General features: G+C 37.9%; 459 protein-coding genes, 1 tRNA gene, 9 pseudogenes and 3 riboswitches (2 of these 472 only partly in view). Of the genes and pseudogenes, 122 read left to right on the top strand and 347 right to left on the bottom strand.

Annotated elements, in window-relative coordinates; all coding sequences use genetic code 11:
- On the bottom strand, positions 1 to 359 hold the 5' end (the start) of the coding sequence (locus GL301_RS04230; protein WP_003726378.1) for a hypothetical protein. It extends 490 nt beyond the left edge of the window; only the first 359 of its 849 coding nucleotides appear in the window; the start codon lies at positions 357 to 359; its stop codon lies beyond the left edge, outside the window.
- 14 nt (positions 360 to 373) lie between these two features.
- Positions 374 to 3,004 (bottom strand): cation-translocating P-type ATPase, encoded by a 2,631-nt coding sequence (locus GL301_RS04225; RefSeq protein ID WP_003734273.1) that lies wholly within the window; start codon positions 3,002 to 3,004, stop codon positions 374 to 376.
- A gap of 224 nt (positions 3,005 to 3,228) precedes the next feature.
- On the opposite strand from GL301_RS04225, the gene GL301_RS04220 reads away from it, so the two are divergent.
- On the top strand, positions 3,229 to 3,633 hold the full coding sequence (locus GL301_RS04220) for a VOC family protein (RefSeq protein WP_003727141.1): 405 nt from the start codon (positions 3,229 to 3,231) through the stop codon (positions 3,631 to 3,633).
- Between the two features lie 134 nt (positions 3,634 to 3,767).
- On the opposite strand, the gene GL301_RS04215 is transcribed toward GL301_RS04220, so the two are convergent.
- The 14 genes from GL301_RS04215 to GL301_RS04150 all read right to left on the bottom strand — a co-directional run bounded on the left by GL301_RS04215 (position 3,768) and on the right by GL301_RS04150 (position 14,689).
- Positions 3,768 to 4,040 (bottom strand): hypothetical protein, encoded by a 273-nt coding sequence (locus GL301_RS04215; RefSeq protein WP_003727142.1) that lies wholly within the window; start codon positions 4,038 to 4,040, stop codon positions 3,768 to 3,770.
- A gap of 77 nt (positions 4,041 to 4,117) precedes the next feature.
- Positions 4,118 to 4,549, bottom strand: coding sequence for a hypothetical protein (locus GL301_RS04210; protein WP_003727143.1), 432 nt, complete (start codon positions 4,547 to 4,549; stop codon positions 4,118 to 4,120).
- A 4-nt stretch (positions 4,550 to 4,553) separates the two neighbouring features.
- Positions 4,554 to 6,029: a T7SS effector LXG polymorphic toxin gene (locus GL301_RS04205; protein ID WP_010958808.1), complete on the bottom strand. Its 1,476-nt coding sequence runs from the start codon at positions 6,027 to 6,029 to the stop codon at positions 4,554 to 4,556.
- Positions 6,026 to 6,394 carry a hypothetical protein gene (locus tag GL301_RS04200; RefSeq protein WP_010958807.1) on the bottom strand — a complete coding sequence of 123 codons (369 nt, stop codon included), beginning with the start codon at positions 6,392 to 6,394 and terminating at the stop codon, positions 6,026 to 6,028. The genes GL301_RS04205 and GL301_RS04200 overlap by 4 nt, the downstream gene beginning before the upstream one ends.
- Positions 6,395 to 6,679: a DUF3130 domain-containing protein gene (locus GL301_RS04195; RefSeq protein WP_003721379.1), complete on the bottom strand. Its 285-nt coding sequence runs from the start codon at positions 6,677 to 6,679 to the stop codon at positions 6,395 to 6,397.
- A 215-nt stretch (positions 6,680 to 6,894) separates the two neighbouring features.
- The gene (locus GL301_RS04190) at positions 6,895 to 7,821 is read right to left on the bottom strand and encodes a nitronate monooxygenase (protein WP_003727146.1); all 927 of its coding nucleotides are present in this window, start codon (positions 7,819 to 7,821) and stop codon (positions 6,895 to 6,897) included.
- A gap of 84 nt (positions 7,822 to 7,905) precedes the next feature.
- Complete coding sequence (locus GL301_RS04185; protein ID WP_009928943.1) at positions 7,906 to 8,778, bottom strand: ROK family protein; 873 nt, start codon at positions 8,776 to 8,778, stop codon at positions 7,906 to 7,908.
- 135 nt (positions 8,779 to 8,913) lie between these two features.
- The gene (locus tag GL301_RS04180) at positions 8,914 to 9,456 is read right to left on the bottom strand and encodes an HD domain-containing protein (RefSeq protein WP_009928942.1); all 543 of its coding nucleotides are present in this window, start codon (positions 9,454 to 9,456) and stop codon (positions 8,914 to 8,916) included.
- A 67-nt stretch (positions 9,457 to 9,523) separates the two neighbouring features.
- Complete coding sequence (locus GL301_RS04175; protein WP_003727149.1) at positions 9,524 to 10,225, bottom strand: carbonic anhydrase; 702 nt, start codon at positions 10,223 to 10,225, stop codon at positions 9,524 to 9,526.
- A gap of 129 nt (positions 10,226 to 10,354) precedes the next feature.
- A complete protein-coding gene (locus GL301_RS04170) occupies positions 10,355 to 11,428 on the bottom strand; it encodes an ABC transporter substrate-binding protein (protein ID WP_003721374.1) in 1,074 nt (357 codons plus the stop codon).
- Positions 11,425 to 12,231, bottom strand: coding sequence for an ABC transporter permease (locus GL301_RS04165; protein ID WP_003721373.1), 807 nt, complete (start codon positions 12,229 to 12,231; stop codon positions 11,425 to 11,427). The genes GL301_RS04170 and GL301_RS04165 overlap by 4 nt, the downstream gene beginning before the upstream one ends.
- Positions 12,228 to 13,037, bottom strand: a complete 810-nt coding sequence (locus GL301_RS04160) for an ABC transporter permease (protein WP_003726404.1) — start codon at positions 13,035 to 13,037, stop codon at positions 12,228 to 12,230. Before GL301_RS04160 ends, GL301_RS04165 begins: the two co-directional genes overlap by 4 nt.
- Positions 13,037 to 14,131 (bottom strand): ABC transporter ATP-binding protein, encoded by a 1,095-nt coding sequence (locus tag GL301_RS04155; protein ID WP_003741802.1) that lies wholly within the window; start codon positions 14,129 to 14,131, stop codon positions 13,037 to 13,039. Before GL301_RS04155 ends, GL301_RS04160 begins: the two co-directional genes overlap by 1 nt.
- Before the next feature lie 15 nt (positions 14,132 to 14,146).
- Positions 14,147 to 14,689: a helix-turn-helix domain-containing protein gene (locus GL301_RS04150; RefSeq protein ID WP_003727150.1), complete on the bottom strand. Its 543-nt coding sequence runs from the start codon at positions 14,687 to 14,689 to the stop codon at positions 14,147 to 14,149.
- 209 nt (positions 14,690 to 14,898) lie between these two features.
- Between GL301_RS04150 and GL301_RS04145 the strand changes: the two genes are divergently transcribed.
- The gene (locus GL301_RS04145) at positions 14,899 to 15,357 is read left to right on the top strand and encodes a hypothetical protein (protein ID WP_003727151.1); all 459 of its coding nucleotides are present in this window, start codon (positions 14,899 to 14,901) and stop codon (positions 15,355 to 15,357) included.
- A 27-nt stretch (positions 15,358 to 15,384) separates the two neighbouring features.
- A complete protein-coding gene (locus tag GL301_RS04140; protein ID WP_003726666.1) occupies positions 15,385 to 15,858 on the top strand; it encodes a hypothetical protein in 474 nt (157 codons plus the stop codon).
- A gap of 39 nt (positions 15,859 to 15,897) precedes the next feature.
- Here the strand turns inward: GL301_RS04140 and GL301_RS04135 are convergent, their stop codons facing one another.
- The 3 genes from GL301_RS04135 to GL301_RS04125 all read right to left on the bottom strand — a co-directional run bounded on the left by GL301_RS04135 (position 15,898) and on the right by GL301_RS04125 (position 19,221).
- A complete protein-coding gene (locus GL301_RS04135) occupies positions 15,898 to 17,946 on the bottom strand; it encodes a Na+/H+ antiporter (protein WP_003731242.1) in 2,049 nt (682 codons plus the stop codon).
- Positions 17,947 to 18,074: 128 nt separating this feature from the next.
- Positions 18,075 to 18,713 (bottom strand): GTP pyrophosphokinase, encoded by a 639-nt coding sequence (locus tag GL301_RS04130; protein ID WP_021496209.1) that lies wholly within the window; start codon positions 18,711 to 18,713, stop codon positions 18,075 to 18,077.
- A 154-nt stretch (positions 18,714 to 18,867) separates the two neighbouring features.
- Positions 18,868 to 19,221 carry an iron-sulfur cluster biosynthesis family protein gene (locus GL301_RS04125; RefSeq protein WP_003726663.1) on the bottom strand — a complete coding sequence of 118 codons (354 nt, stop codon included), beginning with the start codon at positions 19,219 to 19,221 and terminating at the stop codon, positions 18,868 to 18,870.
- Between the two features lie 152 nt (positions 19,222 to 19,373).
- Here GL301_RS04125 and GL301_RS04120 point away from each other — a divergent pair, with 152 nt between their 5' ends.
- On the top strand, positions 19,374 to 20,135 hold the full coding sequence (locus GL301_RS04120) for a YtvA family blue-light photoreceptor (protein ID WP_003726662.1): 762 nt from the start codon (positions 19,374 to 19,376) through the stop codon (positions 20,133 to 20,135).
- Between the two features lie 68 nt (positions 20,136 to 20,203).
- A riboswitch (Lysine riboswitch) is annotated at positions 20,204 to 20,401 on the top strand.
- A gap of 89 nt (positions 20,402 to 20,490) precedes the next feature.
- Positions 20,491 to 21,951 carry an amino acid permease gene (locus GL301_RS04115; RefSeq protein WP_003727153.1) on the top strand — a complete coding sequence of 487 codons (1,461 nt, stop codon included), beginning with the start codon at positions 20,491 to 20,493 and terminating at the stop codon, positions 21,949 to 21,951.
- 51 nt (positions 21,952 to 22,002) lie between these two features.
- On the opposite strand, the gene GL301_RS04110 is transcribed toward GL301_RS04115, so the two are convergent.
- Positions 22,003 to 22,464, bottom strand: a complete 462-nt coding sequence (locus GL301_RS04110; RefSeq protein WP_003724157.1) for a MarR family winged helix-turn-helix transcriptional regulator — start codon at positions 22,462 to 22,464, stop codon at positions 22,003 to 22,005.
- 255 nt (positions 22,465 to 22,719) lie between these two features.
- Here GL301_RS04110 and GL301_RS04105 point away from each other — a divergent pair, with 255 nt between their 5' ends.
- From GL301_RS04105 to GL301_RS04090, 4 genes are all read left to right on the top strand, one after another.
- Positions 22,720 to 23,250 (top strand): YceI family protein, encoded by a 531-nt coding sequence (locus tag GL301_RS04105; protein WP_003740496.1) that lies wholly within the window; start codon positions 22,720 to 22,722, stop codon positions 23,248 to 23,250.
- Positions 23,251 to 23,358: 108 nt separating this feature from the next.
- Complete coding sequence (rarD, locus tag GL301_RS04100) at positions 23,359 to 24,279, top strand: EamA family transporter RarD (protein ID WP_003727155.1); 921 nt, start codon at positions 23,359 to 23,361, stop codon at positions 24,277 to 24,279.
- 83 nt (positions 24,280 to 24,362) lie between these two features.
- Positions 24,363 to 25,004 carry an NAD(P)-dependent oxidoreductase gene (locus GL301_RS04095; RefSeq protein ID WP_003726297.1) on the top strand — a complete coding sequence of 214 codons (642 nt, stop codon included), beginning with the start codon at positions 24,363 to 24,365 and terminating at the stop codon, positions 25,002 to 25,004.
- A 114-nt stretch (positions 25,005 to 25,118) separates the two neighbouring features.
- Entirely contained in the window at positions 25,119 to 25,820 is a 702-nt protein-coding gene (locus tag GL301_RS04090) for a DUF554 domain-containing protein (protein ID WP_003726296.1), read from the top strand.
- Between the two features lie 34 nt (positions 25,821 to 25,854).
- Here GL301_RS04090 and GL301_RS04085 read toward each other — a convergent pair whose 3' ends face one another.
- Both GL301_RS04085 and GL301_RS04080 read right to left on the bottom strand, forming a co-directional pair.
- Entirely contained in the window at positions 25,855 to 26,745 is an 891-nt protein-coding gene (locus GL301_RS04085) for a carbon-nitrogen hydrolase family protein (protein ID WP_003740495.1), read from the bottom strand.
- A 105-nt stretch (positions 26,746 to 26,850) separates the two neighbouring features.
- Complete coding sequence (locus tag GL301_RS04080; protein ID WP_003726294.1) at positions 26,851 to 27,501, bottom strand: DUF5105 domain-containing protein; 651 nt, start codon at positions 27,499 to 27,501, stop codon at positions 26,851 to 26,853.
- A gap of 123 nt (positions 27,502 to 27,624) precedes the next feature.
- On the opposite strand from GL301_RS04080, the gene ybaK reads away from it, so the two are divergent.
- Complete coding sequence (gene ybaK / locus GL301_RS04075) at positions 27,625 to 28,101, top strand: Cys-tRNA(Pro) deacylase (protein WP_003731239.1); 477 nt, start codon at positions 27,625 to 27,627, stop codon at positions 28,099 to 28,101.
- Positions 28,102 to 28,127: 26 nt separating this feature from the next.
- On the top strand, positions 28,128 to 28,976 hold the full coding sequence (locus GL301_RS04070; RefSeq protein ID WP_010958805.1) for a PhzF family phenazine biosynthesis protein: 849 nt from the start codon (positions 28,128 to 28,130) through the stop codon (positions 28,974 to 28,976).
- 116 nt (positions 28,977 to 29,092) lie between these two features.
- Here the strand turns inward: GL301_RS04070 and GL301_RS04065 are convergent, their stop codons facing one another.
- The 4 genes from GL301_RS04065 to GL301_RS04050 form a co-directional block, all read right to left on the bottom strand.
- Complete coding sequence (locus tag GL301_RS04065) at positions 29,093 to 31,273, bottom strand: MucBP domain-containing protein (RefSeq protein ID WP_010958804.1); 2,181 nt, start codon at positions 31,271 to 31,273, stop codon at positions 29,093 to 29,095.
- A 177-nt stretch (positions 31,274 to 31,450) separates the two neighbouring features.
- On the bottom strand, positions 31,451 to 35,881 hold the full coding sequence (locus tag GL301_RS04060; RefSeq protein ID WP_070298299.1) for a 2-hydroxyacyl-CoA dehydratase: 4,431 nt from the start codon (positions 35,879 to 35,881) through the stop codon (positions 31,451 to 31,453).
- 264 nt (positions 35,882 to 36,145) lie between these two features.
- A complete protein-coding gene (locus tag GL301_RS04055) occupies positions 36,146 to 37,522 on the bottom strand; it encodes an amino acid permease (protein WP_003727161.1) in 1,377 nt (458 codons plus the stop codon).
- Positions 37,523 to 37,715: 193 nt separating this feature from the next.
- Positions 37,716 to 38,351, bottom strand: coding sequence for an FMN-dependent NADH-azoreductase (locus GL301_RS04050; RefSeq protein ID WP_003727162.1), 636 nt, complete (start codon positions 38,349 to 38,351; stop codon positions 37,716 to 37,718).
- Between the two features lie 192 nt (positions 38,352 to 38,543).
- Between GL301_RS04050 and GL301_RS04045 the strand changes: the two genes are divergently transcribed.
- The 6 genes from GL301_RS04045 (at position 38,544) to GL301_RS04020 (ending at position 45,102) form a co-directional block, all read left to right on the top strand.
- Entirely contained in the window at positions 38,544 to 41,360 is a 2,817-nt protein-coding gene (locus GL301_RS04045) for a sigma-54-dependent transcriptional regulator (protein WP_003727163.1), read from the top strand.
- A 287-nt stretch (positions 41,361 to 41,647) separates the two neighbouring features.
- Positions 41,648 to 42,082, top strand: a complete 435-nt coding sequence (locus tag GL301_RS04040) for a mannose/fructose/sorbose PTS transporter subunit IIA (protein ID WP_070298300.1) — start codon at positions 41,648 to 41,650, stop codon at positions 42,080 to 42,082.
- The gene (locus GL301_RS04035; RefSeq protein WP_003721900.1) at positions 42,082 to 42,567 is read left to right on the top strand and encodes a mannose/fructose/sorbose PTS transporter subunit IIB; all 486 of its coding nucleotides are present in this window, start codon (positions 42,082 to 42,084) and stop codon (positions 42,565 to 42,567) included. The genes GL301_RS04040 and GL301_RS04035 overlap by 1 nt, the downstream gene beginning before the upstream one ends.
- 174 nt (positions 42,568 to 42,741) lie before the next feature.
- A complete protein-coding gene (locus GL301_RS04030; protein WP_003724495.1) occupies positions 42,742 to 43,557 on the top strand; it encodes a PTS mannose/fructose/sorbose transporter subunit IIC in 816 nt (271 codons plus the stop codon).
- 17 nt (positions 43,558 to 43,574) lie between these two features.
- Positions 43,575 to 44,453: a PTS mannose transporter subunit IID gene (locus tag GL301_RS04025; protein WP_003721898.1), complete on the top strand. Its 879-nt coding sequence runs from the start codon at positions 43,575 to 43,577 to the stop codon at positions 44,451 to 44,453.
- Positions 44,454 to 44,634: 181 nt separating this feature from the next.
- On the top strand, positions 44,635 to 45,102 hold the full coding sequence (locus GL301_RS04020; RefSeq protein ID WP_003721896.1) for an Lmo0779 family protein: 468 nt from the start codon (positions 44,635 to 44,637) through the stop codon (positions 45,100 to 45,102).
- A gap of 202 nt (positions 45,103 to 45,304) precedes the next feature.
- Here GL301_RS04020 and GL301_RS04015 read toward each other — a convergent pair whose 3' ends face one another.
- Both GL301_RS04015 and GL301_RS04010 read right to left on the bottom strand, forming a co-directional pair.
- Positions 45,305 to 45,655, bottom strand: coding sequence for a hypothetical protein (locus GL301_RS04015; RefSeq protein WP_003721895.1), 351 nt, complete (start codon positions 45,653 to 45,655; stop codon positions 45,305 to 45,307).
- 455 nt (positions 45,656 to 46,110) lie between these two features.
- Positions 46,111 to 46,494, bottom strand: a complete 384-nt coding sequence (locus GL301_RS04010; protein ID WP_003721894.1) for a hypothetical protein — start codon at positions 46,492 to 46,494, stop codon at positions 46,111 to 46,113.
- Between the two features lie 157 nt (positions 46,495 to 46,651).
- On the opposite strand from GL301_RS04010, the gene GL301_RS04005 reads away from it, so the two are divergent.
- A complete protein-coding gene (locus tag GL301_RS04005) occupies positions 46,652 to 47,518 on the top strand; it encodes an ROK family protein (protein WP_003724494.1) in 867 nt (288 codons plus the stop codon).
- Positions 47,519 to 47,555: 37 nt separating this feature from the next.
- Here GL301_RS04005 and GL301_RS04000 read toward each other — a convergent pair whose 3' ends face one another.
- Positions 47,556 to 47,888 carry a hypothetical protein gene (locus GL301_RS04000; RefSeq protein WP_003724493.1) on the bottom strand — a complete coding sequence of 111 codons (333 nt, stop codon included), beginning with the start codon at positions 47,886 to 47,888 and terminating at the stop codon, positions 47,556 to 47,558.
- Positions 47,889 to 47,927: 39 nt separating this feature from the next.
- Positions 47,928 to 48,857: a diacylglycerol/lipid kinase family protein gene (locus GL301_RS03995; protein WP_003724492.1), complete on the bottom strand. Its 930-nt coding sequence runs from the start codon at positions 48,855 to 48,857 to the stop codon at positions 47,928 to 47,930.
- 178 nt (positions 48,858 to 49,035) lie between these two features.
- On the opposite strand from GL301_RS03995, the gene GL301_RS03990 reads away from it, so the two are divergent.
- Positions 49,036 to 50,025, top strand: coding sequence for an NADPH:quinone oxidoreductase family protein (locus tag GL301_RS03990; protein WP_003727168.1), 990 nt, complete (start codon positions 49,036 to 49,038; stop codon positions 50,023 to 50,025).
- A gap of 40 nt (positions 50,026 to 50,065) precedes the next feature.
- Here the strand turns inward: GL301_RS03990 and GL301_RS03985 are convergent, their stop codons facing one another.
- From GL301_RS03985 to GL301_RS03885, 21 genes and pseudogenes are all read right to left on the bottom strand, one after another.
- Positions 50,066 to 50,713 carry a GntR family transcriptional regulator gene (locus GL301_RS03985; RefSeq protein WP_003724490.1) on the bottom strand — a complete coding sequence of 216 codons (648 nt, stop codon included), beginning with the start codon at positions 50,711 to 50,713 and terminating at the stop codon, positions 50,066 to 50,068.
- A 34-nt stretch (positions 50,714 to 50,747) separates the two neighbouring features.
- Positions 50,748 to 51,500 carry a hypothetical protein gene (locus tag GL301_RS03980; RefSeq protein WP_003734260.1) on the bottom strand — a complete coding sequence of 251 codons (753 nt, stop codon included), beginning with the start codon at positions 51,498 to 51,500 and terminating at the stop codon, positions 50,748 to 50,750.
- Positions 51,501 to 51,632: 132 nt separating this feature from the next.
- The gene (lplA2, locus tag GL301_RS03975) at positions 51,633 to 52,622 is read right to left on the bottom strand and encodes a lipoate protein ligase LplA2 (protein ID WP_003734259.1); all 990 of its coding nucleotides are present in this window, start codon (positions 52,620 to 52,622) and stop codon (positions 51,633 to 51,635) included.
- 5 nt (positions 52,623 to 52,627) lie between these two features.
- Positions 52,628 to 53,500 (bottom strand): metallophosphoesterase, encoded by an 873-nt coding sequence (locus tag GL301_RS03970; protein WP_003724482.1) that lies wholly within the window; start codon positions 53,498 to 53,500, stop codon positions 52,628 to 52,630.
- Between the two features lie 65 nt (positions 53,501 to 53,565).
- On the bottom strand, positions 53,566 to 54,822 hold the full coding sequence (gene hflX, locus GL301_RS03965) for a GTPase HflX (protein ID WP_003724481.1): 1,257 nt from the start codon (positions 54,820 to 54,822) through the stop codon (positions 53,566 to 53,568).
- 327 nt (positions 54,823 to 55,149) lie between these two features.
- Entirely contained in the window at positions 55,150 to 55,770 is a 621-nt protein-coding gene (locus tag GL301_RS03960; RefSeq protein WP_003727174.1) for a flavin reductase family protein, read from the bottom strand.
- Positions 55,771 to 55,779: 9 nt separating this feature from the next.
- Complete coding sequence (locus tag GL301_RS03955) at positions 55,780 to 56,388, bottom strand: alpha/beta hydrolase (protein ID WP_010958802.1); 609 nt, start codon at positions 56,386 to 56,388, stop codon at positions 55,780 to 55,782.
- Positions 56,389 to 56,394: 6 nt separating this feature from the next.
- Positions 56,395 to 57,354, bottom strand: coding sequence for a ring-cleaving dioxygenase (locus tag GL301_RS03950; RefSeq protein WP_009918155.1), 960 nt, complete (start codon positions 57,352 to 57,354; stop codon positions 56,395 to 56,397).
- Positions 57,351 to 58,241 (bottom strand): VOC family protein, encoded by an 891-nt coding sequence (locus GL301_RS03945; protein ID WP_003727177.1) that lies wholly within the window; start codon positions 58,239 to 58,241, stop codon positions 57,351 to 57,353. Before GL301_RS03945 ends, GL301_RS03950 begins: the two co-directional genes overlap by 4 nt.
- A 126-nt stretch (positions 58,242 to 58,367) precedes the next feature.
- Positions 58,368 to 59,348: an ABC transporter permease gene (locus GL301_RS03940; RefSeq protein WP_003721874.1), complete on the bottom strand. Its 981-nt coding sequence runs from the start codon at positions 59,346 to 59,348 to the stop codon at positions 58,368 to 58,370.
- A complete protein-coding gene (locus tag GL301_RS03935; protein WP_010958801.1) occupies positions 59,341 to 60,246 on the bottom strand; it encodes an ABC transporter ATP-binding protein in 906 nt (301 codons plus the stop codon). The genes GL301_RS03940 and GL301_RS03935 overlap by 8 nt, the downstream gene beginning before the upstream one ends.
- Positions 60,218 to 61,039 carry an SGNH/GDSL hydrolase family protein gene (locus tag GL301_RS03930; protein ID WP_009918154.1) on the bottom strand — a complete coding sequence of 274 codons (822 nt, stop codon included), beginning with the start codon at positions 61,037 to 61,039 and terminating at the stop codon, positions 60,218 to 60,220. Before GL301_RS03930 ends, GL301_RS03935 begins: the two co-directional genes overlap by 29 nt.
- Before the next feature lie 114 nt (positions 61,040 to 61,153).
- Positions 61,154 to 61,765 carry a nuclear transport factor 2 family protein gene (locus GL301_RS03925; protein WP_003724474.1) on the bottom strand — a complete coding sequence of 204 codons (612 nt, stop codon included), beginning with the start codon at positions 61,763 to 61,765 and terminating at the stop codon, positions 61,154 to 61,156.
- Positions 61,766 to 61,845: 80 nt separating this feature from the next.
- Positions 61,846 to 62,526: a Crp/Fnr family transcriptional regulator gene (locus tag GL301_RS03920; protein WP_003734914.1), complete on the bottom strand. Its 681-nt coding sequence runs from the start codon at positions 62,524 to 62,526 to the stop codon at positions 61,846 to 61,848.
- Between the two features lie 125 nt (positions 62,527 to 62,651).
- Positions 62,652 to 63,488, bottom strand: a complete 837-nt coding sequence (locus GL301_RS03915) for an alpha/beta fold hydrolase (protein WP_003724472.1) — start codon at positions 63,486 to 63,488, stop codon at positions 62,652 to 62,654.
- A gap of 95 nt (positions 63,489 to 63,583) precedes the next feature.
- A pseudogene (locus tag GL301_RS03910) lies at positions 63,584 to 63,784 on the bottom strand (hypothetical protein); the annotation flags it as partial.
- Positions 63,785 to 63,926: 142 nt separating this feature from the next.
- Complete coding sequence (locus GL301_RS03905; RefSeq protein WP_003731229.1) at positions 63,927 to 64,430, bottom strand: hypothetical protein; 504 nt, start codon at positions 64,428 to 64,430, stop codon at positions 63,927 to 63,929.
- Positions 64,431 to 64,458: 28 nt separating this feature from the next.
- Positions 64,459 to 66,459, bottom strand: a complete 2,001-nt coding sequence (locus tag GL301_RS03900) for an ABC transporter ATP-binding protein/permease (RefSeq protein ID WP_010958800.1) — start codon at positions 66,457 to 66,459, stop codon at positions 64,459 to 64,461.
- 14 nt (positions 66,460 to 66,473) lie between these two features.
- Complete coding sequence (locus GL301_RS03895; protein WP_003724469.1) at positions 66,474 to 67,178, bottom strand: hypothetical protein; 705 nt, start codon at positions 67,176 to 67,178, stop codon at positions 66,474 to 66,476.
- A complete protein-coding gene (locus GL301_RS03890) occupies positions 67,175 to 67,864 on the bottom strand; it encodes an ATP-binding cassette domain-containing protein (RefSeq protein WP_009928906.1) in 690 nt (229 codons plus the stop codon). The genes GL301_RS03895 and GL301_RS03890 overlap by 4 nt, the downstream gene beginning before the upstream one ends.
- Complete coding sequence (locus GL301_RS03885) at positions 67,848 to 68,225, bottom strand: GntR family transcriptional regulator (RefSeq protein ID WP_003724467.1); 378 nt, start codon at positions 68,223 to 68,225, stop codon at positions 67,848 to 67,850. The genes GL301_RS03890 and GL301_RS03885 overlap by 17 nt, the downstream gene beginning before the upstream one ends.
- 262 nt (positions 68,226 to 68,487) lie before the next feature.
- Here GL301_RS03885 and GL301_RS03880 point away from each other — a divergent pair, with 262 nt between their 5' ends.
- Entirely contained in the window at positions 68,488 to 69,147 is a 660-nt protein-coding gene (locus GL301_RS03880) for a Crp/Fnr family transcriptional regulator (protein WP_003724466.1), read from the top strand.
- A 13-nt stretch (positions 69,148 to 69,160) separates the two neighbouring features.
- Here the strand turns inward: GL301_RS03880 and GL301_RS03875 are convergent.
- The 8 genes and pseudogenes from GL301_RS03875 to glmS all read right to left on the bottom strand — a co-directional run.
- Positions 69,161 to 69,478, bottom strand: a pseudogene (locus tag GL301_RS03875) (family 1 glycosylhydrolase); the annotation flags it as partial.
- Positions 69,479 to 69,533: 55 nt separating this feature from the next.
- Positions 69,534 to 70,043 carry a helix-turn-helix domain-containing protein gene (locus tag GL301_RS03870; RefSeq protein WP_010958799.1) on the bottom strand — a complete coding sequence of 170 codons (510 nt, stop codon included), beginning with the start codon at positions 70,041 to 70,043 and terminating at the stop codon, positions 69,534 to 69,536.
- A gap of 276 nt (positions 70,044 to 70,319) precedes the next feature.
- The gene (locus GL301_RS03865) at positions 70,320 to 72,224 is read right to left on the bottom strand and encodes a MucBP domain-containing protein (protein ID WP_010958798.1); all 1,905 of its coding nucleotides are present in this window, start codon (positions 72,222 to 72,224) and stop codon (positions 70,320 to 70,322) included.
- Positions 72,225 to 72,917: 693 nt separating this feature from the next.
- Positions 72,918 to 73,322 carry a DUF4064 domain-containing protein gene (locus tag GL301_RS03860; RefSeq protein WP_003721851.1) on the bottom strand — a complete coding sequence of 135 codons (405 nt, stop codon included), beginning with the start codon at positions 73,320 to 73,322 and terminating at the stop codon, positions 72,918 to 72,920.
- A 144-nt stretch (positions 73,323 to 73,466) separates the two neighbouring features.
- Positions 73,467 to 73,805, bottom strand: a complete 339-nt coding sequence (locus tag GL301_RS03855; RefSeq protein WP_003724462.1) for a GIY-YIG nuclease family protein — start codon at positions 73,803 to 73,805, stop codon at positions 73,467 to 73,469.
- 13 nt (positions 73,806 to 73,818) lie between these two features.
- Entirely contained in the window at positions 73,819 to 74,298 is a 480-nt protein-coding gene (locus tag GL301_RS03850; RefSeq protein ID WP_003727187.1) for a DUF6530 family protein, read from the bottom strand.
- An 82-nt stretch (positions 74,299 to 74,380) separates the two neighbouring features.
- Positions 74,381 to 75,121 (bottom strand): FAD synthetase family protein, encoded by a 741-nt coding sequence (locus GL301_RS03845; RefSeq protein WP_003724460.1) that lies wholly within the window; start codon positions 75,119 to 75,121, stop codon positions 74,381 to 74,383.
- A gap of 112 nt (positions 75,122 to 75,233) precedes the next feature.
- Positions 75,234 to 77,039 carry a glutamine--fructose-6-phosphate transaminase (isomerizing) gene (glmS, locus tag GL301_RS03840; protein ID WP_003727189.1) on the bottom strand — a complete coding sequence of 602 codons (1,806 nt, stop codon included), beginning with the start codon at positions 77,037 to 77,039 and terminating at the stop codon, positions 75,234 to 75,236.
- Positions 77,040 to 77,486: 447 nt separating this feature from the next.
- Here glmS and GL301_RS03835 point away from each other — a divergent pair, with 447 nt between their 5' ends.
- Positions 77,487 to 77,699: an LPXTG cell wall anchor domain-containing protein gene (locus GL301_RS03835; protein WP_003724458.1), complete on the top strand. Its 213-nt coding sequence runs from the start codon at positions 77,487 to 77,489 to the stop codon at positions 77,697 to 77,699.
- Between the two features lie 42 nt (positions 77,700 to 77,741).
- Here the strand turns inward: GL301_RS03835 and GL301_RS03830 are convergent, their stop codons facing one another.
- The 3 genes from GL301_RS03830 to GL301_RS03820 all read right to left on the bottom strand — a co-directional run bounded on the left by GL301_RS03830 (position 77,742) and on the right by GL301_RS03820 (position 82,180).
- Positions 77,742 to 78,470 (bottom strand): C39 family peptidase, encoded by a 729-nt coding sequence (locus tag GL301_RS03830; protein WP_003731042.1) that lies wholly within the window; start codon positions 78,468 to 78,470, stop codon positions 77,742 to 77,744.
- 12 nt (positions 78,471 to 78,482) lie between these two features.
- Positions 78,483 to 80,288, bottom strand: a complete 1,806-nt coding sequence (locus GL301_RS03825; protein WP_003724456.1) for a methyl-accepting chemotaxis protein — start codon at positions 80,286 to 80,288, stop codon at positions 78,483 to 78,485.
- A 161-nt stretch (positions 80,289 to 80,449) separates the two neighbouring features.
- Positions 80,450 to 82,180 (bottom strand): pyruvate oxidase, encoded by a 1,731-nt coding sequence (locus GL301_RS03820; RefSeq protein WP_003734437.1) that lies wholly within the window; start codon positions 82,178 to 82,180, stop codon positions 80,450 to 80,452.
- Between the two features lie 270 nt (positions 82,181 to 82,450).
- Here GL301_RS03820 and GL301_RS03815 point away from each other — a divergent pair, with 270 nt between their 5' ends.
- Positions 82,451 to 83,098, top strand: coding sequence for a FusB/FusC family EF-G-binding protein (locus GL301_RS03815; RefSeq protein WP_003724454.1), 648 nt, complete (start codon positions 82,451 to 82,453; stop codon positions 83,096 to 83,098).
- Positions 83,099 to 83,140: 42 nt separating this feature from the next.
- Here GL301_RS03815 and GL301_RS03810 read toward each other — a convergent pair whose 3' ends face one another.
- The 46 genes from GL301_RS03810 to GL301_RS03585 all read right to left on the bottom strand — a co-directional run bounded on the left by GL301_RS03810 (position 83,141) and on the right by GL301_RS03585 (position 122,651).
- Positions 83,141 to 83,464: a DUF1048 domain-containing protein gene (locus GL301_RS03810; RefSeq protein WP_003721841.1), complete on the bottom strand. Its 324-nt coding sequence runs from the start codon at positions 83,462 to 83,464 to the stop codon at positions 83,141 to 83,143.
- Positions 83,464 to 83,790: a PadR family transcriptional regulator LftR gene (gene lftR / locus GL301_RS03805; RefSeq protein WP_003721840.1), complete on the bottom strand. Its 327-nt coding sequence runs from the start codon at positions 83,788 to 83,790 to the stop codon at positions 83,464 to 83,466. The genes GL301_RS03810 and lftR overlap by 1 nt, the downstream gene beginning before the upstream one ends.
- A 118-nt stretch (positions 83,791 to 83,908) precedes the next feature.
- Complete coding sequence (locus GL301_RS03800) at positions 83,909 to 84,553, bottom strand: hypothetical protein (protein ID WP_003727192.1); 645 nt, start codon at positions 84,551 to 84,553, stop codon at positions 83,909 to 83,911.
- 13 nt (positions 84,554 to 84,566) lie between these two features.
- A complete protein-coding gene (locus tag GL301_RS03795; RefSeq protein ID WP_003727193.1) occupies positions 84,567 to 85,235 on the bottom strand; it encodes a lytic transglycosylase domain-containing protein in 669 nt (222 codons plus the stop codon).
- A 16-nt stretch (positions 85,236 to 85,251) separates the two neighbouring features.
- Positions 85,252 to 86,553, bottom strand: a complete 1,302-nt coding sequence (gene fliI / locus GL301_RS03790) for a flagellar protein export ATPase FliI (protein WP_003727194.1) — start codon at positions 86,551 to 86,553, stop codon at positions 85,252 to 85,254.
- On the bottom strand, positions 86,550 to 87,242 hold the full coding sequence (locus GL301_RS03785; RefSeq protein WP_003724450.1) for a FliH/SctL family protein: 693 nt from the start codon (positions 87,240 to 87,242) through the stop codon (positions 86,550 to 86,552). The genes fliI and GL301_RS03785 overlap by 4 nt, the downstream gene beginning before the upstream one ends.
- On the bottom strand, positions 87,229 to 88,335 hold the full coding sequence (locus GL301_RS03780; protein WP_003724449.1) for a flagellar motor switch protein FliG: 1,107 nt from the start codon (positions 88,333 to 88,335) through the stop codon (positions 87,229 to 87,231). Before GL301_RS03780 ends, GL301_RS03785 begins: the two co-directional genes overlap by 14 nt.
- Positions 88,336 to 88,337: 2 nt before the next feature.
- Positions 88,338 to 89,990 carry a flagellar basal-body MS-ring/collar protein FliF gene (gene fliF, locus GL301_RS03775; RefSeq protein WP_061108638.1) on the bottom strand — a complete coding sequence of 551 codons (1,653 nt, stop codon included), beginning with the start codon at positions 89,988 to 89,990 and terminating at the stop codon, positions 88,338 to 88,340.
- A 67-nt stretch (positions 89,991 to 90,057) separates the two neighbouring features.
- The gene (fliE, locus tag GL301_RS03770) at positions 90,058 to 90,354 is read right to left on the bottom strand and encodes a flagellar hook-basal body complex protein FliE (protein WP_003724447.1); all 297 of its coding nucleotides are present in this window, start codon (positions 90,352 to 90,354) and stop codon (positions 90,058 to 90,060) included.
- Between the two features lie 16 nt (positions 90,355 to 90,370).
- On the bottom strand, positions 90,371 to 90,781 hold the full coding sequence (flgC, locus tag GL301_RS03765; protein WP_003721832.1) for a flagellar basal body rod protein FlgC: 411 nt from the start codon (positions 90,779 to 90,781) through the stop codon (positions 90,371 to 90,373).
- A gap of 11 nt (positions 90,782 to 90,792) precedes the next feature.
- The gene (gene flgB / locus GL301_RS03760; RefSeq protein ID WP_003730269.1) at positions 90,793 to 91,194 is read right to left on the bottom strand and encodes a flagellar basal body rod protein FlgB; all 402 of its coding nucleotides are present in this window, start codon (positions 91,192 to 91,194) and stop codon (positions 90,793 to 90,795) included.
- A 20-nt stretch (positions 91,195 to 91,214) separates the two neighbouring features.
- Positions 91,215 to 91,496, bottom strand: coding sequence for a hypothetical protein (locus tag GL301_RS03755; RefSeq protein WP_003734438.1), 282 nt, complete (start codon positions 91,494 to 91,496; stop codon positions 91,215 to 91,217).
- Complete coding sequence (locus GL301_RS03750; protein ID WP_003724443.1) at positions 91,468 to 91,854, bottom strand: flagellar export chaperone FliS; 387 nt, start codon at positions 91,852 to 91,854, stop codon at positions 91,468 to 91,470. The genes GL301_RS03755 and GL301_RS03750 overlap by 29 nt, the downstream gene beginning before the upstream one ends.
- Before the next feature lie 18 nt (positions 91,855 to 91,872).
- Complete coding sequence (locus GL301_RS03745; protein ID WP_003727196.1) at positions 91,873 to 93,162, bottom strand: flagellar hook-associated protein 2; 1,290 nt, start codon at positions 93,160 to 93,162, stop codon at positions 91,873 to 91,875.
- 11 nt (positions 93,163 to 93,173) lie between these two features.
- Entirely contained in the window at positions 93,174 to 94,049 is an 876-nt protein-coding gene (locus tag GL301_RS03740; RefSeq protein ID WP_003730266.1) for a flagellar hook-associated protein 3, read from the bottom strand.
- A gap of 11 nt (positions 94,050 to 94,060) precedes the next feature.
- Positions 94,061 to 95,581 carry a flagellar hook-associated protein FlgK gene (flgK, locus tag GL301_RS03735; RefSeq protein ID WP_003727197.1) on the bottom strand — a complete coding sequence of 507 codons (1,521 nt, stop codon included), beginning with the start codon at positions 95,579 to 95,581 and terminating at the stop codon, positions 94,061 to 94,063.
- A gap of 19 nt (positions 95,582 to 95,600) precedes the next feature.
- Positions 95,601 to 96,029: a hypothetical protein gene (locus GL301_RS03730; protein WP_003731036.1), complete on the bottom strand. Its 429-nt coding sequence runs from the start codon at positions 96,027 to 96,029 to the stop codon at positions 95,601 to 95,603.
- Positions 96,030 to 96,038: 9 nt separating this feature from the next.
- Positions 96,039 to 96,503, bottom strand: a complete 465-nt coding sequence (locus tag GL301_RS03725) for a YaaR family protein (protein WP_003724438.1) — start codon at positions 96,501 to 96,503, stop codon at positions 96,039 to 96,041.
- A gap of 106 nt (positions 96,504 to 96,609) precedes the next feature.
- Entirely contained in the window at positions 96,610 to 97,776 is a 1,167-nt protein-coding gene (locus GL301_RS03720; RefSeq protein WP_003724437.1) for a hypothetical protein, read from the bottom strand.
- Between the two features lie 22 nt (positions 97,777 to 97,798).
- Positions 97,799 to 99,202 carry a Eukaryotic translation initiation factor 3 subunit E gene (locus GL301_RS03715; RefSeq protein ID WP_077956343.1) on the bottom strand — a complete coding sequence of 468 codons (1,404 nt, stop codon included), beginning with the start codon at positions 99,200 to 99,202 and terminating at the stop codon, positions 97,799 to 97,801.
- Positions 99,203 to 99,207: 5 nt separating this feature from the next.
- Positions 99,208 to 100,755, bottom strand: coding sequence for a flagellar motor switch protein (locus tag GL301_RS03710; RefSeq protein WP_003740486.1), 1,548 nt, complete (start codon positions 100,753 to 100,755; stop codon positions 99,208 to 99,210).
- 2 nt (positions 100,756 to 100,757) lie between these two features.
- Positions 100,758 to 101,750: a flagellar motor switch protein FliM gene (fliM, locus tag GL301_RS03705; RefSeq protein ID WP_003727200.1), complete on the bottom strand. Its 993-nt coding sequence runs from the start codon at positions 101,748 to 101,750 to the stop codon at positions 100,758 to 100,760.
- A 20-nt stretch (positions 101,751 to 101,770) separates the two neighbouring features.
- Entirely contained in the window at positions 101,771 to 102,007 is a 237-nt protein-coding gene (locus GL301_RS03700; RefSeq protein WP_003721819.1) for a flagellar motor switch protein FliN, read from the bottom strand.
- Positions 102,008 to 102,020: 13 nt separating this feature from the next.
- The gene (gene flgE / locus GL301_RS03695; protein WP_003724433.1) at positions 102,021 to 103,256 is read right to left on the bottom strand and encodes a flagellar hook protein FlgE; all 1,236 of its coding nucleotides are present in this window, start codon (positions 103,254 to 103,256) and stop codon (positions 102,021 to 102,023) included.
- A 19-nt stretch (positions 103,257 to 103,275) separates the two neighbouring features.
- Entirely contained in the window at positions 103,276 to 103,698 is a 423-nt protein-coding gene (locus GL301_RS03690) for a flagellar hook assembly protein FlgD (protein ID WP_003724432.1), read from the bottom strand.
- 1 nt (position 103,699) lies between these two features.
- The gene (gene fliK / locus GL301_RS03685) at positions 103,700 to 104,746 is read right to left on the bottom strand and encodes a flagellar hook-length control protein FliK (protein ID WP_003724431.1); all 1,047 of its coding nucleotides are present in this window, start codon (positions 104,744 to 104,746) and stop codon (positions 103,700 to 103,702) included.
- Positions 104,747 to 104,761: 15 nt separating this feature from the next.
- Complete coding sequence (locus GL301_RS03680; protein WP_003727201.1) at positions 104,762 to 105,172, bottom strand: hypothetical protein; 411 nt, start codon at positions 105,170 to 105,172, stop codon at positions 104,762 to 104,764.
- A gap of 18 nt (positions 105,173 to 105,190) precedes the next feature.
- Positions 105,191 to 105,490 (bottom strand): flagellar motor switch protein FliN, encoded by a 300-nt coding sequence (locus GL301_RS03675; RefSeq protein ID WP_003724429.1) that lies wholly within the window; start codon positions 105,488 to 105,490, stop codon positions 105,191 to 105,193.
- 12 nt (positions 105,491 to 105,502) lie between these two features.
- A complete protein-coding gene (locus GL301_RS03670; protein WP_003724428.1) occupies positions 105,503 to 107,359 on the bottom strand; it encodes a chemotaxis protein CheA in 1,857 nt (618 codons plus the stop codon).
- A 19-nt stretch (positions 107,360 to 107,378) separates the two neighbouring features.
- Positions 107,379 to 107,738, bottom strand: coding sequence for a response regulator (locus tag GL301_RS03665; protein WP_003721812.1), 360 nt, complete (start codon positions 107,736 to 107,738; stop codon positions 107,379 to 107,381).
- A 274-nt stretch (positions 107,739 to 108,012) separates the two neighbouring features.
- On the bottom strand, positions 108,013 to 108,876 hold the full coding sequence (locus GL301_RS03660; protein ID WP_003724427.1) for a FliC/FljB family flagellin: 864 nt from the start codon (positions 108,874 to 108,876) through the stop codon (positions 108,013 to 108,015).
- A gap of 237 nt (positions 108,877 to 109,113) precedes the next feature.
- A complete protein-coding gene (locus GL301_RS03655) occupies positions 109,114 to 110,022 on the bottom strand; it encodes a chemotaxis protein (protein WP_003724426.1) in 909 nt (302 codons plus the stop codon).
- Between the two features lie 12 nt (positions 110,023 to 110,034).
- On the bottom strand, positions 110,035 to 111,948 hold the full coding sequence (locus GL301_RS03650; RefSeq protein WP_031644190.1) for a transcriptional anti-repressor GmaR: 1,914 nt from the start codon (positions 111,946 to 111,948) through the stop codon (positions 110,035 to 110,037).
- Between the two features lie 22 nt (positions 111,949 to 111,970).
- Positions 111,971 to 112,471, bottom strand: coding sequence for a hypothetical protein (locus tag GL301_RS03645; RefSeq protein WP_003734441.1), 501 nt, complete (start codon positions 112,469 to 112,471; stop codon positions 111,971 to 111,973).
- 9 nt (positions 112,472 to 112,480) lie between these two features.
- Positions 112,481 to 113,308, bottom strand: coding sequence for a flagellar motor protein MotB (locus GL301_RS03640; RefSeq protein ID WP_003740483.1), 828 nt, complete (start codon positions 113,306 to 113,308; stop codon positions 112,481 to 112,483).
- Entirely contained in the window at positions 113,268 to 114,119 is an 852-nt protein-coding gene (gene motA / locus GL301_RS03635) for a flagellar motor stator protein MotA (protein WP_003721806.1), read from the bottom strand. The genes GL301_RS03640 and motA overlap by 41 nt, the downstream gene beginning before the upstream one ends.
- 26 nt (positions 114,120 to 114,145) lie before the next feature.
- Positions 114,146 to 114,481, bottom strand: coding sequence for a DUF3964 family protein (locus GL301_RS03630; RefSeq protein ID WP_003724422.1), 336 nt, complete (start codon positions 114,479 to 114,481; stop codon positions 114,146 to 114,148).
- 24 nt (positions 114,482 to 114,505) lie between these two features.
- Entirely contained in the window at positions 114,506 to 115,294 is a 789-nt protein-coding gene (locus tag GL301_RS03625) for a CheR family methyltransferase (protein ID WP_003724421.1), read from the bottom strand.
- 28 nt (positions 115,295 to 115,322) lie between these two features.
- The gene (locus GL301_RS03620) at positions 115,323 to 116,102 is read right to left on the bottom strand and encodes a flagellar basal-body rod protein FlgG (protein ID WP_012681158.1); all 780 of its coding nucleotides are present in this window, start codon (positions 116,100 to 116,102) and stop codon (positions 115,323 to 115,325) included.
- Positions 116,099 to 117,322 (bottom strand): flagellar biosynthesis GTPase FlhF, encoded by a 1,224-nt coding sequence (flhF, locus tag GL301_RS03615; protein WP_003724419.1) that lies wholly within the window; start codon positions 117,320 to 117,322, stop codon positions 116,099 to 116,101. The genes GL301_RS03620 and flhF overlap by 4 nt, the downstream gene beginning before the upstream one ends.
- A 21-nt stretch (positions 117,323 to 117,343) precedes the next feature.
- The gene (locus tag GL301_RS03610) at positions 117,344 to 119,419 is read right to left on the bottom strand and encodes a flagellar biosynthesis protein FlhA (protein ID WP_003724418.1); all 2,076 of its coding nucleotides are present in this window, start codon (positions 119,417 to 119,419) and stop codon (positions 117,344 to 117,346) included.
- A 46-nt stretch (positions 119,420 to 119,465) separates the two neighbouring features.
- On the bottom strand, positions 119,466 to 120,512 hold the full coding sequence (flhB, locus tag GL301_RS03605; protein ID WP_003721799.1) for a flagellar type III secretion system protein FlhB: 1,047 nt from the start codon (positions 120,510 to 120,512) through the stop codon (positions 119,466 to 119,468).
- Between the two features lie 15 nt (positions 120,513 to 120,527).
- Positions 120,528 to 121,289 carry a flagellar biosynthetic protein FliR gene (locus GL301_RS03600; protein ID WP_003724417.1) on the bottom strand — a complete coding sequence of 254 codons (762 nt, stop codon included), beginning with the start codon at positions 121,287 to 121,289 and terminating at the stop codon, positions 120,528 to 120,530.
- A 2-nt stretch (positions 121,290 to 121,291) separates the two neighbouring features.
- Positions 121,292 to 121,564, bottom strand: a complete 273-nt coding sequence (locus GL301_RS03595) for a flagellar biosynthetic protein FliQ (protein WP_003721797.1) — start codon at positions 121,562 to 121,564, stop codon at positions 121,292 to 121,294.
- A gap of 12 nt (positions 121,565 to 121,576) precedes the next feature.
- Positions 121,577 to 122,344: a flagellar type III secretion system pore protein FliP gene (locus GL301_RS03590; RefSeq protein WP_003724416.1), complete on the bottom strand. Its 768-nt coding sequence runs from the start codon at positions 122,342 to 122,344 to the stop codon at positions 121,577 to 121,579.
- Complete coding sequence (locus GL301_RS03585; RefSeq protein ID WP_003724415.1) at positions 122,337 to 122,651, bottom strand: hypothetical protein; 315 nt, start codon at positions 122,649 to 122,651, stop codon at positions 122,337 to 122,339. Before GL301_RS03585 ends, GL301_RS03590 begins: the two co-directional genes overlap by 8 nt.
- Before the next feature lie 371 nt (positions 122,652 to 123,022).
- Between GL301_RS03585 and mogR the strand changes: the two genes are divergently transcribed.
- A complete protein-coding gene (gene mogR, locus GL301_RS03580) occupies positions 123,023 to 123,943 on the top strand; it encodes a motility genes transcriptional repressor MogR (protein ID WP_003724414.1) in 921 nt (306 codons plus the stop codon).
- Between the two features lie 18 nt (positions 123,944 to 123,961).
- On the top strand, positions 123,962 to 124,171 hold the full coding sequence (locus GL301_RS03575) for a lmo0673 family protein (RefSeq protein ID WP_003721793.1): 210 nt from the start codon (positions 123,962 to 123,964) through the stop codon (positions 124,169 to 124,171).
- Between the two features lie 38 nt (positions 124,172 to 124,209).
- Here the strand turns inward: GL301_RS03575 and GL301_RS03570 are convergent, their stop codons facing one another.
- The 9 genes from GL301_RS03570 to GL301_RS03530 all read right to left on the bottom strand — a co-directional run bounded on the left by GL301_RS03570 (position 124,210) and on the right by GL301_RS03530 (position 130,642).
- On the bottom strand, positions 124,210 to 124,638 hold the full coding sequence (locus tag GL301_RS03570; protein WP_003721792.1) for a DUF805 domain-containing protein: 429 nt from the start codon (positions 124,636 to 124,638) through the stop codon (positions 124,210 to 124,212).
- A gap of 910 nt (positions 124,639 to 125,548) precedes the next feature.
- Entirely contained in the window at positions 125,549 to 126,157 is a 609-nt protein-coding gene (locus GL301_RS03565) for a hypothetical protein (protein WP_003731029.1), read from the bottom strand.
- Between the two features lie 124 nt (positions 126,158 to 126,281).
- On the bottom strand, positions 126,282 to 126,458 hold the full coding sequence (locus tag GL301_RS03560) for a DUF2188 domain-containing protein (RefSeq protein WP_003724412.1): 177 nt from the start codon (positions 126,456 to 126,458) through the stop codon (positions 126,282 to 126,284).
- A 17-nt stretch (positions 126,459 to 126,475) separates the two neighbouring features.
- The gene (locus tag GL301_RS03555) at positions 126,476 to 127,360 is read right to left on the bottom strand and encodes an SDR family oxidoreductase (protein WP_012681154.1); all 885 of its coding nucleotides are present in this window, start codon (positions 127,358 to 127,360) and stop codon (positions 126,476 to 126,478) included.
- Positions 127,361 to 127,619: 259 nt separating this feature from the next.
- A complete protein-coding gene (locus GL301_RS03550; RefSeq protein WP_003727213.1) occupies positions 127,620 to 128,390 on the bottom strand; it encodes an ABC transporter permease in 771 nt (256 codons plus the stop codon).
- On the bottom strand, positions 128,383 to 129,318 hold the full coding sequence (locus GL301_RS03545; RefSeq protein ID WP_003724409.1) for an ABC transporter ATP-binding protein: 936 nt from the start codon (positions 129,316 to 129,318) through the stop codon (positions 128,383 to 128,385). The genes GL301_RS03550 and GL301_RS03545 overlap by 8 nt, the downstream gene beginning before the upstream one ends.
- A gap of 113 nt (positions 129,319 to 129,431) precedes the next feature.
- Positions 129,432 to 129,809 (bottom strand): DUF423 domain-containing protein, encoded by a 378-nt coding sequence (locus GL301_RS03540; RefSeq protein ID WP_003724408.1) that lies wholly within the window; start codon positions 129,807 to 129,809, stop codon positions 129,432 to 129,434.
- A gap of 9 nt (positions 129,810 to 129,818) precedes the next feature.
- The gene (locus tag GL301_RS03535) at positions 129,819 to 130,082 is read right to left on the bottom strand and encodes a DUF5327 family protein (protein ID WP_003724407.1); all 264 of its coding nucleotides are present in this window, start codon (positions 130,080 to 130,082) and stop codon (positions 129,819 to 129,821) included.
- A complete protein-coding gene (locus tag GL301_RS03530) occupies positions 130,079 to 130,642 on the bottom strand; it encodes a maltose acetyltransferase domain-containing protein (protein WP_003727215.1) in 564 nt (187 codons plus the stop codon). Before GL301_RS03530 ends, GL301_RS03535 begins: the two co-directional genes overlap by 4 nt.
- 173 nt (positions 130,643 to 130,815) lie before the next feature.
- Here GL301_RS03530 and GL301_RS03525 point away from each other — a divergent pair, with 173 nt between their 5' ends.
- The 3 genes from GL301_RS03525 to GL301_RS03515 all read left to right on the top strand — a co-directional run bounded on the left by GL301_RS03525 (position 130,816) and on the right by GL301_RS03515 (position 132,894).
- On the top strand, positions 130,816 to 131,682 hold the full coding sequence (locus GL301_RS03525) for a Cof-type HAD-IIB family hydrolase (protein WP_003721781.1): 867 nt from the start codon (positions 130,816 to 130,818) through the stop codon (positions 131,680 to 131,682).
- 25 nt (positions 131,683 to 131,707) lie between these two features.
- Entirely contained in the window at positions 131,708 to 132,523 is an 816-nt protein-coding gene (pdxK, locus tag GL301_RS03520) for a pyridoxine/pyridoxal/pyridoxamine kinase (protein ID WP_003724405.1), read from the top strand.
- Positions 132,524 to 132,585: 62 nt separating this feature from the next.
- Positions 132,586 to 132,894: a carboxymuconolactone decarboxylase family protein gene (locus GL301_RS03515; protein ID WP_003724404.1), complete on the top strand. Its 309-nt coding sequence runs from the start codon at positions 132,586 to 132,588 to the stop codon at positions 132,892 to 132,894.
- 85 nt (positions 132,895 to 132,979) lie between these two features.
- Here GL301_RS03515 and GL301_RS03510 read toward each other — a convergent pair whose 3' ends face one another.
- From GL301_RS03510 to GL301_RS03495, 4 genes are all read right to left on the bottom strand, one after another.
- Positions 132,980 to 134,596 carry a MucBP domain-containing protein gene (locus GL301_RS03510; protein WP_010958785.1) on the bottom strand — a complete coding sequence of 539 codons (1,617 nt, stop codon included), beginning with the start codon at positions 134,594 to 134,596 and terminating at the stop codon, positions 132,980 to 132,982.
- 188 nt (positions 134,597 to 134,784) lie between these two features.
- A complete protein-coding gene (locus GL301_RS03505; protein ID WP_003724402.1) occupies positions 134,785 to 135,438 on the bottom strand; it encodes a Crp/Fnr family transcriptional regulator in 654 nt (217 codons plus the stop codon).
- Between the two features lie 198 nt (positions 135,439 to 135,636).
- On the bottom strand, positions 135,637 to 138,111 hold the full coding sequence (locus GL301_RS03500) for a LapB repeat-containing protein (protein ID WP_010958783.1): 2,475 nt from the start codon (positions 138,109 to 138,111) through the stop codon (positions 135,637 to 135,639).
- Between the two features lie 277 nt (positions 138,112 to 138,388).
- Positions 138,389 to 138,670: a helix-turn-helix domain-containing protein gene (locus GL301_RS03495; protein WP_003724400.1), complete on the bottom strand. Its 282-nt coding sequence runs from the start codon at positions 138,668 to 138,670 to the stop codon at positions 138,389 to 138,391.
- Positions 138,671 to 138,903: 233 nt separating this feature from the next.
- Between GL301_RS03495 and GL301_RS03490 the strand changes: the two genes are divergently transcribed.
- Positions 138,904 to 139,800, top strand: coding sequence for an Rgg/GadR/MutR family transcriptional regulator (locus tag GL301_RS03490; protein ID WP_003727220.1), 897 nt, complete (start codon positions 138,904 to 138,906; stop codon positions 139,798 to 139,800).
- Here GL301_RS03490 and GL301_RS03485 read toward each other — a convergent pair.
- Both GL301_RS03485 and GL301_RS03480 read right to left on the bottom strand, forming a co-directional pair.
- Positions 139,797 to 140,426, bottom strand: a complete 630-nt coding sequence (locus GL301_RS03485; RefSeq protein WP_003734445.1) for an endonuclease III domain-containing protein — start codon at positions 140,424 to 140,426, stop codon at positions 139,797 to 139,799. The genes GL301_RS03490 and GL301_RS03485 overlap by 4 nt on opposite strands.
- A 42-nt stretch (positions 140,427 to 140,468) precedes the next feature.
- Complete coding sequence (locus GL301_RS03480) at positions 140,469 to 140,885, bottom strand: hypothetical protein (RefSeq protein ID WP_003731023.1); 417 nt, start codon at positions 140,883 to 140,885, stop codon at positions 140,469 to 140,471.
- Between the two features lie 119 nt (positions 140,886 to 141,004).
- Between GL301_RS03480 and GL301_RS03475 the strand changes: the two genes are divergently transcribed.
- Entirely contained in the window at positions 141,005 to 141,568 is a 564-nt protein-coding gene (locus tag GL301_RS03475) for a DUF420 domain-containing protein (RefSeq protein ID WP_003724396.1), read from the top strand.
- Positions 141,569 to 141,697: 129 nt separating this feature from the next.
- Here the strand turns inward: GL301_RS03475 and GL301_RS03470 are convergent, their stop codons facing one another.
- The 3 genes from GL301_RS03470 to GL301_RS03460 form a co-directional block, all read right to left on the bottom strand.
- The gene (locus tag GL301_RS03470) at positions 141,698 to 143,836 is read right to left on the bottom strand and encodes an AAA family ATPase (RefSeq protein ID WP_010958782.1); all 2,139 of its coding nucleotides are present in this window, start codon (positions 143,834 to 143,836) and stop codon (positions 141,698 to 141,700) included.
- Positions 143,837 to 144,263: 427 nt separating this feature from the next.
- Positions 144,264 to 144,971, bottom strand: coding sequence for a metallophosphoesterase family protein (locus tag GL301_RS03465; RefSeq protein ID WP_003727224.1), 708 nt, complete (start codon positions 144,969 to 144,971; stop codon positions 144,264 to 144,266).
- A 67-nt stretch (positions 144,972 to 145,038) separates the two neighbouring features.
- Positions 145,039 to 145,248 carry an Lmo0654 family protein gene (locus GL301_RS03460; protein WP_003721771.1) on the bottom strand — a complete coding sequence of 70 codons (210 nt, stop codon included), beginning with the start codon at positions 145,246 to 145,248 and terminating at the stop codon, positions 145,039 to 145,041.
- A gap of 190 nt (positions 145,249 to 145,438) precedes the next feature.
- On the opposite strand from GL301_RS03460, the gene GL301_RS03455 reads away from it, so the two are divergent.
- A complete protein-coding gene (locus GL301_RS03455) occupies positions 145,439 to 146,422 on the top strand; it encodes a DUF975 family protein (protein WP_014654212.1) in 984 nt (327 codons plus the stop codon).
- Positions 146,409 to 146,945, top strand: a complete 537-nt coding sequence (locus GL301_RS03450; protein WP_003734447.1) for a GNAT family N-acetyltransferase — start codon at positions 146,409 to 146,411, stop codon at positions 146,943 to 146,945. The genes GL301_RS03455 and GL301_RS03450 overlap by 14 nt, the downstream gene beginning before the upstream one ends.
- Positions 146,946 to 146,954: 9 nt before the next feature.
- On the opposite strand, the gene GL301_RS03445 is transcribed toward GL301_RS03450, so the two are convergent.
- Genes GL301_RS03445 through GL301_RS03430 form a run of 4 tightly spaced genes read right to left on the bottom strand, consistent with a single transcriptional unit; the run spans position 146,955 to position 151,996 of the window.
- Positions 146,955 to 147,602, bottom strand: a complete 648-nt coding sequence (locus GL301_RS03445) for a GntR family transcriptional regulator (RefSeq protein ID WP_003731019.1) — start codon at positions 147,600 to 147,602, stop codon at positions 146,955 to 146,957.
- Between the two features lie 45 nt (positions 147,603 to 147,647).
- On the bottom strand, positions 147,648 to 150,338 hold the full coding sequence (locus GL301_RS03440; protein WP_012681145.1) for a YhgE/Pip domain-containing protein: 2,691 nt from the start codon (positions 150,336 to 150,338) through the stop codon (positions 147,648 to 147,650).
- A 42-nt stretch (positions 150,339 to 150,380) separates the two neighbouring features.
- A complete protein-coding gene (locus tag GL301_RS03435; protein WP_003724389.1) occupies positions 150,381 to 151,022 on the bottom strand; it encodes a GntR family transcriptional regulator in 642 nt (213 codons plus the stop codon).
- Between the two features lie 23 nt (positions 151,023 to 151,045).
- Positions 151,046 to 151,996 (bottom strand): magnesium transporter CorA family protein, encoded by a 951-nt coding sequence (locus GL301_RS03430; RefSeq protein ID WP_003724388.1) that lies wholly within the window; start codon positions 151,994 to 151,996, stop codon positions 151,046 to 151,048.
- Positions 151,997 to 152,093: 97 nt separating this feature from the next.
- On the opposite strand from GL301_RS03430, the gene GL301_RS03425 reads away from it, so the two are divergent.
- Complete coding sequence (locus GL301_RS03425) at positions 152,094 to 152,378, top strand: hypothetical protein (protein ID WP_003721764.1); 285 nt, start codon at positions 152,094 to 152,096, stop codon at positions 152,376 to 152,378.
- An 82-nt stretch (positions 152,379 to 152,460) separates the two neighbouring features.
- On the opposite strand, the gene GL301_RS03420 is transcribed toward GL301_RS03425, so the two are convergent.
- Both GL301_RS03420 and GL301_RS03415 read right to left on the bottom strand, forming a co-directional pair.
- Positions 152,461 to 153,300, bottom strand: coding sequence for a VOC family protein (locus GL301_RS03420; protein ID WP_003727230.1), 840 nt, complete (start codon positions 153,298 to 153,300; stop codon positions 152,461 to 152,463).
- A gap of 89 nt (positions 153,301 to 153,389) precedes the next feature.
- Entirely contained in the window at positions 153,390 to 154,781 is a 1,392-nt protein-coding gene (locus tag GL301_RS03415; protein ID WP_003727231.1) for a branched-chain amino acid transporter BcaP, read from the bottom strand.
- A 234-nt stretch (positions 154,782 to 155,015) separates the two neighbouring features.
- Here GL301_RS03415 and ltaP point away from each other — a divergent pair, with 234 nt between their 5' ends.
- A complete protein-coding gene (gene ltaP / locus GL301_RS03410) occupies positions 155,016 to 156,836 on the top strand; it encodes a lipoteichoic acid primase LtaP (protein WP_003740476.1) in 1,821 nt (606 codons plus the stop codon).
- Between the two features lie 42 nt (positions 156,837 to 156,878).
- Here the strand turns inward: ltaP and GL301_RS03405 are convergent, their stop codons facing one another.
- The 8 genes and pseudogenes from GL301_RS03405 to GL301_RS03375 all read right to left on the bottom strand — a co-directional run bounded on the left by GL301_RS03405 (position 156,879) and on the right by GL301_RS03375 (position 163,579).
- Positions 156,879 to 157,529: a transaldolase family protein gene (locus GL301_RS03405; RefSeq protein ID WP_010958780.1), complete on the bottom strand. Its 651-nt coding sequence runs from the start codon at positions 157,527 to 157,529 to the stop codon at positions 156,879 to 156,881.
- A 139-nt stretch (positions 157,530 to 157,668) separates the two neighbouring features.
- Positions 157,669 to 158,397: a DUF2238 domain-containing protein gene (locus GL301_RS03400; protein ID WP_003724383.1), complete on the bottom strand. Its 729-nt coding sequence runs from the start codon at positions 158,395 to 158,397 to the stop codon at positions 157,669 to 157,671.
- A 94-nt stretch (positions 158,398 to 158,491) separates the two neighbouring features.
- A complete protein-coding gene (locus GL301_RS03395) occupies positions 158,492 to 160,372 on the bottom strand; it encodes a heavy metal translocating P-type ATPase (protein WP_003727232.1) in 1,881 nt (626 codons plus the stop codon).
- Positions 160,373 to 160,637: 265 nt separating this feature from the next.
- Complete coding sequence (locus tag GL301_RS03390) at positions 160,638 to 161,555, bottom strand: aldo/keto reductase (RefSeq protein WP_003729364.1); 918 nt, start codon at positions 161,553 to 161,555, stop codon at positions 160,638 to 160,640.
- Between the two features lie 63 nt (positions 161,556 to 161,618).
- Positions 161,619 to 162,152: a DUF3267 domain-containing protein gene (locus tag GL301_RS03385; RefSeq protein ID WP_003724380.1), complete on the bottom strand. Its 534-nt coding sequence runs from the start codon at positions 162,150 to 162,152 to the stop codon at positions 161,619 to 161,621.
- A gap of 182 nt (positions 162,153 to 162,334) precedes the next feature.
- Positions 162,335 to 162,569, bottom strand: a pseudogene (locus GL301_RS14460) (hypothetical protein).
- Positions 162,570 to 162,692: 123 nt separating this feature from the next.
- Positions 162,693 to 162,878, bottom strand: coding sequence for a hypothetical protein (locus GL301_RS03380; protein WP_003724379.1), 186 nt, complete (start codon positions 162,876 to 162,878; stop codon positions 162,693 to 162,695).
- Between the two features lie 29 nt (positions 162,879 to 162,907).
- Positions 162,908 to 163,579, bottom strand: coding sequence for a hypothetical protein (locus GL301_RS03375; RefSeq protein WP_003724378.1), 672 nt, complete (start codon positions 163,577 to 163,579; stop codon positions 162,908 to 162,910).
- A gap of 541 nt (positions 163,580 to 164,120) precedes the next feature.
- Between GL301_RS03375 and GL301_RS03370 the strand changes: the two genes are divergently transcribed.
- Positions 164,121 to 164,210, top strand: a tRNA-Ser gene (locus tag GL301_RS03370).
- A 68-nt stretch (positions 164,211 to 164,278) separates the two neighbouring features.
- On the opposite strand, the gene GL301_RS03365 is transcribed toward GL301_RS03370, so the two are convergent.
- The 11 genes from GL301_RS03365 to GL301_RS03315 form a co-directional block, all read right to left on the bottom strand.
- Complete coding sequence (locus tag GL301_RS03365; protein WP_010958779.1) at positions 164,279 to 164,872, bottom strand: class I SAM-dependent methyltransferase; 594 nt, start codon at positions 164,870 to 164,872, stop codon at positions 164,279 to 164,281.
- Positions 164,873 to 164,884: 12 nt separating this feature from the next.
- Positions 164,885 to 165,301 (bottom strand): Rrf2 family transcriptional regulator, encoded by a 417-nt coding sequence (locus GL301_RS03360; protein ID WP_003724376.1) that lies wholly within the window; start codon positions 165,299 to 165,301, stop codon positions 164,885 to 164,887.
- A gap of 104 nt (positions 165,302 to 165,405) precedes the next feature.
- Entirely contained in the window at positions 165,406 to 166,110 is a 705-nt protein-coding gene (locus GL301_RS03355) for an HAD family hydrolase (RefSeq protein ID WP_003727238.1), read from the bottom strand.
- Between the two features lie 89 nt (positions 166,111 to 166,199).
- A complete protein-coding gene (locus GL301_RS03350) occupies positions 166,200 to 167,468 on the bottom strand; it encodes a class II D-tagatose-bisphosphate aldolase non-catalytic subunit (RefSeq protein ID WP_003727239.1) in 1,269 nt (422 codons plus the stop codon).
- A gap of 26 nt (positions 167,469 to 167,494) precedes the next feature.
- A complete protein-coding gene (locus tag GL301_RS03345; RefSeq protein ID WP_003722830.1) occupies positions 167,495 to 167,803 on the bottom strand; it encodes a PTS fructose-like transporter subunit IIB in 309 nt (102 codons plus the stop codon).
- 14 nt (positions 167,804 to 167,817) lie between these two features.
- Positions 167,818 to 168,879: a PTS fructose transporter subunit EIIC gene (locus tag GL301_RS03340; protein WP_003722829.1), complete on the bottom strand. Its 1,062-nt coding sequence runs from the start codon at positions 168,877 to 168,879 to the stop codon at positions 167,818 to 167,820.
- Positions 168,880 to 169,332, bottom strand: a complete 453-nt coding sequence (locus GL301_RS03335) for a PTS sugar transporter subunit IIA (RefSeq protein WP_003741691.1) — start codon at positions 169,330 to 169,332, stop codon at positions 168,880 to 168,882.
- A 1-nt stretch (position 169,333) separates the two neighbouring features.
- Positions 169,334 to 171,364, bottom strand: coding sequence for a BglG family transcription antiterminator (locus tag GL301_RS03330; RefSeq protein ID WP_003734454.1), 2,031 nt, complete (start codon positions 171,362 to 171,364; stop codon positions 169,334 to 169,336).
- Between the two features lie 360 nt (positions 171,365 to 171,724).
- Complete coding sequence (locus GL301_RS03325) at positions 171,725 to 172,252, bottom strand: cysteine hydrolase family protein (RefSeq protein ID WP_003727243.1); 528 nt, start codon at positions 172,250 to 172,252, stop codon at positions 171,725 to 171,727.
- 42 nt (positions 172,253 to 172,294) lie between these two features.
- Positions 172,295 to 172,570 carry a hypothetical protein gene (locus tag GL301_RS03320; RefSeq protein ID WP_003724373.1) on the bottom strand — a complete coding sequence of 92 codons (276 nt, stop codon included), beginning with the start codon at positions 172,568 to 172,570 and terminating at the stop codon, positions 172,295 to 172,297.
- A 95-nt stretch (positions 172,571 to 172,665) separates the two neighbouring features.
- Positions 172,666 to 177,438: a Cna B-type domain-containing protein gene (locus tag GL301_RS03315; RefSeq protein WP_274758836.1), complete on the bottom strand. Its 4,773-nt coding sequence runs from the start codon at positions 177,436 to 177,438 to the stop codon at positions 172,666 to 172,668.
- Positions 177,439 to 177,740: 302 nt separating this feature from the next.
- Between GL301_RS03315 and GL301_RS03310 the strand changes: the two genes are divergently transcribed.
- From GL301_RS03310 to GL301_RS03300, 3 genes are all read left to right on the top strand, one after another.
- Positions 177,741 to 179,420, top strand: a complete 1,680-nt coding sequence (locus tag GL301_RS03310; protein WP_010958777.1) for a DUF6044 family protein — start codon at positions 177,741 to 177,743, stop codon at positions 179,418 to 179,420.
- Positions 179,421 to 179,504: 84 nt separating this feature from the next.
- Positions 179,505 to 180,206, top strand: coding sequence for an SGNH/GDSL hydrolase family protein (locus GL301_RS03305; protein ID WP_003727246.1), 702 nt, complete (start codon positions 179,505 to 179,507; stop codon positions 180,204 to 180,206).
- Between the two features lie 30 nt (positions 180,207 to 180,236).
- Positions 180,237 to 180,680 carry a GNAT family N-acetyltransferase gene (locus tag GL301_RS03300; RefSeq protein WP_003724367.1) on the top strand — a complete coding sequence of 148 codons (444 nt, stop codon included), beginning with the start codon at positions 180,237 to 180,239 and terminating at the stop codon, positions 180,678 to 180,680.
- Between the two features lie 27 nt (positions 180,681 to 180,707).
- Here GL301_RS03300 and GL301_RS03295 read toward each other — a convergent pair whose 3' ends face one another.
- From GL301_RS03295 to GL301_RS03275, 5 genes are all read right to left on the bottom strand, one after another.
- On the bottom strand, positions 180,708 to 180,986 hold the full coding sequence (locus tag GL301_RS03295) for a DUF3116 family protein (RefSeq protein WP_003724366.1): 279 nt from the start codon (positions 180,984 to 180,986) through the stop codon (positions 180,708 to 180,710).
- Between the two features lie 16 nt (positions 180,987 to 181,002).
- Positions 181,003 to 181,281, bottom strand: a complete 279-nt coding sequence (locus tag GL301_RS03290) for a hypothetical protein (RefSeq protein WP_003727247.1) — start codon at positions 181,279 to 181,281, stop codon at positions 181,003 to 181,005.
- Between the two features lie 85 nt (positions 181,282 to 181,366).
- Positions 181,367 to 182,107 carry a sulfite exporter TauE/SafE family protein gene (locus GL301_RS03285; protein WP_003724364.1) on the bottom strand — a complete coding sequence of 247 codons (741 nt, stop codon included), beginning with the start codon at positions 182,105 to 182,107 and terminating at the stop codon, positions 181,367 to 181,369.
- 96 nt (positions 182,108 to 182,203) lie between these two features.
- Positions 182,204 to 182,596 carry a DUF1398 domain-containing protein gene (locus tag GL301_RS03280; protein ID WP_003724363.1) on the bottom strand — a complete coding sequence of 131 codons (393 nt, stop codon included), beginning with the start codon at positions 182,594 to 182,596 and terminating at the stop codon, positions 182,204 to 182,206.
- A gap of 55 nt (positions 182,597 to 182,651) precedes the next feature.
- Positions 182,652 to 183,107, bottom strand: a complete 456-nt coding sequence (locus GL301_RS03275; RefSeq protein WP_003724362.1) for a hypothetical protein — start codon at positions 183,105 to 183,107, stop codon at positions 182,652 to 182,654.
- Positions 183,108 to 183,213: 106 nt separating this feature from the next.
- Here GL301_RS03275 and GL301_RS03270 point away from each other — a divergent pair, with 106 nt between their 5' ends.
- Positions 183,214 to 184,356: a serine/threonine-protein kinase gene (locus tag GL301_RS03270; RefSeq protein WP_003731006.1), complete on the top strand. Its 1,143-nt coding sequence runs from the start codon at positions 183,214 to 183,216 to the stop codon at positions 184,354 to 184,356.
- Between the two features lie 79 nt (positions 184,357 to 184,435).
- Positions 184,436 to 184,930, top strand: coding sequence for a DUF5067 domain-containing protein (locus GL301_RS03265; RefSeq protein ID WP_003734460.1), 495 nt, complete (start codon positions 184,436 to 184,438; stop codon positions 184,928 to 184,930).
- Positions 184,931 to 184,968: 38 nt separating this feature from the next.
- Here GL301_RS03265 and GL301_RS03260 read toward each other — a convergent pair whose 3' ends face one another.
- Positions 184,969 to 186,720 (bottom strand): glycerophosphoryl diester phosphodiesterase membrane domain-containing protein, encoded by a 1,752-nt coding sequence (locus GL301_RS03260; RefSeq protein WP_010958776.1) that lies wholly within the window; start codon positions 186,718 to 186,720, stop codon positions 184,969 to 184,971.
- A 106-nt stretch (positions 186,721 to 186,826) separates the two neighbouring features.
- Between GL301_RS03260 and GL301_RS03255 the strand changes: the two genes are divergently transcribed.
- On the top strand, positions 186,827 to 187,069 hold the full coding sequence (locus GL301_RS03255) for a hypothetical protein (protein WP_003724358.1): 243 nt from the start codon (positions 186,827 to 186,829) through the stop codon (positions 187,067 to 187,069).
- Here the strand turns inward: GL301_RS03255 and GL301_RS03250 are convergent.
- From GL301_RS03250 to GL301_RS03240, 3 genes are all read right to left on the bottom strand, one after another.
- Positions 187,066 to 187,599, bottom strand: coding sequence for a GNAT family N-acetyltransferase (locus tag GL301_RS03250; RefSeq protein WP_003724357.1), 534 nt, complete (start codon positions 187,597 to 187,599; stop codon positions 187,066 to 187,068). The genes GL301_RS03255 and GL301_RS03250 overlap by 4 nt on opposite strands.
- Positions 187,600 to 187,693: 94 nt before the next feature.
- Positions 187,694 to 188,635 (bottom strand): NADP-dependent oxidoreductase, encoded by a 942-nt coding sequence (locus GL301_RS03245; RefSeq protein WP_003724356.1) that lies wholly within the window; start codon positions 188,633 to 188,635, stop codon positions 187,694 to 187,696.
- A gap of 2 nt (positions 188,636 to 188,637) precedes the next feature.
- Complete coding sequence (locus GL301_RS03240; protein WP_003741674.1) at positions 188,638 to 189,087, bottom strand: MarR family winged helix-turn-helix transcriptional regulator; 450 nt, start codon at positions 189,085 to 189,087, stop codon at positions 188,638 to 188,640.
- A gap of 168 nt (positions 189,088 to 189,255) precedes the next feature.
- On the opposite strand from GL301_RS03240, the gene GL301_RS03235 reads away from it, so the two are divergent.
- Together GL301_RS03235 and GL301_RS03230 are read left to right on the top strand one after the other, a co-directional pair.
- Positions 189,256 to 189,882, top strand: a complete 627-nt coding sequence (locus tag GL301_RS03235; protein WP_003724354.1) for an FMN-dependent NADH-azoreductase — start codon at positions 189,256 to 189,258, stop codon at positions 189,880 to 189,882.
- Between the two features lie 160 nt (positions 189,883 to 190,042).
- A complete protein-coding gene (locus GL301_RS03230) occupies positions 190,043 to 191,812 on the top strand; it encodes a LapB repeat-containing protein (protein WP_010958775.1) in 1,770 nt (589 codons plus the stop codon).
- A 42-nt stretch (positions 191,813 to 191,854) separates the two neighbouring features.
- Here the strand turns inward: GL301_RS03230 and GL301_RS03225 are convergent, their stop codons facing one another.
- The 4 genes from GL301_RS03225 to GL301_RS03210 form a co-directional block, all read right to left on the bottom strand.
- Entirely contained in the window at positions 191,855 to 192,154 is a 300-nt protein-coding gene (locus tag GL301_RS03225) for a rhodanese-like domain-containing protein (protein WP_003724352.1), read from the bottom strand.
- Between the two features lie 116 nt (positions 192,155 to 192,270).
- The gene (locus GL301_RS03220; protein ID WP_003724351.1) at positions 192,271 to 194,088 is read right to left on the bottom strand and encodes an ABC transporter ATP-binding protein; all 1,818 of its coding nucleotides are present in this window, start codon (positions 194,086 to 194,088) and stop codon (positions 192,271 to 192,273) included.
- The gene (locus GL301_RS03215; RefSeq protein ID WP_003724350.1) at positions 194,085 to 195,809 is read right to left on the bottom strand and encodes an ABC transporter ATP-binding protein; all 1,725 of its coding nucleotides are present in this window, start codon (positions 195,807 to 195,809) and stop codon (positions 194,085 to 194,087) included. The genes GL301_RS03220 and GL301_RS03215 overlap by 4 nt, the downstream gene beginning before the upstream one ends.
- A gap of 7 nt (positions 195,810 to 195,816) precedes the next feature.
- Positions 195,817 to 196,278 (bottom strand): MarR family winged helix-turn-helix transcriptional regulator, encoded by a 462-nt coding sequence (locus GL301_RS03210; RefSeq protein ID WP_003724169.1) that lies wholly within the window; start codon positions 196,276 to 196,278, stop codon positions 195,817 to 195,819.
- Positions 196,279 to 196,443: 165 nt separating this feature from the next.
- On the opposite strand from GL301_RS03210, the gene GL301_RS03205 reads away from it, so the two are divergent.
- The 3 genes from GL301_RS03205 (at position 196,444) to GL301_RS03195 (ending at position 198,717) form a co-directional block, all read left to right on the top strand.
- A complete protein-coding gene (locus tag GL301_RS03205; protein ID WP_003727255.1) occupies positions 196,444 to 197,784 on the top strand; it encodes an MATE family efflux transporter in 1,341 nt (446 codons plus the stop codon).
- A 148-nt stretch (positions 197,785 to 197,932) separates the two neighbouring features.
- A complete protein-coding gene (locus tag GL301_RS03200; protein ID WP_003726749.1) occupies positions 197,933 to 198,277 on the top strand; it encodes a magnetosome magnetite crystal formation protein family in 345 nt (114 codons plus the stop codon).
- A 53-nt stretch (positions 198,278 to 198,330) separates the two neighbouring features.
- Positions 198,331 to 198,717, top strand: a complete 387-nt coding sequence (locus GL301_RS03195; RefSeq protein WP_003726748.1) for a hypothetical protein — start codon at positions 198,331 to 198,333, stop codon at positions 198,715 to 198,717.
- A gap of 47 nt (positions 198,718 to 198,764) precedes the next feature.
- On the opposite strand, the gene GL301_RS03190 is transcribed toward GL301_RS03195, so the two are convergent.
- The 4 genes from GL301_RS03190 to GL301_RS03175 all read right to left on the bottom strand — a co-directional run bounded on the left by GL301_RS03190 (position 198,765) and on the right by GL301_RS03175 (position 201,379).
- Positions 198,765 to 199,265 carry a GNAT family N-acetyltransferase gene (locus GL301_RS03190; RefSeq protein ID WP_003726747.1) on the bottom strand — a complete coding sequence of 167 codons (501 nt, stop codon included), beginning with the start codon at positions 199,263 to 199,265 and terminating at the stop codon, positions 198,765 to 198,767.
- Between the two features lie 105 nt (positions 199,266 to 199,370).
- On the bottom strand, positions 199,371 to 200,471 hold the full coding sequence (locus GL301_RS03185; protein WP_010958772.1) for a DUF4097 family beta strand repeat-containing protein: 1,101 nt from the start codon (positions 200,469 to 200,471) through the stop codon (positions 199,371 to 199,373).
- Positions 200,464 to 201,054 carry a DUF1700 domain-containing protein gene (locus GL301_RS03180; RefSeq protein ID WP_003734466.1) on the bottom strand — a complete coding sequence of 197 codons (591 nt, stop codon included), beginning with the start codon at positions 201,052 to 201,054 and terminating at the stop codon, positions 200,464 to 200,466. The genes GL301_RS03185 and GL301_RS03180 overlap by 8 nt, the downstream gene beginning before the upstream one ends.
- Positions 201,047 to 201,379 (bottom strand): PadR family transcriptional regulator, encoded by a 333-nt coding sequence (locus GL301_RS03175; protein WP_003727257.1) that lies wholly within the window; start codon positions 201,377 to 201,379, stop codon positions 201,047 to 201,049. The genes GL301_RS03180 and GL301_RS03175 overlap by 8 nt, the downstream gene beginning before the upstream one ends.
- Before the next feature lie 193 nt (positions 201,380 to 201,572).
- Here GL301_RS03175 and GL301_RS03170 point away from each other — a divergent pair, with 193 nt between their 5' ends.
- Together GL301_RS03170 and GL301_RS03165 are read left to right on the top strand one after the other, a co-directional pair.
- Positions 201,573 to 202,121 carry a biotin transporter BioY gene (locus GL301_RS03170; RefSeq protein WP_003727258.1) on the top strand — a complete coding sequence of 183 codons (549 nt, stop codon included), beginning with the start codon at positions 201,573 to 201,575 and terminating at the stop codon, positions 202,119 to 202,121.
- 75 nt (positions 202,122 to 202,196) lie between these two features.
- Positions 202,197 to 202,898 carry a Crp/Fnr family transcriptional regulator gene (locus tag GL301_RS03165; protein ID WP_003723403.1) on the top strand — a complete coding sequence of 234 codons (702 nt, stop codon included), beginning with the start codon at positions 202,197 to 202,199 and terminating at the stop codon, positions 202,896 to 202,898.
- 88 nt (positions 202,899 to 202,986) lie between these two features.
- Here the strand turns inward: GL301_RS03165 and GL301_RS03160 are convergent, their stop codons facing one another.
- On the bottom strand, positions 202,987 to 203,514 hold the full coding sequence (locus GL301_RS03160) for an HdeD family acid-resistance protein (protein WP_003723402.1): 528 nt from the start codon (positions 203,512 to 203,514) through the stop codon (positions 202,987 to 202,989).
- A gap of 237 nt (positions 203,515 to 203,751) precedes the next feature.
- Positions 203,752 to 203,852, top strand: a riboswitch (SAM riboswitch).
- A gap of 108 nt (positions 203,853 to 203,960) precedes the next feature.
- On the opposite strand from GL301_RS03160, the gene GL301_RS03155 reads away from it, so the two are divergent.
- Together GL301_RS03155 and metX are read left to right on the top strand one after the other, a co-directional pair.
- Positions 203,961 to 205,238 carry an O-acetylhomoserine aminocarboxypropyltransferase/cysteine synthase family protein gene (locus GL301_RS03155; protein WP_003725904.1) on the top strand — a complete coding sequence of 426 codons (1,278 nt, stop codon included), beginning with the start codon at positions 203,961 to 203,963 and terminating at the stop codon, positions 205,236 to 205,238.
- A gap of 16 nt (positions 205,239 to 205,254) precedes the next feature.
- Positions 205,255 to 206,361, top strand: coding sequence for a homoserine O-acetyltransferase MetX (gene metX / locus GL301_RS03150; protein WP_003725903.1), 1,107 nt, complete (start codon positions 205,255 to 205,257; stop codon positions 206,359 to 206,361).
- 37 nt (positions 206,362 to 206,398) lie between these two features.
- Here the strand turns inward: metX and GL301_RS03145 are convergent, their stop codons facing one another.
- The 11 genes from GL301_RS03145 to secA2 all read right to left on the bottom strand — a co-directional run bounded on the left by GL301_RS03145 (position 206,399) and on the right by secA2 (position 220,866).
- Positions 206,399 to 207,199, bottom strand: coding sequence for a formate/nitrite transporter family protein (locus tag GL301_RS03145; protein WP_003727259.1), 801 nt, complete (start codon positions 207,197 to 207,199; stop codon positions 206,399 to 206,401).
- A gap of 226 nt (positions 207,200 to 207,425) precedes the next feature.
- Positions 207,426 to 207,968: a DUF1269 domain-containing protein gene (locus GL301_RS03140; RefSeq protein WP_003725902.1), complete on the bottom strand. Its 543-nt coding sequence runs from the start codon at positions 207,966 to 207,968 to the stop codon at positions 207,426 to 207,428.
- 127 nt (positions 207,969 to 208,095) lie between these two features.
- Positions 208,096 to 208,866 (bottom strand): DUF1295 domain-containing protein, encoded by a 771-nt coding sequence (locus GL301_RS03135; protein ID WP_003727260.1) that lies wholly within the window; start codon positions 208,864 to 208,866, stop codon positions 208,096 to 208,098.
- Positions 208,866 to 210,632: a DAK2 domain-containing protein gene (locus GL301_RS03130; protein WP_003731310.1), complete on the bottom strand. Its 1,767-nt coding sequence runs from the start codon at positions 210,630 to 210,632 to the stop codon at positions 208,866 to 208,868. The genes GL301_RS03135 and GL301_RS03130 overlap by 1 nt, the downstream gene beginning before the upstream one ends.
- 2 nt (positions 210,633 to 210,634) lie before the next feature.
- Positions 210,635 to 211,048, bottom strand: coding sequence for a DUF2177 family protein (locus tag GL301_RS03125; RefSeq protein ID WP_070298303.1), 414 nt, complete (start codon positions 211,046 to 211,048; stop codon positions 210,635 to 210,637).
- Positions 211,049 to 211,185: 137 nt separating this feature from the next.
- Positions 211,186 to 212,589: a cryptochrome/photolyase family protein gene (locus GL301_RS03120; RefSeq protein WP_010958771.1), complete on the bottom strand. Its 1,404-nt coding sequence runs from the start codon at positions 212,587 to 212,589 to the stop codon at positions 211,186 to 211,188.
- A 111-nt stretch (positions 212,590 to 212,700) separates the two neighbouring features.
- The gene (locus tag GL301_RS03115; RefSeq protein ID WP_003727264.1) at positions 212,701 to 215,166 is read right to left on the bottom strand and encodes a hypothetical protein; all 2,466 of its coding nucleotides are present in this window, start codon (positions 215,164 to 215,166) and stop codon (positions 212,701 to 212,703) included.
- 17 nt (positions 215,167 to 215,183) lie between these two features.
- Positions 215,184 to 216,209: a WxLIP family cell surface protein gene (locus GL301_RS03110; protein ID WP_003734470.1), complete on the bottom strand. Its 1,026-nt coding sequence runs from the start codon at positions 216,207 to 216,209 to the stop codon at positions 215,184 to 215,186.
- A gap of 67 nt (positions 216,210 to 216,276) precedes the next feature.
- Entirely contained in the window at positions 216,277 to 216,990 is a 714-nt protein-coding gene (locus GL301_RS03105; RefSeq protein ID WP_003725895.1) for a WxL domain-containing protein, read from the bottom strand.
- A gap of 257 nt (positions 216,991 to 217,247) precedes the next feature.
- Positions 217,248 to 218,420, bottom strand: coding sequence for an AI-2E family transporter (locus GL301_RS03100; protein ID WP_003725894.1), 1,173 nt, complete (start codon positions 218,418 to 218,420; stop codon positions 217,248 to 217,250).
- A 115-nt stretch (positions 218,421 to 218,535) separates the two neighbouring features.
- Positions 218,536 to 220,866, bottom strand: a complete 2,331-nt coding sequence (gene secA2 / locus GL301_RS03095) for an accessory Sec system translocase SecA2 (protein ID WP_003725893.1) — start codon at positions 220,864 to 220,866, stop codon at positions 218,536 to 218,538.
- 424 nt (positions 220,867 to 221,290) lie between these two features.
- Here secA2 and GL301_RS03090 point away from each other — a divergent pair, with 424 nt between their 5' ends.
- Entirely contained in the window at positions 221,291 to 222,718 is a 1,428-nt protein-coding gene (locus GL301_RS03090) for an invasion associated endopeptidase (RefSeq protein ID WP_074384921.1), read from the top strand.
- Positions 222,719 to 222,805: 87 nt separating this feature from the next.
- Positions 222,806 to 223,990, top strand: coding sequence for a class I SAM-dependent rRNA methyltransferase (locus tag GL301_RS03085; RefSeq protein ID WP_003725891.1), 1,185 nt, complete (start codon positions 222,806 to 222,808; stop codon positions 223,988 to 223,990).
- A 30-nt stretch (positions 223,991 to 224,020) separates the two neighbouring features.
- On the opposite strand, the gene GL301_RS03080 is transcribed toward GL301_RS03085, so the two are convergent.
- Positions 224,021 to 224,677 carry an alpha/beta hydrolase gene (locus GL301_RS03080; protein ID WP_003740461.1) on the bottom strand — a complete coding sequence of 219 codons (657 nt, stop codon included), beginning with the start codon at positions 224,675 to 224,677 and terminating at the stop codon, positions 224,021 to 224,023.
- A gap of 21 nt (positions 224,678 to 224,698) precedes the next feature.
- Positions 224,699 to 224,908, bottom strand: a complete 210-nt coding sequence (locus GL301_RS03075; RefSeq protein WP_003741632.1) for a YdbC family protein — start codon at positions 224,906 to 224,908, stop codon at positions 224,699 to 224,701.
- A 164-nt stretch (positions 224,909 to 225,072) separates the two neighbouring features.
- Between GL301_RS03075 and GL301_RS03070 the strand changes: the two genes are divergently transcribed.
- On the top strand, positions 225,073 to 225,825 hold the full coding sequence (locus GL301_RS03070) for a threonine/serine exporter family protein (RefSeq protein WP_003725888.1): 753 nt from the start codon (positions 225,073 to 225,075) through the stop codon (positions 225,823 to 225,825).
- Positions 225,826 to 225,838: 13 nt separating this feature from the next.
- Positions 225,839 to 226,297, top strand: a complete 459-nt coding sequence (locus GL301_RS03065; protein WP_003725887.1) for a threonine/serine exporter family protein — start codon at positions 225,839 to 225,841, stop codon at positions 226,295 to 226,297.
- A gap of 54 nt (positions 226,298 to 226,351) precedes the next feature.
- Here the strand turns inward: GL301_RS03065 and GL301_RS03060 are convergent, their stop codons facing one another.
- The 3 genes from GL301_RS03060 to GL301_RS03050 all read right to left on the bottom strand — a co-directional run bounded on the left by GL301_RS03060 (position 226,352) and on the right by GL301_RS03050 (position 230,430).
- Complete coding sequence (locus tag GL301_RS03060) at positions 226,352 to 227,815, bottom strand: MucBP domain-containing protein (RefSeq protein WP_003740459.1); 1,464 nt, start codon at positions 227,813 to 227,815, stop codon at positions 226,352 to 226,354.
- A gap of 448 nt (positions 227,816 to 228,263) precedes the next feature.
- Positions 228,264 to 228,992, bottom strand: a complete 729-nt coding sequence (locus GL301_RS03055; RefSeq protein WP_003726768.1) for a GntR family transcriptional regulator — start codon at positions 228,990 to 228,992, stop codon at positions 228,264 to 228,266.
- 43 nt (positions 228,993 to 229,035) lie between these two features.
- On the bottom strand, positions 229,036 to 230,430 hold the full coding sequence (locus tag GL301_RS03050) for a glycoside hydrolase family 1 protein (protein WP_003726767.1): 1,395 nt from the start codon (positions 230,428 to 230,430) through the stop codon (positions 229,036 to 229,038).
- Between the two features lie 120 nt (positions 230,431 to 230,550).
- A riboswitch (purine riboswitch) is annotated at positions 230,551 to 230,652 on the top strand.
- Between the two features lie 93 nt (positions 230,653 to 230,745).
- Here GL301_RS03050 and GL301_RS03045 point away from each other — a divergent pair.
- Positions 230,746 to 232,041, top strand: a complete 1,296-nt coding sequence (locus GL301_RS03045) for an NCS2 family permease (RefSeq protein WP_003721367.1) — start codon at positions 230,746 to 230,748, stop codon at positions 232,039 to 232,041.
- Between the two features lie 42 nt (positions 232,042 to 232,083).
- Here GL301_RS03045 and GL301_RS03040 read toward each other — a convergent pair whose 3' ends face one another.
- Positions 232,084 to 233,115 carry a nucleoid-associated protein gene (locus tag GL301_RS03040; protein WP_003727269.1) on the bottom strand — a complete coding sequence of 344 codons (1,032 nt, stop codon included), beginning with the start codon at positions 233,113 to 233,115 and terminating at the stop codon, positions 232,084 to 232,086.
- A 76-nt stretch (positions 233,116 to 233,191) separates the two neighbouring features.
- Here GL301_RS03040 and GL301_RS03035 point away from each other — a divergent pair, with 76 nt between their 5' ends.
- Positions 233,192 to 233,488: an MGMT family protein gene (locus GL301_RS03035; RefSeq protein ID WP_003727270.1), complete on the top strand. Its 297-nt coding sequence runs from the start codon at positions 233,192 to 233,194 to the stop codon at positions 233,486 to 233,488.
- Here GL301_RS03035 and hisJ read toward each other — a convergent pair.
- On the bottom strand, positions 233,473 to 234,300 hold the full coding sequence (hisJ, locus tag GL301_RS03030) for a histidinol-phosphatase HisJ (RefSeq protein ID WP_010958766.1): 828 nt from the start codon (positions 234,298 to 234,300) through the stop codon (positions 233,473 to 233,475). The two genes, GL301_RS03035 and hisJ, sit on opposite strands and share 16 nt — an antisense overlap.
- Positions 234,301 to 234,451: 151 nt before the next feature.
- Between hisJ and GL301_RS03025 the strand changes: the two genes are divergently transcribed.
- From GL301_RS03025 to gdhA, 10 genes are all read left to right on the top strand, one after another.
- Positions 234,452 to 235,630: an ATP phosphoribosyltransferase regulatory subunit gene (locus GL301_RS03025; RefSeq protein WP_010958765.1), complete on the top strand. Its 1,179-nt coding sequence runs from the start codon at positions 234,452 to 234,454 to the stop codon at positions 235,628 to 235,630.
- Positions 235,630 to 236,271: an ATP phosphoribosyltransferase gene (gene hisG, locus GL301_RS03020; protein ID WP_003725470.1), complete on the top strand. Its 642-nt coding sequence runs from the start codon at positions 235,630 to 235,632 to the stop codon at positions 236,269 to 236,271. Before GL301_RS03025 ends, hisG begins: the two co-directional genes overlap by 1 nt.
- Positions 236,268 to 237,551 carry a histidinol dehydrogenase gene (gene hisD, locus GL301_RS03015; protein WP_003725469.1) on the top strand — a complete coding sequence of 428 codons (1,284 nt, stop codon included), beginning with the start codon at positions 236,268 to 236,270 and terminating at the stop codon, positions 237,549 to 237,551. The genes hisG and hisD overlap by 4 nt, the downstream gene beginning before the upstream one ends.
- A complete protein-coding gene (gene hisB / locus GL301_RS03010) occupies positions 237,552 to 238,136 on the top strand; it encodes an imidazoleglycerol-phosphate dehydratase HisB (protein WP_003725468.1) in 585 nt (194 codons plus the stop codon). It abuts the gene before it with no gap.
- A complete protein-coding gene (gene hisH, locus GL301_RS03005; protein ID WP_003725467.1) occupies positions 238,137 to 238,763 on the top strand; it encodes an imidazole glycerol phosphate synthase subunit HisH in 627 nt (208 codons plus the stop codon).
- Positions 238,742 to 239,464, top strand: coding sequence for a 1-(5-phosphoribosyl)-5-[(5-phosphoribosylamino)methylideneamino]imidazole-4-carboxamide isomerase (gene hisA, locus GL301_RS03000; RefSeq protein WP_003731317.1), 723 nt, complete (start codon positions 238,742 to 238,744; stop codon positions 239,462 to 239,464). The genes hisH and hisA overlap by 22 nt, the downstream gene beginning before the upstream one ends.
- Entirely contained in the window at positions 239,454 to 240,209 is a 756-nt protein-coding gene (gene hisF, locus GL301_RS02995) for an imidazole glycerol phosphate synthase subunit HisF (protein ID WP_003725465.1), read from the top strand. The genes hisA and hisF overlap by 11 nt, the downstream gene beginning before the upstream one ends.
- Positions 240,206 to 240,523, top strand: a complete 318-nt coding sequence (gene hisI / locus GL301_RS02990) for a phosphoribosyl-AMP cyclohydrolase (RefSeq protein ID WP_003725464.1) — start codon at positions 240,206 to 240,208, stop codon at positions 240,521 to 240,523. Before hisF ends, hisI begins: the two co-directional genes overlap by 4 nt.
- Complete coding sequence (gene hisE / locus GL301_RS02985; RefSeq protein ID WP_003725463.1) at positions 240,524 to 240,835, top strand: phosphoribosyl-ATP diphosphatase; 312 nt, start codon at positions 240,524 to 240,526, stop codon at positions 240,833 to 240,835. It begins immediately after the preceding gene.
- Positions 240,836 to 241,327: 492 nt separating this feature from the next.
- Positions 241,328 to 242,704, top strand: a complete 1,377-nt coding sequence (gene gdhA / locus GL301_RS02980) for an NADP-specific glutamate dehydrogenase (RefSeq protein ID WP_003725462.1) — start codon at positions 241,328 to 241,330, stop codon at positions 242,702 to 242,704.
- 42 nt (positions 242,705 to 242,746) lie between these two features.
- Here the strand turns inward: gdhA and GL301_RS02975 are convergent, their stop codons facing one another.
- Entirely contained in the window at positions 242,747 to 243,652 is a 906-nt protein-coding gene (locus GL301_RS02975; protein WP_003727274.1) for a magnesium transporter CorA family protein, read from the bottom strand.
- Positions 243,653 to 244,051: 399 nt separating this feature from the next.
- Here GL301_RS02975 and GL301_RS02970 point away from each other — a divergent pair, with 399 nt between their 5' ends.
- Positions 244,052 to 245,092 carry a lactonase family protein gene (locus GL301_RS02970; RefSeq protein WP_009917974.1) on the top strand — a complete coding sequence of 347 codons (1,041 nt, stop codon included), beginning with the start codon at positions 244,052 to 244,054 and terminating at the stop codon, positions 245,090 to 245,092.
- A 41-nt stretch (positions 245,093 to 245,133) separates the two neighbouring features.
- Here GL301_RS02970 and GL301_RS02965 read toward each other — a convergent pair whose 3' ends face one another.
- The 4 genes from GL301_RS02965 to GL301_RS02950 form a co-directional block, all read right to left on the bottom strand.
- Positions 245,134 to 245,829 (bottom strand): histidine phosphatase family protein, encoded by a 696-nt coding sequence (locus GL301_RS02965; protein WP_003727275.1) that lies wholly within the window; start codon positions 245,827 to 245,829, stop codon positions 245,134 to 245,136.
- A complete protein-coding gene (locus GL301_RS02960; RefSeq protein ID WP_003727276.1) occupies positions 245,830 to 246,537 on the bottom strand; it encodes a histidine phosphatase family protein in 708 nt (235 codons plus the stop codon).
- A gap of 128 nt (positions 246,538 to 246,665) precedes the next feature.
- Entirely contained in the window at positions 246,666 to 248,144 is a 1,479-nt protein-coding gene (locus GL301_RS02955) for a peptide MFS transporter (protein WP_003727277.1), read from the bottom strand.
- Between the two features lie 89 nt (positions 248,145 to 248,233).
- Positions 248,234 to 249,415: an iron-containing alcohol dehydrogenase gene (locus tag GL301_RS02950; RefSeq protein WP_003727278.1), complete on the bottom strand. Its 1,182-nt coding sequence runs from the start codon at positions 249,413 to 249,415 to the stop codon at positions 248,234 to 248,236.
- A 209-nt stretch (positions 249,416 to 249,624) separates the two neighbouring features.
- Here GL301_RS02950 and cbpA point away from each other — a divergent pair, with 209 nt between their 5' ends.
- Positions 249,625 to 250,260 (top strand): cyclic di-AMP binding protein CbpA, encoded by a 636-nt coding sequence (cbpA, locus tag GL301_RS02945; RefSeq protein ID WP_003725455.1) that lies wholly within the window; start codon positions 249,625 to 249,627, stop codon positions 250,258 to 250,260.
- A gap of 56 nt (positions 250,261 to 250,316) precedes the next feature.
- Here the strand turns inward: cbpA and GL301_RS02940 are convergent, their stop codons facing one another.
- From GL301_RS02940 to GL301_RS02920, 5 genes are all read right to left on the bottom strand, one after another.
- Positions 250,317 to 251,348, bottom strand: a complete 1,032-nt coding sequence (locus tag GL301_RS02940; protein ID WP_010958763.1) for a WxLIP family cell surface protein — start codon at positions 251,346 to 251,348, stop codon at positions 250,317 to 250,319.
- 75 nt (positions 251,349 to 251,423) lie between these two features.
- Positions 251,424 to 252,266 carry a WxL domain-containing protein gene (locus tag GL301_RS02935; protein ID WP_003721345.1) on the bottom strand — a complete coding sequence of 281 codons (843 nt, stop codon included), beginning with the start codon at positions 252,264 to 252,266 and terminating at the stop codon, positions 251,424 to 251,426.
- A gap of 43 nt (positions 252,267 to 252,309) precedes the next feature.
- On the bottom strand, positions 252,310 to 252,606 hold the full coding sequence (locus tag GL301_RS02930; protein ID WP_003727280.1) for an LPXTG cell wall anchor domain-containing protein: 297 nt from the start codon (positions 252,604 to 252,606) through the stop codon (positions 252,310 to 252,312).
- A gap of 39 nt (positions 252,607 to 252,645) precedes the next feature.
- Entirely contained in the window at positions 252,646 to 254,679 is a 2,034-nt protein-coding gene (locus GL301_RS02925) for a leucine-rich repeat domain-containing protein (RefSeq protein WP_003727281.1), read from the bottom strand.
- Positions 254,680 to 254,696: 17 nt separating this feature from the next.
- A complete protein-coding gene (locus GL301_RS02920; RefSeq protein WP_003727282.1) occupies positions 254,697 to 255,362 on the bottom strand; it encodes a cyclic nucleotide-binding domain-containing protein in 666 nt (221 codons plus the stop codon).
- 367 nt (positions 255,363 to 255,729) lie between these two features.
- Here GL301_RS02920 and GL301_RS02915 point away from each other — a divergent pair, with 367 nt between their 5' ends.
- From GL301_RS02915 to GL301_RS02885, 7 genes are all read left to right on the top strand, one after another.
- Positions 255,730 to 256,677, top strand: coding sequence for a sugar-binding transcriptional regulator (locus GL301_RS02915; protein ID WP_003721341.1), 948 nt, complete (start codon positions 255,730 to 255,732; stop codon positions 256,675 to 256,677).
- A 257-nt stretch (positions 256,678 to 256,934) separates the two neighbouring features.
- Positions 256,935 to 258,185 (top strand): NAD(P)H-dependent oxidoreductase, encoded by a 1,251-nt coding sequence (locus tag GL301_RS02910; RefSeq protein ID WP_003725450.1) that lies wholly within the window; start codon positions 256,935 to 256,937, stop codon positions 258,183 to 258,185.
- Positions 258,186 to 258,239: 54 nt separating this feature from the next.
- Positions 258,240 to 258,620 (top strand): transcriptional regulator GutM, encoded by a 381-nt coding sequence (locus GL301_RS02905; protein ID WP_003725449.1) that lies wholly within the window; start codon positions 258,240 to 258,242, stop codon positions 258,618 to 258,620.
- A gap of 24 nt (positions 258,621 to 258,644) precedes the next feature.
- On the top strand, positions 258,645 to 259,166 hold the full coding sequence (gene srlA / locus GL301_RS02900) for a PTS glucitol/sorbitol transporter subunit IIC (RefSeq protein ID WP_003725448.1): 522 nt from the start codon (positions 258,645 to 258,647) through the stop codon (positions 259,164 to 259,166).
- 20 nt (positions 259,167 to 259,186) lie between these two features.
- Entirely contained in the window at positions 259,187 to 260,173 is a 987-nt protein-coding gene (srlE, locus tag GL301_RS02895; RefSeq protein ID WP_003725447.1) for a PTS glucitol/sorbitol transporter subunit IIB, read from the top strand.
- Between the two features lie 18 nt (positions 260,174 to 260,191).
- Positions 260,192 to 260,542 carry a PTS glucitol/sorbitol transporter subunit IIA gene (locus GL301_RS02890; protein ID WP_003725446.1) on the top strand — a complete coding sequence of 117 codons (351 nt, stop codon included), beginning with the start codon at positions 260,192 to 260,194 and terminating at the stop codon, positions 260,540 to 260,542.
- A gap of 110 nt (positions 260,543 to 260,652) precedes the next feature.
- On the top strand, positions 260,653 to 261,573 hold the full coding sequence (locus GL301_RS02885; RefSeq protein WP_003725445.1) for an ABC transporter substrate-binding protein: 921 nt from the start codon (positions 260,653 to 260,655) through the stop codon (positions 261,571 to 261,573).
- A gap of 40 nt (positions 261,574 to 261,613) precedes the next feature.
- Here GL301_RS02885 and GL301_RS02880 read toward each other — a convergent pair whose 3' ends face one another.
- Positions 261,614 to 262,807: a serine hydrolase domain-containing protein gene (locus GL301_RS02880; RefSeq protein ID WP_010958760.1), complete on the bottom strand. Its 1,194-nt coding sequence runs from the start codon at positions 262,805 to 262,807 to the stop codon at positions 261,614 to 261,616.
- 236 nt (positions 262,808 to 263,043) lie between these two features.
- Here GL301_RS02880 and GL301_RS02875 point away from each other — a divergent pair, with 236 nt between their 5' ends.
- Complete coding sequence (locus GL301_RS02875) at positions 263,044 to 264,060, top strand: tagatose-bisphosphate aldolase (protein WP_003725443.1); 1,017 nt, start codon at positions 263,044 to 263,046, stop codon at positions 264,058 to 264,060.
- 47 nt (positions 264,061 to 264,107) lie between these two features.
- Here GL301_RS02875 and GL301_RS02870 read toward each other — a convergent pair whose 3' ends face one another.
- The 3 genes from GL301_RS02870 to GL301_RS02860 all read right to left on the bottom strand — a co-directional run bounded on the left by GL301_RS02870 (position 264,108) and on the right by GL301_RS02860 (position 267,946).
- A complete protein-coding gene (locus GL301_RS02870; RefSeq protein ID WP_003734857.1) occupies positions 264,108 to 265,283 on the bottom strand; it encodes a M20 family metallopeptidase in 1,176 nt (391 codons plus the stop codon).
- Positions 265,249 to 266,520, bottom strand: a complete 1,272-nt coding sequence (locus GL301_RS02865; RefSeq protein ID WP_010958759.1) for a Zn-dependent hydrolase — start codon at positions 266,518 to 266,520, stop codon at positions 265,249 to 265,251. Before GL301_RS02865 ends, GL301_RS02870 begins: the two co-directional genes overlap by 35 nt.
- A gap of 103 nt (positions 266,521 to 266,623) precedes the next feature.
- Positions 266,624 to 267,946 (bottom strand): 6-phospho-beta-glucosidase, encoded by a 1,323-nt coding sequence (locus GL301_RS02860; RefSeq protein ID WP_003721330.1) that lies wholly within the window; start codon positions 267,944 to 267,946, stop codon positions 266,624 to 266,626.
- 171 nt (positions 267,947 to 268,117) lie between these two features.
- Here GL301_RS02860 and GL301_RS02855 point away from each other — a divergent pair, with 171 nt between their 5' ends.
- Positions 268,118 to 269,086, top strand: coding sequence for a LacI family DNA-binding transcriptional regulator (locus GL301_RS02855; protein ID WP_003725440.1), 969 nt, complete (start codon positions 268,118 to 268,120; stop codon positions 269,084 to 269,086).
- A gap of 39 nt (positions 269,087 to 269,125) precedes the next feature.
- Here the strand turns inward: GL301_RS02855 and GL301_RS02850 are convergent, their stop codons facing one another.
- From GL301_RS02850 to wsfD, 8 genes are all read right to left on the bottom strand, one after another.
- The gene (locus GL301_RS02850; RefSeq protein WP_003721328.1) at positions 269,126 to 270,481 is read right to left on the bottom strand and encodes a PFL family protein; all 1,356 of its coding nucleotides are present in this window, start codon (positions 270,479 to 270,481) and stop codon (positions 269,126 to 269,128) included.
- 18 nt (positions 270,482 to 270,499) lie between these two features.
- A complete protein-coding gene (locus GL301_RS02845) occupies positions 270,500 to 270,769 on the bottom strand; it encodes an ACT domain-containing protein (RefSeq protein WP_003721327.1) in 270 nt (89 codons plus the stop codon).
- A 77-nt stretch (positions 270,770 to 270,846) separates the two neighbouring features.
- A complete protein-coding gene (locus tag GL301_RS02840; RefSeq protein WP_009928324.1) occupies positions 270,847 to 271,677 on the bottom strand; it encodes a class I SAM-dependent methyltransferase in 831 nt (276 codons plus the stop codon).
- 59 nt (positions 271,678 to 271,736) lie between these two features.
- Positions 271,737 to 272,591: a diguanylate cyclase domain-containing protein gene (locus GL301_RS02835; protein WP_003725438.1), complete on the bottom strand. Its 855-nt coding sequence runs from the start codon at positions 272,589 to 272,591 to the stop codon at positions 271,737 to 271,739.
- A gap of 14 nt (positions 272,592 to 272,605) precedes the next feature.
- Positions 272,606 to 274,657 (bottom strand): cellulose biosynthesis cyclic di-GMP-binding regulatory protein BcsB, encoded by a 2,052-nt coding sequence (locus GL301_RS02830; RefSeq protein WP_010958758.1) that lies wholly within the window; start codon positions 274,655 to 274,657, stop codon positions 272,606 to 272,608.
- Positions 274,658 to 274,672: 15 nt separating this feature from the next.
- Positions 274,673 to 275,923 carry a glycosyltransferase family 2 protein gene (locus GL301_RS02825; RefSeq protein ID WP_003725436.1) on the bottom strand — a complete coding sequence of 417 codons (1,251 nt, stop codon included), beginning with the start codon at positions 275,921 to 275,923 and terminating at the stop codon, positions 274,673 to 274,675.
- A gap of 10 nt (positions 275,924 to 275,933) precedes the next feature.
- On the bottom strand, positions 275,934 to 277,430 hold the full coding sequence (locus tag GL301_RS02820) for a hypothetical protein (protein ID WP_010958756.1): 1,497 nt from the start codon (positions 277,428 to 277,430) through the stop codon (positions 275,934 to 275,936).
- Positions 277,423 to 278,898: a glycan biosynthesis hexose transferase WsfD gene (gene wsfD / locus GL301_RS02815; protein ID WP_010958755.1), complete on the bottom strand. Its 1,476-nt coding sequence runs from the start codon at positions 278,896 to 278,898 to the stop codon at positions 277,423 to 277,425. The genes GL301_RS02820 and wsfD overlap by 8 nt, the downstream gene beginning before the upstream one ends.
- A 229-nt stretch (positions 278,899 to 279,127) precedes the next feature.
- Here wsfD and GL301_RS02810 point away from each other — a divergent pair.
- Positions 279,128 to 279,867, top strand: a pseudogene (locus tag GL301_RS02810) (MerR family transcriptional regulator).
- A 139-nt stretch (positions 279,868 to 280,006) separates the two neighbouring features.
- On the top strand, positions 280,007 to 281,668 hold the full coding sequence (locus GL301_RS02805; RefSeq protein ID WP_003727292.1) for a SulP family inorganic anion transporter: 1,662 nt from the start codon (positions 280,007 to 280,009) through the stop codon (positions 281,666 to 281,668).
- A gap of 45 nt (positions 281,669 to 281,713) precedes the next feature.
- Here GL301_RS02805 and GL301_RS02800 read toward each other — a convergent pair whose 3' ends face one another.
- Positions 281,714 to 282,157 carry a DUF2798 domain-containing protein gene (locus GL301_RS02800; protein ID WP_010958752.1) on the bottom strand — a complete coding sequence of 148 codons (444 nt, stop codon included), beginning with the start codon at positions 282,155 to 282,157 and terminating at the stop codon, positions 281,714 to 281,716.
- Between the two features lie 106 nt (positions 282,158 to 282,263).
- Positions 282,264 to 283,016 (bottom strand): MurR/RpiR family transcriptional regulator, encoded by a 753-nt coding sequence (locus GL301_RS02795; RefSeq protein ID WP_003726690.1) that lies wholly within the window; start codon positions 283,014 to 283,016, stop codon positions 282,264 to 282,266.
- A gap of 201 nt (positions 283,017 to 283,217) precedes the next feature.
- On the opposite strand from GL301_RS02795, the gene GL301_RS02790 reads away from it, so the two are divergent.
- The gene (locus GL301_RS02790; protein ID WP_003726689.1) at positions 283,218 to 284,534 is read left to right on the top strand and encodes a 6-phospho-beta-glucosidase; all 1,317 of its coding nucleotides are present in this window, start codon (positions 283,218 to 283,220) and stop codon (positions 284,532 to 284,534) included.
- A 32-nt stretch (positions 284,535 to 284,566) separates the two neighbouring features.
- Here GL301_RS02790 and GL301_RS02785 read toward each other — a convergent pair whose 3' ends face one another.
- Both GL301_RS02785 and GL301_RS02780 read right to left on the bottom strand, forming a co-directional pair.
- On the bottom strand, positions 284,567 to 285,571 hold the full coding sequence (locus tag GL301_RS02785; RefSeq protein ID WP_003740448.1) for an ROK family transcriptional regulator: 1,005 nt from the start codon (positions 285,569 to 285,571) through the stop codon (positions 284,567 to 284,569).
- Positions 285,572 to 285,701: 130 nt separating this feature from the next.
- Positions 285,702 to 287,117, bottom strand: a complete 1,416-nt coding sequence (locus GL301_RS02780) for a DHA2 family efflux MFS transporter permease subunit (protein ID WP_003727295.1) — start codon at positions 287,115 to 287,117, stop codon at positions 285,702 to 285,704.
- 146 nt (positions 287,118 to 287,263) lie between these two features.
- Here GL301_RS02780 and GL301_RS02775 point away from each other — a divergent pair, with 146 nt between their 5' ends.
- The 3 genes from GL301_RS02775 (at position 287,264) to GL301_RS02765 (ending at position 290,279) form a co-directional block, all read left to right on the top strand.
- The gene (locus GL301_RS02775) at positions 287,264 to 287,632 is read left to right on the top strand and encodes a DUF1304 domain-containing protein (RefSeq protein WP_003727296.1); all 369 of its coding nucleotides are present in this window, start codon (positions 287,264 to 287,266) and stop codon (positions 287,630 to 287,632) included.
- A gap of 280 nt (positions 287,633 to 287,912) precedes the next feature.
- Complete coding sequence (locus GL301_RS02770; protein WP_012681120.1) at positions 287,913 to 288,728, top strand: histidine phosphatase family protein; 816 nt, start codon at positions 287,913 to 287,915, stop codon at positions 288,726 to 288,728.
- Positions 288,729 to 288,848: 120 nt separating this feature from the next.
- Positions 288,849 to 290,279: a CapA family protein gene (locus tag GL301_RS02765; RefSeq protein WP_003727298.1), complete on the top strand. Its 1,431-nt coding sequence runs from the start codon at positions 288,849 to 288,851 to the stop codon at positions 290,277 to 290,279.
- 46 nt (positions 290,280 to 290,325) lie between these two features.
- Here the strand turns inward: GL301_RS02765 and GL301_RS02760 are convergent, their stop codons facing one another.
- Together GL301_RS02760 and GL301_RS02755 are read right to left on the bottom strand one after the other, a co-directional pair.
- Positions 290,326 to 290,757: a universal stress protein gene (locus GL301_RS02760; RefSeq protein WP_003721301.1), complete on the bottom strand. Its 432-nt coding sequence runs from the start codon at positions 290,755 to 290,757 to the stop codon at positions 290,326 to 290,328.
- A 100-nt stretch (positions 290,758 to 290,857) separates the two neighbouring features.
- Complete coding sequence (locus GL301_RS02755) at positions 290,858 to 292,687, bottom strand: lmo0514 family class 1 internalin (RefSeq protein WP_003734789.1); 1,830 nt, start codon at positions 292,685 to 292,687, stop codon at positions 290,858 to 290,860.
- Positions 292,688 to 293,068: 381 nt separating this feature from the next.
- Here GL301_RS02755 and GL301_RS02750 point away from each other — a divergent pair, with 381 nt between their 5' ends.
- Together GL301_RS02750 and GL301_RS02745 are read left to right on the top strand one after the other, a co-directional pair.
- Positions 293,069 to 293,527 (top strand): MarR family transcriptional regulator, encoded by a 459-nt coding sequence (locus GL301_RS02750; protein WP_003725724.1) that lies wholly within the window; start codon positions 293,069 to 293,071, stop codon positions 293,525 to 293,527.
- Between the two features lie 6 nt (positions 293,528 to 293,533).
- The gene (locus tag GL301_RS02745; protein ID WP_003725723.1) at positions 293,534 to 293,893 is read left to right on the top strand and encodes a Lin0512 family protein; all 360 of its coding nucleotides are present in this window, start codon (positions 293,534 to 293,536) and stop codon (positions 293,891 to 293,893) included.
- A gap of 24 nt (positions 293,894 to 293,917) precedes the next feature.
- Here the strand turns inward: GL301_RS02745 and GL301_RS02740 are convergent, their stop codons facing one another.
- The 17 genes from GL301_RS02740 to GL301_RS02660 all read right to left on the bottom strand — a co-directional run bounded on the left by GL301_RS02740 (position 293,918) and on the right by GL301_RS02660 (position 307,939).
- Positions 293,918 to 294,598: a type 1 glutamine amidotransferase gene (locus GL301_RS02740; protein ID WP_003734788.1), complete on the bottom strand. Its 681-nt coding sequence runs from the start codon at positions 294,596 to 294,598 to the stop codon at positions 293,918 to 293,920.
- Positions 294,599 to 294,704: 106 nt separating this feature from the next.
- Complete coding sequence (locus GL301_RS02735; RefSeq protein ID WP_010958751.1) at positions 294,705 to 295,283, bottom strand: hypothetical protein; 579 nt, start codon at positions 295,281 to 295,283, stop codon at positions 294,705 to 294,707.
- Positions 295,284 to 295,904: 621 nt separating this feature from the next.
- Positions 295,905 to 296,840 (bottom strand): ribose-phosphate diphosphokinase, encoded by a 936-nt coding sequence (locus GL301_RS02730; protein ID WP_003725720.1) that lies wholly within the window; start codon positions 296,838 to 296,840, stop codon positions 295,905 to 295,907.
- A 139-nt stretch (positions 296,841 to 296,979) separates the two neighbouring features.
- Positions 296,980 to 298,251, bottom strand: a complete 1,272-nt coding sequence (locus tag GL301_RS02725; protein ID WP_003725719.1) for a PTS galactitol transporter subunit IIC — start codon at positions 298,249 to 298,251, stop codon at positions 296,980 to 296,982.
- A gap of 14 nt (positions 298,252 to 298,265) precedes the next feature.
- Positions 298,266 to 298,559: a PTS sugar transporter subunit IIB gene (locus GL301_RS02720; protein WP_003727301.1), complete on the bottom strand. Its 294-nt coding sequence runs from the start codon at positions 298,557 to 298,559 to the stop codon at positions 298,266 to 298,268.
- A gap of 15 nt (positions 298,560 to 298,574) precedes the next feature.
- Positions 298,575 to 299,621, bottom strand: coding sequence for a galactitol-1-phosphate 5-dehydrogenase (locus GL301_RS02715; RefSeq protein ID WP_003725717.1), 1,047 nt, complete (start codon positions 299,619 to 299,621; stop codon positions 298,575 to 298,577).
- Positions 299,618 to 300,268 (bottom strand): ribulose-phosphate 3-epimerase, encoded by a 651-nt coding sequence (gene rpe / locus GL301_RS02710; RefSeq protein WP_003725716.1) that lies wholly within the window; start codon positions 300,266 to 300,268, stop codon positions 299,618 to 299,620. The genes GL301_RS02715 and rpe overlap by 4 nt, the downstream gene beginning before the upstream one ends.
- Before the next feature lie 10 nt (positions 300,269 to 300,278).
- Positions 300,279 to 300,677, bottom strand: a complete 399-nt coding sequence (locus GL301_RS02705) for a hypothetical protein (RefSeq protein WP_003725715.1) — start codon at positions 300,675 to 300,677, stop codon at positions 300,279 to 300,281.
- Positions 300,678 to 300,693: 16 nt separating this feature from the next.
- Positions 300,694 to 301,161 carry a PTS sugar transporter subunit IIA gene (locus GL301_RS02700; RefSeq protein WP_010958750.1) on the bottom strand — a complete coding sequence of 156 codons (468 nt, stop codon included), beginning with the start codon at positions 301,159 to 301,161 and terminating at the stop codon, positions 300,694 to 300,696.
- Between the two features lie 27 nt (positions 301,162 to 301,188).
- On the bottom strand, positions 301,189 to 301,791 hold the full coding sequence (locus tag GL301_RS02695; protein WP_003725713.1) for a KpsF/GutQ family sugar-phosphate isomerase: 603 nt from the start codon (positions 301,789 to 301,791) through the stop codon (positions 301,189 to 301,191).
- Positions 301,792 to 301,794: 3 nt separating this feature from the next.
- The gene (locus tag GL301_RS02690) at positions 301,795 to 303,855 is read right to left on the bottom strand and encodes a BglG family transcription antiterminator (protein ID WP_003725712.1); all 2,061 of its coding nucleotides are present in this window, start codon (positions 303,853 to 303,855) and stop codon (positions 301,795 to 301,797) included.
- Positions 303,856 to 303,963: 108 nt separating this feature from the next.
- Complete coding sequence (locus GL301_RS02685; protein ID WP_003734786.1) at positions 303,964 to 304,614, bottom strand: transaldolase family protein; 651 nt, start codon at positions 304,612 to 304,614, stop codon at positions 303,964 to 303,966.
- A gap of 6 nt (positions 304,615 to 304,620) precedes the next feature.
- Positions 304,621 to 305,289: a ribulose-phosphate 3-epimerase gene (locus GL301_RS02680; RefSeq protein ID WP_003734785.1), complete on the bottom strand. Its 669-nt coding sequence runs from the start codon at positions 305,287 to 305,289 to the stop codon at positions 304,621 to 304,623.
- The gene (rpiB, locus tag GL301_RS02675; RefSeq protein WP_003725709.1) at positions 305,286 to 305,735 is read right to left on the bottom strand and encodes a ribose 5-phosphate isomerase B; all 450 of its coding nucleotides are present in this window, start codon (positions 305,733 to 305,735) and stop codon (positions 305,286 to 305,288) included. Before rpiB (GL301_RS02675) ends, GL301_RS02680 begins: the two co-directional genes overlap by 4 nt.
- Positions 305,736 to 305,901: 166 nt before the next feature.
- Positions 305,902 to 306,126, bottom strand: coding sequence for a DUF896 domain-containing protein (locus GL301_RS02670; protein ID WP_003721282.1), 225 nt, complete (start codon positions 306,124 to 306,126; stop codon positions 305,902 to 305,904).
- Between the two features lie 74 nt (positions 306,127 to 306,200).
- The gene (locus tag GL301_RS02665; protein WP_010958749.1) at positions 306,201 to 307,160 is read right to left on the bottom strand and encodes a DMT family transporter; all 960 of its coding nucleotides are present in this window, start codon (positions 307,158 to 307,160) and stop codon (positions 306,201 to 306,203) included.
- Positions 307,161 to 307,345: 185 nt separating this feature from the next.
- Positions 307,346 to 307,939 carry an SGNH/GDSL hydrolase family protein gene (locus GL301_RS02660; protein WP_003725707.1) on the bottom strand — a complete coding sequence of 198 codons (594 nt, stop codon included), beginning with the start codon at positions 307,937 to 307,939 and terminating at the stop codon, positions 307,346 to 307,348.
- A gap of 191 nt (positions 307,940 to 308,130) precedes the next feature.
- Here GL301_RS02660 and GL301_RS02655 point away from each other — a divergent pair, with 191 nt between their 5' ends.
- Both GL301_RS02655 and GL301_RS02650 read left to right on the top strand, forming a co-directional pair.
- Entirely contained in the window at positions 308,131 to 309,891 is a 1,761-nt protein-coding gene (locus GL301_RS02655; RefSeq protein WP_003731252.1) for a CocE/NonD family hydrolase, read from the top strand.
- Positions 309,892 to 309,965: 74 nt separating this feature from the next.
- Positions 309,966 to 310,874 (top strand): LysR family transcriptional regulator, encoded by a 909-nt coding sequence (locus GL301_RS02650; RefSeq protein WP_003734782.1) that lies wholly within the window; start codon positions 309,966 to 309,968, stop codon positions 310,872 to 310,874.
- Between the two features lie 68 nt (positions 310,875 to 310,942).
- On the opposite strand, the gene aroD is transcribed toward GL301_RS02650, so the two are convergent.
- From aroD to GL301_RS02635, 3 genes are all read right to left on the bottom strand, one after another.
- A complete protein-coding gene (gene aroD, locus GL301_RS02645; RefSeq protein WP_003727308.1) occupies positions 310,943 to 311,701 on the bottom strand; it encodes a type I 3-dehydroquinate dehydratase in 759 nt (252 codons plus the stop codon).
- Between the two features lie 65 nt (positions 311,702 to 311,766).
- The gene (locus GL301_RS02640) at positions 311,767 to 312,642 is read right to left on the bottom strand and encodes a shikimate dehydrogenase (protein ID WP_003725703.1); all 876 of its coding nucleotides are present in this window, start codon (positions 312,640 to 312,642) and stop codon (positions 311,767 to 311,769) included.
- A gap of 99 nt (positions 312,643 to 312,741) precedes the next feature.
- Entirely contained in the window at positions 312,742 to 314,736 is a 1,995-nt protein-coding gene (locus GL301_RS02635) for an NAD(P)/FAD-dependent oxidoreductase (protein WP_003725702.1), read from the bottom strand.
- Positions 314,737 to 314,933: 197 nt separating this feature from the next.
- Between GL301_RS02635 and GL301_RS02630 the strand changes: the two genes are divergently transcribed.
- Complete coding sequence (locus GL301_RS02630) at positions 314,934 to 315,827, top strand: LysR family transcriptional regulator (protein WP_010958748.1); 894 nt, start codon at positions 314,934 to 314,936, stop codon at positions 315,825 to 315,827.
- Positions 315,828 to 315,863: 36 nt separating this feature from the next.
- Here GL301_RS02630 and GL301_RS02625 read toward each other — a convergent pair whose 3' ends face one another.
- The 11 genes and pseudogenes from GL301_RS02625 to GL301_RS02575 form a co-directional block, all read right to left on the bottom strand.
- Positions 315,864 to 316,592: an NUDIX domain-containing protein gene (locus tag GL301_RS02625; protein ID WP_003731251.1), complete on the bottom strand. Its 729-nt coding sequence runs from the start codon at positions 316,590 to 316,592 to the stop codon at positions 315,864 to 315,866.
- A 91-nt stretch (positions 316,593 to 316,683) separates the two neighbouring features.
- A complete protein-coding gene (rpmF, locus tag GL301_RS02620; RefSeq protein ID WP_003730546.1) occupies positions 316,684 to 316,854 on the bottom strand; it encodes a 50S ribosomal protein L32 in 171 nt (56 codons plus the stop codon).
- Positions 316,855 to 316,918: 64 nt separating this feature from the next.
- Positions 316,919 to 317,494, bottom strand: coding sequence for a nitroreductase family protein (locus tag GL301_RS02615; RefSeq protein WP_003727310.1), 576 nt, complete (start codon positions 317,492 to 317,494; stop codon positions 316,919 to 316,921).
- 233 nt (positions 317,495 to 317,727) lie between these two features.
- Positions 317,728 to 318,105: a hypothetical protein gene (locus GL301_RS02610; protein WP_003725698.1), complete on the bottom strand. Its 378-nt coding sequence runs from the start codon at positions 318,103 to 318,105 to the stop codon at positions 317,728 to 317,730.
- 12 nt (positions 318,106 to 318,117) lie between these two features.
- Positions 318,118 to 319,419, bottom strand: a pseudogene (locus GL301_RS02605) (T7SS effector LXG polymorphic toxin).
- Positions 319,416 to 319,784, bottom strand: a pseudogene (locus tag GL301_RS02600) (DNA double-strand break repair Rad50 ATPase). Before GL301_RS02600 ends, GL301_RS02605 begins: the two co-directional pseudogenes overlap by 4 nt.
- A 127-nt stretch (positions 319,785 to 319,911) precedes the next feature.
- Positions 319,912 to 320,277, bottom strand: a complete 366-nt coding sequence (gene isdG / locus GL301_RS02595) for a heme oxygenase IsdG (RefSeq protein WP_003721271.1) — start codon at positions 320,275 to 320,277, stop codon at positions 319,912 to 319,914.
- A gap of 157 nt (positions 320,278 to 320,434) precedes the next feature.
- Positions 320,435 to 320,914, bottom strand: a complete 480-nt coding sequence (locus GL301_RS02590) for a GyrI-like domain-containing protein (protein WP_003725209.1) — start codon at positions 320,912 to 320,914, stop codon at positions 320,435 to 320,437.
- An 89-nt stretch (positions 320,915 to 321,003) separates the two neighbouring features.
- Positions 321,004 to 322,107 carry a dual-specificity RNA methyltransferase RlmN gene (gene rlmN / locus GL301_RS02585; RefSeq protein WP_003725208.1) on the bottom strand — a complete coding sequence of 368 codons (1,104 nt, stop codon included), beginning with the start codon at positions 322,105 to 322,107 and terminating at the stop codon, positions 321,004 to 321,006.
- Between the two features lie 150 nt (positions 322,108 to 322,257).
- Entirely contained in the window at positions 322,258 to 323,958 is a 1,701-nt protein-coding gene (locus tag GL301_RS02580; protein ID WP_003727311.1) for an oleate hydratase, read from the bottom strand.
- A gap of 109 nt (positions 323,959 to 324,067) precedes the next feature.
- Positions 324,068 to 324,628: a TetR/AcrR family transcriptional regulator gene (locus tag GL301_RS02575; protein ID WP_003733207.1), complete on the bottom strand. Its 561-nt coding sequence runs from the start codon at positions 324,626 to 324,628 to the stop codon at positions 324,068 to 324,070.
- A 115-nt stretch (positions 324,629 to 324,743) separates the two neighbouring features.
- Here GL301_RS02575 and GL301_RS02570 point away from each other — a divergent pair.
- A pseudogene (locus GL301_RS02570) lies at positions 324,744 to 324,875 on the top strand (HD domain-containing protein); the annotation flags it as partial.
- Between the two features lie 4 nt (positions 324,876 to 324,879).
- On the opposite strand, the gene GL301_RS02565 reads toward GL301_RS02570, so the two are convergent.
- Both GL301_RS02565 and GL301_RS02560 read right to left on the bottom strand, forming a co-directional pair.
- Positions 324,880 to 325,239: a DUF3139 domain-containing protein gene (locus GL301_RS02565; RefSeq protein ID WP_010958747.1), complete on the bottom strand. Its 360-nt coding sequence runs from the start codon at positions 325,237 to 325,239 to the stop codon at positions 324,880 to 324,882.
- Positions 325,240 to 325,699: 460 nt separating this feature from the next.
- Positions 325,700 to 326,074, bottom strand: a pseudogene (locus GL301_RS02560) (hydantoinase/oxoprolinase family protein); the annotation flags it as partial.
- Between the two features lie 64 nt (positions 326,075 to 326,138).
- Here GL301_RS02560 and GL301_RS02555 point away from each other — a divergent pair.
- Positions 326,139 to 327,116, top strand: a complete 978-nt coding sequence (locus GL301_RS02555; protein ID WP_010958745.1) for an HD domain-containing protein — start codon at positions 326,139 to 326,141, stop codon at positions 327,114 to 327,116.
- Between the two features lie 82 nt (positions 327,117 to 327,198).
- Here the strand turns inward: GL301_RS02555 and GL301_RS02550 are convergent, their stop codons facing one another.
- From GL301_RS02550 to GL301_RS02485, 14 genes are all read right to left on the bottom strand, one after another.
- Complete coding sequence (locus tag GL301_RS02550) at positions 327,199 to 327,441, bottom strand: hypothetical protein (protein ID WP_003734774.1); 243 nt, start codon at positions 327,439 to 327,441, stop codon at positions 327,199 to 327,201.
- A gap of 406 nt (positions 327,442 to 327,847) precedes the next feature.
- A complete protein-coding gene (locus GL301_RS02545; protein WP_010958744.1) occupies positions 327,848 to 328,192 on the bottom strand; it encodes a hypothetical protein in 345 nt (114 codons plus the stop codon).
- A gap of 309 nt (positions 328,193 to 328,501) precedes the next feature.
- On the bottom strand, positions 328,502 to 329,119 hold the full coding sequence (locus tag GL301_RS02540; RefSeq protein ID WP_010958743.1) for a hypothetical protein: 618 nt from the start codon (positions 329,117 to 329,119) through the stop codon (positions 328,502 to 328,504).
- A gap of 735 nt (positions 329,120 to 329,854) precedes the next feature.
- Positions 329,855 to 330,121 (bottom strand): hypothetical protein, encoded by a 267-nt coding sequence (locus GL301_RS02535; protein ID WP_003730795.1) that lies wholly within the window; start codon positions 330,119 to 330,121, stop codon positions 329,855 to 329,857.
- Positions 330,122 to 330,194: 73 nt separating this feature from the next.
- Positions 330,195 to 330,500, bottom strand: a complete 306-nt coding sequence (locus GL301_RS02530; RefSeq protein ID WP_003727318.1) for an LPXTG cell wall anchor domain-containing protein — start codon at positions 330,498 to 330,500, stop codon at positions 330,195 to 330,197.
- Positions 330,501 to 330,527: 27 nt separating this feature from the next.
- Positions 330,528 to 331,013: a hypothetical protein gene (locus tag GL301_RS02525; protein ID WP_003721253.1), complete on the bottom strand. Its 486-nt coding sequence runs from the start codon at positions 331,011 to 331,013 to the stop codon at positions 330,528 to 330,530.
- 19 nt (positions 331,014 to 331,032) lie between these two features.
- On the bottom strand, positions 331,033 to 331,506 hold the full coding sequence (locus tag GL301_RS02520; RefSeq protein ID WP_003721252.1) for a hypothetical protein: 474 nt from the start codon (positions 331,504 to 331,506) through the stop codon (positions 331,033 to 331,035).
- Between the two features lie 65 nt (positions 331,507 to 331,571).
- Positions 331,572 to 333,641 (bottom strand): BspA family leucine-rich repeat surface protein, encoded by a 2,070-nt coding sequence (locus tag GL301_RS02515; protein ID WP_274758833.1) that lies wholly within the window; start codon positions 333,639 to 333,641, stop codon positions 331,572 to 331,574.
- A 135-nt stretch (positions 333,642 to 333,776) separates the two neighbouring features.
- Positions 333,777 to 335,930: a BspA family leucine-rich repeat surface protein gene (locus GL301_RS02510; RefSeq protein ID WP_003725193.1), complete on the bottom strand. Its 2,154-nt coding sequence runs from the start codon at positions 335,928 to 335,930 to the stop codon at positions 333,777 to 333,779.
- A 262-nt stretch (positions 335,931 to 336,192) separates the two neighbouring features.
- Entirely contained in the window at positions 336,193 to 337,731 is a 1,539-nt protein-coding gene (locus GL301_RS02505; protein WP_003740432.1) for a helix-turn-helix domain-containing protein, read from the bottom strand.
- A gap of 635 nt (positions 337,732 to 338,366) precedes the next feature.
- Complete coding sequence (locus GL301_RS02500; protein WP_003728092.1) at positions 338,367 to 339,917, bottom strand: hydantoinase/oxoprolinase N-terminal domain-containing protein; 1,551 nt, start codon at positions 339,915 to 339,917, stop codon at positions 338,367 to 338,369.
- Positions 339,910 to 341,010: an S-methyl thiohydantoin desulfurase family protein gene (locus tag GL301_RS02495; protein ID WP_003728093.1), complete on the bottom strand. Its 1,101-nt coding sequence runs from the start codon at positions 341,008 to 341,010 to the stop codon at positions 339,910 to 339,912. Before GL301_RS02495 ends, GL301_RS02500 begins: the two co-directional genes overlap by 8 nt.
- The gene (locus GL301_RS02490; protein ID WP_003728992.1) at positions 341,011 to 342,294 is read right to left on the bottom strand and encodes a cytosine permease; all 1,284 of its coding nucleotides are present in this window, start codon (positions 342,292 to 342,294) and stop codon (positions 341,011 to 341,013) included.
- Between the two features lie 133 nt (positions 342,295 to 342,427).
- Positions 342,428 to 344,023, bottom strand: coding sequence for a PucR family transcriptional regulator (locus GL301_RS02485; protein ID WP_003740428.1), 1,596 nt, complete (start codon positions 344,021 to 344,023; stop codon positions 342,428 to 342,430).
- 155 nt (positions 344,024 to 344,178) lie between these two features.
- Here GL301_RS02485 and GL301_RS02480 point away from each other — a divergent pair, with 155 nt between their 5' ends.
- From GL301_RS02480 to GL301_RS02460, 5 genes are all read left to right on the top strand, one after another.
- Positions 344,179 to 345,126, top strand: coding sequence for an AAA family ATPase (locus tag GL301_RS02480; RefSeq protein WP_003721242.1), 948 nt, complete (start codon positions 344,179 to 344,181; stop codon positions 345,124 to 345,126).
- A 4-nt stretch (positions 345,127 to 345,130) separates the two neighbouring features.
- A complete protein-coding gene (locus GL301_RS02475) occupies positions 345,131 to 346,279 on the top strand; it encodes a DUF58 domain-containing protein (protein WP_009929138.1) in 1,149 nt (382 codons plus the stop codon).
- A complete protein-coding gene (locus tag GL301_RS02470) occupies positions 346,276 to 348,435 on the top strand; it encodes a transglutaminase TgpA family protein (protein WP_003725186.1) in 2,160 nt (719 codons plus the stop codon). Before GL301_RS02475 ends, GL301_RS02470 begins: the two co-directional genes overlap by 4 nt.
- Before the next feature lie 116 nt (positions 348,436 to 348,551).
- A complete protein-coding gene (locus GL301_RS02465; protein WP_003734632.1) occupies positions 348,552 to 349,307 on the top strand; it encodes a DUF4866 family protein in 756 nt (251 codons plus the stop codon).
- A gap of 20 nt (positions 349,308 to 349,327) precedes the next feature.
- Positions 349,328 to 349,993, top strand: a complete 666-nt coding sequence (locus GL301_RS02460; protein ID WP_003728097.1) for a YoaK family protein — start codon at positions 349,328 to 349,330, stop codon at positions 349,991 to 349,993.
- Between the two features lie 43 nt (positions 349,994 to 350,036).
- Here the strand turns inward: GL301_RS02460 and GL301_RS02455 are convergent, their stop codons facing one another.
- Positions 350,037 to 350,762: a DUF2238 domain-containing protein gene (locus GL301_RS02455; RefSeq protein ID WP_003721237.1), complete on the bottom strand. Its 726-nt coding sequence runs from the start codon at positions 350,760 to 350,762 to the stop codon at positions 350,037 to 350,039.
- Positions 350,763 to 350,995: 233 nt separating this feature from the next.
- Between GL301_RS02455 and GL301_RS02450 the strand changes: the two genes are divergently transcribed.
- Positions 350,996 to 351,544, top strand: a complete 549-nt coding sequence (locus GL301_RS02450; protein WP_003725181.1) for a DUF4240 domain-containing protein — start codon at positions 350,996 to 350,998, stop codon at positions 351,542 to 351,544.
- A gap of 47 nt (positions 351,545 to 351,591) precedes the next feature.
- Here the strand turns inward: GL301_RS02450 and GL301_RS02445 are convergent, their stop codons facing one another.
- A complete protein-coding gene (locus GL301_RS02445; protein WP_003725180.1) occupies positions 351,592 to 352,521 on the bottom strand; it encodes an LCP family protein in 930 nt (309 codons plus the stop codon).
- Between the two features lie 136 nt (positions 352,522 to 352,657).
- On the bottom strand, positions 352,658 to 352,972 hold the full coding sequence (locus tag GL301_RS02440) for a hypothetical protein (RefSeq protein ID WP_003725179.1): 315 nt from the start codon (positions 352,970 to 352,972) through the stop codon (positions 352,658 to 352,660).
- A gap of 171 nt (positions 352,973 to 353,143) precedes the next feature.
- On the opposite strand from GL301_RS02440, the gene pbp4 reads away from it, so the two are divergent.
- Entirely contained in the window at positions 353,144 to 355,180 is a 2,037-nt protein-coding gene (pbp4, locus tag GL301_RS02435) for a penicillin-binding protein PBP4(5) (protein WP_003728098.1), read from the top strand.
- 41 nt (positions 355,181 to 355,221) lie between these two features.
- Here the strand turns inward: pbp4 and GL301_RS02430 are convergent, their stop codons facing one another.
- Positions 355,222 to 355,725 (bottom strand): DUF2004 domain-containing protein, encoded by a 504-nt coding sequence (locus tag GL301_RS02430; RefSeq protein WP_003728099.1) that lies wholly within the window; start codon positions 355,723 to 355,725, stop codon positions 355,222 to 355,224.
- A gap of 137 nt (positions 355,726 to 355,862) precedes the next feature.
- Here GL301_RS02430 and GL301_RS02425 point away from each other — a divergent pair, with 137 nt between their 5' ends.
- Positions 355,863 to 357,131 carry a condensation domain-containing protein gene (locus GL301_RS02425; RefSeq protein WP_012681103.1) on the top strand — a complete coding sequence of 423 codons (1,269 nt, stop codon included), beginning with the start codon at positions 355,863 to 355,865 and terminating at the stop codon, positions 357,129 to 357,131.
- Positions 357,132 to 357,163: 32 nt separating this feature from the next.
- Here GL301_RS02425 and lntA read toward each other — a convergent pair whose 3' ends face one another.
- Complete coding sequence (lntA, locus tag GL301_RS02420; protein WP_003741511.1) at positions 357,164 to 357,781, bottom strand: nuclear targeted protein LntA; 618 nt, start codon at positions 357,779 to 357,781, stop codon at positions 357,164 to 357,166.
- Between the two features lie 155 nt (positions 357,782 to 357,936).
- Positions 357,937 to 358,782: an SDR family oxidoreductase gene (locus GL301_RS02415; RefSeq protein WP_003725173.1), complete on the bottom strand. Its 846-nt coding sequence runs from the start codon at positions 358,780 to 358,782 to the stop codon at positions 357,937 to 357,939.
- Between the two features lie 98 nt (positions 358,783 to 358,880).
- On the opposite strand from GL301_RS02415, the gene GL301_RS02410 reads away from it, so the two are divergent.
- Positions 358,881 to 359,366, top strand: a complete 486-nt coding sequence (locus tag GL301_RS02410; RefSeq protein ID WP_003740423.1) for an Rrf2 family transcriptional regulator — start codon at positions 358,881 to 358,883, stop codon at positions 359,364 to 359,366.
- 114 nt (positions 359,367 to 359,480) lie between these two features.
- Here the strand turns inward: GL301_RS02410 and inlB are convergent, their stop codons facing one another.
- The 18 genes and pseudogenes from inlB to GL301_RS02315 all read right to left on the bottom strand — a co-directional run bounded on the left by inlB (position 359,481) and on the right by GL301_RS02315 (position 382,961).
- Positions 359,481 to 361,373, bottom strand: coding sequence for a GW domain-containing class 2 internalin InlB (gene inlB, locus GL301_RS02405; RefSeq protein ID WP_014929171.1), 1,893 nt, complete (start codon positions 361,371 to 361,373; stop codon positions 359,481 to 359,483).
- Positions 361,374 to 361,457: 84 nt separating this feature from the next.
- On the bottom strand, positions 361,458 to 363,860 hold the full coding sequence (gene inlA / locus GL301_RS02400; protein ID WP_003734628.1) for a class 1 internalin InlA: 2,403 nt from the start codon (positions 363,858 to 363,860) through the stop codon (positions 361,458 to 361,460).
- A gap of 706 nt (positions 363,861 to 364,566) precedes the next feature.
- Positions 364,567 to 365,266: pseudogene (locus GL301_RS02395) on the bottom strand (HEAT repeat domain-containing protein).
- A gap of 24 nt (positions 365,267 to 365,290) precedes the next feature.
- Positions 365,291 to 365,878 (bottom strand): hypothetical protein, encoded by a 588-nt coding sequence (locus GL301_RS02385; protein ID WP_003734625.1) that lies wholly within the window; start codon positions 365,876 to 365,878, stop codon positions 365,291 to 365,293.
- A gap of 499 nt (positions 365,879 to 366,377) precedes the next feature.
- Positions 366,378 to 367,043, bottom strand: coding sequence for a hypothetical protein (locus GL301_RS02380; protein ID WP_003734623.1), 666 nt, complete (start codon positions 367,041 to 367,043; stop codon positions 366,378 to 366,380).
- A 152-nt stretch (positions 367,044 to 367,195) separates the two neighbouring features.
- Complete coding sequence (locus GL301_RS02375; RefSeq protein ID WP_003734622.1) at positions 367,196 to 367,984, bottom strand: hypothetical protein; 789 nt, start codon at positions 367,982 to 367,984, stop codon at positions 367,196 to 367,198.
- A 118-nt stretch (positions 367,985 to 368,102) separates the two neighbouring features.
- Positions 368,103 to 368,402: a hypothetical protein gene (locus GL301_RS02370; protein ID WP_003741497.1), complete on the bottom strand. Its 300-nt coding sequence runs from the start codon at positions 368,400 to 368,402 to the stop codon at positions 368,103 to 368,105.
- Between the two features lie 176 nt (positions 368,403 to 368,578).
- Positions 368,579 to 369,073: a hypothetical protein gene (locus GL301_RS02365; protein ID WP_003734620.1), complete on the bottom strand. Its 495-nt coding sequence runs from the start codon at positions 369,071 to 369,073 to the stop codon at positions 368,579 to 368,581.
- Positions 369,074 to 370,195: 1,122 nt separating this feature from the next.
- Positions 370,196 to 370,552 (bottom strand): hypothetical protein, encoded by a 357-nt coding sequence (locus GL301_RS02360; protein WP_003741488.1) that lies wholly within the window; start codon positions 370,550 to 370,552, stop codon positions 370,196 to 370,198.
- Between the two features lie 53 nt (positions 370,553 to 370,605).
- Positions 370,606 to 371,214 (bottom strand): hypothetical protein, encoded by a 609-nt coding sequence (locus tag GL301_RS02355; protein ID WP_003734616.1) that lies wholly within the window; start codon positions 371,212 to 371,214, stop codon positions 370,606 to 370,608.
- Positions 371,215 to 371,230: 16 nt separating this feature from the next.
- The gene (locus GL301_RS02350) at positions 371,231 to 371,677 is read right to left on the bottom strand and encodes a hypothetical protein (RefSeq protein WP_003734615.1); all 447 of its coding nucleotides are present in this window, start codon (positions 371,675 to 371,677) and stop codon (positions 371,231 to 371,233) included.
- Between the two features lie 26 nt (positions 371,678 to 371,703).
- Entirely contained in the window at positions 371,704 to 372,294 is a 591-nt protein-coding gene (locus GL301_RS02345) for an Imm64 family immunity protein (RefSeq protein WP_003734614.1), read from the bottom strand.
- Positions 372,295 to 372,456: 162 nt separating this feature from the next.
- The gene (locus GL301_RS02340; protein WP_003741484.1) at positions 372,457 to 372,771 is read right to left on the bottom strand and encodes a hypothetical protein; all 315 of its coding nucleotides are present in this window, start codon (positions 372,769 to 372,771) and stop codon (positions 372,457 to 372,459) included.
- Between the two features lie 915 nt (positions 372,772 to 373,686).
- Positions 373,687 to 374,169, bottom strand: a complete 483-nt coding sequence (locus GL301_RS02335; RefSeq protein ID WP_003734612.1) for a hypothetical protein — start codon at positions 374,167 to 374,169, stop codon at positions 373,687 to 373,689.
- On the bottom strand, positions 374,169 to 380,756 hold the full coding sequence (locus GL301_RS02330) for a DNRLRE domain-containing protein (RefSeq protein WP_274758832.1): 6,588 nt from the start codon (positions 380,754 to 380,756) through the stop codon (positions 374,169 to 374,171). The genes GL301_RS02335 and GL301_RS02330 overlap by 1 nt, the downstream gene beginning before the upstream one ends.
- A gap of 255 nt (positions 380,757 to 381,011) precedes the next feature.
- Positions 381,012 to 381,437 carry a hypothetical protein gene (locus GL301_RS02325; RefSeq protein WP_003725159.1) on the bottom strand — a complete coding sequence of 142 codons (426 nt, stop codon included), beginning with the start codon at positions 381,435 to 381,437 and terminating at the stop codon, positions 381,012 to 381,014.
- 194 nt (positions 381,438 to 381,631) lie between these two features.
- Complete coding sequence (locus GL301_RS02320) at positions 381,632 to 382,378, bottom strand: SDR family oxidoreductase (RefSeq protein ID WP_003725158.1); 747 nt, start codon at positions 382,376 to 382,378, stop codon at positions 381,632 to 381,634.
- 13 nt (positions 382,379 to 382,391) lie between these two features.
- Complete coding sequence (locus GL301_RS02315) at positions 382,392 to 382,961, bottom strand: DapH/DapD/GlmU-related protein (RefSeq protein ID WP_070298231.1); 570 nt, start codon at positions 382,959 to 382,961, stop codon at positions 382,392 to 382,394.
- A gap of 117 nt (positions 382,962 to 383,078) precedes the next feature.
- Between GL301_RS02315 and GL301_RS02310 the strand changes: the two genes are divergently transcribed.
- Positions 383,079 to 383,954, top strand: coding sequence for a LysR family transcriptional regulator (locus GL301_RS02310; RefSeq protein WP_003725156.1), 876 nt, complete (start codon positions 383,079 to 383,081; stop codon positions 383,952 to 383,954).
- Positions 383,955 to 383,976: 22 nt separating this feature from the next.
- Here the strand turns inward: GL301_RS02310 and GL301_RS02305 are convergent, their stop codons facing one another.
- From GL301_RS02305 to GL301_RS02285, 5 genes are read right to left on the bottom strand one after another with little or no spacing between them, the layout of a single operon-like run.
- Positions 383,977 to 386,559, bottom strand: coding sequence for an alpha-mannosidase (locus GL301_RS02305; protein ID WP_070298230.1), 2,583 nt, complete (start codon positions 386,557 to 386,559; stop codon positions 383,977 to 383,979).
- 15 nt (positions 386,560 to 386,574) lie between these two features.
- Positions 386,575 to 387,681 (bottom strand): PTS fructose transporter subunit IIC, encoded by a 1,107-nt coding sequence (locus GL301_RS02300; RefSeq protein ID WP_003725154.1) that lies wholly within the window; start codon positions 387,679 to 387,681, stop codon positions 386,575 to 386,577.
- 12 nt (positions 387,682 to 387,693) lie between these two features.
- Positions 387,694 to 388,014, bottom strand: a complete 321-nt coding sequence (locus tag GL301_RS02295; protein ID WP_003722977.1) for a PTS fructose transporter subunit IIB — start codon at positions 388,012 to 388,014, stop codon at positions 387,694 to 387,696.
- Positions 388,011 to 388,475, bottom strand: coding sequence for a PTS sugar transporter subunit IIA (locus tag GL301_RS02290; RefSeq protein WP_003725152.1), 465 nt, complete (start codon positions 388,473 to 388,475; stop codon positions 388,011 to 388,013). Before GL301_RS02290 ends, GL301_RS02295 begins: the two co-directional genes overlap by 4 nt.
- On the bottom strand, positions 388,475 to 390,436 hold the full coding sequence (locus tag GL301_RS02285; protein ID WP_003734607.1) for a BglG family transcription antiterminator: 1,962 nt from the start codon (positions 390,434 to 390,436) through the stop codon (positions 388,475 to 388,477). Before GL301_RS02285 ends, GL301_RS02290 begins: the two co-directional genes overlap by 1 nt.
- A 162-nt stretch (positions 390,437 to 390,598) precedes the next feature.
- Between GL301_RS02285 and GL301_RS02280 the strand changes: the two genes are divergently transcribed.
- Positions 390,599 to 391,456, top strand: coding sequence for a GRP family sugar transporter (locus GL301_RS02280; protein WP_274758831.1), 858 nt, complete (start codon positions 390,599 to 390,601; stop codon positions 391,454 to 391,456).
- Positions 391,457 to 391,474: 18 nt separating this feature from the next.
- Here GL301_RS02280 and GL301_RS02275 read toward each other — a convergent pair whose 3' ends face one another.
- Complete coding sequence (locus GL301_RS02275; RefSeq protein ID WP_003733611.1) at positions 391,475 to 392,287, bottom strand: Cof-type HAD-IIB family hydrolase; 813 nt, start codon at positions 392,285 to 392,287, stop codon at positions 391,475 to 391,477.
- A gap of 146 nt (positions 392,288 to 392,433) precedes the next feature.
- Here GL301_RS02275 and GL301_RS02270 point away from each other — a divergent pair, with 146 nt between their 5' ends.
- Both GL301_RS02270 and GL301_RS02265 read left to right on the top strand, forming a co-directional pair.
- Positions 392,434 to 392,988, top strand: a complete 555-nt coding sequence (locus tag GL301_RS02270) for a TMEM175 family protein (protein ID WP_003734606.1) — start codon at positions 392,434 to 392,436, stop codon at positions 392,986 to 392,988.
- A gap of 80 nt (positions 392,989 to 393,068) precedes the next feature.
- A complete protein-coding gene (locus GL301_RS02265) occupies positions 393,069 to 393,368 on the top strand; it encodes a hypothetical protein (protein WP_003722968.1) in 300 nt (99 codons plus the stop codon).
- A 52-nt stretch (positions 393,369 to 393,420) separates the two neighbouring features.
- Here the strand turns inward: GL301_RS02265 and GL301_RS02260 are convergent, their stop codons facing one another.
- The 5 genes from GL301_RS02260 to GL301_RS02240 form a co-directional block, all read right to left on the bottom strand.
- Positions 393,421 to 393,831 (bottom strand): hypothetical protein, encoded by a 411-nt coding sequence (locus GL301_RS02260; RefSeq protein ID WP_003728112.1) that lies wholly within the window; start codon positions 393,829 to 393,831, stop codon positions 393,421 to 393,423.
- 1 nt (position 393,832) lies between these two features.
- Complete coding sequence (locus tag GL301_RS02255; protein ID WP_003722966.1) at positions 393,833 to 394,036, bottom strand: helix-turn-helix transcriptional regulator; 204 nt, start codon at positions 394,034 to 394,036, stop codon at positions 393,833 to 393,835.
- 126 nt (positions 394,037 to 394,162) lie between these two features.
- Complete coding sequence (gene pgdA / locus GL301_RS02250; RefSeq protein WP_003728113.1) at positions 394,163 to 395,563, bottom strand: peptidoglycan N-acetylglucosamine deacetylase PgdA; 1,401 nt, start codon at positions 395,561 to 395,563, stop codon at positions 394,163 to 394,165.
- 292 nt (positions 395,564 to 395,855) lie between these two features.
- Complete coding sequence (locus tag GL301_RS02245; protein ID WP_003728114.1) at positions 395,856 to 396,665, bottom strand: ZIP family metal transporter; 810 nt, start codon at positions 396,663 to 396,665, stop codon at positions 395,856 to 395,858.
- 26 nt (positions 396,666 to 396,691) lie between these two features.
- Complete coding sequence (locus tag GL301_RS02240) at positions 396,692 to 396,883, bottom strand: hypothetical protein (RefSeq protein ID WP_003728115.1); 192 nt, start codon at positions 396,881 to 396,883, stop codon at positions 396,692 to 396,694.
- Between the two features lie 342 nt (positions 396,884 to 397,225).
- Here GL301_RS02240 and GL301_RS02235 point away from each other — a divergent pair, with 342 nt between their 5' ends.
- Positions 397,226 to 398,098 carry a cell envelope integrity TolA family protein gene (locus tag GL301_RS02235; RefSeq protein ID WP_003741471.1) on the top strand — a complete coding sequence of 291 codons (873 nt, stop codon included), beginning with the start codon at positions 397,226 to 397,228 and terminating at the stop codon, positions 398,096 to 398,098.
- Between the two features lie 199 nt (positions 398,099 to 398,297).
- Positions 398,298 to 400,901, top strand: coding sequence for a rifamycin-inactivating phosphotransferase (gene rph, locus GL301_RS02230; protein WP_117383258.1), 2,604 nt, complete (start codon positions 398,298 to 398,300; stop codon positions 400,899 to 400,901).
- A 47-nt stretch (positions 400,902 to 400,948) separates the two neighbouring features.
- Here rph and GL301_RS02225 read toward each other — a convergent pair whose 3' ends face one another.
- The 20 genes from GL301_RS02225 to GL301_RS02130 form a co-directional block, all read right to left on the bottom strand.
- Complete coding sequence (locus GL301_RS02225) at positions 400,949 to 403,420, bottom strand: InlB B-repeat-containing protein (protein WP_010958732.1); 2,472 nt, start codon at positions 403,418 to 403,420, stop codon at positions 400,949 to 400,951.
- A 227-nt stretch (positions 403,421 to 403,647) separates the two neighbouring features.
- Positions 403,648 to 404,070: a NusG domain II-containing protein gene (locus GL301_RS02220; RefSeq protein WP_003724338.1), complete on the bottom strand. Its 423-nt coding sequence runs from the start codon at positions 404,068 to 404,070 to the stop codon at positions 403,648 to 403,650.
- 12 nt (positions 404,071 to 404,082) lie between these two features.
- Complete coding sequence (locus tag GL301_RS02215) at positions 404,083 to 404,475, bottom strand: DUF1149 family protein (RefSeq protein ID WP_003724337.1); 393 nt, start codon at positions 404,473 to 404,475, stop codon at positions 404,083 to 404,085.
- A 68-nt stretch (positions 404,476 to 404,543) separates the two neighbouring features.
- The gene (locus GL301_RS02210; RefSeq protein WP_003728119.1) at positions 404,544 to 404,924 is read right to left on the bottom strand and encodes a VOC family protein; all 381 of its coding nucleotides are present in this window, start codon (positions 404,922 to 404,924) and stop codon (positions 404,544 to 404,546) included.
- A 15-nt stretch (positions 404,925 to 404,939) separates the two neighbouring features.
- Entirely contained in the window at positions 404,940 to 405,947 is a 1,008-nt protein-coding gene (locus GL301_RS02205) for an inorganic phosphate transporter (RefSeq protein WP_003723118.1), read from the bottom strand.
- 108 nt (positions 405,948 to 406,055) lie between these two features.
- Positions 406,056 to 406,454 (bottom strand): hypothetical protein, encoded by a 399-nt coding sequence (locus tag GL301_RS02200; RefSeq protein ID WP_012681085.1) that lies wholly within the window; start codon positions 406,452 to 406,454, stop codon positions 406,056 to 406,058.
- Positions 406,445 to 406,861 carry a DUF4064 domain-containing protein gene (locus GL301_RS02195; protein WP_003724334.1) on the bottom strand — a complete coding sequence of 139 codons (417 nt, stop codon included), beginning with the start codon at positions 406,859 to 406,861 and terminating at the stop codon, positions 406,445 to 406,447. The genes GL301_RS02200 and GL301_RS02195 overlap by 10 nt, the downstream gene beginning before the upstream one ends.
- A 126-nt stretch (positions 406,862 to 406,987) precedes the next feature.
- Positions 406,988 to 408,922: a BglG family transcription antiterminator gene (locus GL301_RS02190; RefSeq protein WP_117383256.1), complete on the bottom strand. Its 1,935-nt coding sequence runs from the start codon at positions 408,920 to 408,922 to the stop codon at positions 406,988 to 406,990.
- Positions 408,923 to 408,954: 32 nt separating this feature from the next.
- Positions 408,955 to 411,582: a mannosylglycerate hydrolase gene (mngB, locus tag GL301_RS02185; RefSeq protein WP_074384935.1), complete on the bottom strand. Its 2,628-nt coding sequence runs from the start codon at positions 411,580 to 411,582 to the stop codon at positions 408,955 to 408,957.
- Positions 411,583 to 411,603: 21 nt separating this feature from the next.
- Positions 411,604 to 412,716, bottom strand: coding sequence for a PTS fructose transporter subunit IIC (locus GL301_RS02180; RefSeq protein ID WP_003723113.1), 1,113 nt, complete (start codon positions 412,714 to 412,716; stop codon positions 411,604 to 411,606).
- 3 nt (positions 412,717 to 412,719) lie between these two features.
- Positions 412,720 to 413,052 (bottom strand): PTS fructose transporter subunit IIB, encoded by a 333-nt coding sequence (locus GL301_RS02175; protein WP_003723112.1) that lies wholly within the window; start codon positions 413,050 to 413,052, stop codon positions 412,720 to 412,722.
- The gene (locus GL301_RS02170; protein ID WP_003728123.1) at positions 413,049 to 413,507 is read right to left on the bottom strand and encodes a PTS sugar transporter subunit IIA; all 459 of its coding nucleotides are present in this window, start codon (positions 413,505 to 413,507) and stop codon (positions 413,049 to 413,051) included. Before GL301_RS02170 ends, GL301_RS02175 begins: the two co-directional genes overlap by 4 nt.
- Positions 413,508 to 413,675: 168 nt before the next feature.
- Positions 413,676 to 414,158 (bottom strand): SRPBCC family protein, encoded by a 483-nt coding sequence (locus GL301_RS02165; RefSeq protein ID WP_003724330.1) that lies wholly within the window; start codon positions 414,156 to 414,158, stop codon positions 413,676 to 413,678.
- Positions 414,159 to 414,228: 70 nt separating this feature from the next.
- On the bottom strand, positions 414,229 to 414,372 hold the full coding sequence (locus GL301_RS02160) for a BH0509 family protein (RefSeq protein WP_003724329.1): 144 nt from the start codon (positions 414,370 to 414,372) through the stop codon (positions 414,229 to 414,231).
- Positions 414,373 to 414,390: 18 nt separating this feature from the next.
- Positions 414,391 to 415,557 (bottom strand): ABC transporter permease, encoded by a 1,167-nt coding sequence (locus GL301_RS02155; RefSeq protein WP_014929169.1) that lies wholly within the window; start codon positions 415,555 to 415,557, stop codon positions 414,391 to 414,393.
- On the bottom strand, positions 415,554 to 416,228 hold the full coding sequence (locus GL301_RS02150) for an ABC transporter ATP-binding protein (RefSeq protein ID WP_003731403.1): 675 nt from the start codon (positions 416,226 to 416,228) through the stop codon (positions 415,554 to 415,556). The genes GL301_RS02155 and GL301_RS02150 overlap by 4 nt, the downstream gene beginning before the upstream one ends.
- A gap of 17 nt (positions 416,229 to 416,245) precedes the next feature.
- Positions 416,246 to 416,845: a permuted SH3 domain-containing protein gene (locus GL301_RS02145; protein ID WP_003731402.1), complete on the bottom strand. Its 600-nt coding sequence runs from the start codon at positions 416,843 to 416,845 to the stop codon at positions 416,246 to 416,248.
- A gap of 44 nt (positions 416,846 to 416,889) precedes the next feature.
- A complete protein-coding gene (locus tag GL301_RS02140) occupies positions 416,890 to 417,540 on the bottom strand; it encodes a GntR family transcriptional regulator (RefSeq protein WP_003724325.1) in 651 nt (216 codons plus the stop codon).
- A gap of 116 nt (positions 417,541 to 417,656) precedes the next feature.
- Entirely contained in the window at positions 417,657 to 418,880 is a 1,224-nt protein-coding gene (locus tag GL301_RS02135; protein ID WP_003724324.1) for an LPXTG cell wall anchor domain-containing protein, read from the bottom strand.
- 514 nt (positions 418,881 to 419,394) lie between these two features.
- Entirely contained in the window at positions 419,395 to 419,607 is a 213-nt protein-coding gene (locus tag GL301_RS02130) for a hypothetical protein (protein ID WP_003724320.1), read from the bottom strand.
- A gap of 348 nt (positions 419,608 to 419,955) precedes the next feature.
- Here GL301_RS02130 and proC point away from each other — a divergent pair, with 348 nt between their 5' ends.
- Complete coding sequence (proC, locus tag GL301_RS02125; RefSeq protein ID WP_003724318.1) at positions 419,956 to 420,756, top strand: pyrroline-5-carboxylate reductase; 801 nt, start codon at positions 419,956 to 419,958, stop codon at positions 420,754 to 420,756.
- A gap of 2 nt (positions 420,757 to 420,758) precedes the next feature.
- Here the strand turns inward: proC and GL301_RS02120 are convergent, their stop codons facing one another.
- The 6 genes from GL301_RS02120 to GL301_RS02095 all read right to left on the bottom strand — a co-directional run bounded on the left by GL301_RS02120 (position 420,759) and on the right by GL301_RS02095 (position 424,624).
- A complete protein-coding gene (locus tag GL301_RS02120) occupies positions 420,759 to 421,184 on the bottom strand; it encodes a GNAT family N-acetyltransferase (RefSeq protein WP_003724317.1) in 426 nt (141 codons plus the stop codon).
- Between the two features lie 55 nt (positions 421,185 to 421,239).
- On the bottom strand, positions 421,240 to 421,923 hold the full coding sequence (locus GL301_RS02115; protein WP_003740411.1) for an NlpC/P60 family protein: 684 nt from the start codon (positions 421,921 to 421,923) through the stop codon (positions 421,240 to 421,242).
- A gap of 143 nt (positions 421,924 to 422,066) precedes the next feature.
- A complete protein-coding gene (locus tag GL301_RS02110) occupies positions 422,067 to 422,516 on the bottom strand; it encodes a hypothetical protein (RefSeq protein ID WP_003724315.1) in 450 nt (149 codons plus the stop codon).
- Between the two features lie 34 nt (positions 422,517 to 422,550).
- Positions 422,551 to 423,495: a flotillin-like protein FloA gene (gene floA, locus GL301_RS02105; protein WP_003723104.1), complete on the bottom strand. Its 945-nt coding sequence runs from the start codon at positions 423,493 to 423,495 to the stop codon at positions 422,551 to 422,553.
- Positions 423,492 to 423,791, bottom strand: a complete 300-nt coding sequence (locus GL301_RS02100; RefSeq protein ID WP_003741454.1) for an NfeD family protein — start codon at positions 423,789 to 423,791, stop codon at positions 423,492 to 423,494. Before GL301_RS02100 ends, floA begins: the two co-directional genes overlap by 4 nt.
- Before the next feature lie 167 nt (positions 423,792 to 423,958).
- The gene (locus GL301_RS02095) at positions 423,959 to 424,624 is read right to left on the bottom strand and encodes a uracil-DNA glycosylase (RefSeq protein WP_003724314.1); all 666 of its coding nucleotides are present in this window, start codon (positions 424,622 to 424,624) and stop codon (positions 423,959 to 423,961) included.
- Positions 424,625 to 424,754: 130 nt separating this feature from the next.
- Here GL301_RS02095 and GL301_RS02090 point away from each other — a divergent pair, with 130 nt between their 5' ends.
- Positions 424,755 to 425,870 (top strand): low temperature requirement protein A, encoded by a 1,116-nt coding sequence (locus GL301_RS02090; RefSeq protein ID WP_003728131.1) that lies wholly within the window; start codon positions 424,755 to 424,757, stop codon positions 425,868 to 425,870.
- A gap of 23 nt (positions 425,871 to 425,893) precedes the next feature.
- Here GL301_RS02090 and GL301_RS02085 read toward each other — a convergent pair whose 3' ends face one another.
- From GL301_RS02085 to iolA, 6 genes are all read right to left on the bottom strand, one after another.
- The gene (locus GL301_RS02085; RefSeq protein WP_003723100.1) at positions 425,894 to 426,262 is read right to left on the bottom strand and encodes a hypothetical protein; all 369 of its coding nucleotides are present in this window, start codon (positions 426,260 to 426,262) and stop codon (positions 425,894 to 425,896) included.
- A gap of 93 nt (positions 426,263 to 426,355) precedes the next feature.
- The gene (locus GL301_RS02080; protein WP_003724312.1) at positions 426,356 to 426,727 is read right to left on the bottom strand and encodes an iron chaperone; all 372 of its coding nucleotides are present in this window, start codon (positions 426,725 to 426,727) and stop codon (positions 426,356 to 426,358) included.
- A 132-nt stretch (positions 426,728 to 426,859) separates the two neighbouring features.
- Positions 426,860 to 428,776, bottom strand: a complete 1,917-nt coding sequence (iolD, locus tag GL301_RS02075) for a 3D-(3,5/4)-trihydroxycyclohexane-1,2-dione acylhydrolase (decyclizing) (protein ID WP_074384934.1) — start codon at positions 428,774 to 428,776, stop codon at positions 426,860 to 426,862.
- Between the two features lie 12 nt (positions 428,777 to 428,788).
- Complete coding sequence (iolC, locus tag GL301_RS02070; protein ID WP_274758830.1) at positions 428,789 to 429,766, bottom strand: 5-dehydro-2-deoxygluconokinase; 978 nt, start codon at positions 429,764 to 429,766, stop codon at positions 428,789 to 428,791.
- A 16-nt stretch (positions 429,767 to 429,782) separates the two neighbouring features.
- On the bottom strand, positions 429,783 to 430,604 hold the full coding sequence (gene iolB, locus GL301_RS02065; RefSeq protein ID WP_003724309.1) for a 5-deoxy-glucuronate isomerase: 822 nt from the start codon (positions 430,602 to 430,604) through the stop codon (positions 429,783 to 429,785).
- A gap of 12 nt (positions 430,605 to 430,616) precedes the next feature.
- Entirely contained in the window at positions 430,617 to 432,083 is a 1,467-nt protein-coding gene (gene iolA / locus GL301_RS02060) for a methylmalonate-semialdehyde dehydrogenase (RefSeq protein ID WP_021496745.1), read from the bottom strand.
- 194 nt (positions 432,084 to 432,277) lie between these two features.
- On the opposite strand from iolA, the gene GL301_RS02055 reads away from it, so the two are divergent.
- Complete coding sequence (locus GL301_RS02055; RefSeq protein WP_003724307.1) at positions 432,278 to 433,039, top strand: DeoR/GlpR family DNA-binding transcription regulator; 762 nt, start codon at positions 432,278 to 432,280, stop codon at positions 433,037 to 433,039.
- Positions 433,040 to 433,087: 48 nt separating this feature from the next.
- Here the strand turns inward: GL301_RS02055 and GL301_RS02050 are convergent, their stop codons facing one another.
- Positions 433,088 to 433,507 carry a GyrI-like domain-containing protein gene (locus tag GL301_RS02050; RefSeq protein ID WP_061106766.1) on the bottom strand — a complete coding sequence of 140 codons (420 nt, stop codon included), beginning with the start codon at positions 433,505 to 433,507 and terminating at the stop codon, positions 433,088 to 433,090.
- A gap of 102 nt (positions 433,508 to 433,609) precedes the next feature.
- On the opposite strand from GL301_RS02050, the gene GL301_RS02045 reads away from it, so the two are divergent.
- The gene (locus GL301_RS02045; protein ID WP_003734599.1) at positions 433,610 to 434,530 is read left to right on the top strand and encodes a helix-turn-helix transcriptional regulator; all 921 of its coding nucleotides are present in this window, start codon (positions 433,610 to 433,612) and stop codon (positions 434,528 to 434,530) included.
- Between the two features lie 38 nt (positions 434,531 to 434,568).
- On the opposite strand, the gene GL301_RS02040 is transcribed toward GL301_RS02045, so the two are convergent.
- From GL301_RS02040 to GL301_RS02025, 4 genes are all read right to left on the bottom strand, one after another.
- Complete coding sequence (locus tag GL301_RS02040) at positions 434,569 to 434,763, bottom strand: hypothetical protein (RefSeq protein WP_003724301.1); 195 nt, start codon at positions 434,761 to 434,763, stop codon at positions 434,569 to 434,571.
- An 86-nt stretch (positions 434,764 to 434,849) separates the two neighbouring features.
- On the bottom strand, positions 434,850 to 435,152 hold the full coding sequence (locus GL301_RS02035) for a PTS sugar transporter subunit IIB (RefSeq protein WP_003723086.1): 303 nt from the start codon (positions 435,150 to 435,152) through the stop codon (positions 434,850 to 434,852).
- A 17-nt stretch (positions 435,153 to 435,169) separates the two neighbouring features.
- Entirely contained in the window at positions 435,170 to 436,504 is a 1,335-nt protein-coding gene (locus GL301_RS02030) for a PTS sugar transporter subunit IIC (protein WP_003728139.1), read from the bottom strand.
- Entirely contained in the window at positions 436,497 to 437,939 is a 1,443-nt protein-coding gene (locus tag GL301_RS02025) for a glycoside hydrolase family 1 protein (RefSeq protein ID WP_003734597.1), read from the bottom strand. The genes GL301_RS02030 and GL301_RS02025 overlap by 8 nt, the downstream gene beginning before the upstream one ends.
- A gap of 156 nt (positions 437,940 to 438,095) precedes the next feature.
- Between GL301_RS02025 and GL301_RS02020 the strand changes: the two genes are divergently transcribed.
- Positions 438,096 to 438,809, top strand: coding sequence for a GntR family transcriptional regulator (locus tag GL301_RS02020; protein WP_003728140.1), 714 nt, complete (start codon positions 438,096 to 438,098; stop codon positions 438,807 to 438,809).
- Positions 438,810 to 438,848: 39 nt separating this feature from the next.
- On the opposite strand, the gene GL301_RS02015 is transcribed toward GL301_RS02020, so the two are convergent.
- The 4 genes from GL301_RS02015 to GL301_RS02000 form a co-directional block, all read right to left on the bottom strand.
- Positions 438,849 to 439,184: a zinc ribbon domain-containing protein YjdM gene (locus GL301_RS02015; protein ID WP_003724297.1), complete on the bottom strand. Its 336-nt coding sequence runs from the start codon at positions 439,182 to 439,184 to the stop codon at positions 438,849 to 438,851.
- A gap of 36 nt (positions 439,185 to 439,220) precedes the next feature.
- On the bottom strand, positions 439,221 to 439,940 hold the full coding sequence (locus tag GL301_RS02010) for a YebC/PmpR family DNA-binding transcriptional regulator (RefSeq protein ID WP_003723220.1): 720 nt from the start codon (positions 439,938 to 439,940) through the stop codon (positions 439,221 to 439,223).
- A 95-nt stretch (positions 439,941 to 440,035) separates the two neighbouring features.
- Positions 440,036 to 440,545 (bottom strand): NUDIX hydrolase, encoded by a 510-nt coding sequence (locus GL301_RS02005; RefSeq protein WP_003731389.1) that lies wholly within the window; start codon positions 440,543 to 440,545, stop codon positions 440,036 to 440,038.
- Positions 440,546 to 440,594: 49 nt separating this feature from the next.
- Positions 440,595 to 441,542, bottom strand: a complete 948-nt coding sequence (locus GL301_RS02000; protein ID WP_010958726.1) for a helix-turn-helix transcriptional regulator — start codon at positions 441,540 to 441,542, stop codon at positions 440,595 to 440,597.
- 94 nt (positions 441,543 to 441,636) lie between these two features.
- On the opposite strand from GL301_RS02000, the gene GL301_RS01995 reads away from it, so the two are divergent.
- Together GL301_RS01995 and GL301_RS01990 are read left to right on the top strand one after the other, a co-directional pair.
- Complete coding sequence (locus GL301_RS01995) at positions 441,637 to 442,254, top strand: peptidase E (protein ID WP_003734595.1); 618 nt, start codon at positions 441,637 to 441,639, stop codon at positions 442,252 to 442,254.
- 100 nt (positions 442,255 to 442,354) lie between these two features.
- A complete protein-coding gene (locus tag GL301_RS01990; protein WP_003724292.1) occupies positions 442,355 to 442,582 on the top strand; it encodes a hypothetical protein in 228 nt (75 codons plus the stop codon).
- Here GL301_RS01990 and GL301_RS01985 read toward each other — a convergent pair.
- The 6 genes from GL301_RS01985 to GL301_RS01960 form a co-directional block, all read right to left on the bottom strand.
- On the bottom strand, positions 442,566 to 443,336 hold the full coding sequence (locus GL301_RS01985) for a DeoR/GlpR family DNA-binding transcription regulator (RefSeq protein ID WP_003724291.1): 771 nt from the start codon (positions 443,334 to 443,336) through the stop codon (positions 442,566 to 442,568). The two genes, GL301_RS01990 and GL301_RS01985, sit on opposite strands and share 17 nt — an antisense overlap.
- 56 nt (positions 443,337 to 443,392) lie before the next feature.
- Positions 443,393 to 444,253: a ketose-bisphosphate aldolase gene (locus tag GL301_RS01980; protein WP_003724290.1), complete on the bottom strand. Its 861-nt coding sequence runs from the start codon at positions 444,251 to 444,253 to the stop codon at positions 443,393 to 443,395.
- Positions 444,253 to 445,647 carry a PTS fructose transporter subunit IIC gene (locus GL301_RS01975; protein ID WP_003724289.1) on the bottom strand — a complete coding sequence of 465 codons (1,395 nt, stop codon included), beginning with the start codon at positions 445,645 to 445,647 and terminating at the stop codon, positions 444,253 to 444,255. Before GL301_RS01975 ends, GL301_RS01980 begins: the two co-directional genes overlap by 1 nt.
- 13 nt (positions 445,648 to 445,660) lie before the next feature.
- Positions 445,661 to 446,107, bottom strand: a complete 447-nt coding sequence (locus tag GL301_RS01970) for a PTS sugar transporter subunit IIA (protein ID WP_003724288.1) — start codon at positions 446,105 to 446,107, stop codon at positions 445,661 to 445,663.
- A gap of 201 nt (positions 446,108 to 446,308) precedes the next feature.
- On the bottom strand, positions 446,309 to 447,325 hold the full coding sequence (locus tag GL301_RS01965; protein WP_010958725.1) for an oxidoreductase: 1,017 nt from the start codon (positions 447,323 to 447,325) through the stop codon (positions 446,309 to 446,311).
- Between the two features lie 203 nt (positions 447,326 to 447,528).
- The gene (locus GL301_RS01960; protein ID WP_003724286.1) at positions 447,529 to 449,049 is read right to left on the bottom strand and encodes a flavocytochrome c; all 1,521 of its coding nucleotides are present in this window, start codon (positions 449,047 to 449,049) and stop codon (positions 447,529 to 447,531) included.
- A gap of 236 nt (positions 449,050 to 449,285) precedes the next feature.
- Between GL301_RS01960 and GL301_RS01955 the strand changes: the two genes are divergently transcribed.
- Complete coding sequence (locus tag GL301_RS01955) at positions 449,286 to 450,812, top strand: class I adenylate-forming enzyme family protein (RefSeq protein WP_003724285.1); 1,527 nt, start codon at positions 449,286 to 449,288, stop codon at positions 450,810 to 450,812.
- A 40-nt stretch (positions 450,813 to 450,852) separates the two neighbouring features.
- On the opposite strand, the gene GL301_RS01950 is transcribed toward GL301_RS01955, so the two are convergent.
- The 3 genes from GL301_RS01950 to GL301_RS01940 all read right to left on the bottom strand — a co-directional run bounded on the left by GL301_RS01950 (position 450,853) and on the right by GL301_RS01940 (position 453,960).
- On the bottom strand, positions 450,853 to 452,622 hold the full coding sequence (locus tag GL301_RS01950; protein WP_010958724.1) for an InlB B-repeat-containing protein: 1,770 nt from the start codon (positions 452,620 to 452,622) through the stop codon (positions 450,853 to 450,855).
- Between the two features lie 97 nt (positions 452,623 to 452,719).
- A complete protein-coding gene (locus tag GL301_RS01945) occupies positions 452,720 to 453,130 on the bottom strand; it encodes a GNAT family N-acetyltransferase (RefSeq protein ID WP_003724283.1) in 411 nt (136 codons plus the stop codon).
- Between the two features lie 65 nt (positions 453,131 to 453,195).
- Positions 453,196 to 453,960, bottom strand: a complete 765-nt coding sequence (locus tag GL301_RS01940) for a DeoR/GlpR family DNA-binding transcription regulator (RefSeq protein WP_061106769.1) — start codon at positions 453,958 to 453,960, stop codon at positions 453,196 to 453,198.
- Between the two features lie 182 nt (positions 453,961 to 454,142).
- Between GL301_RS01940 and dhaM2 the strand changes: the two genes are divergently transcribed.
- The 10 genes from dhaM2 to tkt all read left to right on the top strand — a co-directional run.
- Positions 454,143 to 454,520, top strand: coding sequence for a dihydroxyacetone kinase phosphoryl donor subunit DhaM2 (gene dhaM2, locus GL301_RS01935; protein ID WP_003724281.1), 378 nt, complete (start codon positions 454,143 to 454,145; stop codon positions 454,518 to 454,520).
- An 84-nt stretch (positions 454,521 to 454,604) separates the two neighbouring features.
- Complete coding sequence (locus GL301_RS01930) at positions 454,605 to 455,036, top strand: Lin0368 family putative glycerol transporter subunit (protein WP_003723201.1); 432 nt, start codon at positions 454,605 to 454,607, stop codon at positions 455,034 to 455,036.
- 15 nt (positions 455,037 to 455,051) lie between these two features.
- Positions 455,052 to 455,393 (top strand): Lin0368 family putative glycerol transporter subunit, encoded by a 342-nt coding sequence (locus GL301_RS01925; protein ID WP_003728147.1) that lies wholly within the window; start codon positions 455,052 to 455,054, stop codon positions 455,391 to 455,393.
- A 21-nt stretch (positions 455,394 to 455,414) separates the two neighbouring features.
- Positions 455,415 to 456,410, top strand: coding sequence for a dihydroxyacetone kinase subunit DhaK2 (gene dhaK2, locus GL301_RS01920; RefSeq protein ID WP_003728148.1), 996 nt, complete (start codon positions 455,415 to 455,417; stop codon positions 456,408 to 456,410).
- 21 nt (positions 456,411 to 456,431) lie between these two features.
- Entirely contained in the window at positions 456,432 to 457,082 is a 651-nt protein-coding gene (dhaL2, locus tag GL301_RS01915; RefSeq protein WP_003724278.1) for a dihydroxyacetone kinase ADP-binding subunit DhaL2, read from the top strand.
- Positions 457,083 to 457,085: 3 nt separating this feature from the next.
- Positions 457,086 to 457,850, top strand: coding sequence for a triose-phosphate isomerase (locus GL301_RS01910; RefSeq protein ID WP_003728149.1), 765 nt, complete (start codon positions 457,086 to 457,088; stop codon positions 457,848 to 457,850).
- A gap of 6 nt (positions 457,851 to 457,856) precedes the next feature.
- Positions 457,857 to 458,303, top strand: a complete 447-nt coding sequence (gene rpiB / locus GL301_RS01905) for a ribose 5-phosphate isomerase B (protein ID WP_003724276.1) — start codon at positions 457,857 to 457,859, stop codon at positions 458,301 to 458,303.
- Between the two features lie 24 nt (positions 458,304 to 458,327).
- Positions 458,328 to 459,092 carry an SDR family oxidoreductase gene (locus GL301_RS01900; protein WP_003723195.1) on the top strand — a complete coding sequence of 255 codons (765 nt, stop codon included), beginning with the start codon at positions 458,328 to 458,330 and terminating at the stop codon, positions 459,090 to 459,092.
- Between the two features lie 46 nt (positions 459,093 to 459,138).
- Positions 459,139 to 459,795, top strand: coding sequence for a fructose-6-phosphate aldolase (gene fsa, locus GL301_RS01895; RefSeq protein WP_003723193.1), 657 nt, complete (start codon positions 459,139 to 459,141; stop codon positions 459,793 to 459,795).
- A 1-nt stretch (position 459,796) separates the two neighbouring features.
- Positions 459,797 to 461,373: the 5' portion of a transketolase gene (gene tkt / locus GL301_RS01890; protein WP_003734815.1), read on the top strand. Its footprint extends 421 nt past the window's final position; only the first 1,577 of its 1,998 coding nucleotides appear in the window; it begins with the start codon at positions 459,797 to 459,799; the stop codon falls past the right edge of the window.

The following is a 461,373-nucleotide window of genomic DNA, read 5'->3' as shown; positions in this document are numbered from 1 at the left end:
TGTTCCAAAACATATGGTAGCACAATTTTATTTGCATCATCTGTCCAGTAAGTTGGTAGATCTCGCCAATATTTTTCTGTATCCGCACTCGTTCCATTGACTAGAAGAAGCGGATACGGATAGGCACTCATATCACAAAATTGATTTTTTTGAAGTTCATATAAAAATGGAATCGTTTTTTTCACCGTTTTACTTTCGATTCCAAGTTTTTCAACAAGTGGTGCGATAACAATAGCAATTTCTCCGATTACTTCCTCGGCCCGCATTTGCGCCGCTTCATTGTCTGGATAGCGTGTACCGATGTTTTTACCAAAGTTACGCTCTAATAATGCGGCTACCAATTTTTCTGTTTCGTTCATATAGTTGCCCTCCTTCAAGCTTTTGCTCTTTTTCGCTGAATAAGCTTTTGAATTTCTACGAATAGGAGTGGGAACATCGAGAGAATGAATGCGAGAATCCAGTGCGTTAAGCTCATTTCTACTAAGAAGAACATGTTCGCAAGTGGTGGAATAATCGCAAGTCCTAAAATAATCAACATCGAACAAATCGCGCTAAAGAACAAACCACGGTTAGATAAAAATCCGATAGTGAAAATCGATTTATCACTTCTTACATTGAAAATATGCGCGACAGATGACCATGCTAGAATAACGAATGCCATTGTCATTCCAACTTCATAGCTTGCACCAATCGAATTATTAATCGTTACAAACTGCCCGATATAAAATCCTGCAAGTGTCACAATCGTAAAGACAACCGCTTGTGTCGCCATTTTCTTGCCAAGTCCATTCGCAAAGATCCCTGCATTTTTTGGAATTGGCTTACGCTCCATAATCGAGTCATCTGCCTTTTCACGACTTAAGAAGAAGCCTGGAATCCCATCAGACACAACGTTGATTAATAGCAACTGAACAGCTACAACCGGCGCGCCCCAGCCAAGAATAATCGCAATTAACATAATGAAAATTTGAGAAAAGTTTGTACTTAGTAAAAAGTAAATCGTTTTGCGGATATTCTCATAGGCTGTACGCCCTTCTTTGACTGCATCTACAATCGTTGCAAAATTATCGTCTGTTATAACCATATCTGCAGCGTTTTTAGATACATCTGTTCCGGTAATTCCCATTGCAGCACCAACATCCGCTGCTTTTAGAGCCGGTGCATCATTTACACCATCACCTGTCATCGTGACAATTTCACCATTTTTCTGCCAAGCTTTAACGATTCGAATTTTATCTTCTGGACTAACACGCGCATATACCGCATAATCTCGAATGTTTTTCTCCAAATCAGCTTCTGACATTTCAGCCAGTTCTGCTCCAGTAATCGCTTTGTCCCCATCCGTTAGAATACCAATTTCTTTTGCAATTGCTGATGCCGTTACAATATGGTCACCAGTAATCATTACAGTCTTAATACCCGCTTTTTTCGCCGCTAACACAGCCGCTTTACTTTCCGGTCTCGGTGGGTCAATCATCCCAACCATCCCCGCGAACGTTAAGTCTGTCTCAAGCGCCTCACTAGACAAGTCTGTCGGCATTTCCGGATATTTTTTATAGGCAACAACTAACACCCGAAGTGCATCCTCCGCAAAACTGTCATGCACCCGCTCCGCTTCCGCTAAAAACGCCTCGGAAAAGTTTACGGGAATGCGGTCAAAAGCACCTTTTGTAATGGAAAGAAATCCGTCTTCTACTTGGTGAATTGTCGTCATTAGCTTTCTATCTGAGTCAAAAGGAAGTTCGAACACGCGTGGATATTTGGCTTCCAATGCTTTTTTCGTTGTTCCTTTTTCTTCTAGTAAACGGATAATCGCGCTTTCGGTTGGGTCACCAATGATGGTTTCTTCGCCGTCTGTAACATCAATCGTCGCGTTACTGGAAAGGCTCAACATTTCTAATACTTTTTGTTCTGCAGTATCAAATTCAGCTGTTGCTTTTATCGGTGCGTGGTCTGCTGCCCAAATTTGTTGGATAATCATTTTATTTTGCGTTAATGTTCCTGTTTTATCAGAACAAATAACTGAAGTATTTCCAATTGTTTCTACTGCAGGAATTCGGCGGATAATCGTATTTTTCCGCACCATATTTTGAACGCCGTAAGCAAGTGTCAATGTCACAATAACTGGCAATGTCTCAGGAACTGCTGCTACAGCTAGAGAAATCGCGATCATCAACGTTTCAATAATCGTTTCACCGTAAACATATACATCAATTATAAAAATTAAAATACCTGCTAAAAGTGCTACAATACTAAGTCGTTTTGCTAATTCTTTTAAGCGAAGTTGTAAAGGCGTCATCAGTTTTGAGGTGCTGTTTAAAAGTCCAGCAATTTTCCCCATCTCTGTTTCCATCCCAATTTCTACGACAACCGCCGTGGCGCGCCCATTCGTTACAAGGCAGCCTGAGTAAAGCATATTCAGACGGTCGCCAATTGGCGCTTTTTCCGAAACAACCGCATTTGCGTCTTTTTCAACTGGAACACTCTCACCAGTTAACGCAGATTCCTCGACTTGCAAACTGCTACTAGAAATAATCCGTGCATCTGCTGGAATCATATCTCCTGCAACAATTTCAATAATATCCCCTGGTACTAATTCCGTTGCGTCCACTTGCATCCGCACACCATCACGAACGACCGTCGTTAAATGCGCATTCATACTTTGAAGTGCCGCAAGTGCTTTCTCGGCGCTGTTTTCCTGGTAAATTCCGAGCACCATATTCAACACGACAATTCCTAAAATAACAACCACTTTCGCCCAACCATAACCAGTCGTAATCGCTAAATAAGCGGAAATCGCCGCTGCAAAAAGCAACACAATCGTCGTAATTTCAACTAAATGGTGACCAATTTTTTGAAGAAGTGATTCTTTCTTCCCCTCTTCAAATTCATTCGTCCCGAACTCTGCATGTTTTTGTTTCACTTGTTCTTTCGTTAACCCTGTGTCTAAATTCGTGTGTAGTTTGCTGAGAAGTTGCTCAATTGACTCTTTTACCCAAAGCATACATCTACCTCCTACGCACCTACTCCCAAAAGCAAGTACTTACTTTATTTTATTGCAAAAAAATATTAATTTAAATATATCCGATTTCTTAGTGTAATTGTATAATATATCACGTTTATTTGCAAGTATTTTGTTTTTATTCACAAATCCTTATTATTTTGAGACATGACTTCGCAGTAGATTAGGCTTATACTAAAGCTATTAATTGTATAGGAGATGATGAGATGTCTTTTGCAGTTCCATACTTAGTTTTTAACGGAGAAGGTCAAGATGCGCTAACATTTTATGCGGATGTGTTTCAGGCTGAGATTACAAGCGTTCAGCGTTTTAAAGAGATGAACAATTTTGATGGCAATGCCGTTTTTGGTGAGCGATTGATGCATAGTCGTTTAGCAAAAAATGGGGAAGAATTTATTTATATTACCGATGCGCCTTATGATGGTTTTACAATTGGCAACCGGGTGACGATCTTGATCAATTTTGAAGCAGAGGATGATATTAAGTACGCCTATGAAGTTTTGAGTGCTACGGGCAAAGTGGAGATGGAGTTGCAAGTGGCGTTCTGGGGTTCGACCTATGCGCAGGTGACGGACCAGTTTGGGGTGTTTTGGCAGCTTAATTTTGGGTGAGATTTAGAAAACCAGTTACGCCAGGAGTTTGGTGGGTAACTGGTTTTTGGTTTTTTAGAACAAGAAAATAACTATGGAGGCTATAAATATGCTGTGGGTCTTGATTACCTCTAAATATTGAGCACTCTCAGCTACTAAACTAAAATCTTATTAACGATATTGTATTCCTTACCTAATGTTTCTTTCAAATGCTTTTGAACTTCTATGAACTCATGAAAAAATTCTTCCTTTTCTTTCTCATCTTTAAAAGCTTCATATCGAAATTCAATTTCAGTATCTATGAACAATTTATCATATTCATCTTGTTTCAATTCATCCGGCAAATCATTTTCCTTTAAAATCCCCGCATCGTTATATACCCAAACAGGATAACATTTATAATCTAAAAACAGTCTTAATTCTTTCATTAAAATACGCTCCTTTATTTGATTGAAACAGGATTAGCACCAACAATGAAACCATTCTTGCCTACTGTAATCGCATTCTACATTTTCTTCATATAATCTTGATATGGATCATCTATATTATCTCCGACTTCTTCAATTGCATCTTGTATTTCCTCAAGTATTTCTGGTGATATTTCCGAAGTATCCTCAATAGATTTTTTCATTTTATTATAAGTATTTTTCAAGCCTAAATTAATTAACAATGATGTAATAATATCTACATCATCATAATTTTCTGTGTTCCATAAATTATATAACTCATTGTCGAGCTGTCCTCTCAAAGGTTCTTTTAAAATTTCATAGGTATCTACTTGCCTCATAGTCAATTCATCAAGAATATCAAAAAACTCTTTTTTACTTAATTTGCTTTGCTTAAAGTCCTTGAGTGCTTGTTCAAATAAAAGATATAAATCCTCCGCTGATACCCATGGCATTTTAGAATAATCATCTTTTTTCATAATTTTTTTCATATTATTACCTTCCTTTTATTGGAATATGCACTTCATTTGAGTTTTGCTTTTTTGTCCATCCTTTATTTATTGTTACTTGTTTACTTCCTATCTTAATTTGAGCAGTCCATCTTGAACCAGAAGCTGAACCAGGAAATTTAGCAGCTGCAATAGGGTCTGGTTCATGCCACCTAATTATCGCTTTTTGTCCATCAGCTAATTGAAATTCATACTTAGCACCATTCTTCAAGGTATCTGTAGTTTTAAAAGTGTTTGGTGTTCCTTTTGGTATTATATCACCCAAATCTTTTAAGCTTATTTCTCCTCTTTCTAAAAGATGTTCAACCACTAATCGTGCTTGATCTCTATTTAAGGTTGCTACAGAATATCTTCCAAGATCAACTTCTACTTTTTCTGATTTCTTAGCTATTATTTTTTTATTCCTCGCCGCCGCAATACCAAAGCCTAATCCTAATGCCATATCGGTTAGTCCAGCGTCATCCATCGCATCCTTCACGCTAGCTACGTAAGCAGAGGACCTCAGTGTCGCCTCGGAAAACCCGGTTACTTTTTGACCATTTAAGTAGTTGACGCCGTCTTTCCATGCATCATTTACTTTGCGCTCTAGTTCATCACCGGAAAGATTTGTGTACAGAATAGGGTCTAACTCGGCTCCGTTCTCCTCTAGAAAAGCTTGGAGTTCTTTATTACTGGCACGTTTGCCATTCCGTTCCAATAGCCACATCGTGACGGTTTCGCCTTTGTCATTCACATAAGTATAGGCGAATAACTGATAGTCTTCGAATGCTTCTGGGAAGGAATCTTTGGCGTTTTCTTTGCGTGCTTTATCCATCGCTTTTCTCATCAAACTAATCGATGCATGAACGCTTTTAGGTACAGCATAGGTGCCTGTTTTCTCATGGAAGGTCACATTTTGTTTCAACTCTTGCACCGCTCGTCCTGTGGAGTGAATGAGTTCGGTTAACGCACTAAAAAACTGGGCGTGACTTTGTTCAAAGGCGATGTACCTCTCTAGTATATCTTCTTTTTCGATAGCTTGCAGTAATTGCGTGTGCGCACTTCTTGCTTGGACTACGTAGACTTGTTGCATATCCGGTTTCGTATTCGGTGCAGTGAGTTGGCGATGTAAATCTTCTTCTTTTCGCTTCAAACTCGCCACTTTCGCCATCGCTTCTTGAAGGATTTCCGCATCAATTCGTGCGGAAGGCGAGCTGTCGACTTGGCTACCAAACTCGCGTATGTATTGTGCTAGACGTTCTTCACTTTCTTCTAGAGCTTCTAAAATACTTTGTGCAATAGAGGGATAACTGGAAGCAAAATAGCTTTGGGAAGCTGATACTGCTTGCCCTTTTAAACTTTTATCTTGCGCATACTTGCTTGCTGCTTGTTGAATTCCGCGTATCATCTTTTTAGCCTCAGCATTACTGCTTCGTAATCCTTGAAGAAAGCCATTGAGTTCTGCAATGTCGATTCGACTCATTGGTTCCACTCCTTTCGCAAGGAGGCTTGTTTGGTCTCTATATCGTGCATTTCTGCTCTAGTAGTCCGCGCTTCTTCTTCCAAATGAACACGTTTTTCCGACAAATCTTTTCGCCATGCCATCGCTTCTTCGTGTTGTTGTTCTTCTAGATAGCGGTGGAAACCATTCGCTTCCTCCCCTTGCCAACCGCCTCGCAAGAAGTCCAGCAATCCTTGTTTCTCCATTTCTAATTGGTGATTATCTTCTTCTAACCATTCTTGTTCCACTTGTTTGCGCTTAGTCTGCCCCAGATTATCTTGTAAAACATCCTGCGCTTTTTTCACTTGTTGTAGTTGCTGTTCTAACCGGCTGTGCGTGCTGTCCATCTATCGCACCTCCAGCTGATTTATTTTCTGTCCCATCGCTTGATCTTGTTTCGCATAGGCCATGCCCATTTTCTTTAATCTACCCGCATCTTGCTTTGTCACGGCTTGGAAATCTTCTACCACATCGACCAAATCAATTAATGCAGACCGTAACTGATTGATAGAATTCGCTCGTGAGTATGCCATATTTCCACCTTTTAACGGCAAATAGCTTCCCGCGCTTTTGCTGTCTAGCTTCGAGGCATGTTTTTGGAACGTTGCTTCGTTGACTTTTATCTCTCTCATCTTGGTGATTCCTCTCTATGTCTAGTTTTCCACCCTTCTATTATAGCATCGTAACTACTTTCCTTTTGTGAGCGTTTTGTGAACCTCTGTGTATAAATATAGCCAACTACAGAACAAATTAGTGCATTTTTTGACTTTACCTTTGTAAACAACATCGCAACTACAAAAAAACAGTTATTCTCTACTTTATTAAGCAGAAAATAACTGTTTTTATTTTATAACTCTAACCCTGCAATCACATTCTTAGCATCTGTCATCATCTCTTCAATAACATCTTTACAAGGTTTGATTTCTGTAATTAAGCCAGCGATTTGACCGGCCATGACGGAGCCGTTGTCTGTGTCGCCTTCTTGTACTGCTTTTCGTAAAGAACCTAAAGTTAGCTCTTCTAACGTGTCGCGATCGGCGTTTTCTTCTTCTAAACGGATGTATTCTTTAATCATTTTGTTTTTAATCGAGCGAACAGGGGCACCGGCTTTTCTTCCGGTAACCATTGTGTCGCGGTCGGAAGCTTTAATCACGGCTGCTTTGAAGTCTGGGTGTACTGGGCATTCGTCGGTTGCTAGGAAGCGTGTTCCGATTTGGACACCTTTTGCACCTAGAGCAAGCGCTGCGACGATTCCACGGCCATCTGCAATTCCACCTGCGCCAATGACTGGGATAGTAACGGCATCCACGATTTGAGGTAGAAGCGCCATTGTTGTTGTTTCGCCGACGTGTCCGCCTGCTTCTGTTCCTTCTGCGATAACTGCATCTGCGCCCATTTTTTCCATGCGTTTAGCAATCATCACGGATGGGACAACGGGAATCACGATAATTCCAGCTTCTTTCCAAATTGGCATGAACGTTTTTGGCGTTCCCGCTCCGGTTGTAACGATTCCCACTTTTTCTTCTATAATTACTTCGGTTAATTCAGCAATATTGGTCATCATTAGCATTAAATTGACGCCAAATGGTTTATCTGTCAGTGCTTTTGTTTTTTTGATTTCTTCGCGTAGCATGTCGGCAGTCATTCCGCCAGAAGCGATAATTCCTAAACCGCCTGCATTAGATACAGCGGCTACAAGTGGAGCTTTGGCAATTTGAGCCATCGCACCTTGGATAATTGGATATTTAATATTTAATAAGTTCGTAATGGACATCTTTTTCCTCCTGCGTTCTTGTTTGTTTTATCACAATTTAGTATATCAAAAAACAGCCCTATAAACTAGAGCTGTTTTTCGGCTTTAATTGGACTCTTCAGCATCCACTGCTAGTAAGACACAGCCAGTTATCCCAGCATCATCTTCTAGTTTTGGAGGAACGATATATTCTTCTAAATCCGGCAATTGCACGTAATTATTCACGAGTGCCTTCAATTTTTGACGAACAAGTGGGAAAAGTTGGCGTTGTTTCATGACGCCTCCACCTAACACGATTCTTTCTGGGGATAAGATAAGTGTATAATTCATTAAAGCTTGAGCGATATAATGCGCTTCTAAATTCCACACTTCTTCATTATCCGCAAGTTCTGCCGCTTTTTGACCCCAACGTTTTTCAATTGCTCCACCTGCTGCAAGCCCCTCTAAACAGTCGCTATGACTCGGGCAACTTCCTGTGAAACGATCGCGCTTATGTCGGCGCACCATAATATGTCCCATTTCTGGGTGGGAGAAGCCTTCAAGAATTTTGCCTGAAACAACTGCTCCACCACCGATTCCTGTTCCGATCGTTAAATAAATACAACTATCCAAACCTGCTGCCGCGCCTAAACTTACCTCTCCTAAAGCGGCTGCATTAACATCCGTCGTAAAACCAATAGGTACATTAAATTCTTTTTTCATTGCACCAACGATATCATAATTGCGCCATGCAAGTTTTGGTGTTTGCGTGATATAACCGTATGTAGCACTTGATTTCCGAATATCAATCGGTCCAAATGAGCCAATCCCAATTGCTTTTAATTCATCCTCATACTGTTTAAAAAATTGAATGACTGCTTTCATTGTTTCTGCTGGCTCCGTTGTCGGGTAGCTCTCGCGCTTAATAATTTTCCCTGACTTTTCTCCGATTGCTACAACAAACTTAGTTCCGCCTGCTTCAATTGCTCCATAAACCATTCAAAAAACTTCCCTTCTCGTAAGTTTTATAACGCTTTCATTTTACAATAGATTTCTGGAAAAAGAAACTTATTTTCTAAAAACTTATAATTTTAATTCTAAATACCTAATTTAACAGATATTTAAATACAAAATTTACTTCTTAAAAATCCACTTCACAAGTCGCGCATATTCACCAAAAAATGGAGGGATTTCAGATGGATTTAATCCGTATTCCATATTATTTTTAATCCCTTGGTTGTACCATTTTTGCAGATCATAGCCGCGTTTAAAATAGCTCCAGACAGACTTTCCTTCTGAGCTTAAGGCATATTTGACGGATGTTAAATTGTCTAGCTTATCCGCCACGATTAACGCTTTTTCTTCTAAATTTCCGGTGCGCACTTGTTCGATTGTGTGTGCTTTTCGCTCTTCCCAAGATAAGGTTTTATTTTCTGTATGAGACGCTACTAAATCGGCTACTTCAGCGCCAAAAGCCGCGCGAATATCGGCATCGGTCATTTCCGTATCCTCAACGGCATCGTGCAGTAATCCCGCGACAACAACTTCTTCGCGAAAACCAGCGCGGCGCAAAATTCTCGCTACGTTCAACGGGTGCGAAAAGTAAGGCTCGCCAGTAATTTTGCGAACTTGTCCACTATGCGCTTTGATCATCATCTGTCTCGCTTTTTCATACATAAAAAGAAGCCTCCACTCAGAATCTATGTCTATACTATACAAGATTCGAGCGAGGCTTTCTAGTTTTTTAATTGTAAAAAGTAATTTCACGACCATTTAAATCTTGCACTGGTCGACTTGTATTACCAATTGCTTTTTCAAATTCAGTGAAATCTTCTTGGCCAAGTGTCTTCGCATTTTTTAACACGATCCAAGTTACGCCTTCCACGGTTGGTGGTGTCGTCCGTGAACCTTGGTACGTATAGAAAACACGTTCTTCTGGCATAAATTCATTCACGTCTAAAGTAATTTCCCGTTCTGTTTCAAAATCAGCGAACACTTCTGGGAAATAGGTTGGTAAATCTTTGAATTCGACATTATTTGTATTATCAATTTCCATCCAAGCACTCATTACAAGCGTTGTGCCGTCTGGTTTTTCATGAACAAAATGCCATTCAATCGGATATACATAACCGTCAAGCAAATGCTCCGCCGGAATATGTGCATGGAACGATACAAGCGGATAATACTCGCCGTTAAAGCGTAACCCTTGTTCTTTGTCATGCGGAAAAACATGCACCGATTGTTCAATTCTTCTAATCGTATAGTCTGTTTCTTTATAGTAAAATTTCATTGTTGATGGTTTTAATTTCACAACGTCAGCTTGTTCAATATCTACCGGCGATTGTGCCTTTCCAGTATGTGCGATTTCAAAGTCAGAGCAGATATGCCCCCACATTTCTGGCCCAGTCTTTTCATCGTAACCCCATAACACTTTCTCCTTAGTCATAACCATTTCTCCTTTTCGAAAAAAATTGCGTAACATTATTTTAGCGGATAGCTGATCTATTCCACAAGTTATATGCTTAATGTTCGTGTTTTGACTTTGGTGTGAACTCACGTGAAGATACTGGTGGCTTTATTTCCGGTACATCTTAAATTCCAAAAATAATTCATTATAATACGACAGCATTCGTTTACCGAGGTTATCATATACTTCTAAATTATTCAGTTCATCCATATCCGGATAAAAACGTTCATCACTCGAAATTTCTTTTGGTAACAATTCGACAGCTTTTGCATTTGGTGTTGCATAGCCAACATATTCAGCGTTAATTGCGGCATTTTCTGGTTTTAGCATGAAGTTAATAAATTTATGCGCGCCATCGACATTTTTCGCCGTTTTTGGAATGACCATGTTGTCGAACCATAAATTCGAGCCGTCTTTTGGAATTACGTATTCTAAATCTTCATTTTCACTTAACATTTCCGCCGCTTCTCCGGAGAAAGTAACCGCGACACCCGCCTCATTGTCCGCCATGAGAAGTTTAATCTCATCGCCAACAATTGCTTTTACATTCGGTGTCATCGTTTCTAGCTTGTCTCTGGCAGCTTGTAGGTGAGCTTTATTCGTATCGTTCAGTGAGTAACCGAGACTATTCAGCCCAAGCCCCATCACTTCACGCGCCCCATCAATCAGCAAAATTTGGTTTTTCAATTCGGGATCAAATAGCGCATTCCACGTATCGAAATTTTTATCCGGGAACATTTCTTTATTATAAATAATGCCAAGCGTTCCCCAGAAATAAGGCATCGAATATTTATTATCATCATCAAACGATAAATCCATAAAACGCGGATCAAGGTATTTTTCATTTGGTAATTTGGAATGATCAAGTGGGATCAACAAATTTTCTTCTTTCATTTTGCTAATCGCGTAATCACTTGGCACCGCAATATCAAAGGTCGTTCCACCTTGCTCAATTTTCGTCATCATCGCTTCATTAGAATCAAATGTTTGGTAAATGACCTTGATGCCTGTTTCTTTTTCAAATTTAGTAATGAGCGATGGATCAATGTAATCGCCCCAGTTATAAATAGTCAGCGTATTGCTCCCAGCATAGCCCTCAGAGCGGTTCATCGTTGTTGCAAGTAGCATCATTAGGAGTGCGACAACAATGACTGGCACAAAAATTTTCAGCAGTTGCTTCATTCTTTCGTCGCCCCCGTCCGAATATTTTTACTTGTATTACGTTGGTTGATAAAGTAATAACCAATCACGAGAATAATCGTGAATAAGAAAATCAGTGTCGACAAAGCATTGATAGAAAGCGAAATCCCTTGTCTAGCTCGGGAATAAATTTCCACTGCCAATGTCGAGAAGCCATTTCCAGTTACAAAGAACGTCACCGCAAAATCATCTAGCGAGTACGTTAATGCCATGAAAAATCCAGCTAAAACGCCTGGCATAATATACGGCAAAATAACCTTAGAAAGAACTTGCCACTGGCTTGCACCTAAGTCGCGCGCCGCATCCATTAACGTCGGGCTCATTTCTTGCAATTTCGGCAAAATCATCAATACGACAATCGGAATACTAAAGGCAATATGCGACACTAGGACGGAAATAAACCCTAATTTTACGCCTAAAATCGTGAAGAAAATCAAGAAACTAGCACCGATAATAACGTCCGGGCTAACAATCAACACATTATTCAAACTTAAAAGCGAGTTTTTCGCGAATGGTTTTGGCATAAATTTAATCGCTAGCGCCCCGCAAACGCCGATAATAGTTGCAATCACCGAAGAAAGCAGCGCAATTACAAATGTATTTAAAACAATAATTAGTAGGCGCGTATCTTGGAAAACTTCTTTATAATAGCCAAGCGTAAAGCCACTAAAATTATGCATTGTGCCGCCTTTATTAAACGAATAAAAAATCAAATAGAAAATCGGCGCATATAAAATCACAAAAACAAGCACTAAATAAATCGTACCCCATTTACTTTTCTTCATTTACGCGCACCTCTTTTCTTTTTCGAGCCTGTTAGGAACATAATTAAAATCATCGCAATAATTAAAAATACGCCAATTGTCGAACCCATTCCCCAGTCTTGCGTTACTAGGAAATGCTCTTCAATCGCTGTTCCGAGCGTAATGACGCGGTTTCCTGCAATTAATCGTGTAATCATAAAGAGTGATAGTGCTGGAATAAAAACAGCCTGACACCCTGATTTCACGCCATCAGCAGTGAGCGGGAAAATCACCCGTCTAAATGTTGTCAAACTAGATGCGCCTAAATCGCGCGACGCTTGAATCAACGTCGGATTAATTTCCTCAATTGCATTAAAAATCGGTAATATCATAAACGGAATAAAAATATAGGTCGATACAAATAAGAAACTAAAATCCGTAAATAAAATCTGTTTCGAGCCAATTCCAATTATTTCCAAAAATTGATTCGCCGCCCCGTATGTCCCAAAAATCCCAATAAAGGCATACGCTTTAAGCAGCAAATTAATCCAAGTTGGTAAAATAATAAGTAGCAACCACAATTGTTTATGTTTTAGTTTCGTTAATAAGTAAGCCGTTGGATACGAAATCAACAACGTAAAAACAGTAATTAAAAATGCGTACCAGAACGAACTAGCCGTCATTTTTAAATATACAGGCGTAAAAAAGTGAATATAATTATCTACCGTAAAATTGCCATCTACATCAAAAAAAGAATAATAAACAATTAATAAAATCGGCGCGACTACAAAAAGTAAAATCCAAAGTACATAAGGAACAAGGTAAACTGTACGGGTGCGTCTATTCATCACTGCACCTCATCGTAGCTATCAAGCCGCTTATCGAATTCTTCCTCCGTTTCCCCGAGACGCATAACATGAATTGCCTCTGGTTCAAACGCTAAGCCAATCTTATCACCCACACGAACTTTTCTCGTTGTGTGAACAAGCCATTCATTTCCATCAGTGTCGATACAACCTACTTCATAATGCACACCACGGAAAAGCATCCAGTCTACGGTTACTTGCAGTTGACCTTTTTCAGCCGAAGTAATCTCTAAATCTTCCGGACGGATAACTACTTCCACGACTTCATTTGGGCGGAAACCTTGGTCGACACATTCAAAACGTCTTTCCACAAATTCCACTTCGAAATCTTGTATCATTTTGCCATTAACAATGTTCGATTCGCCGATAAAATCTGCGACAAATTTATTAATTGGCTCGTCGTAAATATCAATTGGCGTACCACTTTGTTGAATTTCGCCTTTATTTAACACAAAAATTTCATCACTCATCGCAAGTGCTTCTTCTTGATCATGTGTCACAAAAATAAACGTAATTCCAAGACGCTTTTGCAAATCGCGCAATTCATATTGCATTTCCGTACGTAGTTTTAAATCAAGCGCTGACAGTGGTTCATCAAGCAGAATAACTTCTGGTTCATTGACGATTGCCCGAGCAATCGCGACACGTTGTCTTTGTCCACCAGACATTTCGCTAATTTCTCTTTTTTCGTAGCCTTTTAAGTTAACAAAGCGCAGTGCTTCTTTTACTTTTTCGTCGATTGCATCTTTTTTTAGCTTTTTAATACGCAGACCAAAAGCCACATTTTCATACACATTTAAATGTGGAAATAACGCATAATCTTGGAAAACGGTATTTACAGGACGTTTATTGGCAGGAATTTGGTTAATTACTTTATCCCCTAGATAAATTTGTCCCTCTGAAGCTTCTAAAAATCCAGCTATTAAGCGCAAAATGGTCGTTTTCCCGCAACCAGATGGGCCAAGTAAAGTATAAAACTTCCCTTTTTCTATTTCAAAGCTGACATTGTCAAGCACTGGTGGATCATTATCAAATTGTTTTGTTACGTTTTCAAAACGAATAATTGTTTCTGTCACAATCATTTACCTCCCTTATAAATATGACTCTGTCGCTACTAAGATGAGTGTCGCTTGTTCATTCGATCGATTAATTATTTGATGTTCATCTGCGGCGTGGAAATAAATTGCTTCCCCTTTTTTGGCTACATACTCATTTCGACCAAGCAGCACGGTCACTTCCCCTTTTAGCACGTAGGCAAAAGTTTCTGAAAGTGATGGTTCGAAGCTTTTAAAACAGCTATTTGCCTCTATTTCAAGTAGCACTGGTTCCATTTCTTTTTCATTCGATTCTGGAACAAGCCACTTAATTCTGTAACCTTTTTCTTCATCTTCAAAGAAAGTATGCTCTAGTTCTCCGTAAATTACTTTTTGATTGTGTTCTTCTTCATCAAAGAAATCTTTCGGAGTAGAACCTAACACTTCCAAAATAGCAAATAACGTTTCGATAGAAGGAGAACTCAAATCTCGTTCTAGCTGAGAAATATATCCCTTCGTCAAATCCGTTCGTTCGCCTAATTCTTCTTGTGTCAAATTCTTACTGAGCCTAAGATTTTTTATGCGTTTGCCAATTTCCATGTCAATGTCCTTTCTTTCAAGTTTAGTGATAGTAAACCTCAAGTCACAGAAGTTTACTAATATTAAACACGAAGTTTACTTACAGCAAGCTACATTATACAACAAAGCTTCCACATGAACAATAGTTTTTTTGAATTTCCCTAAGATAGACAACGTTTATTTTTAGTGCTAAAATTTCTTTAATAAAACAGCTTAGGTGGCAGATATTCATGAAAAAATATCGCTTTTCAGAACTCAATATCAATATAGGTACCGTGCTTCTTATAATTATGATTAGCTTTACCTTTATTACTTTTATAATAATTGGAATGACACTTCCGGTACCATGGGAATATTTTGTTATTCTTTTTGTCATAGCCCTCATGTTCTCAGTATTTTTCAAGAGGCTTTTTCCAAGTAACTTTTCTGTTAGTGAAGAAGCTTTTTACTATAAAGAAAAAGCATATCCTTATAGCGAATATCTTATCGAATGCGATGCTAAATTAATTCGCTTTAATGGAGGCTCCAGAGGGATGCCTTACTATCGAATTGTTATCATAAATAAAGATACACGCGCAGAAAAACTAATTCGAGTATACAATGCAGAGCGTAGATACAAGAACGCAAATAAGCATATGCAAGAACTAATGGAAGAACTGCGTAATGAAATCAATCAATATCAAGCTTAACTAAAACATCTTAGGTGGTGCACAAAAATGAAAAGCTACCCTTTCTTTAAATATAATATGAATATCAAAACATTTTTTATGTTTATTGTTTGTTTTGCAATACTTAGCCTTGGACTGTATTTTTTTATTACCTTTGAGTCACTCCGTATTTGGCAATTTTTTGGTATATATACCTTTTTTAGCGCGTATACTATTTACGTACTGACTACTTATGTTAATGGTACTGTTTCCGTTAATAGTCATGCGCTCTTTTATAAAAAAGGGTTTTCGGATAAAAAGTATCTTTTCAATCAATATATGCTGGAGTGTGACACCAGATTGCACGGGCGGACCACTTCTTTTCTTCCCTTTTACACAATCAATATTCTTGATTTAGAGACAGGTAAAGAAACAAAAATTAAGATTCGTAATGCAGCTATCGTTCACAGAAATGGCAGAAAGAACTTCCATTTAGAAATAGTAAATCTCGCCGAACAATTAAAAAAAATACAAGCTAAATAGAAAGCCCTAAGAACAAGACACTGTTCTTAGGGCTTTTTGTCATTCTAAAAAATCATCATATAAATATGTTTCAATCATATTTAAATTTTGGCGTAAGTCTCGGGCTAAGTCTCTCGAGATCCCGCCTTTTTCAAACATATTCTGAATAATATCACGTTCTAATTGGAAAGCCAGCACTTGGACTTCGCGTTTTTTCTGTTCGAATTTTGCTCGCTTACCTCTTGGACTGTGCTCTTTTCTTACGCGTTCTAGGAAAATAGTATGTTCGGTAATTAATGGGCCAATGATATCAACATTCTCTTTCGTTAGTTGTTCTTTGAGTTTAGAAATAATGAGTACTTCATTTTCTTCGCGTAATTGGCGAATTGCTTGGAATCGTTCGCTGTCTTTAGAAATACCTTTTTTCACTTTATGCGTGATTCTACCCCATTTTTTCGGGTGAATGACAAGCATTATTAGACGATAAAGGAACATCCAGGCTGTTTTTATTTTTGTCCGGAAGCGCTGTTTGATCGCTTGTTCCATCATATTAAGATAGTGTTGATAACGATAGCTATCTGTAGCAACAATGCGTCCTTCATCGGTCATTTTTTGGGTGTTTTCACGTTCCCACTGGATGATCTCTAATCGTTTGGCACGTTCTCTTTCATCCATGCCTCGATTCGAACTATTATTTTGCTGTAAATCGTAAATTCGTCTGCGATAATCTTCAATTACTTCATCCGTTGCCGCTTTCGTTTCAGGTAGCGTCTGTTCTTTTAATTCCCTGATTACGTTTCTCAGGATTCGAATCCGGGTTGCAGTTTCAGCTCGTTCATCTTCCGTTGTCACTTCTTCACTTTTGGCAAGTAACGGTAAAATAAATGTCGCAATCACTAATGTACAAAGAATAACACCTGATGCGATAAAAATAATTAGCGAGCGCTGCGGAAATAGTGATCCGTCATCTAAGAAAAACGGGATTGCGAGCGCACTGGCAAGTGTAACTGCCCCGCGAACACCAGAAAGCGATGTAAGTACAACGGGTCTAAACTTAGGTAGCTGTGTTTTTTTATTTTGTTTCTGTCTTTGTTTTGCGCCGATGCTCCACGATATGTATACCCATAAAAAGCGCAGTAAAATTAAGGCAGCTGTGATAGACAAAATGTAAGCCATCACTTGTAAATTACTACTTCCTGAATCATTCCAAACTACTTCTGTAATCGCAGGAAGTTGTGTGCCTAAAAGTAAAAATACTAAACCATTTAAAACAAAAATGATCACCGACCAAGTACTTTGCGAAACGACATTTAATTTCACCGACTGAGGATCCATTTTCTTTTGTTCCATCGAGTGCATAATTCCGGCTGCAACAACTGCCAAAATCCCAGAAACATGGATTTCTTCTGCCGCTAAGTAAATAATAAATGGTGTTAAAATTTGGATAAGCATATGAAACGTAACATCTTCCATGCCAAGGCCGCGAACCCATTTTAACAATCGGAATTTTAACCAACTCAAAATGAGCCCAACTAAAATACCACCAATCGCAATGACAAAAAAGCTAATACTTGCATCCATAAAACTGAAAACGCCGGTCACCATCGCTGCAATCGCGAACTGGAATGCCACGAGTCCTGACGCGTCGTTGATTAATGCCTCACCTTCGAGCAAATTCATAATTCGTTTCGGTAAATTAATCCGCCCAGAAAGAGAACTAACTGCTACAGCATCCGTTGGCGCAAGAGCCGCTGCTAAGGCAAAAGCTGCTGCTAGTGGAATCGTCGGAATCATCCAGTGGACAAAATATCCAATCACGACAACCGTTGCAAATACAAGTCCGAGCGCTAATACTAAAATCGGCATTCGCATACCCCAAAGAGCTGCTTTGTCCGTCTGTCTTCCGTCATTAAATAGCAATGGCGCAATAAACATCACTAGAAAAAGTTCTGGATTTAATTGCAAATCAAACGTAATCGGCATAATGGCAATTAATACACCAAGGCCAATTTGGATTAGTGGTACCGAAACAAAGGGAACAAACCGGTTGAGTAAATTAGAAATAAAGATGGCCACAAGTAATGCTAAAACATATAAAAATATCTCCAATATGTATCGTCCCCTTTCGTTTTTTCTCCTATATTATTATGAAGCAAAATAACCTAACTCGCAAATATAAAACAGCTTTATTTCTATGCATCCATCCCGCTTGCAAAGAAATAAAGCTCCCTATTAGATTATTTTTCTTTTTCTTTTTTATATTGATCAATTTGATCGTTTAAGTTTTTCATTTTTTCATCTAAATGGGTGATAATTCGTGCGGCGTCTTTTAATTCTTTTACTAACTCAATTGGTGCTTCTTGTTGATATTTATAATAAATTTTATGCTCCAAACTCGCCCAAAAATCCATGGCAACTGTCCGAATTTGGATTTCCACGGTCATTTTCTCGGAACGATTTGTCAGGAATACAGGTACTTCGCAAAGTAAATGTAAACTCCGATAGCCATTAGGTTTTGGATTCGTTACATAGTCCTTTACTCGTTTGATAGTGATATCACTTTGCCCTGCAAGCATTTCGTGAATTCTAAAAATATCTGAAACAAAAGAACAAGTAATCCGAATGCCCGCAATATCGTGTACATATTTTAGTGCATTTTCTGGCGTGATATCCACCTTTTTCTTTTCTAATTTTGCTCCGATACTTTCTAGTGACTTCACACGTGACTTCAAATGTTCCATTGGATTATAATCATGAATAAATTGAAATTCTTCATTCAATATCTTAAGTTTCGTGTTGACTTCTTCTAACGCAAAACGGTGAAGAAGCATAACATTTCGCCAATTTTTTAGCTCATCTACTGATGGTTGTTCCATGAGGACACTCCTTCCATATGTATAAACTTCCTATTCCATGTTACTACAAAACCGAGGTCAGTGTAACTATATGTCTAAAGTTTCACCACTTTCTCATGAAATTTTCATAAAAAAGCCTAGAATAAAAAATTTATTCTAGGCTTTTCTTCTATTATTATGAAGTTACCGGGCAACTAATTACTTCGTCTGTATTTGTGACAAGCAGTAGATTACGATTATAATACTGACCATCGCTTTTTAGAATCATGGTTTTTTCTGTGTCGTTGTAATCGATAGTTAGCGCTTCTTCTAAAAACATTTCTGTCCATCGTTTAATTAGCACTGGACCAATGTTTGATTCAATTTCGTCATCTTCCGCTGTTTTCTCTTCTACTAATCGCAATGTGAAAATACCGCTATTTTCGCAAGAACAGCCTTCTGTATCATAATACAAATGTAGCCGCCCTTCTAAATTCGACCGTAGTGCAGCAAGCCGATTTTTAGCGCTATCTGTAAATGTTATATACATAACTTATCACCTCTAGCTCTATTATACACCCACATTTCCAACTTTACCTCCGCACTGCTCACATACGATTAATTTCACAAATTATACATTGGGTTTTCATTCATTTGCGTGGTATGATAGAAATGTATTTACAAAGGGGGAGAAACACGCAGATGACCGCTTATCCACAATTCGATGTTATTTTAAAAGCATTAAATTTGTCTAGCGTAGGAGTAATTATTACAGATCCTGAGCAAAAAGATAATCCAATTATTTTTGTTAACACTGGTTTTGAAAATATTACCGGCTATGCTAAAGAAGAAGCACTTGGCTCCAATTGTCACTTTTTACAAGGAGATGATACTGACAAAAAAGAAGTTGCAAAAATCCGTCATGCCATTAACGAAAAATCAACTGCGAATGTTTTACTAAAAAATTACCGAAAAGATGGTACTTCTTTTATGAATGAACTTACGATTGAACCGATTTACGATGATCATAATCATCTCTATTTTGTTGGCATTCAAAAAGATGTGACGACAGAGCACGACTATCAGCTGGAACTCGAGAAATCATTAACAGAAATCGAGAAACTTTCCACGCCAATTGTTCCGATTAAAGAAAACATTTGTGTGTTACCACTGATAGGCTCGCTAACACATGACCGTTTTCAGCATATGTCTGAATATGTGAGTGAATACATGGACCATGGCAAGGAAGATTATTTGATTATGGATCTTTCTGGTTTAGCTGAATTTAATGAAGATGCGGTAATGAATCTTGTGAAGTTCCACGGATTTATGAAATTAACTGGTGTAGAGCTCATCATCACCGGAATATCGCCAAAATTCGCCATGACATTAATTCGCTACGAAGAAAACCTAGCCAGCTTAACTACATACAGCACAATCAAAGAAGCATTACAATTTTACTAAAAGATATTGCAAAATAGCCCGTTTTCCGTTATTATGGGTAAATAATCAAATATAAACCCTCATCCAAATGGTGAGGTAGAGGTTGCGAGATGCACTAGTAATTTTTTCGAGGCGAAACAAAGACGCCGACGACAAAGAATGAACAGGTTGATCGCCGAAGTGACTATTTTCTCTTTGTTTAGAAATAGTTGTTGGGACAGTTTCCTAAAGGGGCTGGACTGCTATAAGAATTTGTCGAAATTTCTTATAGGTGTGCTATCTGACAAAATGATGTTGGTAAAATACGTAACAGCCAATTTCTTGCAGATTGGCTGTTTTTGCGCACTTCCTCTGATAATAGAAAGGGAGATTAATAGTGAAGAAAGAAACACATGGCGAGATTCGTCGTGACTTAAAAACAAGGCATTTGTCCATGATTGCCATTGGTGGTTCAATCGGGACGGGATTATTTTTAGCAAGTGGTAATGCGATTCATACAGCAGGACCTGGTGGCGCTTTAGTTGCTTATATAGCAATCGGGATTATGGTGTACTTTTTAATGACAAGTTTAGGCGAAATGGCTACTTACATGCCTGTATCTGGTTCATTTAGTACCTATGCTAGTCGATTTGTTGACCCAGCTTTCGGTTTTGCGCTTGGTTGGAATTATTGGTTTAACTGGGCCATTACACTTGCAGTTGATATTTCCACTGCTGCAATTATCGTTCAATTTTGGCTACCGAACACCCCCGCTTGGCTATGGAGCGCGATTTTCTTAATTTTGATTTTCGGCTTAAACGCGCTTTCGGTAAAAGCATACGGAGAATCAGAGTATTGGTTTTCAATTATTAAAGTGGCCACGGTTATTATTTTCCTTATCGTCGGCGTGCTTACTATTGTCGGAATTCTTGGCGGCGAAGTTATTGGCTTTTCTAACTTTACTGCTGGCGATGCTCCGTTTAAAGGTGGATTTTTTGCCATCTTAGGTACCTTCTTAATTGCTGGATTTTCTTTCCAAGGGACTGAAATGGTTGGTATTGCAGCTGGTGAAAGTGCTACTCCAGAAACCAGCGTGCCAAAAGCGATTAAACAAGTATTCTGGCGGATTTTGCTATTTTATATTTTTGCGATTTTCATTATTGGGATGATTATTCCTTATACTAACCCGAATTTACTTAGTGCCGAGGCAACAGATGTGGCAATTAGCCCATTTACACTCGTATTTGAAAAAGCTGGTCTTGCATTTGCGGCTTCCGTGATGAATGCGGTTATCCTGACTTCTGTTTTATCTGCTGGTAATTCAGGTCTTTATGCTTCCACAAGAATGCTTTGGGCAATGGCTCGTGATAAAAAAGCACCTAAATTCTTGGGTAAAGTAAACCGTCGTGGTATTCCGATGGCAGCTTTAATTGTTACGACGATTGTTGGTGCAATGACATTCATTACAACGCTAACAGAAAACGGCACAGTGATTTATACGTGGTTACTTTCCGCCTCTGGTTTAACCGGATTTATTGCTTGGGTCGGCATCGCTATCAGTCATTACCGTTTCCGAAAAGCATTTATCAAACAAGGACATGACTTAAGTGAACTAAAATATAAAGCAAAATTTTTCCCATTCGGACCTATTTTAGCACTAATTTTATGTATTTTAGTTATTGTCGGTCAAGATTACGCGGCATTTTTGAAACCAGAATTTACGAATCCTGCTTGGTGGCAAAAAATCGGTATTTCTTATATCGGCCTCCCTATTTTCCTTGTTTTCTGGCTATCTTTTAAATTTACAAATAAAACAAAAGTTATTCCACTGGAAGACTGCAAATTTGATCAAAAATAAAAAAACATCTCTTGTTCATTCATTTTTACTTGAATGATACAGGAGATGTTTTTATTTACTCTTTTTCAGTAAGGTTTCGACTTTTTTATTTAGGCGAATTAATTCTTCTATTTCGTTTTCGGTCAGGTTTTCGAATACTTTCATCATGGCTTTATACATAAAAGCGTTTGCAGTGGAGCGTTTCGATAAGTCTTCTCCTTTTTTCGAAAGCTTGAGTGTTAAATCCATGCTGTCATTTGGAATTGTTTTGTTTAATTTCACTACTAAGCCAAGGCTGATTAACCCGTCAACATTAGCTGCAGCCGAACTTCCAGTAATAATTAATCGTTTCGTTAAATCCGCCACTGAAATACCAGGTGTGCTGTAAATCACATTAATCATGGCAAGTTGCTGAATCGTTAATCCTAAACTCGCCGCATTTTGATCGGCATATCCCGCTGAAATTCGCTGGATTGACCAATAAGTTTTTAATAGTTCACTAATATTTTCTGTATCTGTATTAATTCCTACCATCATCCAACCTCCTCTTGTAACCTATTCTACGCACTTTAACCGAAAAACTCAATCATATTTACGAAAAAAATATATTTATAATACGTTTTTATAGTTGCTTATTAAAAGTAAGTATGATATAGTTTACTTATAAACAGTTAAGCAATTGCTTTTCTAAGGCGTAAAAGTATTTTTTCTCAGGTTTAATTTCTTAGGATTTAGGCTAGATTAAAAGAGAATGCTTTTATAAAAAAACATATTTGGAGGAATGAAACAATGACAGTAGAAAAATGGAACGTAGACCCAGCGCATAGTTCAATCGAATTTCAAGTAAAACACATGATGGTATCAAAAGTAAAAGGTGCATTTAGCGATTTCACAGCGGATATCGAAATGGATCCAGAAGATTTAACTTCTGCAAAATTAAACTTCTACGTTGCAGCCGCTTCTGTTGACACTCGTCAAGCGCAACGTGATGGACATTTGAAAAGCGAAGACTTCTTTAATGTAGAAAAATATCCAAACGTGACTTTTTCGGCAACAAAAATTACAGCTGACGGCGATGATGAATACGAAGTGACTGGTGACTTAACTATTCGCGACGTAACCAAACCTCTTACACTAGAAGTAAGCTACGAAGGAACAGGAAAAGATCCAAATACTGGCAACATGGTAGCTGGCTTTGAAGCAAAAGGTAAATTCAACCGCAAAGACTTTGGCCTTAATTACAATGCTGCGTTAGAAACTGGTGGCGTACTTATTGGCGACGAAGTGAAATTAAACATCCAAATCGAAGCAAGCAAATAATTGTAGAAACTACGAATAGCTAGCCTATTCGTAGTTTTTTTTGTAGCTTTATTCCCCCTTTTAAGCTAAAATAGTTCTATTGTTTAAAAAAAGGGGGCTAACATCGCTATGGAAAATAAACAAAATGGACAGCTAGGCGGAATCATCGCTGGCGCTCTCGCTTATGTATGTTGGGGTGTCCTTCCGATTTACTGGAAGCTAGTCACAAATGTCCCACCAATGGAGATTTTGGCCTATAGAATTATATGGTCTTTTATTTTTATGTTATTTTTGATCGTTTGTTTGCGAAAAGCTTCGATGGTTTTTCAAGAAACTAAGGACGTATTGCTTAAACCAAAAACGCTGATTGCGATTATTGCGGCAGCTTTTTTAGTGACAGCAAACTGGTATTTATTCATTTATACGGTGAATAGTGGGCATGTGACCGAAGCAAGTCTTGGTTATTACATCAATCCACTTGTAAACGTACTTCTCGCAACAGTTATCTTAAAAGAGCGCTTGAGTCGTGGCGAAATTATTGCTGTTATTTCTGCTACTATCGGTGTTTTAATCCTCACATGGCATCTTGGATCTGTTCCTTGGGCGGCAATCGGTATGGCGGTTACTTTCTCGCTTTATGGGCTAATTAAAAAAGTCGTTTCCGTATCTGTTTGGACTGGTTTAACCCTTGAGACAATGATTATTACGCCATTCGCGCTTATTTATGTAATCTTTTTCGCGACCAATGGATTAATGCAGTACGCGGCACAAACCAATATTATTTTAGTTGGCGCTGGTGTCGTTACAGCTATACCACTCCTTCTGTTTGCCACTGCTGCGAAAAAAATTAGCTATACAATGGTTGGCTTCCTGCAATATATCGGACCAACATTAATGCTCGCACTCGGCGTATTACTATTTAAAGAAAGTTTCGATCATATTCAATTGTTTGCATTCATGTTTATTTGGTTAGCACTGATTATTTTCACGATTTCTCACATTTATTCCGCAGCCAAAATTAAACAATTAGCAAACGCCGCAAAAAAATAAATGTTTCCCAGTCCCCTCTTTCGGGAATAATTCTTCTATCAAACGAGAATCTATTCCATAAAAATGAATAGGGGGCTTTTTTCATGAAAATTGGTATCATTGGTGCTACGGGCCGAGCTGGTTCGAGAATTTTAGAAGAAGCAAAAAATCGTGGTCACGAAGTAACAGCCATTGTTAGAAACGCCGGGAAAATCACGCAAACACACAAAGATATTAATATTTTACAAAAAGATATTTTTGATTTAACTCTTTCAGATTTATCAGACCAAAATGTCGTTGTTGATGCTTATGGCATCAGTCCAGACGAAGCAGAAAAACATGTCACTTCCCTTGATCACTTAATTTCTGTTTTAAATGGAACTGTGTCTCCGCGCTTACTTGTCGTTGGCGGAGCAGCTAGTCTGCAAATTGATGAAGACGGAAACACGCTTTTAGAGTCCAAGGGCCTACGGGAAGCGCCTTACTATCCAACTGCACGTGCGCAAGCGAAACAATTAGAGCATTTAAAATCACATCAAGCAGAATTCAGTTGGACTTACATTAGCCCTTCTGCCATGTTTGAGCCCGGCGAACGCACTGGAGACTATCAAATAGGAAAAGATCATCTCTTATTTGGTAGCGATGGTAATAGTTTTATCAGTATGGAAGACTATGCAATTGCTGTTTTAGATGAAATTGAACGACCTAATCACTTAAATGAACGCTTTACAGTAGCCGGAAAATAGACTTAAAGTCGAAGGATCACTTTGATCCTTCGACTTTTTTGTACAAAATAAAACTCCCAATTGGCGAAAACTTCCTGTATACTATTGCTATATGTAAAAAAAGGGAGGAAGAAAATGGTTCTACTTGGTGCGCTAGTGAATGGGCTTGGGATTTTGATTGGCTCTGTTATTGGCATGAAATTACATAATATCCCTGAACGTATGAAAGACACGGTCATGAAAGGGATGGGTTTATCCGTTATCGTCCTTGGCATTCAAATGGCATTTAAAACGAGCAACTCGCTTATTGTCATTTTAAGTATTTGTTTTGGAGCCGTTATTGGGGAATGGCTTAATATAGATTACCATCTGAATCAACTCGGGCACTGGATTGAACGTAAAGTCGGTGCCAAGGGAAAAAGTAATGTTTCAAAAGGCTTTGTGACAGCTACACTTATTTTTGTGATTGGTGCGATGGGGATTATTGGTGCGCTTGATAGCGGCATTCGCGGCAATCATGATGTACTTTATACGAAATCGGTGATGGATGGATTTATCGCCCTACTTCTTAGTACGACACTTGGTTGGGGCGTTATGCTTTCTGCGATTCCAGTGTTTCTCTTTGAAGGCATTATCGCGTTATTCGCAACCCAGATTAATCAATTCGTTCCGGCAGACCTGATGGCACTAATTATAAAGGAATTAACGGCTACAGGCGGGATTATGATTTTGGCAATTGGTCTAAACTTGCTTGGTTTAACCAAGATTCGGGTCGCGAATCTTGTTCCGGGGATTTTAGTCGTTGCGCTGATTGTTACCGGGCTTTATTATTTTTAAAAGAAAAAACAGAGAATCGCTCATCTCTGTTTTTTTAATTTCGTTTAAATGGCGCTTCTACATCTAAACTTATTAAATCTGTATATGTTTGCGGTTTTCGGTAGGCATTTCCCCACGTTTCATTTTCCCGGTAAGTTCGAATCTCGTCTAAATTAAATTCAGCAATAAAAATACCTTCTGAAACGTCGTCTGTTTCAATAATCGTATTATCGCGGTAATCCCCATTTTCATCAAAAACTATCGGGGAAAAAGCAGTGGATCTGCCCCATTTTTCGCCAGGATAGTTTGCCATCGCTACGCCAACCATGTTTTCAAAAGCACGAGAATTTAGTTGATTAAGTCTGGCTGGATTCATATCACAAGCATTTGGAACGAGGATAATTTCTGCCCCTTTTAACATGAGAACTCTGGCACTTTCTGGAAACTCGCGGTCATAGCAAATCATGACCCCCAGCTTAATACCATCAAACTCACAAACTTTAAATTCCTCGCCACTTTGTAGTAATATTTCTAAAGAAAAATCACACGTATGGACTTTGGCATAGTCTAAAATTATTTCTCCTTTTCGGTCAATAATAATAGCAGTATTTTGTGGTTTTTGTTCCGTTTTAGACAAATACGTAGCGCAAATCCCAATCTTCAACTCTTTGGCAAGTTCTTTCAGTGTCAAAAAATACGCACTGTCTTCTGTGATAGCTTCATTTAACCACTTGGTTCTTTCATTATCAAAATCAGTAGCTAGTGGATGATTAAAAGCATCTTCAAAAGGTGGCGCATAACCATTTGACCACATCTCAGGGAAAAGTACTAAATCTGCTCCTTTTTCATGCGCTTCTTTTATATATTTAATGGCTAATTTCAAATTGGCTTCCTTATTATTTGGTACTGCTTTTTGTTGGATTAATGCGATTTTTATAGTATTCATATAGCGCCTCCCATTAGTAAATCTTTATGTTATTATAACATTTATTCTTGGAAACAAAAAAACACCAACAACCCGAAAGTTATTGGTGTTTTGCCATATAAAAGCTTACATGCCGCCCATAAAGAATGCTGTTGTTAATTCTTGCATGAATGCCATGTCATTTTCCATTTTCCACAAAGAATCGTCATCTGGATCTGCTTTTAATTTAAGTGTAACTGTTTTAGCCTCAGATACTGCATCTGCATTTTGAACAGCTTTCGTATAGATTTCCATTGTTTTTTCAGCCATTTTTTGATCATCTGTTGCAAGAGATGGATCAGCTGTTGCTGCTTTTGTTAATTCTTCAACTAATTCTGTTTGAACGCCTTTCATATCAAGCCCTTTAACAGCGAATTGAATTTCTGGACTTTCTTTGTCGTCATTTGTTACTTTAGTAGTATACGAAGTTTTTTCGTTTACTTGTTTGCGAAGTGCATCATAAAACTCATCCACTTGTTTGTCTAAGTTTACATCACTAGAAAAGCTTGCTGTAAATGTACTGATAAAGCTTTCTTTAAAACTAGTTTCAAATTCTTTTTCGAATTTAGAACCATCTTCACCATATACATCTTTTACTTTATCCGTATCTTTGTTGTAAACTACGGCATTAACTGTGATTTCTCCTGCTTTTTTTGGTTCTACCCTTGATGCGCCACATGCACTTAATACAAGTACCATTGCTAGCACAAGAACCATACTAAATAACCCTTTTTTCATTAGTAAATCTCCCTTTCTTATTTGAATTCCACTTCATTGTACAGAATGAAAAGGGAAAAGCCAACTATTTCACAAAAAGTGTCATAAATTATACATATTTCTGAATTAATTGAGGTGAAAGACTTGAATAAAAAGACAAATGCGTGTCGGATTTTAGATAAACAGAAGGTAAACTATGAATTACGTGAGTATGCCTGGAGCGAGGATTCCCTTGATGCGCTTCATGTTGCGGCAGAAACAGGGAATAATCCCGCACAGATTTTTAAAACATTAGTCCTGACTGGTGACAAAACAGGAAATATTGTCGCGTGCATTCCTGCCGATAAGACTTTGCATTTAAAACATTTGGCAAAGATTAGCGGTAATAAAAAATGTGAATTGATTGCGGTTGATACGTTAGAGAAGCTGACTGGCTATATTCGCGGTGGATGTTCGCCGATTGGAATGAAGAAATTATTTCCAACGTTTATTGATAACAGCGCTGAATCGCTTGATACTATACTGATTTCGGCTGGAAAAAGAGGATTACAAATCGAACTAGCCCCTACTGATTTGAAAAAAGTAGTACGTGCGGAGTTTGCGATGATTACGGAAGAATAAAGTTTTTACAAGGGAGTTTTATTTTTATGAATTTATCTGTTTATGTTGCAAGTGCATTTAGTAAGAATAATAAAGGTGGAAATAAGGCGGGTGTCGTATTGAACGAACCAACACTCGCCACTGCTCAAAAAATGGCCATTGCAAAACAATTAGGCTATGCGGAAACTGCTTTCCTAACTGAATCTAACTGTGCTGATTATAAATTAGAATATTTTACTCCGAAAGAAGAAGTCGATTTATGTGGTCATGCGACAATCGGCACTTTTGCGATTTTGATGCATTTAAATAAAATTCATAAGAGCCAGTATACAATTGAAACAAATAGCGGTGTACTGACGATTACGATAAAAGATGGCACTATCTTCATGGAACAAAATCAACCAACTTTTTATGATACAATTCCCCCCAATAAATTAACAGGTTGTTTTAGCTTAAATTTACTAAATACTAACTACCCTATTCAAATTGTGTCAACTGGTTTAAAAGATATATTAATTCCAATTAAAAGTGAAGCAGATTTATATGCCCTAGAGCCGAATTTTGAAGAGGTTAAAAAAGTCAGTAAGCATTATGAAGTGGTCGGAATGCACCTGTATACTTTTAATGCTGACCGAATTATTTGTCGGAATTTTGCTCCTCTATTTGACATTAATGAAGAAGCTGCGACTGGGACCTCTAATGGTGCTTTGGCCTGTTATCTTTATAAAAATCACTACTTACGAAAAGAAAATTATGTATTTGAACAGGGCTATTCTTTGCACTCGCCTTCCGAAATCTTCGTTAATCTAGTCATAAGTAATAAAGACGAAATAGAGAAAGTGTATGTGGGCGGTAAAGGATATTACTGTGAGATGCAGGATTTAAGCATGGAGTAACTCATGGTAAATATATTCCACTTCACTTCATTTCATTATAATAAAAAAACTGTAGGCAAAGTATTTTTATACTTCGCCTACAATCTCAGCCGAAAAGAAAGGTGTCTTTTCGGTTTTTATTTATGATTTTTCCAAAGAAACATCGCTGAAGATAGTAGTAGAATTCCTGCCAAAAAGTCATTGTATGGATTGGAATCGCCAGTTTTTGGTAAGACAGACGTTTCTTCTTTTATTACGTTGGTACTAGAATCTATTTTAATAATCGGGTTTTTGATTGGTGGATTTACTATTACTACTGGTTTATTTTTACGGTAGATATAATCGATTGATTGTGCTTCCGCCGAAAACACACCATTAGCATTTGTAGGAGTTTTTATCAACGTGTAGCCATCTATTTCTTTAGCTAGTGTATTATAAGCCTCTCCCACACGACCATTTAGAACTACAGAGTCAGCAATTTCTTTACCATTTTCATCTAAATAGTTCACTGTCACTGGTAAGGCGGAAATAGCAATCGGCGTATACATATAAGTTACTGTTTGCGCATTTGTTGTAAAGGTTCCTTTTGCATTTGGAGGTATTGTTGTGAGTGTGTAACCAGCAATTGTTTTCGGTTGAGTTGAGTAAGATTCTCCGATATTACCAGTTAAAACCTCACTTTTCGCGATTTTTTGACCTGTAGAGTTTCTATAATTAACGGTAATAGGTTGGGCTGTCTCAGCGTTTTTCGCATAGATATAATTAATTATTTGAGGTTCTGTCGAAAAAGTCCCCTTGGCATTGGCAGGTGTAGTTGTTAAAGAATAGCCGTCAATTGTTTTAGCTGTTGTCGTATAGTTTTCACTAATATTTCCGGTTAAGGTTTCAGAAGGAGCAATTGTTTTTCCATCTGTATCGATATAATTAACAGTAACTGGTTGCGCTATAGGATCTTTTGTGTAAGTATATGTGACAGTTTGTGGGTTTGTTGAAAAAGTTCCATTAGCATTGGCAGGTGTAGTTGTTAAAGAATAGCCGTCAATTGTTTTAGCTGTTGTCGTATAATTTTCGCCCACATTTCCGCTTAATGTTTCAGTGGGAGCAATTGTTTTTCCATCTGTATCAATATAATTAACAGTAACTGGTTGCGCTATAGGGTCTTTTTTATAAGTATATGTGACAGTTTGTGGGTTTGTTGAAAAAGTTCCATTAGAATTGGTTGGTGTAGTTGTTAAAGAATAGCCGTCAATTGTTTTAGCTGTTGTCGTATAATTTTCGCCCACATTTCCGGATAAAGTAATGGAGTCTGCTAACACTACTCCAGTTGTGTCTTTATATTGAACGGTAACATCTCCTCCTTTTACTGGGGGCGTTACTGTGATAGGAACTCGTACTTTTGCAAAAGGGTTGGAATTGGTTGATAAAGTACTTTTGATTGTTATATAGCCATTTCCTGTGGCAGTAGCAACGCCATTAGTTAGAATGTTATTAGAGGTCCCGTCATCATAATACATAAATTCATGTTGTTCAAATAACGTTCTGCCTGATTTTAAGCCCAGTTTTGTTTTATCAGGAGTTAATGTTTTTAGATCTGTATTTAATGGGACTTCAATTCTTGCTCCACTATACGTTAGCTGGTCTTGTTTTTGATGATAATCATTTGGTGGATTGTTGTAAAATTCGAGCATGTTATCTGCTTGATTAAAATTATCTAACCAATCAGCAGGAATGTCAGAAACTAATTGATTTCCTGTAGTTAGTAATGAGAGCTTACTTTCCCACTCAGTAGTGAAGATATTATCCGGAAGCGTAATTAGCTCATTATAGCGTACATCCAGCGATCCTAAATGAGGGGATAATGTGGTTATTTCTGAAGGAATCTCTTTAATTTTATTTCTATTTATCTCAATAGAACTTAGAGAAGGCATCTGTAATAGAATCATCGGAAATTCTTGAAAATTATTATTGTCTACGTTGATTCTTGTTAGTTTTGTTAGTTTAGTGATACTAGTTGGAATTTCTGAAATCGTTCCATTAAGGGCAAGTAAAGTATTGAGATTCTTATAATCAGAAATTTTGTCGGGTATTGATGAAGCATCACCATAAATATCTAATTCTTGTATTGTTTCTAAATCTGCGAGTGTAATATCTTCACGATTTTTTGACAAGACTCTTTCTGTTTCAGTGATAAAGGCTTCATTACCATCTAATTCTTGTTCAAGCCAAGAAGTGGATGCCGCCTTCGTTTCGAGCGTATTCCAAGGGACAATGGTTGTTAGCGTGAGAAAACAAATAAAAATTAAAACAAATTTTTTCAAAAAATATAGCACTCCTTGTATCTTGTATTTTAGCAACTTGATTTAGAATAATTATAATATACAAAACAACAAGCCAATGTATTAACAAAAATACTATTATTGCGGATATAGTTCTATTTCGTGTCATTTTTGTGAATTTTATCTAAAAAAGCCACCTATTTTATAGGTGGCTTTACATTAATCATTATCCGTTTGGACGTGCTCGCTACTTGATGATGCAACATGTTTCACTTTCTGAGCTATCGCGCCAACTGGGTCTGCATCCCGCGCTTGTTTTACTTTGTTTCCAATCATTTCGACTGGGGCGCTTTCTCGTACTTGTTTTGCTTTACCAAGGATTTTTTCTCTTGGGTTGAATCGTGTGTTTGTTTCTTTCTCGGTGATTACTTCTGTCGTTTCTAGTTGTTTTCTTGCGATGGAGAGCATTAATTTGATTCGATTTAGTTGGTTCACAGAGCTTGAGCCGGCATCGTAGTCAATGGACATGATGTTAGCTTCTGGATACATTTTTTTAAGCCCTTTAATCATGCCTCGACCAGTAATATGGTTTGGCAAGCAAGCAAATGGTTGTAAGCAAGCGATATTTGGTACATTACTATCGAGTAATTCAAACATTTCCCCTGTTAAGAACCAGCCCTCACCCATTTTATTTCCGAGTGATAGTAATTGACTCGCTTTTTCAGCGATAGATTCGATACTCGCCGGTGCTTCAAAGCGTTCACTTTTCTTCAGCGCATCAGTTACTGGTTTGCGGAATTGATTAATAAGTGGAATGGCAACGCTTTGTTTCGCGAATGATTTTACTTTGGAACGACCAAATGTATTGGCTGCAAAGTGATCGTCATAACAGCAATATAAAATGAAATCTGTTAAATCGGGAACAACCGCTTCTCCGCCTTCGTCTTCAATAACATCAACAATATTGTTATTAGCACCGGGATGGAATTTCACGAGAATTTCTCCAACGACACCAACTCTAGGCTTCACTTCATTTGTTATTGGTAAGTTGTCAAAGGCGCGAACCATTTCATTTGCTAATTTTTTATATGCTCCAAAAGAGTAATTTTCCATTAACGCACGACCAGCATCGAGATAATGACGGAACATTTTATTCGCGCTCCCTGGTTCCACTTCATATGGTCTAGTATGATAAAGCATCCGGTCGAGCGCATCTCCTAAGCTAATTCCGGCTAGGAAACGAACAAGAACTTTTGGCGTCATTTTAAAGCCTGGTTGTTTTTCTAAACCGTTGGCATTAAGCGAAATAACTGGGATATGATCTAGGCCAGCTTCTCCGAGAGCTTTTTTCAGCATCGAAATATAGTTGGTAGCCCGACATCCACCACCTGTTTGCGTCATCAATACCGCTAAATTATTTACATCATAATCGCCGTGTTTCAGCGCATCCATCATTTGTCCAATCGTTAAAATTGCTGGATAACAAGCATCGTTATTGACGTAACGTAAGCCCTCATCCACTGCGCGTGGTGTAACTGCTGGTAATACTTCCAAGTTATAACCGCCCACTTTACAAGCTGCTTCTAACATTTCAAAATGGGTCGGAGCTAGCTGTGGCGCTAAAATAGTATACGTTTTCTTCATTTCCTTTGTAAATAATGGACGTTCTTTTGGTTTCGGCATAATCCCTGGTTTCACGTTGTTTTTCTCACGTTCTTCCATTGCTGCTTTTAACGAACGAACGCGGATACGTGCGGCACCAAGGTTATTGATTTCATCGATTTTAAGTAGTGTATATACTTTATTATGACCTTCAATGATTTCTTGGCACATATCCGTCGTAATTGCATCAAGCCCACAACCAAATGACGTCAATTGCACAAATTCTAAATCTTCACTTTTAGCAGTAAAGCTGGCTGCACGATACAGTCTTGCGTGATATTTCCACTGATTTTCAACCCGAAGTTTATGGTCGATTTCTCCAAGATGAGAAATCGAATCTTCGGTAAGAACCGCCATGCCGTTCATTGTAATGAGTTCTGGAATTCCGTGGTTTACCTCTGGATCAATATGGTATGGATGCCCTGCAAGAACAATCCCTTTGATTTTGTTTTTCTTAATGTAAGTAAGTGCCGCTTCGCCTTCTGCTTGAATGTCTTTACGGCAAAGTTCTGCTTCCTCTAGCCCTGCTTGGACTGCTTTTTCCATATCCGCGGCTGGGACTTCCGGGAAAGCGAGACTCATTTGTTCGATTAATGCTTTTTCATTATCTAAAGTTAAAAACGGACTGATCATTGGAATATTTTTCTCTTCCAAAGCATCCACATTGACACGAATAACTTCTGGGTAACCAGCCACAACAGGACAGTTAAAGTTATTCGTTGCTTCACCGAATTCCGGTTTTTCGTAAACGACAGATGGATAGAAAATGCGATCTGCTTTTTTCTTGATTAAATCCATAATATGACCGTGTGTTAATTTGGCTGGGAAACAAACTGCTTCGGAGGCAATCGTTTCGATACCTTTGTCGTATAGGTTTTTGGATGATTTCGATGATAAAACCACTCGGAAACCTAAGTTCGTTAAAATCGTATGCCATAGTGGATAATTTTCAAAAACGTTCAATGCGCGTGGAATACCAATGGTCCCTCTAGTTGCTTCTGATTTTTTCAGCGATTTGTAATCAAAGGTACGTTTTAGTTTATACGCATATAAATTGGGCAGTAAATTACGCTTCGTTTCGACACGTTCCCCGCGTTCACAACGATTTCCACTAACAAACATCCGGTCATCGCCAAATCTTGTCACTGTAAGCTGACATGTGTTACTACAAAGGTTACAGCGCGACTGCGAAGTTTCCGCGCTAAATTCACGTAATTTTTCTAATACGAGCATCTCCGTTACTTCGCCAGTTTCGTAATGTTCGCGGGCAATTAAAGCGGCCCCGTATGCTCCCATCATTCCGGCGATATCCGGTCGAACTACTTCACGTCCAGTTAACAGTTCAAAGGCACGCAAGACTGATTCGTTGTAAAAAGTTCCACCTTGAACGATTACTTTTTCACCAATGTCTTTCGGACTGCGGAGTTTGATTACTTTTTGTAACGCGTTTTTTACGACTGAATAAGCAAGACCCGCAGATAAATCTTCCATGCTCACACCTTCTTTTTGCACTTGTTTCACTTTGGAATTCATGAAAACGGTACAACGTGAACCTAGGTCTACAGGTGCTTTTGCTTCCAGCGCCCGAGCCGCAAACTCTTCAATGGATAAATTAAGTGTTTGCGCAAATGTTTCAAGAAACGAACCACACCCGGCCGAGCAAGCTTCATTAAGCATCAAGCTATCCAGTGCGCCTTTTTTAATTTTCATACATTTCATATCTTGTCCACCAATGTCTAAAATAAAATCAACATCCGGTAAAAATTCACGAGCAGCACGATAATGCGCCACTGTTTCAATTTCGCCAACATCAATTTTTAGTGCGGCTTTAATAAGCGACTCGCCGTAGCCTGTAATTCCAGACTGCGCAACTCGAACTTTTTCCGGTAAAATTTCATATAAATCACTCGTTGCGTCAATAACTGATTGAAGCGGATTCCCATTATTACTAGAATAAAACGAGTAAAGAATTTCATTGGTTTGGCTCATTAAGATTAATTTGGTCGTAGTTGATCCTGCATCAATGCCTAAATAAGCATCCCCTTCATAATCTTCCAGTTTTGCTCGTTTGGCTTTCATTTGATTATGACGCGCACGAAAAGCTTCTAAGTCTTCTTGCTTTTCAAAAAGTGCTGGTAAAATGACCGTATCCGTCGCCATCGTGGTCATATCCATATTGGAAAGGCGGTAAATCATATCATCTACTTTTAAAGGTACATCATTTAATCCAGTAAAAGCTGTTCCAAGTGCAATAAAATATTCCGCGTTTTGAGGCGCAATAATATCACTATCTTTCATCTTCAATGTTTCTGTAAAACGATAGCGCAATTGATCAAGGAAAGTAAGTGGTCCTCCAAGAAACGCTACTTTTCCGCGGATTGGACGTCCACAAGCAAGCCCACTAATCGTTTGTGTCACCACACTTTGGAAAATTGAAGCGGCAATATCTTCTTTTCTAGCCCCTTCATTAAGTAGTGGTTGCACATCTGTTTTGGCGAACACGCCACATCTGGAAGCAATCGGATAAATCGTATTCGCATTTTGTGCCAGTTCGTTTAAACCTGTTGGATCTGTTTGAAGCAGTGTCGCGATTTGGTCAATAAAAGCACCCGTTCCACCCGCGCAGGCATTATTCATTCGTTGCTCAATCCCACCACTGAAATAAATAATCTTCGCATCTTCCCCGCCCAGCTCGATTACTACGTCTGTCTCTGGAATTACTTGCTCCACTGCTTCCGTACAAGCAATTACTTCCTGCACAAAAGGTACATTCAAGAATTTAGAAATCGCTAATCCGGATGATCCCGTAATTTTGAATGTCATTTCTGTCATGCCACATTTTTTTTGCATATCCTGCATGATTTCTAATGTAACTTTTTTAATGTCTGAATAATGTCTTCTGTAGGTTTGAAATAAAATATCCCCCTGGTCATTAAGTGCTACGGCCTTTGCTGTTGTTGATCCCACATCTAACCCTGCATGAATCATTTTCTCATCCCTTTCATTACGCACTACTTAATATGTATGTAACTTCACATATTATCTGTCATTTGTACGTTGCTTCACATAAATAGTTATTTCTAAAAATGAGTGAGTACTCACTCGATATGCGAAAATACGACAAAATGCTCTAAACACCTCTCATTCTACACGATTTTTTTCATTTGTAAAGAATTTCGCGGAGCATTTTCATGCCGAAAAAAAGCAAGCATTCCCTAAAATAGCTCCATTTAGCGAATGCTTGCTCAGTTATTAATTATGGCGAATTTTTGTCTTTCGGTTGGAAGCTTTTAAAACTTGATAAGCGATACCTAAAATCAAGAACCATACTGGTGTGACGAAAAGTGCGATTCTTGTATCTGCTGCAAAACCGAGGATAACTAGTAATCCTCCGAAGAAAATTAAGCTAACCCAGTTCATTAAAGGAGATAATGGCATTTTGAATTTACTTTTTTCTGCGATTTCTGGATGTTTATGACGAAAACGTAAATGCGCCACTAAAATAACGCCCCAAACCCAGATAAAGCAAATCGTCGCGATACTTGTTACTAAAATAAATACTTGTTCTGGTAAGAAATAATTTAAAAACACACCAATAAGTAAACATGCTGTAGATGTGATTAACGCTGTTGCTGGAACACCATTAGAGCTCAAATGATGCATTTTTTTCGGTGCTTTTCCTTCTGCAGAAAGAGTATAAAGCATCCGGCTTGTACTGAAAATCCCACTATTACAAGAAGACATAGCAGCCGTTAACACCACAAAGTTAATAATACCGGCAGCTGCAGGAATCCCAATCATCGTAAAGACGCTTACGAATGGGCTTGTGTTTGGATCAATATTGCTCCACGGATAAATCGACATTAATACGAGTAGCGCACCAATATAAAAGATTAAAATCCGAATCGGAATATTATTAATGGCTTTTGGAAGTGTGCGCTCTGGATCATCCGCTTCTCCTGCAGTAACCCCAACAAGCTCAATTCCAACAAAAGAAAATGTCGCCATTTGGAATGCTAGCAAGAACCCGGCAATTCCATTCGGGAAAAAGCCACCATAATCTACTAAATTAGAAAATGAAGCTGTACTTGTGCCATGTTTGTAACCAATAAATACGAGTACAAATCCAATAACAATTAAGGCAATAATAACAACCACTTTAATAATCGCAAACCAAAATTCGATTTCACCAAAAGCTTTAACAGTTGCTAAGTTAAACAATAGAAGTATCAAAACACATGCAAGTGCTGGAATCCATTGCGGTAAGTCTGGCACCCAAAATTTTACGTACATGCCAACTGCTGTAATTTCTGCAATACCTGTCACAATCCAGCAGAACCAATATGTCCAACCAGTAATAAAGCCAGCCCATGGTCCAATAAATTGCTCTGCGAATTCTGTAAAAGATCCTGTTGTTGGATTATGTATTAATAATTCACCCAAAGCTCTCATAACAAAGAATAAAATAGCCCCAATAATTAAGTAAACTAACATGATAGAAGGTCCGGCTAAATGAATTGACTTCCCTGCTCCTAGAAAAAGCCCTGTACCAATTGCTCCGCCAATCGCGATTAACTGAATGTGTCTATTTTTCAGCCCTCTTTGCAATTCTTCTTTTTGCTCTTCCATCCAAATTCATCCCTTTCGAGTAATTAAAAAGAATAAAGTGCCGAGTTAATTCAGCACTTTATCGATCAATCTACTTCTCTACTTTACCAATTTATAAAGGGATTAGCAATCTTTTTATGTGTTTTTATTGGTCTAGACAGTTGATAATACTGTCTTAATATCATTAGCAAGAAATAATTTTTTCACAAACTTTTTAGAATTCTGCAGCACTTTCCTGCGCTACCGCTTTAGCAGCTGCAACGATTTCCGCTTCTTTGCTCGGATTGTGATCAATTCCTTCTACAAAGATTGATGGTACAACGTTAATACCGATAAATTGTAAAATAGTACGTAAATAAGGTTCTCCGTGAGTAAATGAACTTGTTGGCCCAGCAGAATAAATACCTCCACTACCATGGATTAAGATTGCTTTTTTATCTTTTAAAAGTGCTTCTGGACCGTGCTCAGTATAACGGAAAGATTTTCCAGCAATAACAAAAGTATCAATATAAGCTTTTAATAATGGCGGGATTCCAAGGTTCCAAAGCGGGAACACAAAAACATATTTGTCTGCTGCTAAGAATTGTTCCGTAAGCGCATTATAAGCATTTAATTTTTTTTGTACATCTGGCGCTAAATCAGTGAAAGCTTTGCCAGCTTGTAATTCTCTACCAGCTGTCATTAATTCTAAATCTAATAGTGGTACTTCTGTATTATATAAAACTAATTCTTCTACTGTATCAGAAGGATTTTTGGCTTTATATTCGGCCATAAACGTTTCGGCAACTTGCGAACTTCTTGATACTTCATTTGGAAGTGGTGACGCTTTAATAAATAGTACTTTTGACATTATGAACACCTCATCGATTTTATTTGTTCCTTCTATATAATAGTACTATCCGCGTAGCTAGTCAATTTGATTTTTGGTAAATAAACATTGACATTTTCACTAGTCATGCTAAGATAAATACAGAATTCCAGAGTGTATTAATCGTTTATAATACACTAATCGTGCATCGATACACTAAATGGAGGTTTTATGATGAAGCGTATTGACCGTATTTATGAATTTATTTTAGAAAATCCTTCCACGAAAACCATTCGCGAACAATTAGAGAAGAATGAAGGTTTTACAGCTAGTACTATTTCAGAAACATTATCTATTTTAAGAAATAATGTCAGTATGGAATTGAATGAACTTCACAGACAAGGAAAAATCATTAAAATCGTTGGCCGACCAGTGCTTTATTTTCCTAAAAAAGCGGTAGAAGATGAAATTGGGCGTACACTTTCTGATAATGAATTGGAGTTTGACAGCTGTGAGCCCCTTTTAAAAATGCTCAAACCAAGTATTGTTGAAAGAAGCCCTTTTGATGATTTAATTGGTGTTAATGACAGTCTTAAAACCCCTGTGGAGCAGGCCAAAGCCGCTGTACTCTATCCACCAAATGGTTTACATACAATGATTCTCGGACAAACTGGTGTTGGTAAGACACTTTTCGCTAATTTGATGTATCGTTTTTCGCAACATGCCAAACGTCTACCTGCTGATGCGCCGTTTATTATTTTCAATTGCGCCGATTACTATAATAATCCGCAACTTTTGATGTCGCACATTTTTGGGCATGTTAAAGGTGCTTTCACCGGTGCTGACAATGACAAAGGTGGACTTGTAGAAAAAGCGGAAGGTGGAATTTTGTTTCTCGACGAAATTCACCGTCTCCCTCCTGAAGGTCAGGAAATGATTTTTTACTTAATGGACTCTGGTACGTATAATAAACTTGGCGAAACGGATCGAACCCGAAAATCGAACGTTTTAATTATCGGTGCTACTACCGAAAATCCGGAATCTTCGCTTTTGAAAACGTTTATGCGTCGTATTCCGATTATTATTACGCTGCCAAGTTTGGAGGAACGTACGGCGTTTGAACGTGTGGAACTTTTAAAATACTTACTTTCTAGTGAGGCGCACCGAGTTAATAAACCGATTCGTATTGAAGATGAAGCTGCCAAAGCGCTGATTGGTAATACAACTTATGGAAACATCGGGCAATTAAAATCCAACATTCAACTCGTTTGCGCACAAGGTTTCCTTAATAGTTTCGACAAAGATGAAGAGATTTTGATTGATTTTAAAACGTTGCCGATTAATATAAAAGACGGCTTCTTCCACTTCAGTAACCGTCGCAAGGAACTTCAAGCAATTGCGGAATACTTGGAGCCATATACGACGATTTTCCCTGAACTAAATAATACGTTGATTACATCGGACGAATATGAGCCGAATTTCAACCTTTACAAAATCATTGAAGACAAAGCATCGATTTTAATGGATCAAGGTGTGGAAGATGATGATATTAAGAAATTTATCAAGATGGATATCGATATTCACCTTAACAGCTTTTACAATAAGTTTAAAAATACGATCCACAATCGCGAAAATATCTTAAAAATCGTCAATGAAGAGATCCTGAATTTTGCGGAAGGTGTTGAACTCCGAATTGAACATCAGCTTGGTAAAAAGTTAAACGAGCGTTTCTTGCTTGCATTTAGCCTTCACCTTACCTCTTTTATTAAACGAATTGAAAGTAACAAACCATTAAAATATACGAATATCGAAAATGTGGTCAATGATCAACCGGAAGCCTATGAATTATCACGGGAAATTAAGGATGATATTGAGGCTACTTTCCACATCCGGGTTCCTAATATGGAAGTCATGTATTTAACACTACTCATTAGTTCCCTTTTAAAAGAACAAGAAAATGCTCGTGTCGCCGTACTCGTCGCAACGCATGGGAATAATACAGCGAGTAGCATGGTTAGTGTTGCGAAAAAACTACTCGGTGAAGGACTCGTGGAAGGAATCGATATGCCTCTTGATCAAAGTCCGAAAATCGTGCTTGATAAATTGACCGAGCGCGCGAAAGAAATGGATATGGGGCGCGGTCTACTTCTTCTGGTCGATATGGGCTCCCTTACAAGTTTTGCTCCGGTCATTTCGGAACGTACTGGCATTCCAGTTCGCTCGATTGATATGGTCTCCACCGCAACTGTTATTGAAGCAGTTCGAAAATCCAATATTCTCGACATGGAACTCGATAGCATTTACGATTCCCTGAAAGATTTCCGAGGTTATGGTGGCTATAATTCTGATGACGATACACTTGATTCCAATCAAAAACCACACGCCATCATTACCATTTGCGCGACTGGCGAAGGTACTGCAGAAAAATTACAACTGTTTATCGAAAATATTTTAGATACCATTACGACAGATGCCATTAAAGTGATTCCGATTGGTTTGCATGAAATGGATACGAAATTGGAGCAGTTACAAGAAGAAAATGATATTTTGATGGCAGTCGGTATTCAAGATCCGAAAATCCAAATCCCCTTCATCCCGCTCGAACGACTTTTCGGAATTGATGGCGAGGAGCAACTTGTTAGCCTCGTGAAGCAACGTAATATTATCGTAAAAAAAGGCGAAACTGGTCGCATCGCAAAAGAAATTATCGAAGAAAGTCTTAACGAATTTCTAACCTACCTCAATCCGAAGAAAACGATTGAAATTCTAAGCTCGTTTGCTAGTGTACTGGAGAAAAAGCTAGGATACAAACTTGATAATACCTTTAAAATCAATCTACTCATCCATGTCGGTTGCGCCTTAGAGCGTATGGTTCTAAATGATGGTTTAATTTACCGTGAACCAAAAGATATGCTTGAAACAAATATCTTTAAAGCGCTAGAACAAACAAATAAAGAAGTTATCTACAAAATGAACTTAAAACTGACGAATGACGAACTATGTTATTTGTATGATATTTTGAACGAAATCCAACCAGAAGTACTTTCATAATTACAAACAAGCCAACATTTTTTCATAAGTTGGCTTGTTTTATTTTCAGCAATTGCGTTTTCTGGCTAATCTTTTAGGGTAATGATGTATGTATGTCTAAGATTAGTACTTAGTGTATTAAGCTACGTATCTAGCGTATTAAGGCGCGCCGCTTCTGTTAGTACACGCTTACAAAAGCCTTGAACCGCTTCTATTAGCAAAGGAGGTTGTTTAATACAGAAATGTTGGCACAGTTTTTGCGTTAGTATTAATGGATGATTATATCCACGCTTAAGGAGGAGATACCTATGCCAGTTGGAATTATCATTGGCACACATGGTGAAGCTGCGCGTGAATTGTTGAAATCAACTGAAATGATTATCGGCAAACAGGACAATGTAGAATTTATTACTTTTGTTCCTGGAGAAAACACTGATACGCTTATTACCAAATACAAAGAAAAACTAGACAAATTGGATACTTCTGAAGGCGTTATTTTTATGGTTGATTTATTTGGCGGCAGTCCTTATAACGCATCTAGCCAAATCGCCCTTCCAGAAGACAATATGGATGTTGTCACGGGGGTCAATATTCCCATGTTACTTGAAACGCTCTCAATGCGGGCTGCAAGTAATCAAAAATATCTAGTTGAAACAGCTCTTACAGCAGGATCAGGTGGCGTTAAGTCACTCAAACAATCATTACCAAAAATAGAAACCGAAGTCGGGGAGGACGATTTATAATGGAAATTCGCTTAGCACGTATTGATGATCGCTTAATTCATGGTCAAGTAGCAACCGTTTGGACAAAAGAAACGCAGGTAGAACGTATCATCGTTATTAGTGACGATGTAGCAAAAGATGAAGTGCGTAAAACACTTCTTACACAAGTAGCACCTCCAGGAGTTAAAGCAAGCGTCGTGGATGTACAAAAAGGTATCCGCGTATACAACAACCCTAAATATGCTACAACTCCAGTCATGCTATTATTCACTAACCCTACCGATGTGCTAACACTCGTAGAAGCAGGTGTAAACATTACAACTGTAAACATTGGTGGTATGGCATTCCGCGAAGGTAAACATATGATTACAAATGCTGTGTCTGTGGACGAAACGGATGAAGCAGCATTCCGCAAATTAGATGAAAAAGGAATTGAACTTGAAATTCGTAAAGTCGCTTCTGACAATAAAGTCAAACTTATCCCATTACTAGATAAAGATAAATAATTCATCCGCGGCTCGCTTGTTTTTTAGAGCCCCGAAAATGCAAACGTTTAAAGGAAGACCTTTAAAGGGGTGATTCATGAATAAAAGCTTATGTAATAGATGCTTAATTTATTCAGTCATCATAATGAAATTATCTTTTTTTATCATTCTAAAGAAAAATTGGGAGGGAAATATATGTCAGCAATACAATTAATCCTTGTATTCCTCGTATCTTGTATTAGTGGTATGGGTAGTATTTTGGATGAGTGGCAAACGCACCGTCCATTAATTGCCTGTACGTTAATTGGTCTTGTTCTTGGGGATATTACAACTGGTATTATTATTGGGGGAACACTTGAAATGATCGCGCTTGGATGGATGAATATCGGAGCTGCGGTTGCTCCAGATGCTGCCCTTGCATCCATTATTTCTACTATCTTAGTTATTACTGGGGGACAAGATATCAGCGTAGGTATTTCGCTTGCGATTCCTCTAGCTGCTCTTGGTCAAGTACTTACAATTCTAGTTCGTACAATTACAGTTGCATTCCAACACATGGCTGATAAAGCTGGTAAGGAAGGTAATCTGCGAAGTCTCGACTGGATACATGTTACAGCACTACTACTTCAAGCTATGCGTATTGCAATTCCAGCCGTTATCGTTGCGGTAACAGTTGGTACACAAGCAGTCGAAAATTTACTCAATGCCATTCCGGACGTTATTGTTAATGGTCTAAACGTAGCTGGTGGATTTATCGTTGTTGTTGGTTACGCCATGGTTATTAACATGATGTCCGCTAAATATTTAATGCCTTTCTTCTTCTTAGGTTTTGTTGTCGCAGCATTTACTGCGTTTAACTTAGTAGCACTAGGTGTTTTAGGACTAGTTGCAGCAATCATTTATATCCAACTAAACCCTAAATATCAATTGAAAGAAGCTATCCAACAATACGGCGGGGGCGGCGGCGGACGATCAGCGGATGATGATCTCGACGACGACCTTGACGACTAAGGAAGGGGGAGAAAAATATGAGTGAACAAATTACAGTTAATGAAAAGAAAATAACGAAAAGTGACTTAATGGGCGTGTTCATACGTTCCAACCTCTTCCAAGGGTCGTGGAACTTTGAACGTATGCAATCTCTAGGATTCTGTTTCTCAGTAATTCCAGTAATTAAACGTCTTTATCCTGAAAAAGGACCTGAAAGAGAACAAGCTATCAAACGTCACCTTGAGTTCTTTAATACGCATCCATATATGGCCGCTCCTATCTTAGGTGTAACAACCGCGATGGAAGAACAAAAAGCCAATGGTGCTGATATCGACGACGGTGCAATCAATGGTATTAAAGTAGGTCTAATGGGACCACTTGCCGGCGTTGGGGATCCAATTTTCTGGGGAACAGTTCGTCCAGTACTTGCCGCTTTAGGTGCAGGTTTTGCAACTGACGGTAGTATCATCGGACCAATTTTATTCTTCGTACTATTTAATGCAATTCGTTTAGGTTTCCGTTATTGGGGCGTGTTCTACGGATATACAAAAGGTACAGATGTTGTATCTGATATGTCTGGCGGTTTGCTTCAAAAACTAACAGAAGGAGCTTCCATTCTTGGACTATTCGTCATGGGTGCCCTTGTTAATAAATGGACCACAATCTATGTTCCACTAGTAGCTTATACAACAGAAGACTCTAAAACTGGTAAAGACGTTCCAACTACTGTTCAAAGTATCTTGGACCAATTAATGCCAGGTCTTCTTGCCCTTCTACTCACATTCGCTTGTATGTGGATACTCAAGAAGAAAGTCAATGCTTTATGGTTGATTTTAGGACTATTCGTTGTTGGTATTCTAGGTTACTGGTCTGGTATCTTAGGACTTCCACCAGCTGGTTATTCACCACTTGGGTAATGGGTGGTTATAATAATTCGAAAAGAACCGGGATTAAAATTCCGGTTCTTTTTTGTGTCTTATCGTGCCGAAAGAGCCTCTCTAAATGATTATCCTCAAACCCAGTTCCCCCTCTTCCCCGCATAATTATGTTACAATATTACTAAACTATATCAATGATAGATTGTGAGTGATAGCTAAAATGGTTTGGGATGCTACTAATATCTTTTTGTTTGCGGCAAACATCTTGACGGTACTGTATATTTTGTATAATGATGCAGTAATTCCACTTTGGAAAGGGAAGACGGTTTTAAGTGTCAAATTGCGTTCTCGTGGACGCTGGGACGGTTATATTTTTGTTGGAATTATCGTTCTGTTATTCGTTTCCAATACGTTCTTTCGTGAAGGACCATTTTCCACTTCTGTTCTGCTTGGGATTATGGGTGTGTTATTCATCTATATCTGCTTCTTTCGCAGTTCGAAAGCTGTTTTCAAAGAATCCGGACTTTTTTACGCCCTGTTATTCTTCCCTTATGCAAAAATCGAACGGATGAATTTGTCTGAGGATGGTGTGCTCGTGATTGAAACCAATCGCCAGCGTTTGATGCTCTTTGCAAGATCCGAGAAAGATTTAGAAAAAATGCTCGCTGTATTTACTACATATAGCTAAAAAACGCCACGCTTACTTCCCTGTTTTTAGGGAAATGAAGCATGGCGTTTTTTTATGTTCACTCTACTTAAATTTAGAATCAATGATTTTTCTTAAAAATGAAAAGTATGCCAATCAGTATACTTTTACATATGTTCCATTTAGTTGTAGACGATAAACTTTCTCTATTAAGAGAAAAAATAAACTAACGCTTTTTATTAGGCTACTTCATAGCCTCTGATGCAATAAAATATTCGCCGTCTTCTTTAAACAAAATAGTCCTTGGAAACTCATCTCCATTTTTCGCTTTATAAAGTTCTGTCCCTTCGCTTAAATAATTAGATGTGAAATTTTTATTCGGTATCCGGTAATGGCGAATTCTATGCTCTATCTCACCAATTTTCTCTAAAGCATCTTCTTGCTTTGCTGGTTCATACGACACTATATATAAAGTGTCGTCAACTTGCATCATTTCTACAAGATTGTCTCTATATAACAACCATTTTATCCCGAATATTATTGCACAAAGAACTATTACTGCCATTATTAATTGCAACCATTTTTTCTTCTTCATTCTATTATCTCACTTTTCATTTTATTTATTACCGCTTTTAATAAACCATTCCGTCACAATGTTGGTATATTTTGTTGCAAGATGAGTGTATCATAAAAAGCCAATGTATAACCAAAAATGTAATGAAATGTCTGATTCTTGTCATGAATACCTTAAAACTGGCTTTATTTAGATTTATTCTTACACAGTATGGGTAATATCTCCATTTCAATAATAAAATCTTACACAATATGAAGCACTATTCACTTTTTATGCAATCAATTTTTCTTCGTCACAAAAAATTCGTATTTACTACTATAAAATAACTATTTAACCGCTAATTACTACCTATTTGTTTTATTATTTCACATTAATTATAATTCACGAATGAATAATTATTCAAGCACTCCTTCCAAAAATAACAAAAAAAAGACAGGAAACTCTCACTATCTGTTTCCTGCCTCTTTCATTTCAATCTATATACCAACATTACTTAATTTTATTTCCGGAATAACAAATTCAACAAATCTTCCATGGAGCATTTCGATTTCTTCGCTGAATTTCGTGTCAAAACAAATAATACTTTCTTCTAAGCGGAGCACTGCAAAGCCATCTTCCTCGTAATCCTCTAACTTCCCAATTACGTGAACTAAGCCTTCTTCGTCTATTTCTAATGCACAATGTTTCTCTTCACTCTCGTGTAGCAGTTCTGCGCTAATCATGTCCGGTATTGTAATTTCTACTGTGTAAACCCTACTTGGTTCTGGGTCTTCATCGGCCCATATACCAACGCATTCACCATATTCACTACTAAAAGCGATTCTGCCGTCAGTCAATTTCTTTTGAACCTTTATCTCCACTAACCATTTCCTCCTGCGCTTCAAATTCTTGCTTTATTATAGCACAAAATAGAAAAGGACGTTAATTTTTAGCAAAGTATTTTCACTTTTTATTTGTCATTTGTATTGTTTAAAAGTATGATAAGTATATACTTTTCTATAAAAAGGAGATTGAGTAATGACGATACTTGCATTTGATTTAGGTGGAACAGCAGTGAAGTTTGGCGTGTTAACAACAGCTGGAGAAATTCTAGAAAAAGGTAAATTCAAAACCCCGGATAATTTGGATGAAATGCTGCAATCGCTTATGGATGTAAAAGCAAATTACGATTATACATTCCAAGGAGCTGCGTTTAGTTGTCCAGGTGCGGTTAATAATGAAACCGGTATCATTGGCGGCGCGAGTGCTATCCCCTACATACATAATTTCCCTTTTAAACAATTACTTGAAGAAAAACTGGGACTTCCTGTTACGATGGAAAATGACGCCAACTGTGCAGCTTTAGCAGAGGTTTGGATTGGCGCTGCGAAAGACAAGCAAGATATTATTTTTATGATTCTTGGAAGTGGAGTTGGTGGCGCAGTTATTCGCGGTGGCAAGGTACATCACGGGGCCAATTTGCATGGTGGTGAATTTGGTTATATGTTGATGGACCGCGACGGACGCACACTTAGCGAGCTTGGTACAGTCGTAAATGCTGCGACGAGAATAGCCGAGCGTTTAGAAGTTCCGAAAGCTAGTATAGATGGTCTTCGGGCATTTGAATTACGTGCGGAAGGAAATAAAATCGCAAAAGAAGAGCTAGATACGATGTTTTATTATCTTGCGAGAAGTATATTTAATTTGCAGTACGCACTTGATCCTGAACTAGTCGTCATTGGTGGTGGTGTAAGTGAGCGGGCTGATTTTATTCAAGAGTTGACCGAATATGTGGCGAAAGTAAAAGCGTCTGTACCAATTGCGACTATTAGCCCTACTGTTGTTGGCTGTCACTTTGGAAATGATGCCAATCTCATTGGTGCAACTGCATTTCATTTAGCATAAAAAAGAAGCTGGTCACTTTTTTCGTGCCAGCTTCTTTCTATCCTAATTTTTCTGATTCACCGCGGCTTTCTAATACTTCAGAAACTGCTTCCAGCCACTTTTTCTGTTTGTTTACAACGAATTGGTACTTTACTCCGGATATCATGTCTATTTCTAAAATGTTGGAGAGTAATTCTTTTCCAAGGATTTTGGTGCGGACACCCCGAATTTTTGCTACTCGATTCAGCGGAATATTGATTTCTTCGTCAAAGTAATCATTTGGTTTGTGGACAATATACGTTGCTGTTAAATAAAGTTTTCCGGGGACTGCTTTAAAACCATTTTTCGCATTGGCAAGACCTTTATGAATGACTTCTAATTCTTCTTCCATAAAGCTTTCATCTCCTTATTCTTCTACAATTATTGTAGGTTACTTTTTAAGTATGAATGGGCCGAAGCGCTTCTTGCTGCTTTTTTTGGGTGCAAGAATATTCAAGTGACTGCCAAGCACTTCGATTTCTGCTGGTACACCTGGACCTGGGTCGCCATCGACGTTGATGCTTAAATCGTCTCCACTTGCATCAATGGTAAGTTTCTTGGTTTTAATATAGACTACACCGTCACTGTTTTTTAAATTACCGCGAATTAATTGCGGGATCATATTGGCTGCATCAAGCAAGCCAAGTTTCGTTAGAATAATAATATGCAGGTAGCCATCGTCAATTTTTGCATCTGGCGCCCATGATTCCATCCCACCAACTGAATTAGTTAAGCCAGCCACAACTAGCGCAGCTTCCCCTTCCCAAACTTCCTCGTCATATTCGATTTTAAAATGAAGTAATTCATTGCGGTTAAATGCTTTCAGGCCCTCTAAAAAGTATGCTACGGAGCCAAATTTGGTTTTTTGTTCGACGCTAACTTGGTCGACAGCTTGCGCAATCATACCGATAGCTAGGACGTTCATAAAGTATTGGTCGCCAATCCGGCCAATATCCATCGGCACTGCAATAGCTTTTTCTAATGCTTGAATCGCTTTTTCGGGTTTTAATGGTATACCTACCGAACGAGCCAAATCATTGACTGTTCCAAGTGGAATGAAGCCAAAGTCAGGTCGTTTTTCATGGATTGCAAGTCCGTTTATGGTTTCATTTAAAGTCCCGTCTCCGCCCATCGCAATTACTGCTTCAAAGCCTTGTTCAGCAGCCCAGGAAGCAAATTCTGTTGCATCCCCTGCTTTTTCAGTCAGGCGAACTTCCACCTCATCATAACGTTTTTTTAGTACTTCTTCTGTCTTTCCTTGATAAGTTTTTCCTTTTTCTTTACCTGATGATGGATTCACAATCAATAGTGCCTTCCCCATCGCACTCACCCTTTCTTGCCAAAAAATTCTATTTATAAATTTACACAAAATATCGGCATCTTCTCTATTCTAGTTTACCTTGAAATGGGGATTTGTACCAGTCACAGCCTTGTAAAATGGCGAAAAAAGTCGTAAAGTGAAGGGGAACACAAAATTGAGTTGTGGAGGAATTTAAAAAATGAAATCATTTCAAGCACTTTTCATTGAAAAAGAAGCAGATAATACTTCCCTTCATTTTAGAGAAACTACTATAGATAACTTGCCAGAAAATGAAGTAACGATTGAGGTACATTATTCTGGTATTAACTACAAAGATGGACTGGCTGTACTTCCAGACGGGAAAATTGTGAGCGAGTATCCTTTTATTCCTGGTATTGATGCAAGTGGTGTGGTCGTCCATTCTAAATCTGACCAATTTCAAGTAGGCGATGAGGTTATTGTCACTAGTTATGATTTTGGAGTGAGCTATTTTGGTGGATATAGTGAGTTTATTCGCGTTCCAGCTGCTTGGGTTGTTCCTTTGCCAGATGGTCTATCATTAAAAGAAGCGATGATACTTGGCACAGCGGGCTTTACAGCAGCACTCTCGGTCGATGCGCTTGAATTTAGTGGCGTAACACCCGATGCTGGAAAAATCGCTGTAAGTGGTGCAACAGGCGGTGTAGGTAGTTTAAGCTCAGCCATACTTTCCAAACGAGGCTTCTCTGTTGTAGCTTCTTCTGGAAAAAGCGATGCAAAGGAATTCCTAGAAAAATTCGGTGTATCTGAAATAGTTTCAAGAGAAGCTTTTCAACCTGAAAAAGTGCGCGCATTAGACAAACAACTATACGCCGGGGCCATTGACTGTGTTGGTGGAAAACCTCTTTCATACCTCCTAACAGCTGTTCAATATGGCGGGGCAGTTACTACATGCGGTATGTCTGCTGGTGGAAAATTAGATACAACTGTCTTTCCATTTATTTTGCGTGGTATTCAATTATTCGGTATTGATTCAGTTTTATGTCCGATGCCAAAACGAGAACGAATTTGGAATAGACTTGCGACAGATTTCAAATTAACTAATTTAGAAAGCTTAGTAACAGAAGTGGGCTTTTCTGAGTTACCTGAAGCTCTTCACCAAGTAATGAACGGTGGCGTGACTGGTAGATATTTAGTGAAAATAAAATAAATAAAAAGCATTGTCCTTAAGTAGTAAGGACAATGCTTTTTTAACGATAAGCGACTAAAACATGGGCATCAATGACTTGATCAATAATCGCTATGCACTTGTCATAATCTTGTACATCCAACGCATCAATAAAACGTTGGATGTTAGCGATTGTTTTAACACAAGCGTTTTGTGCAATCTTAATGACTTCTTCATCACCAAATTCTTGAATATTATTAAAAAAATCATCGCTAATTTTCAAATAGTAATTATTTTTCATATAGGTTAGTAAATCACTCACAAACCATTTTTCATATTCGAAATAAGTTGCTGGGTCGGTTGGTTGTTCGCGTTCAATTTCGACTAATTTTGCAACAACTCGCATTTTATTGAAGGCTATTTTTTTTGTACGGATTTTTTGGATAGCTTGTTTTAGAAACAAACCAATAATTTCTGTCATTTCAAAGTAACGTTCTTTATTAATAATGCTGTCCCGAACAAAAGCACCTCGAAAATCGTTGTATTCCACATATCCATCTGCAGCAAGCATCCCGATTGCTTTTCGAATCGGCGTACGACTAATTTCTAATTGTTGTGATAATGTATTTTCAATTAAACGATCGCCTGGCTTTAGTTCCCCGTTTCTAATCTTCTTTTTGATTTCCCGATAACAAACACTTTCTCTAGTCTCTTTGCGTTTGGTTGTCATGACTTTGCCTCCTAAGTGTGCCTAAAAAATTATGTTATAAAAAGGACCGTGATGTAATAATCTCTTTCAAAAAATCGTTTTCATTCACTTTTTTCTCCATTGCTAAAAATGGATGGTAACTTGTATTTTCACTAACAAGCATTGCCGTTTGAATCGCTATAATTTCTTTTGTTAGCTCATGCTCTTTTCTTGTGTTTTTTTCAGATTTCGAGCGAATAATCGACATCAACGTAAGACCGATAAAATAGAAAACAACAGCCATCACAATGATAATCACGGCTGCAATAAGCCGCTCTACTACATCATCCATCAAGAATAGAAATGTACCACCTAAAATTGCTAAAAATGCTGCTATAAAAACGCCAATTATCGTACTAAGTGGTTTATGGTTCTTTTGTTCTTCTGCCATTTCTGAATGAATAAATCGAAGTAATTTATCTAAATCATCTCTTGAGCTAAAACCACTTTTTTCTAAATAGGCAAATAATAAATAACGCCGCATTACAGTCAACTCTTTAAAATTTCGTAGTTGATATCTGGTACGAATGAACTTTTTCGCACGACTATAAATCAATACGTAATAAAAGAGAGGTATACAAAGTAAACTAATTAAAATCACTGGAATCAAAAACACATTATCCAACAAATAAACGACTATAATGTTAGCAATAATTAAAAGTAGCACTACTAAAAAAAACGCTCTCCAAAAACCCTTTATAAAGCTATGTACTAAATTCCAACTGCCAAGTTTTTTAAAATAAAAATCGTTTAATTTTTTTATAGCCATTTCTACACCTTTTCCTTTTTTCTAAATCTAAGTTTAACACGAGTTCTAGATTTATTAAAGTTTGTAACCTCTTTTTGCTGTAGTAACAACAAAACTCTAAGAAATTTCTTCTTAGAGTTTTTTAGACGTCTTTTATTCAAATAGCATCGCTAAAATTGCTTCTTTTTCAATTCCGCCAAAATAGGCTTTTGTATCAATTGCACTCCAAGCTTTTTCAACTTCTTCTCGTTCAAAACGGCAGCCGATTATTTTCCCAGCTAATTCAGCCACATCCTCTGTACCAAAAAAGTCCCCATAAATGGTCGCTTCTTTTACTTGACCTTTTTCTAGTGAAACTTGGAATTCAATGGTTCCAGCTGGAAATCTTTTTTTGCGTTTAATAGTGGCTTTTGGTGATTTACCATACGTCCAGTCCCAATTCCGGTAACGTTCTGTGCGTAATTTTTCGATTCCTTGCTTGTCAGCTTCCGTAAAAGTATAACGTGGGATATCTTTCGTTTCAAAAATAGATTCCAGTAGAATTTGTTTAAAGGTTAGAATATCGATATCTTCCGCTAAATGTTCGCGAATTGTTGTTACACGACTGCGCACAGATTTAACACCCTTGGATAAGTATTTCTCTGGATCCACTTGTAATGCTTTTTCGAGCATGGATAAATCGACATCGAAAAGTAAAGTCCCATGGCTATATAGTCGACCTTTTGTTGCAAATTGCGCATTGCCACTTATCTTTTTGCCATTCACTTCAATATCATTTCGACCACTCAGTTCAGCATTTACACCAAGCTTGCGGAGCGCTCGAATAACTGGTTCTGTGAACTTCGCGAAATTTTGAAAACTATTCCCATCATCTTTTGTGATCATGCTAAAGCTAATATTGCCTTCGTCGTTATAGACAGCTCCCCCACCAGATAAACGGCGGAGAACGTCGATATGATGTTCTTTGACAAAAGCATGGTTGATTTCTTCCAGCGTGTTTTGATTTTTACCAACAATAATCGTCGGCTTCATCCGGTAAAACATAAAATACGTTTCATTTTCATCTAAAGAACGAAGCGCATATTCTTCCATCGCAAAGTTGTACGCTTGATCGAGTACATCTTCATTATCTAAATAAATCACTTTTCCTAAGCATCCCCTTTTGCTCTAAGTGTCATTCGAATGATTTCTGGGTCATTAAATAAGCGCGGTAGTTTCGTGACATTTCCTAAGCCGCGGCTCACAATAAGCGCTTTACCGCCAGCCCGGTGAATCCCTGCTGTCCATTTCGGCATGAGACCTTGTCCCGGTGCGAAAAGGCCTTCTGTTAAAGGTAGTCTAAATTGACCGCCGTGCGCATGTCCAGATAATACTAAATCAATTGGATAGGCTTGGTATAGTGGCCAAAACTCCGGACGATGCGCCAGTAATATCGTAAAGTAATCCGGTGATAAATTAGCTGTCGCATCGTCTAAAGCTTCTTTTAATGCCGCTTCTTCCCATACTTCTTTTGGTAGTTCTTTTTCTGCCCAGTCATCTCTTACAAAACGAGGATCCCGGACGCCTGCTACCATGATTGCGGCGCCATCTTTTTTTAGAAAATAGCGTTCATTTTCAAGGACAGTAACGTGATGTTTCTCCATGTCTGCTTTAAAATCTTCATAAAATGCGCTTCGACCCTCATGATTTCCACTCACATAAAAAACCGGGAATTCTTTAGCCAATTTGCGCACAACTGCCATCGCTACATATGGCGACTCATCTCCATCAATCATATCTCCTGTTAGAAAAACAGCATCCGGCGCTAGTTCATTCACGATACTAAGCAAAGGATTATTATATAAACCAAAACTTGCACTATGCAGATCAGACAACTGAACAAAAGTTGCGCCGTCCCATTCTGCTGGAATTTTATCTGATACTATTTCATAATCTGTTACAGTTAAATGTTTGGTTGACCAGTATGCATATCCTGTGAAAGCAGCAACTGCCCCAAGTATACCCCATCCAGTTTTTTTCATAGTTAGAAATCTCCTCACTAAATTTGCTGTATGTTTCATTATAGCAAATTCAGCTGGAACTCGCTTTACTCAGCTACTTGGTATTCTGCTAGCTTCTGTAAATCGGCCGGACTAACTTCAGCCACAATCTGCGTGCCATTCTCCAAGTATTCAGTAGCTAAAACATCTGCATGATCATTTAAATAAGCGACAACATTCCCCGCCTCAAACGGAATTAAAAAAGTCGCTTTCTCGTAGCTAGCAAAAAGTTCTTTACGAATTACTTCGGTTAGAAATTCCAAACTTTCTTTTTCACGCGCGGAAAAGACAATTGTATTTTCCGTTTGCTTAGGATAAATTTCTCCTTCTATTAAATCCGCTTTGTTGTATGCATAAATAACTGGAACATCCTCCACACCAACAGCTTTCAACGTTTCTTCCGTCGTCTTCATCATTGTTTTATAATGCGGATCCGAATAATCTACCACATGAATGAGTAAATCTGCATCGCGTGCTTCTTCTAGTGTGGAGCGGAATGCTTTCACTAATTGATGGGGAAGTTTGCTAACAAAACCAACTGTATCTGTGAGTAAAAATTGCTTGTTATCTGGCAAAACAATTTCGCGTACACTTGTTTCAAGCGTAGCAAAGAGCATGTCTTTCTCAAAAACTTGTTTTTCAGCAGTTTCACTATAAGCACGTACTAGCCCATTCATCGTTGTGGATTTTCCAGCATTGGTATAACCAACAAGTGACACCACAGGAATTTCATTTTTCTTTCGTTTGCGACGGCGTACTTCACGGTCATCCACGAGCATGTCTAACTCTTTTTGTAAATGGCGGATTTGGTATTTGATGGTACGGCGATCGGTTTCAATTTTCTTTTCGCCCGAACCACGGTTGCTAAGTCCGCCTTTTCCGCTTTGTTGGTCCATGTCTTCGCCTTGTCCAAAAATTCGCGGAAGTTCATATTGTAATTTGGCGATTTGGACTTGGAGTTGAGCTTCTTTTGTTTTTGCTCGGTTCGCGAAAATAGCTAAAATCAAGCCTGTTCTGTCCATTACATCCAGTTCCAACGCTTCTTCTAGGTTTCTAATTTGCGACGGTGAAAGTTCATCGTTAAAAATAATCAAGCGAGCATCTTGCATTTCTGCCAGCCCTTTGATTTCATCCACTTTTCCTTTTCCAACATAAGTAGCGCGATTTTCACGGTCGATATTTTGCCGTATTTCGCCCACTACTTCCATATTATTTGCAGCCGCTAAATTGGCTAATTCTTCCATTGAATAATCAAAATCTTTTTGTTTCTGACTTATACCAACGATTAATACTTTTTTCTCCATAAAAAAGGACCTCCTGAAATAGATTCAGCGCGGTCAGGGTTTTTGAGTAGAAGAAAACACAAAAATAGCATCCAAAGATACTAGCTTGCTTTCAAATGAAGCGCATTCCACCTTCATTCTACCCATATTTATTTTGGGTGCCATACATGCACGCAAGACCAATCCCGTTACCCATACTAAATAAGCATGGATATTCCCGCACTATTAAATTAGTTGCATAGATTTTTTGGGAAACGTAGTCTAATATAACGCATGATGGGCAACCCTCCGTTCATTTAAGTTGCCCCTAGTTTAACATGGTCGCTTTTGTTTCGCAACTATTTCTCGTTAATTTGGCCTTTCAATCCGGAAAATATCGCCAAGTTTTGTATAGTCATTTCCAGCGAGTCTGGCAACTGGTTCAAGCTTTTCTGGCAAAATATAGTGATGCTCAGAATCAAACACTTCATCTGCGAAATCATATGTCAAAATACGTGCCAGAATTAAATCGGAAACAACCTCACCCGCATCATTTTTAATCGGAATAATTTGTTCTAGTTTAGCTGTAAGCACGATATTGGCCTCGGAAATCTTTGGGGTTTTCATTCCAGGAACTTTCTCTAAATGCAAGCTTGTTTTATCGATTTCGCTCACATCTGGTGCCAGTCGAGCAGCGGTTTTATTCATTTCTTCCACAAAAGACTCACTAACAATATGAATATTTAATTCTTTCGTAAAAGCCGCATTCCTCGCTGTATCTTTTTGCTCGCCATTCGCGCGTTGAACAGCTATCGAAACTATCGCTGGATCGCTTGAAACAACATTAAAAAAACTGAACGGGGCGGCGTTAACCGTCTCCCCGTCTTCAGCAAGCGTCGTTACAAAAGCAATTGGTCGTGGAATAATACTTCCTGTTAAAAATTTGTAGTTTTCTTTTTGAGATAAATCAGCACTTTTAAAAATAGTCATCTACTTCCCTCATTTCTGGTTGTTTTGATACCATTTTTTCGCTTCTTCAAGCTCTTCCATAGTAAGAGAATGCCCAGCCGCTGTCCAAACTGTTTCGACTTTCGCGCCCCGTTTTTCGAGGATTTCAACCAATTCTTCGGAGGCTTTTGCGGTAATAAGTGGATCATTTAAGCCAGCGGACAGAAATACGTTGCGGTGGCTAATCGAAAATTCGGGTTGTTTATTTCCAGCTGGCATCGCATGAAACAAAATCGCTTTATGGAAACTATCTTCTGCTTGTAGTAGCGCGTTGGCTGCGATGTTTGCGCCATTTGAATACCCTACTGCAATGATTCGTTCAAAATCCAATTGATATTTTTCAGCCAGTTCGCGTGTTGTAGTGATTAATTCTGCGGTTTTACTTTCCAAATCTTCTAAATCTAAGCTGCCATCGTGAAATCTTTTGAAAAACCGATTTGCTCCGCCTTCTTTAATATCACCGCGCAACGATAAAACAGCCGCGTCACCTGCGATAAATTCCGCCACTTCGACAAGCGACTTTTCATCGCCGCCTGTCCCGTGAAGTAGTAATAGTGGGGCTAAATCCTTATTTTTCCCTGGAATATAAATGTGTTCCATCATTTATCAGCTCCGTTTCGTATTAATCGGACGTACCATTTTTTCAATTTCTGCGCGTTTTGGTTCTAAAAATGGAGGCAAGGCTAATTTTTCACCGAGTGTTTCGTATGGTTCATCACTTGCAAAGCCCGGACCATCTGTCGCGAATTCAAACAAAATTCGTTCTGAAACGGGTACATACAATGATTCAAAGTAGAAGCGGTTTACATAGCCAGAGTTGGGTGCTTCGATTGTATTCATGCGATCAATCCATTTTTGCAATTCTTCGTGGTCTTCTACTCGAAAAGCCACATGGTGAACGCCACCGTAGCCTTGCATTGCAGCTGGAATATCGGTACGTTCTTCGACAATCACTTGCGCCCCATTACCACCTTCGCCAACCTCGTATAAATGAAGTCCGTCTTCTTCTGTCACTTTTCTAAAGCCAAAAATCGTTTGCAAAATCGCATCCATATTTTTGAGCGAAACAACCTTTAAAAAGACTGGTCCTAAGCCATAAATTGCATATTTTTCTGGGACTGGTCCGTTTTTCCATGGAGTTCCAGCTGCTACCCCTTCGTTATTTTCATCTGAAATCAGTTGTAATTGTTGGTCGTCAAAATCTTGGAATGTCAGATATTTTTTGCCAAATAGAGTTTTGATATCACTATGAGGAACTTCTAATTGTTCAAAACGATTAAGCCAGTATTCAAGCGCCGCATCACTAGGTACTCGGAAAGCTACGCGAGAAATACTGTCTGTGCCGTGACGTCCTTTTGGTAAATTTGGAAAGTCAAAAAATGTCATATCCGTTCCCGCTGAACCTTTGTCATCGGCGAAAAACAAATGATACGTATGAATATCGTCTTGGTTGACGGTTTTTTTCACTAAACGCATTCCTAAAACTTCTGTAAAAAACGCATAATTTTTCTCCGCACTACTTGTCATTGCTGTTACGTGGTGAATTCCTTTTAAATCTTTAATCATGATAAATCTCCTCCAAAATAAGTTTCAATTTCTGTTCTTTTTTCTTCTAAAAAGCTTGGTAAGGCTAAGTTGTCGCCCATTGTTTCAAGCGGTTCGTCAATTGTAAAACCGGGGCCAGCACTTGCAAATTCAATTCTTAAGCCACCTGGTTCGCGAATATATAGACTTTTAAAATACTCGCGGTCAACAAATTCTTCTATTTTCAAATCGTTTCGAACAGCTATATCGTGAAGTTCATCAACGGCTTCTTTGGTTTCAACGGTATAAGCAATGTGATCGATTGTCCCGCGTCCTGTTCGCGATTTTTTGTCTGAACTTGTGGCATGAAGTTTCGCAAAACTCGTCTTGTCTTTATCTACTAATACCCCATTCTGACTTTCTAAGCCAAATAAATCCGTGAAAAACTGGCTGGTCGCGGCCGGATTTGGCACGTGATAGTCTGCGCCGATAATCCGAACAATTTGCTTTTCAGCCGGGATATCAGTGTGGATGGTTGGGTTAGAAATGGTTTCTGGTATTTCCGTTAGGATGATACCCATTGTATCGGGATCTTGTAAGGTTAAAGTCTGGCCTTCTTTTTGGAAAGATATCGCAAAATCGTTTAGCCTTTTTTTCCAGTAAGAGCTTGTGCCTTTTGGTATTCCAAGGGTGATGTTTCCGAAAAAGGCGCGTTCGTTGTAGCTTGAGCCGATACGAGGTACTTCGAAAAATGTTAACAAGGTACCCGGGCTTCCTGTATAGTCTCCGTAAAATAGGTGGCGCATGTGAATATTGTCTTGATTTACTGTATTTTTTACGAGCCGTAGCCCTAATATGTCTGAATAAAAATGATGGTTCTCGCTAAATGATTTCGTTAGCGCAGATACGTGATGAATGCCTTTAATCATTTGTTTGTACCTCCTTCTTGATTACTAACTATAGTTTATAACTAAACTATTAAAAAGAAAAGTTTTATGCTCACAAAAAGTAAGTAACTTTTAATGACCGCAAAAAAGAGCGCCATTAAGCGCTCTTTAATACACATCTCGTTTGGTGAAAATAAAATAGGATAAGATAAACGCGACTAGCATCCACGCGGTCAGAACGAGCATCGAGAAACTCAATGTCATGCCTTCGACGGGTGGGCTCGAGCCGTTTAAGTAATTCGTTAGTTGTAAATTAACCATAAATAAATATTTCGCGCTCGGCCAAGAGCTGACGAGGTTGGTTAAAATGGTTCCGGTAATGAGTGAAGCAAGCATAATTCCCATTACGGCAGCTGTGGAGCGGACGAGCACCGATACAAACATCGTTAACACGCCGACCACGACACTGACAAACCACGCGAGTCCGAACTCCATGAGCAGTAGTTGCCAAACCGGCAGTTGGTACACGTCTGTTGTTGTAACAGCACCATCTTTCATGCCAAATCCGGTGAGAACTGGCGCATCCCAGCCACCGTAACCAAACACAATTCCAGAAATCAGATAGGCAATAACAGCGGATAATACCATAATCGCGGAAATCGAAAGCAACATTGAAATATATTTACTCGTCAAAATCCGCCATCGCTTCACAGGCCTTGTCAGCAGGAATTTCATCGTTCCCGCACTTGTTTCAGCACTAATTAAGTCGGCCGCTATAACCATGATAAAAAGCGGAAACAATAAACTAATACCATTTTCGACAAACGTTTTTAGGAAAGTTGGTGCTCCAGGTGCATTTGGGTTGATGTCATTATCCAAATAATATTGTAGTTGCCCGACAAGCACTTTGAAATATTTTTGATATTCTTCTGGCAGTCGCCCTGTTCCGAGCCTATTTTCAAGGTCAACAATTTGTTGTTGGGTTTGCACATGCCAATCGCTTGTCCCAGCTTGCTTTTCATCTTCTTGATGCTGCCGGAACTGTGCATACGTGAAAATCGCTACGATAATTGCCACTAGCGCCAAAATAACAATGAGTCGCTTTTTGCGCCAAAGTTTTAATTGCTCATTATAAACTAAATTAATCAATCGTATGACCTCCTGTTAACTCAAGAAATAGGTCTTCGAGAGATGGTTTTTTCTTGTCGATTTCATGGACTTGAATGCCTTTTGCAACCAACTGTTCGTTCCATTCGGCGCTATGTTCATTCACTGCGGTCACGAGATATTCGCCGTCCACTTCTACTTCGGTTACACTTTCCAAAAATGCTTTGGCTTGTTCAAAAGGAGTCGCCAGCCAGCGTAATTGCGCACGAGAACTAAGAAGATGTGAAACTTGATCGGTTTTAATAATCGTCCCATCTGTCATAATCGCCACTCGGTCACATAAAAGTTCAATTTCACTTAATAAATGGGAAGAAACAAGTACACTAATACCTTCATTTCTAGCCAGAGCACGGATAAAGTCGCGCATTTCGTGAATTCCAGATGGATCTAAGCCGTTTGTTGGTTCATCAAGAATTAATAATTTCGGATTCGAAAGTAACGCTTGAGCAATGCCTAAACGCTGGCGCATACCAAGTGAATACGTAGAAACTCGGTCATTTATCCGCTTTTCTAGCCCAACTAGCTCGGTTACTTCTTGGATGCGTTCTTTTTTAATCGCCGAATCCATTCGGGCAAAATACGCTAAATTTTCTTGTCCCGTTAAAAATGTATAGAATTCTGGGTTTTCAACGATCGAGCCAAGTCCGCGCATTGCTTCGGTGAAATTTTTCCGTATATCTTTCCCACCGATTAAAATCGTTCCAGATGTTGGTTTTATTAGCCCCACAATCATTCGAATCGTCGTTGTTTTGCCAGCTCCATTCGGTCCAAGAAAGCCAAAAACTTCTCCGGGCATTACTTCAAAAGAAATCCCTTTGATAATTTCTCGTTTGCGAATTTTTTTATGCAGATTAGTTACTTGAAGTGCTAGCTCCGTCATCGTCTTTTCCCCCTCCTGTTTGTATAACCTCTGTCACCCGATTACCGATAAACTGATATCCGGCGTGATTTGGATGGAATTTATCAGTCGCTAAATATGCATCCCCATTTTGCTGAAATAAATCAAAAGTCGGAACATAAATGATATTTTTCTCGTTTTGCGATAGATTTTGACTTTGCATGTTCCACTCATTCGCAACTGCCGACATTTCACTCGCATTTTTTAATGACATAAACGGATTATACAGCCCAATATGAAAAACGGGCGCGGATGGATTTAATTTTCGTATCGTTTGGTAAATTTGTTTCAGGTTGTTCGTATAGCTTGCTTCGGCTTGTTTAATTGCATTGCTTTTGAAATCATCCAGTGCTTCTCCGCCACGAAACAAATCATTTCCGCCAATCGTCATTAAAATAACATCGGCTGATTTTATTTGGTTTTGCACTTCTTTTTGATCTAATTGTTTGAGAAGCTGGTCTGATTTCGCCCCACTAATAGCAAGATTGACATTCTCGACATTTTTCTCTTTTTGTTTGTAGAAATTCTCCACCACTCGGACATACCCGCCGCCTTCTGTATCGCCAACGCCATATGTAAGCGAATCACCGAGCGCGGTTATTTTAAAGGTATCTTGTTTTTTCGTTACTGTCGTCTCTTTTTTGGTGGTGGTTTTCGCATTATTCGTTTGATGATTTTTCTGCCCATACCAAATTGATACCACCCCAACCATGCTCAAAATTAACGCAACAACGGAAAAAACTAATAGAATTTGAACCGTCTTACTCTTTTTCACTGACAACCACCTACCGTTTCATGAGGTTTATATTTCACTAAGTATAGCATATTTTAAAATGAGACTCCTTCATTTAAAAAGGATAGCTAGTAAAAACTAGCTATCCTTTTTAAATTATTGGAGCAACCACTCATCAGCTTCTTTGAAAAATTGAGCCACTTGCTCCGGGCGATCAATGCCGGGAAGATTATTATCAATCTCATAACCGTTTAATGTTAATGAAAGTGCTAGGCAAGCATAGCTTTTTCTAAAATTAGCTAACAACTCAGCAGGAACATCTGCAAGTTTACTGGGAATGATTGGCATCAACGAGTCTTTCTCATAAACTCCTTCAAACGCATTAATATACCATCTGCCTTCAATTCGCTCAACTCGTGTGACTAATTTGGCGTCAGAATTGAGTTCCATTTCTACTCCATTAATGATGGTGCGTGTTTGGATAGTGGCTTGCATAATTGCCACAGCTCGATCGTTATTAATCCAAACTTGCGTATTGTATATTTTATGTGGCGCAGGATTGGTCATTTTCTTTGATGCTTCAATAAAGCCATGGCCAGTCCCTTGAAACCATGAAATTTTTACGTTTGAATCTTTTGTAAAGCAAGTTTCCATTTCATCCCAAAGTGCATTGTCGCGACAAAATCGTTCAAATTGAACTAGCTCAAGGATGTCTGTCTTTGCTTGTATTTTTTCTGCGGTAAAAGGTTCGTTTCTAGTTAATAACATCTAATCTCCTCCGTATTCATTCTTTTAATACGAATAGCTTACCATTACCGCATACGAAAAGATGTAACGCTGGTTACTAGTTACTCAATAAAAGTATCAAATATAATCGCATCTAAAATAATAACGCTACTTCCTTCGATACGAATAATATTTTCTTTTTGCATTCTGCCAAGTTCTCTCGAAAGTGAAGGTCTTGTAATATCAAGATAGTCGGCAATTTCTTCTCTTGTTTCTGTTAATTCGATACTGCCATCATCGTCTTGGATGCCAAATAAATAATTGCTTATTTTTGCACGAACAGAGTCTTCTGAAACCATTCGTACCTTTTCACCTATATATTCAAATTTTCTAGTAACACTTTTTAATAAATTGACTAATAGTTGGTTTTGTAAAGCTAAATCTAAGGTTTGAAGAGTTTCTTGGTCGATGCTGCTAATTTCTAATACTGTTGTCGGTTCAAGCACGATTACATAGTCCCAAAATGGATTGCGATGCGAGAAATAATAAATCTCCCCAGCCAGTTCTCCAGGTTCTGTGACATTTTTACCTAGAATCCGCTTACCGCTACTTGTATTTTTAGCAATGGCCGCATTTCCTTTAACTAAAATATATACTTTCGTTACTTCGTCTGTATAAAATAAAATCTCATTATTTTTATAGTGCTTTTCTTTAACCGTAATTTTATTCATCAGTTCGTTTAATTGAGCTTCTGTTAATCCTTCGCATAATTGGCTATTTTGTAATTCAGTTCGAATGTTCATTTTGCTTCTCCTCTAAAATGAAAGTTACTTTTAACGATAAGCATAGACCACTTTCTTTTAAATAGCAATTACGACTGCATCAAAAAAATTCTGCTAAATTTAACCTTTAGCAGAATTTTTTATTTTTATCCCCAGATTGACAAAAGTACTTTAGCAAATCCGGCTGGTTTTTGAATATAACCTAAATGACCGCCTGGAATATCCACGATAGTTAATCCGAGCTGTTTGGCTATAAAGGCATTAACATCTTGTGGGAATGAGCCTTTTGAATCGGTACCATTAAGTAACGTAATCTGATGAACATATGGTTTGAAATCGTCTAAAGATATATTAGAGCTAGTATATTGGCGGATTTCATAAGTGAACCAGTATTTCATTTGTTGCGTGGTTGAATCTTTTGTCACTTCGTCTATTGTTACGGCTGGTTTCGACATGCTTTCTGCGTCAATGGGGGCAATATGAAGTGTTTCGCCAAAAAGTTGCATTGCTTCAGCCATATTTTTAGTTAGGGCAGTTTGTACAATCTTTTCATTCGCTTCTTGCCACATCTCCGAATCTGGTAAGAATGTATTGATTGGTGGCTCATGAAAGGCTATTTTTTTAACAACTTCTGGGTGATTTTTCAAGACATGCATAGCAACAATCGAACCAGAGCTTGACCCTAAAATATAAACAGGCTCGTCGCTTAACGCTTTTGCGAGTGCAGCAATATCAGCAGCATCTCTAGTCACTCGGTAATCATCATATGCATGACTAGCGCGCTCCGGTATAGCTGCTGTTAACTCACTGTCCCCATACCCACGACGATCTACCATTACAACAGAAAAAGATGTTTTCAATTGCTCTGCCAGTGGTAAAAAGATATCTCCAGTTCCATTTGCTCCCGGTATAAAAATAAGAATAGGACCTTGTCCGACTTTCTGATACGATAATTTTGCTCCTTCAATGTTTAAAACGCTCATTATGACCATCTCCTCTAATTTATCTAAAATCTAACTTTAGTATAGATAGCTTTTGTGATTTCGTCTGTAACCGTGGTTACGAAAGGAGAAAGCTATTATGGATTTATTTTCCAAAAAACACCCACCAAATGGTAGGTGCTCATAAGGAAGTAATCATATAGTTCGGTAGAGGCGCACATTGGCGCCGTATTACTATAAGTGACAATAATAAAAATGTATTGACTAACTAATTGTATTTTCTCAATAAACTCGCAAACCATACGAGATGCGGCAAAATTATAACAAGGAAAAATAATTCAAAAAATAAAAGCGCAATACGAGGAATTCTAATTCCATCATATTACGCTTTTTACATTATCTGTTTGTTAGCTGTCACTATCAATAAGTTCATATACTTTCTTATGAGCCACCACCTAAGGATGGGTGTTTCTGTTAGTCTTATTCCGCCACAATTGCTTTTGTCAAATCGTCCACGAAATCTTGTTTATTTTCTGCTTTCGATGCTTCGGAAATTGCATCAATATCTTTCGGTTTATCATCCCAGCGGCCAGAATCTGCTGTTACCGCAATATGGATACTTTTATCTTTATTATCATTCATAAAAGTGGTTACGTTTTCTGGGATATCATCGGACTGCACTGTAGTGAATAGAACTACTTTGTCATAATCATCTGCTTTTACTTTGTCTAATTTTGTTGTATCGATAATCGAAACATGCACGTTTTTGCCTTCCATGTCTTTTTTCACTTGGTCCATTACACTGTCTTTGAATTTACTACCTTGAGTTGCCAGTAATACATGATCTCCTGTAGCTGATTTATTTATTTCGGCATTTTCAGTAACGTCCATTGATTTAATAAAACGGTAGGATAGCATCACTCCTGCAAATATGACTACGGCGATTCCTACGACGATTAAGCTGATTTTTAGTGGTTTTTTCATGTTAAATTCCTCTTTTCTGTTAGTTGGGTCATTCTGATCTTAAAGCTTCTGCTGCATCTAATTTTGCTGCTTTATTACTTGGATAAATCGAGAAAATAAAGCCAATAGTAATTGTTATTGCGAGTGTAACAAGGAAATTCCAGAACGAAATGTGAATCATATCTTCAAAGCCAATTTTCGTTTCTAAAATAGGACTGGCTATTTTTGCAATTGTCACGGCGACAAGACTTGATAGCACATTAGCTAAAATAATAATATAACTTGCTTCCATCATGAAAAGTCCGCGAATATGGCGTTTACGATAACCAATCGCTCGGAATACACCGATTTCTCTTGTTCGTTCCACCACACCGATATAAAGCACGATAGCAATCATCACGCCAGCAACTGCAAGCGAAAGACCTGCAATAAAGGCAATCAAGTACACAATAATATCGGTAAACTGGCTAAATGTATCTACGAAAGCATTCGCGTTAGTAATCGAATAATTCGCCCAGTCTTTGTCATCCTCATATTTCTCCACGATTTCTTCTGCTTCTGCTGTCGTTTTTGTGAATGCATCTACAGATAAAATCGGTTTTTCAATACCAGTTGTTTTAATAAAGTCGTTCATTGTTTTTGTGGAAACATCAAATCCTCTAGCAAAACCTTCCTTAGATGGGTTGGTAATACCGGATATAATTGTTTCTGTTTTAACCGTATTTTTTGTGTCACTGTTTCTTCCGGCATAAACTAAGGTTATTTTTTTACCAATGAGTTTATCACCATCACTTTTTGTTAATTCATCAGAATCCTTTTTTCCAAGAATAGCTCTTGCTACACTTGACGGGATGACTGCTCCGGTTTCATCACTTGTCACCATTTTCCCGCTTAGAAGATACTCATCTTTGACGGTTAAATCTTCATAGCGTGATGGCTTAAAGTTGGCTTCTTGCATTTCACCAGAAATACCTTTTAAATATTCGCCATCGTATTCAAACTTAATTCCTTGGACAGTAGTGCGTTCGTATATCTCTGTAATATTTTCATCTTCATACAGTTGCTTAATTTTCTTGATCTCACTACTCGTTAATGGAGTGGTAGGTTCAGGTGATTTCGAGCCACCATCTTCTTTATAATAAGTCGTAATCTGATTGGGTGAAAAAGTTGTCCCAAAAATCTTTGAAAGACTTTGATTTACTCCATTTCCAAGCCCAAATGCTAATAAAATAGCGATAATGCCAATCGAGGTGCCAAGTGCTACAAGCAAATTTCGGAATTTTCTATTGAAAAAACTTTTAAAAGAAATTTTTGCAGTAGCCCACCAGTTTAGTCTTAACTTTTTTTCGTTTTTGTGGGTAACTTTTTGGACAACTTCTTTTTTTCTTTCAAATGAAATTACTTCTCCATCTGCTAGGCGTAATACCGCATCAGTTTGGTCTGCAATGTTTAAATCATGGGTTACAACTATTACGGTTGTCCCTTTTGCGGCCAAATCCTTAAGCAGTTTAATAATTTCATCTGAAGTAACACTATCCAGTGCTCCAGTTGGTTCATCGGCTATAATCATATCTGGATTATTAGCGAGAGACCTTGCAATCGCTACCCTTTGCTTTTGTCCACCAGATAGTTGTGTTGGTTTTTTGCTAGCAAAGTCTTCTAGCCCCACTTGTTTCAGCAAATCAAGCGCTCTCGCATTTCGATCGCTTTCTGCTAATTCAGGATTCAAATATAATGGAACTTTTACATTTTCAATAACAGACATATGATTGACTAGATGAAAGCTTTGAAAAATAAAGCCGATATGATTAAAATGATAGGCATCTAAATCAATATCCTGTAAATCTTCCCCATTGTATAAAACTTTCCCTTCATAATCAGTGTCAAGTCCACTAATAATATTTAGCAACGTAGACTTCCCACTACCACTTTTTCCTATAATTGCTGCAAATTCTCCGTCTTGAATGGTCACATTAATATCTTTCAAAACTGGTGTTTCGTTTTTCTTTCCTAACTTATAAGATTTTTTAAGGTGTTTAATTTCTAACATTTATTCTCCTACTTTCAAATAGTATCCATTTTTTTAGATTTCATATAGATGTAACTGCCTGCAATAACTGAACATAAGCCTACATTCCAAACAATAGATAGAAGGGAAATATCAAAGTGTCCATTAGGTAAAATGGAAATGATTCCAGGGCCGTTATAAATATGCAAGTAGTATTCAGCTAGTAAATTGACAATTAGGATAGCAAAGAGAAGTAGAATAACTGCCGCTTTTTGAAGAGAACTCGCCTTCACATGATCTTTTAACCACCCTACCGGAATAACAAAGTAACAAACAAACATAGCGATAAATAAAAACATCATCAACGTTCCAGAAACAAACGATAACGCATCGCCTGCTTCCATTCGTCCTGTCTCAAAACCGTAATACCAAATAAAGGCACTTTGAAGTAAAATTACAGTAATTGCTGATAAATAAGCAGCAAATAGTTTTCCGAAAAATTTCTTTGTTTCTGAAAATCCAGAAAGAGAAGCAAGTGTTACATTTTCTTTCGATGTGTCGAGTTTCGTGATTTTCCAAGTAGTGATAAGCACTAGAATTAGGCTCATTACCGTCGTTCCTCGAATTGCTCTAAAAAGCAAATCCGTTCCCTCAAGCAGATTCATCGTGAACCCTAGAAAGTTCAGCCCCAAGATAATTGCAAGTCCAATCAAAAGAATAGGACTGATTTGTTTTAAATAAAAAGTAATCATTTTTGTCATTTGTTCATTTCCTCCTTATAGAAATCGATTAATGCGTTGCCTGTTTCCTCGCGATAAGTTTCTGTTTCAATAGTTTTTAACGTGTTATCTTTAATTAACCACAGTTTGCTATATAATTTTTCGGTTCCTTCTAAATGGTGGGAAGAAATAATCGTGATAGCATCTGGATTTGTTTCGCTAATAATAGCTTTCATTACTTCTGAACGAGCCATAATATCGATACTCGCAAAAGGTTCATCATAAAGATACAATTTGGCTTTTCTTGCTAACACACTACCAATTTTCACTTTCATTAACATACCTGTTGATAGTTCGCCAAGTTTTAGTCGTTTGTTAATTCGCCATCCAGCAAGTAATCGGTCCCACTTATCTAACTCCATATTTTCAAAAAGCAAACCATGTTGTTTCATATAATCTTCTATAGTAGTACTTTTTTTAGCGTAAAGTTCATTATTTAAATAAGCGATTTGCTGGCGGATATCATTAGTAGTAAATACTTCATTGTCTAATTCCAATGTGCCACTATCCGGTTTCTTCAAGCTTGCTAACATATCTAGCAAGGTCGTTTTCCCGCTACCATTTTCACCAGTGAGCACGATCATGTCGCCTGGTTTTGCTTCGAGGTCTACATTTTGTAAGACTAATTTATTTGGATAGGATTTAGCGATATTATTTCCCACTAACATTTACTTCTACCTCCTCTACTTTTTTCACCCAAGCGATAATTTTTTCTTTATTAATTCCTAATTTACTCATTTCACTAATAAAATTTTCGGTAAGTTGTTTTGCGATGTCATTTTCCAATTGCTCAATTCTCCTCTTATCTTCTGTCAAATATTTACCAGTACCTCGAACGGTGTAAATAATTTCCGTTTCTTCCAGTTCTGCATAAGCTCGCTGGATGGTTGTCGGATTTACTTCTAACTTTGTTGCTAACTCTCTTACAGATAGTAGCTTGTCACCAGCATTGTAAATTCCTGTAACAATTTCTGTATGAATATAATGAACGATTTGTTTATAAATGGGTTTACTATCATCAAACTTCATAATTTCCTCCTTTCGCCTGTCTGTCCGTATCACCGTACCACCTGGGTCACACTGGCTATGAATGTACTATATCAAAGGAAAATCGCTTCATTTATACATTACATATATCTAAAATGCGTTTTTTATTGCTTAAAAAATTTTTTTAATTAAAAATGTATACAATAAGCCAATCTAGATAACGTCACAAACTGTTCATAATATTTTTTTTAAAGAAATAGCGTATAATAAAGTGGTAATTATTCAAATATAAGGGGGCACTATAATGCCAGAGAAACTTGATACCGTACTTGGATATTTAAAAGAATTTCCAGACTACTATAAATATGTAACGAAGAAAACCTATACCGTAAATGAAAAAATAATTTTTGAAGATGAAAAAGCGAAAAGTATCTTTTTTATCGTGGAAGGTTATGCTGCAGTTGAATTAGAGGATAATTTAAGAAAAACGAACTACATTTCCATCTTTGTTCTTCCATATAATGTTTTAGGAATTGATGCATTTTCCTCTTATCCGAAAAAAAAGCATAGTATTACGGTCATGAGTGAACATTTGATGCTCTATAAAATAGATGCTGACTTTTTACTCAACATATTATCGATTAAACCTGATGTAAATGATTTTCTCTTAACAAGTATTGCTGACGTTTTTGCTCGTCACTATGCGCTTCTTGGTATGATTGCAAAAACGCCGAAAGAACGGATTTACATGGCTTTAGAAAATCTTGCGGTAGAGATGGGCACTGAAGATGAAGAAAGAAATGAAATTGTATTACCAAACTTTATCAATCAGTCAGTTCTTGCAAGATATTGCCGCACAACGCAGCCAAACATATCCAATTTACTAACCGAACTTGTAGAAGAAGAATTTTTGGTCAACAAAAAAAGCCCTTACCGGATTGATAAGGACTCTTTGGATATATGAGATTGATATTAATTTAATAACTTAAATCATTTCCATTAGTTTCAATTACTTTTTTATACCAATAGAAACTTTTCTTCTTCAAACGTTTATAGCTATTATCTTTATCAACATCAACAAAGCCATATCTTTTCTCGAAACCTTCACGTGTTGAATAAAGAGCTATTATTCACTAAGTTAGATAAACGTTTATGTCACAACCTTCTTCAATGGCTTCTTGCATACGCGCAATATGTGAGGCCAAATAATCAATTCGGTACGTAGAATCAATTGTCTAGCCCCGTTCGGTTGTTTGACAATATGGGTTTGGTGCTTTGATTCCGTTCCTTTTTACAAACAGTAATTTTGAAGCCTGACTCATCCCCAAAAGCATCAAAAATAGTACGATTTCATACGTTCTTCCGCGTTAAAAAAATTCCAACGACTCCTCCTATAAGGATAATCGGTGCTAATCTGACAAACAACCATTCAAATGTATGAAAAGCTACTCCGATAACGCTAGTTTCAGGGTCACTATAATCCCAACCTAAGTAAGGACTATTTAGTATTATAAAGACCGCTGAAATTATTGCTATAACGGTACACAACGAGACAAATAGCCAATAAAGCATTTTTTGTCTGGCGGTCTTTCTTTGTGCAAGCTGTAAGTTTATAATCTCCAGTTTTTCGGAGATCGCTTTTACGTCATCAACCTTTGAAACCATAACAGTTTCTCCAAGCAAAGTGCTTACTGGTGTTTCAAGCACTTCCGATATGGAGATTAACATATCAGAATCAGGAACTGACAATCCTTGCTCCCATTTAGAGATTGTTTGTCGCACCACATTCAGTTTGATGGCAATTTCTTCTTGCGAAAGTCCTTTTGATTTCCTGATTGCTTTAATATTTTCGTTTAACATTAGAGATACCCACCTTTCTTCCAGTTGTTATCACTATTGTATGAGAACTCGTCCATTGCTACAAGCAACGCATATTAACATTCAAACTTTATAGCCACGATATGCAGTTTTGTATTTACTATCACATCCATAGTACCTTTCAATCATAAAAATATTATTTTGCTTTCTTTAATTCAGAATAGGACGTAAAGTTATTTTTTGCTGGTATACCGTTTTTAGTTGGTATCTCTTTAGCACATTACCCTTTTAAAATAGGCAGCCTAGTTCTAATATATTTCAGCTATGCTTTTGCTTTTTACGCCAGAAGAATAAACTAAATGCGACACATACTGCTATTAAACCAAATACACTATACAGCACACTATCCCAAAGATTATCCCCTGTAGTTGGTAGTTTTATTTTTCCTGCTACTGTAGGTTGTGTCTTTGTTACCTTTAAATTTCCAGGTTTTGCAACGTGAGTCTGATCTACGCTAGGTGTATTTGGAATGTTTGGTTGGTCTGGATTAATTGGTTGAACAGGTGTTACTGGTGGTGCTGGAATAACTTTAGCTTTTACAGTTACATTAATAGTCACAGCTTCCCCGGAAAAACTATAAGTAACCGGATAAACACCTGCTTTTGTCGTGTCTACTTTCCCTTCTACTTTTACATCATCAAAGGAAACTGCAGCTCCAACAGAATTTACTGCGCTATCAAAATTATCCTCTGCGCTCCATGTATCTCCTACGTAAATCGTGGAATCATGCGCTTTAATTTTTGCAGGTACTGCATTATACACGTAGGTGACTGTTTGTGGATTTGTTTCAAAAACGCCGCTTGCATTGGCTGGTAGCTTACTATTATCTAATGTAAATCCAGTAATTTCTTTCGCTTTTGCGTGATAAGAATCATCTAGTTTTCCGGTCAAAGTGTCAGAAGTAGTGATTTCGTTGCCGTTTTCATCTACGTATTTTACTGTGACAGGTGCGCCTTCCATTTTTTTATAGACATACGTGACAGATAGTGGCGCGTAGTCAAAAGTGCCCATCCCATTGGTTGGTAATTTGGAAGTATCTAATTCGTACCCATCAATTACTAATTCGTAGTCAGGCGTTGTTACATCATAATCATCACCTACAAATCCACTAACTATCTGTGGATCATGAATCGTTTTTCCATCTTCATCTACATAGTTAACTGTCAAATCACCAGCCACCGTACTTGCCATGCTGATACCAAAAGTTACTTGGTTTTGTGGGTTGTTCGGCGCATTATCAAGTACAACTCGAATATTATGATAGCCTGAGCTGAAACTTTTCAAAGAAATACTAATGTCAGAATTTAACTCACCTTCGTAAAGTATTTTACCAGAAGACTCATCTGTAATTGTTACCTCATGACCTTCAAAAAGTTCCCTATCTAACATAAACTCCGCATGCAAATCAATAAAAGTAGAACTGCCAGAAAGAAAAGGAGTAAGCAATGTATCATTCGTTACGTTGCTAAAATAAGTGGTTGTTGCCGTCAAATGCCCACTATATTGAGGTGTAGTCGCTGGATAAATAAAAGTTGAGTAGGAGTAAATACTTGGTTCCGGCTCTCTACTATTAATGGTCACTTGGTTACCTGATACATTTACTTCATTTGTTCCTGTTCGATTTTCGTATAAGCTCAAAGGAATTTGGCCAACCAGTTCGTTGTTCTGTAACGCAATTGACGAAATCTTTCCAAGTCCATCAGGAATTTTTCCAGTGAATTGATTGTAGTCTAATCGAAGTTCTGATAAATTCGTTAATTCCCCTAATTCAGCAGGAATCTCTCCTGATAGCTTATTAGAATATAAAAGCAATTTTTCAAGAGATACTAAATTTTTAATCTCCGGTGGTACTTCACCAGTAAGCGATTTATTACTCAATGAAATGATCTTAATTTTAGCCAAATCGTCAAATGTTAAATCCACACCGACCTTTTTAGGCGCTAATTGTCTGTTTACTTCATTAATCAACCACGTCTGCCCTCCTAAATCTTCCGAAGTAACAATATCGGTTGCATTATTTTTCAAATTAACTTGTTGGTTTGTATCCATTGTTGATTTCAATTTTGTTGTTTCGATTTTGGATGCCAACCCAGAAAGTGGGTTAACCCACACAAAATTTAATGACAAAACAACAGCGGATAGGCATAGAAACGCTTTTTTCATTCGTGTATAACCTCCAGTAATATTTATTACTCCTAAAATTATACGCTAAACAGCCACTCAAAAACGCCTTCCTAAGTAGCAAAATTTCCTATTTATGAACATTTCTTGAACGTTTTATATCACAAAAACAGTATTTCATTCCATTTTCAAGTAATTATTTTTGACACATTTTCACGAATAAAAACGAAAATAATTTACTATAAAAAATCTAATTAGCAAAGTTTCAAAAACACGAAAGTAATTGATATTACTTATTTTCAATTAAAATACAACTCAAAAAAAAAGCGTTTCAAAAGATAATTCCAACATTTTCAAAACATCCCAAATCATCGAAATCCACTTGAATTCAACCTCGTTTTTGGATAAAGTTACACTTTTATCCATTTTTACAATTTTGTCAAAAAAACGTCACAATTTAACAGCTGGACACAGCTAACGAAGTCTAATTTTAGCACTCTGATAATGTGAAATCATATTATTATTGACTGATGAATATTGAAAATAGTAGAAATAGTACTTTTCACATCTGCTCTATTTGTTTGAAGAAATAGAGTTATATAATAACCACAAAAAAACCGACAAAATAAATTGTCAGTTTTACTTTAAAATAAATTTATTATCTTTTGAGAACTATTTAAATCAAAAAAACTGCAACAGAATGATTCCTCATCCTATTACAGTCTAGCATTAAGATTAGCTAAATGTGTCAGTTGGTACTTTTCTCGCTAGGCACATAATACCTGCAATAACAGCAAGTACACCTGGAACGATCCATAGTAATCCTACTAAGAAGAAACCTACAACACCAGCTACTAGCGTCAAGATACCGAATACTTTAGCATTGCGTTTAATTAATACAGCAAAAACAATCAAAGCAATACCAAGCACTAAAGCAATTATAGAGAAAATTACTGTTAAACCACCTGCAGCAGCAAGTGCTTCAGAGTCAGCAGCAGTCATCGCAGTTGCGTTAGATAATTCTTCACTGCCAGAAAGAGCAGCAAGTAAACCTCCGCCCGCGATTCCAGTAATACCAGCAATAATACCTGTAATTCCCGCAATTAATGTTAGAACAAATTCTGATTTTCTTGGATTCATTATGATATAAACCTCCCTTTTAAAATAGTCATTTATTAGTATAACATTAATTTTGCTAGAAAATGTAGACATTTCGTGTATTTTATTGCAATTATCTTTTTATTGTACAATTTTAATAAAAAAAGACCTTTCAAGTGAAAGGTCTCAGATATCTTCACGTTCTAGCCATAAACTAAGGAGTACATCATTTTCTTCTTTAATATCTTCTTTTGTCATTTCGGGCTTAATATCTACTTTTTCAAGAATTTCAAATTGAATGGTGTCAATACCATATTCCTTTGCTTCTTTTGCCATTTCTGGTGGCAGCATATTTCCCGCTCCAATTTTCACTCCGAAAGCAAGTTTATTGGCGATTCCTTTTAAATCCATTGTGTTATCAATTAAGGATTTACCACTTTTTGTACTGATAAAACGGTAAACGCCGGCATCGGGAGATTTTTCTTTGTATGCACGAATTAGTTCTTTACGATTGTCTTTATTCAATTATTTCACGTCCTTAATAACCTGCTTCTTGTAATAGTTTGCTTAATGTTTTGAGGCGTTCGCTGAGGAGTTCATCATCATTTTTTAAAACTTGTTCGAACAATTGCATGTCCTCATCGATATATTCGTTATCTTCACAAACAGCAATAGTCAGCGCATCTCCTTGCAAACCGATGCGATCAAGCGTAGGATTTTCTTTGTCATAAAAATGAGGTAAGCGGTAAGCATCTTTGAAATGGACTTTGGTTCTAGCAATTAAAATGGCCAAATCAAGCACACGGTGTAGCGGAAGTTCTTCGGATTGGCGTGACCATTTATCACCAGTATGACGCCATACTTTGGCTGAAATATCTACTTTACCCCGATCATTCCACTGTGCAAGTCCGAGCGAAAGTCCTTTCGCATCAGAATGGTAAGCGTTCTTGCCATCTACTTCTTCATAATTTTCAACAACGATTACTGGTTTATGTTTTAAGGTAGTTGGAATCTTCATAAGATTTCTCCTTTTAATTTTTAGTAATTTACTAAATTAGTATATTACTAATTTTATAAAATGTAAAGAAAAACTTTCCTAATTACTCGGAAAGTTCGTTTTTCATATGTAATTGTTGAAGTCCATCTGACAATCCGACTTCGATGGTACGATTGTTCGTTACATTCACTATTCCTGAGTCTGTTTGATACGTACCTGTTGCTGGGAGAACGTAATCATCTAAGCCAGTCATCTCACCATTTTCTACAATTCCAGTAATATACCACGGATGGCCTAAGAGCTCTTCCGCTTCTTGAAAATGACCGCGCCGAATAAACGCTCGAATGTTGGTGGAACTTATTTTGGTTTGATTTGTTTCAATAACCGGGACAGATGTGACACCAATATCATAGGGCTTGCATAGGTCCCGGAGTAAATCTACGTCAGAATCGCGCCCTTTCCCAAAATTAAATTCAGAACCAACGACGATATGCGATAAATTCAAATTGGTTAAATGGTCTCTGACAAACTCTTCTGGTGTCGTTTCCGCATACCGAGGTGTGAATGCTGTTTCGATTAAATGATCGACACCGTAATGCGCGAGCCAACGTTCTTTTTCCATTCTTGGTGTGAGCATTTCGCGGTATATTTCGATTTGTTTTAAAGCCCAAAGCGGATGTGGACTGAAACTAATAGCGGTTAATATTTCATTTTCTTTTTTTATGGATAAGGCTGTATTTAAAATGGTCTGATGGCCGATATGTACCCCGTCGAATTTGCCGATTGTTAAAACTGCGGGGCGGCTATCTTTATTTGGTTCGAGTGTTACGTGTGATACTTCCATTGGCTGATTTCCCCCATTCCTCTCTAAGTTTATAGTATAACAAGGGCGTCGTGCAAATTTATTGATTACATAAAAAAAGACCTTTTCTAATCTCGAAAAGGTCTTGAATACTTTATTCTACTGTGACACTTTTTGCTAAGTTTCTTGGTTTATCGACATCACAGTCACGGTGAAGTGCTGCGTAATAAGCTAATAATTGACACGGGATAACGCTCGCTAGTGGTGTTAATAATGGATGCACTTGCGGAATAACAAAGCGGTCACCTGGTTGCGCAACGTTTTCCATTGCAAATACACAAGTTTTTGCTCCACGCGCTAAGACTTCATTTACATTTCCGCGAATATTCCAGTTGATAGATTCTTGCGTGATAAGTGCTAAAACTGGTGTGCCATCTTCAATAAGCGCAATAGTACCATGTTTTAATTCCCCACTTGCAAAACCTTCTGCTTGAATATATGAAATTTCTTTTAGTTTAAGTGCTGCTTCCATCGCTACGAAATAATCGATGTTTCTACCTAAGAAGAAGGCGTTACGAGAAGTCGCTAAGTATTCGCCCGCAATATGTTCGATAACTTCTTTACTAGAAACCATTGCTTCCATTGCAGTTGCAACGATACCTAATTCAGCAGCTAAATTAATGCTAAGTGCTTCAGCATCACCAATTTCGCGACCAAGTGAAACTGCAAGTACTGCTAAAACCGAAATCTGTGCGGTATATGCTTTTGTTGATGCAACCGCAATTTCAGGTCCAGCATAGAGATACATCGAATGATCCGCTTCACGGTCAAGCGTAGAGCCTGGTACGTTCGTTAATGTCAGCGTCCGGTAACCAAGTTCTTTCACTTTTACAAGGCATTGGCGGCTATCAGCTGTTTCCCCACTTTGGGTAATGAAAATGAATAACGGCTTTTTAGACATTAGCGGTAAATTATAACCAAATTCACTAGAAACATGTACTTCTACAGGAATTTTCGCCATTTTTTCGATTAAATTTTTTCCGACTAAACCAGCATGATAGCTCGTACCACAAGCGACAATATGAATACGGTCAGAAGATAAAATTTCATCAAGAATTGTTTGATCGACATTGATTTCCCCAGCTTCATTTTGGTAAGCTTGGATGATTTTACGTGTTACTGCTGGTTGTTCATCGATTTCTTTTAACATATAATGCGGGTATGTGCCTTTTTCGATGTCAGATGCATCTAATTCAGCAGTGTAGCTCGCGCGGCTAATTTCTTCCCCTTCTAATGTTTCTAATGTAAAACCGTCTTTTGTAACGATAACGATTTCTTTATCCATAATTTCCACGAATTCATCTGTTTCTTTAAGAACAGCCATTGCATCACTTGCAATAACGTTGAAGTTTTCGCCTTTTCCGATTAGTAATGGGCTTTTGTTTTTTGCTGCGTATAGTGTTTCTGTATCGGTTTGGTCAATTAAGCAGATCGCGTAAGAACCATGAAGTAACGATAACGCTTTTTTGAATGCTTCTTTAGTCGAAAGTTCTGCTGCAAAGAGTTCAATAAGCTGAACGATTACTTCTGTATCCGTATCACTAACAAATGAATGATTTTTTAAGTATTCTTCTTTTAAAAGGGTATAGTTTTCGATTACGCCGTTATGAACCATTGTAAAACGACCAGATTTGCTTTGGTGCGGGTGGGCGTTTTCGTGATTTGGTTTACCGTGCGTTGCCCAGCGTGTATGTCCGATTCCTGTTGTACCGAATGCATCACTTGGTACAAGGCTCGCAAGGTCTGCAATCCGTCCTTTTTCTTTAACTACTGTTACTAGGTCTTTGTTTTGCAAAGCGATTCCCGCAGAGTCATAGCCGCGGTATTCTAATTTTTCAAGTCCTTCTAATAAAATGCCTTTTGCATTATTTGTTCCAATATATCCAACGATTCCACACATAGTAAAACTCCTCCAATAATTAACTTGAGGGCAGACTTATCCAATTTCAAGCCCTCTACATTTTTTGGTTTCCTTGGAGGGTAAAAAACATGTTTCATTACTACTCTGTCCACTTGGTCACCCAAGTGATTTGTAAGTAAGACTTAACGACTGCATGCACAGCCGGGAGACTCCCGCCGAAACTTCGATTAATCTCCTCCTCGTCAACTGACTGTTTACTTTTCAGGGATTTCACCTTCAAGTATTTTCGTCCCAATCAGTTCTGGCGCTTCTATTTAATTGTACAATCCTCCTTCACTACTTTTCAAGGAAACAAATTCATTTTACAATAATATGTATACTAGGTCAAGCATTATATATAGCCGTTTGTTTAAAATTGGTCTATACATTGACAAAAAATAACAAATGACTAATAATATAGTTATGATACAAAAAGGAGCGAGCTGAATGGTTTTTGCAAAAAAATTAGTTGCTAGTATTGCTGTTTTCATTTCACTTGGATTCATTTATTTCCGAGAAAGTACAGCTGTCGCATTTGAAAGTACAAATACTGCTTCCTTTCTTCCTTCTACCGGAGATGCGTTTTCGGTTTGGCCGATTGTTATTGGAGTGGTGCTTGTCGCGCTTGCTGTCGTCCTATTTATTAAGAAGAAAATATAAAAAATCGTTTGAGAGCATGAGATATGCTTTCAAACGATTTTTTTATGGGTGACTTAGGTAAATGGCTTGCTTTCCCATAGCAGACCAGCCTTCTTCAAGTACACTTCTTTTTACGGCACGGTTTTTATGTCCATATGGGTCATTAATATAAAAATTGTTTTTATCGAACCCAGTAATTACCACACTGTGCATCGAATACGTGATTTTCTTTTTACCTTCTTTTGTTTGGACGGTTTGCCAGTTTTTGGGTGCATGGTAGTCGGTGGTAGTGATAATCCATACTGGTGCGCCTGTGCTGAGTACAGTAATGATGTCTTGAATGCTATTCCCGCTAATATCGTGGACGTGTGCTTCGTTAACGTATTTAGCGGCCAGATTAGCTATGGGAGCATGATTCACGCCTAGACCAGGGCTATCGCCGCTAATGCTCCCAACAAATGCTTTATCCGGATTACCGTGTAAACCATTTTGTTCGATTGGTGTTGTTGGGAGATTATTCGCTAACTCATTTTTCGTTACACGCTTTCCATTGAATTGTAAGAGCATTGCTAAACTCGTTACTTCGCAGCCATTAAAAAGCGTAGGAGCATCCATTTGATTCACTAGTGGCACATCTAATCTTACATTAAAAGGTTCGTTGTCTAATTTATAAACGACTTTGGCGCTTTCGAGTTTGACGGTTGGTGAATAAAAGGTATATTTCGTATTTAGAAGGGTCAAACTAAATATACACGCTGTAATGACAAGCAGTGATTTTATCCAAATTCGCATTATACATGCTTCCTAGACATTTTCTGCTAGGACTGGCTCTCCTGGATCTTTTGTTTCTGATTCTGGCTCTTCTGTTACTTCGACCGCTTCTTCGCTCACTTCGGTATTGAAGTTGGCGATATACCCTTCTAATGAACCGGAAATTTTTTGCATTTCTTCGGAGATAACAACTAGCTCGTCCACTTTCATTTTGTTTACTTCTGCGAATTCAAGTGCAGCAGTGGATTTTTCACCGATTTGATTGGAAATTTCTGTTACGTCGCTAATTGACGTGTTGACTTCTTCAATTCCCGCAGCCATTTCTTCGGTTTCTTGAGATACATTTTGCATTTGAGCGGAAATATCATTGACACGATTGAGTAAGTCTGTGAAAGTTGCTTCCGTTTCAGAAATGATTTTTTGGCCAGCTTCTGATTCGGAAAGACCTGTGTTCATTACTTCGATAGTAGTTTTTGATTCTGTTTGAATTTTTTTCAGAACAGTATTAATGTCAACAACAGCAAGTCGTGATTGTTCAGCTAGTTTGCGGACTTCTTCGGCTACGACTGCAAATCCACGGCCATGTTCACCAGCACGAGCAGATTCGATTGCCGCATTTAGGGCAAGCAAGTTGGTTTGGTCAGCGATATTTGTAACGGTATCCAGCGCTTTTTCCACTTCACCAACGCGGTTAACTAATTGAGAAACAACGTCTGTACTTGAACGCATAACGCCGCTGATACGATCCATTTGAGACACGAGATTATTGATAACGGCAATGCCATCGTTCGTTTTTTCTGCGGAATCTTTTGTTAGATCAGATACTTTAAGCGCGTATTCAGCCACATTTTGAACGCCGCCAGTCATTTGATCCATTGCATCCGTGCTTTCTTTCATGCTGCCGATTTGTGTTTGGATCTGTTCACCCATCATTTTCATTTCGATGTCCATTTCTGTTGTCATTGCAGAAATAATTTCCGAACTAATAATAACGTTGTCACTGGAAGATTTAACGTCTGTAGAAGCTTTTTTAACGTCTTCAATCATTAATCTTAGGTTTTCGCTCATTTCATTCAAGTCGTTTGTAATATCACCAAGCTCGTCTCTACCGTTATAAGTGCTGCGGTACGACAAATCTCCACTAGCTACTTTATGTACAGCTGTTTGCAAGTGTCGGATTCCTTTTAGAATCACTCTTGTAATATAAGCGTTAAAAATGAATAGAGAAATTAGCACGGCAATAATAACTGCTGTGAATATGATACTGATTTTTACACCAAAGTCAGAAATTGCTTGAGAAGAATTTTCGACTTCTTTGTAGTTCATTTCATTTAAAACGTTTAATTGTTTAGTTGCATCGTCAAATTTTGTTTTGACGTTTTGGTAGTATCTGTTTTGCGCTCCAAGTAATTCTGCGTCGTCTAGTGCGCTTGATGTGTCACTGATTACTGAGGATGCGGATGATTTCATGTCCGCTAGTTTTTCTTCAAAGTACGCTAATTGTTTTTTATCTTCTGCTGTTAAATTGGCTTTTTTGAAATTATGAATTGCTTGGTCATTTTCGGCATAAAGATCATCAATATCTTTTATAAGAGCTGATTTTCCGTTAATAGTGTCGAACATGGTCAGGATGTCGATATTGATTTGCGCCATGTTTGTTTGGATTTTTGCGATTTCTTTCATCGGTGCGACATTATTATCAACCATATTATCTGAAAGTGTTGCTACATGACGAAAGCCAAGAAAGCTAGTCGCGCCAAGTCCGATTAACATGATGGTCGTTATAACAATATTGATGCTTAATTTTGTTTTCAATTTACGATTTTTAATTAAATTCACCCATTCCACACTCCTATTCTCTAATTCTAATTTATTATCTCATATTTTTTAAAAAAACTCCATATTTTATTGTAAAATAATTAGTTTTAATAAAAAAACGTTATAATAATTAGCGAAAATCGGCATGAAACGGGTGATAATGTTATTTTTTTATTTATTTTTTATAAAAATCTGCGTAAAATGGTTTTAAGTGGTGGCATTTTTGCGAAACGATGGTCTTCTAAGACTGATTGGATTTCGAATTTAGTATAACCGAGCGCTTCGTCCATCACGATTTTACCAGGTAGTGGAGCGGCTGCACTGTCCACGGAAACGTCGATGATTACTGGCTTCGTTGCTAGTTTAGCGTTTTCGAAAGCAGCTTCTAGGTCCGCCATTTTTTCTACTCGGAAACCAATTCCTCCACAACTTTCGGCGAATTTTGCGTAATTGATGTCTGGTAGATCGATGGCGTAGTTTAGTTCACCAGCTGATTGTTGTTCATATTTAATGAATGAAAGTTGTTGGTTGTTTAACACGACGACAATCATTGGCATGTTTAAACCTACTGCAGTGACGAAATCTTGCATGACCATGGAAAAGCCTCCATCACCGACGATGGCGATTGCTTGGCGGTCTGGGAATGCTTTTTTGGCAGCGATAGCTCCAGGTAAACCGCAGCCCATAGTACCAAGCCACGCGGAAACGATAAAGTCATTTTGTGGGGTTAAATGTAAATAACGAGTGCTCCAAACAGTTGCAGTTCCTACGTCGATAGAGAAAATGGCATCTTTATCAGCGATTTTTTGGATGTTCGCCATCACGACTTCTGGGGCGATTGGATCGGTTGTTTGTGCGATGTCTTCTTCTAACCATTTCCACCATTCTTGCATGTTTTCTTGGCATGCTTGAAGGAATTTACGCTCTTCTACAGGTGCGGTTTTCGCGGTTAAATTACCGATGATTTCTGCGGCATCGCCAACTAAACCAACTGTTGCAGGGAAACGTTTGCTGATTTTGGCTGGGTCAATATCGATTTGGATGCAGTCGGCTTTTTTTGGTAAATAATCGCTATAAGGGTAATCATTCCCGAACATTAATAGTAAGTCAGTTTCTTGCATAGCTTCATATGCTGGTTTGGTTCCGATTTTACCAAGGTTTCCGAGTGCATTTGGATGGTTATCTGGAACAATGGTTTTTGCTGGTAAGGAATGAATAATCGGGATTTTCAATTTTTCTGAGAAGGCGATTAGTTCTGGTCCAGCGTGTTTAGTCCCTAATCCGGCTAAGATAACTGGTTTTTCCGCTTTTTCAATCCGTGCTACAGCTTCCTGTATTGCCGCTTCATCTAGTTTTGGATTTTCTTGTTCGAATTTGACTGTTTTTGCTTCAAGGCTCGCTTTAATTACTTGTGACGGGATATCATTTGGAATCGTTAGGACAGCGACGCCTTTTTCTTTATAAGCGGTGCGGATTGCTTCATCAACCACATCCGCGAGTGTTTCGGCATTATCAATTTGTTTATTATACACGGCAACATCTTCAAAAATCGCTGGTAAATTGACTTCTTGGAAAAAGCCGGTGTTTAAGACGTCGGTTGTCACTTGCCCAGCGAGTACGAGCATTGGCACATGATCCATTTTTGCATCATACATGCCGTTTAGAAGATGAATTGCTCCGGGGCCGCCGATAGATAATGCGACACCAATTTTGCCTGTTAATTTGGTATATGCTGCTGCGGCTAGTGTCGCCACTTCTTCGTGCCGAACGTGAATAAATTCGATTGCTTCTTGTTCTTTTCGTAAGGCATCAACTACTGTATCAATCGAATCACCAGGTAAACCATATACGTGGTCAATCCCCCAATTTTTTAATGTTTGTACGAGTGTTTCACTTGCTTTTACTTTTTTCATTTTACTTTCTCCTCCCATGGATGTTTTCTCTAATGTCCAATAGTTTTCGTTTACCCTGTTTTTAAAAGAGTATTCATAAAAGAGAATTGACGAACTATTCAGAAGTGCTTATAATGAAGGCAAGGTGGTGATCAAAGAGATGCAAACAAAATTGCACTGCTCTCGACTTTCTAACAATGGCTTTAGGATTGTTTAGAAAGTAAGAGTGAAATAAACTCTTCAATCCTTCAGCTAGTTTAACCAACATTTAACTATTAAAGGAGAATTATAATGAAAGAGTTTATCGAGCCATACCAATATAATTTTATCAAAAATCAATTAGCCAATGTTTCACGCGCATACCGGTCCGCCAATGATACTTCGACTTTGAAGGCGTTAAAATCGTTAACAGAGGAGAAAATCAATGAACTATTCCCGGAAAGCGTGCTAGAGGAGCATAAGGAACTGTTTAGCGAGCTCCATGCGATTACTTCAACCAAAGAAGCAGAGCCGTTTTTAGATGGGTTAAAAGCCTATGTGATTCCTTTCGCGCCACCTAGTGATGTGAAACTTAAAAAACTTTTTGCGAAAACGAAAAAATTAAAAATTCCCGCCTGGTCTAAACTAGATTTGCGCGACTATACTTTTTACGGCTGGAATGATATCGCTCAGCAACGTAAATATATCGTGACTTACGAGGACGGAAATTTGGTCGGCGTACAAGGAACTATTTCGACAGAGATTCAAAAGGGTGTTTGTTCGATTTGTCACTCGCATTCCAAAGTATCGCTCTTTATGGCGAAAACGAAATCTTCGAGTGACGGCATTTATACGACAAATGGTAATTACATTTGCTACGATAGTGATGTGTGTAATCAGCAAATAAAAACCCACGAAACGTTAGATGAATTTATTGAGGTTGTTAAGAAACGCAAATAAAAAACAGAAAGTCTCTCATTTTTTTGAGAGGCTTTCTGTTTTTTATTTAATCGAATCTCGCAATTTCTGACGTTGTTTATCCATCCATGTTTCTTCCGGAAATTCACTTAGTAAGTTGTCGGCGAATTCCGCTAGGTCATCTCCTACAACGGCTTTTAATTCTAGGTTGTCGGCTGCGGCGTTTTCGAACATCTCGAGTACATTCTTTAGGATTTCAAACATCCCAGCGCCTTTTGCAAAGTTCCATAAATAGGTTTCGATAGCTTTCATTGCGGTTTTGTAATCTTCTGGCAAAGCGGCTATTCGTTTTTTGTACTGTTTGTAATCTCGTTTTTCTTCGCGGTATTTTTTGTACCAATTAAACATTACGCTTGCCCTCCTTTAACCTGCATGATTTTTCCTTGAATAAAATCCCAACGCTTCCAAAAAATAGCTAGTTCTTCTTCACCAGCTGGGCTCAATGTGTAAAATTTTCGTGGTGGACCTAATTCTGATTTTTTCTTTTCTATCTCGACTAATCCTTTTTTCTCCAGACGAACGAGAATGGTGTAGACGGTTCCTTCGACGATTTCATCAAAGCCTAGGTCATTGAGGTATTTGGTGATTTCGTAGCCGTATGTTTCTCCTCTAGAAATCCGCTCCAAAATCATTCCTTCTAAACTACCTTTGAGTAACTCGGTTAGTCCTTTCACTTGAATTCACTCCTCTACTAGTTGTTACTAGGTACAAGTATATAGTAATACAAAGTAGGTTAGTTGTCAACCTGTTTGTATAAAAAAACCTGCTCTCTTTGGCGAGAACAGGTTTTTTCTATTGAAAAAGTACTTCTTGATTTTGTTTCATCGCGTTTAAATTAGCAATGTTAACCGTTAAAAATTTCTTTTTCGGAGCTTCTAAAGTTTCGAGCCATTCGTTTGTTAATTTTGTTGCGATTTCAGCTGCTGCATCGTTTTGGCAAATGAAGCCGATGTTTTTGTATTGGCATTTCTCATCAAGATTAGCGTAGTGGTATTCTTCGCTTTCTTCGGGATTGAAAATGTCCATATAAAAATTTCGATTGCCTTTGAGGAATTGCATGTGGGTATCATTTGAGTCTACTAGGTTGAAATCGCGTTTGGTGAACTGATTGATCGCTTCTGATTTTACATGTGATAGGTCGAAGCTTACTTTTGTGCTTGGTTTTTCTAGGTTTTGAAGCTGGCTTGCTTCAAATGATTTAGCTGCTTCTTGGTCGGATGTGAATGCTTGGAGCTGTTCTTCGACACGATTCATTTTAGTTTCAAAATCCAGTTCGTTTAGGAGATTTTCGGTTTGTCTGATGACGTTAATTGCTTCTTCAAATTGGTCATTTTTTATGTAGGAAGTCACTTTTTCGGCTGCTTCAATTTTGATTTCTTGTTGCATTGCTGCAGTCATATCGCGCCATGATTCCCACTTTTGTTGCCAGTTTCCCATGGTTTATTCTCCCTTACCCAATAATTTTCGTTAAATAGTTTTGCGTTTCTTTGAATGGTGGTACGCCGCCATATTTGCGAACATTTCCTGGCCCAGCATTATAAGCTGCTAATGCCAGTTTGAGATCGCCATCATATTTTTTAATATAACCTGCCAATTGTTTTGTTCCAGCGTCGATATTAGTTGCTGGGTCTGTACGATTCGAGCCGTACATCAACTGCATTAAACCTGTTGCACCAGCACTTGATACAACGTTCGGGTTAAAATTGGATTCTACTTGGATGACTCGTTTGATGAGTGCTTCTGGAACGCCATATTTCGCGGCCGAAGTTTTGATTAAATCACTATATTTTCCTTCATTTTCCGCACTGATTGGTTTGATTTGGTAGTTGTTCCAGTTAGTTGATTCACCTGTTGATGTAGTGGGAGTCTCGGTTGTTGTGCTTGAAGCAGACGCGGCAGAATTGGTGTCGGATTGATTGATTAATGCTTCATATGCTTCTCGAGCGCGCGTAAGTTCGGCATCTGTGACAGTTTGTACACTTGTTGTTTTGGCAGTTGTGGTTTCATTTAAGCGTTCGTTTAATTTTGTTTCAAAAGTGGTAGCCGATTGTTTCGCTGCTTCGAACGCGCTTTGAAACTCGGCTTGTCTAGCACTTATTACTTGTTCTACTGGATTCATCCACGGCACTCCTTTGTTATACTAACGTTTCCATCAACTTACTCGTTTCTTCAAGCGTGACACTTTCATCCCGCAATTGTTTTAAAAATTGATGGATGAAATAAGACTTTTCTTTACTTGTAAAAATCGCCGCATTGTCGCTCGTCTGTTCGATTGTACCAAGTTTGAAATATAGTTCATTTTCTTGATAAATACTCATCCATTCGCGAATTTTCGAAGCTGTTTTCCACTGGCTTTCTGGAACAATTTCTTCCATTACCCGACTAACGGAGCCGAGGACATCAATGGCAGGATAGTGGTTTTTGGTGGCCAGTTCACGTGTGAGAACGATATGTCCATCTAAAATCCCCCGCGCTAGATCGGGGACTGGACCATTCATATCATCTCCATCAACAAGCACTGTATAAATACCAGTGATCGAGCCGTTTTGCGTTTTACCTGAACGTTCTAGCAATTTCTTCATATATGATTCCATTAGCAAGGTTTTGCCGCCGATTGGTAAGTCTTTGACGGCGATATCGACGCTTCTTCTTGCATCAGCAAAACGAGTGACAGAATCCATCATTAGAAGGACGGTTTTTCCTTGGTCGCGGAAATGCTCGGCAATAGAAGTGGCTAGTTTGGCGGCGCGTAGTTGCATAAGATGGCTTTCGTCCGAGGTAGCAGCAACAATCACGCTTTTGCGCAGTCCGTCTTCTCCAAGATCCTTACGCAAGAAATCTTTTACTTCACGCCCACGCTCGCCGACTAAGCCGATCACATTAATGTCTGCTTTGGCGTTACGAGCAATCATTCCAAGTAAAGTAGATTTACCAACACCCGATCCGGCGAAAATACCAATTTTTTGACCGATTCCAATCGTTAACATCCCGTCAATTGCTTTGATGCCTGTTTCGAGCGTATCAGTGATTTCTGCTCGACTAAAAGCATGAATTGGTGGAGCTTCAAGCGGCATTTTTTGTTTAAATTTAGCCACTCCAGCTTCTTCGTTTAAAATATCGCCGGATGCGTTGAGTACTTTTCCAAGGAGGTATTCGTCTGCCGGGATTGTAATTTTTGTATCCGTTACGTACACCCAATCACCGTATGCCACTTTGTCGCTTTGATTAAACGGGAGTAGCATGTTGTTTTCTTTTTCAATAGAAATTACTTCGCAGAGCACTTTATTTTCACCGACCATGACAGTGTCACCAATTTTCACTTGAGGGCCTTTGGAAATATAGACTTGTTCTTGGACTGTGTGAATTTTTCCTTTTTGGATGTATGGAACGGTGTTTTTTAGTTCTTGCCAAGCTTTGGTTTTTGGCGACCAGTTCACGGTTTATCGCCTCCTAGAATTTTCCGTTCGGCGTTTTGTTTATGAAGTGTTTGGAAAATTTCGGTGATGCGGTAGTCGAAGTATTCCTTTTCTTCTTCTACAGTAAATTCGCCGTAATCGAGTCGCATATCGAAGTTCCAATGGATATTTTCTAAAAGCCAGTCGTATTTTGTGCCTGTGTTTTCTTCTTTTAGAGCTTTTAAGGTCTCTGGATGGGTGGTGACGTTTAGTTTGTCGAAAGCAACTGGGAGTTTTTGAATGACTTCAGTTAGCATTGGTAAGACTTCGATTTGGCGCGTGTCGATTGCTTGGTGGACAATTCTTTCTGCAAGATCAATACTTTCATCCCAAAGGAAATCGGTGATAGTTAGATACATTTGTGTTTTTTCTTTTTCAAAAGCTTGTTTGTTTGCTTCGATTTCTGTTTCAGCTTCGCGTTTTAATTCTTCAATGGCTTGGCGTTCAGCTTGAAGTGCTGCTTTTTCGTTAGCTAATTTTTGCTGTTCGATTTCGATGGCAGATAGGTGTTTTTCCAGTTCTTTTTGATGACTTTCTAGTTGTTCAAGTTCTTTCGAGTAGGGTGACTCGACTTCTTCTGTTTCTTCTATATCATCCAAATAAAACAGTTCCATTTTCACGTCGGATAAAGTGACTTTACCTTTTGGGATTCGCGGATTAGATAAGGACATCCTGTTCCCCCCGTTGGATAACTATTTTGCCATCTTTTTCCAGATTTTTAACGACATTGGCGATATCTTGTTGGGCTTGCTCGACGTCAGAAAGTCTGATTGGGCCAAGAACTTCTAATTCTTCGGTAATCATATCGCGACGGTTTTTCGATACGCAAGATAGAATTTTTTCTTTGAGCTCTTCTTTTTCGTTTTTGAGTGCTCGAGCGATTTTATTGTTGTCTTGAATTTCTGCCAACACTTGTTGCAAGGTCATGTTATCAAGTAGAATAATATCTTCAAACATAAACATTTTCTCTTTGATGCGTTCGGAAAGTTCGGCTTGTTCGGCGTCGAGATGTTCGAAAATTGTACGTTCTAAACCTCGGGTAACGTTGTTTAAGATATTTGCGACATTTTTTATGCCGTCTGTTTTGTTCAGTGAGCTATTCGACATGGTGTCGAGCTTAATTCTTAGCAAGTTAGAAACGTTTTGCATGACTTCGCTATCGAATTGTTCTAGGCTCGCGATACCAATGACGGTGTTAATCATTTTTTCTTCCGGTAGTAAGGCTAGTAGTTTCGATGCTTCTTCTGGTTTCATGTATGAAGCTATCATCGCGATGGTTTGTGGCGATTCGTCGCTAATAATTGTAAACAAGGAGTCAACATCATCAATTTCTCGTAAAATATCTAGCGCGGTTTCGCCGATACGTGATTCTGCTTCTACCCCGTAAATGAGTTGATTTAGTTCTTCCGTCGTCATGTCTGGGAACAAGCGTTGTAAGTGTTCGCGGTCGAGTTTAGCAATTCCTCCTGAAAGAAGTTCTAATTCCCCTAAAAATTCTCTAGTTGCTTCTTCTACTGCGCCGCCGTCCATTTCTTTCATTTTGGCCATTTCACGTGCAAGGCGTTGTTTGGATGCGTCAGGGAGCAAATCTACCACTTCGGTCGCGATTTGTTCGTCGAGGCTCCAAATAATAAGTGCGGCTTTTTCACGTCTTGAAATACCTGAATCTGCTGAAGTAGTTGTTTTTTCTTCCGTTTCTTCTACTTCGACAGTTTCTAGTTCAGCATTTGTTTCTTCTAAGGTTTCTTTGAGTGTTTCTGCCATTGTTATTCCTGCCTTTCATTGAGCCATTTTTGGATGACTGCTGCGGCGCGCCCTGGGTCTTCTTTGGCCATTTCACCGAGTTTATTTTTCAAGCTTTCTTTGCGGGCTTTTAATTCTGGTTCTGATAAATCGAATGCATCTGTTTGGAAGTTGAAATCTGGATGTTCTTCTGGGTTGATGATTGCTTCTTCGGCTGGAATGTAGTCTTTTTCTTCTGGTTCTAATGCTTCTTCTAGTTGTTCTTTACGTTTAAGGAAGATAATGTAGGCGATAATTCCAGCTGCAATGATGGCGAAGAGTAAACTTCCTGCAAGCCACCAAATCCAGGCTTTGCTTGCTGGTGCTGCTTTTTCTGTTGTATCTTCTTCTGCTGGCGTGGCGTTGTCTAAGAACTGGATCGGCATGATGGTAACATCGCCATTTTGGAAAGTACCTTCGAATGTTGGTGCGGCTGCTGCTTCTCCGTCTGCGCCCGCTTCTTCGGTTGTCATATTAGGCGTTAATCCAGCTGAAACTCCAATTGCTTTTGTGAATTCGGCCATGTCAACACCATTTTTATTTAAAGCATTTTGATCAACCCAGACAACGACATTTGTCTTTGCTAGGGCTGGGTGTTTTTTGATTTCTTGGATGGTGGAGTCTAGTTCATAATTCGTTGTTTCACTTGATTTTTCGCTTGTATAGGTGTTCGTATCATCACCATTTTGTTCCGTGTAATTTGGTACGTCAGCGTTTGAGGCGGTTCCTGATTCCGTCGTATTCGCGGAACCTTTTGATGTGTCTGTTGATGTGTCTTTTTGGTTGCTACGTACTTTTCCGTCGTTTGGATAATGTTCCGTATTTTGTTTGATTTCGTCAAAATTAACCGAGACATTTGTATTCACGCGGAAATTATCTAGGGCAAAAATGCTGGAAAGTGTCCCTTCGATATCTGTTTTCACATTTTTTCCAATCGCATTTTGGATATCGACTTCATTTTTATAAGCAGAACTGCCTTCTTCTTCGGATGTGTCTGCTTCAGAGATAACACCATTTTTCGTATCGATAATCGCTACGTCATCACTAGCAACATTTGGTACGGCTGCGCTGACGGTGCGCTGAATGCCGAGAACTTGTTCGCTTGTTAGTGTTTGATTGTTTTTGGTTTTGAGTGTTACTGCGGCTGTTCCTTTTTGGCTTGCTTCTTCAAAAATCGAACTTGATTCTGGTAAAGTTAGCTGCACGGAGGCGCTATCGATGGTTGTTCCATAGCTTTGAACGATTTCTTTTTCTAAATTGACTTTCGTACCAACTTTTTCTTGCATTTTTTTATCTTCTTCACTGGCTCCAAGTGAGCTGTTTAGTAGAATGTCATTGCCATCTTGGCCTGTGTATGGAATACCTAGGTCCGCAAATTTGTCACGAACGAGTGTCTCCACTTTTTCATCGACTAAAATGTTACCACTTTTGTCGACGGTATAATCAACGCCCATTTTGGCTAATTGATCGGTGACTTGTTGTTGGCTTGTTTCGGATAGATTTTTATAAAGAGTAACTTCTGTTTTGGGCGTGTTCATGTAGAGTAATAACACCGTGACTACGACAAAAAGGCCGACTAAAATCGCGCCTTTGTGCCAATTCTTCAATTTCGAATACATTGTTTTTATTTTTGCCATCTTAAAAACTTCGCTCCATTTTTCTCGTGTGGACGATTGACTAAAACTCCCCCGACTAGTCTAACCGCTACACTTGCATATTTAAAAGCTGTTTGTAGCTTTCGATTACATTATCACGAATGACCGCAGCAGTTTTCATTTCTGATTCTGCTTTTTTCATTTGAATGAGTACATCACTCGCATTTCCTTCGCCTGTTGTTAAAAGGTTCGATACGGAAGTTTGCGCGTTTGATTGTGTATCACTCATACTATCCAGCATTTGCGTGAAGGTATTTCCGGCACCTGTCGCATTGTCTGTTTTCGCGGTTTCACCAAGCGTTACTTTAGGTAAGACACTTGCTGCATTAATACTTTCAATTGCCATTTCTTAAAACACTCCTTTATACTTTGCCAATTTCTAAATCTTTTTCCATCATTTTTTCATTTGCTTGTAAGGCGGAAGTGTTTGCCGCGTACATTTTTTGTCCGACCATTAAATTGGTCATTTCGGCTGTCATATCTACATTTGCGTAGTTGACGTAACCTGCTTCATTTGCGTTAGGATGAGTTGGATCATAGACACGTTTGACGCTTCCTGTGTCGCTCGATATTTCGCTTACTTTAACACCTTTTGTTCCAGTTAGAGCTGTTTCAAATGGTGTGATTTCGGATAATACGACGCGTTTTCTAAGGAAAGGTGTCTCGCCAGGTGCGGCGCTTGAATCGGCGTTCGCGATATTATTGGAGCTTACTTCCATCCATTGTTTCGCAGCATTTAACGCGGAGCCACTTGTGTTTATTCCTTCAAACATGGTTTATCACCTTACTTTCCACGGGCTGCTGTGTTGATGGATGAATTATAGTTGAGTGCACTGATAGCGAGCGCGTACATTTGGTTATTTTTTGTTAAGCTAATCATTTCAGAAGTGACGTTGACATTGTTGCCGTCTTCGTTGATGGAGCCGCTCTTGGTCGTTACTTTTGCATTTGTTTCGTCTATATCGGTTCCAGCTAAATGTTTTGTGTTTGTTTTCGTTAGGTTGCCGGCCGACTCGATGCTATTCTGACCAGATGCGCGCAAACTTGAGCCAAATGATTCCTCAAAACTCGCTTCACTTGCTTTAAAATTGGGCGTATTGGCATTGGCGATATTATTTGAAACTACTTGGTTGGCTGTTTGAAGATAATTCAAGTAGTTGCCAATATGCGTGGTATAATTTTCCACTTGTCATTTCCTTCTTTCTTTTAGAAAAATTTCGCATAATTCAAGTTAGCAGCATTGCGACTTTTATTTTCAGAAAAGGCATTTTCAGTGGATTCTAATTGTTTTTGGGTGAAAAGAATACCTTTATTTATAACTTCCCTTGTTTCTTTTAAAATGGCTTCTTTTGTATCTTTTGGTAAATGTTCGGTGCTTTTTAGTAGTTCATTTAGTTTTGCTTGGTATTCTTCGAGGCTAACGTTTAATTGCCCCGTCGAGTGAAACAGTGCTTTTAACTCAACCAAATGTGTCTTTGCTTGATTCATGTTTCATCACTCCCTCGTAGCCTTCTTTAAGCTGCGTGATAACATGAATGATCGTATCAATATTAACGGGTTGTTTTAGTAGTTGCATTTGGCGAATTTGTTCAGAAATCCATTCATATAAGCCGAAAATGTTATCGTAAAGTTCTTGCCCGGCTTCTGGATTTAATTGTAATTTTAATTCTTCAAAGATTTTTTCCATTTTATCAAGAATAAGATCGGCTTCGGAAAAATGTAGTTGTTCGAGTGCTTTGTCCAATTTTTTAAATTCAATAATACAACGTTCGTATATATAAATGGTGTTTTTAATGGGGTTGCTCGTATTTAATTCATTTTGCGTGTATCGTTTCCAAGCTTGCATTTTTTTCACCTACCATTTTTATTTATTAGAACTGTTCATGCCATCGATGAGGGCATCTAGCGTCATGGCGTCGCTTTGCATAGCTTGCATCATTTCAAGCCATTTGTTGTATTGATCCGTAATATTCGTTAATAACGTGTCATTTCGGCTAGTAATATCGGTTAACTTGAGGTTTAATTTATTGATTTCATTCGTCATCGAGGTCGTTTCATCACTGATAAAGCCTGTCGAGCCAAATGTTTTGTTCAAAGATTGATACAGTTCATCGCCAATTCCACCAATGCCAAAGAAAAATCTTTCGACGGCGGTTGGGTCTTCAGCTACCATTTTTTTCATTGCAGTTTCATCGACTTTTAAAACGCCTTCTTTGTCGACACTTATTCCAAAATCGAATAATGTATTCCCATCTTTTTTATGTTGGAATACGTTGTTTAGGGCGCGATTTGCTTCGAGGTCGGCAGCAGATGCTTGTAAAATGGTTCCTTTTCCCGTGTAGGTTTTCATTGTGCTTGTTAGTGCATTGTATGTATTTACAAAACTGGTGATCATGCTGGCTGCTTTTTCATCGCTTTGGTCTTGGATGGTTAATTTTTCAGCGCCAGTTGTTTCTTTTTTGAGGTTGATGGTCACGCCTGGGATGTAGTTGGTTACCTTGTTTGTTGCACTTGTAACGGTCGCTCCGTTGATTCTGAGTTTGGCGTCCTCTGCAGCTAAATGGTCTGGGGAATTTTGTACTAATCCAAGTGCATCGAGAACAGCCGAATCGCCTTCAAATTTAATACTGTTTTCGACACCGGTTGTTGAAGAAGTTACGACCATGTTTTCGCCTAGCGTGTAGATATTCACCTTAGCTCCGGCGCTATTGATGGAGTTCATCACATTTTTCATTGAGCTATCTGCATCAACTTTAATTTCTTTGCCATTGATTTTGATTGTCCCGCTTACACCGATTTTTGCCTCAATATCAGGTACTGCTTTATTGTAAGTGTCTGCGGTCGCCAAGTTTTGGACTTCGATAGAATAACTGCCGTTGACGGAACTGCTCGTTGATGAAACAGTAAAACTCGTTTCGTTGGATGAAGTCGCGAGTTTGGTTTTACTTTCATAAGTCGTGAAAGAGCTCATCGTTTTCAGCGACTCAGATAAAGCATTTTTCAAACTAGCATAAAGATCAATCCGTGATTGGTAGCTGGAAATTTGGTTTTGATAAGGCGTTTTCGCTTTTTCCAAACTAGCTTTTTGAAGACTGATAAATTGCGAATAGTATTGCGTTGGGTCCATTAAACTGCTTGCAATCGAACTTCCCACTTGGTCTCACCTCACATATAATTTAGAATGCTTAATTTTTGTACCATCACACTGGATTGTAGTGCGGCTTGGTATGCAATCGATGTTTTATTTAGATTACTTACAGCTTCTGGCATATTGACTTCTTCGACATTGGATTTACGTTCGGAAAAGTCGACAATTTTGCTAGAAAGTACGTTATCATAGGCTGCTACACCGTTTTTCTGTCCGCCGATATTTGTCATCGAATTGGTGATGATTTCAATATTCTTGCTGTTTGTTTCTTGCAAGGCAGACAAAGCATCCTTATCGCCAGTTTTCATTGCGTCAACGATTTTTTGAATGTTGTTAAACACATCCGTCATCGCACTACCATCATGGAAAACTTCTACTTCTAATGTGTCCGTTACGCGGAATTTTTTATTTTCTGTTGTTCCGTTATAGATGATTTCTCCAGTGGTTTTATCTGTTGTAAATGGCTTCACGCTCGTGCTAGAACCACTAAAAACATATCTGCCATCGTCTTCTGAGTTAGCGACAGAAATAAGAACATCCAGTAAACCTTTGATTTCTTCGGCTGATTGCGACATATTGTCTTTATCGCTCGTGCCGTTAATCGCTTGCAAGACTAAAGCATTTACCCGGTTCATCGATGTAGACATGGATGAAAGGGATGTTTCAGCCGTATTTAATAATGATTTTGCTTCGGTTACGTCCGTTTTTTCGCGATTTAGCTGACTAAGCACATGATTATAGGATAAAATTTGCGCTGTTGCACCAGGATTTTCGCTCATCGATTCATACTTTTTCCCAGAAGATACTTGTAATTGGTATTTTGCAAGGTTTCCTGAGACATTATTCAGCTGATTAATTATTGAATTTGCTTGTTGATTCGTTGAAATTCGCATTATTTTCCTCCTTATAACATGGCTAAGAGAGCTTTCATCATATCGTTCACTGTGTTCATGGCTTTCGTATTGGCCACATAATAACTTTGGTATTGCATGATATTTGTCATTTCCTCGTCAATATTAACTCCTTCAAGAGATGATTTTGATTCAGAAAGGGAATTTAAAGCTTGCGTGTCTGCCGTAGAAGTTGCGCTACTTTTACTAGCGTCCGTCGCCACTTCGGTAATGATTCCGTCCATGAAACTCGGGAAAGTTGTTCCTTGAATGTTTTTGTCTGTTTTCAAGGAAGCGATATCCGCCGCGATAACTCCTAGAAACGGCTTGTTATCAGCGTTACTTGTGATTGCAGGATTCAGGATCCATTTGCCAGAGCTTTGGGTGAAAATTGGAATGGAAAAATCATTCACATCGGTTACATATGTACTCGTGCCAAGCGTGTCAATCGCGTGGTCAACTCCGCCAATCGTCAGCGTATCACCAGAACGAGTCACACCAGGGAATTTTTCTAATTGACGCAAAAGTTCATCGCGATTGCTCAGTAGTTTTTCGTCGTTCGGATTCGCTTTGAGCGCATCATTGATTTTTTGCAAATCGTCCATTGTTTTATTGACGTTTTTGACTTGAATATCATCTAATGCTTTTGCTAGGCTGTTCGAAAAAGTTTCGATTTTTTCTTGGTACGATTTAATTTCATTTTGGTTAACACGAACGGAAGCGATGATGGAACCTTCTGGCATGTTGAGTTTTTGACCGTCTACGGAAAATTCAAAGCCAGTCGCGGTTCGCGTTGATGTGATTTCGGTCGTTTCATCACCTTGGACAACAAGACGTCCGCCAATTGTCACATCGTACACATCTGGATTATTCGGATGGGCGCTCACGGAAATCCCAGCATAGCCAGCCATCGTACTAAGTAGTTGATCGCGTTGGTTCAGCAAATCGTTCGGTGGGTTGGAGCCTGCATTTCCGATTGCTTTATTGATACTGCCTAATTTTTTAATTAATGAATTTAAGTCTTGAATCGCGGCATCTGTATCTGCTGCAATGGTTGTTTCTAATTCTTTTAAGCCCGAATGAAGTTGGTTTAATTGATCCGTAAAAATCGACATACTGGATAAAAGTGCCGTTGTATTCGTTGCTTGGTCAGGATTTTTCGCTAATGCTGCCCAAGCGGTGAAGAAATTATCTAAATTATCACTTGGTGTATTTTTCCCTGGAGTACCAAATAAATTAAGTGCTTGACCGAGCGCCCCACTTTGATATAACGAAGCGGATTGTTTAGCGATTTGATTATTGTATTGTGTCGTAAGTGCTGTATTTGTTAGACGTTTAATGTCTGTCACTTTGACTCCGTAGCCTGTTTGTTTCCCACCAAGCAGACCACCGTCACCGTAAACCGCCGTCTGATCCACAGCTTGTCTTATGTATCCTGGCGTATTCATATTACTAATATTTTGCTGAGCGACCATATTAGCGATTTGCGCCGCTGACATGCCCGATAATGACGTATTAAAATCACTTAAACGCACAAAAAATCCCTCCGTTTACTTAAAAAGTCTCGTTTATCATCATATTATTTTCTGCTTGTGTTTCCGCGTGATGTCCCGTAATAACATCCACCATATGCTCCGAAAAAGCCAATTGCATTTCTGTTCTAATTTGGTTTTCCGTAACACTTACTCGTAAAAGGTTTTCTTTTTCAAGTAGCATTTTTTTCCGTTCATCTATAATGGCATTTTCCGCAGGTGTCCAAGTATTTTGGAGCGTTCTAAGCGTATTATCTTCGCCAATGATTGTTTTTAAAGCTTGATATTCGTTTTGCAAAGCGGCAAGTTCGCGCTGTAGCCCTAGTTGGCGTTCTTCTGCTTCAATCCAGTTCTCTTCTTGCACTAATTTTCCGAGTAAAATTGCTGCATCGGTCGCTTTGACATTTTTTTCGATTAAAATTTCTAATTGATTGATTAATTCGTTTTGCATTCCCATCACCTACAATACGACATCGAGAATCATGCCAGTAATCTCACCAATACGGTTTAGCATGTCTAAATGTCCAGTTTTTGTATCAATTAAATTCATTACATCATCGAGTTCATTGGTTTGTTTTTCTACTTGCTTTAAAATCGTCATTTTTTGCGAAAACCCGTATTTTGGATGACGGCTTTCGATATTGTCGTAATCCATCACATTATTCACATAAAAATTCAAAAATGTTTGGACTGCTTTTTTATAGCTCAAAACATTATCTACCGTCATATCCATTTCAACGAGTGACTTTTTATCTGTGACATTCGTGATTAGTTCGTTAATTTCAGTCAGGGAAGGAGTTTGTTTCTTGCCATTTGCCTTCATTTGTTCAAAATAAAGCTGTTGTGTTTGATTTAATTCTTGCATTCCCCTAACTACATTCGTCTGTTTGGACTGCGAAATTTGGCCAATTGAAACATTATTCATCCTTTTTCCCCCGAAAAACTCATTTTCGCTTTCTAAACCTTATTTTTCTATTTAATTATACTGAAACAACCTGAAAAAGTATATATTTTTTCAAAAAATATCTTTTTTAAAATAAAATAATTAATAATAAAATAATAAATATAGCAACTATCATGAAAAATATTGGTTGTTTAGAAACACTTCGGAAATCTTTTACTAATAAATCAAAAAATGACATTTCTTGTTGTGCGAGTAGCATCATTTTTGTCATATCACTAGCGAATTCGGCGTCCACGCTACCTAAAATTCGTTCTGTATCGGTGAAACCTGCTTCGATTTCCATTTTTTGAAACAGTTGTGCAAGTCGTGTAAGTTGGCCTTGCATCCGGTCTAAAATAACGGCGATCCCACCTTGCGTCATTTGTCCGTCTGCCAAGCGTTGCAGTTCTTGGAAAAGTTCTGTTAATGGTTTGGTCGCTTGTTGGTGAAAAATTTTGATATTCCCATTTGGAAATGCGCCAATTTGCGGTAAAAGTTGGTTCATTAGTTTTAAGTATTCGCTACCCAACTTCCAAATATTGATGTTTTCTGCCTGTAATTCATATGGTAATAAGTGGCGCGATTGGAACATATTGCCAAATTCGCGTAACACTTTAATCATCCAGTTCGTTTCTTGTCTGGCGTCAACAATCGGGTCTAGTCTTGTCGCATGTTCGATATGCCCCTGGAATTCGCGCATCATTTGGATTCCAGTCTCCATATTGCCAGAAGCTATTTGCATCATGCGCAAGAAGTCGTATTTTCCTGTTGTTTCAAAAGTTAAGGTTGGCAACATTTTTAGCAAAAAGGATATTTCGTTCATAATTTTTTGATTGGCTAAAAATAATTTTTGATTCGCGGGATTTTCAGAAAAGTACGCTTCAAAATTATGTTGTTTCATTAGAATTGTACTTAATTGGCTACTAATCTCGCTTCTGACTGTTTGCCATTTAGTAGAATCAGTTGGATTTTTGATTCCCGCCCGCATCACGTAAAAGATTAAATCATTCGCTTTTTTAGCATTGTTCATCATTAATTTCATATATAATTCTAAACTTGCTGCGCTTGTTCCGTTTAGTTGTAAGCTGCTTAATTCTTTAAAAGAGAATGATACTGGCGGTGTTTTCGGTACGGCTACTTCTGTATTCATTTGTGCTTTTATCGTACCTTCTTTTACAACTGGATTTTGTTTAATGAGTTCCCGTTCTAGTTGATTACGATTTTCTGCAGATTCTTGAATGCCATCTATTTTCATTCCGTCCACCTCACTTCTGCTTTTATTTCATTGCTCTATTACCCGAAAAAATAATAACGCCAATAATCATGAGCGCCGGAATCCAAAACGGGATACTGCTTGAGTTGTCTTTAGTTGAGGTTTCCTTTTTCACCTGCTTTTTGGGGGTATTTTCATGTGCCTCAACAGATGGCTTAGGAGCTGGTGATGTTAGTATCTGCGTTTTTTCGTTCGGTATTACTGGTGGTGGTGCGATTATTTCTTTACCTGGCATTGCGATTACAGGCTTGATTTCTTGATTCATTTGCTTGGAATAAATTTGGCCGTCCCAGTCTGTCCAGTGGAGCACTATTTTGCCTGTGGTGGTTATTTCTGCACTTGTGAAACGGTTGCCCGCTCGTTCGACGGAAAATTTTTGACCGTTTACTTCAATATAAAGATTTGAAATAAGTGTGAAATCCGAAAGAATGGTTCCTGTTAAAATGGCATTGTTGACTAACTGAACCTCGCCAAAAGGTTCACTAGTGGCGCGAACGAGCAGGTGTTGATCCATTCCTTGAATATGAATGATTTCACCGGATAATTCGCTCGGTAAAGTTAGACTTCCCTTCCATTCAGTTGCCGTTTTTTGCCATTTTAGTGGGATTATTTTGCCGGTCTCTGTTTCTAGTTCTGGAAATTCAGTTGTATATTTGTCGAGAGTTAGCTCGATTTGCTTGCCGACTTGGCCGATTTTTTTCTGCACGTTCGTGATGTCATTACCGTCGTAACTTAAAAGGGGTGCTTTTGGTTGATATAGTTGGACAGTGTTTTCTAAGTCTACTGTGATTTCATTCTCGGCAAAATCAACTAGTTGCAGTTGAAAAGTGATTTTTTCACCCAGTTGGAATTTTTCTAAAGGTATTTCTGCAGCAAACTTCCCTGTATAGTTGTTGCGAATGAGTTCGATTTCTGATTCATTCGATTCGCTATGAACAACTAAAGTCGCTTGTTTCACGCCAGATTCCGCGTCATCTAAATCAGCTGATACACGTAGCACGCTCGTTAACAAGACATCTTCATCGTGCGTAATTTCTATCGTTTTCAAACTCGGCGCCGTCTCATCTTTCGCAACGTCCTCAAGCTGTTTCACTTCAAATAAATCTTCCACAGTAACAAATGGTTTCGGCACATCTGCTTGATAAAATTCAGCCCGGTAACTCCCATCCAAATCCCAATCCGTCACCGTATACGTTTCCTCGTCTAGAAGCTTTCTCTGCCCATGTTCATTCACCAGAATAATTTTCAAGTCAGCCGCATTTTCAATATGAAATGAAATCACTTCACCAGATGTAAAAACATGCTGTTCGCCTTCAAGCGATATTATCGGGGGTTCAGGATCTGCTGCAAATGCTTGAACCGAAAAACACAGCCAAAATAAAATTGTCATCAGTCCAAGTTTCCGCACATTTTTCACCTTACTAACTCCGTCATTTGTATACCAAAATGATCATCCACGCGAACTAAAATTCCTTTACCAATCGTCACGCCATTTAGCGCTAAGACAAGTGGTTCGTTCATACTCTCTTTTAGGATAATCACATCTTTTTCACACCAAGAGATAAATTTTTCGAGTTTTACTTTTGCTGTTCCGAATACCACTTCAAGCGTTACGGGAATATCTTCCAAAATTTGTTCCATTTCGGAAAGTGTTTCTTTTTCTTCGATAACTGCTTGGTGCACTGGTTCAGCTAGTTTTTCTGGTTCGATTATTTCTGCTGGAGTCGTCGCTTCTTTCTCTGCGACTTCTTTCGCCTGAATCCCAAGCATCAATTGCGCCATTTCTTTTGCTGCTGCTGGATTAAAAATTTGGTACATTGGCGTTTTTAATAGTCCTTCTACTTCTAGCGGGAAGATGACTTCGACAGTTTTTCCTTCTTCAATGTTTTTTTGAATCATCGTATCGCCGAAATTACAAAATTCCATTGTAGGTGGGCTAATATCGATTTTTGTTCCGAGCATTTCTGACATTGCTGTCGCTGAGAAGCCCATCATCTGGTTCATTAATTCTTGCACTGCGCTGACTTCAAGTTCCGTCAGTTCTGCATCTTCTTGAACCAAACCGTCTCCCATCATCATTAAATCTGCCATAATTAGCGCGGCATTTTTGCTAATGATAAATGTGTTGCTTGAGCGCAGCCCTTCGACAAATTCCACACTCGTCACTAAGCAAGGGCGTTCATTAAACTCGAACTCTTTGCTATCAATTACGCGTGCAGTTGGGATTTGTAAGGAAACTTTACGGTTAAGCAATTTGGATAGAACGGTTGAAGCTGAACCGATGCCGATATTACATACTTCTAAAAAGACATCTAACTCTTCGGCCGTTAAGCTGATTTCTTCTTTTACTGGTTCTGGCTCTGGAACTGCGTCGCCAAGTAATCTTTTTGCAAGTTCATGCCCTTTATCAATAGGGATGAGTTGCATTAAATTCGATGTGATCAAGTCGCCGATAATTAAGTCAAAGCCGACTTTTATCATTGTTTGGTCGTTCGTATCTTCTAATTGTTCTTTTAGCGCGATTACTTTAATGTCTGGTGTCGTAATATCAATCATTTCGCCAAACATATTGCTCATCGCAGTGGCGGAATGTCCCATCATTTGGTTCATCGCTTCTTGTACGGCGCTTAGATGAAGTTCTGAAAGTTCTTCATTCGGATCAATGTTTCCATCACCCATCATCATTAAGTCCGCGATAGCCGCAGCCACTTCTGATTGCAGAACAAATAAATTCCGCATTTCGATTCCTTTGTGAAAATTCACTTCTAACACGACATGTGGAATATCAATGTCTTTCGTATTATATAAATCAACAATCTCAACTTTTGGCGTCGAAATGGTGACTTGTTGGTGTAGTAAATCAGATAAGACCGTAGAAGCTGAGCCAAACGAAATATTGGCGATTTCTCCTATCACATCTAGTTCCATTTGCGTGATATTTTTCTCTAGTAATTGCTCCACTTCTACCTCTCCTGCTCTGTCCGCCCTGTATGACGCATAAATTTAACGGCTTTTTGGTTACCACTTTTTCCCATATAACATTCAAATTTCCATTTTTCAGTGACGTAGCCTTTGAGTGTGTCACGTATATGAGTTTCTGTCAGAAGCACGTCGCCTACTTCAAGCTTATTCAGTTCTTTCCACGTTGTTTTAATTTCACCTACACGTATGCGCGCTTCTTTCTCAACTTGATGCAATTCTTGCTCGACTTCCGCATCAAAGTTCCGCCGCTTATCAAACGTATATTCCACGACGTTTTCCAGCTTATTCATAATCTCTTCCACCGAGAAAAATGGCACGCCAATGCGCATTGTACTAATCCAAAACTCTGATTTAATATCAACACTGACAAGCGCCATCATGTCGTTCGGTGATGTGACACGTAGAAGTGCTGGGTTAGTTTCGATATTAACGATTTCTGGTGAGATTGGATGCACTGATTTAAAACTGTCTTTGAGTGCTTCGCAGAATTTTTCTAAAATAGATTTCAACGTCAGCTCTTCAAAAACAGATAAAAGTCTGCGCTCGCTCAATTTTCGTTTTGGATTCCCGCCAGATAAGCATTCATGAATATAAATGATATAGGCTAAATCGAGTTCGATAATAATTTGACCGAGCTCCGGATTACCCAGGTCGATAATGCAGAAAATGTAGCTATCGTTCGGCATTGTTTCGATATAACCACTCGCAAAGGAAACTTGATCTGCAAGGGTTGCTTCGGTATGAATTGGAATCCGGATACGCTGGGAAACAAACTCCATGCTTTTTTTCGTAAAAGCGGATGCAATCGTCTTCAAGCTTTCGAGGTGTTCTGCACCAAATTTCTCTGGTTTATGAAAGTCATAGGGATGAAAGCGCCCAAAGTCGCCAATTTCCGTACTTTCATCAACTACCTTACCTTCACTTATTTGGGAAAGCAGGGCGTCAATTTGTTCTTGACTTAATTTATCGCTCATTTTTTGTCACTCCCTAGCTCTCATGAAGAACTTCCCTCTCCTAATTTCGTTATTTTGACAAACATCTTACCGTCTTTTGTCAAAATCTCACCGTAACCGATGCATTTGCCTGAAATCGTAATTTTAACCACATTAGCTGTGGAATCTTCTAACCGAAAAACGGTCCCTTTTTTTACATCTAGCAAACTACCGACTGGCTGTTTCGTACGTCCTAATTCGAAGTCGATTCTGAGTGGAATAGTATGATTAATTTTCATTTAGCTAAACTCCCTACTGAATCAAGTTCACAATTTGTTTCATCACGTCATCCGCCACACGAATAACTTTTGTATTCCCTTGGAAACCACTTTGGTATGTCATTAAGTTAACGAATTCGCGGGACAAGTCTACGTTTGAGCCTTCTAATGAGGAGCCACTAATTCCGCCAGCGCCATTTTGGCCAGCAACGCCGTATACTGCATCGCCAGAAGATAATCCTGGAACATATTCGCCGTTCCCCATTTTGACTAAACCGTCCTCATTGGAGAAAGTAGCCACCGCTAGTTGGGCAACTGGGATAACTGTACCATCTGAGTAACTCACTGCAATATAGCCGGAATCGGTAACTGCATAATCTTTTACAGTCGCAGCGCCTTTACCGTCAGAAGTTGGTGAGAATACTTGGTTTGTTCCGTAGTTGGTTAAGCCACTTAGGTTTAAGCCCATATTGACTTGTTTGCCGTTTACTGTGGAATTGATTTGGATATTTTTAAGTGCGTCTGGGTTTGTTAATTCACCCTGCGCGTTGTAATTAAGTGTTCCTGTTACTGGAGGAGTTAATGCTTTTCCGTCCATTTGAATTTCATATTCGTAGGAAACATTACCGCTCGCATCTGGTGTAGCAGCTTTCATATTCACTTGAAGTTTATGTTTTCCGCCAGCATTATCATATACAGAAAGCTCGGAAGAAATCGTATCTTTTTCGCCCCAGTCTAGTGGAATGTTACCGCTTAAGCTACCGTTTTTTGTTGCTTCTCCTGGAATTGCGCTATTTAGCGGGATTTGAATTGGTTGCAAATTACCGTTTAAAACGTTGCCATTTTTGTCTGTTGCGTAACCCATTACGTATTTCCCTTGTTGGGTAGTTAAATAATTGTTGTCGGAAACGGCGAAGCTCCCGTCACGCGTGTAAACGATATTGCCCCCTGCATTATCGCCCGCGATGAAAAAGCCGCGACCTTGTAGTGCTGCATCTTTGTTTCTGCCCGTTGCTGTCGGGGAACCTGCTGTATAATCAGTTAAAATCGCTCCAATTTTCGAACCGGAACCGAAACTCATTGGGTTTGTTCCAGCGTAAAGTCCGCCTGCAACAGATCCCATTGTGTTTTGGTAAAGTAAATCATTGAAAACGACGCTTTGTTTTTTGTATCCTGTCGTGTTGGCATTGGCAATATTATTTGATGTTACCGATAATGCTTGTTGGAACGCATTCATCCCAGAAATAGCTGTATACATAGTTTGATTCATAATTCACACTCCCAAATTTTTAATTAATTTCTGTTACATATGTCATTGGCACGAGGCTATCGTTATCTTTTAATTTCAGCATGACGCCGTTTGTCGTTTGTTGAACGCTTTCGACTTTTCCACTAATTACTTCGCCGTTCAGCGAAACACCTTTTATATCTTTACCGATGAAATTAACCGCGGATTGCAAGGCGGAGTTTTGCGCTTGTTCAGAAAGCTTATCTACGGCAGTGGTCATATTGGCAACTTGTTCCATTAAGGAAAGTTGCGCCATTTGCGACATCATTTCATTCGTATCAAGCGGGCTCGATGGGTCTTGGTATTGTAAACTTGTTAAAAATAGTTTCATGAAGTCATCTTTGCCAAGGGTTTTGGATACGCTGGATGTTACTACATTATTTGTATCCTGACCGGCTCCTGATAAACTACTAATTCCGTCCAAATTACGTCTCCTCCTCTAAATCAAATGCTTCTTGTTTAGCTCTTTCCTGATGTGGATTTTCGCGTTCTTTTTCTTTTTTAGATTCACCTTGGTGTCGACCATCCGAGCCTTGGTTATTCTCTTTCGGTGCTTGTTTTTCTGTCATTGTCACGGCAACTTCTACGCCGCGATCTCGGAAACGATTATGCAAATCTTGCGCCATCTGTTCGAGTTTTTGTTTCGCCGTTTGTTCCTGATATTCGATATGTACAAATATTTTATCGGGCATTTTTTTAAGTAAAACTTCGACTTTTCCGAGTGACTCCGGCTGGATGGCGAAAAAGGCTTTATTTTGTTTCACTTGGAATTTTTGTAGCTGTTCGATTTGGTCGGTGATGGTTTTATCGAGTTGTTTTAGTGTCACTGGGACTTCAGGTTTGGCAGCTGGTGTGAGTTGTTTCGCCGTATCATGCCAAATATTGCTGGATTCTGCGGGCTTTTTGACGGCAACTTCTTCCTTGGCAGTTACTGGCTCTTTAATGCTCGCTTTGAAAAGTTGCACGACTTCTTTTTCTTGAGGTAATTTGGCTAGGACTGGTTGGTTTTTGGCCACGTTTTCTGCTAGTTTAGGTGATTCTTTTGTAGGTATGATAAGTTCTGGTGGCGGTTGTTGCTCCCTACTGGCATTTTTTGTGGGTTCTTTCGGTGTATTTGTTACTGGAGTTTCTACAGCTTGCGGGGCGTTTTCTATTTTGGGTTGATCAATTGCTTGTTTGGCGATTGCCGCAAGTGTTTCTTTCACTTCTTTGAGTTCGAGTGGTGCTACTTGCAGTTTCGTTTCTGGTGCATCGTCGAGTAGCTTGGCTGAAACGAGTGGTTGGGCGATTTCTTTTAGTGGTAGCGTAGCTTGTTCTCCGTTATCCGCTTCTCCCTTTAAGAGCGGCGCAGGGCTATTTTCCATTAAAAGTGAAATAAAAGGTAGTTCTACTAATTCTTCTGCTAACGATTCTTTTGGTTCGACCTGTTTTTTTCCGACGAGTGGTTGTAGCAAATTATCTGGGATTAGCATGCGTTTTCCTCCCTTTTACTTTAATAGCACCATTTTTAAATCGCGTAATGTTTGTTCTTCTCTTTTATTTTCAAGCTGTTGCCATTTTTTTCGTGTGTCATCGTACATTTTTTTGGCCTGTTTTCCTTTTTCTTCTAGTTGCTCTAAGATTTGTTCATTGCTTTTAATGTACTGGCTAATTTGGTGAATTTCTCGCTCCATTTGTTGAATGCGGCTCGGCGAGAAGGCATCTAGTTGCATGCTTCCGGCTAATACCGCCACTTGGAGTCTTTCTTTTTTCGTTCTCGAGTAATAGACTTCTTTTTCGTGCGCTAATTTTTCTACGACTTTTTCCCGTTTGGATAGTAATAATTGCAATTCCTTTAAAATGGCCGTTTTCTCTTGGTCCACTTTCATCTTCACTGCGTTGTAAGCCTCTTGCTTCAAATCACTTGCCCTCTTTCTTTAGTCGATTTCTGAAATAACGATTCCGAAGTTCTCGTCCATCAAAATAGCTTCACCGATGCCGACTTTCTTTTCATCGAGGAAAATTTCGACTTTGTGGCCAGGTTTCTTTTCCACTTCGAGGACATCGCCAATGCTTAGCTCGGCGATATCCCCTACTGGCATTTCTTTTTTTCCAAGGCGGACGATTAAGTTAACGCCAATATTGTCTACTTGGCGGATAGAGCCTTTTTCGCGTCCTTCTTGGCTCGGTTCTTTCGGTTCCCATTCAGGAAGTTCTACTTGAAATACTTGTTCCATCATGGTTCCTCCTTAAAATGTTTCTAAATTTAAAATTAATACGACACGACCATCGCCTAAAATCGTTGCTCCAGAAAAGGCAATCTGACTTTCGCTGAAAAAGCCACCAAGTGTTTTTAAAACGATTTCCCGTTGACCGATAATATCTTTAATAATAAGTCCAAAAGTTCGCTTGGCATTTTTCACGACGAGTAATAGTAATTCATCCGTGTCATTCAAAGGTGTTTCATGGAAGCATTCGCCTAAATCGAGTACTTCGATAATGGTTTCACGGTAGTTGATTAAGTCTTTGCCGTGAACGTGTTGAATGTCTGCAGGATTAATTGTGATGGCTTCGGCCACGTTTGCCAGCGGTACAGCATAGCGACGTTCTGATGTTGCAACGAGCATCGATTGGATGATCGATAATGTCAGCGGAATCTCAATTCGGAACGTCGAACCAGCGTTTTCACTTGATTCTACGCTGATTTTTCCGCCGATTTTGAGAATCGTATTACGGACAACATCTAGTCCCACGCCTCGGCCAGAAAGATCGGATACTTGATCCGCGGTACTGAAACCCGAATCAAATAATAAATCAAAAATTTCCGCGTCCGTCATTTTGGTTGATTCTGCTCTTGTAACGACATTTTTCGCAATCGCTTTTTCTAACACTTTGCGTTTATTGATTCCCGCACCGTCATCCGCAATTTCAATCACGACATTGTTCCCACTATGGAAAGCTTTTAGATTAATTGTGGCGGTTTCATTTTTCCCATTTTTACGTCTTACTTCGACTGTTTCAGCTCCGTGGTCTACTGAATTACGGATTAAGTGAACAAGTGGGTCGCCAATTTCATCAATGACGATTTTGTCGACTTCCGTATCCGCGCCTTCAATCACTAAGTCGATTTTCTTACCTAATTCTTTGGCTAGTGTGCGCACCATTTTTGGAAAGCGATTGAACACACTATCCACTGGCACCATACGCATATTTAGTAAGCCGTTTTGAATTTCTTTGGAGATGGAACTGAATCGTCCTAAGTGTTCCATCAATTCTTTGTTATTCGTTTTTTCTGCGATTTCATCAATTCTCGCCCGTTCAATGACGCTTTCTTCAAAAACGTTCATTAGCTTTTCGATTTTTTCAAGTTGTACACGAATGGTTTTATTTTCTAATCGTTTGGTTGTTTGTTTTGCGGCTTTTTTGATTGGTTCAATAACCTGAACTTCTTCCACTTCTTCTGTCACAGTCACTTTTTCGATTTCAGAAATATCTAGAACAACCGCTTCGATTTCTTCTTTTGTTTGCGCCGACTCTAGGACTACTTCGAATGACTGCTCAAACTCTTCTAGCTCAATCGCTTCTCTGTCTGGCGTTGTTTCTGAAATAATCCCCATTTCTGCAAGTCGCTCTAAACACATTACCGCCCGTACTGCTTTCAAAATAGCTGCTTCTTCAATTCGAATCTGAATGCGATACGTTTTTTCTACCGCTAAATCTGTTTCTTGTTCTGGATGTAAAAGCGCCTCTAAGTCAGCTACGGTTTTCGAAATATCCGCCGCGCCTTGTCCGCCGTGCTGGATATCCGAAACCATTGTTTCCAAATGAGATGTACATGTAAAAATAATGTCTACCAAATGTTCTGTTACAGCCAATCGATTATTGCGTACCTCATCTAGTACATTTTCCATTGCATGCGTTAAATCAGCCACCTGTTGGAAGCCCATCGTTGCGGACATCCCTTTAAATGTATGTGCTGAACGGAAAATTTCACTTACTAACTGACCGTTCGTCGGGTCTTTCTCAAGCTGTAACAGATTATCATTTAGCGCCTGTAAATGTTCTGAAGCTTCTTCTATAAACAGGTCTAACATATTTGTAGTCATGCTATCCACCTCCATTTCTCTACTTAGCTGCTTTTTCTAACGCCTCTAAAACCCGGTCCGCTTGGAAAGGTTTTACGATAAAGTCTTTGGCACCTTTTTTAATGGCGTCTACAACCATACCTTGTTGGCCCATCGCCGAGCACATAATTACTTTCGCCGATGGATCTTTGGCCATAATTTGCGCAAGTGCTTCTAAGCCATCCATTTCTGGCATCGTAATATCCAGTGTCACGATATCCGGTTTTACTTCATCATACTTTTTCACTGCTTCCAGTCCATTTTCTGCTTCTGCAACTACTTCAAAATCGCTATCTTTCACGATATTCTTAATCATCGTACGCATGAACATTGCATCGTCGACAATCAACAACTTCAACATAAAATACAACTCCCATTCCTATACCTATAAATATTTTTTAAAAAAATCGCATAATATCATTTTATAATAAAAATAGGACAATTTCTACCTTTTTCTTAAAAAATATCCGTTTTTTATAATAAAATTATTTAAAAAATAGTTAACTATCTTAACTTTGGCTCTGCGCCCTATTTGTAATCCAAAAATATTTTTATAAATAAAAAGAAAAGCCCCTCGTCCGGGGTGACGAGGGGCTAAGGGTAAACAATGTTCGATAAATGAATTTGATATGTTATTAGCTGTTAATTAATTGAGTTAACATTTGCGGTGTTTGGTTTGCTTGAGAAAGCATGCTGATAGATGTTTGTGTAAGAATTTTGTATTTAGTCATTTCGGACATTTCAGCAGCCATATCTGCATCTTCAATAGAGGAAGCAGATGCTTTAGTTGCGATGGATTGGTTGTTCACGTTAGATACATTGTAGCTAAGGCGACTCATACCAGCACCTAGAAGTGCACGACCGTTAGAGATGTTATTGATTAATTCATCAATAGCTTCCGTTGCTTCTTGAGAAGAATCAGCATCAGCAACAGATAATGCACTATAACCAGCAACTGTAGAACCACTACCTAAAGTGATTGTTCCAGCAGAAAGACCTTTCGCATTGAAAAGATCGATATTGATTAAGTCATTAGCTTTATCAGACGCTTGGATGCTTACTTGAGTAGCAGCACCTGTAGCAGTTTGATCTAGTAATTTGATGTTGTTGTAGTTAGTAGTGTCAGCAACGTGATCAAGTTCTTTGATCAAGCTACCGAATTCAGCAGTGTATTGTTTACGATCTTCGTCACTGAATGAACCGTTAGAAGATTGTACTGCTAATTGACGCATACGTTGCAAGATTGAACTCATGGAGCTAAGAGCTGAATCCGCTGTTTGTAACAAGTCAATACCCATGGATGAGTTTTTGCTTGCTGCATCTAAGCCTGTAGATTTAACGTTCATACGAGTAACAACTGCAAGACCAGCAGCGTCATCAAGAGAACTGTTAATACGTTTACCAGATGCCAAACGTTCTTGCGCTTGAGTCATGCCTTCGTTATTTTTACGAAGATATTCTTGTGTTTTCAAGCTAATGATATTAGTATTTACTTTCATTTGTGTTTCCCTCCTACATTCGGTTTAGAAAAGACTTCTCTTCTCTATATGCTTTATTATATCTTCATTTTTTTAAAAAATCAAATGTTTTTTATTAAAAATGCAAAAATAAGTTGTTTTTATTTATATAAAAATAGGAAATCGGCTTATTATCAACGTTTTTACGTTTTTATAAATTATTTTTTTAAATAAAATAAAGAAGTGTTTGAACAGAAAAGGTTGTTCAAACACTTCTTTTTACAAAACTAGCTCATCTAAAATATTAATGAGTTGATGGATATTTGGTTTACTTACTTGCGCATCGGCTCCAACACCTGCGCCTTTATGTTCCAGATCTTCTGTAATTAACGAAGAGAAAATAACAACTGGCAATTCACGGCCAATTTCATCTTCTTTGATTACTTTTGTTAAATGATGTCCGTCCATTTGCGGCATTTCAATATCGGTGATTAATAAGTTAACATTTTCAAACGTTTGTTCTTTTTGTTCTTTGAGCAATTTGAAAATATGCTCTTGTGCTTCGCGACCATTTGCAAAGAACTGCAGATTTGTATAACCGGCCTCATGAAGCGTATCTTCAAGCAGTTGGCGCAGCATTTGTGAGTCCTCGGCAATAAAAATCGTCTTCTCTTCACGATTTACTTTTCGCGCCATACGGTCTTCACCTGTGACAGCAAAATCAGCATTTCCGCTAATTTCGTAAATAATTTTTTCATAATCTAATAAGAGTACTAAGTTGCCGTCTAATTTTACGATACCGACTGCTAATTCTTCTAAACCAATCGATAGTTTTTCTGGTTCTTCAATTTGTTCCCACGAAATACGTTGGATACGATGAACCTCATCGACACGGAAAACGATTTTCATTTGGTTTAGTTCTGTGATAATGAATTTCGTGTTTTCTGGCTCAATTTCTGGCAATTTCATCACACGGGCAAGGTTCACAACTGGCATGATTTCGCCGCGAACTTGGGAAACGCCTTCAATTGCCGGGTTCGAATCTGGTACAGGAGTTACTTCGAGCGGATGAATAATTTCTTTCACTTTTAAAACGTTAATACAAAATAAGTTTTCGCCAACAGTAAATGTAACAATTTCCAATTCATTTGTTCCACTTTGTAGTAAAATTCCTTTTTCTTCTGTCATATTACTGGCCTCCTATCGATTGTTTGTAACAGTGTCTTGAAGCATGGTCACTTCATCCAACAGTTTTGCTAAATAGCGGTTATTCGGAAATTCGTCCATTGCCTCACTAATTCGATTCGCGCGATTTTCGGTATCAATTTTGATTGTCCAAAGGTAAAAGCGGAAATCAGTACTAAAATTATCAATGCCACGTTCTGCAATCGCAAGTGCCTCATCCAGTACTTCGGCATCTACTAAATAATTAATTAGGTTGATATAGCCTTGTTTGGTCACTTCGTCTGCGTCAACGATATTGTAGAAATCGAGCGCGATATCCGCAAAATCATATTGGAAAAATAAATCTGCAATGTGGCTATTAATGCTGTCATGATAAACGTTACGAAGTGCCAATAAGTAATCAGCAAACTCGCCTTTTCCAAGTGCAATCGCCCGCTCTAATACAAATAAATAACGTTTCTTGCTAATTCGTGGACCGTTTTCAAAGATAAAATCATAAATGTCGCCAACATCGCTATTTTTCATGACATTTTCGATTGGTAATTGCGGATTTTCATAGTGCCACAAACATAAGTCAGCTGCATCAATCAACTCTTCTTTAATACCGAATAAAATAGCAGATTCGCTAATTACCGGGAAGACGTTGCGGATCGTTGCAATCTTCACCTCTGTTGCTTCTGCGACAGGTGGATACACATCAGTTAGCGATTGAACAATTAGTTCAGATAATTCTGCGTAGCCTTGTTGGGTTGTCATCGAAAGTAAGCGCAAACCAGTTTCTGTGCTAGAGATAAAGTGATGACGTTCCATAAAGGCAAAAATTTCTTTTGGTTGGTGGAATTTGCTAAGCAGCATAATCATTTGGAACATCACACCGTAATCAGAACTATTTTCCGCATAGGCTTTAGAAAAATGAGTCATCGCGCGCGTATAATCTTTTTCTTCTAAGTAAATCGTTCCGAGCATTTTGTGTGGCATGAAATTGGTTGCTTCGTAAAGCACGATTGATTGGTAGTCAATTGCTGTATTTTCTAGCAGACTTTGATAAATTTCTTTCGCATCTTCGAGTTGGTGATTCACATATAAAATATTAGCTTTTTTTAGTGGGAACTCTGGTACGTTTGGCCAAATGATTCTTGCTTCTTCGATAATGGCCAAGCTTTCATCATAGCGTTTTTCTTGTTCGAGTAGTTCGGCAATATGATAAGCACTTAGTTTCGCCCAAATGTAGTGATTGTGGTCACGTAGTCGGAACGCTTCGGAAAATTCTTTCAGCGCTTCCTTCTTATTACCAAGTCGGTTCATTTCTTGCCCAATGTTAAAATGTACAAATCCGCTATTTTTATTGTTTTTTACTTCTTTTTCTAATAAACGTAAATTACGGTCTGATTTGTCTTGTTTTTCGACAATCTCCGTCATATAGCCATAATGATAAATTTTTACTTCAGCAACCCCAGCTGCAATCGGGTGTTTGTCTACCGCTTCTAGTTGTTCATGAATGACGCCACGGAAACAAATCGTCCCGTCATTTTTATAAACCCGCGCCATTTGGTTCGTTGTTGTCACTCGCCCTTTTTCCCCTGTAAAGCTAATGATTTGCGCCATTTGAATTGGTTCGGTTGGTGATTTTAACTGTTTTTCTAATTTGCGATAACTTTCTTCTTCCAAACATTCGTCTGCATCAATCGCTAAAATCCATTTTCCCGTTGCATGTTTGGCCGCAAAGTTTCTTGCATCAGAAAAGTTGCCAGTCCATTCAAAGTCATAGACAAAATCAGTGAATTCTTGTGCAATTTCCTTGGTTTCGTCAGTGGAACCTGTATCTACAATAATGATTTCTTCTGTAAATTTTCTAAAAGACGCTAAACTTTGTCGTAAAATATGTGCTTCATTTTTGACTATCATACAAATCGAAATTAACGGCCGCATGAATCTTCCCTCTTTCTATCAATTAATTCACTAATTTTATTTTATCGCTGCTCGCTCGGTGCAGTAGATGTTTTTTCGCTTTTGGCAAATCATAAATCATACTTTGCACATCGAACGATTTCGCGACATCGACTGGTATCACATCAGTCGGCTTATCCCCGTTATAAAAACAACAAACCAAATCCATTTTACTAACAATTTGTGCTAAGAATTTCTCATAAGTCGGCTTAGTAATCACCGTATCAAAATAACCAAATGACTGATAGCTACTGCCTAGACATTCCAGATAGTCTATCGTCGATAAAAACGGCTCTGGCAAACATTCTTTCGGTGCAAAAGTGTAAATCGATAGTCGCGGTGCCAGATGCTCTTTTTTCAAGAAAAATTGTAACACTTCATTTTCAATCGACTTATAACAAAGCAAGTGAATGTGGTTCACTGGTGCAAATTTTTCGAGGTATGCTTGTATTTCTTGTTTGTCATAGTCGGTTAACGTATGCGAACCACTTAAAAAAAGTTGCAAACATTTCACCTACTCATCTTCATCTAGCGTATCGCGATTAATTGGGCGTACCATGATTTCTACACGCCGATTTTTTTCGCGATTTGCTGCGATATCATTTTTGGCGACAGGTCTGAATTCTCCGTAGCCGCGAGCACTGAACTCGCCTGGGTTTACTTCGCTATTTTCTTGAATGATTGCTTCCATGAAATTAACGGCGCGCGCGACACTTAATTCCCAGTTGGAAGAGTAAATTGAGGTGCTTATTGGCACATTATCGGTATGTCCAGAAACAATCCCTTCCATCGTTCCTTTTCCTTGCGCAAAAAGTTCGCCGATTTCTTTGGCAATCTCGCGTTTTCCTGCAGTTAATTCTGCACTTCCCGACTGGAATAAAATATCATCACGGATAGTTATCAAAAGCCCTTCATCCGAGTATTTCGTTGTCATTTTTGCTCCCAAATGTTCTGCTGCAATATAACTATCAATTTGTTTTTTAAAGGCTTCAATCTTTTCTTCGTTTTGCTTTTTAAGTAAGGCCGCTGCTGCTTTTTTGGCTTTCTCTTGTTCGGTTGCTTCTTTCTTTTTATCTTGCTCTTCCATCGCCTTCAAGACTGCATTCACATTAGGATCATCTGGTCCTTTTTCTTTGGATACATATGCTTGATTGCCTGCCGCGCCTTCCTCTACAATTTTCTTAAATGCATTTCCCATTTGTTCAAACTTCTTAGCATCAACGGAACTGGAGGCAAACAGAACGATGAATAGCGCAAGTAAAAGTGTCAGCAAATCACTATATGGAATTAACCACGTTTCATCAACGTGTTCCTCCTGCGGTTTCTTGCGACGCTTGGCCACGCTCAATTTCCTCCACTTCTCTCGTTTTCTTCCCTTTTCCATTTCGCAGCACATCTTTCTCTTTTGGACTTAAAAAAGATAATAAACGTTCTTCCACAACCCGTGGTGCATTTCGCTCTTGAAGCGCGACGACTCCCTCAATCATCATATATCTCAAATGCACTTCTTTTTGTGATTTCACTTTTAATTTATTGGCAAATGGCGTCCAAAGTACGTAACCGGTAAAAATACCGAAAATCGTACAAACAAACGCCGCGGCTATTGCTTCGCTAAGTTTGTCCGGGTTCGACATTTCCCCCATCGCATGAATGAGTCCCATCGCTGCTCCGAGTACACCAAGCGTCGGCGCATATGCTCCAGCTGATGCAAAAATCTTCGCATAAGCAGCATGGCGTTCTTCCATACTCGCTACTTCTTCTTCCAAAACGTCCCGTAAAAATTCTGGGGAAGACTGCCCATCTACAACTAAGCGCATCCCTCGTTTCATAAATGGATCTTCAATTTCATCGACAGAATCTTCCAGCGCAAGTACCCCGCTACGCCTAATTTCGTCTGCGTATTCTTTGTATTGCACAAGTACGTCCACTTTGTCCGGCATCTTCTCTTTTGTGAAAAGAATTTTAAAAAGTTTCGGTACTACTTTTACATCACTCCATGGGTGCGCCATCATAACAGCCGTAATTGTCCCAAGAATGATGACAATTAAAGCTTCAGCGCTAAATAACATCGCCAGTGATATATTTTGAATCATGAACGAACCTGCAATGACTATCACTGCCAACACAAGTCCTATAATCGTTGTTATTTCCACGTTACTTCATCTCCCACCTACTTATTTCAGCGAACTAATTCCACTTCATTTAACCAAAAGGCAACTAACTCGTTTTCCATTTCTGGTAAATGAACGAAAAACGCTTTAGCATCCGCTTCACTGGCAAATGCTTGCGAGCGGTAGTTATCTTCTCCCACACCTTTTAAAGCGAGAAAATAAAATGACTCGAGTCGGCCTAGAATAACTTCTTTATCCCCGATTTCATAGCCAACTGTTTGTCTAATTTCAAATTCATTTGGTAAGAAAAGTTGTGTTTTCTTTTCAAGCATGAGAATTTGTTCTGCGAGTCCAGGTTTGTCCTCAAAAAACGCTAAATTTTTAATGTTTTCTATTCGTCCCATCTAACCAACTCCATTTCTTTTTTGCTAGGTTTTTATGTAGAAAAAATTATTTAATGTGGCAAGCCCGTAATCAGCTGGGTTCAAAATCTGTTCTGACCCGCCGATGAAAAGAACGCCGCCACGTCTTAGTGACTCTGCAAACTTCTGATATGCTTGGTGTTTTCCTTCTGCTGTGAAATAAATCAACACATTACGGCAAACAATTAAATCAAAACCTTTTTCGTAATAATCGGTCAGCAAATCGTGCCGTCTAAAACGAATCGACTTTCGATATTTAGGCAAAATCTGATATGTATCCCCTTTTTCAACAAATGCCGTATGCCGTTCTTGTTCGGTTAGTTCTTCCATTTGACGGCTTTGATATTCTCCAATGACCGCGCGTTTTAAAATAGCTGGTTCGAGGTCTGTGGCCAAAATATCATAATGCCTTGTGCCAACTGAACGTTCCATCATCATCGCTAGCGAGTACGGTTCCTCCCCTGATGAACAAGCCGCACTCCAAACCCGAAGCTTCCCGCGACTATCTTCAAGCAACCTTGGAAGTACTTGTTTTTCCAGCGCATCCCAGCGATTGCGATTACGGAAAAACGACGAAACATTAATCGTAATCAAACTAATGAACTCATCTAAAAGAACGGCATCTTTTTTGAGATGTTTGAAAAATTCTCCAAATGTAATATATTGCTTCTTCACGATAAAAGATAAAATTCGACGTTTCATTTGCGTTTCTTTATAAAGCGCTAAATCTAAACCTAAGTCCCTTTTGACGACACGAGTAAAGTAAAGATAATCCTTTTCCAAATCTGGAATCATTCTTTTTCCCCTCCCCCTAGCTAGGTCGTTACTGACGAATTAATCCAGTTGCTTCTTTGTCGTACACTTTATCAAACATATTAACGACATTTTTTGAAGCTTGTACCATGCGCTGGTTATCCATGAGTTGTACCATTTCTACGCCTAAATCAACATTAGACGTTTCGATAACTCCATTTTGGATAATCCCTTGTCCAGCTGGTAAATTCATTGTGTTTATGCCATTTACATGAATTCTACCTTCGCCGTCTTTCACCAAACTATCTGCTTGATTAGCGGAAACAAATTTGGTTCCAAGGCGGCCCAAGTATTGACCTGTTTCCGCATTGTATAAATCACCATTTGCTTCGGCGCGAATCGACGTTTTTTGCCCCACTTGAATCGCTTCCCCAGTCGCACTGAGTAAATTGGCGCCATCTGCTGTCCGCAGAAAACCAAACTGATCGGAGTGAAACTGCCCGCCACGTGAAAGTGAAATTTCGCCATTTTTAGCAGTGATGAAAAAATTACTTCCTTGCGTAGGATCCGTGTCTTGCATAAAGAAATCTCGGTCGCGGTTCGTAATATAGCTTGATCCCGCTGTCAAATTAATATGCGTCGCAGCAGGTCGAACACCGTAATCAATTGTCCCAACTTGCCTAGCGACAGGCCCATTTTGATAGTTCACTTTGTTTCGCGAAATCACTTCACTCGTAAGCTGATCAAATTTGAATCCTGGCGTCTGCGCGTTAGCCACGTTATTAGAATGAACTTGAATATGTTGCATGTAGTTCATCATCCCTGCTGCGCCAATGTATAACCCCTTCATTCCAGCACCCGCCTTCTATCTGTCCCAACAAACCGCTCCGCTAACCAACGACTTTTTGGTCTGAAAATATTTTCCGTAATATTTTGTCCATCTGTCATGTATAACACCGGCAAATTTGTTTCTTGCATCACCGTGTATAAATCACCAATACGCGTCGTTTCATCCATTTTTGTAATGATAAAACCATCGATTGGAATTTCTGCTAGTTTTGGTAAAATCGTCATCACATCCGCACTTTTCATTCCAGAAGAAAATGTAAAACACGTTAAGTCCGGATGAACAACATCGGTATAGGCAGAAATTTCACTCACTGATTCCTCGGCTAAGTAATTTCTCCCAACCGTATCAATCAAAATATGATCCACGCAGTTAACATACGTCATATACTGCACAGCTTCTTCTAGTTCAGCCGGGCTCGTCGCAACGATAAGCTCCACATCGAGTTTGTCCGCATAACCTTGGAACTGCTCCACTGCGCCTGACCGAAAAGTATCTGTAGTGATAAAGCCCACTGTCCGATTTTGCTTTAACAGCTGCCATCCAAGTTTCACAAGCGTGGTCGTTTTCCCAACACCCGTTTGCCCAATCAAAGAAATAATCCGGTGGTTGCTTAAATCAAACGAATCTTCCACCGCTAATTTTCCGGATAAATAAGGAACGAACCAATCTGTAATATCATCCAAATGCGCCGTTTCTACTTGCTTAAACTGCTTCCGCCCAGCCTGCATGAAGTCCGCCACATACGTATCACTAATTCCGCGACCCTTCAAAAACTTCACGAAATCACTGTTTTGTTCACGCTCCTCGCGCATTTTCACTGCAAGCTCGCGGTTTAAAGCCGCTAGTTCGAGACGCATCGCTGACAATTCTTCTTCCTGTGTTTTTCGTTCTTCTAAAAGCGGCGTTGACTGTGCTAGTTCCGCTCCCGCAGCAAGCATTTCTAGTAATTTTTCTTTTTTTAATAAGTCGTCTGTTTTCGGTCTGTTTTTGACAACCGATTTTTGAAATGTTTCTTGAAAGTCCATTCGACCATCTGCTATCGCCACTTCACTCATAATGACCGCCGTCACTTCATACTGTTTCTTAAAAATCCCAAGCTTTGTGACACGTTCATCCGTAATTTTATATGGCTCATTCGTGACTAAGCGAATTTTTTTATGTATTTCTCGCTTGGAGTTCGCCTTAAAAATTTCCATCTTTTCTACTAAATGTTTTCCCATTTCTACGGATTACCTCCCTCATCAAGTTGGTTCAATCAGTGCAATTTGCTCCACTTCTGTTTCCGGCGACAGTTCACTAATGGAGAGCACCGGCACGTCCAATTGATATCTTTCCAAAACTCGCACAAAGCCAAATCGAAAATCTTTTCGCCTTGTTAAAATGACAGGTTCACGACCAGTGAGTTGCGCTTTATTCACGGTATCTCTTACTTTTTGAATGATTGGCAGTTCCTTGTCGAGCGCCCAGTTCAGCGCGTAGCCATAATACGGCGTGTTGACAATTTCTGTATCCATTTCAATCGAATCTTGCAAAAGTAGCGCGTAAATTTTGCCATCTTGATTTTTCGCTTGTTCACAAATGACTTTCGAAATCCGCTCCCTGACAAATGCCGTAATGCCATCAAGATCATTCGGATAAATCGTTTGCCCATCAATAATCCCTTCGACAATCGTTGGTAAATCGCGAACCGAAATCCCTTCTTTCAAGAGTTGTCGAAGCACCCCTTGAATTAGCGAATAATCAATTTCTTTTTTCTTAATTTCATCAATTAAAATTTGATTTTCATCAGCAAGTCCGTCAATTAAATCTTTAATTTGTTGGCGCATCAGAAGCTCATGCAAGTTCTTCCGCAGCACAACATCCAAATGCGTAATTAAAATACTAAGCGGTTCGAGCACTTGATAGTTTTTCATCTGCGCATCTTCTAACTCACCCGGCAAAATCCAGTAACCATCTTCCCCGAAAATCGGATCCTTGGTCGGCTCCGCATCAAGGTCCATCATCACGCCTGGTGTTTTTAGCGCTAATAAATGTCCTGCCTTTAAAACCCCGCTCGCAACAGCCACACCTTTGACCTTAATCTCATACTTCCCGCGCGGCTGAAAACTCGTATTATCTTTAAAATTAATCCCCGGGACCCCAATACCTAAATCTTGTAAAATTGATTTTCGCATTAAGACGACTTTATCTTTTGCCGTTTCTCCGTTCATTTTTTGTTTCACGAGAGCCGCAATGTTTAAGCCAAGTTCCACAACTACAGGGAATTTTTCTCGTGCTGCGCCAAATGCTTGATTGTGTTCCGCTTCAGCAGAGCTGGTTTCCGACTGGATAAGCTCCATTTCTTTTTCAAGTTCCAATTGCTCTTTTTTCTTTAAATTGAATTGCGTACGATAGCCGATTATTCCAAGCACTACGCCAATTCCAACAAATGGAATCGTTGGTAGTGGGCTAAATACACCCATTAAGATAAACATGGCAGCGAGCGTATAAACGACCACCGAGTTTTGCATTAATTCTTTGAAAATCCCGACCGCAACGTTATCATCTGATCCGTCAAATACCCGAGTTACAATAACCCCAGCTGACATCGCCATTAAAAGTGAACCAATCTGGCTCACGATGCCATCCCCGATTGTTAACTCCGTATATTTCACCGCAGCTTCCCCGAACGAAAGCCCACCTTGGACCATACCGACAATTAAACCGAATACAATATTTACAACTGCAAGCAAAACGGTAAAAAGAACATCCCCTTTTACAAATTTCCCAGCTCCGTCCATCGCTCCGTAGAATTCGGTTTCCATATTCAAATATGCGCGTTTTTCTTTCGCTTCCGGCTCTGTAATCAACCGTTGATTCAAATCCGCATCAATCGCCATTTGTTTACCGGGCAAAGCATCCAGCGTAAATCTTGCTGCTACCTCCGCTGTCCGCGAAGAACCATTTGCCACAATAAACTGAAAGACAATTAAAATAATGAAAATAACAATCCCAACAACAAAATTACTACCAATAACAAAATTCCCAAATTGTTTAATTACTTGTCCTGGATCACCAGTAGTTAAGATCGCCCGTGTCGTCGAAATATTTATCGAAACCCGAAATATCCCCATCAAAAGTAGTAAAGACGGAAATGACTTTAATTCATTCCAATCTTTAATTGATGTGGCACGCATGTAAACTAACACAGAGAACGCCAAGATCGTCACAAGCACTAAATCCAATACAAACGGAGGTAATGGCACAATAAGTGCAATAACAAACGAGACCGCAATCAAGATAGCAAAATATTTTTTTATAGCACCTAAATTCCCCATTTTGAAACCTGCCTTTTCTAAGATTAGAAAGGTCGCTCATATGTTGTTAGAACTTGATTTTGTCTGCGTCCATCAATTCTTTCATCACTTCAATAACATCTTTATATAAATCTTCTTGTATGTATTCATCTGGATTCGTCGTATAGTAAATACTTCGTGCCAGTTGTCTATTTGTAATCATCGGCACCCCGTCCGTATCCGCCACCTGACGAATAAACAGTGCCAGCTCGTCTTCCCCTTTAACGAGCAATTTCGGTGCATGATCTTTTGTTTTGTCATAACGCATCACAACGGAAATATGTGTCGGGTTGTTCACCACAAAAGTCGCGTCCGCCATTTTTTTCGTAATCGAACCTTGGAGAAGCCCACGCGCAATACTTCTTTGGCGCTGTTTCACTTCAGGTCGACCTTCTGAATCTTTCATTTCGTCCTTAATTTCTTGCTTCGACATCCGCAAGCCTTTTTTATAGTCATAACGCTGGTAAAAGAAGTCAAGCAGCCCTATTACTGCGATTACAAGGAAGAGCGCCAGAAATTCATTTTTGAATAAAGCGAAAATTTGTCCGAGTGAGTAAAGCCAATTTTGCCCGGTGTAACTAATGAGCGTGTCTAGATGATCCCGAAAGCCAATATACGCCACGTATGAAAGCAACGTAATTAAAAGTAGCGCTTTCACCACCTCGACAATTCCCTTCACACTGAACACTCGCTTAAAGTAGTTCGCTGGATTTAGTCGTTTGAACTGAGGTTTCACTGCTTTCGCGGAAAATAAAATCCCGACTTGCACGCCGTAGTTCATCAAACCAAAAATCACAACCATCACCATAATCGGCATCAACACTTTGCCAAACTCCATCAAGTAAAACAAACTGTAACTTTCCATGTTCGCAAGCTTCGGTGGCTGTTTCAAAAGAGCAACAAATGCTTGAATCGTGTTTTTAATAAACATTTCTCCAAAAAAATAAAGAAGCCCAGCTACAATTAGCAGTGAAAAAGCATTATTTAGTTCTTTACTTTTCGCCACATTACCTTCATTTCGAGCTTTCTTAATGCGGCGCGGCGTTGCTTTTTCCGTCTTATTATCCTTCGCCAAGCTTTTTTCTCCTCCCTATTTTTTCAGTAAATAATCAAAAAACGACACATATTGTTGAATCATCTCATCTGTCAAATTTTTAAAAACTGTACTCAAGATAGGAACAGCACACGCAAGGATGAAAATCCCAAACGTAATTTTTATAATAAACGCATTCATAAAAATGTTAATTTGCGGAGCGCTCTTAGAGATAAAAGCAAGAATGATATTAACGATAAAAATACTACCCATAATCGGGAGCGCAATCGACACCGCGGAAGCAAGTGCAAAACCAAGCGTCCCAAGCAGCAAATCAATAAACCCTTTTTCAAATAAAATCGACACCGAAGCCGTAAATTCAAACGATTTCATTAAATAATAAATCAAGTAATCCATGCCTTGAAGTGACAAAAATATCACTACAAAGAAAGTATCTAAAATCGCAGCAGTAATCGAGTTTTGTGTCCCGTAAGAAGGATCAATCAAGTTTACTTGCGAAAATCCTAAATCATAATCAATCATAAAACCAGCCATTTTTGGAATTACCGCAATAATTTCCACCAATTTCGCCAGCGCTAATCCAAAAACCACTTCAGACGTTACCCGGAGTAGCAAATCTGGTAGCGTCGTTATACCAGAAACATCGACCCCTGTTGCCACTGGAATGGAAATCGCCATCCCAAAAACCACTTTGACACTGTTCGGAATGTTTCGCCCTTTTAAAAGCGGAAAGAAGAATAAAAAACTGGCAACTCGGCTGAAAACAATCACTACCGCAAGGAAAAATTCAAACTCCATGTTTACACCCTAATCATCAGGGGTAATTTGGAAAAGATTCCTACAAACAAATCCGTCATGTGTTCAAACATCCACGGTCCAAGAATAAATAGCGCCACTACGAAAGCAACAATCTTCGGTAAAAACGTCAGCGATTGGTCTTGAATTTGCATCATTGCCATCAATATCGCCACCACAATCACTACCACGATACAAATGAGCGACACCGGCAAAATAAGCGCCAGCCCACTATAGAAAAAATCTTGAAAAATTTGCGTAATCGGCGTTAAATTCATTTTGCTACTCCCTTAAAAGTGAATTGTTTGAAAAATCATGTTGGTAATCAATCCGTACCCACCAATGAAAATAAAAACAAGAATCTTAAACGGTAAGCTAATGGTCATCGGCGGTACCATCATCATCCCAAGATACATCAGTAACGTACTAACAATTAAATCTATAAAAATAAACGCTAAGTATATAAACATCCCAGTTAAAAAACCTTGGGTAATCTGTGTCAAAATAAAAGCAGGCATTAAAGCCATAAGCGGAGCATCTTCTTTTTTTGTAACTGGATCTTCTCCTTCTGCTTTCAACATCATGTTAATATCATGCTTATATGTATTTTCCGCGACATATTTTGTCAAAAGCGGCTTTGTTTCATCCCATACTTTTGATGCGCTCCACTCTTCTTTTTGCGAAGGTTTATACACATCGTCATACCAAGCAGTAATAAGTGGTTGCATCATAAACAAAGATAAAAACAGTGCCAGTCCAACAAGCACTTGGTTGGGCGGCAAGTTCGTCGCGCCAAGCCCTTGCCTCGTTAAACCAAGAACGATAATACAGTAAGTAAAGTGTGTGAACATTAATACAATCGATGCAGACAAAGAAAGAACCGTAACTAGTACAAACAGCGCCACACTAGAATTAACCCCATCCGTCCCATTCACACCAAGTGAGTCCAGCCAACTTTCTGCATGCACATTCACCCCTGGCCAAAAGACAACCAATGAAATTGCAAAAATAACAATAAAAGATACTTGAAATACTCGTCTAGAAGCTATTTTACGCATTTTCCTTAGTCTCCTCTTTCAAAAGTAATTCTCGGAAAAGTGCTTCATTTTGGTCAGTTTTTCCTTTTAATGACACCGTTCGAATATCATTATTGGAAATAATCGCCAGCACCTTTTCCCCGTCTGCCTCCAGAAGAACTGCACGTAACTGATGAGAGATTAAAAGAGTGTCTTTCAACTTTATAAGATCATTTTCGCTTTTTCTCGTGCGATTCGCTTGCTTGTTTTTCTTAACTAAAAAATAAGAAATTCCCGCAAGTACTGCTAAAAGTACAATAATTTTTAAAAGTGATAAAAAATATTCCATTCAAGTAAGGTAAATTCACCTTTCACTCCCTTCATCAGATTACAAAAATAAATCATTTTTTCAAAATATATATCAATAAAGTGTTTTTTGTAACTGCAATATAAAATTTTACACCAAATCCTGAAAAAATCTATACTTTTTTTAAAAAATGAAATTTTGTGTAAAAATAAAAAAACAGCCAGTGTAACAGCTGTATCAAAGGAAAACTTCTCATTATTCGATTTATATTTTTCTATTTAACTCAAAAAAAGGTTCTTCATACCCAATCCTTTTGACCTACTCGCGTTCCCTTTACACAACTAACATATATTGTTATTATAAAAATAAACAGAAAATCAATAATACTATAGGATAGAGAGGTATGTGATTGTATGCCTAAATCAGAAATAAGAAAATTACTTCAAGAAATCAAAAAACAAGTAGATAATCCGGGGAATTCATCTACAACTGAAATTAAAAAAATGGCTTCAGAAGCTGGCATTGACGAAAAAACTGCCGAAGAAATCTACCATTTACTCACTGAATTTTATCAAGCCGTTGAAGAACACGGTGGAATCGAAAAATATATGCATTCCAATATTAGTTGGTTAAAAATCGAATTAGAACTACTTTCCGCATGTTACCAAATTGCTATTTTAGAAGATATGAAGGTTCTTGATATTTCTGAAATGCTCAGCCTAAATGATTTGCGGATTTTTCCAAAGACTCCAAGCCAACTACAAAATACTTACTACAAACTAAAAAAAGAGCTTATCCAAGTAGAAGATATTCCGAAAAACAAGCCTGGGAGAAAAAGAAAAACACAAAAAAATACAAAAAAAGAAAAAACCAATATTTTCGGCAAAGTTGTGCCAGCTGAATTCAAAGCACCAACGTCCATCAAAGAACAAATCAGCTACGACAAATCACGCGAAAAAAACTTGGTTGATTTACTTTCCGGCGTTAAAAGCAATGTTCAACTTTTAAGCGAAAACCAAGGTGAAGAAAACAACGTATATGACTTACTAAAAAGCATTTACTCACTCTCTTCCCTTGCTGTTCAAAAAGAAGAACTCGACAAAAAATACCAAGACTTACAAACAAAATGCCAAGAATTGGAACAGGAAAATTCCTATTTAAAACAACAAAACGAAACCATGACAGATTCGTTCCATACACTTGTGTTACAAGTAGCTGATTTCGCTTATGCCAGTGATTTAGACCAAATCCAAGCACTGCCACTTTTCAGCCAGCAACTCGTTGTAACACTGAATCAACTTGGTGTATTCAAAGAAAATTATAAACAAATGTAATTTAGAAGGGGTGGCACGATGTATATCGAAATTTATACCGTAAATGGGGAATCTATTCGCCTTGACGACGACGCAAAAATCAACAACATCAGCATCCACGAATTATCAAAAGCAGACTTGAAAAACCTTTTTAACGAAAAATGTATCGAGTTAACGAAATACGACTTAACGTATTTTATTAATACCAACCAAGTGAATTGGTTCCTTGTAAGCGAAGGAATCCATTAAAAAAACGAGCTAGGATTATCTCCTAGCTCGTTTTCTATTTAAAAATCAAATTTACTATCTATATCCCCATCACCATATTGGTTTGGTCCATCACTTTCAAGACACATAAAAATTAACATAATAATTCCGCCAGCAAATGGAATAAGGCTTAAAAGGACGAAAAATCCACTTTTGCCAGAATCATGTAAGCGTCGAACCATTAAGCTGATTGTTGGAAGTAAAGCCGCTAGCAAGTATAGCCATAAAATGATTACCAGAACGATTGCACCGCCACCGCCAGCCATTCCCGTACCACCCATAGCTGCTTCCATAATAGCTGAAATACCAAAAATAAAAGCTAAAGCATAAAGTATTACAAAAATAATAACATTCCAAAGTACTACATACCAATACGCCGATCTCGGGGCTCTGCCACTAAAGTTAACGTAATTTCTCCAAAATGATTTGTAAGCTTCTAAAAATCCCATATTTCCTCCTATGTAAATAAATTTCACCGTATCTATAAGGATATATGTAGCCATCCCATTACACAAGCTCTTACAATAAAGATTCATAAAATAGACACATTTCTATTTTTAATTGAAAATGTGTCTATTTTCACAGGCCTTTAAACCTATTAGACCTCCAAACTATAGATTTTTAATACATATCAGCAATAAAACTTTACACAAAATCCACCCATTGATGATTGCGAGAAATAATCACTAAAATATAAAATACCCCAAAATGTTATTGAGGTATTTTAGTTAAACTCTACTTATTTTTTAATTTGGTAATCACTTTGGTAATAACATACACTGCTAAAACTAAAACAGCTATAAGCATTAAAGATCCCATGATGTTAAAATTGCTCAACCTTCTATCACCTCTTTAACTCCCGCGTAAATTAAATATACTTGATGAGGTACTTTTATTCCAGTCTTTTCTTATTTATCAGGAATTTAATAATTCAGTGCTATATATGATGCACTACAAGAATTGTATGATTTATACTACATTACAACTTGTCGCTATCTATCTATGGTAAATTCTCCAAGTGGATGCTCTCCCAAACATCCATATCTTTGTTCACTTAGAAAATCCCCAGTGGCATTTATAAATATTGGTAAATGCCGAACTCCTCGAACTTTCCCTTGTTCGAGGAGTTTTCATTTATTTAGTGTTTTTTACAAAAAAATACTCTTAGTGGCTGCTAACAACCGCTAAAAGTATAAAAGGGAGTTTAAGGTAAGTAAAGACAACCCACTACAAAAAAGGGAGAAAAAGTAATGGCATTGTCATTGCTTATGGTTATATAATACCCGTCTCCCCCAATCCAAACCCTTTTTTTGTATTAAAATTAGATGACGAATTTAACTAAAATGCAACAGAGTACAATTATTTATTCTCTCGCTCAATTTCATTTTCAAGATTTTTTAAAACTTCGGCTTGTACTTTATTGATTGCTGATTCTGTGTCGCTATTTTTAGGAAATAATTCATTTCGTTTATTCGGATTGAGGTTTATTTTTCCGAAAATAACCGCTGTCGGGACATAATAGTCATCTTCTGAATCTTTTTGCAACAACAACAGATATTTTTCTTCTTTTTCCATTTTTGTATAGCCAGCGATATGGTATGTCGTATTCGTTTTGGCATCGTAACCTTCATTTTCATAAACAGATATTGTCATTTCTTTTGCTAAGTTGTCATCCGTTTCGTTTTTTAAAACTTGGGCTATTTTAAAAGTAGACATTCTATATACACCTATCACAGCATCATCTGAAGCTCGCTCTATTATTGAATCTCCGCGTTTTTCTAGTTGACCTGTTACGATGACAGTACTAGCGTTTTCTAATTCATCCCCACTCTCATAACCGTCCATTTTAGCTTCTGCCACTACTTCGGTGAATGGTTTTGGTGTCATCTGTTGATAAACTAAAAATCCTCCAATAATCAATAGGAAAGCTGCAACCACAGTGCTGAAAATCCATCTTCTTTTATTCATAAAAAGTTCCTCCTAGTTGTCATCATCTCTCTTAATTTAAATAGTACACTTTTTTTATCAAAATTAAAACACTTGAAACAATAGACTTAAAGCCTAGCGTTCCAAGTGTTTTTTCATCTAAACATTACGATTCCTTATGATTTTTATACCATTCTTCTGCTTTCGAAGTGGCAATTGGGATAGCGCGGCTTTCTGAGTAGCCATCTTTTAATAGGGCATTGCCGATTTCAATAGCTTTTTCGCGTTCGGTCTTTCTTAGATTTTTCCACGAATCCGGATAATCATTTTTTGTCCACGGCACGAACTTTCACCTCGCTTTTAATTAATAGGAGCTCCGCCGGTAATTCCGTATACTTGGCCCGTTGTATAACTTGCTTCATCTGATGCTAGTAGCACATAAGCGCTCGCAAGTTCTGCGGGTTGCCCTGCTCGTCCAAGTGGCTGATCTTGACCAAATGCAGGAATACTATCTTGTGGTTGTCCCCCAGAAATTTGCAGCGCCGTCCAAATTGGTCCTGGTGCAACCGCATTAATTCGAATACCTTTTTCCCCTAGTTGTGCCGCTAAACTTTTAGTAAGCGAAATTAAACTACTTTTTGTCATTGCATAGTCAACAAGGTGAGCGCTTGGTTTAACGCCTTGAATGGAGGACGTTAAAATGATACTTGCCCCTGCTTTTAAGTAATTAAGTGCTTCTTGAATTGCGAACACAACGGAGAAGACGTTCACTTCAAATGTGTCACGTAATTGTTCAGCTGGAAGTTTTTGAATATCTAATTGATATTGCTGTAGTCCAGCGTTTAGCACTAGAATATCTAGTCCACCTAACTCGTTATATGCTTTTTTTACTAAATCTTTCGCTAAACCTTCTTTTCTTAAATCACCTGGTAATAAGACACATTTCTGTCCAGCTTCCTCAACAATCGCTTTAACTTCCTGTGCATCTACTTCTTCATCCGGATGATAATTTATCGCGACATCAGCACCTTCTCTAGCATAGGCAATTACCGCAGCTCGACCTATTCCCGAGTCGCCTCCTGTTACAAAGGCTTTTTTCCCGGTTAATTTATTCGCGCCTTGATAACTTGATTCGCCCGTATCTGGAACAGGCGTCATTTTACTTTGCAAACCAGGATAATCCTGGCGTTGCTTTTCAAATTTTCCTGTATGGTATTTGTTTAATGGATTTTCTTTATTCATCATAAAAACCTCCTATATTTTTGCAACGTAACCCATGACTAAGTAGGCTACGAAAATTATTAAAATGGCCAATATAAGTATCCACCAAATATTAGCGCCAAGTTTTCGCTTCACTTTTTTATTTCCCATTTTCACTACCCCCATTACTTAATGTCTTCCCTCCAGTTTTACGCTAAAACGTTTAACATCAAATTGAAAAAGAATTGTAGTAAACATGAAAAAAAGAGAACGGAAATCCGCTCTCTTTTTGAAAAAATCGCTATTAACTTCGAAGTCCTCGCCCTTTACTAATTAAATACCAACAAATCGAGTAAAGAACGGCACTAAATACAACAAGAATGGATAGAGAAATTGCTACTGGTACATCTGTAACACCTAGGAAACCGTAGCGGAATCCGGAAATCATATAGACAATCGGGTTCACTTTAGAAATCGCTTGCCAGATTGGCGGTAACATCGAAATCGCGTAGAATACGCCGCCTAGATACGTTAACGGTTGTAAGACAAAAGTTGGGACAATGGATACATCGTCAAATGATCTAGCGAAAATCCCGTTAATAAGTCCCGCGAGTGAAAATAAAATCGCCGTCATTAAGAAGGTAATAATACCAATCGTCCACGAATGAATGTGAATCGGCACAAACACCATCGAAATAAGCGTGACAAGTGCTCCAACTAAAACACTTCTACCAATCCCACCAATCAAAAAGCCCCAAATAATAATATGCGTTGGCACCGGCGCAACAAGAATTTCTTCAATGTTTTTCTGAAACTTTTGCGAGAAAAAGGAAGACGATACATTGGCGTAAGAACTAGTAATGACGGACATCATAATCAGCCCCGGCACAATGTACTCCATATAAGAAAAGCCATTCATTTCCCCAATGCGGCTACCAATCATTTTCCCGAAAATAATAAAGTAAAGCGAAGTCGTGATAACTGGCGGCACGAGTGTTTGTACCCAAATTCGCATATAGCGATTCGTTTCTTTCGCAGCTAGACTTTTTAAAGCTGTATAATATAGATTAAACATGTTTCTCCCCCACTTGATGTTTTTCTTCTGTAATTTTCAAGAATAGTTCTTCCAGGCGATTCGATTTATTACGCATCGAAAGCACTTTAATACCGTGTTCGCTTAATTGCTCAAAGATATGGTTAACTCCCTGATTACGTTCCACTTCCACAGACAAAGTTTGCTTATCTTCAAACACATGATTATAACCCGTAATTTCGAAAGCTTCTTCATACGGTTCTAAATCAAAAATAAACGTTTCAAATTGCAATTTAGAAAGTAGTGATTTCATGCTGGTATTCTCAATTAACTCCCCAGATTGAATAATACCGATATTACGACAAAGCATCTCTGCTTCTTCTAAGTAATGCGTCGTCAAAATAATCGTCGTACCGCTTTCGTTCAACTCTCTTAAAAACGTCCACATCTCACGTCTAAGTTCAATGTCGACACCAGCAGTCGGTTCATCTAAAATAAGCAGCTTCGGTTCATGCATGAGAGCCCGCGCAATCATCAAGCGGCGTTTCATCCCGCCCGAAAGCATCCGCGCACGTTCATTCCGTTTCTCCCACAAATTCGATTGTTTTAAATATTTTTCGCTACGTTTGATAGCTTCCTTACGAGAAACACCGTAATAGCCAGCTTGGTTAACAACGATTTGCTGAACCGTTTCGAACGGATTAAAGTTAAACTCTTGCGGAACTAGTCCGATTTGCTGTTTTGCCCGGACAATATCTGTATCGAGATCATAGCCAAATACGCTTACTTGACCAGATGTTTTATTGACTAGTGAAGTAATAATACCAATCGTCGTTGATTTCCCGGCACCATTAGGACCAAGCAGTGCATAAAAATCTCCTTCTTCTACCGTTAAATCCACACCGCGTAACGCTTCGACCCCAGTGGAATAAATTTTTCTTAACCCTTTTATTTCAAGTGCATAAGTCATGTAATTGCTGTCTCCTTATAAATTATGATTCCTTTATTTTAGCACTTATTTGCCAATAAGAAAAAACAATCGTCTTTTCACTGAAATGAACGCGAAAAGACGATTATTTTGATTTAATATCTACTCATCGTTCTTCTTGATACTCCTAAAATTAGCAAGAACCAACCAACGACAAAGCAAACACCACCGATAGGCGTAATCGCACCTAAAATGGATACTTTAGAAATACTTAACACATACAAACTACCCGAGAAAAAGACAATTCCGACCGAAAATAAAATCGCTGCCCATGTGTAAAGCCGACTAGCTTGTTTTTCCATCAATAGCCCTACAACTAAAATGCCTCCTGCGTGAAACATTTGGTACTGAACGCCGGTTTCCCAAGTACTCGCATAACTTCCAAGTACGTCTTTTAAAGCATGTGCCCCAAAAGCCCCTAGTAAAACTGCCAGCCCTGCAAAAATGGCTCCCGTAATAATTGTTTTTTTCATAGTTACCCCCTAAAAATCAAGCAACGAGTCTCCGTTCGCGCCGTCTTCTAACTCTATTTTCTTCCCGTCCATACTTGCAATTTGCGCCGGTTCTGCTGACTGAATAGCAATCGGTTCTACAGCCGCAGTTGTCTCATCGCCTGTTTTTGCAAGCTGAACAAGCAGCATCAAACCATGCAAATGCTTATCTTGACTCGCTTTTGTGGTTGCTGCTTTTGCTTTCGCTAATTCGTTTTCCATTTGTTCAAAAATCTTTGAATCTGCAATAATCATTTTTCCTCAACCTCAATTGTTTTAATAACGCGTGCTGGGTTGCCGGCAAGAACGACATTATCGGGGAAGCTTTTCGTTACAACTGCGCCTGAAGCAACCACGACATTATTTCCAAGCTTAACCCCCGGATTAATAATTGCCCGACCACCAATCCAAACATTATCGCCAATTTCAACTGGTTTACCAAGCTCTAGCCCACTATTACGTTCTACTGGATCAAGCGGATGCGTTGCCGTATAAATATGAACTCCAGGCGCCATCATACAATTATCACCAATATGTACTTCGCAAACATCTAAAATAACACAATCAAAATTAGCATAAAAATTTTCGCCTACATATATATTAGAACCGTAATCAACACGAAAATCAGGTTCCACATATACATTCTCTTTTGTTCCGCCGAATAGGCGCTTCAGCACGCTTGCACGGGACTCTGAATCCATCGCATCGTTAATCTCTCTGCAGAACTTACGTGCACGATTTCTTCCGTGTGCGAGCTCTCTGTCGCTAGGATCATACATTTCTCCTGCAATCATCTTTTCTAGTTCTGTTTTCATCCTGACACATCCTATCCACGTTTTATTCTTATTCATTATAACCAAATGAATCACAGAAATATAGTAAAGTAATCGCTCCACCTAAAAAACTACGCGCAGCTACCTTTTGTGCATTTTTCTTAAAAAAATGATATTCTAGTGGAGTAGGTAAAATTGGGGAGGAATTTAATATTATGATTAAAGTTATTGCTTCAGACATGGATGGCACACTACTTAACTCTGATATCGAGATTGCACAAGAAAACGTCGAGGCAATCGAAAAAGCCCGCGCCAAAGGAATTCATTTCGTTCTTTGCACCGGACGTATGTATGACGATGCAATGGGGTTAATTAATAAAGCTAATTTATATGCACCAGCAATTTGTATGAATGGTGCGGAAATCCGCGATGAACACGGCAAAATAATTTTGCAACATCCGATCGATAGAAACCTAGCAAGAAACACTTACAACACGCTGACTGAATTAGGTATGTATACCGAATTTTTCACTGACATGGGCCCAATCACAACAGACAAAGCTCGTGGCAAAGAATTTATGATTGAAATGCACAAACGCATCCACCCAGACGTTCCCGCAGAAACCATTATGGACAAAGTAGAAGAACGTTTTGAATCGAAGGACGTTCACGAAATTCCAGATGTAGAACGTATTTTAGGCAATAAAGATTTAACCATTCTAAAATTCATTTCCTTCTCTTCTGATAAAGACATTCTTGCAAAAGCCAAACAAAAACTAGAAAAAGATTCCGAACTATCCGTTACATCTTCCTTCTCTGATAATATTGAAATCACTCACCGCGAAGCACAAAAAGGTATTTCTTTACAATATTACGTAGAAAAATTAGGCGTAACACTTGATGAAACTTTTGCAATTGGAGATAATATGAATGATATTTCGATGTTAAAAATGGCTGGTTATAGTGTAGCTATGGGTAACGGCGAAGAAGAAGTCAAAGACCTTGCAGAACACGTAACCCTTTCGAATGATGAGCACGGCGTTGCAGCAGCCATCTATAAAATGTTAGAAACAAATGACTAAAGTTTATTTATAGGAGGAAACACGAATGACAATCAAAAAAACATTAACTATTGCAGGTTCTGATTCAAGTGGTGGTGCTGGTTTACAAGCAGACTTAAAAACGTTTGAAGAATACGGCACTTATGGTTTTAGCGCAATCACAACAATCGTAACAATGGATCCAGATAACAACTGGGCGCACGGCGTTACTCCAATTGATGCGCAACTTGTTCGCGAACAATTAAAAACAATCCTTTCTGGTGGTCCTGTTGACGCAATGAAAACAGGTATGCTCGGTTCAATTGACATCATTAAAGCTACACGCGAAGCCATCGACAAATATGATTTAAAAAATGTCGTAATCGATCCCGTTATGGTTTGTAAAGGCGAAGACGAATTAATCCAACCAGAAAACGCGGAAGCTATCCGTGACCTACTGCTTCCAAAAGCAACAATCACAACACCAAACCTATTCGAAGCAGGTCAATTATCCGGTCTTGGCAAATTAACTACATTAGATGATATGAAAAAAGCAGCGAAAAAAATCATCGAATTAGGTGCTAAATACGTAGTTATCAAAGGCGGAAAAGCCCTAGAAAGCGACAAAGCAATTGACCTACTATATGATGGCAAAGAATTTACTATCTATGAAGTAGAAAAAATCTCTCCAAGCCACAATCACGGCGCTGGCTGTACTTTCGCAGCAGCAATCACAGCTGGACTTGCAAAAGGTTTAACGGTTGAAGAAGCAGTCGCAAAAGCAAAAGACTTTGTCACTGCAGCTATCAAAGGTGGATTTGCACTAAACGAATTCATCGGTCCTGTTTGGCATGGCGCTTATAATAAAGCAGAAAATAGATAATACGAAAACCGTCCACTGTTTGGGCGGTTTTTTATTATAATAAAAGTTAGGAGATGAGTTCAATGAAAGTAAGTAAATCATTTGAAGCGTTCGCGAAAGAAGCTCCCGAAGTACACTCTGCCTGGATGGAAACCGTACATAAACTAGATGCCGCAAGTAAACTCGATAAAAAAACAGAAGAACTAGCATACATTGCTGTCATGGCCGCCACTCGCCTAGAAAGCGGACTCCCTTTCCATGTGAAAATGGCAAAGACAAACGGTGCGACGCGTGATGAGATTATTAGCGCCGTTCTCGTTGGTCTACCGGCTGTAGGAAATACTGTTATAAGCGCCCTACCTGTTGCCTTAGAAGCATATGATGAAGTTTAATAAATAACTTCAAAAAATAGACTGTAGATAAAATGATTTCTCACTTTGTCTACAGTCTGAAATCGCTCAAATACTGGGCGTTTTTTTATTTTACTTTTCTAGTTTTACGAAGGAATACAAATAATCCCCCTAACAAAAGCATACCCAAGCCCAGTAACAAGCTACTTTCCAACACGTTATCTCCCGTTTTAGGAAGAGATTCTTTTGGTTGTGTTGTTACTTTGTTAGAAGTACTTTCTTGTGTGGTTACTTTTTCTTCCTTTGGACCACTTGCTTGTGTTTGCGCCTTTTCTTTCACCGTACTGCTGCTATTATCATCTGTTGTCGCAGTATTATCCGTCGAGTAGTTGTCATCATTTGTATCCGCTGAATTGTCAGGAGCCGGTGTGACATCTGTATCCTCATTTTTTTCATAAACATACGTAACCGTTTGTGCCTCTTTACTAAAGACTCCTGTTGCATTATTAGGTGTTTCCTTTAAAGTCCAACCATCAATTGTTTTTGCTTCTGAAGTATAGTTATCATCCACATCACCACTCAACGTTTCTACAGATGCTAATTCGTTTCCTGCTGTGTCAACGTATTTTACAGTAATATCCGCTCCAACTTCTACTTTCTTAAATGGTACTTGCAAATCAACTTGATCGCCATCTTGCTCAAAAGTGACTAATTTACTTAGATTTTCTTGATACATTGCTTCATCAAATTTATATCCTTCGAAATTTCGTGAAATAAAATCTAAATCAAAATTCGCTGGTGTTAGCCCAACTGCCTCTTCAAATTGAGCGGCATCTATATCGCCGTTCATGTAGTCTACCATGTAATGTAACAAATCATTCCATAAAAGAGTAGGCGCATCAGGCGTATTTCTTAAATCTTTGTAAGTCGTATTTTTTGCTAAATCGCCGAATGTTACTGTGTCTGTTGGGACACCATCTGGGTAGGCATAACTTAAGTCTAATGAGGACTTAAGTTCCCGGCGGCTACCATCAGGAGTATAGAATGAAATACCGACCGTTCCTTTATTTACTTCACTTTTCGTTTTTGAGTAGATGTACGTAACTGTCTGATTTGTTTCAGCAAACTGACCATTTTGATTGCTAGGAAGTTTTGTTTCGTCTACTTCATATCCATCAATCGTTTTTGGTTCAGAGGTATAGGCTGTATTTAAATCACCCGTTTTCACTGTATCCTCTGCTAATTTATTTCCATCACCATCTACATATTGGATAGTTGTTTTAGATTTTGTGTTTACAGAATAACTGTAAACTCCACCGTTACCTGCCCCGTCGTAATATTCAAGGCTAATGCTTCCTGTTCCAGCTTTTGTCGGTGCTCCTGAAAGTGTTATGTCTGCATATTGATAGTGCGTACCGTCTTCACTTAGCGGTCCGTATTTCACGTCATAACTAATTCCGTCCATATTGGATAATGTTACTTTCACGTCAGAAATATAGCTACCCCATTCATTGTTTGGTAATGCTTGATCTTGAAGATGTATCGTTTTGGTAATTGCTTCCCCTACCGTTTGTTCTAAATCACTGGTAGCAGCTAAGGTTTGCTTGTTAACGGATATTTTTGGCGCAGCAGCTTCTTTTTTCACCTGTTCTTCTCCATTTACACTCGTTGCGAAAACTTGGAATGGTGCCTGGAAAACTAAAGCCGTACCGAGAAGTAAGGCTCCTACTTTACCTAATTTCATTTTTTTTGCCCCTTCAACTTTACAATTTCAAGTTATCTAAATGATGTAATTATCGTATAGGTCTCACTTGATTTGTAAAGTATATCAAAGGCGAAGAGGACAAATATGTGTAAAATCCACTCCATACTATCAATCATGTGTCGTTTTTTCGAATTATTAATTTTGCCAGTAATTGCGGCTTTTTTGTTCTACAACCAATCTACATTCTCGCTATTTGTGAATCGCGAAATGCGGACAAGTATTTGATTACCATTCATTTTGATTTGTCCTTTTCTTTCTAAATTTTGAAGGTATTTGTATAAACTTTTCCTCGAAATATCACTATAAAGCGCCAATTTATTCTTATTAATATAATGAGGCAGTAGATAAAACTCATTTTTTACTTCTAATTCTAAACTTTGGCATAGCTGCTGTAATGAATAAGCCAATCGGTCCTCTGATTTAAGGTCATTCTTCATTAACTCAAACATAAAACTCGCGGCATTATCCATAATTGCTCGCACTAATTTTTCAGAATAAGCAGGTTGGTTTGTTGCATAATTAAGGAAAAACTCACGGTGCAGTAAAACAATGTGAGCAGGTGTTTCAGCAACTAGTCTTAGTTTATTTTGTACTCTTAATTCATATGGAGATTGATATATGACGTTATTCTCCCTAAAATAATGCAGAATTTGTTGATGTTCATTTTCCATACGCAAGACACCTTCTAAAACTAAAATAAAATGCGCCTCTAATTTTTGTATTTCAAATACTTCCGATATGTTTAGTTCTTCTCTAACAATCCAAACTTTTTCTGGGGTATTATGTTCTAGCTCGCCTATCAAAGTTGACCAGTCGTCCATTTGTTTCACCACCATCAAGTTTATGTTTTCCTAACCGCGTTCCTATTTTGTTACTATACCCTTTTATCCATGAAAAAATCGTTTCTAAAAATAAGCCCTAGAATGCGAATGATTCAAATTGGCAATTTATATCTACTCTAGCGGTTTTAAGCTACAATCGGCAAAAAAACCGCAAGTGACTTCACTTGCGGTTTTTGTCTATTTTCTTCTAAGCAAATACCAAGCGCCTAAACAAAAAATCCCACTCAATATAGTTTTTGTATTCGTATCTCCTGTTTTTGGTAGTTTTTCTTTCTTAATAACTACTTTTTCTTTAGTATCTGGTTTTGGAGTGGATTCAGGCTTTTCTTCAATTACTACTGGTATTGCTTTAGCGTCTACTATATGCACAGTGAATTGCACAGAATTAGCAGAAATGCCATCTTCATTTACTGCATTTAAAGTAACGGTATAGCTTCCTGTTTTTTTCCATTTTACTTTTACCTGACTATCAGAAGTTAATACCGAACCGTCACTTGAACGAGCATGGACATCTTTTAATAGCTCTCTTTCGTCTTTAATTACAGAAGAATCATAGGTTATTTCAGGATCTACCGTGATTATTGGTGCTGGACTTTTTAAAATGCGGACGACAAATGTTTTCGATTCCGCTGCTACGCCGTCTTCATTTATCGCGTTTAACGTAACTTCATAATCGCCTGGCACGCCCCATTTTACTTTGTCATTCATATCAGAAACAAGCGGTGAACCATCATTTGTTTGCGCATTTACTTCTTGAAGGAGTTCAGCTTCCGTTTTAGTTATTGTTTTCGGATAGGTTATTTCAGGATCTACCGTGATTATTGGTGCTGGGCTTTTTAAAATGCGGACGATAAATGTTTTCGATTCCGCTGCCACGCCGTCTTCATTTACCGCGTTCAAAGTAACCTCGTAATCGCCTGGCACGCCCCATTTTACTTTATCGTTAATGTTAGAAGTTATCGTCGAACCGTCATTTGTTCGCGCATTTACTTCATTTAGTAATGTGCTCTCCTCTTTCGTCACTGTTTTATCGTAGATTATTTCCGGGTCTACCGTTATGACTGGTGCGGGATTTTTGGAAATTTTAATCGTTACAGGAACAGGATCCGCTGCTTGATTATCCTCATTCACCGCGGTTATAAGAACTAGGTAATCCCCCGGAACACCCCATTTCACATTCGTTAAATCACAGTCTATATCAGCTGGAATATCTGTTTTTGCTTCCACATCTTCCAAAAACTCTTCCATGGTCCTATTCACTGTTTTACTATATTCGATTTCAGGAAGCGCGCTAATGACAGGTTTTTGGAGAGCTTTTATTTTGTATAAAACATCATTCTGATAACCACGCTTTATTTGAATACTTAAATTATCCGCTGTTTCAGATAGTTTATTAGGAGAAGTTACCTCTAATAATTTATATTTATTAGTATCCAAAAGGGTATCATAGGCGTGTTTATCCACGTTTTGGACGGAATTGTGTAAAAAAGGTTCCGCTATTTCAAATTTACCATCTTGATTGACTTTCCCTGGTGTTGTTACAGTACTATAATTATCAAAAGTAACTGGATTGCCTAACTCATCCTCAAAGCGCGTCGTTACTTTCCCAAAAAAGGTAGCTGTCATTTGCGTAACAGCATTATTCACTGGATAGAATTCCAGAGACTTTGTAGCTGATGATACGGAAGAAAGACTAACTAAGTACGGATCTGTTGTTCCAGGTTTCCCGTCCACATTCGTATCAATATCAAAACTAACACGAGTTTTAGTAGAAATCCCTTTGAACGGAATAGTACAATTCATTTGGAAAATAGGACCGCCTACAAATGGAGTTCCAACATCGTATGTAATCGTTCCGTAATCCACCCCGGCTACACCAACTCTATAAATCTCCTTCGCTTCATCCCAAACTTCAATTTTAATATTTTGCACATTTCCAAGTGGAATTCGTTTTTCAAAAAGCGGATACGATACCAAAATTTCTGTTTCGTAATTCACTTTACTACTCGGCTTTTCATACACTAAAATCGCATGGTATAAATCGCCACTTATTTTAGAAAAATCGCTAATTCCAACTGGCGGCCAGTCATCTGCCATATTTACGTTCCATTCCACACTGCTCGTCCCAATGTTTTTAAAGTTTTTTGCAGCGCCACTATAGGAAAGATTAATAACGTTTTTATCGCCATGCGCTGGCATCACCTGTATTTTAAAACTCGCATCAAAGCTGTTTATAAAAAAAGACTCTGAATCTTCTGTAAAAACAAAGTGCAATGTTGGTGATCCATTAATTTTTTCTACAGTAACTTTACCAACTACTTGTTCATTAGTTACCGCTGTTGGGTCAATATCCACTTTCAAATCATAGGCTTTCTCTGTATAGAGTAAGGCATCAGATGATAAAGTAATATTAAAATAGTCCCCTTTTTGGAAAGAATTCCCTCCAAAAGCTACTTCTAAAAAATAATTTAGTTTTTCATTATAGTTTTCCTTCGCCGTTACATTTTTTCCATTTGAATTATAAAAACTGACAGATTTAATAAGATCATCTCGCTTATTATTACCGCCTGCTTTTGCGGACCAATCTACTGGCACTAAAATTATCGAACAAATTACACTAAGTGCGATAACAATATGTAAAATCTTCTTCAATTACATCTCCTCCTTTGTAGTATGGTTTGACCTGTCCCAAGCCCTCCTGTGTTTTCTTGCGTATCTCTGCACCTAACTAAAAACCATTATATCTACTTAGAACTCCCAATTAGTCCATTAATATAAGCGATTACAGACTAAATGTGACTAAAAATTGTCAAAAAGCATTTAATAGAAAATATTTCTTACTAAAAAAAACAACCGTTCTCTTAATTTTAGATAGAGAACGGTTGTTTTCTTTACTACGATATAAATAATTTCACTTTGAGCATAGTATTCAATTTTTAATTGGCGGGTTTTCAAAGACATTAATTGCTTCTGTTAAGATAGATAATTCTTCTTCTAATAGCGCCCGTTGTTTTTTTAGTTCCTGCGCTTGCAAGATATTTAAGATTTCGTTCGATTCAATATTGTCATCATTATTAAATTTTTTTATCCATTTTCCAAAAGTTGAATTAGGGACACTAAATTCCTGACAGATACTATGCTTCGTTTTCCCTCTGCGATATAAAGCAACCAAACTTTTTTTGAAATTCTCGTCATATTTTGCTTTAGCCATAAAACTTCCTTCTTTCTATTGTTAAATATCATAAAAAAAGATGCAAATATATCTGTTATTTCATTTCTAATATATCAAGTTTTCCTAACATTTTTTCATAAAGTCCTAAAAATAGGACTTCTTCCGCCAAATTTTCTATGCTACGATTTAAAAGTAAAATGGCTGTTAAACTCCTTGCAACACCTCTTAGATGCAGCCCACATCTAAATTATGAAACAAAAGGAGTAACTTGAATGGTCGGGTATGGAAAAACAGTGAGAGATATTCGCACTTCTAAAGGAATACATCAAAAAGATTTATACGATAATATCATTTCCAAATCCTTCGCTATCGAATTTGAAAAAGGAAAGCACGACATCACACTAACCTTATTTGAAAAAATTTTAAAACGGATGAATATGGACTTGGACGAGTTCTTTTATATCCATAGAGAATTGTCAGTATCAGCTGAAAAAAATTATTTATGCATGAATCAAGAACGCGGAAATATATATGATCTTGCGAGTTTGGAACTATTATATAACGAGCTTTCTAAACATAATGGCGAATTAGTGGAGGTCTGGAAAGCATTTGTTCGTTCGCGAATTAAATTGGTCGAACATCTCTTTAAATATCATGAATTTACAGTAGACGTCATTACACCTAAAGATAAATGCACGATTCAAAAGTATTTATTTTCGATTGATACGTGGACACTTGAAGAACTTAAGATTTGCGCTAACTCCATCTACTTTTTTGAAGAAGATTTACAAATTCAATTTTTAAACCAGGTCATTAAGGCCATTCACTCTTATAAAAACTACGACCGTGCCAGACGTGTTTTATGTACCCTTTTAATTAATACGATTGAAATGTTTATTTCGCGCGGTCAACTATCCTCTGCTAGTAAACTCATCATCCTATTAGACTCTTTATGTCTGTATAACGAAAGCGCCTTTTACCGGAATATCTCCCATTTTTTAAAAGGGTTAGTAAAAATGCAAAATAATCATATCCAAGAAGGATACAACCAAGCAAAAAAAGCCATTCAAATTATGAATGACCTCCGTTTTGAAGAGATTGCTTATTTATATGAAATTTTGTTGGATCAGTTTATCAGAATAAAAGGTATAGATATTGTTAAGAGCTAGCTTTCTAGCAGCCAAGATTCATTCATACTTTTGTCTTTCCCAAAATGTTTTCCGTGAACATCAATGACTGAGTGCCATTCTTTACATAGTTTATGTGGAATATTCTCTATTATTGGCATAAATTCATCGCGCATTTGTGCATAAGTTGTATATTCACCAAAACCCAACCTAGTAAATAGTCGTCTGGCATATAAGTCAGCAATAAACACATTCCGCTCAAAAATATACAGCAACATTGCATCCGCCGTTTCTTCCCCGACACCCTTTATGCCTAACAACTCTTTTCGTAAAGCTTCCGTTGAATACGTCTGAAACTTATCTAAACTAGCTCCGTGACCATAGAACCACTCAGCAAGTGCTTTAATATAGATACTTTTTTGTTTATAAAAACCCGCTGGATAGATTAATTCTTCCAATTTCGCTTTATCCATTTCAATTAAGCTATCTAAATCTAAATATGGTGCAAGGTTCGCTAATGCTTGTTTGGCATTTTTCTCTGTCGTACGCTGGATTAATATCATCGAAAGCCAATCAGCCAGACGATTATCCGCTTCCCACCAATCTTGATAACCATAATGCTCCACTAAATTATTTAAAACTAACACTTTTTGTTCGTTTACATTCACCTTGCATCACCTCAAAAAGGAATCAAAAAACAGTTATTCTCCTTAACCAATCATCCGAAAATCGTTTCGATTCCCAGTCATATCAACCATCAATTCAAATAGCATTTTGCTATTATCTGGCTTATTCTGAACGATTACTTGCATAAAATAATCATGCACCATAAATGTATAGCCATGCTCTTTCGACGTAATCGCGTAGCCTTCTAAATCATTTTCTGAGACAAACAGCCAGCGCCACTCATACTTTTCACGCACTGCCTCTCCGTACAAAGAGCCTAAAATATAACCAAGCTCTTCTGCTAAATCAGGGTCTGGCGAGGTATTTTTTAAGTACTCAGTAATTTTCTCGATGCGTTCTTCTGGAGTTCCGTCCGTTTGGAGCATTACTTCGCCTTCTTCTTTTAAACGGACAATTTCAGCTTCTTCCGCTTTCGTTAGTTCTCGTGCAATAATCGACATTAGAAACACCCTTTCCCCACCCATTATAACTCAAAAGCTCAATCTTTCGCATCCGATATGTTCGTCATGTATAATGAAAGAAGTACAGCAATTTTTATATTTAGGGGGCTATTTTTTTCATGGAACAAAATAAAGAAAAACTCACAAAACCGACATCAGAAAAAAACTATTTTTGGCCGATAATGATTATTTCATTTGTCGCGGTTGTGGTTATTTTACTACTCTTCTTCTCACCAATCGGGTATCAAGGAGCAGTGCATTTCGACATTACTATCTTCCCGCGAATGAACGCCATCTTTAATAGTTTTACCTTTGTATTTTTAGTTATTGCACTTTGGGCGATTATAAAAAAGAAAAACATTAAAATGCACCGTGGCTTCATTTTAGCAGCATTTACATCTACATTATTCTTCTTAGTAACTTACTTAACATTCCATTATCTTTCAGCAGAAACTTCTACATTTGGCGGAACTGGAATTATCCGTCCTATCTACTTCTTCATTTTAATTACACATAGTTTCTTAGCAGCAATCGTTGTTCCACTAGCGCTATTTGCACTTGTTTGGGGCTGGACGATGCAAATTGAGAAACACAAAAAAATCGTTCGCTGGACGATGCCGATTTGGCTATATGTCAGCTTAACTGGCGTACTCGTTTACTTATTTATGGCACCGTATTATTAAACAAAAAAGCATCGAATGAGCGCTTATTTTTTATGTTTTAAGAATCTCTCTCAGAAAACATCGAAAAAGCCATGTAAATTAACATGGCTTTTTTGATGTTAAAAGCTTTTACCACTTAACAATTCTATTTTATTTCCAATAATTTTTAAAATGATCCTCAAATCCATTTTCTTCAAATAGATTTGAAAAAATTAATTTTAATTCTGCAGGTGTTTCTGTGAATTGTTCATGTGTCAAGTCATCAATAGAATGAGAGCCCACATCAAAGAGCTTCTTATATATCGCATTCTCTCGATAAAAATCATCTGTATTTAAGTTGTTGAATTTCACAAAAGTTTCAATTATTCTTCGCATTGAGTTTAGGATTGCATACCTAAGATTACGTTCACATAGTTCGCTTAATTCTATCCACAGTCCTGCATAATTCGTTTTAATATCTTCCTTCTCATTTTTTATTAATCTGAATTTTTTATTTTCAATTCTAAAAAAATTACTTTTATCATACTTTGTTCTACCTTTACTGTCTTTATGATTTCCGTGGGGCTGTACATTTAGATAGAAGTGTACATTGTGAGTTAGGCAAAGGAAGTAATCTTTTTCATGATTAAACTTATTTTTATCAATTCCAGAATAAAGCTTTTGTAACTCTGTTATTATTAAATATTGCATAGTATCATCATTTGAATTCATAGGGTCATCGAAAATAATTATCTTAGGTTTATTTTTTTGATTTTCAATATCTTCAAGAGAGTATATAAAGTATAAAAATGCAATTATATTCTTCTCTCCCGTTGAGATTTTATTTATACTACGAACTTCATTTTCTCCATCTTGAATTTCGTATCTTTCAAATCCATCATTCTCTATTTTTTTAAGTTGTAGATCATCCTTACCTGCTTTTTTCAATCTTTCGTTTATTAATTGTGCAATTTTCGATGTATCTTTTTGCTGATTTTTCAATTCTTGAATTTCTTTATTTTTCTCTTCAATTTCTTGGTTAATTTTTGTTAAATCAGGAATTTGTAATTTTAAATTGTTTAATTCATTTTTTTCAACATTAAAGTTAAATTTCTCACATTCAATACTAATTAAATGGTACTTAATACTCTCTTTAGCAATCTTAATATTATTATTTAAATTTTCACCAAAAATATTATTTTCTCGTATTAGTTCATTAATTTTTATTTGTAAATTTGTAATTTGAGGGATTTCTAGTTCTAAAATATTAAAAATTTTAGTAATATCTTCTTTCTTTTCATTTATTGCATTCAGCAGATTTTCAAGGAATCTATTAATCTCATTTTCTTTTTCTAAAATTATATTATTTATTTCTTCAACATCAAATTTAGCATAAAATTCTTGCTGTTTTATTTTCTGGAATGTGATTTTTTCAATTTCAATGCTTAAAACTTCTTCTTCTAATTTCTGATATCCTTCATTAAAATGTTGGTTTAATTTATTCATTCTATCCCTGGTTAACTTATTTCCACAAAATAAACAATCATCATTTTCTTCGTGAAGATTTAAACCTTTCCTCGCAAACTTCTCTTTCTCAGAAGTATTTAGCTCGTTACACTTTTGAGGAATTTCAACTGTCTTGACTAAAATATCATTTACTAAATTAAGAATCTCTTTCAAGTTAGGAATATCAAAAAAGTAATCAACAACTGGATTCTTAGGCGTTTCCTTAATTATGCTATTTAATTCTTCTACATTTTCAATTCTTTTGCTTTTATTTATGTCGTCTTTAAACTTACGCTTATTATAATTAGGATCAATCTGATATTGAGTATTTCGTTTGATTGATTTTGCAGCAACTGAGTACCAATTATCTATTTTACTTTCTTGAAAGTTATGTTTTTCCTTAGCTTTTAAATATATATTATTCTTTATCTTTTTCTCATCATTTAACGCTTCTAGCTCTCTATTCAATATTGGTAATTTATCTTCAATAACCTTATTTCCAGCACTCAATGCAATCGCATTTAAGTTATTATTTTCTCCTATGACACTATCGAACCCCTGAAAAATTTGCACATCAAATTTTTCTTCTTGGTTGTTAGCTAGAACGTATTCTCCATCTTCTTTAACTTCTACTAGTTCGTAGTTTGAGTTCATTTCAGTTTGATAAAGGTGTTTTTGCATTTTTATCAAATCGCAAAGTGTTGATTTTCCAGAACCGTTTTTTCCAAATATAAAGTTTTTCCTTTTAAATTCAATGTTATCTTCTTGAAAAACATTCTTCCTAGTTGCTAGTTCAATTTTCATCTGCCTATCTCCATTCATCAAATCTTTTTTTCTTTATTTATTTTCCAATTATAAAAATTTTGTTTCGCTTTACTTCATTTAAATTTATTCTTGTTCTATTTAAATTACTTGAATTTTTTTATAACTCGATATAAAAACAATTCATTAGTCAAACAACCGTTCAAAATTATTTATCATATCCTTTCTATTATTTAATATTGTTTACTAATGGCAAGAACAATTTATATACAAAATAGTCACTAAAAGCAAGAATTAATTTAAATGTTATATCTTTATGTTCATACTATCACAATGATAAAAATATGCAATTAACAAGTCATAATTTTTTGCAAGTTTCATATCTAAGGTTATTAATTAAAAAAGTGAGTATTTATTAGATACTCACTAAGGCTAAAATTATTTAATAATATTCATAACCATTCGATGCTTATTTTTTTACAGAAAAACTTTTCGTGATGACTTTTTCTTCCACGACAACCCCGTGAAGTTCTCCGCCAAAAACCGCGCCACCATCTATATCGAGCCTCGTTTTATCTTCCGAAACCCAAATACCAGAACTTTCATCAATATGTAAATTTTGTACCGGGGTATGCCCGAAAATAAAGACTTTCCCGGTTTTATTCTGTCCAAATAAGAAAGGTTCGCGAATCCAGAAAAAATCACGCTCCTCGGTATCGTGCCAATCTTTTTTCGTCAAATCTACGCCTGCATGTACAAATACATATTTGCCTTCTTCATAATAGAGTGGCAAGTTCCGGATGAAATCAATGAGTTCAGCAGCTTCTTCTTTTACCCGTTCGGCAAGTCCCTCCGGCGTCATTTTTTTGTCAAGCGAGTCCGCGATTAAGGATTGAATTGTTTCCATACCGCCTTGACTTAAATAATAATGCATTTTCCCAGAAGGGTTTTCGAGAAAATCTAGTAACATTTGTTCGTGATTTCCTTTTAAGACAATCGCTCCCGTTTGGTCGGCTAATGCTTTCACTCTTCTAAGTACTGCAGCTGGGTTTTCGCCGCGGTCAATCAAATCCCCTACAAACAAAAGCCGTTCTTGCTCTTTATCCCAGTTTTCGAGTAATTCATCTAAAAGCGTAATCTCTCCGTGTACATCTCCTACAGCAAAAATTGGCTTCATGCTTATACCTCCAGATCTACGTAAAAGAAACGCCCCTCTGCAAAATAAACAAATGGACGCTTTTTTCTTATTCGGTTTTGCTTTCTGCTTTTTTGATTTTCTTCTCTACTTCGGCAATTTCGTGACGTAATGCACTTAATCTAACCTCCGCTGCATTGATTGGTCCATTTTGGAGTTGTGGGTCTTCAAACTCTCGTGTTTCACTGATTACCTCTTGATATGTTTGTCGCAATTCAATCAATTGATCTTCTAGTTCTCTTAAATTCTCATGGGCCATACGCGCCACCTCCAAATTAATCATACTACACAATTTTACTTTTCCCCATTAAATAGAAATATAATCCTTTTTTTAGCATTTTTTTGTAACACTTCTTATTACTGTATTAGTCCTAGAAAATGTGCTATTTTAAAGGTAGGTATTTTTGCTATTATACTTAAAAATAAATGAAAAAGGAGTTTTTACTATGATGACTATTTCACAAGTAAAACAGACAGCAAAAGAGTCGCTTCGTGGCAACTGGGGAATTGCCATTGGAATATTTGTACTTGCTTGGCTAATCGAAACTGTTGGTGGAGGATTAATTGGTTGGATCCCAGTCATTGGTTGGATTGCAATATTCCTACTAACTGGACCACTTTATACTGGGGTTGCTTGGGTGTACCTAGCAATTAGCCGCCGTGAACAACCAGATGTTGCTTATATGTTTAGTGGTTTTAAACAATTTGGACGTACGGTCTTAGCTTACTTACTAATCTCTATTTTCACATTCTTATGGAGCTTACTATTAATCGTACCAGGAATTATTAAAACTTACTCTTATTCACAAACATTCTTTATCTTACGAGATAACCCAAATATTTCTGCGCTAGATGCTATTACAGAAAGCCGCCACATGATGAATGGACACAAAGGTAGACTTTTTGGACTATCTCTTACATTCCTTTTATGGTATTTAATTCCTCTTGCTGTTGCGATTGCAGGTACGGTTATCGTTGCTGGCGGAATGGCTACTACATCTTATACAGCTGATCCTGCTGAAGTACTTTCAGCTCTTGCTGCCGGTGCTACGTTTGGTGGACTCGTGTTAATCTTAGCATCGTGGTTAATTACTCTTGGTATTTCGCTTTATGTTTATCCTTATCTAATCACTTCTATCGCTGTGTTCTACGATGATTTATACGCAGCAACAGAAGGCACTTTTACAGAAGAAACGGTCATCGTGGAAGAAGAAGTAAATCCATTTGGAACAACAGAAGCTGATCCATTTGCTGAAGATACACATCCAGAAGGCTTCGGACCAGAGGCAACAAAAGAACCCGAAACGCCTGTAGTACCAGAAGCTCCTGAGGCTCCTGAGGCTCCTGAAACACCAGAAACGCCGGAAGTTCCTGAAACTCCTGAGGCACCCGAAACACCGGAAGCTCCAAAAGATAACAATGAACCAAAATAAAATTACGGCTGGCGGACTGGAATTTCTAGTCCGCTTTGCTGCGCCAACGGACCGTCTGAAAATAAATGACTTAATGATAGATACAGCTCGCTGGTTAAAAGAGTCGGGGTCAACCCAGTGGAGCGACATTTTGCATGGTTTTGATGTCCATAATATCGAACAACGTATTGAACTTGGTGAAGTTGCCCTTTTTGAAACGGAAGCGGGTGCACTTGCGGGCGCAATGATTATTCGAAAAACGCCAAGTGATTGGGATACGGATTTATGGGAAGATTTGGCAATTGATAAAGCATATTATTTACACCGGATTATGGTTTCTCGAGCATTTTCCGGAATTTCATTAAGTAAACAAATGATTTATTTTGCGGAAAAATTAGGTATCGAAATGTCCGTTCCTTTCATTCGGTTAGATTGCATCGAAAGCAATGAGACGCTCAATCAAATGTATGTCCGCTATGGTTTTCAATTTTCTGGTAAGAAAAACGGTTTTTATTTATATCAAAAAGAGCTGTCACAAAAGTGACAGCTCTTTTTATCTGTAGGCTTGAATCGTTAATTCCGCAAACATAGACTTAATTGTTTTCCTGGCTAATTCAGTTTCCTCTTCTGCGAGCAACTCACAAATTTGGTTACTTTTCTTGTTAGTCCATTCTCTAATTTCGACGGATTTAAACATATTAATTCCATCTGAAAAATGAATCATTTGGAAGAAAATTTGCTTGACGATACGGACTTGATAGGGATTTTCCGCAAAACTGATTAAACAAAGAATAAAGCGATGATGTGCATCATAATAATTTTCTATGTCAGTTAGATACGAAAGGCGCTCCATCTCTTGCATACGAGCATACAATTTCTCCAAATCCATTTCATAACCGAAATGAGCTGCTTTCGCAATTGCTGCATCAACAAAAATTTCAATGGTTTCCATCAATTGCACATAGCGATCCGAATCAACAATACAATCATTTAAAACAGCACCGCTATTTTCGTGATAACTAACAATACCTTGAGCAGTAAGCGTTGCAATGGCTTTTCTTATTGGCGACCGGCTAACACCGAATTCCCTAGCCAACTTTTCTTCTGCTAAATGTTCATTCGCCACTAACTCGCCGTTTTTGATTTTTTCAAGAAGTAGATTATACACCATCTTATCTAATGTTTTAAATTTGTTTGCCACAAAGTCTGCCCCCTCTACGCTCGTAATTATATCACAGAAAAAATATTAATGGATGAGCTTGCTTCGTTTTGCTTTTTCTGATAGCTTGGGTACTACTTTGTCTAGTGGTTTTTTGAGTAAAATGCCTAGCGTGATAAAGAGAATGGCAAATCCGGCAAGAACACTCATATCGATCCAAACCGTTGGCATATAAAGCCCCCCAACACTTTCCCGAATTAAACTAACGGCATAAGTGAATGGCAAGAAAGGATAAATAGCTTGGAAAAATGGTGGCGAAACTTGAATTGGAAAGTTCCCGCCTGCTCCTGAAATTTGTAAAACTAACAGGATAATCGCAATCCCTTTTCCAACATTATTAAATAGCGATACGAGCGTGTAGACAATTGTCATGAACACCACGCTGATAAACATGCTGAATAGTACATGTAGTAATGGTTCTGCGATGGATACCCCGAGCAAGAAAATATTCCCGAGCGTCACGATAAGCGCCTGCATTAATCCGATAGATAGGAAGGTCAGCAATCGGCCAAAATATCGGTGATAATGGCTGAAAATTCCTGCCGGCACTTCTACATCCACACGTAATAACGAAATCAACAAGAGCGCACCGACCCATAAACAAAGAGCTGTATAAAATGGCGAACTTGCCGAACCATAATTTGGAATTGGATAGTAGCTTGTTTCTTTTAACTTAACTGGATTGGCAATAAATGAACTATCTTTATCTGCGTCATTTCTGAGCATCTTAATAATGCTTTGCAAATCGTAATTTTTATCGAAATCGGTAATTTTATTCGCTGCATTATTAATGGCTTTTTCGAATTCCGGCAATTCTTCCCTCGAAAGATCGGCCGCAATTTTAATCGCTTTTTCGAATTCCGGCATTTTTTCTTGGATGAGATTGGAGGCTTGATTTATTTCTTTTTCAAGCCCTGGTAAATCATCACGAATGAAGTTGGCCGCTTTTTTTATGTTCGCTTTTACATTCGGATAATCGTTTTGGTAAAAGTTGGCTGCTTCGTTAATGCCTGCGATAATCGTGTCGAGCTTGGTGTTGATTACTTTTGTCGCTTCATCTAACGTTTTTTGAATTTCTGGTAAGCGTTCTTGGAATTCTTTTAAGTATGTTTGACCGGTTTGTAGTGTTTCCCTCGAATCTTTTAAAACCTGCGTAATTTCTGGGATTTTCGCTTGTAGGGTTTCTAATAGTTTCTGGCTGTCTTTCAAATCTCCTTGAATTTGGTTTAAGCCGACTTTAATTGCTGGAACGATTTCAGAATCATAGTTCGCTAAAATTTGGTCTAACTTCGCGCTAACTTTTTTCGCTTGTTCATTCAGTTGATTTAAAAGTTCCTCGGAAGGTTGCGCGCCATTTTCAAGTTCTGTGCGTACTTTTGTAATCGTTTCTTTTTGCGCGCCTAACTGGCTATTAATCGTTTTTAAATTCGCAATTAAATCAGTAAATGGCTTATTCGGCAATGTTTCATTTAAACTTTCTAATGTCGCGGTTTGTTTGGTAATCATTTGTTGTAAGGAATCAATATCTTGCTCCATTTTTTTCAATTCCGTAATAGCTTGTTCTGGCGTGATTGAGCCATTTTTGATTGCTTCTGTCACTTGATAGATGTTGTCCGCCATTTGCTTCATTAGCGTTAAGTTTTGTTTAATAGCAGGCGCTAACGTATCAAAGGACTTATTGATTTCATCCGCAAAATCAGATACTTTATCCACATAGCCGCTGCCATTTTGAGCAATTTTTTCTACCGTTGGAATTGCCGCCATTGCTGTATCAATCACATCAAGCGCTTTGCCCGATTCATTCACTGCGTCATTGACCGTTTTCTTAATCGTTCCGAAGTTTTCATCTACTTCTTTTACCGATTCGGCGATTTGTTTGATTTCCGGGATTTTCTTTTGGAGCACTAAAATATCTTGCCCGAGTTGGTCAATTTTTGGTAGTTGTTGTTCCACTAATAAGACGTTTTCTGTTGCTTTATTTAGTTCAGGAATTTTTTCATTTAGCTCGACAACTTGGTTTGCTTTGGCTTTTAGTTCGGGTAGTTTGGCTTCTATTTTGACCGCTTCTGCTCCCATTTTTTTCAGTTCTGGTAAAGCATCCTGCACTTGGAATACCTTGGTTTTTAGGCGACGAATTGTTGGCAATTCATTTTCAAGATCAATCCCCGCTTTATTAAACTCTTCCAAAACGGCTTTACTAACTGTGCCGACAAACTCAGAACTAATTTGATTTACAATCGTCGTTGCGCCACTCTCGGTCATTTTTGGCGCGATAGCATTGATTTTTTCATTGACGGAATAATCGATTGTCGGTTTGGTAACATTATCATTTACGACCGAAACCATATCTTCTGAAAAATCTTTTGGAATATGAATAGACGCGTAGTATTTCCCACTTTTCACGCCTTTTTTCGCTTCATCCTCACTTACAAAAGTCCAACCGAGTTTTTTATTTTTTTCTAACGTTTTCTTGAGCTGGTCCCCGACGTTCACTTGTTGCGGCTTTTTCCCAGGTACGTCTATTTCCGCGCCTTCATCATCAATCGAAACTGCCACTTTGATCCCCGAAGTGTTGGAATACGGATCCCAAAGTGCTTCAATATTAAACCAAGCATATAATGATGGCAAAATAATTAATGCAATTACTAATAATAAAGCTAAAGGCGCTTTAAAGAGACGGCGCCAGTCTAAAATAAATATTTCGTATACTTTCCGCATCAAAAGCACCTCCTGTTTTTAAGCAATTTACCTTTAGAAATACTATCTAAATGTACGGATAATATACAAATTCACTAATTTTTGTATTACCTCTTTTGCTAAATCGTGTTTCTTTTCTACCATGTAGTAAGTTAACTGTTCTAACGTTTCCATTGTTTCTTCTTCCAAGAGCACAGGAATCATTTTAATATCTTTTTGCGCTTTATTAAAGAAATCTCGCTTCATTTTCCTAACAATATCTTCAGCATAACTATTAGCTAACTGCGCAACAAATTGCAACAACCATTTGCTAAGTAACGACAGATAAGCCTCCACATCTTCTTCTTTTTGAATTTCGCGCATTTCCTCTAATAGCGCATTACCTTGCTCTGGTTTATAGGTTAAATTTTTATTTTTACATTTTTCAATCGTTTGTACGACAAGGATTTCGGCCATTTCTAATAATTCAATAAAACGTCCTGCACTCATGCTGCTTTCAATCACAATTGCCCCCCGGTTCAGCTCGTATTCGATTAACTCTTCGGATACTAAAACCGCAATTGCTTTTCTGACTGGCGTTCGACTAATAGATAATTCTTTTGCAATACCAGCTTCTGAAATATGTTGACCTACATGAAGCTTTCCACTGAGAATTTTTTCTTTGATTGTATAATATGCTAATTTTTCATATGTTTGTTTTTCCATGCTCATCCCTCGTTTTCTATATATTAAAAGTATTTTCTACGCCAAAAAATGACAGTTACTCCCGTTGTAATTAAAAGCGTAAATAAAAGAATTAATGCAAATGCGTGCTCATTATGCATGAATGGTAGCTTAATATTCATCCCATAAATACTAGCCACAATCGTGGGTAATGACAAAATAATGGTAAATGATGTTAAAAATTTCATCACGATATTTAAATTGTTCGAAATAACCGAAGAAAATACATCCGACATCCCGCTAATTATTTGGGTATATGTATCCGTCATTGCAATTGCTTGCTTATTTTCAATAATAACATCTCTGAGCAAATCATGATTATCCTCTTGCTGCATAAAATGTTCTACATCTTCCATTTTATCGAGAATTGCTTTATTCGATTGAAGGGCCGTTGCAAAAAATACTAAACTTTTCTGAACTGCCATAAAAGCATACAGTTGCTCATTTTTCATCGATTGTTTAATCTGTATTTCTAAATTATTTGTTTGTTTAATGATTTGATTTAAGTATTTGAGGTAATAATAAGATACAGCGTACAATAATTTTAACAAAAATTGCTTATGATTGGTTGTATCATATTCTTCTAACTTCATCGATTGCACATCTTTTAGAATTGGCAGATCTCGCAACGTGATTGTTACAAGATGTTTTCTAGTTAAAACAATCCCAATCGGAAGTGTTTCATACATTGCGTAGCCTAGTTCATCCTCCGATTCGTATGGATAATCTACAATGACTAGTGAATGTCTTACATCTTGCTCTGCTCGTTTTAATTCTATCCTAGAGCGCTCCTCAGAATCTAATGCATCCAAAATATACGGTTTGGGCACATCCATTTCCTTACTCAACATTTCTATTTCGTCGTCTGTTGGAGCAGTTACTTTTACCCAACAACCATCTTCCAAAGCAGAAATTTGCTCCATTTTTTCATTTGTTGTCTTAAAAAATTCAATCATCTAGATATCTCCCTTCTTCGTATCTTCTTTACAAAATATTTCATTTATGTTACATTATTATTAATAATAATTCATTTATGACAAAGGAGCGATGAAAATGGAATTTATGTCTATGATAGTTACAGGAATTGTTTTAGCAGCAATAATCTCAGGACTTTCTTTTGTGGTTGGTAAACTTAGTGGATTATCTTGGTTTTGGATTGCGTTTTGTGCAAATAGCGGTTTCTTTATTATTTTCATCACTGTGCAAAATTCATTTCCAGATAACGCAGCCGTAGCCCTTTCGTATTTAAATCTTGGAATTGGCGTAGTTTTAATTGCTTTAACGCTTTTCCAATCTAGCAATTGGCTTTTCAAGAAAACAATGCAACGTAAACATTAAAATAATTAGTCTAATCTACCATTCCCTTATTATCGCATCAAAAAACTGTTTAAGCTCGTTTTTCGCTTAAACAGTTCTTTTTTTATTTGAAGTGAATCTTAATTCCGTTAGAATCTGTCACGGAAATAGTATTTTCCAATCGTTTCACATCATATCCTTGTTCTATTAAGTTGGTTATTATTGCATCTTTATCAGGAGTAATAATTGTAAACCAAGCGAGTCCCGTTTCATTTTCTTGCAGAAGTTCCAAGTTGCGACCTGCCCAGACGTTTGAACCGATGTGATGATGATAATCACCAGCCGCAAAAAACCTTGCTGACGGAATAGCGGTCGTTAAGTTCATTCCAAGTACCTCTTTATAAAATTGTTCCGCTTTGTCAGCATCTGCCACTTGTAAATGCACATGACCAATTATCGTTCCGTTTGGCATCCCTGTAAATGGTTCATCGGTCGCAATTTGAAGCAACGAATCCACATCTACTTGTTCTGTCACCATCGGTAAATTGCCATCGCCATCACGCATCCATTCTGCTTTTGGACGGTCTGCATAAATTTCAATGCCATTGCCTTCAATATCATGTAAATAAAGCGCCTCGCTATAAGCATGATCTCCCGCGCCATCAATCGGATAACCTGATTTAGCCAAATGCAGTAACACATCCGCTAAACTTTCTCGCGTTGGCAAAAGAAAGGCGGTATGAAACAAGCCAATACGCGGCACTTCTGGAACAACCGCATTATCTATCTTTTTAAGAACAAGTAAAGCTTCATCAGACCCACTCACGCCGAGCCGAACCATTCGCTCATTTTCCTCTAATAACTTCAAACCAATTACTTCTTGATAAAAACCTGCCATCTCTTTTAAATGTCCAACATTCAATACAACTTCGCCAAGTCGTAATTCTTCACTAATTTCTGCCATGTAAAAAACGCTCCTTTTATTGTAATACATTCATTACAACATAAGGAGCGTTCAAATTCCAATAAAACGACTTACAAAAAGTAAGTTAATTATTTTTTAAGTAATTCACTATGTTTTCTACCATAAGCAAAGTAAACAATTAAACCAATAACAAACCAAATTCCGCAAAGAATCCACGTATGAACAGACAGACGGCTAATTAAAAACGCACATAATAAGAACGAAACAATTGGAAGAACTGGATAAAATGGTACTTTAAATCCTCTCGCTTGAATATCTTTATTTTTACGTAAAAAGATAATCCCGATAGACACCATCATAAACGCCAAGAGTGTTCCAATATTAACCAACTCAGCCAATCGATCTAATGGTACAAGCCCACTAATAATCGCGACTATCACTGCAAAAATCCAGGTGTTTTTAACAGGTGTTTGATATTTTTGATTAATTTCTGCAAGTACTTTTGGTAATAAACCATCACGTCCCATCGCAAAAATCAATCTAGTCGCCCCGTAACTCATTACTAAAATTACTGTAATCATCCCAACAACCGCGCCAAGTGATACAATGCCAGCTACCCAATCTTGGTTAATCACTTGCAAAGCATAAGCCACTGGATCTGTTACGTTTAAATCTGTGTACGGTACCATTCCAGTTAAAACAGCGGATACAGCAACATATAACACCGTACAAATAAGTAGCGAGCCTATAATCCCAATCGGCATTGTCCGTTGCGGATCTTTCACTTCTTCAGCTGCAGACGAAACGGCATCAAAACCTAAATAAGCAAAGAAAACTAGCGCCGCACCATTCATAACGCCACTAATTCCAAATGGCATAAACGGTTGCCAATTATCCGGTTTGACATAAAATACACCAACAACTAAGAAAAGTAAAATAACACCAACTTTAATAACTACCATAATGGTATTCACGCGCGTTGATTCTTTTATCCCAAGCGTCAATAAAAAGGCAATCACAAGAACAATAATAATCGCCGGTAAATTAATAAATGTACCTACTTCTGGATTAAAAGGCCCAGAGATTGCTTCTGGGATGGAAATATGAAAGCCTGAAAGTAACGCATTTAAATAAGAAGACCACCCACTCGCAACAGAAGCCACTGCAAGCCCGTATTCTAAAATAAGTGCCCAACCAAGCAACCATCCAATTAACTCACCAAAAACAACATAACCATACGTATAGGCGCTCCCTGCAACCGGAACACTAGACGCAAACTCTGAGTAACACATTGCTGCAATCGCACAAACAATCGCCGCAATCACAAAAGAGAAAATAATCGCTGGTCCCGCATTTTTCGCTGCGACTGTTCCTGGTAAAATAAAAATCCCCGTTCCAACAATCGCTCCGACTCCAAGTAAAGTTAAATCAAGTGGTCCGAGCGTTTGCTTTAAATGCGTGCTACCACTTTTATTATGCATTAAATCTTCTATCGGTTTTCTTCTAAATAATGAATTCATTTTGTCTCCTACCTTTTTACAGTCTTCTAAAAGGATATCCTTTTACACTTTAAAGGTCAATAGGATTGTGAGAAAAAATACAAAAACTAATCATTCTTTCCTAAAGTAGAACCTATTACCCAAATATATCAGAATCATCTTTCATGATTTGCACTAGACGCACGATTAAGCTAAAATTAGAAGGAATGGATTTGTGCGTGTTTAGCACAAAGCATGCTAGAAAGAGGAATTCAGTTGATTTTATTTTATTTTTTATTAATTATTGGTAAGTTCACTTTCGCCTATTTCCAGATTTTTAAAGATCCTAACTTCTTGGCACTTGGAATGGACCTGCTGTTTATCGTCTTACTTCTTGGACTAATTCATTTATTTGCACCGGTTCGCTCGCACATTTATTGGTATGCGGGAATGTCTTTATTTATTGGGATTTTAATGCTCGTGTGTGTACTTTACGCCCGGTTTTATAATGAAGTTCCAACATATCACAGCTTCTCTCTTATCGGCGAGGTTGGCGTAGTTAAAAACAGTGCTACAAGCCTGCTAAGCGGAACAGACTGGTTGTACATCCTAGATATCGTTTTACTCCCATTTATCCTTTATTTCCATATCAAAAAAGGACACGAGTTCCCTTCATTCCGCATAACTAGCCGTGTTTATGGCGTATCATTTATTAGTACGCTACTCGTTTTAAGTGGTTTTACTTATTTTATGATGCAACAAAACATTATCAGTGACTCCAAGCGCGCAAAACGAATGGGAATTTTCACATTTAATATCAGTACCGCGCTTACTGGTGCAGATCATGTTAAAGCCGCAGATATTACTGCAAAAAACGTGAATGACATTAAAGGTGTGTCGGTTAAGTCAAATCCCGATTACTTCGGTGCTGCTAAAGGAAAAAATCTTATTATCGTTCAACTCGAGTCATTCCAGCGTAATTTAACGAACGTCAAAATTAACGGTCAGTCGATTACGCCTACATTAGATAGCTTACAAAACGAAACCATGTATTCCAACCAATTTTTCCAAACTGTCTCTAAGTCAAATACGGCTGATGCAGAATGGTCCGTTTATACATCGACTTTCCCAAGTGGATATTACACGAACACACAAACTTACGGCGACCGGGTAATCCCGTCTATGCCTCGTTTACTTGGCAAAAATGATTATAAAACAGCGACCTTCCATACAAATGATGCTAGTTTTTACAATCGCGATGAATTTTATCCTGCTGTAGGATTTGATAAGTTTTATGATCGTAAATTCTTTGGCGATGAGGACGTTATTGGCTTTTCTCCTAGTGATGAAGTGCTTTATAACAAAGCCTTTCCGATTCTAGAAGAGCAGTACAAAAACAACCAAAAATTCTATGCGCAATTAATTAGTGTAAGTAGTCATATGCCATTTGATATTCCAAAAGATAAGCAAGAAATCGACTTACCGAGCGATTTAAAAGATACAGAACTTGGTAACTATTTCGAAGCGGTTCATTATGCGGATAAACAACTTGGTGAATTCATTCAAAAATTAAAAGATAGCGGCATTTGGGATGATTCTGTTGTCGTTTTCTACGGCGATCATCACATTATCAAAACCGACCAACTACCTGAGGAACAAAAAAAATACGTCAATCGTTCTACTGAGTTAAAAGCGGATCCAGCCGATGATTACCGTATTCCGTTCTTCTTACATTATCCTGGCATGGAAAACCCTGGTGAAATTAAAAATGTTGGTGGCGAAATTGATATTATGCCAACTGTCATGAATTTACTTGGTATTAAAACTGGTGACCAAATTATGTTTGGAACCGATATCCTCAATTCATCAAATAATTACGTACCTGAACGCTACACAATGCCAGAAGGAAGTTATTTCACCAATTCTTACATGTACCAACCAGATGAAAGTTTCGAAACTGGCGCAGCAACGAATTATGATGGAACAAACAAAGAACTTTCGAGTGATGTAAAGAAACGCTTTGACGCTAGCCGAAAACTCTTACAGTATTCTGATAGCTATGTAAACAATTTACCATTACGAGACGAAGATAAATAAACAAAAGAAGTATCCAGCAAATCTGGATACTTCTTTTTTCGCTTATTTTGGTAAAGCGGCTTGATGTTCATTAAATTTTTCAATACTTTCAAGCGCTAGAGGTTTGTTCATCATTTGTAAAAATAAATCATAACCGATTGTAACGGTATCAGCTCCACTAGCTAGTGCTTGCATAATTTGACGACTATTTTTAAAGCTTGCTCCCATAATTTTCACATCTTCAAGTCCTTGTAAATCTAACACGTATCGTAGTTCTTCTATTGTTTTCGCTGCGTCTAGTCCGCTTACTTCCATGCGATTATAATATGGCGCTAAATAATCTGCCCCAGAGAGCGCTGCAATATAACCTTGTTCCGATGAGAAAATTGCTGTTGCTAAAATAATTTCATTTGGAAAATTAGCGCGAACTTTTGCGATGACTTTTATCCCGGCTTCGTGGGCTGGGATTTTCAAGCCGATTACCGTACCTTCTGCCGGCTCAATTGCTTGAATTCGAAGGACATCTTCCCAGATTTCCTCTTCCGTTAACCCAGCCGCTTGCACAAACACAACTTTGGCTGGAATATTCGCTATATGCGTGTTTCTCGGCTTATTCTCCTTTAATAAAATAGTCGGATTAGTGGTTACACCTTCAAAAAACGGAAATTGAAGCGCTTTCTTTATTTCCTCTAATTTCCCCGTATCTAAAAACATTTCCTCACTCCTTCAAAGTTTTCTTCTCATTTTAAGTGTAGAAAAGTTCCACGAGCCAGTCAATTGTTTCTGAGACCCAAAGTTGTTGGCGATTTTGTACAACAAAAAACACCTCCACGTGCCGAGGTGTTTTTTACCGCTATTTTTTCTTCGGTTCTTTCTTCCAATTTTTCCGCTTGAATTCAAAGCGTTCCATCCATGGTCGGCCTTTTTTCAGTGCAAAATAGCCGACGATGACGATAAATAGTGCGCCAATAATATCGACAATAATATCTGTCATCGTATCTTCCAGTGCAGCGCGGCCAGTGAGCGGTGTTCCATTAGATAGATTATAACGTTGCATATTTAAGTTCATAATTCCATCAAAAGTATACTCATACACTTCCCAGAAAGCCCCCATTGTCACCGCGAAACAAAACGCGAATACAGCGATAAAACCCGGTTTAAGTTTCATGACAACTTTGTTATTAGCATTTAGCAAACTAACGAACGAAAAGCCAATTGCTCCAAGCATCGCCCCACTAAAAGTATGTAAAATTTTATCCCAATGTGGCACGGTTGAATAGAATTTTTGAACTGTACCAAGATAAATGGATCCGTATAGAAATACAATAAACAAAATATACACAAGACCAGGTATTTCAAATTTGAAGCGTCGTGCAATAATCGAAGGTAGCAACAAAATAAAAATTCCTAATATAATTTCAAATAGTAAAAATATATAGTCCCCTCGTAACGTCACATGCGGCCCAGTTGCTGGCTGCTTGATCGGTGCTGTAAAAATTTCGTAAATAGTAAAAACAACAGAAATCCCCATTGACGCAAAAACAAATAATGCTATCCATTGTGTCCAATTGATCTTTTTCATGCACTCATCTCCAATCTATCATGTAATACCCTTTTTTCGCAAAAAGAAACTGCTCATCCATCTTAGACTAGGAATAGACAAGCAGTCAAATTTATCACTTTTTCCGATTAGATCGAAGGAGCCTAAGCCCATTTAGAATAACTAAAATAGTACTTCCCTCGTGCCCCACAACGCCAAATGGCAAATTGATTAGTTGGAAAACATTCGCTGTTATCAAAACAAGAATCACCGCAATCGCAAAACAAATATTTTGCCAAGTAATCCAGTGAAGCCGTTCAGAAAGGTTGTAAGCATATGGGATTTTCTCCAAATCATTTTTCATTAAAACAACATCTGCTGTTTCCATCGCAATGTCCGTCCCCTCGCCCATTGCAATTCCAACAGCCGCATGTGCAAGAGCCGGAGCATCATTAATTCCATCACCAACCATTGCCACACTGCCATAAGTAACCGACAATTCTTTTAACACATCCACTTTTTTCTCAGGTAAACAACCGGAAACAACATAGTCCATTCCGAGTTCGGCTTGAATCGCTGCACCTGTTTGTTCGTTATCTCCCGTCACCATTATGGTTTTAATCCCTTTTGCTTGAAGTGCCTTAATCGTACGAATGGCTTCAGGCCGGCATGTATCTTTAAGGGCAAACATAGCCTGAATCACGCCGTCTTTAGCTACATAAACAATCGTTTTCCCTTCACCCGCAAGTCGCTCAAATGCACCATTTGAAAATGCTGCCGCTGCTTCTTTCCCAACAAACCCAGCTTTCCCAACTTGCCAATTTTCCTCTTGATAAATCGCTTGAACTCCCCATCCAGCTACATCCGTCACTTCAATTTCTGTTAACTTTTCGGTGATTTCTGCCTCTAGGTCTTGCGTTATTGCCGCAGCTAACGGATGTAAAGATTGTCGCTCCATCGCTCCAACTACATTGATTACTTGTTGCTTATCGACATTTTCAGCAAATAACCGATCTGTCAGTTCTGGTGTACCATTTGTCAGCGTCCCAGTTTTATCAAATGCAACAGCTTTTACACCGCGCAAATTTTCCAAGTGTACGCCGCCTTTAAACAAAATCCCGTGACGTGCACCGTTCGAAATTGCCGCTAAAGTCGCAGGCGTTACCGAAGCCACTAGCGCACAAGGGGAAGCAACCGTTAGCAAAACCATCGCACGATAAAATGTTTCATTCCAAGACCACCCTAAAGCAAAATGAGGCAAGAACATCATTACTAACACAAATAATAGAACTGCTTTTACATACGCATCCTCAAATCGTTCAATAAAGCGAGCGGTTTTCGAAGGTTCACTTTGAGCCGATTCTACTAAACGAATAATCTTACTAAAAATCGTATTATCAAATGTTTGCGTTACTTTGACCGTGATGGCGCTGCTTACATTGACCGTCCCGCCAAACACATCCGCACCAACTGTTTTCGTCGCTGGCACTGATTCCCCATTAATGGCTGCTTCATTTAACGTGGTTGACCCTCGAACAATGACTCCATCGATTGGAACACTTTCTCCTGGCCGAACGAATACCATATCATCCAGTTGTAACTCCTTTGCAGCCACTTCCTCTAAATCTCCATTAGGAAGCAAACGAAAGGCGCGTTCTGGTTGAAATGCCATTAATTTCGTGATTTCGCGCTTACTTTTATTGGTCGTATACGTTTCTAAAGCGCCACTAACCGAGAAAATAAAAATAAGTATGGCCCCTTCAAACCAATAACCAATAATAGATGCACCGGTAGCCGCTAAAATCATTAAGAGCTCCACATTCAACTTTTTCGTTTTGATAGTCGCTTGAATGCCTTCTTTAGCTTGCTCAAAACCACCGATAACAAAGGCACTTAGGAAAATAACCGCTGTCCAAAAGTCGCCAACATCACTGCCGACCAAACAACCTATCACAATCAAAATCCCGCTAATACCCGTCGTAATAAATTGCCAATTCTGCTTCATCCATTCCTTCATTATGCTCATCCTCTCCAAATGATAATGATTCCCATTACCCTAAAAAACACAAAAATCTGCTTTCGCAACCGCGAAAAACAGATTAAACAATAATTATTATAAATAAATATAAAAACATGCGTCCTTAACTCACTTGTTATTATAGCACTTTCCTAATGACATATCAAACTAATTGATAAAATTATATTCTAATTGAGAATGAATTTCACTATCACTCCAATACATAAAAAAACACTTGAGCATAATGCCCAAGTGTCTGATCTCATTAAGGTAATTGGTTGCCAGCCGCACGGTAAATTTCATACCATTCTTCGCGACTAAGTGTTACGTCAGAAGCTTTTGCAATATCAGCAATTCTTCCCGGATTCATTGTACCAACCACTGTTTGGAAGCTCGCTGGGTGGCGCTGAATCCACGCAACCGCTATAGCTGAGTTAGTTACACCTTTGTCAGCAGCAATTTTGTCGATTACTTTGTTCAATTCAGGGAATTTATCGTTATCCAAGAAAACTCCTTCAAAGAAACCATATTGGAACGGGGACCATGCTTGGATTGTCATGTTGTTTAAGCGACTATATTCCAAAATACCGCCGTCACGATCAAGTGAAGGATCAATCGTCATATTCACATTAAAACCAGTATCAATCATACCCGTATGCATAATGCTAAATTGCAGTTGGTTGGCGATTAATTCTTGGTCTACATATTTTTTCAGTAGTTCAATTTGACCTGGATTTTGATTACTTACGCCGAAATGACGCACTTTTCCACTTTTCTCTAATTCTGTGAAAGCTGCCGCTACTTCTTCTGGTTCGAAAAGTGTATCCGGACGGTGAAGTAAAAGTGTATCTAAATAGTCTGTTTTCAGGCGCTTTAAGCTACCTTCCACAGAAGCAATAATGTGCTCTTTTGAAAAATCAAAGAATCCTTGACGAATTCCACATTTTGATTGAAGAATCATTTTTTCACGAATAGTTGCATTCATATCAATTGCATCAGCAAAAACTTCCTCTGATTTACCGCCGCCATAAATATCCGCGTGGTCAAAAAAATCAATGCCATTTTCAAGTGCTGTATTAATCACTTTGTTGGCATCCTCTTTACTAAGATCCGCCATTCTCATACATCCTAGCGAAATTTCTGAAGCTGTTAAAGCGCTATTTCCAATTGTTATTCGTTTCAAACTAAGCACCTCTTTCTAAAAGTATATCCTTATTCTAACACTTTGTTGTAATCGTTACCAAGCTTAACCTTCTGAATAAAAATTAATGCCTTTATCCGTATCCTCCACAACGATTCCAGCCGGTTGATTAATCAAGAGAATGCAGTAGTAAAAATCCCCAACACAACCAGACGTATGTAACGCAAAAATTAAATAAAGAACCGCTTCATTCACCCCAAGAAATCGCAGAAAAATGAACAAACCCGTAAGAACGATAAATGGCGCAATCGAAATAATAAAGAATTGTGCTTTCGTATAAAATGCTCCGGGGCTTCCAGCATAAGCCATCCCATTTTTAAAACCAAATTTCACTTTTGCTTCTGGACGAAATGCTTTAAAGAAAATCCCGTGTACGGCTTCGTGAATAACAATTGCTACTGCATAACCACCAAACATCCAAATAATCCCCATAAAACCATTCGTAATTGCAAAACCACCTGAAAAAACAATTCCTAAAACAGTTAATATGAGTACAATAGCAATCGCAACAATATTCAAATTCATAACCAATTTTTTATTTTCTAGTAAATTAATTTCCTGAATCAATTTTCTTTCCATCCAGACCGCTCCTTTTATAAAAACGCTGATATTTTCGTTATTACAATTATACAATACTTCTTGTCAGCATTCTATGTCATAGTGGGGAAATACCCAAGTCCGGCTGAGGGAGGTGAAAAGTTTTTCTTTTGTCGGTTTCTATAAATTTTTACAAGCCTTTGAATCGTTAAAGCTATATACTCTCATGTCACAACCTTACAAACAACAATATCTTCTATATTAATATCAATTAATCGTTCGTCAAATCACTTTAATTAACCTATGTTTCTTTCGTGATCTAAATTAACAGGAACTACATACTTGTATTGCATATGATGATTGTTCTTTAAGTATAATGTTTCTATTGACCAATTACGTTTAAGTACATCTGCTAAAAGATATAGAATGTTCTATAATGTAATCAATTATATTATACATGTTTGTCATCTCTTAATAACATCTTACGAACAAACGCACTCAAAACCAAGTGGGAATGATTAAAAGAATTCTACACATAAATAAAAAGTAGGCAGGATAATTTTATCCCAACCTACATTTTGTTTATTTAGCTTTGATTGATTTCTTTGCATTTCGGTATCTTAAAGTTTGGAATCCTGTTCCAAGAAGAGCTATGAACCCTAGTAACAATAAGATTATACTTTCTGTTGCAAAGTAAATAATAATACACATTAATACTACAAGGGCATATACACCAATGAGCCACTTTTCCATTTTCACTTTTTTCATAACCTAAGCCTCCAATACTATATCAATTTTCAACCGTACGGACGATATTTATGTGTAAATGTCTTAAGCAGTCCAGTATAGTTAGATTTTTTATAAATAGAATAATCATTTTTTATTTCCCTTGAGTAACTATTATAATATTGTTTAATTTTTATATAAACCTCTTTACTCGGGGCATAAGATTTCAATGTTAGTAGCATACCTGCTACTGTACTAAATACTCCAACGGGTCCTCCAAGCAAACCAGCTAATGACACTGCAATAGATGCACTTGTTTTCTTTAGTGACATTTTTGTTTTAAACGTCGTAACATATTTATAAGCAGAGGCTTTTAATAATTGTCTCGATTCTTCTTTTACCTCTTCACCTATAACTTCACCATTTAGGTAAATTAAGTTATCCTTTTTAATCATTGTGTCTATAGTGCCATCTGGATTTGTAATAGTAGATTGCATATGATTTTTTGAAAATTCAATTGAAGTTGTTTCATTTGTCTCTTTATCCAGTACTTGATATTCATCATTACTAATTTCTTCTACGACAAGCTCTTCTGTTTCAATTGTTTTTTCTGTTGCATTAATCCCTTCGCTAATCTCTGAGGTCTCATTCGCCAATGCTGAAATAGACGGAGAAACAGGCAAAATAATGAGCGTAGCAATAAAGATTGGTGCAGTGCATTTAATAAGTTTTTTCATTTCCATTTATGTACCATCTCCTTTATATGTCTTACACATGTAATGTATCATGAAAAGCCAATGTATAACCAAAAATGTAATGAAATGCCCGATTCTTGTCGTGAACGACCAAAAGTGAGGGTTATTGATACTTATTCTTACACATATTGTGTAACTTTGTGATTTTTTTTGCAAAAAAAGCCACACTTTAGCTTGTTATTCATTATTTATGCAGCCTGCTACCTAAGTGTCATAAAAAATACATATTTAACTGATGCATAAGTTGTTTTTTATGTAAAAATCCTTATTTATTTAATTTTTTATCATATTCCATAAAATCCAAGTGAATAAAACAGTATAATTATTCATTAAACCTAAAAATTATTGATTCTTAATAAATATGCTTGTAATAATAATCTCATACTCTAATTTTTATACTCATGTCACGCAAGAAAAGAAAGATTCCACTGCTTCTCTTTTTCCTAATTTTATGCTAAAATAAAATCTGTTGAAATTGATTTTATAGTCAAAAACATTCAAACATCCTCGAAACATTGGATATCAACATGGAGAAATACCCAAGTCCGGCTGAAGGGGACAGACTCGAAATCTGTTAGGCGGTGTATGCCGCGCCGGGGTTCGAATCCCCGTTTCTCCGTAGAAATAAAAAGGTTCACGCTTAAAAATAGCTTTGATTGCTATTTTTAGACGTGAACCTTTTTGCTGTTACTTCTTCACCGCAATACTCACATACATACCCTCATCCAACTGCCAATTCTTCACCACTTCAAACCCAAATCCCGCAAGCTCTTCCTTCAATTTCTCCGCAGAAATCTGAATTTCCATTGGTGGGCCTTTTAAATCAGTCCCTTTCGTGTCAAATTCCAAACTAGCAAAGTAGCCGCCAGTCTTCACAACTCTACTCACTTCGCGCAAAACATCTGCGAGCGAATCTGCTTCATGTAACACGAGCGATGCGAGCACAACATCCACGGAATTTGCCTCAAGTGGAATATCATCCATGCTGGCTTCTAACGTTTCTACATTAGCCAAACCTGCTTCCTTCGCTTTTGACTCAATTAATTCCAACATTTTCGCATCTAAATCTAATGCAAAAACTGTATTATCAACGAATTTTGCAGCTGGAATTGTTAAAAATCCTGTTCCCGCTCCTAAATCTAAAATACTTGCTGTTTTTCCGATTGGCATTGCCTGCAAAAAATCCTCTGGCGACAGCACTTCACTCCGCTCTGGTCGATCCAAATAATCTACTTTCCGCTTAAAACCAGCTTCCCCGTGATGATTATGATGATGTTTCATTTTAGCACTCCTTTAATGTTGATGTTTTTCAATTTCTACGACAATACTACCTACTGTTTGTTTGCTTAAATAATCTTCCATTTGTTGCTCCGCCTTATTCATCACTTCGCCAATCAAGCAGTGCGGCTGGCTTTCGCTGTGGTTTTTAGGGTCACAATGGAAAAAGGCGCCCTTCCCTTCAATCGCTTGAATGACATCAAGAAAACTAATACTACTTGCTGGTTCCGCTAACTTATACCCACCATTGACGCCTGTTACTGATTCAATAAAGCCAGCTTTCACTAGCATCGTCAACACTTTAGATAGATAAGTTGGCGACACATTTTGCTTGGTTGCAAGTTCTTTCACACCGACAGACTTTTCTGGTGACAAATTAGCTAAATAAACCATCGTATGTAGTGCATAATTGGTTGCTTTGGAAAATTTCATATTTTCACCTTCTTAATTAAAGACTTAACCACTCTATAATATCTCTTATAATCAGAAGTGTCAATTCATAACTAAAAAACCTTTTCCAAAAATGGAAAAAGGTCTTAAAATATCTCCTGTAAAATTGCGAATAATTGTTGCTCATTTTCAACACAATAATCTGGCTGAAATGCTGCCTCTGTTGGTATCAAATGTCCTCGTCTATTCAACCAAATTGATTTCCAACCAGCACTTTTTGAACCGATAACATCATTTTCGAAAGAATCGCCAATATAATAGGTTTCGGCACCCTTAATACCGATTTGTTCTTCTACTAGCTTAAATATTTTCTTGTCTGGTTTTTCAATACCGACTTTACCAGAAATGAACGTGTGCTCGGTTGGAATCCAATCATTGATTTGTAAATCATTTATTTTATGTTGTTGATGTTCTTTTGGTCCGTTTGTAATGATTCCCATCGTGATTTCGTTCTTTTTCGCCCATGTGAGAATTTCTTTAATCCCTGACGTAAGTTCGATTTTGCGTTGGTTTTGTTCGTAGGCGTGTTGAAAGGCTTCTGCTTCTTTTTTAGTAATTTGATAATCAAAATCATTTAGCGCCTGCGTAATACGATAAACGTGCATTTTTGCTTTCGGCATTTCGCCTTGGACAACGCGGTGATACACTTCATCACTATAAAATCGACTTTTAATATATAAATTTTCGATTTTCAGGTGGTCCGCTTTTCCAAAAACAGTTTTAAATGCGTTTTCAAATGGTTTTAATTGGTCATAAACTGTGTCATCAATATCAAAAATTAAATTAATCATCATTTCCTCCTGCAAAATTCACTCCTTTTACTCTACCATTAAATCAAAAAAGTAGGAAGAGCCTAAGCAAAGTGCTTAGACTCTCTACATCATTTAGCTAATTGTTTAATTCGGGTTGTGGCTCCTTTTAAATTGTAACATTCGGAGTAGTTGCGGATGGGACGTTTAATATGATCAATTACAAAGCGTTTTCCATCAATATTATTCGCAGCTAAATTAGCATATAATGTGTGGATTTCTTTCTTAACCATTGCATCATTGAATGTGTAATGACCTGCGATATCTAGGATTTCAAGTGATAAATCATCATCTTGCATGATTTCATTGATAGTAATATCTTTTTGTCCATCTAACATCCATTTGCGCCAGCGTTCACTTTTAATCGATTGAATGAGTAAAACTTCTCGTGCGTTAGAAGGAGTTTTGATTAAGCCATTCTCTACTAATTTTTGCTCTAACTCAACTAATTTCAAATACGCGCGAGTCTCTTCTGTTCCGTATTGCGGGGCTACATTGGTCGCTGTTATTTCTGATGGAATATGTTCTAAAAGCGTAACGTCATCCAGATAATCGCCATTATGCTCTTTCAAACCGACACCATATTTTTTTGCCATCTGAGCTAAGTCATAGGCGTTTTTGAAATTAAAGTGACCTACTTGCTCGGTTTTACGAGTTAATGTTCCCGTTTGCCCAACGATGAAAGTCGGTAATGGTAAATTTCGTTTTTCCAATTCCACTTTTAATTGCGTAATGAACTTTTCATACGTTTCTGTTGAAGTTAGCCCGCCGTTTGTTTCTTCCGTTCCAACTTCATAACCGATTTCTGGTAGCCCACGTTTTTTTCGTTCTTCCTCACAAAATGCAATTAAATCAACCGTTCTTTCCAGTACAGTTTCCAGTGGAATAACTTTTCCCACTTCAAAAGGGTCTTTGGTCGGGTCAATCATTAATAAGTCAAAGCCAGCTTCAATATCCGCTATATAAGATTTTTTTCCTAACGCCATCGCCTTTTCTGTTGGTAAGTGATCATTTCTCTCTTGATCCCGTTGCCAAGGGCCTCCGTGATCACGGCATACATAATATAGCCCATCAAAGTCCACTTCTTTAGCCACTTCTTTAATTGCTTCAATAAAGCTAAATTGGTTCCAGCCATTAACATATCCACCACCAAGTTCATCCGCATCTACTTGATTACGACTTGCAATGAACATAAGCGGGTAATCATCTTCTTTCGCTAATTCAAAACTTGCTTGTAAAAGATTGCGAGACATTGGTCCAACGCCGATAAGTGTAGCGCTATCTCCTGTTGTTTGTAATTTCAAAAGTGCTTCTACTGCTTTTTTTATTGGTAATTTCAATTAATTTTTCCTCCTAAAATCTGATTTCATTCGAACATGGTTTGTAACTTTTTAATTAGCGCGTCCGATTTTTTTATAATTTCTGAAACGCTCATTTTGACCACTTTTTTCCCTTTGAATCGTTGGCTTTCTCTTATTTCGACATCATTTGTGATAATGACACAATCTGCTTCCTCGATTTCTTTTGCAGTTAATTTATTTTCGATACCAGAGGAGCCTTGTGTTTCTACTTTAATAGTGACGCCCATTTTTTTTGCGGAGAGTTCGAGTGATTCTGCTGACATATACGTATGTGCCACACCGCTTGGACATGAAGTTACTGCTACTATTTTCATTGTTATCATCCTTTCTAAATGTCTTCAAAATTAATATCTAAGTCATCTATGTCTTGCCCTTCCTCCAGTGCCTCGTCAAGCTCTGTAGCATCTTTCTTCAAAATTCGGAGCATAATTGCCGTCACAACTGCCCCAAGCGCAATGGAAGCAATATAACCAATCCGGTTATCAACTACAGGTAAAACGATCAAACCACCCCAAGGCGCGTGATTTAAACAACCAAATAAGAAAGCCGAAACGTTCCCTACAATCGAACCAACCATAATCGATGGAATGACCCGTAATGGATCTGCTGTTGCAAAAGGAATTGCTCCTTCTGTTATACCAACGCTTCCCATTAAAAGTGCTGCAATTCCCGAATCTTTTTCTACGCGAGTAAATTTCTTTGGAAATAGAAGTGTTGCTACGCCTAAACCAATTGGCGGTACACAAATCGCTACACCAACTCCGCCCATTAAATATGGGAGTGTATCTACTTGGGTTTGTGCAAACGTTGCTGCTACTTTATTTACAGGTCCACCCATATCAAAGGAAATCATCGCACCAAGAAGTGCACCTAGCGGAACTTTTGCTGCCCCTGATAAGCTATTTAGCGCATTTGTCATCCAATCCATAAAACCTGAGATTGGCTCTCCGATGAGGAAAACGATAATTCCACCCGTAATCAAAGTCCCAAGTAATGGATAAATGAAAATGGATCCTAACGTTCTCATCGAAGGTGCTAATTTAATTTTCTTTAATTGAATTACGACAAAACCAGCTAAGAAACCAGCGATAATACCACCGATAAATCCTGCACCAATTTCGTTTGCTAAGTATGCACCAATCATCCCAGGTGCCAGCCCAGGTTTATCTGCCATACTAAAGGCTATGTAGCCACCAAGAATCGGAATGAATAAAGCCAGGCCTGCTGCACCAATTTGGTTGAGTTTTGCTAACCAGCCCGCATCAGGAACGGCAGCTTGTCCGCTCAACATAACGGATAGCGCAAACAATATCCCCCCAGCTACGACAAATGGAATCATATACGAAGTTGCTGTCATCAAATGTTTTTGCAAAAATTTAAGCGTTCTCATTTAGTTATCCTCCTTCACACTTTTGTTTAATAGTGCCACTGTTGCCGTGTCGTCTAATTCACTCAATTTTGTTCGAAAATCTTCATGCATTAATAGTCTTGCTAGATTGGATAGTACTTTTAAATGTAAATTATTTTGGTTATCTCTAGGAACCGCGATTAAAAATACAATTTGGACAAATTCTTCCTCTTCAGTCCACTTCACAGGTTTACTTAATTTCCCAACAACGACGCAGGGTTCTTTTACGCCACTACTTTGGGCATGAGGCAAGCCGATTTCGTGTCCAATGTATGTGGATAATGTTCGTTCGCGTTCTAAAATAGCCTGTTCAAACAGGGATTTATCTGCCAAATAATCAGCTTTTCCTAAAATATTCACTAATTGTAGAATCGCCTCTTCTTTAGTATTTACATTGATGTTTGAAATAGACAAGAAGTCGATTTTCACACCCATATTATCTAACCTCCTCTTCATATTTTTTTATAATTCTATCTGCATCAATCGGATTTTTTGCTTGTTCTAATTTAGAAATAAAATCTGTTTGATAAGTCATTTTAGTTAAGGTAATAATTGCTGGAATTTGCTCTTTTTTATCTTTACTGGCGAGAATAAAAATGACTTTGGCTTGCTTCTCTCCAAATATAACCGGCTGTTCACTAATCAAAAGAGCCATACTATTCATCCGAACTAACTGGCTGTCATTCCCGTGAAACAAAGCAAATTCCTCATCTTTAACGGAATAAAAGCCTAGTTCTTCTTGAATTTGTTTGATATTCTCCGCATAAGCTGGAAGTACGAAATGATTATCAGATAGTAGCTTTGTAGCACGCTGAATGGCTTCTTGCCACGTTAAACTCTCTGATATAATCTGAATCGCATCTATTCCAATTAAATCACTTAACCCTAACTTTCGATTCGGAATACTAACATGCCCATAACCCAGTTCTTCCTTAATAACGCTAATAACTTGTTGCTTCACAGTGCCATCAAGGAAACTAAGCCGCTTATTAATCGCAAAGTAACTAGTCAAAATATTCTTCTTTTTTAAGCCTTGCTTTTCTAACTCCACTAAATCACACTCTTTTAAAACTGGGCTTACTTTGACAGTCGGTTTTGGTAGTGGGGTTGTCACTTTTGCTGTTGTAATGACTAAATCCACATCTTCCCAAGCAGTAAAATCTTTTAACATATATTCGGGGATGGTTGCGACAAAAGCGATTTGATACTCGCTATTTAGTGTATCTTTCATCATTGCAATTGCTCCGTAGCCAAGACCACAAACAAGTAATACATGCACCTTCTCCTCGCGCTGATTACGCTGAATACTCGCTAAAAAATGAATCGCCAACAAAGATATTTCACTCTCATTTTCGACGCTCTCAAGTAACGGGATAGTTTTAACCACCTTGCTTGTTGCTTGTAAAATATAGAGAAATTCAGTTGGAATAACATCAAAAGTATCTTCGTAAATTTGTACATTCCCTCTCACTCTTTCAATCAGTGGAGCTACATGATTTAGTAATCCTTTATACAAAATCGCATCTTCTAAAAAAGGCAAATTAAGTTCTTCACTCATAGATATGATTAGCGAATTTACTATCGTTTCTGTTGTAATTAAGTCCATTTCTTCATTCAAGCTTGCATACTTGTTCGTGAAAAAAACAAAGCCGACTAGAATATTTAACTGCTCCTGACTAAGCTCGTAATCTAATATCACTTCCATCCCTTGAATTAATTGGGAATTAAAAATTGGAAGTACCAGCTTTGCATCTTTAAGTGGATTAGTGACATCATTTTTTATATACCAGCAAAAGACTAAAATATTCGCTAAATACCAATAATACGATTCATCATTTAAAATCCAACCCATTTGTTTCAAAAGTTGCTTAGACCACTTGTTCACGCCATTTATATCAATGTTTTTAAGTGATACTTTCATCTCACCTAACATACATTTTCTATAAAAGTTTGTTTCTATATCTTCGTTTGGGATAAAATCAATGTAATCTCGCAAAATCCGAACGCGTTCATTCAAGAGAGCGTTTTCATTGCCGATTAATTTATAGCCTTGTTTATAAACCAATTGAAGATTCAACTTTTGCAACTGTACTTCCATTAACAATAAATCTTTTTTAATCGTAGTTCGCGAAACATTCATCCATTTACTTAAATGTTCCAAGTTCACCTTTTTAACATTGAAAAATAGCAAATACTGTAAAATATTGATTCTTTCCTGCGGAGCAAAAATATAAGTTTCTTTTTCCTCCAGTGCTAATTTGGCCAAATCAGCTGGTATAACTAACCTCCCTTTTCCCTCCTTCAAAATTGGTTTTAATTGATTAAGCGTAAGTGCGTCATTTATATTGTCGATATCATATCTAACTTTCCGCTCAGATATTTCGAGTTTTTTACTGATACCCCGAATACTCGACTCACTTTTGCCTTCTAAATACTTTATGATTAGTACCATTCTGCCACTTAACATCTCTATCACCTCTTTATACTAGTTGCGATAAAATGATTTAGAAGGCTTGCTCCTAATTCCATGTTAACGCCCTGTAAGCACTTCCACAATTTACATAATACGAAATAATTTTTTACAAAAACTACAAGTCTAGCTATCTCCTTTTCTAAAATTCAATCTAAAACGTTAACTAGTTCACTGTTTTATTATAACGGTTGCTCGATTTACCAACTAGACGGCTTTTATGCAATTTGGCTAAAGAAAAACCGATCCAAGGAATTCTTGAATCGGTTTTATATATTACTTACTATTTTTTTAAATGCTGCTGTTTCCCAAAAAAAAGAAAGAAGTGGTAGATTTATACAATTTCTTTCTAATTTATCAATTATGTTCCATTTCATTAATCGTTTCTTCCATAGATATACAGGTCGCGTAACGCTCAGGCCACATCCATTCATTATAGTACTTGTAACTATTCTCCCCTGACATAAAGTGGTTATCTTCCGTCGAATTGGCATGGGCGGGAACGATCATGTGAAAACCATGTTCAAAGCCACACTTCACCGTGGCATCGATGCAAAAATCAGTTTGCAACCCGGCTATTACAATTTTTTTCGTGCTTTTTTCTTTTAAATATTCAAGTAAGCCTGTTCCTTTAAAAGCGCTATTAACGCTTTTATCAAAAATTCTTTCGAGTGTGGTTGGTTGGAATTTTTCGTAAATTTCGAAGCCTTCTTTTCCTTCTGTAAGTTCTGTATTAGGTCCGTCGTCATGTCGTATATAAACTATTTCTATTTTATTTTTTCGAGCAGTGACGATTAATTGTTCTATATTGGGTACAAGTGAATCGAAATTGTATAGATTATTCGTCATAATTAATTTTTGTGTATCAACAACTAATAATATCATTCGTTCAGACCTCCGTAAGTGCTGTTTATATTATATCATAGCTTAGCCAGCTGTAGGTGCCACGTATGCCTTCCAGCCGCCAATCATTTCGTCTTTCTCCGACTTACTTAATAGTTGCATACCGATGACTTGATTGACGTTCACAGCTAAGCCTCGGCTGAAACGATTTACCCTGCTAGCTGAAACACAATTGATATACACATCATTTAAGCGAATAAGCTCTCCTTTTGTTTCCACAATTCCTACAATATACCCGATTGCTGTTACAAGTAAAACTGGCTCGCCGACTTCGATTGCTTGCAGTAATTCTTCTTTCATCATGAAACCCCCTTATTTCATTTTTATTTGTATACCCGATTTTGCTTTATTCAAAAGAACAGCCGATCCAAGCTTACTCGGATCGGCTGTTTTCTTTATTTGGTACTTTTTCTTCTAAGGTGTAGACCTAAGAATAATAGTACTAATCCACCAGCAAATAGCAACATACCATTCGTATCACCAGTTCCAGGTAATTTTTTCGTTTTACTTGGTTTATTGGTAGAATGTGTATCTTTTGGTGTATCTTTTGGTGTATTTTTTGGTGTATCTTTTGGTGTCGTTTTTGTTACTTTTGTATTCGTTAAGTCCATACCTTTTACTTTTACACTATAGCCAGATACTTGTTTTTCAGATACAGTATAGCTGTATTTTTCACCTGTTTTGTCTTTCTCTGGAAGGTTGGTAAAGTTGTATTTCCAATTCGATTTTGCTGTTACTTTGATTGGTGTTCCGTATGCTTTACCGTTTTGTAAAAGTTGAACTTCGATGGATGCGGGACGTGTTTTTTCATTGTCTCCCACCCAAGTTTTTGTGCCGCTCGCTGTAGTTACATTTTTCTCATCGGTTACTTTTGTATTGGTTAAGTTCATTCCATCTGTGGTTGTTTTGTAGCCTGGAACTGCTATTTCAGTAACAGAGTAACGATAATCGTTGTTGTTAGCATCGCCTTTAGGTAAATCTTTGAAGCTATATTTCCAGTCGTTCTCTTTCGTTACTTTGACTGGATCACCATAAGTTTGTCCATTTTGTAAAAGTTGTACTTCGATATAGTCTGGACGGTCTTTGGCTGTGTCGTTTTTCCATGTTTTTTCACCAGAGACAGTGGTTTTTGGTGCATCTATTTTCGTGTTGATGACGTTCATTCCGTCGACTTTGGTTTCATAGCCTGGAACTGCTTTTTCGACAATCGTGTAATTGTAAGCCGCTCCATCATTGGTTGTTTCTGGTAGGTTTTTAAATTCGTATTTCCAATCGTTATCTTTTGTAACTGTTACTGGGAAACCGTAATCTTGCCCATTTTGTTGCAGTTGAATTTCGATGGATGCGGGACGGTCATTTTCTGTATCGTTTTTCCATGTTTTTTGTCCGTCAAGATTAATCATTTTTACATCTGGTTTGATTAACGTGTTGTTAATATCAAGACCTGTGACAGCACTTGTATAGTTAGTAACTGTATTTTCTAAAACTGTATACGTGTATTTATTTCCATCTGCATTTGTTTCTGGAACATTTTTGAATTCGTATTTCCAGTCGTCTGCTTTTGTTACAGTAATTGGGCTACCGTATGCTACACCGTCTTGCAAAAGTTGTACTTCGATGGAATCTGGGCGATCTGCTTCTTTGTCACCAGTCCAAGTTTTCGCGCCATTCACATCAATCATTTTCACGTCTGCATGGTTGTCAATAGTCGCTGTTGTTGCTCCGTGATCATTATTGGTGATTTCAAGGCTTGTTTCTGTAGTGGCTGGAATGGATAAGTTGCCATTCGCATCGCTTTTCACTGTAACTGGATACTCTTTATTTTCATTTGATTCATAACCAGTTGGTGTCTTTGTTTCAACAAGAACTACTTTCCATTCTTGATTTTTAGAAGTTGTTTTATAACCTGTCGGGATGAAATTTGCTGCGCCGGATGAGTCTGTCATAACAATTTCATTACTATTTGTATCTTTGACCGGTTTCGTTAAATCTGCTTTTCCATTTTCATCTGCATAATAAGCTTTGAATTCATAGCCTGTCAATGCTGTTTTGCTTATATCATCTTGTTTTAGAAGATTTAAGTTTAATGGAACAACAGTTGCAACTTCTGACCCTGCTGCTTGGTTAACTAGTTTCGCGCCATATTTCACTTTTTGATAATTCACTTTGAAAAGAACGTTATATAGTTGCATTTGTGGAATGTCAACTGGGTTTGTGATATCTAATGTGTTTGCAGTTGCTTTTGCTTCTACCGCATACTTATCCGCAGCAAGTGGTACAGGATTTTCAAGTTCCCCGTCAATTTGGAAGCCCGTGTTTGGACTTGCCTCATAACCATTTACTTCTACATTAGAGATAGATTTAAAATTATCTGCAGCAATAATATCTCCAATGTTTATAGATGATTTATCAAATTCATAGGCACTTCTTACTCGAATTTTATAGCCAACTGACAAATTACCGTCTGCATCAGGAGTAGCTACATTATATTGGCTTCCACTTAAATATGCATTTGTTTTATTATCTAAAACATATTTTTTCGCATAGGCCGTACCGCCACCAGCATCCCAGTACATTTCGCTATTTTCATAAGAAGTAATAACTTTATCGTTGTAAGTGTATGTTGCTTTATTATGCATGATACTGCTGTAGTCAATTTCGTCTGGATCAATTACCACAATCATATACACTTTATAAGCTGCTTTTGTTTCACTATACATCGGGTCAGCTGCCGGTTGTCCAAAATTAAGGGTTAGTGTACGTGCATCTTTTGTTACGGAACCAGTTACACCCATTTTATCCGCGTTATTTCCGAAATACCTTACTCCAACGTCATTTAAAGTAGGGTTGGCAATACAAACTTGTTTCTCGGAATATAAGCCTTTTTGATAAACAATAACATCTTGTCCGTCTGCATTTGTGAATTTCGGTGTACCTTCAAATTTGTTCGTTGTAAAACCATAAATGTGTTTATTGCTAGAATTTAAACCAGCAATATCATATTCAAGCATTTTCAATCCTTTTGGAAGTGTATCTGTGAACGAAGAATTTAGTGTGTCTTCTACTCCAGATGGGTTAATGTTCATTTCATAGACCATATATGTTTTTGGTGAAGTAATTCTACCATCGTCGGCAAGAGGCGTATAGTCTTTCAAGGCAGAACCCATGATGTCGCTACCTATCATATTGCGCGCTGTTTTTTCTGCATCAGCTGCTGATAGACGTGTTTTTTCAAACACTTTTCCTTCTGATGGAATTACTTCTGGTGTTTTAATGAACGTAACATAATCAAAATCGAAATCATCTTCATCTTGTAAAGTCGCTGTTGATTTAGCATTTTCTTTTACAACATGGGGTTTTTCTTTTTGGAAGCCATCAATAGGTTTTACAGTAGAACCATCAACATTGCTAATCAGATCATTTCCTGGATTCATATCTGGCGTCGAATCTACATCGGTAATTGCTCCGTCTAAAGTAGAATCACCATTAAAGTTAGAAAATGAACCGATTTCTCCAGCCATGTAAAAGTCTACTGCGCTATAAGTCCCATCATCTGGCATGCCGATAGCTTTCATGTACATGGTCGCAGTTGCAGTTGCACCTGATGCCATGCCTCCAGAAAGTGTAATGGAGTAAACTTTGATATCACTCCACACACCGCCACCACTAGGTACGGTTGTTTCGTATTTCCATTTATCATTCGTAGTTTTGAAATCAGATGTATCATTATTTAGTTCATAACCTGCTGGTACATAGGCATAAACGACAACATCTTTTGTATAATTCCCTTGATTAATCGCTGTATATGTTACGCCAACTGTGCTTCCTTCTGATATAGAAACGGGCGTAGTTGTGCTACTAACAGCACCAATATATTTATTGTTTTTATCGTAAGTGGAACTAATTTTTGTCGTAATTGCCATGTCATAAACATCTTTCCCACTTGGCGTTACAGAACCAGATTTACCTTCGCCGCCTTTAGTTGGGCTTTTAGTAACATTAGTCAAATCTTTCGTTGGATCTGTTACTTTTGCTGCGATCGTTTTATAAATACCGCCACCATTTTTGGAGATTGTCTGAGCTGGGGAAAATGGTAATTCGTACCTAGTTGCGCCAGGGGCAAGGTTTGTTTGGTCTGCTGAAGCTACCCAGCCGCGTTGAAGCGAAGAGCCAGATGCAGTTGATAACGCCTGCCATTCTGGTGAGCCTTCCGTAATAATGGAAAAACCAGCTGGTAATTCATCTACCATTTTTTCTAAAACGGCATTTTCCGCTGAATTGTTCGTAGCATACACATAATAGAAAACTAGATCATCTTTTTCAGGTGTATAGTTTGTAGATGATGTAGCGACTTTAAGATATTTTCCAGTGTCTTTATCTAACCGCCAAGCAGAATCGATTGCTTTAGACGCGGTGAGTACACCATTATCTGTATCGGGAGTTGGTGGTGTCACGGGGACTTCAATATTACTAATATCTACGTCTTTATCATCTTCAATTACAATAGCTTTATAGTCATCTTTCGTTGTAATAGTCGTATTTATTGTTGCAAACATATCAAATTTAGCGTTAGTAAGCGGCTCATCTTCATATTTTGCCAAGGCTTCTGGGCTTTGGTTAAATTTGAGCGTGTAACCAATATACTCGACACCATTTATTGTTTTTGTTCCAATCGAGTTTTTCATGGAGTCGTCTGTAAAAACATTTTGTCTCGGTGTTAATCCATCAATTGCTGGATTAACAAATGTTACTTTGTCTCCTTGAAAGAAGTCTTTTTGTATCCAAAATGTATAAGTTTCATCCAATACTGATTCTGAATAGGATGGGATTGCCAAACTTATTGAAAACTTGAGTGAGTCTCCCGGTGCATAAGTTTGTTTTGTATTCCCGTTTGCGTCAGTTACTTTATTTGTAAAATTCCAGTCAACAGAGCCTTTTAGTAATTGCTTTCCATTAACTAGATTTTTAGTTGTCTCTCTATTGTCAGATGTTACGGTTGTTTTGTTTTCATCTGCTCCTTTTTGTTCATCTGATTGTGCTATTTGTTGGGTTGTTTTTGTTTGATTTTCTTCTGCTCCGGCGAAGATATTAGACCACGGAACCAATTGAAAAATAAGCGTAACCGCAACCATTACAACGAATACTTTTTGCCAGTTGTGTTTTAGCATGATAATTCTCCTTTTGCTACTAATTATTGAAATTACTCATAGTAGACTTTTTTTGTTCTACTTGAATAGTTTTCTTAAAAGTATCATACTCGCTAAAATGGCTTTCTGGAACAAGCCAATCAGACAAAACTGCCTATATAGTAAAGAGAATTGTGACGTTTCCGCCATATTTACAGTTCAATCACACGTAAAAAAATGTTAAAATTATACCTTTTTTAATGAACAAACCTGGTTTCCTTTGATATAATTGAAAATAGTTTTCTCGGGTACATATATAGTAGAGATAATGAAGGAGGAGAACTATGTGGAAAAAGCATAAGTGGCTAATTATTGCTGTATTATTATTGGTAATTTATGTCGCTCCATTATTTATTCTTGGCGGGAACAGTCATGTAAGGATTCATGATAACTTGGATTCTAATGTAACTTGGTACAAAATGGTTTTGGATAGCGGGGATTATACCGCTAAAGTCGGGACAGCAAATATAGATCAAATAATGGATGACAGCGTCCCCAGAGATTCATTTGATTCAGAGTTTGTTGGGATTGATTGGCTTTACATGATTTTCAGCACACCCATTGCCTTTGCGATGAGTCAGTTAATTACACGTGTTTTTGCATTTTTAGGATTATTTTTATGGGCAAGGGATTACCTTATTAAAGATAAAAAATATCTCGTGCCACTTTATTTTGTTTCCTTAGCTTTTGCGCTAACACCATTTTGGCCATCAGGGATGTTGAGTACGCTTGGAATGCCGCTTGCTCTATGGGCATTTTTAAATATTAGGAATAATAAACGGCGAATTTGGAATGTGGTTATACTGACGTTGCTTCCATTTTATTCTAGTTTAATATTAGGATTTTGTTTCTTTTTAGTAATGGTTGGATGTATTTGGTTGTACGATGTTTTCAAGAAAAAACAAGTGAATATTCGATTTTTACTTAGCATGCTTTATATGACGCTTCTGTATGCACTTGTAAATTATCGTTTTATTTATGCAATGTTTTTGCACCCCGAACCGGATTCAAGGAGCGAATTTAGTCTACCAGAGTTATCATTTTTAAGTTCTATCCGACTTAGCTTTAAAAATTTCATTATAGGACACACGCATGACCAGGCACTGGCTGGATTTGTTATTATACCTGTATTACTCCTTGTACTTGCACTCATTATTATCAAACGTGAATGGGGCAAAGAAAAACTGTTTTTATGGCTATTTGGCTTTAATTTATTCTTATCTTTTTGGTATGGATTTTGGTGGTATCGTGGTTGGAATGTAATCAAAGAACACGTGGAAATCATGCGGACATTTAACTTTTCGCGCTTCCATTTTTTACAACCGTTTTTATTTTATGGACTGTTTGCACTTGCGATTGTTTATTTAATAAAAAAAGGAAATTGGTGGCGAAAGTTAGCTTATGTGGTAGTTGCGCTGCAGCTTGTTGTTGTTTTCGCTAATAACTCTGAGATTTACTACCGCACTGGAAATGGCTCGCCAAGCATTAATCAATTTTACGCCACGGAGCAAATGGAAGAAATTAAAGATTATATTGGTAAACCGCAGTCAAGTTACCGTGTCGGAAGTATTGGTCTGCACCCGTCTGTTTCCCAAGAAAGTGGCTTTTATACTGTCGATGGCTATGTGAATTCCTATCCTCTTGCTTATAAAAGGGCTTTCCGAAAAATTATTGCTGGTGAGCTAGACAAGAGTCCTGTTTTAGAAGATTATTATGATAATTGGGGTAATCGTTGTTATATATTTTCTGCCGAATTAGGTAAAAACTACGATTTCGGCAAGGATTCGAAAAAACACATTAAACAGTTAGATTTTAATTCAGAGGCATTTAAAAAGGTTGGCGGCAAGTATATTCTATCAGCTGTTCCGATTGATAATGCTTCAGAAGTTGGGCTACAGTTCGAAAAAGCCTTCGATAATAAGGAATCTTACTGGAAAATCTATTTATACAAAGCAACTAAATAAAAGCGTGAGGCATGATTTTTTCTTAACGAACTAATCGCGCCTTTCGCTTTTTTTGTGGTATGATTAATAAAAGGAGTGATGATTATGAAGAAAACCATTCAGTCAGTTGGTGTTTGGGGCGATAGTATTATGAAAGGCGTTCTTTTCAACCCTGAAAAAAATCGCTATACATTGCTTAAAAACAACTGCATTAAACGAGCATCCGAAAAACTTGGCCTGACTTTTCAAAATCATTCCACAATGGGTCGTACAATCACTAAAGGCCATGAAATTCTAACAAAAGACTTAGCAAAAGATGCAACAAATGATATCGCCATTATCGAATTTGGCGGAAATGATTGTGATTTTAACTGGACGGAAGTTTCCGAAAATCCGACAGCTGAGCACATTCCTAGCACCCCACTTAACATTTTTGAAACGCAATTACTTGAAATGATTGCACGACTAAAAAAACTGGATATTAAACCCATTTTAATGACATTGCCTCCCCTTCACGCAAAACGTTATTTTGAATTCATTACGAGAAATGGACTAAATAAAGATAATATTTTGCAGTTTTTAGGTGGCGATGTAGAGATGATTTATCGCTGGCAGGAACGATATAGCAATACGATTTCGCGCATCGCAGCCGAAACTGGTAGCCATATTATTGATGTCCGTGATAGTTTTCTCGCTGAATTTCATTATGAAAATTTGCTCTGTGCTGACGGTATTCATCCAAACGAGGCTGGTCATATTGCCATGTCACGCAAATTCATTCAGTACGCAAGTTTTCATAAAGCATAAGGAGGAATTTTTATTTTACATTTACAAACTATGACTGCTTCTGATTTAGAAGATTTTTTATCTACAGCCATTACAGATTACGCAAATGAAAAAGTTGAGGCCGGCACATGGGATGAAGAAGAAGCCTTAGCTAAATCCCAAGACTCTTTCAACAAATTGCTATATGACGGAATTACTACACCAAATGAATATCTCTACAGCATTATCTCAGGCGAAAAAATCGGTTATATTTGGTTCCATGTGGACGAAACTCGCTCTGGTAAACATGCTTTCATTTATGATTTTGTGATTTTCGAAGCATTCCGTGGTAAAGGATTCGGAACAAAAACTTTAGAAGCATTAGATGCGCTTGCGAAAGAAATGCAAATTACAAAAATCGAACTACATGTATTTGCGCACAATCAAACAGCTATCGGCTTATATAATAAAGTTGGTTTTCAAAACACTGATATTACAATGGCTAAATATTTATAATAAAAAACAACTTGATTTCCCGGAAAATCAAGTTGTTTTTTTACTATTCTTTTTTAAAAGTTCTAGCTCTGCTAATTTTTCATGCCCTTTTTCTGTTCGGTAATATCTCGTCTTTTGATTTTCATTCATTCGAAAAATATAATGATACGTTTCTAGCCAATAAATGCCAAACAGCAATTCATTCTTAGTAAAAGCCGCGGCACCAGGGAATTGCATCATTTCGAAAACCAAATGATCCATCGTCGCATTTTGTTCTTCTGTTTTAGATAAAATTTGATAGATCACTGCTTTGGTTGGCTCATCCATTCTATCAATCCCCCTATTAAAACATCCCAATTTCCCCAATATGGTACACAAAATAAATTAAAATTAGTAATAATATGTTAAAACCTAGCAGAATCCATTTTACTAGTTTTTCTTTCACAAAAAAGACACTTATTGTTGAAATTATTCCTAAAAAGAGTGGAATTAATTTATACCAAACGCCTTTTTCTCCTCCTGGTACAATGTCAGAAATATGTAATCCCCATGTTAATATTATCCAAGTTACAGTTAGGATTGTTAGCAAAAATGCAGCAAAATCTGGCCAACTTCTTTTCATCTTAAACCCTCCTACTCTCTCTAAGCTTAACATAAAACAAGCCATGACAACAAAAAAACAAGCTACATTCATAGCTTGTCCGAGGTTAAATCTTAATTAAATTTAAAGCAAAAAGGGCGATAAGTAAAACATTGAATAGAATCGCAATCCATTTTTCATCCAGGAGTTTATTTAATCTTGTGCCAATTAGCGCACCGATGATTGCCCCTGGTATCATGTAAATACCAATCGAAAAGTCACTTCCACCAATGATTGCATAGGAACCGATACTTGCAAGGGACGTCAGTAATGTCACATAACTGGATGTCGCGGATGCCGTTTTTTGATTCAACATGAAAATTAACAGCAAAATTGGTATAACGATTGGCCCGCCACCAATACCAAATAAGCCAGCTAAAAAACCGATAATTACACCGAATACATATGGAATTATCCGATATTCACTTAAAAAATGTGGTTTTTCATTATGTCGTTTCTTTTTCCAAATCATTATCCCTAGTAAAACAACGATTAATGCTCCATACAAAAAGCGATAGACTGCTTCAGGCAACATTTGATTCACCATTGCGCCAAGAAAAGTCGTTGGAATACTAGTTACGGCAATTTTCAGTGCCAAGCCTACATTCCCTTGCTTTCTCTTGTAATAAATACTACAAGTGAAAATCGCCATCGTGAACACAGTAAGAGCCGAACTAAATGCTGCTGTTCCTTGAGAAACACCCATTAAGAGTAGAATTGGCAAAAGAATAACTCCGCCACCTATTCCTAAAAAACTCCCTACAACACTTGTACTTAGTGCAATTAGAAAGTACGTAATTATATCCATTATACTTTACCTCTCTTCTTTCAACTGTTTCAGCATAACATATTTCCAAAATTTAAAAGTACTAAAAAAAGACAATAAGTTATTGTCTTTTGCATTTTAAATACTCGGAATCGGTTCCACGATCAAATCATTTCCCGTATTATCTATATAGGTTACTTTCATTGCAGATAAATCAGCTTCCCACAGTCTGACACCTGCTAGCCCAGCTAGTTTAATAAATATTTCAAAATCTATTTTTCCCGCTTGTGCTTGTTTAATTGCATCTTTCAGTCTGTCGCGTGAAATTTCTTCGGAGATTGGCATAGAAACTCCATTTAACTTGGATTCTACTTGATTATCCATTTCATCCCAAAATACATAAATACCTTTTTCGACTAAAAATTGATATTTAGTTACGCCTAATTCTTTAAAACTTTGAACTACTTTAGGAAAATCTCCGGCGTTTTTTTCACTTGTTGCTGCTTGTAAAATTGTTTGTTCATTAATCATAACTAGTCTCCAATCATTTAGGTCTCCCTAAATTATACACGATTTCTAGTTAAAGCTAAATAAGTGGTTTTTCTTCTTTATATGTTTCGATTAATGCTTCCTCTAAATCATAGAGTGAATCATTCGTTTGGTCTAGCGTATAACCATGATCTAACGCAAAAATAATAATCGCATCCCGCCGATTTTTTGCATAAAGAGGTGGATATTCTGTATATTTTAATAATCTACTTGCTTCTAAACCAGTTAATTTAAATCCAAAAGAAAGAGCGATCGTCCGGTCGCGTGACGGTCTTCTAACGCCACTGAAAATTTGGTATCCATATGTTTCATGGAGTCTCGCCGCACGAATGACGCTTGCTTTTGTTAATTTTTTCTCTGCTAATAATTCTTTTAAATAGGTAACCATTTCGCTTGATTTAAATTCCGCCTCGTTTTCATCTAATACTTGGCGTAAATTGGTCGCTTTTTTTAATTCATGAAGTAACTTACTTGTCTCTTTTTCCCCATCCATAAGGCACACCCCCGACTGTTTTTTTCATTATAGCACGAAATATGTACCCGACTACTATGCTTCATGCTATAATTTTACTATAAAGTATAGAAGGGGTTTTAGATAAATGGGAGAAATGACACTCGCTTTTATAGAAGAACAATACAAAGAATTAGATAATCTAAATAATAAAGAAAACCCTGCTGTGCTAACGAGAAATACATCTACTGGAGAATTATTTGTCCGTAAAATAATTCCAAGCAGTTTTGCCCCTGTGATCGAACAGCTTAAAGATTTATCTAGTAAATATTTGCCAAAAATCGAAGTGATGATTCCAAATGGCAATCAATTAATTGTTTATGAAGAATACATAAATGGAAAAAATTTGGCTGATTTAATGAAAGCAAATGCTACGTTTGAGGCGGATGAAGTTACGCGGTTAATGCTGATGCTATCTGATGCACTTACAGAATTACACGCTAATGCGATTATTCACCGAGATATTAAGCCATCAAACATTATGATATCTAGCGACGGCGTATTAAAATTAATTGATTTTGATGCTTCCCGTGTATTTGAAGTCGGTAAAAATCAAGACACTGTCAACCTCGGCACAATCGGTTACGCTGCTCCCGAACAATACGGCTATTCACAAACAGACGTGAGGTCGGACATATACAGTATCGGTGTTCTTATGCTCGAACTTTTATTAGGAAAAAATACTTTACCAGATAAAGAACATGCCACTTCGCTTGAAAAAATTGCGATGCAAGCAGCTGCCTTTGATCCTGAACAGCGTTATCAATCCATTCAAGATTTCAGGACAGCCGTCAAAAACGACTCACTTGGCCCAAGCTACGTCTCTGAATTATCCGATTTTACTGAGTTAGATAATTTTTCTACTGAATCTGACTGGGAAAATGTATCCGCGGATTACGAAAAGGACTTTGTTCCATGGTATAAACATATTCCCGGTTTTAGAACAGGGACACCTTGGAAAATGATTGTCGGCGTATTAGGTTATATATTCTTGCTATTTGGTTTATTCACCCCGCCAACCGAGGGCGTCAAAATGTCGCCAATAGTAAACTTTTTTAACAATTTCTTTCTTATCGTTCCTGCTTTTGTCATTTTTACTAATCTTTGTGGTATTTGGTCCAAATTACCTTTACTTAAATCATCCTCTCCTGGTACAAGAAAAGCAGGTATTGTCATTTATATTATCGTTTGTGTAAGTATTTATGGTATTTATAATGAAATCTTTTCCTAGTCCTATGCCCACTGCATAGGACTTTTATTCTCTCCACATGGTCTAATAGAGACAGATAAAAAATGAAGGAGAGAAGAAAATGAAAAAATTGAAAAGCGTTTTACTATTAATGGGGATTGTTACTTTTGCCCTAGCATTAACTGCATGTGGTGGGACAGAGGATAAAGCAAGTACAGAAAAAACAGAAACAGCTAAAGCCGAGACGAAAAAGAAAGCAAATCAAAATGAACTTGGAGATTATAAAGTAGAAATTCTTAGTTCGGAAGTAGTTAAGGATTTTGAAGGTAACAATGCCATCGCAATTAAAACTAAATTCACAAATAACAGCAAAGAAAACATTTCTTTTATGGTAGCTATTGATCAACAAGCTTTTCAAAATGGCACTCAGTTAGAAACAACCGTATCAGCTGATGCTAGTATGGGCGGCTCTGAAAAAGACGTACAACCTGGTGGAACTTTAGAAGTAACTGAGCTTTATAAACTACAAGATACACAAAATAAAGTCGATGTAGAAGCAAAAGAATTAATTAGTTTCAGCAAAAACGCTGTTAAAAAATCATTTGAACTAAAATAAAAATCAGCCGCAAACAGTGCTTGTTTGCGGCTTTTTATTTAAAAGCCTAACCTATTTTCAATACGACTTCGCAAAGAATCATTTTCATTAAAAGATTCCCTAAGCTCTATCGCCTTTTTAGGATAATTGGTAATGATTCCATCTACATTCTTTCGCAAATACATTTGCATTAGTTTTTCTTTATTTACCGTCCAAACAAACACCCTTTTATTATTTTGTCTGGCTTGTGTAAGTAATCGTTTATTAATAGAAAAATCTTCTAAAACAATAAAATCGGCAGATGTTTTTGGTAAGTTTCCAATATTAAGCGCTAATATGATGCCAGTTTCAAGCGTAGGGTCAGCTTGTTCTATTTTTTCGATAACTGGTTGGTCCAACGATTGGACTAGATATTTATCGGTTACTTTTTCTTTCTTTAACAATGTGACAAGTCGTTCCACCATATCGCTAGATTCCCCGCCATGCAACTTCACTTCCACGAGTAAATCTATCTTATTCCTTTTCGCCGTCTTAATAATTTCATCGAAAGAAGCTATATGAGACGAATAGTCGCCACTCTTCACTTTAGTTTGCTGCAACTCGTTTAAAGTCATATCTGCTACTCGTTTAGAACTGCCAGCAAGTCTTCTCAGTGTCATATCATGGAAAACGACAAACTGATGATCTTTGGTTTCTTGAATATCAATTTCGCTGTAATCTGCCCCAGCCTCAGCAGCTGATTCAATGGCTTCCACCGTATTTTCAACAGCATTCATTGTATCACCTCGATGGGCGATTATTTTCGTGTTAGGTTCATATAAAGTCGCATTCACTGTATAAATATTAAAACTACTAAAAATAATGAAAACGATTATCGCTACAATAATAAATCGCTTTTTATGCGGGAACTGGTTACGCGTCACAAGTGCTGGTTTTCCTTCTATAGCAAAGGCGTTCTTCACTAATAATTGCGCAATGATTCCTTGAAAAATTCCAGCGGCAAAGAAACCTATCACTTGTAGTATGGTTAAAGTAATACCCGCTATAAACACCGCAATTCCCGGAGTTATTTTTTCTATTAAGAGAAGCGGCAACATCATAATCGTTGCGATAATCGATACTAAAAAGCCAATCGCAACAATTATTAAAACCCATTTTAGTAACATGAAAAATAAGTTTTTTTGCGGGTATTTCCAACTTTTTCGGATAGCCCCACTTATTTTTAGTGATTTGTCTTCAATGAAATAGGGCAAAGCAAACACAAGTCTGGCGCTAATATAGAAAATAATCGCAATTGCAATAACATACAGCCACGTTCCCGTCGTTGTTTTCATTAATTCATCCGTAATAAAATGTGGTAAATAGAGGTTTTCTGTTATCGTAATTGGTAAAGATAATCCTGCAATGGGCAAAAGTAAAAAGAAATATAGCAGAAAATAAATTGCTTGATAACTAAGAAAGTATTTCGCTTTTACATTGAGCCTTTGTATGATTTTGAAAACGGTATAGCTTTCTCCCCGCAATTGATAAATTGCCATCATTATAAAGAAACCCAGTTCATAATATATAAACAGTAAAATGAGTAAAGCTAAAATCAGCAGCATAATAACGGCAACAGGACTCGAAAAAACTTCTCCAAGATTGGCGTCTGTAATTCCTGGCACTCCGATGACTCGGAGAATAAAGAAAAAGAAATAATAAATAAATGGCCCCATCACAAATGCCTGTAAGATTGTTAATAATAAGGTTACTTTGAGATAATCTGTCTTAAACTGATACAATACTTTAAAAATGTCTTTTAAATCATTCATTTGCTTCTCCCTTTTTTGTTTAATTTTCAAGGCTTTATAGTTTATCCAAGAAGCAAATTTAGTTATAATTAATTCATAAAGTTAACTATTGAAGCGAGGTGAAATGATGCATCCGATTGAACAATTGTTAGCAAATAATAACACTACTACCACTGATGTTGAATCCAATACTCGCTTAAAAGAAGGCTCTTTACAGAAAATTATTGACAAAGATATTCGTACTTCTGACATTAGCCTTCGTATTCTTAGTCAAATTGCTATTTTTCTTAACACTGGAGCCGATATTATCGCGAAGCAACTTAGTGATATAGAAGTAGTTAATGATCTAGTCTTTCTTATTGAAGACTAAATAACCAAATACATCATGGTTACATCTAAATAACGGCTGTCCACTTGCATTAACGCTGGAATTTCACCAGCTTCGATAAATCCAAATTTTTTGTACAAATTAATTGCGCGTTTATTCTCTGATACAGCTTCTAAATAGATAAGCTTTAAATACTCGCTACTTTTAGCGTATTTTATTAATTCACCCATGCAAATTGTGCCAATACCTAGACCCCAATATTTCTTCCGTATCGAAATAGCTAGTTCAGAAGTATGTAATTCTCGCTTTTTCATATGCCCCATAAGTTGAGAAATACTCGCAAGTTCATCATCAATAAAACATAACAACATAACAGAGCCTGGGTTCTTATCATTTTCTTCTATGTATTCAGCTTCTTCCGCTATACTAAACGCAAACTCACCTTGACCAAATGATAAATAATCTGTCTCACCAGCTACTTCATTTAAATAAGTAATAATATTACTAGAGTCCTCTTTTGTAGCTTCCCGAATCATTATTATTTGCCCATTCTTCAATTCTCTTATTTCCATCTAGACACCACCTTTTTTGCTATTATAGCCCATCTAACTTTTTCCAGCAAACAACAAAAAAAGCTAGATGATAGCATCTAGCTTTCCGAAAATCTTATTTATTAAATGAAATGACTATTTTTCCAACCGCGTGGTGCGTTTCGCTTAATGCATGTGCATCAAAAACACCTTTTTCAGAGAATGGGAAAGTTGCGCCGACGATTGGTTTAACCGTTTTATTAGCAAGCAATTTGCCAAGTTCTTTCAGCTGTTCGCCGTTTGGTTGCAACCAAATTCCAGTTGCTGTTACATTTTTTTCTTTCGCACGTTCTTCATTTGAAATACCAACGATACTAACTAAACGCCCTGTGCCTTCTTTTAATACGTCATAACTATCTGTTTCGATTTGACCACCCATTGTATCGAACACCACATCAATATCAGAAAGAACATCTTTAAAATTAACTTCTTTATAATCAATGACTTGGTCTGCGCCAAGAGATTTTAGTAATTCATGGTTTTTCGCACTAGCTGTTGTGATTACTTCTGCTCCTGCATGTTTGGCAAGCTGAATCGCCAACGTCCCAACACCACCAGCACCAGCATGAATCAAGACTTTTTCACCTTTTTGTAATTTCGCGTGATCGAACAATGCTTGCCAAGCAGTTAAGCCTGCAAGTGGAATCGATGCTGCTTCGTCAAAACTAATTCCTTCTGGAAGTGGTGCAAGCAAGTGATCATCTACCGCTGTATATTCAGCATACGTACCAAAACGCGTTGTCTCAGGGCGTGCGAATACTTCATCGCCGACTTTCCAATCTGTTACGCCTTCTCCAACTTCAGAAATAACACCCGCTACATCCCATCCTAAAATAATCGGGAATTCCCAGTCCATCATTTGTTTTAAGTATCCTTCACGAAGTTTCCAATCAATTGGGTTAATTGATGTCGCTGCTTCTTTGACAATCACTTGATTTTTACCCGCTTTTGGCATAGCTACTTCTTTTTCTTTTAATTCTTCTTTGCCACCATAATTTTCAATTACAACTGCTTTCATTTTTACTTCTCCTCCATTTTCTCTACATTATTCATCATTTTTGTGACTGATTTAAGTAACGCACTAACTTCTTCTTCTGAAAAGGCTTCTAGCGCCCCGTTCTGAAATTTTTCTTTTTCCAAAAGTAAAGTGGCTAATTCCGCCTCACCCGCTGATGTTAAAAATAAATACGTATAGCGTTTGTTTTCATCTTGCTTTTTCCGAACAATCAGCCCTTGCGCTTCCATTCGCTTCAAATGACGGGTAATACTTGCCGAATCAATATAAAGCTTCTCTCGTAGTCGATTTTGACTTTGACCTGGTGTTTGTTGAATATGAAATAGAATCTCTACTTTCGTAAAACTCATATTCGTTTGTTGTTCAAATACATGGCTAATTTCCTTGGATAATAAGTGCATCCGGTAAAGTAATTCAGATTGTTCTGTACATGGTTTCAGCGTTTTCACCCCCATAGTTGATACGTCAAATGATATATCAACTATTATACGCTTCCTTTCCAAAAGCACAAAATATCTGCTCAAACATTAGCGGCTAATTTTTTGTAAGCAATATACTTGCTGTTTATCGTGAAAATGGGCTACACTTAATAGATAATTCAAAAAAAATGGAGGCAAGATGTAATGACAAACGTACTTTTCATCAAAGCAAATGGTTTACCTGCCGAACGCTCAGTCAGCGTGGCACTATATGAAATCTTTCTAACGGAATACAAAAAGTCCCATCCGGACGATAATGTAACAGAACTTGATTTATTTGAAGCGGATCTACCTTATTATGATGTAACAATGATGAGTGGATTACATAAAGAAGCAGCTGGAGAAACACTAAGCCCAGAAGAAAAACGCTTAGCTGATATTGCTAACAGCTACTTAGATCAATTTTTAGCTGCAGACAAAATCGTCATGGCGTTCCCACTTTGGAACTTCAGTATCCCAGCCCAATTTTTAACATACTTATTCTATTTAAATCAAGCTGGCAAAACATTTAAATACACTGCAAACGGCCCTGTAGGTTTAGTTGCTGATAAAAAAATTGCCCTGCTTAATGCTCGCGGTGGCATTTACTCTGACGGACCAATGCAAAGCTTCGAAATGTCCCTGAGCTATGTAAAAAATGTGTTAGCTCACTTCGGTATCTCTGAGCCAGAAATGGTTATCGTAGAAGGTCATAACGCAAAACCTGATCAAGCAAAAGACATTATCTCTGCAGGAGCAAAAGAAGCAGTAGAATTAGCTAAAATCTTTTAATAAAAAAACCGTGAAAGCGAAAATCGCTTTCACGGTTTTTTTTCGATTTAATTTAACAACACTTTTGATACTATTTTGTTTAACATATTACTAAAAGAGGAATTGTTTTAAGAATACATACGATTATACCGAACAAAAGTTATTAAAGGAGGAAAAATTCATGAGAAAAATGGGAGTCAAAATTGGCTTGTGCGTCCTTTTAATGATGCCATTTACTATATCATTTTCCGCGAATGTCTCAGCGGAAGAAGAAATTAGTGTAAAAGCCGCTCAAGATGTTGTCAACATTCCTGACCCAGTTTTGAAAAGTTATTTAAATGGACTCTTAGGACAATCAAGCACAAGTGATATTACTGAAGCTCAGATGGATACTATTACAAATGTCACTATTAGTAACAGTAGTTTAACTGATTTAACAGGTCTTGATTATGCACATAATTTAACAATTTTACATTTGTCTAATACAGGGGTAACAGATTATGCCTTAGTCGCAAAAATACCTAGCCTAACTAATCTTAGCATTGCCGGAGATAACTTAACAAATGATTCATTACCCGATTTGAATAATTTATCAAACATCACCAACTTAAATCTAAGTCCTGGTAAGCTCGACAATAATGCACTAACTAAATTTAATAAAATGTCCAAGTTAAGTTACTTAAATTTAGACAGTAATCCTTCTATTACTAACATCATGCCACTAAAATCCATTCCAAATTTAGCTACTTTATTTGTCCAGTTTTGTGGAATTAATGATTTCCGTGGAATTGATACTTTTCCTAAATTAGTGAGTTTATCGGCTTACGGACAAAACGTAGGTAGAACCGTTTTAATCAACAGCTCTATCAAAAGCTCTGCATTGAATTTTGATGAAGCAAACCAAACTATCTTTGTGCCGTTTACTTTAATGACTGAACGAGGAGTAAACTTTGATGGCTATTTGTTCCCTTTTACAACTAATACAAGTTCTGCTAGCACGTATTTCACTTTAAATGAGACCAAAATTGACGGTAGCCGTTTAACCATTGACGATAAAGGAATTACGGTAAGTGGAATTACCAAAAGTTATTTTGATACGATTACTAAAATGGAATACAATGCATTATACAATAACCCCGCCGGATCGTATCAAACTCCGCCAAATTTCAATAATTATTCCGTATCAGGGGGAAGCTACGACCACTATTTTGACATCGATCATTCACTAACCATTACAAATGATTCAGCAATAAGTTATGGGGAACAAACCACTGTTACAGAAGAACAATTTTTAAAAGATGTTCATGCTGAGACAGATGATGGAACGCCTGTTACTAGTGATTTTAATACGGTTGTAGACTTTAGTAAACCCGGTGTCTACACGGTGACATTAAATGCCGAAAATGCTGCTGGTTTAAAAGCAACGCCAACACAAGTAACGGTGACCATACATGCAAAACCAGTCATAACAGCAGATAAGAGCATTTCTTACACGAAAGATTCAACCAAGACAGACCAGCAATTTTTACAAGATATTTCAGCAAAAACAAGTGATGGTAGTAAGGTAACGAGTGATTTTGATAGCGTTGTTGATTTAGCCAAAGTCGGAACGTATAAAGTGACTTTAAATGCGGTAAGTGCAGATGGACTAAATGCTGACCCAGTTATTGTTTTAGTAAATGTGGTAGAGGGAAATGAACCTCCGACACCACCTGCTCCCGGCCCTGATCCCACACCAGATCCTACGCCAAATCCTAATAATCCAAATATCAATCCCAACCCAGATAATGGACAATCTGCGAACTCTGAAAACGCATCAAATCCGTCTAACTCAGAAGTAAATGCCGCTTTACCAAACACTGGCGACGCGAGTCAAGCAACTACTGTGTTAATTGGGATTATCATTGCCGGAGTAGCTATCCTCTTCTTCCGTCAAAGAAAACATAGCTAAATAAAAAAGTCGTGACTAGAATTTTAGTCGCGACTTCTTTTTTTATTTAGTTACTATACCGTGAAAGGCTCCCATACCTCCCATTACATTCGTTACGTCAAAGCCTTCTGCAGCTAAAAATTGACTCGCGCGCTCAGAACGACCTCCAGCATAACAGATAATTGTATAAGGTTTCTCTTTATCAAGAGAAGCTAATTTTTCTGGTAGTTCATTAATTGGAATATTTATTGCGTCCGGAATGTGTCCTTCAACAAAAGCATCTGCATCTCTGACATCTAAGATATTATGTGACGCTTTTTTTAAGTCTTGTTCTAAATCATTTGCAGTAATGGATTGATACATCTATTTTCACCTCTTCAATTTCTTCTTTATTAACCATAACGCCTAATCCACCATCAAACAAATTTTTTGCTCAAAAAAAGACAATGCGGCGGGTGAGCCACATTGTCTTCTTACATTTAAACGGCTTGAGCTCCTGTGAACTGACTGTTGTAAAGGTCAGCGTAGAAGCCTTTTGCGTCCAGTAGTTCTTGGTGCGTACCTTGTTCGATTACACTACCGTGATTCATCACGAGAATTAAGTCTGCATCACGAATAGTTGAAAGTCTATGCGCAATCACAAAGCTTGTGCGCCCTTCCATCAAATTACCCATCGCAAGTTGAATGTTTAATTCTGTACGAGTATCTACGCTAGAAGTCGCTTCATCTAAAATCAAGATAGATGGATCAGATAAAATCGCACGGGCAATCGTTAGTAATTGTTTTTGACCTTGCGAAATGTTAGAACCTTCTTCATTCAAGACGGTATCATAACCATTTGGAAGTCTGCGAATGAAATCATCTGCATAAGCTGCTTTTGCTGCTCCGATAACTTCCTCTTTCGTTGCGCCTTCACGACCGTATGCGATATTGTCGGCAATGGTTCCGTTAAATAACCAAGTATCTTGCAGTACCATTCCGAATTTTTCGCGGACAGCATCTTTGGTCATATCGCGTGTATCAATACCTTTCATCCGGATCTGCCCACCATCTACGTCATAGAAACGCATCAGCAAGTTGATAATAGTCGTTTTACCAGCACCAGTTGGACCAACAATTGCTACCATCTGGCCTTCTTCCACATGAATATTTAAGTCAGTCATTAGAGGTTTATCCGGAGTATAACCAAATTTCACGTGATCGAATACAATACTATGTTCTTCGCCAGCAACTTGATTAACGTTAGCTGGAATTTCGTCTTTTTCTTCTTCTTCATCCATCATTTCAAATACACGTTCCGCCGAAGCAATAGTGGATTGAATGATGTTAGCAATATTTGCCACACTTGAAATTGGTTGCGTAAATAATTGAACATATTGCGTAAATGATTGAATATCCCCCACTTGAAGCGTTCCATTAGTAACAAAAATACCACCGGCCACACAGACACCGACATAGCCTAAGTTACCAACAAATTGCATCACCGGCATCATAATCCCGGAAATAAATTGCGCTTTTTTCGCTGCTTTGAAATAATCTTCATTTACTTCATCAAATTTTACTAACGTTTTCTTTTCTTGACCAAAGGCTTTAATAATCGTTTGGCCACCGTAAGTTTCCTCTACAGTATCATTTAAAATACCTAGATTACGTTGTTGTGCGCCGAAGTAACGTTGTGATCTACCAGCAATAATGGCGACTAAAATAATACTGATTGGAACTGTCACTAGAACGATTAATGTCATTTGCCAGCTTATTGTTAGCATCATGATTAAAACACCAATCATTTGGACAATCGCGGTAATAGCTTGGGTTAGTGATTGTTGCAAAGTGTTTGCGATATTATCCATATCATTAACAGAACGACTTAGAATATCACCATTTGAGCGTGTATCATAATATTTCAGCGGCAAGCGAGCCATTTTCGCCTTTAAATCTTTCCGCATATCATAAACAGTTCGTTGCGCAACACTCGACATGACGTATTGCTGAATGAAACTAAATAAGGAACTACCAAGGTATAAGACTAAAACAATCATTAATATATTGAAAATCTTATCGTTATCAATCCCAGCCGGACTCATAACACCTTTAAAAATTTCCGTTGTTGCTTTCCCTAATTCTTTCGGGCTAAAAATGTTAAAAATCGTGGATAAAATCGCAAAGATAAACACGACGATAATTGCGACAGAACGAGGTTTCATATAGCCAAGAAGCCGGAATAGTGTTTGTTTAAAGTTCTTTGGTTTGGCGGTCGTTTGCATTCTCATGCCACCACCTGGACCTGGACCACTCATGCGATTTCCTCCTCTGACAGCTGTGACCTCATAATTTCTTGATAAATTTGATTCGTTTCTTTCAATTCTTCATGTGTTCCAATTCCAGCAATTTTACCTTCATTCATAACAATGATTTGGTCGGAATTGACAACAGAGGTAATACGTTGTGCCACAATGAGAGTCACGGCTTCGGTTGTTTCAGCTTTCAAAGCCTCACGCAGTTTCGCATCCGTTTTGAAATCGAGCGCCGAGAAACTATCATCAAAAATATAAATTTCTGGTTTTCTAATTAAAGAACGTGCGATGGAAAGACGTTGTTTTTGTCCTCCAGAGAAGTTGTTCCCGCCTTGTTCTACGCGGCTTCCTAAACCATTTGCAAGTTTAGATACAAAGTTTTCCGCTTGAGCTGTTCGAAGTGCTGCCCAAATTTCTTCGTCGGTTGCATCTTCTTTTCCGTAGCGCATATTAGAAGCAATTGTTCCTGTGAATAGAACCGCTTTTTGCGGCACAAGACCAATTTTTTGGCGCAAACTGGATTGATCCATTTCACGCACGTCAATTCCATTAATTTTTACAACACCACTTTCGACATCATAAAAACGTGGAATCATATTAATCAAAGTAGACTTACCAGCACCGGTACTTCCGATGATTGCAACTGTTTCCCCAGCATTAGCTTCAAAAGTAATATCTTCAATTACTGGTTTTTCAGCGCCTTCATAGCGGAAAGTAACATGTTCAAAAGAAAGTTTTGCTGGTGGTGCACTTGTTTTTGGATTTTCAGGGTTAAGTATTTCTGCATTCATATCTAAAACTTCATTAATACGCTCAGCAGAAGCTCCGGCACGTGGAATCATAATAAATACAGCAGAAAGCATCATGAAGGACATCATAATTTGCATCGCGTATTGAATAAACGCCATCAAGTCCCCTACTTGCATATCACCATTGCCAATAAAAATCGAACCAATCCAGACAATCGCAATGGAAGTTAAGTTCATCAGTAGCATCATTAATGGACTCATAAGAGATAGCAGTCGGTTAACTTTAATCGCCGTAGTAGCATAGTCAGCGTTTGCTTCTTCAAATTTTTCGAGTTCATCTTCATTGCGGTTAAAGGAACGCACAACACGAATCCCGGTTAACCCTTCACGAATAACGCGGTTTAATTTGTCCATTTTCTTTTGAAGCGATTTAAACATCGGCATTGCTTTTCCGCCAAGAATAACTACTAATAGAAGTAGTAGCGGTAAAACAACGACAAAAATAAGCGATAATTTCGCATCTCGTCCAACTGCCATAATAATACCGCCGAGTAGCATGATTGGCGCCATCACCATTAACCGCATCATCATATAAAGTACATTTTGGATTTGAACAACGTCATTTGTCGTTCTCGTAATCAGCGAGGAAGTTCCTACTTTATCAAATTCTTGTAAGGAAAAGTCCTCTACCTTTGTAAAAATTTTATCGCGTAAATCTTTCCCGAATCCCATCGAAATTCTGGATGCGAGATAAACGACGATGACCGACAAAATAACTGAAGCAAATGATATAAGTAACATTTGCATTCCAGTGCTCCAAATGTAGTCTGTATCGCCTGTTACAACTCCTTTGTCGATAATGTTCGACATAAGCGTCGGTAAATAAAGCTGTCCAATGACTTGCCCGAAAGTAAGGACTAATACGGCCGTAATGCTCAGCCAATAAGGTTTTAATCTTTTCATCAATTTCATCATTTGCGGTTTATGCCTCCTTATTTTCGGATTTTGTGTTTAAGTAATCTGTCAGTTTTTCTAGGAGTGTAATCAATTTTTTCATATCGTCTTCGCCTAAAAACTCCTGCATATCTTCAAAACTAGCTTGAAATTCATCGAGCATTTTTTCTGACACGCCTGCTCCGACTTCTGTTAATTCCACATACATCGAGCGCTTATCTTCTGGGTTTTGAACACGTTTAATGAGTCCTTTTCCTTCCAAAGATTGAATCATTTGCGTGACGCTTGGTTTTGAAATTCTAAGCATGTGACCAAGATCGGAAACACGAATTTTTGGCCCTCTGCTTTTAAGCCCACGAGATAAAATAAAAATAAATCTTGTTTCAGATTTACTGTAACCGGGAATTTGGAAACTCTTTATTTCAGCATGCTTAAAATTCATGAAAGCCTTGATTACTGAGTGCCCCAAGTCTTGATTTTTCGAAGACATTTCTCCACTTCTTTCTATCATTTGATTAGTTTACCTAACTAATTATATGAGATATTCGATTTTTGTCAAGCGATATCTTGGAGCGATTTTGAAATTAATCTATACTTTTAACTTTAATTACCTTATAATGGCTTTAATTGTGTTAATGCGAAGGGAGGGAAATAAGTGAGTTCAGTACATAAAGTCGCCAGCATAAGTCTTTTTACGCTTGCTTGGCCGATTTTTCTAGAGCAATTTTTACGTCTGATGATTAGTTATATTGATGTCTTTATGTTGGGGCATTATTCAGATGATGCGGTAGCTGCGACAGGGGTAGCGAATCAGATTCTTGTTATTTCTATTATTATTTACGGCTTTATCAGTGTTGGCGTACAGATTATCGTTGCCCAAATGATTGGTGCCAAAAAACATAAAGAAATTGAAAATGTGATTACAAATGGCTTAGTGGTCGCTTTCTTAATTGGAATTGTGATGAGTATTATTTTCATTTTTATGTCGAAAAACTTCCTGACTTGGATGGGAATTGATCCTCATTTAGTTCAAGTTGGTGCACCGTTTTTAGAAATTATCGGTGGAAGCTCGGTTGTTATCGCTATTCATGCTTCGATTTTGCCTATTCTCCGGGCGCATGGTTACGTAAGACAATCCATTCTTGTTCCTGTGACGATTAGCATTATCAATGTTGTCGGTAATTACTTATTCCTGTACGGCCCGCTTGCATACTTAGATTACGGGGTAGCAGGTGTTGGTATTTCCACTGCTGTCGCAAACTTCGTCGGAATGGGTCTAGCCATCTGGATGCTGCGAAAATATATCGGCTATACTTTCCATTTCAAAAAACTGGAGCAAGTTTCCAAAAAATTACTTTATTCGATTTTACGACTTGGCCTTCCCTCTGCTGGGGAAAATTTATCGTATGCCGGCTCGCAACTAGTTGTTACCGCAATTATTGCGATTCTTGGTACAGAGGCGCTTACCACAAAAGTTTATGCTTCGACGGTTAGCCAGTTTGTCGCACTCTTTGCTATCGCGCTCGGTCAGGCCTCTCAAATTATTATCGGTCGCGCGGTTGGTGCAAAAGAAATCGATAAAGCTTATAAGCAAGGTCTACGTAGTTGGAAGATTGGTTTGGTTGTCGCAATTGTGGTCAGCGTTTCGATTTACCTTTTCGCGGAACCAATTATGAGTTTATTTACTACCAATACCGAAATCATTGCGATGACGAAAGAATTGTTCTTACTTTCGATTTTCCTAGAACTTGGACGTGCGACGAATATTATCATTATTAGCAGTCTTAACTCAACAGGCGATGTTCGTTTTCCATTTATATGCGGACTTATCGTTATGTGGATTGTTAGTTTGCCGTTCTCCTATGTACTTGGTATCTCTGCTGGTCTTGGGCTTGTAGGTGTTTGGCTCGCCTATATTATTGATGAAGGCGTTCGAGCTGTTCTAATGTACCGAAGATGGCGCAGTAAAGTTTGGTCCCTAAAATCAGTCATATAAAGAAACGTCTCTTTGATTTTTTCGAAGAGGCGTTTTTGTATATGACAAAACTGTCATCTTCCTCTGTATATCGTCACCTAATTCGATGGTTCCATTTCTCTTTCCCCGCTATACTAGACTTATAAACAAATGAGAGGATAGATGAGAAATGTTAGATAAAAAAATTATTAGTGCGCTTAGTTATTTCAGTCTTTTCTTTGCCCCGGTCATTACTCCCGCGATTATCTGGTGTACAACAAAAGATAAAGAAATTCGGCATCATGTAAGATGGGCACTCCTCACACAGACAACTTTTGTCGCTGGTGTAGTTGTAATGATTTTACTTTACAACAATGTTCCATTTAGTACCAATAGTGCAGATACCATTAACTTTCTTGCCTTAGCTACTGTATTTTTTATCGTTTTTCTAAATGTATCGATACTCATTTTCAACTTGATTCGGGGAATTACACGTATCGTAAAGCATAGTGACGATAATTGGGCTAGATGTTAAGCTAACTTCCTAATTTATGCTATAATATAGTGTACTTTAGGAGGTTTTTTTTGATGCGTTTTATTATTGCTTATTTATCGATTTTTGTTTTAGGAATTTTTTCTACGCTTTTAGTCGAGACAATCCTCTATGACAATGTTACGCCACAGCTTGTGTTTTCAGCGATACTTTTTGCAGCTCCTGTAATTTTAGTTGCTTCTACGTTAGGCGAAATTTTTTACGGGTTTAGCAAAAAAGCTAGTTACTTCACATTTGCTATATGGGGCTTCGCTTACGGGGTTGTTGCAGCAGTCATCATTTTAAGTATTATCCAAGTTTCTGGTATGCTCATTTCTGTTGGCGTATCCATTCTCGCAGGAGTTATCATGGCGCTACTTGCCATCATCTTCTTCTTTTTACGCGGTGGAAAATCTACCAGTGGAAAAGCCGCTACGAAATAAAAAAATGTCTATCCTAATTGATTCATTCAACTAGAATAGACATTTTTTTATTCTTCTTCAAACGCATGATGATTCAAATTAAAACGAATTGTCTCCAGCGGATAACCGTAAAAATCCTCGGTAAATTCCTCCACTTGAACAAACCCTTTCGCCTTATAAAAATGAATCGCTGTTTCGTTTCCTTTTTCGACGTTAACGAACATTGGTAATGGCACGTGAAATAGAGTCATTCCTACTTCTAAAAGCTCTGTACCAAGTCCGCGTTGTGTCACTTCAGGTAGTAAATAAAATGCTGCGAGTTCGCTCTTCCCCTTTTCAAGTTCAATAAAATTTGCAAATCCGATTACTTTGTCTGCTTGTTCCACAACAGCAAAAGGAGTCGCTGAAATACGATTATGAAGCGTCTCAACGTTATAAAACCTTTCCAAAAAATCGTCTTGTACATCGCCTGGAATTAAATCTTGATAGGTATGATGCCACGAAGTAATCGCTACATGCTGAATGGCTTCAGCATCCGAATTAGTTGCTTTCCTAATATGAAAATTCATCATCCATTCCCCTTTCACTTGCGCAAATTGATGAAACAGTTTATCTGACTTTACCCCTTTTTAACAAAAAGAATGCGCTAATTAAATAATTAGCGCACTGATTTTTTATTTTTCGATTTTAATATCTCCGGAACTTGTTTTTACCGTTACGCGATTATCCGTATTGGAATCACTTGTTGGTACTTTAATGCTACCAGAATTACTACTTGCTTCATAAATAGCTTTAAAATCACCTGGTAGTTCAAGTTCTACTTCACCAGAATCTGTATTGATTTCGATGTTTTTTACTTGTTTGATAAAAGCTACATCGATATCACCTGAGCTTGTTTTTGCTGTTACATCATTCGTTATGCCTGCAAGTTCGATTGCTCCTGAGTTGGATTCCGCTTGTACTTTACCTTTTGTACTTGCATCAATGTCTCCGGAACTTGTTGTTAACACAGCTAGGTCAGTTACAGTGCCACTAGTCAACTCAATGTCTCCTGAATCGATGGCAATTTTAAGTTTCTTCGCTTTAACACCTGTAACATTCACATCGCCTGAACCACCATTTACTTCTAAATCACCTGTTAAATTAGTAAGGTCCGTCTGTCCAGAACCAGTTTCAACTGAGCTATTTGCTTTCATATTCGATAATTCCAAATCCCCAGAAGAAGTAGCCATTTGAGCAGTATTTGCTTCCAAATTACTTACTTTTAACTCACCTGAGTTGGTAGAACTAACAAATTTCTTTACTTTAAAATCAGCTACATTGATATCCCCAGAATGAGATTTCACTTCTAGATCAGCTAATTTAGTATCTTTTGTTAAATAAACGGTTACTTTTTGTTGACCGTATGCGTATATTTTGCCAAAGCCGTTATACCAATCCTCTTCTTCAGGAACTGTAATATTAAAGGACGTTCCATCTTCCGAAACTGGATCTAATTTTTGAATGGCTTTTTTATCATTAGCAGAGTAATTACCTTTTAGTTCGATGTAATTTTTTCCATTTGTACTTTCTTTCCATTCAAACGTTACGTCGCGCTCGGAAGAAAAAGCAATGGAGTTAATATTTTCAGCTGATAAGTCCCACTGTTTTGTAAGTGGTTCACCTTTTTCTATCATATTACCTTTGTTCATCGTTAATGCTACACCGATAGCACCGATAATAAATAGTACCAAACCAGCGAAAAATAATTTTTTACTTAAGTGATGTTTACGCATTTTTTCCGCCTCCCTTTACCGCATATTTATGCCACTGGATAATCGCCATTGTTACTTTACTTGTAAGCTGAGTTAGCGCGTTTGCTACAAATAAAAGCATTAGCCCCAAACCTACAAGGCCAATAGAAACAAACATTTGATAAAATTCGAAATCAGCACCAAAAATAATTCCTACGCCAAGTATAACTGGTGATAAAAGGAACCCACCAACCGTCGCCCAAAGTGAGATAACCAAGGACCATAGCGAAACCATAATTGGAATGATAAGACAAATATCTAAGAAAAATAATCCGACACCTATTAAAATTTGTTTACTCACAGATCTATTTTCATTTTGATTTTTTCGCGGGACATAATAATAATCCATTTCTGCCGGTTCTTCACGAATACCACGTTCGCTGATTATATCCGCAGCAATTTCTTCTGGGCTCCCAAGGTCAAAAACGATTTGCTCCTCGCTTTTCCCTGCTTCAATCCCATTTCTAAAATGCTCCTGATAGTCCGATAGTAACTCTCTCCGTTCTTTCGGATCAAGCAATTCCAGTCGTTGGTTTAATTCATTGAGAAAATCTTGTTTATTCATTTACTGCATCCCCCTCTGTTAATAGCTTTGCCACACTGTCTGTAAAATTATTCCATTCAGAAATAAGTTCATTCAAGTAAATTTCTCCTTTTACTGTCAACTGATAATATTTTCTTGATGGACCTTCATTTGATTCTACTAAATAGGTAGAACAATATTCTTCTTTTACTAATCTTCTAAGTACTGGATAAATAGCACCTTCAGCTACTTCAATATATTTAGACACTTGATTTGCTAATTCATAACCGTAACAATCTTTCTTTTGAATTAAAAATAAACAGCAAAGTTCTAACACACCTTTTTTGAACTGTGGGTTAACCTCCATGCTAACTCCTCCATTCTGTTATATTGCACACTAGTAACAAGTATTCACTACTATATATTGTTCACTACCACTATAGTTTAACATACACTAGTGTTCATTGCAAGGTACTGGTTAGAAAAAATAGTATTGTTTTTTCAGGAAATAAATGTTAACCTATTTTAGTAAAAAGTTTACATTAAGGAGAGATATGTTTATGCGTGATCAGAAATTGAAATTTTTAGTCGTAGATGCTTTATTCGCAGTCATCATTGCTTTACTTGCACAAGTTGCTATCCCACTTGGTCCAATTCCACTTACTGGGCAGACGTTTGCCATTGGGTTAGCTGCAACCATTCTTGGAGCTCGTCATGGTACCATATCTGTTTTAGTTTACATTGTTCTTGGCGCTGTGGGTATTCCTGTTTTCCAAGGTATGACAGCAGGAATTGGGATTCTTTTTGGGCCAACTGGCGGATTTATTGTCGGATTTATTTTTAATGCACTACTTACAGGTTGGTTGCTCGAAAAAACAAAATTCACTGTTCCTTATGCAATTGTTGCTAATATTTTAGGAGCCATCGTTACGTTAATTTTCGGGGTTTTATGGCTTAAAGTTAGCACTGGACTTGACTGGCCGACCGCCTTTTTAACAGGCATGGTACCTTTCATTATTCCAGGCATTATCAAAGCGGTTTTTGCGGCGTTATTAGGGATTCTCATTCGTGATCGTTTGATTAAAGCCAAATTACTTCGAGCATCCTAAGTCCCATTAATACACATTTTGAGTCTTCTCCTATATAATGATAATGATTAACACTGAGAAAAGGGGACTCGGTATATGTCATTACTGAATGAGGAAAATAGCTTTTACAACGTAGATTTACTCAATTTATTAAAAGATTCTAGTGAAGCAGTTCTTCCATATAAAAGAATTCGCTTTAGGCGCAACCAACAGATTTTAGCTGAAGGTGCGGAAACTGATTATTTCTACATCATTGAAGATGGTGTCGTTTCTATGAGTAAAAATACTTGTAAAGAAGATAGCATTATTAACTTCTTAGGTAAACAAGAATGTATCGGGCCGCTTACACTACTTGGTGGTGCAAAATCACCAGTAAATTACACAACGATAAGTGAAGTGAGTGTTTATCAATTTGAACGTAAATATGTTCTTAATAAATTCTTAAGTTCACCAGATGTTTTTTGGCAGATGAATGCACTTATGCAAAGTATGGTTACACCTATGTTAGAACGGGAAGGTTACGTTAATCTCCCTTCTAGCGAGAAAGTTTTAGCAGGATTAATTGCTTGTGGGGAGAGATTTGGAAGAATCGAGTCGGATGGTTCTTGTTTGATTCCCTATTATTTCACCCAAAAAATCTTGGGAAATTATCTAAATTTAGCTCGAGCTTACGTTGCAACTAACCTGCGAAAGCTAGAAGAAGATGGCATTATTGCGCTTTCGCCAAAACCTTGGCGTGTTAATAATTTCGAGATTCATAAGCAAAAACTAAAAGAAAATCACGAACCTTACATATGAGTGTAAAATGAATACTTTTTTCTAATTGTATTTCGTAAAAATATGCATAATAAAAAGAAGCTATCAAACTAAGATAGCTTCTTTTTTATTAACTATTTTTACCAATAAAGAAGAATGTTGCGATTGCGCCGATACCTTGAACGATGAAGAAAATCGCAACGACAAGGACGATACCAATTGCGGAAACAACTGGATTGAATAGAGCGATAAAACCAACAATAATGCCGATAATACCGATTGTTAAAATCCAGCCCCAGCCTTGTACGTTGTTTTGTTTGGCAGTGAATGCGCCAATTGTACGCATAATACCAGCAAATAATACCCACATACCGAAAAGTAATACGAGTGTTAAAGTTCCGTCAAATTCATTAAATAATAGCAAGAAACCTAGTAAGATGGATAAAATCCCGTCAGCTAGTACCCAGCCAGAAACATTTTGTGATTTTCTGTCTGAAAAGTAAGAGATTGTGTGGAAAATACCAGAAATCAGTAATAAGAAACCAAACATTAATGTCGAGGTTAATAATGAAATTCCTGGATGGAATAAGAACCAAACCCCTAGTATAATCATTGCAATCCCCGCTAATAAAACAAGAATTCGTGTAAAAGTCTTCATTTTTTATTTCAACTCCCCTTTGTTTTTTCTAATTCAACCCCATTTTTAATGAAATATAATTAGTCTTAACTATAATAGCCTAAAAAATGGATTTAAAACCTTTTAAAAAAAATTATTCTGGCAAAAAAACATCGTTGTCACAAATTCAACACAAAAAGTACTAATTTTAGACTTTTTCAGCACATAGTTGACAATTGATGGCATCCAGCGTAATATATAACTTAATTTAATAGTATTTTCTTATCACGAAAGGTGGAGGGACTGGCCCTTTGAAGCCTTAGCAACCGGAATTTATTTTCACGGTGCTAATTCCAGCAGTATATTCTGAAAGATAAGTCGGAAATCCAAGTTTAGGAAACTCTATCCTCTCTGGCGGCTTATATACTGCTAGGGAGGTTTTTTGATGGAAATTACTGATAAATACATATTAAAGAGGAGTGGATTTTATGAGTAATGAGTATAAATTCGAAACAATTCAAGTACACGGCGGACACACACCGGACGGAGATACGCATTCTAGAGCCGTACCAATTTATCAAACGACGTCATACACATTTGATAGCCCGGAACATGCCGCAGCCTTATTTGGTTTACAAGAAACTGGAAATATTTATACACGAATTATGAATCCGACTACAGCTGTTTTAGAAGAACGGTTAACGCTACTTGAAGGCGGTATTGGTGCGGTTGCAACTGCTTCTGGGATGGCTGCTATTACTTACTCTATTTTAAATATTGCGGGTTCCGGAGATCATATCGTCGCAGCCGCAACACTCTATGGCGGAACGCACACGCTATTTTCCCATACGTTTAAAACTTTTGGGATTGACGTAACGTTTGTTGACCCTAATGAACCTGAAAATTTTGAAAAAGCGATTAAAGATAATACGAAAGCTGTTTTTATAGAAACAATTGGGAATCCTGATATTAATATTGTCGATATCGAAAAAGTAGCAGAAATTGCGCACGCATCCGATATCCCGCTCATCGTTGACAACACATTCGCGACCGCTTATTTGAATCGCCCGTTTGATTTTGGCGCAGATATCGTCGTTTACTCGGCAACAAAATTCATTGGTGGTCACGGGGTTGCAATTGGTGGTGCGGTTATTGACTCAGGTAAATTTAACTGGGCAAATGGCAAATTTCCAAAGCTAGTGGTACCAGATGATAGCTACAACGGCTTGTCTTATACAAATGACGTTGGCGCGGCGGCTTATATTACCAAACTACGCGTCTCACTCCTTCGTGATACTGGCGCAGCACTTTCTCCGTTCAACGCCTTCTTACTCATTTTAGGCCTAGAAACACTATCCTTACGCCTTGAGCAACACGTGAAAAATGCGAAACAAGTTGCCAATTTCTTAAATGACCATCCAAAAGTAGCTTGGGTAAATTATCCAGGTTTGAGCGACAACAAATACCACGAATTAGCCCAAAAATATTTACCAAAAGGACCTGGCTCCATTTTCACATTTGGGGTTAAAGGTGGCTACGAGGCTGGTAAAAAAGTGATTGAATCCGTGGAATTATTCTCGCATTTAGCGAATGTTGGTGATGCAAAATCGCTTATCATCCACCCAGCTTCCACAACCCATCAACAACTAAGCGAAGAACAACAATTAACAGCTGGCGTGAAACCAGAGTCCATTCGCCTATCTATCGGAATCGAAAATGCCGATGATATTATCCAAGATTTAACGAAAGCATTAGAGCAAATTTAGGAGGAAGTGAAGAGAAGTGACCTTACAACAAAAAGAACTATTTCAAAAAAGTCCTCTTCTGCTTGAAAATGGAGAAACATTAAGCCCTGTTTTAGTCGGCTATGAAACATACGGGACACTTTCCGCCTCACGCGATAATTGCATTTTATTAGAACACGCCCTTACTGGGACGGCACATGCGGCGAAACATTTTGAGAGTGACGCTCCTGGTTGGTGGGATGATTATATTGGTCCGGGGAAAACGATTGATACAGACAAATATTTTCTGGTTTGCACCAATGTATTTGGTGGTTGTAGTGGCACGACTGGACCTTCTTCGATTAATCCAAAAACTGGCGAGCCTTTCCGCTTACAGTTTCCAGGTTTTTCGATTAAAGATATTATTAAAGTGCAGCGTGAACTTTTGGAGCAACTTGGGGTTACGCGAATTGTTTCAGTGATTGGCGGATCGATGGGTGGTATGCAGGCGACGGAATGGGCGATTGATTATGCCGATATCACGGATAGCATTATCAATATCGCCTCCCCGCTTGCTGCTGGGCCTGATGCGATTGGTTACAACTTGATTATGCGCATGGCGATTTTGAACGACCCTGACTTTAATGGGGGCAACTATGTTGGTCAACCTGAGGGCGGACTTGCTACTGCGCGAATGGTTGGGATGATGACTTACCGGACGAGCGAACTTTTCTCGAAACGCTTTGAACGTTTCACTGTCGCCGAGTCTTCTCCTGCCGCTTTCTCAAAAGAGCATTTTCAAATTGAATCGTATTTGCAATATCAAGGGGATACTTTTGTCGAGCGATTTGACGCGAATAGCTACTTATATTTAACAAAGGCAATTGATTTATTCGATGTTACTGCTCCCGCGAAAGACGATTTGCCTGCCTTTGCGAAAATTAAAATTCCGTATTTGCTCATTGGCATCACGACAGATCAACTTTTCCGAATTCATGATTTGCGCCGCGGTTACGAGCTTTTAAAAGAATGGGATGTGCCGGTTACTTATCATGAAGTGGCCTCCGAATACGGTCATGACGCTTTTCTAGTTGAAAAAGAAGTGCCGAAATTCGAACCGCTCATTCGGTCATTTTTAAGTAATTTACCTGTTAAAAGTATATAAAAAAGAGACCTCGGAAAATTTCCGGGGTCTCCTTTAATTAGTCTTTATAAATTGATTTCGTTCGGTTAAGCCAAGCATAGCCGAGTCCGATAACAAGGCCTCCACCCACAAAATTCCCAAGTAAAGCAAGTACTAAATTGACGGTCACATTGCCCGCTGTCATTGCAGCAAGTGTTCCACCAGAAGCGAAAAATGCTAATGAGAAAGAGGAGAAGTTGGCGATAACGTGCTCAAATCCTAAGAATGCAAAGATGAAAATAATGAAAATCATCGCAATGACTTTACCAGCATCATCTTTCATTCGAAGTGTACAAAGCACGGCCGTATTTACAACAATATTGGCGAAAATACCTTCTACAAAAATTTGTAGTGGCGCTTTTTCAAGCTTACCGCTAACAGCAGTAAATAAGAAATGGTCAGCAGGTAAATTATGGAAAACGGATGTTAGGGAAACTAAGTACCCGGCAAGAATTCCACCCAATAAATTACAAACAATACATAAAAGCAAAATTTGTAATGCTTTTCCTGGTTTAACAATTTTTTGATAAACACCAGTTGTCATATACATCATGTTAGAAGTACCAAGCTCAGCATTCATATAAATAATCATAACGAGCGACCAACTAAACATAAATGCATACGTGATTTTACCAAGTCCTGGAGCGAAATGATCAACTTTATCACCAATCATTACAGCGACCGCAGTCCCTAGTGTCAAGAATAAACATGCTAACATCGCGCGCACGATATAACGAAGAATACTATTATTTACTAAATCAATTTTTTTGCGCGTACTATAATCAATTTTCTGCATTAATGGACTACTTTCCACATCCAAATTATTTCATCTCCAAACAAAAAATTTTCTTGTGAAATTCACAACTTGTTTATTGTAGCATGTTTTTAATTTGATGCAAATAGTTTTCAGAAAATAAAAATGAGTTAAGCGTTACCATCTTGAATTTTTTTCTATCTGGGTGTTTTATGTTGTTAATTTCCCCGTTTTCACACTCTTAAAACACAAAAAACGAGAACAGATTTCTCTGTCCTCGTTTGAAATATTTTTATTTACTAAACCAATGTTTTTTAGCAGAATCTTTTGCTTTTCCTTCTGTTTCTTGTGCGCTTTTGATTTCTTGAGCTACGATAGCTTCATCCATACGTTGCACACGCCCGTGTAACTCATCCATTGCTACGTCGTTTACATTTGCTAATTCTTGTTCTGTCGCAATAAGGATGACACCTGTAGAACCTTCTGGAATTGTTTTTAATGTTCTTTCAAATACATTTAAAGCATCTTTCACTTCGCCAGCATCTCGCATGGAACCAACGATTGCGCCGACCATCCAACCAATTAAAATACCAAATGGACCGCCTAAAATACCAATTAACATACCAATAAGGCTATCTTTCATATTTTTATCGGCACCAGTAAAATCAAGAAAATCTTGTGCAACAAGTTTATTTCCTGGCTCATGTTTTACAACCGCCATTTGATAACCAATGATTTTGCGTTCTTGGTGTAATCTTTTCATTTCAGAAAAAGCTTGGTAAGAAATGCTTTCTTCATCGAAATTCATAATTAACACTGTTTTTTCTTTTTTCATCTGTTGTACCCCTCTCGCCTCATAAAGTATTATATTCAGATACTATTTATCGTACCTATCTTTCATTTTACTCGCTCTCTCATGTAAATAGCAATTAATAGCAATGTCAAGATAAAATAACTACTTTTTACAGACCTTTTTTACCAATAAAAGGGAAAAATTTTGACGTTTTGTTCGCATATGCTTGAAAATCCGCTCTGTCTTGATATTTTTTTTCAAGTAACGGAACACCGGAAACAAATAGTAATAATAAAGTGATAACAATCGGGCTAGTAATCAGCCAGAGATCATTTAATTGCGTATAGGCAACTAAAAATACACCCCACCAACTAAGTGCTTCACCAAAATAATTTGGATGCCGTGTGACTGACCAAAATCCAGTTGTTAATAATTTGCCTTTATTGGCTGGATTTTTCTTGAAGTTTTCTAATTGCAAATCGCCACCGACTTCAAAAATAAAGCCAATAATCCAGATAACAATACCGAGGATTTGCCACCAAGCGAATGTCGCTGTTTCATTAGCAAAACTATGTGTAATCGGTAAAGCAATAATAAATAATAAAACACCTTGCAACACGAAGACATTTAAGAAGGCTTTCAAATTAACTAATGTCGTTCCCCAGCGTTTGCGCATATTAACGTAGCGATAATCTTCTGGTTTGTTCCAATTCCGGCGCGCTAAATGCCAAAACAAACGGACACCCCAAATCGTCACTAAAACAAGTATGGTTATACTTTGCGCTGTCATGCTAAATGTCGTTAAAAATCCAGTCCATGCTACAACAACAAAGCCGCCGCCCCACGCAATATCAACGAGCGAATATTTTCCTTTTATTTTTGAAATAATAAACCAGAGTATAAAGTAAACAAGTAAAGCGAGTGCTACTGTCCAATACATCATATCGTTTCCTCCTTTTTAATCCCCGCAACTGCGACACTTCCGAGTCCAGCACTAATCGCAATGGCTGCCGAACTATCCACTAAGTAGCTGATTTCCCCGGTTTCTTTTTCAAGTTGCTTCTGCCAAATTGCCGCGGTGTCTCTTGAAGAAACATGTGTAATCGCCAGCTCTTTCAGCTGTAATTTTGCTATTTTTTTAATGATTTTTTTCATACTTTGCTTTTGGCTAAACGATACGCCTATCAATTTGCCATCCCCGGACTCGTCCAAACTCACAATCGGATAGAGTGATAATTTCTGCGCAAGCTTTCCTAACACTCGTGGAATTCTGCCAGACTGGACCATCGGCGACAAATCTGCAACCGCCACATAAATAAAGGTCCGCTCAATCATTTGTTCCACTTCGGGATAAATAGATTCCCATGATTTACCTGATTCCACTAGTTCTACTGCTTGTTTCACTAAAATTCCTTGCGCGACCGAATTTAATTTAGAATCAATTACACGTATCCAGTCCGAGGACAACTCCCGCGCTTTTATCCGCTGTTTGATTAATTGATAAGTTCCGCTTAATTTCGCCGCAACGGAGATAACAAGCACATGTTCATATTTGTGTTCTAAAAAAGATAACAAGGCATCCACCGTACGGATTGTTGGCTGGGCTGTACTCATTTTCGTTTGTTTTCTTAATTTTTCTTGCATCATGTTTGGGCCAACCGTCAATTTATCAAGAAAATTCTCTTCTCCAGCTAAAATATTCATCGGTAATACATGTACTTGGTGTTCCAGTAAAAATGCTTCTGGTAAATCGGCTATCGAATCGGTCACTATAGCAATCTTTGCGCGAGGCTTTTTTGTGACTTCATATTGCAGACGCATATCATCTACTTTTTGATACGTCATCACGCCGTATGCTGCCATGAGGCTTAAAACTTCTTTTGGTTCATTTGTGTGGATATGGATTTTTATTTGTTTCTCATTACCTGCAATTACTAAGGAATCCCCTTTAGCTGCGAGAATTTCCTGTAAATGTTGATGTGAAATAGTCGCTTGTTTGATAATAAATTCCGAGCAATAACGATATTTCGGCTCGCTTGTTTCAACATGCCTATGTTCCGCTGTTTGCTCTACTTCCGTAAAACGAACGGGGTCAGAAACCGCCTTACCACAATAAGCATTTGTAAGCCCGGTGATAAAGTAATAAAACCCTTTCGCACCAGAATCCACCAACCGGTTTTTCCGTAAAATTGGCATTTGAAATTCGGTATTAATTAATGCTTTCTCCGCAACTATTTGTGCATTTAAAAGCGATTGCTGGAAAGAACGCTCCTGCTCATACGTCCCAGCAAGCTCCTCTGACCAAGCCTTCATCACAGACAAAATAGTCCCTTCTTTTGGATCCAACAAGGCTTCATAAGCTTTATGCACCGCATTTTGAAACGCTTGAACTAATCCATCAAAAGTCGATTCAAGGTGGTGATAACTTTCCGCAACAGCATTTAAGTATTGCGCAAAAATCATCCCTGAATTGCCACGAGCACCGATGAGCGCCGCGCTAGCTACTTCCTCTAGCAATTCCTTCGTTGAATATTCTCTCGGGGAAACATGATCAATGATCGCTTGCATTAAAGAAGCTAAATTACTACCCGTGTCGCCATCCGCTACAGGAAAAACATTTATTCGATTAAGCTCGTCTTTTTTACTAATTACTTCAGCCGCCCCGTTTAGCATACTTTGTAATAGACGTTTGCTTTCTGACTCCATCATTAGGAACCTGCTCCCGAGAAGAAATGCAGATTAATAAAGTAAACAATCACTGAAGTCACAGTTGTCACAGCCGTTCCCCAAACGAGATCAATAATGGTCATCGTAATCGGCCAATCTTTAAGTGTCGCCAAGTTCGTCAAATCATACGTCGCATAACAAACTAGACCAAACAACGCGCCTGCTAAAATGGTGTAACCTAAACTTCCTTTTTCTGTCCCAGGAAGTAAAACGAAGAAGGTAACACCAACGGCATAAATAAAGTAAAAAATAACTGCTGGAGCAAGTTTTACATCCCCCATTAAATCCCCAATAAATTGTTGATACATTTTTTTAGAAGCTACGAGTAACCAAAAAAGATCAAAAATCAAGAAAACTACTGCACTCGTTAGAAATAGCTTTAAAAATTGCGCCATTGTGATTCCCCCTTATCACTTGATAAATGAATTTTAACATACCCAGGTTCTTACTCCTAGAAGGTTGCTCAAGACTTATTCTTTGTGAATACTGCCACAAAAAAATCAATCATTTAATTAAATGATTGACTCATTATCTATATATTTCCCCTAGAATGCTCTTTGCTAAACTCGTAGCGTGCAATGGCTAATTTCCGTCGTTCTTTATGGTCAACTATCGGAAATGGATAGTCTTTTCCTAACAGCAAGCCATGCTCTTTCTGCTCAGTTTCTGACATTTTTTCTGGTTGATGAATATATTTATCAGGTAGATTCGCTAACTCTTTTACATATTTTCGAATAAATTTCCCAGTCGAATCAAATTTTTGTGATTGTGTCGTTGGGTTGAAAATCCTAAAGTATGGCACCGCATCCGTTCCAGTCGAAGCCGCCCATTGCCAGCCACCAATATTACTCGCAGGATCATAATCAATCAGCATTTGTTGAAAATACTTTTCGCCAAAACGCCAATCAATCAGCAAATCTTTTGTTAAAAAGGACGCCGTAATCATTCTTAGTCGATTATGCATCCAACCAGTTTCTTTCAACTGGCGCATCGCCGCATCAACGAGCGGGAAACCAGTCTTCCCTTCTTGCCACGCTTTGAAATATTCACGGTTATTTTCCCATTCAATAAAACGATAATTTTCTTGGATCGGCTCGTTTTTTTGGTTAGGAAAAGAAACGTAAATCATATTATAAAAGTCGCGCCAACAAAGTTCTTTTTCAAATGTAGCTCGTCCTTCTGTTGCTTCTGTTTCTTGAAGTGACTGCCAAATCGTCCGAATCGAGATTTCCCCCGTCCGTAAATAACGTGATAAATGGCTTGTTTTATCCAGTTCCGGGAAATCTCTCGCTTTGTCATAGTCAGCAACATCGTGTTTAATAAAATTCGCAAGTCTCGTGTTCGCTGCTCGTTCACCAATATCTAATATCGGTAAATCGCTAGTCATTTCCGCAAATTGTTCTTCATATTTCAGAAACAAGCTTTCTTTCCGGATATTCTCATGCTTTAAAGTCACTTTGAACGGCGTTTCTTTTATTTCTTCGCGCCATTTTTTATAATAAGGGGTAAAAATTTTATAGTATTCTGTTGGAGATTTCTTTACTTCTTCCGCTGAATGAAGATAACTATCGTGGAAGGCTTGAACCTCGATTTTTTGTTCGTCAAAGAACGCTTGCGCCGCCTCATCCCGCTTTGCTCCGTATCCTGTTTCATCACGGTTGAAATAAACTTTATCCCAGCTTGGTAGCGAATCTTTAAGTTGTTGGAAGCATTCTATCGGTTCACCAAACATGATTTGTAAATGCGCAGTTTTATCGATTTCTTGCTTAAAATGAGCCACACTTGCAAAAAAAGCTTGGTGGCTAGGACTTCCTGTGATGAACTGTGCTGGATTTACTTGAAATAACAAAAGCAAATCGTTCTCTTTACAAGCATGATAGAGAGCTTTATTATCGTTTACTCGAAGATCTCTCCGAAACCACATTACCGAAGTCATTTTCTTCCACCTTTCGCAAATTACTTAACGCTATTATACGAGAAACTAGTGTATTTAGAAAACAATGGGCTTATAACATGAAAAAACCTGTTAACTTTTGCTAACAGGTTTTTACGGAGCATCCGTCAAAGTCCACTCGATTGTTGTTTCATAGCTTTCATCCACATAAGCCTCCGCTGCATCAACTTCTACCAAAATCCCTTGGTCTTCTGCCCATTCTATCGGAACAATCATCTCACTAGCTGACTGCGATTCAAAAATGGTGATTGGTTCAGCGGAAAGAATTTTTTTCGCTCCAGTATTATCAATAAAAATGAGCCCATTTGGCAAAGTATGCGCCGAATTTGTCGTGGATGTCAGCGGTGTTTTAACGGTTGCTGTTACGCTAAATTTGCCGCCTGAGCCTCTTGAATCAAGCACAGATAAATCAAAGTCGGCGTTTCGTTTTGCGATATTTTTTTGTTGATTAAGCTCCATTGTTTCGAAGGAAATCGTTTCTGGCACATGATTAAATTTAAGCTCACCCGTAACCTGAATCGCAATCTCTTTCGTTAATCCGTCAATTTGTATCGTTGCCGCATAGGTGCCTGTCTCTTTTTTCAAATTGGTGCTAGCTACTTTCAACTCCGCGCTTAAGTCCTCACCAGTTTCGATATTGAAAGCTTTTGCACCCGATTTGCTTAAAATGAATTGCTCCAGTTCGGCATCATTGAGCTCGATAATATCTTTTACATTTACCGAAAAGTCCGCCGCTCGTAATGCTTTGCCATCTTGTATCTCTGTTTCATCATCTTTAATAAAAACGGGTACACGGATATCCACGTAATTTTGTGCCTTATCTTCTAAGCGAACAATGGCTTCTGTGGGTCCAAATACATTAGTATCGGGCGCGCTTTGTAAAGTAGTTGTAACTCCCGCTCCAGATGTATTATCGGAATGATCATAAATATTTGTTACTAATTCGGCTACATCTGGAAAGGGATCTCCAAGTTGGATAATTTGAGTAACAGCCTCACCACTTGGCGGAGTCACATCTTCTACAGTTATATCGTCTAATGTTATCCTTTTTTGGTCTTGTTTAATGGTTGTAGTCAATTTAATGTAAGGCTTGATAAAACCGTTTGGAATAGCAATTCGATAAGTTCCCGCCTCATTTGACTGTCCTTCTAAAACCTTATTTTCCCCATTTTCTGTGTATGAAATACTTATAAAAGCGTTTGGTGTCGCTGTTCCTGTAATTTCATTATCTGCGTCTGTCACAGGATTTATCGTTCCCTCAAGTCGCCCCATCGCAATCATTCGCGCAGTGTTTTGATTAAAATTAGTCGGCGTCATCCCCGCATTCGTTGACAGAATTTTTGTCGTTGTCCCTGTGTACGTCAAACTCCCCGTCACATTTTCCCCATTTGGCAAACTAAAACTTTGCGATGCCAAATCCGTTCGATCAATGGTTCCAACCGTATCCCAGTAATTCACCATTTGCGCATTTAAATTAAAGGTGTTCGCATAAGGCCAGTAAAACATCGGCGTATTTGAATTTGTCGTAATTAAAAAGCTCCGAGGATCATTTATATCTAACTTCGCCGTCGCATTATAAAACTGGATAATATAGCCAGTTCCGCCTGTTTTATTCAAGATAAAGCGGGCATCAGGACTTACGGTAATATCATCTGCCACCCATAGAAGTGGATTCCCGCCAGCAGTTTTTGTCATAGTTACATCCGCACCTGACGCGATTTTAACAGCTCCGCCCGGTGTGTCTCGGAAAATATTATTGTTAGAAGTAATAGCTAACTTCGCATTCTTTTTCACATCTATGTCAATTGGTTTTGCCCCTGAACGATAAAACATCCCTGTCCCATTAGAAAGTATCGTCACGTCTGCATTTTCTTCCACTGTAAAAGTGTTTACCTCAGCCGTTCCACCACCGAACCAAAAAGCACTATTCGCATTCGAACTTGCGTGATTGATATTCAACTTACCGGAAACGCTCACGCCTTTAATTTCCGCGACTTCATTTGGTGCCGCAGAACCAGATACAACGGACGCTATTGTTATATCATTGGTTCCTTTAAAATTCGCCGTTCCATTCAAATTATATATCATTTGCGGACCTTGATAGTGAACATTTTCATAGTTTTGTACGACGTTTTTTGCAGCCCCATAAACCGAAATCGTCCCATAATAATTTTTCCCCACAACATTAATATCTCTTAAAGTTGTCTCTTTTGCACCTGTGTTGGTATTAACTGTAATCACGCTGCTCTGGGCACCAGCTGATGCCATTGTTTCTGTCAAAGTATGTATTTCACCTGTTGCTGGATTTTTTCCTGATAAAGTAAATGTCTTTTTCGTCGCTGGGATGATAATTCCACCCGACAATTCAACATCTGCACCTAAATACACTGTATCTATTCCATTATCTTCGGAAATAGCTGTTTTTAATTCTGTAAAATTAGTCACTATCGCTTCATTTGATGCTAAGTCCCTACTCCCATTTTCCGCTGCTACCACTATTTTAAAACCAAGAAAAAGAGCCGCAATGGTCAATACAAGTATTAATTTTTTGAAAGCCAATTCGCCAGCTCCTTTCTTTATTTTTCTTGTTTTTGTCTTCGTTTTCTTATAACCAAAATGATGATTAGTGCTATAAGAACTACACCTGCAGCAATCGCAACGTAAAGCCATGTGTTCGTTTTCTCTAGGTTTACTGCTTCTTTATTTAAGTTTTGTCCTTCTTTACCAATGGTGAACGCTTCGTCCCAAGTCCAGGTTTCCACGCCATTCGTTGCAGTCATTTTTAATCTGTATTTACCTTCTTTTAAAGGTTGATTTTCCAAGTCAATCCCAAAATCAAAATTGGAATTTGGCGCCATTTTCATATTCGCTTTCTTTGTTTGGTAAAGTAATTTATCCGAATTTTGTTGATAGACTTTTGCATCAATACTTAGATTTTCCAGTATGACTGGTTGGTCGTTCTGTAATTTGGCAACTATCGCTGTGTGATAGTTAAGGAGTGCCGGTTTGATACTTAGTAAATTCATATGTGGTTTGACTTGTTTGTCGGTTTCAGCTAGTTGCATGCCGACAATATAGGAATATTCATTTTTTAAGGAGACACCTTTTGTTTTTTTCGTCTCGTTAGTATTTTTCTTTTTAAATTCTACTGCGCCCAATACAACGCCATCAATCGATTCAGCAGGCATTTCAATCATCACTTGGACGGTCTTTTTGCCATCTACTGGTATCGTTAGGAGTTTTTGGTCGTCTGGAATTTTAGCTAGTTCTGGAAGTGGATATTCTAAACTTTTATCTTTTTTCGTAAGATCATTTTTGGTGTAATCAATGACACCAGTTCGATTGGTGGATGCGTAGTTGATTGCTGCTTCCACTTGAATTTCTTCATTTGAACTATTCATTACATCAATGTTTACTGTTTGTTTTTGTTTCGGCTGCATTTTTAGGTCAAAATAAGTTTGTCTTTTATCTATTTGATTGGCGGGGATATGAGCTTGAACGGAATAACCGACGTCTCCTTCTGCCGCCTGTGCTTCTGCAAAATTGCTACATGTAACTAATAACGGAATAATGAACAATAAACTAAGAAAACTTTTCTTCAATTAAACCTTCCTTCCATCGTTTTTAATAAAAATTTGCGTCTAGAAGTGAATTCTAAACGCAAATTTTTTAAACTCCTGGCGCGTCAGATAATGTCCATGTAATAGTCGCTTCATGGTCTCCAAGTGTTGCGCTTCCTGCTGGTATCGTTAATTGAACATTGTTGTTTAAACTAGCTGTATCATTCGGTGTAGCACCAAACCAACGATTAATCCATGTTCCCATGCCTTCCGATTCTTTTGCCGAAACAACACTCACAATCGAAGTTCCATCTGTTGGTAATTCAACTGTTTGAGCAGCAGTTGGTGTCGTTGCCGTGTTGCTAGCAGATGCTGTTTCTCCGTTTTTAAATGATAGTGTCGCTCCTGATAGGGAAGCTGCACCGTCTTCATTTTGAAAAGCGGTTGCGGTTGCTGTCACTTTCCAACCAGCTCCAGTTCCACGACGGTCAGATATTTGGATAAACGGTTTTCTTGATGTGGAGGAGTAGCTTTGTTCCGTGGATGATACTTCATGTTCTCCAAAATTAACAGATGACACATAATCCAATGTTAAAGAACCAGTATTTCCAGTTCCAGGATCAGTTGGATTACTTGGATCTAGCGGGTCAATCGGTTTCGTTGGATTTTCCGGGTCAACCGGGTTAACTACTCCCGTCCCAGCTTTAAATTTAACTGTTGCTTTTGAATCTCCCTCAGAAGTTACTGCAAAAGCAGCCGGTGCAAAAAGTGTGACTGAACTTATGCCAATTAATCCTACAATTAATGTTTTTTTGATAATCAATTTTTGTTTCCCCTTTCCTCATACACTGGCTTCATATTATGATGAAAAATGCGTCAATTCAATGTACAATTTATTAAAAAAGAGAAAAAAATTATATTATAAATCTATTTTCGTAATATATATTACATAAAAATCGCACTATTACTACTCTCACCTTGTAAAGAGAAAAATTATGTCTTTTTTGTGAACATTAGTTTTAACACAACAAAAAAACACTATTAGCAGAAAAATATTTTCTAACTAATAGTGTTTTTATTTTATAATTCTTTTTCTTCTGTTGGTGATTCTACATATTCACTTTCAGGTTGTTCCCCGTAAAGCCCAGAGATTCGTTTGAACCAAATAAATACATGCGTTACGATGACTTTAAGTACCGCATAACCTGGTACTGCGAAGATAACACCCAGTACACCGAATAGATTTCCAGCTACTAAAATAACGAATAAAATCGTGATTGGATGTACTTTTAGTGTTTTACCCATGACTTGAGGAGAAATGAATTTACCTTCAAGTAATTGAACGACACACCAGACTATGATTAATTTAATTAGTAACCAAGGTGAAGTAACAATCGCGATAATAATCGCTGGTGTAATCGCAATTGCTGGTCCTAAATAAGGGACAATACTAGTACAAGCTGCAATAATAGCAAGTGTTAATGCATATGGTAGACCGATAATTAAATAACCGATAAATAGCAAAATACCAATACACAAACTTACAATAATTTGTCCACGAATATATGAACTAATTTGGTGGTTTGCTTCACCAAGTACTTGGCGAGTATGCGCACGACCATTTACTGGTAACATTTTTAGTAGGAAGTCTGGTAATTTTTTTCCATCTTTTAACAAGTAGAATAAAACAAGCGGCGTAGTTACAATCGCTAAAACAACCTCTGTTACCGTTCCAACAATACTACCAATACTTGAAATAGCACTATTAATTACAGATGTTCCTTTTGTGGAAAGAGTCTTCATGATATCGCTCATGTTCGTATTTAATTTATCTTTTATTTGATCAAATAAGCTCGAGCGACTGAACTCATCAAATTTCTGTGTGATTTGGTCCCAATACCCCGGGAATGATTTGAACAAGCTAACAATCTGATCTTTCACAGCTGGAATGACAAAACTAAATAGTAGAATGAGTAAACCGATAATCACTAAGTATAGTAATGCAATCGCCCAACCTCGCTTCCACTTATGTTTCTCTAACCAATCAATGATAGGATTAAATAAATAGTAAGATATCCCAGCTAAAATGATTGGTGCAGCAACGGTTTTAAGAATTACCATTAACGGATCAAAAATAAAGGCAATCTTAGTTAATACATAAATATCAAGTGCTACTAAAAGAAAAATTAGTAACCCTAACACAAATTTGTTTTCTATAAAAAATTGTTTAAACTTTGTGAATGACCCCTTCACTTTACCACCCTCTTTTGTCTAAATTTATTTTCGTTTGGTACTATTATATAGATTAATACCCTCGTTCTCATTAAATTACCCATAAATTTGGAAAAAATCAGACGCAAGTTGTATTTTAGCCTTGGATTAAGCCGTCTGGATCAAGTTCAAGTAAGGCGTGAGCAAAGTAGAAATGATAGTCTGCTTGGAATTTCTCAAATAATTGAGCCCCTTCTTTTTGGTACATAACTAATGGATCTTGTTGTCCATATGCTCGCAAGTGGATACCTTCGCGTAATTGTACCATTGCGTCCAGATGCATAACCCACATTTGGTCCATTAAATTCAAATAAACTTCTCGTTCTATTGCAGCAATCGTCTCAGCTGGGAATTTATTGCGTTCTTTTTTATGCCAAGATACGATTTCTTCTACCACTTCTCTCGGATCCATCAGCGTTACTTGATCAAAAGAAATAGGGAATTTCGTGCCGCCGAGCAATTCTTTTTGACGTGAATAATAAATTTCTAACTCTTCTTCCGGAATATCACTTGGATGGATAAATGAATATTCGGCAACTTCACGTAGAATTTTTTCGGAAGAGACTCCAAGTTTATTTCTTTCTAATAATAAATCGCGTTCTTTATATACCATTTTGCGTTGTAAATCGATTACTTCATCGTAGGAAAGCAAATCTTTACGAATATCGTAGTTTGCTCCTTCTAGGCGTTTTTGTGCATCCACAACGACAGCATGAATTTTCCTTGAATTAACTGGTTTCCCATCACGTGGTGCTTTGCGTTTAAGTTTCGTGGAAAGTTTCTCCCAGCTCTTACTTTCAAATTGTTCTAATAAATCATCTTCTAAAGAAATCATAAACTTACTGAAACCAGGGTCACCCCGTCGTCCAGAACGTCCCATTAGCTGTAGATCTATCCGACGGCTCTCATGGCGCTCCGTTCCAATTACAGCTAGTCCGCCAAGCTTATGTACATCTGGATCCAGCTTGATATCTGTCCCCCGACCAGCCATGTTCGTTGCTAAAGTTACCATTCCGCGTTTCCCAGCTTTGGCAATTATTTCCGCTTCTTGGGCATGGTTTTTCGCATTTAATACTTGGTGGGGAATTCCAGCAGCGTCTAATAAGCCACTGATCCATTCATTACTTTTAATAGAAGAAGTTCCTATTAAAGTTGGCTGTCCTTTTTCATAGCGCCATGATACTTCATACACAATCGCACGACCTTTTTCCTTTTTCGTATAGAAAATATCATCTTGCATATCTTCCCGATTTACACGTAAATTGGTGGGGATTACTACGACATCCATGTTATAAATTTGACGGAATTCTTCTTCTTCGGTTTTAGCCGTTCCTGTCATTCCAGAAATTTTCTTATACATCCGGAAGTAGTTTTGAATTGTAATTGTTGCTAGCGTACGTGATTCTTCTTTAACTTCCACGCCCTCTTTTGCTTCGATTGCCTGATGGAGTCCGTCATTAAAGCGCCGGCCTGGAAGCGCACGACCAGTATGTGGATCGATAATTAATACTTCATCATCAAGCACCACATAATCTTTATCTTTATGCATCAAGAAATGAGCTCGCATTAAAAGCATCGTAATTCTAAGTTCTGACTGCGCCTCTGCGGAATAAAGTGATTCGACACCCCAAAACTTCTGGGCTTTCTCAATTCCAGCATCATTCAACCAAACAAAGCGTTTATGTTCTTCCATCTCATAATCATCTTTCATCATCTTCTTCACAAGCTTATTCGCTGTATGATAAAGGGACAAATCTTCTTCTTTACGGTCAGAAATCAGTAGGGGCGTTCTCGCTTCATCTATTAAAATTGAATCTGCTTCATCTATTAAAACAAAATCAAGTCCACTTTGTACTTTATCTTCTTTTTGGCGTACCATATTGTCGCGTAAGTAATCAAAACCAAATTCAGAAGCCGTTCCATAAATAACATCTGCTGTATAAATGGCCTTTTTTTGGGCTATGTCTAAACCAGATTCATTTAACGCAACGGAAACACCAAGATATTCCAGCACTTGTCCAATTTCTTCCCGGTCACGTCTAGCTAAATACTCATTGGCAGTCACAAGGTGTACACGATTACCACGCATTACTTCTATAAACATAACAAATAACGACATCAATGTTTTACCCTCGCCGGTTTTCATTTCTGCCACTTTGCCATCGCCGAGAACGAGCGCTCCTATTAATTGCACTACAACCGCATCCAAACCAATAATTCGGCTAGCTGCTTCTCTCGCCAAAGCAAAAATATTAATTTTATCTCGATCAGTCATCGGTTTTGTCTTAAACTTCTCGCGCCAAAAATTAGTTTGTTCACAAAGTTCAGCCTGATCCATATTTTTATATAAGCCCTCTTTTTTTACAATTTGACGGGCTATTTCTCGATACTGTTTCACTATTTTTCGATCATCATAATTTTGTCTCATTATATAACATCCTCCATACCTTCTATTATAGAATACCATAAACTCATCTGGCAATTCATTTCGAGTCACGAAGAACGGAAAAACTGCCGATTTTTATATTACAAATGTATTAAGTTTTTCTATTAACAAAAAACAATAGGTTTCCCATAGCGAAAGTTGTTGATTAACGTTCACATCCCACTTACACTATAAAGGTTTACCCAGCAGTACATCTCAAGCCCTAAGAATACACGTTCGCTTTTCAACTGTTACAAAATTATTACAAATAGTTGGTATAGTCCTCTATAGCCTTTGGAGCTATTATCTCATCATTTGTTTTTTAGGTGAAAACTGGGTAAACTTAGTATTAATCAATATAAAATTAATTCTCAAATACTTAATTACGTACTGGGATTTTCTGAAAAAAGAGAGGAGTTTTATGAATATGAAAAAAGCAACTATCGCGGCTACAGCTGGGATTGCGGTAACAGCATTTGCTGCTCCAACAATCGCATCCGCAAGCACTGTAGTAGTTGAAGCTGGTGATACTCTTTGGGGTATCGCACAAAGTAAAGGGACTACTGTTGACGCAATTAAAAAAGCAAACAATTTAACAACAGATAAAATCGTACCAGGTCAAAAATTACAAGTAAATGAGGTTGCTGCTGCTGAAAAAACAGAGAAATCTGTTAGCGCAACTTGGTTAAACGTTCGTAGTGGCGCTGGTGTTGATAACAGTATTATTACGTCAATCAAAGGCGGAACAAAAGTAACTGTTGAATCAACCGAATCTAATGGCTGGAACAAAATTACTTACAACGACGGGGAAACTGGTTTCGTTAACGGTAAATACTTAACTGACAAAGTAGCAAGCACTCCTGTTGCACCAACACAAGAAGTGAAAAAAGAAACTACTATTCAACAAGCTGCACCTGCTGCAGAAACAAAAACTGAAGTAAAACAAACTACACAAGCAACTACACCTGCACCTAAAGTAGCAGAAACGAAAGAAACTCCAGTGGTAGATCAAAATGCTACTACACACGCTGTTAAAAGCGGTGACACTATTTGGGCTTTATCCGTAAAATACGGTGTTTCCGTTCAAGACATTATGTCATGGAATAATTTATCTTCTTCTTCTATTTATGTAGGTCAAAAACTTGCTATTAAACAAACAGCCAACACAGTTACTCCAAAAGCAGAAGTGAAAAAAGAAGCTCCAGCAGCTGAAAAACAAGCTGCACCAGTAGTTAAAGAAAATACTAACACTAACACAAATACTACTACAGAGAAAAAAGAAACAACACAACAACAAACAGCACCTAAAGCACCAACAGAAGCTGCAAAACCAGCTCCCGCACCATCTACAAACACAAATGCTAATAAAACGAATACGAATACAAACAATACTAATACAAGTACACCATCTAAAAATACCAATACTAATACAAACTCCAATACGAATACAAACTCAAATACGAATGCTAATCAAGGTTCTTCTAACAATAACAGCAATTCAAGTGCAAGTGCTATTATTGCTGAAGCTCAAAAACACCTTGGAAAAGCTTATTCATGGGGTGGTAACGGACCAACTACATTTGATTGCTCTGGTTACACTAAATATGTATTTGCTAAAGCGGGAATCTCCCTTCCACGTACTTCTGGCGCACAATACGCTAGCACTACAAGAATCTCTGAATCTCAAGCAAAACCTGGTGATTTAGTATTCTTTGACTATGGTAGCGGAATTTCTCACGTTGGTATCTACGTTGGTAATGGTCAAATGATTAACGCGCAAGACAATGGCGTTAAATACGATAACATCCACGGCTCTGGCTGGGGTAAATATCTAGTTGGCTTCGGTCGCGTATAATTAATAACTTAAAGTAACCTGTGGAGCAAGCAGTTCGCTTCACAGGTTTTTTGTTGGAAATTTTATCTTAATGAAAGACGGTGCATGATGAAGAATCTAGTAAAAGTAAAAGTTTTTCCTAAGTTCACAAAAGGCTATAAGGAAGGTTATCCCCTTATTCTTAAAGAGCGTATGGAAAAATGGCCAAAAGAATTACAAGAAGGCGACGTATTAGAATTAACAGATACGAATGGTCAATTTATTGCAAGAGGCTACCACGGAGAACAAAACAAAGGCAGCGGCTGGCTTTTCACTTGGGACAAGAAACAGCAACTCGATGAAGACTTTTTAACGAACCTAATTACGACAGCAATCGAAAAACGTCAATTTCTATTTGCAGATGACTCTACTACTGCTTTTCGGATTTTTAATGGCGAAGGAGATGGACTTGGTGGTTTCACTGTTGATTTTTATGATGGTTATCTCGTAATTCAATGGTACAGTCTAGGCATCTACGCTTTCCAAAAAATGATTATTGATATTTTCTTATCTTTTCCAGAAATAAAAGGTATTTATGAAAAAAGACGTTTTCAAGAAGATACAAAAGACGATTTCGTCGCCGGTCAAAAAGCAACTTTCCCACTTATTATTAAAGAAAATGGCATTAATTATGCAACTTATTTAGATGATGGTTGGATGACAGGTATCTTTCTAGATCAACGGGATGTGCGGAGAAGAATTAGTGAGGATTATTCTGTTTCAAAAAATGTCTTAAATACATTTTCGTATACAGGGGCATTCTCGGTAGCAGCTTTATTTGGTGGCGCGAGTAAAACGACAAGCGTAGATGTGGCTGGTCGTTCGCTCAGCAAGACAAAAGAACAATTAGAAGTAAATGGTCTTGATCCAAACGAGCAAGCGATTATCGTAGAAGATGTTTTCCATTATTTCAAATATGCAGCGCGCAAACAATTAACTTTTGATTTAGTTGTTGTTGATCCCCCAAGCTTTGCACGCACAAAAAAAGTAACTTTCCGAGCGGCGAAAGATTACCCTGCTATGCTTCGTGAAATCATTGACATCACTGCTCCAAACGGCACCATCATTGCTTCAACAAATTATGCAGGATTCGGTATGAAAGCATTTAAAAAATTAATTGCGGAGGCCTTCCAAACAAGCGACCGTACTTATAAAATTGTTGAAACTCATTCCTTACCCGCAGATTTCACGGTAAATAAAAACTTTCCTGAGGGGAATTATTTAAAAGTGCTCTTTCTTACTTTAGATATCTAAAAAACAGCGACCGAGTGCGGTCGCTGTTTTTTATTTATTTTTCACTGGTTGGTTTGGCAAAAAGCTTTCAAACCATCTATATAAGTCATCTTCTTCCGCTTCGTTTACATTGTGACCGATAAAATAACGATGCTTCTCCACGTGACAACCCATTTTCTCGAAAAGTCGGGCGATGTCATCTGCTTCAGAAATTTGGATTACAGCATCTTCTATACCGTGACCGATAAAAATTCGCTTGTCTTTCAACATTAAGTTAGCGGGTCTTTCTTCCATATAATACGGCAAACGCCCGCTTAACAAGGCTGCTGCTTTATATTGACCACCATAGCTTTGCATAATGGATATTGTTAGAACTGCGCCTTGATCAAATCCTGCAAGAAAAACTTGTTCTTTATCAATTGAAATGTAATCCGTACAAATTTTATCAATAAATTGTGCGACACGCAGGCTTATATAATCTACCTCTTGCGGGTTGGGATCACCTTCTGTCACCATATGATAAAAACCGTAAGCCGGACCATATTCTACGTCTCCACGCATGGAAACAACAACGAAACGATCCATTAATAATTCTAGTCGTCCCGCCATTTCTAGCTCGTCCCCACCAAAACCATGAAGAGCAAAAATCACTGGAAAAGTATCTTCATCTTTTCTACCAATTGGTTCGTAAATATCATAAGCAAACATTCTCATTCTTTACACCAGCCCTCAATCTAACAGTTTTTTTAGTACTTCTGCTTCTTCATCAGTTAGTGTAATCCCTTTTCCCATTTTCTCATGATCTTCTGACCAGTCGCGGATATCGTATTTAGGTGGGCGGCCGTTCCAGCTGATTTTGTTTAATTCCTTCCGCCAACCACGCGCATTTTCAGATAATACGCCAATTTCTTCGATGATTTCATATTCAATATTCGCCAAAATAATCCTTATCCTTTCTGATTCTATATCTACCATACTATCAAATATTTACCCCAAATCACATCGAAACAATCACAAATTCAAAAAATGCACCCTTCCCACTAGAATTTTTGATTTGATTGCGTTACGATTGAGAAGGAATAAAGGGTTGGAGGTGCTTAGTTATGTCGACTGAAACAACAGATTATTTGCTAGAAACATGCTTAATGGCAGGCAAAATAATGATGGAAAGTGGCGCTGAAATGTATCGCGTGGAAGATACAATGAACCGCATTGCAACCATCGCTAGTAATAAAAAAGGGATTAGTTTCGTGACGCCAACTGGGCTTTTTATGTCACTTGAAGGTGAGCGTAATGTACAATTACAGCAAATTCCCACAAGAACCATTAATTTAGAAAAAGTATCTATGGTCAATGAATTTTCCAGGGATTTCGCGGAAAAGAGAATTTCCTTAAAAGAATTACATACAAAGCTCGTTAATTTAGATAAAGATGTTCGCTACTTTCCTATTTGGTTGCAGATTATTGCGGCATCACTCGTTAGTGGATCGTTGATGGTTATTTTTGGCGGGGGTTGGTTTGATTTTATTCCGACTTGTATCATTGGCGCTATTGGTTTTATTATTTTTTACTACACGCAGATTTTTATGAAGGTGAAGTTTCTAGCAGAATTTTTAGCTTCATTAAGTGTCGGGCTCTTAGCTGTTTTGACGATTTCGATTGGTTGGGGTATTAATCTGGACACGATGATTATCGGTGGCGTGATGCCGCTTGTTCCCGGGGTGCCGATTACGAATGCGGTTCGGGATTTGATTGCTGGGCATTTGCTTAGTGGAATGGCACGTGGAACAGAAGCGCTACTTACTTCTTGTGCAATAGGAATTGGAATCGCGGTTGTTTTCCGCTTTTTCTTATAAAGGAGGCGCTATAATGGATTTAGTTTGGACTATTATTATTCAATTAGTGCTAAGTTACGTTGCGACGGTGACGTTTGCGATTATTACAAACGTTCCGAAAAGAGCGTTGAATGCTTGTGGTATTACCGGAACATTTGGCTGGATGGCTTATTGGACTTTAATGCAAATGGACTCTGGAACAGGCGCATCCTCTCTAGCAGGGGCTTTCGTCGTCGCTGTACTCAGTCACTTTTTTGCGAAATATAAGAAATTGCCAATTACGATTTTTAATGTTCCGGGAATTGTCCCGCTCGTTCCTGGGGGACTTGCTTACCAAGCTGTGCGTAATTTTGTATTAGGTGATTATACGGAAGCAATTGGCTTTTCTGTGCAAGTAACAGTCGTTGCTGGCGCGATTGCCGCTGGATTAATGTTATCAGAGGTTTTCAATCATAGTATTAGAACATTCCGTGAGCGTAAAGAACGTATTTGAAAAAAACCAATCTCTAATAGAGATTGGTTTTTTTCAAATACACGGCTTCTCACTTTATGGCGCAGGAATCATTACTCCATAAACAAATATCTGATACGTAACCACTACATTTTCTCCAGTAAGTGTCCCTTCATGGTTGGCTGGTATACTTCGGTAGTTTTCCCACTTCTCAATCCCGCTACTACTAAAGTCAGGATTTTGCGAAATCACATAGGGGATTTCATTGCCTTTGTCATCTATTATATTGAAGGTCATTCTTTCTGGTAAGGAATACGTTTCTCCTTCTTTAGCAGAAAGAACAATATCAGATACTGCTTCTCCTTGGCTATAGATTTGTTGATTATAATTTAATCTCATATGGTATTGGTCTAAATTAGGATAAACAGGTACTAAATCACCATTTTTATAGGTTGTTAAATCCGTTAAAACAAATGGATTTCCATTGTTATCAACAAACTTAATTGTTATGGTAACATCTTGTGCTTCTTTCGTATAAATATAAGTTACTTGCGTGGCTTGATTTGTGAACGTTCCATTCGCATTGTTCGGTAGTTTTGTTGTATCTAAAACATAACCATCAATTTGTAATTTGTATTTATCTGTTGAAGCATCGTAAGGTTCGCCAACATTTCCGCTAATTGTTTGTGGCTCGTGGATTGGTTTTCCATCTTGATCGAGGTATCTAACAGTTACAGTAGCTACGGACACTTTTTGATAAACATAAGTAACGACTTGTGCTTTTTCTGTAAAAGTCCCGGTTGCTTCTCCTTTGACTTCTTTCCACGTATAGCCCTCGATATTTTTCATAGAAGTCTGATATGGTTTGCCGATGTCGCCTTCTAATGTTTCAGTGGCCGCAACTGAATTTCCTTGTTCGTCTTGATAGTTTACCGTTACAATCCCTTTTTCAACCGGGGGCGCTGTATTATTTTTACTTGTATGTATATATCCTACGTATGTATACCCTGCAATTGATTCGGGTTGTTTCGTTTCTTTTGTTCCTTTTACGACGGTTTGAGATTCTTGGGTTTTTAAGTTACTATTCTCTGTTGCTTGAACAATCGACCCAACTAACAAACTACTACCGCCAAGGACAAGAAGAAATACTAATAGCTGCTTGGCGTGTCTTTTTTTCAATGTAAGAAGCCCAATGCCACTTCCTAATAAAATAAACCCTAGAATGACTAAATAAATATTTGGGCCAACATCTCCAGCTTTTAATAGTGTTCCATTTTGATCTTTATTATTGTCAGAAGTATTATCTGTATTTGTAGTTGGTCCTGAAGTATTTTTTTGATACACAAAGGAATAGTTTTCATAATCATTTGTAAGTGTCTCGTTTGGCTTCCCTTTGATAATACTATTTTTTTGTGTTTCCGTTAATGTGCTGATATCAATGTATTTATACGTGACATTGCTTGTATCCGTTTCAGCAGCATCAACTTGCGAATTTCCAAAAAGGAAACCCGTACAAAATAACATCACTGCGAATAAGCAAAGAATGTATTTTTTCTTCATAGTGCAATCCCTCCCCCATATAATTAAATTCTCATTTTAACTGCTCACTCTTCCTATCAAAAAGAGAGCAAAACTAGCGCTTAATTAAGCTAAACAATTATATATTAGGCAAAAAACATTATCAATGAGTTAGAATGTGTCTATTTTGTGAATAAACAAATTTTCAAACCAATTAAATAATCTTTTACTAGAAGTAATACTATTCTATTCCATTCCACAGTTTCATATCGCTTAAACAATAGAACTATATTTAAAATCTGTACATAATTGGGCTAAATATTATAAAAGAACTCTAAACTATTAGCAAGTGTATAAATATGTCTATATTGTGAACGATTCTATTCTTTTAAAAAAAGTGAATCTAATAATGACCTATACTTCATTAATTCTTCCTAAAAAAAGAAACTAGATAAAATGATTTCTCACTTTTTCTAGTTTCTTTTTTACTTTATCGTCTAGCTATATTCACTGTTGTAAACACGAATTTATCATAACGGTGGCGCGATTTGGAAAATTCAAACGCGAGACCATTGTTTAAATACACGGTTTGTTCTACTTCGACAACGGGATCATCAGAAGCGCAGTCGAGATATTGCTGATCAAGCAGTGTCGCTTTATCCGCGCGAATTTGTTTGTAGGAACTAGCAATTTTTAGGTTCAAATCGTCTTGAATGTACGAATAAATCGACCCCTCTAAAATTTGCTGATTGATGCCTGGGATAACCCCAACTGGCATATACGTATGTTCTAGCACATATGGCTCATCTTTCACTAGCCGAACACGAAGAATGTCATAGATTGGTGTTTCCATTTCGATATGAAGACGCTCTGCAATTTCTTCAGTTGGAAAGATAACTTTAAACTCAATAACTTTACTAATAACTTTCTTGCCGTTCAAAAGTTTAGTGAAGCCGTTTACCTCTTGGTTATGAATCTGTAAGCGGTCCGCGTCCAGCGCCGATTTGATAATGAAAGTACCATGTCCGCGTTTACGATATAGTAAGCCTTCAAGAACAAGGACTTCCAGTGCTTTTTTCATTGTCATTCGACTACAATCAAACTCTTTCGCCAAAGTTATCTCATCAGGAATAGGTTGATTAAGCGGATAGGCGTGATTCATAATTCTTTTGCGGATTTCTTCAGCAATAAAGCTATATTTTGTCTGGTTCTGAGCCACGGAAGTTCACCTCTTTACACATAATACTTTTATTTTATCACATTTAGTCTTCAAAACCATTGTTTTCTGAAAGTTCTTTGTACCAATGTCCGGATGCTTTTATAGTACGTTTGAAATTATTGTCTAAATCAACTTCTACTAAGCCATAACGGTTTTTGTAAGCATTCGCCCAGCTCCAGCAATCCATGAATGTCCAAAGATGATAACCATGACAGTTAGAACCTTCTTCAATGGCTTTATGCAGCCATTTCAAGTGACTCTTAATGAAATCGATTCGGTACGTATCTTCAATCATTCCGTCTGCATTACGGTAGCGACTTTCGCCTTCTACACCCATACCATTTTCAGAAATGAAGAATGGAATATTATCGTAGTTATCACGCAGATTAATCGCAATATCATAAATCGCTCTTTCGAAAATTTCCCAACCACGATATGGATTCATTTTGCGGTAAGGCATTTCATAGTTATCAAAAAGATGTTCTGGCATAAATGGTGCATCCGGATGAGCTGCGTATTCTTTCGCTTTCACACGACGCGGTTGGTAGTAGTTTACACCAAGAATATCAATAATGTTGTTTTTAATTATCGCCAAATCTTCTTCAGTATATTCTGGAAGCGCGTCATGTTCGCGAATAATTTCAACAAGGTCAGCTGGGAATTCCCCTTTTGTAACCGGATCAAGGAAACTACGGTTGAAAATTAGATCTGCAATATGAGCCGCTTTTAAATCAGCTGGATTTTGGCTTCTTGGATACGACGGCGTTAAGTTTAAAATGATTCCGATTTGGCCTTCTGGAATTTCAAGTGCGTGGAATTCTTTAACAGCAAGCGCATGTGCCAAAGTAGTATGGTAAGCAACCTGAGTCGCACGTTTAAAATCAACGACATTCGGATAGTGCATATCGTATAAGTAACCTGCTTCAACAGGAACAATTGGTTCATTAAAAGTAAACCAATGTTTCACACGATCTCCGAATAATTCAAAACATGTTTTCGCAAAAGTTGCATACGCGTCAACTACTTCACGGCTTTCAAAACCGCCTTTTTCTTGCATCGACATTGGCATATCAAAATGATATAAATTCATAAATGGTTCCACGTCATTTGCAAGCATTTCATCAATAACGCGATTGTAAAAATCAACCGCTTTCGGATTCACTTCGCCAATACCATCTGGAATAAGACGTGACCACTGAATCGAAGTACGGAAAGAATTATGCCCAGTTTGTTTCATTAAAGCAATATCTTCTTTATATTGATAGTAAAAATTAGATGTATTCGTAGGTCCTACATCGTTAAAGAAACGACCTGGTTCGATTTTGTACCAGTGATCCCAAATACTCGGTTTTCTGCCATCTACATTTGCTGCGCCTTCTGTTTGTGGGCCGGACGCCGCACTTCCCCACCAAAAATTCTCTGGAAATTTATAAGTCATTTTTCTACCTCCAACTATTATTTGCTTTTATTATACCTTATTTATTTAAAAGTATAAACTTATTTATTTAAAAGTTCGTTTTTTATTTTTATTTCTTACACGTATTGCCAAAAATCGGCTAATCCGCTACAATAATAAAGTCGTATAAGTTCGGTAATATGGACCGTTCGTTTCTACCAGGCAACCGTAAAATGCCAGGCTACGAGCTATTGTAAAATTTAATAGGGATTTTTTTGCTATTTTTATTTATTATTCCCTTTTTTACCTAGGCTCTTTCCGTTATGTGCGACAACATAAATAGGGAGGCTTTTTTTAATGGATAAATTTTTCAAACTACGCGAGAACAAGACGACTGTTCGAACAGAAATACTCGCGGGGCTAACGACTTTCTTATCGATGGCTTATGTACTTTTCGTCAACCCATCTATGCTTGCAACAACTGGAATGGAATTAAAAGCTGTTTTTGTGGCGACGATTCTTGCTTCTGTTGTAGGATCGCTTGCAATGGGACTAATCGCTAATTACCCGATTGGACTTGCACCAGGTATGGGACTAAATGCGTTTTTCGCTTATACCGTTTGTGCGCAGTGGGGAATTCCTTGGCAAACGGCGCTGGCTGGTGTTCTCGTTTCTGGCTTAGTGTTCATTTGTTTAACTATTTCTGGACTTCGCGAAAAAATCGTTAATGCAATCCCAACGGAACTAAAATTCGCAGTGGGAGCAGGTATTGGTTTTTTTATCGCCTTTTTAGGGCTTAAAAATGCTGGAATTATTGTGCCAAATGAATCTACTATTGTAGCGCTTGGTGACTTACATTCTGGCCCAGTGTTACTGGCTGTTTTCGGGATTGTTGTTACTGTTGCTTACATGACAATTGGTTGGAAAGGTGCGATTTTCTTTGGAATGGCAACAACCGCTGTTGCTGGAATGTTGTTTGGACTGATTGATGTGCCGACTCAAGTTGTTTCATCTGTACCAAGTATGGAGTCAACGTTTGGTCAAGCAATTATTCACTTACCAGATATTTTTACACCACAAATGCTCATTGTTATTTTGACATTTTTCTTCATTGATTTTTTTGATACTGCCGGGACACTTGTTGCGGTTGCGACTCAAGCTGGATTTGTAAAAGATAACAAAATTCCGCGCGCAGGTCGTTCGCTATTCTCGGATTCACTTGCAACAGTATTTGGAGCGATTTTCGGGACTTCAACAACGACTTCTTATGTAGAATCTACTGCTGGGGTTGCTGTTGGTGGTCGGACAGGTTTAACTGCCGTTGTTATCGCAATCTGTTTCTCACTTTCACTATTCTTCTCGCCGCTTCTTGGCGTAATTACAAGTGCGGTTACGACTCCAGCGCTTGTCATTGTTGGGATTTTAATGATTGGAAATGTCGCTCATATTGATTGGACTAAATTCGAAGTAGCTGTTCCGTCCTTTTTCGTTATTTTAATGATGGTACTGACTTTCTCTATCGCTACTGGTATCGCAATTGGTTTCATTTTCTATCCAATCACCATGGTACTTAAAGGACGCTACAAAGAAGTGCATCCGATTATGTACGTGATGATGGTACTGTTTATACTGTACTTTATGTTCGTCGTTTAGACAGCAAAAAAACCGGGGATTCCGCATCCTCGGTTTTTTCGTTTAATCATAATACACAATCATATAGTTTTTGCCTTTTTCCTCGTCGTATCCTTGTACAAAATCAGTTTCTTCCAGCTGTTCTAAATCTTTCACAACAACCGAAATATTTTTGCCAAGCTTAATCGTTTTACGTATTTTTTTCGATAGTTTTTCGCGCTTTTCTTCATCTAATTGGAATGTTTCTGGAAAACGGACATTGTTTTCTCGTTCGAACGTATCCACCATTGTATTGAATTCGGTAATCTCTTCCGGTTTTTCAATTGTCGTGCGAGCAAATTCAGCAATATTCAACGTCTCTTCTCCTGCTAAATATTCCGATGTCGCTTTTACAAAATTAGATTTATCAAGCAGTGATTCCTCGCGTTGTTTAATATAATCCGTACAAACTTCCACAAAACCTTCCGTGTAAAATTTCTCATCGGTTATCTTATCAATACTCAAAAACTTATCTTTCCAATAAACCGAATCGCCGCGGTTAAGCCGGTCTAAAATCAACACTTTATTTCCCGTGTCATGATCCACATTGAAAACCAAGCAACCTTTATCTAAATCCGTCCCGGTAATCCCTTTATCATAGCCAATTTGGAATTCTCTGCCATTGAAATCATTTTTAAGAAAAACTTCTTTGTTTTCGACTTTAAAAATCCCGATTCCGTTCGTGAAATCACCATCGACAACGCAGCCCTCAATAAAGAAAATCCAAACATCGCCACTTTTAATATTCGGGTGGGTTGTTTCGCTATATAAATGCTCTAAAATCTTCTTGGATTCATCCAGAAACTCGTCCTCCGCGACAAACATATTCGCAGCAAAAGTACGAACTTCATTAAAATCCAAATCTGTTTCATGCGTAAATTGATAATATTCATCTTTATTAAATGGCTCTAAGAAAATCGAAGCTAGTGTTTGATTCATTTCCGAGCCAATGTCAGCGAGCACATTCGCTGATACTTCTGTTCCTTCTTCTCTCGCTTTATTTCCAGCAAAATGGACCACGAGTTTAGTAATTTTTGCGTATGAAAAATCTGGCATTCCTTTATCATCCTAACTTTTATAAAATAGGTATTTCCTGTATACTAAATTTATTATGAACAAATGGAGGTACGTAATGATTCCAGCAGATTTTGAAGACCGTGTTTATACAGTCGTGCGCCAAATACCGCGCGGTAAAGTGACTACATATGGCCAAATCGCCTATATGATTGGCTTTCCTAAAAACGCCAGACTCGTAGGTGCTACGCTAAAACATTCGAAGCGTGACCAAATTACGCCTTGCCATCGTGTCGTCAATGCAGCTGGTCGACTTGTCCCCGGTTGGGAAGAGCAACGCGAACTCCTTTTATCAGAAGGTGTGACATTTAAAGAGAATGGACACGTCAAAATGAAAGATCATTTTTGGCAATAAGTGCTATATCCACGTCCTATATCTTGAACACCGTGCGAGTCCGACCCATAGACAAACGGAATCTGTAACTCGCTAGCTAATGTCACTATTTTCTTTGGTGGGTATGTCTCTCCGCAAAGGGGCTTAAATAGTCCCGCCGTATTAAAATCAAGTTCATAGTCTCGTTTTTTCACTAAAGCAAGAATCACCCGAAATTTCTCCATTACTTCCTCAGAAAAATCGCTTGTATCCGCCCCAAAGAATTGCTGAAACTTCTGACACAATGAAATATGCCCCATTCTCCGCGGTTTAAAAAGTCCTAAATCCGCTTCAATTGACTGTTTTACACCTTCTAAATAAGCAAGTTGCGCTTGTTCAAACCCGCCATAAAATTGTACAATTCCTTCATTATAATCCTCCGCTGAAAAATCAATCGAACGAAAACCACCTTGCCCCTCTAAAAAATGCAGCGACAACACACCATCATCCGTTTGTGGTCCATACTCATTCAAAAAATCCCGCGTAAAATCCTCATAACCAATCAAATAATCCACTTCAAACCCGATATGTATTAATAAATCGCTCGCATATTTTTTCTTTATATGGTTCATTTTCTTAAAATAATAAGGGAAATCACTCATTGCCATACTAGCCGTTGTCACAGCTTCCTTGTCCCCAGCTGTATTTTTCATAAATTCACTCGAAAGTGGCGCGTGCTCTACTATAGAATACTCATCAAAATCCAGTTCAATCGCTTTTAAAACCATTTCTTCCACGTCATCATGCGTACCATGTGGACAAAATTCTGTGTGCGTATGCCCGTCTCTTTTCATATTCAACCCTCTTTCAAAATTCTTTTCCCTAAGTGCTCTAAATGGTACACTAATTATACCATAAGCAACTATTTTTCTATTCATTATTTACAAAAACACTTTAACGTGCTAATATGCTAATAAACTAAAATATCGTAAAGGAGCTAACCAGATGAACTTAAATAAGAACTTACCAACCGGAACACGTGATAAACTCTTTCGTGAAGCACAAGCTGCATACAAAATTGAGCAACAAGTGAATCATTATTTTGAAAAACGTGGATTTAAACGTATTGAAACACCTGTTATCGAGTTTGAAGATGTCTTTTCTTCTGAACATCAAGCCGATGCGAAGTTATACCGTTTCTTTGACGAAAAAGGACGTTTGACAGTTCTACGTCCGGACATGACCCTTCCAATTGGTCGAGTTGTGAGTACAACTGGTGTGATGCTCCCTCTAAAACTTTCTTATAGCGGAAAAATTTTTCGTGCCAATGAAGATTTTGGTGGCGAACAAAACGAACAAACGCAAGCTGGAATTGAAATCATTGGCTATCCTTCGATTAAAGCAGAGATTGAATGTATTTTAAGTGGAATCGGGGTTTTAAATGCTCTAGAAATTCCGAATTTTCAAATTGAACTCGGACATGCAGCAATTTATCGTCGTGTTATCCAACTTTTAAATCTCTCCGAAACAGCTGAAATTGATTTTCGCCAACTAATTCAAAATAAAAGCTTAACTGGTATTAAACGATTTGTTGCCAATAATCCAAGTACACTTGACGATTTTATTCTAGCCATACCAAGATTATTTGGCCCAGCGACAGCTATTTTAAACCAAGCAAAAAGTTTAACGACTGACAAAGGAATTTTAACGGCACTGCGCGAAATGGAAACCATTGTGGAAGCTGTTTCTTACACAGCAGATATTAGTGTCGATTTAGGACTCGTACAAGATTTTCATTATTATACAGGTATAATTTTTAGAGGATACGCTGACCTTGCTGCTGATAATTTTTTAAGCGGCGGCCGTTACGATCACCTACTAGAACAATTCACCAGCTCTTCCTCCCCAGCAGTTGGTTTGGCTCTTAATCTCGACTCCCTCACAACTCTACAAAACCGCGCTGGCATCATCAAAAAACAAACGCCAACAACTCTTTTGATCCACTACGACCTTGAAGCACTCCCACAAGCAGAAAAATTCATGCAAGAAACACCAAATAGTGAATTAAGTTTTTTTGAAACAGCATCAAACGCCATCTCTTTTGCAAAAAAATGGCATATTCCCGAAGTCGTTCACGTCTCGAGCCAAGGCATCCAAACTATTTTACAAAGGGAGGTGGACTGATGAAAGCTCTAAAAATTGCTCTAACGAAAGGTCGACTGGAGAAAGACGCAGTGGCACTTTTGGAAAAAGCTGGGATTGACTGTTCTTCTATGACAGATAAAAAGCGTAAACTAATTTTTCATAGTAGCACTCAACCAATCTCTTTTATTTTAGTAAAAGCGGTCGATGTCATGACTTACGTAAAGCACGGGGTTGCGGATATTGGCATCGTTGGTAAAGACGTTTTAATGGAAGCATCTAAATCCCATTATGAAATGCTCGACCTTGAAATCGGCAAATGCCAGTTTTGCCTTGCTTCTACACCTGACTTTGACCCGAGCAGTTATCGACGAAAAATCATCGCAACCAAGTATCCAACTGTTGCTTCCAAATTTTTCCGTGAAAAAGGCGAAGATGTAGAAATTATCAAAATCGAAGGATCCGTCGAGATTGCTCCAGTGCTTGGTCTTGCTGATGCCATCATCGATATCGTCGAAACTGGCTCCACTTTAAAAGAAAACGGCTTACTTATTTATGAAAAAATGTATCCAATCTCCGCCCGTCTGATTGTCAATAAAGCTTCCTTAAAACAGAACAAAACGCAAATTTTCCAATTAATCGACCAATTAGAACAAGTGATAAAGGAGGAGCGCGCTGAATGAAAATTTTAACCGGAACAGTAAATGAGCTATTAAACGAGCTCAAAATAGAAACTGATACGAACACTTCCATCCAGGTGGAAACCGAAGTAAAAACGATTATCGAAAAAGTCAAAACAGCTGGCGACCAAGCCCTATTTGACTTCACATCCAAGTTTGACGGCGTAGGGCTCACCGAACTCCGCGTTCCAGCCGCTGACATCCAAGCTGCAAGCGCAAAAATCGAACCTGCCTTCTTAGACGCGCTCCAACAAGCAAAAGTAAATATCGAAAGTTTCCACAGCAAGCAAAAACAACATGCTTTCCTTGATAGTGAAAAAGACGGCGTCATTCGAGGGCAATTAATTCGTCCACTAGAAACCGTCGGCGTTTACGTTCCCGGTGGCACAGCAGCCTATCCTTCATCGGTTTTAATGAATGTGTTGCCAGCCAAAATTGCCGGAGTAAAGCGAATCGTAATGATTACCCCTCCCGGTGAAAACGGTATTAATCCTTACGTTCTAGCCTCAGCTCAACTAGCTGGTGTGGACGAAATTTACCAAGTTGGCGGTGCACACGGAATCGCCGCTCTAGCTCACGGAACAGAATCTATCCCTAAAGTAGATAAAATCGTCGGTCCTGGAAATATCTATGTCGCCACTGCCAAACGTGAAGTATTCGGCTTAGTTGATATTGACATGATAGCCGGTCCATCCGAAATCGTCGTGCTCGCAGATGAAAACGCCAATCCTGCTTTTATCGCAGCCGACTTACTCTCCCAAGCAGAGCACGATATTTTAGCCCGTGCTATCTTAATCACAACTAGTAAAAAAATCGCCGAGGAAACACAAAATGAAATTGACAAACAGCTAGAAAATCTACCGCGAAAAGCGATTGCTCAGAAATCTATCGAAACACGAGGAAAAATCATTATCGCAGCAACCACACAAGAAATGTTCGATATCATGAACGAAATCGCCCCAGAACACTTAGAAGTACAACTTGAAAATCCGATGAACTATCTCTATCAAATTAAAAACGCTGGCTCCATTTTCTTAGGGAGTTATGCATCGGAACCTCTTGGCGACTATTTTGCTGGCCCAAATCACGTCTTACCTACAAGTGGTACCGCAAAATTCTTCTCTCCTCTTGGTGTTGAAGATTTTACCAAACGTTCCGCCTTTATTTCTTATACAAAAGAAGCACTCGCAAAGGAAAAAGATGCTATCGTTTTACTTGCTAAAAAAGAAGGTCTAGACGCCCATGCCAAAGCCATTCAAATTCGTTTTGAGGAGGAAAACTAAATGAGAACAGCGACTAAAACACGCATTACTGCTGAAACTTCTATTGAGCTTTCCATTAACCTAGATTCCCAAGCAGAATCAATTATTTCTACTGGAGTCGGATTTTTGGATCACATGCTCACCCTTTTCGCCAAACACAGCCGAATAACTTTAAATGTAAAAGCAGATGGTGATACATATATCGATGCGCATCACACCGTAGAAGACATCGGCATCACACTCGGGCTTTGTTTAAAAGAAGCACTTGCTGATAAAGCAAGCATTAATCGTTACGGCTCCGCTTATGTACCGATGGACGAATCACTTGGCTTTTGCGCACTAGATTTAAGTGGTCGTTCTTATTTAGTTTTTGACGCCGAATTAACAAACCCTAAACTCGGTGATTTTGACACAGAACTAGTGGAAGAATTTTTCCAAGCAGTTGCCTTTAACACGGAAATGAACCTTCATCTCCGCGTTCTTTATGGCAAAAACACGCATCATAAAATCGAAGCACTTTTTAAAGCATTCGGTCGTGCTCTTCGTGAAGCAATCACGATTAACCCAGAAATCAAAGGTGTAAATTCAACTAAAGGGGTCCTGTAAATGATTGTTATTATTGACTACGATACAGGAAATACGAAAAGCATCAGTAAAGCCCTTGATTTTATCGGGTTACAAAACAAAATTTCTAGTGATAAAACAGAAATCGCTCAAGCTGATGGTGTTATTTTGCCCGGAGTTGGTGCTTATCCAGAAGCCATGCAAGAACTCACTCGACGCGGATTAGATAAAACATTAAAAGAAATTGCTACCGCTGGCAAACCAATTCTTGGCGTTTGTCTTGGTATGCAACTATTACTCGAATCAAGTAACGAACATAGCTATACTAAAGGGCTCGGCCTCATTCCCGGTCATGTCGAAATGCTACCAGACGAATCCGAATTTGCCGTTCCGCACATGGGCTGGAATCAATTACAAATCAAACGCACCACCCCGCTTACACAAAACATCGCTGGAGAATATGTCTATTACGTTCATTCCTACTATGCCAACTGTCCAGAAGCTTACATTATCGCAACAAGTGGTTATTCTATTGATATCCCTGGCATGATAAATAACGGCAATATTTACGGAGCACAGTTCCATCCTGAAAAAAGCGGCCAAATCGGTCTTGAAATTTTAAAAGGTTTTAAGGAGGTCATTCGTTCATGCAAATCTTCCCAGCAATAGACTTAAAAAATGGACAGTGCGTCCGTCTCTTCCAAGGCGACTTCTCTAAAAAAACAGTTGTCAATGAAGACCCAATTGCCCAAGCAAAAGCATTTGCTACAGACGGCGCAACCTATTTGCACATCGTCGACCTAGACGGTGCATTAGAAGGACGTCCTATCAATCTAGAAATTATTCAAAGGATGAAAAAAGCAGCTAAAATCCCTGTTCAAGTTGGTGGAGGAATTCGTAGCATGGCGCAAGTGGATTATTATCTTGAATCCGGCATCGACCGCGTGATTATCGGTTCTGCCGCTCTAACAAATCCAGATTTCCTACGTGCGGCAGTCCAAAAATACGGAGCTAAAATTGTAGCAGGTATCGATGCCAAAAACGGTTTTGTCGCAACAAGAGGTTGGCTCGATGTCAGTCAGGTAAGCTATTTAGATTTGGCTAAACGAATGGAAAAAGTGGGTGTTGAGACAATCATTTACACTGATATTAGCCGTGATGGCACGCTAACTGGACCTAATTTAGAACAAATGGCAAATCTCAAAGAGCACGTTAAAGTTAGTTTAATTGCTTCTGGCGGAGTGAGCAGTCGTGCAGATTTGGAAGCACTCGCCCAACTCGGCTTATATGGAGCAATTGCCGGAAAAGCCCTTTATAATCATGATATTTCCATGTCAGATATTGTAGAGGTGGAACAAATTGCTTACTAAAAGAATCATCCCATGTCTTGATGTCACAGCAGGTCGAGTCGTCAAAGGTGTTAATTTTGTTTCCTTAACAGATGTCGGGGACCCTGTCGAAATTGCTAAAGCTTATAATGAAGCTGGTGCCGATGAGCTCGTCTTTCTTGATATCACGGCAACTGTCGAACTCCGTCAAACCATGATAGATGTTGTGGAACGAACTGCTGAGCAAGTTTTTATTCCACTCACAGTTGGTGGGGGTATCAGTAGTGTTTCTGACATGAAAGAACTTCTTCAAGCCGGAGCCGACAAGATTTCGCTTAATTCCGCCGCCATCAAACGACCAGAACTCATCCAAGAAGGAGCAGCAAAATTCGGAAACCAATGTATCGTTGTCGCAATTGATGCAAAATGGAATGGTACAAATTGGAGCGTCTTCACGAGAGGCGGTCGAAATGATACCGGACTTGATGCTATTGAATGGGCTAAAAAAGCTGTACAACTTGGTGCTGGTGAAATCCTACTAACAAGTATGGACGGCGATGGAACCAAAAACGGTTACGATATTCCGCTCACAAAAGCAATTTCAGCAGCAGTTTCCGTCCCAGTCATTGCTTCAGGCGGTTGCGGGAATGCCGCACATATGGCCGAGGTTTTTGAAAAAACAAAGGCAACCGCCGCTCTCGCTGCAAGCATTTTCCACTACGGTGAACTAAGCATCAAAAATGTCAAAACAACCTTACTCGAAAAAGGAGTGAATATTCGTCCATGACTTCTGTAGATTTTTCTAAAGGTCTTGTCCCAACTATTATCCTAGACGATCAAAATGGCGACGTTTTAATGCTCGCTTATATGAACGAAGAAAGTTATCAAAAAACCCTTGAAACTGGCTATACTTGGTTTTTTTCGCGCTCCAGAAACGAACTTTGGAATAAAGGCGCGACAAGCGGACATACTCAAAAAGTAAAACAAATCTGGACCGATTGTGATAACGACACATTACTTATCCGCGTAACCCAAATCGGTCCAGCCTGCCACACCGGCAAAAAAAGCTGCTTTTTCAATCTTATAAAGGAGGATTTTTAAATGTTAAATGACCTATATGAAGAAATTAAACTGCGTAAAACTCAACCAAGAGAAGGCTCCTATACCAACTATTTGTTCGATAAAGGCCTTGATAAAATTCTCAAAAAGGTTGGTGAAGAAGCAACCGAAGTCGTTATTGCTGCCAAAAATAACGAGCAAGAATTAATCGCTGAAGTATCCGATTTAACTTATCACTTGCTCGTTCTCTTAGCCGAGCAAAATATTCCATTATCAAAAATCCAAGCAGAGCTTCAAAATCGTGAAGGAAAGCTAAGCACCACTCGCGACCGTAAAGAAATTAACGATTTATAAAAACATGACATTTTCGTAAGCTTAGAGATCATTATTGTAAGAAAAAGCGCATGATTTTTAAATACATTTTTTATATACTTGTTTACGTGGAGAGCTTTCATTTTCCCAAGAGAAAGCAAATAATGTTAGAGCAATAATTCTAGTATCCGAATTAGTCTTATCCCTTGGCTCGCTTTAATATTATTTCTCCCTAATACTCCCTTAACCGCATCCCCCTGGTGCGGTTATTTTTTTATTACATCTTCAATTTCTACGCATTAAAACCTAAGCAAACGTTCTCATTAACTACATTTTAAAAAATTTCAGAAAAATTGGTTTTTATGCTTGAAAATATTCTCAACAATGTGTAAACTAACAACATAGGTAAGAAAAGTTGACCTACTTAATGTACACAAGCCGATGTTCTTCTTGCTTTATAACATCACGTGTAGTTACATTAAGTTTTCTACTTTTCCTTATAGTCAAAATATTTAAACAAGGAGCGATTATAGTATGGCACAAACATCCACTATTCAAAATGACACAAAGGCAGCCGAAGAATACGCAGCTCGCGTGTTTGAAACAATTAAACTACGGAATCCTGGCGAAACGGAATTCCACCAAGCAGTTGAAGAATTCTTAAACTCTGTTATCCCAGCCCTTGCAAAAGAACCTAAATACGAAGCAAATGGTATTTTAGAACAGTTAACAGAACCCGAACGCCTTATCAGTTTCCGAGTTCCATGGGTGGATGATTCTGGCACAGTACATGTAAATCGCGGTTACCGTGTCCAATTCAATAGCGCAATTGGTCCATATAAAGGCGGTCTTCGTTTCCACCCTTCCGTTACTGGAAGCATCGTCAAATTCCTCGGTTTTGAACAAATCTTCAAGAACTCCCTAACTGGCTTACCAATCGGTGGCGGTAAAGGTGGCTCTGACTTTGATCCAAAAGGAAAATCAGACTCAGAAGTAATGCGTTTCTGCCAAAGTTTTATGACTGAACTACAAAAACATATCGGTCCAGATACAGATGTTCCTGCTGGTGATATTGGTGTTGGTGGTCGTGAAATTGGCTACTTATTCGGTCAATACAAACGTCTTCGCGGTGCGTATGATGCCGGTACAATTACAGGTAAAGGCCTTTCTTACGGCGGAAGTTTAGCTCGTACAGAAGCAACCGGTTACGGTCTTGTTTATTTCACCGTTGAAATGTTAGAAGCAGCCGGTGAAACCATTCGCGGCAAAAAAATCGTCGTTTCTGGTTCAGGTAACGTTGCGATTTATGCAATCGAAAAAGCACACGAATTGGGCGCTAAAGTAGTTGCATGTAGCGATTCTGCTGGTTTTGTTTATGACAAAGAAGGTATCAAAGTTGAAACAGTAAAACAATTAAAAGAAGTAGAACGTAAACGTATTAGCGAATACACAACCATTCATCCATCTGCAGAATATTACGCAGGCGGCGACGTATGGTCCGTTCCATGTGATATCGCACTACCATGTGCAACTCAAAATGAAATCAACGCTGACCAAGCTCGTGCCCTTGTAAAAAATGGTGTTATCGCTGTTGCAGAAGGCGCAAACATGCCTTCTACTCTTGATGCAGTGGATATTTACCACGAAAATAAAGTTCTATTCGGTCCTGCAAAAGCTGCCAATGCTGGTGGTGTTGCCGTATCAGCACTTGAAATGGCACAAAACAGCACACGTATGAGCTGGACTTTCCAAACAGTCGACGAACATTTACAAAACATCATGAAAGATATTTATAAAAATTCAAGCAATGCTGCAAGCGAGTATGGCGCACCTGGTAACCTAGTTATCGGCGCAAATATCGCCGGATTCCTCAAAGTAGCAGACACAATGATTTCTCAAGGTATTATTTAATTCAAAAAGCCCTTCTTTCTATCCGAAAGAAGGGCTTTTTTGTTATCTCATTAATTTTCGTAAAATAAAGGAAAGTCCGAACCATAGAATCACACTAATAAAAATCGTCACAATCCAACCAAACGTATTATGTTCTAAAGGAAGTGGCATGTTCATTCCAAAGAAGCCCGTAATAATAGTAGGAACCGTCAATAAAATGGATAGCGCCGTTAAAATTTTCATCGTATCATTCAAATTATTGTTCAAAATATTATTATATGTACCTGACAATTGCTGTAAGATTTGAGAGCTCAGCCCCGTCATTTCCACCAGTTGCCTCGCTTCAATTAAAGCATCTTCAAATTGTTCCTTTTCCACTTCATTAAGCTCACGATAAATCAGATGGGCTTTCATTTGCTCCAGAAGCGCCGCATTTTGCTTAGATGCCGAAACAAAATAAACAATCCCAGTTTCCAAATCAGATAATGACAATAAATTTTTCTTCGTCGTTTTAATTTTCAATTTGTCATTAATCGTTCTTCTATCCGTATCCATTTCTTCCACATATGGAAAAAAAGCATCCATAATAAAATACAAACTACTAAATAAAAATTGAAAAATAGTTACGTCATCTGATTCTTTTAAATAACGCTTCATTTTTCGTGTAATATATTGATTGTCATTATTTGTAATTGTTATCAATTGCTTATCTTTTATTATAAAAACCATTGGTATTGTCTCATAATGGTTATCCATTTTCCTTTGATCAGGCACATTAAACACAATGACAAAAGTATTGGACTTTTGATCATATTCAAAATGCGCACGTTCATTTCTATCAATCGAATAGGCGATTACTTCATCATCAATATGATATTTTTCGTAAAAATCCGCTAGATTATCTGTACTATCTGTATCAATATTAATCCAATTATATTTGCCGTTTCCAAAAATTGTTTGAATGGACATTTTTTCATCCTACTTTCCATGAGGTCATAAAAAAAGAGAGTCTCATTTTTCAGAGCATCTCTATTTCTACATAATTATAGCACAGAATCTGGGAAATTCTGTGCTACAACTATCTTAAAGGAGTGTTTATTTGAAATAAGCAATTAAGAATATTTCTATGGGGGAAGTAATTTATTTTCAATTAGCTTATTTCAAATGACAATCTCTATGGGATAAGTATATCTTACATTACTTTTATGTCTAAGTCAATACTTTTGTTACAAAAATATTTCATAAAAAGCAAAAAGGGTATTTTAACAACAATTTGTAACATTAATGCAATAATCGTGATATTTTTCTATCTTTTCTTTACTATGCTATAATTAACTAGGAAATATCTTATATATAGGAGGAATTGGCATGTCAAAAAATCAAGCAACTGCTTATATCGGTACATATACCAAAGCCGAGAGCCAAGGTATCTATCGCTTAGTAATCGACAAAACTACCGGCGAAATCAAAGAAAATAAATTAGCTGGAAAAATGGACAATCCAACATATCTTAAAATTTCAGATGACGAAAAATTCGTTTATTCTGTAGCAAAAGATGGCGATAAAGGTGGGGTTGCAGCTTTTTCTGTGGAAGAAGACGGTTCGCTTACTTTCATTAATCAAGATGTTCAAACAGGTAACCCACCATGTTACGTAGATGCCTCTCATGACGGTTCTATCGTTGTATCTGCAAACTATCACTTAGGCACAATCGTAAGCTATCCAACAGAAAATGGTGCATTAAAGCCTTCTGTTTCTACCATTCAACATACTGGTAAAAGTGTTCACGAACGCCAAGAAAAACCACACGCGCACTTTGCAGGATTCACACCAGACCAAAAATACGTTATCACATGTGACCTTGGAACAGACAAAGTAACGACTTATTCCGCTACTGCTGGCAAACTTGAAAAAGTAACTGAGCTAGACGTAAAACCTGGAAGCGGTCCTCGTAACCTAGTCTTCCATCCAAATGCTAAATATGTGTACATCATGACAGAATTAACTTCCGAAGTTATTTTTGCTGAATATGATGAAGCTACTGGCGCATTAAACGTGATTCAAACAATCGCTTCTCTTCCAGAAGGTTTTGACAAAGAAAATAAAGGTAGCGCTATCCATATTTCTCCTGATGGTCGTTTCCTATATGTGTCAAATCGTGGCCAAGATGCCATCGTTAGTTATGCAGTTGCCGAAAACGGCACACTAACACTTGCAGCAACAACACCAGTAGAAGGCGTAGGTCCACGTGACTTCGACCTGAGCTACACTGGCGAAATCTTAGTTGCAACAAACGAAAACAGCAATAACGTTACTGTTTTTGGTGTTAACAAAGAAACTGGTGCACTTACATTACTTCAAAAAGATGTAAAAGTTCCTGAACCAGTTTGTATTAAATTCGTAAAATAACTTAAAAAATCCAGAATGGCCTCAGTGCCATTCTGGATTTTTTATACTAAAACTAATTTACCTGCTTCAATGTAACTTAAATCATTCACTGTCTCAATTGTCCATTTGCCATTTTCAAATGCAAGTCTTGTAACACTTGCATTAGCTAAGTCTGGATTAATTAATGACTTATCAAAGAAAGAAATAATCGTATTAATAGCCATTCCGTGAGAAACAACTAAAACGTTGGCATTTTCCACCTGATTTTCTGCACTAACTGTATCTAAAGCATTTTTTAATCTAGCAACCATCTCATCCCAATTCTCGGACATACCAGTTTCATCAATTTTTTCTACAGTTTCCGAGATAATTTGATAACCATCATCGCCAAATTTTTCAAAAGCTTCTTCCATCGACTGGAAACCAAGATGCTCCATCACTTTTCCAAACATAATATCTTCATACTCACCTTCAAATTTACCAAAACCAAACTCACGGAAATCACGTAGTTCATTGATTTCCAAATGCGTCTGCTTGCTTTCACGTAAAATGATGCCTGCCGTTTCAATTGTTCGACCACGATCACTCGTATAAATAGCATCAAAGGGAGTTTCACGAAGGCCACGACCTAAAAATTCTGCCACTTCGATTCCTTCATTTGTTAATGGTGTATCTGACCAGCCTTGCACACGACGAGATGTATTGAACATCGTTTTGCCATGCCTAACTAAGTACACATTCAGTTTTCCTGTTGCCACTTAAACTCCCCCTTGCGCCTTTTTTCCAGCTTCTACATAAAACATGTTTCCAGGTTCTTCAATCGAATATGCTCCATCTTCAAAAATAACTTTTGTCACACTGGCATTTTCGATAATTCGTAAATTTTTACTAGGATCAATCATTTCAATAATGCGATGAATAACCATACCGTGCGCTACTACTAACACATCTCCACCACCACGCTTATTAGCATCGGCAAGAATAGTATCGAGTCCCGCAGTTAGTCTTTCTTCAAAAATAGCCGAGTTTTCCGTCATTCCAGTCTCATCCATTTTGTGCACCGTATCAATGACAATATTGGAATTATTTTCAGAAGTTTTATCATAATAGCTTTCAATAGATTCAAAACCATGCGCCTTTGCTACCATTTTTAAAACAGCTTGATTATATTCTCCTTCAAATTTGCCAAAGCCAAATTCACGCATTTCAGCTAATTTTTCTAGTTTTAAATGATGGTTATCGCTTTCTTTCATGACAATTCGTGCAGTTTCGATGGCACGTCCTCGGTCACTTGCGTAAGCGGCTACAAAATTAGTCCCTTTTAAACCACGACCTAAATCATGCGCAACAAGTGCTCCTTCTTCGGTTAACGGCGAGTCAGCCCAGCCTTGTACCCGATCAAGTGTGTTTAAAATCGTCTTTCCATGTCGCGTTAAATAAATAACTACCCTGCTTGATGATTCCATGTATACACTCCTTTAAATTATCACTTCTCCCTTTAATAGTAGCAATCTTAGGAGTTAATGGCAAACTAATTTATTCCTAGCATAAAAAAACACTTCCTCCAAATAAGGAGAAAGTGCGCTTAATTCCTTTAATGAACGCCCTTCATATATTTTTTCAAGAATGGCGCGAAAATGAATAATGCTACCGCAAAAGCAATTGCTACAAAACCAGTAATACCGAAATAAGCAATTTCAGTGTCAGCATTAAATAATTGTGTTAATTGTGCGTTAAATGATTGCCCCATTGCATCTGACAAGAACCATAAGCTCATCGTTTGTGAAGCAAAAGCTTTTGGCGCTAGTTTGGTAGTCGCAGATAATCCGACTGGTGAGATAAACATTTCACCGAAAATACAGATGAAGAAACTTAGTACTAACCAAAGTGGACTTACAAGCGTTGTTGTGTTTCCGTGCAAGATACCCGGAAGCATCATAACAACGAAAGATAAACCAGCGAAGAATAGTCCAAGGGCAAATTTACGTGGTGTAGATGGTTGTCTATCACCAAGTTTCGTCCAAATCCATGCGAAAATTGGCGAAAGTGTAATAACAAACACTGGGTTAAGCGACTGGAAATTGGCCGGATTTAAGTTCATACCCCAAATAGATAAATCCGTTCTTTCTGCCGCGAAAAGCGCCAATGTGGACGAGCCTTGTTCTTCAATCATCCAAAATAGTACAGCAATTAAAAATAACGGTATGTATGCAGTTAATCGTGATTTTTCGTCCGCCTCGGTTTTCTTGCTAGTCATCATCATAATAAAGTAAGCGAGTGGAACCCCCACGCCCATCACCGTTACAGCAAGGATAATCGTATCAATTGTTAAGCTACCTGTAATTAGTGTTAAAACAGCAATTAATAATCCTATGCCTAAAACAATGCCAATTATTTTGAATGTAAGACTTTTTGCTTCTGATCTTTGAAGCGGATTTGGCGCTTTTTTGCCAGCGTCTTTTAAGTAACGTTTTCCTGTAAGAACATAAACAACAAGTGCAATTGCCATACCAACAGCTGCCACACCAAAACCAGCATGGAAACTTCCAGCATTATCAGAAACTGCCGAAACAATAGGCGGGGCAATAAATGCACCTAAGTTAATCCCCATGTAGAAGATACTAAAACCAGCATCACGACGATTATCGCCAGCTGGGTATAAATCGCCAACGACATTAGAAACATTCGGTTTAAGTAGCCCAGTTCCGAGAATTATAAATGCCATCGAACCAAATAATGCCGCTGCTCCTCCATTTGGTAAAGCTAGTACAATATGCCCCACCATAATAAGGACTCCACCGTAAAAAATGGTCTGTCGTGCCCCCAAGACACGGTCAGCGAACCATCCACCAATGACTCCTGACATAAATACTAGTGAACCATAAATAGACATAATTGCTGTTGCGGTAGACTGGCTAAACCCAAGTCCACCATCTGCTACTGCAGTATACATATAATAAAGTAATAATGCACGCATTCCGTAATAGGAGAATCGCTCCCAAAATTCGGTGTTAAATAATGTAGCTAGGCCGCGCGGATGGCCGAAAAACGTCTTTTCCTTCTTGGTACTCAAGAAATTTCGCCCTCTTTCATTTTCTATTGATTTTTATTTAAGTAAGCAAATTTCTTCTCTAATGATTTGCGCAAAAGTTTCGTTATCCATTATAAAGCATTTGTATAAATTTGACGAGATACTTCTAGCGTTTGGTCGCCGCGTTCTGAAATATTCGTTAAACCGTGACGCTCTAATTGATCAACGAGTAAGTCCACTACTTCCTCGCCAAGCCCATAATCACTAAATCTAGTTCCTGCTCCTAAGCTTTCAAAGAACTCGCGTGTTTTGAGAATAGCAGCGTCTATTTTTTCTTCATCACTACCACTCTTAATCCCCCACACTCGTTCCGCATATTGCACTAATTTCTCATGCTTTTCACTGCGACGAACATTTAAAAGAGACGGGAGAACTATTGCTAACGTACGTGCATGGTCAATCCCATAAAGTGCGGTGATTTCGTGACCTAAACTGTGGCTTGCCCAATCTTGCGGAACGCCTCTGGATAATGTTCCATTGAGTGCATTTGTAGCTGACCACATAAAAGTAGCACGTGTATTATAATCATGATTATCTTCTTTGATAACATCTGGACCAATTTCGATTAAAGTTTGTAGTAGACTTTCGGCATAACGATCTTGCAGCAAAGCACCTACTGGATAAGTCATATATTGTTCCATTACATGCACATACGCGTCCATAATACCATTTGCAAGTTGACGTTTTGGAAGTGTGTATGTAAGTTCTGGATCAAGTAAAGAAAAAACAGGATAAGTATAAGCACTACCAAAGCCAAGTTTCGCTTTCTTCTCCACAAAAGTGATTACACCACCGCTATTCATTTCAGAACCAGTTGCAGGAAGTGTTAGTACTGTTCCAAAAGGAAGCGCTTTTGTAATCGGACGTTTTTCGCCAATTCCGCTACCAAAAATATCCATCGGTTCACCGTCGAACAATGCTCCCGCTGCAACGAATTTTGTTCCGTCAATCACTGACCCGCCACCGACTGCAAGTAAAAAGTCATAGTTTTCTTCTTTAACTAGTTGGATAGCTTTAATTAACGTTTCGTATGTAGGATTCGCTTCAATGCCACCAAATTCGCCTACTTCGCGTGATTTAAGAGCGGTTTTTACTTTATCTAAAGTTCCAAAACGTTCTACACTTCCACCACCATACAAAATCAATACTTTTTTATCTTGAGGAATCACTTCATTTAATTCATTAAAACGGTTTTTACCAAAAATAATATGCGTAGGGTTATAATAATCAAAGTTCAACATTTCTTTTTGCATGTTAACGTCCTTCTTTCTGTTTATAAATTTACATAGCATAGTTAATAATACACTTTTTTTAGAAAATTTAAACCTTATGCCAAAAGTTTCCATTTATATAAGTAAATTATCGTATTTTTTCCGAATTATCCCACCTGATAATAGTGATTTTCTATACAAAAGTCCTACTTTACGTTAAAATGAAAGGGAAGAAGAATGGAGTGAAGAACATGTTGATAAAAAACCTTTGTATCCCTAAAATAAATTTAACAACCGTCCCTGGAGATGCAACTTTACAAGAGGCTATCCATTTACTTGAAGAATCTGGTTATCGCTGTGTTCCTGTATTAGATGAAAAAGGTGAAAAATTCTTAGGTAATATTTATAAAATGCATATTTACAAACACGCAGCTAACGGTGGTAGTCTTAGCGACCCAGTAATGAGCTTAATTAAAAATGCGACGAAGCATATTTGCGTCAATGCATCTTTCTTTGAAGTCTTTTTTACAATCAAAGAGCTTCCATATATTGCGGTTTTAAATGAGCAAGGTAACTTTTATGGAATTTTAACGCACGGAAAATTACTTGGTTTACTCCAAGATGGCTGGAATGTGAAAACAACTAGCTATGTTCTTACGATTGCGACTGGCGAAGTTCAAGGGGCCTTAACTAAAATCACTAAAATTATCGATCGCTATTCGAGCATCTCAAGCTTGATCACTTTAGACAATCAAACGGAAGATTTCATTCGCCGCGTACTTGTTTCCTTACCAGTTGGCGTAACAGAAGATAAGAAAAACGAAATTGTTTCCCACTTAGAACGCAAAGGACTTCGTGTCGTAGAAACAGAAAAAATCGAAAAATAATAAAAACAGCTTGAAAACGAGGTAAATTCTCATTTTCAAGCTGTTTTTTCGTTAGGCTATTTTTCATTTTCCTGTTTTTTCTTTGCTGCTCGTTTGCCGACAAAGTAAGTTGCGATAATAAGAAGAATGAAAAGCAATACTCCACCTACGATATACATCCACGTGTAGTCTTTCTCCAGTCCAAGAGCTACTTTATTGGCTTTTTTTGCTTGATCAGAAGAGATAGTGAATTCTTTTGTCCACTCCCATTTATCTTCTTTGTTCTTAGCAACTAAATGCACTTTATATTTACCTGGTTTTAACTCTTGATTTTCCCAATCTACACTATAATTAAAATTGGAATTTGGCGCCATGGATAAATCTGTGCGTTTTGATTCATGTAAAACTTTTTCGCTGCCTTTCTTATATATTTTTGCATCCACGGCCAGTCCACCAACTAAGGTCGCTTTTGTATTTTGCAAATTCATTTCTACTACATTTCGGTAATTTCTGGTCGCTGGTTTAATTTGATTTAATTCTAATTCTGGCTTTACGACGGTCGTTTTTTCGGTTAATTTGACACCAATGACGTAGGCGTATTCATTTTTAATTTGGACATCGTTTTCGCTGGAGTCTTTTTCTTTATCCTCCTCTTTCTTTTCTTGAAAATGTAATCCTCCTAAAATAATACCGTCGTAGTTTTCAGCGGGCATTTGAATAGCCGCTGTCCAAATTTTGGTTTCGTTTGGCTTAAGTGTAACCTCAGAGACACTTTCCTTCACCATATCTGCAAAGGGGTATTTTAACGTTTTATCTGGTTTCGTATTTGGTATGGAATAATCCACGTAGCCCATCTCATTGGTAACGGCTGTATTGGCAACGCAATTAACGGTGATTTCTTCTTTACTCTGGTTCGTAATTTCTACATTTAAACTTTGTTTTTGCTTTGGTTTCATTTGTAAATCGAAATAGGTCACACTAGATGCCTGATTGTCAGAGAGAATTGCTTTTACGGAAAAACTACTATTTTCTGTTGCGTACGCCTGCTGTCCTGGAAAACAAAGAATAGCTAGTACACAAGCAAAGATGATAGCGCATATTTTTTTCAAGTGTCTCTTTCCTCCTAATTGCTCAATGTAAAAAGAGAAAACAACATCCAAAAATGAAGTTTTCTCTTAAAAATGTTAAACTGCTGGTGTATCGCTTAAAGTCCAAGTTAATGTACTTTGATAAGTTCCATCAGCGACAACGACGTTTTTCGGAATGGATAATTTTGGTTTGGAAGTATCTGTTGCGGACACTGCTTGGGAACCAAAGCTATCTGTCCATGTGCCCATCCCCTGGTCATCGTTAAAGTTGGTCGGTGTAGCTGTTTGCATATCTTTAGCTGCCATTACTGGAACTGCTGCGCCGCCAGTCATTGAAATTGTTACGCTATCATATCCAGTTGGCGCTTGAGCGGTAGAAGTCGCTGAACTAACAGTCGATTTGGGAATAGTTAGCTCTGCACCTGGAATCGTTTTTGCTGGTGTAGAAGAATCTTTGAAAGCACTACCCGTCACGGAAAGTGTCCAACCTGTATTAGTACCACGAACATCACTAATTTGTGCATAAGGAGTTACTTTCTTAGTTACTGAAACTTCCCCTGGCAAATCTTGTTGTCCATTACCATTTGCGTCTACATAAGTAGAAATCGTATCATCCGCTGCATGTACATTTAACGCACCTGAAGATAAGCTAGAAACGTTATGCGTACCAAAATCCCAGTCAGATACGGCTAAAATCCAAAGTCCGTCTGTACCTACGGGTGGATCAGTTGGATCCGGAATAACTGGGTCTGGATCAACTGGATCTGGATTTACTGGATCCGGATCTGGCGTGGTGCTTTTATCAAATTTTACAATCCCTTTGGAATCTTTCGTTACGGAAGTGGCAGCTGAAGCAAAATCTCCAGAAAGTACTGGTGCCACAATCAAACCTAATGCTAATAAACTCGCTGTTGTTACTTTTACTGTTCTACTTGTCATTATTATTCTCCTCTTTCTGATATCCTTTTTTTGTCGTGCAGTTTCACCGGATTTCTTCCCTCACCTCCTTAAAATAGCCTTTTTTCGCGATTAAAATGAATCCAAACCCTAGTAAAACAAGATAAAAATCAGTTGTATCTCCTGTTTTCGGCAGTCTTTTTGGAGGAACTTTGGTCGGAAAAGTGCCGCTTCTGTCATCTGTTCCAGTTCTTGGTTTTCGGGGGTCATGCGTGAAAATCACTCCCGCTTTACTTGTCGCCTTATCCGTATTCGCTTTTACATAAAACGGCGAGGCGCACACAAATAAACAACAGATTAAAATGAATCCCATTTTTTTCAATTTAGATAGCTCCTTTTGTTTGATGTAGCTGATTGCTTATTATGGTCGAGGCGCATCTTCTAGTGTCCAGGTGATTTTCGACTCATAGGAATCGTTCACTAGCGCATCATTTGGCTCAATTTCCATGGATAAACTGTCTTCCAGATTGACGATGGTAGAATCATATTTTGGGTCTGTCACAGCTGATTGTTTCTTTTCGATAGGTTGATTCGTCGTATTTAAATAAATCGGACTACTGGAAGGCGATTTGCTTTGATATTTTAGCGAAGTTTGTAGTATATCGCCGCCGCTATTGGTAAATGGCGTCATCGCACCCGTTATCGTCCAGCCTTGCCGCACAGTTCGTCTATCGATCACCTCTAACTCAGCCTTTCCAGACGAACCATAGCATGTAAGTGTTTGTTTCTTATCTGAAATTGGTACGGAATCTGCATTTGCATCTATATCCATTCGAAATTCATCTGGGATTTGCAATTCCAAAAGTTCTTTTACGTGAACAATGACTGTAACAGGTATTGCATCTTGCTTATAGTAGCCACTTTTAGGTGAAGAAAGAGTTACAACATAATCTCCCGCCGTATTAAGTCTTACTTTATATATAAAGTCATCTCTTAGTGTTCCTTCACCTGTCAAAGTTGCATTTACATCTGCTCGAAATTGAGTAGCATTCACTTTATCTCCTACTAAATAGGTGTATTCTGCATCTGCGGTTATAACTGGTGGCTTATACTTAATCAGTACCGAAGTAGTGAACTCCGTATTTCCTTCTATGTTAGAAGCTTTGATAGTGACAGGGTAAAAGCCTACAGAATTCACATCTTTTAGCACCTTATCAAAATTTGTAGTAATCGTTGTTGGTTGATCTGTTATCACATTGAGATCGTTTAGAAATTGTTGTTCCGTAAGTGGTGTACCTAGCTCATAAGTAAGGCCTGAATTGTAAGACACAACTTGGGGCGGTTCAACATAAGTTAATGGCTTGTAAAACGTACCATTGTATTCAACTAGATTATTGCTACCATTAAACGGAATGTCCTCGTCCCACGAATAGGTAACTCCTGAAACCCCAGAAACCCGATTAGAGCTATACTTCGGTCTTTTGGCCATTACTTCTGCTGAATATGTAATTTTAGAAGTAATAGGATCAATAGTTGCTTTGGGATTAGTAGCAGTTATTTTAACCGGCTTGGTTATTCCAAAAACAGATGGTTGTAAAGAAAATTCATACTTACTAGAAGTAACTACCGGCGTTTCCACATAGAAACTTTGGCTCCTAACATATAATCGCTGTAAATTAGGCATTTTGTTATTTGTAAGACTAGATAAATCAGTAATATGATTATCATCCAAATCAAACACCTTTATTTTAGTACTGGCAAAATCAGCAAGCGGTGAAACATCTGATATATTATTTCTTTCTACAGATATTTCTTCTAAACTAGGTAATTTATTAGGAAGCTTTTTAAAAAGAGATAAATCAGAAATATTATTACCCGCTAAGTCTATATATTTAAGTGTTGGTGCGCTCAGTTCAGTAAGAGGTGAAATATCTGAAATATTACCATTATTAATATTTAACCGATATAACTGTGGATATCCATTTGGTGCCTTTAAAAAAGGAGACAAATCCTTACATTGGTCATCAAACTGTAACTGTACATTGTAAAGATTGGGTAGATATTGAATGCCTTCGATACTTCCTATAGTAGCAACTGAAGTTAAGTACCACATTCTATTTAACTCTACCTCAGTAACAACATCATCCACTTTCCAATCCGTTTTAGTAGGTGTTTGAAAATTGTTATTTTCTGTTCGTCCTAGCTGGTTTGCGACAGTTTTTGCCATCCCTTCATCGGGAAACAAATCTGCTATCGTGCTATTCGCTGGAATTGTTAGCGGGCTAGCTTTCAGATTTTTAGGTGTATTTACATTTTTTAACGTAGATGACTTATCATCTTGTAGTTCCGGACTCTTAGGTAACTCTTTTCCTGTTTCTACAGCCTTCGAATAAACCGGAACAATAAGTGCTAAAATTAAAACAAACAGCAGAACTACTTTCCAATTAAATTTCATTATTTTTATGTCTCCTTTTAAATGCTAGTTAGCTGGTCTTCATAATGACTTGCTACTTTTTTTTGAACAATAAAAGTATTTTCATGCGGTTTTAAAATTTCTTGCTCCAATAAGTGAATTCGTTGTCTATAAAAAGCTGCTTTGGATAAAGTACTGTATTCAATTAAGACTTTCAATGTCACTTCTGGTGGCAACGAAACATTTCCGTTTTCATCCGTTTTACCAATGAGTTCTCCCAAATATTTCATGGCATAATATAGTTTATCTTTATGCTCTTTGCCGTTAAGTAATGCTCGATAATATAAATGCCGCCCGATTCTCTTTAGAAAGAAATACTGAAAACCAAAATTTTCGGGAAATAATGTTAATGCATATTCAATATCTTCTTTTTTATATTCGTATACTTCACAGTTATCTGAGAGAGCAATATTTGTCACAAACTCTGGCTGATCTTCTAAAATGGAATAACGTAGAAAAATACCTGGTTCAAATATAGATAAGAGTTTTTCTGGAGATTCATATGTATAACTGCTTATATAACCATCTATTAGTAAAACAACATTACTAAATTTAGAAGCGTTCTCCATTAAATTTTCGCCACGTCTTAGCTTGCGTTTCGTGTGTCTAATCCCATATTTTTGCATCATGTCAACAAACTCTTTATATGTAAATAACTTTTCCACTATAGCCCACTCCTTTTCTAAAATAATTTAGTAAGCGATATATAAGTTGGGCGAGAACTCAACTTATGTTACCATGTGCGGCTTGGCAGATTTTCTCCATAGAGATGGAATAATGATATTTCTTCTAGAATAATTCTAAAAAAATTTGGTGAATTCCTCGTAAATAAGAAAAAAAGTTGTTTGTTTTTTTGTCACAAATAAATAGTATGCACACTGTCTATTTCAAAATTACTCCTTTTTCGGCAAAAACGATGTTCCTATCTACCCCAACTTTTCATAAAGCAAATTCTATGATACTATTAGCATAAAAACATTTGTGACATCGTATAACTTTTGTTCCATTATGATGTAAATGGAGGTAAGTAGAATGAAATGGGAAGAAAAAAGAGATATGGTGAAAATCGCTACGTGGTACTATCACTACGGCTGGACCCAAGCGCAAATCGCCAAAAAAATCGGGATTTCAAGATCCATTATCTCTAAAACTTTGCAACGCGCAAAAGACTTAGGCATTGTGGAAATCTTTATTAAAGATGAAACTTACTATACGGTAGATTTAGAACAAAAATTAGAAGAAAAGTTTGGTTTAGAGGAAGCGATTGTCGTTGCAACGCACGATATGTCTGAGGAAGAAGCACTGAATTTCCTTGCCAAAGAAGCTGCCTATACACTGAGTAAAAGGATTGCTAAAGTAAAAACTCTCGGGATTTCATGGGGGAAAACAATTCGCAAATTTGCTAATGAATTCCCATTCATCCCGCATAAAGACTTAACAATTATTCCGCTTATAGGTGGAATGGGCTCGAGTGATATTGATCTGCATTCCAATCAAATTTGTTATGATTTAAAGAAAAAAATGAAATGCCACTCCAAATATTTGTATGCGCCTGCGCTCGTTGAAGATACGGAAATGAAAACCGATTTATCCAAAAACAAATATATTAGCGAAGTATTAGAAGAAGGAAAAACGGTTGATATGGCTATTGTCGGTGTATCGAGCCCTTATAATCACAGCACAATGGAAGAAATCGGCTATATTAATTCTGAAGATATTGAAGAACTACGCTATAAAGATGTTGTCGGTGATATTAATTCACGCTTTTTCACAGCAGACGGAAAAGAAGCAAAAACTGAGATTAACACCCATGTAATCGGTCTTAGTCTAGAGGAGTTGAAGAACATCCCCACCGTCGTCGCACTTGCAAACGGATTACAAAAAAAAGAAGCATTAGTGGCAGCTCTTAATGCCGGATTGATAGATGTGATTGTGATTACTGATAGAATGGCCGAATACATTCTTCAAAAAAACGACTAAAAAATAATCCTAACTATAAAATTTAAAATATCCAAAAGCTCTCTCCCGCAAAGGAATGAGCTTTTTTTATTTCTCAAAAAATAAAAAAAGCTAATATTTCATTGACGAAAAAATGTTAAAGTGTTATATTTAATTTGTGAAATATGACATTTGTCACTATAGGTGACAAATGTTACAAAATTCATTTGTTAGGATAAAATAGCTTTATCCGGAGTTTTATTTTAATAAATGAAAACGATTACTAGGAGGAACTTGAAATGACTTTATATAGACAGTTACTTGCTCGTGAGAACGAAAATAATCCGATTCGCGTTGGTGTTATCGGCGCTGGTCAAATGGGATTCGGTATGATTTCGCAAATCGCCGCTATTCCAGGTATGAGTATCGTTGGTATTAGCGATATTCATGTAGAAGCAGCACAAAAAGCCGCAGATGCTTACAATGCCACAGCAACCAAAAAAGAAAAAATTCTATTATCTAATGACTTTAAAGAAATTATTCATTCTGATCTTGTAGAAGTGATTGTTGATGCTACTGGTGTTCCAGAAGTCGGCGCAAAAATTTCCCTAGAAACTTTACTTGCTAAAAAACAACTCGTTTTACTTAATGTAGAAATTGATATTACTATCGGACCACTAATGAAAAAACTATATGACAGCGCTGGTCTCGTATATACTGGCTCTGATGGCGACGAACCGGCTGCGATAACTGAACTTTACGAATTTTCCAAATCTATGGGTATGGAAGTCCTTGTCGCTGGTAAAGGGAAAAATAATAAACTTAAAATCAGCGCTAACCCTGATAGCTGTCAAGCGGAAGCCGATGGGAAAAATATGGCGTCTCACATGCTAGCTGCTTTCCAAGATGGAACAAAAACAATGGCAGAAATGAATTTACTTTCTAATGCTATCGGTTATGTCCCAGACGTTGTTGGAATGCATGGTATTTCAGGTGACGTTGATTCGGTCATCAAAGATCTAGACTTAAAAGACCAAGGTGGTATTTTAAACAAATTTGGCGTTGTAGAATATGTAGACGGTTTGGCTCCTGGCGTATTCGTTATCGTCAAAGGGCAAAACGAAGGCGTTAGTCACGAACTTAGCTACCTCATGAAAAAAGGCGACCGGGATCATCACATTCTTTATCGTCCTTATCATCTAGCTAGCCTTGAAACACCTCTAACCATTGCAAAAGCTGTGTTGAACCACGATCACGCTATTGTTCCAATGGGCGCACCAGTTTCTGAAACGGTTGCGGTTGCTAAAAAAGACATAGCTGCCGGTGAAAAATTAGATGGCATTGGCGGTTTCTGTGTACGCGGTGTACTGGAAACTCACGTCGATATGGCAACGAATGGTCATATTCCTATCGGCTTGATTAGCGGTGAGGTAGTAGCCCGCAGAAATATCAAAGCTGGCACATTTATTACTGACGAAGACGTTTCATTAGATGAATCCACTACTGTTTGGAAACTTAGAAAACTGCAAGATGAAACATTTAATAAATAATTTCAACTTGGTGGGAAGTGATTTGTCTTCCCACCCTCTAAGGAGGAAAAGTAAATGAATATTGTCCTTATTGCTTCCCTCATTTTCATCGCTCAGACAGGTCTTGCTTTTTTCCAAGTGAGGTATTATCAGCATCATATGAACAAAGTTGCGGATAAATATGCTGGGAAAACTGGTTATTATCTTTATTCCGAAATGGAACGACTCAAATTTCGCACAAGTGCTGTAGCCATTCTGGTAGTGAATGAAAACCGAGTTGTACATGAATGCCAAATTTTAACCGGAAAGACTGTTTTTGCAAAGTTCAAGACTTTCACCAACTATCATCATAAAGATTTATCCGAAATATTGACGGATCTTAGTAGTAAAAATAAGAATACAATCCAAGAAAAAGCAATTATTAAAACAGTCAACAGTTGCATGAAAGCGCTTTAAATAACTAAAAAGGAGTGTTTCCTAGTGAATTATATTGAATGGTTTGGAACAAACTTTATCGGCCTATTTGAGGCTGGCGGCAAACAGTTTGTGAGTTTTATGACAGGAATTGTCCCTCTTTTAATTGTCCTTTTAACCTTTACTTACTCGATTATCGCCTTTATCGGGGAGGAGCGAGTCAACCGAGCAATCCAATTTTCAGCCAAGAACATGATTTTGCGCTATACCTTAATGCCCGTTTTATCCGTACTGATGCTAACAAATCCAATGGCTTATACATTTGGTCGTTTTGTTAAAGAGCATCAGAAACCAGCTTTTTATGACTCCGTTGTATCGTTTTTGCACCCAGTTACAGGATTATTTCCATATGCGAATGCTGGTGAATTATTCGTTTATCTAGGCATTGCTAATGGTGTGGTCGAAGCTGGATATAGTATGTCAAGCCTTGCAGTTCGTTACTTCCTAGCTGGAATCGTGGTTATATTAATGCGTGGTGTGATTACAGAATCAATTACGAAATTCTTAATGCGAAAAGAAAAAGTCTGAAATAGAAGGAGGCAAATGAAATGTATCAATCAATTCATGTGAATAAAGGTCAAGGCGGTTGGGGAGTCGGACTAGATATTACTCCGAGCGAACCGAGAACAAAAGTTGTTTCTATTACTGGTGGTGGTATTCATCCTGTAGCACTGAAAATTGCCGAATTATCTGGAGCTGAAGCCGTGGATGGTTTTAAAAATTCAATTCCAGAAGAAGAAATGATGTGTGTTGTTATTGATTGTGGTGGCACTGCGAGAATTGGTGTTTATCCGATGAAACGTATTCCAACAGTCGATGTGCTCCCTTCTTCTCCATCAGGTCCGCTCGCAAAACATATTACAGAAGATATTTTTGTTTCTGGCGTCAAACCTGAAGATATTGAAGTTCGAGACAGAAGCACTGAACCTGGGAAACCATTTGACAGAGAGAAATTCAAAGAAGATTATGCCAAGATTAAAGAAGATCAAGAAGAAGCAAGCCAATTAAAAGAAGGTTTCCTTGTGAAATTTTCTCGTGGCATTGGTAAAGCAATGGGTGTGTTCTATCAAGCAGGGCGTGATTCTGTGGATATGCTTATTAAAAATATTATTCCGTTTATGGCTTTTATTAGTATGATTATCGGTATTATTAATTACACTGGGATTGGGAAATTAATTGCGAATACGCTCTCTCCTTTAGCTGGATCACTCTGGGGAATGTTATTAATTGCTTTTATTTGTAGTTTGCCATTTCTTTCACCTATTCTCGGTCCTGGAGCAGTTATCGCTCAAGTAATCGGCGTTCTGATTGGTTCTCAAATTGCGATTGGTGCTATTCCAGTTACTTACGCCTTACCAGCACTATTTGCAATTAATGCTCAAGCTGGTTGCGACTTTATCCCCGTAGGACTCTCTCTTGCAGAAGCTAAGCCAAAAACGGTTCAGTTCGGCGTTCCAGCTATTCTTTATAGCCGGATGATTACTGGTGTCCTTGCTGTTGTTATCGCATGGGTATTCAGTATCGGTATGTATTAATTTTAGGAGGAATTTGCTATGACTATAAGTAAAATTATGGAAATCGGGCCACTTGTCCCCGCTTTTGAAGAAGAAAAAATCGTTATCTTATTTGGACCAACTGCTACCAATGAATTACGCGAAATATCTGTTATACACGAATTCCAAGATGTACCGAATAACGCCCTTACAAAAGGGAACACGTTACTCATTGGTGAACAAGCGTATACAATAGAAGAAGTTGGCTCAGACGCAAACAAAAATCTCGAAGAACTTGGCCATATTTCCGTCTATTTCCGCTCAGGACAAAATGAAGTTTTACCGGGAGCTATTGTTGTTTCTCCAGAAATTTTTCCAACAATTACGGTTGGCGATAGTATTCAATTTTAAACATAAAAATTTTTTGTGCTACATTTCACCTTGTCAATCCTCCCTGTTTTCGATATAATTACTTTTGTAACGATAATGAAAATCATTTTCAATTAGGGAGGAAATACACAATGTACCAAAAGCATAAATGGGCTGCTATTTTGATGACTGTGCTTTTAGCAGTAGTATTAACCGCTTGTGGCAGTTCTTCGGATAAAGACTCAAGCAAAGAAAAGGAATCCGCAACAAAAACGGTCACTGATACAATGGACCGTAAAGTAGAAGTTCCAACAACACCGAAAAGAATTGTCGCACTTCAAAATGTAAGTGAAATGGAAATTCTTGGCGTTAAACCTGTTGGTACAACTGATTATTACATCACTACATACCCTGAGGCAACAAAAGGGACCGAAAGTGTTGGTAATGACAAACCTAGTATTGAAAAAATCGCTAATTTAAAACCAGACTTAATTATTATTAGTGATTACCAAAAGGATCTTTTAGAGAACTTGGAAAAAGTGGCTCCTGTTTATATCACGCATTTTGGTGATACTCCGGACAAACAACTTTCGAACATTGCCAATCTCTTAAATAAAAAAGCAGAAAAAGAAAAATGGGACAAAGATTACGCGGCAAGCTCTAAAGAAGCAAAAGCAACACTCAAAGATGCTGGTGTTGCGAACGAAAAAGCGGCAGTAATTCAATTTTATGGCAAAGAAATCTATGTGCACGATGCAAAAGTCTTTGACGGCTTATACTCCGGCGCAGGTTTCACACCGACAGATGCTGCTAAAGCAAACAAAGAAACAAAAGCTATTTCTAGTGAAGCAATTCCTGAATATGCAGCAGGAGCAGATCGTCTCTTTATCTTAATGCCAGCTGATGGCAATACCGATTCTGTGGATGAAATGCTAAAAGGTGTTTGGAAAGATATTCCAGCTGTGAAGAAAAACCAAGTGTATAAAGTGGATAATACTAAATGGAGTGACTACAGTGCCTCTGCTCAACTTTATCAAATGGAAGATGCTGTAAAACAAATTACTGGTAAATAATAAAAAAACCCGATTCTACAAATAGAATCGGGTTTTTTTATTATTTATTTAAGAAACCATAAATATCATTATTCACTTTTCCGAATGAAGCAATGTGGTTTTGGACGTTGGAGAATAATATAACATAAGTTCTTCCTGTATGACTGACACTATTAGATACGTCCCAACCGGTCACAACTCCGTGACTATTATAACTACCTGGATCCACATAGAATCCCATTCCATAAGTTGATTTGCTTCCTGATGTGAACATTTTTTTCAAACTTGCTTCAGAAATCAATTTTTTATCCATCAATGCTTTGTCAAACAAATACATATCCGTTGTAGACATACTAATGTCCCCTGCACCATATAATTTCGTTAAGTCTGCAAGCTTTGGACTTTGAAAGACTCCATTTTCATCAATTTTATAGCCTGTTGATACGTTTTTTCCCCCATCAACATCTTTTTGATAGTATCCTGTATGCTTCATTCCTGCAGGGGTAAATATATTTTCTTGAAGATAGGTAGCTAAAGGTTGCCCACTAACTTTTTCTACAAGATAACCTACTACAGCATAATTAGCATCCAAATAATCCCATTTCCCAGGTTGTGATTTAATTCCTCGCTTTTCAATAGCTTTAATAATTTGATCCGGTGTCATATTACTCGTTAATTTTGGTCGTCCAACTATACCAGATGTATGATTCATAAAGTTCTTCACTAAAATCTTATTACCATTAGGAAAGTCAGGTATATACTTCGAAATTGGATCATTCGTATTTATTTTACCTTTTTCTTCTAATTGTAAAAGTGCCGTTGCTATGATTGCTTTTTGAGAAGAGCCAATATAAAACAAAGTATCTGGTGTATTCAATACTTTTTCATCACGATTTGCATACATATACCCTTTTTGTATGATAGTTTTTCCATCGCGAACAACCAGTGCCGAACCACTAAAACCAATTTTTTGTAAATAGTTATCAATTTCTTGATTTTTTACAATTGTTTCCTTTGGCTTTTCTTCTACTGGTTCAGGCTCTTTCGTTTCTTCAGGCTCATTAGTTGCTGCATTTTCCGGTGGGTTTGTTGCGGTTGCTGCTTTCTTCTTAGTAGGTGCGGATACTGTTTGCTCTTGTTTACTTTTGAATTCGTATATCATCCAACTTGTGGCAATAAACAGTAGAAATACAGTACTCAACACGATAATCATGTTCTTGCGTCTTTTGTGTTTACGTCTTTCGCGTCGATTCATTTCATCACTCCTGGTCTAGTCTAATCGTTAAATGACTTTCCCAAAAGAGAATGTATTAATAGAAAATATCCCAAATTTCTATCAATACCTAACACTCCACATATATCGTAATTTATTACTTCAGATAAATCAATACGGAAATATACCTATGTTTTAAAAAAACTTTTCAGTGGTATAATAAGGAAGGATAAATTGATTAAGCAACGACAAATTGCTATAAAGGAGACTAGATAAAAATGGTACAAATAACAAAAGGTAAATTTGATGGTTTACAAAGACTCTCCAACGAAAAAGGTGTCATTGCAGCGCTTGCCATTGACCAACGTGGCTCACTCAAAAAAATGATCCAACAAGCAAAAGGAACAGAAAACAAAAAAGATGTGGAAGACTTCAAACAACTTGTTTCTGAAGAACTTACACCTTATGCTTCTGCGATTTTGCTTGATTTAGAATATGGTACTCCAGCAATCAAAGCTCGCCACGAAGGTAGCGGACTTTTAACTTCTTATGAAAAAACAGGATATGACGCAACAACTCCTGGTAAACTTCCTGATTTAATTGAAGATTTATCGGCACTTCGTATTAAAGAAAATGGCGGAGATGCTGTTAAAATTCTCGTTTATTATGATCCAGATGAGCCAGCTGAAATTAATGAAATCAAATATGCCTTTTTAGAAAGAATCGGTGCTGAATGTCGCGCAGTTGATATTCCATTTTTCTTAGAGCCAATTACTTATGATGCAACAGTTACTGATTCTGGTTCTTTAGAATATGCTAAATTGAAACCAGCAAAAGTAAAAGCTTCAATTAAAGAATTCTCTAAACCTCGTTACGGTGTAGATGTACTTAAACTTGAAGTTCCAGTTAACTTTAAATATGTGGAAGGTTTTGCGGAAGGTGAAGTCGCTTATACGCAAGACGAAGCAGCTCGTCATTTTGAAGAATGCTCTGACTTAAGCCCACTTCCATTTATTTATCTTAGTGCTGGTGTAACTTCTGAAATGTTCCACAAAACAATCCAATTTGCGAACCAACATAACGTGCAGTATAGCGGCGTTCTTTGTGGTCGTGCAACTTGGGCTGATGGTATTGAAGTGTACGGCAAACAAGGCGATGACGCTTTACGCGAATGGCTTCGTACGCAAGGGAAAGAAAACATTACTTCTCTTGATAAATTGCTTGATGAAGGTGCCGTTCCTTGGTGGACAAAATACGGTTCTTTTGAAGACGTACATGTAGTAGAAAAACAATAGCATGCGAAAAGCCTCCAGTTAATTGAATTAGCTGGAGGCTTTTTTTATTAATTTTGATTTAAAAAATTATACGCAAACTGGGCATATAGCTCGGCGCCATTTTTCATGACACTTTCGTCAATATTAAATCGGCCATGGTGATGCGCCCATTCGGTGTCTTTTTCTGGATTGCCGCAGCCAACGAGTGCGAAACTTCCGGGAGCTTCATCTTGAAAATAGCTGAAGTCTTCGCCGCCCGTGGTTGGACGTTCAAAGTAAAGCATCTCTTCGCCGAATGATTCTGTGATTGTTTCTTGGACGAGTAGTGCGCTTTTTTCGTCGTTGATTACTGGTTGTGTGCCTTGTTTGTATATCATTTCTGCCTTGCCACCGTAGATAGCGGCGGTTTGTTTGGCGTAGTGTTCAATTGATTTTGCGACTTTGGCGCGTGTTATGTTGTTGAAGCAACGAAGCGTTCCTTCCAAACGGGCATTCTCTGCGATAACATTGTAGCGAGTGCCGACATCCATTTTGCCGATAGTTACTACGACTGGATCAAGTGGATCTGTTTCGCGTGATACGATGGATTGGAGGTTCATAACGAATGAGGAAGCAATTACAGCAGCGTCGATTGTGTCATGCGGCATTGCTCCGTGACCACCTTGTCCTTTGAAGTCGATTTGGATAATATCTGCGGAGGCGAATGTGGAGCCGACTACGCACGATATCTTTCCACTTGGAGTTTGGGACCAGATATGAATCCCAAACACGTGGTCCACGCCTTCCATCGCTCCTTGGGCTATCATAGCTTTCGCACCCTCTGCAATTTCTTCTGAAGGTTGAAAAATGAAGCGCACTGTTCCGGGTAGTTCGTCTTTTATTTCTACGAGTGCTTTTGCCGCGGTTATTAGCATCGCTGTATGAGCATCATGACCACAGGCATGCATTTTGCCGTCTTCTGTGGATTTATATGGGAGGTCTTGGTTTAGTTCTTGGACTGGGAGTGCGTCCATATCGGCACGCAAGGCAACTGTTTTCCCTGATTTCCCGCCTTTGAGTTCCGCGATTAATCCGGTTGGTTCCGTGCGGCGGTAAGGAATGCCCAGTTTGTCCAATTCTTTGGCAACTTTGTCGGTAGTTCTAAATTCCTGCCATTGGAGTTCGGGATGCATGTGCAAATCACGGCGGAAGGCAATCATTGCTTCTTCATTATTTAAAACTGCTTGTTTTATTTTCTGATTCATTCGCGCTTTCCTCCGTCCATTTTTTTACTGTTTCCAGTACGACTTCGATTCCTTTTTGGAGTTTGTCGTAATCCGTCCATTCTTCGGGCGCATGGCTTATACCATTGTGGCTAGGGACAAAAATCAAGCCTACTTCGGTTAAACCTGCAAAAATCATTGCATCGTGTCCGGCCCCGCTAACCATTGTTCGGTATTTTAAGCCGAGTTGGTCGGCACTTTCAGTCAATGCTTGATGAATCTCTTTTGATAAATGGGTCGGCGGTTCGTATAGCATATCTTCTATTTCGCAAGTGATGCCGTTTTTCTCTGCGGATTGGATAATTTCTTTTGTTTTTGCTAATGTATTTTGGACGTGAATTTCGTCTTTTGCTCGGATATCTACGGTAAAAACGACTTTATCTGGAATAACGTTTGCGCCATTTGGATAGACGTTGAGTTTGCCCACTGTTAATACAGTTCCGCCGCCTTCTTGGATAGCTAGTTCTGGTAGTTGACCTAAAATTTCGACAGCTGTGATCAGCGCATCTTTTCGGTCAAGCATTGGGGTTGTGCCTGCATGGCCGGCTTGTCCTTTTACTGTTACTTTTATTTCTGTTAAACCGACTACTGTATCTACTAGCGCCACATCTTCATTGGCATTTTCTAGGACTGGTCCTTGCTCAATGTGTAGTTCGATAAATGCTTTAACGGATTCTTTCGTGCGGATAGCTGTAACTACTTGATTTGCATCAAATCCTACTTTTGCCATGGCTTCTGCGGCTGTAATTCCATCTATATCTTTCATTTCATGGAGCATTTCTTTGGTAACTTTGCCAGTAATTGTACGTGAAGCAAGGAGGCCAGCGCCAAAACGAGCGCCTTCTTCTTCCACCATCGCAATAATTTCAAGCGGAAAATGTGGTTTAATTTGTTGTTCATAGAAAACAGTGGCTACTTCAAGTCCGGTAATGACGCCAGCTGGTCCATCAAAAGCACCACCATTTGGTACAGAGTCAAAATGAGAGCCGACAATTACTGCTGGTAAATTTGGATTTTCGCCTTCTAGTCGTCCGTAGATATTTCCAATCGCATCTTCTGAAACAGCAAGGCCTACTTTAGCCATTTCTTGTTTTAAATAGTTGCGCGCGTCGAGGTCTTCTTTGCTATATGTAAGCCGAGTTGTTCCCTGACCCGGAGTTGCTGTATAAGTATCTAATTTTTCTATGTGTTTTTTTATTCTTTCAAGATTTGTTTGCATCAAGCACACCTCCTTTTTTCTATTTTACAGGAAACTTGAAAAAATGCTCGCTAAAACAACTCACAAAAAAAGTGATCCCTATTTTCTAGGGATCACTTGCGAATTATTTAGCGAATTGTGGTAAAAACTCTTTGTGTGCTTCTAGCATTTCATCTAGAATTGTTTTTGCTAAGTCGCCGCTTGGAACGAGTGGGTTAGAAGTGAATGCTTGTAGTGCAGTTGCGTAATCGCCTGTTACTGCTGCTTCGATAGTCAATTCTTCCATGGATTTCATTACTTGTAGTAAGCCGCGTTGTGCTGGTGGGAATTTACCGAAGTTGATTGGTTCTGCGCCATGCGCACGGATAACACTTGTGATTTCTACAGCACTATCGTAAGGAACGTCATCAATTGCGCCGTTATTACGAGTAGATACTACCATTACGGTACCTTTGTTGTTGTAAATGGAATTGATGATTTCACATGCTGCATCACTGTAATGTGCGCCGCCTCGTTTGGATAATTCTTCTGGTTTGTAATCAAGATTTGGGTCTTTATATAATTCGAATAAGCTGTCTTCTAGTTTTTTCACGACTTCTCCGCGAGTACCTTCGTTTTTGAAAGATGCCAGTTCTTCTTCAAGCATTGCATCCGTCATGTAGTAGTAACGGTGATATGGACAAGGAAGCATTTTTAGATGTTTAACTTGCTCATATAAGAAGCGCATGTTTTTAATGTTTTCAACGACTTTTCCTGGGTTAGCATCTGGTGCATAAAGGCCGTCGATAACTTTTTCTGTTAATTCGGTACCATCTTTGTCGAATACGCGGTGCCAGTGCAAGTGGTTGATTCCAGCAAATTTGAAGAATAAGTCTTCTTCTGGTTTTTCTAAAACGTCGGATGCGCTTTTCACTGCTCCGATTGGCACGTTACAAAGACCGATAACTTTATCCCAGTTGCCGTAACGAAGAACGGCTTCTGTTACCATACCTGCTGGGTTTGTGAAGTTGATTAACCAAGCATCTGGGCAAAGTTCGCGCATATCTTCAACGATACCAAGAATGACAGGAATCGTACGGAAAGCTTTAAACATTCCGCCCGCTCCGTTTGTTTCTTGACCGATGATGCCGTGGCTAAGTGGAATTCTTTCATCTTTAATACGAGCGTCTAATAAACCAACACGAAATTGTGTTGTAACAAAATCTGCATCTTTTAGAGCTTCACGACGGTCAAGTGTTAAATGTACTTCGCAGTCAATGTTTGCTGCTTTGACCATACGTTTTGCCATATTACCAACGATTTCTAATTTTTCACGACCAGCTTCAATATCTACTAGCCAAAGTTCTCTGATTGGAAGTTCATGATAGCGTTTAATAAATCCTTCAACAAGTTCTGGTGTGTAACTGGAACCCCCACCAATTGTAACGATTTTTACACCTTTTTTCATAATATACTTACCTCCTAGAATTTTAAAGCGTTTTCTTTTCTTCTCATTCATCATAATTCATGTAATGCATTACAGGTCAAGCACTTATTTTAAATTTATCCAAACTGGCTATTTGGCGGGATTTTTTGGTATACTAATTAGAGAGCTACGAGAAATCGAGGTGTTTTTTAATTGGCAAATATACAAGAAATCGCGAAACTAGCGGGTGTTTCATCAGCAACGGTTTCCCGAGTGATTAATAAGCGCGACTATGTAAGCGATGAAACCAGAAAACGTGTTCAGACAATAATTGATCAGTTAGATTATGTTCCGAATATAAACGCCGTGTCTCTGAAAAAAGGGGCAACGAAGCTAATTGGCATGGTTATTCCTAGCTTTACAGATTCTCTGAATGTATTTTTGAAAAGTTTTACGATGATAGCGCAAGAGCATGGTTATAACGTCACATTGTTTATGACGCGGATTGATCCAGATAAAGAACTAGAGGCCTTAGAGATGCTGCGCCAAAAACAAATTGATGCGCTCGTCCTGGTCATTCGGTCAAATGATTGGAAAACGATTGAACATTACACCAAATATGGCCCGATTGTCACTTGGCAACGTGTCGAAAGTGAAAAAATCCCTTCTGTATTTATGAACCAATATGATGGATATACGCTTGCACTAGAACATTTATATGCAAAAGGATATCGAAAATTCGTGAATGTTTACGGGAATACGACCGGGCTCAATACGCAAAGTCGCATGCTTGCTTTTAAAGACTTTTGTGCGCGTTATGAGCTTGATCCGCATGAGTTTAGACAGTTTTACGGGCAAGGTTCTCGGCAAGACGGGGAAAAGATTGCGCATTGGTTTGCGGAAACAGAGCATAAACCTGACGCCTTTTTGACACCGAATGATTATTTTGCGGCTGGGCTTTTGACGGAAGCAAGACGGCTTGGTTACAGTGTCCCGGAAGATTTTGCGATTTGTGGGTTCGATAATATGGAAATCGCGCATTTGCTTGATATCACAACGATTCACTACCCGGTAAATTTGCAGGCTGAAAATGCTTTTACGCTCATTATGAATCAATTATTTGGTAGCAATTTGCCCCTGCTTGATTTAGATTTTCATTTAGTTGAACGAAAAACGACATAATAAAAGGTTTCCTCGCAAATTTGGAGGAAACCTTTTTCGTTAGTTTTTAAAAGAATGAATTGGTGCTGGGATTCGACCGCCGCGAGCAATGAAGTCCACAGACGATTTTCCGTTTACTGGCATTACTGGTGCCGTGCCAAGTAAGCCGCCGAATTCGACCATGTCGCCAACTTTGGTGCCACTTGCTGGAATCACTCGGACAGCAGTTGTTTTATTGTTAATGACGCCAATAGCCGCTTCATCCGCAATCATTGCTGCTAATGTTTCGGCAGTTGTGTCACCTGGTACGGCAATCATATCCAGACCAACCGAACAAATTGCTGTCATTGCTTCTAATTTTTCGAGGTTGAGCGCCCCTTGCTGCACAGCTTCAATCATACCCGCATCCTCAGAAACAGGAATGAATGCGCCTGATAAACCACCGACATGTCCACAAGCCATTACGCCGCCTTTTTTCACTGCGTCATTTAAAAGTGCGAGTGCGGCTGTCGTGCCATGTGTTCCAACCATTTCTAGTCCCATCTCTTCCAAAATGTGTGCGACCGAATCACCAATCGCTGGAGTTGGTGCAAGTGATAAATCGACAATCCCAAAAGGAACGCCTAGTTTTTCGGAAGCGACTTGGCCAACGAGTTGACCCATTCTAGTGATTTTAAACGCTGTTTGTTTGACTGTTTCAGCAACGATATCAAACGGTTCGCCTTTTACTTTTTCAATAGCACGTTTCACCACACCTGGGCCGCTGACACCAACATTGATAACGCAGTCCGCTTCACCAACACCATGGAATGCTCCGGCCATAAAAGGATTATCCTCGACAGCATTGGCAAATACAACGAGTTTCGCGCAACCTAGGCCTTGCGTATCTGCTGTTAAGTCTGCCGTTTCTTTGATTACCTCGCCCATTTGGCGGACAGCATCCATATTGATTCCCGTTCGCGTCGAGCCAACATTGACCGATGAGCATACGCGTTCCGTTTGTGCGAGTGCTTGCGGAATCGAGCGAATCAGGATTTCGTCACCTTTCGTGTAGCCTTTTTGAACGAGTGCGGAATAGCCCCCAATAAAATTCACGCCAACCTCTTTTGCAGCAGCATCAAGTGTTTTCGCAAATTCTACGTAGTCAGTATCTGCGCTTGATCCAGCGATAATCGCAATCGGAGTGACAGAAATTCGTTTATTAATAATTGGAATGCCAAACTCAGATTCAATCGCTTCACCAACTGCAACTAAATTACGCGCTTTGGTAACGATTTTTTGATAGATTTTCTTTCGAGCCACTTCGCCGTCGCCGTCCATACAATCTAGCAAAGAAATTCCCATTGTAATCGTCCGGATGTCCAATTTTTCTTCTTCAATCATTCGTATCGTTTCTAAAATTTGATTTGTTTCCATACTAGCATCGCCCCCATCCTAAAGTTTGTGCATTGCGTTGAAAATTTCTTCCCGCTGAATATGTATTTTTACTTGGAGGTCCTCGCCTTTACCGGCTAATTCTGCCTTTACTTCATCAAATTCTTTCGTGATTTGGCTAATATCGCACATCATCATCATCGTAAAATAACCATCCATAATCGTTTGGGATACATCCACAATATTGATATTCAGTTCAGCTAATTTATTACTAACACCTGCGACAATACCCACATTATCTTTTCCAATTACAGTAAGTACAGCTCTCACATTCAACACTCCTTTAGTTCGTTAATACGTTCCATTATAGCATAAAAAATCTAAATCTTGTGAAAAAGAAAGCAAAATTACTTCACCTGCCAAGAAGTGCAGTATGACGCCATTGGCAAACTATTTTCAAGCGTAATTAATTTACTTTGACTGAGTAAAAATGCTTTAAATTTTTCTGGCAAACCTAAATCTGCTTCTAATTCTTTTGTGATAAAATCTTTTACATAACCAATTTCCCATCGGCTATCTTGCATTTTTTCTGAGAAGATACTTGTTTCCGCGCCCATTTTCCAGTTATGCTCTTGGATGATTTCTTGCATATCTATTGGTGTAATGAATGTTCGGATATTGGACTGCGTGTCTTGTTTGAAAGCTTCATAAGATGATTGGGTGAGCACAGCTAACATATGCGACGTTTGTTTTACATCCGTAATTCTCGTATCCCATTCCGCATAACAAACGCGTTTCGCCCACTTGCTTAGTAATTCGAGCATTATCGTGAGCTCACTTTTGGAACTAAAATACCACGAAGCATGCGATAAAACGGCTACATCAAAAGCATTTTCTGGAAAAGTGATATCACCGTTTAAAATATCTGTCCCTAGCTTAAAATCAATTTGCGCACCAAGCTTTGATTTCTGCAAATGGTCTGTCGCATCGCCAATGGTAAACGGAGCACCATAAGTCCGCGGTGCAATATCAATACCTTGCACAAAGCCACTAGCACCAACTGCATTCGCAAGTACGGCTGTCGTATCGCCTTGCCCACAACCAACCTCCAGCACTCGGTCCCCATTTTTCACTTGCCAAAAATCAACTAGTTTGATGCGGTGCTCTGTTTGGGTCCGCTGAATTTCTTTGTCATTTTCGTTTAATAGCATACAATCGACTATTTCTTCTAAGTTCATGGTATTCCTCCAATCAAAAATGAGAGTTACCTCCTAATTATAGAAGGTAACTCTCTATTTTACACGTCATATTCTAATTCTTTTGTTGCTAAATCGATAAAATCAAGTGGTGTCTTGACTTTTTCGCTATCAAATTGGCTTGTTCCAATTCGAAGTTCTAGCTTCACACGGTACTTCGCGGCAAATTCTTCGGTGTTGGCTTCAGCTATACGGCTTTTAATTCGATCCGCAACTAATTTCCCACCCGGTTCGTCAGTTAGTAACAAGAGTCCCCAAGTCGCATCATCTTTATCTAATAAGTAAAGGACATCACTCGTGCGAATACAAGTCTCTAAAATCGCTGAAATATCTTGTAACGCTAGGCGCATCTCTTCTTCGCTTTGGAATCGTTTCAACTCGCGCCAGTGACGTACTTTGATAACCATCAGTGATAAAGGTAAATCATAACGGCGCGAAATACTGGAAAAAATTCGCTCGTCATTTTGGAATGAAACGATATTTTTAAGCAAAGTTTCTTGGTCAATCGTTCCTAAATATAGATTTTGCTGTTTGATTTTCGTGTTCTCTTCTTGAAGCCTTGACGTATTTCTTGTAAACATCGCACTAGCTACTGTGAAAAGGGGCGTGATTATAAGCCAGAAGTAGCTACCAAAACCATAGGCGATTTGATTTGCGACAATTTCATAAATAATATAAGTTGCATAAATAAAAATGTAGAGGACATTTAAAATCAAACCAAGCGTTAAGTTCGTAAAATAGGTGATAATCACAAGTAAAAAGGTGATATTTAATAAAATAATGTTTCGCAAATATTCATCCGGCGTATTGATCATAAAGCCAATTGTGATGAAACAAAGCAAGATGAAAAATAAAAAGCCGATATCTGCAAATAAGTTATTCGTTATTTTTTTCATTTTTTATTTCTCCCTCACTTCCGGCTCCGGCGATATTTACGCAAGATTAGTAGGACAGCGACAACTAAGATAACGACGGTTAGAAGCGCGAATGCTCCGAACACAGTGACTTCTTTGTTATTACTGATTTTTGACCCAAAGCTTTCTTCCTGTGTGTCTGCTGCTTTTTTGAATCGGTAGGAATGTATCGTGTTATCAGTATCAACAATGGCGCCATCTCCGTAAATTTTAGCTAGGTTGGCTTTTGTTGCGATTAAATCCGATCCGAGTTCTGTTTGTTTGGCACCTGGACCAGTAACTGCCAGAATTGGGACGCCATCTGATGTAATTAACTGCACACTACCAAGTTGTTTGCCGTAATTTTTTTCAATCGAGATTTTTTCATTGGAAAGGAAGTAATCGCCTGTTTTGTTGTACTGGAAATATAGGTCGTCATTGGCGTTTTTAATTACTGGATTATTATTCATTGTACCAACTGCAATAATATTCGATCCTTCTTTTGGTTTTTTCCAGTTGGCGGCATGTACGGCAGTCAAGTCTCCCCTATTTCCATCATGGAAGCGGCCTAACAGATTGAAAATATTTGCTAATGAATCTGTATCTTCTGTCGTTAATTTATCAGGAACAACGACAACTGCATTGTTAAAGTCACCATTTGCAATAAATGGGTACGGATATTGTTCAAAAAGTAAGTCTGTTTCTTCGCTTGTGTTTAAATTGATTTTTGATTCTGGGGTGATATACGCCCACGGGATTTCAGAATCTGCAATAAAGCCACAATAGTTATTTGTTAAAACTAAATCAAAGGCAACGGTAACTGAAAAATCCCCTTTTACGTTTAAATCGCTCGGAATTTGGAACGTTAATTTGTCGCCATTGGCTTTTTTAGCGGTAAGTTTTTGGCTGCCGATTGGTTTTCCGTTCACTAAAATCGTTACTAATGAATGCTCGAAATCCAAGTTTTGCGCATATCTAAAATCAAGTGATACTTCTGTTCCTGTTGATGCGCTACGGTTGGCTGGCATGCTGATGAAGTAATCTTGTGTGATATGACCAATGCCTTTTAGTTTATCGCCAGTTGTTGTTAGTTTCGTATTTTTGTCAACATTAGTCGCTGGTGTGTCGATTTTTTCGTCTGTTGTTAGCCATTTAGTATTTGTTCCAAGCTGACTTAAGTAATTTTGGTTGGCGATTAGTTTGCCAGCTTTTTTTAGTGCATCGTTGGATTTAGAAGTAACCACGAGTGTATTCGTATTTCCGACTGTCACTACTTGGAAAAGTGCTTGTTTTTCTAATTTATTATCGTCTTTTATTTGTGATTTAAGATCATTTGGTAAATTGTCATAGCTTGAAAAAAGTACGAGATAGTTTTTACCGTCACGCGTTTTTGCTTCCTCGTATTGACCAAAAGCGATATTTTTATCTTCTAACGTATTCACCGCAGAAAATCCGGAAAGCCCTTCAAGTGCTGCGCCAAGTTCGGCATCGCCGGCTTTGTTTGAGACAGCTACTGCGCCTTGTTCACTTTTCACAGTATCAATTCCAGTGAAGCGCTCGCCAAACTCGGCAATCGTTTTTTGGAAAGCCTTATCGGAATAAGATACGTTTACTGCGCTTGTTTTATCGAATTGCAGCCAGTTGGCAGGTGTATCGTCAATCGTACAACGACCATCAGGCAAATCAGTGTAGACAAAGCTTTCGATGGATAGAACATTGACTCCTTTTTTTAACTTATCTTTCGGAATTTCGATTTCAATCTGTTTTGTTCCTTTGTCCGCTTTATCTGGTTTAAAAGAGTAGAACGCAACATCGTTTATTTTCAGTGTCATCGTGGAAACTTCTTTTTCGCTCAGTTGGGTAATTGTATACACAAGCTTTACGTTAGCGTTTGATACATCCCAGTAGTTTTCCACCGTGAAGTTTTGTTTGGTGGTTGTGAATTTTCCTTGGGCGGTTTTATCTGTTCCAAAAACCGTTTGATAGTTTTTATCTGCTGCGAGAACGTCTGGCCTATACAGAAATAGTACGGCGAACATAAGCAGCCCGATTACAGTTAATTTTTTCATTAGGCACTCTCCTTTTTAGAAACGCTCGGTTTTATACCATTTGGTTTCCCTTTTTAGTACGGTATCTTTTAAGAAAATAAAGAATCCATATGCGGCGACCACCATCCAAAGCTGGCAATACGTCACATACATCAACATAATAAATAACAAATTTGAAAAACTGATTTCGCCTTTTTCCGTGGTGAGTGTAATAAAAGTACCTGCGACAAAAAGTAAAATGGCTAGCAACCAAAGTGCCCCGCTAAGGCCAGCAAGCGTTGTATGTACAAGTCCCAGCGCATATAATACGAGTAAAACATCACTAACAATCAAGGAAGTTAATAATAAAAAGTAAATCGATAAAAAGTATAAAATATCAAAGCGAACGCGCCTACCTTCTCGTTTGAAAAGGAGTGGAACGTTTTTTAAAATTACATAAATATTGCCTTTCGCCCATCTTGAGCGCTGTTTGAACCAAACTGGTAATGTTTGCGGCTCTTGTTCCCACGTAACAGCCTTCGCTTGGAATTTGATTCGGTAACCCATCATGTAAATCCGAAAGCTAATCTCGGTATCTTCCGCGACAGCTTTCACATCCCAGCCACCGATTTCTTCTAGGAGCGACCTTCTTACAATAAAATTAGTACCAGGAATGGTGCATAGTTTGAAAAGGGCCCATCTGCCGGCCTGAGCCATCCACTGAAAACTAAGCGTTTCAATATTGATAAATCGCGTTAACCAGCTTGCATTTCGATTTCGGGTTCTGAATTTACCGATGACTGCACCAAGTTTCGCATCATTTGTAATCTCACCAACAAGGATTCTTAGCGCTTGCCGTTCCGGTGTATTATCAGCATCATAAATCGCCACCAGTTCCCCACGACTTTCCGCAAACCCAATATTGAGCGCATTCGATTTTCCTTTTCCGCCTGTAATATTATCGGTATTAATAATTTTTAAAAAGCGTGTCGGATTTTTTGCTTGAATGGCGGCTAAAAGTTCCGCGCTATTATCTGAAGAATTATCGTTAATGACAATAATTTCGTAACGATCGACCGGATAATCAAAAGCAAGCAGTGATTCAACTGTTTTCACGATTACTTTTCCTTCATTATGGGCCGGCACCATGACAGAAACAAATGGTACTTCCGCTGGTATTTCGGGCACTTTTCGCGCTTCATTTTTCAAATAATAAACATATCCTGCAACAATTAACACAATATTAATTAGCAAAAGTCCCCAAATACACACCACCGCGAATAATGCTAAATAATCTGCAATAACCATTTATTTCACCTCATTTCATATATTTTTTCATGTAAAGCCGGTATCCAAAGACAAATAAAACCCCAATAATGCCAAGTGAAAGTACAATTACTATCGTGAAAAAGGTATTTTGATAGCCGAAGAACCCTTCTAAACTGCCCGCTTGCTTGACTGTTTTATTTTTCGTTTTAATATAGTTTAAATCGCCATCGAGTGTTACTGATTGATTATTGATGTAAAGCGAACCAGCACTTGATTCAATCGTATCTTTATTTGTTTTTACCCCATGATCTTGAAATCTAAAATCGCTAATATTGTCAGTTGCTAGTTCCTCGGCTGCTGCTTTTAATTCTTTCTCATTGGTAAAGAAGGGATAGGTTATCGCGATATCAATCGGAAAGTTTCTCCCTTCAGTCGTAGTCGCATAAAAATCGTTCGCCACGCTATACGGAGACTTTTCAAATGCACTGCCATTATTTACTTTCGTCGTATGGATGATTTTTTGATTTGGTAGCAAAATCCCGGTATTAAACGGTGCGAAACCTTCTACGCCATATACTTTATCAAAGTTCCAGTACAGTTCTGCTGTAACTCCAAGCGGTGCGACGTCATTTTCCGCGAAGAAATGTACCGATTTTTGCATAATGCTTTCAAGTTCTCCCGACGGACTATCTCCGTGCGTCACTGCCGGAACGTTCATCATAATCGTGCCGTTTTTTGCTTGAACGTAGCGCAAAATCTCCGCATAATTTTTCGCCGCTTGGAAATCTTGATTGTAAAAAACAGGCCCCGCACTCACGATAAACGGAATTCCTTTTTCATAAAAAGTATCTGCCGTTTTTTTGAGCAAATCGAAATCAATAAAAGGATTTACGCCCGTAATAAACGCATATTGGTTGGTGGTCGTTTTAATATCGAATAATGCTTTGAGTACGTCCATTAGAGCAAATTCACTCGTATTATCTGCTTGAAAAAGAGGTGCGTACGCGTAATTTCCTGCTTGAACGCCGTATGCAGCTTGTCCATTTTCAGCAGCATCCATTTCTCCAAAGCTTGTTCCTTTATAGGAAGTTATTAGATTTGTTTCGTTCACTAGCTGTGGTTTTCCAGATAATCCAGCTGCCGTTTGAATCGTGATAGAAGCATCTGTAATTACTTTAGTTTTCAGTTGCAATTTATCCGTTAAAAATGTTGGGGGATTTCCGCCTATGTATGCTATTTTCGCTTTGCTTTTGGCTAATTTATTCGTCCATTTATTGGATAAACCGTCTTTTTTATTTTGAAGTACGATGATTTCGCTTGTTTGACTTAAATCAGGATTTTCCTCCCAAGAATAAATCGTCACTCGTTTGCCCAAACTATTTAACATTCGAAGTAGCGCATCCATATTGCCTTCATTCTCTGTACCTGTCGCCAAACTATCATAAAAAACAACGACACCATCATCCGATTTTGCAATTGCGGAATGCCCACCAACAACGAAAATCATGAATGCTAGCAGAATACTTACAATCAGTTTTTTACGCATTCCGCTCACCTCTCTTCTTCATGTAAACTTCCAGCAGAGAAGCCGCTCCAATTAACATCGTCAAATCAAAGCACACATTAAATAAGAAATTATGTTTCGTTAAATCCGCTTCCCCGTCGCCAACTATCGTCACTAAAATCACCGCAAACCCAGAACCAATCAGCAAAACAACTAAATCAAATAAAAGCATTCCACGAATATTTTTCTCCCGGAAATGTTTAAAAGCACTCACCCCATAACAAATTAGAAAAACAAGCGCCCATAAAATTAAAAACGTAAATTTCGCTGGAGCAAATTTTTCTTTTACATCACTATAGATGGAGAAAAAATGCGTTTTCTCTTTAAATTTATACCCTGTCGCCTTTTCAAAATTCCCCATCTCAAATGGACGAATCGAAAAACTATTTTGCGCAGATAAATCTAGCATTTTCCCAAATTGTTTCGGATTTTCCAAGTAATAACTCAAAACCGTAACAAAATTATAATTAGGATAAAATTCTTTTTCCATCAGTTTTGAGTCTAAATCAATCATTTTATATTTTTGATAAAAATTCGTTCCTTTGAGTAAAGCAAATTCGGAATTCATTCCCATTTCTTCGAGCGATTTCTCCGGATTTTCTGAATCAAGTAGCACACCGCGCGTCATTGTTTGGTACTGATTTATCGTTACAAACTCCCCAGGAATAAAGGCGTACATCACAACCCCACTCAAGAAAATAACAAAAAAAGTAGCCGCTGCTGAAATCCGAAATGCACGATTTTTCCGGATGAAAAACACGAGTATTCCACAAACCGCAATAACAACCGCAATCGGGGCATTTTGCTGTTTTGCCGTAATTAAAATAAGGGATGCCACAAAAATCAAACCTAGCATCGCATAATCATTATATTTATGCTGATATAAAAGCAAAAATCCCGCCGAAATATACAGCATCATAATCAAAATAAGCCCTTCACTGAAAAAGGAATTAAAGTAAGCAGTATAAGCCGTATCTGCGAAAATAAATACCGTCAGCGCCGCAACCACATAACCCGGCCAGCCTTTCATTTTTGCCGTTAATCCCGCCACTAACAAATAAATCGCCGGCAAAAGAAGCGCTAATTGCAAGCCACCTAAAAAACGCACATCAAAAACCGTTGTTGACCAAAAAAGCTTATTTAAAAGAAGCGCCATTTGAATAAAAATACTTTGCGAAGAGTAGATAGCTACTTGGTTTTCATTAAAGTACTGATAAATCCCAAACTCCTTCACAAAATGCCCAAATTGCAGCGCGTCATAATTCGTATTATTGACAAATAAACCATTACTCGAGAAGATTCGGAAAAAGTCTCCATTATCAGCCATACCAATATACGGTGGCACAAAAAGCGCTATGAGCGTAATAATAAAAACACAAATAACCGCAAATATTTGCGGTGTTAAATGGTGCCATAGCCACATACTAATGGATTTAACTTTCCCTATCATGATGCTATCCCCTTCTTATTTACGATAGACCAATGTCACAAAATAGACACATTTACATTTCATTATACGAGAATGCCCACTTTTTTTCCATGCTTTTATTCATTTTTTTTAAAGAAGTTGACTACAACTAATTTTCTTTTCCACTAAAAAGGTTATAATAAACACAAATTCAAGCTTGACTATCACGCGACGTCATACTTTATAGTAAAAGCAGAAGGAGGAATCACTCATGCAAATAAAAGAATTAGCTGAACTCACTGGTGTAAGTGTGCGCACACTCCACCACTACGATAAAATAGGCCTACTTGTCCCGCAAAAAGATGACTGGAATGGCTATCGTATTTATTCAGAAAACGATATCGACAAATTACAACAAATTCTTTTCTTTAAAGAACTCGATTTCCCTTTGAAAAAAATAAAACAAATTCTTGATGATCCTTTTTTCGATAAAAATGTTGCTTTAGATTTGCAGCGTCACTTACTAATAGAAAAAAAGCAGCGCATTGAAACCATGCTAGCAACCCTCGACCAGACCATCAGGAATGAAAAAGGAGAAATAACAATGACAAACAAAGAAAAATTCACTGGTTTTGATTTTTCCACCAATCCATACGAAGAAGAAGCAAAAAAACGTTGGGGCGATAAAGTAGTAGAAAAAGCCAATGAAAAAGTAAATAATATGAACGAAAAAGAAAAATTAACTTTAAAAGAAAGTTTCGACGCAGAATTTCGTTATTTAGCATCTGTTCGAGAACTCTCTCCCGAGTCAGAAGAAGCCCAACTCGCAATTGACCATTTTTTCCATTACTTGAATGACACCCACGGCAATATTTATTCCCTAGAAGCCTTGCTGGTCTTGGGGAAATGTACGTTGCTGATGAGCGCTTCACTAAAAATATCGATCAGTTCGGTGATGGCCTTTCTCACTTCCTCAAAGAAGCCATGAACATTTATGCCAAAAACAAATAAAAAAAGCCACGATTTCTTAAAAAGAGATCGTGGTTTTATGATTGGTATAACAAAGAACGGGGTAAATAGTATAAGATTTCATTAATATGTATTTATGATGTAAAATAAAGAATAAAAATACATTTCAAGGGAGGAACTTATGTTTAAACACATCTTGCTTTCACTAAATGGGTACAAAATATCCTATTTACGAAATGATGTCATTTCAGGCGTTGGTGTTGCTGCACTGACGATTCCAGTTGCAATGGGATATGCACAAGTAGCAGGACTTCCACCCATTTATGGATTATATGCATCATTTTTACCGGTTATTGCGTATGTTATTTTTGCCAGTTCACCACAACTTGTTTTCGGAATTGATGCAACAGCAAGTGCCATCACAGGATCCATCATTTTAGGAACAGCTGGACTTGCTGCCGGATCTAAAGAAGCTATCGCGCTCGCCCCAATTCTCGCATTCTTTTGTGCAATATTTTTAGTTCTTTTCTCCGTATTAAAATTAGGACGTTTCGCAAAATACATATCAGCCCCGGTTCTTAGTGGATTCATTTCCGGACTTAGTGTCTCCATCATTATGGGGCAAATTCCTAAGATAATGGGCCTAAAAGAAAGCGGAGATAGTTTCTTCTCTAGTCTAGGCATTATTTTCGGACAGTTTTTCCAGTCCAATTGGATTTCATTTGCCATGGGCGTGGTTACAGTCATTATTGTTATCACTTGTAAAAAAGTTATACCAAAAATCCCTATGTCTCTTGTAGTTTTAGTACTTGGGACAATGGCTGCTTATTTCTTTAAATTAGATCAATATAATGTTGATATTGTAGGTAAAATTCCAGTTGGCTTCCCTTCACTAGCGCTACCCGATTTTGGTGCAAGTTCGTGGGCACTCGCGATTGGCGGCGGTTTAGTATGTGCCATCGCAACTTTTGCCGGTTCGCTTTTACCAAGTGAAAGTTTTGCTATGAGGAACAAATATACGATTGATGATAATCGTGAGTTATTTGCTTATGGGATTTCTAATTTCGTCGCTGCGTTTTCTGGTTGTTCCCCAGCAAGTGCCAGCGTATCCAGAACTGCTGCTAACGAACAATTTCGTGGTAAAACGCAAATGGTTTCTATCGTTGCTGCGACCATTATTGCGCTAATCGTTGCCTTCTTAAGTGGCTTACTTTACTATATGCCGCAACCAGTTCTTTCAGGTATCGTATTTGCTGCCCTTGTAGGTATTATTGATGTAGATGTGTTAAAAGGTTTATTCAAAGTTTCTCGTCGTGAAGCAACTGTTTGGATTGTTGCAGCACTTGGTACCCTTTTAGTTGGCGTTATTTTCGGGGTACTACTTGGGATTTTCCTATCATTCATTAACGTAGTAAGTCGTTCGATGAAATCACCAATTGCCATTCTTGGAGTGATCGAAGGACGCCACGGTTATTTCGATTTAAAACGTAAACCAGAAGCAAAACCAATTCCAAATGTTGTCATTTATCGTTATAGCGCTTCTCTTTTCTTCGGGAATTTCAACAAATTCGCAGACGGATTAAAAGAAGCAGTTCAAGATGATACAAAACTAGTCATTTTTGAAGCGAGTGCGATTATTAACATTGATACAACCGCAACCGAATCTATGAAAGACTTGCTCAAATGGCTTGATGACAAAGGCATTGAATATTACTTTGCTGACCTAATCGACCATTTGAAAACCAGCTTTAGAAAACATGATCTTGGCTATATTATCGATAACGGCTACACGAAGAAAACCGTGGAAGACGCGCTCGAGGCTTATTATGCCGAACATAAATAACAAAACGCTTAGCCGGGCCTAAACTCGACTAAGCGTTTTTCATTTTTACAAAAGCGCAAAAATCCGCGGACTAATTAGCCGCACAAACGGTGACACGATAAAAATTTGCAAAAATAAAGCCACAAAATAATTGCGCAAAATAAGAATACCTAGATGACTCCATTCGCCTTGGTTCACAATCAGGCTAAGCGTCGACATAAGCACACACATAAATGTAACCATCAACAATTGCATCATAATGATCTTTTTAAATTTCGAAGCATCTTCACTAACCAAAAGGGCGTGCAGACGATACACAATTTTTCCGACAACAAAAAAGTCTAATAAAAATCCAATAAAAAGAAACGGGACAAATGCTTTTAAAACAATCAATAAAGAATCTGTACCAATACCATTTTCAAGAAAGATATTATAAGAGCTCATGCATAAAATCATCAAAGAACACATAATAAGTGTAAAAACGACCTTCTCTTTCCTATTACTGTACATAATTTCACCTCCAAAGAACTATCGTAGCAAATTAAAAAATTCTTCGTAAGTGACAATTTTGTTACAAAAAAAGTTTTGCTCGGAAATCCAAGCAAAACGTAGCTTTTTACATTTTCTCTTTATCAATTTGCGTTCTTATTTCCCGGGCAATATTTTCAATTGTATATAGCGCCGGTAGTTGGGACGTGATATTCGCTTCCTGGTACATTTCCTTATTAATATAATAAGCGATGTTCGCGTCAGATAGCCTTGCAATTGTTGATTTCGCGCTATTCGTAATCGAAATTACTTTACAATTTTGCGCCTTCAGTTGGTGAATGTAGCGAATGATGTCTTCATTTTCCCCTTCCACCGAAATCGCAATCATGCAGATTTTATCGGATAATTTGCTCGATAAATGGTAAAACGGGTGGTTAAGCGGATCTTCAATATGTAGCGCCAGCGTAAATAATGACGAAAAATAAATCGCGCCATATTCAGCAATTACACCCGATGAACCCACCCCAGCAAATAAAACCAGTTCGCGATCACGAAGAATCTCGACCGCGTTTTGAATTTGCGCTTTAAACTCAGGTTGCGCCGTCCGTTTCAGAAAATCAATATAAGTCGTTTCATCCGCCATATCGATTTGCGCCAACTTCTGCTCTTCCAAATAAAGCTGTAATTTCACCCGAAACTCCGAAAAACCATTACAACCAAATTTTCGGCAAAAACGTAGAATTGTCGTCGTACTCACATGCGCTTCCGTCGCCAAATCGCGAATCCGCATATAAACAACTTTATCTAAATTCGCCACAATATAATTATAAATATCTAATTCCGTATCATTTAATTCCAAATTTTTATCCAAAAAAAGCATTTTCGCACCTCTTTTCGCTTTATTTTACCATGTAACACCTCGTTACTCAAATGTGACAAGTTCCTACTTAGAAAATCCTTACCTAAACCTCGTCAAATACTAGCTATTTTTTCATAAAATTCCTATACTATAACTGTGAGAAGAAAAGGTGATACCAAATAAGTAAGCCTTTTCAAAAAAATATCCTTGGAGGTATAAATAATGACTAAAGGTATTAAAATCGCAACTATTGGTGGCGGATCAAGTTATACACCTGAACTAATCGAAGGATTTATTAAACGTCAAGACGAATTACCAGTTCGTGAACTATGGTTAGTCGACGTAGAAGCTGGCCGTGAAAAATTAGAAATCGTTGGTAATTTAGCAAAACGTATGGTAGAAAAAGCTGGCGTTGACATGGAAGTACATTTAACACTAGACCGTGAAGAAGCTTTAAAAGATGCTGATTTCGTAACAACACAATTACGTGTAGGTTTACTAGATGCACGTGTGAAAGATGAGCGCATCCCGAATTCATATGGCGTTGTTGGTCAAGAAACAAACGGACCAGGCGGCATGTTCAAAGGACTTCGCACAATCCCAGTTATTTTAGATATTTGTAAAGACATGGAACGCCTTTGCCCAGATGCTTGGTTAATCAACTTTGCTAACCCTGCAGGAATGGTAACAGAAGCAGTTCTTCGTTACAGTAACCAAAAGAAAGTTGTCGGCTTATGTAACGGCCCTATCGGCATCGAACGCAATATCGCTGAAACTCTTGGCGTAGACGTTTCTGAAATTTACGTAGAATTCGTTGGTCTAAACCACATGGTATTCGCGAAAACTGTTTATCATAATGGCAAAGACGTAACAAAAGATGTTGTTTTCAAAATGACAGAAGATGAAGCTGGCTCAAGCCTTAAAAACATCAACGCAACTGGTTGGGACAAAACGTTCTTGCGTACACTAAACATGATTCCAATCGACTACTTGCGCTACTACTGGCAAACAAAACAACAACTGGAAGACCAAGCTCGCGCATACGCAGAACATGGTACTCGTGCAGAAGTTGTTAAAAAAGTAGAAGCTGAACTATTCGAGCTTTACAAACAAGAAGAACTTGCTGAAAAACCAAAACAATTAGAACAACGCGGCGGCGCTTACTACAGTGAAGCAGCATGTAACCTAATTAACTCTATCTACAACGACAAACGCGACATTCAAATCGTTAATACTCGTAACAATGGTGCCATCCTTGATATCGACCCTGATTCCGCAGTAGAAACAAACTGTGTCATCACTCGCCAAGGCCCAATTCCACTAGCAAGCGGACGCCTTCCAATCGCTATCAACGGCATCATCCAAGAAATCAAAACTTTCGAGCGCCTAACAGCCGAAGCAGCAGTTACTGGAGATTACGACAAAGCACTCCTTGCAATGACAATCAACCCACTAACTCCAAGCGAATCTGTAGCCCGCGAAATGCTGGACGAACTTTTAGAAGCACATAAAGAGTATTTACCGAATTTCTTTAAATAAGTAAAAAAAGAGCCTGTCAAAGGGCTCTTTTTTTATATCCGCCAATCCGTCATATTATTCTCCAAATAATCAATCCCAAACGCCAAAAGCCCAATCCGATAATCCGTCGTAAACTTACGCGACAACACAATCTCCGGCAAAACCGCATATGGATAAACTTGCTTTAACTCTTCCGTCAGTTCCTCGGTGAAATCCTTCTGCCCAAAATAAAAATTTGTATAGAGCACAATCGTTTCCGGATCATAAAAACTCATCGTTAGCAGCACCATTTTACGAATGTGTGCTTTAATTTCATCGACCGAAAAGTCAAAGTTATCCCAGTCCACTTGAAGCGGCATATGCTTAATCTCCCCAGCCAGTCCGTTCTGACCTTTCAAAATCTCTCCGTTCATCAAAAGCCCTGCACCCGGTGGAAAACGCTCCGGATAATAAAGTCCAACGATATTCTCCTCTTTCACCGGCCGATTTTTATACCCTAAAATTGCCGCATTCGTATCCGTCTCAACCAACACCGGCAAATTCACTTCCGCCTCCAAAGTCTCCCGCAATTGCACATTTAAAAGTAGCGGAAAGTCCATCGCCCGCAACTTACCTCCAATCTCAATCCCCGGTACCCCGATTACAACACAAGAAATCTTCGGAAAAGCGCAAACAAGATCTTTCGTATTCCGTTTCAGCGCAGTAATGTCCAAATCCTCCCCAGACATATCCTCCACAAACTCCGGCTCACCAAGCAAATTATAGACCGAAAAAGAATAAGTAATTTTCTTCCACTTTTCTTGCAAACTAATAACCAACACTTGCTGAAAATTAGGATTAATTTCATACGAAACAGCTCTTCTTCCGCCAGTCGCAACCGAATTATCTTGTTCTAAAATCTCTTCATTTTCCACTAAATCACGAATCAGCTTGTTCACTGTAACTACACTAAGACCAGTCACTTCGGCGATTTCCGCTTTCGTCATCGCACCTTGTTGCCGTAAAATCGACTTGATATTTTTCTTATTCAATTCTTTTAAATCACGAGGAATTGCCATCATCAACCACTCCATTCGTAAAGTTATTAAACAAACTTTATAAACTATATTTACTATCATTTTAACCACTCAGAACCCATTTGTCAAAACAAAAAAGAACCTCTCATTACGAGAAGTTCTCTTCGCTTTATTATTTAGCTTTACGAATAAATAACGAGCACAGAAGACCAATACAAGCCATAATCAGTCCAAAGACAAAGGCATTTTGAATTCCTGCTGTCAGTGAAGCAACCATTTGCTCTGGTCCTACTCCTTGCGCCGTTTCCATATAAGCTTTTTGTCCAGCTGACATGATTGTAATCGCAACAGCCGTTCCAATCGCGCCGGAAACTTGTTGCAACGTGTTCATAATCGCCGTACCATCAGGATATAATTTTGGCGGTAATTGGTTTAATCCGTTTGTTTGTGCCGGCATCATGACCATCGAAATCCCAATCATTAACACCGAATGAAGTACGATGATGGTTAATGCAGATGTTCCAACTTCTATTCTCGTTAAGAAAAATAGTGCCACAACCGCTACGATAAACCCTGGGATAACAAGTGCGCGTGGACCGTATGCATCGAACAAACGGCCAGTAAATGGTGACATTAAACCATTCAGCACCCCACCCGGAAGTAATACTAATCCTGCTGAAAATGCTGCGAGCGCTAAACTATTTTGCAAGTATAGCGGTAGTAAAATCATCGTCGAAAGAATCATCATAAAGCTGATAAATACTAAAATAAGTCCTAATGTGAACATTGGGTATTTAAATACTTTCAAGTCCATCAAAGGTTTTTCCATTGTTAGTTGGCGCCAAACAAAGAGTCCAAGCGCAAGTCCACCAACGATAATTGAAACTAATACCGTTGCGCTTCCCCAACCACTTTCTCCCGCACTACTAAAGGCAAATACAACTCCACCAAAACCTAGCGTCGAAAGAATAATCGATAAAATATCAATTTTCGGCTTCGTAACAACCGAAACATTTTGCATAAATTTCATTCCGAATAATAACGCAATAATAAGGAATGGCAAGGAAATCCAGAAAATCCAGTTCCAAGTTAAGTTTTCTAAAATTAGTCCTGAAATTGTCGGACCAACTGCTGGAGCAAACATAATTACCAGCCCGATCATCCCCATTGCTGAGCCACGTTTATGCTCTGGGAAAATCAGTAAAATCGTGTTAAACATTAATGGTAGTAATAGCGCCGTACCTACTGCTTGCACTACACGCCCAATCATTAACATTGCAAACGTTGGCGAAAGCGCCGCAATCAGCGTACCAGCAATCGAAAAACTCACTGCTGTAAAAAATAAACCTCGTGTTGTAAACCATTGTAAAAGTAATCCCGAAATCGGTACTAATATTCCAAGCGTTAGCAAATAACCTGTCGTAAGCCACTGCACTGTCGCTGAACTAATATCAAACACCTGAATCAAATCACTAAGCGCCATGTTAAGAGCAGTTTCACTGAATAGCCCAATGAACCCCGCCATCAAAAATGAGGCAATAATCGGTATCGGCCGAATTTTCTGCCCACCTGTTGCTTCTTGTTGCATATAGTTTCCCCCTTTTCAGACTAAAAATTAAGTAGTCTACGTTTGATATTACGGAGATTTCGCCAATAAGTCAACGTTTCAAGCTCTATTTTTACGAAAAATTTACAAGCTATGCTATACTTCGAAGTAGAAAAGAGGGATTTTTTATGGCCATTTTAGCATTTATTTTAACCTTCATCGTAATGATTGAGCATATTTATATAATGATTTTAGAAATGTTTTTCGCCAATACCAAACTCGCAGCCAAGACATTTGGCGTGGAGAAGGAATTACTTGCGAATAAAAAAGTACAGACGCTGTTTGCGAATCAAGGGCTTTATAATGGCTTTCTTGCGGCAGGGCTTGTGTGGGGATTGTTTTTCGCGGGAGCAGGATTTGCGGAGACTGTGCAGATTTTCTTTTTGAGTTGTGTGGTTGTGGCGGCGCTGTTTGGCGGAGCGACTTCTTCTAAGGGGATTTTGGTGAAACAGGGCTTGCCGGCGGTTTTGGCGTTGGTTGCGGTTTTGTTGGTTTAGGTGTTGCAGGAAAAGGCTTGGATTAAATCTGAGCCTTTTTATAATGGAAATTGAATTAGCGTTTCAAACAAATAATTTACTTATTTTTCCAATTTTTATCAAAAACAGACTTGTAAACGCTTTCCATCCATGCTAAAATCGTCCTATAAACAAATATCCTTATTCAGGAATGTTACCAACTTGGGCATAACCTAGATAAATGGAGAATTGGCTTTTTGGGCTAGTTTTCGATTTATCTAGGTTTTTATTTTGCTAAATACTAACAAAAAAGGAGAACAAGATGAAGAAAAATATTTTTAAATTGATGATGGCGTTATGCGCAGTACTATTAATTGCAGGTTGCGGTAACAGTACAACTGCAGACAAGAAAGAGACAAAAGAAACTAAAGAAGATGGCACTGTGACATTTTATGTAGTACGTCATGGTAAAACAATGCTAAACACAACTGACCGTGTACAAGGTTGGTCTGATGCGGTTCTTACTCCCGCTGGTGAAGAAGTAGTTAAAAGCGCTGGTAAAGGCTTAAAAGACGTTGATTTCTCTGCAGCTTACAGCAGCGACAGTGGTCGTGCTATCCAAACTGCAAACTTAATTTTGAAAGAAAGCGATAAATCCGCTGATAAAGAAGTACAAACTGATCCACGTTTCCGTGAATTCAATTTTGGTTCTTATGAAGGCGATTTAAATGAAAATATGTGGACTGATATTGCGAAAAGCCAAGGTAAAACTTTAGAAGAGTGGCAAAAAGCTGGTATCTCGCCAAAAGATTTTGCTGATAGTGTAGCAGCTCTTGATAAAACTCGTGTGAAAGAAGGCGAAAACTGGCCTGCTGAAGACTATGCAACTATCCAAGCTCGTCTAAAAGAAGGTTTAACAGATGTTGCTAAAAAAGAAAGCAAAAATGGCGATAGCAATGTATTACTAGTTTCCCACGGACTAAGCATCGGTGCGCTTCTTGATACTATCGAACCAGGATACAAACTGCCTGCAGAAGGTATCAAAAATGCAAGTGTAACAAAAATCACTTACAAAGATGGTAAATTCACTATTGGTGATGTAAATGACTTAAGCTATGTGGAAAAAGGTTCTAAATAAATAGCCAGACAAAAAGCCCAAAACAATTTATTTTGGGCTTTTGTTTTACTAAATATAGACTTGTGTTTCTTCCTTACAATTACTATACTTAGAAAAAAAGGAACTACGGAGGATATCTAGTTGAAGAGACGTACCTATGTTATTATTACTGGTTTAGTACTTATTTTTGTCGCTGGTGCTTTTTGGATTACAAATTCTACTAATCAATCTGACCAAAAAGCCACTCAAACCGAGCCACTAAAAAAAACAAGTCCAGCTAATGTTAAAACCATTTCATCAGAAGCTAAGAAAACCTTGAATTCCCTAGCAAGTTCAGGAGCTGACAAAGCTTCTATTTCCGATTTAAATCAATTAATTAAAGAACTAAAATCCTATCCAGTTGAAAAAAATGATTCTGGCGCCTATCTCCAAAATCTCACAGCCTGTTTAGAAGCTGTAAAATCGTATACGACCGGCAAAACAGATGAAAAAACGCTTGGGAAAGTATATCCTGCTTTTCTTGCAAGTGAACAAAAACTATCAGCCATCGAAAAAACAAATCAATATGATTGGTTTTATGCCGCAGCCGCAACCAATCAACAAGGTTTGAAAGAAAAAGGTGTTGTCACTTTGACCATGGTTGGCGATAATTCATTTGGAACCTATCCTGAAACGCCCGAACACCTCAAATTCGATAACGTATTCCAAAAAAACAACGGCAATAATACCTATGTTTATAAAAACTGCCTTCCTTGGTTTAAATCTGATGACTACACTGTCATTAACGCTGAAAGTGCCTTTACGAATGCAACAAAAGCAGAAAATAAAAAATGGCGCATCAAAAGTGACCCTGCACACGTCGCCTTTTTACCAGCGAGCGGTGTAGAAGCAGCAAATTTGGCCAATAACCATACAATGGATTACTTCCAAGTTGGTTACGATGACACATTAAAGGCTTTTAAAGAGAATAATATTCCTGTTTTCAATACCGACGCTCCACTTGAAACAACCATTAAAGGGATGAAAACTGTTCTACTAGGCTACGATTGCCGTATGAGTCAGCAATCTCCTGCTTATCTTGAAAGAATTGTAAAAGACGTGAAGAAATACAAAAAAGAAAATACTCTCGTTATCGTTAATATGCACTGGGGCGTCGAATATCGCGAAACACCAACGGATTATCAAACCCAATTTGGTCATGCGATTTTAGATGCTGGTGCTGATATAATTATGGGCTCTCACCCTCATCGCCTAGAAAGCGTTGAAAAATATAAAGATAAATACATCGTTTATAGCATGGGCGACTTTGCTTTTGGAGCTGATCCTACGCTACTTTCCCGTATGACATCGATGTTCCAACTGCGCTTTACGAAGGAAGATAATAAAATCGTTCTAAAAGATATTTCTATCGTTCCAACTTATGAAAATTCAGATGGTAGTACGACAGAAAACAATTATCAACCGCTCCCTGTGTTTGGTGATGATGCTAAAAAAATCGTCGATGAACTTAACCGTATTAGTAAACCTATCGAGGGCGGCGTAACAGAATACACTTACTTCGATCCGTTTTGATAATAAAAAGCGTAGATATCTTCTAACAAAGATATCTACGCTTTTTTTATCTAGCTATTAAAGTATCGCAAATTGCATGAGCCATAATATAAGAAGAAACACTACCAAGAACTAGCTTTTCTACTCGGTTCATCCCAGTCGCTCCGCAAATAATTAAATCTGCTTGGAACTCTGCTGGAATGTCTGTGGAAAGTAAGATTTTCGGATTACCTTTAGCAACAAAAGTTTCTACTTGTTTCACTCCTGCCGTTCTAGCTTTTTCTGCGTATTCATTAACGCTCGTTTTTAATTCTAGTTCGGCTTTTTCTTCTAAGCTGCCATCATAAGAAACATTCGGGGAAAAGGCACGTAAATCGACAATACTAGCAATTCCAAGCACACCGTCTAATTTTAGCGCTAGTTCCAGTCCTTTTTCAAAGGCTAATTTTGCTGGTTCAGAACCATCCACTGCTACAAGAATGCGATGATATTTTTCCATCATATAAAACCTCCTACAACTTTTCTTATAGTATTCCATACCCTATAAAAATGATTTTAGGCCTGCCATTCATTCTTTTTGCTAATGAATTCACAATAACTTAAGATTTGCTTTTTCTGAAAATCAGCAGTGCCGCTAAACTCAGCATTACTCCTGCGATTGGTAAGGTGCTCTTATTAGTATCACCAGTTTGTGGCAAAGCTTTTGTTTTCGGTTGATTTGTTTTTTCTGCTTTATCTGCTTTTTCTACTTTGTTTTCTTTCGTTGTTAAAGAAGTTTTATTTGCTTTTTCTTCTGTTTTTGCATTATTTTCTTTCACTTGGTCTTCTGAATTTTCGCTTTGAGGTTCTGGGATGATTGTTGGGTCGGTTTCTTCTTGAGGTGTGGGTTTTACTTCTGGTGTTGGTGGAACCGGATTAACATGTTCGCCGTCGCTAGTAGTCACTGTCACAACTACGGTTACAGGGTCTGCTTTTTGGCCGCGATCATTTATTGCATTTAAAGTTACGGTGTATTCGCCTGGGGTGTTTAAATCTACTACTTTATCAAAATCACTAGTTAAAACTGCATTTCCAGTTACCGAACTATGGATTTCTTGCAAAAATTCGTCGACTGATTTAGTTGATTCTTTTTTATAAGAAATTTGGGAATCGGCTGTAATAACTGGTTTTTCATGAACGGTTACTTTAACTGTTACGGGAGTTGCTTTTAGTCCTGCAGCGTTTTCCGCATTTAATGTCACGGTATATTCACCCGGTACATCAAGCTTAACTACTTGATCAAAATCGCTCTTTACTGCTGTGCCATCATCTGTTTCAGCATGTACATCTTTTAAAAATTGTTCTTCTGATGTTGCATCGTATTGATTATAGTCAAAACTTTCATCCGCCGTTAAATCTAGCGTGTGGCTAATATCAAAATATTGATCATATGTCCCGCTGGAAATGGTATAAGAATTCATGCTTGGTGGTGTCGGGTAACTTCCAGTCGGAAAATCATAGCGTGCATTATATTCAATTTCATCAAGATTGTCGAATTCTTCTTTTGTTACACCGCTGACTGTAATACCATCATCGGTAATGGATAGACGTGCGCTTGGGAGTGCCACATCATTAAATCCTAAATAAGTATTACTTGCGGAAGTCGATTTAGAAAATGGTGCAACAGTGCCATCAAAACTCGTTAAAGGTTTTGGCATCATCGAAAATGGTAAATATAACGTTTGGTTTGTTTCATTATAATCTAACTTACCAGATTTAAGTGTAATTCTTGGATTCGTGCGCCCTGTATTTTGCCCAAAAGCAGCAAGAGCTTTCAAGTTGCCATTTTTAAAACTTTCAAAGTCATTTAAAGGTCTAAAATCATCAATGCCATCAAATTGTAAGAATAGTGTCGTTAAGGCTGGTAAGGAAGCAAGCGCAGAAATATCTGTGATTTTCATGGAGTTTTGCGCATAAAGATAAGTTAACTTTGGCAACTTATTGAAAGTCTTAAAGACATTATGTGTCACTTCGCTTCCGCTGATACTAAGACTTTGTAAATTAACAAGTCCATTTAAATCTACGAAAAGACTATCTTTTACATTGTCTCCGCCCACTGTTAAGTAAGTCAAAGAAGTTTGGTTTTTAATCGGTTCAAGTGTTTGGATGTTAGTATTGTTAAGAGATAGTGTTACCAGATTTCCAGCTTCCTCCAAACCCGTCAAGTCTGTATAAGTGCTGCCAGAAAGTGTAACAGTTTGGATAGTGTTCATTTGTGTTTTAGTAATTGGTGCATCACTTGCTTGCTTGAGCAGACCATTAAGATAGGTTTTAAGATTTGCATCAGGAATATTAACAATATTCGTTTCTTCTGCGTGAGCTGCTGTGGAAGGATATATCATTATGAACATACAAATCGTCGCAAGAAATAGTTTCAGTGCTTTTTTCATTTATACTCTCCTTAGTGGTTAATTTCTTCCCAAAGTATAACCGCGTTAAAACTAACTCTCAATACGTTTTCATAAAATATTTCACGTTTGATTTGCCTTAATATTCATATTATTCACTCTTATTTTTATAGGAATCGCTTTAAATAAACAATGGTAGCGCTTTTTTGTCTAAATAAAAGAAATCTGAAAATTATATCAACGTAACATTTTGTACACAATTAACTGTTTTCAAATACTAATATTATACATTAGATGTTTTGTTTAGCAGAAAATATCTTCTTAATAATGCGAAAAAGCTTCTAAAAAAGTGATGCGCTAACTGTTATTGTGTCCCCTTATTTATGCTATACTGTTGATATTGACAGAAAAAGGGGTATATTTATGAACAATGAGCAAAACATGAATCAACAAATCGCTTTATTTTACTTTGGTTATAAAGCATTTACAGAGACCGCTGATTTGATTATTGCCAAACATTCACTCAAAAGATTGCATCATCGTATTTTATTTTTCACGGCGCGGATGCCTGGACTTACAATTAATGAACTTTTAACTTTTTTAGAAATATCAAAACAAGCCCTACACCAGCCACTCGCTGAACTGAAAGAGCGCGAACTCCTCACGATCGAGCAAGGTAGACGCGACAAACGCCAACGCTGCATCTTCCTAACTACAGCAGGCAAAGAATTAGAAAATGAACTTGGTGCCGCACAACGTAAGCAAATGGCAGAAATATTCGCCAATTCTTCTGATACTGACGGATTACATTTCACCGAAGTTATGGAAGGATATGCGAAAAACCGACCAGGCGCCGCTTTGATAAAAGATTTTAAGGAGTGATTTATGATGGAACAAATTCTATTTATCCAAACTGGCTTTGGCGTTGATGTTCACGGCCAAAATATTACAAAAGCAGCCGAACGAGCTGTAAGAAATGCGATTTTTACGAACTCTATGCCCGGTATTCAAGGACTTCTTCCAGATGGCGACTTACAAAATATGGTTGTTAATATCAAATTGGCGCTACCGTGTGATGAAGAAAAACTTGACGAAGATACCATTCGCGCGATTATCCCTTATGGCACTGTAACTATTGAGAAAATGGCTGGCGGAATGATGACTACAAGCGGCATTTTCTTAGAAGACAAAGAAGACAAAAACGATTTAATGTATATCGTCAACGCTTCTGTTGAAACTGGATACTAAAGAAAAAACCATCTGACTTTCTCGTCAGATGGTTTTTGGATTTATTAAATAATCTAAAATAGCCTCAAGCATTTGTTTATTATCTTCTGGAACATCCTTCTCTCGCATCACTTCCACGCTTTGAACATATTTTCCAGATGTGATAAACGCCTCATCAATTCGCAAAATCGTCTCAATCCCCGCTTTTTCCATTTCAAAATGAAACTGTAAACCGATAATATTTTCACCGTACAAAAAAGCTTGGTTCAAACAACCCTCACTAGCAAATAAACGCGTGGCGCCAGCTGGTAACGCAAACGTATCTTGATGCCAGTGAAACACATTTAATGATTCTGGGAAAAATGATAATTTGTCGGAAGTTCTTTTGACAGGAAACCAGCCTACTTCTTTTTCTTTATTTACAGTGATTTCGCTTCCGAATGTTGCTGCGATTTGTTGTGCGCCGAGGCAGACACCAAAAACAGGTTTATGCTGTTCACTTAATCGCTTTATTAGCTTACGTTCGTCTTTTAACCACGGAAATTCGGCTGTATCATTTATTCCCATGGGTCCTCCAAGTACAATTAAAAAATCCGAGTCATTTGGAACATGAGCATTTTCTTCAAATAGAGAATGTATTTTTAACTGATGCTGGTTTTCTCTCGCCCAATTCGCTATAAGTCCAGGTCCTTCGTGCGGCACATGTTGCAATACATCAATAATCAATTGATCAGCTCCTGTCATTTTTTTCTATTATGACCGAATTCTAAGGTTTGTGCAACTGAGATTTCTCTAAAAAACACCTGGTTATTAATCAGGTGTTTAAGTTTACTCATTTATATTTCCCTGCGACTTGCTCTTTAATTAATTGATAATTTTTTACTTCCTCAGTATTTTCTGAGATAAAATCAAATTTTTGCACTTCTCCAAGAATGTTGAAATCTGCTAGAACAGCTTGGTCCTCTTTTAAACTTCCACCAAATTTACCATAACCCATACTACTAAGAGGATATGTATCTTTATCTTTTTCTCCAAGAAAAATGGTATATTCTTGTCCCTTATCTAATGCAATATAGTTTTCAACAGCGACATATTTACCATCGCTTAAATACCACGGTTCTGAAATATCTACTTTACTCCCTTTTTCTAGGTTTCCTTTGTAACTAGTCAAAATTTCTATCTCGCTAATACTACTACCATCCTTGCCTATCGTTTTATTTTGAAGAAATTTCACTTTAACAATATTAGCACTATTATCCTCAAGTTCTTTAATATCTTTTGGAATTTTGTAATCTGCTCTTATTGTGATAGTCTTGGATATTTTAGTGTCTTTGGTTATTTTTTCATTCGGCGAGGAACAGCTTGCTAAGATTGTTGCTAACAATAATATGGGCACTAGAATCTTTTTCAATAGTAGAGTCCTCCTTATATGTATTATTCAGCTTACCTTCCCTTAAATTTTAGCATAGGTAGATTATGTTTTATAGTACAATCCATAGTGAAAAAACGGCTTTTTATTGCGTTTATTGCTAAATTGTTAACAGATTGCTCGTTTGACTATAATTATTCACAAAAAAACAAAACCAATTAATGAGGGTTTTGTTTTTAGGAATTTATTTGCAAGGAATAATTATAACGGAAATAGATAATCATAAGCATAATAGGTTTTCATTTATATTTCATCTTAAGCAATTAAAATGAAAGTCATTACTTTTGGTTATTTTGCTGCTTCTGCATTTACAATTCACAATGAGTAAGTAAACAATACTACACGCTATTGTTGTTTTCCAAAGGAACCAAATTTATATTTCACATTAAGTAACTAAAACTTTCAAAGGTAATCCCTTCATCATGACTGAGGAGTCCATTTACATTTCAAAATAAGTAGCTAAAACCCGCTAACTTTTCTTCTTACTCCCATCTTACCTCAAAGAGCTATTTCTGACGATTCCCGGTGTTTTTCACGCTACTCAAGGTCGACAGATAACAAAAAAACAGCAACTCTACTAAGTTACTGTTTTTTGCTTATTCTTTAAAACAACGGATGCAACGAGCGGTTTTCTTGTACGCCTTCGATTGCGCGGCCTAAGATTCGTCCGATGGAGATGGTTGTTAGTTTGTCGAATTGTTTATCTTCTGGAAGATCGATGGAGTCCGATGTGATGACTTCTTTGATATTGGAATTTTGTAAGCGTTCGGTTGCATTTCCTGCCATGACGGAGTGGGTTGCGCAAGCGATAACTTCTACGGCACCTTTTTCAAGTAAAATATCAGCTGAAGTAGTGGCACGGACGCCGGTATCGATAATATCATCGACAACGATTGCGACTTTGCCTTTCACATCGCCAATGACACTCATAATTTCGTCTTCATGTGGTCTTGGTTTACGGTTTAAAATGGCGATTGGCGCGTTTAGTCGGTCCGCGATTCTGCGTGCGCGAACTACGCCACTGTGATCCGGCGCGACAACTACCACGTCTTTTTCACCGTAATTTTCTATCAAATAATCACCAATTAGCGGAATTGCTGAAAGATGATCGATTGGAATGTTGAAAAAGCCTTGAATTTGAGCTGCGTGTAAATCTACTGTGATTAAACGGTCGGCTCCAGCTCTTTGAATTAGATTTGCCATTAATTTGGCGGTAATTGGTTCTCTTGAGCGAGCTTTTCTGTCCTGACGAGCATAGCCATAATAAGGCATAATTATATTGATGGAATGCACGGAAGCGCGTTTTAAGGCATCTACCATGATTAAAAGTTCCATTAGACGTTCGTTTACGTTGGAATTCATTGATTGCACAACATACGCATTCGTTCCACGGATACTTTCCTCAATATTAATTTTCACTTCTCCATCACTGAACTTCTGGAGCTCCACCTCACATAAAGGTATATCTAGATAATCTGCAATTTTTGTCGCAAGTGGTCTCTCACTCGTCACAGAAAAAAGTTTCATTTTGCCTGCCATTGCTATCTCCTTCCGCCGTACTAATTTCTTCTCCTTATTATTATATAGAACTGTCAATGTGTTGTCTACTAGCTAAAAATCATTGGTCCAAATAAAACAAGCATTAGCGCAAACTAATGCTTGTTTCATTAAATTGCAATTATAGAATACCTCCGAACCAATGAAGGCCGTAATATACAATCCACGTATACCACTGAGTCCCAACTGCTAGAGAGGTTACTTCTACAGCGTCTTTCGGTATATTATAACCAATTTGACCTGCAAGTTCTGTCATTAAAGGTGCCGCTGCTCCTGATAGGTAGAGGGTGATAATGACGATAACAATACCTGTGAAAATCCCTCTAAATAAATTCCCTTTGGATGGAACAATAGCAAAAATCATGTAGAATGGAAGCGCCGTTAAATCAGCTAAAGGTAATACTTTATTTCCTGGCAAAATGAACGCTAAAATCAAAGTAATCGGAATCATGAGTAAGCCAAGCGAAAGCACAAATGGATGACCAATCCCCACCGCTGAATCTAGTCCGATAAATAGTTCGCGACCTGGGAAACGTTTTTCCATGAATTCATGAGCAGCTTCCGAGATAACCGTAAGACCGTCCATTAGAAGGGAAACCATCCGCGGAATAAGTACTAAACTAGCGGCAATCGTTACTCCAGTTTGCAGTACTTGGCTCAGCGGCATTTGAGCAATGGCAGCAAGTCCACCACCAATAATTAAGCCCATAAGCATCGGTTCGCCGAAAATACCTAAACGTGATTGCACTTTCTCTGTGGACCAATTAATTTTTCTAACGCCGGGAATTTTTCCGAGTAGCCAGTTCATTGGATAACCAACAAGCGCCCACCCGGTAGTTTGAATTTGTGGTAAAGAAATCCCCTCTAATCCTAATACATTCTCCACATCTTTTTGTGTCCAGTCAGCAATTTTGAAGATAATTGCCATATTGATAATCGAACTAAGAATCGCAATAATCATGCTTCCTGTTGTTAAGTAAAGTGCACTGGCGATGAAAAGTGGTTGCCAGTAATTCCAAATATCTACGTCCATTGTTTTCGTCCATTTAAAGGCAATCATTAAAATATTGGTTGCAATAATTGCGACGAAAACAAATGGTACGACTTCTGTTCCCCATGCGAGTGATGACCCAACTCCCCAACCGATATCCGTTGCGGTTAATTTAAAATTATAATTTTCTACAAGTGCTTTTGTAACTGGTGTAATAGTCGTTAACATGAGTGAAGTGATAACGCCTAGTCCAACAAACCCAACACCAACTGTTAGCCCCGCTTTAAAAGCTACACTAATTTTTTTGCGGAAAATCACACCTAGAATGGTAATGATAATCGGCATCATAACTGTTACACCAAGCCCGATAATATATTTAAAGAAATCTAGAATAATATCCATTTTGTGCCCTCCCTTTAATCTTGAAGTATCGCGAGTATTTCATCGATTGTTTCTTGTTTTTTTAGGCCTGTTAAAAATGATCTTCCAATGACAACTGGTACATCACCAACATCACCTGTAACTGTTGTTGAACTAACAATAATGTCTGGCTTAGATGTGCTTACTTTTGACGCTACTTCTTGAACCGTACATTGACTAATTTCATATGGAATGCGCTTTTCGTCTAGTACCGCACGCACTTTTTTGGAAATAACAGTGGAAGTTGCAATTCCAGTCCCACAACAAACATAAATTTTCTTCTTTTTCATCCTAAAATCCCCCTATTATTCTGGGAAAAATAATACTTTCCCGAAAAATTCATTTCTTTCATAGATTCGCTCAAAAACTTCTGGTCCTTCAGCAAGTGAAAGACGATGTGTAATCATTGGTTCAATGTTGATTTGTTTATTGGCTAGGAAATGAATGGTTGTTTGCCATTCTTTTCCTGGAAATGGTGCAGAAATTGCATTCCATGAGCCCCAAACAGTAAGCTCACTCCGAACAATTTTTTCAAAATAGAAACGTTCGATTGTTACATCGGCGTATGGAATCCCTAGGAAAACGACGCCTCCACCTTTTTTCGCATAGGCAAAAACTTGGGCAGATGTAATAGGTGATCCCGCAGCTTCTACAACTAAATCAGCGTTTAGACCATCTGTATGTGCTGCGACTACTTCTAATGGATCTTCTTTTAAAGAATTAATAACGACGTCTGCTCCTACTTCTTTTGCAAGAGCTAACTTTTTATCGTCTACATCAATTGCAATAACTCTTTTTGCGCCAAAAACTTTTGCCCATTGAATTGCTAGCAAACCTATATTGCCGCTTCCGACAACGACGACATCATCGCCTGCTTGTAATTTCGTATGATAAAACCCATGAACGACCACTGCGGAAGGCTCGACAAGTGCAGCAGCTTCATAATCTAATTCGTCTGGTATTTTTACTACATTTTCTGCTGGAAGTTTGATATACTCAGCATAGGCTCCGGGATGTCTTGCTCCGATTACTGTTAGCTTCCGACAGCGGGCGAATTCGCCTTTTTTACAGTATTCACACTCTCCGCAATAGAGTGCTGGGCATCCGGCAGCCCTATCACCAATCTCAATATCTGTAACCTCACTACCAACCTCAATCACTTCTCCTGAAAATTCATGTCCCCACACCATTCCTGGTACATACGGACCAAGTTTACTGTATCTCGAAATATCAGATCCGCAAATCCCAACCGTTTTCACTTTCAAAATCACATCATCTGGCTGTTCGATTGTTGGCATATCCGCTTCTTCATAACGCAAATCTCTTTTTCCATATAATTTTAAAGCTTTCATTCTGTTAAAACTCCTTTCGATAACTTCTCCAAATTCGCTTCGATATCTCCTTCAAATAAGTAAGATCCTACAACGATTAAATCCGCGCCTGCAAGTGTGCATTCTTTCGCGAGTTCAGCATTTACTCCGCCATCTACTTCAATTTGAATAGGACGATTTCCAATATATGCTTTGGTTTTTCTGATTTTTTCTAAACTTGATTGGAAGAATTTTTGACCACCTAAGCCTGGATTTACAGTCATAAGCAAAATACAGTCAATATCATCTAACACGTATTCCAAAGTGCTTGGTGGTGTACCAGGATTTAATACCACTCCCGCGCGAACTCCGTAACTTTTAATTAGTTGAATTGTACGATGCAAATGAGTTGTTGCTTCTTGGTGGACTGTAATCATATGTGCGCCTGCTTCCACTAATCTTGGAATATAACGGTCTGGTTCATACACCATCATATGAACATCAAATTGAAGCTTCGTGCCTTTTTTCATCATTTTGATTTGATCTGGACCAAAAGCAATGTTCGGGACGAACGAGCCATCCATCATATCCACATGTAATAAATCAATGCCATTTTTCTCTAGAACCTCTAACTGTTCATTAATTCTGCCGATGTCTGCTCCAAAAACAGACGGAACTATTTTTGCCACTATTATCACCTCAAGATTGAATTTCTATGATTTTTTGTAACTTTTCTTTGTCACTTAGTTTTAATTTTTGTTGACTAAAATGGAGTAATTTAGTTGATTCTGGTGCATTTCGGGCTGATTTTACCCAAAATTCATTTCGGCTTGGCACGAGAATGTACCACGGTAGAGCTTTTTTCTCTGTTTGCCACGCTGCATATAATTCGTCCAGCTCCCACGTTTTCATTTCTGCTAACTGATTCATTTTTTTCGGTAAGTAGTATGCGAGTGTCCACTTGGCGTATAAAATGGTGGTGGCGTAAATCATTACTACGAACATGAAAATTAACATATTATCTTCAATTAAGTTAACGACAAATCTACCTGGACTTCCTATTAGCCAGTCTACAAAACTTGCAAAAAAACTCCCCATCTATTCCCGACCTCCCTTAATTATTCTTAGAAAAATGTTCTATTGCGGAAAGAACATCTCCCGTCTCTTGCGCTTTAAGTAAGGTCGTCATCACCTCCTCGTCTTGAATAAGTTGAATAAGTGTTTGCAGCATATCTAGTTGTTCATCGGCACTCCTTAGCGCCATCATAAAGACAATTCTGACATCGATTGCTTCGTTATCAGAGGCCATTTCAATAAATGAAACGGGCTTCTTGAGTATTCGTACAGCCACCACTGGCCGAATAACATGTTCGCTATCTGTATGCGGAATGGCAACCCCGGCGTGCGCGGTTAGTAATCCGGTTGGAAAAACTTTTTCCCGTTTAATTACTGCATCTTTATAGCTTGGCTTTACTGCGCCCACTTCACACAACTGTTCCGCCATTTCTGAAAGTAATTTTTCTTTATCTTGTTCGTTTGAAAATCGAACCATTTCTTCTTTAAAATATTCTAATACATCCAAATTGCATCCCTCCGACTGGCTGCTTGTTTATTTATTTAATAATTTGTTTCCAACGGCACCACCAGGATGGATGACGGAAAACTGCTCTTTTGTATAATTCATATAGGTCATTAAGCAAACAATAACTGCATCAAAACTTGCAATAACAGCCATTGTACTTGCCGTTGCTAACATATTAAACGGATCTGGTTCTTTGCTTACACTCACTGGGAAAAAGATATCTGCTTCTTTGGCGATAACGGAATCTGGGTTTTCTGTTACACCAATCAGTGTGCTTCCTTTTGTTTTACAAGCAGGAATTAAATTAAGTAATTCGCCTGTATTTCCACCTTTTGAAATGAGAATCAATATATCTTCTTTTTGAAGTACACCGAGAGTTCCATGTACAGCATCTGATGGTGTTAAAAAGACCGCTGGACGTTCAATGCAGTTGAAAGAGTGTACTAATTTTTTCGCAGCGACGCCGGATGTTCCACAACCAGCTACGACAATTTTCCCAGTGCACTCGGCGATTTTTTCAACCGTTTTAACGAGAGCCTCTTCACTTGTTACTTCCGGCAAACGGGAAATCGCGTTTGCTTCTTCTTGCCATGTTTGGTGAATATTATCTAAAATAGCTTGTTTATCCAAAATTTATTCATCCTCTCTAATTACTAATTGGTTGATAGTTTGCATGACTTTTTCTTTGGTTACATTTTCGAGCAAATCGTCTAAAATTTGGTGATTTTCGGCTAAATGAACGATTTGGTAAAGTGCTTCAATGTGTTGCTCTTTATCCACTGGTGCGATAACTATTACGAAATGAACTTGCTCTGTTTCTGAAAAATATACGCCATTTTTCACGACTAAAAGAGACATAGCGAGTCGATTCACCCCTGCATTAGGCATAGCGTGTGGAATGGCAATATCTTCACCGATAATAATGTACGGATCGTGGAACTTATGGTTATCAATCATGGTCTTTACATAGTTTGCTGTAATTGCTTGTTGTAGTAACAGCGGCTGACTTGCTAGACGAATCGCTTCTTGATAGTTTTTAACATCCTCACAAATCATGATGTTATCTTCGGTGATTAAATCATGTAAATAGACTTTTTTCACGCGTTTATTTTCATCTGTAGCTGTGTTAGCCGACAAAATATCAATAATTCCATCTCGTATTGCATTCGGATCCTTTATATCGGCGTTACGTTCCACTACTTCCATGATTTTATCAATACTCGTGAGCTGGTTTCCCATTCCAAATAAATTTTGCAAGACGTGTTGCCGCAGTTGCGTTTTTTCGATATCATTCATAAATGGCTGAACAACAAAGACATTTTCGCCATCTTTTAACGGAATGGATGAAAAAACAATATCAACTTCTGCTTTAAAAAAGGCATATTCCCGAACAGATATAGTTGGATAAAAATGGATTTCCGGGAATAGTTTCACTAAAATATTTTCCATGATTTTTGAAAAAGTAACCCCGCTCGGACAAAGCACAATCGCACGTTTTTGTTTATGATAAATATCGTTTTGCGGTATCATGTCGCTCCCAATAAACAAAGAAATGAAGAAAATTTCGCCGGCTGGAATTTCGCGACCAATAAATTTCGCAAGTGGGTCAAAAGCTTCTTTCACAATAAAGTTAAGCGCCTCGAATTCTTGATTGAATTTTTCATAAAGTGTATCTTCTAAATTCATTTGATATTTAATTCGGTAATAAGCTGGTTTTAAATGTAAGAGTAATTTTTCGATTAAGATATGTTTGTTTTTAAGAGAAACAAGTGCTTTTTTCTCGAATAAGTCTAAGCATGTGAGGACAACTTTTTCCAAGTCTTCTGTTAATTTTTCAGTTAAAATTTCGCCGGAAAAAATGTTTGTTGTAAGAAGTTGTAATGTGATGAAAAGTCGCTCTTGTTCTGGAACTGGGCCAGTTTTTTCGAGCAAAATATCGGTGATGTGGTATTCTCGCGTGTCTGAAAGTGATTTCTCGTCAATATGAAAAGCAGTGTCGATTAAGCGCCGGTCTCTGATTCTTAAGAACATCACGGATAGCAAATAGGGTAATAATTCGATTTGCTCATAGGTGAATTTTATTTGCATCATCGCTTCTGCTTCTTCGAGTGTGCGGCGAATTTCCATTAGTTGGACTTTTTCAATTCCTGAATACGATAGGAAATAGTGCTCTCCTCGGAACATCTCTTTCACACTACTTACAACTTGTGTCAGAACCTTGCGAAGTTCCCATTCACTCCCTGCTAACTGATAACCCGATGCTCTACTATAAGTGACAGTTGTTTCTTTAGGAAGTAATTTTTGCGCTACTTTTAAATCACGAAGAATGGTGTTTTTGCTTACTTGAATCTTCGTTGTAAAATGGGCGAGGGATAGTTCTTCTTTTGCTGTTAAAAGCATTAGCAAAATTAAATTGGCACGTTCATTTTCAGAAGGTAAGTATTCTACGCTCGGATCTCGAGTTTCTTTCTCAGAAAATAGCGCTGTAAGCTCGGGTTCTAATATAAATCGGCCGTTTTTGGAACGCTTTACTTCTGGATAATTTTTCCACTTGAGCCATTCGTTTACTTTCTGAAAACTATAGCTGATTTGGTAACGCGATAATTTATACTTTACTTCGAGTTGTTTATTTGTAATGTTCGGATTTTTTATAACTTCTTGAAATAGTGTTTTACTTCTGTTATCCAGATACATGCGTCTCCCCCCTTTGATAGCCTAATTATAGCATAGGGTTTGGCGCTTAAGAATGCGCTTTCATCACAAGTTTTCTCCACACACTTCCACAACATGAGAAGGAGATTGTTACTTTTCGTACAATGTAGCATCTTTATTAAAGACACGAATTGCTTCTACTGCTAAAACTTTATTGGTCATTTGCAAATAAATTTCATAAGGAATAGTTACCGTATCTGCGCCACTTTCGTAGGCTTGCATTACTTGCCCACTATGTTTAAAGCTCGCTGCCATAATTTGTGTTTTAAGTGCCTTTTTATCAAAAAAGTGACGCATCCCAGCAATTTCTTTAAAAGGATCGATGTTCGCTGCGCTCATCCTATTCACATATGGGGCAACAAAATCTGCACCAGCCAAGGCAGCCGCGATTGCTTGATCAGCCGAATAAATAGCAGTCCCTAAGATTTGAATGGTTTTATCCTCTTTTTTGAGTGTATCGATCACGTTAATACCAGCCTCATGTGCCGGAATCTTAATAGCTATTTTTTCTTTCCCAAACATCGCTAGTAACATGCGCGCATCTGCCAAAATTTCCTCATAGCTAAAACCAACTGTTTGTACAAAAACTTGTTTATCCGTAAGTTCTAAAATACGATTAATCGCTGTTTGTCGATTGCATTTTTCTTTTACTAAAATGGTTGGGTTCGTTGTAATTCCTTTAAAAATGGAGCTGGCTTGAATTTTTTTCACGTCTTCTAAATTAGCTGAATCTAAATGCATTTTCCCTCACCTTTCTTGGATAATTTCTCTGAGTGGCGCCAATTTTTCTGTATAACTACCTGCCTTGTCGTTAAATAATGCGGCTGTTCCAACGACATAGACATCTGCGCCAATTGGTTCAAGCAACCGAACTGTTTCTTCAAAAATATTACCGTCTACTTCAATTAATGGTTTATTGGTGTGACTTTCAAGCTCTCTTTGAAGTTTCTTGATTTTTTCTAGGACATGATGCTGAAATTTTTGTCCGGCGAATCCTGGGTTAACGGTCATCATTAAAACCATATCGACTTTATCTAAAAATGGATAAATCTGTTCAATCTCTGTATCCGGGCTGATGGCGATGGACGGTTTGATTCCTAGCGCACGAATATGCTTTATAGTCGCATCGACATCAGGTGAAGCTTCTACGTGGAAAGACATATAAGCCGGCTTTATCGCCGCATACAAATCCACAAATCTATCAGGGTTCACTGTAGCTAAGTGGATATCTAGTAGCATATCTGTATTGTTTTTTATATCTTGAAGGACATAGGCGCCCATTGCTGCATTTTCTACAAAAACACCATCCATCACATCACAATGGAGCATTTTTACATTTGCTTGTTCGAGTGCGCGAAGTTCGTCAGCGAGATGAAGCGAGTCTGCACACATAATGGAAGCCGCAATCATTTTCATTTATCTTCCTCCGGTTCCTCAAGCTCCGCCAATTTCGCGAGCCTTGTATTATGTCTTCCACCTTCAAATTCTGCCGCAAGCCACGTATCAAGTAAGAGTAACGCCAGACTATCGCCCAGAACACGTTCACCAAGACAAAGAACATTACTATTATTATGTCGCCTCGTCATCATTGCTGAAAAAGCATCTGAAACAACAGCAGCACGAACACCTTTTATTTTGTTGGCTGCCATAGACATTCCAATCCCTGTTCCGCAACAGAGCACACCTAAACTGTTTTCGGTTGCAACAAAGTGTCCTACTTTAGCGGCATACTCTGGAAAATCCACGCTTTCTAATGAATAACAACCAAAATCTTTTACTGTGTAGCCGCTTTCAATTAAATGCGCGCGGATTTTTTCTTTCAACTGAAATCCGCCATGGTCAGCTGCAATTGCAATTTCCATGTTATCCTCTCCTTTCTCACCTTGATTGTAGCACCGGCCTTCCTCAAACTGTTAGAACTGTTCGGCACCATTTTTCTCTACTCGAATCCGCAAGATGGTAAATTAGCTCTATCAACAAAAAAAGGCTGAAAAAGCAATGAGCTCTTTCAACCTTCTATGACTTATATCAGCCTCTTAATTCGGCTTGGATTTCTTTTAGTTTTTTAGGAGTTACGTCGTCTCCAAGTGGATCAATGATTGTTACGTGATGTAAGTTATCTTGAACAGTTCCTCGAATTTTTTTCAAATATTCTTGACGAAGGGCAGCTTGTCTTTCTTTTTCAAAAGCAGTTAATCCTTCACTTTTTTGTTTTGCAGCAAGTTCATTAATATTTTTTAATAACAATTTCATGCTATCCCTCCTATCATTATCTAGTTACTTTTAATAAGTAACTAACCAAATTATAATATAAAGGTCAACAAAAGTCAAACTTCTTTTTCGAGCAGTTTTTCAGGATCGCGTACTTTTGTTTTTTTGCGTTCATAAATAAGATCCATTAATGCGCCCGAACCAAGTAGGACGCCAATAATAATAAAACCGAAGCCAACTAGCTGGGGGATTTTAATTGCTTCTCCAAGGAAAAGTAATGCGCCAATTAGTGAAAATAATGGATTGAAATTCATAAAAATAGCCGAGCGTGACGGCCCAATTTTCCCAACCGCATAATTATAAACGAAATTGCCAAATGCCGTTGCAACTACAGCTGAAACAACAAACAAGAGCCACAGTTTCCATGAATGAACCGCCACTAATTCTGACATGCCACCCGGCTCCATGAAGCGACTTAAACCAAACAACATAACCGAACCAAGAAATAGCATATATCCAGTCATCAGCCCCGTGTCCATTGATCCAGCGAGCTTTTTAATAATAATAAAACTAAATGCCTGAGAAGCCATCGCGATAAAGATGTCGATATCTCCCAGTGAAATCCCGCTTATCCCCGTCCCATTTGAAAGAACAACCAAACTCACGCCAAAAATCCCTGCTAAAAAGCCGAGCGCACGCCAAGCTCCAATTCGTTCACGGAGAAAAACCACAGAAAAAATCGCCACCACAATCGGCGCAGAACCAAGAATAAGCCCAGCATTCGTCCCAGTCGTCAGCTTCAACCCGTTCGACAAGAAAAAATGATGAATAACAATATTAAAAATACTCGCGAGAAAAATTAAACCAAATTCCCGTTTTGTAGGCAGACGTAATTTTTTTGTGATAAATAAAATAATAATAACGGTTATAGCTGCGGTGAAAATTCGAAAAGATGTCATCGTAACAGTCGGAAAATAGCTAACTAATACTTTCGTCATCGTGACATTAAAACCCCAACTCGCCATCACTGCAATTAATAAAAAATAAAGTCCTATCGGTGCTTTCTCTTTCTGCAAAACAAACACTCCTTTTTTATAGAAAAATGCCCCTTAAATTACTTTAAGGGGCATTTCATAGCGTCATCTTCCGCAGCCTTCCACAAAGCTATAACGCGGAAAATGGGGCAGTGATACTTAAGTCACTGCTTGTAGGCTCATCGCATAGACCCAACTATAGCATGGATAATTTTTTCTGTAAAGCGTTATTTTGTAAATTCTAACCAAGTAGAGGCAATTGCTTCATGTCCTGCTTTGGTCGGGTGCACCCCGTCCTCAGCTAAAAAGGTCGGCCCATGTTTGATAGCGAGGGCGTTCATTAGCCCATCAAGCGGAATAAGCGTTGCACCAAATTCTGCCGCAAGTTCGCGCACAGCTCCAATTTTTGGATCCAAATCACCACGCCACTCTTTCCGATCTTCCGGATATGGTAATACAAACGGCTCCATCAAAATGAGTTCCGCATTTGTTTCTGTTTTAATCCGATTCAAAATCACACGATACACTTCTTTAAACGCCGTCACCGAAGTATCTTCCCATCTGCTAAAACTAAACCACGTATCATTTATCCCAATCATAATCGTAACTACATCTGGTTGAAGTGAAATTGCATCCGCCTCAATACGACGATGCAAATCCGCCACACGGTTCGCACTAACGCCACGATTTATAACCGTTACATCTTCTTGCTCAAGCTGGTCTGCAATTATTTTCACATAACCATGTCCTAATTCGCGGTCATTTTCAAAATCTCGCCCCGCATCTGTCACACTATCACCTAAAAAAAGCAACTTCTTCATTTAGTTCCGTCTCCTTTAAAATTCCTGATGCCTTATTATAACAAAAAAACTTCAATTTAGTTGTATTCATTTTTTGCATAGCTTATTTTTTTAGGAGAGATTATCCAAAATTACAATTGTACAGACCTCGCGATACTACCTATACTTAAAAGTGTTAAAACTTATTAAAAAAATAATCGGAGGTAATTTATATGACTGCAAAAATAACAGAAAAAATGCTTTTCAGCCCTTCTTTTGAATACGTGGATAATGGCATCGAGCATGGAGTGCTAAGTCCATTCGAAACAAAAGAAATCATTTTAGAAAAAGGACAACAAATTGCTGAAGGTTTCAAACCACTGGATTGTTCCATTAAAATGTTAAAAGATGTACCAGTTAAGATGCGTGACGGTATAACCATTTATACCGATATTTATTTACCAATAACAGAAGAAAAAGTTCCTACTCTTATCGCCTGGAGCCCTTATGGAAAAAGTGCTGGAACAGCTCCTCGATACAAAAATCTATTTAATATGCTAGGAATGGGGAATGCCTGGAATTCTGGCCTTACTAAATTTGAAGCACCTGATCCAGCATACTGGTGCGCACATGGATACGCTGTCTGTAATCCTGACATGCGTGGCATTGCTCATAGTGAGGGTAATACTACAATGATTGGCTCTCAAGAAGCTGAAGATGGCTATGATTTAATTGAATGGTTAGCTAAGCAATCTTGGAGTAATGGAAAAACAGCTCTAACAGGAACATCTTATTTAGCCTTTTCCCAGTGGTATATTGCAGCTGAGCAGCCTCCTCACCTAACATGTATCAATCCTACTGAAGGATTAGCAGATGGTTATCGTGACTTAGCTTTTATTGGAGGCATTCCAGATCCTAATTTTATTGAGCGTTTGCAAATCAACCATGTCAGTGCTAAAAATTCGCAAAGAGAAGATTTAACAAAGGAAATGGAAGCATATCCTTTAGCTGATAGTGCTATTTGGAAAGACAAAGTTGCAGATCCAAGTAAAATTACAATACCAGCTTTTGTTATTGCAAGTTATTCTAATACGCTTCACACAATGGGTACATTTCGTTCTTGGCGTTCACTTGGTTCTAAAGAAAAATGGCTTCGTATTCATGATCGCCAAGAATGGCCATATTACTATGACGAAAATAACGTAGAAGAATTGCGACGCTTTTTTGATTATTATTTACTTGGCAAGGAAAATAATTGGACAGATACACCAACTGTGCGCTATGCATTAATTGACTTTCAAGGTGGCAATCAAACTGACTTACCATCCGAAGTTTTTCCACCTACCAATAGTGAAAACAAACGTTATTATATGAATGGCCTATTACGTACTTTACAAGAAACACCTACTTCAGATGATTTTAAAGTATCCTATACTACTGAAAACTTGCCAGGGAGAGCATCGTTCCAAATGACGTTTGACAAAGAAACGCATTTTGTTGGTTATCCAAAAGCAAAATTATTTATGGAAGTAGATGGTTACGATGACTTGGATGTTTTTGTTTGGCTTCAAAAGCTAGATAAATTCGGCAACGTACTAAGTGAATTTGTCGTACCAAATCACGGGGCCGCACTTCAGGATTTCACACAAGAAGGGGCATCTGCTTTACGCTATAAAGGCGCTTGGGGAAGACTTCGCGCATCCATGCGACAACTAGATTCTCAAGTTTCAACAGATGAAATTCCTGCTTATAGCTTTGACAAAGTAGAAAAACTCTCTTCCGGAGAAATTGTAGAACTAGACATTATTTTGAGTCCCATTGGTCTAACTTATAAAGCAGGTGAAACACTCAGAGTAGTCGTGAGTAGCAAAGATGAACTTGGCTCAGTAATGCCAGGAACGCCCGGATGCACACCTAATAATAAAGGTATGCATATCCTTCATACGAGTAAAGAGCACCCATCCTATATTCAGCTACCAATAATCAACAAATAGAAAAGCTTGTCAATGGAGTCTAATAACTTTATACTAAAGCTACTATTTACAATCTTTCATTGAATGGAGCAATTATGAAGTTATCCAATTTGAAATACTTTGTTGATGTGGCTATGGAAGGAAGTTTTACCCGAGCATCTGAAAAATTATTTATTTCACAGCCTACCCTTAGTAGACGAATAAAAGAATTAGAAACAGAATTAGGTGTAGAACTGTTTATTAGGAATCGTCATTCGCTGGAGTTATCAAGTGCAGGTCAACAATTTTTAATAGAAGTAAATGATATTTTAAATCGAGTCAACAAGCTATCCCATATGTTTGATAATCAAAAAACAGCAGATGAAGCTGGACAATTATTAAAGATGGGTTATCTCTCGAATTTCAATATGAACGCAATGTATGAGCTGCTCGAATCATTCAAGCAAAGTCATCCACATGTTCAATTCTCATTAAAACCGGATACACCAATGAATTTAGCTGAAGGTCTTTCTAATGGGCAATATGATTTAGTTTTTAATTTATCCGCTTATTTCCAGCCGAATATGTCTATAGAAGAAGTATTATTTATAAAAAATCATTTGCAAATTGCTATACCCGCGGACCATCGATTCCGGAAAAAGAAAAAAGTATATTTTAATGATTTGAAGCAAGAAATAGTTATTTTGCTCGAAAGAAAACAGTCTCCCATCATTGTAGACTATGTTGTTAGTCAATGTACTAAACATGGTTTTAATTTAAAAGCGAATTCGTATGTAAAAGATCTGGATGAAGGACTAGCAATGACATCTGTTGGAGAAGGATTAGCCTTTTTGTATTCCGGCATGAATGATGGAACATTAGAAGATAAGTACAATATTAAAATTATGGATATTCAAGAAGAACGGAATGACCAAAATATTGTCGCAGCCATTAATAAACAGAGCGAAATTACACTGCTTCAAGAATTATTTTCGTTTATAAAAAGCAGTCTATTAACAAAATAATTCATTCTGGATAAAAAAAGTAGCAAGTTTCTTTTCATCAAAGAAACTTGCTACTTTTTTAGTATTTATTAAAATTGTTTGTGCAGTAAATCAAGAACGTGACGTAACTCATTAACATCAATTTGCCCAGGAGCCGATGCTTTTTTCGCAGCGCCAAATGTCATTGCGGAGCCAAATACTTCGCCAGCAAGACGGCTGATGACACCAGTTCCCGCCATCGACATCGTAATGATTGGTTGATTAGCTTTTTCAGATACAGTATTCGTTGCATCTAGTAAAGTTAGTACGTCTCCAGCAGATTTTGGCATGACGGCGATTTTCGGAAGGTCCGCGCCAAGTGCTTCCATGCGAGTTAAGCGAGAAACGATTTCTTCCTTCGCAGGTGTTTTATCAAAATCATGATTCGACATAACTACTTTTACATTGTTTTTGTGGGCTGTTTCGATTAAACGTAAAACATCCGTTTCTTCATTGAAAAGTTCCACGTCAACTAAATCAATTTTGCCAGTGCTAGCTAGTGTTTCATTTAATTCAAAATAAAATTCGTCACCGACAGCTAACTCGCCGCCCTCTTTTGCACTGCGGAAAGTGAATAAAATCGGTGTTTCTGGTAAAATTGTGCGAATTTCATCTAGCGCAGCTTCCACTTTAGCTAAATCTTTGACGTCTTCAAAAAAGTCAACGCGCCATTCGACAACGTCCAAATCGATTGTTTGTAACATTTCTGCTTCTTCTTTAAGCGCAGCAACCGTTTTACCGACCATTGGTACACAAATTTTTGGCGCACCTTCACCAAACGTAACATTCTTTACGACTACTTTATTCATGTATAATTCTCCTCATTCGATATTATGTCTTAAGATTAGCGATAACCTTGTTCTTTTGCAAGTTTTTAAAATAGGATTTCTTTAATGTAATCAACTGGCATTTCTTTGTGTGTCCAAATTTCGAAAGCTTTCGCACCTTGCCAAAGCATCATGCCTAAGCCGTTAAGTGTTTGACAGCCTTGTTCTTCAGCGATTTCAAGCAATCTAGTTTTAGTTGGTTTGTAGACAACATCCGAAACGATTAATTCTGGACGAAGCATATCGGCACTTGGTAAAAGCGTTTCGCCTTCGAAAGGTTTCATCCCAACGCCAGTCGCGTTCGTGAAAATAACACTTTCTGCGATTTCTTTACGTAATTGTTCGTGGTCTTCGATATCAAATAATTGTGCTTTACAATCTGTTTTCGAATTGATTTTTTCTACTGTTTTTTCTGCATTCGCGTAAAAATCGTCTTTTCTGTTGAAAATAGAAATTTCTTTTACGCCGTCAAGAGCAGCTTGGATACAAATAGCTGTTGCCGCACCACCAGCGCCGCAAATCGTCATTTTTTTGCCGATAATATCATGTCCAGCTTCTTTTAATGCACGCATATAACCAGTGCCGTCTGTAATGTGTCCAGTTAACACGCCGTCATCATTAACAACTGTATTTACTGCCCCTACAAGTTCAGCTGCTGGAGAAAGTTTATCTAAATATTTATGGATATTTGTTTTATTTGGCATGGAAACGTTCCAGCCGCGTAAGTTCATTGCGCGGAATCCTTGTACAACATCTTTCAGTTCTTTGTCTCCAACTTCAAAAGCAAGGTATACATAATCAAGCCCGAGTTTTGCAAAAGCTTCATTATGCATTGTTGGTGATAAACTGTGTCTGATTGGAGTGGCGATTAAACCGATTAATTCTGTGTGTCCTGTAATTCTTTCTGTGATTTTGTTTGTCATAATAACATCGTTCCTTTCCAAATTAAGGTTTATTTGTGAAAATGTGAACTTATATAAAGAGCGAATGTGGCAAGACGGACTCCGCCTTGCCAGTTCGGATTACAAAGAGCCAATTTTTTCTAATGTAGTTAAAATATTTCTTCCTTCGCGAACGCCTTCCAAGATTTTTCTTGTCGCAGCGCTGTCGCCAATATTTACGATTTCAATTTGTTTTTCTTTTCCGTATGCCGCAAGTTCTTCCATAAGTGGGCGTTCTGGTCGCATTCCTAGGCAGACAAAGCCGTAATCAAATGGAATCTCGGCGTCTACTCCGTCGTGCTTCACTTTGAAATGATCCGCTGCTACTTCGGTTAATGCAGTTTCTGTTTGCACATCAACATTATTCTTCTCGATAATGTCCATCATCGAAAGACGTGTAATCATATCTAAGTCTTTTCCAAGAAGTGGCATCATTTCTACAATTGTAACATCCGAGCCGCGTTCTGAGAAGTACTCGACCACATCAAGTCCAACTGCACCACCGCCGATAACTGCAACTTTTTTGTTACTAAATTCGGTAAAGTCATCGATATTTGAAATAAGTCCAAAAATCGAATGAACCTTACTGCCTTCTTTGTCAATCACGTCATGCAAACCTTTAATCGGTGGAAGTAATGGTTTGGATCCTGTGGCATTGACTACCACATCAGGATTAAATGTATCAATAAGCGCAGTATCAGCTTTAGTGCCTGTAATAACTTTTAAATTGGTTAATTTTTCTGCTCGGTTCGCTAAATAATTAGGGAAATCGGCAATTCTACTTTTGTCTGGAAGGTTGGCAATGGCACGCGCCAAGCCACCAGTTTGTTCACTCGCTTCAATTAGCGTTGTGTTACAGCCAACTTCGGCCGCCGTACAAGCTGCTTCAAGCCCTGCTGTTCCGCCGCCAATTACGACAACATTGGTCGGACGAGTCACTTTTGTTTCTTTGTATTTATCTTCATGAATAATATCAGGATTCACCGTACAACGGATTGGCTTCGACTTGGAAATTCGGTGATCCGCGCAACCGATATTACAAGAAATACATTTTCGAAGCATGTCTTCTTGGCCAGTTGCCACTTTGTTCACCCAGTTAGGCTCAGCGATTAAGCCACGTCCCATCGCAAGCAAGTCCGCATATCCTTCTGACAAAATTTTCTCTGCCGCTTTTGGACTGCGAATGTTACCGGAAGTAATCGTTGGTTTGTTAAATTTATCTTTCACCGCTTTTGCAAGGTAGCTTCTCCAGCCATCTTCCAAGTTCATTTGGTCAATTTGCAAGTATAGGTTGTCATTTATTGCCGCTGATACATTCAAAATATCCGCTTCTTCTTGGCAATAATCTAGCAGTTCCAAAATATCTTCTAAGTGGTTGCCGCCTTCTGTAAATTCATCTGCACTAAAACGAAGTACGATTGGGAAAAATGGACCAACTTCCGCGCGGACTTTTTCCAAAATTAGTTTGACGATACGGGCGCGATTTTCAGGCGAGCCACCAAATTCATCCGTACGTTTGTTATAAAGTGGCGATAAGAATTGGCATAGTAAGTACGAGTGTCCGCCGTGGATTTCGACTGCATCAAACCCAGCTTGTTGGGCACGTCTAGCTGCATCACCGTATTTATTGACGATTTCATAAATTTCTTCTACCGTAAGCGGGCGCGGTACAGTACCACCTTTTTTAGATGGAATATCTGACGCGGAAACTGGTTGAAGTCCATTCAAACGTGCTGGATAAGCTGATGCACCAGCGTGGTTGATTTGGATGGATACACAAGTTCCATGTTTATGAAGACGTTCTGTTAATTTGTAAAATCCAGGGATGTATTGGTCATTATCGATTCGAAGTTGCGTTGTTCCGTTTGTCCCATAAGGAAAATCTACACAAGCGTTTTCAATAGTGATTAGACCTGTTCCACCTTTTGCGCGTTGTTCGTAGTAATTCATATGTTCTTCTAAAAATTCGCCATTTAATCCAGCTAGGTTTGTCCCCATTGGTGGCATTATCACACGGTTTTTAATGGTCATTCTTTTTACAGTTAATGGTTCAAAAATACTCGGATAATCTGTCATAATAAGCCTCCTGCGACTATAATCTCAGCAAATGATTTGTTACATTATTCACGTTCAATAATGCACAATCTTATTTCTCTTTCATTATAAGTCAGGAATAATTATTAATCTAATGTATATTTTTCGATTTATCCATAGATTTTTTCTATACAATCGCTTACAATAGAGTTATCAAGGCATTCCGAGGAGGTAGTTTCATGAATTTGCGTCAATTATACTATTTTAAAAAACTAGCTGAAAAAGAGCATTACACGATCGCAGCCGCCGAACTCTCCATTACCCAGCCTAGCTTAAGCCATTCTATCGCAGAACTTGAGCGAGAACTTGGTGTCTATTTATTTGAAAAACAAGGCCGCAATATTCGTTTAACTAAATACGGTCGCTTTTATTTAACTTATGTGGAAAAATCCCTCGCCGAACTAGAAAAAGGTGAAAAACTTTTACACGAATTAACGAGCCCATCGCACGGAAATATTGATTTAGGGTTTATTTACACCATGGGCGCCCATACGGTTCCAGAGCTCGTCCAGAATTTCACCAAAGTCGAAAGCCATAAAGACATCACATTTTCCTTTTTCCAAGGTGCCACTAAATCAATTATCCCTGATTTAAAAAATGAAAAATTCGACCTAGCGATTTGCTCCTACGTCGAAAATGAACCTGATATTGAGTTTTTACCATTAACAAAACAAGAGTTAGTTGTTGTCGTTGCCGAAAACCACCCACTTGCCAAATATGATTCGATTGATTTAAAAGACACCGCAGATTATTCGTATATTTTCTTTTCTGACACCAGTGGGCTGAGACCGCTTATTGATTCTCTTTTTGCGGAAATAAATATTCAACCTAAAATCGGCTGTTATGTAGAGGAGGATACCGCAATGGTTGGGCTTGTGAGTGTTGATTACGGTATTTCTATCATGCCAAAAATCTCCTCATTAGCACACTACAATGTCAAAGTATTATCCATCAACGAACCAAAACACGATCGTTTTATCTATCTAGCAAGTTTGAAAAACCACTACATTTCGCCTGCTTCCAAGGCTTTTAAAGATTTCGCATTACGTTATGGTAAAAAGCATTTCCTATAAAAAAAGGAGCCAACCAAATCGGTGGCTCCTTTTCTATTAAAAATAAATACTTCCTGCTTCAGCATCCGCATTAAATCGGTATAACTCACCAACTTTTTCTAAATAAGGTAAATACTCGATATTCTCCATAAATTCTACTTCATCCGGCAAAATACCTGGCTTCGTGCAACCATCTAACGTTTGGTAAAGTAGTTCGGCTGAGAAAGTTTCTGGCAAGAAATCACGAATTGCTGTTGTCAGTAAAAACTCTTCCGTAATCGCACTATACGCTTTTTTAAGCATATCTAAATGGTCAAAAGCAAGTGGCAGTTCCAAAGCTTCTGTCATTGAGAATAGGCCGATATCCGCCGCGTCATCCCCAGCCGCGCGTTTCTCTAAAGCTTCTGGTGGCACAATCGCATAAAATGCCCGCGAAATAATCCAACCGCGCGGATCACGACCCGGTTTATCAAATACCCCAAACGGAATCAACGGAATACCAGTCAAACTAGTTTCTTCTTCTAGTTCACGCTCGGCAGCTTGGTCCGCAGATTCATTTTCATCGACAAATCCGCCCGGAACCGCCCATTTTCCGCCTTCCATATTTGGTTTTCCTTCTGCGTTTGTAAGGCTTCGTTTAATTAATAAAATATGTAATGTTGGTTTCCCGTTCAACTCTTTTACTGTAGTTAAAATCATATCGCTCGTATAGCCATCTGGTGTACGAAACTCTTTTGCATTATAATTTTTCAGCGCATCTTCTTTGTTCACAAATTCTTCTGTCATGTCAAAATCAGACTCCTTTTTATGTATTTAGCTCTTTCCATTATAGTATCACAAAAAAAAGAATTTGTTCCAATCACTGGAACAAATCCTCTTATTTTTCGATAATTGTGCGACCTTTATAAGTGCCGTCTGGTGAGATGCGGTGTGACATACGGTATTCGCCTGTTTCACTATCGCGGCTCAAACCTGGTGTTGTTAAGCCTTTATGCGTACGGCGCTTGTTTTTCTTCGCTTTGGACGTACGTCTAGCTGGAACTGCCATCTTGCTCGCCTCCTTATTTCTTACACTTGTATCATTGTAACGCTAATCACACGAAACATCAATCTTACAAATCGGCTAAATTCTTCACCCATTCATTCAAAGGACGACGCGGTTTTGCTTCTGGCACTTCCGCTAAGCTAGTTAAATGCAAGGTTCCAACAATTTTTTGCTCAGAAGGGATACCTAAATCTTCCGCAAACTTCGCATCAAAAATAAATCTATTCGACCGCCAAATCATCCCAATTCCCGCTTCCCAGCCAAGTAATTGGATATTTTGGATAAATGCACTAGTTGCCCCGATTGATTCGAAATCCTTTTTCCCGTGACCGATAATATTCGTCGTCACAATGAGTAAATATGGCGGCGTAATAATTTTCTTCGCATAGCCTGCTTTTAAATCCGCAATCTCTGCTTCAGAAAAACTAACCCCTTGTTCGCGCTCATTAAATTCGATGATTTTCTCGATGTATCGCTCTTTTTCAGCAAGTGTATGCAGCACGTATACATTCCACGGCTCTACTTTGCTATGAAAAGGCGCATAGGCAGCTTGCTCTAAAATGGTGTTCACCGTTTCTCTTGAAATTGGCGCGTCGTTCGCTTTTTTAATGCTACGACGTTCCATAATTGTTTTTTCAATCATGTTTAATTCCCCCTTAAATGATAAACGTTATCATTTAGAGAATTATAGCATGATTGGTTTGTGGGTTGCTAGTAAAGGGGCTTTTGGGGTTTAGCATATGTGTTTATTTTGTTCAGATGATTCTCTATAGACCAAAACCTGTTTTCTAATTCTATGGCTGATTCATAATATGTTTTTTCAAATAAAACCATTTATTTCCCGCTTTCTATCTCACCATATTTCTTAGAAAATAACTATAATTCAATATGATAGTGAGAACATAATATCCAACCGTTTAACCCATATGAAGCTTGTAACTCATAATAATTTAATTTTTTCTCGTTTAAATAATTTAGTAGTTCGTCCTCACTTTCATAATCTAGTGGCCAAAAATAGTTTTTGCCTTCAGAAAGTAAAATTGACTTCTCACTTATAAAGCTGCTAACCTCTCCTTTTACTATGTCTAAAATGATACTATTAGACATTTGGTGTTCAAAGCAGAAAGTTAGAAGCCCCTCAAATATGACTTTATATTTTCTGTTTTCTTCATCCTTAACAAACATGATTAATTGAGAATTCTCAAAATCTGCATGATAAGACAATATTTCGCTATCATGAACTGTATTTTTCATAATTAACACTCCTTATTTAGATGGCTTTCTTGGCGGTTTTCTATCCCAATCCCACTCATGTCTATGTGGAAATTCGTGAGTTCCGTCGTCTGAATGGTTAAAATCTATATCTTCTTTAGCTCTGCCCTTTTCATCATAATATCTTCTTTGTTTTACACTTCCATCAGGATTTAACAAATCAGCCGAGGAACTGGGCATAGCTTTTCCCGGAAGACTTTGTTTGTTTTCCACGATGATGTGTTTAGGCATTTTACTACCTTTTTTAACAATTTCTTCATAGTCAATTCTGCTAGTTTTCTTAATCCTTTCTATAACCGTTTTATCAGCTTGTCTCAATTTTATCAATGTATTTTTCGATATTGTCAGTTTCTTCCCTTGATACCCTTTCGTCGTGTAGCCAAAAACAAGTGAGGTTAAAATCCCAAAACTTTGAGCTTTGCTTATTTCTTGACCAGTTATCGGATCTTTATTTTGCTTCAGTGATTCTAGTGTGGCTTTTAACAACTCGCCTTCTTCCGTGGCTTGGTTACTTTCTTTTGGTAGCTCACCGTTAAAACTGGCTGTATTATAAGCCTCCGTTGCTTTAATATCCACTTTCCCATCTTTTGAAAGAATCCACATAACGCCTTGTTTTACTTTGCTATAACTCGCAAAATTATAGACTGTCGTATCAGTGGCACTCGCTTTTCCTAGCGTTTTTCGCATTCGGTTCACAGTGGCAAAATTTAATTTACTTAAATCATAGCTGCCCGTTTGACTATTAAACTGGATATTTGATTGTAACTCTCGAACAGTTTGCTGGATACCTTGCACTAAATCCGTCAAATGGTCGAAAAAAGCCCCATGACTTTGTTCAAAAGCCAGATATTTCTCTAAAATATTTTCTTGCTTATATGCGGTTGCTAACTGGGAACGATAGGTTTGCATTTGGCCTTCTGTACTGCTGTTCATTCGTTGGTACAGTGCTTCTTTTTTGCTTTCAATGCGGTCAATCATTTAGCCGAGTTCATATAAACCATCTGCATCAATTTTAGCATTAGGAGAAAGGTCTACTTGGTCGTGAAAGTCTTGGATATACCGCTTCAACCTTTCCTCACTCTCATTCATTGCCTCGATTATCGTGTCGCAGAGTGGAATGTATGTCATTTGAAAGTAATTTTTGGACGCTTCCACGGCCTTCCCTTTTAAACTACCATCTTCTACGTAGTTTGTCACGGTGGTTTTGACGCCTTGGATGATTTTTCTTCCTGTTTGGTTGGCTGCGCGTAGTTGGAATGCAAAATCTTGTATTTCTCCGATGTCGATTCGGCTCACTGGAACAACTCCTTTTGTATATCTTGTTGTTTACTTTCCAATTGGTAGATGTTTTTTTGGTATGTATTTATTTTTTCTTGGCGTTTTTCTTCCTCAGCTTGAAAGGTTTGGCACCATTTATTTTTCTCGTCTGCTTGGAGGTCTTCTAAATAGTAGCCGAAATTGCGAGCTTGATCGCCTTGCCAGACTTCTCTCATCAACTCCAAAGACTCGCGTTCTTCGTAACAAATCCGCTCAAAATCTTCTTCTAGCCAAATTCACTCATTTTGTTCATGTTTGAGCATATCTAAGGATTATTCCGCATCTTTTTGTTGTTTTTGGAGGGTTTGTAGTTGTTGTTTCAATTTCTCGTTGTTTGAATCCACTTAAATCCATCCCTGCTTTTTTATTCTTAATATACCGCATAAGATATAAAAATTCAATAATTATCTGAAAATTCGAGCGCGCAAAAAAACAAGCCATCTACCTCGAAACGGCTTGTTCATTCACTTCTTATTTTTCAACAATCACAGGGTTTTGCACGTGAACCACTTCAAAACGAGCGATTGCATTTCCTACGATGCCTTTGCGGTCTTCTCTTTGTTCTCTAGTGTCTTTTGTTCTGCCGTGTGCTTTTTTGAAGGAATCGCTTTTCACCCAATTGCGTTGGGCTTCTTCACTTTCCCATTTGCTTGTTACGACTACTTCTTCATAGTCTTTGTCTTCTGGTTTGCTGTGCCATAGTTCGAAGCCTAGGAAGCCTTCTACTTCTGCAATATCTTTTGTTGGATGTCCGTCGCCATTTGCGCCTGTGAACTGACGGATAACGTGCTCTGCTGCGCCTTTTTCTACCTTAATCGTATTAGTTACAATAATCATTCTTAAATCCCCCTTGGATAATTGTATTGTATGTATAATAGGCTGGTTCCTTCCATTATATTGATAATGATTCTCAATGTCAATTTTAGGGAATGGGCTTGGAGTGGGATTTAAAAAGAACAAATTTCACAATCAATGAAATTTGTTCTTTAGTTTGCTATTCTTTTTCAACCACCGGAATCCAAACTTCCGAATAATAATCAGCGGCAGTTGTGTCACCTTCTGTGTAGACTTCTAGTTCTGGAGCGTTTCCGTGCGCGTAGTTGCTTGTTTGGAACCATTCGCCGTAAATGTATTCCCACACTTTTTGGATTGCGCTTGGTAGTGGGCCGACTGATTTGAAGATGGCCCATTTACTTGCTGGGATGATTAGTTTTTCCATGTCTGCTGGTGGAGTGAGTTCGGATTCAATCGCGATATAATAGTCCATTTTGTCGCCGTTCATTTTACAAACGCCTAAAATACCATCAATTGTTGCAAATTCAGCTAATTCGTTGATTCGTTCGGCATCGCCATTTGTGTTTGCTTCTTGCCAAAATTGGCTGATTTTTTCTTTTTGCGCATCGTTTTCAACCGAAAAAGTTCGTTTTTTCCCCACAGCTGTAAAAGCATTTCGTTCGACAATTTCTACTTCCATGATTTTTGTCCTCCTTCAATTGCTTTCGGTACTTTAAGTATAAACAAAAACTATCCAATCTCCAAATGGAAACCAGATAGTTTGAATTATTATTCTTCCGCTGCTGCTTGTTTTTGTTTCATCCGTTCGCGCACGCCAACTCGTTTGATTTGTTTACTACGAAGTTGCCCACACGCAGCATCAATATCTGTCCCGTGTTCGCGGCGAATAACACAATTAATACCATTTTTCTTCAATGTATCATAGAAAGCGAGTACGTCTTCTTTTGTGCTACGTTCATAATCGATATGCTCATCCACCGGGTTGTAAGGAATCAAGTTAACATAAGCTAAATGGCGATGTTCTCCGAGAAGTGCCGCCAGTTCGAGCGCTTCTTTTTTGTGGTCGTTTACACCTTTTAGCATAATGTATTCAAACGTGATTCGGCGGTTAGTTTTGTTAACGTAATAATGGATTGCTTCCATCAATTTCTCAATTGAATAGGTCTTGTTAATACGCATAATACTCGTCCGCAGTTCATTGTTCGGCGCATGGAGGGAAATCGCTAAGTTAACTTGGAAATCCTCATTGGCAAAATCAATAATGCGCGGTGCAAGACCACTTGTCGAAACAGTGATATGGCGCGCGCCGATTGCGAGGCCTTTGTCATGATTAATCACACGCAAGAAATCCATCACATTATCGTAATTATCAAACGGTTCCCCGATTCCCATTACAACCACGTGACTCACGCGTTCTTCCAAATTACGTCCATCCAAATAATGCTGCACATTCATAATTTGTTCCACAATTTCGCCAGCGGTTAAGTCGCGACTTTTTTTCAAAAGCCCACTCGCACAAAAAGTACAGCCGATATTACAACCAACTTGAGTCGTTACACAAACCGACAAGCCATATTCTTGCTTCATCATCACGGTTTCAATTAAGTTCCCGTCACTCAGCTTAAATAAATATTTCGTTGTGCCATCTGTCGATTCTTGTACCACTTGTTCTTCTAAAGTGTTCATCACAAAATTCGCTGTTAAAAGTTCAATTGTTTCTTTTGGAACGTTACTCATTTCTTCAAAAGTTTTGACACGTTTTCTATAAAGCCAGTCCCACACTTGTGTTGCGCGGAATTTCTTTTGACCGTGTGCTTCTAGCCATTCTGTTAATTTTGTCCATGTTAATCCATAAATGGAGCTTTTTTCCATTGTTCAGCCTCTTTTCAGGTCTTGTTTTCGTCTATAAAGATTATAGCTGTTTTATGGTTCACAAGCAATGCTATTTCGTAAATATCAGCCGTTTGTCCTGTCTCGCACAAAAAAAGTAGCTATTCTGTCACAAATAGCTACTTTTTCACTTTATCTAAACATGGTTTGGGTTGCTTTCGCTAGCACTTTTGGATCACGATTATGTGGTGTTACTGGGCAGATTTTTTTGTCAATATCAAGCAATGTGTACACGGCGATTCTAGCAGCGCGAACGGAATATTCTTCAGTGAAAACCATATCTTTTGGAATTTCTACAAATTGGCTAATCATCGCAAAGTTTGTACTACCTTCTGGAACAACGGCCGGACGATCACTCATTGCCCGTGGTTCAAATTGCGCATCAATATATGGCATATAGCACGGAATTACATTGATAATATCCGCTTTAATTTCTTCAAAATCGTCTTGCCAGTTCAAATGACACATTAATTCATATAAAATTTCTTCCCCAGTACATTCTTTCATCGGTTTTTTCACGAAATCGCCCACGCGGTCTGGATATAATCCGTAACCCCAGAAAATCGTAGTGTTTGCATCTTGCGCTTTAAAATGAGGTTGTGCGGCAACAACAGTACTCATTAACCAATTAGAGTCTTTGAAAGTCATGAGCGCACCACTTCCTGGAATGTTCCCTGTGAAGCGTTCAATGCGTTTTAATAATTTATCACCATGACAAGTGACGGTAAAACTTTGCCAGTTTGTTTCTTCTTCATGACCAAAAAATGGCTCTGGATTGCCTAAATTTGGTTTCTTTTGAGCGACTTTGTACCAAAGCTCACCAGAAATTGGTTTTTCTTCAGGTTTTGGTGCCGGCGTATTCATATCACCAAGAGTCGCGCTATCTGTCATACAAGCATTCGTCATAATCACATCATCATCTGGGCCAAGTTTGATAGTGGATCCATCCGATAAATGAAGTGCTGTCGCTGTAATTCCAGGCGCATCTTTGAAATCAATATCTTCCACCGTTTGATTAATTGTAAAATCAACATGGTGTTTATCTAAAAATGTTTTTAAAGGTAAAATCAAGCTTTCGTATTGGTTTAGAGGGGTTCTTGTTACACCTTCCAGCGTATCAATCCGACTAAATTCTAACATCATCCGATTCATATAACGTCTAAATTCAAACAAGCTGCTCCATTTTTGGAAAGCAAAAGTGGTTTGCCACATAAACCAAAAATTCGTTTCAAAAAAGTGTTCGTCAAACCAATCACGTATCGTTAAATTATCCAGTTTTTCTTCCGGAGTAGCGAGCAGTTTCGTCATCAACATCCGGTCATTATTATTAAATCCCATCGAATGCGCATCGAGGATATTGCGATCTTTATCAACTAATCTCGCTTGCGCATGGGTTGGATGTAAATGGTCAAAATTCAAAATCTCTTCAGTAACACTAAAGTTCGGCATATCAAGCGACGGAATACTACTAAATAAATCCCAGAAATTTTCATAAGTTTCTTCATTCAACATCCGACCACCGCGACAAACAAAGCCATGTTCCACGCTTCCAGCTCCATCATTACTTCCGCCTAAAATATGCATACCTTCAATAATATGAATATTTTTCCCATCAAAATTGGCATCACGAATTAAATAAACAGCCCCCGCCAAACTAGCAATCCCGCCACCGACGAAATACACTTGTTTGTCGCCGTAATAGCGCGCCTTAATTGCTTCATCCACTGCCCGTTCTTTTTCAGCGGCCTTTTGTTCAGAAATTTTCTTTGCGGCAATACCTGTTCCAATTGCAGCCCCAGTTAGAGCGACTAGCGTACGTTTTTTATTTTTCATCACTATCTCCTCCAATTTCTTGATACAGATAGTATACCGCTTGTCGTTCGCTTTTAATCTGGGCAAAAGAACGCTTATGTCTGGTTTTTAGACAAATTAGCCATATTGTCTAGTTTTCGCGGTACATGCTATTTGCTAAAAATTCCGTATCCTTTGCAAGTCGAAATAGCTGGTTCGCAATCGTTTCCGGTGCCTCTTTAAAACCGCGCGTAATCCATTTAATCAGTACACCCGAGCATCCGTAAGAAAAGAATTCCGCATAAAATACCCGGTCCGCCTCGTTCACGGCTCCATTCGTATCAATTTTCTCAAATAAATCCATAAACAGCGAATTCGTTAATTTAGAAAAGCAAAAAGAAAGAATACTTGCATCCGCCGAAACCGTATTTTTATAGAAATCAGCATTTTCTTTAATCGATTCCAGCATTTTCAGCACATGCTTATCCCAATTTCCAAGCGTAATCCCATCCGCCAAACAATGGAAAAAGTCATTTTCATACGTCCAAGTAAGCAAATCGTATTTATCTGTAAAATGATAGTAAAAAGTTTGCCGATTAAGTCCACAAATATTCGTGATATCCGCAATACTAATCTTTTCAAACCGCTTATGCTGACAAAGCTCCATCAGCCCACCAGCAATCGCTTTTTTAGTAATGAGTGATTCCGCCATGGCATCCGCCTCGTTTCGTTTGTTTGGGTTAATTGTATCTCAGGTGGGGTTGGAATTGCTAGGGAAAGCATGGGAGATGTTGGTGCTTTATTATCTCCTTGAATGAAAATGACAGATTTTAGTTGAACTAATCCAAAGTTTTTTGTCTTCTCGACTAGCTCTCGTGCATTAAGGTGTCTCAAGTTATTTAGTAAATTCACTTTGGGACCTTAGCCGGCTTGATTATTCGATTGGCGTGATGCTTTTTTGTTTTAATCATTTTGCTCTTGTAGTGGTGGATGCTTCACTTGATCGTCCTCTTGACTCGAGCCATCTTTAAAAACAAGGACATAAATATGATGCGGAAACTCGTATCTTTCATCATAGCTATATTCATACTTTAGATTTGGATCATCTTTAAAAACTATCTTTGTAAGATAACCACCCATTTTCCAATCTTTCTTTATCACTCTAGTTTCAATTTGATTAGATTTGATTTTTTGTTCTGCTAGATAGTTACCCACTGCTTTATTCGCTGTATTCTTGGGAATCGCAAACCAATAAACATATCCAATAACACTAAGTAGGAATATGATACCTATTGTTATCCACCATTTTTTATACTTTTTCATTTAGCTACACTTCCTAAGGCATGAGATTTATTTAAAGTATTTCACTTGTTGCCTTTTTGAAAAATAGTTTGGTAAATCATACAGGAAAACTAATGAAGAAAATACATGTACTACAGGCTTACTTCCTTTACCACAATAGTTGTTCCTACTAAAACCATAGCATAGAAAATGAATGTATAACCAAAAATGTAATGAAATGTCCGATTCTTGTCATGAACGACCTATTTTAGACGAAAATCAATACATTAAGAATTGATTCACTTAAATTTATGTTCAAAATAACACAACTTGTGTCCATATACATAATTTTATACATTAAAAAATAAAATAAGCCATTTAATCCTTCTAATAAATAACCTATTTCATATAGAACTATAATTCCATGTGTATAAACCGTATTTTTATAACACGTAGGATTACTTTATAAAAAATGACCGGAATGCTCCACTATTTACTTCCCTTAAACCAAATTCCCCACAACTTTCATGCGCAATCTGGGCGCATTAGCCAGATGATGCACCAATGGGATTTCTTCCACTACTTCAATCGAGTCAGTCACTGAGCCGGCTAAGGTTGGTTGTTCTCTCGCTTTTTGCTCGGCATCTTGCAGCGCTTCATCCCGCTTGATTTGCGAAATAGATGCGCCGATTGCGTTGGCGACTGGGCCATTTTTATCGCGGAAATTTTTTGCAACACCAGAGATTTCGTCTAGAATAATCACACTACCACTGCCAACAAGAACTAGCCTTACACCACTCGAATTGGTTTTCATTTTATCAATCGCATCTTCGGCCATTTCAGTAATTTTTTTATAAACTGTCTCAGCAAAATTGGAATTGCTAGGGAAAATATGGAAAACATTTGTTCGCTAATATATAATTAAAAAAGAGGTGAATATGATGAAAATGACAGACCCGCTCTACGGAACATTTGAAATAGAACCTGTTTTGGCTGAACTAATCCAAAGTCCATTGGTTTCCCGGCTAGCACACGTGCATCAAGGTGGTTCGAGTTATTTAGTAAATCCACTTTGGGACCTTAGCCGGCTTGATCATTCGATTGGTGTGATGCTTTTTATTAGGAAGTTCGGTGGCTCTTTGGAGGAGCAAATTGCTGGCTTACTGCACGACGTATCGCACACTGCTTTTTCGCATGTGGTGGATTATGCGCTTGATTTTGAAGAGGAAGATTATCATGAGCAGATTTTTGAGGACTTTGTAAAAACTTCGACGATTCCTGCCATTTTAGAGAAGTATGGTTATTCTTTTGAAGGGATTTTTGATGATATTTCGAAGTGGAAAATTTTGGAGCAAGAAGCCCCGGAGCTTTGTGCCGACCGGATTGATTACACGCTGCAAGATTTGTATCGCCATAGGAAAATTAGTTTGGCTGAGGTGGAAGAATTTTTGCAGGCTTTAGTAATGGTGGATGGGCGGCTTTATTTGGCAAATATCGCTCTTGCAGAATGGTTTGTTGCGCAATATTATTCGGAAGTGATTGATTATTTTTATGATCCGCTGAATGTTTATAGTTATGAGATTTTGGCTGAAGCAATGCGCATTGCGTTTCAGCAGGAGACGATTACAACCGCGGATCTTCGGTTGACTGATACTGAATTGTTAGCTAAATTGAATGCGAATTCGGATGCTCGGGAGAAGATTCAATTGCTCGCGAGTGCCCATTTGGAAGAAAATGAGGCGGACTTTACTTATCATCATAAGAAGAAAATGCGTTTGATTAATCCGTCTATTTTAGTGGATGGGCGGCTTATTCCGGCGGATGAGCTTTCAGAAAAAGTACGTAAAATGAATGATTGGGCATCTGAGAGAAGTAAGCACGGCATCTACATAAAAGCAACCAAAAAAAGTAAGCAGTAGTGACACTGCTTACTTGAGAGGTTTGAGTTAACAATACTCCTATTTAGTTTGGAACATCCATCTATTCATATATTTACATCCGTTAGACTAATACAATAATTAAACTTAATAGAACTACTAACACGCCTTCAAATAACATAGTGCTCCAAAGATATTCTTTTTTCTTCACATTTACTATACCTGTCGCTAAGAAGCAGATTAAAAGAATGATGTGAAGCCAAATTGGAAAAGCAATGCCAGTATTATTACTAACCATAGAAATACTCATGTAAATGCATACTATTGTCCAAACGATTAATGTACTTGTTAAAATTATTCTTTTCACTATACTATTACTCCTTAATATGCTTTGGAATTAAAGAACCAATTTCCTACATTTTTTAGTTGTTAATCTATTTTTTGCCTTTAAGTGTACCTATTGCACGTACATCCTGATATTTAAAAGCATATATTTTCTTACCATAGCTTGTTGGAACTAATCCTGTTATGCGATACTGCTTACTTGATAGTCTAAAGTTAATTTACACAGATTAAACACTTTTATTTGAATATACGAGTTCACTTTTGGTATTTCTTATTAAATTCATTGTGTACGTTTGCACATTTTATACAAACATATACTCTTATTTATAATATGTCTTTTTTATCATTTTTATAGTTATAGGTTAATTTTTACTGTTTGTGATTATATTTCCTTATAGCAATTTAAGTACAGCAATAATGTTCTTTTATTACTCCATCGTTTTAAAATTATTTAGAAATTGAATTCCTTTATTTAATTCTTTCTCAATATCGCTCCATTGACTTGTTTCATCATCATACCAAGAATAGATAATTTTAACTTTTCCATCCATCAAAGAAACTACTTCAAATGAAATATAGCGATATGGGGCATAAGTAGGTTCTTCAACTACAATTTCTGCCATGCATTTGTCATTATCCAGTTCTACAACATAACCGTCTTTTTCATCCTTTATAATTGTTAATTTTATATTATTTTCCTTCAGATTTTCTTTTTTTGAATCTATCAATTGGATTACACTCAATCGAATGCCGCTATATGTATCTTTTTGCATAATTACGTTCCTCTCAAATTTTATGATTCAAGCTAAAGCTTCTAAAGAACGAGTCACTTCTTCTCTAATTTGCTTTTCACTGTAGTAAACATTAGGTAATTTCAAATCTTATTCACTATCAGAGAATCTAGCTGCCATATCAGACACATTCCCTAAAATTGTGTATTCTTCCATAGAAGAAACTCGTCTAAAATACGGAATAACATTTCCATAAAACAGAAAAAGAGAAGACTTTTTCTTCCCCAGTCTAAGACCTTGCTAATCTTTGAGCAAGGTCTTTTAGTTTATACTAGTTTTTTTAATAATGCCCTACCACATTCGTTTAGTCTGGGATGTTTTTTTAACTAGCTTAGTTAAACTAGCATTGGCATAATAATAAGAATCATACTTATAAAATTGATAACCACTAGTACGATATTGTTTCACTCTAACATATAATGTTTTCGCCCCCATTGATCGAGCAGCATCAATAATTGCAACTATTCCAAAGATTGGACCTGTAATTGGCATGAATGATAGAATCCCCAATGCAAGACTTCTCATATTGCCTTGTGTGGTTGTATTATACTTAGTTGTTTGAACATATATCCATTTAGAAGCTTTCAGTAACCGAGGCTGAGTGGCGATATTTATGCCATCTTCAATGTCTAAAGGAGGTGCTTCTAGTTCAAGCTCATTATCTACATAAACGTTACCTTCTTCATCCCTATGTACATTTTCTATTGTACCATCATCAGATGTAATTACCCCGTTTTCTTCGTCATTCATTTCAATTTTTACAGTTTCGCCCGTCTTCTTATCTTCAATAACTAAAGTATTACCTGTTTGGGTTGCTATAAAATTTTCTCCGCCATATGATTCAGTAGGAGTGTTCTCTGTTTCTGATGCATAAGTTGCCAGTGGCAGAACCGAAAGAGACATTAACATAACTGATGCTAGTACTATAATGATTTTTTCATGGTTATCTCGCTCCCTTATTATGTTTTTTTAGACAGATACTTATTATACAAAAACCAATTGAATAATGTACCTAACAACAAAAGTATCCCTGCAACCCATATAAAGCTTTGATTCATATAGACATATGAAACATATAGACCAACAATAACTAGAATAAGAATCCCGAAAAACACACCAATAATAATTTTTTTCATTTTATCCATCTCCTTTACCTAAAAGCGCGACATCCCACGCTACAATACTTTTGTTTTTTTCTTAAAGTACTTCAACTATATATATGTATCCGCTTACATTAGTAATGTTACAATGATGTTACTAATATGTCAAGTTGATATAATCACAAGTGGGCTCCTGAAAGATTTCTTTATTAAATCATTTGCCCATCAATTTAAATTTAATTCTTCATAATTTGCTTCCAATCCGCCACATTACTCAAAGCAATCATTGATTCTTCGTTATCAGTATTGATTTTAAGCAATTTTTTATTTAATTTCCACTTTAGTATAACTATACTATTAAATCATTGACACCTAAATTTACAAAATTAAATTCTTTATACTAGCTATTTCCCATTGTCTATTTAGGGTATACCCTTTTTTTACATGAATCGGCTGTACCAAAATATAAAAGCAAAAAAGAGAAGATGAAATTATCATCCTCTCTCCCATACTACCTATCACTTGATTCTTGAAACCATCCCTATCAAGGACTTTCCAACAGATTGATTGCTTCATTTAAAAACAAAATCTCTTCTTCTAATTTGTTTTTTTGCTGTTTTAATTCTCTTATCTGTAGAAAAGTCTTCACCTCTTTGGTTTCCAGTTTATCGGCATCATGTAACTTCATCCATTTGTAAAATTCGTAACGAGGAATACCATACTCCCTGCAGATAGACTGTATGGTAGACCCCCTAAAGTATAAAACCAGTAGGCTTTTTTGAATTTTTTCTTCATATTCAATTCGAGCCATACCTATCACTTCCTATCTAATACAGAAATTTTCTTTCCTTTTTACTTGCTACATTACGCTGATGTCATAGGGGTTATTCTTTCTTCTTCCTTTTTCTTTGCATTATCAACCAAATAAGGACGAGCACTAAACCCAATAAGGTATAGTTAGTTACTGTATCACCTGCTTTAGGTAATATGGGTTGTTTGTTATCCTTATCTGAAGAGGCTGCCAGTTCTTTTTTAGGAATCTCCTGTATGTTTTCTTCACTGACATCCAAATCATCCTCTGAAATTAGGACCTCAACTACGGTCTGACTAGCTTGAACACGGTCAGGCGATAAGAAGAACATCCCACAAAAGCTGATTAGTACCATTGCCAGAACTAATTTCCTTTTCAAGAAATGCACAACTCCTTTCGTAATTTCTTATTTAAAAGCAGCTGTAAAAGTTAACGTTGTTTGATATGCTCCAGCTTTTTTGTCTCCTTGAGGGTTTCCAATTTGAATTTTACTTACTTCGGTTTCCTCCATCGCATAACCTGAAAAGCTTCCAATGACGGGATTAGCCATGGGTACTACACTATTATTACTCTTAAAACTACTAGTTATTACGTCCGAAATAGCGCCAACCCGTTGTAATTCAATCTCTCCATCGGCTGATAATCCACTAGATAATGTCACCTCTACTTCTTTTCCTGGTTCTAAGTTACGATTGATTGTTTTCACAGACATTTCTGTGGCGTTATCATTAGATAAATTTACTTTTTCGGGTACAACGAGGGTATAATCCCCTTCAACAGAATATTCCACTACTGTATTTCCTTCTTTATCTGCAGCGTAGGCTGTCCCTCCGCTAAAAAACACCATACCCATTGCTGCTACACTTAACGTACTTAATACTAATTTATTCATAAAAAATTTCCTCCTTTGTCTAGACGACAACTAATTTTAAATTTATTTCAGACCCGTTTAAAGGTGACTGATCGTTTAAAGAAAAACATTCATATTTTAATACTGCATTTTCATATTCGCCTACCGCTAACGTTTTTTCTAATTCAATGGAATACATACCTTTTCCTGGTTCGATTAAATCGGATATCCATAGAACCGAACCATCCGGATGAATAAGCGATATTTTGAAGTAACAATCATTAATTTCCGGATTATGGAAATTCACTGCTTGTTTTGTTTCATTTGCATACAACGTCACTTTTTCAAACCCTGGAATGGCGATTGTATTTTCTTCTCCACTTGTATCCTTCTGTTTTTTCCCGTTCCAATCAACGGCAGAATGGTCTACATCCAACAGATTTATTTTATCCTTGAATAGAAAATAACTACTGATTCCAATGACACTTACTAACAATAGTAGTAAGGATATGATCACTACTCTTTTCTTCTTCATAGGTAACCTCCAATTTATTCATAACCACAGGACTGTGACATGATCACTATTCTGGCTAATTTACATCATTCATACTTAATCGAAAACACGACGTTCCCTGTATATTTTCCTGCCTGGATATTCTCTGGTGCTTCAATAGCCATGACTGCATCGCCTTCTGTTATTTCCGAACCTGGGGCAAGGGTTAAAATGGCTTTTTCTGGATTAGTTTCTGACCCGTCCCAACTCAGTGGTGCCAAACATTGGACTGTTGTGTCTGCCGTATTGGCCAAGGTTAGCTTGTTGCTCTCAGAAATGGTTGTTTCCTCATAATTCAAGCCTACGGATAAGGTTTTACTCCCTCGATTAATCCCTTCTACTTTCAATTCGGAAGCTTCATTTAAAGAAATAGAAGCCGGAATGACCACCGTATAATTTTCTACCCATTTGGCGTAGATAGTTGTAGATACAGCAGCTGGCAAGGAAAAATCAAACTTATTAGTGAAATTTTGATCAAGATACCACCCGTCAAAGTAATGTCCTTCTTTTACAGGAATCACTTCTTCCCAGTACTCCCCAGAAATTTTACTTTGTACTTTTTGTTCCTTCGCGTCTTCAAATTCTCCACCCATCGCATCCATTGTTAGAGAAAGGAAAGCGCCTTTTCTGTAGCCTGTAGGTTCACTTTGTTTCCGGTGATATGTCTGTAGTTGCGAGAGATTAGAAAACTGTACCCAATTCTTTTCGTCATACCAGTTTGTATTTTCTAACCCATTAAAATTGCTTACATTGTGACTGACAAACAAGTAAGATAAAGAGGTTGTTCCAGTAAACATATCTGTCGAGCTTGCTGCATGTGTAAAATTATCTAGAAATAAAGATTTTAACGCTGTACAATTTTTAAACATGGTACCCATGTTAGTCAATGAACTGGTATCAAAGGTACTTAAATCAAGCTTCTCCAGTTTTTCATTATCAGAAAACATGGCAGCCATATTAGTTACTGAACTCGTATCAAAATTACTTACATCTAACGCTTCAAGACTAGTACAACCAGCAAACATGGCACGCATATCAGTTACTAAGCTCGTATTAAAATTACTTACATCCAACTTCTCAAGGGCGCTACAATTTCTAAACATTTGAACCATTGCAGTAGCGGAACTGGTATCGAAATTACTTACATCTAGTTTCTTCAGTTTTTCACAGCCATTAAACACTCTATACATATCAGTTACTGAACTCGTATCAAAATTACTTACATCCAGCTCTTCAAGACTAGTACAATCTTCAAACATGGCATACATATTAGTTACTGAACCGGTATCAAGGTTGCTTACATCCAGCACCTCAAGGTTTCTATTATCATAAAACATGTAAGACATATTAGTTACTGAACTCGTATCAAAATGACTTACATCCAGTTCCTCAAGTGCCCTACAGCTGTTAAACATATCCCACATAGTAGTTACCGCACTAGTATCAAGACCACTCAAATCAACCTCCATAAGGTTGGAACAATTTTTAAACATACCTTCCGTAGTGAGTAAAGATGGTGCTGTCGGATAATTATTATCTCTAATGATAACTTTTTCAATTCCTGAACCATAAAATGCGAGTGCAAAAGACGTCACTCTAGATAGATTCGAACGTTCAATTCTCACACTCTCAAGTACTGTGAAAACATTATTTCTAAAATACGATGAGAAATTTCCTGTCAAAGTAGCTTCTTCAATCTCTATATGTTTAATTCTGTTCAAATAACTATTCCAAGCGGTTGGTTTACTACTTGGCACGTTACCAAACATATGCAAGCTATATTCACCGTTCACAGTATTACGATAAATTGTCCAAAAATCACCTGAGTTTACTACTGTTAAATCCGAATCATCCGAATCGGCAATAGGCTGCTCAAGAACATCTGGATTTTGCACCAAATCATCCGTAGTTGGGGCTTGTTCTAGATTCTCGACCTCTGCCGGTTTGTCTTGCGCGACTTCTTCTGTAATGAGATTAGAGGTATAAAGAGAACCCAGCTCAACCTCTGGAAGTTTATTTATTATATCCCTTTCTTGTGCGATAGAAACATTAGCGCTCCCACAAGCAATGAAAATAATGGTAACGATTAGGATGACTCGTATGGAAAGCTTCTTCATCAGCTCCCCTCCTTCTTCCGTAATTAGTTTCTAGTTGCTAAACATTCTAGCTGTTATTTTATTATAGAGGAGTAAGGGGGTACCTCGAGCCATAAAATTTTAACTTCTTAAAATTTTATGGCTTGCTTAGCAAAGTTATTCATAATTAATCGAAAATACTAGATTTCCCGTATATTTTCCAGCCTGGATATTTTCTGGGGATTCTATTTCCACGACTGCATCGCCTTCTGTTATTTCCGAACCTGGGGCTAGGGTTAAAATGGCATTTTCCGGATTATTTTCGGAACCATCCCAACTCAGCGGTGCCAAGCATTGGACTGTTGTGTCTGCCGTATTGGCCAAGGTTAGCTTGTTGCTCTCAGAAATAGATGTTGCTAATTGGTTTAATCCCACGGACAAAGTTTTACTTCCACGATTAATCCCTTCTACTTTCAATTCAGAAGTTTCATTTAAAGAAATAGAAGCCGGAATGACCACTGTATAGTTTTCTACCCATTTGGCGTAGATAGTTGTAGATACAGCAGCTGGCAATGAAAAGTCAAACTTATTAGTGAAATTTTGATCAAGATACCACCCGTCAAAGTAATGTCCTTCTTTTACTGGAATCACTTCTTCCCAGTACTCCCCAGAAATTTTATTTTGTACCTTTTGTTCCTCCGCGTCTTCAAATTCTCCACCCATCGCATCCATTGTTAGAGAAAGGAAAGCGCCTTTTCTATAGCCAGTAGGTTCACTTTGATTTCGATGATAGGTCTGTAGTTGCGAGAGATTAGAAAACTGTACCCAATTCTTTTCGTCATACCAGTTTGTATTTGCCAACCCATAAAAAGATTGTAAATTGTGACTGACAAACAAGTAGGTTAGGGAGGTGGTTCCAGTAAACATATCTGTCATAGTCTTTGCGGTAGTAAAATTATCCAGATATAAAGATTTTAACGCTGTACAATTTTGAAACATGCCCTGCATATTAGTAACCAGACTAGTATCAAAATTACTTACATCTAATTTCTCAAGTGATTGACAGTTATTAAACATGGTACGCATATCAGTAACAGAACTCGTATCAAAATGACTTACATCTAATTTCTCAAGTAATTCACAATCAGCAAACATGCTATACATATTAGTAACGGAACTCGTATCAAAATTACTTACATCTAACTCTTCAAGGCTATTACAAGCAGCAAACATGCCCAGCATAGTAGTAACGGAACTCGTATCAAAATTACTTACATCCAATTTCTCAAGTGCTCTACAGGTACTAAACATGCCCTGCATTGTAGTTACTGAACTAGTATTAAAATTACTTACATCTAATTCTTTAAGACTGGTACTATTAACAAACATGCCATACATAGTAGTAACGGAACTCGTATCAAAATCACTTACATCCAATTTTTCAAGTGCTTTACAGTCCCTAAACATATAATGCATATCATTCACAGAACTCGTATCAAAATTACTTACATTCAATTTCTCAAGTGATTCACAGTATCCAAACATGCTATTCATATTATTAACGGCACTCGTATCCCAGTTGCTTAAATCCAGTTCCTTAAGTACGCTACATTTATAAAACATGTTCTTCATATTAGTTACTGCACTAGTATCAAGACCACTCACATCAAGCTCCGTAAGGTTGTAACTATTTTCAAACATACTTTCCATAGTGAGTAAAGATGGTACTGTCGGATAATCATTATCTCTGATGATCACTTTTTGAAGTATTGGATTAAAAAACGCTTCTCTAAAAGACGTTACTCCAGACAAATTAGAACGTTCAATTCTCACGCTCTCAAGCGCTAAGAAACCACCAATTTTACTTTTAAAATAAGTTTCAAAACTTCCTGTCAAAGTAGCTTCTTCAATCTCTATATGTTTAATGTTACTCAAATAACTCTTCCAAGCACTTGGTATACTGCTTGGCACGTTGCCAAACATATGCAAGCTATATTCACCGTTCACAGTATTGCGATAAATCGTCCAGTAAGCACCTGAGCTTACCACTGTTAAATCCGGATTATCTGAATCAGCAACAGGCTGCTCTCGAACATCTGGATTTTGCATCAACTCATCCGTAGTTGGGATTTCTTCTAGATTCTCGACCTCGGCTGGCTTCTCTTGCGCGACTTCTTCTGCAATGATATTAGAGGTATCCAGAGAACTTAGCTCCTCTTCTGGAAGCTTATTCGTTGTGTCCCTTTCTTGTGCGATAGAAACATTAGCGTTCCCCAGTGCAATAAAAAGCACAGAAATAATAAGCACCACTCGCATGGAAAACTTCTTCATCAGCTCCCCTCCTTCTTTCGTAGTTAATTTCTAGATGCAAACTTTCTAGCTGCAACTTAATTATAGAGGAGTCGAGAAGCATTTCTGGCCATAAAATTTTAACTTCTTAAAATTTTACGGCTTAGTTGGTGTGTTTGCTTTTTCCATTAGTATTGTACAAATGAAAAATAGAAATAAAAAAATCCGAGTAACGATCATTACTCGGATAAGACTTTAGTTTTCCATTTAAACATTTTCCATATCCATTCCAACAAGTGTTTCCCTAATCTTTTTTATTAGCGATAAATTTTTTTCTCGCTATTTTCGCCAGATTATCATTAATTTTGACATAATCAGATTCTAGCCATCTAGTATTTACATAGATTATTGGCTGATTGATACGTAAAGAGGTCAATACTTCTGGAGACACGGAAAAATCACTTATATATAAGTCCACCACCGGATCGACCTGATTAAGTATTTCCAGATTGTAGTAACTAGAAAAATACCTCATAAAATCAAATACGGCTGTTTCATTAGATATAGTTGATAAAATAGTTACTTTAATAGGCAAGGTGTGTATAGAAAAATCAATCCGCTTATCCAAAATGATCAGATAATCTGAAGCAAGTCTTTCTTCAAACGGTTTTAATGAATCCATTTCTTTTAAATTTACTAATTGACTAATCAATGGTTCTAGGTGATTCACTTTATGGATTTTTCTTATATTTCGATCAAGATCTGTATACCCTGGCACAATATTATTGAACTTATTGATTAAATTATCAAGTAAGAAATATCTATAATTTATACTCGCAAAGGAGTAACGGAGCAATTCCATCTCTTTCTCTGAAAATGGAATAGAGAGATTATCATTTACTCGTTCACTGGCAAAATCAACTAGTTTCATGAAGCCCATTTCTTCTAACTGTTCATCCATGTAGAAAAAGGAAGGCATTTTTTCAATCGAAGAATAACTACCGAAAGCAACAATGGTACTCAGTATAATTTGCGTCGTGTAGGTCATTTCTTTATAGTTCCTATTAGGAAGTTGTTTCGCTACCTTTTTAATGAACGCACTTTCTGATTTCTTAGACTCCTCGGTGCAAGCCTTATATAGGGCCACTTTAAACTGCCTAGTTGTATCAATTTGACAATTCATTCGATCTCTTAATAAATGCATAGCGACATAATAATGAATCATCATCGCCTTATCTATCGAGTTTGCTCTATAAATTTCTTTTGGACAACTCTCTAATAAGTCAGTGATTTCATCATATCGAACAAAAGAAAATGGCCAACGATCCCCGCTATATGCGACTAAAAAAAGGAAGGTATAGAATATTCTTAATGAAAATTCATCCCCCGTTATTTCTACCTGATTTCCTGTAGAAATATACAAGTTCCGTTCACTTAGCTCTTCATTCAATTCTTTTATTTCTTTCTTTATCCCAGAATAAGAAACATGTACTTTTTTTGCCAATGCTTGTAGATTAGGGAAGGAAGCCAGCAATAAAGTTTCGAGAATTTGAAATTTGGGCGATTCTCTAATATAGGCGTTGATAATGAGTTGAATACTACAATTATCCGATATTTTTAAGGTATAGGACAAATTTGGCGCGGAGTGAACAATCGAAAACGCTTTGTATCCAAATCGTTCAATATCAAAATTAATTGTTTTAATCGTAGAAATGAGGGTTGGATACGTAATGTTCAAATCATTTAATAGTTCCTCTTGTGTACTTGTATGATTTTCCGCATAAAAAATCTTCTCAAGAAGCGCTACCTTTTTTTGGCTTTTTGAATCTAAATATTCTCTCATTAAAAACACTTCCTTTGAATGTTACTTTTTATGTAAAATCCATGTAACTGCAATAAGATGTTCCTCTAAGTCATCGTATTCGCTCCATTGGCTCTTGTTACTCATTGTTTCTTTTCCAGTTCAAAGTCCACTTCCGGGGTTCCCTCTAGCTCTTCCACCAATGGTAATTGATTCTATTCAAATAAATTCAGCCATTCGTTTCGAGTGAGATATTCATGATTTTGATACTTCACCTTGTTTTTTGCGCGCTATTCAGGCACATATGCTTTATCTATAATAACATCTTTCGGACTACTACCCAATCCAAAAAAGTCATGTGAAAAATACGGAACAAACGGTAATATTTCAATTGATTTAGAAGTGAATGACGCGCGGCAAGCTTTTGTTCGGTTCCTTTATTCATTTATTTACCCTACTAGAATATTTTTAGTTAGCGTTTGGGTTGTTTTTCTAGATAATTAGTATAAGAATTGATTTATTTAAATCCATGTCTAAAATAACACAAATTGTGTCAATATACATAATTTTATACATATGGGATTACGTTATACAAAAATAGACTGGAAGCAAAGTAATTTCTTACTTTGTTTCCAGTCTGAAGTCAGCAATGCACTACTATTTACTTCTTACTTCCCTTAAACCAAATTTCCCACAACTTTCACGCGCAATCTGGTTGCATTACCCGGATGATACGCTAATGGGATTTCTTCCACTTCCACCACTTCAATCGAGTCAGTCACTGCACCGGCTAGAGTTGCTTGTTCTCTCGCTTTTTGTTCGGCATCTTGGAGCGCTTCTTCCCGCTCGATTTGAGAATAGATGTAGATTTGTTCGTATTGTCCGCTGATTTGGGAAATGGATGCGCCGATTGCGTTGGCAACTGGGCCGTTTTTGTCGCGGAAAATTTGTGCGACACCAGAGATTTCGTCTGGAATAATCACGCTACCACCGCCAACAAGTACTAGACTTACACTCCCCGAACTGGTTTTCATTTTATCAATCGCATCTTCGGTCATTTCAGCAATTTTTTTATAGGCTTTTTCGGCAAAATCGGTTGGGATATGTGCGACTAATTCAGGGTTACCGATTTCTGCCCTACCTAGACGAACCGCGATGTCGGTAGTGGTCATCGTTTTACCTCCGAAAACTAGTGCTTCTTCGGAAATACGGTAGCCAACGCTATCTGGTCCGATTGTTATGTCGCCATCTTTTTCGCGAACGATACTTCCTCCACCAAGTCCGATGGAAATAATATCTGGCATTCTAAAGTTGGTACGCACTCCGCCAACATCAACCGCAAGCGAGGACTCTCTAGGGAAACCATCCGTCAGCACTCCAATATCAGAAGTCGTGCCACCAACATCGAGAACCATCGCGTCTTTAAGTCCCGCCAAATAGGATGCGCCGCGGATACTGTTCGTTGGTCCACAAGCAATTGTCAAAATCGGGAATTGTCTTGCATAGTTTAGTGACATTAAAGTCCCGTCGTTTTGGCAAAGATAGATTTCAGCATGCGCAATTCCTTCTTGTTCTAGTGCTTTTTCAAAACCATCACTCGTTGCCGCAATAACTTTGAAAAGGGCTGCGTTTAAAATCGTCGCATTTTCGCGTTCAATCAGTCCAACAGAACCTACGGAAGAGGAAATCGAAACCGGAATATCTGCGCCTAGTTCTTCTTCAATAATTTTTTGAACAGCTAATTCCTGATCGTTTTTCAAGGAAGAAAAGACGCCAACAACTGCGACGGATTCCACTTCACCTTTCCAACTAGCTAAGGTTTCACGGATTTCTGCTTCGTTGATTTCTGATAGCACCTGACCATCATACTCATAGCCGCCACCAGTTAATTTATATTTTCCAGATAAAAAGCCAACCATGTCTTCCGGCCAAGCTGTATATGGTAAAACGGATGCTGTTGCAGGATAGCCTAAACGAAGAACGCCAACTTTTGCTAATTTTTTACGTTCTACAATCGCGTTCGTACACTGGGTTGTTCCAAGCATGGCGTGCGTTACTTTCGAGCGATCAATGCCCGTTTCGCTCAATACGCGATGAAGTGACTCAGTAATTCCTGTTTCAATATCTTCACTCGTTGGCATTTTTACACTATGAATGAGTTGTTGATTTTCATCTAAAATAACGGCATCGGTGTTTGTACCACCAACGTCAATTCCAATTTTATACATGACGGCGTTCCTCCTTTTTGACAAGTTCTTCTAGTGGTTCAAAATCGACATCATAGCCGAAATAGCGCGGTCCAACTGTTTCGATACCTTTGTCCGTTCTCCAAGCATCATCAGCTGGTAGTGCCATCACGCGGACACGTTTTCCGTATTTGAGCGCTTCCGTCGTTACCGGCATCAGCGTTTCAAGGTCTACCATACAAATTAAATCTGGTGTAATTGCTATCGGTTCGCCATTTTTCTCCGCAACAAGATTTTCGTTTTGGAAATGAACAATGACTTCGCTACCTGTGTCTTTGTTTAGTCCGTCGATTTTCACACGACCAAAGTTGAAGCCTGCACGCGTTTCCCGAACTACATCGGTAATTTTCCCTTCGAATAAATGATAACCGTGCGTTACATCTAATAATTTTTGTAGTTTTTCTGCTTCGTCCATCGAAGTTTCACGGATTACTTTACCGATTTCTTCAGATAGCGTCACGATATTTTTAATACTACTTTGCTTGATTTGCGCGCCGTTACACGGATACAGGCTCACAAGAGAACTCGCGCCCATTTCGACCGTTGTCACACGTGCAAGTCGTTCGGTCCATTTATTATCAATCGTTTCCATGATGCCAATATTACCTTTTTCATCGGTGATAGCCATTGGTGTTGCGGAAATCCCGTCTAGATGGAACGTCACCATTTGTAGTTCTGGAAAAGCTCGGCCCATGCCGTCACAGTCCACCATTGGCAAACCTAGTTGAGCCGCCACAACGATTGGGATCATTGAGTTTACTCCACCAGCTTCCATTGGAAATGTTCCTTTTACTTCTTTGCCTACATATCTACCTAATTTTTCAAATACACGAACGAATTCGTCGCCTTTAGGAAATTTTTCAATGAGTACAGACGGTGCCCCCATCATCGCGGCTGGAATGAAATAATCATCATCCGCAATTTCTTCTGGGGATAACAGTTTAATTGGTCCATGTTTTTTAATTGCAGTTAATGCCATCATCTTGCCTATATATGGATCTCCTCCGCCACCAGTGCCAAGAAACGCAGCACCAATCGCGATATTTTCAATAGCTTGTTCATCTAAATAACGCATTTATTTTCCCTCCAAGTTTTCTACATTGTTGGTTTTCCCGCTCAGCACTTTCGCTCCGATCAAGTAAACAGCCAGCGACAAGATAATACCGATAAGTGGTTGATTTGGTAATTGTGGTAGCTCCGGGAAAAATGTCAAAATGACTGGAATCCCCGCAATGACTGCACCAACTAGCCAAGAACTTACACCAAGCCAGTTGACACCTGATACTGGTGCCCATTTGGATTTGTCACCTTTTTGGACAATCCAGTAAGAAGCAATCATTACTCCTGCAACGGGTGGTACCATTGCTGAAAGTACGGACATAATTGGAACAAAGTGGTTTAAAATTCCGATAACCGCGAGTATTGTTCCAAGTCCGCCTGCAACTGCCACTGCTACTTTGTGATATTTTTCAGAGATGTTAAATACATTGATAATCGCAATACCTCCCGAAAAGGCATTTACTGCGTTTGTTGTCCATGCAGCAAGTATCAAACCGATAATACCAAGAACTGGTAATCCTAAGTTTGTAAATACGACAGAAATATCTGCTGTACCCGCCGTAAGTGCAAGTACCGCTCCAACCGTAATCATAAGCACACCTGATGGCAAAATCCCGACAATAGCTGCTTTTACAACATCTTTACGCGATTTTGTATATTGAGAATAGTCTCCTGCTATTACTGCACCTAATGCAAATGAGCCAATTGTAATTGCTAGTCCTGTCATAAACGACATGCTTCCTGCTGGTTTATAATTTTCAACAATAGCTAGTCCGCCATCGTTTAAAGAAACAACAAGTCCGTAAATACATACAAATAGTAAAACTGGTACTGCGATATAATTTAAAATACTCAAAATACGAATACCATAAATAGCTGAAAGTAACATGATAACTCCCCAAATTAAGGAAGAAACTGGTACTGGAAGATTAATTCCATAAATACCTAGAAACTGTGAGAATGCTGCACCACATACATTGGCTTGAATACCAAACCATCCTAGACAAGCAATCGCTAAAAGAATAGATATGATTTTTTTCGACCCTTGTTCTCCAAAAACCTGTGAAGCTACACTAACTGCTGGAATACCTAAATCGCTACTTTGCATTCCTTGATATATCATAAATAAGACAATAACGCCGTATCCTAAAAGTGCTATTAAAATTGCTTCCCAAAGAGGCATACCTGAAATTAAAGTTCCTCCAACTAGTAGACTCGGTACACAAATCATTGCTCCGGTCCATACAAATGCTAAACTCTGCCAGGATTGCGTTTGCTCCACTGATTTCTTCTCTGTCATTATGTTCCGCCCCTTTTTCTTGAATTTGTTATATTAATGACTAATTATATAAGAACTAGCTATCATTTGTATTTATCAGAATTGAAAAAAAATAGCGCAATCTTTGTCGTTTTGGACAAAAAATGCACTATTTTTATTTATTATTGTTATTTCCACCAAGAATCCGTCGAATCGCCACTGCTAAATAAAGGTTGTAGGATTCTGGGATTTTTGTCGCCGGATATTGCAATAACTCATTTATCCGTTGTATTCGATATTTAATCGTATTTTTATGCAGGAATAGTAGTTCAGCTGCTTGATTATAATTGGATTCACCTTCCAGTAAAAACACAGACAGCGTTTCAATTAGTTCATCATTATCCTCTAAAGGCTTTAGTGGCCTCATTTGTTCTGCAATTGCTAGTTCTCCTCGATCTACTATTTCCACACATTTTGCTGCGAAATCAATTTCTTGAAGAGAATAAATGGACTTGTTCGCATAAATCGCATTTGCCGCATTTTTATATTCATTAACGAGCGAATAAGCGCTTTGCACATCTGACGTTTGCTCCATTCCTTGGCAAACGGTAATTTTCAAGTCTATCCCATGTTCTTTCATCATCATCGCAAACTCATTGGCTGTATGCGTCCGGTCCCGCTGCGCCACTGAATTATCAAGTAAAACAACGATATTGTCTTCAAATAAATCAATTAATGAAACTTGGAAGTGACTAGCTACAAAACTTTTCAGTTCAGCTAAAACTTGCTCATTGTCGCGAATTTCTTCGGTTTTTACAAGCCACATCCATTTAATAGAAGAAACATCCACATTTAAAATCTTACCAAGTCGCCGCATTTTGACACTTTCATCATTTAAAATGGCTTTCATCAGTTCAGCTGTACTGATTTCGACATAGTTTCTGCCCCATAAATTCATAAATACTTGGACTACTTCGGTAATTTGCATGACTACATCGGCTGTTAATACGCCTTTTTCTTTCATCATAAATAAGTGCATCGCTTGCATACCGTCTTGAAAAATCGGTTTTCTGGCCGTATAAAAATCGCGTTCATCCAAGGTAAGCTGTACAAGCTCATGTTCACCGATTTGTTTAGATGCCTCAATTATCCGTTCAAAATCCCAGTGGCGCGTTCGTGGCCAAGTGATAGAATTAATTACTTGGAAAGAATTATCCGTTAAGACGAGCGAAGTATGCGTTCTATCAGACAAAATTTTCAGTGTGGTATCTATATTTCGTTGTGGCGGTCGCACACTCGAAATCTGTTCTAATGACTCGGTTACAAAGTTGGTATCTGTCATTTCTTGCTTCACAATCGCTTCGACTACTTCATAAATCACTTCGCTATATCTAAGTGACATCTCGTTTTCCGGCATCACGATAATGGTAAAATCAAGTTCATTTGCAAAATCAATCAGTTTTTGATCCATTTTCGGCACAAAAATTCCCACGTAGTAAAGAATTAAAGCAACTTCGCCAACCTTATGTAATCGCTCAATTGTCCGACACTGTGCCTCAACATCGTCACGAATATTCACAAAAGCCGATACAACTATTTCACTGCCATAAAATTCATCATTATCAAATAAATCATCTTCTAAAAGAGCTACCTCTGTATATTCTAAAACAGAAATAGACGAAACAAGCTTAGATAATCCAGATTTTCCAGAGACTACTTTCGCTTCTTTTAAAGATGGTAATTTCATTAAATCTGCCAATTTTACGCTCAAAGTTCGCCACCTCCAGTTATTCTAAGTGTAAACAATCTCCTAGAAAAAGTCCATGCCACGTTAAATCTTTTACATTCAAGGCCTATTATAGTAGCATTGAACCATGAATAAACATATTCTGATTAAAAACATAAGAAAAGAAACGGAGGCAAATTATGTCTATAGAGCCATCCATTAAAATAGAAGAAATTATTAATGAAGTTGAAAAAGTAATCGTCGGTAAACGACATGTTGTTAAATTAAGCTTAACTGCCCTACTTGCGGGTGGTCACGTATTATTAGAAGATGTTCCCGGTGTTGGTAAAACGATGATGGTCCGCACCCTTTCTAAAACAATTGGTGTTTCCTTTAAACGAATTCAATTTACACCAGATTTACTTCCCGCAGATGTGACGGGGGTTTCGATTTTCAATCCTGAAACACGTGATTTTGAATTCCGTCCAGGTCCTGTCATGGGAAATATTGTTCTTGCGGATGAAATTAATCGTACTGCGCCTCGAACTCAAGCCGCTTTACTTGAAGGTATGGCTGAGAATAGTGTGACAGTGGATGGTATTACGCGCAAACTTGCCAACCCATTTTTCGTTATGGCGACGCAAAATCCGATTGAATACGAAGGAACGTATGCCCTTCCAGAAGCACAATTAGACCGATTTTTACTCAAAATTAATATTGGTTACCCGACAGTCGAAGAAGAAATGCAGCTGCTTACATTAAAACAATACCAAGATCCACTTGATCAAACGCAGCAAGTGGTGACACTCAGCGAATTACTGGACCTAAAAAACAAAGCAAAGCAAGTCTTTATTGATGATGTTTTAAAAAATTATATTATTCGCCTAGTTGATGCGACTCGAAAACACCCTTCCGTTGCGCTCGGAATTAGTCCGCGTGGCTCGCTCGCTTTCATGCAAGCCGCTCAAGCTTTTGCGCTTATTGAAGGTCGAGATTATGTGATTCCTGATGATATTCAGTATTTAGCACCGTATATTTTCACTCATCGTCTCATTTTGAAGTCTGAAGCTTATTATAATGAGGAAACAGCCGAATCCATTATTGCTTCCATTTTGAAAAACACGTCAGTTCCGGTAGAAAAGAGGTAGCTAAATGTTGAAAAAACGCCTCCTATTAGCATTTCGGTGGATTATTATGCTAATTATTTACGCTGGGCTTTGGACTTATACGTTATTTCAAGGTGATACTGCTAGCTGGTTTTTAACCTATTTCTTTAGTTTTATCCTGTTACTTTTATTTTTGTCCTCGATTTATCCACTAAAAGCGTGGAAAGTGAATCGGCGTTTTGTTAAAAATACCTATCATGATGGCGATTTAATTGATATGCAAGTATCATTCACTCGAAAATCGCGTTATCCGGTGGGTTATTTGCTATTCCAACAAAAAATACCCGCTAGTTTTGGCAATGTGAGCGCCCGCCAACAAGTGGTTTATCCGCTTTTTAAAAAGCATTTCACGGTTACACTAGCTGGATTTGTAGGCGTTCGTGGGATTCATTCATTTCCGCCAGTGGATGTAGAAACTAGTGATGCTTTCGGCTTGTTAGAACGTTCGCGCCAACTATCTTCCGAAAAATCGCTCACTATTTATCCAACCTATTTTCCGGATGTATTAGAAAAAATCAGTGAAGCTTCTCCAGAAAACGAACGCAATGCCGCTTATTGGACGCTTAAGAAAAACAGCAATTTGCACAGTTTGCGCGAATTTTCTTCTGGTGACCGGATTTCTCTTATTGACTGGAAATCTTCTGCTAAAAGCGACCAACTGATGACTAGAGAATTTGAAAATAGTGCAACATCACGGTTATCCGTCATTTTTTACGGAGCGAGCCATCCCAATTTTGAATTATCACTTCGGGCGGCTTACTCGTTTATTCGCAAAATCTCCGAAGATAATGGAGAAATTCGTGTTACTCTTTTAGGCGATCAAACAAGTAAATTTGCTCCGGCGAAAGGTACGAGTAGACTTCAAGATATATCGACTGCTTTTGCAGAAATCGCCCCGGTAGATAGTTTAACGCTGCAAGAATCGCTTGATAGTAATTTACATTCTGGAGAGAAAATCCTTCTATTCACGCCATGTATTGATACGATGTTAATGCAAAAAGTGACTCGTTTAACGGATAATAAACAGCTCCAAATCATTACTTTTCAATCAGAGCATTCTAAAGCGATGGATGCTCCAGCGATTTTCCTTGAGCCAGCAAGTCTTCTAAGCAGATGGGAGCGTGAAGCTAAATGAAAAGATATTTAACGCTCGTCATGCTATTTATTCTATCTGTTTTGCTTATCTCTGAGTGGATTTATCCATTCGCAGAGCTGACCGAACTCTCTACAGCAAACTGGATTATTTTGTTTATAACCCTTTCACTCGGTAGTTTTTTCCTCCGTTTGAAATATTATTGGACAATCCCGCTTCATATCGTGATGATTATCTTCGTTTCAGGAATTTACTACGCTAAAGGTGGGATTTTGGCAGGGAATTGGTTTGTTTCTTTTTTCCAAATCACCTTTAATGGGTTTAGAGATATGGTACAGTTTCGCTCGTCCGATATTTCTATGGACTTTATTTTAATCGTTTTTTTAATTGCTTTATGGCTTTTGAGTTATATTACTACTTATAGTATTCTGCGCAAACAGCGGGTTATGAGTGTTTTAGTTTTAACTGTTGCTTATTTAGCGGTTATTAATACTTTTACAGATTATAACAGTAATTGGGCCATCGTCCGAACTGTATTAGAAGGATTTTTATTACTTCATCTTGCACTGGCAAGTCGGATTGCAGCACCAAATAGAATTAGCGCGGACTCCTTAAAACGTAATGGTTTGTTTTATCATATTTTTGTGATTTTGTTACTGGCCGTATTTGTTTTTAGTTCGTTAATGCTTCCGAAAAAAGCACCGATTTTCCCTGATCCGGTACCGACGATAAAAAATGCGCTTGGAATTAATACAACGCGCACGGTGGGTTATAGTGAAGATGATACGACACTTGGTGGTGCTCTCAAAAAGGATAATGCTACTGTATTCACGGCCCGGGCGGAAAAAGGGCATTACTGGCGTGTAGAATCGAAAACGGTCTATACTGGCACTGGCTGGGCAAATGCAAATTCCGCGGATGTCATATCTTTTTCTTCCGGTGATAATTTCCCTATTCAACTTACAGAACAAACAACTGGTGCTACAAACACGGCCGAAATTAGCTTTGCTTCTTCTAATGATTACATGCCTTATCCATATGGAACGCAAACAGTTAATGGCGCAGTAGATTCATTTAGTGCCAATTTAACCATTGAGCGGGTTGGACCAGTGGATACAATCAAAAATTATACGGTCCAATTAAAAACACCCGTTTATAATATTGAAAAAATGCAGAATGCCGACTTTAGCACACTTTCTAACGCTTTTGTTTCCCAATATACCCAAACACCAAAAGACTTACCAGACCGGGTGACAAAACTTGCCAATAAAGTAACAAAAGACGCTGATTCAATTTATGACAAAACGAAAGCAATCGAACGCTATTTAAGCGCTTCTGGCACCTTTACTTATAGTACAGAGGATGCGAAAGAAACGCCTAGGGGAGCCGATTATGTCGATCAATTTTTATTTGAAACGCAAATTGGGTATTGTGACAATTTTTCTACTTCCATGGTAGTCATGCTTCGATCGCTTGGGATTCCAGCAAGATGGGCCAAGGGCTACACACCTGGTGAGGGTGAGAAAAAAGAAAATGATGCTAAAACGACTTATACAATCACAAATAACAATGCACATTCTTGGCCGGAAGTGTTTTTCCCAGGAACTGGATGGGTTCCATTTGAGCCAACAGCAACATTCTCCAATCCCGAAAACTTCCAAGAACCCACAACTGAAACAGCTAATAAACCTGAAACACCTAATGATAGTACGAGTACGCCAGAAACACCAAATACAGCCGATAAAACACCAGAACAAGATAACGGTAGCAGCTCCACAGGTGAAACACCGAAAAAAGAAGAACCTAAAACAGAAACAGCGGCCTCTAATTTCGAAATTCCGTCTTGGGTTTGGTGGATTCCTGCTGGACTAGTTGTGACACTGCTCGCACTAGCTATTATATTCAGACGTAGAATTCGTAGATATTTATTGCTTCGTTCTCTGAGAAATAGTCCAGAATTTGGCAAAACCTATCATAGACTTATGAAATTACTTGCTTCTTATGGTTATGTCCGCGAATCGAGTGAAACGTTACGTCATTTTAGCACCAGAGTGGATGCTGAATTAACAACGACAGAATTTTCGCGACTAACGAAAATGTATGAAGCCCAAATTTATAGTAATAACTTAACGGAAAAAGTGATAACTGCGGAAGAAACGCAGCTTGTGCAACAAGTTATAGCTCGATTAACTAAATAAACAGAGAAAAAGCGCCTAAGAAAATATTCATGGCGCTTTTTCTTATGTAATATTTTTATCTTTTCTTCGTAAATATGCGATAATGTTAACATGAATAAAATAAAGGAGACTTGAAAATGACAACTATTTTCCCAAAAGAACAAAATGTCGCTCCCCTTTTCGAACAGATATTGGCTAATCCAACAGCTTGCAGACGTTTTAAAGATGTATTTCTAGATAATTTAGAGAGCTACCAAGAGACGCGTGGTTTTGAAAAAGATGATACTCTTTTTGCTAAAATTATTTTGTCGGCTTATAGGCAAAGTGATGTAAGTGCCTTGTTGTTAGGTGTTTGCGGGAGAACATTATTCGAACTTCTCAGACAAGCTTTCCTTATTCCTAAAAAATTAACAGTGGATAACCCGTTCTTTTTAACAGATAAAGAAGGTAATTTTATAGCCAAGAAGGACGATATTTCTAACCGCGAACAGGAGAAATTTCAAGAGATTTATCAATCGGATTTGCATCATTCTGAAACAACGATTTTCTTAGTAGATGATGATGATATCATTCATTCCTACGAGCCAGATTTTTCGATTTCTACTAAACGAATTAATAAAAAAAGAGGGATTTTGGTACTGTATTCTCTTCCTGATACTTTAAAGTTAGGAATGACTGAATCGGAAGTCTATGCGTTTATTTGGAAAACTTTCTTGCATATACAGGAAATCATTCCATCCAGCCGAATTTTCTATGGACAAGAAACATCAGAAAATGCAGATGAACTTGGCGTATTTCTTCCAATTCACCATTTTGAGAAAAAAATGCTGCAAAATATTGAGCAAGTTAATGAGCTAGTTGATGCTCTTCGTGAACAAATGGTTAATAAATAAGAAAAAAAGGATGAAAAATCATGGCAAGATCTAGACAAATTTCAGAATCAATCGGTTTGGGGCTTTTACTTGCTCTGGCTGGCGGATTTATGGATGCTTACTCTTACATTGAAAGAGGTCAGGTATTCGCTAATGCGCAGACTGGGAATATACTTTTATTTGGAATTAATATTTCGGAGGGGAACTGGGCTATCGCAATTCAGTATTTTTGGCCGGTTGTCTCTTTTACGGTCGGAATTGCGATATCTGAAGTGATTCATCGGCGAGATATTAGACGTCTCCACTGGCGTCAGCTTTCTGTCTTGATAGAGGTGGTAATTTTAATTGGAGTTGCATTTATTTCACTTGATCATAATCTAATTGCCAATTCGCTCATATCTTTTGTATGTGGTATCCAAGTAGAAAGTTTCCGAAAAATGCATGGTAGAGGGATTGCGACGACGATGTGCATAGGGAATTTGCGGAGCGCCACGCAAAATTTATGCGATTATTTCGAGTACAAGGAAAAACAATATTTGCGTAACAGCTTGCTATATTTTACCGTTATTCTTAGTTTTATCATTGGTGCGGTTGTAGGGAATTTCTTTATTCAGCTATTCGCACAATATGCTATTCTCGTTTGTGCATTTTTACAGTTTATCGCCTTTATGATGATGTTTATTGATAGAGAAAGTAAAATAATATAAAAAAACTGCCAACAAAATGATTTCTCACTTTGTTGGCAGTTTTTTATTTTACTTCTTCATCTACTTTTTTAAATTCGAAGTTCTTCATCCATTTTTTATTTTTGCGAATGGAGAAGTAGCCGATGATGGATATCACGAAAGCCCCGAGGAAGTCGACGAACAGATCGCCCATTGTATCAGCAACTGCTGCATGACCTTGAAGCATCGTGCCATCTTCTAGCATTGTTTTTTGCATGTTCATTCCAAAGCTATCGGCTGCAAATTCATAGAACTCCCAGAAAACACCCAAGAAAACAGCAAAGCTACAAGCAAATAATGCAACGAAAACCGGACTCATCGAAAGAGTAATCCGTTCATCATTATTCAGTAAGCTCACAATAGAAAAACCAAGTCCCCCAAGCATTGCCCCACTAAACGTATGTAGAATCGTATCCCAGTTAGGAATTAAATAATAGAAACTACGAACTTCGCCAAGATAAATGGCACAATATAAGAAAACGATAAAAACAATATACATCGCATTCGGAATGACGAATTTCATTTTTTTACTAATGATGGATGGTAAGAATAGAACTACCACGCCAAGTACACACTGCATAAGCATAAGTGAGTAGTCGCCCTTTGTTTGTTGTCCTTCTGGAACATTACCAGATGGCGCTGTAATTAAGTTAACTGTTGCATAAACCATCGAAACTACGAGCGTTACTAATACAAAAATAGCCAAAATCTGTGCCCAGTTCCATTTTCTTTTCTTTGTTTTGTCCTTCATGAAGCGTCTCACCCCTTTTTAAAATATGTATTCATTATAATCTATGTGAAGCGAAAAAAGAAATTTAAAACCAGCTTGCCGCTTCTTCATAACGCTTTTGTGACAATTTCCTGTCTAAAATCAGCTATATTTTGTGTTTCTCACACATATACTTTAATACCGCTTTACCATGATTTTTAATTTTGTTACACTAAACACATACTATATGAATCTTTTAACTGGAGGAAAATCAAATGAAAAAAGTATCATCTTTATTAACCCAAGATCAGTTTTGGGGAATTATTGATAACTCTGACAAAGGCAGCAAATTAGAAGAACTACTAGAAAAGTTGAGTGAGGATGAACTTTTTGGTTATGATTATTGGTGGAACTACTTTCATAAAAAATCATATAACCAATCGCTCTGGGCTGTTGCTTACGTAGTATTAGGTGGCTGTAGTGATGATGGATTTGACTATTTCCGTTATTGGTTAATAACAAGAGGTAAGGCTGTATTCACATCTGCTGTGGAAAATGCCGATACGCTTTGCGGTGAATTTGATTTATTAACAGAGGATGAATATCCTGAAAATGAAGAGGTAGCTTACTTAGTGATGGATATTTTCGAGAACAAACTAGGGAAAGACTTTGACGATGCTGAAAATGAAGCAGAGAGTAGAATTGAGTTTGAAGAAGTATCTATGCCTCCAATAGATTTTGAGTGGGATGAAGACGACGAAGATTCTATCAAAAAAGTATGCCCAAACACTTTTGCAAAATGGTGGAATAACGACAAATTCTAATATAAAAACACGGAAATCCTATTAATGAGGACTTCCGTGTTTTTTTGTTATTTCAAAAAATCTTGTAAAGCTTTTGCGTTAGCAGCCATATCATCTAAACGAAGCACTGCTCCCGCTCCATCAATTCGCTCATTGTGCCATTTCCCTTCAACAGGAATCGCGAATTTTTCCATTGTTTCTGTTTTTCCTAGTAGGAAATCTGCGCCAATGGACATTAATGTTCCTGTTGGGATATTAGTGGAAGAATAACCTTGTAGTTTTCCGATAACATCTGGGATTTTTGCCACGTCACCAACATCAATCGCCTGTTCTTTCAAAGCTTCTAATACTTGTTGTTGACGACGAATTCGACCGAAGTCTCCTTCTGCATCTTTACGGAAGCGAGCATATTGTAACAATGTTTTACCATCCATTACTTGTTCGCCTTTTTTAATGTTTGCGTCAATATTTTTCGACATATCTTTCTCTGCGTTGATTTTGATTCCTTCTGGTGCAAGTGTATCAACAATCTTAGGGAAACCTTCAAAATTGGCTACTACATAATATTGTACGTCTACTCCAAAATTTTCTTTAATCGTTTGGCGTACAAGTTCTGGTCCGCCGTATGAATATGCTGCATTGATTTTGTTTTTGCCGTGTCCTGGAATATCTACGTATGTATCACGCATGATCGATACCAGTTTTGGCGTATTTGTTTTCGTATTATAATGAGCAATCATCAAGCTGTCTGAACGGCCTTGGTCTTCACCGCGAGAGTCACTACCGATAAGTAGTACATTGATTTCATCGCCAACTGCCTTGGCACCATTGAATTTGTAGTCTTTTAATTTACTTTCATTTTGCGCTTCTTTTAAGCTAGATTGATATTGGAAATAACCTATAACTGCAACTACACCAACTAAAATTAATAGGGCTACAAGAATCGTAACAAAAATTCTACCTTTGCGCGCTTTTCTTTTTTGTGCATGTCTTGCCATATTTCACACCTCTTTTATTGTAACTTACTTCCATATTACAATAAAATGACAAAAAATAGGAGCGATAATTCCATAAGATTTTTTAAAGATTGGAAAAAGCCCCCTACAATGATGATTTCTAGAGGGCTCGCAAATATTAAAGGGTTCCGTCGCTGCTTGTAGTACTATCACTTGTTCCAGAGTCAGAACTATCATCTGAACTATTTGGCGCTTGGCCAGGTTCACCGGACGGCGGCGTTCCACTCGGCATCTCTCCTCCACCAGGACCTTGCATGGTTCCATTAGTATTATTTTCCGGGGTATTTTGACTAACTGAATACAGCTGATAACTTAAAACACTAATAATTATGACAGAAAGAATACTGACAATAATCGTGCTCCACTTCCATTTATTGTGGATGCCTTTCCCACGAATAATGACCTTCTTTTCTGGTTGCTCCATCTCTTCCATCCAACATCATCCTTTCGTTACCACTACTTTACCAAGCAAATAAGAACAAATTATGACATGAATTAGAAAAAAATATGTCGGGCAAATCTAAAGTTTTCTTTAATTTTTTCAACTTTTTTAGAAGTGTTTGGTATAATTAATTGAATATAACATGAAATTAAGGGGTGTATTATGGCTAGTTATGGTGGGAAAAAGAGGAATAACAAAAAAGCAATTATCATTGGAAGCATTGCCGCTGTTGCCGTCCTCGCAGGCATTGCCATTTACTTTTTCATTCAAAATCAACACAAAGATGAAAAAAATGCTTTAGCAGCCGCAGAAACTTTTACATCAAATATCGCTAAAGAAAAGTACGACAAGTTGGGAAGTAGCGTCTCAAGTGAATCCTTGAAAAAAGTCGAATTTACAAAGAAAGAAATGGAAGATAAGTATCAAGCTGTTTACGACGGGATTGGCGCAAAAGATATTAAAGTAAAAAATCTAAAATCTGTCTATGATGACAAAGAAAACAAATTCAACTTAACATACGAACTAGAAATGCGGACTAGCCTCGGGAAACTCGCTACACAAAAATACAAAACGACTATTTCCAAGCAAGATGATGACTGGAAAATCGACTGGAAACCAGCTCTCATTTTCCCCGGAATGGTGAAAACAGATAAGGTGCGCATCACGGAAGACGAAGCAGAGCGTGGTCAAATAGTGGACAGAAATGGTAATCCACTCGCGACTACTGGTCAATTTGCCGAAGCTGGTGTAGTGCCTTCGAAGCTTGGTGAAGGCGACGAGAAAGTGAAAAACATTGCGGATATTAGCAAAAAACTAGAAGTCTCCACTGATTACATCAACAAACAGCTCGATCAAAAATGGGTCCAAGCAGATAGCTTCGTTCCTTTAGTTACATTGAATAAAGATAATCTACCTGAGGCTACTGGACTTACGTATGCTCAAAAAGAAATGCGGACGTACCCATTAAATGAAGCAACCTCGCATTTGATTGGTTATGTCGGTGAAGTTAGCGCCGAAGACATTGAAAAAAATCCAAAACTCAGCGTTGGCGATGTCATTGGGAAAAGTGGCTTAGAACGTTACTATGACAAACAACTGCGCGGTAAAAATGGTGGCGCAATTAAAATCATCAATGACCAAACCAAGCAAGAAGATACTTTACAAAAAATCGATAAAAAAGATGGCGAAGAAATTAAACTAACGATTGATGCAGCCGTTCAGAAGAAAGCTTTTGATAGCCTCGGTTCCGAAACTGGCGCTGTGACCATGATTAATCCGACAAATGGCGAACTATTAGCGTTAGTGAGCACCCCTTCTTATGATGCCAACCAAATGGTGCTCGGGATCACTTCCGAAGATTACGCAAAATATAATGACGACAAACGCCTACCTTTCCTAGCAAGATACGCAAATCGTTACGCACCAGGCTCTACCTTTAAAACAATTACAGCCACAATTGGGCTGGACACTGGCGTTACAAAACCCGACAAAGTCCGTGAAATTTCTGGCTTACAGTGGCAAAAAGATGCTTCATGGGGCAAGTATTTTGTCACTCGTGTCCATGATGTTCCAAAAGTAAATATGACGGATGCGCTTGTGCACTCTGATAACATTTACTTCGCTCAAGAAGGTCTAGAAATCGGCAAAGATAAACTAACTGCTGGCTTGAAAAAATTCGATTTTGATAAGGAATATAACTTACCTTTCACAATGAAACCAGCACAAATTTCGAATGATGGGCTGAACTCGGAAATATTACTAGCTGACACATCTTACGGACAAGGTGAATTACTGATGTCGCCAATTCAACAAGCGATTGCATACTCGGCCATTGCAAGCGACGGAAAAATGCCTTATCCAAAACTAGATACAAAAGAAAAAGCTGGCAAGGAAACACAAGCAACCGAAGCCGCTTCTGCCAACCAAGTCAAAGCAGCTTTAGTCAAAACTGTTTCTGATCCAGCTGGTACAGCACACGCCCTACAAATCCAAGGTCATAGTATCGCAGCCAAAACCGGTACAGCCGAACTAAAAGAAAAACAAGGCGAAGATGGCCTTGAAAATGGTTTTGTTTACGCCTTCGATGCCGACAATCCCAATTACCTCATGGTAGGAATGATTGAAAACGTCAAAGGTCGCGGTGGTAGCGGACTTGTAATTGATAAGCTAAAACCAGTTATTGAAAGTATGTATAAATAAAAAAGAGCCCTTCTGTTCGCGAACAGAATGGCTCTTTTTTGTTAACTTTCATGGGTTAATTCAGTAATTTCTCCTTTTGTATTAAAACGAACAACTAAAAGTTCATCGCTAACTTCTGGTAATAGTTTGAAATCGAATGTTAAATCCAACTCATTATTGGCATTTTCCGAAAACCAAACGCCTGACAAAACTAGTTTATCGATTAAGATTTCCTTTGTTATATTTTCTAGCGCATCACATTCGGTAACTTCTAAAACCGCTTCGGGCAATTCATCTGTATGAAAATCAAAATAAATAGTAAGCGTATCATTTCCATCAAATTGCTCTAAAATAGTTTTTTTCGCTTCTAGGTGTAGTTCCGGAATTTGATCCGTTAAAGTAACGATATCTTTAAAATAATCTTCTGAAGTAAGCTTTTCAAAAATACTATAATCAACCTTTACTTCTTTGCCATCCAAAGGAATTACGGCGTCCATCATCGTTCCATTTTCTTGCGTATAGCTTAGTGTTCCTAGTAACTTGGTTGTTAATGTTCTGTTTGTCATGTTCGGTGCCTCCTAGAAATAGTAGCTTGCATACGCTCAGTATAACTTAAACTCACTTTGATCCGCAACTTGTTTCGCAGCACTGCTTTCAGGGAAACTATTAACAACTATTTAAACCGAAGAAAGAAGGAAGTCCCATGGTAAAAATCACGAGTTATCCCGCTGAACCTTCTGATGTTAAACATTATATTTCTGGAGAAAAAATGAAAAATGACCACCATTTGCATACGGTACTTAAGTTTGATAATCATTTAAATATAGACGTTCTAAAAAAAGCAGTGATGCAGTCTACTAAAAAACTTCCGCTATTACTTTGTCATTTTAAAGAAACGAAAAAAGGTGCTTTTTGGCAAGAAAGTGTTTTTTCTGCGGAGGATTTGGTTTTCTTAGTGGAAACGCAAGCGCCAGAAACCGAAGTGGACCGAGCACTTGTAACGAAGCTTTCCACAGAAAATGGGCCGCAAATTTGCTTTACTGTTGTTCGGGCTGATACTTCTGATCAGCTTGTGGTTATTATGAATCATATGTTAGCAGATGGCGCTGGATTTAAGGAATATCTTTATTTATTGAGTGAGCTTTATTCTAATCTGCTTGAAAATCCGGATTATGCGGCGAATTTGAGCTTAGGTTCCCGGAGTTTAAAGCAAATTTTTGATCAACTTTCGCGTAAAGATATAAAGTCCATTTTTACGGAAAAAACGAAGCAAAAAGCTGTCCATAACCCAACTTTCCCTCTTAAAGGTGACCCGAAAAATCCGAAAGTTATTTGGACTAAGCTACCAAAAGAGGATTTTTCGGAAATCATCCACTTTGCAAAAGAGCACGAGGCAACTGTGAATGATGTTCTGTTCGCCGCAATGGCGCGCACTGTTCAGCAAACAACAGGGCAACAAGAAATGTCAATTGATTGCCCGGTGGATCTCCGTAAGTATTTGCCGAGTAAGACCAGTAGCGGAATTACCAATCTCACCGCCAATATTACATGCCAAATCAGCGCAAACGATGACCTAACGTCATTTGAAAGCACACTCCAAGCCGTCAAAAATTCACTCAATCCACAAAAAAACAGCTTTGCACCTCTACGAATTTATTATTTATTGGAACTGATTTTCAAGAAAAAGAACTACTCTGTTGCAAAAAAAGCTTCTGAAAAAATGTATTCTATTCCGAAAACAAGTTTTACGAATATAGGTATTATCGATGAGGAAAAACTCGTTTTTGAAGGTAGCACTTTAACAGATTGTTTTATTTGTGGTTCTTTAAAGTATGCGCCGTTTTTCCAAGTCGCTGCTACAACTTTCCGCGGCGAGCTGACACTGAGTACTAATTTGCATGGTACTACGCAAGATCATGCTTGGCAGAAAGACTTTTTGGAGCAGATGATTTCGGAATTTCCTTCTAAATAAGAAAAAGCTATCCTCAGCAGGATGGCTTTTTCTTATTTCTGACTATCCAATAATTCGTAGCCTACTTTCAAGTTATTTAAGGCTGTTTGTAATTTATTCGTGCGCACTTTTTTAAAGATAATTTGATTTGGATATGATTTTTTAAATGCAGCTTCACTATCTTTTTTACCATTTAGTAAATCGATAGTTACTTGTATCCGCTCTATTTTGAAATCACTCCATTCTTTGAAAACCTTTTTAAATGCCTCCGTATCCGCCGAGGCTTCTGAACTTCTTTTAACCGCATCTATACTTAAAATTTCTTGCTGATATCGTTTCATCGTGTCAATCATTTGGTTAATATTATCATTCGCAAAATCCAAATCCGACCAACTTTCTTCTTTAATTGTATCTTTCAAAATTTTTTCTGAAGAAAGTTCCCGACCTTCAAATTCTGCTAAATCAGCTTTAATCAAGGCTAAATCTTTGGTTGAAAGCTTGGGCTTGCTCGTCGTTTTTACAATTTTATCGCTGTTAGTTTTTGTCTTCGTTTGTTCACCTTCATTCTCTCCTGTTGTTAAGGCTATTATAACTACAAAAACTGCGCCTATTATTACTACCACTTTCCACATTTTTGATAATCCGTTAAACCAAGCAACTAACTTCTTCACTCGTTTTCCTTCTTTCATTTAATAAATAAAGAGCATATAAAATTATAGCCTCATTCTTATCAAATGTTTAAAAGGTCGTATAAATACTACTGAAAAGATAATAAAATGCGCAGTAAAAAAACAGCCTACCTCAAATCAAGGTAGGCTGTCCCTTTTTATTTCAACAATTCCCGAAGTGCATCTACGCGATTCGTTAATGGTTTTCCTAATGCTTTTTCAAAATCATCAGAAGTAACATCTAATTGGTCGTTCTTAATGTCGTGTTGGAAGGATAAGAACATTTCTGCGACAGGTTGTGGTAAACCGGCAGAAACTAAATTTTCTACAAATCCTTTATCATCTGAAGAAATAACGTCGAAATCTTTTCCAGTTGCTTCTTTTAATGCTTTTGTAAGTTCTTCGTATGTCATGAGTGGGCCAGATAATTCAAGGATTTCTGGGAAGTCAGCGCCCGCAACAGCTTTTGCGGCTACTTCTGCGTATTCGCGTTTTAATGCCCAGCCAACTTTTCCATTTTCAGCAGCGTATACAAATTTTCCAGCACTTAATGCGCCACCAATCATTGGCATTTCATTTTCGAAGTACCAGTTGTTACGCAAGAAAGTGTGCGCGATTCCGGATTTTTCGATTACTTTTTCGGTAAAGAAATGATCTTCTGCTAAAGCGCTTGTGGATTTATCTGCGCCTGCAAAACTTGTGTAAGCAATGTAAGAAACACCTGCTGCTTTTGCCGCATTTACCACGTTTTCGTGTTCTACTTGGCGATTACCAGGAGCGCCCGATACAAATAATACACGGTCGATTCCTACGAATGCTTGCTTCATTGATTCTGCATCACTATAATCACCAACTCGGATGTTAAATCCTGCTGCTTTCAAGTCTGCACCTTTTTCTTCGCTACGAACTAAAGCATAAATATCGGACATTGGAACGAGCTCTTTCAAATAATTTAATGCGTAGCCTCCAAGTCCACCTGTTGCACCTGTTACTAAATAAGTCATTTAAACCACTCCTTCAAATTTTTTTAATATTAAAGCTGTACATTTATAATTTACACCTTTATAATAAACATTATGATAAGATAAGTCAAGAAGAAAATTTGAAAGGATTGAAAAAAATGAAATACTCTATCCAATTTAGTGATGCTATCCACATTTTGGCTTATATAGAAATTTTTAAAAATACGAATTTGTTATCGAGTGAAATTATTGCTGGTAGCGTAAAAACAAATCCCGCTAACATTAGAAAAATCATGAGTAATTTGAAAAAGTCCAATTTAATTACTACGCAAACTGGCAAAGCAAATCCGATTCTTGCTAGACCACCAGAAGAAATTTCACTGCTTGATGTTTATAAGAGTATAGAAGGCAATACGAATTTAATTCACGTTGATCCAAAAACCAATCCAGACTGCATTGTCGGAGCCAATATCCAACAAGTTCTTGCGAGTAAATACGATTTGCTCCAACAAAAAATAGAATTTGAAATGGAAAAAATTAAATTAGATAGTATTGTTCGTGATATTTCTGTACTTGAAAGCAAAGACCGGCCGCAGAATATGGAAATTATCGAAAAGTATTTGTAAAAATAAGTCCAAAGAAAAAAGAACTGATCCGTTTTCAGCGAATCAGTTCTTTTTTCATAAATTTAAAGTTGTAGCTTTTTTCTTCCCCAATATTTAGAAATAGCTTTTCGTAGGTCATTTCTGTGCCCTTAAATTAGCAGCTTTCGTCCAACCAATGAAAGTGGAGCTAGTTCTTATCCGATACCAAAGCTGACCTTCAACGGTGGCTGTTCGATCGACAATTAATGTTTGATTTTTATACTTGGCTAAAGTTCCCCATTTGATTGGGCTATCTACTACCGGAACTTTATAGTATGCTTCATTTCCTTTATTTGCGCTGACGTATCGAGTTAATTGGATTGGTATTTCCATGCTTTGTTTATAAAATGTGTTAAGTGCACGCGTATCGACCCAACCAATTACTTTACCATCAATGCTAAATTGATACCACGTAGTAATTGGTGTTTTGGCTTCGCGCAATATTCGCATATTTTTACCTTGGTAGACGGAAAGCTTGTTCACGAGGGTTGCGCCAGCTGTATTGTATGGTTTCGTCCAAACTGCATTCCCTGGCGCATTTTTTACTCTTGCATAAGCAGTAACACCTTTGTCATATTCTATTTTATCGTAACGGTCTAAGGAAAGATTTTCAGCTTTGGTCCAGCCAATATTTTTTAACCTGTACCATAATTCACCGCCATTTCGCGCTTCTCTATCAACAGTTAAAGCTTTACAGCGGTGCGAGGCTAGCGTTCCTTGTTTAAGCGAGTTATCTTCTCTTGGAAGTTTGTAGATCCCCGCATTCCCGCGAATATATTTAACATAGCGTGTTAAATTCACTGCTTTTTCAGTCGTTTCCGCTTTAAACATCGCGTACAAAGTAAAATCGTTTCCGGACATATAATCCGTACTAAAATTCCACTCATGTCCACCATTTTTTTCAGTATACCAGCCTTTAAAAACATAGCCTTGTTTGGTCGGAGGTTTAGGTGCAGTTATTCGCGTCCCTGCCTCTACTTTTGTTTTTATTACCGTTCCATCAACATCATAACTTACTGTGTAAACCTCTTTCAGTGGTTGGGTTACTCTCCCATGAAATCGTGCTTTTGCTTTTCCAACAGTGACTGGTTGATAGAAAATAAAACTTACTTCATTTATAAATTCTGGTAAATGCCATTTGACATTCGGTTTTTCATAATCGCCATCATCACTTATTATTTCTGGAGTAACAAGCGACCCATCAATGTTTTTTACTGTGTTCGGAACAACTAGATTCATTTGATGATTAATAGATTTATTCAGACATTCTTGGCTAAATAATTCTAAAACATCTAGATTTTTAAGTCCTGCTAACGCTCTTAAATCGCTTATGTGATTCTTACTTAAATATAGGTTTTGCAATTTAGTTAAACCTGAAAGTGGCACAATATCACTAATTTCGTTATCTTCAAGAGACAAAGTATCCAGCTTAGTTAAACGTGAAAGAATCGTTATATCCGTTAGTTTATTATTTCCCAAATACAAACTTTCCAGTTGCAGCAAATGAACAAGTCCATTTATATCACTTATACCATTATGCTCCAAAGAAAGTGATTTTAATTTTTTTAAATCCTTGAGCGAACTTAGGTCTTTAATTTTATTTTCGTCTAAAAAAAGCCATCCTAAATTTTTCAAGTTTGCTAAGGGCTTTATATCTGTTAGTTTATTCCCGTTTAAAAATAACTTTGTCACATTGGGTAAATACTGAATTCCTTGAATGGATTTAATATCACTATTATTCGCAATGATTTGATCTATACTATTTAATTCACTTTGTGTCACTAGATCCGTCACACTTTTTTTCTTTAAATTGTCTTTGATTGTTTCTGCAAAAGCATCATCTGGAAAAATTTGCTTGATTGGCGTTGGCACGGTGATAGTCTCCGCTTGTACTTTCGCCCCGTTTCCAATAATTATCCATAAACTAAAAATAATAGCTAAACCTGAGATTAAACAATATTTCCTTCTTGGGTTGTGCTTTTCTTTCACACTATCCTCTCCTTGATTCTAGTTATTAAAAAATAAAAAAGCTAGATATAGTCCGAAAACCACATCTAGCTCTTTACACTACTTCTATTTACTAGCACGTGCTTTTTTAGTAAGAGCCACTGCAGTTCCTACTGCTAACAATCCTATCAACAGGTAGAGCGCATTATCGCTATCACCAGTTGTAGGGAGTGAAGCTTCTTTTGAATTATAAGGGTCATAAGCGTTCATTGTACTTGTTGTGCTAGCTGAATTCCCAGTTGATGTGTTAGATGTGTTGCTTCCAGGTATATTTGCGGAAGGTGGTGTAGTGTTCCCTCCGTTATTTGTAGTCGGCGGAGTGTTCCCTCCAGTTGTTGGTGGTGCCACAGGATTTTTCGTGAATTGAGCGTACAGCGTAATATCATTTGCTGGCATTTTATCTGTCGCAAAATCCCATTTTTTACCATCTGTTTTTTCGTCATACCAACCTTTGAAAGTATATCCGGCTTTTGTTGGCGTTTTTGGTTCTTTTAGAAGTCCTTGATAGTCTACTGCTTGAGTCGTTGTTTTTCCATCAACATCAAAGGTTGCTGTATAGCTATTGGCGCTATATTGAGCATATAAGGTGATGTTTTTAGCAGGCATCTTACTAGTTGCAAAATCCCACTTGTCACCACCAGTTTTTGCGTCATACCAGCCTTTGAAAGTATAACCTTCTTTTGTTGGTGCCGTAGGTTCTTGTAGCAAGCCTTGATAATCTACTGTTTGAGATGTTGTTACACCGTCATTATCAAACGTTGCTGTGTAGCTGTTAATACTAAATTGCGCATATAAATCGATGTCATTTGTCGGCATTTTATCCGTACTGAAATTCCATTTAGTTCCGCCGGTTTGGGCATCAAACCACCCAACAAATGTATAACCTTCTTTTACAGGCTTAGCTGGTTCAGTCAATAAATTCCCAGCTTCCACTTCTTTGGTTGTTTCTTTGCCGTCCACATGAAACTTAGCATTAAAAATTGCCTTAAGTGGCTGCGTCACAGTTCCACTAAATGTTGTCGTTCCTTTTCCAATGGTGACAGATTGGTTAAAGGTATAACTTACTTCATTGGTATAACTAGGTAAATTCCATGTTATATCAGGTTCTGCATAACTACCACCATCGCTAATAGTAGCTGGTGCAATCAAAGCGCCCGTCACATTTTTCACCGTGTTTGGAATGGATACATTTACTTTGTAGTTCACTGGTGGATTTGTCCATTCTTGGTCATTCAATCCTAATTGGGTAATTCTTGTTAAATTAGCCAATGGTGTAAGATCGCTAATTTGGTTATGCCCAGCCGAAAGCCAATTAATATTGGTTAAATTCGCAAGTGAGCTTACGTCACTTACCTTGTTATTATAGAAAAATAATCTTTGAAGCTTTGTTAAACTAGAAACTGGGCTTATATCACTTATATTATTAAAGTACAACGTTAAATATGTGAGATTTTTCAGGTTAGAAATTGGGCTAATATCTTCTAACTGATTTTCATTTAGCTCTAAGTTAGTGAGTGCGGTTAGACCTGCTAGGGGACTGATGTTACTTATTTGGTTAGCTCCCAGTTTTAACTCAGTTAGTTTTGTTAGACCCGACAGTGGTGCTAGATTACTAATTTGGTTATTTGCTAAATCTAAATCTGTAAGGTTTGTTAAACTCGCCAATGTGCCTATATCTTTTAACTGGTTACCATTTAAGGATAATTCGTCCAAATTTGTTAAAATCCCAAGTGGAGTTATATCACTTATTTGGTTGTTAGTAGCGATAAGACTTTCTAAATTGGTTAATTTAGCCAGAACACTAATATCCGACACCTTATTACTTGAAATATCTAGTCGTTCTAGTGTTGTTAAATTAGCTAATGGTTTTAAATCTGTCACTTGATTACCAAAAGATAATTGCTGTAGACTAGTTAAACCTGAAAGCGCACTAATATCACTAATCGTGTTACTAGATAGTTCTAGCCGATTTAAATTTGTTAGATTTTTAAGCGGGTCTATATCCGTTATCTGATTGTTGAACAAAGTCAAACCAGTTAGATTCGACAAATTAGCTAGCGGAGTTATATCTGCTATTTGATTATTATTCATCAAAATATCAACTAACTTAGTTAAATCTTTAAGTGGAGTTATGTCCGTAAGTTGATTATTGCTGAAATTTATTTGTGTTAAATTGTTCAAGTATTCCAATCCATCGATAGATTTTATCCCTAATCTATCCGCCTGAAGCGTCGTAACTTGGTCTAGATCTGTTTGCGAGACCGTGTCTGTTACATTCGTTTTTCCTAAGACCGTCTTCATTTTTTCCGCTAGAGCTGTATCTGTAAAAATCTGATTAATAGGAGTATCTTGTGTAATTGTAGCTGCCTGAGCATTTGTCCCGTTACTCGTGTTAATCCATACTCCACTGCCAAATACTAATATTGCTACTAGTATACTTTTCAACCATACATATCGTTTTCTTCTCACTATATACACTCCTTTTTCAATAGTTAGAAACAATATCAGGTTTCGTTGTATAGGATTTTCTCCTGCATCCGAAAAATCATGTCTGCTTACTTTATTAAACTATGCGCCCCATGAATTGTTCCTATGGTATTCAGTAGTTAATCTGTCTACGGAGCTGCTTAGTGATATCTTTCATCTCGTTCGTTCCAGCACATTTTCCCTATATATAATATTTTTATGTATTTCACTATCGAAGCTTAATAGGAATTCAACCATGCAAATCATGTTATGTTGATACCACACGTGTCATTCCACCTTTTAAAATGGTCTATTATTGACGAACTCAAGCCCCGCACTCTTCCCGCCAAAACTCTCTTTTTTTCACTTCTTCTATATAATCACCCCTTTCAAAGCCCATTAAATAATAATAGCTATTTTTCTCCAAAAAAGAATTAACTTATGTTATCCTCTACCCTTTATGTTCAAAATAACACATAAGGATGTCGAGATTTTTGGTGAAATGTATACAAAAAAAGATAACACGGTGTGATTGTGTTATCTTTTTACTTTGTATGCGTTGCTGGTTGATAGTTCTTTTTGTTTCTGAACTGAGAATTGATTTCTTCGAGTTTAATCTTTATATCATGAATAAAAATTTTAGCTTTTACTAGTTTTGCTATAAAAATCACCTTTTTTTCCAGTGGAACATAACAATATTTATTCTGTTTTAGCTTCCTTTAATTTCTTGTAAAACCACTTCCGCTTTTTCCTTTACTGAAATTGGGATATCTCTCTTTAAAAGTTTTTCGATATTTAATAATATATTTTCTTTATTTGTTTGATTAACAACGTCTCTCAGAACATCCAAGCTTCTAATCACCGTCAAATGATAATTATCGTCTAGTAGAGAAAGGAGCTTTGGCAACATTTCTTCTCGACCAAGAAGATAGAGCGCATAATAAATACCTACTTTTGCAAAAGAATCCGTTTCTCTATTTAACTGTTCTTGCAGTATCGCTTTCGCTTCGTCAGTCCCTACAAAACCGATTGATTCAGCAGCAAAGCAACGTACATCAGGGTTGTTATCGCCCAACGCCTTCTTTAAATACGGGAGACTTTCTACTTTAACCAAATTTCCTAAAATCTCTATGGAGCACATTTGAACTAAATCATCGTCGTCTGTTGTCCCTATGAGGGCTGCTTGAAAAACTGCTTCGCTATCAAAATAATATAAATACTCATAGGCAAATATTCGAGTATTCTCATCGCTATTATTTATGCTAGCTAGTAAGATGTTCTCCAATTCTAGTGGGGGCCTCTTCAAGATTTAACTCACTTATCAAATTTTCTGCCTTCTCATAATCAAAAGGTTTTTGCTGGATAATAGTTTTAATTTCATTGAGAATTTTTTTCGTTTTTTTTAGCATATACTCCCACCTCCAAATGGAATCTCATCGTTGCTTCCACTTGCGCACAATCTTCTTCAGAAAGCTTTCTTTTTCCACCTCTTCATCCGCCCTGCAATTTATAATATGTTTAAAATATCTCGAAAACTCCGAGTCAAAGTTAAAATTATCTTCCCCATACTGAATAAGTTGCTCTCTGTTCGCTCTTTTCCATTTCAAATAATCTTTTTCCGGTATACCAAAAGAAGTCAAAAAGACGTCATCCGGGTTATTTATTGCTACATTACGAAGCATTTCCTGCCCTTTCTCCTCAAGTTCCAAATAATTATCATTTTCTTCAAAAAAGATTGGGTTAATTAGCATGCAATAACCCATTATCCAGTCGACCTCTGTAATATTTCTCAGCTCGCTAATGCCAAAATCAAACATACTTTTTAACTTATCATCTTCCGTCTCATTTTCTTCCATTCCATACATATAGGCTATCATATCCCATTTAATATAAAACGCCCGTACAAAATAACGAATATTCTTCTTATCAGACATCCAGGTATTATAGCTATAATCTAATACCTCTTGAACCTTTTCTTCTATCTCCAGTTGGTCTAGTTCTTTCCATTCTAGGTTTATCATAAGATTCTCTCGTTTCTATGAGTAATTGTTATGGAATATACAAAAAATCTTTTATTAATGTAAACACAAAAATTAGTAAACATAAAAAATATAGTGAGCATAACGTGTACAAAGTCTTTTTATTTTCATATAGTTTAAAATATAAAAAAGCAATGACGATTAGCAATGTTATTGTAAAAACCGCTATCACACTTGATAAAAATTCTAGCATGCCCGCTCCCCCTCATTCACACTGTAAAGAAAACAAACGTAGATAAGATAATACCACCTACTACAGTAAATAAGTACGGCATAAACCTTATTAATTTGTTTTTCTTCCCTCTATATTTATCGAAAAATATAAAACATAAGGTAGTTATAGCTAAAAATTCAAGCGAAATGATAGTTTTTAAAATCGTCAACATATAAAGTACCTCCTTTTGTTACTTTTCTAGAAGAATTTAAGTTTTTGGAGATTAAGCAAACAATCTATCTGTTTAATTTAATCAATCCGCTCTTTTTAAATCATATCAACCTTGTATAATATATCTTTTCTTTGCTTATGAGCTAGAACTAAACGATCATTGTCTATCCATTTTAAATTTCCTAGGTGTGCGGAAAATACAAACGGATTTGGTAAATCACTGAGGATAAATTCTTTTCTTATGATTTTCTGTTCCTTGTTAAAAATAACGATATATATGTCAGCTTTGTATAAGCCATGCTCAATATAAATTTGTGCTTTTTGTTTTCTATTTGGGCTGGATTTTGGTTTTTTATAGTAGTAATTATTTTGATAGTCTAATTCTTTTACCTTTTCATATGCCTCAATAAATCTAGCCTTATCTAAGCCCAAATTACGACACGCTTCTATAGCTCCTATGTGAAGCAGTTCTAAAATGATCTTTTTCTTTTCCGAGTCATTTTCATCATTAAACTTATTTAAATCAAACAACTTATTTTCAAAATAAACTCTATAAATGGCATCGAGGTGATGAGATTTATCCACTTTTTTCCCCGTTGGTATACAATTAATATCAATACAAGAAGTCTCTTTTGTCATCATTGGCTTAAATGCACCCGAATACATTTCTGAAATACAGTGGCTTTGACTGTCAAATGACATAATTGGATTCTTTTCTTCATCATAATCAAAACCTATAGAAAAATAGTTTAATTTTTTCATATTTCATCTCCAAGAGTAAATTTTATGCCAAGGTACTAGAAAACAAAAGATATAGCGAACAAATATCCATTAGTATTAAAAAATTGTGTTTTCTTGATGCCCCTTTATTTGCTTAAAAACCTTTGCTTAGTAGCGTTAAAACAGCTATTCCTCTATAATTTAGAAAGCTGGACAATGTTGAATTCATTTTCACTTTCTAAAACTACTTCACTATATCCGGTACTTATTGCATATGCTTCATCATATACTTTTTTATCTATAATGATTTCTTCCGTAATTTCCATACTTTCATTTACCTTATAAATACGGTTCCGATAGCAAGCGTAAAAGTTGTCTCCCACACTCACCAATCCGTCCACAGTATAATTTATTACGACTTTATTCCGAACTTTTTTAGATGTTAAATCATAGTCTAAAGTGAAGTCATCACCATTATCTTCATAACACAGTATCCGTATAGTTTTATTATTACAGCTAATCGATTGTACATCAATGAGCGTTTCTAAAATGGTATCATCCAATAGCCCAGTAATTTCTCCTGTAAATATATCTATTTTAATAAGCCCAAGTTTTGCTATGGATAAATTTCCCTCATCGCTAAACATACCTTCTTCCGAATAAATAACATAAGCTTCATCGTTTATAACGAGAAAATCTTCCACTCCTTCTCTCAATATATATTTAAAATTCTTTCCCATACATAAGATGAATAAATAATCGCAAGCCTCTCCATGACAAAAAATACAAATCTTCTCATCCGACAATATGACTTTGTTAATTCTGAAATACCGATTGGAAATTATTTCATCGTTTATTTCACATAAAATTTCTTCCCCAGAAAAAAGTTTCAAACAGTTTTTTTCTATTTGGAAATTAAGTACTTCTCCTCCAGTTTCTTTAAAAGCGTAAATAGATTGTGCTTGTTTTTTTATTTTCAGCATCGATCATAGTCCCTCCTTAGACCTCAAATTTCATAATCGAAATACACTATTAGGTCTTTTAATAAGTAGCTTTTCTTATTTTCATGCCCTTCTAACCTTTGTTGTAATATCAAATCAGCTAGATTGTTTGTCTATACCACTCCTTTAAATATGCTTCAGGGAACTTAACTTTCTCAAAATCCAAACTCTGTAGTGTATCGATATCATACGAATTAACTAGATATAAATCCCATTGTGCTGATATATCTTCTAGTAACTCTCTTTCTTCTAATGATAGATTATCGTTTATTGACTGCTGATTCTCATCAACATATAGTATTTTATCCGACCTTTCAACCAGTTCTTTACTTGTAATTACATCGGTAAGTGCCTCAGTGAGATTCATTTTTATCACATCCATAATACTACTCTTATCCAAATTACATCCTCCTACCATTTATGAGAATATTTCCCGTTATTAAATCTATAGTGAAGGGCTTATTTTTAGTTTGTTCATCAAATCTTGTTCTACACTGCACCCGAATCGCAGGTTATCAAGCATATTGTGGACATTTTTGGTTCACCCTGGCTTCTGATTTGGCTAATTTCTTAAAATCAGCATTTTTGTTCATTACTTAAGATTATAACTGAGCTTCCATCATAATCCGACATAATCAAAAACTCATCTTTATCAAGATGCAACTCAAATTTTCCTACTACCTTATTTCTTTTAAAAATAGTATCTTTTTGTGAATAGTGCAAAATATTGTCTATTTTATATCCAGAAATAATGTGCACAAGAAAGTTTGAATTGGCTAAAAGTCTGAAAATAAATAGAACTTCATCGAGATGCACGCTATCTAATTGGATGTCCTTAATTAATAACAGCTTCGTTCTTTCATATAAAATCTCGATTATTTCACTACTTGGAAATTTCTCAGTTAAATCTTCTTTGTCAAAAATGCCTAACTCTAAAAGCAAATGCATTGGTTGACTTTTATTTATAATAGTTGTTTTTAATGCATCATCTGACATTTCATCATTGTTAGTAATTATTATTTGTTCCTGATTTGTTAGCGTAAAAATGGTTTTTTCTATGATTTTTGACACCTCTCTCCTATCTCCATTTGCTATTCTTTTTATGCCAAGAACTTTACTCCTTGAGTGATAATCTAAAGAAAATAATCTTCCCCAGCCAGTTTCTTAAATTTTTCCATAATTGAGATTTAGAATATACCTACATATACAGCAATATAGACATACATTAAAAACGAAAAAGTACAAAGTATAAAAGAAAATATGCCTTTATGTTTCATGCTTTTACCATTTTTTTTGATTAAATATAATACTGAAATTATTACTAAATTAATTAAAACCGCAATAGAAACAATCACAATAATGCCCCCTTAATATAATAGATATGAAGCAAATATTGTTATAATAAAAATACTTATTATATATGCTTTTATAAATTTTGATGTCCTTTTACCATTGTCAACTATCTCACTAAAAATAAAAATAATCCATAAAGTTTCAATTCCTAAAAACACTGTAACAATAATATATGTTACGCTATTTGAAAAAAAGAAATTAATTATAATAAAAATAAAAATTATTAGTATCATCGCAAACATAAAACTTTTTTCTTTGAACCAAGTCAATGTAAATTCAACTCCAATAATCGAGAATTTTCATACCTTCTAATAGTGTTGGAATTTCGAAACGGCCTTGCTTTTAATGGATATTTAAAGTCTTCATTTTCTTTTTCAATGACGTGTTTATCTCCTTAATAATTATTCTTTTCTGTAAATTTTTTCTATCTTTGGAAAATAATTTTCAATAAATAAAACTCGCTATAACATAATAAATATATATTCCTAAAGCGACTATACCTAATATTGCTGATAGGATAGATAAAATTGTAGACTTTCCTTTACGTTTACTCCATAAAACTAATATGAGTTCGATGCACAAAATAATTATTTGCACTACCAAAATCACATAAATATATGATTTCAGGGTTTCACTACTGCTTATGAAAATACCTGTTCCAACTATCATAATCCCCGCAAAAAGTATGCTTGCACATACGATTTCCAAGATACCTTTAGTTTTTTCTGAGAGAAGCAGCGGAATGAAACAAATTGTAAATGTAATAAAATTTATTGATACATCGATAATAAATTCAATCATAATCGTTTCCCAATTCCCTCCTTTTATAGCGACAGTTTTTCAGTAAAAAACAAAAGTCAAAACCACATAAGTTATATAAGTAAATAAATTAAATATCGTTAGAATTAATACACATACACCTATTAAAACTTCCGATTTTCCGAATTTACTTAAATAATTCATGAATACATTTGCGAAAAGTATCACTATTTCAATTACTAATATAATGTACATATATGTATGCAGTTCCTCTACACCAGAAAGAATTAACCCCGTTCCGACTATCGCCAATCCAGCTATTGATAAACTAGCAATCACTTTTCCCATTAATTGCTCCTCTTTTTTAATTGCATTTCCACCAACTAAGAAACATACAAAAGCAATAAAATTAATTAAAACATTTAAAATAAAACCCATTTTTCATTCAACTTTCTATATTGTTATTACGATTCTTTATTAACTTTTTAGTCTTAAATGCTCACTGAATAGTAGTTTTTTAAATATGCTTGTTTAAAATCTTCTGCTTCTGATTCATCTGCTGCATCTTTTTTAATAAAATAATCTACCACTTCATCTTTAGAAAGTCGAATCTCACTATTCATTTGCTCCATTTTATTAGAAAATCCAATGATGACTAAATGAGAACTACGATCAAATTTTATTAATATACTCCCATCTAGCAGGAATATAGTAGGGCTAATATCAACTAAATTAATGGGATTTCTTGATCCTTTTGTGAGGATGTTCTCGCTGAATACCCCATTCCATTCATTTATACTTTTTATTTTTAGTTTTCCAAGTAATAGCCAACTTGTTAAAAACATTCCAAAAACATCTGAGTGAAAATATATATCTTTTTCTTTATCTAACAAAAGTACGGATAAAATTCGATTGCCTTCTTTCGTATTTTCAAATGCATCTAATGGGAAATATAAATAGCTATATTTTTTGTCAGGTACACAATAGGGGAAGTCTAGCCCTGGAAAAGTTAAATCTTTATAGGCTTTATGTAACTTATTTCGAAATTTAGCAATCCCTTTAACTTCAAAGTAATCAATAGATTGTTTTTGATTTCCCACTTTATCCCTCCTGAATTTATATCAGCTCTAAATTCGATTTTTCCATTGAATACGCCATCAACTCACTTGAATCTGATAAAACGACTAATAATGGGAAAATGGATAACAATTTGGCTCGTATATTTTCTATCCTTGGTATTTCGCTAAGCTCTAATTTATCTATCTGCTCAGAGATGTCGCAATCTTTTTCTAATAAAAAATACTGGTCATAGCTAGATCCCTCTTTAAATCGTTCTTCATCCTCTTTATAAAAATGAATATATGTCTTTCTAAATCTAGTTTGTTTCACAAGGACTGATTTATCAGCAGCTGCCTCAAAATTACTGGAAATATGAAATTGATATATATCAAATTGAAGAATTAGCCGCTTCATTATTTTTTCAATATCTTCATGAATTTCTTCTAAATATTTACCTTGATTATCATAAGCACCCGCAGTAGTTATACCTTTTAAATGAATCATTTATCTATGCTTCTCCAATTCTTTTTTTAGTTTGTTCGGTGGAGTGGTGTATTCTTAATAACATAATGCTTTTTCTTCCTCTCACTTATACCGTCAATTTCCCAAGTATTTAGATACACATGAAAGTCATCATTCTTTGGGAGAATTAATGTTGCATACGGGCTTTCAAGAGGTTCTATATTCCTAGGATTATGGAACATATCCACTTCTGCTTCCGTGTCAATAAAACTAAAATAATAGGGATAATATGAATAAATAGTTATTAAAATACTGATTAATTTATTTTCCAAACTTTTTGGTGAAAACATCTCGGGCAAGTAATCATACGATAGATCAAACAAAACCCCTTGATAGTTTTGTTCCTCATAGAAACGTACAACAAATTCCAAATTATCTCTTACCTGCTTGCAATTAATATGAGTCACTTTTGAAAAACTATTATCTTTTTTCACTTCTTCCAAATTTTTAGTGCTAGATAAGTCGCTTTCCGGACTGTAACAAACTATATTTTCAATTTCCACATTTGCTTTACTACTTATCAAATCAATATATATTTTGACTAGGTTTTTATATGAACTTTGTTTATATACACATCCTGAAGATACGAAACTAGACATTCACACTCCTCCTATAAACTTTCTTTTCCTTCATTCTGAATTTCACAGTTCTGGTACTCTTGCTAGGATAAGCCCCAGTAGGTCTTCTAACTCTGAAATTTTATATATAAATGACTTTGACTTATATTAATTTGGCAATTATTTGCCTCACATCGTCTACTGCTATAAAGCTAATTCATCAACTAAAAATCCCAAGTCTTTTGCATAGAAATTGATTACTTCGCCTTCTAGAATCTGGTAAGTCATGATTGTATTTTGCACTAAAAAATATTCAATGTTTTCGCGTCTATTAAGATCTGACACCCCGCTAAGTAATGTCTTTATATCTACTCCTTTAGTTACAATTATAAATTTGTTATATTCCATTATTCCAGGTTTTTCCCTCATCGGTTCTGACTTAAAAATGTTTAGAAAACGCTTAGGCTTTAATGGGAATGTTAGATCACTTCGCTTCTTTCTATCTATAGTGGATTTCATCCCTAAATGCCCAACCGAGGGACTAGCATTATACAATAAATTATAAGGGCTAGCAGGAAAATAATGATAGCTATACTGTTAAGGACGGTTTTATTGTTTTTCTTACGTCTCGTTTCATAGCCAATAATTAATATAAGTAGAAAAACAAAATATATTATTATCACAAATAACATATTATCCCTCGATCCTTCTTAAAAGTAGATAATTATTCCCGTAACCGCAAATAAAGTTAACAATATTAATACTTGCATACACCTATAAAAGAAGCTGTCTTTCTTAAAATCTATAATAACTATACACATTATAATTATGCCGATGAATTCCAAATCCATTATTAATTTCAACATTGAATCCATTTCAATCTCCTAATTTGGTTATTTTCTTTCCTTTTTCTTTTTTTATATTCTCTAGGATTGTATTCTTACTATCTTGCTTATGCTCACGCAGAGATTATTCTTTTGATATGTATTATTTACATCTCTTACTTTTAGAATAAGCCCTCCCTGTAAAAATGGAGGGCTTATTCTTAGTTTATTTTTTTAGTTTGTTCATCAAATCTTGTTCTACACTGCCGCCGAAACGCAGGGCTAGAATATCTTCTTTTTTTATCCAACAAGTTCCATCTAATCGACCTTCGTCATCCACTAAAGTAATTTCTAATCCTTCATAGTCATTTTCAGCGATTATTCCAATTGCTGGCGTCTCGTCGCCTATGATGTCAATAAAGATTATCTCTTTACTTTGGTATACATAATCAGCAGCAATTTCAAATTGTTTCTACACGATTAAACTATAGAAATAATATTCCAGTAACTTATATTTCTAATTTAGATATATTATTTTAGCAATTGAGCTTTATTCAAAGCATCTTTAATGTTTTAGGCAATATTCTCGCAGTCATACCATCCACTCTGATTACTTGAAAAACTGCGCCAAATCTATTCCTTTTGAAAATATGCCTATAGCAGTAACATCTAAAACAGGAGAAATCACTATCATTCCATCTTCTATTTCCATGTTTTTTCTAGCATTTAATTCTTTTTTCTCCTTGAACAAAAATATTTTGTTTGCGTCTGGATAAGCATCACCTTCTAAAAACAAATGAAACATCTTTTTCTTTATCTCCATAGATTCATCTGCAAGAACAACTTTTTTATAGCCATTCTTTTTGTCTCCAGGTAATTCCTCATACGGCCCAAATATATCCACTAAAAAATAAGCAGAAACCATAAACTCACCAAAAGTATCACAAATGTCTTGTAATTCTTGTTCAGAAATAGGGATTGGATTTTTAAAATTATAAATATAATTTTGTTCTGCTCCAGTAATTCCAGAGTCAACTTCATAATTAGGTATGTCTTTGTTTTCTACAATATATAGTTGTTGTTTGTCAAGCATTATTTTCCCCTTCCTTTTCTTGGATAGATTATATAGTGCTTTGGTTTGTAGTTCCAGTGGACATGTAAATATTTTTTTTGATTTCCACCAACTTTTCCGTAATCTAAAGCGAATAGCCTCCCTTTTTTACGGTTAATTATAGCAAAAATCCTTCCTCCTTGGCTTTTCTTAGGAAGCCCTACCTTCCAATTCTTAGTAACTGTAAATTCTTTTTTCTTAGAATTATATCTCGATCGCGCCCACTTAGCACCTTTTTTAGCAGTCTTCCCTACCCATTTAGCGCCCTTTTTAGCAGTCTTCCCTACCCATTTGGCACCTTTTTTACCATATTTTGCAATAGGCTTTCTAAACTTATAAATAAACTTACCGGCAGCCATAGCAGCTGGGATAAGCCATGTCCAATTTCCATCAGGGTCAACCATCATCACCGGATTATTATTCGCATAATTATACCCATTCATCGTCTGCGGGTCGTCTTCATCGCCCGGGTCTGGATCATATGCGGTAAACACGCCTTGCTCTGGTTCGTAATAACGCGCCATCAAGTAATATTGTTCGATTTCCTTGTCATATGTGTATCCTGCATAACCATACGGATTGGCTTTGGCTTCTTCTGTAGAGGCAGTGTTTTTCAGCACATTTCCCCAAGCATCATACGCATATTCTGCGACAATCTTACCTGCTTCATCTGTGAGCGCAATTACGTCGCCATGCGCATTATAGTGATAATAGAGGGTTTTGCCGTTCATCTTCATCGCTAAACGAACATTATCATCCGAATAAACATACTGACGAACTACTTTTCCATCACCATCAGTCTCATACAGAACATCAATACTATCGCCATCATAATGATAATTCGTCGTCACGCCATCGACTGTTTTCGACAAGCGGCGGTTATCATCATCGTACGTATAACTCGTAAACGGCTTGCTCTCGCCTTTTTTCGTAATGCTGCTTAAACGGTCGCCGGTATCCCATGTATACGTGTACTTGCCATCGCTTGTACGGTTACCATTGGCGTCATACGTCAGCGCTTCTCCGTTCCACGAAACCAGTTGATTACCATCATTATAACTTGCGGCAATTGTTTTTGTCTCGCTTCCGCTGATTGCTACTTGTGTGCGGTTTCCGAAGCCATCGTAGGTGTATGCTTTTACGGTGCCGTCTGGTAGTGTTTCTTTGGTTAGTTGATTGACTGCATCGTATTCGTAGGTTGTTTTTCCGTCTTGTTTGTTGTCGATGCTTGTACGGTTGCTTGCTGCATCATAGGTGTAGTTTTCGTCTAAAATTTGGGTGCCGCTTGCGCTACTAATAGCTGCGTTGGTGACTTTTTGGGTGCTATCGTAGGTGTAGTTGGCTGCGGTGCCGTTTCCTGCTGTGTAGACGTTAATGTTTCCAAATTCGTCAAACTCGAAATAGGCGTTTTTGCTTCCGTCGTTTACGCGGGTATTCCGGTCTAAGTCGTTGTATGTGTAGCTTGTTTTTGCTGTGTAGTCGCCGTGGTTAATGGCTACTTCTCCGACTTTGTCTGTTTTTCCTTTGTTGTCTTTTGTTGGTTTATCTTTGTAAGTGTAGCTTACGTCACCACCTCGTTCGGCTACTTTGGTGATTCGGTTGGCATCGTCGTAGGTTTTGTCGGTAACGATGCTGTTAATTTCGTCGGTTACTTTTGTTTGGTTGCCGTTTGGATCGTATTGGAATTTAAATGCTAGTTTATCATTCCATTTAATCCCGTCCAAGCGGTCAGCGGAATCGTATGTGCTTTCGGTTACGCGACCATTTGGCATGATTGCTTTTGTTTCATTACCGGCTGCATCGTATTCATACTTGATTGTGCGATTAAGTGCATCGGTAAATGCGGTAATTTTGTTATCTACGTCATATTCATAGATATTTTTTTGCGTTTTGCCAGATGCGGTGACATTTTTTTCGGTGGTGTTGCCATTGTCGTCGTACTTATAGGCTACGGATGTGCCGTTCGCTAGTTTTGTGTCTATAAGTGCGTTGTCTGCATCATAGGTTAAAGTTTTTTTGTTGCCTTTTTCGTCTGTTTCGGATGTAGTGTTACCGTAAATATCGTAAGTGAAGCTGATTTTGCGGCCTTCTTCGTCATAGCTAGCTGTTACATAATTGCCGGAAGCGTCGTATTCATTTTTTGTTAATACTTCGCCTTCTATGACACGTACATCGTCAAACCAAGCTTTTCCGGTTAAACCATTGCGGAACATGGTGTAAACTTTAATCATTTTGACTGGCTTAGTCGGTTTAACAACTACGGCACTTCGGTTCCAGTCGTTCGTTCCGAGTGGGAATTGACCTTGTACGGAAGAAGTTGTGCCATCTTGATAATATATTGTTCCCCATATCGAATAATCGTTCGACATCGTTGCAACAGAACCGTTTGCTTTGGCGTCTTCTGATTTGGATAGTGCGGAAATTGTTAATGCTTTGGCTTCTTTTTGATTTACTGGTACATCTTGGACAATATGCGTGTAGGCTTCACTTGTTGCTTTTCGCTCGAAGTAAACAGCGCTATCACCGCTATGGCTTTCATTATCGACTACTTTTGCTTGTGTCAGCGCGGTATTACCTGTGCGCATCCAGCCAGTCGGAAGTGTTCCATTGTGCTCTTCAAAACTGCTGTTGACTACCGGGTTGTAACTGGAAGCAACACTACCTTTTTCAAACTGAACATTGTCGTACCAAATTGTGCCTTTTCCTTTATGCGGAGCTGGTTGTTCATTGTCCAAATAAAGCAAGACTTGGCGTGTGTTTTTAGATGTTTTAAAAGTTAGTTGGCGTTTTACCCAGTCACCGTTCTTTTTGATCGATGTGGCGCGGTTGGATTGCCATACGCCGGCATCGGTAATATCTTTTGCATTTGCATCTTGTAAACGTCCAATGAGAAGTGCATCGGCGTTTGTCATTCCGGATGTTTTAATCCAGGCGCTAAATGTATACGTTGTTTCTGGTTCTACATCAACGCGTTGAGTAACGGATGAATAGCCTTTTACGGTAGAATTTGCTTCACTCGTTAGTTTAACGGAACCGCTGCCGCCGAGTGTTCCTGGAGCTGACTGAGTGCTATCGAATGTCATGCTTCCTTTTGCATCAGATTGAATCAGTGTCCAGTTGGAAACTCCTGCTCCTTTTTCAAAGTCGCTGTTTTGAAGTAAGTTACCTGCTGAAGAAAGTTCACCACTACCTCGAATTGGATTTCCATAGGCGTCATACTGCGTTACAGAGGATACTTGGGATTCTGTCGCAAGTGTTTCTGACACCGCATCTGCTCCGTCATAAGTAACCGTCGTTTTGCGTCCTTCTGTGTCAGTTGCGCTCGTTACATCGTTATTTCCATTGTAGGTATATGATTCTGTACCGTAAGCATCTGTCGCTTGCGTGATATTACCATCTGCATCGTAAGAATATGTTTCTTCTTGTCCCTTAGGATTCACTTCTTTTACTAGGTTATTTGATTCATACGTGTAGGTCGTTGTGAGTTTGAGACCATCTGCATCCACAATTTCTTTCTTTGGATTTCCAGCATCATTGTAGGAATAAATGGTTTTCTTCTTTTTCTCGTTTGTTAAAGTTGTTTGTTGCTCTTCCATGTCATAAGAAAGTGTTGTTTTTTTGCCGACCGGATCGGTTATTTCTGTTAATTTCTCTTCTTCATAAGCAAAGGTTGTTTCGTATGGTTTTTCTTCTGTATGTTTTGGATCGTAAATCGATGTTAATAAGCCATCTGTGTAGCCATAGCAGTATATTTTACCGCGGGCAGTGGATGAACTGATTAGCTCTTGTTTGTCATTATACGTGTAGCTGATTTTACGGTCTTCTGGTCCGACAAGTTCTTTTACGAGCTCGCCTTCATACGCTAAAGTCACGGTACGTCCGGAAGCGTCGCGCATGTTTGTTAGTTTGCCGTCAGTATATTCGTAAGTTAATTCGTTGCCTTTTGTATCTTTTTCGGATTTTAATCGTCCATCAGCTAAAAAGCGCGTTTCTGACTTATCTTCTTCTATTTTCAAATAGCCATCTGCGTTTTTAGTAATCTCGGAGTAAATGCCTGGTGGTGCCACGTATTTATCGCCTTTTTTAGTGAAACGATGGACTTTCTTGTCCGATTCCACCCATACGATATTTCCGTTTTCTTCTTCAATAAGTTTCTCTTCAAGCGTACTTGTCCAGCCTTTACCAAAAATGCCTGTTGCGTCATCTTGGCTGTTAAAAGTACGGTCGACATTGATACTCGGGCCGCGGCCTTCTAAGTTAAAATCTGTTTCATGGAATAAAAAGTTTCCATTTGTAGCGTTTACTTCGCCGCCACGTACCGGCACACTTGTCCAGTAATCTACCATTCCTAGCTGTTTATTTACTACTTCTGGAAGGGATGGTGTCGCTGGTTCGGATTGAATACTTGTGGCGTTATTTCCCGCTTTTTGGTACGCAACAATTCGGAACCAGTAGTTTGTTCGTTCTTTATAATTACCGCCAGAATTGGTATAAACTGGAGAAGGATCTTTTGCTAGTTCATCGCCTTTTCCGTCATGATGAAGAGCGAATTTACCTTCTGCAATTTCTTCTTTGGTTGGCCAAATCCCTTTATTTTGGGTGGTCCACTTTGTTTCTGCGCCAACATCGTATTCTTCGTAGGCTTTCCCATTGAAGACAAGTACTTTATAGCCATCCGCCATTGGGCTCTTTTCCCAGTTAAGTTCCACGTATCCTGTTTCTTTATGAGCTAAGTTAGAATATGCTTTCGCAGCAGGGGGTTGTGGTTTTTCGATTGGCATATAGGCAAATACTAAGTCGGAATTCGGGCTTTCTCCACCCGGGAAAACGGCTTGCACTCTGAATAAATAGCGCGTTAAATTGCGCAGTCCAAAAGTACTTCCAGCTTGAAACGCATTTTCATATTGCGCTCGCGGATCAAGAGCGAATTCGGTTCCTTTGCCATCATGGTGGAATTCGAATTCTCCATTAGCGATTTCGTCATTTGTTGGGGAAATTTTCTTCCCTTTAGTGCTCCAAGTGGTTGCGGTGCTTTTTGTATTAATATATTCGTAGTTATATCCATTAGAAATAACGATATTATAACTCGTTGCACCAGGAACAGCCTTCCAAGATAAATCCATGTAACCTGTTCCAGTTCCTACTCCATTTGAATTCGTTTTAACAGTAGGTTTTTCCGGTTGAGCATACGTATAATTTACTTCTAGATAAGGATAGTTTTTATTATTTTCACTTGCTACTAATTTTTTCCAATAGTTTTGATCGATGTTCGTTCCTAGGCGGAAACCGTTATTTGGTCGCACGCCACTTGCCCATGCTTGGACTGTTTTAGTTACGTCTAAATTTGCCCATTCACCACGACCGACATTGACGCTTCCAATCCGTGTCGATGCAGGAGCCGTATTCCATGTCACTTGCCACGGGGACCAGTTCGCATTAGATTCGTAGTACCAAAGATCATTTTTAACTGTTGGGGACATATGCCAAATGTTATACACTTTTAGCGTTGCTTTAGAAATCGTCGCTTTATTTAAAGTAGACGTGTCCATTTTTAAATAGGCGGCATTATTTCCTGTTGAATTGTCCCATTTACCAAGTTTTAACGTGTAAGCATTTTGGCCAGAATCCCAAAGTTTGCTTCCGATATTGGTTTCGGTTGGTTTTGCTGAATTGATGTTGGCATTATACACTTCATCTAACCGGACAGATGGATCAATATAGACAGGATATTCGCGCGCGACATCATTTAGCCATGCTGTATCTACTTTTAATTGTAACTCATAGACTGTTTTGGTGAGTTGTTTCACTTCAAAGGAAACATTCTCGGATAACGCTGCTTCCCCGGTCTCAGCGCCGACATTGGAATCTGTCATAACTGGTTTCGGAAGCGTATACATTGTTTCACCGGATTTATTTTTGAATAGCACATCACCATTCTTTGCCAGCTCTAAACCAAGTTTTGTTTCTATTTGATAAACATACGTATCTACTTGATTAGGTTCATGTAGTACGATGTCTTCTTTTACTGATTGTGGAAAAGTTAAATGACGTAAATCTGTTTTAGGAAATACATTTTCATAAGTAACTTCATTTTCTTTGTAGGTCGCTGGTTGGTCTGTAACTGCTTGTTCATTTTCGCCTGTACGTGCTCCTTTTAAGCGAAAAGTAACTTCTGCGCCAGCTTTTGTTAGTTTCTGATATGCGCCGTCTTCCATTTTGTCTAAGAAGCCTAGTTCTAATGGAGTTTGTTTTGGAACAATCATGTCAGAATCTGCTTCTTTCTCCACATTCGCATCGATGCGTTTCATCTCGCCATCAACTTCCATATTGATAGAATCCGCAAAGATTTGTTTTGTAAAGCTCCCGTCGTGGTTATTAAAAACCACTTCATTTTCTGTTCTTTCTTCTTTCACTTCTGTTGGTGCTTGTTCTCCCGCTTTCTTTTCTGGTACTTCTACCCCAGTTGACGTCTCCTCCGCCATTGGTGCATAACCAGGTATTAGTGAAAGGAATAACATAATAGCTATCAGGCTCACTAAGATTTTTTTTGCTTTTGCATGTATTTTCATGTGTCAAGCTCTCCCTTTTTCAATGTAATTTCATTCGATGCCTTGCTAATTTCTCTTTTTTTAACTTGCCGCTAACAACTTCACTGCCCTCTCTTTCTAAAAAAGGACCAGTTTTAATTGAGATAAAACTGGTCCTTTTCCTAATATTACAAAATTATTATAGCATGTTTTCATTCCAAAAAGTTATGCAAAATGTAAAATTTTTACTTTTTGTTTGAATTATTAATTTTATTAATTATAATTAGTGTTAAATAGTTAAGCAGTAATAAATTTCAGTCGCGCTGTATCAATACAAATATCAACAATATTGTCGCATTCTATAAAGCATTTCCCATCAGATGCAAATTCTTCTGGTGCAAGGGTATTAATCATTACTAAATTTGCTTCAATCGTTTCTATTGTCCCGATAATTAGCTCGTCCCAAACAGTCATTATTTCCACTAATTTGTTGTTCTTTTTCGTCCATTCCAGAAAATTCAATAGTGTGTCGCCTTCCTCACTTAATTCAGGTATTTGTTCCTGAGGTCGGTTTAAATTTTGATACGGCTTCAGATATTGAGTATCTTGTTGAACTTTAAAAATAGCTTCATTTGCTACGAGTGCAAAACCATCAAATCCCACTCTAGTATGGTATTTTTCCAATATAATGAACGAATCAAAAATAACTCTGATATATCCCACACGAAAATCATTTGTTTCTTGCTCATCATCATATACTTCATAAAGGCACTTTTGGTTTAGTTGTTCTAATTGTTTACGATTCATTGGTTCACCTCTTTTTTAAGCGCTTTCAATTTAAGATACCATGTTTAATCCTCTCCTGCAATACAAAAAAAGCCTTGAACGAATAATCAATCCGTTCAAGGCTTTTCCATTTACCACGGTTGGCTGGTTGGACCTACTGTGAATTCATTTACGTTGACGTCTTCGGGTTGATCGATAGCATACGCAACAATGCTCGCGATACGATCAGGTGTGATGCCGTATTGTTTGTATAAGCTCGTCATTCCTTGTTCGGTTTCTTTATCCGTGATTGTTTCTAGTAATTCCGTATTGATAGCTGCTGGATAAATGGTCGCTGTGCGGATATTGGTTCCTTCTTGCGCTGACTCCATCCGTAATACTTCCATTAAGTCACGGACTGCCCATTTAGTCGCGCCATATACTGCGCCGCCGGGATATGCTTTTAATCCTGCTACAGAAGAAGTGGCGATGATATGTCCTGATTTTTGAGCGATGAAAGAAGGCAAAACTGCGGCAATTCCATTCAGTACGCCTTTAATATTGATATCAACCATTTGCTCCCATTCGTCTTCTTTTAAAGCAGATAATGGCGAATTCGGCATGATTCCCGCATTTAAAAAGATTGCATCTACTTTTCCGTATGTTTCAATCGCTAATTCTACTAATTTCTTATTGTCTTCGCGTTTTGTCACATCCGTTTTGGCAAAAATTGCTTCGCCTGAACTCGCTTTAATCGTTTGAACAATTTTTTCCAGCTTTTCTACGCGACGAGCAGCAAGAACCACTTTCGCCCCTTTTTCAGCTAAAAGTAAGGCTGTTGCTTCACCAATTCCGGATGATGCTCCGGTTATAATAATTACTTTATTTTTGATTGTCATTTGCTATCTCTCCTTATTCCTCGATAATTTTACGAATTTGTTTGGCTGGGCTTCCGGCGACGATAACGTTTGCTGGGACATCTCTTGTGACGGTAGCATCCGCAGCAACGATAGCATTTTCGCCGATTGTTACGCCTGATAATATCGTTGCGTTTGCGCCAATCCAGGCGTTTTTCTTCACACAAATTGGGGCTACTCTTAAGCCACGTCTTTTTTTCGGGCTAACTAAATGGTTGACGGTCACAAGTCTTGCTCCTGGGCCAATTAAAACATTATCTTCAATTGTAATCCCACCCAAATCCACGAAAGTTACATTTAAATTGATAAAGATATTTTTCCCAAAAGTAATATGTTTCCCGAAGTCGCTATAAAAAGGAAGTGAGACATCGACTGATGGATCGACTGGTTTTCCAGTGATGTCACTGAGGTATTTGGTCACTTCTTTTTTTGAGTGGTACTTGGTGTTTAGTTCGATGATAAGTTGTTCATTGTTTTGTTTTACTTCGTGAATTTCATCTAACAAATCCGACCCTTGGAGAATTTCTTGGCCGACTAGTCTTTTCTGTAAATCTTGTTCTATCATGCGCTTTCCCCCTCGAAAATCTTTTACTATTTAATTATAGCGGGAGAAGTTATAATTGAATAATACTTATAAAGCATATCCAACTATTCATTTTAGTTATAGGAAAGGGTGATTTTAATGGAGCTTCGTGTGTTGAATTATTTTTTAACTGTTGCTCGTGAAAAAACGATTAGTAGAGCTGCGGAAGTGCTTCATCTTTCTCAGCCAACGCTTTCTAAACAATTGAAGGAACTTGAGGAAGAACTAGGGGTAACTTTATTTATTCGTGGAAATCGGTCTATTACGTTAACAGAAGATGGGCTTTATTTAGCTAATCGCGGGAAAGAAATTTTATCTTTAGTGGAGTTAACTACTTCGAATTTACTTCAAAATGAGACGATTAGCGGAAAAATAATGATTGGTGCTGCTGAAACGAGAGGATTTGAATTTATCGGTAGCGTGTTACATGAACTTAGAGAGAAGCATCCCGACATTACTTTTCAATTGCATAGCGGCAATGCGGATGATGTTTTAGAAAAAATTGAGCACGGTTTACTAGATTTTGGTTTGGTAATTAATCCTGTGGAAAAACTACAATATGAATATTTACCACTTAATATAGAAGATACTTGGGGAATTTTAGTCAATACAAAACATTCTTTAGCGAAAAAAGCGGTTGTAACTCCTAGTGATATTGAAGCTAATCCGATTGTCGTTTCCAACCAATCTTTCATTGATAATCAGCTAGCTAGTTGGCTTGGAGAGCATTTTGAACAATTGAATGTAATTGGTAGATATAATTTACTGTATAATGCCTCTTTGCTCGCTAAGGAGAACATCGCAAGTATTCTTTGTATTGATGGTATTATCAATACGGAAAATACTAACCTGAAGTTTATCCCTTTTTCGCCGCCTCTAACTGCTGGTATTAGTATTGTGTGGAAAAAGAATCAAACTTTCTCCAGTGCTTCGAAAGAATTTTTACGATTAATACAAAAAACTTGCTCAAAATAAATGCTTTGAGCAAGTTTTCTTTCTATATTTCTAATCGTAACGTAACAGCGCCATATGCTGGAATCGTGTTGTTGTCATTTGCGACAACTTCTTCGATAGCATTCACATACTCAAACGACATATCCGAGAGTGCCAACTTTTGTGGTGTGTTAGTTGGGTTTTCCAAGCGGACGATGTATTTATCTGCTGTGTAGTAGGATGGGTGGCACGCTGAAACTAAGTATTCTTTCGGCAAATTCAACATACCTAACGTTTGCTTCGCGCCTAATTTCCGTTCTGTTTTCTGGATTTTGTTATCCAAGCGATGTAAAAAGTGGTTGAATGGTTGACGCTGGTAAGACACGTTTGCTTGGTTGAACGCTTTTGTTCGTTCAGCGGTTTTATGTTCGTCGAAAGCTTGGTCGCCAAGATAGATGGCTAATGAAAATTCATGTTTGCCTAGTAACTGCGCACCTTCTGTTTCTATGAGCACGTGACCTTTTTTCGTTGTGTCGCCTGATGCTCGGCCTGGCCGGTATGCTAAATCAGGTTTTCCGAGTTGTCCGGTTGTTGCCAGTAGCGTCAGTGCTAAATATTGATCCAATTGTTGGTATTCTTTGATGCCCTGTGTGAAAATGGTACAACTTTCTGCTTCATTTGTTAGCGTCACGCTTTGTTCAAGTGGTTCGATGTCGATTGGCATTTCGCTATATGTTTCTCGCCAATTCGCTGGTACAACTGGTTTTCTCTTGATATATCCGAATGGAAGTGAAGCGATGTTGTAGTCTGTTTTCACACCTGTGTTTACTTTTAAGCGTAGACGGTGATTTTTAATTTGGTTATCTACTTCAACATTAACAACCAGCAGTTCGCTACCTTTTTTCACCTCTAAAATGAGTTTGATTTGCAGGTCGCCATGCCCTTCTTTCGCCAAACGATCAAGCGGGAAATCGCTTTTTCCTGTTAAAATTAAACGTTCGACTTCACTTGATTTCTCCGTTTTTGCTTCGGAAAAAGTGAATAATTCCGCGATATCTCCGGCTAGTGGTGAATAATCATACGTATCTCCCGCATTCACATCATCTTCTAGTGTAATAAAAGAAGTGATGCGCTCGCCGTTTGGTTTTTCAAGAGCAATTTCGCCATTTTCAAAAGTGATTTTGTAGAAATTATTCGTGATTGCCACATCATTGGAAGCAATCATCGAATCCAGTTCGCGGTCATTCTCTTCAAAAGCAATCACGCGGTAACCAAGGCCTGGAAGCTCCACTTTGACGCGCACTTGAAGCACATAGTAGCCCGGTTCTTCAATAAATCGGTTTCCGGCTGGCGTTTCTTCTAGCACATTTTCGCGCGATGGAATGAACTCTTCTTGGACAATCGTTGCGTCCGGAAACGCTGGGAAATGGATGTTTTTATGCTCGGTTACTACTTGTATTTCCTTACATCCGTCAAAATCATGTGAATCCGTGTTAAAAACGATAATTTCGTTCGCCGCAAGTGACAAATCATCGGCAATTTTCTTCACAATCGTGTTTTCGATACTATCGCATAGTTCGTCGGCTTCTTTCATCCGGTGCAAAATATCTTCGGCAACTGGATCAGAAACGCAGCCCGCCAAGCTATCATGCGCTTGACCTTCTAAAAGTTTCTTCCACGTATGCATTAGTAAACGCTCGCTAATAGAAATTCCAGATGCTTTAGCAATAACAAGAAGTGGCTCAATACGTGTTAGCAATTTTTGCTCGAGTGACGCGCTTTTTAGCTTAATATTCATTCGGCTAGATCCAATGGTTTTATGCACTCGCGCAAGAACCGGACTTCTAAATTCGCCGCGATATTCTTCTAAGTCAGGCAGCTCTCTAACATATTGAATAAAATCTTGATAGGTACTAAGTTGATAATCATGGCGTCCCATCTTGTTGATTTCCACTAATTTTTCGGCAAAGTTACTAATAATATTCAGCTGATCATTCCCAGATGGAATTAAAACTTCAGTTGTTTTACTGTACTTTTCAATGAAATCAATTGCCGGGTCGAGGCGTCCATCCACATATGCCGAGGTTGGTTCAAGGAGCATCCCTGTGCCGTAACCTTGTGGCATATTAATCGCATAAATCGACGCTTCTTCTCCAAGTCCTTGCCATTTAAAATATGGAGACGCAACATGTTCACCAAGATGAATCCCACGCCAGAAAATCACATTATCAAAGCCAGCATGTTCAAGTAAAGTCGGCATTTGGGCATTAAAACCAAATGTATCTGGCAAATAACCAATTTCCATATAGTCGCCGTATTTTTTACTATCAAAAATCCCAATCATCGCATTGCGCAAAATCGACTCACCATGCGCGAAAAAGGCATCTGTTTGCGTAAACCACGGTCCAATGAAAAGTTGTTTATCCGCAATTAATTGCTTAATATCCGCTAATTTTTCCGGGTACAGTGCGACATAATCATCTAAAATCGACAGTTGCCCATCAAGTACAAAGTTTGCTTCTGGGTGCTTTTTTAATTCGTCAATTACTTCTGTAAAAAGTTGTTCACTTAGAACCAGTGCATCGGCCGAGGTAAAATACCACTCTCGGTCCCAATGCGTATGGTTCACAATATGTGCTTTAACCATAGTTACCTCCGTTTTTTAAGCTTCCCATTCTGCTTCGTCAATTTCGTCATCGTAGCTTGAACCAGCCATTTCCTCGCCAGCACTTGCTTTACGTAAAGCGACTGACATACCCGCAACGATTAGCGTTCCAACTGCAATTGCTAAAATGTAAACTGGCCAATTTTCAACTGTGAACCAGCCATAAAAACCACTAATTGGCGCTTGGTTAATTGCGCCAAGACCTACAGCTAGCGCGCCGCCGACAGCAGAACCAAGAACCGTAGCCGGAATAACTTTAAGCGGAGATTCTACCGCGAAAGGAATTGCCCCTTCACTAATCCCAACAAGTCCCATGATAAGAGAAGATTTTCCTGCCTCACGCATTTCAGTATTATATTTACGTTTTGCGATTAAGGTTGCTAAACCAAGACCAAGTGGTGGGATGATGATTGCTACTTGTGCTGCTGTATTTGGTGCATAAATTCCACTTGTTAAAAGTGCCATCGCCGTTGTTACAGCTGCTTTATTTACAGGTCCGCCTAAGTCAAAACCAACCATTGCTCCGATAATAGCCGCCATTAGAATTTGATTCGATCCAGACATACCATTTAGCCAATTTTCAAGGGCTGTATTTAAGTCAGCAAAAGGAATACCAACCACATAATTAATAATAAGAACGGTAATAAGTGTGCCAAAAACTGGTACTAAAAATACCGGTACAATCGAAGCCGCCGCTTTTGGCAGTTTCACGTATTTTTTAATCAATAGACATGTGTAACCAGCGATTAAACCAGCTGCCAGTGCCCCAAGGAAACCAGCGCCAATATCACGTGCCAGTAAACCACCAACAAGACCAGGTGCTAGTGCTAATTTGTCCGCAATCGAATACCCGATAAATGCTGCAATAACCGGGAACATCATTCCTAGCGCCAAGCCACCAAAACCATCTAAACTATGCAGTAGTGAAATTAAACTATTCGCACTGTCTGCGTATTTCGCATCCCAAATATCTGTAATTCCGAAAAACGAACCACCAACCCGAGCAATCGCCATAATCACGGCGCCTGCAATAACGAGCGGAATCATATATGAAATACCTGTTAAAACGTGTTTTTTCAGTTCACTCCCAATTTTTCTGAACATGGTAGATCCTCCTTATTTTTCGTCAATTAACGCAAGTGCTGCGTTGATTACTTTTTCTGCATCTTTAATCGGTGCGCTTACTGGAACTTCCAGCACGACTTTACCATCAAAACGTTCTTTGTTACGAACTTTTGTATCTACTGCGAAAATAACTACTTCGCCGATATTTACATCTTTTTCGGTTAATTCATTCTCAATTCCTGTTGCGCCTTGTGTTTCTACTTTAATGAGGTTGCCCATTTTTTTCGCGCCTTTTTTAAGTGCTTGTGCTGCCATATATGTGTGCGCCACTCCTGTCGCACATGCGGTTACTGCGATAATTTTACGTTTCATATCTCTACTACGCCTCCATTTAAAATTCGAATAACTTCTTCTTCGTCTCTTGTATTTTTTAAATTTTCGACAATATCATCGTCCATTAGTTTCGTTGCAATTTCTGCAAGGATTTTTAAGTGACCGTCTGTTTTGTCAGAATCAGTAATCGCCAGTAAGAAAATCATATTTACCGGTTCGTCATCCAGTGATTCCCACTCAATCATTTCTTTCGTTCTTGCAAAAACGATGGCCGATTTTGTGACACTTTCACTTTTTCCGTGTGGGATAGCAATGTTATTTCCTATTCCAGTTGTTGAATGTGCTTCGCGATCCAAAACTGCCCGAACATAAGTCGCTTTATCCGCTAAAATACCATGTTCATCTAGCATTTCTGCCATTTCTTCAATTGCTGCTTCTTTTGTCGTCGCCTCTAAATCAAAGACGACTAATTCTTTTGTTAAAATATCTTTTACTTCCATTACATCCCATCCTTTAACAAATGCTCATAAATTTCTGCGGCACTTTTTAGTTGTGTCAGCTTCTCAAGCCATTTTTTATTATCAATATATTTATAAAACTGTTCATACATCGCGTCTAAATTAATGCCATTTTGTTCGGTCAGAGCGATAAAAAAGATTTTATCCACCTCGACTAAGCCCCATTTCACTGGATTTTTAAGTGTGGCAATAGCGATGTGCGATTCATTAATAAGTGCAGGATCTGCGTGTGGTGTCGCCATTTCTTCAAAAGAAGTGAACGATAACGCTTCTCTTTTTAGCGCACTTTCAACAATTCCTGATTTAGCAATACCAAGATTCACAAGCTTATTACCAATTTGCGTGATTGCGTCTTCCATCGTTGCAACATCTAGCTTCGCAAAAATAGTTTTCGGTTCAATCAAGTCAACAAATGGTTGGCTGCGTTTCTTTTTCTTGCGTCTCGTTCGTTCGATTTGGCTTTCAACTTGTTGTAAATCGGCTTTACTCATCATCGGACTGACAACAATACTTGGAATATCTTCCAGTTCGAGATAAATCGTGCTGATGACTAAATCCACATCGACTTCTGTTTCCATTAACGCCTGAACGGATAATATTTTTTCAATCGTAATCATTGGAAAATATTTTTTAATTCTCGCCGCAAGTAATCTTGATGAACCAAGCCCGGTACTGCATACAAGTACAACTCGAATTTGGTCGGGGAAAGAACGACTTCTTTCTTTGTATGCCTCAAAATGTAGCGCGATATACGCCGTCTCATCTTCGTTCACTTGCACATCGTACTTTTGTTCAAATTTTGCTTTAAAATATAGCGCTTCTTCAAACGCTTGGGGAAAGTTTTGCTTAATTTTGCTAAGGTACGGATTTTTAAAATGCATACCAAGTTTTAACCGGTTAATGGCGGATTTCATGTGTGTCGTCAAGTCATCCAGTAAGCTTTTATCGTAATTCCCTTCCGCTAAACACGTGCTGACAAATTCTGCCACATCGTCTTCTTTTGGTCGAACGCTTACAAGTAACTCATCATGCTGTTGGTTATATGCTGCTGTTAAATGCAACTGAATATAGCCGACTTCAAATGCTGGAATTTTAATATCCAAACGGTCTTCTAGCATGCTAACGAGGATTTCCGTATTGTTTCGCTGCGAATCAAATACATCTTTCATTGGATCGCTCTCAACATTTTCGATATACTCTCCTGCTCGAATACGCTCTACCGCAATCGCAAGATGAATGACAATCGATTGAAACGCATAATCAGTAAAAGCAAAATCATGTCGCTCACTAAATGCTTGAACAATCGCAATGATTTCTTTCAAGCCCTCTTCTGGAAAAATTCCGGTGACATCGGCTTTAATCGTGTCAAAAGCTTGGAGGACCTTTTCGCCTTCTTGCTTTAAATACCAATTATTGCCCCAAAAATTATTAATAAATTTCGATGTTAAGGCGCGCTTTTCTCGTTCACTAATAAGGAGTTTCATGCCCTTACTAGGTTTCTTATACAAAGTAATACCTTCTTTTTCCAGCATTTTCGTAACTTCAACCATATTTTTCTCAATCGTGCTCCGGCTAATGTAAAGTTCGTCTGCAAGCTGATGAATCGTGATATAGTCGTCTGCTTTAAGCAATTTACTGAAAATGTAGATAACCCGCTCTTCTTTCGTTGATGGGATTGGGCTGACTTGGTTATCTAGAAATCGGCTAACTTCGGCAAAAGCCTTGTTATCACCCTCAATATACACACCGATTTTTGGTTTACGGACCACTGTCATATCAAAATCCTTTAGAAAAACATCGATTTCCTTCAGTGAGTTTGATACTGTTTTTTCTGAAAGTCCGAGATGATTCGCGATAGTTCCAACACGTGTTTGACCTGTCTTCATTAGAAACTGAATGATATTTTTTTCGCGATTTGCAATCATTTTCGTTACCGCTTTCATTTTTAATTTTCCTTTCCCTACGCTTATTCTATTACAAAGACTCATCCCCAGAAAACTACGAAAATTACCGCATTGAATACCGTAATTTTGGGATATTGCTGTTCATTTTGGAGAATGGTAGATTTAAATTAGCACCACTAACCTAGAAAGGAAGCTTATTTTATGTCTATTTATCTTATTGCGTTACTCCCTGTTCTTGGGTGGGGATTTATGCCAATAATTGCGAACTTACGAAAAAGCACCCCCGAGGAACAACTACTGGGGACTTCGATTAGCGCGCTATTATTTGCTTTCATTTTGTTCTGGATTTTATCACCAGAAATAACGGTTCTTTCTTTTATAGTGAGTTTTGTTTCGGGTATCTTTTGGAGTTTTGGGCAATTACTGCAGTTTAAAGGGATTGCGGCTTCTAGTGTTGCGAAGGCAATGCCGATTTCAAACGGAACTCAGCTAGTTGGCGCAACGCTTTTTGCTGTTCTTGTTTTCCGGGAATGGCAAACGGTTACGGCTGTTATCATCGGAGTTGTTGCAGTAATTTTAATCTTGATTGGGGTGGTAATGACCGGGTTTCAAAAACGCGGGAATCATATCACGGAGTCGGTTTCATTTCATGTCTACGGTATCGTTATTCTATCTTCTTTCTTTTTAACGCTTTACGTAGTGACAAACCAGCTTTTTGATGTCACTGGCTTTTCTATCATTTTACCACAAGCCATCGGTATGCTGACATGCGCCATTGGTATTAACTTAGCGAAAAAGACTGCTATTTCCCGAAAAAATGTTACATTTAACTTAATGACCGGATTATCGTGGTCAATCGCCAATTTAGGCATGTTCTTAGCGACTGCTGTACTTGGTGTCGCAACGAGCTTCTCGATTTCACAAGCTTGCGTTATCGTCGCAACAATCGGCGGTATCCTCATTTTCAAACAGAAAAAAAGCCCGCTAGAATGGACTTTTATCCTTTCTGGCATACTGTTAATAATGGTGAGCGTCGTGTTCCTTAGTTTATTGAAATAAAAAAAGCCAAAGACCACCTCAAGGTCTTTGGCTTTTTTTCATATACTCTTCTATAACTTGTAACACGCCCGCTTCTTTATTAGAAGCAGCCACATGTTTCGCAGCAGCAAGAACTTCCGGACTGCTTTCTTGCATTGCGTAACTATGCGACGTTAATTGCAACATTTCGATATCATTATTCGCATCACCAAAAGCGAGTAAATCATCTGGCGCCACTTGCCATTCATTCAATAGTTGCTGAATCGCGCTCCCTTTCGTCACACCCGGAATTATAATATCAATACTTCCATGCCCGCTCGACACAGCGCGAATTTCACCGGCAAACATTTGATTCAAATCTTCCACAATTTGCCCTGTCTTAGCCACTTCCACATCAAGCGCGAACTTAATAAACGTATCATCCGGAAGTACATCGAACGAATCCAACTCTTGCAACTCAAAATAATACTTTTTCGCAAATGCTTTAAAATCGGGATCGGCGGCTTTTAATAAATACGCACTCTTCACCCCACAAAGAATCACTTGCAAATCTTGATATTCTTGAATCAACGTCCGCAAAATCTTTTGAACTAATCTTTCCTCAAAACGATTCACACTCCGAAGTTCCCCTTGATGAAAAATAACCGCCCCATTTTCAGCAACATAAAAAAGCTCCTCATCCTTCCCTGGAAAAAAAGATTTAAGCTGATAATATTGATTCCCACTCGCAACAATAAATTTAATCCCACGCTTCATTAATTCAACATAAATCTTCTCAAATCTAGCACGATCATATTCACCATTTCCATCTAAAAAAGTCCCGTCCATATCTACAGAAATCGCTCTAATCATCCGTTTAAGCTCCTTTTAAAGTTAATTTTATTCTATTATACCAAATTTTTTCGCGCCACATTGCTACAGCTTGTTTAATTATAAAATATGCTATACTAAACTAGCCCATATCATAAATAACAAGACACGAAAGGAGGGCCCAAACCTTGTCAAAAGGAAGATTAGAAGCATTTAGTGATGGTGTTTTTGCAATTATAATTACAATCATTGTTTTAGGAATGACTTTACCGGATGTATTTACCGCAGCTAGCACACAAGCATTCTTATGGGAAATTTTTATATTTATCGAAGGCGGATTAATTATCGGACAATTTTGGTATTCACATAGCAGGCTGTTTGATCAAGTCACATTCATTTCCACATCTGCCGTCTTATTTAATATTTTATTTTTATTAGTTTTGTCACTTATCCCATTATTTACAAGAGCAATCATGCAACATCCAGATATGACCGCACCGATTATTGGATTTGTTATTACTATTTTGATTACTTCGGTGCTATTCCAATTATTGCATCACGCGGTAAATGGAAAAGATTCAGGTATCGACAATTGGAAGTTTCGAATCTCTAGTTTCATATTTGTAATCATGCTTGGTATTATCAGTTTCTTCGCTCCACAAATATCCACCATTTTATTTATTATTTTCCCAATCGCTGGTTGGATTATTCAACTCACAAACCGCCGTCAGCCTCCAAAATAAAAAAAGTCAGCGAAAAATTTCGTTGACTTCGCTTTACTATTTTGTTATTCTGGCACTAACAACAAGAAAGGAGCATAATTATGAGAAGCCTGGATGCAGTAGAAATACTCAGACGTGGCGAAACCATTGAGCGTTATAAAGAAGGCGGAAATTCAATGTTACCTTTGATTAAATCGATGCAACCTGTTCGTTTAGAACCGATTGGCATGAGAGAACTCAAAGTCAACGATATCGTATTTTGCAAAGTTCGCGGTAGTTTTTTTACACATAAAATCAGTAAAATCCGCGGTAAACAATATCAAATTTCTAATAATCACAAACACGTGAATGGTTGGATTACACGTAATAGTATTTATGGCATTGTCACCAAAATTTGGTAAATGCTAGGTAACATGCAACGAACAAGTTGGATGTTTTTTATTTTGCCTAAAATCATACTTTTTTTCGGATAATTTCTAGAACAATCATATACGCAAAACAGAAGATAAGAAAAATAATCGTCAGACTCGAAATGGAGATTTGTTCAATCCCATTTAAATTAAGAACAATTAACACAATTGGTATCGTCAAAGCTAAAACAATCAGCAAATAATGGGAGAATGTTTTGCGATTGTTGATATATCTTTCATCTTTTTCTAGTTTTTCTTTCTCATATTCCCGCTTCGTTTTTTCTTCAGATAAGAATACAGAACTCAGTGTACCAATTAAAGCCGCAATAATCATAACAATTGGTGTACCGATATCTCCAAATATTTTTTCCCCTTTAATTATTCCTAAAAGTGGATACATATATATAATAACTACCGCAACCATAATACCTCGATTAATAATGTATCGTTTCATGCTAATTCTCCTCCAGTTGAAAAATCTCTTCTATTGTTAAACGAAAATAGCGTGCCATCTTCAAACTTAGCTCTAAACTAGGATTATATTTACCTTTTTCAATAGCATGGATTGTTTGTCTTGAAACTTCTAATGCTAAAGCTAATTCATTTTGTCCGATTCCTCTTTCTTCCCGCAGCTGTTTCACTTTATTACGGACTTTCAATTAACCACCACCAAATAAGAAGTATTTACAGTTATTATAAAATAAATACAGCTTCACGTAAAGAAAACTTTACATTTCGTATAAAAAAAGTAGCTAAAATGATTCATTCATCTTAGCTACTGATTTTTATTTCACCATTCTTGAATCTGTTTTATCGAAATATTGCTTCCCAATTTGCAATTTCTCGCCATAAAGTTCATCAATAGTAACAAACTCATATCCTTGATTCTTTAATTTAGTCAATGTAGCGTCAAGGCTCGCAGCAGTGGTTTTATGAATATCATGCATTAGTACAATCGCTCCGTCCGTTGCACCAGCAAGGACTTTTTTCGTTACTATACCAGCATTTTTGTTTTTCCAATCTTCTGTATCAACAGACCACTGAATTATTGGAAGACCAATCTCTTCAGCCACCTGTTTGTTTACTGCACCATATGGAGGGCGCATTGTAGTTGGAAAATATCCAGTTTGATCAAATACTGCTTTTTGCGTTTTTAAAATTTGGTTGTACACTTCTTGTGTCGATTGTTTAGTTAATTGCGGGTGATCCCATGAGTGGCTGCCAACTTGGTGCCCTTCCTCTAATTCACGTTTTACTAAACCCGGATTTTGTATGACACTAGAGCCAAGTACAAAGAATGTCGCTTTTACATTGTGGCGTTTCAATGTATCAAGTACGCCTGGTGTTACCGAGGCACTTGGACCATCATCAAAAGTAAGCGCAATTCGCTTGTTGGTTTTTGCTTTTGGCACTTCTGGAACTTTCACACTGCTTGGTAAGTAGCGTTTATTCACAGAACTAGCAATATCAGCAAGTTTTACTTTTACTTTATTCGGTTCCGGTGCACCTGGTATTTTTACTGGCAAAATTAGTTCAGAGTTCGTAATTTCGAAATCTGTTTGATTCCATTTCACTAAACTCTTAATTTCCCCAAGATTCCCAACATCTTTTAAAGAAAAACCCCCTGTTTTAATCAGTTCTTCTTCAACAGCTGTTTTTAAATTTAATTTAGTTTGATTACTTTTTATTAATACTTCCCCAAGTGTTAACAAAGCACCTGTTTCTGCGTCGGTTACTATGTTTTTGCAAATATCTTTTTTATCTTTGAGTACAAATTTAGTTCTACCTTCTTTTACGTACTCTGATTGAACAGCTTTATAAGATATTGCTTGCTCGGCCATTCTATGCTTTTGGTAAGTGTAAAAAATAATCCCTTGAGTTTCTTTATCTCTATTTAACTTTTTAACCTCTGCATCTGTGGCCTTTTCAATTTCTTTTTGGATAATTTCGTTGTCTTTTTTCTCAGTTGTTTTAGGAATGTAAGAAATGATTTCCACTCCATTTTCTTTCTTATCCAAGCGGCGGAAATTTCCTCCATCTTGGTCTTTCATTAGTCTGTCCATCTGCATTATTACTTTGTTGCGCGACTTTGAAAATTGGTATTTTTGGAAACCTATTACACCAACAAAAACCACGGCAATAATGAGAACGGTAACTAGTGAAAGTCTAATCCACCTAATTTTCACATTATGCACCTCACCTTAGAAAAACCTTCCCCAGCTTTTCTTATAAAACAATTATACATGAAAAAAAGCAACTTTCTAGCTTTTGTACTAAAATAGGAAAAAAGGACCAACAATTCTATAACAATTGTCAAAAAAAAGACACGGATAAAGTGGGAGCTTTTACCGTGTCCGATTTATAGTTACAGGATTACCCCTGAAAACTAACATATTGTGAAGTATTTCACTATTAATTTTACCGTAAAAAAACGCATTCCGCAAATATTAAATGTCGTTTTTTGTCCAGTTTATTATTTTATCCTAACGCAACATCTAAAACCATCATTACTGCAAATCCCGCCATCGTTGCAGCAGTTGCTAAATCGGTCGAACCTTCTACTTGAGATTCAGGAATTAATTCCTCTACAATAACAAAAATCATTGCACCTGCTGCAAAGGCCAGCGCAAACGGCAAAATAGGTGTAACAAAAACAACCAATACAGCACCAATTACAGCGAAAATTGGTTCAACTACCGCTGAAAGTTGGCCATACCAGAAACTTTTCCCTCTCGAGAGCCCTTCTCCGCGCAAAGGAATGGATACTGCCGCTCCCTCTGGAAAGTTTTGAATACCAATACCAAGCGCCAAAACTATTGCAGTAATAAGCGTCTCCGTGTCTCCAGTTATCACTGCTCCGAAAGCTACCCCAACAGCTGCCCCTTCTGGAATATTATGAATAGTAATGGAAAGAACCAGTAAGATACTTTTTCGAAGAGAAGTTTTTGGTCCTTCCTTCGCTTGCTCTGGAAACCCGAAATGTAAATGTGGAATAATACGGTCAATAACACGTAAAAATATTCCCCCAAGCAAAAAGCCAACTAGAGCTGGTACGAAGGAAAACTTCCCTAAATCTTTACTCATTTCGATTGCAGGGGCAAGAAGCGACCAGAAGCTTGCTGCGAGCATAACGCCTGCAGCAAATCCTAGCATAACATTGCCCCATTTTTTATTTAGATTTTTAAAGAAAAATACGAGTGAAGCTCCTGCTGCGGTACAAGCCCATGTAAAAATACCGGCAAGAAGTGCTAACAGTACCGGATTTAGTGACGATAAGTAATTTAACAATTCATGCTCTCCCTTTTCCTATGCTTTTATTTACCAGACCAGCCTTGTTTAAAGCCTTGAGCAAATGCACGAGTCTTATTTACGCCTGTTTTCACAGCCCAAATGGAACTATAAACAGATAGTTTAGCTGCCGTTCCAGCAACATTTCCAGTTTTCCGTGCAACTTTCTCTACCTTTGCTCCGATTTCTTCACCAATTTCTTCTATCGGTTTCGCCATTTCTAGCACCTCCAAAGCACTTGTCTTTCCTTCATCATAAAGCAATCAATCGGATTATTCAAGCTGCTTCCTCTTTATCCTTTTCACTAATACGCTTCCTTTCGCTATGATGAATTTCTAGCTAATTCATCTAACCTCGACATTCTGATTAATCTCCATTTACTTAGACAACTACTGTCTTTTTAGCAAAATATGTAATTTTTTTATCATTTTTTTGATTTTCTGAACATTTTCATTGAATTTCTTTGTAAAAAGTACAAAAAACGGCTGATTTAACTTGTGCATTAACTCACATTATGCATATAATAATTTTGTTAGACAAAAAGGGAGAGGAAGATGTATATGACGGGATTAGGAACTTTATTGTTTCTAGTAGGTATTGGTGTATTGATTTTTGGACTGGTGAGCTTTAGAAGGAAAAATTGGCCTCGTAAAAAAACACAAATCATTATTATTAGTTCTATTTTAGCTATTATTATTGGTGTTGGAATTATTCCGACCACAGACGAGGAAGCCTCAACTGAAGAACCAACCAAACAAGAAGAAAAAACGGAGAAAGTTGATAATACCCCAATTTTAAAAGCAGAAACGACTTTTACAACAGATGATGAAGGTACCTTGGTCGTCGAAGGGAAAACAAATCCAGGGGCAGAAGTAACGCTTGATTTCGTTGCAATTCCTGACGCCGTGACTACAGCTGATGAGAACGGCGCTTTCAGTCTTTCTGTAAATCAACTGGATAAAGCACAAGATGCCGTTCTTTCTATTGTCATTGATGGCCAAACGAAAGAACAAACGCTTAAACTAGCACTAACCCCTGCTTACGAAACAAAACTTACTGCTAAAGCGGAAGCAGAGCGAGTAGCCGCGGAAAAAGCGGAAGCAGAACGAGTAGAACGCGAACGTGTAGCAGCGGAAGAAAAACGCGCAGCTGATGCAAAAATTGCGGCTGAAAAGAAAGCCGAAGAAGCTAGAGTGGCAGCCGAGAAAAAAGCTGCGGAAGAAAAACGGGTTGCAGCAGAACGTTCAAAAGCTGCAGCTGCACAACCGGACACGAGTAACGAACAAGGACAAATGGTTTATATCACTGCTACTGGCAAAAGATATCATTATGATCAAAATTGTCGCGGCTTAAATAACTCTAATGGCGAAACTGCTGTGACAGTTGCTCAAGCAAAGGCACAAGGCTTAACTTTATGTAAATTTGAACAATAAAAATAAAGCAAAATTTCTTATCATGAGAAATTTTGCTTTTCTATTTGTTTTTAATTGAATTTAGGCTAGATTCATGGTAAATTTAGATAGATAATATCGGTAAAATATACTAATGTAAAGCAATCCCTACTTTAATTATACAACAAGAGGTTCTTTACAGTCAAGTATTATTTTTCGAAAAAAATTGGGGGATAAATATATGAAACCATATGTACTCAAGTTTCAAGAAATACGGCCGCATTCAGAAGCACTTGTCGGTGGTAAAGGAATGAATTTAGGTGCTTGCTCTAATATCGAAGGAGTACATGTTCCCGCAGGTTTTTGCCTGACAACAGAAGCTTACAAGCGAACCTTAGCGGAAAACAATGAATTTACGCAACTGCTCCAACGCCTTTCTTCCCTAAAAACAAGTGACATGGATGCTATTAGAGAAATCAGCGAAACGATTCGAACGCTTATTCAACATACACAAATCCCCTCTGAAATAGCGAGTTATATGGATGCTACGCTTTTAGATGTGGGTGGGTATGAGATGCCTTTCGCCGTACGTTCTAGCGCCACTGCCGAAGACCTTCCCCACGCTTCCTTCGCTGGGCAACATGATACGTATTTAAATATTATTGGTAAAGATGCCTTATTACAACATATCAGTATGTGCTGGGCTTCTTTGTTTACCGAACGCGCGATTATTTATCGCATTCAAAATCAGTTCGATCATCGTAAAGTCCAACTTGCCGTCGTTATTCAACAAATGATTTCCCCCGAAGCATCCGGAATCCTATTTACGGCTGATCCAATTACATCGAATCGCAAATCCCTCTCTATCGATGCCAGTTTCGGGCTAGGTGAAGCGCTTGTTTCCGGTTTAGTTTCTGCTGACTCATACACAGTCCGAGAAAATACTATTACGAACAAAATAATCGCTACTAAAAAACTCGCCATTTACAGTTTAAAAGAAGGTGGAACGGAGACTCGCATACTTGAAAAATCACAACAAACCAAGCAAACATTAACTGACCAACAAATAATACAACTTGCGAAACTTGGTAGAAAAATCGAAGCCTATTTTGGGAAACCACAAGATATTGAATGGTGTTTAGCGGAAGGTGCTTTTTACATTGTTCAGAGTCGACCTATCACGACTTTATATCCAATTCCAGAAGTAAACGAACCCGGCAATCGTGTTTATATTTCTGTTGCACATCAGCAAATGATGACTGACGCGATGAAACCACTGGGACTTTCCTTTTATTTAATGACGACTCCCGCCACGATGTATACATCAGGAGGGCGGTTGTTTGTCGATATTACTCAGAGCCTGTCAGCCAAAGTTTCTCGCGATATGATGGTCAATTCACTCGGTCAATCAGACCCACTTATTAAAGATGCCTTGCTCACTGTAATTAACAAAAAAGGATTCCTGCCTCCACTACCAACCGAGGAAAATCCAAGCCATGCGACCGTTTCTGGAAAACCACCCGTACGTAGCATTCCTGATTCATCTAGCGTTTTTGAATTAGTTCGAAACAGCGAAAACTCCATAAAACACTTGAAGCAATCCATCGAAACGAAAAGCGGATCTGATTTGTTTGATTTTATCGTAGAGGATTTGGAAGAATTAAAGCGAGTTTTATTTAATCCTACTAGTATTGATGCCATTATGGCAGGTATGGACGCTTCAGCTTGGTTAAATGAACATATCTACCAGTGGCTCGGAGAAAAAAATGTCGCCGATAAACTGTCAGAATCAGCCCCAAACAATATTACTTCACAAATGGGACTTGAATTATTAGATGTAGCTGACGTCATTCGCCCCTACCCTGCTGTCAGAGCCTATTTAGAACAAACGAAAAACCCTGATTTCATGAATGAACTAGCTACTTTAGAAGGTGGTGCAGAAACCAAAAAAGCGCTAGAAGATTACCTTCAAAAATACGGGATGCGCTGTGCGGGTGAAATTGACTTAACCAAAACTCGTTGGATTGAAAACCCGCTAACGCTTATTCCGCTGATTTTAAGTAACATCAAAAATTTCGACTCCGGCGCGAGTATGCACAAATTTGCCCAGGGAGAAAAAGAAGCTTTCCATAAAGAACAAGAAATCCTAAGACGTTTGCAAGAGCTTCCGGACGGGGAACAAAAAGCGATGGAAACAAAAGAAAAAATCGATATTTTACGTCATTTCATCGGCTATCGTGAGTATCCTAAATATGGGATGATTAATCGCTACTTTATTTACAAACTGGCTTTACTTCGAGCTGGCGAACAACTTGTAAAAGATGGCATTCTGCAAGAGCAAGAAGATATTTATTTTCTTTACTTTGAGGAACTGCGCGAAGTCGTGCGTACTGGTCAAGTTGATTACGAACTTATTAACGTTCGAAAACGTGATTTCGCCACTTTTGAAAAATTAACGCCACCACGCATCCTTACTTCTGATGGGGAAATGATTAACGGCGAATACAAACGCGAAAATCTCCCTAAAGACGCCATTCTTGGACTTCCAGTTTCATCAGGGACAGTTGAAGGTCGCGCTCGCGTCATTTTAGATATGGAAAAAGCGGATTTAGAAGATGGCGATATTCTTGTTACGGCTTATACTGACCCTAGTTGGACTCCCGCATTTGTATCTATTAAAGGACTTGTGACCGAGGTTGGCGGGCTTATGACGCACGGAGCAGTGATTGCGCGCGAATACGGCCTTCCCGCTGTCGTGGGTGTCGAAAATGCAACTACCATTATAAAAGATGGCCAGCAAATTCGCATCAATGGGACAGAAGGCTATATTGAGATTCTTGATTAAACCAAAAACCCAGTAATCTCCATTTTAGGATATACTGGGTTTTTTAATTATGCTTTTTTTCTCCAAATATAAAACGCGGATGATGAAAGTAATATCCCGGCGAATAGTGTTTGCCACGGGTTATTATCTCCAGTTTTCGGAAGTTTAGCTGTTGTTAGTTCTGGAGTATTTTCCCCTGCTGTTACTGTGATGTTATTATTTTGGACTGGCATACTAGTTGCACTCGGTTCATTTATAGTGATTGATCCATTGGTAGGTTTCGAGTCTGATTCGTCAGATGGGCTAGGAATAAGTGGCGTTTCTTTACTGAAATGTGCGTACAAAGTAATATCGTTCGCAGGCATTTTCATCGTGTTAAAATCCCATTTTGTTCCGCCTACTTCTGCGTCATACCACCCATCGAAAAGGAAACCTTGTTTGGTTGGAGCAGTCGGTTCATTAAGTAAGGTATCATATGTTATCGTTTCATTCGTTACCGAACCATCTATATCAAAATTAGCTTGATAGTTGTTGATGGTAAAATGCGCATATAAAGTGACATCATTTGCGGGAATTTTCATTGTTTTGAAATCCCACTTATTACCGCCTGTTTCTGCGTCATACCAGCCATCAAATGTATAACCTTGTTTAGTTGGAGTCGCCGGTTCATTGAGTAAGGTATCGTATACTATTGCTTCATTCGTTACCGCACCATCTATATCAAAATTCACTTGGTAACTGCTGACAGTAAAATGTGCATATAAAGTAACATCATTTGCGGGCATTTTCATCGTTTTGAAATCCCACTTATTACCGCCTGTTTCTGCGTCATACCAACCATCGAATGTATAACCTTGTTTGGTTGGAGCGGTCGGTTCATTGAGCAAAGTATCGTATACTACCGCTTCATTCATTACTGCGCCATCTATATCAAAATTCACTTGATAACTATTTACGGAAAAATGGGCATATAGCATGAGATCATTTGCAGGCATTTGCCCAGTTGTAAAGTCCCATTTTGTTCCACCTGTTTCGGCGTCGTACCAACCATCAAATGTATAACCTTGTTTGGTCGGGTTCGCAGGTTCTGGAATTAGATCTTCTTCTGTTACAGTTTTTACTTCGCTTGTATTGCCGTCTATATTAAATGTGACATTGTAGTCTACTGGCTCATTTAGCGGTTGAATTATGATACCAGTATAACTACTTGTGGTTGATCCCACCGCCACATCTTGCTTGAATGTATATCTTACTTCTGGAAGATAGCTCGGCGAAGACCAATTCACGTTTGGCGCGTCGTAGGTTCCATTATTGCTAATTGTCTTAGGAGTAACTAGTGTTCCATCTATGCTAGTTATATTATTCGGAACAGATAATGTCTTCGAAAAATTACGTGCTGGTTTTTTTATCACCTGATTTGCAAAGTCAGCGGAATCCATTTTACTTAAACTTGCTAATGGTCTTATGTCTGTAATATGATTTTGCGATAAAAATAAAGTAGTTAAATTAGTTAATCCACCAATCACTTCCATATCTTCATTCCCAAGTTGATTATTATTCAAGAATAAAGAATTCAATTGGGAAAGATTATTTAGAACAGATATATCACTAATTTGGTTACTACCAACGTTCAACATTTTTAATTTAGTTAAATCTTTAACCGCATTAATATCGCTAATTTGATTGGTACCGATTTCTAGCCAAGTTAATTGTGATAGATTAGCTAATGGGCTTAAATCAGTAATTTTATTATTTCCTATCTTTAAAGAATTTAGCCTTGTCATATTAGCTACAGGAGTAATATCAGTAATTTGATTCACATATGCTGTAAAATAATGTAAACTTGTCAAACTAGCTAGCGGACTTATATCTTCAATTTGATTATAATTCAAACTTAAACTATATAAGTCGGTTAAATTGGCTATTGGTGTCACATCTTTTACTTTAGACTCCGTGACTGTCAAATAATTCAAACCTGTCATATTGCTTAACGGACTTAAATCACTGAGGTTATGATTAGCCCCCAAATTCAAAGAATACATTTTAGTTAAATTTGCTAATGGACTAATATCGCTAATATTATCTTCATTAAGATATAGCTCCCTTAAATTAGTTAAGTTTTGCAAGGCACTAATATCAGTGATTTTATTAGTTCCAATATACAGATTCGTTAATTTAACTAAATTACTTAATGGGCTAATATCAGTAATTTGGTTTCCATTAAGGTTTAAGTACTCCAAATTAGTTAAATACTCGATCCCTTGAATGGAGGCTACTTTTTCCCCGGCTACTACTAATTTCGTAATGCTTTCTAATTCTTCTTGTGTCACTACATCTGTGACACTTGCTTTTTGAAGCACTGCTCGTATTCCTTCTGCTAAATCTGCATCTGGGAAAATTTGATTAATCGGGGCTGGTAGCGTGGCTAAAGTTGCTGCTTTAACCTCATTATTACCCTGAATACCTAATACCATGAACAAAAGGCTCAAGACAGTCATTATGGAAATTAATTGTTTAAAAAAATTATTTTTCGCTTTCATTTTAGTACCTTCCTTCAACTAAGCTTACTTACAATCATTATTATGGCTTATTGATTGTAACACCGTATTTTGAAGTAGTTGTCTAATTTTAATATGCAAATTTCCGCTTCTTATTTTTGTTTCTTAGATACCTAAGTAGCAACCATGAAAACACGTGACATAAATTTGACAATAATTTTTAAATTAGTTGGTTCAAACAAAAAAACACACTAATCGCTTAGTGTGTTTTAATTCGGCACAATTAAATCTGTATCGGGGTCTTTGCTTTTTTTGTTTGTCGATTTTATCTCTACGAAAACTTTATGTGGTAAACAAACAATGGTGTCACCGGCTTTGGATTTCCAGCCCATTTTGACGCCTACTTGGTCTGGACTGTTGTCTTCTTTTATTCGAATCCGCTCGCCATCTACTTCCATCAAATTATATTGCGCGCCTTTTCCTTTAATCGTAAACTGCTCATTTCCTTTGTGCCCAGTTAGCGGGATTTCCCGAACCACTTTGCCATCTTGTGAAATAACTGCTACGACATCATCGCCCACGTGCTTTGCTTCAGCGACAGAAAATAATATTAGTGGTAAAAACGAACCCAAGATTAGTAAAATAATAATTACAAAATCAAACGGACGTACCATTTTCATATATTGACGCATTTTCTCTCCTAACTAGCTATTATGATTAGCGTTAAAATCCAAGCTAACTCCCGGTTCATCAAATGCGATTTCTGTTACATCATATGTTAAGCGTTTGATGTAGTCAATTAGTGGATTGGATAAGCCTTCAACATCTACAGCTTCTAAATCGGAAAAATCTCCAAAAAAGTCTTTTAATTGAATAATACGGCTGATTCTACCGTCAATCCGGAAATTTTCAAGGACTAATAAAAAAGGAATTGTGATTTTAAAAATTTTTCCTTTTGACATAAGTTCCACATTTCCATTGACTGGCTCGACTTCATGGACCTCTAATTCAATTTTGTTTTCGAATTGCTCATTTTCTTCCATGATTGTTTCAAAATTATACTTTTCTACGACAATTTTATTAGTTACGATATCCATAAAATTCACCTCATTTGTAGTATGTACCCCGTATATTACACGATAACTAAGTTCCTAGCAAATCAATACTACCACGTAATTTCGATGCGATTGCCTTCTGGGTCTAGCACGACACTTTCGTAGTATCCGTCTCCTGTCATTCTTGGTTCACCCGCAATTGCAAAACCATCTTGTCTTAGTTTTTCAGTTAGCTCATCTACTGCTTCTTTTGTTCCTGTTGAAATAGCGATGTGCGCCCAGCCTAAGTTTTCCCCAGTTGTTTTTCCTGTTACATCCGTCCGACTCATAATTTCAAGTCTTGCTCCGTCTTCAAACGAAAGAAAGTAAGAATTGAAGCCTTTTGTTTTGTTTTCATATAAATCATTGGCCGTTGCACCAAAATAAGTGACGTAAAATTGCTTCATTTGTTCTAAATTAGTTGTCCATAATGCAACATGTTCTATTTTCATTTAAAATCCTCCTTATTATAAAAAAATAGCTGCTGATATCCAGTATACCACTGCTGCCAAAAGTCCAGCTAGTGGTAACGTGATAAACCAAGTTACAACCATATTTTTTCCCGTACGCCAATTGACTTCTTTTTTATGGTTAGCTGTTCCGACACCCATAATCGAGCTGTCAATAACTTGCGTAGTGCTGACTGGCAAATGAATCAAAGTAGCTGTCATGATTACAGAAAGTGAGCTTAAATCGGACGCAACACCTGTAACTGGGGTGATTTTCATGATTTTAGTTCCTACTGTTTTGATGATTCGATAACCACCAACAGACGATCCAATCGCCATCGATGCCGCACAACTTACTTGCACCCAAAAAGGAATACCAGCTGACTCTTTCAAAAGCCCACTCGCAACTAAAGCAAGCGTGATAATTCCCATCGTTTTTTGGGCATCATTTGTGCCGTGTGAATATGCTTGGGCGGCAGCTGTTCCAATTTGGATAAAACGAAAGCGTCGATTCATCTTCCCAAGCTTTTTGTCGTGAAAAAGATGCTTAAAGAGTGAATAAATCAAATAACCTACTGTAAAACCGATAATCGGCGAGATAATGAGTGCAATAATAATAGTTGTAAATCCTGACCAATTAAGCACGCTAAAACTACTGGCTGATGCGATGGAGGCCCCAGCTATCGCACCGATAAGCGCATGCGAGGAACTACTAGGCATGCCAACAAGCCAAGTCATCAAATTCCAAATCACTGCCGCAATTAAGCCGCATAAAACGACAAACTCTCCATTATTAAGCGAAAATGGATCTACAATACTTTTGGTGAGCGATTCAGCTACTCCGGTAAACGAAATGGCTCCCAGAAAATTCATGACTGCCGCAATTCCAATTGCCACTCGCGGTTTTAAAGCTCTAGTTGAAATACTTGTGGCCACAGCATTTGCAATATCATGAAATCCATTTATAAAATCAAATGCTAAGCCCATTATAACGATAATAACCGTAATTAAAATAACCGTATCCATTCAGCAGTTCCCCTTGTCGATATTCACTTTTTTATTGTCTATACCCCTTTTATAGAAATATAAAAAGAATCTGCTCCTGTATTAGGTAGCAGATTCTCGTTGGTGTTATTAAAAATCTTCAAAATTATCCATATCGTACTCGTACCCGTCGTCATAATCATAGTTATAACCGTCCATCATATTATGCATTCCACCATCATTCACCGCAAAAAAGATTATAAAAATAAAAGCCATAATCGCCATTAATGTATTTAGTACCGCAATACCAATACCACTAATTAGTAGTCCTAAATTTTGCTTCATGACTTCTCCTTTATTACGTACGATCAGGTAAATAACAAGAATAATAATGACATTAATGAAAACCATTAACAGACACCAAAGAATTGCGTTCATTCCGCGTTGTTCAGCATCTTTATAAATCCAAATTGCTAAAAGGACTTTTGCTGCTAGTCCTAAAAAAATCGCAAAAATAAAAAATATTGGTAAGAACGTTATCATTCCCATTTTGTCCCCTCATCTTCTTTAGAATTTGTTTTGTATTCTTTTTTTGTAATTGTTAAAATTCCTGCAATCAAAAATAAAATTCCGTGAATAGTAAATACTTGCAATCCACCCAAAACGATAAAACAAACGCCTAATGTTTTTACTTTTGGCCCGTCACTTTTAACTTTAAATGCACCGATAAATCCAAAAACTGCTGATCCGAGTGCAAAAAATGCAGCAACTACTGAAAAGAAAGTAATTATCCCAAGTACAATCGTTTCTTCTGAGCTACTATAATAACCAAAAGTATCAGCTACCATTAGGGTATTAAGTCCAAAAATAATGGTATACAACATAGCACCTAGAAAAGTTAAAATGCTTAATGAAGCCCCCACAATAAGTAATGTAAATTCTGTTTGTCTGTTCATTAAATCCTCCATATATTTAGTTATTATTCTTATAGTGTACCATGAAATAACCTATCACTAAACGAAAAATGGTAAAATTCACGAAAAATTCACGAAAAAACCACTTCCTAAAAAAGGAAGTAGCTTTTATTTTTTCTTCAAAATATCATTTGCTAAAGCAGTGAATGCATGAAAGTCGGAAAGCCTTGAAAGCTTCTCACCATATTCTTCGCGTACTAATTCTACTAGCAATTCATAAATATTAATGGCTTCTTCATAATCATTTTTGCTAATACATAATAAAAATACGGCGCGAACGGATTGTTTTTGATCCCATTTGATTGGTTTATCTAATATCCGAATAACGATTTTTGTTTCTTTGGCCATTAGTCCGAGTGGATGTGGGATTGCTATTCCGGTTCCGAGTACAGTTGAGCCTAATTTTTCACGTTCAAGAACCGATTGCAAGAAGCCTTCACCAACAATATTTTGTTGGCGTAATGAGTCAACCATTTCTTCTAAAATTGCTGTTTTGTTTGTCATACTGCTTCTGGCAAAAAAATCAGCTGTGAAAAAATTCGATAGAAAGCCGCGGTTAGGATCGGTTTGTTCTTGAATAATGGCACCAAGCATTTTTAATTCTTCATTGGTTGGGATATTGCTGATTTTGATGACCGGTTTATTTTTCTCAGGTATTCTAACGGTGGAGAGAATGATATCTTCTTCAATATGGATAAAACGGTTATATTCTTGGATTGAAACTACTTTTGTAATATCGAGATTACTCACTGCTGACTTTACTTTCGCTTCTACAATTCGTGCTGTTCCAAAGCCTGACCCACAAACAATCAAGGCTGATTTATGACGATAGTAAGAGATTTGATAATTCCGCTCTAAGGATGCCCCAATATGCAGCGCTAAATAGGCTAATTCATTTTGATTAATGTCATACGGGTAGTCTTTTTTTAGTGATTCCACTGCATCGAGCGTGATTTCGTAGGCTAAAGGGTAATAGCGTTTAATGTGCTCTGTCATTGGATTTTTGACGGTCATATGGTATTTTACTCGATATAACATGGAATGAATATGAGCAACAAGGTCCTTTTTAAGCTGCATATCATCTTGTAAATGATAAAAGTAATGGGACTCAATGCGGTTCAACATGCCTTCAATATACGCGTAATCATCAAATTCGCTAATTTCTTTATCTTCTACATTCAGAATTCGTTTGCTGGCGATTTGGAGAAGCAAATAATTTTTGTCCGCATCCGCAATGTCTATTTCGAAAAGCGACTCTATAATAGTAGACAATTTAGTCGCAATCGCGATTTCTTCTTCACTAACATCCGTTAATTCAAACTTTTCCAACGTATGACCGAGTTCAATTCGTTCCACCAAAATCATCATATGTAAAAGTAAGTTTTGAAGCGCTTCGTCTGTGAAACGAATGTTGGTCGCAAAAAAATAATCCGTCACAGCTGTCATTAATTTTTGCAGTTTATCTTTTTGTTTGTGCCATTCGAAAAATGTTTCTAAGTAGGATTCCGGGGCGTTTTTGGAAGCAATTAACGCGGTTAGAGCATAGCGCATTTTTTCTTCTTCTCCGATGATTTTCACGCCGCTACCTGGTTTTGAGACGAGCGTTAAATCATACACCGCAATAACTTTTCGTACTTGCTTCATATCATTTGAAATGGTTGCACGGCTAGCAAAAATCGTATCTGCCAAGTCTTCCAATTTAATATAGTCGTCGCTTGATAGCAGCATGAAAATCTCGTATTTCACGCGTTCTTCGGGATTATCAAGGTCAAAATAACCCGCATTTTTTGGTTTGTTTTTTTCGGCCTGAAAAGCTTGAAAAACCAACGAATCAAGGATTTCGATTTTGTATCCCGCGCCTCGAGTTAGCGTTATCGTTGCCCCGTGGCTTTCGAGAAATTCAGTTAGTTTAGCAATATCTGTTCGTATCGTACGTTCGGAAATATGTAAATCTTGGCTGAGTTTCTGAGCTGATAAGTGGCTACCCGCATCAAGGAGCATGCCATATAGTGTTTCCAAACGTTTATAAGCGAAATATCCCATTATTAGCAGCTCCTTTTTTAGGTAGTTAAGCGTTATTTTTCAAATAAATAGCTTTGTACTTTTGCATGTTTTAATCTCGTTTGTTTCTCGTTTGATTCGCTTTCATCCAAGTGGCGTTCCTTGCCTCGGAAAACTTCTGGGATGGTAATTTCTTTTTGTAAATATGGATTGAAAAAGCGTGTAATGAAGGCATCGGCGTCTTCGGCTTTTTTTACTGCACTAATAATCGCTCCATCTATTGTCGGAAGTGCCAGGCTATATGTGGCATCTAGCGTTTTTTCTTCATCGCGGTAAACATAAATCAAGCGGCCGTTTAGAAAATCAGACATTTGGTAAACTGGCGGGTTCGACAGATATTCTTTTGCTTTTTTCGCGATATCCGCTTCGTCAAAAGAGCTTTCGAATAAAGTTAGCGCAAATGTGGCATTTATTTCGCCAAGCAGTTGTGCGTCTGGTGTCGCAACGATTGACTCACCGGAAGCGCGACCAGGACGATATAGTAAATCAGTTTTACCCATATGGCTAAATGTGCGGAACAGGGTTAGCGAGATCGTATCGTAATTTTCGCCAATGATTTCATATTCGCGTACGCCCTCTGTCATTACAGCAACCCCATGAGCTTCATCGTGTAAGCTGACAAAACTTTGCATAGCTTCAATCGAAATTGGCGCTTCTTGCCATTCTTCTGCTTCCCATACATCCATTTCTGGAAGACGAACCGGACGCTGGATTGGTGCGAATAATTGATCAGCTGTTGAGAATTTGCTAGCAATTTCGGTGGCGAATGTAACACATAAACGATGACTCAATACTTGATTAGCAACTTGTACATCAAAGCGAATGAGTTCTTCATTTTTACGTAAAGAAATTACTGTTTTGATAGTCATTTCGTTACTTTTTTCACCATTTGCACGTTCTTCTAAATTATACGGTACATTTAACTTGAAGGAAATAGTTAATGTTTGGTTGACGCTTGATATACTAGACTCTAGGCTTTCCACTACCGCTTCTTCCGATGAGATTACAAGGTCTTTACGTGGTGGCGAATAGTTATACGAATCGCCATCATCGCCATTTTCCACAAAAAGCATTTGATCTGTATAGGTTCTGCCCGCTTTTTTATCATGAATCGTGAGTGAATTGTTGGCAGCTAGCTGGATTTCATAAAATTCGTTTTCGATTTTTGTCATGGTGGATTGTGTTGGTTCTTGCTCCGCTGTTTCTTTTTCTAAATTAAAGTAGATGGTGTCGTAGCCTAGCGCCGGAAGACTATTTACGTTTACTAGCATTGTTGCTAAAAAGACTTTTTCTGGCAAATAAATGGATTTGCTAGGATTTAGGTCGATATGTTGATTTAAGACGTAATCAGTTAGGTCTGTTTTTTCTAAAATCGTGTATTCAAGCGTGTTTCCTTGCGTATCTTCTATCTCGAAATTATCTTCTGGGATATACGCGGTCATTTTAATCACACCGCTTTTTTCGTATGGTAGTGGGTTGAAAACGGTAAATTGGAACGGTTGTTTTTGTTCGATTTTTTCGCTGATTAGGCGCATGTTTAAATCGAGTAAATTGGTCGCTAAATCCGAAGCCAATTTGTAACGATGTTTGACGTCGCGGTTGGTTGTATCACTATTACAGCCGCCAATGCTATCATGTGCAGCATTTTCAAACATTAACTTCCAAATTTCTGCGAGTTCATTGTGCGGATAGCGATTTCCAAGAGAGTAGCTGATGGAAAGAACCGGCTCTAATACATTACTTAAAAAGTTTTCGATTTCATTGTTTGCTTGTTTTAAATCAGCTCGAGTAGAGAAAATCGATTTGTGCAGCCGACTATGTTTTCCTTCTGTTAGTTCACCAGCAATGACTGGCAAATTGGTCACATCTTTTTCTAAGTCCGCGAAAAATGTTTCTGGTGATGCGATTTGGTATTCCCGCGTGCTATCTAATTCATTGAATTTCGCAACTAATTCTGGCAAATTTTCCCTAACTGGCGCTTGGTCTAAGCCATTTGGGAAATAGACATTTCGCGTTGAGGCCTTCTCTTCCAGAGCACCAATTTGATCATCCAAATAGGTTTTAAGTTCGGCTTCGTTTTCCGGAATGTTCGCGCCGTAGTAATAGCCAAACGGAATTTGCTCTGCTAGCATTTCCGTCCCATCATCACCGCGCCAGATAAATTCGGTTTGTTTTAAGCGATTATCGGCAACTCCGCGCCAAAACAGAAACTTTGAAATTCCAAATTCTTTATAAATTTGTGGCATGTTCCCGCCTTGTCCGAACGCATCCGGGACATAACCGACAGCCATGCTATGTCCCATTTCGCGTGCAATTCTCGTACCATATAACAAGTTTCTAACAATCGACTCTTGTGAAATGACTAATTGGTCCGTTTGTGTGTACCATGGCCCGGTAATAAGCCGTTTTTCAGCAATCAGTTTTTCTAATCTTGTTTTATCTTCCGGGCAGTAGTGCAAATAATCTTCTATTAACGAGCTTTGCGCATCCATTAAGTAAAAATGGTAATCGTCTTTCGCTTCCAATGTTTCAATTACTTCTTTTAAATGCTTCACTAAATAGATTGTTGAACGGCTTGAAGTGAAATACCATTCTCTATCCCAGTGCGAATGCGGAATTACGTGTACTTTCGTTTTAGCCATTTTCATTAAATCCTCCAACTATTATTTAATCTCTATTTCATCAAAACTAATATCGATATCATCCACAGCATCGTCTGCAGCAGCTGTTTCTTCTTCTGTGAAATTGACGAATAAGTTCGCACAAATTCCAATAATAAATGCACCAACCAAGCCACCAACTAAGTAAGCCCAGCCGTTACCAATAGTGAAGAAACCGTACATTCCACCAATCGGCGGCATTTTCACATAAGCGCCAAGTCCCATCGTTACGGCACTACCAATCGCGCAGGCAATCACATTTAGCGGAATTAATTTACCAGGGCTACGTAGTGTAAATGGAATCGCACCTTCCGTGACCCCAATTAGTCCCATGATTAGCGCGCCATTTCCAGCTTCTTTGAATGTAGTAGAATAATTCTTTTTGCGTAAAAGTGTTGCGATTCCGTAGCCAAGTGGCGGAATGCAAATTGCGACGTTGATCATGATTGAAGGTAGATAAATTCCACTCATAAATAGCGCGTTCCCAGCCATCCAAGCAGCTTTGTTTACAGGTCCACCAAGGTCAAATCCAATCATTGCTCCTAAAATAAGTGCTAGAATAATGACGTTTGTATCGTTTTTACACATTTCAGTTACCCAATCAAGTAACGTTTGGTTTAACCAACCAAGCGGTCCGCCGAGAATTAGTGACATCAGTATCCCCGTGGCACCAACTGTGATAAGTGGCAAAATAATTAGTGGTAAAGAACTTGCAGCAGGTCCAGTGATTCGAACATGTTTTTTCACCCAGTTTGTTAACCAACCTGCGAAGAAACCAGCGACAACGGCACCTAAGAAACCAGCATTTGTACTAGTAGCAAGGACCCCACCAACAAAACCAGCAGCAAGAGCAGGTTTTCCAGCGATTGAATAAGCGATATATCCCGCAAGTACTAAGTTAAGTAAGCCAATTGCCGCCCAACCTACATTTTGAAATAGATAAACATAATGATAAAATCCGCTTGCATCAGCATAAGCATCCAGATTTGTAACCCCGCCAATAATCCCAATCAATTTTGCAACAGCTACAACAAGTGAACCTGCGATAATGACTGGTAGCGCATAGGATATACCCGACATTAAGTGGTCTTTTGCTTCGTTTAATTTCCCTTTCATGACTTAGTTAGCCTCCTTTTGTTTACGTGCTTCAATTGCTGCAACTACTTTACTTAACACCGCTTCCCCGTTCGCAACACATTGACCAATTTTCACACGAACGACTGGTTTTCCTTTGAAACGCTCTTCCCCGTCGATTACTTTATCCGCCGCGATGATAACTACATCTGCCGCGCTCACTTCAGCTGGCGTGATTTCATCAATTGTCCCCATCGCTCCTTGTTGCTCAATTTTGACATCGTGTCCTAATTTTACTCCTGCTTTTTCTAATGCTTTTGCTGCCATTGGTGTGTGCGCAAGTCCTGCGATACATGACGTAACTCCTACAACTTTCATATTAATTCTCCTTCCAAATTATCTTTCAAGTAATCCATCAATTCGTGTTCCGTTTTAATCGTTAAAATTTGTTCTTGAAATGCTTCTTCTAGTAAATTCACAGCCACGCTAGATAAAATTTTCAGATGTTGCTGGCTGGCCTCACTAGCTGGAACTAATATGGCAAAAATGGCTTGTGCCTTAAAACCTTCTTTTGACTCCCAATCAATCGGTTCAGTGAGGCGAATGAAAAGCAGTTTTGCTTCTGATATTGCCTCTGTTTTCGCATGTGGAATAGCGATTAATTGTTGTACTGCTGTTGCGTATTCTTTTTCGCGAGCCCATAAGTCACGTTCCACCTGAGCTGAATTTGTTGTGATACCGATTTCTTCTGCCTTGTCTGCAATAAAAGCTAGCACTTCTTCTTTTGTGCGTAGATGCTGATTTAAAAATAATTGTTCTTCCGATACTATCATTTCGTCACCCCGTATTTTTTCAATGCCTTGCTTACAATTACATTCTAATGAAACCGATTACTTTTTTGAACATAAGGAATTTCCAGTTAAAGTGGAAAAAAATTAATACATACAAAAAAAGCCATAAACAAAGCATTCTCGGCTTCATTTACGACTTTTCTAAAGGATTTATTTTTCGATATTAAGTTCTTTTTGATACTTGGCGAAGAGCGTTTCGAACTCCGTTTTGTTGAAATCGTATATTTTTCCTTCTGCGCTCGCTTGTAATTTCTTCAAGCAAATATGCCAACCGGAAATATCTCTAGGGCTGTGTTCCGTAATAGTCGTAAGTTGTTCTCTGAAAGTCAATCTTGTTTTATTTGCGGTGATTTCATTTAGTTCAAAGTCAACTTCATCTTGGTCCCATTCGAAAGCAAGTTTTTGGTTAGTTTCGAATGCACGAATTGGCATGGTTATTTTTTCTTCAGGTGTCATGACGAAAAGTAGATAGCCATCTGCTCCTAGTTCGCCTACTTCCAGCTCATTAAACCACTTTGCTAGTCCGGCGTTTGTCGTTAATAAAGCAAAAACCTCTGCCTTTGTTGCATTAATTTCCAATTCAAAATTAACTACAGCTCCTCCGTTATCCCGTTTACAAATAGATTCGTTCATTTAAATCCCTCCTGCCAATTTGCTTTCATTTTCGCATAGATTTATCATTCTAGCAAAAAGCAAGATTTAATTATTGCTCCACTACTACTCTTTCATAAAATTCTTCTAACTCTGTATAACTAAGTTCTCTCAATCTTTGTCGTTCCACGTTGGTTATAAGGCTAACAATTTCAACTAAAACCCAAGTATCATCCGTTTGTTGCTCTTTCTCCATCCAACACGCCTCCTCTAGTTAATCTGCCCGTAACGCATCTATCGGCATTTTTTTTGAAGCTTTCTGTGCGGGAATTACACCAAATACAATCCCAATACACATCGAAAAACCAACCGCTAAAAGAATCGTAGAAGCAGAAACATACATTTCAAAACTTGATGTAGTTGTAACTATTTGCGCGGAAAAAATTCCTAGTAAAATCCCGATACAACCGCCTACTAAACTAAGCACAACTGCTTCAATCAAAAACTGCATTAAAATATTGCCACTACTTGCGCCAATCGCTTTTCTAATTCCAATTTCTCGGGTTCGTTCTGAGACAGACACGAGCATAATATTCATAATACCAATACCGCCAACGAGTAGCGAAATCCCTGCAATCGCACCTAGTCCAATCGTGAGTGTTCCCGTAATACTATCAAACGTATCTAACGCCTGTTGCTGATTTGCAACTGTATACGCATCTTCATTATTCGGAAAAAACTGGCTCATTTTTTTCTTTACTACCTTAACTGCTGCTGGAACTTGTTCTACTTTTTTTGTTTGAATATAATACAAATCCACAGTATCTGTTTTAAAAAGTCGTTCTGCGGAAGAAATTGGGATAAAAAGTTTTTTGTCTGCCGATCCAAATAAACTCTCCCCCTTTTCCTTTAAAACTCCAATGACCATGTACCTAGCACCTGCAATTTGCAAATATTCACCTATCGGATTCTGTTCTTTAAAATAAGTTTTTGCAATTTCTGAGCCAATAATTGTCACTTTTTGGGCATAGATAACATCTACATTCGAGCAAAAACGGCCTGATGCTAATTCCAAATTTTTTATGCTCGCATAATATTCATTTATTCCCGCTACTTGATTACTAGCTGTCTTTTCACTTGTTCTAACTTCCTTTGTCTGTATCACTTCCGGCGAACCAATTTCATCTTCATTCAAAAGTTTTTTTGCATCTTTGTATGTGAATTTATCATTTGGATTATCTGAATAAAAATTAACAGTCAAAAGATTACTTCCCATATCACCTAATTGTGTGGAGACATTTTTCGATATAGCTTCCCCAATCGAAACAAGTAATGTAACAGAAAAAACACCAATAATAATTCCAAGCATTGTTAAAAATGTTCGAAATTTGGTGGACAATAATTGTTTTAGCGCTAACTTTATACTCTGTAAAAGAGTCATAATTTGTTCCATTCACGGAGTTTTCCGTCTTTTATTTCTATTATTCGTTCTGCTTGATTTGCAATTTCTTTGTCGTGGGTAATCATGATTAATGTATTTCCTTCTCTATGAATTTCTCTTAGCAAAGTCATTACTTCTTCTCCAGTTTTAGAGTCTAGCGCGCCAGTAGGTTCATCTGCTAATATTAATTCTGGACTTCCAGCGATGGCTCGAGCTATTGCAATCCGTTGCTGCTGTCCTCCTGAAAGCTGGGCTGGTATATGTTTTTCTTTATCTAATAGTCCGACACGTTCTAAACTTTTTAATACTACTTTTTTTCGAGTAGCTTTGCCCACACCTCGATATACTAATGGCAATTCTACATTTTCAAAAGCAGTAAGTCGTGGCATTAAATTAAATTGTTGAAAAATAAAACCAATTTTCCTATTCCTTATTCGAGAAATTTTCTTATCTGATATTCGCATTAAATTCGTTTTATTGAGGTAGTATTCTCCTATCGTTGCTCTGTCAAGTATACCGAGGATGTTCATTAAAGTAGATTTTCCAGAGCCAGACGGTCCGATAATGGCCAGAAATTCCCCTTGATCAATTTGCAATGATACATTATCTAGAGCCTTTATGGTGCATTCACCCATTTGATAGGATTTGGAAATATTAAATAGTTGTATCAAGTCTTGCTCACCTCCGTCTATGGAATAATCACAAGTTGTTTCTCTGTAAGACCTTTTACTACTTGAATAGATTTCGTATTATGTTTGCCTACTTCAATCCAAATTTTCTTCTTTTGTTTATTTGCATCAACTGTATAGACATAATGTTTATCAGCTTTATCCGTATTAACAGCTTCTATTGGAATTGTTAAAATCTTTTTTTCTAGAGCCACAAGTACATCAGCACTTACAGACATATTTTCTTTTACTTTCGTCTCATCCTCTAAATCAATCGTCACGGCATAAGAAGTTACTGACCCGTTTATAATGCCCTTCTCATTTATATCTACAACTTTTCCTTTGTATACTTTATTATTTACTGCTTGGACATACACATCAGCTGTCTGTTTTTCTTTTATTTGGTTAATTTCTAGCTCATCTACCATAATTTTGACAGCAAAATCTTCATAATCTGGCCATTCATTTACTTTTTTTACAATGTGACCTTCTGCGGAAACATATACACTTAAATCTGTTCTTTTTGTTTCAACTGTTTTGTAATCAATTGTTTGTGGCGTCTTTCGCTCATTTTCTTTTATAAAATAATAGCCAACCGATGCAGCAACGATAACCAGCATGATAATCACCCAGCTTATTTTTTTCAATATTTAAAAACCTCTCTTTAAAAAGCAATCAAAATCATTGCGTTCATTATGTGTTGAAAACATTTTTTTAGTTCCCCGTAATTCCATGATTTTAAAATTTCAATTATATTAGCTAATTCTTCCGCAATTCGATCACTTGCCGAAACAATAATTAGTCTTACTTCTTTTGTTGCATTATCATTGATTTCATTCCATAATTCTTGAATTATTCTATTAAAATAATCATTATTTAGCTTACCTATAAATGCGACGATAAAATCTTCAAACGTATCTCGCATTAATTCATATTCTTTGTTTTTTTCATATTGAATTACTTTCTCTGCTATTTCTATTATATCGTCCACTACAATATAATCTTCACGTAGAATTAATTTTTCTGTACTTTCATACATCAATAGTTCGACTAATTTCATTCGCGAAAAAAATTCTGTAATAGTTACTTCAGTGTTTTGAACAAAAGCACCCCGATTATATTGGTGGACTAAAAATCCAGAATGGCAAAGGTTGATAATCGCTCGCCTAATTGGTGTCCTACTCATATTTAGTTCTTGAGATAACTTTGCTTCTACAACACGATAACCCGTTGGATACTCCCCAGTTGTGATTTTGTTCTTAATGTACTCAAAAGCAACATTCTCGAGTCGATTACCTTTAGCAATTTTTGGCATAAATGATTCCCCTCTCTCTCTATAAAGCTGTTTAAAAACAGCTTTAGAATGCCATTTTACCATCTAGTTAATGAAAAGAGTATCTAATCTAAAATACTCTTTTCATCCAGTATGCATTATTTATTTGCTTTTTTTTGATAAGAACTAATACCAATAGCTGTTAAGCCGAGTCCGACAAATACTAGCCATATCATTGAACTATCACCAGTTTTTGGTATTTTACTTGCTTTCAAAACGGAAGTCGCTCTATTTTCAGGATCTTTTTCAATTTTTGTTGGTTCCACAGGTGTTTTTGTGATAGATGGCTTTGTTGGATCACTTGGATTTACTATTAGTTTTCCATCTTGAGTTACAGTCACTTTAATTGTAAGTGAAGCTGATAGATTGCCAGAATCTGTCACAGTATATGTAACTTGATAAACACCTTTTTTCGAATTATTCACTGTATCCTTGGTCACTTTGATTTTTGCTGTTAAATCACCATCTTCGTTATCTTTCGCAGTAACTCCTTTTAACACATTAAACACATCTCCAACTTTGATTGTTTGATCTTTTGCATTAATAACTGGGGCTGTATTTTTGCTTATTGCTGCTGGGGTTACGGTTACTTTAATACTTTTTGTCGTTGTTAAGTTGCTTGAATTTGTAACGCTATAATCCACATCATATTTGCCACTCTTAGTCGTATCTACCGTATTTTTGGTTACGTGGATGTCCTTTGTAATATCACCGTCTTTTTCGTCTGACGCAGTGACTTCATTTAGTGGATTAAAACTTTCATTTTGATTGATAGTTTTATCTTCTGCACTAATAACTGGGGCCTCCGCTTGTACTAGTGGAGTTTCATTTGTCACGGTTACGTTTTTCCAAAGGGACGTGGTTTCTGGAGTTGTTGGAAGAACAGAACCTGCTCCTAAGAAAACACCGATATCTGCTTTTGTATTTTCCTTCGCTGTAAATTCAAATGTGTGTTTAAAAACCTTATTACCTGCATCAGCTACGTCTATAACGTTATTCTTTGTTCGGCTTACGTAACTAGTGTTCAGCTCGGCACCGGATGATTTTGGTGTAAAAAGTCCTGCTTTTGCTGATTGTCCTGTAATAGTATCTGTCATTTTCATATCAACATTTGCTTCATACGCTACTGTGTACTTGTATGTTTTTCCTGTTTCAAGTTGTACATTTTCATAACCAACAAAGTAAAATCCACTGCGTACATCTTTGTATGTTAAACTGCTTTCTGATGAATTCGCTGCATTCGCAACAGTACCAGGGATAAAGGCAAATCCAATCATTGATAGAAGTGCAACTGCTGTGATTAACGCGATTATTTTTTTCATGGATTTAAAATCCTCCTTATTTACATCTTTAATTAGAAAATAGGGTTAAGTTAGCCTTAACCCTATATTTCAACTTATTCTAATTGGCAATTAACCAAAGATACCTTTGATTAAGTTGTTTAGTACTTCTGCTACGTCCGGAAAGCGGATTGCACCTGAAAAATTACCTAACAATTGCAAGAAAAAATTCATTTGTAGTAGCCTCCTTTACTGATTTATGTTCTTAGGATCAACCAAAAATCCCTTTGATTAGATTGTTTAGTACTTCTGTTACGTCTGGAAAGTTAATCGCTCCAGAAAAATTACCTAATAATTGTAAGAAAAAATTCACTTGTAGTAGCCTCCTTTACGTTTTATTTTTTTGAAATCAACCAAAAATTGCTTTGATTAAGTTGTTTAGTACTTCTGTTACGTCTGGGAAATTTAAACCGCCAGAGAAGTTACCTAATAATTGTAGAAAGAAATTCATCGTTTTCACCTCGCTATATTATGTAGTTGGAACTGTTATCCAATATCAATTATAGCTTATAAAAACGCCATTTATAGCGCTTTCAACCATTAAGAACATAGCATCAAAAATAGTATCCAAAGCTAATTTTCCATGTTGTTTAGATTTACTTACTTGAGGACAATTATCAAAAAAATGTTCCTTTTTAGTTGTCAAGTGACCAGCTTTGGACACAATTTCGATATATTTAATTATTCTAATCAGCCACCATTCATCCATATGAACATTCTTTTCGACTGTGTTTACTGATCAAACACAAAATCGGGTTTCCCAAACAAAAAATACAATCGAAAATAAAAAAATATCTTAGTTTTCTTCACTAAGATACTTTTAGCTAGTAATCTAATATTTTTTTCTACTGCAAACTGCCAATTAGAAACCATTAGAAATAGATAAAATTTGGCGATAATACCTTTTCCACTACTTTCGACGAGATGATTGATCAAAATTAATATCGCTGTATTTAGAATAAGCCCCTGTGACACAGTGATAGCCTTCAGCAAAAACTGGACAAAGCCGTGTAACATGAGATAATAGAAAAAAAGAATTTTGTTAGGGGCGAATAAAATGAAGAAAATCGGCTTTATTGGCGCAGGTAATATGGGAACTGCGATGATTCGGGGCTTAGCACAAGCGAATTTAGATAACAGCGAAGCAATCATTGTTGGTGGTCGAAATCTCGAAAAATTAAAACCACTGGAAGCGGCATTTACTGGCCTGCAAATAACAACCGATACCGAAAAACTCGTAGAACAAGCAGATATTATTATTTTAGCGGTGAAACCTTACACTATCCCAGAAATTTTAACGTCGGTAAAAGAGCAGCTAACACCTGATAAAATTATTATTTCTGTAGCAGCTGGCGTAACTATCCAAGATTTAGAAGAACTCACTTCCGCAAAAACAAAAATTGTTCGTGTGATGCCAAATACACCAGCGCTTGTCGGTGAAGCAATGTCATCTATTTCGCCTAACATAAACGTATCATCTGAAGAAATTAATGAAGTTACAGCTATTTTTACTAGTTTTGGAGAAGCGGAAGTTGTTTCCGAGAATTTGATGGATGCAGTTATTGGCGTCAGCGGTTCTTCACCAGCTTATGTTTATATGTTCATAGAAGCTTTAGCAGACGGCGCCGTCCTAAGTGGCATGCCTCGCGATAAAGCATATAAATTCGCCGCACAAGCTGTGCTAGGTGCCGCAAAAACGGTTCTAGAAACCGGCGAACATCCAGGTAAACTTAAAGATATGGTTACTTCTCCCGGCGGAACTACAATTGAAGCAGTGAAATCACTAGAAAATGATGGTTTCCGTTCCGCTGTTATCAATGCAGTTCAAGCTGCTGCAAACAAAAATAGTTCGATGTAATTCTATAAATATTTAATAAAAAAGTACTTTTCTTCTCCTATTATAGGAAAATCTTTTACACGTCCAAGCTCAGTAAAACCGCATTTTTTATAAAATCCTGGGGCTTGGTAACTAAATGTTGTTAAGGAGATATGGTGGCAGTTATTTGCTCTACCATATCTTTCTATTTGGGCCATCAATTCTGTACCCACGCCCGATCCTTGTGTGCTTGGATCAACAGAAAGAAGAGACACATATAATTCTCCGTAGCTGATTTTCGCTGTAACTCCTCCAACTATTTCCCCTACTTCACTTAAAGCCGCAAAGCCAATATACTCTGTGTCTTTTTTTGGAATGTCATAACCTAATCTTTCTTTATGTTCCAAAAGCCCCTCTACTACTTTAGGTTCTAGTTCTTCCAGTGGCATTTCTTTTATTTTATATTGCATCCCTAACTCCTCCTTCATACAAAAAAGCATCACTAAAAAGTGACGCTCAGTAAAATTATTTTAAATTTGCTACTCGTCCATATCCAGCAATATATTTTTTCCAATAGCCAGATGTGATTGTGTCGTATTTTACGCCATTATTTTGCGCATTAAGCATTTTGCCATTTCCAACATAAATCCCAACATGTGCAACACCCTTACCATAATTGAAGAAAATCAAATCACCTTTTTTTAGTTCTTGAGCTTTAATTTTCTTAGCAGAGGCATATTGTTGCTTCGCTGTACGAGGAATGGATTTTTTAACTCCTTTAGAGTATACATATTGTGTGTAACCTGAACAATCAAAACAGCTTGGGCCAGTAGCGCCAATTTTGTAGCGTTTGCCAATGTGTTTTCTTGCTTCGTTATTTAATGCGGTAAAACTTTGCGTTGTTGCAACAGGTGCTTTATATGTAGTCACACATTTACCTGAAACATAACCAACTTTGCCTTTGTATGTCGTTTTATACCAGTTGTTTTTTGTTTTAGCAGTGAAAGTAACCGTTGTACCCTTTTTGTAAAAACCGATGACTTTACCTTTGGTGTTGTCTGCTGCGCGAACATTTACATCAGCCGTTGTCGTCATTTTATATGTAGTCGCTGCTGAAGCGTTAGTTGTTGGTAAAAATAGTACTGAAAAAGAAATCATTAAAGCTATAAACGCAAAAAAAATCTTTCTTCTCGTTGCTATTATTTTCAATCCACGCACCCCTTTTTTATATACACACAGCATAGCAGGTCAATGTTACAGTTGTAATACAGGGATTTTAAAACTTGGCGTTATTATGTAACAGTTTTGACACAGAAACAAAAAACCCAAGAAACTAGTTCTTGGGTTTGCTTTTATAGATGATTTTTCCGTAAAGAAACGGGCTTATCAAGGATTTCTTTCGTAATTATCGCTTCTTGTAATCTTCCGCGCAATTTACGCGCTTTTTTGTGATGACTACTAGTGCTTTTAATGATGTTTTTCCCTTTTGCCACATCCGATTCTCGGCGGATTTCTCTTAGCATTTTTTGTTGTGCTGCTTTTTGTTCAGCAATTACTTTGTCTTGTTCTTTATTTTGTGTGAATGTCCCTTGTGACACTTTGCGTTTTTCTGGTTTCTTAGTGGTTTGCGTACGGCTTGCTTGGTGCATTGAACGCAAATTTGGTCTAGGTTGTGGCGCTTTCTTATTTTCCTCTTCTGTGCCTTTACCGGCCTTGCTAAGGAAATTTATAATGACACCAACAATACCAAGGACAACTAGAACACTTTCCCAACCACTATTTAGAAAATCACTTAAATCCATTGAAAACACCTTCTTTCTTGCAAAAGATCAAGGTTTATTTTTCGTCTTCGTGTGCAATCGATTCGCGCATAGCTGTATCTGATTGTACATTTTCCATTTTGTAATAATCCATTACACCAAGGTTACCTTCTTCTAAAGCGCGAGATAGCGCACGTGGTACTTCTGCTTCTGCGGCTACAACCGCTGCTCTGTTTTCTTGTTCTAGGGCAATCGCTTCTGCTTTACGTTTCGATGCAGCTGCTTGAGCAACTTCCATGTCCGCGTTGGCTTTTTCGATGTCTAGTTTTGCTTTAATGTTGTCACCAATACGCATTTCAGCGATATCAATGGATAAAATAGTGTAAGCAGTTCCGTCTCCAAGTCCTTGTTCTTGGACTTTTTTCGAAATGCTGTTTGGATTTTCAAGTACATCTGTATGTTCTCTCGTTTCACCGACTGTAGAAACTACGGCTTCACCGACACGAGCGATAACTGTATCTTCCCCAGCACCACCGACGATACGTTCAATATTGGATTGTACGGTAATTTGCGTAATAACTTTTACTTCTACCCCGTTTTGTGCCACACCAGTAAATTCAGGTGTACGGATAACTTTTGGTGTTACGGAAGTTTGTACTGCTTCAAGTACGTCACGTCCAGCAAGGTCAATTGCTGCTGCACGGCTGAAATCTAATTCAATATTTGCGCGGTGTGCGGCGATTAACGCATCTACTGTGTTATCCACGTCCCCACCTGCTAAATAGTGACTTTCAAGTTGGTTTACTTCTAAATCAAGTCCAGCTTTTACTGCTTTAATTAACGGTTTTACAACGCGAGAAGGTACAACCCGACGCAATCTCATTCCGATTAAAGTTCCTAGTCCTACTGGTACACGTGCGGATAATGCACTAATCCATAACCCCACTGGTACTAAAGTGAAAAATACGATTAAAAAGATGATAATCAATACTGCGATAATAATAGGTCCAATCATTGTCATTTTTCTCCCTCCTGTATATCTTCATTGACTAGTACGTATCCGAAATCGATACCTACTGCAATTATTGGTTTTCCAACTTCCAAATAACCTGTTTTCAAGCGAGCTTCATAGACTTCTCCGTCTATTCTGACACTACCTATCGGCTTAAGTGTCGTTTGTGCTACGCCTTTTTTACCCACTACTTTGTCTCGTAGCGCTTTCATTCTTTCTACTTCTTTGTCCTCTAAAACCCCCCGATGCACGAGTCCCCATGATTCTCCATAAACAAAGTCATCTTCTGTAAAATTATGCTTCAAACTAGTCACCTTCTTTAGGAACTTTTTTAAATTTTACTTTCTCCTATAATAACCATAACATGAAAGAAACCTTATGTAAAAAGCTTTTAGGCGAATTATGTAAATTTTTTCACTTTTGTAAAAAACTATATAATAGAAAAAACAAAATTTTGTAATAACGTATTTTTTTACTGTTCGTTTAAGTCCCAATCAATTGGTTTTCTTCCATGTTCCTCAAGAAATGCATTCGTTTTCGAAAATGGTTTGCTTTCAAAAAAGCCTCGACTCGCGGCAAGCGGTGATGGGTGTACTCCTTTAATAAGTAAATGTTGCGGGTTTGTGATGCCACTTGCGGCTTTTATAGCATGATTCCCCCATAAAATAAATACAAGTGGTTTGTCGTAATTATTTAGTTCTTCTAAAACGTGATCTGTAAATGTTGCCCAGCCTAGTTTTTTGTGGCTACCAGCTTTGCCTTCTTCCACGCTCCAACTCGTGTTCATTAAAAGTACGCCTTGCTCTGCCCATTTGGCAAGATAGCCGTGGTCAGCTGGTTCAATATCTAAGTCTGTCTTTAATTCTTTATAAATATTACGAAGACTTGGCGGAATTCGCACCCCTTTTTGCACGGAGAAGCTTAGGCCATGCGCTTGTCCAGGACCATGATACGGGTCTTGTCCTAAAATAACAACTTTCACTTGATCATACGGACATAAGCGGAAACACGAAAACATATCTTCTTCAGTCGGATAGACATTCCCCTTTGCTCTCGCGTCCTTAACTGCTTCCATTAATTCTATAAAATAAGGCTGTTTCGCTTCTTGTTTTAAAAATTCTTCCCATGTTTTTACCATTTTTAATTCTCCCATCTCAGTAGTTCCATGATTTTGTCCTTCCATTATACTTTTCACGGCGAGCAACTGTCAAAAGGCAGGCGGATTCACGTGGTATACTTGAAAAAAGAAATAATAATGGGGTGAGATTGTGGCGGAAAGAAAAGTTTCTTGGCTAGAACTATTTTTTGATTTAATATTCGTAACTGCTGTTGCTTCAACGACGCATCTGTTACTTAGCGTCGATAATCATCCGGATAAAACAGCTGTTTATTTTGGCGAATATTTATTGATGGTCACGCCGATGTTTTGGGCGTGGGTTGGGCAGACAATGTTTTTCAATCGCTTCGGTGAGAAAATCAAACTACCCGAACTTTATATGTTGCCGCAAATGTTTTTCTTAATTTTGATGACAGCGAGTTTTGATTTAACGTTTTCAAATACGTATTATACTTTTTTAATTGGTTATTTAGGTATTCGCTTAATTACGGTTATCCAGTATTTTGTTATTAGTAAGCAGTTGACGGGAAATGCGCGGAAAGTGGCGATACTTCTTGGGAGTGTTTTTCTACTAGGTGTTTTGACAACTGCGACTTCGGTGTTTTTTGAAGGATTTGCGCGTTATTTAGTGATGTATCTTGGGATTGCAGTTGATATTATTTTACCGTTATTTTTAGCTAAAACATTGCGCAAAGTGCCGGTTGATTTTCCACATCTTGCGGAACGTTTTGGATTATTTGTTATCATCACATTTGGTGAAAGTATTGTTGCGATTACGACTATTTTAGTTGGGCACACGCTTGATCCCTATACGATTGGGTACACGTTGCTTGGCTTTTTAATTATTTGTACGCTTTGGGCATCGTATTTCCATAGCTTTGAGAAAATTGTCGACCACCATAAAGAAACCCATGGCCAGTACTTAATTTATGGACATTTCTTTATTATTATTTCAGTGATGTTACTTGCGGCGAATGTGCATTTGTTGTTCGAGGGGCATTTGGAACGCAATGTTTTGTTATTGATGTTGTTTGGTTCTGTAGCTGTGTTTTTCGTTTCGAAACAATTTGTTTTTGCTGCTCATAAAAAGGCCGAAGTGACATTTTCTTTTTGGAAAGATGCGTTGTTATTGTTACTTCTAGTGGGGCTGTTTTTTGTTAATTTGTATAGTGATTTTCCTCTATTTGTTAGTTTTGTGAGTATTTGGGTTTGTGCGCTGGTGGATCTTGGTTTGCAGTTTGGGACTTCGCGGTCGGCACGAATGTAAATAAAAAAAGATGAGCATTTCGCTCACCTTTCCTCGCCTGTGTCTTGGTGCCTTGTGTAATCTGTAAAAATAAATAGGCCCATTAAAAAGCTTATTAAACATACGATTGGGCGGAAATAAAAACCCGAATAACTCGGGGTGAAAATGAGCCCAAAAATAAGTCCAAAGAGCCATAAAATTAGTGCCATGAATATTAGAAAATCATTTCGATAAGCACAAATTATTAGAATTCCCGCTAAAACCATCGCAAGAGACATTAAATAGCCTGATGATGCCGCAAGATCTTCCGGTATCATGAATAAGTTATTTTTTTTACTGTCCGGACTTAGTATTTCAGCAAGAGCACCAATAAAGCCTGCTTGGATTGACATAATCCCACAAAAAATACGCATTTCACACCACTCTTTTATAAAAATACATTTTAGCTTATTAATTATGGCATAAAAAATCTGGATTTACTACGCGACAAAGTAACTAAAAATCACTTAAACGCGCCAAAAACTAGTATAATTTGCTTTATCTTGAATATTAAACTCGATAATTTTTGCTAGTAGGTCATAGTCAACTGGTTTAGCCCACGTAATTCGGAAAATACCTTTCGTATGACTATAGCCCGCTTCTTTAATGTCTGCTTCGAAACGTTCGATTCCAGCCACTTCTGGGGAAACGCTCATATGCTGTTTTGCAATAGAGAAGCCGATTATGAACGTGCCATTATTTGTAAACATCGGTGTATTCCATTTGATTTCTGGCTTTAAGTCTGGAAAAGTTTCCGCCACCCATGTTAAAACTTCTTGTGTTCTCGCGCGGTGATCCGGATTTTCAATTTCAGCTAAATATTCTGCAAAAACTTCCATATTATTTCCTCCTAAAAAAACATAATCTTACAGTTACTTTTTATTATAAAGAAAAACTGGTGTGATGCAAGGCGGGGCTATTGAAGTGGCAAAACAAAAACAAGTCCGGTGATGGACTTGTTTTTGTTTTGCTTAATATAGTCGGGCATTTTTCAGGTTTGCTTGTTTTTCTTCGTATGCTTGCTTGATACTTTCTTTGTTTGAAACTTCGGAAACTCCCACATTCCACCAATTAAGATAGCCTTCTGACATAGTTTTTGGTAGTACTTTCATTTCGATCAAAGTAGTTTTGCTTTGTGTTTTTGCGTCTTCCAGTGCGCTGATTAAATCTTCTTTCGTGTTGGCTCTATAGACTTTTGCTCCGTATCCTTCTGCAATTTTGGCGTAATCGACTTGCATGATTTGGTTGTCGCTATCGCGGAATTCGCAGAAAAAACTGTCGCTGCCGTTTGCCATTTGGAGGTTGTTAATGCAGCCAAAACCGGAATTATCGAAGAGCATAATGTTAATTTTTTTGCCGTATTGTAAGGATGTTAGTAGTTCTGAGTGTGACATGCAGAAGCTGCCGTCGCCAACGATGGCGTATACTTCTTGTTTTTTTGCTGCGGCCATTTTCGCGCCGAGAGCACCGTTTATTTCGTAGCCCATGCAGGAATAGCCATATTCTAAGTGATAGGTGTCTGGTACGGCTGGGTTCCAGAGTCGTTGCAAATCTCCGGGAAGTGAACCGGCCGAACAAACGACAATGCTATCCGGTGCCACGTTGTCATTAATTGTGATAAGTGCTTCTGTTTGCGTAAATTCGGTCTGCAAGCGGTCTGCATATTCGTTTAAGATCGCTTGGTCGAATTGATCTTTGATTTCTGGCGTAAATGTTTCTCGGTTGAATTTGGTGGTTTGTAGCCGTGCTCTTTCGTCTAGCCACTCGGTTTTGTATGCGGCTATCTTGTTTCCAAATTGGGTCTGATAACCTTTTAAAAGTGGCGCTAGTTCGGCTAGGGTTGCTTTGGCGTCACCGACAACTTGGAAGGCATCTAATTTGTATGTTTGCATACGGCTGACATTGATATTGATAAATTTGGTTGTTGGATCGAATGCCGTTTTGGAACTGGTTGTGAAATCGGTATAGCGCGTGCCAATTCCGATGACTAAATCGGCGTCACGGATAGCTTTATTGGCAGCAAGCGTCCCGAGGATTCCCGTGCCACCTAGGTTGTTTTTGAAGTCAAACTCAAGCGTTGATTTCCCGGCATGTGTTTCGACGAGCGGAATGTTGGTTTGCTCGGAAAGGGCGATCAATTCTTCGCGTGCTCTTGAATAGCGGGCGCCACCTCCGACGATGATAACTGGGGTTTTGCTCGCTTTGATGAGCCGAGCTGCTTCGGTTAGTTCACGCTTTGTCGGGATTTGCCGATTAAGATAGTGAATTCGTTTTTGAAAAAATTCGACTGGATAATCGAATGCTTCTCCTTCTGTGTCTTGCGCAATGCAGATTGTTGCTGGTCCCGCGCTCGCTGGGTTGGTCATTACTTCGAAAGCGCGAATCAGGGCGCTCATGAGTTGTTCTGGTCGCTGCACACGGTCAAAATATCTGGAGACTGCTTGGAAGCCATCATTGGTTGTAATTGCCGTGCTCGACTCATGCTCTAATTGTTGCAAAACTGGGTCGGGCTGTCTGGTTGCGAATGTGTCGGCCGGCAGGAATAACACGGGTAAATTATTCGCAAGTGCGGTGCCGGCTGCTGTTATTAAGTTCGCGGAACCTGGTCCTGCTGATGTGGAACACGCGTAGATGCGCTGGCGATTTTTTTGTTTTGCATAAGCGATTGCCGCGTGCGCCATGCCCTGCTCATTTTTTCCTTGATACACTTTTAAATGACCTGGGGCTTCTTCCAAGGCTTGCCCGATACCAACCACATTTCCATGTCCAAACAGCGTGAAAATACCATCCACAAACGGTGCCATTTCGCCGTCCACTTCGATATATTGCTGATTTAAAAATTTTACCAAAGCTTGTGCGGTTGTTAGTCGAATCGTTTTTTCAGTCACCATAATCTCCTCCTATTCCGCTTGCGCAATGAGCGCTTTGATTTCATCAGCTGTTGGCATCGCGTCTGAGGAACTATGCTTGCTAACAACAATCGAAGCCGCGGCACTTCCGTATTTAAGGGCTGTTTCGATACTTTCACCGCTAAATAAACCGTATAAGAAGGCTGATGCGTAGGAATCTCCCGCGCCGAATGTTTTGAGCACTTTTGTTTTATATGTTTTTGCTTGGAATGTTTCTCCCGCTTTTGTATATGCGAATGAGCCTTCCACCCCATGCTTAATGACAACAATTTCTGCTTGATGTTGGAAAAGATGCGCTTTTGTTGCTTCATTTTTGCCACCGACTTGATTTTCCATCATATCAAATTCGTCGCGCGTGCCAATAATCACATCCGCTTGTTCTGCGACAAGTGAATAATAAACCGCCGTTTCTTCGGTGTTTGTCCACGTATAAGGGCGATAATCTAATTCAAAAGCAACGGCTACATCATTTTTCCGAGCTAAACTAACTGCCTTTAAAACAGCTTCCCGCGATGGACTTTGCGCTAAAGCTGTTCCAGAAATGAGCAGCACGCGAGCCTCTTTTATATAATCTTCCGAAATTTCTTCTGGCGTTAAATACAAATCCGCTACATTTTCGCGATACATCAAAATACTGCATTCATCTGGGCTTTTAATTTCCGTAAACGCCAAGCCAACTTTGCGGCCTTCCGTATCTTTCACCATTCCGTCCGTATTTATACTCAAATCACGCATATATTTCTCAATAAAACGACCATGTTGATCAGCAGAAATTTTGCCGATAAAGCCTACTTTTAAGCCTAGTTTTGCGGTTCCTATCGCAATATTTGCCGGGGAACCACCCACATATTTAGAAAAAGTCATCGTTTCTTCCATTGGACGATTGTATTCGACTGCGTTCAAATCAATACAAGCGCGTCCTACTGTGATTAAATCAAATTTTCGTTCGCTATGTTTGTTTAGATTCATGCTCCAAATCCTCCTCTTAGTCTCGTTCTAAAATCCATTCATGGTCCGGATCGTTGTGAAATTTCCAAACCCGTTTCGGTCCAGCCATTACGTTCAAATAATATGAATCATATCCATCTGGCACGCCAACTGGGTGATAGCCTTCTGGAACGATAACCGCATTTTGATGCTCCACAGCCATCGTTTCATCAAGCGTCCGGTCATCCGTATAGACACGTTGAAAAATAAAACCTTGCTCCGGATTAATTTCATGATAATAACTTTCTTCCAAAAGCGACTCCGCTGGCAGATTATCGCGGTCATGTTTATGCGGCGGATAACTCGAAAAATTTCCGCCATCCGTATACACTTCCACAACCAACAAACTGCTCGCAACCTCACTTACATCTGGCAAAATGTTATGTACCAGTCGTTTATTTTGATATTTTCCGCGCTGCTCAATCGAATTATCACTAGCCTTAATAAGTGTCGTTGGCAAGTCTCGATTCGCCTGGGAGTAGCAAAGCGCTACACGAGCTTTTTCTGTGTCCGCCTTCACTTGAAACGTCCGTCCGCCAGAAATAAACACGCTATCTGTCGGAATTTTTTCAAAGACATTCGCTCTTGTCCCAATCTCCGCAAAAATATTGTCACCCTCACTCACTGTAATTTTCCCAGTAAGCGCAACAATACAACACTCTAAATCAGTAAGCTCCTCCTGATAAATAGCACCTTTTTCCATTTCAATTAAGCGAAAACCAACATAACTTAGCGGAGAATTAGCTTGGTTAATATCCTGCACAAACGTAATGCCAGGCGCTATTCTCTCATTTAACGGTTTTCGTAACAGTTTGCCCATTTTTGCGCCCTCCTATTCTTCGTAACCTTTTAATGAATATCTCGCTGTGACAACTTTCTTATGCGTGTAAAAATCCACGCTGTCTTTGCCGTTAGCATGAAGCGTTCCATAAAAGGACGATTTCCAACCAGAAAACGGGAAAAACGCCATTGGAGCAGGTACGCCCAAATTCACACCAAGCATTCCAGCGTCGATTTTTTCTCTAAAGTAGCGAATTGCTTTGGCATTATTTGTGAAAATACAAGCGCCATTTGCAAATTCAGATTGATTCGCAACCCGAACTGCTTCTTGGAGATTTTTCACACGAATCACGGATAAAACTGGTGCGAAAATCTCGTCTTTCCAAATCGTCATATCCGTCGTAACATCTTCCAAAATTGTTGGACCAACAAAGTGCCCTTCTGAAAGTCCAGTTTCCCGACCATCTACTGTTAATTTCGCGCCTTCTTCCAAGCCTTTTTCAATATAAGCAATCGTGCGTTTTTGGTTTTCTTCGCGAATTACAGGACCGAGGAAAACGCCATCGTCTAACCCATTTCCAATTTTCACATTTTGCGCGGCTGTCCGAAGTGCCGCTAGAAACTCATCCGCGATGCCTTCTTCAACTGTGACGACCGCACATGCCATACAACGTTCACCCGCCGATCCGAATGCCGCTGAAATAACATTCGTCACGGTATCTTCTAAATCCGCATCATTAAGCACAATTGTATGGTTTTTCGCACCTGTTAAGGCTTGCACTCGTTTTAAATTTGCGCTCCCTGTTTTGTAGACATATTCACCAACTGGCTTAGAACCAACAAAAGAAACCGCTTTAATTATTTCGTTCTCTAAAATTCCGTTAACCACATCATGCGCACCGTACACTACATTGAATACACCTTTTGGAAGACCCGCTTCAGAAAATAATTCCACCAATTTCTCCATTAAAAGTGGCGTTCTCTCGGATGGTTTTAAAATAAACGAGTTACCAAGCGCAATGGCCATTGGGAACATCCAACATGGTACCATCATCGGGAAGTTAAATGGTGCGATTCCACCAACAACCCCGACCGGATAGCGATAATTTGCCGCCTCCACATCGGTTGCAATCGAAGCCAGCGAATCACCCATCATTAGTGTTGGCGCTCCAGCCGCGAACTCGACATTTTCAATACCACGTTGGACTTCACCGCGTGCTTCGGATAAATTTTTACCATTTTCGAGTGTAATCAGTCTTGCTAGTTCTTCTTTATGTTGAATGAGTAACTGTTGGAAACTAAATAGAACCCGTGCACGTCTTGGTACAGCAACTTGGCTCCATTTTTCAAAACCTTGTTCAGCAATGACAGCCGCCTGATCTAATTCTGCGCGTGTCGATATCGGCACTTGGCACAGCACTTCCCCCGTCGCCGGATTGATGACATCTTCATATTTATCCGCCTTACTCTCGACCCATTCGCCGTCAATATAATTCTTTAATTTCCGTACATCTGCCATAAAAAATCCCTCCACTTAAAATTACTCATAAGTTAACCATTAATCGATTATAACCCCATCTTAAGCCAATAAAATTAGAGAGTCAATTTAATTTTTGTCACTAACTTCACCATAAAAAATCATAGTTGATTACCTTTTGAGCATGTGTTATAAATAGTGTAATTAAAATAATTTTGCCAAAGGATGAATTTAAAATGAAAGTACAACGCATTCAAGCGATTGAGAATTTAATTCACGAAAAAGGCAGTATTAGCCTCGATGATTTATGCGAACAATTCAACGTTTCTAAAAATACTGTTCGCCGAGACATTGCCAAACTTCTCCAAAAAAACACCATCCAAAAAGTCTATGGTGGCGTCGTTTCTGTTTATAATAATCCCGAAGAAATTCGGCCGTTCGAAAATCGTGATACAGAAAATCACACAGAAAAACAGCTTATCGGAAAAGCGGCGGCTGATTTTATTGAAGAAAATGATTTGATTTTTATTGATTCCGGCACAACGACTAGCTGTCTCGCTGCGGCTCTGCCAACGGATAAGGATATTACTATTATTACGAACAGCCTAGATGTGATTAATTTTGCGAGTGAAATGGATAATGTGAAATTGATTGTTATTGGCTCGACGTTTAAAACGAGTACTAAATCATTTGTTGGCGTGGAGAACTGGGGGTTTTTTGAGAAATACAATATTACGAAAGCTTTTATGGCCGCAACTGCGCTTTCGACTACGCACGGGGTAATGAATTCGGATATTTTGGAGTATGAGATTAAGCGCCATATGATGGAAAAAGCTAGGGAGAAATTTTTGCTAGTGGATCATACGAAGGTGGATAAGTCGGCTTTGCTTACTTACGGGGAGCTGGCGGAATTTGATTGGTTGGTTACGTCGAAGGACATGGCTGGTGGGTGTTTGGGGTATTGTGAGGATGTTGGGGTTTTGGTGAGGTTGGTTTAGTTTAGTGAAAAAAGACCCCTCTCCACCGAAAGGGGTCTCTCAATTTATTTACTTACTAACAACCGGAATATAAAGCGTAAACTCAGCTTCTCTAAGATCCTCCAAATTAAACGATCCCGCAATGCCAACCGTATCGCTTTGACTAACCTCGCCGTATGCTGCGCCGATGAAGCCGTCTAGAGCTGGGCGGTCTGTTTCGCTTGTTATGAATTTTGCGTATTTGCCTGCTGGAATGTCGAAAGTTGTGTCGCCGTTTTCACTGTTTGCACTAGCTACGATGTAATATTGTAAGCCGTCAAGACTTGCGTTAATGCCAACGTAGTCTTTTTCGTTTTTTGCAAATTTTGTGTGGGCTGATTCTTTAATTTCGCTCATTGGGCCAAAGCCTTTTTGTGGATCAAATTCAGGGATTTCTACTTTATTTCCAGTAAATGTTTCTTTTTTTAATTCAACAATTTCAAATGCCATAATATTTCCCTCCAAAAAGTTACTTAACTTTGATATGATGTAACTATAACACGTGAATGATGACAACTGTCTGTCATCATTCCAAAAACAAAGGAGAAAAAAATGAAAATCGAGCGACTCATCGGAATCATTATGCTGCTTCTCCAACGCGAGCTAGTCAGTGCTTCTGAAATGGCTACAATGTTTGAGGTTTCCAAACGTACTATTTTCCGCGATATTGACACACTTGCGATGGCGAATATCCCGATTTACACGATTGCCGGAACAAAGGGTGGCATCGGTATTATGCCTACCTACAAAGTCGATAAAAAGCTTCTCACAGTAGATGATTTAACCGCAATTATTGCTAGTTTGGACGGGATGGAGCAGTTGCTTTCTTCCGCCGAAACCAAGAAAACCCTCCAAAAAATGAAAAACATGCTCGACCATTCAAGCGAACCGCCTAAAAGTTCCATTTCGCTCGATTTCTCCAATTTGTCCATGAAAAACGAATTAAACGCTAAAGTCGAAAGTTTATATTTAGCGATTAAAAAACATCAACTCGTAGAACTCAGCTATATTGATCGAACGGGTAACCAAACCATTCGTAAAACTGAGCCTTATCACCTCCTGTTTAGGAATCGTTCTTGGTATTTGCAAGGTTACAGTTTGGAACGCAGCGATTTTCGAACATTTAAAATGTCGCGGATTGTTGAACTAAAAACGCTAGAAGAAACGTTTGAAGCTCGCCCTTTTAGTGTAAAACCGTTTGGCGCCCCACCCGACAGACCGATGTTTTTGATGCATGAAGTCAACTTAATTGTCGATAAAATTGCCCGCGAGCAAATCATCGAGCGCTTTGATCTAGTCGAAATCTCGCAGCAAGATGACGCACATTTTTTAGCAAAAGTAACGCTTCCTGATCACGAGGCTGGGTATCGCTTTTTACTTCAACTTGGAACGCATGTAACCATTCAAAACCGTGATGACTTTTACGATAATTTTGTTGACTACTTAAAAGAAATCCAAGGAAAATATATCTAAAAATGGCTCTGCTAATTGTTTAGCAGAGCCATTTGATGTTAATCTTTATATTTATAATCCAAATCTTGATAAGCTGTTTGATACGGTCCACCATCAGCTACTTCTGAATGATAAAGTGCTTTTAAAGCGAAAGTTTTTTCTAAGTCCATTTCTTTCATTAGCTTTTGAAGGCGTTCTTGCAAGTCTACGCTATCTTTTACAAGCTCTTTCATTTGTGATTTTACATATTTCATAATAATTCCGCTCCTTTTCACACATTATAACACTTTCTTCCCCGATAAAAAAGGAGCGCGACTATAAGCCACACTCCCTTACTTTTTTAACCGATTAATTCGATTGCTCTTTCAAGTACCGCCGCTCCATTGACACGGCCGTAGTCTAGCATATTAATTACTTCGACAGGAATTTTTCCGCCAACTACTTTTTCTGTGTTCCCTTTTAAATAACCAACTTGTGGTCCAAGCAAAATGACATCTGCTTTTTCCCAGTTTTCGTGTAGTTCAGCGTCGGATACAGCCCAGATATTTGCTTCAACGCCTTGTTCCGCGCCTGCTGCTTTCATTTTTTCTACTAAGAAACTTGTGGACATACCAGCATTACATACTAATAAAATGTTTTTCATTGGTTAAACTTCCTTCCTTATTTTGCTTCTGTTTTTTGAGCTGTAGCAAAAGCAACTTTTTCATCCATACGTAGGAACGGCAGATAGATAAAGACTGTCACAACAATGATAATTACTTGTAAAACGGACGCGCGCCAGTCCCCGCCAGTTGCTAGGAAACCAGAAATAATTGGCGGTGTCGTCCACGGGGTTTGTACAACTACATGATTAATCCAACCTGCTGCTGTCGCATAATACGCTGTTGTTAAAGAGAAAATCGGCGCTAATACGAACGGGATAATAAGTAACGGGTTGAACACAATCGGCAGACCAAAGATGATTGGCTCACTGATGTTAAATAGTGATGGTGCCGCAGATAGTTTCGAGATATCTTTGTAATCTTTTCGTTTCCCAAAGATGAAAATGGCAATTAATAAGCCAATCGTGTTTCCTGAGCCACCCATAACCGCAAATGTGTCTTTGAAAGCCATATTAATAATATGCGGAATTTCTTGATGATTCGCGTAGGCAACCATGTTTTCTTGCATATTTTGAAGTAAAAATGGATCTAGTAACGGACCAGAAATAACTGCTTGGTGAATACCCAAACCGAAGAATAAGTTAGCGATAGAAGTAATCAGCAAGAAGCCTGGAAGACTTGTCGTCACATAGCTAAGTGGCTTCGTGATAATCGTTGTCACAAGTGTATTAAAGTCCATGTTGAAAATTTGATTAACGGCAAATGACATAACTGAGAAAATAATAACCGTAATCATAATCGGAATTAACACGTTAAATGATTTAATAACTGCCGGTGGAATATTTCCTGTTAAATTAATTTGCATGCGTTTGTTTTTCGATAATTTAATGAATAAATCGGTTGCAATTAAACCAACGATAATACCGACGAACATGCCTGACGCGCCAGTATAACTAACTGGGATAACGTTCGGTACTTCGATTGATTTTGATGCGCCTTCTGGAAGGAACGTCATCGCAATCGGTGTTACAACAATAAAAGAAGATAAAGCGACAAGAATCGGAGCAATGACGTTTTTATAGCCGCGATTCAAACATAAATGATACGAAATCGCCACAGTGACTAAAAGCGTAATAACACTCAGCGTACCATTTCCGATTGAAATACCAATCTCTTGCCATGTTTTAAGTGTATCTGGGTTAACAATTTTGCCCATAAAGCCAGTCGGTTCTAAAATAACATAGTTAATCAGCGTGACAAAACCAGCTAAAATCATGAACGGCATAATACTCGCAAAAGCATCACGCAATGAACGCAAATGAATCTGACCACCAAGACGTTGTGCTACATTAATAAATCCATTAACAATCGACTTCTTTTTCGTTTCAGCCATTAGTTGTTTCCTCCCTTTTCGTCCCAACTAGTTTGCTTGTATCATATTCAAAACCGTTCATGTCACTCATTTTTTTATAAAATTCGCCACTTTTCTTCATTGTGCGTTTGCCAGTTTCGACATCAAGTGAAACGAGTCCGTAACGGTTTTTATATGCGTTAATCCACGACCAACAATCAATGAATGTCCACAGATGATACCCTTTAATATCGCAACCTTCTGCAATCGCTTGATGTACATAAGCCAAATGATCTTTGACAAATTGAATCCGGTAATCATCTTGAATTTGTCCTTCTTCATTTAAGAAACGCTCTTCATTTGCCACACCCATACCATTTTCAGAAATAAATGATTCGATATTGCCGTAATTATCACGAATATCAATACATAAATCGTAAATCCCACGTTCATAAATTTCCCAACCGCGGTAAATATTCATTCGTTTACCTGGCATATTATGCGGTTCAAAAAACCAATCTGGTAAAAACGGACTTTTTTCATTAATTGCTGTTAAACGGGCTTTGACGCGTCTTGGTTCATAGTAATTTAGGCCAAGAATTTGCGCCGTATTTTCTTTAATAATCGTCAAATCTTCTTCCGTGTATTCCGGCATTTGATCGTATTCGCGCATAATTTCAACTAATTTTTCTGGGAAAGTTCCTTTAACCATCGGATCCAAGAAGCTTCTCGTGTAAAAAGCATCACAAATTTCCGCAGCTTCTAAATCGTATTCGTTTTGGCTACGTGGATACGTCGGGCTAAGGTTTAAAATAACGCCGATTTTTGATGACAAGTTTAATTTTTTAAATGCTTTAATAGCTAACGCATGCGCCAAAATCGTATTAAAACCAGCTTGTGCACCGCGTTTGAAGTCGATTTGATTCGGATAATGGAAATCTTCTAAATAGCCGCCAAGAATCGGTCCTAGTGGTTCGTTAAACGTAAACCAGTGATAAACTAAATCGCCAAATTCTTTAAAACAAGTATCTGCAAAATGAACATAGGCATCTACAACTTCTCTTGATTCCCAGCCACCAGCATCTTGAAGTGCCACGGGCATATCGAAATGATATAAGTTGGCGAATGGTTTGATACCGTTTTCATTCATTTCAGTAAGTAAATCGCGATAAAACGCAATAGCTTTCGGGTTCACTTCGCCAACGCCATCATTAGGAAACATTCGCGCCCATGAAATCGAAATCCGGAACGAATTTTGTCCTGTTTTCTTCATCCACTGTACGTCTTCTTTATAACGATTAAAATGATCTGTTGTAATTTCTGAACCTACGCCTTCGTAAAAGCGATTCGGTTCTGTTTCAAACCAATGCTCCCAAACAGTTTTTGCCTTACCAGTGTCGCCGCGACCTTCTGCTTGTTCAGCAGACCACGCAGAGCCCCACCAAAAATTTTTTGGAAACGTTAATAATTCTTTCATTTTTTATGGCCTCCCTTTTGTCAAAATAAATATAGCATACATTTATTTAAAAAACAATACTTTTATCAAAAGATATATACTTTTGTTTATAGGGATACCTTTTTGTAAAAGTATATGGTATACTATGCTTATTACATCAGTAAAGGAGCCAATAAAATGTCGGGAATGGCTAAATACATGGAAATATACATAGATATCCGTGATAAAATCAACCAAAATAAATACGAAATTAACGAGAAATTGCCTGATGGGGACAGTATGGCTCGCACGTATGATTGCAGCAAGCTCACTGTCAAAAAAGCACTGGATATGCTTGTACAAGAAGGCATGATTATTAGACGACGCGGGGCTGGGACTTTCGTGAAATCCCATTCGACTAACGGCGGAGAATTCGCGCTTGGGCCAATGTCCGGACTTGTAAATACATTTGGAAAAGACAATATTAAATCCAAAGTCATTTTATTTTCTATTGAAAAACCATCGAAAGAAGTCGCAGAGAAATTAGAGATGCAGGATGACTATATTTACCGAATCATCCGGATGAGAGAAGTTGGTCATAAAGCCTATTCGATTGAACATACTTATATGCCACTTGCGATTATTCCAGGTCTAGAACCACGTCATTTAGAGGACTCGATTTATAATTATATTCGGGATGATTTGAAACTTAAGATGCAGAGTGCGCATGTTTGGGTACGCGGGGATAAATCAAATCAAGAGGATAGCAAGCTCCTCAATTTAGAAGAACCTACTTTTATGATGGAAATTGAAAAATTAGCGCATTTGGAAGATGGTCGTGTGTTCGAATATTCGATAACGCGCCATACGTATGAATCGTTTGTGTTTGAAACGGTTTTTGTGCAGAATTAAAAAAAACAGCGACTCTCTGAATTAGAGAATCGCTGTTTTTTATATCTTCTTAACAAATTCTGATTTTAATTTCATTGGGCCGAAGCCGTCAATTTTGCAATCAATGTCGTGGTCGCCGTCTACTAGGCGGATATTTTTTACTTTTGTTCCCATTTTGATTGGGTTTGATGCGCCTTTTACTTTAAGATCTTTGATGACTGTGACAGAATCGCCATCTGTTAGTACGTTGCCGTTTGCATCTTTGAACACTTTTTCTTCGGTAGCTTCTTCTGCTACAGCGCTCCACTCATGGCCGCATTCCGGGCAGATTAATAAGCCGCGATCTTCGTAGGCATACTCTGAGTTACATTCTGGGCAATTTGGTAATTTTGGCATTTTATCAATTCCTCCGATTGTTGTAATAGTTGGCTGTTAATCTTCTAATTCGACGTTATGATATACTTTTTGCACGTCTTCTAGGTCTTCTAAAGCATCAATTAGTTTCTCGAATTTTTCTAAGTCCTCACCTGATAATTGAATATCATTTTGAGGAATCATTTCGATTTCCGCTACTGTAAATTCTTCAATTCCAGCCGCTTTCAAACCTTCTTGTACTTTGTGGAAATCTTCTGGTTCTGCATAAATAATCGCTTGGCCATCTTCGTCTAAAATATCACGAACATCAATATCCGCTTCCATTAAAAGTTCTAATAACTCATCCGCGTCTTTTCCTTCAACACCAAAAATGGCTGTATTATCAAACATATAAGCTACTGAACCACTTACGCCCATGTTGCCGCCGTTTTTGCTATAAGCTGCGCGAACATCGGATGCCGTACGATTCACATTATTTGTCAGTGCGTCTACGATAATCATCGAACCATTTGGACCAAAGCCTTCATAGCGCAGTTCTGAATATGTTTCATCGCCAGTGCCTTTCGCTTTTTCGATTGCACGGTCAATAATATGTTTCGGCACATTGTATGTTTTTGCACGTTCAATAACAAAACGTAATTTTTGGTTGGAATGTGGATCTGGGTCGCCCGATTTAGCCGCTACATATATTTCAATTCCAAATTTTGCATAGATACGACTATTTGTTTTATCTTTTGACGCTTTTTTCTCTTTAATATTTGCCCATTTACGGCCCATATTACCACTCGCTTTCTAATTGGAGTTTTCTCGTGTCTCTGTACTATTATAAGTGTAGGAAACGAATTTGTTAAGTGGAAATTTAGCTATATTCGTTAAAAATGGATAGATGTGGCGTTTTTGAGGTTAAAAAGCTGGTTTAAAAAGAAGTATGGAATAAATTCGCCCGAACTTCTTAACACTTCTAACTCTTCTTTAGTCACAAAACGGGCATCTGCTACTTCTTCTTTTTGTAAAGTTAAGTCGCTAAGTTCCACGTCTTTCGTAATAAACCAATAATCATCAAATCCCGCTTCGAAATGGTAACTGAATTTGGCACGGGTGTTACTTAAATCAATTGTAATTCCTAGTTCTTCTTGCACTTCTCGTTCAGCAGCTTGCAGGCTTGTTTCGCCTTTTAGCGCAGAACCCGCCGCAGAAAGATCCCAATAATTCGGCCAACCTTCTTTATCTTTTTGGCGCTTTTGGATTAAAAGTTGCCCTTTTTCGTTAAAAATACATACGTGAACAACCAAATGAAGTTCTCCGGGCGCTAGTTTTTCACCGCGGATATGTGTTTTCCCGGTTAATTCACGATTCTCATTTAGCAAATCCCATTCTTCCACAGAAATCGGCTCCTTCTAATCATTGACTTGTTTTCATTATACAACAAAGTTAGGATGATAAATTTTGCATATGTTTTTTTATCGTATCGAGCTCATTTAGCAACATATCTCGCAATGAATCTGGCTGAATAGCTATAATTTTTTCACCATAACCTAGTAAATAATTGATAATAAATCGTTCCTCACCTTTATGATAAAAACCATGAATACAATTTCGCCCTTCCTGTTGGCGAAGTTTCATCGATGGATAATTTTCTTTAAAAAATAAGTCAACACCATTTGAGGCAATTTCCACTTCAAAGGTAGTTACATCAGCTTTTTTATTAAAAGAATCAGCCACTCCTTTTAATTCCTCCATTTTCTTAGCTTCAAAAGTATCATTTTCTTTTAGCGCAAGGATTTTATCACAACGAAATACCTGCATCCGCTTCGTCTCAAAGTTATAACTCGTCACATACCATTGCCCATACGCCGAGGATATATTATAAAATTGAACAATATACGTTTTTTCAGTCCCATTATTATCATAATTAATCTGACACACTTTCTCTTCCATCGTAAACTGCAAAATAACATCTAGAAATTCACATTGATTATTATGCTTTATATAGCCGAGACTAAATACTTCTTCTATTTTTCGAAGCATTTCGATTTTTTCAGCTGAAAGACAACGTTCAAATTTCGTTTTTAATTTTTCCACGCTCAAATGAAAAGGTGTCGTTTCATAGGCTTTTAAGGTAAGCATCGAAAAATAGAGCGCAAATACCTCATCGATATTAAAAACAATGGGCGAGAGTAGCCGATTACGAAGCACCCGATAATGACCATTTCGTCCCCGTTCCGAATATATCGGCATGCCTATTTCTTCCAAAGACTGTATATCTCGAATAGCAGTACTGCGGGAAACGCCATATTTTGCCATTATGTCGCTTAATTGAAACGAATTTTTATCATTTAAAAACAACATCATATCATTTAATCGCTCTGCTTTTCTCATCGCCATCTCTTTTCTTTTTTCAGATTAAAAGGTGTCACTAATTGATACCTTTAACCATTATACTATAATTAGAAACCAAAGGAGCTAAAAAATGATGAAAAACTTATTTTTAACCTCGTCTTTTAAAGATGTTGTACCATTATTTACTGAATTTGAAAGCAATCTCCAAGGAAAAACCGTTACTTTTATCCCGACGGCTAGCACCGTTGAAGAAGTTGTTTTTTATGTAGAAGCTGGTAAAAAAGCGCTCGAGGATTTAGGGTTAATTGTAGAGGAACTAGATGTGGCGGCAGAAAATCTAGAAGAAATAACGATGACACTCAAAAAAAATGATTTTATCTATGTTACTGGAGGAAATACTTTCTTTTTACTACAAGAATTAAAACGAACTGGTGCAGATAAATTAATTTTAGAGGAAATTGCTAAAGGAAAATTATATATTGGTGAATCAGCCGGTGCAGTCATCACGAGTCCTAATATATCGTATATCCAATCCATGGACAGCGTAAAAAAAGCCACTAATTTAACCAACTATGATGCTTTAAATTTAGTCGATTTCTATACGCTTCCTCATTACAACAACACACCTTTTAAAAAAATAACACAACAAATAATAGCGGACTATGCGGATGATTTAAAAATATTTCCGATTAGTAACTGCGAAACTATTTTTGTACAAGGTAACGTGGTAACTTCGAAAGGAATTCTTTAACAGCATTCTCCAAAAACGCCTTGAAACTTGGATATCCGTTTAAGTTTCAAGGCGTTTTTGTTGTATAATAAAACTAAAACTACATCATAGGAGGTACAACATGTACAAAATTTTTAGTTTCGTTTCATTAATACTTAGTATGCTATGTTTTATGGGCTTACAAGTTTTAAATGTCATTCAAAAAAATGTCATATTATTATCACTATTAGATAGCGAAGAATTTAATGACATTCACTTTTTCGGAAGTTTATTGGTAATACCTGTTTTATTTTTAGTACTTACGATTATTTTTGCCTATTTAAGTATAAAATCTAATACAAACAAGTAATTTGATGGGTTTTGAACTGTTCCTCTACATCTGGGTCCAGTTTGAAGTCCGTAATTAAATAGTCAATATCATGACATGCTAAGCTTTGGTGCATAAACTTGTGTCCTACTTTTTCTTCGGTGACAAGTAAAACGAGCGAACTTGACTGGCGCCTGAAAGCTTGTTTGATGAGTGCTTCACCTTCATGTGTTTCCGTTGCACCTTTGTCATAGTCGATCCCCCGGCATGAAACAAAAGCAATATCCGCATTATAAGTTAAAGCGTCATTGTATGCTTTTGCGCCGTTCACCGTATATCGCTTCGTTAAAATCGATCCTCCTAAAATACTAACTCTTGCATTTGTAAATTCTGATAGCATGGAAGCCGTCATGACCCCGTTTGTAATAATTTGCAGTCCATCAAATTTACTTAAAACGTCGATTAAATGCAGTGATGTTGAGCTAGAGTCTAAGAAAATCACCATATCATCGCGAATCAGTGATTTTGCAATATCGGCAATTCTTATTTTACTCGTTTCATTACTTCGCTCATTCATTTTCATTAAATAAGGCAAATCGATTTTTTTATTATCGATAATCATTGCGCCGCCTCTTGTTCGTCTCACAAGTCCTTCTTTTTCTAATTCTACTAAATCCCGTTTAACAGTGGCTTCGCTGTAGTTGACAAGCTCCACTAAATCAATAATCCGCATAAATTGTTCCACTTTTAGCCGGTTAACGATTTTTAGTTGCCGTTCCTTCGCTGTGCTTAACATGTTCCTCCACTCCTTAAAGGGCAAAAGCACTATAACTAGCGCTTCTACCCTTCTTATTAGTATTTATCTCTTTGACCAGTAGTATTTAAAATGTGTAATTTATGTCTTACAACTTCTTTTACTTTTTCATTTGCTGATGGGTACACTTGATTTGGTTCATACATCGCAGGATTGTCCACTAAAACGCGGCGAACTTCTTCAAAAAACACACTTTTCAGATCTGAACTAAGGTTTACTTTCCTAACACCGTACTGTACAGATTCACTGACTTCTTTATCTGGATTTCCCGAACCACCATGAAGTACAAACGGAATATCCAAGCGTTTATTTAATTCTTTTAAAAGAGGCATATTCAGTTCTGGTTTTTTATCTTTAGGGTATAACCCATGCGCCGTTCCAATAGCTACGGCTAGCGTATCAATGCCAGTTCTCTGTACGAAATCTTCTGCTTGGTCAGGGTCAGTATATATGATGGTATCCGCCCCGCCTTCTGCTGAACCATTGTTCCCGATTGTTCCAAGTTCCGCTTCAACAGAAACACCGACTTTATGCGCAAGTTCAACCACTTGCTTAGTCAACGCCACGTTCTCTTCATAACTGGCTCTTGAAGCATCAATCATGACAGAAGTATAGCCATTTCTAATTGCCCGCATCACATCTTTGATTGTTCCACCGTGGTCCATATGAATAACGACCGGCACCTTACTTTTATGTGCGTATTCTCTGACTGTTGCAACAAAGTTATCACCGAGATACTCTATTTCATCCGGATGAATTTCTAAAATTACAGGAGCATTATTTGCCTCCACTTCCTCCATTATCGCCTTTAACATATCAAAACTACAGATATTAAATGCTGGTACCGCAAATTGATGCTCTTTTCCTACTGCTAAAAGATCTTTCATTGTATATAACATTATATCATCTCCTCTTTATTTTTTCGCTTGTTTAATGGGGTTTTTAATAGTCCGACAGAAATTGCTGTCACGACTGTGCCTGCTGCAATTGCTAGTAAGTAGATAAATAAATGGTTAATTACATTTGGAATGAACATCACCCAAATCCCACCGTGAGGCGCCATCGAAGTTACACCAGCTCCCATCGAAATTGCAGCAGCTGTTGCAGAACCTAACATCAAACTTGGGATAACCCGGAGCGGATCAGCAACTGCGAAAGGAATTGCTCCTTCAGTAATATAAGATGCACCTAACACCCAACAAGAATTCCCCGCTGTTTTTTCTTCTTTTGTAAATTTGTTTTTAAATAATAGTGTTGCGAGTGCTAATCCAAGTGGCGGAACCATTCCAGCCGCCATACAAGCCGCAATCGGCGCCGTTACACCTGCTGACATTAACCCGATTGAAAAGGTTGAAATAGATTTATTAATTGGCCCACCCATATCTGCTGCCATCATCACACCAATGAGTAGTCCAAATACGACGCCAGATGTCTCACCAAGCCCATTCAACCAACCTGTGAGTGCATTTAAAACCCAAGCGATTGGTGTATCAATAATAAATACCATCGCCAAACCAACAATCGTAATCCCTAAAAGCGGTACAACAATCAATTGATAAATCGAAGCAAGTGATTTAGTGACATTGACTTTATTAGCAAAGAAATGTGCCACGTAACCAGCCAAAATACCACCAATCATACCGCCTAGAAATCCTGATCCACCAACAGTCGCCAGTGTCCCTGCCACAAGCCCGGGCGCAAATCCTGCTCGACCAGCCACAGAAACCGCTATCCCTGCTGCAAGGGCTGGAACCATTAAACCAAATGCAGTATCCCCACCAATTTTTGAAAATGCAGCTGCAAGTGCGTTATACGAATCAGAGTCAGGGTTTGAGGCATCAATTCCAAAAGCAAAACTAATAGCAATTAAAATCCCGCCAGCTATGACAAATGGCAACATATAGTTAACACCATTCATAAAGTGATTGTATAAACTTGCTTTTGACGGTTGTTCCGAACTTATATCCGAACTTTTCGCCTCCAAACTGATTAACCCTTTACCAGAAATAGTTTCCTCAATAACCACATCAGCCTCTTTAATCGCTCTGGAAGTGGATACTTTTTTAATTTTCTTTCCAGCGAACCTTGATGTATCTATTTCTTTATCGACTGCTAAAATGACATAATCAGCAGTCGCGATGTCTTCCTTCGTTAAAACATTTTCAACCTTAGCTCCTTGTGTCTCGATTTTCACTTCGTAACCAAGCGCTTCTGCCGTTATAGTTAATTTCTCGGCAGACATATACGTATGCGCAATACCAGTGGGACAAGCAGTAACACCAACTATTTTCATGTGAAACGCCTCCTTAGTTCGATAAAATTGTTATAATTTCCGTTTTGTTTTTGGAATTTTTTAATTTTTCACGAAATTCTTTGTTCATTAACTTCCTCGATAGTTCACTTAGGATTTGCAAGTGAACATCTGTGGCTTTTTTCGGAACACCAATAAGAAAACTACATTCAATCGGTGAATCATCTAATCCAAAATAATCATTTATAATGCCAGAATGAACAAAAACAATCAATGGTTCTTTTACATATTTACTTTTTGCATGAGGGATGCCAAAACCATCTTCAATTCCAGTAGAAGTTTCTTCTTCTCGTTTATATAAGTCACGTATAAATTTTTTTGGATTTGTTATAGAACCTTCTTCACCTAGTACTTCTGCTACTTTTTCAAATAATAATTGTTTTGTTTGAATACGATTATCAAAAATAATTCGGTCTTCATTAATTAAATTCGATATATTCATAATCCACATCCTCTCTCAACAAAGTAAGCGCTTCACTTGTTTGATTACACTATATCACGCTGAACGACTTCATTCAATATTATGGGTGTATTATGCAAAAAGTTCATTTTTAGAGCTATTTTGGTTGTTTATATGAACGAAATCAATCATTTTTATCCAAAAAAAATTGCCCGCAAGCTTGCTCCCGCGGACAATTTTTCATTATTTACAAGCTTCGACGCCTTTTTCTAAAATCTCCATTTGTAGCAAGGTTTCTTCGTCAGTTACTTGTTTTGGTTTCCCGTTAATAATTGCATCATACAAACCATCATAAACGCGGCCGTAGTCGCCAACCTCAGAGATTACTTTCTCCTCATGCCAAACTCCGGCATCATCAACATACGTAAGCGTTCCGTAATGCTCTGGTAAATCGATTCCAAAGTCTGGATTACTTGGCATGTAAAATAGTTTTAAATGTTCTTCTTGGCGGTCTTTTGTTTCTTTTGTAAACATACCTTTTTTGCCGTAAAGGACAAAGCTTGGACGGGCTTTTATACGGAAATAGCTTGATTTTACGGATACTTTTGTTACGCCATAATATAAATCAAGGTCGAAATAATCGTTCATTCGTCCTTCGCCGAGCAGTTGGCGCACGTCATAATGGATGTTGTCCGGTTTGCCGAAGTAAGAAAGTACTTGGTCGATTGTATGGCAGCCGTGACCGTATAAATAACTGTCGTAGAATTTAAATTCATGAACCGACTCTGGGATTTCTGGACGGAAATAGTCATAATGCATTTCTACTTCCAATAAATCGCCTAATTTTCCACTTTCAATTACTTTTTGTGCTGTAAGGAAATCGGAATCGAAACGACGATTTTGGTAGCATTGAACGAGTAAACCATGTTCTTTAGCTAGTTCGAAAATTTCTTTCGCTTCAGCGTATGTCATCATAAATGGTTTTTCAACAAGCACATTTTTGCCGTTTTCTAACACCATTTTGGCATAGTCGAAGTGAGAGCTTTGTGTTGTAGAGATGGTAATTAACTGGATTTCTGGGTCTTTTAACAGCTCGTCTAAGTCGGTTGTATAGTGAACCCCTTCAATTTTGTCCCATGTGGCTGTTTTGGGATTTCGATTATAAATCGTCTTCACTTCAATATTATCCCGCTCTAAAATAAATGGTAAATGATATCTATTCGTACTTTTTCCGTTTCCGATAAAACCCATTTTCAACATACTATTTCCTCCTTATTTTAACAAACTAACAAATTTAGCTTAAACGCTGCTAATTTATCAGTGTATATATCTCACTTGTTACCCATCCATAGTACTACACTAACGCGCTATTTAGCCAATAAAAAACTTGCTAAAACGTCTGTTTAAGGCGTCCTAACAAGTTTTTATTTTCTATTAATCACATCACTATGGTGTTTGGGTTCTTATTGTGCTTTTACAAATTCTGCTGATTTGTCGCCAGCTTGACGTCCGAAAATAATGATTTCAGCGACAGAGTTTCCGCCAATACGGTTTTCCCCGTGCAAGCCACCAGTTACTTCTCCCGCAGCAAATAGGCCTGTGATTGGTTTACCGTCTTTGTCTAAAACTTCTGTATTTGTATTGATTTTTACGCCACCCATTGTGTAATGAATTCCTGGTCCGATTTTGATTGCGTAATATGGTGCTTTAGATAAATCATTATCCATTGCGGTTGTTCTGCCGAATGCTTCGTCTTTTTTGTTTTTCACACTTGCATTCCAAGTATCTAATGTTTTAGTTAGCTCTTCTTTTGGTACATTGATTTTGCCGGCTAATTCATCAATTGTTTTACCTTCTTCCACAAAGCCCATTTCTTCATATTGCGCGATAGCTTTGACGCGGTCTTTCACGCCTGAATCAAATACTAGGTACGCGGATTTTTCTGGTAATTTGTTGATGGAAGCTGTAACGTTATCACGTGTGTCTAATTCGTTTCCGAAACGTTTACCTTCTTGAGAGACTAAAATCGCACCTTCACCTCGAACGGCTTCACCGATGAGGTAAGATTTATCTTGTTGAACAGTTGGGTGAACTTGAATTTGATCCATATCCACTGTTGTTCCACCAAGTTTTTCGATCATTTTAATACCGTCGCCAGTACTTCCTTCTTGGTTCGTTGTTACATATCCTTTTAAGTCTGGACGTTCTTTTTCAATCATATCTTTATTAGCTCCGTAGCCACCAGTTGTGACAACTACTGCATCCGAACTAATTGTTTTTTCGTCTTTATTGTTTAATTTTACTTTCACGCCAGTTACTTTTCCGTCTTTTTGTGTAATTTCTTTTACGTCTGCGTTAACGAAAACCGGAATTTTTTGTTCTTGAACATTTTTTAGTAAACCGTCTACTAAGTATTTACCAACAGCCGAGCCATCTTCAGGACGGTGCGTACGTTTTTCGCTCATTCCGCCTGTGATAGTTAAGTTGTTTAATTTAATGTCCATGGAATCCAACCAGTCAATGGCGCTGGCGGAATTGTCTACGAAAAAACGAAGCATTGCTTTATCGTTTGTTCCGTGACCACCTTTTAATGTTTCTTCGTAAAATTTGTCGTTGCTATCATTAATTCCTTCTTCTTTTTGGAATTTAGTTTCAGAGGCGTTCATACCAGAAGAGGCTTTCATTGTGTTTCCGCCTGCTAGTGGCATTTTTTCAAGGATTACTGGGTTCATGCCTTTCGCTTTTGCTTCTAGTGCTGCGGACATTCCTGCACCACCTGCACCAACAATAACGATATCGTATTTATCTTTTAATTCGGATGGATCTGTGTAACTAGTTTTTGATGCTCCCGATGTAACTTCTGTTTTTTCTTTTTCTTTTGTTTTCTCCGTGTCACTTTTGCTTGTGTTATTGCTGCCACAACCTGCGATAATTAATGCAAGCGATAGTAGCATGATGAAAGTTGTAGCTAACCTTTTTTTCATTTTCGTACCTCCACTTTTTTGAAAATTTTCCCCTAGACCAATAGTTTGTGATTATATTAACATATTATATCACTAATTGAGATATCTTTACAGGTCATCAGGCGAATTTTCCAAAATAAGAAAAAAAGCAATTTACAGATTTTTTTACAATGATGTAAATGTTTTCTATTACTACTCCTCATTATTTCCACAAAGTGATATAATAGCAACATCAAATATTAAAGGAGCATCGCCATATGACGATAAAAAAGTACGAACCACTTAACCTCTATACCAATTTCAAAAAATCTGCTGAACGCTATCCAGAAATGCCCATCCATTTTGATGAAGAGCTTGTTACTTTTCCTGAATTAGGCCTTCACACTACTTACAAAAAATGCGAAGAGGCTATTATCCAAAAAGCAGCTCATCTACATAAATTCGGTGTACGCAAAGAAGAAAAAGTAATCGTATATAAATCTGCCAAATTCGATTCTTATATTTTAGCAGTTGCGATTTCTTATATTGGTGCCGTGCCAATCATGGTTTCCCCGCATCTTCCAGCGTCTACTATTGATATTTTTGTTAATCGCCTTGACCAACCTTGGTTACTTTTTGATTCTGAGACTTCTGAGAAAAGTCATCAGTTAAACAATTTACCAGACTCAAGATTGATCAATGCTGAACAATTGTTTAAAGCGCCACTAGATGGCTACACATGCGAACAAGAAGAATTACCAAAAGATATGATTGCTTATATGACTCACACTTCTGGAACAACTGGTGTGCCAAAATTAATCGCTCACTCTGCGAATTCGATGGGTTGGAGAACGAAATACCAACGACGTATTCTTAATTTCATCAAACCAAGAGGGCTTGTAGCTTTCCATATCTCACCAGTACATTCTCGTTTTAATATTGGTGTTTCATCCTTGATGTCGCTCGGTTTCCCGCTTCTGCCAATTGCCAATCCGACTAAAGCGAACGTCGAAAAAGTGCTACGCGAATACAAACCGTACGTACTCGAAACGCATCCAAATCATTTTGTTCAATGGGCGTCACTTGCTCGTGAAAAACCAGACGTTTTCCAAAGTATCAAATTTTATCATTCTACTTTTGATGCGATTAATAAAGAAACAATGGCGGTTTTCCTTCGTACTTCCGAATATAAAAAACCAATTTTCTTACAAATTTATGGACAAAGTGAATGTGGTCCGATGATTTTACGTGGTCATACGCTTCAATCCATTGAAACGCTAAATGCGCGCGATATGGGAATTGGTGTTCCTGGTTTAACAGAAGTTCGGATTGTTGACCAAGATGGTAATCCTGTTCCAGCTGGGGTTAGTGGTAATATTCAAATGCTTTCCAAAGGTCGCGCGCTTACTTATTACAAAGAAGAAGCTCGTTTTGAAGAGAATGTGTACGGACCTTGGTGGGATAGCGGCGATTATGGTATGAAAGATGAGCAAGGCCGGTTATTCTTGCAAGATCGTCAAGTCGATTTAGTAGAGACTATTGACAGCACACTTGCAATTGAAGATAAACTGCTTGATACGCTGACTTTCTTAGATGAAGTTGTTATCATCCGTGGTGAAAACGGTAGCCCGCAACCAATTATCGCAGTTCATAACGACGGCGAAATGAACTGGGACGCATGGTGGAAAGCTGTTTCTGACTTGCCACATATGAACGAACCAATGGTGATGAAATATGATGAAATCCCTCGTACTGCAACAATGAAAGTACAACGTTTGCAGATGGAACGAGAATTGAAAAAATAAGTTTCAAAAAAGCAGCTGCGTTATGCAGCTGCTTTTTCCTTTATTTTCTTCTAAGTGTAAGTAATGCTAAACTCGTAAGAAATGTTCCAATAAAGATTGGAAAAAGCACATGGTCATCTCCTGTTGCTGGTAGTACGATGTGGTTTATAGTATCTATATCACTCGTATTAGGAGCTCCCTCTGTACTATTTTCAGAGTTACCTCCACCTTCATCGGTTCCTCCACCGTCCCCACCAGAAGATGCATCTTTACTAAACTGGGCATACAAGGTTATATCATTTGCTGGCATTTGATTGTTTGTGAAGTCCCATTTTGTTCCACCAGTTTTGGCATCATACCAACCTTTAAATGTATAACCATCCTTAGTTGGCGCTGGTGGCTCTTCCAGTAAACCTTGATACTCTACCGCTTGAGTAGAAATGACGCCATCTACATCAAAAATTGCGGTATAACTATTAATACTAAACTGGGCATACAACGTTATATCATTTGCTGGCATCGTATCGGCTGTATAGTCCCATTTTGTTCCACCTGTTTCAGCATCATACCATCCGTTAAATGTATAACCCTCTTTGACTGGGGTTGGTGGTTCTTGTAAAAGTGTCCCTGTTTCGACATTTTCCGTTGTTTCTTGCCCGTCAATATTGAAAGTTGCTTTAAAATATTGTACTAATGGTTGTTCTACAGTCCCACTGAAATTTCCAGTTGCATTACCAATCGTATCACGTTCAATAAAGGTATAGCTGACTTTAGGAATATAAGTAGGTAAATTCCATGTAACAGCTTCATTCGCATACACACCGTTATCGCTAATTGAATCGGGATCAATCGTTTGTTCCGCAATGTTTTTTATTAAATTAGGAATCGTTACAGTGCTTTCGAAACTTATCGGTTCGTTTACGATTAATTGATTAGTCATTTGAATAATTGTTAGCTTCGTTAAACTGTTTAAAGGTCTAATGTTACTAATTTTATTTTGGCTTATATCGAGCCAATCTAGATTTATTAAACTCGAAAGACCAGTTACATCACTAATTTGATTGTTTGATACGTATAATGTTTGTACCTTAGTTAAGCCAGCGAGTGGAGTAGTATCCACAATTTGGTTCGCTGATAAATCAAGCAAGAAAAGGTTATTTAAATTACTTAGCCCCTGAAGATTGTTAATTTGGTTTTCATTTGCATATAGAACGCTTAAATTGCTTAGCGCTTGTAGCTCATCTAGGTTCGTAAGCTTATTATTACTAACATTTAAGGAGCGGAGTTGATGTAAACTATTTACTCCACTAAGGTTCTCCAATTGATTATTATATAAGCCTAAACCCTTTAGATTTGTTAAACCGCTCAGTGGCGTGATGTCAGTAACTTGCGCGTCGTTAATATCTAGAGCTTGTAAGTTTTTCAAGTTACTAAGTGCGCTAATGTCGCTAATCGGATTTCCACTCAGCTGAAGCATGGTCAAGTTAGTTAAGCCTTTAAGTGGCGAAATATCGCTTACTTGATTACCAGTTAAAATTAAAGTTCCTAAATTGGTCAAGTAGTTCATACCTTCTAGGGAGCTGATACCTTTAGAAGTAAGGGTTAATGAATTAATAGTATCTAAATCTGTTTGAGTGACAACCTCTGCTGTACTAGACTTTCCGAGTGTAGTTTGAATTTCTGTCGCTAAAGCATCATCGGGAAAAATCTGGCTGATTGCAGCTGGTGGTGCAGCGGCTGCATGTGCGTCTATTTTTATAAATACATTCGTCCCAATAACAATCGACAACGCCAAAACAACGTACAAAAACAGTCTCCCTTTGGATTTCATCTTGCTCCCCCTGACAAAAAGTTTAATAGTATCTTGTTCCCATTTTCTTATCACCAGAAACATAAAAAAACAGCTTGAGGGCGTCCCCGAGCTGTTTTCATTTCATTTGGTAAATCATTCCGATTGAAGCTGGTGCGGACTCTCGAAAACCAAATTGTTTGTATAAACCATCTGCTGGTACATCGGCAAGTAATGTAACACAAGCAGTTTTATCTAAATTCGAATCTATATAGTTTTTAATATGGGTCATAATTAGTTTTCCATAACCATTACCTTGAAATTCCGGAAGCACTGCTATATCAGAAACGATGAACATAATTCCATCACCAACGAGCCGCCCCATGCCAATAAGTGCATTGTCCTCCTTCGAACGTAGCCCCACAAAATACACACTCTTCAACAGAGCCTGACGTGAAACTTCAATAGATCGGAAACTAAGACCAGCATCTACTCGAAGTTTAACAAATTCCTCCGCATTTGGTAAATCAGTTGTAATAATATAATCCATTTTCAATCTCCTATCAAAAAAATCTCTTTGAACCAATTGTCGCCCAAAGAGTTTCAATTTCTATTTTATTCCGCAATTTTGACAGGAAGTCCTGCATCTTGGAATTTTTTATATAATGCTTTATTTATTTTGTTATCTGTAATTAGTAAATCGATGTTTTCTGCTGCTGTAATGCTTGCGGTGGAGATTACGCCCATTTTTGTATGATCTAAAAGTGCGATCAATTTGTTAGTACGTTTAGCAAGAAGTCGTTTTAGTTCAGTTTCATAAATGTTGAAATCAGTTAAGCCTTCTTCCATTGTAAAACCTTTTGCTGACATAAAACATAAATCGGCATGGATGTTTTCAATTAAATTCGCGCCAAGAATCCCTTCCAGTGTAAAAGAGTTCGTCGTCACAATCCCGCCAGTTAAAATAACGCTGATATTCGGGTTGTCTTTTAGTTCGATTGCTGTGTAGAGTCCACTTGTAATGACAGTCAGCCTTGAAAAAACATGTAACTCTTTTGCAAGCGCCAGTGCAGTCGAGCTGGCATCTAGGATAATTGTTTGATTGTTTTTTACTAAAGTTGCCGCTTCTTTCGCAATCGCTTCTTTTTCTTCGATGTTGCGAATAATCCGGTCATTAAAATTAGTAAATTTCTCTTCGCTCTTTAAAAGTACCGCACCCCCGTGTACTTTTTTAATCATCCCGCTTTCTTCTAATGAAGATAAATCATTTCGGATGGTACTAATCGAGACATCCAAGATACGACTTAATTCTGGTACAGTTATTTTGCTATTTTGGTCTAGTAGATGAATTATTTTGTTTTGTCTTTCAAATGGAAACATCCGCTCGCCCTCCTTTTACCTATCAATGATTTCTTTATGTATATACATATTACCCAAAAAAATAACAAAACACAAATATATTTTATAAAACACAACAAAAGATAGCACTTTACAATAAAAAACAAGTATGTTAGGATATAAACAGCAATTAAACACAATTAAAAACAGAAAGGAGCAACCAAATGATAAGTATTGTTTTAGTATCTCACAGTCAAAAAATCACAGAAGGCCTCCAAGAAATGATTGTTGAAATGGTTGGAGATACAGTACATATTATTTCTTCTGGCGGAACTGGCGACGGGCGTCTTGGCACAAATGCAATCATGATAGCTGATAACATCGCGACTTGCACTAATTCTGAACATATTTATATTTTTTGCGATATTGGAAGCGCTATCTTAAGTGCCGAAACAGCACTCGAATTATTAGAAACTGACCTCCTTGAAAAAACAACCATCATCGATGCCCCACTTGTTGAAGGCGCATTTACTGCCGCTGTTCAATCTCTCGTTAATCCATCCAAAGAAGCTATCCTACAAGAACTCACAAACGTGCATTAAAAACGTAATAAAACGCAATTTTGTAACTGGGAACTATGTAAATTAATTTTTACATGACAATACTATTTTCGAAAGGAGTTTATTATGAAATTCTTTAGAGGAATGATTGGTTTTTGTATCGCAGGTATGATTGTTATGAGTGTTTGGACTCCACTTGCCGAGAATTATGGTATTTTTGGAGGTTATCTGGCAGCTTTCATTATTATTGGTCCAATGTGGTTTATGAATCACTATGTTGGTTTAATCGAAAATGATGAAGACGCAGCGTTTGTTGATATGGCTGTCGGAATTGGGATTTGCGGAATTATGCGTGATGTCTTTATGCAAGGTGGTGGCGAGTTAGTAAGTTCGCTTCCAACGATTGGTCTTGTTGCGATTGGAGCAGTTCTAGCTGGAATCGTGGCCGCAGCAATTGAAAAAGATATGGCAAAAAAACAAGAAGCAAAACAAGAAAAAACAGAACCTGGCATGAATATGAAAGAAGAAGAGCGTTTAAACGAAAATCAATTAGTCTAAAAAGGAGTGTAAATAATGAGCATTGGTATTGCATTAGCAACGATTGCAGGTGGCTTTTTATTCCCTTTTGCCATTCGAATGATGTGGGGAAAAATGGTTGATGAATGGGGCGCTATCGGAGGTTGGATGGCAGCAGCATTTATCGTTGGTACAGTTTGGACAATTAATCATGGTATTCCAAAATCAATGATCTATCAATCTGGAACAGTTTGGGTAGATATGGCGGTTGCAGCTGGTATTGGTGTATTCACAGCTTCCCTTTTAACAGGCGGTAAATTTTCTAAATCGGTAGTCAATTTGGCAGCAGCTGTAGTTGGTGGCGTGGTTGGCGGATTTTTACTATCACTATTCTTATAAAAATATGAAGGAGGAAGAAAAATGAGACGTTTAGTGAATGATGGGTATGAAGCAGTAGAAGAAATGTTAGCTGGTTATGTTGCGGCACAAGGGAAATACGTAGATTTTGCAGAAAATGATAAGCGAGTAATCGTAAGCAAACAAATGAGCGAAGAACCTCGTGTGCGGATTATTGTTGGTGGCGGTTCTGGTCATGAACCACTTTTCCTTGGTTATGTTGGGAAAGATTTCGCGGATGCGGCGGTAGTTGGGAACATTAATACTTCCCCTTCTCCAGAACCTTGTTATAACGCAGTAAAAGCCGTTGATAGCGGTAAAGGTTGTCTATATATGTACGGAAATTATGCTGGCGATGTGATGAACTTTGATATGGGCGCTGAAATGGCTGCGGACGACGGTATTCGCGTTGAAACAGTGCTTGTAACAGATGATATTTACTCTGCTGAAAATGTAGAAGATCGTCGTGGTGTGGCTGGTGACTTAATTGTATTTAAAGCAGCGGCATCTGCAGCAGCAAAAGGACTTGACCTAGATGCGGTGAAACAAGCTGCTGAAAAAGCTAATGCAAATACGTTCTCGATGGGTGTTGCGCTTTCTTCTTCTACCCTTCCTGTAACTGGTAAAGCTATTTTCGAAATGAAAGAAGGCGAAATGGAAGTTGGTATGGGAATCCACGGTGAACCAGGAATCAAACGCACTTCCATCGAACCAGCTGATAAAGTGGTTGATCAAATTATGGGCTATCTTATAGAAGAAATGAAATTAACTGCGGATGAAGAAGTGCATGTACTTATTAATGGACTTGGCGGTTTACCAGTGATGGATCAATATATTTGTTATCGCCGCGTCGATGAAATTTTGAAAGAAAAAGGCGTGCATATTCATAACCCACTTGTTGGGAACTACGCGACTTCGATGGATATGATTGGTATGTCGATTACACTGGTTCGTTTAGATGATGAACTGAAAGATCTTTTAGATACACCGTGCGACACACCATATTTCAAAGTGGACTAAATTACTACTGGAGGAATAAAAATGAGCGAATTAGTTATGGATAGCGCTTTTTTCGGCCACGTTTTACAGGACATGGGAGCGCTAATTGAAAAAGAACGTGATTACTTAACCGGACTGGACTCGGATATTGGAGACGGCGACCACGGAATCAATCTCAGCATTGGCTTCCGTGAAGTGAATAAACAATTAGACGAATTACTCACTGCTTCTCCCGATATTGCAACGTTGCTTAAAAAATCCGGAATGATTCTCCTTGGAAAAGTTGGTGGCGCATCTGGCCCGCTTTATGGCAGTTTCTTTATGAAATGTGGCGCTGATGTTCCTGGGAAAACGGAGGTTAACTTCGACGAGCTTTGCGGCATGATTATAAATGGGGCCGCTGCGGTTCAACATCGCGGAAAAGCCGAACTTGGTGATAAAACGATGATGGACGCCTTCTTGCCTGGCGTGGAAGTGCTTCAAAATCGAGATACAAATGCAGCTCCAATCGAAACTTTTTCCGCATTTGTAGATGCTATGCATGCTGGCGCTCAGTCCACTATCCCACTTATTGCTAAGAAAGGTCGCGCACTAAGACTTGGCGAACGAGCAATTGGTCACCTTGATCCTGGCTCTGAATCGTCTTGGATGTTAATGAATGTCATTTTAGAAAATTTAAAAAAGGCGGTCTGATTTATGCGTAAACCCTTAGTTGGAATTAATATGAAAAACTATATTAACACTCGGGCTCAGACATCTGAATGGTTAGAAGCGACTATCCCTCTTCTTAAAAATTTTTCTGATGTGGATACGTTTATCTTTCCTTCTATGGGCACACTCGAAACGACCGCCAACCTTTTAGCGGGGACATTATTTGGCTTTGGTCCACAAAATATGGCGCCGGAGAAATCCGGCCCGCTAACTGGTGAATTTTCGGTAGAATCTATCATTGACTTAAACGCGAACTATGTCGAAATTGGTCACGCAGAACGCAAAAACCTTTTTCATGAGAAAACTAGTGAGATAGCGAAGAAGATTAAACTTGCATTGGACGAAAAAATCACTCCGGTTGTCTGTGTGGGTGAAGAAGTCCGTGCGAATGATACAAATGAATTAAAAAATGCGCTAAAAAAACAAATCGAAGCGCTGTTTCAGACAATTAATTTAGCACAGTGGGAAAATGTTGTTCTGGCTTATGAACCGGAGTGGGCAATTGGAAAGGCGTCTTCAGCTGAGACAAACTACATCGAAAGCGCGCATCAAGCGCTGCGTGAAATTATTCGCGAACTAGGCGGCGATGAAACGCTCGTAAGAATTATTTACGGTGGCTCGGTCAGCAAAGAAAACGCCGCAGAAATTGTCCGTCAAAAAAATGTCGATGGTTTATTCGTCGGAAGATTTGGCCATAAACCGCAAAATTTTGCCGACATTGTTTCTATTGTTAGCAAAACGAAAGGATGAGTTAGTATGAAAATCGCAATTGGTTGTGACGAAATGGGTTACGAACTAAAACAAACCCTGATCACACGTTTAAAGGAGAAAAATATTGAGTTTACTGATTTCGGCAGTTTTGAAAACGAAAAAGTACTTTATCCAAGTATTGCCGAAAAAGTAGCACTAGAAGTTAAAAACAACGATTATGACCGAGGGATCCTTATTTGCGGTACAGGTATTGGAATGGCCATTACAGCAAACAAAATTCACGGCATTCGCGCAGCACAAATTCATGATTCTTATTCAGCAGAACGCGCAAGAAAAAGTAACGACGCACATATTATGACCATGGGAGCTCTAGTAATCGGGCCATCCCTTGCCGTATCTCTACTTGATACATGGCTGGATAGCGACTTTTCGGGCGGACGCTCCCAAGCAAAAGTAGATTTAATGGAAGAAATCGACCAAAAAAATAGATAAAAAATTTATTGGAGGTAATGAAAAATGACTTTTAAAGGTTTTGATAAAGATTTTAACATTACAGACAAAGTAGCCGTGGTAACTGGGGCAGCAAGCGGGATTGGTAAAGCAATGGCAGAACTTTTTTCCGAAAAAGGCGCTTATGTTGTCTTGCTTGATATTAAAGAAGATGTAAAAGATGTCGCAGCAAAAATCAATCCATCAAGAACGCTAGCACTTCAAGTCGATATTACTAAGAAAGAAAACATCGAAAAAGTCGTTGCCGAAATCAAAAAAGTCTATCCAAAAATCGATATTTTAGCCAATTCAGCTGGTGTCGCACTTCTCGAAAAAGCAGAAGATTTACCAGAAGAGTACTGGGATAAAACAATGGAACTGAACTTAAAAGGTTCGTTCCTAATGGCGCAAATTATCGGTCGCGAAATGATTGCAACTGGCGGCGGTAAAATCGTTAATATGGCCTCTCAAGCTTCTGTTATTGCACTTGATAAACACGTTGCCTACTGCGCTAGTAAAGCAGCGATTGTTTCTATGACGCAAGTGCTAGCAATGGAATGGGCGCCTTACAACATTAATGTCAATGCGATTTCCCCAACCGTTATCTTGACGGAACTTGGCAAAAAAGCTTGGGCAGGTCAAGTCGGCGAAGACATGAAAAAATTAATTCCAGCCGGTAGATTTGGTTATCCAGAAGAAGTTGCCGCATGCGCCCTCTTTTTAGTAAGTGACGCAGCGAGCCTTATTACTGGGGAAAACCTAATTATCGACGGTGGTTATACGATTAAATAAAGTATTCAGCTTTAAAGTTCAGCTGAGAGAATGGAGCGAGTAAATAATGAAATTTTTCTTGGACACAGCAAGCGTATCGGAAATAAAACGAATTAGCGAACTTGGTTTAGTGGACGGTGTGACAACCAATCCAACCATCATCGCAAAAGAAGGGCGACCATTTGAAGAAGTAATCAAGGAAATTTGTTCTATCGTAGACGGTCCAGTTAGCGCAGAAGTTATCGGCCTCGAAGCAGACAAAATGGTAGAAGAAGCTCGAATTCTAGCAAAATGGGCGCCAAATGTAGTAGTAAAAATTCCTATGACGGAAGAAGGTTTAAAAGCAGTCCATACCCTCACAGCTGAAGGCATTAAAACAAATGTTACGCTTATTTTCACTGTTTCCCAAGGATTAATGGCTGCAAAAGCTGGCGCGACTTATATTAGCCCGTTCTTAGGAAGGCTAGATGATATTGGTACAGACGGAATGATTTTAATTAAAAACTTGAAAAAAGTGCTTGATAATTATGGTCTAAAAGCAGAAATCATTTCAGCAAGTATCCGCCATATCGGGCATTTAGAAGAAGCCGCTGAAGCCGGAGCACATATCGCGACTATCCCAGGAAGCCTTTTCCCGAAACTTTGGTCTCATCCTTTGACTGATAAAGGTATTGAAGGATTTTTAAAAGATTGGGAAGCGTTCAGTCAGAAAGAAGGCAATTAATATGAGCAGAATTGATGAACAAATGGTTAACTCGATTCGCGTATTATCAATGGATATGATTGAAAAAGCGAACTCCGGCCATCCCGGTTTGCCGATGGGAGCCGCACCAATGGCTTTCTCGCTTTGGAAAAATCATTTAAAATTCAATCCAGAACACCCAACTTGGTTTAACCGCGATCGCTTCGTTTTGTCAGCTGGTCACGGTTCGGCAATGCTTTATAGTTTGCTACATCTATTTGGTTATGATTTACCAATGAGCGAGCTGAAAAACTTCCGCCAAACTGGTAGTAAAACGCCCGGTCATCCTGAATTCGGTCATACGGTTGGTGTCGATGCAACTACCGGTCCACTTGGTCAAGGTTTCGCAATGGGAGTTGGGATGGCAATGGCCGAGGCTCACCTTGGCGCCAAATTTAACCAACCTGAATTCCCGGTTGTTGACCATAATACCTACGTGCTATGCGGAGACGGCTGTTTGATGGAAGGCATTTCCTACGAAGCCGCATCCCTTGCTGGTCATTTAAAACTGGGAAAATTAGTTGTTTTATATGATTCGAATGATATCTCACTGGATGGCGATTTAAACGAGTCTTTTTCAGAAGACATCGAACTCAGATTCCGAGCAGCCGGTTGGCAAACGCTACGTGTGGACGACGGAAATGACTTAGATGCGCTTGATGCAGCAATCCATCTCGCAAAAACCGAGAAATCCCGCCCTACTTTAATCGAAGTGAAAACGGTCATCGGTTACGGTAGCCCTGGTAAAGCCGGAAAATCGGCGGCACACGGCTCCCCACTTGGCGAAAAAGAACTCAAACTTGCAAAAGAAGCTTACGATTGGCAAATGCCACCTTTTGAATTACCAAAAACTGTCGAAAATCAGAAAGAATTTTATCATTCTAAAGGTCGCGCGAGTGAAAGCAGCTGGCTCCGGACATTCAATGCTTACAAACAAAAATATCCAGCACTCGCAGAAAGTTTGCAACAATTAATGGATGATAATTTGGATGCGGATTGGGATGCAGAACTTCCTGTCTTCGATGAAAATGCGGATAAAGCCGTTGCAACCCGTGAAGTATCAGGAATTGTTCTACAAGAATTGGAGAAAAAACTGCCTAACCTATTTGGTGGCGCGGCCGATTTGGCCTCCTCCAATAAAACCCATTTAAAAGCTAGCGAACGGTTTGCTCCAGGTAACTATGCCGCCAAAAATATCTCATTCGGCGTCCGCGAGTTCGCAATGGGAGCAGCAGTCAACGGAATGACGCTTCACGGCGGTGTTCAAGCTTTCGGCGCAACCTTCTTCGTATTCTCGGATTATCTACGTTCCGCGATTCGTTCAGCAGCTTTAATGGGCATTCCATCCACTTTCATCATGACCCATGATTCCATCGCAGTCGGTGAAGACGGTCCAACGCACGAACCAATCGAGCATCTCGCATCCTTCCGCGCCATGCCGGGACTTCACGTCATCCGACCAGCTGACGGCAACGAAACCGTCGAAGCATACCGCTATGCCTTTACTCAAAAAGAACAACCAACCATGCTCGTTCTTAGCCGCCAAAACCTGCCAATTTT

It is taken from the genome of Listeria sp. LM90SB2 (assembly GCF_028867355.1).
Taxonomy (GTDB): domain Bacteria; phylum Bacillota; class Bacilli; order Lactobacillales; family Listeriaceae; genus Listeria; species Listeria monocytogenes_B.
Note: the sequence above shows the minus strand (reverse complement) of the source record. Positions and strands in the feature narration are given on the sequence as shown.

What these genes read in the sequence shown, in the direction of transcription:
- GL301_RS02320 (WP_003725158.1), bottom strand. Translation starts at nt 382,378, where the DNA reads ATGACAATCAAAAATAAAGTAATTATTATAACCGGAGCATCATCCGGA.
- GL301_RS02200 (WP_012681085.1), bottom strand. Translation starts at nt 406,454, where the DNA reads ATGGGAATGATAACGTTCTTACCAATATTTTTTATTTTTGCGATTTTT.
- GL301_RS04040 (WP_070298300.1), top strand. Translation starts at nt 41,648, where the DNA reads ATGCCAGTTGGAATTATCATTGGCACACATGGTGAAGCTGCGCGTGAA.
- GL301_RS02495 (WP_003728093.1), bottom strand. Translation starts at nt 341,010, where the DNA reads ATGCGTTATTTAGATGAACAAGCTATTGAAAATATCGCGATTGGTGCT.
- GL301_RS02835 (WP_003725438.1), bottom strand. Translation starts at nt 272,591, where the DNA reads ATGAAAAAAATAACGAATAACTTATTTGCAGATATCGGCTTTTTATTT.
- GL301_RS02360 (WP_003741488.1), bottom strand. Translation starts at nt 370,552, where the DNA reads ATGGGTTTTATTTTAAATGTTTTAATTAATTTTATTGCTTTTGTATGT.
- GL301_RS03630 (WP_003724422.1), bottom strand. Translation starts at nt 114,481, where the DNA reads ATGGGACGAATAGAAAACATTAAAAATTTAGCGTTTTTTGAGGACAAA.
- GL301_RS02680 (WP_003734785.1), bottom strand. Translation starts at nt 305,289, where the DNA reads ATGAAAATGATTGCGGCTTCCATTATGTGTGCAGACTCGCTTCATCTC.
- GL301_RS02415 (WP_003725173.1), bottom strand. Translation starts at nt 358,782, where the DNA reads ATGACTTATTTAGTAACAGGTGCAACAGGTGGACTTGGAGGCTACGCA.
- GL301_RS02865 (WP_010958759.1), bottom strand. Translation starts at nt 266,520, where the DNA reads ATGCAAACAAATCTTGAAAGAATAAAAAAACACATAGAAAAATTAGAT.
- GL301_RS02210 (WP_003728119.1), bottom strand. Translation starts at nt 404,924, where the DNA reads ATGAAAATAGAACATGTTGCATTATGGACAACTAATTTAGAACAAATG.
- GL301_RS01990 (WP_003724292.1), top strand. Translation starts at nt 442,355, where the DNA reads ATGTACAAAATTTTTAGTTTCGTTTCATTAATACTTAGTATGCTATGT.
- GL301_RS02015 (WP_003724297.1), bottom strand. Translation starts at nt 439,184, where the DNA reads ATGCCAAAATTACCAAATTGCCCAGAATGTAACTCAGAGTATGCCTAC.
- GL301_RS03585 (WP_003724415.1), bottom strand. Translation starts at nt 122,651, where the DNA reads ATGGAATATTTTTTATCACTTTTAAAAATTATTGTACTTTTAGCAGTA.
- GL301_RS03800 (WP_003727192.1), bottom strand. Translation starts at nt 84,553, where the DNA reads ATGGGAAACTGGCAACAAAAGTGGGAATCATGGCGCGATATGACTGCA.
- GL301_RS03295 (WP_003724366.1), bottom strand. Translation starts at nt 180,986, where the DNA reads ATGGATGAGCCAACCAAAGCAGTGATCTATCAAATTTTATCTAAAACA.
- GL301_RS03610 (WP_003724418.1), bottom strand. Translation starts at nt 119,419, where the DNA reads ATGGGGAATTTAGGTGCTATAAAAAAATATTTTGCTATCTTGATTGCG.
- GL301_RS03310 (WP_010958777.1), top strand. Translation starts at nt 177,741, where the DNA reads ATGTGGAAAAAGCATAAGTGGCTAATTATTGCTGTATTATTATTGGTA.
- GL301_RS02290 (WP_003725152.1), bottom strand. Translation starts at nt 388,475, where the DNA reads ATGGAAGTAAAAGATATTTTAACAAAAGAATTAGTCGTCTTTGATTTA.
- GL301_RS03365 (WP_010958779.1), bottom strand. Translation starts at nt 164,872, where the DNA reads ATGAAACATCATCATAATCATCACGGGGAAGCTGGTTTTAAGCGGAAA.
- secA2 (WP_003725893.1), bottom strand. Translation starts at nt 220,866, where the DNA reads ATGAGACAAAATTATGATGATCGAAAAATAGTGAAACAGTATCGAGAA.
- GL301_RS03850 (WP_003727187.1), bottom strand. Translation starts at nt 74,298, where the DNA reads ATGAAGATTCCAACTACCTTAAAACATAAACCAGTAATCGTTGTTGAA.
- GL301_RS02010 (WP_003723220.1), bottom strand. Translation starts at nt 439,940, where the DNA reads ATGGGCCGTAAATGGGCAAATATTAAAGAGAAAAAAGCGTCAAAAGAT.
- GL301_RS04025 (WP_003721898.1), top strand. Translation starts at nt 43,575, where the DNA reads ATGAGTGAACAAATTACAGTTAATGAAAAGAAAATAACGAAAAGTGAC.
- hisH (WP_003725467.1), top strand. Translation starts at nt 238,137, where the DNA reads ATGATTGTTATTATTGACTACGATACAGGAAATACGAAAAGCATCAGT.
- GL301_RS02285 (WP_003734607.1), bottom strand. Translation starts at nt 390,436, where the DNA reads ATGAAAGCGGTAACGAAAATGATTGCAAATCGCGAAAAAAATATCATT.
- GL301_RS03655 (WP_003724426.1), bottom strand. Translation starts at nt 110,022, where the DNA reads ATGACAGAAGAAAAAGGAATTTTACTACAAAGTGGAACAAATGAATTG.
- GL301_RS02875 (WP_003725443.1), top strand. Translation starts at nt 263,044, where the DNA reads ATGGTACAAATAACAAAAGGTAAATTTGATGGTTTACAAAGACTCTCC.
- GL301_RS03980 (WP_003734260.1), bottom strand. Translation starts at nt 51,500, where the DNA reads ATGGCTATAAAAAAATTAAACGATTTTTATTTTAAAAAACTTGGCAGT.
- GL301_RS02825 (WP_003725436.1), bottom strand. Translation starts at nt 275,923, where the DNA reads ATGGTTATTGCAGATTATTTAGCATTATTCGCGGTGGTGTGTATTTGG.
- GL301_RS03920 (WP_003734914.1), bottom strand. Translation starts at nt 62,526, where the DNA reads ATGAACATTCGAACTGAATTACAAAATAGCCAATTATGCGAAGGATTA.
- GL301_RS03495 (WP_003724400.1), bottom strand. Translation starts at nt 138,670, where the DNA reads ATGGCTAAAGCAAAATATGACGAGAATTTCAAAAAAAGTTTGGTTGCT.
- GL301_RS03575 (WP_003721793.1), top strand. Translation starts at nt 123,962, where the DNA reads ATGTATATCGAAATTTATACCGTAAATGGGGAATCTATTCGCCTTGAC.
- GL301_RS02240 (WP_003728115.1), bottom strand. Translation starts at nt 396,883, where the DNA reads ATGGCGAAACCGATAGAAGAAATTGGTGAAGAAATCGGAGCAAAGGTA.
- GL301_RS02190 (WP_117383256.1), bottom strand. Translation starts at nt 408,922, where the DNA reads ATGGGATATTTCGCTTATAAACGTTTGGAAACACTATATGGCATGCTC.
- GL301_RS03720 (WP_003724437.1), bottom strand. Translation starts at nt 97,776, where the DNA reads ATGAAAATAGATGGCATTCAAGAATCTGCAGAAAATCGTAATCAACTA.
- GL301_RS03905 (WP_003731229.1), bottom strand. Translation starts at nt 64,430, where the DNA reads ATGAAAAAACCACTAAAAATCAGCTTAATCGTCGTAGGAATCGCCGTA.
- GL301_RS02130 (WP_003724320.1), bottom strand. Translation starts at nt 419,607, where the DNA reads ATGGATGAATGGTGGCTGATTAGAATAATTAAATATATCGAAATTGTG.
- GL301_RS03215 (WP_003724350.1), bottom strand. Translation starts at nt 195,809, where the DNA reads ATGATGAAATTGATGAAAAGATTAAAACCTTATTGGCTGAGCATTACG.
- GL301_RS02500 (WP_003728092.1), bottom strand. Translation starts at nt 339,917, where the DNA reads ATGTATAAAATTGGAATTGACGTTGGTGGTACAAACACCGATGCCGTT.
- GL301_RS02820 (WP_010958756.1), bottom strand. Translation starts at nt 277,430, where the DNA reads ATGCGTAAAAAACTGATTGTAAGTATTCTGCTAGCATTCATGATTTTC.
- GL301_RS03380 (WP_003724379.1), bottom strand. Translation starts at nt 162,878, where the DNA reads ATGAAAAAAGTGAAAATGGAAAAGTGGCTCATTGGTGTATATGCCCTT.
- GL301_RS04095 (WP_003726297.1), top strand. Translation starts at nt 24,363, where the DNA reads ATGAAAATTGGTATCATTGGTGCTACGGGCCGAGCTGGTTCGAGAATT.
- GL301_RS02300 (WP_003725154.1), bottom strand. Translation starts at nt 387,681, where the DNA reads ATGTTCAGAAAAATTGGGAGTGAACTGAAAAAACACGTTTTAACAGGT.
- GL301_RS02045 (WP_003734599.1), top strand. Translation starts at nt 433,610, where the DNA reads ATGAAAATCGAGCGACTCATCGGAATCATTATGCTGCTTCTCCAACGC.
- GL301_RS02755 (WP_003734789.1), bottom strand. Translation starts at nt 292,687, where the DNA reads ATGAAAAAAGCACTGAAACTATTTCTTGCGACGATTTGTATGTTCATA.
- GL301_RS03265 (WP_003734460.1), top strand. Translation starts at nt 184,436, where the DNA reads ATGAAAAAATTGAAAAGCGTTTTACTATTAATGGGGATTGTTACTTTT.
- glmS (WP_003727189.1), bottom strand. Translation starts at nt 77,039, where the DNA reads ATGTGTGGAATCGTTGGATATATTGGAACAAATAATGCAAAAGGCATT.
- GL301_RS04145 (WP_003727151.1), top strand. Translation starts at nt 14,899, where the DNA reads ATGAAAAAATATCGCTTTTCAGAACTCAATATCAATATAGGTACCGTG.
- GL301_RS03070 (WP_003725888.1), top strand. Translation starts at nt 225,073, where the DNA reads ATGTCGACTGAAACAACAGATTATTTGCTAGAAACATGCTTAATGGCA.
- GL301_RS04005 (WP_003724494.1), top strand. Translation starts at nt 46,652, where the DNA reads ATGACGATACTTGCATTTGATTTAGGTGGAACAGCAGTGAAGTTTGGC.
- GL301_RS02655 (WP_003731252.1), top strand. Translation starts at nt 308,131, where the DNA reads ATGACTGCAAAAATAACAGAAAAAATGCTTTTCAGCCCTTCTTTTGAA.
- GL301_RS03160 (WP_003723402.1), bottom strand. Translation starts at nt 203,514, where the DNA reads ATGAAGACTTTTACACGAATTCTTGTTTTATTAGCGGGGATTGCAATG.
- GL301_RS03545 (WP_003724409.1), bottom strand. Translation starts at nt 129,318, where the DNA reads ATGACTTATGCACTTGAAATAAAAGGGTTAAGAAAAATTTATTCCACT.
- GL301_RS03315 (WP_274758836.1), bottom strand. Translation starts at nt 177,438, where the DNA reads ATGCTAAAACACAACTGGCAAAAAGTATTCGTTGTAATGGTTGCGGTT.
- GL301_RS04140 (WP_003726666.1), top strand. Translation starts at nt 15,385, where the DNA reads ATGAAAAGCTACCCTTTCTTTAAATATAATATGAATATCAAAACATTT.
- GL301_RS03470 (WP_010958782.1), bottom strand. Translation starts at nt 143,836, where the DNA reads ATGAAAATTGAACTAGCAACTAGGAAGAATGTTTTTCAAGAAGATAAC.
- floA (WP_003723104.1), bottom strand. Translation starts at nt 423,495, where the DNA reads ATGACAATGATTGGACCTATTATTATCGCAGTATTGATTATCATCTTT.
- GL301_RS04020 (WP_003721896.1), top strand. Translation starts at nt 44,635, where the DNA reads ATGGTTTGGGATGCTACTAATATCTTTTTGTTTGCGGCAAACATCTTG.
- GL301_RS02330 (WP_274758832.1), bottom strand. Translation starts at nt 380,756, where the DNA reads ATGAAAATACATGCAAAAGCAAAAAAAATCTTAGTGAGCCTGATAGCT.
- GL301_RS02840 (WP_009928324.1), bottom strand. Translation starts at nt 271,677, where the DNA reads ATGAACTTAGAAGAAATAGTCGATTGTATGCTATTAAACGAAAATGAC.
- GL301_RS01960 (WP_003724286.1), bottom strand. Translation starts at nt 449,049, where the DNA reads ATGAAAAAAAGGTTAGCTACAACTTTCATCATGCTACTATCGCTTGCA.
- GL301_RS02790 (WP_003726689.1), top strand. Translation starts at nt 283,218, where the DNA reads ATGACTAAAGGTATTAAAATCGCAACTATTGGTGGCGGATCAAGTTAT.
- GL301_RS02085 (WP_003723100.1), bottom strand. Translation starts at nt 426,262, where the DNA reads ATGCGTATTTTTTGTGGGATTATGTCAATCCAAGCAGGCTTTATTGGT.
- GL301_RS02335 (WP_003734612.1), bottom strand. Translation starts at nt 374,169, where the DNA reads ATGCTTGACAAACAACAACTATATATTGTAGAAAACAAAGACATACCT.
- GL301_RS02490 (WP_003728992.1), bottom strand. Translation starts at nt 342,294, where the DNA reads ATGACAGAGAAGAAATCAGTGGAGCAAACGCAATCCTGGCAGAGTTTA.
- GL301_RS03675 (WP_003724429.1), bottom strand. Translation starts at nt 105,490, where the DNA reads ATGGAACAAGTATTTCAAGTAGAACTTCCTGAATGGGAACCGAAAGAA.
- mogR (WP_003724414.1), top strand. Translation starts at nt 123,023, where the DNA reads ATGCCTAAATCAGAAATAAGAAAATTACTTCAAGAAATCAAAAAACAA.
- GL301_RS04130 (WP_021496209.1), bottom strand. Translation starts at nt 18,713, where the DNA reads ATGGAACAACCATCAGTAGATGAGCTAAAAAATTGGCGAAATGTTATG.
- GL301_RS03415 (WP_003727231.1), bottom strand. Translation starts at nt 154,781, where the DNA reads ATGAATTCATTATTTAGAAGAAAACCGATAGAAGATTTAATGCATAAT.
- GL301_RS03815 (WP_003724454.1), top strand. Translation starts at nt 82,451, where the DNA reads ATGAAAGAGTTTATCGAGCCATACCAATATAATTTTATCAAAAATCAA.
- iolA (WP_021496745.1), bottom strand. Translation starts at nt 432,083, where the DNA reads ATGGCAGATGTACGGAAATTAAAGAATTATATTGACGGCGAATGGGTC.
- GL301_RS04210 (WP_003727143.1), bottom strand. Translation starts at nt 4,549, where the DNA reads ATGAAAAAAATTATGAAAAAAGATGATTATTCTAAAATGCCATGGGTA.
- GL301_RS03325 (WP_003727243.1), bottom strand. Translation starts at nt 172,252, where the DNA reads ATGATATTATTAGTTGTTGATACACAAAAATTAATTATGACGAATAAT.
- GL301_RS02205 (WP_003723118.1), bottom strand. Translation starts at nt 405,947, where the DNA reads ATGGATACGGTTATTTTAATTACGGTTATTATCGTTATAATGGGCTTA.
- GL301_RS03925 (WP_003724474.1), bottom strand. Translation starts at nt 61,765, where the DNA reads ATGTTATTAACTAGAAACGAACCTTTTACCGCAGAAAAAATACAAGCA.
- GL301_RS02315 (WP_070298231.1), bottom strand. Translation starts at nt 382,961, where the DNA reads ATGATAGAACAAGATTTACAGAAAAGACTAGTCGGCCAAGAAATTCTC.
- GL301_RS02135 (WP_003724324.1), bottom strand. Translation starts at nt 418,880, where the DNA reads ATGAAAAAAATAATCGCGTTAATCACAGCAGTTGCACTTCTATCAATG.
- GL301_RS03865 (WP_010958798.1), bottom strand. Translation starts at nt 72,224, where the DNA reads ATGAAAAAAGCGTTTCTATGCCTATCCGCTGTTGTTTTGTCATTAAAT.
- GL301_RS02785 (WP_003740448.1), bottom strand. Translation starts at nt 285,571, where the DNA reads ATGGCAATTCCTCGTGATTTAAAAGAATTGAATAAGAAAAATATCAAG.
- GL301_RS03045 (WP_003721367.1), top strand. Translation starts at nt 230,746, where the DNA reads ATGGATAAATTTTTCAAACTACGCGAGAACAAGACGACTGTTCGAACA.
- GL301_RS02460 (WP_003728097.1), top strand. Translation starts at nt 349,328, where the DNA reads ATGGCAAGATCTAGACAAATTTCAGAATCAATCGGTTTGGGGCTTTTA.
- GL301_RS02305 (WP_070298230.1), bottom strand. Translation starts at nt 386,559, where the DNA reads ATGGTTAAAGCACATATTGTGAACCATACGCATTGGGACCGAGAGTGG.
- flgE (WP_003724433.1), bottom strand. Translation starts at nt 103,256, where the DNA reads ATGAATCAAACTATGTATACAGCTATTTCTGGGATGAATGCGTTCCAA.
- GL301_RS02160 (WP_003724329.1), bottom strand. Translation starts at nt 414,372, where the DNA reads ATGGAGAAAGAGCAACAAACGGATGATACTTGGGTTTTAGTTGAAATT.
- GL301_RS02345 (WP_003734614.1), bottom strand. Translation starts at nt 372,294, where the DNA reads ATGTCTAGTTTCGTATCTTCAGGATGTGTATATAAACAAAGTTCATAT.
- GL301_RS03625 (WP_003724421.1), bottom strand. Translation starts at nt 115,294, where the DNA reads ATGATTCCAGATTTGGAAAAGGATTATCTTTACTTTACTCGTGTCGTC.
- GL301_RS02375 (WP_003734622.1), bottom strand. Translation starts at nt 367,984, where the DNA reads ATGCTGAAAATAAAAAAACAAGCACAATCTATTTACGCTTTTAAAGAA.
- GL301_RS03140 (WP_003725902.1), bottom strand. Translation starts at nt 207,968, where the DNA reads ATGAAAAAAGAAAAAACAGTGTTAATTATGAATTTCGATGAAGAAAGC.
- GL301_RS02660 (WP_003725707.1), bottom strand. Translation starts at nt 307,939, where the DNA reads ATGAAGAAGTTGCTTTTTTTAGGTGATAGTGTGACAGATGCGGGGCGA.
- GL301_RS03025 (WP_010958765.1), top strand. Translation starts at nt 234,452, where the DNA reads ATGAACTTAAATAAGAACTTACCAACCGGAACACGTGATAAACTCTTT.
- GL301_RS02760 (WP_003721301.1), bottom strand. Translation starts at nt 290,757, where the DNA reads ATGGAAAAATATCATCGCATTCTTGTAGCAGTGGATGGTTCTGAACCA.
- GL301_RS03945 (WP_003727177.1), bottom strand. Translation starts at nt 58,241, where the DNA reads ATGATTAAAGGCATTCATCACGTATCTGCGCTAACGAAATCATTTAGC.
- rph (WP_117383258.1), top strand. Translation starts at nt 398,298, where the DNA reads ATGAAACCATATGTACTCAAGTTTCAAGAAATACGGCCGCATTCAGAA.
- GL301_RS02745 (WP_003725723.1), top strand. Translation starts at nt 293,534, where the DNA reads ATGGAACAAATTCTATTTATCCAAACTGGCTTTGGCGTTGATGTTCAC.
- GL301_RS04080 (WP_003726294.1), bottom strand. Translation starts at nt 27,501, where the DNA reads ATGAAAAAAGGGTTATTTAGTATGGTTCTTGTGCTAGCAATGGTACTT.
- aroD (WP_003727308.1), bottom strand. Translation starts at nt 311,701, where the DNA reads ATGAATAAAGTAGTCGTAAAGAATGTTACGTTTGGTGAAGGTGCGCCA.
- GL301_RS01995 (WP_003734595.1), top strand. Translation starts at nt 441,637, where the DNA reads ATGAAAAACTTATTTTTAACCTCGTCTTTTAAAGATGTTGTACCATTA.
- GL301_RS03220 (WP_003724351.1), bottom strand. Translation starts at nt 194,088, where the DNA reads ATGAGTGGTCCAGGTCCAGGTGGTGGCATGAGAATGCAAACGACCGCC.
- GL301_RS02020 (WP_003728140.1), top strand. Translation starts at nt 438,096, where the DNA reads ATGTCGGGAATGGCTAAATACATGGAAATATACATAGATATCCGTGAT.
- cbpA (WP_003725455.1), top strand. Translation starts at nt 249,625, where the DNA reads ATGTTGATAAAAAACCTTTGTATCCCTAAAATAAATTTAACAACCGTC.
- GL301_RS03455 (WP_014654212.1), top strand. Translation starts at nt 145,439, where the DNA reads ATGACTATTTCACAAGTAAAACAGACAGCAAAAGAGTCGCTTCGTGGC.
- GL301_RS03650 (WP_031644190.1), bottom strand. Translation starts at nt 111,948, where the DNA reads ATGCGGCCGTTAATTTCGATTTGTATGATAGTCAAAAATGAAGCACAT.
- fliK (WP_003724431.1), bottom strand. Translation starts at nt 104,746, where the DNA reads ATGCTAATCCCAGATAATTTGCTACAACCACTCGTCGGAAAAAAACAG.
- GL301_RS02925 (WP_003727281.1), bottom strand. Translation starts at nt 254,679, where the DNA reads ATGAAATTTAATTGGAAAGTAGTTCTGCTGTTTGTTTTAATTTTAGCA.
- GL301_RS03475 (WP_003724396.1), top strand. Translation starts at nt 141,005, where the DNA reads ATGGAACAAAATAAAGAAAAACTCACAAAACCGACATCAGAAAAAAAC.
- GL301_RS03275 (WP_003724362.1), bottom strand. Translation starts at nt 183,107, where the DNA reads ATGGATGGGGAAAAAGAGACAAGTAAGTTACTTCATGAATTAAAAAAA.
- GL301_RS03190 (WP_003726747.1), bottom strand. Translation starts at nt 199,265, where the DNA reads ATGAATTTTCATATTAGGAAAGCAACTAATTCGGATGCTGAAGCCATT.
- GL301_RS03530 (WP_003727215.1), bottom strand. Translation starts at nt 130,642, where the DNA reads ATGAAAACAGAACTAGAAAAGATGATTGCAGGAGAAATGTATGATCCT.
- GL301_RS03490 (WP_003727220.1), top strand. Translation starts at nt 138,904, where the DNA reads ATGGTCGGGTATGGAAAAACAGTGAGAGATATTCGCACTTCTAAAGGA.
- GL301_RS01950 (WP_010958724.1), bottom strand. Translation starts at nt 452,622, where the DNA reads ATGAAATCCAAAGGGAGACTGTTTTTGTACGTTGTTTTGGCGTTGTCG.
- GL301_RS03725 (WP_003724438.1), bottom strand. Translation starts at nt 96,503, where the DNA reads ATGAATAATGTTTCAATTGGCCAAATTTCGCAGTCCAAACAGACGAAT.
- GL301_RS03880 (WP_003724466.1), top strand. Translation starts at nt 68,488, where the DNA reads ATGCCAGAGAAACTTGATACCGTACTTGGATATTTAAAAGAATTTCCA.
- GL301_RS02265 (WP_003722968.1), top strand. Translation starts at nt 393,069, where the DNA reads ATGAGAAGCCTGGATGCAGTAGAAATACTCAGACGTGGCGAAACCATT.
- GL301_RS02795 (WP_003726690.1), bottom strand. Translation starts at nt 283,016, where the DNA reads ATGCTTTTTTTGGATAAAAATTTGGAATTAAATGATACGGAATTAGAT.
- GL301_RS02235 (WP_003741471.1), top strand. Translation starts at nt 397,226, where the DNA reads ATGACGGGATTAGGAACTTTATTGTTTCTAGTAGGTATTGGTGTATTG.
- GL301_RS03960 (WP_003727174.1), bottom strand. Translation starts at nt 55,770, where the DNA reads ATGACTATTTTTAAAAGTGCTGATTTATCTCAAAAAGAAAACTACAAA.
- GL301_RS03810 (WP_003721841.1), bottom strand. Translation starts at nt 83,464, where the DNA reads ATGTTTAATTGGTACAAAAAATACCGCGAAGAAAAACGAGATTACAAA.
- GL301_RS03375 (WP_003724378.1), bottom strand. Translation starts at nt 163,579, where the DNA reads ATGGAAATGAAAAAACTTATTAAATGCACTGCACCAATCTTTATTGCT.
- GL301_RS02870 (WP_003734857.1), bottom strand. Translation starts at nt 265,283, where the DNA reads ATGAATCAGAAAATAAAACAAGCAGTTTTAAATAATGAAGAAGCAATG.
- GL301_RS02950 (WP_003727278.1), bottom strand. Translation starts at nt 249,415, where the DNA reads ATGCAAAAAGAAATGTTGAACTTTGATTATTATAACCCTACGCATATT.
- GL301_RS03200 (WP_003726749.1), top strand. Translation starts at nt 197,933, where the DNA reads ATGTTAGATAAAAAAATTATTAGTGCGCTTAGTTATTTCAGTCTTTTC.
- GL301_RS02905 (WP_003725449.1), top strand. Translation starts at nt 258,240, where the DNA reads ATGAATATTGTCCTTATTGCTTCCCTCATTTTCATCGCTCAGACAGGT.
- GL301_RS02340 (WP_003741484.1), bottom strand. Translation starts at nt 372,771, where the DNA reads ATGAAATCCACTATAGATAGAAAGAAGCGAAGTGATCTAACATTCCCA.
- GL301_RS04225 (WP_003734273.1), bottom strand. Translation starts at nt 3,004, where the DNA reads ATGCTTTGGGTAAAAGAGTCAATTGAGCAACTTCTCAGCAAACTACAC.
- GL301_RS02545 (WP_010958744.1), bottom strand. Translation starts at nt 328,192, where the DNA reads ATGCAAAAAGATACATATAGCGGCATTCGATTGAGTGTAATCCAATTG.
- GL301_RS02385 (WP_003734625.1), bottom strand. Translation starts at nt 365,878, where the DNA reads ATGATAAACCTAGAATGGAAAGAACTAGACCAACTGGAGATAGAAGAA.
- GL301_RS02730 (WP_003725720.1), bottom strand. Translation starts at nt 296,840, where the DNA reads ATGGCAGGCAAAATGAAACTTTTTTCTGTGACGAGTGAGAGACCACTT.
- hisJ (WP_010958766.1), bottom strand. Translation starts at nt 234,300, where the DNA reads ATGAAAAGAGACGGGCATACGCACACAGAATTTTGTCCACATGGTACG.
- GL301_RS01955 (WP_003724285.1), top strand. Translation starts at nt 449,286, where the DNA reads ATGACGATAAAAAAGTACGAACCACTTAACCTCTATACCAATTTCAAA.
- rpiB (WP_003725709.1), bottom strand. Translation starts at nt 305,735, where the DNA reads ATGGAAATTGCAATTGCAGCTGACCATGGCGGATTTCAGTTGAAAGAA.
- GL301_RS02195 (WP_003724334.1), bottom strand. Translation starts at nt 406,861, where the DNA reads ATGAACAGACAAACAGAATTTACATTACTTATTGTGGGGGCTTCATTA.
- dhaK2 (WP_003728148.1), top strand. Translation starts at nt 455,415, where the DNA reads ATGAGACGTTTAGTGAATGATGGGTATGAAGCAGTAGAAGAAATGTTA.
- GL301_RS03235 (WP_003724354.1), top strand. Translation starts at nt 189,256, where the DNA reads ATGACAAACGTACTTTTCATCAAAGCAAATGGTTTACCTGCCGAACGC.
- GL301_RS02480 (WP_003721242.1), top strand. Translation starts at nt 344,179, where the DNA reads ATGTCTATAGAGCCATCCATTAAAATAGAAGAAATTATTAATGAAGTT.
- rarD (WP_003727155.1), top strand. Translation starts at nt 23,359, where the DNA reads ATGGAAAATAAACAAAATGGACAGCTAGGCGGAATCATCGCTGGCGCT.
- GL301_RS02720 (WP_003727301.1), bottom strand. Translation starts at nt 298,559, where the DNA reads ATGAAAAAGAAGAAAATTTATGTTTGTTGTGGGACTGGAATTGCAACT.
- GL301_RS02880 (WP_010958760.1), bottom strand. Translation starts at nt 262,807, where the DNA reads ATGAATCGACGCGAAAGACGTAAACACAAAAGACGCAAGAACATGATT.
- GL301_RS04015 (WP_003721895.1), bottom strand. Translation starts at nt 45,655, where the DNA reads ATGAAGAAGAAAAAATGGTTGCAATTAATAATGGCAGTAATAGTTCTT.
- GL301_RS02175 (WP_003723112.1), bottom strand. Translation starts at nt 413,052, where the DNA reads ATGAAAGTTGTAGGAGTTACGTCATGTATCGCAGGACTTGCGCACACA.
- GL301_RS02165 (WP_003724330.1), bottom strand. Translation starts at nt 414,158, where the DNA reads ATGAACGAATCTATTTGTAAACGGGATAACGGAGGAGCTGTAGTTAAT.
- iolB (WP_003724309.1), bottom strand. Translation starts at nt 430,604, where the DNA reads ATGGGCAAACTGTTACGAAAACCGTTAAATGAGAGAATAGCGCCTGGC.
- hisB (WP_003725468.1), top strand. Translation starts at nt 237,552, where the DNA reads ATGAGAACAGCGACTAAAACACGCATTACTGCTGAAACTTCTATTGAG.
- GL301_RS02380 (WP_003734623.1), bottom strand. Translation starts at nt 367,043, where the DNA reads ATGAAAAAATTAAACTATTTTTCTATAGGTTTTGATTATGATGAAGAA.
- GL301_RS03990 (WP_003727168.1), top strand. Translation starts at nt 49,036, where the DNA reads ATGAAATCATTTCAAGCACTTTTCATTGAAAAAGAAGCAGATAATACT.
- GL301_RS02630 (WP_010958748.1), top strand. Translation starts at nt 314,934, where the DNA reads ATGAATTTGCGTCAATTATACTATTTTAAAAAACTAGCTGAAAAAGAG.
- GL301_RS02470 (WP_003725186.1), top strand. Translation starts at nt 346,276, where the DNA reads ATGAAAAGATATTTAACGCTCGTCATGCTATTTATTCTATCTGTTTTG.
- GL301_RS03890 (WP_009928906.1), bottom strand. Translation starts at nt 67,864, where the DNA reads ATGTTAGTGGGAAATAATATCGCTAAATCCTATCCAAATAAATTAGTC.
- GL301_RS02670 (WP_003721282.1), bottom strand. Translation starts at nt 306,126, where the DNA reads ATGAAATTGTTATTAAAAAATATTAATGAACTTGCTGCAAAACAAAAA.
- GL301_RS02750 (WP_003725724.1), top strand. Translation starts at nt 293,069, where the DNA reads ATGAACAATGAGCAAAACATGAATCAACAAATCGCTTTATTTTACTTT.
- GL301_RS03830 (WP_003731042.1), bottom strand. Translation starts at nt 78,470, where the DNA reads ATGCGAATTTGGATAAAATCACTGCTTGTCATTACAGCGTGTATATTT.
- GL301_RS03185 (WP_010958772.1), bottom strand. Translation starts at nt 200,471, where the DNA reads ATGCGTAAACATCACTTAAGTAAAAAATTATTTTTCGCTGGTTTGGTA.
- GL301_RS03125 (WP_070298303.1), bottom strand. Translation starts at nt 211,048, where the DNA reads ATGGCGCAATTTTTAAAGCTATTTCTAACGAGTGCAGTAGTTTTCTTG.
- GL301_RS02725 (WP_003725719.1), bottom strand. Translation starts at nt 298,251, where the DNA reads ATGGATATTATTCTAGATTTCTTTAAATATATTATCGGGCTTGGTGTA.
- GL301_RS02775 (WP_003727296.1), top strand. Translation starts at nt 287,264, where the DNA reads ATGGCCATTTTAGCATTTATTTTAACCTTCATCGTAATGATTGAGCAT.
- GL301_RS02800 (WP_010958752.1), bottom strand. Translation starts at nt 282,157, where the DNA reads ATGTACAGTAATAGGAAAGAGAAGGTCGTTTTTACACTTATTATGTGT.
- GL301_RS03040 (WP_003727269.1), bottom strand. Translation starts at nt 233,115, where the DNA reads ATGCCAGATTTTTCATACGCAAAAATTACTAAACTCGTGGTCCATTTT.
- GL301_RS04205 (WP_010958808.1), bottom strand. Translation starts at nt 6,029, where the DNA reads ATGAGTCGAATCGACATTGCAGAACTCAATGGCTTTCTTCAAGGATTA.
- GL301_RS02535 (WP_003730795.1), bottom strand. Translation starts at nt 330,121, where the DNA reads ATGGCTCGAATTGAATATGAAGAAAAAATTCAAAAAAGCCTACTGGTT.
- GL301_RS03570 (WP_003721792.1), bottom strand. Translation starts at nt 124,638, where the DNA reads ATGGGATTTTTAGAAGCTTACAAATCATTTTGGAGAAATTACGTTAAC.
- GL301_RS02640 (WP_003725703.1), bottom strand. Translation starts at nt 312,642, where the DNA reads ATGACAAACAAAATCACAGAAAGAATTACAGGACACACAGAATTAATC.
- GL301_RS03135 (WP_003727260.1), bottom strand. Translation starts at nt 208,866, where the DNA reads ATGTATTGGACAGTAGCACTCGCTTTACTTGTTTACTTTATACTCTGG.
- GL301_RS02615 (WP_003727310.1), bottom strand. Translation starts at nt 317,494, where the DNA reads ATGATTGAAAAAACAATTATGGAACGTCGTAGCATTAAAAAAGCGAAC.
- GL301_RS03130 (WP_003731310.1), bottom strand. Translation starts at nt 210,632, where the DNA reads ATGGAGTCAGAAAGCAAACGTCTATTACAAAGTATGCTAAACGGGGCG.
- GL301_RS04170 (WP_003721374.1), bottom strand. Translation starts at nt 11,428, where the DNA reads ATGAAGCAACTGCTGAAAATTTTTGTGCCAGTCATTGTTGTCGCACTC.
- GL301_RS03700 (WP_003721819.1), bottom strand. Translation starts at nt 102,007, where the DNA reads ATGAAAATTAATCATACTATTCCACTCAGAATCGACTTCGAATTAGGA.
- GL301_RS01910 (WP_003728149.1), top strand. Translation starts at nt 457,086, where the DNA reads ATGCGTAAACCCTTAGTTGGAATTAATATGAAAAACTATATTAACACT.
- GL301_RS02425 (WP_012681103.1), top strand. Translation starts at nt 355,863, where the DNA reads ATGGTAAAAATCACGAGTTATCCCGCTGAACCTTCTGATGTTAAACAT.
- GL301_RS01900 (WP_003723195.1), top strand. Translation starts at nt 458,328, where the DNA reads ATGACTTTTAAAGGTTTTGATAAAGATTTTAACATTACAGACAAAGTA.
- GL301_RS02055 (WP_003724307.1), top strand. Translation starts at nt 432,278, where the DNA reads ATGAAAGTACAACGCATTCAAGCGATTGAGAATTTAATTCACGAAAAA.
- GL301_RS03345 (WP_003722830.1), bottom strand. Translation starts at nt 167,803, where the DNA reads ATGAAAATAGTAGCAGTAACTTCATGTCCAAGCGGTGTGGCACATACG.
- GL301_RS02025 (WP_003734597.1), bottom strand. Translation starts at nt 437,939, where the DNA reads ATGAAAGAATTATTAACGTTTCCAAAAAATTTTTGGTGGGGCTCTGCG.
- GL301_RS03165 (WP_003723403.1), top strand. Translation starts at nt 202,197, where the DNA reads ATGTCATTACTGAATGAGGAAAATAGCTTTTACAACGTAGATTTACTC.
- GL301_RS03225 (WP_003724352.1), bottom strand. Translation starts at nt 192,154, where the DNA reads ATGTATCAATCCATTACTGCAAATGATTTAGAACAAGACTTAAAAAAA.
- GL301_RS02030 (WP_003728139.1), bottom strand. Translation starts at nt 436,504, where the DNA reads ATGGCTGAAACGAAAAAGAAGTCGATTGTTAATGGATTTATTAATGTA.
- GL301_RS03985 (WP_003724490.1), bottom strand. Translation starts at nt 50,713, where the DNA reads ATGACAACCAAACGCAAAGAGACTAGAGAAAGTGTTTGTTATCGGGAA.
- GL301_RS02625 (WP_003731251.1), bottom strand. Translation starts at nt 316,592, where the DNA reads ATGACAGAAGAATTTGTGAACAAAGAAGATGCGCTGAAAAATTATAAT.
- GL301_RS02780 (WP_003727295.1), bottom strand. Translation starts at nt 287,117, where the DNA reads ATGCAACAAGAAGCAACAGGTGGGCAGAAAATTCGGCCGATACCGATT.
- GL301_RS02805 (WP_003727292.1), top strand. Translation starts at nt 280,007, where the DNA reads ATGTTTAAACACATCTTGCTTTCACTAAATGGGTACAAAATATCCTAT.
- GL301_RS03090 (WP_074384921.1), top strand. Translation starts at nt 221,291, where the DNA reads ATGAAAAAAGCAACTATCGCGGCTACAGCTGGGATTGCGGTAACAGCA.
- proC (WP_003724318.1), top strand. Translation starts at nt 419,956, where the DNA reads ATGAAGAAAATCGGCTTTATTGGCGCAGGTAATATGGGAACTGCGATG.
- GL301_RS03600 (WP_003724417.1), bottom strand. Translation starts at nt 121,289, where the DNA reads ATGGAGTTTGAATTTTTCCTTGCGGTAGTGATTGTTTTCAGCCGAGTT.
- hisA (WP_003731317.1), top strand. Translation starts at nt 238,742, where the DNA reads ATGCAAATCTTCCCAGCAATAGACTTAAAAAATGGACAGTGCGTCCGT.
- GL301_RS03120 (WP_010958771.1), bottom strand. Translation starts at nt 212,589, where the DNA reads ATGACTTCGGTAATGTGGTTTCGGAGAGATCTTCGAGTAAACGATAAT.
- GL301_RS02465 (WP_003734632.1), top strand. Translation starts at nt 348,552, where the DNA reads ATGACAACTATTTTCCCAAAAGAACAAAATGTCGCTCCCCTTTTCGAA.
- GL301_RS02650 (WP_003734782.1), top strand. Translation starts at nt 309,966, where the DNA reads ATGAAGTTATCCAATTTGAAATACTTTGTTGATGTGGCTATGGAAGGA.
- GL301_RS03270 (WP_003731006.1), top strand. Translation starts at nt 183,214, where the DNA reads ATGGGAGAAATGACACTCGCTTTTATAGAAGAACAATACAAAGAATTA.
- GL301_RS02225 (WP_010958732.1), bottom strand. Translation starts at nt 403,420, where the DNA reads ATGAAAGCGAAAAATAATTTTTTTAAACAATTAATTTCCATAATGACT.
- GL301_RS03335 (WP_003741691.1), bottom strand. Translation starts at nt 169,332, where the DNA reads ATGGGTGTGAAAATCGACTTCTTGTCTATTTCAAACATCAATGTAAAT.
- fliF (WP_061108638.1), bottom strand. Translation starts at nt 89,990, where the DNA reads ATGGCAAAAATAAAAACAATGTATTCGAAATTGAAGAATTGGCACAAA.
- GL301_RS03080 (WP_003740461.1), bottom strand. Translation starts at nt 224,677, where the DNA reads ATGTTTGCTTATGATATTTACGAACCAATTGGTAGAAAAGATGAAGAT.
- GL301_RS03660 (WP_003724427.1), bottom strand. Translation starts at nt 108,876, where the DNA reads ATGAAAGTAAATACTAATATCATTAGCTTGAAAACACAAGAATATCTT.
- GL301_RS03750 (WP_003724443.1), bottom strand. Translation starts at nt 91,854, where the DNA reads ATGCAAGCTTGGAAACGATACACGCAAAATGAATTAAATACGAGCAAC.
- dhaM2 (WP_003724281.1), top strand. Translation starts at nt 454,143, where the DNA reads ATGATAAGTATTGTTTTAGTATCTCACAGTCAAAAAATCACAGAAGGC.
- GL301_RS01985 (WP_003724291.1), bottom strand. Translation starts at nt 443,336, where the DNA reads ATGTTAAGCACAGCGAAGGAACGGCAACTAAAAATCGTTAACCGGCTA.
- GL301_RS02155 (WP_014929169.1), bottom strand. Translation starts at nt 415,557, where the DNA reads ATGACTCTTTTACAGAGTATAAAGTTAGCGCTAAAACAATTATTGTCC.
- GL301_RS02450 (WP_003725181.1), top strand. Translation starts at nt 350,996, where the DNA reads ATGAAAAAAGTATCATCTTTATTAACCCAAGATCAGTTTTGGGGAATT.
- GL301_RS02275 (WP_003733611.1), bottom strand. Translation starts at nt 392,287, where the DNA reads ATGATTAGAGCGATTTCTGTAGATATGGACGGGACTTTTTTAGATGGA.
- GL301_RS04125 (WP_003726663.1), bottom strand. Translation starts at nt 19,221, where the DNA reads ATGTATATAACATTTACAGATAGCGCTAAAAATCGGCTTGCTGCACTA.
- GL301_RS03525 (WP_003721781.1), top strand. Translation starts at nt 130,816, where the DNA reads ATGATTAAAGTTATTGCTTCAGACATGGATGGCACACTACTTAACTCT.
- hisG (WP_003725470.1), top strand. Translation starts at nt 235,630, where the DNA reads ATGAAAGCTCTAAAAATTGCTCTAACGAAAGGTCGACTGGAGAAAGAC.
- GL301_RS04045 (WP_003727163.1), top strand. Translation starts at nt 38,544, where the DNA reads ATGAAGCGTATTGACCGTATTTATGAATTTATTTTAGAAAATCCTTCC.
- GL301_RS02000 (WP_010958726.1), bottom strand. Translation starts at nt 441,542, where the DNA reads ATGAGAAAAGCAGAGCGATTAAATGATATGATGTTGTTTTTAAATGAT.
- GL301_RS03590 (WP_003724416.1), bottom strand. Translation starts at nt 122,344, where the DNA reads ATGCGTAAAATAGCTTCTAGACGAGTATTTCAAGTATCTTTTATTGTT.
- GL301_RS04150 (WP_003727150.1), bottom strand. Translation starts at nt 14,689, where the DNA reads ATGGAAATTGGCAAACGCATAAAAAATCTTAGGCTCAGTAAGAATTTG.
- GL301_RS01970 (WP_003724288.1), bottom strand. Translation starts at nt 446,107, where the DNA reads ATGAATATATCGAATTTAATTAATGAAGACCGAATTATTTTTGATAAT.
- GL301_RS02445 (WP_003725180.1), bottom strand. Translation starts at nt 352,521, where the DNA reads ATGGCAAGACATGCACAAAAAAGAAAAGCGCGCAAAGGTAGAATTTTT.
- rpmF (WP_003730546.1), bottom strand. Translation starts at nt 316,854, where the DNA reads ATGGCAGTTCCAGCTAGACGTACGTCCAAAGCGAAGAAAAACAAGCGC.
- dhaL2 (WP_003724278.1), top strand. Translation starts at nt 456,432, where the DNA reads ATGAGCGAATTAGTTATGGATAGCGCTTTTTTCGGCCACGTTTTACAG.
- GL301_RS02910 (WP_003725450.1), top strand. Translation starts at nt 256,935, where the DNA reads ATGACTTTATATAGACAGTTACTTGCTCGTGAGAACGAAAATAATCCG.
- GL301_RS03900 (WP_010958800.1), bottom strand. Translation starts at nt 66,459, where the DNA reads ATGTTAGAAATTAAACACCTTAAAAAATCTTATAAGTTAGGAAAGAAA.
- GL301_RS04200 (WP_010958807.1), bottom strand. Translation starts at nt 6,394, where the DNA reads ATGGACAGCACGCACAGCCGGTTAGAACAGCAACTACAACAAGTGAAA.
- GL301_RS03340 (WP_003722829.1), bottom strand. Translation starts at nt 168,879, where the DNA reads ATGAGAACGCTTAAATTTTTGCAAAAACATTTGATGACAGCAACTTCG.
- GL301_RS03290 (WP_003727247.1), bottom strand. Translation starts at nt 181,281, where the DNA reads ATGAAAAGAAGTTGGCCAGATTTTGCTGCATTTTTGCTAACAATCCTA.
- GL301_RS03935 (WP_010958801.1), bottom strand. Translation starts at nt 60,246, where the DNA reads ATGACGGAGCTAGCACTTCAAGTAACTAATCTGCATAAAAAAATTCGC.
- GL301_RS04180 (WP_009928942.1), bottom strand. Translation starts at nt 9,456, where the DNA reads ATGTATGAAAAAGCGAGACAGATGATGATCAAAGCGCATAGTGGACAA.
- GL301_RS03465 (WP_003727224.1), bottom strand. Translation starts at nt 144,971, where the DNA reads ATGAAGCCAATTTTTGCTGTAGGAGATGTACACGGAGAGATTACGCTT.
- GL301_RS03550 (WP_003727213.1), bottom strand. Translation starts at nt 128,390, where the DNA reads ATGTTTAATCTATATTATACAGCTTTAAAAAGTCTAGCTGCGAAAGAA.
- GL301_RS04110 (WP_003724157.1), bottom strand. Translation starts at nt 22,464, where the DNA reads ATGGTAGGAATTAATACAGATACAGAAAATATTAGTGAACTATTAAAA.
- GL301_RS04190 (WP_003727146.1), bottom strand. Translation starts at nt 7,821, where the DNA reads ATGTCCATTACGAACTTATTAAATATTAAATATCCAATTATCCAAGGT.
- GL301_RS04055 (WP_003727161.1), bottom strand. Translation starts at nt 37,522, where the DNA reads ATGGAAGAGCAAAAAGAAGAATTGCAAAGAGGGCTGAAAAATAGACAC.
- iolC (WP_274758830.1), bottom strand. Translation starts at nt 429,766, where the DNA reads ATGAATCTAAACAAACATAGCGAACGAAAATTTGATTTAATCACAGTA.
- GL301_RS03995 (WP_003724492.1), bottom strand. Translation starts at nt 48,857, where the DNA reads ATGGGGAAGGCACTATTGATTGTGAATCCATCATCAGGTAAAGAAAAA.
- GL301_RS02170 (WP_003728123.1), bottom strand. Translation starts at nt 413,507, where the DNA reads ATGATAGTATCGGAAGAACAATTATTTTTAAATCAGCATCTACGCACA.
- GL301_RS03255 (WP_003724358.1), top strand. Translation starts at nt 186,827, where the DNA reads ATGCATCCGATTGAACAATTGTTAGCAAATAATAACACTACTACCACT.
- GL301_RS03155 (WP_003725904.1), top strand. Translation starts at nt 203,961, where the DNA reads ATGAGTAATGAGTATAAATTCGAAACAATTCAAGTACACGGCGGACAC.
- fliE (WP_003724447.1), bottom strand. Translation starts at nt 90,354, where the DNA reads ATGGCAATTGAAAGTATTAATGCAGCAAGTGTCTTACCTAAAGTAACG.
- GL301_RS02935 (WP_003721345.1), bottom strand. Translation starts at nt 252,266, where the DNA reads ATGACAAGTAGAACAGTAAAAGTAACAACAGCGAGTTTATTAGCATTA.
- GL301_RS03085 (WP_003725891.1), top strand. Translation starts at nt 222,806, where the DNA reads ATGAAGAATCTAGTAAAAGTAAAAGTTTTTCCTAAGTTCACAAAAGGC.
- GL301_RS03505 (WP_003724402.1), bottom strand. Translation starts at nt 135,438, where the DNA reads ATGGACGACTGGTCAACTTTGATAGGCGAGCTAGAACATAATACCCCA.
- GL301_RS02110 (WP_003724315.1), bottom strand. Translation starts at nt 422,516, where the DNA reads ATGGATTTAAGTGATTTTCTAAATAGTGGTTGGGAAAGTGTTCTAGTT.
- GL301_RS03050 (WP_003726767.1), bottom strand. Translation starts at nt 230,430, where the DNA reads ATGACTTATAAATTTCCAGAGAATTTTTGGTGGGGAAGTGCGGCGTCC.
- GL301_RS02140 (WP_003724325.1), bottom strand. Translation starts at nt 417,540, where the DNA reads ATGCCAAAAATTGCTAAAGGTAATCGACTCGAGAATGTTGCTTTTGAG.
- GL301_RS04060 (WP_070298299.1), bottom strand. Translation starts at nt 35,881, where the DNA reads ATGATTCATGCAGGGTTAGATGTGGGATCAACAACAGCAAAGGCCGTA.
- GL301_RS02220 (WP_003724338.1), bottom strand. Translation starts at nt 404,070, where the DNA reads ATGCGTCAATATATGAAAATGGTACGTCCGTTTGATTTTGTAATTATT.
- GL301_RS03245 (WP_003724356.1), bottom strand. Translation starts at nt 188,635, where the DNA reads ATGAAAGCAGTTGTAATTGAAAATTATGGTGGCAAAGAAGAATTAAAA.
- fsa (WP_003723193.1), top strand. Translation starts at nt 459,139, where the DNA reads ATGAAATTTTTCTTGGACACAGCAAGCGTATCGGAAATAAAACGAATT.
- GL301_RS03180 (WP_003734466.1), bottom strand. Translation starts at nt 201,054, where the DNA reads ATGAATAAACAAGATTTTCTCAATGAATTAAACCAACGACTGGAATTG.
- GL301_RS03425 (WP_003721764.1), top strand. Translation starts at nt 152,094, where the DNA reads ATGGAATTTATGTCTATGATAGTTACAGGAATTGTTTTAGCAGCAATA.
- GL301_RS03885 (WP_003724467.1), bottom strand. Translation starts at nt 68,225, where the DNA reads ATGAAGTTTGATGATAGTAAACCCATTTATAAACAAATCGTTCATTAT.
- hisI (WP_003725464.1), top strand. Translation starts at nt 240,206, where the DNA reads ATGACTTCTGTAGATTTTTCTAAAGGTCTTGTCCCAACTATTATCCTA.
- GL301_RS03915 (WP_003724472.1), bottom strand. Translation starts at nt 63,488, where the DNA reads ATGAGCGTTTTAAACATTGAAGGAGCAAAATTATCGTATCAGAAAGTC.
- GL301_RS02455 (WP_003721237.1), bottom strand. Translation starts at nt 350,762, where the DNA reads ATGAAGGACAAAACAAAGAAAAGAAAATGGAACTGGGCACAGATTTTG.
- GL301_RS02970 (WP_009917974.1), top strand. Translation starts at nt 244,052, where the DNA reads ATGTCAAAAAATCAAGCAACTGCTTATATCGGTACATATACCAAAGCC.
- GL301_RS03305 (WP_003727246.1), top strand. Translation starts at nt 179,505, where the DNA reads ATGAAGAAAACCATTCAGTCAGTTGGTGTTTGGGGCGATAGTATTATG.
- GL301_RS02510 (WP_003725193.1), bottom strand. Translation starts at nt 335,930, where the DNA reads ATGAAGAAGTTTTCCATGCGAGTGGTGCTTATTATTTCTGTGCTTTTT.
- GL301_RS02310 (WP_003725156.1), top strand. Translation starts at nt 383,079, where the DNA reads ATGGAGCTTCGTGTGTTGAATTATTTTTTAACTGTTGCTCGTGAAAAA.
- GL301_RS03950 (WP_009918155.1), bottom strand. Translation starts at nt 57,354, where the DNA reads ATGATTAAAGATTTAAAAGGAATTCACCACGTAACAGCAATGACAAGT.
- GL301_RS02610 (WP_003725698.1), bottom strand. Translation starts at nt 318,105, where the DNA reads ATGAAAAATACAGTTCATGATAGCGAAATATTGTCTTATCATGCAGAT.
- GL301_RS04050 (WP_003727162.1), bottom strand. Translation starts at nt 38,351, where the DNA reads ATGTCAAAAGTACTATTTATTAAAGCGTCACCACTTCCAAATGAAGTA.
- GL301_RS04185 (WP_009928943.1), bottom strand. Translation starts at nt 8,778, where the DNA reads ATGGTTTATGGAGCAATTGAAGCAGGCGGAACTAAGTTTGTTGTAGCA.
- GL301_RS02525 (WP_003721253.1), bottom strand. Translation starts at nt 331,013, where the DNA reads ATGAATAAATTAGTATTAAGTACGTTAAGTGTAGCAGCAATGGGTATG.
- GL301_RS01965 (WP_010958725.1), bottom strand. Translation starts at nt 447,325, where the DNA reads ATGTTGAAAATGGGTTTTATCGGAAACGGAAAAAGTACGAATAGATAT.
- GL301_RS03860 (WP_003721851.1), bottom strand. Translation starts at nt 73,322, where the DNA reads ATGAATCCAAGAAAATCAGAATTTGTTCTAACATTAATTGCGGGAATT.
- GL301_RS02975 (WP_003727274.1), bottom strand. Translation starts at nt 243,652, where the DNA reads ATGTCCATTCAAACAATTTTTGGAAACGGCAAATATAATTGGATTAAT.
- GL301_RS01940 (WP_061106769.1), bottom strand. Translation starts at nt 453,960, where the DNA reads ATGTTTCCATTTGAAAGACAAAACAAAATAATTCATCTACTAGACCAA.
- GL301_RS03240 (WP_003741674.1), bottom strand. Translation starts at nt 189,087, where the DNA reads ATGGGGGTGAAAACGCTGAAACCATGTACAGAACAATCTGAATTACTT.
- GL301_RS03330 (WP_003734454.1), bottom strand. Translation starts at nt 171,364, where the DNA reads ATGTTAAGTGGCAGAATGGTACTAATCATAAAGTATTTAGAAGGCAAA.
- GL301_RS02080 (WP_003724312.1), bottom strand. Translation starts at nt 426,727, where the DNA reads ATGGAAGTTTTTGCAGAATATTTAGCTGAAATTGAAAATCCGGATCAC.
- pdxK (WP_003724405.1), top strand. Translation starts at nt 131,708, where the DNA reads ATGACAATCAAAAAAACATTAACTATTGCAGGTTCTGATTCAAGTGGT.
- flhF (WP_003724419.1), bottom strand. Translation starts at nt 117,322, where the DNA reads ATGGGAAAACATTTAGTAGAAAAGATGGAAATTTTTAAGGCGAACTCC.
- GL301_RS03670 (WP_003724428.1), bottom strand. Translation starts at nt 107,359, where the DNA reads ATGACTACAAATATGTTAGACCTGTTTATAGAAGAAGCTTCAGAACAT.
- GL301_RS04215 (WP_003727142.1), bottom strand. Translation starts at nt 4,040, where the DNA reads ATGAAAGAATTAAGACTGTTTTTAGATTATAAATGTTATCCTGTTTGG.
- GL301_RS01930 (WP_003723201.1), top strand. Translation starts at nt 454,605, where the DNA reads ATGAAATTCTTTAGAGGAATGATTGGTTTTTGTATCGCAGGTATGATT.
- GL301_RS03835 (WP_003724458.1), top strand. Translation starts at nt 77,487, where the DNA reads ATGGTTTTTGCAAAAAAATTAGTTGCTAGTATTGCTGTTTTCATTTCA.
- GL301_RS02095 (WP_003724314.1), bottom strand. Translation starts at nt 424,624, where the DNA reads ATGGTAAAAACATGGGAAGAATTTTTAAAACAAGAAGCGAAACAGCCT.
- GL301_RS02260 (WP_003728112.1), bottom strand. Translation starts at nt 393,831, where the DNA reads ATGAAACGATACATTATTAATCGAGGTATTATGGTTGCGGTAGTTATT.
- GL301_RS02690 (WP_003725712.1), bottom strand. Translation starts at nt 303,855, where the DNA reads ATGTATCTGGATAACAGAAGTAAAACACTATTTCAAGAAGTTATAAAA.
- GL301_RS04120 (WP_003726662.1), top strand. Translation starts at nt 19,374, where the DNA reads ATGACCGCTTATCCACAATTCGATGTTATTTTAAAAGCATTAAATTTG.
- GL301_RS03870 (WP_010958799.1), bottom strand. Translation starts at nt 70,043, where the DNA reads ATGTTAAACGAAAATATTAAAGCAATCAGGAAATCAAAAGGACTTTCG.
- GL301_RS04175 (WP_003727149.1), bottom strand. Translation starts at nt 10,225, where the DNA reads ATGACTAAGGAGAAAGTGTTATGGGGTTACGATGAAAAGACTGGGCCA.
- isdG (WP_003721271.1), bottom strand. Translation starts at nt 320,277, where the DNA reads ATGATTATTGTAACTAATACGATTAAGGTAGAAAAAGGCGCAGCAGAG.
- GL301_RS03385 (WP_003724380.1), bottom strand. Translation starts at nt 162,152, where the DNA reads ATGGAAAGAAAATTGATTCAGGAAATTAATTTACTAGAAAATAAAAAA.
- GL301_RS03565 (WP_003731029.1), bottom strand. Translation starts at nt 126,157, where the DNA reads ATGAATAAAAGAAGATGGATTTTCAGCACTGTGGTTGCAGCTTTCCTA.
- GL301_RS03440 (WP_012681145.1), bottom strand. Translation starts at nt 150,338, where the DNA reads ATGCGGAAAGTATACGAAATATTTATTTTAGACTGGCGCCGTCTCTTT.
- GL301_RS03405 (WP_010958780.1), bottom strand. Translation starts at nt 157,529, where the DNA reads ATGTTTTTAGATACGGGGAAATTAGAGGAAATAAAGAAAGCGCTTCAA.
- GL301_RS03795 (WP_003727193.1), bottom strand. Translation starts at nt 85,235, where the DNA reads ATGAATCCAGTAGAACAAGTAATAAGTGCTAGACAAGCCGAGTTTCAA.
- GL301_RS03785 (WP_003724450.1), bottom strand. Translation starts at nt 87,242, where the DNA reads ATGTCCTTATCTAATCCGCGAATCCCAAAAGGTAAAGTCACTTTATCC.
- GL301_RS04000 (WP_003724493.1), bottom strand. Translation starts at nt 47,888, where the DNA reads ATGGAAGAAGAATTAGAAGTCATTCATAAAGGTCTTGCCAATGCGAAA.
- GL301_RS02915 (WP_003721341.1), top strand. Translation starts at nt 255,730, where the DNA reads ATGAAATGGGAAGAAAAAAGAGATATGGTGAAAATCGCTACGTGGTAC.
- GL301_RS03230 (WP_010958775.1), top strand. Translation starts at nt 190,043, where the DNA reads ATGAGAAAAATGGGAGTCAAAATTGGCTTGTGCGTCCTTTTAATGATG.
- GL301_RS03665 (WP_003721812.1), bottom strand. Translation starts at nt 107,738, where the DNA reads ATGTTGAAGTTGTTGATTGTCGACGATGCAATGTTCATGCGTACGATG.
- GL301_RS03195 (WP_003726748.1), top strand. Translation starts at nt 198,331, where the DNA reads ATGCGTTTTATTATTGCTTATTTATCGATTTTTGTTTTAGGAATTTTT.
- GL301_RS02885 (WP_003725445.1), top strand. Translation starts at nt 260,653, where the DNA reads ATGTACCAAAAGCATAAATGGGCTGCTATTTTGATGACTGTGCTTTTA.
- GL301_RS03210 (WP_003724169.1), bottom strand. Translation starts at nt 196,278, where the DNA reads ATGTCTTCGAAAAATCAAGACTTGGGGCACTCAGTAATCAAGGCTTTC.
- rlmN (WP_003725208.1), bottom strand. Translation starts at nt 322,107, where the DNA reads ATGGAAAAAAGCTCCATTTATGGATTAACATGGACAAAATTAACAGAA.
- GL301_RS02685 (WP_003734786.1), bottom strand. Translation starts at nt 304,614, where the DNA reads ATGCATTTAGATTCAGCTAATTTAGAAGACGTGAAAAAAATTCAAGCC.
- GL301_RS03535 (WP_003724407.1), bottom strand. Translation starts at nt 130,082, where the DNA reads ATGATTATTGCAGATTCAAAGATTTTTGAACAAATGGAAAACGAATTA.
- GL301_RS02350 (WP_003734615.1), bottom strand. Translation starts at nt 371,677, where the DNA reads ATGATTCATTTAAAAGGTATAACTACTGCGGGTGCTTATGATAATCAA.
- GL301_RS03620 (WP_012681158.1), bottom strand. Translation starts at nt 116,102, where the DNA reads ATGAAGGGGTTATACATTGGCGCAGCAGGGATGATGAACTACATGCAA.
- GL301_RS02860 (WP_003721330.1), bottom strand. Translation starts at nt 267,946, where the DNA reads ATGAAAAAAGGTGTAAAAATCGTTACAATTGGTGGGGGTTCCAGTTAC.
- GL301_RS02890 (WP_003725446.1), top strand. Translation starts at nt 260,192, where the DNA reads ATGACTATAAGTAAAATTATGGAAATCGGGCCACTTGTCCCCGCTTTT.
- GL301_RS03955 (WP_010958802.1), bottom strand. Translation starts at nt 56,388, where the DNA reads ATGGAACACATTTATATTCCAGGGAAAAATAAGGATTTAGCCCCACTA.
- GL301_RS01925 (WP_003728147.1), top strand. Translation starts at nt 455,052, where the DNA reads ATGAGCATTGGTATTGCATTAGCAACGATTGCAGGTGGCTTTTTATTC.
- GL301_RS02475 (WP_009929138.1), top strand. Translation starts at nt 345,131, where the DNA reads ATGTTGAAAAAACGCCTCCTATTAGCATTTCGGTGGATTATTATGCTA.
- GL301_RS02120 (WP_003724317.1), bottom strand. Translation starts at nt 421,184, where the DNA reads ATGCAATATAAAATAAAAGAAATGCCACTGGAAGAACTAGAACCTAAA.
- GL301_RS03755 (WP_003734438.1), bottom strand. Translation starts at nt 91,496, where the DNA reads ATGAATCAAGCAAAGACACATTTGGTTGAGTTAAAAGCACTGTTTCAC.
- GL301_RS03555 (WP_012681154.1), bottom strand. Translation starts at nt 127,360, where the DNA reads ATGATGAATAAAGAAAATCCATTAAACAAATACCATACAGGAAAATTT.
- GL301_RS04220 (WP_003727141.1), top strand. Translation starts at nt 3,229, where the DNA reads ATGTCTTTTGCAGTTCCATACTTAGTTTTTAACGGAGAAGGTCAAGAT.
- GL301_RS02520 (WP_003721252.1), bottom strand. Translation starts at nt 331,506, where the DNA reads ATGAAGAAGAAAAGAGTAGTGATCATATCCTTACTACTATTGTTAGTA.
- GL301_RS03320 (WP_003724373.1), bottom strand. Translation starts at nt 172,570, where the DNA reads ATGAAAGAAGAATTACTGCAAGCAATCGAAGTCGGCGAGCCAGTTTTA.
- GL301_RS03400 (WP_003724383.1), bottom strand. Translation starts at nt 158,397, where the DNA reads ATGAAAAAGATCAATTGGACACAATGGATAGCATTATTTGTTTTTGCG.
- GL301_RS02505 (WP_003740432.1), bottom strand. Translation starts at nt 337,731, where the DNA reads ATGAGAGAATATTTAGATTCAAAAAGCCAAAAAAAGGTAGCGCTTCTT.
- GL301_RS03280 (WP_003724363.1), bottom strand. Translation starts at nt 182,596, where the DNA reads ATGATTAATGAACAAACAATTTTACAAGCAGCAACAAGTGAAAAAAAC.
- GL301_RS02035 (WP_003723086.1), bottom strand. Translation starts at nt 435,152, where the DNA reads ATGAAAAACATTTTATTAGTATGTAATGCTGGTATGTCCACAAGTTTC.
- GL301_RS02280 (WP_274758831.1), top strand. Translation starts at nt 390,599, where the DNA reads ATGTCTATTTATCTTATTGCGTTACTCCCTGTTCTTGGGTGGGGATTT.
- mngB (WP_074384935.1), bottom strand. Translation starts at nt 411,582, where the DNA reads ATGGCTAAAACGAAAGTACACGTAATTCCGCATTCGCACTGGGATAGA.
- GL301_RS02580 (WP_003727311.1), bottom strand. Translation starts at nt 323,958, where the DNA reads ATGAAAAATAAAAAACGTACGCTAGTCGCTCTAACTGGGGCTGCAATT.
- GL301_RS03970 (WP_003724482.1), bottom strand. Translation starts at nt 53,500, where the DNA reads ATGAAAAAAACTGGATGGGGTATACTTGGGGCAGTTGCTGCTTTCACA.
- flgC (WP_003721832.1), bottom strand. Translation starts at nt 90,781, where the DNA reads ATGTTTGAAGGAATAAACACAAGTGGCTCCGCGTTAAATGCTGCGAAA.
- GL301_RS04035 (WP_003721900.1), top strand. Translation starts at nt 42,082, where the DNA reads ATGGAAATTCGCTTAGCACGTATTGATGATCGCTTAATTCATGGTCAA.
- GL301_RS04195 (WP_003721379.1), bottom strand. Translation starts at nt 6,679, where the DNA reads ATGAGAGAGATAAAAGTCAACGAAGCAACGTTCCAAAAACATGCCTCG.
- gdhA (WP_003725462.1), top strand. Translation starts at nt 241,328, where the DNA reads ATGGCACAAACATCCACTATTCAAAATGACACAAAGGCAGCCGAAGAA.
- GL301_RS02515 (WP_274758833.1), bottom strand. Translation starts at nt 333,641, where the DNA reads ATGAAGAAGCTTTCCATACGAGTCATCCTAATCGTTACCATTATTTTC.
- GL301_RS03035 (WP_003727270.1), top strand. Translation starts at nt 233,192, where the DNA reads ATGATTCCAGCAGATTTTGAAGACCGTGTTTATACAGTCGTGCGCCAA.
- hisD (WP_003725469.1), top strand. Translation starts at nt 236,268, where the DNA reads ATGAAAATTTTAACCGGAACAGTAAATGAGCTATTAAACGAGCTCAAA.
- GL301_RS03060 (WP_003740459.1), bottom strand. Translation starts at nt 227,815, where the DNA reads ATGAAGAAAAAATACATTCTTTGCTTATTCGCAGTGATGTTATTTTGT.
- GL301_RS03895 (WP_003724469.1), bottom strand. Translation starts at nt 67,178, where the DNA reads ATGACAAAAATGATTACTTTTTATTTAAAACAAATCAGTCCTATTCTT.
- GL301_RS03730 (WP_003731036.1), bottom strand. Translation starts at nt 96,029, where the DNA reads ATGCAAAACGAATTAATCAATCAATTAGAAATTTTAATCGAAAAAAAT.
- GL301_RS03540 (WP_003724408.1), bottom strand. Translation starts at nt 129,809, where the DNA reads ATGAAAAAAACAATTATTACGGGAGCCATTTTTGCAGGGCTGGCAGTT.
- GL301_RS03595 (WP_003721797.1), bottom strand. Translation starts at nt 121,564, where the DNA reads ATGAATTTAACGCCGATTACGCAAATTTTTCAAGATTTTTTCTATAGT.
- GL301_RS04030 (WP_003724495.1), top strand. Translation starts at nt 42,742, where the DNA reads ATGTCAGCAATACAATTAATCCTTGTATTCCTCGTATCTTGTATTAGT.
- GL301_RS04070 (WP_010958805.1), top strand. Translation starts at nt 28,128, where the DNA reads ATGAATTTATCTGTTTATGTTGCAAGTGCATTTAGTAAGAATAATAAA.
- GL301_RS04165 (WP_003721373.1), bottom strand. Translation starts at nt 12,231, where the DNA reads ATGAAGAAAAGTAAATGGGGTACGATTTATTTAGTGCTTGTTTTTGTG.
- GL301_RS02145 (WP_003731402.1), bottom strand. Translation starts at nt 416,845, where the DNA reads ATGCTGGTTATCGTTGCTGCATCGGTTGGCTATTATTTTATAAAAGAA.
- GL301_RS02635 (WP_003725702.1), bottom strand. Translation starts at nt 314,736, where the DNA reads ATGACAGATTATCCGAGTATTTTTGAACCATTAACTGTAAAAAGAATG.
- GL301_RS02540 (WP_010958743.1), bottom strand. Translation starts at nt 329,119, where the DNA reads ATGTTAATGTCTCTTTCGGTTCTGCCACTGGCAACTTATGCATCAGAA.
- GL301_RS02565 (WP_010958747.1), bottom strand. Translation starts at nt 325,239, where the DNA reads ATGAAAAAGTATAAAAAATGGTGGATAACAATAGGTATCATATTCCTA.
- GL301_RS02575 (WP_003733207.1), bottom strand. Translation starts at nt 324,628, where the DNA reads ATGGCGGAATCACTCATTACTAAAAAAGCGATTGCTGGTGGGCTGATG.
- GL301_RS01980 (WP_003724290.1), bottom strand. Translation starts at nt 444,253, where the DNA reads ATGTTATATACAATGAAAGATCTTTTAGCAGTAGGAAAAGAGCATCAA.
- GL301_RS02705 (WP_003725715.1), bottom strand. Translation starts at nt 300,677, where the DNA reads ATGGGGAGTTTTTTTGCAAGTTTTGTAGACTGGCTAATAGGAAGTCCA.
- hflX (WP_003724481.1), bottom strand. Translation starts at nt 54,822, where the DNA reads ATGGAGAAAAAAGTATTAATCGTTGGTATAAGTCAGAAACAAAAAGAT.
- GL301_RS03515 (WP_003724404.1), top strand. Translation starts at nt 132,586, where the DNA reads ATGAAAGTAAGTAAATCATTTGAAGCGTTCGCGAAAGAAGCTCCCGAA.
- GL301_RS02770 (WP_012681120.1), top strand. Translation starts at nt 287,913, where the DNA reads ATGAAGAAAAATATTTTTAAATTGATGATGGCGTTATGCGCAGTACTA.
- GL301_RS03175 (WP_003727257.1), bottom strand. Translation starts at nt 201,379, where the DNA reads ATGGAGGTTAACCCACAGTTCAAAAAAGGTGTGTTAGAACTTTGCTGT.
- GL301_RS03420 (WP_003727230.1), bottom strand. Translation starts at nt 153,300, where the DNA reads ATGGCAGAAATTAGTGAAGAATTACGACTTGGCGAAGTTGTATTGAAT.
- GL301_RS03480 (WP_003731023.1), bottom strand. Translation starts at nt 140,885, where the DNA reads ATGTCGATTATTGCACGAGAACTAACGAAAGCGGAAGAAGCTGAAATT.
- pbp4 (WP_003728098.1), top strand. Translation starts at nt 353,144, where the DNA reads ATGGCTAGTTATGGTGGGAAAAAGAGGAATAACAAAAAAGCAATTATC.
- GL301_RS04160 (WP_003726404.1), bottom strand. Translation starts at nt 13,037, where the DNA reads ATGAATAGACGCACCCGTACAGTTTACCTTGTTCCTTATGTACTTTGG.
- hisE (WP_003725463.1), top strand. Translation starts at nt 240,524, where the DNA reads ATGTTAAATGACCTATATGAAGAAATTAAACTGCGTAAAACTCAACCA.
- GL301_RS02050 (WP_061106766.1), bottom strand. Translation starts at nt 433,507, where the DNA reads ATGGCATTTGAAATTGTTGAATTAAAAAAAGAAACATTTACTGGAAAT.
- GL301_RS02215 (WP_003724337.1), bottom strand. Translation starts at nt 404,475, where the DNA reads ATGGATATCGTAACTAATAAAATTGTCGTAGAAAAGTATAATTTTGAA.
- GL301_RS03740 (WP_003730266.1), bottom strand. Translation starts at nt 94,049, where the DNA reads ATGCGAATTTCAACGAATCAACAAGCAAATTCAATAATTAATCAGCTG.
- wsfD (WP_010958755.1), bottom strand. Translation starts at nt 278,898, where the DNA reads ATGATAGGGAAAGTTAAATCCATTAGTATGTGGCTATGGCACCATTTA.
- GL301_RS02295 (WP_003722977.1), bottom strand. Translation starts at nt 388,014, where the DNA reads ATGAAACGTAAAATTATCGCAGTAACCGCATGTGCGACAGGAGTGGCG.
- rpiB (WP_003724276.1), top strand. Translation starts at nt 457,857, where the DNA reads ATGAAAATCGCAATTGGTTGTGACGAAATGGGTTACGAACTAAAACAA.
- GL301_RS01945 (WP_003724283.1), bottom strand. Translation starts at nt 453,130, where the DNA reads ATGGATTATATTATTACAACTGATTTACCAAATGCGGAGGAATTTGTT.
- GL301_RS04085 (WP_003740495.1), bottom strand. Translation starts at nt 26,745, where the DNA reads ATGAATACTATAAAAATCGCATTAATCCAACAAAAAGCAGTACCAAAT.
- GL301_RS04090 (WP_003726296.1), top strand. Translation starts at nt 25,119, where the DNA reads ATGGTTCTACTTGGTGCGCTAGTGAATGGGCTTGGGATTTTGATTGGC.
- GL301_RS03845 (WP_003724460.1), bottom strand. Translation starts at nt 75,121, where the DNA reads ATGGAAGTATCACACGTAACACTCGAACCAAATAAAGATAGCCGCCCC.
- GL301_RS02040 (WP_003724301.1), bottom strand. Translation starts at nt 434,763, where the DNA reads ATGAAATATGTAAAATCACAAATGAAAGAGCTTGTAAAAGATAGCGTA.
- GL301_RS03065 (WP_003725887.1), top strand. Translation starts at nt 225,839, where the DNA reads ATGGATTTAGTTTGGACTATTATTATTCAATTAGTGCTAAGTTACGTT.
- GL301_RS03250 (WP_003724357.1), bottom strand. Translation starts at nt 187,599, where the DNA reads ATGGAAATAAGAGAATTGAAGAATGGGCAAATAATAATGATTCGGGAA.
- GL301_RS03450 (WP_003734447.1), top strand. Translation starts at nt 146,409, where the DNA reads ATGAACCAAAATAAAATTACGGCTGGCGGACTGGAATTTCTAGTCCGC.
- GL301_RS02430 (WP_003728099.1), bottom strand. Translation starts at nt 355,725, where the DNA reads ATGACAAACAGAACATTAACAACCAAGTTACTAGGAACACTAAGCTAT.
- GL301_RS03430 (WP_003724388.1), bottom strand. Translation starts at nt 151,996, where the DNA reads ATGATTGAATTTTTTAAGACAACAAATGAAAAAATGGAGCAAATTTCT.
- GL301_RS02590 (WP_003725209.1), bottom strand. Translation starts at nt 320,914, where the DNA reads ATGGAAGTAGAAATTGTCGAACGAAATGCTTTTACAGCTGTGGGGAAA.
- GL301_RS03460 (WP_003721771.1), bottom strand. Translation starts at nt 145,248, where the DNA reads ATGGCCCATGAGAATTTAAGAGAACTAGAAGATCAATTGATTGAATTG.
- GL301_RS03300 (WP_003724367.1), top strand. Translation starts at nt 180,237, where the DNA reads ATGACTGCTTCTGATTTAGAAGATTTTTTATCTACAGCCATTACAGAT.
- GL301_RS03355 (WP_003727238.1), bottom strand. Translation starts at nt 166,110, where the DNA reads ATGATTAATTTAATTTTTGATATTGATGACACAGTTTATGACCAATTA.
- GL301_RS02960 (WP_003727276.1), bottom strand. Translation starts at nt 246,537, where the DNA reads ATGGAATCATCAAGCAGGGTAGTTATTTATTTAACGCGACATGGAAAG.
- GL301_RS03820 (WP_003734437.1), bottom strand. Translation starts at nt 82,180, where the DNA reads ATGAAAAAAGTAAAAGCAAGTGAAACACTCGTACAAACATTAAAAAAT.
- GL301_RS02440 (WP_003725179.1), bottom strand. Translation starts at nt 352,972, where the DNA reads ATGGAAGAGATGGAGCAACCAGAAAAGAAGGTCATTATTCGTGGGAAA.
- srlE (WP_003725447.1), top strand. Translation starts at nt 259,187, where the DNA reads ATGTATCAATCAATTCATGTGAATAAAGGTCAAGGCGGTTGGGGAGTC.
- GL301_RS03395 (WP_003727232.1), bottom strand. Translation starts at nt 160,372, where the DNA reads ATGAAGGAATGGATGAAGCAGAATTGGCAATTTATTACGACGGGTATT.
- GL301_RS02715 (WP_003725717.1), bottom strand. Translation starts at nt 299,621, where the DNA reads ATGAAAGCTTTAAAATTATATGGAAAAAGAGATTTGCGTTATGAAGAA.
- GL301_RS02555 (WP_010958745.1), top strand. Translation starts at nt 326,139, where the DNA reads ATGAAAATGACAGACCCGCTCTACGGAACATTTGAAATAGAACCTGTT.
- GL301_RS03435 (WP_003724389.1), bottom strand. Translation starts at nt 151,022, where the DNA reads ATGGAAAAACAAACATATGAAAAATTAGCATATTATACAATCAAAGAA.
- GL301_RS03170 (WP_003727258.1), top strand. Translation starts at nt 201,573, where the DNA reads ATGCGTGATCAGAAATTGAAATTTTTAGTCGTAGATGCTTTATTCGCA.
- GL301_RS02180 (WP_003723113.1), bottom strand. Translation starts at nt 412,716, where the DNA reads ATGAAAGGGAAATTAAACGAAGCAAAAGACCACTTAATGTCGGGTATA.
- GL301_RS01975 (WP_003724289.1), bottom strand. Translation starts at nt 445,647, where the DNA reads ATGAAAATAGTTGGTGTTACTGCTTGTCCCACTGGTATTGCGCATACG.
- GL301_RS04105 (WP_003740496.1), top strand. Translation starts at nt 22,720, where the DNA reads ATGACAGTAGAAAAATGGAACGTAGACCCAGCGCATAGTTCAATCGAA.
- GL301_RS02830 (WP_010958758.1), bottom strand. Translation starts at nt 274,657, where the DNA reads ATGAAAAAATTAACTGTAATCGGGCTGCTTATGTTCGCCGTACTATTT.
- GL301_RS03360 (WP_003724376.1), bottom strand. Translation starts at nt 165,301, where the DNA reads ATGAAATTTTCCAAAGCAACCAATTATGCACTACATACGATGGTTTAT.
- fliM (WP_003727200.1), bottom strand. Translation starts at nt 101,750, where the DNA reads ATGAGCGATAAATTAAGTCAAGAACAAATTGACGCCCTGCTTTCCCAA.
- GL301_RS02850 (WP_003721328.1), bottom strand. Translation starts at nt 270,481, where the DNA reads ATGGAAACAAATCAAATTTTAGAAACGATACGAATGATTGAAGAAGAA.
- GL301_RS03285 (WP_003724364.1), bottom strand. Translation starts at nt 182,107, where the DNA reads ATGGATATAATTACGTACTTTCTAATTGCACTAAGTACAAGTGTTGTA.
- GL301_RS03260 (WP_010958776.1), bottom strand. Translation starts at nt 186,720, where the DNA reads ATGAATGATTTAAAAGACATTTTTAAAGTATTGTATCAGTTTAAGACA.
- GL301_RS03780 (WP_003724449.1), bottom strand. Translation starts at nt 88,335, where the DNA reads ATGGCAGAAACACTCAAAGAAACCTTAGAAGAAACAAATGCTGAACTA.
- GL301_RS03510 (WP_010958785.1), bottom strand. Translation starts at nt 134,596, where the DNA reads ATGAAATTAGGTAAAGTAGGAGCCTTACTTCTCGGTACGGCTTTAGTT.